365 protein-coding genes, 1 tRNA gene and 6 pseudogenes (2 of these 372 running past the window's edge) are annotated in these 461,373 nt (G+C 71.6%); 216 read left to right on the forward strand and 156 right to left on the reverse strand.

Annotated elements, in window-relative coordinates; genetic code table 11:
- The 3 genes from WMF36_RS08460 to WMF36_RS08470 all read left to right on the forward strand — a co-directional run.
- Positions 1-587: the 3' portion of a protein kinase domain-containing protein gene (locus WMF36_RS08460; protein ID WP_437579106.1), read on the forward strand. Its footprint begins 925 nt before the window's first position; the window shows 587 of its 1,512 coding nt (coding positions 926-1,512); its start codon lies off the left edge, out of view; the stop codon is at positions 585-587.
- Between the two features lie 79 nt (positions 588-666).
- Positions 667-2,763 carry a protein kinase domain-containing protein gene (locus WMF36_RS08465; protein WP_437579107.1) on the forward strand — a complete coding sequence of 699 codons (2,097 nt, stop codon included), beginning with the start codon at positions 667-669 and terminating at the stop codon, positions 2,761-2,763.
- 95 nt (positions 2,764-2,858) lie between these two features.
- Complete coding sequence (locus WMF36_RS08470) at positions 2,859-4,505, forward strand: serine/threonine-protein kinase (protein ID WP_437579108.1); 1,647 nt, start codon at positions 2,859-2,861, stop codon at positions 4,503-4,505.
- A 243-nt stretch (positions 4,506-4,748) separates the two neighbouring features.
- On the opposite strand, the gene WMF36_RS08475 is transcribed toward WMF36_RS08470, so the two are convergent.
- The 11 genes from WMF36_RS08475 to WMF36_RS08525 all read right to left on the reverse strand — a co-directional run bounded on the left by WMF36_RS08475 (position 4,749) and on the right by WMF36_RS08525 (position 21,757).
- Positions 4,749-4,985 (reverse strand): hypothetical protein, encoded by a 237-nt coding sequence (locus WMF36_RS08475; RefSeq protein ID WP_437579109.1) that lies wholly within the window; start codon positions 4,983-4,985, stop codon positions 4,749-4,751.
- An 832-nt stretch (positions 4,986-5,817) separates the two neighbouring features.
- Positions 5,818-7,137, reverse strand: coding sequence for a hypothetical protein (locus WMF36_RS08480; RefSeq protein ID WP_437579110.1), 1,320 nt, complete (start codon positions 7,135-7,137; stop codon positions 5,818-5,820).
- A gap of 396 nt (positions 7,138-7,533) precedes the next feature.
- The gene (locus WMF36_RS08485) at positions 7,534-8,535 is read right to left on the reverse strand and encodes a PEGA domain-containing protein (protein ID WP_437579111.1); all 1,002 of its coding nucleotides are present in this window, start codon (positions 8,533-8,535) and stop codon (positions 7,534-7,536) included.
- Positions 8,536-8,586: 51 nt separating this feature from the next.
- Complete coding sequence (locus WMF36_RS08490) at positions 8,587-9,624, reverse strand: protein kinase domain-containing protein (protein WP_437579112.1); 1,038 nt, start codon at positions 9,622-9,624, stop codon at positions 8,587-8,589.
- A gap of 339 nt (positions 9,625-9,963) precedes the next feature.
- The gene (locus WMF36_RS08495; RefSeq protein WP_437579113.1) at positions 9,964-11,295 is read right to left on the reverse strand and encodes a PGRS family protein; all 1,332 of its coding nucleotides are present in this window, start codon (positions 11,293-11,295) and stop codon (positions 9,964-9,966) included.
- Between the two features lie 308 nt (positions 11,296-11,603).
- Positions 11,604-12,650, reverse strand: a complete 1,047-nt coding sequence (locus tag WMF36_RS08500; RefSeq protein ID WP_437579114.1) for a PEGA domain-containing protein — start codon at positions 12,648-12,650, stop codon at positions 11,604-11,606.
- Between the two features lie 11 nt (positions 12,651-12,661).
- Positions 12,662-14,551: a hypothetical protein gene (locus tag WMF36_RS08505; RefSeq protein WP_437579115.1), complete on the reverse strand. Its 1,890-nt coding sequence runs from the start codon at positions 14,549-14,551 to the stop codon at positions 12,662-12,664.
- Positions 14,541-15,560, reverse strand: coding sequence for a hypothetical protein (locus WMF36_RS08510; protein WP_437579116.1), 1,020 nt, complete (start codon positions 15,558-15,560; stop codon positions 14,541-14,543). The genes WMF36_RS08505 and WMF36_RS08510 overlap by 11 nt, the downstream gene beginning before the upstream one ends.
- Before the next feature lie 292 nt (positions 15,561-15,852).
- A complete protein-coding gene (gene tsaD, locus WMF36_RS08515) occupies positions 15,853-16,926 on the reverse strand; it encodes a tRNA (adenosine(37)-N6)-threonylcarbamoyltransferase complex transferase subunit TsaD (RefSeq protein WP_437579117.1) in 1,074 nt (357 codons plus the stop codon).
- Positions 16,914-17,504, reverse strand: coding sequence for a hypothetical protein (locus tag WMF36_RS08520; protein WP_437579118.1), 591 nt, complete (start codon positions 17,502-17,504; stop codon positions 16,914-16,916). The genes tsaD and WMF36_RS08520 overlap by 13 nt, the downstream gene beginning before the upstream one ends.
- Positions 17,501-21,757, reverse strand: a complete 4,257-nt coding sequence (locus WMF36_RS08525) for a HEAT repeat domain-containing protein (RefSeq protein WP_437579119.1) — start codon at positions 21,755-21,757, stop codon at positions 17,501-17,503. The genes WMF36_RS08520 and WMF36_RS08525 overlap by 4 nt, the downstream gene beginning before the upstream one ends.
- 118 nt (positions 21,758-21,875) lie before the next feature.
- On the opposite strand from WMF36_RS08525, the gene WMF36_RS08530 reads away from it, so the two are divergent.
- The 13 genes from WMF36_RS08530 to WMF36_RS08590 all read left to right on the forward strand — a co-directional run bounded on the left by WMF36_RS08530 (position 21,876) and on the right by WMF36_RS08590 (position 44,177).
- On the forward strand, positions 21,876-22,202 hold the full coding sequence (locus WMF36_RS08530) for a hypothetical protein (RefSeq protein WP_437579120.1): 327 nt from the start codon (positions 21,876-21,878) through the stop codon (positions 22,200-22,202).
- Positions 22,203-22,464: 262 nt separating this feature from the next.
- Positions 22,465-26,484, forward strand: coding sequence for a protein kinase domain-containing protein (locus tag WMF36_RS08535; protein ID WP_437579121.1), 4,020 nt, complete (start codon positions 22,465-22,467; stop codon positions 26,482-26,484).
- A gap of 192 nt (positions 26,485-26,676) precedes the next feature.
- Positions 26,677-27,471 carry a hypothetical protein gene (locus WMF36_RS08540; RefSeq protein ID WP_437579122.1) on the forward strand — a complete coding sequence of 265 codons (795 nt, stop codon included), beginning with the start codon at positions 26,677-26,679 and terminating at the stop codon, positions 27,469-27,471.
- A gap of 168 nt (positions 27,472-27,639) precedes the next feature.
- Entirely contained in the window at positions 27,640-28,812 is a 1,173-nt protein-coding gene (locus WMF36_RS08545) for a TolB family protein (RefSeq protein WP_437579123.1), read from the forward strand.
- On the forward strand, positions 28,809-32,342 hold the full coding sequence (locus WMF36_RS08550; protein WP_437579124.1) for a hypothetical protein: 3,534 nt from the start codon (positions 28,809-28,811) through the stop codon (positions 32,340-32,342). The genes WMF36_RS08545 and WMF36_RS08550 overlap by 4 nt, the downstream gene beginning before the upstream one ends.
- A gap of 161 nt (positions 32,343-32,503) precedes the next feature.
- On the forward strand, positions 32,504-33,322 hold the full coding sequence (gene pssA / locus WMF36_RS08555) for a CDP-diacylglycerol--serine O-phosphatidyltransferase (protein ID WP_437488266.1): 819 nt from the start codon (positions 32,504-32,506) through the stop codon (positions 33,320-33,322).
- Positions 33,323-33,404: 82 nt separating this feature from the next.
- Positions 33,405-33,806, forward strand: coding sequence for a hypothetical protein (locus tag WMF36_RS08560; protein ID WP_437488269.1), 402 nt, complete (start codon positions 33,405-33,407; stop codon positions 33,804-33,806).
- A gap of 221 nt (positions 33,807-34,027) precedes the next feature.
- Positions 34,028-34,939: a cytochrome C assembly family protein gene (locus WMF36_RS08565; RefSeq protein WP_437579125.1), complete on the forward strand. Its 912-nt coding sequence runs from the start codon at positions 34,028-34,030 to the stop codon at positions 34,937-34,939.
- A 5-nt stretch (positions 34,940-34,944) separates the two neighbouring features.
- Positions 34,945-36,537 (forward strand): glutamyl-tRNA reductase, encoded by a 1,593-nt coding sequence (gene hemA / locus WMF36_RS08570; RefSeq protein WP_437579126.1) that lies wholly within the window; start codon positions 34,945-34,947, stop codon positions 36,535-36,537.
- 4 nt (positions 36,538-36,541) lie between these two features.
- Positions 36,542-37,438, forward strand: a complete 897-nt coding sequence (hemC, locus tag WMF36_RS08575) for a hydroxymethylbilane synthase (protein ID WP_437488278.1) — start codon at positions 36,542-36,544, stop codon at positions 37,436-37,438.
- 81 nt (positions 37,439-37,519) lie between these two features.
- Positions 37,520-39,118, forward strand: coding sequence for a glycoside hydrolase family 57 protein (locus tag WMF36_RS08580; RefSeq protein WP_437579127.1), 1,599 nt, complete (start codon positions 37,520-37,522; stop codon positions 39,116-39,118).
- 486 nt (positions 39,119-39,604) lie between these two features.
- Complete coding sequence (locus tag WMF36_RS08585) at positions 39,605-40,906, forward strand: efflux RND transporter periplasmic adaptor subunit (RefSeq protein ID WP_437579128.1); 1,302 nt, start codon at positions 39,605-39,607, stop codon at positions 40,904-40,906.
- Positions 40,907-40,949: 43 nt separating this feature from the next.
- Positions 40,950-44,177, forward strand: a complete 3,228-nt coding sequence (locus tag WMF36_RS08590; RefSeq protein WP_437579129.1) for an efflux RND transporter permease subunit — start codon at positions 40,950-40,952, stop codon at positions 44,175-44,177.
- A 75-nt stretch (positions 44,178-44,252) separates the two neighbouring features.
- On the opposite strand, the gene WMF36_RS08595 is transcribed toward WMF36_RS08590, so the two are convergent.
- Positions 44,253-45,407: a S1C family serine protease gene (locus WMF36_RS08595; protein ID WP_437579130.1), complete on the reverse strand. Its 1,155-nt coding sequence runs from the start codon at positions 45,405-45,407 to the stop codon at positions 44,253-44,255.
- A 115-nt stretch (positions 45,408-45,522) separates the two neighbouring features.
- On the opposite strand from WMF36_RS08595, the gene WMF36_RS08600 reads away from it, so the two are divergent.
- The 7 genes from WMF36_RS08600 to WMF36_RS08630 all read left to right on the forward strand — a co-directional run bounded on the left by WMF36_RS08600 (position 45,523) and on the right by WMF36_RS08630 (position 54,480).
- Positions 45,523-47,232 carry a DUF885 domain-containing protein gene (locus WMF36_RS08600; protein WP_437579131.1) on the forward strand — a complete coding sequence of 570 codons (1,710 nt, stop codon included), beginning with the start codon at positions 45,523-45,525 and terminating at the stop codon, positions 47,230-47,232.
- A gap of 73 nt (positions 47,233-47,305) precedes the next feature.
- A complete protein-coding gene (locus WMF36_RS08605; RefSeq protein WP_437579132.1) occupies positions 47,306-47,833 on the forward strand; it encodes a hypothetical protein in 528 nt (175 codons plus the stop codon).
- A gap of 262 nt (positions 47,834-48,095) precedes the next feature.
- Positions 48,096-48,515 carry a hypothetical protein gene (locus WMF36_RS08610; RefSeq protein WP_437579133.1) on the forward strand — a complete coding sequence of 140 codons (420 nt, stop codon included), beginning with the start codon at positions 48,096-48,098 and terminating at the stop codon, positions 48,513-48,515.
- A 208-nt stretch (positions 48,516-48,723) separates the two neighbouring features.
- A protein-coding gene (gene prfB, locus WMF36_RS08615) for a peptide chain release factor 2 (RefSeq protein ID WP_437579134.1) occupies positions 48,724-49,867 on the forward strand; the annotation gives its coding sequence in 2 pieces (ribosomal slippage) (positions 48,724-48,792 and positions 48,794-49,867; 1,143 coding nt in all).
- An 83-nt stretch (positions 49,868-49,950) separates the two neighbouring features.
- The gene (gene lysS, locus WMF36_RS08620; protein ID WP_437581870.1) at positions 49,951-51,576 is read left to right on the forward strand and encodes a lysine--tRNA ligase; all 1,626 of its coding nucleotides are present in this window, start codon (positions 49,951-49,953) and stop codon (positions 51,574-51,576) included.
- On the forward strand, positions 51,573-53,738 hold the full coding sequence (locus WMF36_RS08625) for an FtsX-like permease family protein (protein WP_437579135.1): 2,166 nt from the start codon (positions 51,573-51,575) through the stop codon (positions 53,736-53,738). The genes lysS and WMF36_RS08625 overlap by 4 nt, the downstream gene beginning before the upstream one ends.
- Positions 53,739-53,745: 7 nt before the next feature.
- Positions 53,746-54,480: an ABC transporter ATP-binding protein gene (locus tag WMF36_RS08630; protein WP_437579136.1), complete on the forward strand. Its 735-nt coding sequence runs from the start codon at positions 53,746-53,748 to the stop codon at positions 54,478-54,480.
- Here WMF36_RS08630 and WMF36_RS08635 read toward each other — a convergent pair.
- The 3 genes from WMF36_RS08635 to WMF36_RS08645 all read right to left on the reverse strand — a co-directional run bounded on the left by WMF36_RS08635 (position 54,469) and on the right by WMF36_RS08645 (position 58,707).
- Positions 54,469-56,553, reverse strand: a complete 2,085-nt coding sequence (locus WMF36_RS08635) for an FAD-dependent oxidoreductase (protein WP_437579137.1) — start codon at positions 56,551-56,553, stop codon at positions 54,469-54,471. The two genes, WMF36_RS08630 and WMF36_RS08635, sit on opposite strands and share 12 nt — an antisense overlap.
- Before the next feature lie 120 nt (positions 56,554-56,673).
- Positions 56,674-57,717, reverse strand: coding sequence for an arginine N-succinyltransferase (locus WMF36_RS08640; RefSeq protein WP_437579138.1), 1,044 nt, complete (start codon positions 57,715-57,717; stop codon positions 56,674-56,676).
- 144 nt (positions 57,718-57,861) lie between these two features.
- Entirely contained in the window at positions 57,862-58,707 is an 846-nt protein-coding gene (locus WMF36_RS08645) for a shikimate dehydrogenase (protein WP_437579140.1), read from the reverse strand.
- A 47-nt stretch (positions 58,708-58,754) separates the two neighbouring features.
- Here WMF36_RS08645 and lepB point away from each other — a divergent pair, with 47 nt between their 5' ends.
- Complete coding sequence (lepB, locus tag WMF36_RS08650) at positions 58,755-59,489, forward strand: signal peptidase I (protein ID WP_437579141.1); 735 nt, start codon at positions 58,755-58,757, stop codon at positions 59,487-59,489.
- 22 nt (positions 59,490-59,511) lie between these two features.
- Here the strand turns inward: lepB and ftsH are convergent, their stop codons facing one another.
- Entirely contained in the window at positions 59,512-61,332 is a 1,821-nt protein-coding gene (gene ftsH, locus WMF36_RS08655) for an ATP-dependent zinc metalloprotease FtsH (RefSeq protein ID WP_437579142.1), read from the reverse strand.
- 231 nt (positions 61,333-61,563) lie between these two features.
- On the opposite strand from ftsH, the gene WMF36_RS08660 reads away from it, so the two are divergent.
- From WMF36_RS08660 to WMF36_RS08670, 3 genes are read left to right on the forward strand one after another with little or no spacing between them, the layout of a single operon-like run.
- Positions 61,564-62,049, forward strand: a complete 486-nt coding sequence (locus tag WMF36_RS08660) for a hypothetical protein (protein WP_437579143.1) — start codon at positions 61,564-61,566, stop codon at positions 62,047-62,049.
- A gap of 59 nt (positions 62,050-62,108) precedes the next feature.
- Positions 62,109-62,351, forward strand: a complete 243-nt coding sequence (locus WMF36_RS08665) for a hypothetical protein (protein WP_437579144.1) — start codon at positions 62,109-62,111, stop codon at positions 62,349-62,351.
- 2 nt (positions 62,352-62,353) lie between these two features.
- Complete coding sequence (locus WMF36_RS08670; protein ID WP_437579145.1) at positions 62,354-63,022, forward strand: sigma-70 family RNA polymerase sigma factor; 669 nt, start codon at positions 62,354-62,356, stop codon at positions 63,020-63,022.
- A 46-nt stretch (positions 63,023-63,068) separates the two neighbouring features.
- Here the strand turns inward: WMF36_RS08670 and WMF36_RS08675 are convergent, their stop codons facing one another.
- Positions 63,069-63,491: a hypothetical protein gene (locus WMF36_RS08675; protein WP_437579146.1), complete on the reverse strand. Its 423-nt coding sequence runs from the start codon at positions 63,489-63,491 to the stop codon at positions 63,069-63,071.
- Positions 63,492-63,651: 160 nt separating this feature from the next.
- Between WMF36_RS08675 and WMF36_RS08680 the strand changes: the two genes are divergently transcribed.
- The 24 genes from WMF36_RS08680 (at position 63,652) to dnaJ (ending at position 92,327) form a co-directional block, all read left to right on the forward strand.
- Entirely contained in the window at positions 63,652-64,416 is a 765-nt protein-coding gene (locus WMF36_RS08680; protein WP_437579147.1) for an SDR family oxidoreductase, read from the forward strand.
- Positions 64,417-64,606: 190 nt separating this feature from the next.
- Positions 64,607-64,831 carry a (2Fe-2S)-binding protein gene (locus WMF36_RS08685; RefSeq protein WP_437579148.1) on the forward strand — a complete coding sequence of 75 codons (225 nt, stop codon included), beginning with the start codon at positions 64,607-64,609 and terminating at the stop codon, positions 64,829-64,831.
- Positions 64,832-65,018: 187 nt separating this feature from the next.
- Positions 65,019-65,489, forward strand: a complete 471-nt coding sequence (gene bfr, locus WMF36_RS08690) for a bacterioferritin (RefSeq protein ID WP_437579149.1) — start codon at positions 65,019-65,021, stop codon at positions 65,487-65,489.
- 207 nt (positions 65,490-65,696) lie between these two features.
- Entirely contained in the window at positions 65,697-67,052 is a 1,356-nt protein-coding gene (locus WMF36_RS08695) for a sigma-54-dependent transcriptional regulator (protein WP_437579150.1), read from the forward strand.
- Positions 67,053-67,499: 447 nt separating this feature from the next.
- Positions 67,500-67,877: a response regulator gene (locus tag WMF36_RS08700; protein ID WP_437579151.1), complete on the forward strand. Its 378-nt coding sequence runs from the start codon at positions 67,500-67,502 to the stop codon at positions 67,875-67,877.
- A 9-nt stretch (positions 67,878-67,886) separates the two neighbouring features.
- Complete coding sequence (gene queA, locus WMF36_RS08705) at positions 67,887-69,032, forward strand: tRNA preQ1(34) S-adenosylmethionine ribosyltransferase-isomerase QueA (RefSeq protein ID WP_437579152.1); 1,146 nt, start codon at positions 67,887-67,889, stop codon at positions 69,030-69,032.
- The gene (gene tgt, locus WMF36_RS08710) at positions 69,029-70,150 is read left to right on the forward strand and encodes a tRNA guanosine(34) transglycosylase Tgt (protein ID WP_437579153.1); all 1,122 of its coding nucleotides are present in this window, start codon (positions 69,029-69,031) and stop codon (positions 70,148-70,150) included. Before queA ends, tgt begins: the two co-directional genes overlap by 4 nt.
- A gap of 327 nt (positions 70,151-70,477) precedes the next feature.
- Positions 70,478-72,130 (forward strand): response regulator, encoded by a 1,653-nt coding sequence (locus WMF36_RS08715; protein ID WP_437579154.1) that lies wholly within the window; start codon positions 70,478-70,480, stop codon positions 72,128-72,130.
- Between the two features lie 72 nt (positions 72,131-72,202).
- Complete coding sequence (locus WMF36_RS08720; RefSeq protein ID WP_437579155.1) at positions 72,203-74,230, forward strand: GYF domain-containing protein; 2,028 nt, start codon at positions 72,203-72,205, stop codon at positions 74,228-74,230.
- 85 nt (positions 74,231-74,315) lie between these two features.
- Positions 74,316-74,720 (forward strand): cobalamin B12-binding domain-containing protein, encoded by a 405-nt coding sequence (locus WMF36_RS08725; RefSeq protein WP_437579156.1) that lies wholly within the window; start codon positions 74,316-74,318, stop codon positions 74,718-74,720.
- 506 nt (positions 74,721-75,226) lie between these two features.
- Positions 75,227-75,685, forward strand: a complete 459-nt coding sequence (gene mraZ / locus WMF36_RS08730) for a division/cell wall cluster transcriptional repressor MraZ (RefSeq protein WP_061609428.1) — start codon at positions 75,227-75,229, stop codon at positions 75,683-75,685.
- Positions 75,682-76,626, forward strand: a complete 945-nt coding sequence (rsmH, locus tag WMF36_RS08735; RefSeq protein ID WP_437579157.1) for a 16S rRNA (cytosine(1402)-N(4))-methyltransferase RsmH — start codon at positions 75,682-75,684, stop codon at positions 76,624-76,626. The genes mraZ and rsmH overlap by 4 nt, the downstream gene beginning before the upstream one ends.
- The gene (locus WMF36_RS08740; RefSeq protein WP_437579158.1) at positions 76,623-76,976 is read left to right on the forward strand and encodes a hypothetical protein; all 354 of its coding nucleotides are present in this window, start codon (positions 76,623-76,625) and stop codon (positions 76,974-76,976) included. The genes rsmH and WMF36_RS08740 overlap by 4 nt, the downstream gene beginning before the upstream one ends.
- Entirely contained in the window at positions 76,973-79,060 is a 2,088-nt protein-coding gene (locus WMF36_RS08745) for a penicillin-binding protein (RefSeq protein ID WP_437579159.1), read from the forward strand. The genes WMF36_RS08740 and WMF36_RS08745 overlap by 4 nt, the downstream gene beginning before the upstream one ends.
- On the forward strand, positions 79,057-80,661 hold the full coding sequence (locus tag WMF36_RS08750; protein ID WP_437579160.1) for a UDP-N-acetylmuramoyl-L-alanyl-D-glutamate--2,6-diaminopimelate ligase: 1,605 nt from the start codon (positions 79,057-79,059) through the stop codon (positions 80,659-80,661). Before WMF36_RS08745 ends, WMF36_RS08750 begins: the two co-directional genes overlap by 4 nt.
- On the forward strand, positions 80,658-81,788 hold the full coding sequence (mraY, locus tag WMF36_RS08755) for a phospho-N-acetylmuramoyl-pentapeptide-transferase (RefSeq protein WP_437488378.1): 1,131 nt from the start codon (positions 80,658-80,660) through the stop codon (positions 81,786-81,788). Before WMF36_RS08750 ends, mraY begins: the two co-directional genes overlap by 4 nt.
- A gap of 4 nt (positions 81,789-81,792) precedes the next feature.
- Positions 81,793-83,163, forward strand: a complete 1,371-nt coding sequence (gene murD / locus WMF36_RS08760) for a UDP-N-acetylmuramoyl-L-alanine--D-glutamate ligase (protein WP_437579161.1) — start codon at positions 81,793-81,795, stop codon at positions 83,161-83,163.
- Positions 83,163-84,485, forward strand: a complete 1,323-nt coding sequence (gene ftsW / locus WMF36_RS08765; protein WP_437581871.1) for a putative lipid II flippase FtsW — start codon at positions 83,163-83,165, stop codon at positions 84,483-84,485. Before murD ends, ftsW begins: the two co-directional genes overlap by 1 nt.
- Positions 84,479-85,696 (forward strand): undecaprenyldiphospho-muramoylpentapeptide beta-N-acetylglucosaminyltransferase, encoded by a 1,218-nt coding sequence (gene murG / locus WMF36_RS08770; RefSeq protein ID WP_437579162.1) that lies wholly within the window; start codon positions 84,479-84,481, stop codon positions 85,694-85,696. Before ftsW ends, murG begins: the two co-directional genes overlap by 7 nt.
- Positions 85,696-87,105, forward strand: coding sequence for a UDP-N-acetylmuramate--L-alanine ligase (gene murC / locus WMF36_RS08775; RefSeq protein WP_437579163.1), 1,410 nt, complete (start codon positions 85,696-85,698; stop codon positions 87,103-87,105). Before murG ends, murC begins: the two co-directional genes overlap by 1 nt.
- Positions 87,102-88,124, forward strand: a complete 1,023-nt coding sequence (locus WMF36_RS08780) for an FtsQ-type POTRA domain-containing protein (RefSeq protein ID WP_437579164.1) — start codon at positions 87,102-87,104, stop codon at positions 88,122-88,124. The genes murC and WMF36_RS08780 overlap by 4 nt, the downstream gene beginning before the upstream one ends.
- Before the next feature lie 129 nt (positions 88,125-88,253).
- On the forward strand, positions 88,254-89,576 hold the full coding sequence (ftsA, locus tag WMF36_RS08785; protein ID WP_437488393.1) for a cell division protein FtsA: 1,323 nt from the start codon (positions 88,254-88,256) through the stop codon (positions 89,574-89,576).
- A 244-nt stretch (positions 89,577-89,820) separates the two neighbouring features.
- Positions 89,821-91,089: a cell division protein FtsZ gene (gene ftsZ, locus WMF36_RS08790; protein WP_437579165.1), complete on the forward strand. Its 1,269-nt coding sequence runs from the start codon at positions 89,821-89,823 to the stop codon at positions 91,087-91,089.
- A 152-nt stretch (positions 91,090-91,241) separates the two neighbouring features.
- Positions 91,242-92,327 (forward strand): molecular chaperone DnaJ, encoded by a 1,086-nt coding sequence (gene dnaJ / locus WMF36_RS08795; protein WP_437579166.1) that lies wholly within the window; start codon positions 91,242-91,244, stop codon positions 92,325-92,327.
- Between the two features lie 156 nt (positions 92,328-92,483).
- Here the strand turns inward: dnaJ and WMF36_RS08800 are convergent, their stop codons facing one another.
- The 5 genes from WMF36_RS08800 to WMF36_RS08820 all read right to left on the reverse strand — a co-directional run bounded on the left by WMF36_RS08800 (position 92,484) and on the right by WMF36_RS08820 (position 97,435).
- Positions 92,484-93,650 (reverse strand): PrsW family intramembrane metalloprotease, encoded by a 1,167-nt coding sequence (locus tag WMF36_RS08800; RefSeq protein ID WP_437579167.1) that lies wholly within the window; start codon positions 93,648-93,650, stop codon positions 92,484-92,486.
- Between the two features lie 39 nt (positions 93,651-93,689).
- Positions 93,690-94,571 carry a hypothetical protein gene (locus tag WMF36_RS08805; protein WP_437579168.1) on the reverse strand — a complete coding sequence of 294 codons (882 nt, stop codon included), beginning with the start codon at positions 94,569-94,571 and terminating at the stop codon, positions 93,690-93,692.
- Complete coding sequence (locus WMF36_RS08810) at positions 94,568-94,807, reverse strand: DNA gyrase inhibitor YacG (RefSeq protein WP_437579169.1); 240 nt, start codon at positions 94,805-94,807, stop codon at positions 94,568-94,570. The genes WMF36_RS08805 and WMF36_RS08810 overlap by 4 nt, the downstream gene beginning before the upstream one ends.
- Before the next feature lie 81 nt (positions 94,808-94,888).
- The gene (locus tag WMF36_RS08815) at positions 94,889-96,313 is read right to left on the reverse strand and encodes a trypsin-like peptidase domain-containing protein (protein WP_437579170.1); all 1,425 of its coding nucleotides are present in this window, start codon (positions 96,311-96,313) and stop codon (positions 94,889-94,891) included.
- Positions 96,314-96,469: 156 nt separating this feature from the next.
- Positions 96,470-97,435, reverse strand: a complete 966-nt coding sequence (locus WMF36_RS08820) for a hypothetical protein (RefSeq protein WP_437579171.1) — start codon at positions 97,433-97,435, stop codon at positions 96,470-96,472.
- Between the two features lie 126 nt (positions 97,436-97,561).
- On the opposite strand from WMF36_RS08820, the gene tsaB reads away from it, so the two are divergent.
- The 5 genes from tsaB to recO all read left to right on the forward strand — a co-directional run bounded on the left by tsaB (position 97,562) and on the right by recO (position 101,661).
- Complete coding sequence (tsaB, locus tag WMF36_RS08825; protein WP_437579172.1) at positions 97,562-98,383, forward strand: tRNA (adenosine(37)-N6)-threonylcarbamoyltransferase complex dimerization subunit type 1 TsaB; 822 nt, start codon at positions 97,562-97,564, stop codon at positions 98,381-98,383.
- The gene (locus WMF36_RS08830; protein ID WP_437579173.1) at positions 98,380-99,228 is read left to right on the forward strand and encodes a Crp/Fnr family transcriptional regulator; all 849 of its coding nucleotides are present in this window, start codon (positions 98,380-98,382) and stop codon (positions 99,226-99,228) included. Before tsaB ends, WMF36_RS08830 begins: the two co-directional genes overlap by 4 nt.
- A 315-nt stretch (positions 99,229-99,543) precedes the next feature.
- Complete coding sequence (locus WMF36_RS08835; protein ID WP_437579174.1) at positions 99,544-100,329, forward strand: tetratricopeptide repeat protein; 786 nt, start codon at positions 99,544-99,546, stop codon at positions 100,327-100,329.
- Positions 100,330-100,437: 108 nt separating this feature from the next.
- Positions 100,438-100,872, forward strand: a complete 435-nt coding sequence (locus WMF36_RS08840; protein WP_437579175.1) for a helix-turn-helix domain-containing protein — start codon at positions 100,438-100,440, stop codon at positions 100,870-100,872.
- A gap of 69 nt (positions 100,873-100,941) precedes the next feature.
- Positions 100,942-101,661, forward strand: a complete 720-nt coding sequence (gene recO, locus WMF36_RS08845) for a DNA repair protein RecO (protein WP_437579176.1) — start codon at positions 100,942-100,944, stop codon at positions 101,659-101,661.
- A 4-nt stretch (positions 101,662-101,665) separates the two neighbouring features.
- Here the strand turns inward: recO and WMF36_RS08850 are convergent, their stop codons facing one another.
- Positions 101,666-102,838, reverse strand: coding sequence for a hypothetical protein (locus tag WMF36_RS08850; protein ID WP_437579177.1), 1,173 nt, complete (start codon positions 102,836-102,838; stop codon positions 101,666-101,668).
- Between the two features lie 169 nt (positions 102,839-103,007).
- Here WMF36_RS08850 and WMF36_RS08855 point away from each other — a divergent pair, with 169 nt between their 5' ends.
- Positions 103,008-103,427, forward strand: coding sequence for a hypothetical protein (locus WMF36_RS08855; RefSeq protein WP_437579178.1), 420 nt, complete (start codon positions 103,008-103,010; stop codon positions 103,425-103,427).
- An 85-nt stretch (positions 103,428-103,512) separates the two neighbouring features.
- A complete protein-coding gene (gene hemH, locus WMF36_RS08860) occupies positions 103,513-104,415 on the forward strand; it encodes a ferrochelatase (RefSeq protein WP_437579179.1) in 903 nt (300 codons plus the stop codon).
- Positions 104,416-104,482: 67 nt separating this feature from the next.
- Here hemH and WMF36_RS08865 read toward each other — a convergent pair whose 3' ends face one another.
- Positions 104,483-105,298 (reverse strand): SDR family oxidoreductase, encoded by an 816-nt coding sequence (locus WMF36_RS08865; protein WP_437579180.1) that lies wholly within the window; start codon positions 105,296-105,298, stop codon positions 104,483-104,485.
- A 210-nt stretch (positions 105,299-105,508) separates the two neighbouring features.
- Between WMF36_RS08865 and WMF36_RS08870 the strand changes: the two genes are divergently transcribed.
- A complete protein-coding gene (locus WMF36_RS08870) occupies positions 105,509-108,322 on the forward strand; it encodes a tetratricopeptide repeat protein (protein ID WP_437579181.1) in 2,814 nt (937 codons plus the stop codon).
- Positions 108,323-108,464: 142 nt separating this feature from the next.
- On the opposite strand, the gene WMF36_RS08875 is transcribed toward WMF36_RS08870, so the two are convergent.
- Positions 108,465-109,847: a sigma-54-dependent transcriptional regulator gene (locus WMF36_RS08875; RefSeq protein WP_437579182.1), complete on the reverse strand. Its 1,383-nt coding sequence runs from the start codon at positions 109,845-109,847 to the stop codon at positions 108,465-108,467.
- 127 nt (positions 109,848-109,974) lie between these two features.
- Between WMF36_RS08875 and WMF36_RS08880 the strand changes: the two genes are divergently transcribed.
- The 4 genes from WMF36_RS08880 to WMF36_RS08895 all read left to right on the forward strand — a co-directional run bounded on the left by WMF36_RS08880 (position 109,975) and on the right by WMF36_RS08895 (position 114,314).
- Positions 109,975-111,108 (forward strand): hypothetical protein, encoded by a 1,134-nt coding sequence (locus WMF36_RS08880; protein WP_437579183.1) that lies wholly within the window; start codon positions 109,975-109,977, stop codon positions 111,106-111,108.
- Positions 111,109-111,253: 145 nt separating this feature from the next.
- Entirely contained in the window at positions 111,254-112,564 is a 1,311-nt protein-coding gene (locus WMF36_RS08885; RefSeq protein WP_437579184.1) for a metallopeptidase family protein, read from the forward strand.
- Between the two features lie 223 nt (positions 112,565-112,787).
- A complete protein-coding gene (locus WMF36_RS08890) occupies positions 112,788-113,246 on the forward strand; it encodes a hypothetical protein (RefSeq protein WP_437579185.1) in 459 nt (152 codons plus the stop codon).
- A 33-nt stretch (positions 113,247-113,279) separates the two neighbouring features.
- The gene (locus WMF36_RS08895) at positions 113,280-114,314 is read left to right on the forward strand and encodes a peptidyl-prolyl cis-trans isomerase (RefSeq protein WP_437579186.1); all 1,035 of its coding nucleotides are present in this window, start codon (positions 113,280-113,282) and stop codon (positions 114,312-114,314) included.
- 69 nt (positions 114,315-114,383) lie between these two features.
- Here WMF36_RS08895 and WMF36_RS08900 read toward each other — a convergent pair whose 3' ends face one another.
- Together WMF36_RS08900 and WMF36_RS08905 are read right to left on the reverse strand one after the other, a co-directional pair.
- Entirely contained in the window at positions 114,384-115,190 is an 807-nt protein-coding gene (locus WMF36_RS08900; RefSeq protein ID WP_437579187.1) for a hypothetical protein, read from the reverse strand.
- A gap of 211 nt (positions 115,191-115,401) precedes the next feature.
- Complete coding sequence (locus tag WMF36_RS08905; RefSeq protein ID WP_437579188.1) at positions 115,402-116,031, reverse strand: hypothetical protein; 630 nt, start codon at positions 116,029-116,031, stop codon at positions 115,402-115,404.
- A 114-nt stretch (positions 116,032-116,145) separates the two neighbouring features.
- Between WMF36_RS08905 and WMF36_RS08910 the strand changes: the two genes are divergently transcribed.
- The 3 genes from WMF36_RS08910 to WMF36_RS08920 are packed head-to-tail and all read left to right on the forward strand — an operon-like array spanning position 116,146 to position 117,706.
- Positions 116,146-116,439, forward strand: a complete 294-nt coding sequence (locus tag WMF36_RS08910; protein WP_437488463.1) for a 4a-hydroxytetrahydrobiopterin dehydratase — start codon at positions 116,146-116,148, stop codon at positions 116,437-116,439.
- A gap of 8 nt (positions 116,440-116,447) precedes the next feature.
- Complete coding sequence (gene rnc, locus WMF36_RS08915; RefSeq protein ID WP_437579189.1) at positions 116,448-117,290, forward strand: ribonuclease III; 843 nt, start codon at positions 116,448-116,450, stop codon at positions 117,288-117,290.
- Positions 117,287-117,706: a hypothetical protein gene (locus WMF36_RS08920; RefSeq protein ID WP_437579190.1), complete on the forward strand. Its 420-nt coding sequence runs from the start codon at positions 117,287-117,289 to the stop codon at positions 117,704-117,706. Before rnc ends, WMF36_RS08920 begins: the two co-directional genes overlap by 4 nt.
- A gap of 113 nt (positions 117,707-117,819) precedes the next feature.
- On the opposite strand, the gene WMF36_RS08925 is transcribed toward WMF36_RS08920, so the two are convergent.
- Positions 117,820-118,884, reverse strand: a complete 1,065-nt coding sequence (locus WMF36_RS08925) for a hypothetical protein (RefSeq protein WP_437579191.1) — start codon at positions 118,882-118,884, stop codon at positions 117,820-117,822.
- A 278-nt stretch (positions 118,885-119,162) separates the two neighbouring features.
- Between WMF36_RS08925 and WMF36_RS08930 the strand changes: the two genes are divergently transcribed.
- A complete protein-coding gene (locus WMF36_RS08930; RefSeq protein ID WP_437579192.1) occupies positions 119,163-119,681 on the forward strand; it encodes a tRNA (cytidine(34)-2'-O)-methyltransferase in 519 nt (172 codons plus the stop codon).
- A 108-nt stretch (positions 119,682-119,789) separates the two neighbouring features.
- Positions 119,790-120,305 carry a hypothetical protein gene (locus WMF36_RS08935; RefSeq protein WP_437579193.1) on the forward strand — a complete coding sequence of 172 codons (516 nt, stop codon included), beginning with the start codon at positions 119,790-119,792 and terminating at the stop codon, positions 120,303-120,305.
- 148 nt (positions 120,306-120,453) lie between these two features.
- On the opposite strand, the gene WMF36_RS08940 is transcribed toward WMF36_RS08935, so the two are convergent.
- The 3 genes from WMF36_RS08940 to WMF36_RS08950 form a co-directional block, all read right to left on the reverse strand.
- Positions 120,454-120,960 (reverse strand): CarD family transcriptional regulator, encoded by a 507-nt coding sequence (locus WMF36_RS08940; RefSeq protein WP_012234339.1) that lies wholly within the window; start codon positions 120,958-120,960, stop codon positions 120,454-120,456.
- A gap of 622 nt (positions 120,961-121,582) precedes the next feature.
- Positions 121,583-122,518 carry a Ppx/GppA phosphatase family protein gene (locus tag WMF36_RS08945; protein WP_437579194.1) on the reverse strand — a complete coding sequence of 312 codons (936 nt, stop codon included), beginning with the start codon at positions 122,516-122,518 and terminating at the stop codon, positions 121,583-121,585.
- Positions 122,519-122,528: 10 nt separating this feature from the next.
- Entirely contained in the window at positions 122,529-123,353 is an 825-nt protein-coding gene (locus tag WMF36_RS08950) for an OmpA family protein (protein ID WP_437579195.1), read from the reverse strand.
- A 477-nt stretch (positions 123,354-123,830) separates the two neighbouring features.
- Between WMF36_RS08950 and WMF36_RS08955 the strand changes: the two genes are divergently transcribed.
- Positions 123,831-124,211 carry a histone H1 gene (locus WMF36_RS08955; RefSeq protein WP_437488484.1) on the forward strand — a complete coding sequence of 127 codons (381 nt, stop codon included), beginning with the start codon at positions 123,831-123,833 and terminating at the stop codon, positions 124,209-124,211.
- A gap of 376 nt (positions 124,212-124,587) precedes the next feature.
- Here the strand turns inward: WMF36_RS08955 and WMF36_RS08960 are convergent, their stop codons facing one another.
- Positions 124,588-126,198: a hypothetical protein gene (locus WMF36_RS08960; protein WP_437579196.1), complete on the reverse strand. Its 1,611-nt coding sequence runs from the start codon at positions 126,196-126,198 to the stop codon at positions 124,588-124,590.
- Between the two features lie 28 nt (positions 126,199-126,226).
- Positions 126,227-126,904 (reverse strand): AgmX/PglI C-terminal domain-containing protein, encoded by a 678-nt coding sequence (locus WMF36_RS08965; protein ID WP_437579197.1) that lies wholly within the window; start codon positions 126,902-126,904, stop codon positions 126,227-126,229.
- A 95-nt stretch (positions 126,905-126,999) separates the two neighbouring features.
- Between WMF36_RS08965 and WMF36_RS08970 the strand changes: the two genes are divergently transcribed.
- Complete coding sequence (locus WMF36_RS08970) at positions 127,000-127,467, forward strand: hypothetical protein (protein ID WP_437579198.1); 468 nt, start codon at positions 127,000-127,002, stop codon at positions 127,465-127,467.
- A 61-nt stretch (positions 127,468-127,528) separates the two neighbouring features.
- On the opposite strand, the gene WMF36_RS08975 is transcribed toward WMF36_RS08970, so the two are convergent.
- The gene (locus WMF36_RS08975) at positions 127,529-128,230 is read right to left on the reverse strand and encodes an HNH endonuclease (RefSeq protein ID WP_437579199.1); all 702 of its coding nucleotides are present in this window, start codon (positions 128,228-128,230) and stop codon (positions 127,529-127,531) included.
- Positions 128,231-128,512: 282 nt separating this feature from the next.
- Between WMF36_RS08975 and WMF36_RS08980 the strand changes: the two genes are divergently transcribed.
- The 3 genes from WMF36_RS08980 (at position 128,513) to coaD (ending at position 131,380) form a co-directional block, all read left to right on the forward strand.
- Positions 128,513-129,409, forward strand: a complete 897-nt coding sequence (locus WMF36_RS08980) for a 3'-5' exonuclease (protein WP_437579200.1) — start codon at positions 128,513-128,515, stop codon at positions 129,407-129,409.
- 70 nt (positions 129,410-129,479) lie between these two features.
- Positions 129,480-130,877, forward strand: a complete 1,398-nt coding sequence (locus WMF36_RS08985; protein ID WP_437579201.1) for a tetratricopeptide repeat protein — start codon at positions 129,480-129,482, stop codon at positions 130,875-130,877.
- 5 nt (positions 130,878-130,882) lie between these two features.
- Positions 130,883-131,380, forward strand: a complete 498-nt coding sequence (gene coaD / locus WMF36_RS08990) for a pantetheine-phosphate adenylyltransferase (RefSeq protein WP_437488504.1) — start codon at positions 130,883-130,885, stop codon at positions 131,378-131,380.
- A 12-nt stretch (positions 131,381-131,392) separates the two neighbouring features.
- Here the strand turns inward: coaD and WMF36_RS08995 are convergent, their stop codons facing one another.
- A complete protein-coding gene (locus tag WMF36_RS08995; protein ID WP_437579202.1) occupies positions 131,393-132,427 on the reverse strand; it encodes a site-2 protease family protein in 1,035 nt (344 codons plus the stop codon).
- A 418-nt stretch (positions 132,428-132,845) separates the two neighbouring features.
- Here WMF36_RS08995 and WMF36_RS09000 point away from each other — a divergent pair, with 418 nt between their 5' ends.
- The 6 genes from WMF36_RS09000 to WMF36_RS09025 all read left to right on the forward strand — a co-directional run bounded on the left by WMF36_RS09000 (position 132,846) and on the right by WMF36_RS09025 (position 139,094).
- Positions 132,846-133,805 carry a serine/threonine-protein kinase gene (locus WMF36_RS09000; RefSeq protein ID WP_437579203.1) on the forward strand — a complete coding sequence of 320 codons (960 nt, stop codon included), beginning with the start codon at positions 132,846-132,848 and terminating at the stop codon, positions 133,803-133,805.
- A 405-nt stretch (positions 133,806-134,210) separates the two neighbouring features.
- Positions 134,211-135,461, forward strand: coding sequence for a polynucleotide adenylyltransferase PcnB (gene pcnB / locus WMF36_RS09005; protein ID WP_437579204.1), 1,251 nt, complete (start codon positions 134,211-134,213; stop codon positions 135,459-135,461).
- A gap of 114 nt (positions 135,462-135,575) precedes the next feature.
- Positions 135,576-137,228: a transglutaminase-like domain-containing protein gene (locus WMF36_RS09010; protein ID WP_437579205.1), complete on the forward strand. Its 1,653-nt coding sequence runs from the start codon at positions 135,576-135,578 to the stop codon at positions 137,226-137,228.
- Positions 137,225-137,671, forward strand: coding sequence for an NUDIX hydrolase (locus WMF36_RS09015; RefSeq protein ID WP_437579206.1), 447 nt, complete (start codon positions 137,225-137,227; stop codon positions 137,669-137,671). Before WMF36_RS09010 ends, WMF36_RS09015 begins: the two co-directional genes overlap by 4 nt.
- A 174-nt stretch (positions 137,672-137,845) precedes the next feature.
- Positions 137,846-138,151, forward strand: a complete 306-nt coding sequence (locus tag WMF36_RS09020; protein WP_437579207.1) for a hypothetical protein — start codon at positions 137,846-137,848, stop codon at positions 138,149-138,151.
- A 145-nt stretch (positions 138,152-138,296) separates the two neighbouring features.
- Entirely contained in the window at positions 138,297-139,094 is a 798-nt protein-coding gene (locus tag WMF36_RS09025; RefSeq protein ID WP_437579208.1) for a TetR/AcrR family transcriptional regulator, read from the forward strand.
- Between the two features lie 11 nt (positions 139,095-139,105).
- Here the strand turns inward: WMF36_RS09025 and WMF36_RS09030 are convergent, their stop codons facing one another.
- Positions 139,106-141,109: a C1 family peptidase gene (locus tag WMF36_RS09030; RefSeq protein ID WP_437579209.1), complete on the reverse strand. Its 2,004-nt coding sequence runs from the start codon at positions 141,107-141,109 to the stop codon at positions 139,106-139,108.
- Positions 141,110-141,246: 137 nt separating this feature from the next.
- On the opposite strand from WMF36_RS09030, the gene WMF36_RS09035 reads away from it, so the two are divergent.
- The 4 genes from WMF36_RS09035 (at position 141,247) to WMF36_RS09050 (ending at position 146,132) form a co-directional block, all read left to right on the forward strand.
- On the forward strand, positions 141,247-142,356 hold the full coding sequence (locus WMF36_RS09035; RefSeq protein ID WP_437579210.1) for a geranylgeranyl pyrophosphate synthase: 1,110 nt from the start codon (positions 141,247-141,249) through the stop codon (positions 142,354-142,356).
- A 112-nt stretch (positions 142,357-142,468) separates the two neighbouring features.
- Positions 142,469-142,690, forward strand: coding sequence for a Franean1_4349 family RiPP (locus WMF36_RS09040; RefSeq protein WP_437579211.1), 222 nt, complete (start codon positions 142,469-142,471; stop codon positions 142,688-142,690).
- Entirely contained in the window at positions 142,687-144,696 is a 2,010-nt protein-coding gene (locus tag WMF36_RS09045; protein WP_437579212.1) for a hypothetical protein, read from the forward strand. The genes WMF36_RS09040 and WMF36_RS09045 overlap by 4 nt, the downstream gene beginning before the upstream one ends.
- The gene (locus WMF36_RS09050; protein WP_437579213.1) at positions 144,693-146,132 is read left to right on the forward strand and encodes an adenylate/guanylate cyclase domain-containing protein; all 1,440 of its coding nucleotides are present in this window, start codon (positions 144,693-144,695) and stop codon (positions 146,130-146,132) included. Before WMF36_RS09045 ends, WMF36_RS09050 begins: the two co-directional genes overlap by 4 nt.
- A gap of 10 nt (positions 146,133-146,142) precedes the next feature.
- On the opposite strand, the gene WMF36_RS09055 is transcribed toward WMF36_RS09050, so the two are convergent.
- The gene (locus WMF36_RS09055; RefSeq protein WP_437579214.1) at positions 146,143-147,852 is read right to left on the reverse strand and encodes a B12-binding domain-containing radical SAM protein; all 1,710 of its coding nucleotides are present in this window, start codon (positions 147,850-147,852) and stop codon (positions 146,143-146,145) included.
- Between the two features lie 511 nt (positions 147,853-148,363).
- Between WMF36_RS09055 and WMF36_RS09060 the strand changes: the two genes are divergently transcribed.
- From WMF36_RS09060 to WMF36_RS09070, 3 genes are all read left to right on the forward strand, one after another.
- A complete protein-coding gene (locus WMF36_RS09060) occupies positions 148,364-148,750 on the forward strand; it encodes a response regulator (RefSeq protein ID WP_437579215.1) in 387 nt (128 codons plus the stop codon).
- 501 nt (positions 148,751-149,251) lie between these two features.
- Entirely contained in the window at positions 149,252-149,608 is a 357-nt protein-coding gene (locus WMF36_RS09065) for a response regulator (protein ID WP_437488538.1), read from the forward strand.
- Between the two features lie 7 nt (positions 149,609-149,615).
- Positions 149,616-149,969: a gamma-glutamylcyclotransferase family protein gene (locus WMF36_RS09070; RefSeq protein ID WP_437579216.1), complete on the forward strand. Its 354-nt coding sequence runs from the start codon at positions 149,616-149,618 to the stop codon at positions 149,967-149,969.
- 5 nt (positions 149,970-149,974) lie between these two features.
- Here WMF36_RS09070 and WMF36_RS09075 read toward each other — a convergent pair whose 3' ends face one another.
- From WMF36_RS09075 to WMF36_RS09090, 4 genes are all read right to left on the reverse strand, one after another.
- The gene (locus WMF36_RS09075; protein ID WP_437579217.1) at positions 149,975-153,199 is read right to left on the reverse strand and encodes a CheR family methyltransferase; all 3,225 of its coding nucleotides are present in this window, start codon (positions 153,197-153,199) and stop codon (positions 149,975-149,977) included.
- A gap of 154 nt (positions 153,200-153,353) precedes the next feature.
- Positions 153,354-154,004 (reverse strand): hypothetical protein, encoded by a 651-nt coding sequence (locus WMF36_RS09080; protein WP_437579218.1) that lies wholly within the window; start codon positions 154,002-154,004, stop codon positions 153,354-153,356.
- A 185-nt stretch (positions 154,005-154,189) separates the two neighbouring features.
- Entirely contained in the window at positions 154,190-154,573 is a 384-nt protein-coding gene (locus tag WMF36_RS09085) for a hypothetical protein (protein WP_437579219.1), read from the reverse strand.
- Between the two features lie 447 nt (positions 154,574-155,020).
- The gene (locus tag WMF36_RS09090; protein ID WP_437579220.1) at positions 155,021-155,755 is read right to left on the reverse strand and encodes a TetR/AcrR family transcriptional regulator; all 735 of its coding nucleotides are present in this window, start codon (positions 155,753-155,755) and stop codon (positions 155,021-155,023) included.
- Positions 155,756-155,921: 166 nt separating this feature from the next.
- On the opposite strand from WMF36_RS09090, the gene WMF36_RS09095 reads away from it, so the two are divergent.
- Together WMF36_RS09095 and WMF36_RS09100 are read left to right on the forward strand one after the other, a co-directional pair.
- A complete protein-coding gene (locus WMF36_RS09095; protein ID WP_437579221.1) occupies positions 155,922-156,590 on the forward strand; it encodes a UdgX family uracil-DNA binding protein in 669 nt (222 codons plus the stop codon).
- 58 nt (positions 156,591-156,648) lie between these two features.
- Positions 156,649-158,592: a potassium transporter Kup gene (locus WMF36_RS09100; protein ID WP_437579222.1), complete on the forward strand. Its 1,944-nt coding sequence runs from the start codon at positions 156,649-156,651 to the stop codon at positions 158,590-158,592.
- A gap of 18 nt (positions 158,593-158,610) precedes the next feature.
- On the opposite strand, the gene WMF36_RS09105 is transcribed toward WMF36_RS09100, so the two are convergent.
- A complete protein-coding gene (locus tag WMF36_RS09105) occupies positions 158,611-159,900 on the reverse strand; it encodes a citrate synthase family protein (RefSeq protein WP_437579223.1) in 1,290 nt (429 codons plus the stop codon).
- 298 nt (positions 159,901-160,198) lie between these two features.
- Here WMF36_RS09105 and WMF36_RS09110 point away from each other — a divergent pair, with 298 nt between their 5' ends.
- The 4 genes from WMF36_RS09110 (at position 160,199) to WMF36_RS09125 (ending at position 167,641) form a co-directional block, all read left to right on the forward strand.
- Positions 160,199-161,386, forward strand: a complete 1,188-nt coding sequence (locus WMF36_RS09110) for a citrate synthase (protein ID WP_437581873.1) — start codon at positions 160,199-160,201, stop codon at positions 161,384-161,386.
- 276 nt (positions 161,387-161,662) lie between these two features.
- The gene (locus tag WMF36_RS09115) at positions 161,663-162,463 is read left to right on the forward strand and encodes a recombinase A (RefSeq protein WP_437581874.1); all 801 of its coding nucleotides are present in this window, start codon (positions 161,663-161,665) and stop codon (positions 162,461-162,463) included.
- A gap of 13 nt (positions 162,464-162,476) precedes the next feature.
- Positions 162,477-164,375, forward strand: a complete 1,899-nt coding sequence (locus WMF36_RS09120) for a DinB/UmuC family translesion DNA polymerase (protein WP_437579224.1) — start codon at positions 162,477-162,479, stop codon at positions 164,373-164,375.
- The gene (locus WMF36_RS09125; protein ID WP_437579225.1) at positions 164,372-167,641 is read left to right on the forward strand and encodes an error-prone DNA polymerase; all 3,270 of its coding nucleotides are present in this window, start codon (positions 164,372-164,374) and stop codon (positions 167,639-167,641) included. The genes WMF36_RS09120 and WMF36_RS09125 overlap by 4 nt, the downstream gene beginning before the upstream one ends.
- Positions 167,642-167,713: 72 nt before the next feature.
- On the opposite strand, the gene WMF36_RS09130 is transcribed toward WMF36_RS09125, so the two are convergent.
- The 3 genes from WMF36_RS09130 to smc all read right to left on the reverse strand — a co-directional run bounded on the left by WMF36_RS09130 (position 167,714) and on the right by smc (position 173,722).
- Positions 167,714-169,363, reverse strand: coding sequence for an ATP-binding protein (locus WMF36_RS09130; protein WP_437579226.1), 1,650 nt, complete (start codon positions 169,361-169,363; stop codon positions 167,714-167,716).
- A 184-nt stretch (positions 169,364-169,547) separates the two neighbouring features.
- On the reverse strand, positions 169,548-170,120 hold the full coding sequence (locus tag WMF36_RS09135; protein WP_437579227.1) for a hypothetical protein: 573 nt from the start codon (positions 170,118-170,120) through the stop codon (positions 169,548-169,550).
- The gene (gene smc, locus WMF36_RS09140; protein ID WP_437579228.1) at positions 170,117-173,722 is read right to left on the reverse strand and encodes a chromosome segregation protein SMC; all 3,606 of its coding nucleotides are present in this window, start codon (positions 173,720-173,722) and stop codon (positions 170,117-170,119) included. Before smc ends, WMF36_RS09135 begins: the two co-directional genes overlap by 4 nt.
- Before the next feature lie 300 nt (positions 173,723-174,022).
- Here smc and WMF36_RS09145 point away from each other — a divergent pair, with 300 nt between their 5' ends.
- From WMF36_RS09145 to WMF36_RS09155, 3 genes are all read left to right on the forward strand, one after another.
- A complete protein-coding gene (locus tag WMF36_RS09145; protein WP_437579229.1) occupies positions 174,023-174,415 on the forward strand; it encodes an FmdB family zinc ribbon protein in 393 nt (130 codons plus the stop codon).
- A 117-nt stretch (positions 174,416-174,532) separates the two neighbouring features.
- Positions 174,533-175,627, forward strand: a complete 1,095-nt coding sequence (locus WMF36_RS09150) for a bifunctional chorismate mutase/prephenate dehydratase (RefSeq protein ID WP_437579230.1) — start codon at positions 174,533-174,535, stop codon at positions 175,625-175,627.
- Positions 175,627-176,664 (forward strand): hypothetical protein, encoded by a 1,038-nt coding sequence (locus tag WMF36_RS09155; protein WP_437579231.1) that lies wholly within the window; start codon positions 175,627-175,629, stop codon positions 176,662-176,664. The genes WMF36_RS09150 and WMF36_RS09155 overlap by 1 nt, the downstream gene beginning before the upstream one ends.
- A gap of 12 nt (positions 176,665-176,676) precedes the next feature.
- On the opposite strand, the gene hrpB is transcribed toward WMF36_RS09155, so the two are convergent.
- Positions 176,677-179,391, reverse strand: a complete 2,715-nt coding sequence (gene hrpB / locus WMF36_RS09160) for an ATP-dependent helicase HrpB (protein WP_437579232.1) — start codon at positions 179,389-179,391, stop codon at positions 176,677-176,679.
- Between the two features lie 89 nt (positions 179,392-179,480).
- Between hrpB and WMF36_RS09165 the strand changes: the two genes are divergently transcribed.
- Positions 179,481-181,079, forward strand: a complete 1,599-nt coding sequence (locus WMF36_RS09165; RefSeq protein WP_437579233.1) for an amidase — start codon at positions 179,481-179,483, stop codon at positions 181,077-181,079.
- Between the two features lie 153 nt (positions 181,080-181,232).
- Here the strand turns inward: WMF36_RS09165 and WMF36_RS09170 are convergent.
- The 3 genes from WMF36_RS09170 to rpsU form a co-directional block, all read right to left on the reverse strand.
- Positions 181,233-181,307, reverse strand: a tRNA-Pro gene (locus WMF36_RS09170).
- Positions 181,308-181,465: 158 nt separating this feature from the next.
- Positions 181,466-182,632 (reverse strand): glycosyltransferase family 4 protein, encoded by a 1,167-nt coding sequence (locus WMF36_RS09175; RefSeq protein WP_437579234.1) that lies wholly within the window; start codon positions 182,630-182,632, stop codon positions 181,466-181,468.
- Positions 182,633-182,814: 182 nt separating this feature from the next.
- On the reverse strand, positions 182,815-183,039 hold the full coding sequence (gene rpsU / locus WMF36_RS09180; RefSeq protein WP_012234386.1) for a 30S ribosomal protein S21: 225 nt from the start codon (positions 183,037-183,039) through the stop codon (positions 182,815-182,817).
- 273 nt (positions 183,040-183,312) lie between these two features.
- Here rpsU and WMF36_RS09185 point away from each other — a divergent pair, with 273 nt between their 5' ends.
- From WMF36_RS09185 to rpiA, 7 genes are all read left to right on the forward strand, one after another.
- The gene (locus WMF36_RS09185; RefSeq protein WP_437579235.1) at positions 183,313-183,960 is read left to right on the forward strand and encodes a Fur family transcriptional regulator; all 648 of its coding nucleotides are present in this window, start codon (positions 183,313-183,315) and stop codon (positions 183,958-183,960) included.
- Between the two features lie 81 nt (positions 183,961-184,041).
- Complete coding sequence (locus WMF36_RS09190; RefSeq protein ID WP_437579236.1) at positions 184,042-184,470, forward strand: rubrerythrin family protein; 429 nt, start codon at positions 184,042-184,044, stop codon at positions 184,468-184,470.
- 154 nt (positions 184,471-184,624) lie between these two features.
- Positions 184,625-186,001 (forward strand): hypothetical protein, encoded by a 1,377-nt coding sequence (locus WMF36_RS09195; RefSeq protein WP_437579237.1) that lies wholly within the window; start codon positions 184,625-184,627, stop codon positions 185,999-186,001.
- Positions 186,002-186,060: 59 nt separating this feature from the next.
- On the forward strand, positions 186,061-186,639 hold the full coding sequence (locus tag WMF36_RS09200) for a DUF3501 family protein (RefSeq protein WP_437579238.1): 579 nt from the start codon (positions 186,061-186,063) through the stop codon (positions 186,637-186,639).
- A gap of 5 nt (positions 186,640-186,644) precedes the next feature.
- Positions 186,645-187,088 (forward strand): acyl-CoA thioesterase, encoded by a 444-nt coding sequence (locus tag WMF36_RS09205; protein WP_437579239.1) that lies wholly within the window; start codon positions 186,645-186,647, stop codon positions 187,086-187,088.
- A complete protein-coding gene (locus WMF36_RS09210; protein WP_437579240.1) occupies positions 187,085-187,723 on the forward strand; it encodes a phospholipase D family protein in 639 nt (212 codons plus the stop codon). The genes WMF36_RS09205 and WMF36_RS09210 overlap by 4 nt, the downstream gene beginning before the upstream one ends.
- A gap of 26 nt (positions 187,724-187,749) precedes the next feature.
- Positions 187,750-188,448, forward strand: a complete 699-nt coding sequence (gene rpiA, locus WMF36_RS09215; RefSeq protein WP_437579241.1) for a ribose-5-phosphate isomerase RpiA — start codon at positions 187,750-187,752, stop codon at positions 188,446-188,448.
- A gap of 9 nt (positions 188,449-188,457) precedes the next feature.
- On the opposite strand, the gene argH is transcribed toward rpiA, so the two are convergent.
- Positions 188,458-189,750 (reverse strand): argininosuccinate lyase, encoded by a 1,293-nt coding sequence (argH, locus tag WMF36_RS09220; RefSeq protein ID WP_437579242.1) that lies wholly within the window; start codon positions 189,748-189,750, stop codon positions 188,458-188,460.
- Positions 189,751-190,710, reverse strand: a complete 960-nt coding sequence (locus tag WMF36_RS09225; protein ID WP_437579243.1) for a hypothetical protein — start codon at positions 190,708-190,710, stop codon at positions 189,751-189,753. It lies immediately after the preceding gene.
- 160 nt (positions 190,711-190,870) lie between these two features.
- Between WMF36_RS09225 and fni the strand changes: the two genes are divergently transcribed.
- The 3 genes from fni to WMF36_RS09240 all read left to right on the forward strand — a co-directional run bounded on the left by fni (position 190,871) and on the right by WMF36_RS09240 (position 193,399).
- Positions 190,871-191,950 carry a type 2 isopentenyl-diphosphate Delta-isomerase gene (fni, locus tag WMF36_RS09230; RefSeq protein WP_437579244.1) on the forward strand — a complete coding sequence of 360 codons (1,080 nt, stop codon included), beginning with the start codon at positions 190,871-190,873 and terminating at the stop codon, positions 191,948-191,950.
- Between the two features lie 223 nt (positions 191,951-192,173).
- On the forward strand, positions 192,174-193,019 hold the full coding sequence (locus WMF36_RS09235) for a GAF domain-containing protein (RefSeq protein ID WP_437488618.1): 846 nt from the start codon (positions 192,174-192,176) through the stop codon (positions 193,017-193,019).
- A 2-nt stretch (positions 193,020-193,021) separates the two neighbouring features.
- Positions 193,022-193,399 (forward strand): response regulator, encoded by a 378-nt coding sequence (locus WMF36_RS09240; RefSeq protein ID WP_012234398.1) that lies wholly within the window; start codon positions 193,022-193,024, stop codon positions 193,397-193,399.
- Between the two features lie 133 nt (positions 193,400-193,532).
- Here the strand turns inward: WMF36_RS09240 and WMF36_RS09245 are convergent, their stop codons facing one another.
- Together WMF36_RS09245 and WMF36_RS09250 are read right to left on the reverse strand one after the other, a co-directional pair.
- Complete coding sequence (locus tag WMF36_RS09245; RefSeq protein WP_437579245.1) at positions 193,533-194,465, reverse strand: diguanylate cyclase; 933 nt, start codon at positions 194,463-194,465, stop codon at positions 193,533-193,535.
- 146 nt (positions 194,466-194,611) lie between these two features.
- A complete protein-coding gene (locus WMF36_RS09250) occupies positions 194,612-195,343 on the reverse strand; it encodes a metallophosphoesterase family protein (RefSeq protein WP_437579246.1) in 732 nt (243 codons plus the stop codon).
- A gap of 125 nt (positions 195,344-195,468) precedes the next feature.
- On the opposite strand from WMF36_RS09250, the gene glnE reads away from it, so the two are divergent.
- The 4 genes from glnE to WMF36_RS09270 all read left to right on the forward strand — a co-directional run bounded on the left by glnE (position 195,469) and on the right by WMF36_RS09270 (position 202,008).
- A complete protein-coding gene (gene glnE, locus WMF36_RS09255) occupies positions 195,469-198,624 on the forward strand; it encodes a bifunctional [glutamate--ammonia ligase]-adenylyl-L-tyrosine phosphorylase/[glutamate--ammonia-ligase] adenylyltransferase (RefSeq protein ID WP_437579247.1) in 3,156 nt (1,051 codons plus the stop codon).
- Between the two features lie 49 nt (positions 198,625-198,673).
- Positions 198,674-199,216: a hypothetical protein gene (locus tag WMF36_RS09260; RefSeq protein WP_437579248.1), complete on the forward strand. Its 543-nt coding sequence runs from the start codon at positions 198,674-198,676 to the stop codon at positions 199,214-199,216.
- A 418-nt stretch (positions 199,217-199,634) separates the two neighbouring features.
- The gene (locus WMF36_RS09265; protein WP_437579249.1) at positions 199,635-201,074 is read left to right on the forward strand and encodes a carboxypeptidase regulatory-like domain-containing protein; all 1,440 of its coding nucleotides are present in this window, start codon (positions 199,635-199,637) and stop codon (positions 201,072-201,074) included.
- A gap of 718 nt (positions 201,075-201,792) precedes the next feature.
- Complete coding sequence (locus WMF36_RS09270) at positions 201,793-202,008, forward strand: hypothetical protein (protein WP_437579250.1); 216 nt, start codon at positions 201,793-201,795, stop codon at positions 202,006-202,008.
- 80 nt (positions 202,009-202,088) lie between these two features.
- On the opposite strand, the gene WMF36_RS09275 is transcribed toward WMF36_RS09270, so the two are convergent.
- The 3 genes from WMF36_RS09275 to WMF36_RS09285 form a co-directional block, all read right to left on the reverse strand.
- Positions 202,089-202,754: a hypothetical protein gene (locus WMF36_RS09275; RefSeq protein WP_437579251.1), complete on the reverse strand. Its 666-nt coding sequence runs from the start codon at positions 202,752-202,754 to the stop codon at positions 202,089-202,091.
- Between the two features lie 198 nt (positions 202,755-202,952).
- Positions 202,953-203,939, reverse strand: coding sequence for a hypothetical protein (locus tag WMF36_RS09280; protein ID WP_437579252.1), 987 nt, complete (start codon positions 203,937-203,939; stop codon positions 202,953-202,955).
- Positions 203,940-203,972: 33 nt separating this feature from the next.
- On the reverse strand, positions 203,973-205,037 hold the full coding sequence (locus WMF36_RS09285; RefSeq protein WP_437579253.1) for a hypothetical protein: 1,065 nt from the start codon (positions 205,035-205,037) through the stop codon (positions 203,973-203,975).
- 187 nt (positions 205,038-205,224) lie between these two features.
- Between WMF36_RS09285 and WMF36_RS09290 the strand changes: the two genes are divergently transcribed.
- The 15 genes from WMF36_RS09290 to WMF36_RS09360 all read left to right on the forward strand — a co-directional run bounded on the left by WMF36_RS09290 (position 205,225) and on the right by WMF36_RS09360 (position 222,604).
- Positions 205,225-206,334, forward strand: coding sequence for a DUF444 family protein (locus WMF36_RS09290; RefSeq protein WP_437488646.1), 1,110 nt, complete (start codon positions 205,225-205,227; stop codon positions 206,332-206,334).
- 6 nt (positions 206,335-206,340) lie between these two features.
- Positions 206,341-207,903 carry a SpoVR family protein gene (locus tag WMF36_RS09295; RefSeq protein WP_437579254.1) on the forward strand — a complete coding sequence of 521 codons (1,563 nt, stop codon included), beginning with the start codon at positions 206,341-206,343 and terminating at the stop codon, positions 207,901-207,903.
- Positions 207,900-209,108, forward strand: coding sequence for a tetratricopeptide repeat protein (locus tag WMF36_RS09300; RefSeq protein WP_437579255.1), 1,209 nt, complete (start codon positions 207,900-207,902; stop codon positions 209,106-209,108). Before WMF36_RS09295 ends, WMF36_RS09300 begins: the two co-directional genes overlap by 4 nt.
- 849 nt (positions 209,109-209,957) lie before the next feature.
- The gene (locus WMF36_RS09305; RefSeq protein WP_437579256.1) at positions 209,958-210,533 is read left to right on the forward strand and encodes a hypothetical protein; all 576 of its coding nucleotides are present in this window, start codon (positions 209,958-209,960) and stop codon (positions 210,531-210,533) included.
- A 55-nt stretch (positions 210,534-210,588) separates the two neighbouring features.
- The gene (locus WMF36_RS09310) at positions 210,589-211,755 is read left to right on the forward strand and encodes a methyltransferase domain-containing protein (RefSeq protein WP_437579257.1); all 1,167 of its coding nucleotides are present in this window, start codon (positions 210,589-210,591) and stop codon (positions 211,753-211,755) included.
- Between the two features lie 44 nt (positions 211,756-211,799).
- Positions 211,800-214,196, forward strand: a complete 2,397-nt coding sequence (locus WMF36_RS09315) for a SpoIIE family protein phosphatase (protein WP_437488659.1) — start codon at positions 211,800-211,802, stop codon at positions 214,194-214,196.
- A gap of 24 nt (positions 214,197-214,220) precedes the next feature.
- The gene (locus WMF36_RS09320) at positions 214,221-215,138 is read left to right on the forward strand and encodes a slr1658 superfamily regulator (RefSeq protein WP_012234413.1); all 918 of its coding nucleotides are present in this window, start codon (positions 214,221-214,223) and stop codon (positions 215,136-215,138) included.
- A 75-nt stretch (positions 215,139-215,213) separates the two neighbouring features.
- The gene (locus WMF36_RS09325) at positions 215,214-216,176 is read left to right on the forward strand and encodes a PP2C family protein-serine/threonine phosphatase (protein ID WP_437579258.1); all 963 of its coding nucleotides are present in this window, start codon (positions 215,214-215,216) and stop codon (positions 216,174-216,176) included.
- On the forward strand, positions 216,176-216,667 hold the full coding sequence (locus WMF36_RS09330; RefSeq protein ID WP_437579259.1) for an ATP-binding protein: 492 nt from the start codon (positions 216,176-216,178) through the stop codon (positions 216,665-216,667). The genes WMF36_RS09325 and WMF36_RS09330 overlap by 1 nt, the downstream gene beginning before the upstream one ends.
- A gap of 34 nt (positions 216,668-216,701) precedes the next feature.
- Positions 216,702-217,112, forward strand: a complete 411-nt coding sequence (locus WMF36_RS09335; protein WP_437579260.1) for a hypothetical protein — start codon at positions 216,702-216,704, stop codon at positions 217,110-217,112.
- A gap of 33 nt (positions 217,113-217,145) precedes the next feature.
- Complete coding sequence (locus WMF36_RS09340) at positions 217,146-218,519, forward strand: PAS domain S-box protein (RefSeq protein WP_437579261.1); 1,374 nt, start codon at positions 217,146-217,148, stop codon at positions 218,517-218,519.
- Positions 218,520-218,648: 129 nt separating this feature from the next.
- The gene (locus tag WMF36_RS09345) at positions 218,649-219,146 is read left to right on the forward strand and encodes a MarR family winged helix-turn-helix transcriptional regulator (RefSeq protein WP_437579262.1); all 498 of its coding nucleotides are present in this window, start codon (positions 218,649-218,651) and stop codon (positions 219,144-219,146) included.
- A gap of 16 nt (positions 219,147-219,162) precedes the next feature.
- A complete protein-coding gene (locus WMF36_RS09350) occupies positions 219,163-220,101 on the forward strand; it encodes a 3-keto-5-aminohexanoate cleavage protein (protein WP_437579263.1) in 939 nt (312 codons plus the stop codon).
- The gene (locus tag WMF36_RS09355; RefSeq protein ID WP_437579264.1) at positions 220,098-220,883 is read left to right on the forward strand and encodes an enoyl-CoA hydratase/isomerase family protein; all 786 of its coding nucleotides are present in this window, start codon (positions 220,098-220,100) and stop codon (positions 220,881-220,883) included. The genes WMF36_RS09350 and WMF36_RS09355 overlap by 4 nt, the downstream gene beginning before the upstream one ends.
- A 158-nt stretch (positions 220,884-221,041) precedes the next feature.
- Positions 221,042-222,604, forward strand: a complete 1,563-nt coding sequence (locus tag WMF36_RS09360; RefSeq protein WP_437581875.1) for an acyl-CoA carboxylase subunit beta — start codon at positions 221,042-221,044, stop codon at positions 222,602-222,604.
- Positions 222,605-222,728: 124 nt separating this feature from the next.
- Here the strand turns inward: WMF36_RS09360 and WMF36_RS09365 are convergent, their stop codons facing one another.
- Positions 222,729-224,228, reverse strand: a complete 1,500-nt coding sequence (locus WMF36_RS09365; protein ID WP_437579265.1) for a hypothetical protein — start codon at positions 224,226-224,228, stop codon at positions 222,729-222,731.
- A 124-nt stretch (positions 224,229-224,352) separates the two neighbouring features.
- Between WMF36_RS09365 and WMF36_RS09370 the strand changes: the two genes are divergently transcribed.
- Both WMF36_RS09370 and WMF36_RS09375 read left to right on the forward strand, forming a co-directional pair.
- Entirely contained in the window at positions 224,353-225,069 is a 717-nt protein-coding gene (locus WMF36_RS09370; RefSeq protein WP_437579266.1) for a thiamine phosphate synthase, read from the forward strand.
- The gene (locus WMF36_RS09375; RefSeq protein WP_437579267.1) at positions 225,066-225,671 is read left to right on the forward strand and encodes a hypothetical protein; all 606 of its coding nucleotides are present in this window, start codon (positions 225,066-225,068) and stop codon (positions 225,669-225,671) included. The genes WMF36_RS09370 and WMF36_RS09375 overlap by 4 nt, the downstream gene beginning before the upstream one ends.
- A gap of 81 nt (positions 225,672-225,752) precedes the next feature.
- Here WMF36_RS09375 and WMF36_RS09380 read toward each other — a convergent pair whose 3' ends face one another.
- A complete protein-coding gene (locus tag WMF36_RS09380; RefSeq protein WP_437579268.1) occupies positions 225,753-226,748 on the reverse strand; it encodes an ATP-binding protein in 996 nt (331 codons plus the stop codon).
- Between the two features lie 134 nt (positions 226,749-226,882).
- Between WMF36_RS09380 and WMF36_RS09385 the strand changes: the two genes are divergently transcribed.
- Both WMF36_RS09385 and WMF36_RS09390 read left to right on the forward strand, forming a co-directional pair.
- The gene (locus WMF36_RS09385) at positions 226,883-227,920 is read left to right on the forward strand and encodes an NAD-dependent epimerase/dehydratase family protein (protein ID WP_437579269.1); all 1,038 of its coding nucleotides are present in this window, start codon (positions 226,883-226,885) and stop codon (positions 227,918-227,920) included.
- Positions 227,921-228,021: 101 nt separating this feature from the next.
- Positions 228,022-229,530, forward strand: coding sequence for a phenylacetate--CoA ligase family protein (locus WMF36_RS09390; protein ID WP_437579270.1), 1,509 nt, complete (start codon positions 228,022-228,024; stop codon positions 229,528-229,530).
- On the opposite strand, the gene WMF36_RS09395 is transcribed toward WMF36_RS09390, so the two are convergent.
- Entirely contained in the window at positions 229,419-231,041 is a 1,623-nt protein-coding gene (locus WMF36_RS09395) for a protein kinase domain-containing protein (RefSeq protein ID WP_437579271.1), read from the reverse strand. The genes WMF36_RS09390 and WMF36_RS09395 overlap by 112 nt on opposite strands.
- Positions 231,042-231,182: 141 nt before the next feature.
- Here WMF36_RS09395 and WMF36_RS09400 point away from each other — a divergent pair, with 141 nt between their 5' ends.
- Both WMF36_RS09400 and WMF36_RS09405 read left to right on the forward strand, forming a co-directional pair.
- A complete protein-coding gene (locus WMF36_RS09400; protein WP_437579273.1) occupies positions 231,183-232,064 on the forward strand; it encodes an NAD-dependent epimerase/dehydratase family protein in 882 nt (293 codons plus the stop codon).
- A gap of 92 nt (positions 232,065-232,156) precedes the next feature.
- A complete protein-coding gene (locus WMF36_RS09405) occupies positions 232,157-234,220 on the forward strand; it encodes a CotH kinase family protein (RefSeq protein ID WP_437579274.1) in 2,064 nt (687 codons plus the stop codon).
- Between the two features lie 64 nt (positions 234,221-234,284).
- Here WMF36_RS09405 and WMF36_RS09410 read toward each other — a convergent pair whose 3' ends face one another.
- Together WMF36_RS09410 and obgE are read right to left on the reverse strand one after the other, a co-directional pair.
- Positions 234,285-236,036 carry a hypothetical protein gene (locus tag WMF36_RS09410; protein WP_437579275.1) on the reverse strand — a complete coding sequence of 584 codons (1,752 nt, stop codon included), beginning with the start codon at positions 236,034-236,036 and terminating at the stop codon, positions 234,285-234,287.
- 170 nt (positions 236,037-236,206) lie between these two features.
- Positions 236,207-237,229 carry a GTPase ObgE gene (gene obgE, locus WMF36_RS09415; RefSeq protein ID WP_437579276.1) on the reverse strand — a complete coding sequence of 341 codons (1,023 nt, stop codon included), beginning with the start codon at positions 237,227-237,229 and terminating at the stop codon, positions 236,207-236,209.
- Between the two features lie 121 nt (positions 237,230-237,350).
- Here obgE and WMF36_RS09420 point away from each other — a divergent pair, with 121 nt between their 5' ends.
- Positions 237,351-238,868: an ATP-binding protein gene (locus tag WMF36_RS09420; protein ID WP_437579277.1), complete on the forward strand. Its 1,518-nt coding sequence runs from the start codon at positions 237,351-237,353 to the stop codon at positions 238,866-238,868.
- 27 nt (positions 238,869-238,895) lie between these two features.
- Here the strand turns inward: WMF36_RS09420 and WMF36_RS09425 are convergent, their stop codons facing one another.
- A complete protein-coding gene (locus WMF36_RS09425; protein ID WP_437579278.1) occupies positions 238,896-239,579 on the reverse strand; it encodes a hypothetical protein in 684 nt (227 codons plus the stop codon).
- Positions 239,580-240,057: 478 nt separating this feature from the next.
- Between WMF36_RS09425 and WMF36_RS09430 the strand changes: the two genes are divergently transcribed.
- The 3 genes from WMF36_RS09430 to WMF36_RS09440 all read left to right on the forward strand — a co-directional run bounded on the left by WMF36_RS09430 (position 240,058) and on the right by WMF36_RS09440 (position 244,581).
- On the forward strand, positions 240,058-241,173 hold the full coding sequence (locus WMF36_RS09430) for a diacylglycerol/lipid kinase family protein (protein WP_437579279.1): 1,116 nt from the start codon (positions 240,058-240,060) through the stop codon (positions 241,171-241,173).
- Positions 241,174-241,585: 412 nt separating this feature from the next.
- Complete coding sequence (locus WMF36_RS09435; RefSeq protein ID WP_437579280.1) at positions 241,586-242,347, forward strand: calcium-binding protein; 762 nt, start codon at positions 241,586-241,588, stop codon at positions 242,345-242,347.
- 287 nt (positions 242,348-242,634) lie between these two features.
- On the forward strand, positions 242,635-244,581 hold the full coding sequence (locus WMF36_RS09440; RefSeq protein WP_437579281.1) for a DUF4215 domain-containing protein: 1,947 nt from the start codon (positions 242,635-242,637) through the stop codon (positions 244,579-244,581).
- 90 nt (positions 244,582-244,671) lie between these two features.
- Here the strand turns inward: WMF36_RS09440 and WMF36_RS09445 are convergent, their stop codons facing one another.
- From WMF36_RS09445 to WMF36_RS09455, 3 genes are all read right to left on the reverse strand, one after another.
- Positions 244,672-245,985, reverse strand: coding sequence for an inositol-3-phosphate synthase (locus tag WMF36_RS09445; RefSeq protein WP_437579282.1), 1,314 nt, complete (start codon positions 245,983-245,985; stop codon positions 244,672-244,674).
- A gap of 320 nt (positions 245,986-246,305) precedes the next feature.
- Positions 246,306-246,896 (reverse strand): Uma2 family endonuclease, encoded by a 591-nt coding sequence (locus tag WMF36_RS09450; RefSeq protein WP_437579283.1) that lies wholly within the window; start codon positions 246,894-246,896, stop codon positions 246,306-246,308.
- A 72-nt stretch (positions 246,897-246,968) separates the two neighbouring features.
- Entirely contained in the window at positions 246,969-248,195 is a 1,227-nt protein-coding gene (locus WMF36_RS09455; protein ID WP_437579284.1) for a hypothetical protein, read from the reverse strand.
- A gap of 153 nt (positions 248,196-248,348) precedes the next feature.
- Between WMF36_RS09455 and WMF36_RS09460 the strand changes: the two genes are divergently transcribed.
- Positions 248,349-249,635, forward strand: coding sequence for a PQQ-dependent sugar dehydrogenase (locus WMF36_RS09460; RefSeq protein ID WP_437579285.1), 1,287 nt, complete (start codon positions 248,349-248,351; stop codon positions 249,633-249,635).
- Positions 249,636-249,677: 42 nt separating this feature from the next.
- On the opposite strand, the gene WMF36_RS09465 is transcribed toward WMF36_RS09460, so the two are convergent.
- A complete protein-coding gene (locus WMF36_RS09465; RefSeq protein WP_437579286.1) occupies positions 249,678-250,679 on the reverse strand; it encodes an LLM class flavin-dependent oxidoreductase in 1,002 nt (333 codons plus the stop codon).
- 186 nt (positions 250,680-250,865) lie between these two features.
- On the opposite strand from WMF36_RS09465, the gene WMF36_RS09470 reads away from it, so the two are divergent.
- The 14 genes from WMF36_RS09470 to WMF36_RS09535 all read left to right on the forward strand — a co-directional run bounded on the left by WMF36_RS09470 (position 250,866) and on the right by WMF36_RS09535 (position 270,787).
- The gene (locus WMF36_RS09470; RefSeq protein ID WP_437579287.1) at positions 250,866-253,565 is read left to right on the forward strand and encodes a HEAT repeat domain-containing protein; all 2,700 of its coding nucleotides are present in this window, start codon (positions 250,866-250,868) and stop codon (positions 253,563-253,565) included.
- Between the two features lie 30 nt (positions 253,566-253,595).
- Positions 253,596-255,353, forward strand: a complete 1,758-nt coding sequence (locus tag WMF36_RS09475; protein WP_437579288.1) for a hypothetical protein — start codon at positions 253,596-253,598, stop codon at positions 255,351-255,353.
- A gap of 247 nt (positions 255,354-255,600) precedes the next feature.
- Entirely contained in the window at positions 255,601-255,927 is a 327-nt protein-coding gene (locus tag WMF36_RS09480; protein WP_437579289.1) for a TerB family tellurite resistance protein, read from the forward strand.
- Positions 255,928-255,997: 70 nt separating this feature from the next.
- A complete protein-coding gene (gene purE, locus WMF36_RS09485) occupies positions 255,998-256,543 on the forward strand; it encodes a 5-(carboxyamino)imidazole ribonucleotide mutase (protein WP_437579290.1) in 546 nt (181 codons plus the stop codon).
- Between the two features lie 39 nt (positions 256,544-256,582).
- Positions 256,583-257,770 carry a 5-(carboxyamino)imidazole ribonucleotide synthase gene (purK, locus tag WMF36_RS09490; RefSeq protein WP_437579291.1) on the forward strand — a complete coding sequence of 396 codons (1,188 nt, stop codon included), beginning with the start codon at positions 256,583-256,585 and terminating at the stop codon, positions 257,768-257,770.
- Positions 257,771-258,085: 315 nt separating this feature from the next.
- Entirely contained in the window at positions 258,086-259,465 is a 1,380-nt protein-coding gene (locus WMF36_RS09495; protein WP_437579292.1) for a DUF5050 domain-containing protein, read from the forward strand.
- A gap of 196 nt (positions 259,466-259,661) precedes the next feature.
- Positions 259,662-260,375 (forward strand): hypothetical protein, encoded by a 714-nt coding sequence (locus tag WMF36_RS09500; RefSeq protein WP_437579293.1) that lies wholly within the window; start codon positions 259,662-259,664, stop codon positions 260,373-260,375.
- Positions 260,372-261,436, forward strand: a complete 1,065-nt coding sequence (locus WMF36_RS09505; protein ID WP_437579294.1) for a hypothetical protein — start codon at positions 260,372-260,374, stop codon at positions 261,434-261,436. Before WMF36_RS09500 ends, WMF36_RS09505 begins: the two co-directional genes overlap by 4 nt.
- 46 nt (positions 261,437-261,482) lie before the next feature.
- The gene (locus tag WMF36_RS09510; protein ID WP_437579295.1) at positions 261,483-262,466 is read left to right on the forward strand and encodes a hypothetical protein; all 984 of its coding nucleotides are present in this window, start codon (positions 261,483-261,485) and stop codon (positions 262,464-262,466) included.
- Positions 262,467-262,572: 106 nt separating this feature from the next.
- Entirely contained in the window at positions 262,573-263,076 is a 504-nt protein-coding gene (locus WMF36_RS09515) for a hypothetical protein (RefSeq protein ID WP_437579296.1), read from the forward strand.
- A gap of 584 nt (positions 263,077-263,660) precedes the next feature.
- A complete protein-coding gene (locus WMF36_RS09520) occupies positions 263,661-264,638 on the forward strand; it encodes a hypothetical protein (protein WP_437579297.1) in 978 nt (325 codons plus the stop codon).
- A gap of 102 nt (positions 264,639-264,740) precedes the next feature.
- Positions 264,741-268,097, forward strand: coding sequence for a hypothetical protein (locus tag WMF36_RS09525; protein WP_437579298.1), 3,357 nt, complete (start codon positions 264,741-264,743; stop codon positions 268,095-268,097).
- A 910-nt stretch (positions 268,098-269,007) separates the two neighbouring features.
- Positions 269,008-269,355, forward strand: a complete 348-nt coding sequence (locus WMF36_RS09530) for a hypothetical protein (RefSeq protein ID WP_437579299.1) — start codon at positions 269,008-269,010, stop codon at positions 269,353-269,355.
- 436 nt (positions 269,356-269,791) lie between these two features.
- Positions 269,792-270,787 carry a metal-dependent hydrolase gene (locus WMF36_RS09535; RefSeq protein WP_437579300.1) on the forward strand — a complete coding sequence of 332 codons (996 nt, stop codon included), beginning with the start codon at positions 269,792-269,794 and terminating at the stop codon, positions 270,785-270,787.
- A 168-nt stretch (positions 270,788-270,955) separates the two neighbouring features.
- On the opposite strand, the gene WMF36_RS09540 is transcribed toward WMF36_RS09535, so the two are convergent.
- From WMF36_RS09540 to WMF36_RS09550, 3 genes are all read right to left on the reverse strand, one after another.
- Positions 270,956-271,903, reverse strand: a complete 948-nt coding sequence (locus tag WMF36_RS09540; protein ID WP_437579301.1) for a hypothetical protein — start codon at positions 271,901-271,903, stop codon at positions 270,956-270,958.
- 71 nt (positions 271,904-271,974) lie between these two features.
- Positions 271,975-272,454: a hypothetical protein gene (locus tag WMF36_RS09545; RefSeq protein ID WP_437579302.1), complete on the reverse strand. Its 480-nt coding sequence runs from the start codon at positions 272,452-272,454 to the stop codon at positions 271,975-271,977.
- Between the two features lie 558 nt (positions 272,455-273,012).
- A complete protein-coding gene (locus tag WMF36_RS09550; RefSeq protein ID WP_437581876.1) occupies positions 273,013-274,359 on the reverse strand; it encodes a glycoside hydrolase family 30 protein in 1,347 nt (448 codons plus the stop codon).
- On the opposite strand from WMF36_RS09550, the gene WMF36_RS09555 reads away from it, so the two are divergent.
- A complete protein-coding gene (locus WMF36_RS09555) occupies positions 274,319-274,585 on the forward strand; it encodes a hypothetical protein (RefSeq protein ID WP_437582067.1) in 267 nt (88 codons plus the stop codon). The two genes, WMF36_RS09550 and WMF36_RS09555, sit on opposite strands and share 41 nt — an antisense overlap.
- 244 nt (positions 274,586-274,829) lie before the next feature.
- On the opposite strand, the gene WMF36_RS09560 is transcribed toward WMF36_RS09555, so the two are convergent.
- A complete protein-coding gene (locus tag WMF36_RS09560; protein WP_437579303.1) occupies positions 274,830-275,429 on the reverse strand; it encodes a hypothetical protein in 600 nt (199 codons plus the stop codon).
- A 197-nt stretch (positions 275,430-275,626) separates the two neighbouring features.
- Here WMF36_RS09560 and WMF36_RS09565 point away from each other — a divergent pair, with 197 nt between their 5' ends.
- The 4 genes and pseudogenes from WMF36_RS09565 to WMF36_RS09580 form a co-directional block, all read left to right on the forward strand.
- Positions 275,627-276,013 carry a VOC family protein gene (locus WMF36_RS09565; RefSeq protein ID WP_437488799.1) on the forward strand — a complete coding sequence of 129 codons (387 nt, stop codon included), beginning with the start codon at positions 275,627-275,629 and terminating at the stop codon, positions 276,011-276,013.
- A gap of 43 nt (positions 276,014-276,056) precedes the next feature.
- On the forward strand, positions 276,057-277,073 hold the full coding sequence (locus WMF36_RS09570) for an SMP-30/gluconolactonase/LRE family protein (protein WP_437579304.1): 1,017 nt from the start codon (positions 276,057-276,059) through the stop codon (positions 277,071-277,073).
- A gap of 214 nt (positions 277,074-277,287) precedes the next feature.
- Positions 277,288-277,629 carry a hypothetical protein gene (locus tag WMF36_RS09575; RefSeq protein WP_437579305.1) on the forward strand — a complete coding sequence of 114 codons (342 nt, stop codon included), beginning with the start codon at positions 277,288-277,290 and terminating at the stop codon, positions 277,627-277,629.
- Positions 277,630-277,821: 192 nt separating this feature from the next.
- Positions 277,822-278,219 (forward strand): annotated as a pseudogene (locus WMF36_RS09580) (NADAR family protein); the annotation flags it as partial.
- Positions 278,220-278,374: 155 nt separating this feature from the next.
- On the opposite strand, the gene WMF36_RS09585 reads toward WMF36_RS09580, so the two are convergent.
- Positions 278,375-278,518 carry a hypothetical protein gene (locus WMF36_RS09585; protein ID WP_437579306.1) on the reverse strand — a complete coding sequence of 48 codons (144 nt, stop codon included), beginning with the start codon at positions 278,516-278,518 and terminating at the stop codon, positions 278,375-278,377.
- A gap of 935 nt (positions 278,519-279,453) precedes the next feature.
- Between WMF36_RS09585 and WMF36_RS09590 the strand changes: the two genes are divergently transcribed.
- Positions 279,454-280,389, forward strand: coding sequence for a hypothetical protein (locus WMF36_RS09590; protein WP_437579307.1), 936 nt, complete (start codon positions 279,454-279,456; stop codon positions 280,387-280,389).
- 44 nt (positions 280,390-280,433) lie between these two features.
- Here WMF36_RS09590 and WMF36_RS09595 read toward each other — a convergent pair whose 3' ends face one another.
- The 6 genes from WMF36_RS09595 to WMF36_RS09620 all read right to left on the reverse strand — a co-directional run bounded on the left by WMF36_RS09595 (position 280,434) and on the right by WMF36_RS09620 (position 287,195).
- Positions 280,434-281,570, reverse strand: a complete 1,137-nt coding sequence (locus tag WMF36_RS09595; RefSeq protein ID WP_437579308.1) for a hypothetical protein — start codon at positions 281,568-281,570, stop codon at positions 280,434-280,436.
- Positions 281,567-282,577, reverse strand: a complete 1,011-nt coding sequence (locus WMF36_RS09600) for a hypothetical protein (RefSeq protein ID WP_437579309.1) — start codon at positions 282,575-282,577, stop codon at positions 281,567-281,569. The genes WMF36_RS09595 and WMF36_RS09600 overlap by 4 nt, the downstream gene beginning before the upstream one ends.
- A gap of 131 nt (positions 282,578-282,708) precedes the next feature.
- Entirely contained in the window at positions 282,709-284,295 is a 1,587-nt protein-coding gene (locus tag WMF36_RS09605) for a serine/threonine-protein kinase (RefSeq protein ID WP_437579310.1), read from the reverse strand.
- A gap of 160 nt (positions 284,296-284,455) precedes the next feature.
- Positions 284,456-284,980: a 2'-5' RNA ligase family protein gene (locus WMF36_RS09610; protein ID WP_437579311.1), complete on the reverse strand. Its 525-nt coding sequence runs from the start codon at positions 284,978-284,980 to the stop codon at positions 284,456-284,458.
- Positions 284,981-285,115: 135 nt separating this feature from the next.
- Positions 285,116-286,384 (reverse strand): glycosyltransferase, encoded by a 1,269-nt coding sequence (locus tag WMF36_RS09615; RefSeq protein ID WP_437579312.1) that lies wholly within the window; start codon positions 286,382-286,384, stop codon positions 285,116-285,118.
- A gap of 16 nt (positions 286,385-286,400) precedes the next feature.
- Positions 286,401-287,195: an OmpA family protein gene (locus tag WMF36_RS09620; RefSeq protein WP_437579313.1), complete on the reverse strand. Its 795-nt coding sequence runs from the start codon at positions 287,193-287,195 to the stop codon at positions 286,401-286,403.
- 271 nt (positions 287,196-287,466) lie between these two features.
- Between WMF36_RS09620 and WMF36_RS09625 the strand changes: the two genes are divergently transcribed.
- Complete coding sequence (locus WMF36_RS09625; RefSeq protein WP_437579314.1) at positions 287,467-288,879, forward strand: L-serine ammonia-lyase; 1,413 nt, start codon at positions 287,467-287,469, stop codon at positions 288,877-288,879.
- 12 nt (positions 288,880-288,891) lie between these two features.
- Positions 288,892-289,224: pseudogene (locus WMF36_RS09630) on the forward strand (putative zinc-binding metallopeptidase); the annotation flags it as partial.
- Between the two features lie 138 nt (positions 289,225-289,362).
- Here WMF36_RS09630 and WMF36_RS09635 read toward each other — a convergent pair.
- The 3 genes from WMF36_RS09635 to WMF36_RS09645 form a co-directional block, all read right to left on the reverse strand.
- Positions 289,363-290,457, reverse strand: coding sequence for a trypsin-like serine protease (locus WMF36_RS09635; protein ID WP_437579315.1), 1,095 nt, complete (start codon positions 290,455-290,457; stop codon positions 289,363-289,365).
- 596 nt (positions 290,458-291,053) lie between these two features.
- Positions 291,054-291,836: a serine hydrolase domain-containing protein gene (locus WMF36_RS09640; RefSeq protein ID WP_437581877.1), complete on the reverse strand. Its 783-nt coding sequence runs from the start codon at positions 291,834-291,836 to the stop codon at positions 291,054-291,056.
- 12 nt (positions 291,837-291,848) lie between these two features.
- A complete protein-coding gene (locus WMF36_RS09645) occupies positions 291,849-292,646 on the reverse strand; it encodes a transposase (RefSeq protein WP_437581878.1) in 798 nt (265 codons plus the stop codon).
- A gap of 204 nt (positions 292,647-292,850) precedes the next feature.
- On the opposite strand from WMF36_RS09645, the gene WMF36_RS09650 reads away from it, so the two are divergent.
- The gene (locus WMF36_RS09650; RefSeq protein ID WP_437579316.1) at positions 292,851-295,895 is read left to right on the forward strand and encodes a glycoside hydrolase family 3 protein; all 3,045 of its coding nucleotides are present in this window, start codon (positions 292,851-292,853) and stop codon (positions 295,893-295,895) included.
- Between the two features lie 189 nt (positions 295,896-296,084).
- Here WMF36_RS09650 and WMF36_RS09655 read toward each other — a convergent pair whose 3' ends face one another.
- On the reverse strand, positions 296,085-296,882 hold the full coding sequence (locus tag WMF36_RS09655; RefSeq protein ID WP_437579317.1) for a hypothetical protein: 798 nt from the start codon (positions 296,880-296,882) through the stop codon (positions 296,085-296,087).
- A 164-nt stretch (positions 296,883-297,046) separates the two neighbouring features.
- Here WMF36_RS09655 and WMF36_RS09660 point away from each other — a divergent pair, with 164 nt between their 5' ends.
- Entirely contained in the window at positions 297,047-298,105 is a 1,059-nt protein-coding gene (locus tag WMF36_RS09660) for a GH12 family glycosyl hydrolase domain-containing protein (RefSeq protein WP_437579318.1), read from the forward strand.
- Positions 298,106-298,198: 93 nt separating this feature from the next.
- Here WMF36_RS09660 and WMF36_RS09665 read toward each other — a convergent pair whose 3' ends face one another.
- Positions 298,199-299,404, reverse strand: a complete 1,206-nt coding sequence (locus tag WMF36_RS09665; protein ID WP_437579319.1) for an FAD-dependent monooxygenase — start codon at positions 299,402-299,404, stop codon at positions 298,199-298,201.
- A 208-nt stretch (positions 299,405-299,612) separates the two neighbouring features.
- Here WMF36_RS09665 and WMF36_RS09670 point away from each other — a divergent pair, with 208 nt between their 5' ends.
- From WMF36_RS09670 to WMF36_RS09680, 3 genes are all read left to right on the forward strand, one after another.
- Positions 299,613-300,284, forward strand: coding sequence for a TetR/AcrR family transcriptional regulator (locus WMF36_RS09670; protein WP_437579320.1), 672 nt, complete (start codon positions 299,613-299,615; stop codon positions 300,282-300,284).
- A 271-nt stretch (positions 300,285-300,555) separates the two neighbouring features.
- Complete coding sequence (locus tag WMF36_RS09675; protein ID WP_437579321.1) at positions 300,556-300,996, forward strand: hypothetical protein; 441 nt, start codon at positions 300,556-300,558, stop codon at positions 300,994-300,996.
- A gap of 53 nt (positions 300,997-301,049) precedes the next feature.
- Entirely contained in the window at positions 301,050-301,826 is a 777-nt protein-coding gene (locus tag WMF36_RS09680; RefSeq protein WP_437579322.1) for a class I SAM-dependent methyltransferase, read from the forward strand.
- A gap of 131 nt (positions 301,827-301,957) precedes the next feature.
- Here the strand turns inward: WMF36_RS09680 and WMF36_RS09685 are convergent, their stop codons facing one another.
- Complete coding sequence (locus tag WMF36_RS09685; RefSeq protein WP_437579323.1) at positions 301,958-302,137, reverse strand: hypothetical protein; 180 nt, start codon at positions 302,135-302,137, stop codon at positions 301,958-301,960.
- Between the two features lie 359 nt (positions 302,138-302,496).
- Between WMF36_RS09685 and WMF36_RS09690 the strand changes: the two genes are divergently transcribed.
- The 5 genes from WMF36_RS09690 to WMF36_RS09710 all read left to right on the forward strand — a co-directional run bounded on the left by WMF36_RS09690 (position 302,497) and on the right by WMF36_RS09710 (position 306,935).
- Entirely contained in the window at positions 302,497-303,411 is a 915-nt protein-coding gene (locus tag WMF36_RS09690; protein WP_437579324.1) for an alpha/beta fold hydrolase, read from the forward strand.
- 286 nt (positions 303,412-303,697) lie between these two features.
- Entirely contained in the window at positions 303,698-304,099 is a 402-nt protein-coding gene (locus tag WMF36_RS09695; protein WP_437579325.1) for a hypothetical protein, read from the forward strand.
- 78 nt (positions 304,100-304,177) lie between these two features.
- Complete coding sequence (locus WMF36_RS09700; RefSeq protein WP_437579326.1) at positions 304,178-304,471, forward strand: MafI family immunity protein; 294 nt, start codon at positions 304,178-304,180, stop codon at positions 304,469-304,471.
- 111 nt (positions 304,472-304,582) lie between these two features.
- Entirely contained in the window at positions 304,583-305,464 is an 882-nt protein-coding gene (locus tag WMF36_RS09705) for a hypothetical protein (RefSeq protein WP_437579327.1), read from the forward strand.
- Positions 305,465-306,011: 547 nt separating this feature from the next.
- Positions 306,012-306,935 (forward strand): Rieske 2Fe-2S domain-containing protein, encoded by a 924-nt coding sequence (locus tag WMF36_RS09710; RefSeq protein ID WP_437579328.1) that lies wholly within the window; start codon positions 306,012-306,014, stop codon positions 306,933-306,935.
- A gap of 39 nt (positions 306,936-306,974) precedes the next feature.
- Here WMF36_RS09710 and WMF36_RS09715 read toward each other — a convergent pair whose 3' ends face one another.
- On the reverse strand, positions 306,975-307,949 hold the full coding sequence (locus WMF36_RS09715) for a D-2-hydroxyacid dehydrogenase family protein (RefSeq protein WP_437581879.1): 975 nt from the start codon (positions 307,947-307,949) through the stop codon (positions 306,975-306,977).
- Positions 307,950-308,043: 94 nt separating this feature from the next.
- Between WMF36_RS09715 and WMF36_RS09720 the strand changes: the two genes are divergently transcribed.
- The 6 genes from WMF36_RS09720 to WMF36_RS09745 all read left to right on the forward strand — a co-directional run bounded on the left by WMF36_RS09720 (position 308,044) and on the right by WMF36_RS09745 (position 314,580).
- Positions 308,044-309,456 carry a DUF692 domain-containing protein gene (locus WMF36_RS09720; protein ID WP_437579329.1) on the forward strand — a complete coding sequence of 471 codons (1,413 nt, stop codon included), beginning with the start codon at positions 308,044-308,046 and terminating at the stop codon, positions 309,454-309,456.
- Between the two features lie 3 nt (positions 309,457-309,459).
- Positions 309,460-310,203, forward strand: a complete 744-nt coding sequence (locus WMF36_RS09725) for a nucleotidyltransferase domain-containing protein (RefSeq protein WP_437579330.1) — start codon at positions 309,460-309,462, stop codon at positions 310,201-310,203.
- The gene (locus WMF36_RS09730) at positions 310,203-311,264 is read left to right on the forward strand and encodes a hypothetical protein (protein WP_437579331.1); all 1,062 of its coding nucleotides are present in this window, start codon (positions 310,203-310,205) and stop codon (positions 311,262-311,264) included. Before WMF36_RS09725 ends, WMF36_RS09730 begins: the two co-directional genes overlap by 1 nt.
- A complete protein-coding gene (locus WMF36_RS09735; protein ID WP_437579332.1) occupies positions 311,248-312,657 on the forward strand; it encodes a hypothetical protein in 1,410 nt (469 codons plus the stop codon). Before WMF36_RS09730 ends, WMF36_RS09735 begins: the two co-directional genes overlap by 17 nt.
- Positions 312,658-312,744: 87 nt before the next feature.
- Positions 312,745-313,770 carry a TauD/TfdA family dioxygenase gene (locus tag WMF36_RS09740; RefSeq protein ID WP_437579333.1) on the forward strand — a complete coding sequence of 342 codons (1,026 nt, stop codon included), beginning with the start codon at positions 312,745-312,747 and terminating at the stop codon, positions 313,768-313,770.
- A 102-nt stretch (positions 313,771-313,872) separates the two neighbouring features.
- Complete coding sequence (locus WMF36_RS09745) at positions 313,873-314,580, forward strand: transposase (RefSeq protein WP_437579334.1); 708 nt, start codon at positions 313,873-313,875, stop codon at positions 314,578-314,580.
- Here the strand turns inward: WMF36_RS09745 and WMF36_RS09750 are convergent.
- From WMF36_RS09750 to WMF36_RS09765, 4 genes are all read right to left on the reverse strand, one after another.
- Positions 314,549-315,022 (reverse strand): SRPBCC family protein, encoded by a 474-nt coding sequence (locus tag WMF36_RS09750; protein WP_129572587.1) that lies wholly within the window; start codon positions 315,020-315,022, stop codon positions 314,549-314,551. The genes WMF36_RS09745 and WMF36_RS09750 overlap by 32 nt on opposite strands.
- A gap of 37 nt (positions 315,023-315,059) precedes the next feature.
- Positions 315,060-315,416, reverse strand: coding sequence for an ArsR/SmtB family transcription factor (locus tag WMF36_RS09755; RefSeq protein ID WP_437579335.1), 357 nt, complete (start codon positions 315,414-315,416; stop codon positions 315,060-315,062).
- A 944-nt stretch (positions 315,417-316,360) separates the two neighbouring features.
- Positions 316,361-317,995, reverse strand: coding sequence for a hypothetical protein (locus tag WMF36_RS09760; RefSeq protein WP_437579336.1), 1,635 nt, complete (start codon positions 317,993-317,995; stop codon positions 316,361-316,363).
- A gap of 129 nt (positions 317,996-318,124) precedes the next feature.
- Entirely contained in the window at positions 318,125-318,253 is a 129-nt protein-coding gene (locus tag WMF36_RS09765) for a hypothetical protein (protein ID WP_437579337.1), read from the reverse strand.
- A gap of 879 nt (positions 318,254-319,132) precedes the next feature.
- Here WMF36_RS09765 and WMF36_RS09770 point away from each other — a divergent pair.
- Positions 319,133-319,840: a trypsin-like serine protease gene (locus tag WMF36_RS09770; RefSeq protein ID WP_437581880.1), complete on the forward strand. Its 708-nt coding sequence runs from the start codon at positions 319,133-319,135 to the stop codon at positions 319,838-319,840.
- Between the two features lie 876 nt (positions 319,841-320,716).
- On the opposite strand, the gene WMF36_RS09775 is transcribed toward WMF36_RS09770, so the two are convergent.
- Entirely contained in the window at positions 320,717-322,165 is a 1,449-nt protein-coding gene (locus tag WMF36_RS09775; RefSeq protein ID WP_437579338.1) for an RICIN domain-containing protein, read from the reverse strand.
- A gap of 799 nt (positions 322,166-322,964) precedes the next feature.
- Entirely contained in the window at positions 322,965-323,264 is a 300-nt protein-coding gene (locus WMF36_RS09780; protein ID WP_437579339.1) for a hypothetical protein, read from the reverse strand.
- A gap of 36 nt (positions 323,265-323,300) precedes the next feature.
- Here WMF36_RS09780 and WMF36_RS09785 point away from each other — a divergent pair.
- A pseudogene (locus WMF36_RS09785) lies at positions 323,301-323,429 on the forward strand (ketopantoate reductase family protein); the annotation flags it as partial.
- Positions 323,430-323,476: 47 nt separating this feature from the next.
- Here WMF36_RS09785 and WMF36_RS09790 read toward each other — a convergent pair.
- Positions 323,477-325,171 carry an alpha/beta fold hydrolase gene (locus WMF36_RS09790; RefSeq protein WP_437579340.1) on the reverse strand — a complete coding sequence of 565 codons (1,695 nt, stop codon included), beginning with the start codon at positions 325,169-325,171 and terminating at the stop codon, positions 323,477-323,479.
- 310 nt (positions 325,172-325,481) lie between these two features.
- A complete protein-coding gene (locus WMF36_RS09795; RefSeq protein WP_437579341.1) occupies positions 325,482-326,864 on the reverse strand; it encodes a serine hydrolase domain-containing protein in 1,383 nt (460 codons plus the stop codon).
- A 753-nt stretch (positions 326,865-327,617) separates the two neighbouring features.
- On the opposite strand from WMF36_RS09795, the gene WMF36_RS09800 reads away from it, so the two are divergent.
- Both WMF36_RS09800 and WMF36_RS09805 read left to right on the forward strand, forming a co-directional pair.
- A complete protein-coding gene (locus WMF36_RS09800) occupies positions 327,618-328,814 on the forward strand; it encodes a serine hydrolase domain-containing protein (RefSeq protein ID WP_437579342.1) in 1,197 nt (398 codons plus the stop codon).
- A gap of 159 nt (positions 328,815-328,973) precedes the next feature.
- Entirely contained in the window at positions 328,974-330,011 is a 1,038-nt protein-coding gene (locus WMF36_RS09805) for a serine hydrolase domain-containing protein (protein WP_437579343.1), read from the forward strand.
- A 7-nt stretch (positions 330,012-330,018) separates the two neighbouring features.
- Here WMF36_RS09805 and WMF36_RS09810 read toward each other — a convergent pair whose 3' ends face one another.
- The 4 genes from WMF36_RS09810 to WMF36_RS09825 form a co-directional block, all read right to left on the reverse strand.
- The gene (locus WMF36_RS09810; protein WP_437579344.1) at positions 330,019-330,774 is read right to left on the reverse strand and encodes a LytR/AlgR family response regulator transcription factor; all 756 of its coding nucleotides are present in this window, start codon (positions 330,772-330,774) and stop codon (positions 330,019-330,021) included.
- A complete protein-coding gene (locus WMF36_RS09815) occupies positions 330,771-332,006 on the reverse strand; it encodes a sensor histidine kinase (protein WP_437579345.1) in 1,236 nt (411 codons plus the stop codon). Before WMF36_RS09815 ends, WMF36_RS09810 begins: the two co-directional genes overlap by 4 nt.
- Positions 332,007-332,069: 63 nt before the next feature.
- Positions 332,070-332,462: a hypothetical protein gene (locus WMF36_RS09820; RefSeq protein WP_437579346.1), complete on the reverse strand. Its 393-nt coding sequence runs from the start codon at positions 332,460-332,462 to the stop codon at positions 332,070-332,072.
- A gap of 212 nt (positions 332,463-332,674) precedes the next feature.
- Complete coding sequence (locus tag WMF36_RS09825; RefSeq protein ID WP_437579347.1) at positions 332,675-333,649, reverse strand: NAD(P)-dependent alcohol dehydrogenase; 975 nt, start codon at positions 333,647-333,649, stop codon at positions 332,675-332,677.
- A 611-nt stretch (positions 333,650-334,260) separates the two neighbouring features.
- Here WMF36_RS09825 and WMF36_RS09830 point away from each other — a divergent pair.
- The gene (locus WMF36_RS09830; RefSeq protein ID WP_437579348.1) at positions 334,261-335,646 is read left to right on the forward strand and encodes an alginate lyase family protein; all 1,386 of its coding nucleotides are present in this window, start codon (positions 334,261-334,263) and stop codon (positions 335,644-335,646) included.
- A 101-nt stretch (positions 335,647-335,747) separates the two neighbouring features.
- On the opposite strand, the gene WMF36_RS09835 is transcribed toward WMF36_RS09830, so the two are convergent.
- The 8 genes and pseudogenes from WMF36_RS09835 to WMF36_RS09870 all read right to left on the reverse strand — a co-directional run bounded on the left by WMF36_RS09835 (position 335,748) and on the right by WMF36_RS09870 (position 345,257).
- Positions 335,748-336,290, reverse strand: a complete 543-nt coding sequence (locus WMF36_RS09835; RefSeq protein WP_437581881.1) for a JAB domain-containing protein — start codon at positions 336,288-336,290, stop codon at positions 335,748-335,750.
- Positions 336,291-337,141: 851 nt separating this feature from the next.
- A pseudogene (locus tag WMF36_RS09840) lies at positions 337,142-338,038 on the reverse strand (PA4780 family RIO1-like protein kinase); the annotation flags it as partial.
- Positions 338,039-338,588: 550 nt separating this feature from the next.
- Positions 338,589-339,542 carry a DoxX family protein gene (locus WMF36_RS09845; protein WP_437579349.1) on the reverse strand — a complete coding sequence of 318 codons (954 nt, stop codon included), beginning with the start codon at positions 339,540-339,542 and terminating at the stop codon, positions 338,589-338,591.
- Positions 339,509-340,381 (reverse strand): SDR family oxidoreductase, encoded by an 873-nt coding sequence (locus WMF36_RS09850; protein ID WP_437579350.1) that lies wholly within the window; start codon positions 340,379-340,381, stop codon positions 339,509-339,511. The genes WMF36_RS09845 and WMF36_RS09850 overlap by 34 nt, the downstream gene beginning before the upstream one ends.
- Positions 340,382-340,584: 203 nt before the next feature.
- Complete coding sequence (locus WMF36_RS09855; RefSeq protein ID WP_437579351.1) at positions 340,585-341,163, reverse strand: superoxide dismutase; 579 nt, start codon at positions 341,161-341,163, stop codon at positions 340,585-340,587.
- Positions 341,164-341,515: 352 nt separating this feature from the next.
- The gene (locus WMF36_RS09860) at positions 341,516-343,360 is read right to left on the reverse strand and encodes an FG-GAP repeat protein (protein WP_437579352.1); all 1,845 of its coding nucleotides are present in this window, start codon (positions 343,358-343,360) and stop codon (positions 341,516-341,518) included.
- Between the two features lie 320 nt (positions 343,361-343,680).
- Positions 343,681-344,727, reverse strand: a complete 1,047-nt coding sequence (locus WMF36_RS09865; RefSeq protein ID WP_437579353.1) for an SDR family NAD(P)-dependent oxidoreductase — start codon at positions 344,725-344,727, stop codon at positions 343,681-343,683.
- A complete protein-coding gene (locus WMF36_RS09870; protein WP_437579354.1) occupies positions 344,724-345,257 on the reverse strand; it encodes a TetR/AcrR family transcriptional regulator in 534 nt (177 codons plus the stop codon). Before WMF36_RS09870 ends, WMF36_RS09865 begins: the two co-directional genes overlap by 4 nt.
- 205 nt (positions 345,258-345,462) lie before the next feature.
- Here WMF36_RS09870 and WMF36_RS09875 point away from each other — a divergent pair, with 205 nt between their 5' ends.
- Together WMF36_RS09875 and WMF36_RS09880 are read left to right on the forward strand one after the other, a co-directional pair.
- Positions 345,463-345,693 carry a hypothetical protein gene (locus tag WMF36_RS09875; RefSeq protein WP_437579355.1) on the forward strand — a complete coding sequence of 77 codons (231 nt, stop codon included), beginning with the start codon at positions 345,463-345,465 and terminating at the stop codon, positions 345,691-345,693.
- A gap of 164 nt (positions 345,694-345,857) precedes the next feature.
- Positions 345,858-346,412 (forward strand): hypothetical protein, encoded by a 555-nt coding sequence (locus WMF36_RS09880; protein WP_437579356.1) that lies wholly within the window; start codon positions 345,858-345,860, stop codon positions 346,410-346,412.
- Here WMF36_RS09880 and WMF36_RS09885 read toward each other — a convergent pair.
- Together WMF36_RS09885 and WMF36_RS09890 are read right to left on the reverse strand one after the other, a co-directional pair.
- Positions 346,394-346,783 carry a hypothetical protein gene (locus tag WMF36_RS09885; RefSeq protein WP_437579357.1) on the reverse strand — a complete coding sequence of 130 codons (390 nt, stop codon included), beginning with the start codon at positions 346,781-346,783 and terminating at the stop codon, positions 346,394-346,396. The two genes, WMF36_RS09880 and WMF36_RS09885, sit on opposite strands and share 19 nt — an antisense overlap.
- Before the next feature lie 134 nt (positions 346,784-346,917).
- Positions 346,918-347,397 carry a carboxymuconolactone decarboxylase family protein gene (locus WMF36_RS09890; RefSeq protein ID WP_437581882.1) on the reverse strand — a complete coding sequence of 160 codons (480 nt, stop codon included), beginning with the start codon at positions 347,395-347,397 and terminating at the stop codon, positions 346,918-346,920.
- 136 nt (positions 347,398-347,533) lie between these two features.
- Between WMF36_RS09890 and WMF36_RS09895 the strand changes: the two are divergent.
- The 4 genes and pseudogenes from WMF36_RS09895 to WMF36_RS09910 all read left to right on the forward strand — a co-directional run bounded on the left by WMF36_RS09895 (position 347,534) and on the right by WMF36_RS09910 (position 352,795).
- Positions 347,534-348,422: pseudogene (locus WMF36_RS09895) on the forward strand (sigma-70 family RNA polymerase sigma factor).
- A gap of 796 nt (positions 348,423-349,218) precedes the next feature.
- Entirely contained in the window at positions 349,219-349,830 is a 612-nt protein-coding gene (locus tag WMF36_RS09900) for a hypothetical protein (protein WP_437579358.1), read from the forward strand.
- A 260-nt stretch (positions 349,831-350,090) separates the two neighbouring features.
- On the forward strand, positions 350,091-351,608 hold the full coding sequence (locus tag WMF36_RS09905) for a hypothetical protein (protein WP_437579359.1): 1,518 nt from the start codon (positions 350,091-350,093) through the stop codon (positions 351,606-351,608).
- Complete coding sequence (locus WMF36_RS09910; protein WP_437579360.1) at positions 351,608-352,795, forward strand: ARPP-2 domain-containing protein; 1,188 nt, start codon at positions 351,608-351,610, stop codon at positions 352,793-352,795. Before WMF36_RS09905 ends, WMF36_RS09910 begins: the two co-directional genes overlap by 1 nt.
- A 169-nt stretch (positions 352,796-352,964) precedes the next feature.
- On the opposite strand, the gene WMF36_RS09915 is transcribed toward WMF36_RS09910, so the two are convergent.
- The 3 genes from WMF36_RS09915 to WMF36_RS09925 form a co-directional block, all read right to left on the reverse strand.
- Positions 352,965-354,518, reverse strand: coding sequence for an MYXO-CTERM sorting domain-containing protein (locus WMF36_RS09915; RefSeq protein ID WP_437579361.1), 1,554 nt, complete (start codon positions 354,516-354,518; stop codon positions 352,965-352,967).
- A 160-nt stretch (positions 354,519-354,678) separates the two neighbouring features.
- Complete coding sequence (locus tag WMF36_RS09920) at positions 354,679-354,939, reverse strand: hypothetical protein (protein WP_437579362.1); 261 nt, start codon at positions 354,937-354,939, stop codon at positions 354,679-354,681.
- Positions 354,940-355,002: 63 nt separating this feature from the next.
- Positions 355,003-355,425, reverse strand: a complete 423-nt coding sequence (locus WMF36_RS09925) for a hypothetical protein (protein WP_437579363.1) — start codon at positions 355,423-355,425, stop codon at positions 355,003-355,005.
- On the opposite strand from WMF36_RS09925, the gene WMF36_RS09930 reads away from it, so the two are divergent.
- Positions 355,413-355,985, forward strand: a complete 573-nt coding sequence (locus tag WMF36_RS09930) for a hypothetical protein (RefSeq protein WP_437579364.1) — start codon at positions 355,413-355,415, stop codon at positions 355,983-355,985. The two genes, WMF36_RS09925 and WMF36_RS09930, sit on opposite strands and share 13 nt — an antisense overlap.
- Before the next feature lie 102 nt (positions 355,986-356,087).
- Here WMF36_RS09930 and WMF36_RS09935 read toward each other — a convergent pair whose 3' ends face one another.
- From WMF36_RS09935 to WMF36_RS09955, 5 genes are all read right to left on the reverse strand, one after another.
- Positions 356,088-356,852 carry a DUF899 domain-containing protein gene (locus WMF36_RS09935; RefSeq protein WP_437579365.1) on the reverse strand — a complete coding sequence of 255 codons (765 nt, stop codon included), beginning with the start codon at positions 356,850-356,852 and terminating at the stop codon, positions 356,088-356,090.
- Between the two features lie 241 nt (positions 356,853-357,093).
- Entirely contained in the window at positions 357,094-357,321 is a 228-nt protein-coding gene (locus tag WMF36_RS09940; protein WP_437579366.1) for a hypothetical protein, read from the reverse strand.
- A gap of 207 nt (positions 357,322-357,528) precedes the next feature.
- A complete protein-coding gene (locus WMF36_RS09945) occupies positions 357,529-357,984 on the reverse strand; it encodes a hypothetical protein (protein WP_437579367.1) in 456 nt (151 codons plus the stop codon).
- 18 nt (positions 357,985-358,002) lie between these two features.
- Positions 358,003-359,508: a hypothetical protein gene (locus tag WMF36_RS09950; protein ID WP_437579368.1), complete on the reverse strand. Its 1,506-nt coding sequence runs from the start codon at positions 359,506-359,508 to the stop codon at positions 358,003-358,005.
- A gap of 502 nt (positions 359,509-360,010) precedes the next feature.
- A complete protein-coding gene (locus WMF36_RS09955) occupies positions 360,011-360,709 on the reverse strand; it encodes a crotonase/enoyl-CoA hydratase family protein (protein WP_437579369.1) in 699 nt (232 codons plus the stop codon).
- A gap of 281 nt (positions 360,710-360,990) precedes the next feature.
- Here WMF36_RS09955 and WMF36_RS09960 point away from each other — a divergent pair, with 281 nt between their 5' ends.
- Positions 360,991-361,317 (forward strand): hypothetical protein, encoded by a 327-nt coding sequence (locus WMF36_RS09960; RefSeq protein WP_437579370.1) that lies wholly within the window; start codon positions 360,991-360,993, stop codon positions 361,315-361,317.
- Between the two features lie 55 nt (positions 361,318-361,372).
- On the opposite strand, the pseudogene WMF36_RS09965 reads toward WMF36_RS09960, so the two are convergent.
- Together WMF36_RS09965 and WMF36_RS09970 are read right to left on the reverse strand one after the other, a co-directional pair.
- A pseudogene (locus WMF36_RS09965) lies at positions 361,373-361,954 on the reverse strand (PEP-utilizing enzyme); the annotation flags it as partial.
- Between the two features lie 184 nt (positions 361,955-362,138).
- Positions 362,139-362,759 carry a class I SAM-dependent methyltransferase gene (locus tag WMF36_RS09970; protein ID WP_437579371.1) on the reverse strand — a complete coding sequence of 207 codons (621 nt, stop codon included), beginning with the start codon at positions 362,757-362,759 and terminating at the stop codon, positions 362,139-362,141.
- 72 nt (positions 362,760-362,831) lie between these two features.
- On the opposite strand from WMF36_RS09970, the gene WMF36_RS09975 reads away from it, so the two are divergent.
- Positions 362,832-362,978 carry a hypothetical protein gene (locus tag WMF36_RS09975; protein ID WP_437579372.1) on the forward strand — a complete coding sequence of 49 codons (147 nt, stop codon included), beginning with the start codon at positions 362,832-362,834 and terminating at the stop codon, positions 362,976-362,978.
- Between the two features lie 154 nt (positions 362,979-363,132).
- Positions 363,133-364,371 (forward strand): SGNH/GDSL hydrolase family protein, encoded by a 1,239-nt coding sequence (locus WMF36_RS09980; protein WP_437579373.1) that lies wholly within the window; start codon positions 363,133-363,135, stop codon positions 364,369-364,371.
- A 75-nt stretch (positions 364,372-364,446) separates the two neighbouring features.
- Here the strand turns inward: WMF36_RS09980 and WMF36_RS09985 are convergent, their stop codons facing one another.
- Positions 364,447-365,031, reverse strand: coding sequence for a malonic semialdehyde reductase (locus WMF36_RS09985; RefSeq protein WP_437579374.1), 585 nt, complete (start codon positions 365,029-365,031; stop codon positions 364,447-364,449).
- 58 nt (positions 365,032-365,089) lie between these two features.
- On the reverse strand, positions 365,090-365,530 hold the full coding sequence (locus WMF36_RS09990; protein WP_437579375.1) for a DoxX family protein: 441 nt from the start codon (positions 365,528-365,530) through the stop codon (positions 365,090-365,092).
- A 77-nt stretch (positions 365,531-365,607) separates the two neighbouring features.
- Between WMF36_RS09990 and WMF36_RS09995 the strand changes: the two genes are divergently transcribed.
- Positions 365,608-366,591, forward strand: a complete 984-nt coding sequence (locus tag WMF36_RS09995; protein ID WP_437579376.1) for a LysR family transcriptional regulator — start codon at positions 365,608-365,610, stop codon at positions 366,589-366,591.
- Positions 366,592-367,135: 544 nt separating this feature from the next.
- Positions 367,136-368,314, forward strand: coding sequence for a PAS domain-containing protein (locus tag WMF36_RS10000; protein ID WP_437579377.1), 1,179 nt, complete (start codon positions 367,136-367,138; stop codon positions 368,312-368,314).
- A gap of 23 nt (positions 368,315-368,337) precedes the next feature.
- Here the strand turns inward: WMF36_RS10000 and WMF36_RS10005 are convergent, their stop codons facing one another.
- The 9 genes from WMF36_RS10005 to WMF36_RS10045 all read right to left on the reverse strand — a co-directional run bounded on the left by WMF36_RS10005 (position 368,338) and on the right by WMF36_RS10045 (position 387,996).
- Complete coding sequence (locus WMF36_RS10005; RefSeq protein ID WP_437579378.1) at positions 368,338-368,487, reverse strand: hypothetical protein; 150 nt, start codon at positions 368,485-368,487, stop codon at positions 368,338-368,340.
- 283 nt (positions 368,488-368,770) lie between these two features.
- Positions 368,771-370,240 (reverse strand): reverse transcriptase family protein, encoded by a 1,470-nt coding sequence (locus WMF36_RS10010; RefSeq protein WP_437579379.1) that lies wholly within the window; start codon positions 370,238-370,240, stop codon positions 368,771-368,773.
- A 403-nt stretch (positions 370,241-370,643) separates the two neighbouring features.
- A complete protein-coding gene (locus WMF36_RS10015; protein ID WP_437579380.1) occupies positions 370,644-372,158 on the reverse strand; it encodes an SWIM zinc finger family protein in 1,515 nt (504 codons plus the stop codon).
- Positions 372,159-372,545: 387 nt separating this feature from the next.
- Entirely contained in the window at positions 372,546-379,313 is a 6,768-nt protein-coding gene (locus WMF36_RS10020; RefSeq protein ID WP_437579381.1) for a HEAT repeat domain-containing protein, read from the reverse strand.
- Entirely contained in the window at positions 379,310-382,111 is a 2,802-nt protein-coding gene (locus tag WMF36_RS10025) for a hypothetical protein (RefSeq protein WP_437579382.1), read from the reverse strand. Before WMF36_RS10025 ends, WMF36_RS10020 begins: the two co-directional genes overlap by 4 nt.
- 211 nt (positions 382,112-382,322) lie before the next feature.
- Positions 382,323-383,198, reverse strand: a complete 876-nt coding sequence (locus WMF36_RS10030; protein ID WP_437579383.1) for a WGR domain-containing protein — start codon at positions 383,196-383,198, stop codon at positions 382,323-382,325.
- Positions 383,199-383,355: 157 nt separating this feature from the next.
- Positions 383,356-383,652, reverse strand: a complete 297-nt coding sequence (locus WMF36_RS10035; RefSeq protein ID WP_437488992.1) for a DUF2288 family protein — start codon at positions 383,650-383,652, stop codon at positions 383,356-383,358.
- 197 nt (positions 383,653-383,849) lie between these two features.
- Complete coding sequence (locus tag WMF36_RS10040; protein WP_437579384.1) at positions 383,850-384,851, reverse strand: alpha/beta hydrolase; 1,002 nt, start codon at positions 384,849-384,851, stop codon at positions 383,850-383,852.
- A 652-nt stretch (positions 384,852-385,503) separates the two neighbouring features.
- Positions 385,504-387,996, reverse strand: coding sequence for a TonB-dependent receptor plug domain-containing protein (locus WMF36_RS10045; protein ID WP_437579385.1), 2,493 nt, complete (start codon positions 387,994-387,996; stop codon positions 385,504-385,506).
- A 29-nt stretch (positions 387,997-388,025) separates the two neighbouring features.
- Here WMF36_RS10045 and WMF36_RS10050 point away from each other — a divergent pair, with 29 nt between their 5' ends.
- Positions 388,026-389,033, forward strand: coding sequence for a DNA/RNA non-specific endonuclease (locus WMF36_RS10050; RefSeq protein ID WP_437579386.1), 1,008 nt, complete (start codon positions 388,026-388,028; stop codon positions 389,031-389,033).
- A 19-nt stretch (positions 389,034-389,052) separates the two neighbouring features.
- On the opposite strand, the gene WMF36_RS10055 is transcribed toward WMF36_RS10050, so the two are convergent.
- A complete protein-coding gene (locus tag WMF36_RS10055; protein WP_437579387.1) occupies positions 389,053-389,463 on the reverse strand; it encodes a nuclease A inhibitor family protein in 411 nt (136 codons plus the stop codon).
- Positions 389,464-389,513: 50 nt separating this feature from the next.
- Positions 389,514-393,071, reverse strand: coding sequence for a glycoside hydrolase family 97 catalytic domain-containing protein (locus WMF36_RS10060; RefSeq protein ID WP_437579388.1), 3,558 nt, complete (start codon positions 393,069-393,071; stop codon positions 389,514-389,516).
- Positions 393,072-393,434: 363 nt separating this feature from the next.
- Between WMF36_RS10060 and fbaA the strand changes: the two genes are divergently transcribed.
- Complete coding sequence (gene fbaA / locus WMF36_RS10065; RefSeq protein ID WP_437579389.1) at positions 393,435-394,508, forward strand: class II fructose-bisphosphate aldolase; 1,074 nt, start codon at positions 393,435-393,437, stop codon at positions 394,506-394,508.
- A 125-nt stretch (positions 394,509-394,633) separates the two neighbouring features.
- On the opposite strand, the gene WMF36_RS10070 is transcribed toward fbaA, so the two are convergent.
- Together WMF36_RS10070 and WMF36_RS10075 are read right to left on the reverse strand one after the other, a co-directional pair.
- On the reverse strand, positions 394,634-395,047 hold the full coding sequence (locus WMF36_RS10070; protein WP_437579390.1) for a hypothetical protein: 414 nt from the start codon (positions 395,045-395,047) through the stop codon (positions 394,634-394,636).
- A 116-nt stretch (positions 395,048-395,163) separates the two neighbouring features.
- Complete coding sequence (locus WMF36_RS10075) at positions 395,164-395,520, reverse strand: hypothetical protein (RefSeq protein WP_437579391.1); 357 nt, start codon at positions 395,518-395,520, stop codon at positions 395,164-395,166.
- Between the two features lie 346 nt (positions 395,521-395,866).
- Between WMF36_RS10075 and WMF36_RS10080 the strand changes: the two genes are divergently transcribed.
- Positions 395,867-396,088, forward strand: coding sequence for a hypothetical protein (locus WMF36_RS10080; protein ID WP_437579392.1), 222 nt, complete (start codon positions 395,867-395,869; stop codon positions 396,086-396,088).
- 199 nt (positions 396,089-396,287) lie between these two features.
- On the opposite strand, the gene WMF36_RS10085 is transcribed toward WMF36_RS10080, so the two are convergent.
- From WMF36_RS10085 to WMF36_RS10105, 5 genes are all read right to left on the reverse strand, one after another.
- The gene (locus WMF36_RS10085) at positions 396,288-397,253 is read right to left on the reverse strand and encodes an HTTM domain-containing protein (protein ID WP_437579393.1); all 966 of its coding nucleotides are present in this window, start codon (positions 397,251-397,253) and stop codon (positions 396,288-396,290) included.
- The gene (locus WMF36_RS10090; protein WP_437579394.1) at positions 397,250-397,864 is read right to left on the reverse strand and encodes a hypothetical protein; all 615 of its coding nucleotides are present in this window, start codon (positions 397,862-397,864) and stop codon (positions 397,250-397,252) included. Before WMF36_RS10090 ends, WMF36_RS10085 begins: the two co-directional genes overlap by 4 nt.
- Complete coding sequence (locus WMF36_RS10095; RefSeq protein WP_437579395.1) at positions 397,861-400,329, reverse strand: hypothetical protein; 2,469 nt, start codon at positions 400,327-400,329, stop codon at positions 397,861-397,863. The genes WMF36_RS10090 and WMF36_RS10095 overlap by 4 nt, the downstream gene beginning before the upstream one ends.
- Before the next feature lie 273 nt (positions 400,330-400,602).
- A complete protein-coding gene (locus WMF36_RS10100) occupies positions 400,603-405,192 on the reverse strand; it encodes an nSTAND1 domain-containing NTPase (protein ID WP_437581883.1) in 4,590 nt (1,529 codons plus the stop codon).
- A 57-nt stretch (positions 405,193-405,249) separates the two neighbouring features.
- Complete coding sequence (locus tag WMF36_RS10105) at positions 405,250-407,736, reverse strand: PAS domain-containing protein (RefSeq protein ID WP_437579396.1); 2,487 nt, start codon at positions 407,734-407,736, stop codon at positions 405,250-405,252.
- A gap of 880 nt (positions 407,737-408,616) precedes the next feature.
- On the opposite strand from WMF36_RS10105, the gene WMF36_RS10110 reads away from it, so the two are divergent.
- Both WMF36_RS10110 and WMF36_RS10115 read left to right on the forward strand, forming a co-directional pair.
- Complete coding sequence (locus tag WMF36_RS10110) at positions 408,617-408,853, forward strand: hypothetical protein (protein WP_437579397.1); 237 nt, start codon at positions 408,617-408,619, stop codon at positions 408,851-408,853.
- Between the two features lie 84 nt (positions 408,854-408,937).
- Positions 408,938-409,282: a hypothetical protein gene (locus tag WMF36_RS10115; RefSeq protein ID WP_437579398.1), complete on the forward strand. Its 345-nt coding sequence runs from the start codon at positions 408,938-408,940 to the stop codon at positions 409,280-409,282.
- A gap of 118 nt (positions 409,283-409,400) precedes the next feature.
- Here the strand turns inward: WMF36_RS10115 and WMF36_RS10120 are convergent, their stop codons facing one another.
- Entirely contained in the window at positions 409,401-410,660 is a 1,260-nt protein-coding gene (locus tag WMF36_RS10120) for a trypsin-like serine peptidase (protein ID WP_437579399.1), read from the reverse strand.
- An 899-nt stretch (positions 410,661-411,559) separates the two neighbouring features.
- Here WMF36_RS10120 and WMF36_RS10125 point away from each other — a divergent pair.
- Positions 411,560-413,350, forward strand: a complete 1,791-nt coding sequence (locus WMF36_RS10125; RefSeq protein WP_437579400.1) for a hypothetical protein — start codon at positions 411,560-411,562, stop codon at positions 413,348-413,350.
- 59 nt (positions 413,351-413,409) lie between these two features.
- Here the strand turns inward: WMF36_RS10125 and WMF36_RS10130 are convergent, their stop codons facing one another.
- From WMF36_RS10130 to WMF36_RS10140, 3 genes are all read right to left on the reverse strand, one after another.
- A complete protein-coding gene (locus WMF36_RS10130; protein WP_437579401.1) occupies positions 413,410-415,074 on the reverse strand; it encodes a response regulator in 1,665 nt (554 codons plus the stop codon).
- Between the two features lie 62 nt (positions 415,075-415,136).
- Positions 415,137-417,944 (reverse strand): ATP-binding protein, encoded by a 2,808-nt coding sequence (locus tag WMF36_RS10135; protein WP_437579402.1) that lies wholly within the window; start codon positions 417,942-417,944, stop codon positions 415,137-415,139.
- Positions 417,945-418,056: 112 nt separating this feature from the next.
- Positions 418,057-419,073: an ABC transporter substrate-binding protein gene (locus tag WMF36_RS10140; protein WP_437579403.1), complete on the reverse strand. Its 1,017-nt coding sequence runs from the start codon at positions 419,071-419,073 to the stop codon at positions 418,057-418,059.
- Positions 419,074-419,574: 501 nt separating this feature from the next.
- Here WMF36_RS10140 and WMF36_RS10145 point away from each other — a divergent pair.
- Positions 419,575-422,379 (forward strand): hypothetical protein, encoded by a 2,805-nt coding sequence (locus WMF36_RS10145; protein ID WP_437579404.1) that lies wholly within the window; start codon positions 419,575-419,577, stop codon positions 422,377-422,379.
- A gap of 41 nt (positions 422,380-422,420) precedes the next feature.
- On the opposite strand, the gene WMF36_RS10150 is transcribed toward WMF36_RS10145, so the two are convergent.
- The 4 genes from WMF36_RS10150 to WMF36_RS10165 form a co-directional block, all read right to left on the reverse strand.
- The gene (locus WMF36_RS10150; protein WP_437579405.1) at positions 422,421-422,984 is read right to left on the reverse strand and encodes a hypothetical protein; all 564 of its coding nucleotides are present in this window, start codon (positions 422,982-422,984) and stop codon (positions 422,421-422,423) included.
- A gap of 551 nt (positions 422,985-423,535) precedes the next feature.
- Positions 423,536-423,805 carry a hypothetical protein gene (locus WMF36_RS10155; protein WP_437579406.1) on the reverse strand — a complete coding sequence of 90 codons (270 nt, stop codon included), beginning with the start codon at positions 423,803-423,805 and terminating at the stop codon, positions 423,536-423,538.
- A 550-nt stretch (positions 423,806-424,355) separates the two neighbouring features.
- Positions 424,356-424,907 carry a hypothetical protein gene (locus WMF36_RS10160; RefSeq protein ID WP_437579407.1) on the reverse strand — a complete coding sequence of 184 codons (552 nt, stop codon included), beginning with the start codon at positions 424,905-424,907 and terminating at the stop codon, positions 424,356-424,358.
- A gap of 305 nt (positions 424,908-425,212) precedes the next feature.
- The gene (locus WMF36_RS10165; protein ID WP_437579408.1) at positions 425,213-425,452 is read right to left on the reverse strand and encodes a hypothetical protein; all 240 of its coding nucleotides are present in this window, start codon (positions 425,450-425,452) and stop codon (positions 425,213-425,215) included.
- Positions 425,453-425,661: 209 nt separating this feature from the next.
- On the opposite strand from WMF36_RS10165, the gene WMF36_RS10170 reads away from it, so the two are divergent.
- Complete coding sequence (locus tag WMF36_RS10170; protein ID WP_437579409.1) at positions 425,662-426,438, forward strand: GNAT family N-acetyltransferase; 777 nt, start codon at positions 425,662-425,664, stop codon at positions 426,436-426,438.
- Positions 426,439-426,716: 278 nt separating this feature from the next.
- On the opposite strand, the gene WMF36_RS10175 is transcribed toward WMF36_RS10170, so the two are convergent.
- Together WMF36_RS10175 and WMF36_RS10180 are read right to left on the reverse strand one after the other, a co-directional pair.
- A complete protein-coding gene (locus tag WMF36_RS10175) occupies positions 426,717-428,111 on the reverse strand; it encodes an amidase (RefSeq protein WP_437579410.1) in 1,395 nt (464 codons plus the stop codon).
- 159 nt (positions 428,112-428,270) lie between these two features.
- Positions 428,271-428,876: an RNA 2'-phosphotransferase gene (locus WMF36_RS10180; RefSeq protein WP_437579411.1), complete on the reverse strand. Its 606-nt coding sequence runs from the start codon at positions 428,874-428,876 to the stop codon at positions 428,271-428,273.
- A gap of 205 nt (positions 428,877-429,081) precedes the next feature.
- On the opposite strand from WMF36_RS10180, the gene WMF36_RS10185 reads away from it, so the two are divergent.
- On the forward strand, positions 429,082-430,011 hold the full coding sequence (locus WMF36_RS10185) for a LysR family transcriptional regulator (protein WP_437579412.1): 930 nt from the start codon (positions 429,082-429,084) through the stop codon (positions 430,009-430,011).
- 28 nt (positions 430,012-430,039) lie between these two features.
- Here the strand turns inward: WMF36_RS10185 and WMF36_RS10190 are convergent, their stop codons facing one another.
- Positions 430,040-430,381 carry a hypothetical protein gene (locus WMF36_RS10190; protein WP_437579413.1) on the reverse strand — a complete coding sequence of 114 codons (342 nt, stop codon included), beginning with the start codon at positions 430,379-430,381 and terminating at the stop codon, positions 430,040-430,042.
- A gap of 388 nt (positions 430,382-430,769) precedes the next feature.
- Here WMF36_RS10190 and WMF36_RS10195 point away from each other — a divergent pair, with 388 nt between their 5' ends.
- The 9 genes from WMF36_RS10195 to WMF36_RS10235 all read left to right on the forward strand — a co-directional run bounded on the left by WMF36_RS10195 (position 430,770) and on the right by WMF36_RS10235 (position 439,217).
- Positions 430,770-431,294, forward strand: a complete 525-nt coding sequence (locus WMF36_RS10195) for a Na+/H+ antiporter subunit E (protein WP_437581884.1) — start codon at positions 430,770-430,772, stop codon at positions 431,292-431,294.
- Complete coding sequence (locus tag WMF36_RS10200) at positions 431,287-431,559, forward strand: monovalent cation/H+ antiporter complex subunit F (protein WP_437579414.1); 273 nt, start codon at positions 431,287-431,289, stop codon at positions 431,557-431,559. Before WMF36_RS10195 ends, WMF36_RS10200 begins: the two co-directional genes overlap by 8 nt.
- Positions 431,556-431,858, forward strand: a complete 303-nt coding sequence (mnhG, locus tag WMF36_RS10205; protein ID WP_437579415.1) for a monovalent cation/H(+) antiporter subunit G — start codon at positions 431,556-431,558, stop codon at positions 431,856-431,858. Before WMF36_RS10200 ends, mnhG begins: the two co-directional genes overlap by 4 nt.
- Positions 431,855-432,811: a hydrogenase subunit MbhD domain-containing protein gene (locus tag WMF36_RS10210; protein WP_437579416.1), complete on the forward strand. Its 957-nt coding sequence runs from the start codon at positions 431,855-431,857 to the stop codon at positions 432,809-432,811. Before mnhG ends, WMF36_RS10210 begins: the two co-directional genes overlap by 4 nt.
- Complete coding sequence (locus WMF36_RS10215; protein WP_437579417.1) at positions 432,808-433,131, forward strand: cation:proton antiporter subunit C; 324 nt, start codon at positions 432,808-432,810, stop codon at positions 433,129-433,131. Before WMF36_RS10210 ends, WMF36_RS10215 begins: the two co-directional genes overlap by 4 nt.
- A complete protein-coding gene (locus WMF36_RS10220) occupies positions 433,128-434,552 on the forward strand; it encodes a complex I subunit 5 family protein (RefSeq protein ID WP_437579418.1) in 1,425 nt (474 codons plus the stop codon). The genes WMF36_RS10215 and WMF36_RS10220 overlap by 4 nt, the downstream gene beginning before the upstream one ends.
- Positions 434,549-436,042, forward strand: a complete 1,494-nt coding sequence (locus WMF36_RS10225; RefSeq protein WP_437579419.1) for a complex I subunit 5 family protein — start codon at positions 434,549-434,551, stop codon at positions 436,040-436,042. Before WMF36_RS10220 ends, WMF36_RS10225 begins: the two co-directional genes overlap by 4 nt.
- Entirely contained in the window at positions 436,039-437,790 is a 1,752-nt protein-coding gene (locus tag WMF36_RS10230) for a complex I subunit 5 family protein (protein ID WP_437579420.1), read from the forward strand. The genes WMF36_RS10225 and WMF36_RS10230 overlap by 4 nt, the downstream gene beginning before the upstream one ends.
- Before the next feature lie 110 nt (positions 437,791-437,900).
- On the forward strand, positions 437,901-439,217 hold the full coding sequence (locus WMF36_RS10235; RefSeq protein ID WP_437579421.1) for a hypothetical protein: 1,317 nt from the start codon (positions 437,901-437,903) through the stop codon (positions 439,215-439,217).
- Between the two features lie 39 nt (positions 439,218-439,256).
- Here the strand turns inward: WMF36_RS10235 and WMF36_RS10240 are convergent, their stop codons facing one another.
- Positions 439,257-439,799, reverse strand: coding sequence for a DinB family protein (locus WMF36_RS10240; protein ID WP_437579422.1), 543 nt, complete (start codon positions 439,797-439,799; stop codon positions 439,257-439,259).
- A gap of 288 nt (positions 439,800-440,087) precedes the next feature.
- Here WMF36_RS10240 and WMF36_RS10245 point away from each other — a divergent pair, with 288 nt between their 5' ends.
- The 4 genes from WMF36_RS10245 (at position 440,088) to aqpZ (ending at position 444,568) form a co-directional block, all read left to right on the forward strand.
- Positions 440,088-440,888, forward strand: a complete 801-nt coding sequence (locus WMF36_RS10245; RefSeq protein ID WP_437579423.1) for a class I SAM-dependent methyltransferase — start codon at positions 440,088-440,090, stop codon at positions 440,886-440,888.
- Between the two features lie 204 nt (positions 440,889-441,092).
- Positions 441,093-443,018 carry a GNAT family N-acetyltransferase gene (locus tag WMF36_RS10250; protein ID WP_437579424.1) on the forward strand — a complete coding sequence of 642 codons (1,926 nt, stop codon included), beginning with the start codon at positions 441,093-441,095 and terminating at the stop codon, positions 443,016-443,018.
- 87 nt (positions 443,019-443,105) lie between these two features.
- On the forward strand, positions 443,106-443,498 hold the full coding sequence (locus tag WMF36_RS10255; RefSeq protein WP_437579425.1) for a DUF4156 domain-containing protein: 393 nt from the start codon (positions 443,106-443,108) through the stop codon (positions 443,496-443,498).
- Positions 443,499-443,830: 332 nt separating this feature from the next.
- Complete coding sequence (aqpZ, locus tag WMF36_RS10260; protein ID WP_437579426.1) at positions 443,831-444,568, forward strand: aquaporin Z; 738 nt, start codon at positions 443,831-443,833, stop codon at positions 444,566-444,568.
- On the opposite strand, the gene WMF36_RS10265 is transcribed toward aqpZ, so the two are convergent.
- Positions 444,505-445,407, reverse strand: a complete 903-nt coding sequence (locus tag WMF36_RS10265; RefSeq protein WP_437579427.1) for a sulfite exporter TauE/SafE family protein — start codon at positions 445,405-445,407, stop codon at positions 444,505-444,507. The two genes, aqpZ and WMF36_RS10265, sit on opposite strands and share 64 nt — an antisense overlap.
- A gap of 118 nt (positions 445,408-445,525) precedes the next feature.
- On the opposite strand from WMF36_RS10265, the gene WMF36_RS10270 reads away from it, so the two are divergent.
- Both WMF36_RS10270 and WMF36_RS10275 read left to right on the forward strand, forming a co-directional pair.
- Positions 445,526-447,574 carry a hypothetical protein gene (locus WMF36_RS10270; protein WP_437579428.1) on the forward strand — a complete coding sequence of 683 codons (2,049 nt, stop codon included), beginning with the start codon at positions 445,526-445,528 and terminating at the stop codon, positions 447,572-447,574.
- Between the two features lie 47 nt (positions 447,575-447,621).
- Positions 447,622-449,403, forward strand: coding sequence for an ABC transporter ATP-binding protein (locus WMF36_RS10275; protein ID WP_437579429.1), 1,782 nt, complete (start codon positions 447,622-447,624; stop codon positions 449,401-449,403).
- Here the strand turns inward: WMF36_RS10275 and WMF36_RS10280 are convergent.
- Positions 449,387-449,815, reverse strand: coding sequence for a hypothetical protein (locus WMF36_RS10280; protein WP_437579430.1), 429 nt, complete (start codon positions 449,813-449,815; stop codon positions 449,387-449,389). The genes WMF36_RS10275 and WMF36_RS10280 overlap by 17 nt on opposite strands.
- A gap of 360 nt (positions 449,816-450,175) precedes the next feature.
- Here WMF36_RS10280 and WMF36_RS10285 point away from each other — a divergent pair, with 360 nt between their 5' ends.
- The gene (locus WMF36_RS10285) at positions 450,176-452,188 is read left to right on the forward strand and encodes a hypothetical protein (RefSeq protein WP_437579431.1); all 2,013 of its coding nucleotides are present in this window, start codon (positions 450,176-450,178) and stop codon (positions 452,186-452,188) included.
- Positions 452,189-452,261: 73 nt separating this feature from the next.
- Here the strand turns inward: WMF36_RS10285 and WMF36_RS10290 are convergent, their stop codons facing one another.
- The 6 genes from WMF36_RS10290 to WMF36_RS10315 all read right to left on the reverse strand — a co-directional run.
- A complete protein-coding gene (locus WMF36_RS10290) occupies positions 452,262-453,227 on the reverse strand; it encodes an SGNH/GDSL hydrolase family protein (RefSeq protein WP_437579432.1) in 966 nt (321 codons plus the stop codon).
- Positions 453,228-453,528: 301 nt separating this feature from the next.
- Entirely contained in the window at positions 453,529-455,268 is a 1,740-nt protein-coding gene (locus tag WMF36_RS10295; protein ID WP_437579433.1) for a glycoside hydrolase family 43 protein, read from the reverse strand.
- 516 nt (positions 455,269-455,784) lie between these two features.
- Entirely contained in the window at positions 455,785-456,894 is a 1,110-nt protein-coding gene (locus WMF36_RS10300) for a S41 family peptidase (RefSeq protein WP_437579434.1), read from the reverse strand.
- An 11-nt stretch (positions 456,895-456,905) separates the two neighbouring features.
- Positions 456,906-457,577: a DUF3540 domain-containing protein gene (locus WMF36_RS10305; protein WP_437489133.1), complete on the reverse strand. Its 672-nt coding sequence runs from the start codon at positions 457,575-457,577 to the stop codon at positions 456,906-456,908.
- A 10-nt stretch (positions 457,578-457,587) separates the two neighbouring features.
- The gene (locus WMF36_RS10310; RefSeq protein ID WP_437579435.1) at positions 457,588-459,324 is read right to left on the reverse strand and encodes a pentapeptide repeat-containing protein; all 1,737 of its coding nucleotides are present in this window, start codon (positions 459,322-459,324) and stop codon (positions 457,588-457,590) included.
- Positions 459,321-461,373, reverse strand: the 3' portion of a protein-coding gene (locus WMF36_RS10315) for a DUF2169 domain-containing protein (protein WP_437579436.1). It continues 377 nt past the right edge of the window; 2,053 of the gene's 2,430 nt are visible here — the last part of the coding sequence; its start codon lies beyond the right edge, outside the window — the gene reads right to left on this strand; the stop codon is at positions 459,321-459,323. Before WMF36_RS10315 ends, WMF36_RS10310 begins: the two co-directional genes overlap by 4 nt.

Here is a 461,373-nt window from a genome sequence, read left to right on the forward strand (position 1 = left end):
AGCAGCCGGGGCGAGGGCCGTGGGGCGGGGCAGCGCCAGGGCCATTGCCGGCGACCACGACGCCGCTTCCGGTGTCGGTGTCGTCTCTGCAGCTCCCGCACGGACGCGGGAGCTCGCCGGCGTTATCGCCGCATGGATCGGGCGCATCGCCGGCGCCGCCGCCGCGCGGAACGGGCGCATCGCCGGCGCCCACGCCTCCGGCGAGCGGGAGCCCGGCGGCGCAGACGCCGCGGATGCCGAGGGCGAGCAATCCCCTGCTGGGAGAGAACGGGACCGTCAAGCTCTCACCGACGGAGGCGTCCGTTCATCGGCAGGCGTTCGGCGCCGCGCAGGCGTCTGCGGCCGGTGCCATCGCGAAGGGGCCCGCGCCGGCGCCGCCGCCGGTGGGCGTCACCGTGCCGCTCGGGCCGCTCCGCGCGCCGGAGCGATCGTCGCCTGAGCTTGCCCGGTCGCGGATCGCGTGGATCGCGCTGGCGGTGCTCGCGGCGGTGCTCCTCGTGGGGATCGGCATGGCCGCGGGGTACCTCCTGTTGCGCGCCGGGGCGGAGAGCCCGGGAGGTCGCGGTGGAGCGCACGTTACCTTGTGATGACGCCCTTTCGTTCGGCGGTAGATAACGATACCTTGTGCGCCTCGGTGCGGCGCCTCGACCGTCCCTGTTGAGCTCGATGTCCAAGTCCTTCACGCACATCGCTGCCGGCCTGGTGATCGCCGAGAAGTACAAGCTGGTGAGGCGGCTGGGCGAGGGCTCCATGGGGGTGGTGTGGGCGGCGCTCAACCTGTCCACGTCGCGCGAGGTGGCGCTGAAGCTCATTCACCGTCCGGATCCCGAGCTCCGGCGGCGGCTGCAGCGGGAAGGGCGGAATGGCGGGGCGTTGCGGCACGGCAACGTCATCGACGTGTACGACATGGGCGAGACCGACTTCGGCGAGCCCTTCCTCGTGATGCAGCTGCTCACGGGAGAGACGCTCGCGGAGCTGCTCCAGCGCAGGCGTCGGCTCGACGCGGACGTCGCGGCGGCGATCGGGCGCGACGTGGCGAGGGGCCTCGCCGCGGTCCACGCGGCGCACATCGTCCACCGCGATCTGAAGCCGGCGAACATCTTCCTGCACCGCGAGCCGGACGCGGACGAGCCAGTGGTGAAGGTGCTCGATTTCGGGGTCGCGAAGAACCTCTCCGTGAATGACGGCATCCGCACGGCGACGGGCGGCGCGGTGGGATCGCCGCTCTACATGAGCCCGGAGCAGGTGAGGGCCGATCCGAGCGTCGACCACCGGGCCGATATCTGGTCGCTCGGCGTGGTGCTGTTCGAGATGCTGACGGGCATGCGGCCGTTCCACGGGGACGCGAGGGCGGTCTTCACCGGCATCTTGACGGGCGAGATACCGAAGATCTCCCGGTATGTGCGGCGGGTGGACACGGGGCTCGTGGAGCTCGTGGCGCGGTGCATGGCGCGCCACCGGGACGAGCGGATCGGGTCGGCGGCGGAGGTGGCGGACCTCCTCGATGGGTACACGGCCGCGGGCGCGAGGGCGGGCGCCGCCGTGGGCGGCGGGGGTGGAGGCGGCAACGCGGCCCCGGCGGGGATGCCGCCGGCGCTGGGGGCGAGCGTGGTGCCGGCGGGGATGCCGCCGGCGCTGGGGGCGAGCGTGGTGCCGGCGGGGGTGCCGCCGGCGCTGGGGGCGAGCGGGGTGCCGGCGGGGGCGAGCGTGGTGCCGGTGGGGGGGCCGCCGGCGCCGAGGGCGAGCGGGGCGCCGGCGGAGATGCCGGCGCCGAGGGCGAGCGGGGTGCCGGCGGGGGGGCCGCCGGCGCTGGGGGCGAGCGCGGTGCCGGCGGGGATGCCGCCGGCGCTGGGGGCGAGCGTGGTGCCGGTGGGGATGCCGCCGGCGCCGGGGGCGAGCGCCGGGGCCGAGCCGGTGTGGAACGCTGAGCTGACCCAGAAGCTCGATCCGGAGGTCATGGTGGGCGCGGACGCGGGGGCGCGCGCCTCGCCGACATGGGGGCAGGACGAGCCGGGCAGATCGGGGAGCTCGACGATCGCGCCGCTCGTGGCGGGCCCGGGGGCGGGTCGGGCGGCAGCGCAGCCGTCGCCGTGGGCAGCGCGCGCGACGCCGCCGCCGATGCCGCCGCCGGAACAGCAGCGGCGCCCGGCGAGGATCCAGGTCCCCGGTGCGATCCTGGCGTTGCTGGCTGCCTTCGCCGCCGGCCTCGTGGGAGCGGTGCTCTTCTTCGCCCTGCGCGCGCCCGAGAGCCGCGACGTGTCCGCGGAGCCTGACGCGTCGATCGAGGCCGGGGTCGAGAGCGCGGTCAGCGTCGTCAGGCCGGCTGAGACGCTGCCTCCGCCGGCGGCGCCTGCACCGCAAGCTCCGGCCGTGGCTGAGCCGATCGAGGGCGATGCGGACGCGGATGCGGGCGCGGCGAGCGACTCGGGGCACGCGGAGGCGGACGCATCGGCGTCACCGGCGCCGAGCGCTCCGGCCGCAGCGGCGACGGCCGTCACGGCGGCGGCGCCAGCGGCGGCAGCGCCGGTGAAGGCGGCGCCAGCGGCGCCGGTGAAGGCGGCGCCAGCGGCGCCGTCTGCGCCGCGGAGCGCCGTTGCCGCGCAGCCCGGGGGCAAGGCGCCTGGGAAAATGGCTGCGCCGCCCCCTCCGCAGCAGCCCGCTGCCAAGCGGCCCAAGGTGGATCCCTGCGCGGGTAAGACGGGGTTCATGCGGACCAACTGCCTGCGGGAGAGCGAGAGGAAGCGGGATCCGTACGCGCCCTGAGCAGCGTCGACCGCCGAGGTGCGGGTTCCGTGATTCCGGTCGCGCTGGAGCGATGGTAAGCCCGCGGTGGGCTGACGGCGCGACCCGGGGGGCATATGTCGGAACCGATGGAGGCGTACAAGCTCCTTCCGGGCATGCTGCTCGCGCGGAAGTACCGCCTGAGCCGCAAGATCGGGCAGGGCGCGATGGGGGTCGTCTGGGCCGCGAGGAACGAGGCCACGGGGCGCGAGGTGGCGCTCAAGGTGATCGCCCGTCCTGATCCGTCGCTGCGCAAGCGGCTCCTCCGCGAGGCGCAGTCGTGCGGCGCGCTCCAGCATCCGAACATCGTCGACGTGATCGATGTGGCCCGCACCGAGGGCGGCGAGCCGTGCCTCATCATGGAGCTGCTCGTGGGCGACAGCGTGGCCGCGCTGCTCGAGGCGCGGCGCCGTCTGGAGGCGCCGCTGGCCGCCCGGATCGCGCATGACGTGGCGGGCGCGCTCGCCGCGGCGCACGCCGTGCAGATCGTGCACCGCGACCTCAAGCCGGCGAACGTGTTCCTGCACCGGCCACCCGAGGCGGGCGATTTCGTGGTCAAGGTGCTCGACTTCGGGGTGGCGAAGAGCCTCGCGGCGGCGAGCGGGGTGACATCGACGCTCGATGTGGTGGGCTCGCCGGTCTACATGAGCCCGGAGCAGCTGCGCGCGGACGAGGACCTCGATGCGCGGGCGGATCTCTGGTCGCTCGGGGTGATGCTGTTCGAGATGCTCACCGGCGTGCGGCCCTTTCAGGGCGAGGGACCGCAGCTGCTGTCGCAGATCCTGTCGGGCGAGATCCCGAAGGTATCTCGCTACTTGCGGCGCGTGGACGAGCGGCTCGTGAGGATCGTCGACCGGTGCCTGCGCAGGGAGCGGCAGGAGCGGTTCGGGACCGCGGCGGAGGTGGCGCGGGAGCTCGCGGCGTTCGTCGCGTCGGCGGCGGGCGAGGCGGGGGCCCTCCGGGGGGAGGGCGCGGGGGAGGCGGAGCGCGGGAGGCCGCCGCTGGGGAGCACGGCGGATCAGGAGACGGTGGTGGCTCCGGCGCGAGGGCAGGGGAGCGCGGTCGGCGCAGAGGAGATCGAGACGACGGTGCCGCTGGCGCCGCCGGGGGCACCGGCGGCAGAGAACGGCGGTGGGAAGACGGCGGCGAGGCAGGGCGCGCAGGGGGTGAGGCAGGGCGCGGCGGCGGGGGTGCAGGGGGCGCACGCGATGCACGGTGTGCAGTCGGTGGTGAAGAGCGCACCGGTGGTGAAGAGCGCGCACGCGATGCAGGGCGCCCAGTCGGTGGTGCAGAGCGCGCCGATAGTGCAGAGCGCGCTGGCGACCGCGCAGGCCTCGCAAGTAGGAACGGCGCCGGGCACGAGCGCCGGAGCCCCAGCTGCCGGCGCCGGACCCATGGTGACGCTTCGTGGGACGCTTGTGATGCGAGGGAAGGCCGCCGAGGCGCAGCACCAGGCGGCGATGGCCATGATGCGGGCGGGAAAACCGCGCCGCATCGACCGTTCTGAGCAGCCTGCCCGTCTCCTTGACGCCCGTCGCACCACGGCGTCGCTCTCGAGCTCGCCGCGACGTGCGCCCTGTGCGCTGCGCCCTCATGCGCCTCCACCGCGCTGGGCCTGCGCGATCGGCGTGCGACTGGCCGCCCGGTGGATCCCCCGCGTCCTGCATCCCTGGCCCCAGAAGCGCTTCGACGTCCGTACCCGAGGCAAGAGCCCAGTGCGTTAGCAGCGTACGCTGGGATCTGTGCGGGGGGCGGCCCGAGTCGGCCAGCATGGCGACGAAGGGCCGTCCCTACCGCGACCGGAAAGACGAAGGTCCTGGGTAGCAACGAGGGCCTTCCGGGGATCAGCGACAGACCGACAAAGGGCAGCAGACCCGAGCTTGGCGATTTTTGGGTCTTGGCCGGCCATCGTCGATCTTCCCGTCCACCCCCGGGACGAGCTCGACGCACCGCTGCTGCTTGTCTGATCAGGCGTGCCCCTTGGGCTCCTGGACGTCCATGGTGTCCAGAAGGGCACGGAGGTGCATTGCCTGCGGCCGGAGGCCGCGCCGCTCGAGCAGGTCCGCGAGAGTCGTTACCACCTCGCGAAAGGTGCTCGCGCGGCGCGCCGGTTCTTCCGCGGCCGTGCCCGCGTCGATGGCTCTGCGCCATGCCTGCGTCGCTTCGGCTTCGGCGCCGCGGTGCTGATGGCATAGGCCCTCCATCCGCAGCGCCTCGATGCGGAGCTGGGCGATGTCCCCGCGCTCGGCCCAGCGAGGCTGCCTCGGCGTACGCGCGGGCCGCGCGCACGAAGTCGCTCCCCATCCATCCCACGCCCGCCTCGCCGAGCTTGGCCTGGCATGCAATGCTCCACAGCTGCTGCTGCGCGGCGAGCAACGCCGCCTGGCCATAGGTGGCCTGCGCCATGGGACGGGCGCCCGCAGCCAGGTAGGCGCTGCCGAGAGCGAACGTCGCCCCGGCCTCCTGGGCCGCGAGGCCCTCGCCGTGGCACAGGTCGCGAGCGCGGCGATAGGCCTCGGCCGTCGCCTTGAAGTCGTTCTTTGCGGCGGCGCGCGCGCCCTCCAGGAAGCACGCCTGGAGGGCGGCAGCCGTCTCGGGCGCGGGCATGGTGCGGCCGGTCGCCTGCTCGAAGTCCGCGCGCTGCTGCGGCGTCAGGGCTGGACCGGGCGGGACCGGGGGGCCTTCCGACTTCCGGTCTGACTGCTGTTCGACGAAATCGAAGAGCTCATCGAGGTCGAACGAGAATCGCGCGCCCTCCGGCCCGAGCACACTCGAGAGCGGGCCTTCTTCGGCATCGAGCACGGCGATGCGCAAGGAGGGCGGCCGCGCCATTCGAGACAACCGCTCGAGCGATCCGCGCCATGCGGATGCGTTGGCGATCGCTTTCGGGAGCAGGGCGACGAGCGCGCCGGACCACCAGGCATGCCGAACACCCACGAAACGTTTAGGAGTGCCTCGAATTTCAGCGTCTCGCAGAGGGCCGTCGGACCTCCGCGCGGGCGAGGGGCAGACCTCGGCCGCGGCGCCGGCAGCGCCTCATGGCGCCGGAGCGCGCTGCGGAGGCGAGAAGTCGAGGATGCCGCTGGCCTTGCCTGCGTCGCCGCGGTTCTGGTCATCGCTGCCAGCGCCGCCGGTGCCGGGGAGGCCGAGTTGGACCGTGACGCCCTCGAGGGACGGGATGGTGTCCGGCGTGCCCAGGAAGGCGAGGCCGAGGGAATGGCCGCCCTGCCCGCCGCCGCCCCGGCCGCCGGAGCCTCCCTGGCCGCCCTGCCCGCCGTCGCAGCCGTTGGCCACGAAGGCATCGGGCGAACCCCTCCCGCCCGGCCCGCCATGCGCGCCAGGTCCGCCGTCCTGGCCGGCGGCACCGTCGCCCCCCCTGCCGCCATCCCGGGCGATCAGCTGGACGCCATCACGGAACGTGAGGGTTGCGTTGACGCTCACCAGGGCGATGCTCGACCCACCGGGAGAGCCGCCCCTGCCGCCAGCGCCGCCGCAGCCGCCAGCGCCGCCGTTGCCGCCGCTGGCACCGCCCTGCTCGGTAGTACCAGGGCATTCGCTGTTTCCGCGGGTGCTGCCGCCACCTCCGCCGCCCTGGGCGGTCTTTCCGTGTTGGCCATCTCTGCCGGGCGACCCGGTGTAGCCGGCGCTGGAGAGCTGGCCGATGCCGAGTGCCCCTGGGCCTGGTGCGCCGCTGTCACCCGCTCTGCCTGGCCCGCCCTGGGTACACGTCCCGCCTGCAACAAGGTATTCGCCACCATTGGGATTGTCCTCCGCGCCGGGAGAACCGGTGATGCCATAGGTCCCGCGGTCCTGGAAGCCATGCCCGCCCCGCCCGCCGCTCGAGTCGTCGGAGGGGTCCGCTGTGCCGCAGGTCTCGGGCAGCGGCGAAACAGTCGATACGATTGTCGCCGAGCATGCAGGGTTCCCCGCGTTGCCCTGGGGGGGACGCGCGGGCTGCGGAGGGGCCGCCGCCCGGGCACCGGGCGCCGCATCGCCCGCCTCGAAGGTGCACCGAACCACGTCGACCGCGCAGCGCTCGGCGATCGCTGCGATGGCCGAGGTCCCGGCGTCGGCCATCGCAGCGATCGACGGAGCGATGACATGAAGGTCCTCCAGGCGCACTGTCTCGCCTTCGGCGCGCATCGTCAGCGGCACAACCCCGGGCGGCGCCGTGAGGGTGGTCTTCTTCGCCTCCCCCCACTGCCAATGTGCGTCGCAATCGAGGCCACCGTAGAGGGTCACGCCCGCCGTTACCGTGAGCGGTTCCTCGAACGTCTCATCGCACGCGTACACGCGCCGCGCCTGCGTGTCCTCGATCTGCGCGGCGAGCTGGAGGGCCTCCGCGAGGGTCTTCACCGGCGCGTCCGGGGTCCCGTCACCCCCGTCGCTCGCCGTGGCCGACACGAACACGCCGCAGGTCGCGTCCGCGGTCCAGCCCGGCCCGTCGCTGGGCACGCACACCACGGGCGTCGGCCCTCCCCCTTCACCCCCGGTCCCCGCAGCACCTCCGCTCCCTGCTGCGCCGCCGGTCCCTGCGCCGCCGGTCCCACCGGCGCCCACGCCTCCGTCTCCCCCTGCCCCGCCCTGATTCGCTTCACAGCGTAGGGGCTTGTGCTCGCAATCGTCATTGAGCGGGAACGGGAAGCAGCCCGCCAGACCGAGGCTGGCGGCCATCGTGCCGAGGACGAACAGCGCGGGGGTACGAGCAATCCGAGGCATCAGCCATTCTCCATCATCCTGAAGTCACCGTCGTCAGAACATCCCGCCCACCGAGAGCCCCACGTCGTTGATTCCCACCGTGGGCGTCACCTGCACGCGGGCGTCAGGGCCGCTCACGAGGGCATAAAGCAGCGTCCCGAGGCCGACCGTCCCGGCCCCCGCGAAGCTCCAGAACGCCACGTTGCTGTACAGCCGGCTCTCGTGGACCGCCTGGTCCTGCTCAGTGCACGCCGCTGGTGCGGGCCGGGTTGTGCATTGGTTCCGATCTCCGGCGAGCAGCGTCGTCCGCAGCGCCTCGGCATCTCCGGCCCGGTTGCTCGCCAGCACCGTGAAGAGCACGCCCGCGGCCGCGCCGACGCCGGTCGCGACCCCACCCCCGACGAGCACCGCCGTCCTCCTTCCGTCCAGTGACACCCCGGGCGCCGGCAAGACGCTCCGTTCAGCGCCGGCACGCCTCGCGTCGGGTGCCGGAAGGCGCTGCAGCGCGAGGACCACCGTCTCCGTGCCCCCCGCGGTCGCGTCGACCGGCCGCGCCTGCGGCGTATACCCGTCGAGCTTCGCTCCCACGTCATGCCGGCCCGGATCGAGGAACACGGGATCCGCGAGCGGCGCTCGCCCGACGATCGCCCCGTCGACCGTCACCTCGGCCCCGCCCGGTGCGACCTCCACCGTGACGGCCGCGACCTGCGCCCGCGCCTCCAGCAGCGACGCCTCCGCCCGCTGCCGCTCCTGGACCTTCGTCGCGGGCGCCTCGCGGAGGTAGCGGGTGAGGTGCTCGGCCGCGTCGCGCGGCTTGCCCACCCGGAGGCAGGCCACGCCCAGGTTCGAGGCGATCTGGTAGTGCGGCTTGAGGCCCCACGCCGCGAGGAACGCCGCGTGCGCATCGGCCCACTTCCCCGCGTTGGCCGCCTTCACCCCGTCCTCGAAGAGCTGGCGCGCCCTGTCCGTCAGCGCGTCGCTCTCCTGCGCCTCGGCCCGGGGGGCCGCCGGTTGTGCCTCGGCGGCGGGCGCCAGCAAGGCGATGGCTACGCTCATGGTCCACAGCAGCGGGCGCTTCGTCGTCATGATCGGTCGGGCATTGCTTCATCAAAGGAGCTGCGTCGGGAGCAAGGGGACATCAGCACCTTGCCGACCCTGGAATTCGAACCGTACCGCTTCTGCGCGATTTCGGAAGCGTTGATGAACCCGTTTCAGCCAGGGCGTGATAGTGCAGCAGCTCCGCAACGTCCCAAGGCCGTCCTTGCGTCCCAGGGGGCGTTGAACCGCGGTTTCATCGACGGAGAGGCGCGCCCCGGAGCACCGGAGACGGCTGCTTCCGTCCTTGAGCTCGTCCTCAGATCCCCCACGTTGGCTTCGTTTTCCTCGAGGGCTGCGGCGGGCTGGGCCGTGATGGCGGCGGCGGTGATCGCTGGGGGGCGGGGTTGTCGGCCGTGGGGTGGCCCGGAGGTTGCTTGCCGGTCTCTGCTGCGGGCGGGCTGCGATCGACCGTCGGCGTGCTCGTAGGACGGGCAGCCGGGGCGCTGGCGCTGTCGGATGCTGGCGCGTTGGGGGGGCTCGGCAGCTGGCGCGCTGGGGGGCGTGGGGTCCTGCGCGGAGGGTTCTGCAGCCGCGTCCGTCACCGGCGCGGACGGCTCGACGAGAGGCGCAGCGCCCGACGGCGGCGAGGGACGTGTCGCGGGGTCGTCGGACGGCGTCGCACGGGTGGCCTGCCCCGGGCCGGAGACCGCGAGCTCGTCGGTCGCCGGGGCAGCTGCGGAGGAGGCAAGCTCGGCCTGCGCGCCATAGTACGCTCCGAGGGTCACGCCGACCGCGGCGCAGGAGGCGCGCATGGATGTCCTCGCCCTGGACGAGCTCCATGACGAGGTAGGGGACGCCCTCGTGAAAGCCGAAGTCCTGCACCTTCACGACGTGCGGGGTCCTGAGCTGGGCGGCCACGCGCGCCTCGCGCTCGAAGCGGGTGCGGAACGCCGGAGAGTTGGCGTAGGCCGGGTCCATGAACTTGACGGCGACCGGCGTGCCAAGCTGGAGGTGGTGCGCGACCCAGACCGAGCCCATGCCGCCGCGGGAGAGCGGGCGCTCGAGGCGGTACTCGCCGACGAGGACGGAGCCGGCGCCGAGGTGCATGGGGGGTCGGGAGGGAGGCTGGGAGGAGCCTAGCGGATCCGGGGCAGGCGAGGAATGGGGCGGGGGTGAGCTGGGGAGGATCTGGTGGGGACGGCTGGGGGAGGGCGGCGCGGGGCAGGCGGCGATGGGGTGGGTGCGCGGACTCACCCTGCGCGGGTACGTGGCAGACCGCTGATCCGGCGCACCGCGGAGGCCGGGGGCGCTGACAGCTCAGATGCGCCGCGCTCGGCGGAGAGGTGGCGCCTCGGGAGGTGGGCCGTGCCGGGCGACGCCGGCGGCGATCGCGCGACCATTGCGGGAGCGCGAGAGTCGTTCGGGGCCATCGAGGGGGCTACGGCGTCACGGGGGGGTGAAATCGAGCGTCGGTTCGGCGGCTCCGGGGGCGCCGTCGTGCACAGGGGCGTTCTCGTCACCCTCGCCGCCGAGACCAGCGTCGCCGAGGTCGAAGCTGAGTTCGTTCGCGTCCATCGGCGGTGGCGTGCCGAGATAGGCGAGGCCGATCGAATGACCGCCGCGGCCGCCGCCGCCGATGCCGCCGTTACCGCCGCGGCCGCCGCGGCCGCCCGCGCAGGCGTCGTCAAGGCCGGAGGAGTCAGCCGGCGGCTTGCCGCCTGCGCCTCCCGGACTCCCGTCGCCGCCGCGCTGTCCTGGCCCGCCGTTACCCCCGCCGCCGCCGCGGCCTGTCTTCAGGGTGACGCCGTGGAACTCGAGGGTAGAGTAGAGGCTGACCAGCGCGATGCTCGCGCCGCCGGGGGCGCCCCCGAGGCCGCCTTTGCCACCGCAGCCGCCCGAGCCGCCCGAGCCGCCGCTGGCGCCGCCGACTCCCTTGACAACGCCGGGGCAGGTGCGCGCCGGCATGGGGTTGGCAACGTTGGGAATACCGCGAGCGCCACCGCCGCCACCGCCACCCTGCGCGGTCACCCCGAAGGTGCCGTTCTGACCGGGTACGCCGGTGTAACCGTTTCGTGAAAGGGTCCCGAGATCCGTGGCCCCAGCGCCCGCGCCCGGCATGCCGGGAACGCCAGGTGCGCCATCGTCGCCGTTGGTGCAGAGGTTCGCAGTTGACGCCTGCCCGGTTCCGCCATTGTCGGACCCACCAGGCGTGCCCCTGATGCCTGGGGCACCGCTGCTCGTCTGTCCTAATCCGCCGCTGCCGCCGATGGAGTCCTCGACGCCATCATCGCAATCATTGTATTCTTCCTCGCCCCCGGGGGTAGAACCTGGCATGCACGCCTCAAGACCTGGGTTCCCATCTTCACCGGACTTGGCATTGTCTGTGTACTGGCGTCCAGTAGCGCCTTGCGCGCCATCACCTGCCGCAATCGTGCAGCGCGCAAGCGAAACTGTGACGCCATCGGCAACCGCCGCGATGGACGACGCTCCGAGCATCGCCGGATCGTCCTGGGGAATGGAGCTCGCAACGACATCGAAGTCCTCGATCCGAACTGCTATGTCCTCGTGCATGGTGAGGGGGATTGCCCCAGGATCGGCCGTCAGCGTCGTCCGGGTCTGCTCGCCTATCCATCGCCAGCCGTTCTCGCAGTCGAGTCCACCCAACAGCGTCACGTCTGCCTGGATCTCGATCACCTCGTTGAACGTCTCGGCGCAGGCATACACGTTCTTCGTCTTGGGATCGGTGCGAGCGGTCGCGAGGGCGATGGCTTGTTCCAACGACTGGACCGGCGCGTCCGGCGTCCCGGAGTTTTTATCGTCCCCAGTCGCCCTCACGAAGATCCCACACGACCCGTCCGCCTCCCAGCCTTCGCCCGCTCCTGGCACACACTGCGGCGAGGGATCCGGCGTCCCTCCTGCCGTTCCGCCCGAGCGGCAGTCATCCTGTAGCTCCTCCGGTATGTCTTCGCAGGTGACGTTGCATCGAGGTCCTATCGCTCCCATGGCCATCGTCCCCAGGAAGATCACAGCAGCAAGATGGGCGCGACGACGCATAGTACGGCCTTCTCCCTTCGAAGTGCGTAAGCTCAAAACCTTCCGCTGAACGAAAGCCCGGCCACGCCTGGTCCGAGGAGCGGCTCCACGCGTGTGCCCGTGACCGTCTTCGGAGGCTCAGCTTTCATCGTCACAAGCCCGTAGACCAGCGTGCCGACCCCGACCGTTCCGCCCGCCACGAGGCTCCAGAATGCGACGTTGCCGAGTTCGATCTCGTCATACACGGCGTCTTTGAGGTCGCTGCACTTCGGAACGTCCCCCTCGGGGCACAGCTTCTCGCCGTTCCATCGAGTGCGCAGCTCCTTCCTGACCACTTCCGCATCATCGGCTCGTCCGCCGGCGAGCACCGCGAAGACCACGCCCGTCGCGATGCCGGCACCCGCCGCAATCCCGCCTGCGATGAGCACCGGCGTCCGCAGATCAGCGCGCGGCGCCGCCGGCGCCCCCGGCGCCACCACGAAGGGGCGCACTCCTACGCCAGGGGCCGGCGCGCGCTCGAGCTGCACCACCACCGTCTCCGTACGGCCCGCCACCGCCACGATGGGACGCGTCGCAGGCACGTACCCCTCGAGCTTCGCACCGATCTCGTGCTTGCCCGGATCGAAAAACACCCGATCCGGAAGCGGCGCCTTGCCCACGGCCGCCCCGTCGACCGTCACCTCCGCCCCTTGCGGCGCCACCTGCACCGTGACGGATGCGACCTTTGCGAGCGCCTCCTTCAGCGAGGCCTCCGCGCTCTGCCGCTCTTTCACCTTCGTGGCAGGCGCCTCGCGGAGGTACCGCGTCAGGTACTCCGCGGCCTCACGATTCCTGCCCAGCATCAGGCAGGACACTCCCAGATTCGAGGCGATCTGGTAGTGCGGCTTGATCGCCCACGCCGCGAGGAACGACGCGCGCGCATCGGCCCACTTCCCTGCCGCTGCCGCCTGTCTCCCCTCTTCGTAAAGCTGTCGCGCCTTGTCCGTCAGCGCGTCGCTCTCACCAGCCGCGGCCGCTGTGGCTGGCTGCTGTGCGCCCGCCGCTTGCGCCATCAACGCCACGGCCACGCTCCAGCTCCACAGCAGCGGACGCTTCGTCATCGTCGGAGTCATCAGAAGTCTGGCTTCCCTTCGGGGAGAGGCGGCTCGGAGGTGCGCGACGGCGGCACCTTACCCCCCCTGGGCTTCGCTTCAAAGCGCCCCGTCGCGGCCCCACCTCCCTTGGTGTTCCTGGTCCGCCCCGATTGTTGCGTCTTCGGCTCCTCACCCTGCTGCGGCTGCTCCTGCCCCGCCTGCGGCTTCGCCGTCGCCTCCGGCCGCGCCGTCGCCTCCGGCCGCGCCGTCGTGGAAGGCGAGCCCGCCGCCGCCGCGCCGGCCTCGGCGCTCGGCCCTGGCTGCGCTGCGTTCCCCGCGGGCGGCGCCACGCCCGCCCCCGGCGCGTCCGGCGCTGCAGTCCCCACCCCGGGGGCCCGCTGCGATACCAGCACCGCGACCATGCCCGCCACGACCGCGAAGCCGAGCCCCGCGACGGCCAAGATCCACTTCCGCGACGACGCCGGCTTGTCCACGATGACCGGGATCTCGTCGCGCTCCTCCGCGCCGACGACCGGCAACGGCGGCAGCGGCGCCGCCGGCGCGCTCCATGCCCCGCCGCCCGCCGCGCGCCCCGCAACGCCGCCCGCCGCCTGCGCCGGGGCGGCATTCCCCGGGCCCGCCTGGCCCATCCGCACGGGCCCCGTGCCCCCGGCCTCGACCCCCGCCGTCAGCACCGCGCTCCCCAGCAGCTTCTCCGCGTCGATGACCAGCGTCCCCTTCGGTCCAACTTGCTGCGATGCCGGTTGCGACACCGGCCCTCCCGCCGCCCCCCCCACGCCGGCTCCGGCCTCCACCCTCCCGCCGCCCGGCCTTCCCGGCGCATGCGCGTCGTTCCACCCGGGCCCCACACCCCGCTGCGACGGCGGCGTCGACGCCGACACCCGGCGCTCCTGCAGCGCGCCCCCCGGCATCGCGCCCCCCACGCCATGCGCTGGCACCCCCAGCGGCCCCGTCCCTCCCTGCTGCGCCGCGTACCGCTCGCGCCAACCCCCGAACTGCGGCTTGTTGTCCTCCTGCTCGCCCTGCGGCCGCGCCCCGAACACCTTGCGCGCGATCTCCCCCTCGTCCTCCGCGAGGTCCTCGATCCGGATCAGCACCCCGTGCCGATCCTCCATCGTCATGTCGCGCTCCCTCACGAACCGCACCGAGACCCCACCCGGGATATCCGCCTCGCGCCCGCTCGTGATCGACGTCCACTTGATGTTCGACCGGTACAGCACCATCGCGATCTTCGCCGCCGCATGCGCGATCGCGCCGAACGGCTCATCGTGCTTGTGCACGATCACGACGCGCTTTGGCAGCGCCCCCTCGTCGGCCACCCAGTCCCACGTCGCGCTGCTCCGCCGCAGGTACGGCAGATCCCCGAACTCCTCGACATACCGCTCCAGCACGTGCGCCACCCGCTCCGGCGCCTCGCGCACCGCGCCCGCGTACTCGCGGTAGAACATGCCCGCCGACGAGTTGACCTCCGTCGCGTTCATCACATGCCGGTAGAACGTCGCCGACGCCTCCAAGAGCGACGTGTAACCGAGGTCCCGATCCACCGCGACGAGACCGTGCGCGAACGGCGGATTCCCACGGCCGGCGTGATCGATCGCGCCGCCGATCCGGAACCCGAAGATGAGCCCCACCGCGCCGTGCCCCGGCTCATGCTGCGTGTCGTCGCGCGACAGGTTGCCGATCGCGAACGCATGCGTCGCCCCCGTCGCCGGCTCGATGTACTTCATCAGCCGCGCCAGGTGGCTGAAATGCGTCGTCGTGAGCGCCCCCTGGGGCACCTCGGGGCAGTACATGAAATCAATCTGATGCCCAGGGATGTTCCCGTGCAGCACGTGATACCACGACGCCTCCGCAGGCGCGCGATACCGCGGGATCACATACCCCGAGGCGCCCTCGCTACCGTACATTGGGCCTGACCTGCTGCGGCATCTGCGGGGCAGGGAGCTGCGCGGTCCGCGACAGCGCCGGATTCGGCCCCATGTCCTGCTTCATCCGCTGGAGCAGCTGCGGGTCGTACGCGTTCTTCGGGAGGATGCGCTCCACGAAATGCGAGAACAGATGGTGCGTGCTGTGCCCGTAGCTGGCCGAACCGACAAGCACCCGGATATCGATGTGGTTCTTGTACCGCTCCAGGCTGTCGATGAGCGGCTTGTAATACCCGCGCGCCTCCTTCTCCACCTCGGCAGGCGTCCCGGACAGAACATCGGACTTGTTGATGAACAGCACCACCGCCTTGCACGACGCCAGCGTCTTCGGGCTGAAGAAGAACTGCAGCGACTGCGGCTGAAACTCCCGGAGCTGCTCCTGGATCCGCGACGGCTCGAGCTTCTGCCCGTCCTTGCCTGCCAGATCCACCACCATCAGGAGCCCGTGGATCTCCTCCATGATGAGCTCCTGTTGCGCGTCCACGATGTGCTCGCCGCCCCAGTCGCCGACCTCGAACACGTGCTCCGTCAAGACCTCTTTCGTCTGCACGTGGCTCACCGTCCGCTCGTAACGCTCGATCTTCGTGCCCTGCAGCGTGCCGAGATCCACGAGCGGATTCGCCCACTTGAGCGTGAGCGACGTCTTGCCGGTCCACTTGATGCCAAGCGTCAGGATCTTGTACCGCTTCTGCGTGATCTTCGGCCGGCTCTCGAGCTCGCTCTTGTACCAGTCGATCTCCTTCTGCTGAGCGTCGAGCCAGTCGACCTTCTGCCGGTCCTCGCCCCGCGCCATGTCGAGCGACTGCTGGAGCTGAGCGTACTGCGCCCGCACCTGCTCCAGCTGGCCCTTGGCCTGCCGGAGCGCCTCGATGTGCTGGTTCGCGTCCTTCAGCTGCCGCTTCAACGGCATCACCTGCATCAGCAGGAACACGGCGCCTGCGCCGCACGCCACCGCAATCAACCCGAGCACAATCGGTAGAACAACCTGCATGGCTCACAACCCTCGCGCCCCGCCGGGCGGCTCTCCCAAGCTGTCCTGTCCCGTGCGGCCGGAAAACGGCCAGCGCGGGCCGGCCTGAGTCCTGAGCTCTCATCAGACCACGGCTCGCCGCAGCGGACAAGTGCGAGGTAATCCTCGGCACGAGCCGCTCATTCACCGCCCGCCACCGCCCGCCACCGCCCGCCATGGCCCCACACGCGCCACCGCGCCCCACAGACGAGTGCCCTGCGCCCTCGTCGCCGCAGCCCGCTCCCCGCGATGTCCCGCTACCGGCCTGCCCCGCTCACCTCACGCCGCCGCCCTTCCGCGTCACCCGCGGCAGCGCCGTCCTCGTCTCCGGCGCGAGATCCAGCGCGTCCCGCTCCCCGGCCGCGAGCCGCAGCGCGCCCGCATACGCGATCATCGCCCCGTTGTCCGTGCAGCTCGCGAACGGCGGGATGAACAGCGCAAGCCCGCGCCGCTCGCACGCCGCCGCCATCCTCGCCCGGAGGCCCCGGTTCGCCGCGACGCCCCCCCCGAGGACCACCCGCTCGACGCCCTCGGCGCGCGCGGCCCGCACGGTCTTCTGCACGAGCGCGTCGACCACCGCGCCCTGGAACGCCGCGCACAGGTCGTGGAGCGCCTGGCCCTCCGGCCGCCCCCGCTTCGCCACGTGGCGCGCCACAGAGCTCTTGATGCCCGAGAAGCTGAACTCGAGCGACTCCTTCCGCGCCATCAGCGCCGGCACCGCCTCCGCCGCGGCCGCCGCGTCCCCCGTGGCCGCGAGCCGGTCGACCACCGGGCCGCCCGGATACCCGAGGCCGAGCAGCTTCGCCACCTTGTCGAACGCCTCGCCCGCCGCGTCGTCGCGCGTCGCGCCGAGCTCGCGGATCGCGCCGATCGCAGGCCCGTCCACCCGGTAGATCGCCGTGTGCCCGCCCGAGGCGAGCAGCGCGACGTACGGGAACGACGGCCGCGGCTCCGGCGAGGGCAGCAGCGGCGCGCCGTCCCGCCGCAGGAACACCGCGAGCAGGTGCCCCACGAGGTGATCGACGCCGACGAGCGGCTTGCCCGCCGCCCACGCGAGCCCCTTCGCGGCCTGCATGCCGACGAGCAACGCCCCCGCGAGGCCCGGCCGCGACGTCACCGCGACGCCGTCGAGGTCCGCCACGGTCATGCCTGCGCGCGCCAGCGCCTCGCGCACCACCGGGACCACCGCGCGCGCGTGATCGCGCGCCGCGATCTCGGGCACGACACCCCCGTACGGCGCGTGCAGCGCCACCTGGCTGCGCACGACGTCCGAGAGGACGTCGCCCCCCTCGGTCACCACCGCCGCCGCCGTCTCATCGCACGATGTCTCGATCCCTAGAACCCGCATGTTCCCGTCCGCCGCGTCAGCCTGAAGTTGCCGAACACCTGCCGCTGTCCCTCCCCCGGCGCCTCGCCCGACGCGAGCGGCTCCCGGCCCGGCCGGAGCAGGCGGACCTCGACCGACCCGTCCGTGCGCAGCGACAGGATCGCGAGCAGCGGCTCCACCTCCGGATCCGACGCGCTGACAGCGTAGATCGCGTTGCGCTCCCGGCCCTCGCCGAGCTCCAGCCGCGACAGCGGATCGTGGGCGAGCGCGCCGATCGGCCGCAGCGGCGCGCCGTCGAGGAGGCGCCGCTCCGGCGTGGCCCCGTCGGGCGCCTCGTAGGTCCACAGCGCGCCCGGCGGCTCGGGCCCGTCGAGCGCGTCCGCGTCGAGCGACAGCCGCATCTGCACCCGCGGGCTCAGGCCCGCGCGGAACGCGCCGCCCAGCGTGATCGCGCCGCAGTAGGCCTCGCCGTCGGCCGTCGAGAACCGGCTCACGTCGTCGCAGCCGGCCGCCGCGCCCGCGCTCAGGGAGCCGGCCAGGGCGAGCGGCGCGAGCCGCAGCGCGACGCGCCGCGGCCCGGGCAGAGCGGCGCAGCTCAAGGCGCGGCGCTCCGCATCAGCTCGGCCGCGGCCTGGCGCACGCGCGGCTCGGGGTCGCGCGCCGCGAGCTGCTTCAGCACCGGCGCCGCCGCCGCGCGATCCGCCGAGGCGAGGGCGCGCGCCGCCGCCTCGCGCACCAGGGCGTACGCGTCGGAGCGGGCCGCGGCGCCGAGCGTCCCGGCGACCTGACCCGACCTGCCGCCGGCCGGCGCGCCCAGCCGGCCCAGGGCCTCCGCCGCGCGCACGCGGAGCGGCCAGCTGGGCGAGGTCCGCAGGAGCTCCGAGACGGCCGCGATCGTCGGCTCGTGCCGGACCGCGCCGAGCGCCGCGAGCGCCGCCCGCCGCACGCTCTCCTCCGGATCGCCGAGCGCGTCGACCACCGCGGCCTGCGCCTCGGGCTCGGGCCGGGTCGCGAGCAGCTCCACCGCGCGCGTGCGCACCTCGATCGCCGGGTGCCGCACGAGCGCCACGAACCCGCTCACGACCGCGGCCGCGACCCCCTCCACCGCCGCCTCCACCTGCCGCTTCAGCTCCGGGGCGAGCTCCGCGCGCGCCTCCGTGAACGGCGCGAGCCCGAGCGCCGCCCCGCCCCCGGCGGCGCCGCGTTCGCCGCCCGCGTCGCCGGGCACGCCCGCGCCGCGCGACAGGATCGCGTCCGCGACGACAAGCGCCCGCTCCGGCGACGTCGCGACCGCGGCGACCGCCGCCTTCTGGAGCGCCGGGCCGAGCGCCACGAGCGCCGCCGCGCGGTCCTCCGGGCCGGGCGGATCCGGATCGAGCCCCGCGAGCACGTCCTTCACCGTCAGCGCCCCGTCCGGCACGGGCAGCGGCTCGCGCGCGCGCGGGTACTCCCGCCGCGTGAGCGCGACCGCCGCCGACACCGCGGCGGCGCGCAGCCCCTCATCCGACGAGAACGCGCCGGCCGCGATCGCCTGGGCGGGCCCCGGCGAGGCGGACGCGTCGGCCTCGCCGGCGCCGCCGCCGCCGAGCCGCGCGAGCGTGATCAGCGCCGCGCGGCGGAGCTCCGGCTCGCTGGAGTCGGCGAGCGACATGAACAGCGCGGGCCCCTCGCCGCCGCCCCCGAGCTCGCCCAGCGCGCGGACCGCGGCCGCGCGCGGCATGGAGCCGGCCTCGGGCGCCCGCGCGACCGCGGACAGCGCCGCCGCGTGCCTCCGGTCGTGCGTCAGCCCGAGGCCGATCGCCGCGATGGCCCGCACCTCCGGCGCCGGCGATGACAGGAGCCGCGCGAGCAGCGCCTCCGCCTTCGCCGCCGCGGGCCGGCCGCCGCCGGCCGCGAGCCGGGCCACGCCCCAGGTCGCCGCGACCGCGACCGCGTCGTTCGGCAGCACGCTCGCGGCCGCATCCCTCGGCGCGAGCATCTGCTCGTAGCGCTGCAGCATCGCCGGGTCGCGCAGCGCGCCGCACGCGATCATCGCGCGGGCGCGCAGGCCCTTGTCCGCCTGCCCGATCGCGAAGTTGTAGAGCGCCGGCCCGGCGCTCTTGTTCTCGACGTAGGCCAGCACCTCGATCGCGATCTTCTGCTGCGACTCCTTCTCGTCGGCGAGCGCGTCGAGCAGCGGCTTCACCGCGCGCGCGCCGATCTTCGCGAGCTCGGCCCGCGCGGGCGCGCTCGTCGCGCGGTCGTCGGCGCGGACCTTCTGCATCAGGGGGAAGGTCATCGCCCCGTACAGCTCCACGAGCAGCCGCCGGTAGAGCGGCTTCTGCGGGTTGCCGACCGCGACCGGCAGGAGCTCGCGCTCGAGCACCTCGAGCGAGCTCCTGCCGAGGTTCACCTGCATCGACATCCGCGCCGCGCGCGCGACGAGCTCCTCGTCGTTCGACGCCCGCACCACCCGCCGGAAGAGCCGGTCGGCCTCGTCGGCCTGCCCCGCGGTGAGCAGCAGCTCGGCCAGGTCGAAGTAGACGGGGAACAGCCGGTCGTTCTTCGTGAGCGCCTGCCGGTACTCGGCGATGGCGCGCGGGAAATCCTGCCGCCTCCGGTACATGTCGCCGAGCTTCTGGTGGCCGCTCGCGTCCTCGGGCGACAGCTCGACGGCGCGCGCGGCGTACCGGATCGCGTCGTCGTCGCGGTAGAGCTCCGCGGCGTACTGCGCCATGCGCTGGTAGAACTCGCGGGCCCGCTTCGGGTTCACCTCGACGAGCTTGCCCAGCACGTCGATGGCGCCGAGGAGGTTCTGCTGGAGCACGAGCACGCGCTCCAGCGCGAGGAGCGAGTCCTCGTCGCCCGGCGCGGCCTGGACGAGCTTCCGCAGCGTGGCCTCGGCGTCGGGCAGCCGGTGCAGCTTGCGCTGCACCTCGGCGAGCAGCCGCCCCGCTTCCAGGTCGGGCGGGGTCGCGTTGAAGCGCGCGCCGAGCGGCCCGACGCGGCCCGGCAGCTCGTGGGTCAGCGACCAGAGGCTGACGATGTGGGCGCGCGCCTCGCGCGCGAGCAGCTTGTCGTTGCCCGCGCCGGCGAGCAGCTGCTCCCAGAGCTCGCGCGCCTCCCCGTAGCGCGGCGCGGCGTTGCCGAGCGAGCTCGCGGTGCGCTCCAGCGCGATCGCCAGCGCCTTCTTGTAGCGGGCGTTCGCGGGCTCGAGCTGCGCGGCCTCCCGAAGCGCGGCGAGCGCCTCGGCCGCCATGTCGTGGTCGAGGTACACCTCGCCGAGGGTGGCCGCGGCGCGCGCCCGGCTCGGCACGACCTGCTTGATGCGCGCCCAGGTCTCCAGCGCCTTCTTCTTGTCGCCCGCCTGGAAGTACCGATCGCCCAGGTCGACGAGGTGGCTCGGATCGCCGCCCGCGGCCCCGGCGAGCCGCTGGAGCACCTTGAGGGCGCGGTCCTTCTCCTCGACCCGCTCGTAGAAGTCGGCGATGGCCGCGAGCGTCTCGGGCTCGTCCGCGACGCGCCCCTCGAGCTGGGTGAGCAGCGCGAGCGCCTTGGGCCGATCGCCCCGCTGGATGAGCGTCTCGCACAGCTCGAACACGAAGTCGGCGTTGTTCGGGGCCGCCTTGATCAGGAGCTCGTACTCGCGGATCGCGGTGTCGAGCTCGCCGGCGGTCTGGAGCAGGTGGACGAGCCGGAGCCGCGTGTCGATGTGCTTGCCGTCGAGCGCGAGCGCCCTCCTGTAGATCGCGATCGCCTTGTCGACGTCGCCGGTCTCCTCGTACAGCGCGCCCAGGGTCGAGAGCCGCTGGAAGTCCTGCCCCTTCTCGGCCTCGAGGAGGGTGATGAGCTCCGCGAGCTTCCCCTCGGCGCGGAACGCGTCGGTCATGATGAGGAGGATCTCGGCCCGCACCCCCGCGGCGTTGCCGGCGATGGCGAGCGCCCGCTTCAGCACGGCGAGCGCCTCGTCCATCTTCTTCTGCCTGGCGAGCGCCTGCCCGAGGTCGCGCAGCGCCGGCGCGAGCGCCCGGTTGTCGCCGGTCGCGGCCTTCACGAGCTCGCGGAACTCGGCCTCGGCGCGCGCGTGGTGTCCGCGCGCGGAGAGCTCGCGCCCGAGCTCCGCCTTCACGAAGAGCGAGCCCTGCGCGTTCTTCACGAGCGCATCGTGCTGCGCCTTGGCCGCGTCGAAGTCCGAGAGGTCGAGGCAGAGCGCGAGCAGCGTGCGCCGGGTCTGCTCGACGTCCGCGGTGACCTTGAGCAGCGGCAGCGCCTTCTCGTAGTGCGCCCGCGCGCGGGCCTTGTCGCCGCGGTCCGCCTCGAGCTGGGCGAGCGCCATCATCGCCGCCGGGTCCGCCGGCCGGTCCGCGATGGCGGCCTCGTACGTCTTGATGGCGTCGTCGTAGCGCCCGTCCTGCTTGTAGATGCCGGCGAGCACCACCTTGGAGGCCCAGGCGCCTTCGCCGGGCTGCGCGGCGCGGCGCTCGAACTCCTCGACGAGCTTCTTCAGGTTCCCGTCGCGCTCGCGGTAGAGCTGGGCGAGGCGCTGGAGCGGGAACGGCGCGCTCGGCTGGCTCATGACGATGGCCGTGTAGCGTGCGATCAGCGCGTCGCTCGACGGCCCGTCCCGCTTCGCGTCGCCGCTCTCGCCTGCCTCGGGCTTCGTCTGCGGCCGCGGTCCGGGCTGCGGCCGCGGTCCGGGCTGCGGCCGCGCGGCGGGGCCCGGCTTGCCGCCGCCGGGCTTCGGGGCCTTGGGCCTGGGCCGCTTGCCGCGGCCGGAGGGATCGAAATCCGCGGCCGCGGCGTGCGGGACCGCGAGCGTCGCGGCTGCGGGGATCAGGACCGCGAGGCAGCCGGCCAGAACAAGGGATCGCACGGGGGTAGGGTAGACCGGCGGTGCGCGGCGGGCCACGCGGAGCGGCGGCAGCGCCTCCAGGAAGGGGCGCGGTCCGGGCGCCGCGGCGCGCCGGGCGGGTGAGCTCGGCAGGCGCCCCGTGCCGTCCGGCGGAGGGCTTTACCCCCAGGACGCGGGCGGAGACAGTCCCCTGCGCGGAGCGGACGAGTACGACACGCCCATCCAGTCCGGCGACCTGAACGACGTCTTCAATGACGTGACGCGCTTGTTCCGGAACTTCTTATCTGCCGCCCTCGAGGACAAGCTCTTTCTCTTCGTCACGGTGATGTCCTATCAGGACCCCGCCGGCCGGGAGCCGGAGAAGCCCTATCACGGCTTCATCCTGGGCCCTGCCGGCGCCGCGCCCGTGCACGCGCTGGGGCAGCCTCCTTCGACGAAAGCGCGCCTGGGTGAGCCCGGTCGATGAGGCCCTCTCGGGAGCCGAGGACGGACGCTCGCGGGAATGACCGCTCCGGACACGCGTTGTGGTACGGAGCACAATGTCCTGCACACCTTTCCATCGCCCCGCGACAAACCTTCCCCGGTACCTCGCAACGGTTGCCTTGCTTACAAGATAAATTGCTGCCTGGAAGCGGCGCGGTTCTGGATATCCTCGGCCACTGCGATGGGTTCCGACGCACCGCACTGGCGAGCGCTGCGGCTCCGGAGCCGCCGCGGGGGTACCGCTGATGCGCGCAGGTGACGTCGTCGGCAACCGCTTCGAGATCGAGGGCCACGCGACCGCCGGCGGCATGGCGCAGGTCTTCCGCGCCCGCGACCGGCTCACCGGCTCGCCGGTCGCCGTGAAGATCCTCCAGCGCAAGGGCCCCCAGGAGATGCTCCGCTTCGTCCGGGAAGCCCAGGCGCTCGCCACGCTCCATCACCCCGGGATCGTCGGGTACGTCGCCCACGGCACGACCGAGGGCGGCGACCTCTTCCTCGCCATGCAGTGGCTCGCCGGCGAGACGCTCGCCGAGCGCTTCCTCCGCGAGCCGCTCACCGTGACCGAGAGCCTCGCGCTCGGCGCGCGCGTCGCCGCCACGCTCGGCGCCCTCCACCGGCTCGGCATCGTCCACCGCGACCTCAAGCCGAGCAACCTCCTGCTCGTCGGCGGCTCCGTCGACGAGGTCACCCTGCTCGACTTCGGCGTCGCGCGCGTCGCGGAGGCGGGCCAGGAGCTCACCATGCCGGGCGTGATGCTCGGCACCCCCGGCTACATGGCCCCCGAGCAGGCGCGCGGCGAGCTCACCATCGACGCCCGCGCCGACGTCTTCGCCCTCGGCTGCGTCCTCTACCGCTGTCTCACCGGCCGGCCCCCGTTCGTCGGCAACGACGGCCTCTCCGTGCTCGTGAAGGTCCTCCTCGAGGATCCGCCGCGGCTCCGGGAGCTCCGCGGCGAGGTGCCCGCCGCGCTCGACGACCTCGTCACCCGCATGCTCGCCAAGGCCCCGCGCGACCGCCCTCGCGACGGCGCGGCCGTGGCCGCCGAGCTCGCGTCGCTCGGCGATGTCGCGCCCGGCTCGCGGCGCGGCCTCCCCTCGCCGATCGGCGGCCCCGCCCCCGAGCTCACGACCGGCGAGCGACGGATGATCTGCCTCCTCCTCGCCCGCGACGGCGCGCTCGACAGCGACGCGACCCGGTCCGAGGGCGAGGACGCGCTCCGGGTGCGCGCGCTCAGCGCCCTGGCCGAGCGCCACCAGGGCCGCCTCGAGATCATCGAGTCGCGCTCCCCCGTCGTCGTGCTGTCCGGCGCCGTCGCGCCGACCGATCTCGCCGCCCGGGGGGCGCGGTGCGCGCTCGCGATGCAGGTGCTGCTCGGCGGCGCGCCGGTCGCGCTGGTCTCGGGGCGCACCGAGCTCACCGCCCGCTCCCCCATCGGCAACCTCATCGATCAGGCCGCCGCGCTCCTCGCCGGCGACGCGGCGCGGCCCGGCGTCGTCCGCATCGACGAGGTCACGGCCGGCCTGCTCGGCGCGCGGTTCGATCTCGCATCGGATCACGCCGGCCACCTCCTGCGCGGCGAGCGCGACGACCTCGAGGTCGTGCCGCGCCTGCTCGGCAAGCCGACGCCGTGCGTGGGCCGCGACCGCGAGCTGTCCCTCCTGGAGGCGACCTTCGTCCAGTGCATCGAGGAGCAGACCCCGTCCGCGGTGCTGGTCACGGCCCCCGCCGGCCTGGGCAAATCGCGCCTGCGCACCGAGCTGCTCCGGCGCCTCCGGGCGCGGGGCGAGCCGATGGAGGTCTGGATCGCGCGCGGCGATCCGATGAGCGCCGGCGCCGCCTTCGGCCTCCTGGCGCAGGTGCTCCGGCGCGCGCTCGGCGTCGCCGACGGCGCGCTGGCCGCGGCGGTGCAGCGCAAGATCCGCGAGCGCGTCGGTGGCCACGGCGCGCACGGCGCCCGCCTCGCGCCGTTCCTCGGCGAGCTCGTGGGCGCGCCCTTCCCGGACGAGGAGAGCGAGGCGCTCCGGGTGGCGCGCCGGAGCTCCGTGCTCATGGGCGATCAGCTGCACCTCGCCTGGGAGGAGTTCCTGCGCGCCGAGTGCGCGGCGCAGCCGGTGCTGCTCGTGCTCGAGGACCTGCACTGGGGCGACCTGCCCACGGTGACCATGATCAACAGCGCCCTCCGCAACCTGCGCGACGCGCCGTTCATGGTGCTGGCGCTCGGCCGGCCCGAGGTGCGCGAGATGTTCCCGAAGCTATGGGCCGGCCGCGGCGTGCAGGAGGTCGAGCTCACGGGGCTCTCGCGCCGCGCCAGCGAGCGGCTCGTGCGCCAGGCGCTCGGCAACGCGGTCACCGACGAGGTCGTCGCCACGCTGGTCGAGCGCGCCGACGGCAACGCCTTCTTCCTGGAAGAGCAGATCCGCGCCGCGGCCGAGGGGCGAGGCGCCGCGCTGCCGGAGACGGTGCTGGCGATGGTGCAGGCGCGGCTCGAGGCGCTCGACCCCGAGGCGCGGCGTGTGCTCAGGGCGGCGAGCGTCTTCGGCCAGAGCTTCCGGCCCGCCGGCGTCGCCGCGCTGCTCGGCGGCGCCGACGCCGAGGTGGCGGACCGGCTCGCCGAGCTCGTCGAGCGCGAGGTGATCGTCGCGAGGCGGCAGCCGGGTCGGGGCGGCGCGCGCGGCGAGGGCCCCTCCTCCGCCGGCTCTTCCTCCCCGCCGCGCGCGGTGCTCGGCGACGGGCCCGAGCGCGACGCGTCGCCGGCGTGCGAGGCCGCGGCGCTCGATCTCGACCTGCCGGGCGAGGCGGGCACGACAGAGCCCGAGCACAGCTTCCGGCACGGCCTCGTGCGCGAGGCGGCGTACGGGGCGCTGACCGACTACGACCGGCAGCTCGGCCACCGGCTGGCGGGCGAGTGGCTGGAAGGGGAGGGGAAGGGCGACGCGGCGGAGCTCGCGGAGCACTTCGAGCGCGGCGCCGAGCCGGGGCGGGCGGCGGCGTGGTACCGGCGCGCGGCGGAGCAGGCCCTGCGCGGCAACGACCTCCTCGCCGCGATCCGCCACGCCGAGCGCGGCCGCGCGTGCGGCGCCGCCGGGGCGGAGGCGGGCGGGCTGCTCCTCGTCGAGTCGGAGGCCCGCGTGTGGCGCGGCGATTTCGCCTTGGCCGAGCAGCGCGCGCTCGAGGCGATCGCGCTGTTCGAGCCGGGCTCGCCGTCCTGGTACTCCGCCGTGACCGAGGTGGTGATGTCCGCTGGCAAGCAGGGGGCCCTCGATCGCGTCGAGTCCTGGGTGGTGACGGCGCGGGGCGCGTCGCCCCGCGAGGGCGCGCTGACCCGGAGGGACATCGCGCTCGTCGAGGGGGCCCTCTGGCTCGTCTTCGGCGGCCGTTACGCCGCCGCGGACGGGATCATCGCCGCGCTCGAGCGCAGCGAGGGGGAGGGCCGAGCGCTCGACGTCGAGGTGCTCGCCAGGCTCTACGAGGCGCGCGCCATCCGCGCGATGACCTCCGGCGACCCCGGGGCCTGCCTGGAGGGCATCGAGGCGGCGCTCGCGGTGTTCGAGCGGAGCGGCGACCGGCGCAACGCCTGCTCGCTGCGGGTGAACCTGGGCGCCATCACCATGGAGCTCGGCGACTACGAGGGGGCCGAGGCCGCGCTGCGCGCCGCGCTGCGCGCCGCGGAGCAGATGGAGCTCACGGATCTGGCCGCGTTCGCCCGCAGCAACCTCGGCAACGTGATGATCGCCCGCGGCGATCTCGACGAGGGGCGACGGGTCGAGGCGGAGGCGATCGCGACGTTCCAGCGGCTGGGCGATCCGCGGGCCGAGGGGGTCGCCCGCGCCTACCTGGCGAAGGCGGCGCTGCTCGGCGGCGACCTCGCCGCCGCGGAGGCCGAGGCCCGCGCGGCCGCGGAGCTCCTGCAGAGCGCGCCGCCGCTGCGCGCCGCGGCGTGGGCCCTCTCCGCGCGCGTGCTGCTCCGGAGGGGCCGCGCCGACGAGGCGCTCGCGCTGTCCGGCGAGGCGCTCTCCCTCCTGGAGTCGCTCGGCGCGGTCGAGGAGGGCGAGTCGCTGATCCGGCTCGTCCGGGCCGAGGCCCTCTTCGCGAGCGGCAGGCACGATGAAGCGATCGCCGCGATCGCGCGGGCGCGCCACAGCGTGCTCTCCCGCGCCGGGCAGATCTCGAATCCTCGCTACCGGGCTCAGTTCCTCTCGTCGCTCGACAACGGCGAGACGCTCGCGCTCGCGGCGCGGTGGCTCGGCGACAGCGATGCTTCGTGACGTTGCGATCCGCCGTACGTAGGACTCCCTGCCAGCGGCTCTCCCGGGGTCCGCGCGCCGCCCACGAGCGCGCCTGATCGGCCGCTCTCTCGCTGCTTTCGCGAGCTCACCGCAGGCGCAGAATCTTAAGTTTTCTCCTGAAAATGCGTTGAGGAAATTCCCGATGCGTGTTTCATTTGTGTTGAGGGGGCTATGCGAAATCGTATCGTACTCGCGATCTCGTTCCTGGGCCTGGTGAGTGTCTGCTTGCCGGCCTGTATCAATGAAGCCGATCCTGTCGAGGAGGACAGCGAGACGGCGGCGCAAGCGGTGTTCACGCGGAACGCGTTCACGAATAACGCGCTCACGGCCAGCGCGCTCACGACGGACAGGCTCGCGACGGGGGCGCTCACGGGCAACCCGCTGACGAGCGCCGCGATCGCGAGCAGCAGTGATGTCATGAGCGCGCTGCGGGATCCCCTGGCCCGCGAGTTCCTGACCTACGTGGCGGGCTGCGCGCTCCCTGCGGGGCAGTCCGTGGAGGTCTCGCTGGACGGCGAGACTCACGTATTCGAGGGGGACGTCGGTCTTTCGCCCCAGTGGGGCAGGGCGCGCGGGCACTGCAACGCACGATGTCAGGGCTGGGTGTCGGCCTGCATGCTGGCCAGGGTCAACCACCTCGGGGAGAGCCTCCCCATCTCGATGCGTGGCCAGAACAAGGCCCTTGACGCGGATCCCGCCGAGCGGGAGTCCTTCCCTCACCGGGAGGGGGCCTACTTCGGCGATCTCTTCGCGCCGGAGCAGCTCCGGTTCGCGTGCAGGTCGCCCGGGGCGACGCTCATCCGCCGCGTGTGCGGCGGGGCGGGCGTGGACACGCAGGACTGCGTCGTCGACGTCCTCGGCGGGTGCGACGCGCACTGCGGCGCGCCGGCGTCGGACGGCAGCTTCCGGAACTGCGCCGGCGGCGGCCACAAGATGCCGACGACGGTGACGATCTACCGGCAGTAGCCGCGCGCGCCGGTCCCTGACCTCCTGAACAAGGACGAGGCTGGCCAGCGCGGCACTCACGCCGTGATCTGCGGGCATCGTCGTCTCTCTCCCGCCTCGGCCCGGCCCATTCGCGGCGGGCGTCTCTCCCGCGACGGCTCCCCGCTTTCGTACTAGAGTCGCGCCGCCATGAACCGAAGGCCGCCCGCCCTGCTCGCCTGTCTGCTCCTCGCCGCCTGCGCCTCCCCGGAACCCCGGCCCAAGGAGCCCCTCGGCCAGATCCCCGAGGCGACGACCACGGCGAAGCCCGAGTGGCTCCCGTTCCGCATCCGCGCCGGCAAGAGCGTCGCCGCCGACCCGCGCGAGAAGCACCTCGCCGACCTCCGGCAGCTCACCTTCGGCGGCGAGAACGCCGAGGCCTACTGGTCACCCGACGGCAGGAAGCTCGTTTTCCAGTCGACCCGCGACGGCAACAAGTGCGATCAGCAGTACGTCATCGACCTGGAGAGCGGCGAGATCCGCCGGGTCTCGAACGGCCAGGGCAAGACGACCTGCGGCTATTTCCTCTTCCCGGCGCCCCCGGCCCCGGCGCAGCCGCGCGTCCTCTTCGCCTCCACGCACGCCGCCGGCGAGGCGTGCCCGCCGAAGCCCGACCACTCGCAGGGGTACGTGTGGCCGCTCGACGAGTTCGAGATCTACACCGCGAACGCCGACGGCTCGGATCTCCGCCCCCTCATCCAGGGCAAGGGCTACGACGCCGAGGCGACCGTCGCGTTCGACGGCTCGCGCCTCGTGTTCACGAGCACGCGCGACGGGGACATCGAGCTCTACACCGCGAAGCTCGACGGCTCCGATGTCCAGCGCATCACGAGCACGCCCGGCTACGACGGCGGCGCCTTCTTCTCGCCCGATTCGACCAAGCTTGTCTGGCGGGCGAGCCGCCCGACCGGCGCGGCACTCGACGACTACCGCGCGCTGCTCGCCAAGGGGCTCGTGCGCCCCAGCGCGCTCGAGATCTTCGTCGCGAGCGCCGACGGGCAGAACCCGCGCGCGGTGACGCGGAACGGCCGCGCCAATTTCGCGCCCTACTTCCTGCCGGACTCCCGGCGGCTCCTCTTCGCCTCGGATTTCAGCACCCCGCAGGGCGCCCGGGGCATCCCGAACTTCGACCTCTACCTCGTCGACTCCGAGGCGCCGCCGGGGCCGGACGGCGTGCCGCCCGTCGAGCGCGTGACGTTCTACGACGGCTTCGACAGCTTCCCGATGTTCTCGCCGACCGGCGAGCACGTCGTCTTCGCCTCGAACCGGTACGGCGCGAAGCCCGGCGAGACCAACCTGTTCGTGGCCCGCTGGGTCGAATGACCGCGCCGCCGTCGCGGACTCGCGCGCCGATCGCCCTGGCGTCGGCGTGCGCGCTCGCGGGCTGCTCCAGCGCCCCCGCGCAGCCGGCCCGCCCCGCCGCGGCCGCGCTCCCCTCGGCGGACATCGCGGGCGCGGCCTACGCCTCGCCGGCGCGCTGGAGCTATCACCCGGCGCCGCCCGAGGCCGCGGTCGCGTGGGCGCCGTTCGCCGGCTCCGGCTGCGTCGTCGTGGCCCAGGGCGGCCAGCGCTGGACGGTGACGCCCGATCCCCGCGCGTCCGCGCCGCCGCCGGGCGCCGGCGCGCAGCCCGGCCGCTGCGCGGGGCAGGGCAGGACCAGCGCCTCGCCCGCGCCCGAGGAGCTCACCGCGATCGTGCGGCGCTCGCCGGCCTCCTGGGGGTTCGTCGGCGCGAGCGGGGCGATCTACGAGGCCTCCTCGCCGCTCGGCCAGTTCACGCGGGCGCTGTCCCCGCCGGAGCCGCTCGCGCAGCTCGCGGGCGCCGGCGGCTCGCTGATCGGGGTGACCCGGGGCGGCGGCGTGCTCCGGTGGCGCGAGGAGCTCGGGTGGAAGCCGGTCCTGCTCGACGGCGCCGCGGCGCAGACCGGGGCTCTGCCGCGCGCCTTCGGCGTCGCCATGGCCGAGGGCGGCCGCGCGCTCGCGCTCGCGCTGCCCGAGGCGCTGTTCGCGAGCGAGGACGGCGGGGTCACCTGGGCGCGCGCGCCGCTCCCGACGATGGGCCTCTCGCGGGTCGGCGTCCTCGGCGGCGAGCTCCTCGCCGAGGGGCTCCTCGCGTCGGCGACCTGGGATCCGCGGCGCGCGCCGGCGTTCTCGCGCAGCGCGGCGACGCTCCCGCGCGCCGACGTCGAGCTCGCCATCGCGGCCCCGCGCGCCCCGTCCGCCTCCTCGATGGGGTTCGGGCGGGCGGCGATCACCGGCGACCGCTACGTCGAGGCGGTGCGCCCGGACGACGCCGGCGCGCCGTGGCTCCTCGCGAGCGGCCCCATCGACGGCCCGCTCAAGGAAGCGCCCCTGCCGGGCACGGGCGAGTGCGGGAGCATCAAGCTCGGCGCGAGCGGCCGGCGCATCGTCGCGGTGTGCTCCGAGCCGGACGGCGACCGCATCGTGGCGCGGGTGCTCCGCAGCGAGGACGGCGGCGGCGCGTGGTCGCCGGCCGCCACGCTGGAGACGCCCGACATCGACCAGGTCGGCGTCGCGGTGGCGCCCGAGGGCGCGGCGCTCCTGACCGGCGTCTGCAAGCCGAGCGACGGCGCGGACAGCTGCAAGCCGACCGCGCCGCTGCTCCTGACCCGCGAGGGCGAAAGCGACGAGCGCGACGCGGTGGCCCTCGCGGCGGCCCCCACGCTCGGCGCCCCCGCCGTGCTGCCCGCGTTCTCGGCGGACGGGCGCTCCGCCTACTTCCTCGGTTACCGCGGCAAGGACGAGCGCCTTGCGCTGTTCGTCTCGCACGACGGCGGCGAGACCTTCGCGCCGCGCTCGCTCGACACGACCGCCGCGGCGTCGCCGGCGCCCCGGGGCGACGGCGCCGAGGACGAGGAGGAGGACGCCGAGGGCGGGCCGGGCGACGGCGCGTCGCCCGAGGGGCTCGAGATCGTCGAGGAGAGCGCGCTGCGCCCCGCGGACGACGGCACCGTCGGCCTGCTGCTCTCGGACCGCGGCTCGCTCACGTACCTGACCGCCGACGACGACGGCCGGGTGCTCACGGTGGCGGCCACGCCGGCGGACGCCGCGGCGCTCGCCGGCTTCGGGCGGCGCGTGGTCGCGCTGGCGGCGCGGTCGTCGCGCGCTGGCGGCGAGGACGTCGCGGCGCTCTGGGAGTCGCTCGACGGCGGCGTGACCTGGGCGGAGCTCCCGGAGATTCCGGCGCTCTCGCGCGAGCTCTCCCAGGCCCCGATCGCCTGCGGCGCGAGCGGCTGCCTCTTCGGCGACGTCGCGACCCGCGTCGGCTGGGGCGGCCAGGCCGAGGGCGCGCCGCCGCGCGCGCCTGAGCCTGCGCCGCGCGCCCAGCCTGCCGTGCGCGCGCCCATCGTCTGCGAGACGCTGCCGTCCTCGAAGTGGACGCGCATCGACCACGTCGACTCGAGCGGCCTCGGCCTGCCCGACGGCGACGAGCTCCTGCGCGGCCGGTCGGTCTGGTCGTTGCTCACGCGCGCCCCGAGCGGCGCCATCGACGTCGTCTCCGCGGTGCTCCCCGAGTCCGGCGCCGGCGAGGCGCGCGTCATCACGCGACCGCTGTTCCCCGCGGTGCCGGCGGGGGCCGGGAGAGCGCGGGTGGCGACCAACCTCACCCTGCAGATGGAGGGCTACGCCGCGGCGCGCGTGCGGATCCCCGGCGGCGCGGCGAAGCCCGGCGCGCCGATGCGCAACGTCGAGGTCGCCTGGGAGAACTGGATGGACGGCACCTCGGGCCGCGGCGTGATCCCCGACGCCGGCCCGTTCGAGCTCGGCGACGTGAAGGTCGCTCCGGACGCCGCGCGCCAGCCGCCGGCGGGCGCGCGCCCTCAGCCCGGCCCTCAAGGCGCGGCCCCGCGCCGCGCGCCGCCTCCCGAGGATTTCTTCGATCCCGCGCTCCTGTCGGTCTCGCTGGGCGGGCTCTTCGTCCGCCCGCACTCCGGCAGCGCGCACTCGGCGCTCACGTTCTTCTACGAGCCGTCCGGCAAGCTCCAGCGCTTCGACTTCCCGTCCTGGCCCGCGTCGGGCCTCCACGGCAGCCTCGACGTGCGTGCCGACGCCGTCTTCGCGGACGGCCGGCCCGTCGGCGTGGGGATGGTCCGGCAGGCGTCGAGCGGCCCGGTGACGGGGATGCTGCTCGCCCACCGCCCGGCCCCGGCGCCCTCTGCCGGCGCGTCCACCTCACCGGGCCCAGGCGCCGCGTGGGCGATCGACGCCGTGACCGTCGCGCCTCCCGCGGGCCGCGATCGGGTCGTGCACACCGACTGGACCTATGCTGGCAAGTCGATCGGCGTCACGACGCTGGTCGCCGATCCAGGGCATGCGATCGCCTGGGCCGTCTTCCAGCCCTTCCGTGGAGACGGAACGCTCGGCCCTGCGCAGCCGTTGCCGACGCCGTTCGATCTCGGCGACGTGCCGCGCCCGTGCGCTGCCGCCGATCGCGCGGCGACCGCGCGCCACGAGGCGCCGCTTTTCCTGGGCAGCGAGGCCCTGTTCCCGGGCACGCGCCACCCCGTCGTCGTCACCGACGCCGCTGGCCCCTCCGGCGCGCCCGAGGTGATGGTGCTCCTGACCGCCTCCACGGTGCTCCACGGCACGCCGGCCGCGCCGTGCGTCGCCGGCTGGGACGCGCGGGCGATCGGGCGGGCTCCCCTGTCCGCGATCCTCCCCGGCGATCTCGCGCGGTCGTGGCTGTTCCGGGCCGCAGCGAGCTCGTCGGGCGCGAGCGGCGCGGGCGGCACGGCCGTCGAGCTCCGCCCGATGGCCTGCCGCTTCGATCCGGGCGCGAAGGTCCCGGAGGCGGTATGGAGCGAGCCGGCCACGGCGCGCCCCGATGGCTGAGAGCGACGGCCCAAAAAGGATGAATGAAACGAAGCAGATCGTACGATGAAACGATCCCGGATCCTGGCTTGCGGTAACCTTATAGCGGCTCGCGTCTGCGCTTCGGCGCTTGCGTTGGTGGTCTCTGCGGCGATAGCCTGGCCTGCCTGAAGGGAGGCGGCATGATCCGGAAGCGACGGCGGTTCGAGCTCAGGAAGACGCTGTTCCTGCTTCCGAACCTGATCACGCTCTCATCGATATTCTGCGGCTTCGACTCGATCCGGCGCTCGGCGACCGCGCAGTCGGAGGATGACTTTTACCGCGCCGCCCTGCTGATCGTCTTCGCGATGTTCTTCGACACCCTCGACGGGCGTGTCGCGCGGATGACGAAGACCCAGAGCGCCTTTGGCCTGCAGATCGACTCGCTGGCCGATATCGTTTCGTTCGGCGTGGCGCCGTCGATGCTCGTGTACCAGTGGACGCTGCACCGCTTCGATCTCGCGGGGCTGCTCGTAGCGTTCATCTTCACGGCGTGCGGCGCGGTCCGGCTGGCGCGCTTCAACGTCCTTTCCATGGGCGAGGCGGGCAAGCCCGCGAAGCCCTCGAAGTACATCGTCGGCCTGCCGATCCCGGGCGCGGCGGGGATCCTGGTCTCGATCGTGGTGGCGAACCACGCGGCCGCCGGCGAGATCGGCGGCGAGCGCTACGCCTCGGCGATCCTCGTGACAACGACGATCCTGTCGCTGCTGATGGTCTCGACGATCCGGTTCCGCTCGTTCAAGGATCTCCGGCTCAACGTCCGGACGGTGCTCTTCGTCGCGTTCGCGGTCGGGTCGAGCGCGGTGATCTCGACGCAGCTGCAGCCTGCGTTCGTGCTCGTGTGGCTGCTTGGCTTCTACGTGCTGCTCGGGATCTTCGAGTCGCTCTGGCACCTGCCGGCGCGCCTCCGCGGCCTGCCGCGGGACTCGGTGCCTCCGCCCAGGGTGCCCCCTCCGGCCTGACGCGTGCCTGGCCCGGGGCCATCCCTTGCCGCCGGCATCGCGGTCCAACCGCTCGGGCCTGTTTTTGAGTAGACTGCGCGCGATGAAGAACCGCGTGTTCTTTCCGCAGGCCGCGCTCGACGACTGGATCGCGAGCGACCGCGTCGATCTGAACAACGACGAGCTTCTGATCAAGACCGAGGGCCGCCGCTACAAGATCATCGAGGCGATCCGCGTCCTCCGCGAGGTGACGGGCTCGGCGGACATCCACGAGGTCCTCGGCAGGGTCAAGACGCGCGCGTTCCTGCGGGAGCTCGGCGCGGAGATCCTCGAGGGGTCCATGATCATCGGCGACAACGCCTACGACGTGATCCCGGGGTTCATCGGCGCGCCGGTGGGCACGTTCGCCGAGCACCGCAAGGCCGCGACGGCGTCGATCGCGACGAACAGCAGCCTGACGAGCGACGAAGAGCTCCTCGCCGCGTTCCTGACGAGCGAGATGTAGCGACACCGCATCACGTCGCATCGGCGCCTCGGTCGGGGGCGCATCGGTGTCCATGATCGGGGCGCACCGGCGCCCCTGACGCAGCGGTGCGCCGGCGGTCGGGGGCTCCCGTCCGCGCATGAACCGGCTCTTCCGCGCTATCGGGTCAGCTCCGACGAGAGTACGCCTCCGCCTTCGAGGCCGGCGGGCCATCCCCGGTGAGGCACGCTATAACGGGGGCCATGCCCGAGGTCACCTCCGGGATCAGCTTTGCGCTCGCGCTGCTGTTCTACGGTGCCGCCAGCGCCCTGTTCTTCTTCGACGTCGCCCGGAGCCGCACGCGGCTCCCCTCCGCGGGCGACCTCGCGGGCCTCCTTGGCGGGCGGGTGCACGTTCACGACCCCACCGCGCGGCCGAGCTCTGCCGTCGTCGTATCCGTTTCGCGGCACGCGCCCCTGCTGCTCGGCCTGGGCGCCCTCGGACACGCGACCTACGTCACGATCGCCAGCTTCGTCGCGCGCGTCTGCCCGGTCCACTCGGTTCACTTCATGCTTTCGGTCGCGTCGCTCCTCGCGATCGCCGTTTATCTCATCGCCCGCCGCCGCTTCCGCATCGACGCGCTCGGCCTCCTCATCGGACCGCTCGGGCTCGCCTTCCTGCTCGGCACCTTCTTCCTCGGAAAGCCGCACCCCGAGCCGAAGCTCAGCCCGCTGTTCATCGCGGCCCACGTCATGGCGAACCTGCTCGGGATCGCCCTCTTCCTCCTCGCCGGCGCCTCCGCCGCGCTCTACCTCGTCCAGGAGAAGCGGCTCAAGCGGAAGCGGCACGTCGAGCGCATGGGCAGCCTCCCGCCGCTCGACACCCTCGATCGCGCCGTCCACCGCTTCCTGAGCGCCGGCTTCCCCTTGCTGACGCTCGGCATCGTCACGGGGACGTACTGGGCGCACCAGCTCGAGCTGGGCAACACCGACGAGGTGATGCGCGCCATCTTCGGCTACGCCACGTGGCTCCTCGTCGCGCTCGTGCTGCTCCTGCGCGCCGCCGCGGGCTGGCGCGGCCGCCGCGCGGCGTACGGCACCATCGCGGGGCTCGCCTGCGCCGCGGCGGTGCTCGTCATCTATCTCGTCCGCCCCGCCGCGGGGCTCGGAGGTTAGCGCCGGTGATCTTCGTCGGGCTCTCCCACAAGAGCGCGCCCATCGAGGTGCGCGAGCGGCTCGCGATCGGGCGGGACCAGCTCCCCGAGGTGCTCGCGCGCCTCACCGCGCACCCCGCCATCGGGGAGGCGCTCGTGCTCTCCACCTGCAACCGCGTCGAGGTCTACGCCTCACCGCGGCAGCAAGCGCCCGCGCTGCCCCGCCCCGGCAGCGCCTCGCCTCCGCCCGACGACGAGCTCCCGCTCGAGAACGAGGCGCTCCGCGCCGCCGTGGCGGTGCTCGTCGGCATCGGCGGCGATGGCGTCCGCGGCCACCTCGCCGGCCGCGTCGGCAGCGACGCCGTCCTCCACCTCTTCCGCGTCGCCGCCTCGCTCGACTCGATGGTCGTCGGCGAGCCGCAGATCCTCGGGCAGATGAAGGAGGCCATCGAGATCGCCCGCGGGGCGAGGACCCTCGGCGTCAAGCTCGGCCGAGCGGCCCACCGGGCGATCAAGGTCGGCAAGCGCGTGCGCACCGAGACGGCGATCGGCGCGGGCCAGGTCTCGGTCTCCAGCGTCGCGATCGACCTCGCCCGCCAGATCTTCGCGGAGCTCGCCGGCCACACGGCGCTGCTCATCGGCGCCGGTGAGATGGCCGAGGCCGCCTCGAAGCTCCTCGTCCGCGCCGGCGCCCGCCTCGTCGTGGTCAACCGGAGCCTGGATCGCGCGGCCGCGCTCGCGCGCGAGGTCGGCGGCGAGCCCCGCCCCTGGGCCGAGCTCGAGCGCGCCGTCATCGACGCCGACATCGTGATCTCGTCGACCTCGAGCCCGAGCTACGTGGTCTCGCCCGACCTCGTCCGCCGGGCCCGCAAGGCCAGGAGGGGCAGGAGCCTGTTCCTCATCGACATCGCGGTCCCGCGCGACATCGACCCTGCCGTCAACAAGCTCGACAGCGTGTATCTCTACGACGTCGACGACCTCTCGCAGATCGTGGCGCAGTCCGTCGAGGGGCGCGCCGCCGAGGCGGCGCGGGCCGAGGCGATCGTCGCGGACGAGGCGCACGCCTTCGAGGCGTGGACGCTCGAGCGCGCCCTGACGCCCGCGATCGTGGGCTTGCGGACCCGCACCCGCTCCATCCTCGTGGCCGAGGTCGAGCGCAGCCTCGCCGGCAAGCTCCGTCACCTCGGCCCGGCCGAGCGCCAGGCCCTCGCGCTGATGGTCGACGCCGCCACGAACAAGCTGCTCCACGTGCCCACCACCCGCCTCCGCGCCATGGCCAGCGATCCCCGCGTAGCGGAGCACGTCGACTCGCTCCGCGAGCTCTTCGACATCGACGGCGCGCCGGCCGAGAGCGGCGCCGCGGCGCTCGTCGAGGGGGAGCTGCGTGGCGCCGCGGACGGCCCTCCCACGCCGCGGTCTGCCCGCGGGGCAGCGCCGCCCGCCTCCGGCGCTCGCAACGGCGCATCGCCCCGGCAGGCCGAGCCGTGCCCTCAGGCCGCGGAGGACAACGGCCTCTACGCCCGGCAGCCCGGCGCGCGCCCCCAGGCCGCCGAGGCCGGCGTCATGGCCGTGGCGAATCCAGCCGCGGCCGTGCGCGCAGCTGGGTTAAAGGGAGCGTGACCCCATGGAGCTCACCCTCGCCACGCGCCGCTCGGCGCTCGCCCTCGCCCAGTCCCGCGCCTTCGCTCGTTCCCTCGAGGCGGCGGTGCCCGATCTCACCCTCCGCGAGCTCGAGGTGGTGACCTCGGGCGACAAGACGCAGGATCGCTCGCTCCAGGACATCGGCGGCAAGGGGTTGTTCATCAAGGAGCTCGAGGAGGCGCTGCTCGACCGGCGCGCCGATTTCGCGGTCCACTCGATCAAGGACGTCCCCGCCGAGATCGCCCCGGCGCTCTGCCTCGCCTGCATCCCCGCGCGGGAGGATCCTCGCGACGTGCTCGTCACCCGGAGCGGCGCTCCGCTCGCGGAGCTGCCGGCGGGCGCCCGGGTCGGCACCTCGAGCCTCCGCCGGGCGGTCGCGCTGCGCGAGGCGCGCCCGGATCTCGTGATCGAGCCGGTCCGCGGCAACGTCGACACCCGCCTCCGCAAGGTGTTCGACGGGTCGTTCGACGCCGTGGTGCTGGCGCTCGCCGGCCTGAAGCGGCTCGGCATCGAGGGCCGCGCCACCGAGGTCCTGTCGCCCGAGGTGTCGCTGCCGGCCATCGGCCAGGGGGCGCTCGGCATCGAGTGCCGCGCGGAGGACGCCGACGTGCGCGACGTCCTGGCGGCGCTCGCGGATCGCGAGACCACCGTCTGCGTCACGGCGGAGCGAGCCGTGATGGCGGCCGTGGAAGGCAGCTGCCGGACGCCCGTGGCCGCCTACGCGATGCGTGACGGCGACGCGCTCTGGCTGCGGGCGTTCCTCGCCGAGCCCGACGGCTCCCGGCTGCGGCGGGCGGAGCGGCGCCTCGCGTGGCCCGGAGACGCGCGCGAAGCTGCGCGTCTGGGAGAGGATCTCGGGGTGGAGCTCAAGCAAGGCTGAGGAGCGTTCGCCCCGCGCTTCCCACGCCGGCGCGCCCGTGCGAGACCGGACCTGCCGGCGGTCTCCCGCCGCCCAGCGCTCATGCCGGGCTACGTCGCCCTCGTCCTCCACGCCCACCTGCCGTACGTGCGCCACCCCGAGCACGCCCGCTCGCTGGAGGAGCGCTGGTTCTTCGAGGCGCTCTGGGAGTGCTACCTCCCCTTGCTCGGCGTCCTCGATCGCCTCGCTGCCGATCGCGTCGTCGCCCCGCTGACCCTCTCCGTCTCGCCGTCGCTCCTCGCGATGCTGCGCGACGAGCTCCTCCTTCGCCGGTTCGAGGATCACCTCCGCCGTCTCGCCGCGCTCGCCGCCCGGGTCGAGGCCCGCTTCGCCGGGAGCGGCTTCGCGGCGGCCGCCGCGCTCTACCGCGCGCGGCTCGCTGACGCGGCGAGCGCCTGGGAGGCGCTGGGCGGCGATCTCCCGGGCGCCCTCTTGCGCCACGCCGGGGCGGGCCGCGTCGAGCTCCTCACCACGGCCGCGACGCACGCCTACCTGCCCGGCCTGCTCCCCACGCCGGCGTCCATCCGGGCGCAGCTCCGGCTCGGCCGCCGCGCCTTCGCGGCCCTCGCCGGCGCGCCCGAGCCGCGCGGCTTCTGGCTGCCCGAGTGCGCTTACGCGCCCGGCATCGACGCCGATCTCGCGGCGGCCGGCGTCCGCTTCACCGTGCTCGACGCCCACGCCCTCACGCTCGCCGCTCCGCCTCCGTCCGCCGGCGCCTCGGTCCCCGTGCTCTCGCCGGCCGGCGTCGCGTGCTTCGGGCGCGATCGCGACAGCGCGCGCGAGGTCTGGTCGCGCGACGCCGGCTACCCGGGCCACCCGGTCTACCGCGAGTTCTACCGCGACGTCGGGCTCGACCTCCCCGAGCGCGAGCTCGACGGCGAGATCGGTCCCGGCGGCACCCGGCTCATGACCGGCCTCAAGCTCCATCGCGTGACAGGGCCTGGCCCCGACAAGGCGCCCTACGACCCGGCCCGCGCGTCGGCGCAGGCGCGCGCCCACGCCGCGGAGTTCGTGGCCCGCCGCGAGGCGGCGCTCGCGTCGAGCTGCGGCGCGCCGGCCCCGCCCATCCTCGTGGCCCCGTACGACGCCGAGCTCTTCGGCCACTGGTGGCTCGAAGGGCCCGAGTTTCTCGAGCACGCCCTGCGCCGCCTCGCGGCCTCGGACCGCGCCGTCCCGATCGCGCTCGGCGCGTACCTCGAGCGCCACCCGCCCGTGGAGGTCGTCGCGCCCGCCGCCTCGACGTGGGGCGAAGGCGGGTTCGGCGCGTTCTGGACGGGCCCGAGCGCGGCGCCCCTGTGGCGGCACGCCCATCACGCCGAGCGCGCGGTGCTCGGGGCGCTCTCGCGCTGCCGCGGCGCGGGCGGCCTGCCCGGCCGCGCGCTGGACCAGGCGATCCGCGAGCTCCTCCTCCTCCAGTCGAGCGACTGGGCGTTCATGATGTCCGCCGGCGAGATGGTTCCCTATGCGGAGGCGCGCGCCCGCGCCCACGCGGCCCGTGCCCGCCGGCTCGCGAGCCTGGCCCAGCAACCCACGGCCGCTCCCGCCGACGTCGCCTGGCTCGACGCGCTCTGCAGGCTCGACCCTTTCCTCGCCGAGCTCACGGGCCCTGCGCTCCAGGACGCCTTCGACCCGTGGCGATGAGTCGCGTTCCCACCCTGTCGCCCCGTGTCCGGACATCTCCGGCGACGGCGAGGGACTGAGCAGCTCCCGCAAACAGGGAATCTACTCGTACTGAAATATTCTGTGACGGAATTTGTCGTGGCAGCTGGCCGCCCGCCCCGTTGCGCAGCACCATTGCGCTCGCGCAGGTCGCTGAGGCTGAGGTCGCGGAATCGCGGCGCCACGGAGGGCGCATCCACGCGGCGGCTCGGCGCTCGGCGCCGATTTTCTGGATGATGACCGGTGATTCACCGGGTCGTTTCATTGCCGAGCGTCTGCCGGCGCAGCCTTGACCATGGCCTGCGGCACGTTTTCCTCGGCCATGGCGGCATAAAGTGCGAGAGGGACGGAGACATTGCCCGGAGCACCCCCTTGATGACCGGCCGGTCAGCACCCTACTGTGGTGTCCGCCAGCTTTGCTCCTGGACCGCACCGGCAGGCGCTGGCAAAGAACCGGGCGAACTCCCCATGACACATCCTCCTTGCGGACCCGAGCACCGTATCGCTCGAAGGGCCTTCGGCGCTCGTAGCGCCGCCTCGATCCACTCCCGCGCCGCCGCCGTCGCGGCGCTGCTCGCGGCGCTCGCGCTGCCCACGCTGACCGCTTGCCGCCGCGCGGACGCGGACGCGCAGCCGTCGGCGGCGCGCGACACCGCCGCGCCTCGCGAGAAGCCTGCCGTGCGCTTCGGGAAGGTGACCGCGCGACCGCTCGCGCAGACGCTCGACGTCAGCGGCACCCTCGTCGCCGACGAGCGCAGCGAGGTGGCGACCCAGGTCGCCGGCTCGGTCGTGAGCGTCGCGGTCGACGTGGGCTCCCGGGTCAAGAAGGGCGATCCGCTCGTCGTGCTCGACGCGCGCAACGCCGCGCTCCAGTCGCAGGCGGCCTCCGCCGCCGTGGCGCAAGCCCGGGCCAAGCTCGCGCTGCAGGAGGGCGCGTCGCCGAAGGGCATCGATCCCGACCAGGTGCCGGAGGTCCGGGCCGCGAAGCAGAGCATGGAGCTCGCGAAGTCCGAGGCGGATCGCGTGAAGCAGCTCTTCGATCAGGGCGCCGTCGCCCAGTCGACCTGGGACTCGGCGCGCACGCAGGCCCAGAACGCGGCCGCGCAGTACGAGGCCGCGGTCAACGGCATCCGCGCGACCGTCGCTTCGCTCACGTCGGCGCAGGCGCAGGCGGGGCTCGCCTCGAAGTCGGTGTCCGACACGACGGTGCGGGCGCCGTTCGACGGCGCCGTCGCCGAGAAACGGATCAGCGTCGGCGAGTTCGCGAGCCCGGGCCGCGTGGTGGCGGTCGTGGTCCGCGACAACCCGCTGCGGCTCCAGATCGACGTACCCGAAGGGGACATCGCGGCCATCGAGATCGGCAAGCCGGTCAAGGTCTCGGTCGCCGCCTTCCCCGATCGCACGTTCCCGGGCGTCGTGAAGCGGATCGGCGCGAGCCTCAGGGCCTCCTCGCGCACGCTGCCCGTCGAGGCCGAGTTCGACAACAGCGAGGGGAAGCTCCGGCCCGGCCTCTTCGCGCAGGGGCAGCTGGCGCTGACCGGCGAGTCAAGAACGGCGCTCCTCGTGCCCGAGTCGGCGGTCGGCACCTCCGGGACGAGCGCGCGCGTGTTCGTGAGAACCGGCGATCGCGTGACGGAGCGGCTGATCAAGACCGGCCGCAAGATCGACGACCTCGTCGAGGTCATCGGTCCGCTCGCCGAGGGGGATGAGGTCGCGATCGACAAGGTGAGCGAGCTGGCGGACGGCATCGAGGTCGCGGCGGCGCAGTGAGCCGAGCGCACGCGCATCTCATTACTTAGGAAAGGTAGCGACCATGCAATGGCTCGCGGCAATCTGCATCCGTAGGCCGGTGTTCGCCTCGGTGATCGTCTTGCTCCTGACCGTGCTCGGGGCGTTCTCCTACTTCGGCCTCGGCGTGGACCGGTTCCCCAAGGTCGAGTTCCCGTTCATCGTCGTGACGACGATCCTCCCCGGCGCGGCGCCCGAGGAGGTGGAGACGGAGCTCTCGGACAAGATCGAGTCGGCGGTCAACACCATCAGCGGCATCGACGAGCTGCGCTCCGCGTCGGTCGAGGGGCTGAGCCAGGTCATGATCTCCTTCCAGCTCGAGAAGGACGTCGACGTGGCCGCGCAGGAGGTCCGCGACAAGGTCGAGGGCATCCTCGCGGAGCTCCCGGAGGGCATCGACCCGCCGATCGTGGGCAAGCTGGATCCGGACGCCGCCCCGATCCTCACGCTCGCCGTCTCGTCGCCGAAGGCGAGCGTCCGCGAGGTGACCGAGTTCGCCGACAAGACGCTGCGGCGCGAGCTGGAGTCGCTCGCCGGCGTCGGCCAGGTGCTGCTCATCGGCGGCCGGAGCCGCCAGATCAACATCTGGATCGATCCGGAGAAGCTCGAGAAGTACGCGCTGACCGGCGGCGTGGTGACCCAGGCGCTGGCGAGCCAGAACGTCGAGATCCCCGCCGGCCGGATCGAGCAGGGCGGCAGGGCGCTGACCCTGCGGACGCGCGGCCGCGTGCAGTCGGTCGAGCAGATGGCGGACATCGTGCTCGTGGACCGCGACGGTTACTCCGTCCGGCTCGGCGACGTCGCCGAGGTCCAGGACGGCATGGCGGAGCCGGAGTCCGCCGGCTTTCGCGGCCTCGATCCCGCCGTGCTCCTCAGCATCCGCAAGCAAAGCGGGACGAACACCGTCGAGGTCATCGACGGGCTGAAGGCGCGGATCAGCGAGGTCGAGAAGCGCCTGCCCCCGGGCTACCAGATCGTCATCGCGCGCGACCAGTCGGAGTTCATCAAGAACTCGGTCAACGCCGTCAAGGAGCACCTGGTGCTCGGCGCGGTGCTCGCCGCGATCATCGTCGCGCTCTTCCTCGCGAACGTCCGCAGCACGCTCATCTCCGCGATCGCCATCCCGACGAGCATCATCTCCACGTTCGCCCTGATGAAGGTGGCGGGCTTCACGCTCAACGGGATCACGCTCCTCGCGCTGACGCTGGCGGTCGGCATCGTGATCGACGACGCGATCGTCGTCCTCGAGAACTGCTACCGCTGGATCGAGGAGAAGGGCGCGAGCCCGTGGGAGGCGGCGCTCCAGGGCACGCGGGAGATCGGCCCCGCGGTGCTCGCGACGACGCTCTCGCTGGTCGCGGTGTTCGTCCCCGTCGCGTTCATGAGCGGCATCGTCGGCCGCTTCCTGAACTCGTTCGGCCTCACCATGGCGTTCTCGATCCTGGTCTCGCTGATCGTGAGCTTCACGCTGACGCCGATGCTGTCGGCGCGGTGGCTGAGGAAGCCGGAGAAGCACGACGCCGGCAGCTCCAAGGAGTCGCGCTTCTACGGGCCGATCGAGCGCGGCTACATGGCGCTCCTCCGCTGGTCGATGGCGCACCGCTGGGTGATCGTGCTCGCCTCGGTCCTCGCGCTGCTCTCGATCCCGGTGCTGGGCGGCCTCGCGAAGTTCAACTTCCTCCCGATCGAGGACGAGTCGCAGTTCCAGGTCAGCATGCGCGCGCCCGAGGGCGTGAGCCTCGACGGGACGCGCGTCATCGCCGCGCGGCTCGCCTCGGACCTCGAGAAGCTCCCGGGCGTGCTCTACACGCTGACGACGATCGGCGACGATCCGCAGAAGACGCCGAACCTCGCCAACATCTACGTGAAGCTCAAGACCGCGGACGATCGCGAGCTGTCGCAGCAGGACCTCATCGATCGCGCCCGGCGCGAGCTCCAGCCGAAGTTCGATGCGGAGAAGCTCCGGGCGAACATCGGCCCCGTGCCCGCCTTCTCCGGCGGCCAGAGCACCCAGATCGCGTACCAGGTGCAGGGCCCCGACCTCCAGCGGATCGGCCAGTACTCCGACACGCTGCTCCAGAAGCTCAAGGCGATGCCGGGCGTCGTCGATCCGGACACGTCGCTGCTCGTCGGCAAGCCGGAGATCCGCGTGCTCATCGACCGCAAGAAGGCCGCCGATCTCGGCGTCCAGGTCGGCGACGTGGCCACCACCCTGCGCCTCCTGGTCGGCGGGTACAAGGTGTCGACCTACAACGAGGGCGGGGAGCAGTACGAGGTGCGCGCGCGCGCGCTGCCGAGCTTCCGCTCCGACAAGGAGGGCCTCGCGAAGATCACGGTGCCGTCGACGAAGCTCGGCGCGGTCACGCTCGACAACGTGGTGACGTTCGCCGAGGGGACAGGGCCGTCGCGCATCGAGCGCTACAACCGCCAGCGGCAGGTCATGCTGACCGCCAACCTCGAGGCGGGCTACTCGCAGCAGACGGTCGTCCAGGAGCTCGACAAGGCCGCGTCGCAGCTGAACCTGGCGTCCGGCTACTCCGCCGGCCCCGTCGGCGCGTCGAAGGAGCTCGTCAAGATGATGAAGAGCTTCCTGGTCGCCCTGCTCCTGTCGCTGGTCTTCATGTACCTCGTGCTCGCCGCGCAGTTCGAGTCGTGGCTGCACCCGATCACGATCCTCCTGTCGCTGCCGCTGACGGTGCCGTTCGCGTTCATTGCGGTCATCATCTTCCGGCAGTCGCTCAACATCTTCTCGCTGCTCGGCATCGTCGTGCTGTTCGGCGTCGTGAAGAAGAACTCGATCCTCCAGATCGATCACACGATCAAGCTGCGCGAGCACGGCTTGCCGCGCGCGCAGGCCATCCTGGAGGCGAACCGCGACAGGCTCCGGCCCATCCTGATGACCACGCTCGCGTTCGTGGCCGGCATGATCCCGCTCGTGGCCTCGAGCGGCGCGGGCTCGGGCACGAACCGCGCGACCGGGTTCGTGATCATCGGCGGGCAGACGCTGGCGCTCCTCCTGACGCTGCTCGCGACCCCGGTCGCCTACTCGCTGTTCGACGACATGTCGTCGTGGTTGAAGCGGGTCCTGCCCTTCATGCGGGGCAGCGACGACCAGGGCGCGCCGCGCGGGGCGGGGGAGGGCGGCGTCGCTCCGGCGGGGGACGCGGGCGTCGCGGCGGGGCCTCACGGCGCCGCGGCGCGCGCCGCGATCGCGCACGAGGGGGGCCGTCCGGCGGGGGCCCACCTCGACTAGCCGCGCCGCCTGGCCGCGCTCCGGGGCCGCGGCGCGCCGCGCCCGGCCCCCGGAGCGATCGCGACGCGTCGCCGCTCAGCCCGCGTCGCCGTTCACCTTGCGCAGGATCACATCCAGCAGACCGTCGAACGCGTCGCGCATTGCCCAGGCCTGGGCGGCGTTGTCGTCGAGCCTGGCGGCCTTGCGGCGGCCCTCGGCGAGCGCCTGCTTCGGGCCCCTGCACGCGGGGCCGAGCCGGCGCTCCATGTCGAACGAGGCGCCCTCGTAGATGTGATAGCAGGACGCGAAATCCCCCTGGTTGTAGAGGGGCGAGCCGACCTGGATCGCGCCGTCCATCGTCCGCGCCAGCACGAGGAGGTCGCCCTCGGTGCAGCCGCGGAGGACCGCGAGCCGGTGGTGGGGCACCGCGCGCTTGACCGCCGGCAGCGCTTGCTCCTCGTCGGCCGTCTCGGCCGCGAACGTCGAGAGCGGGACGGGGTCGGGGTGCACGAGCAGCTTCTTGAGGTAGTCGGCGGGCACGCCGAAGTTGAGGTTCTGCCCCTGCGTCGCGACCGCGGCGGCGACGCCGATCACCTCGCCGCGCTCGTTGAACAGCGGTCCGCCCGAGGAGCCCGGCGCGATCGGCGCGGAGATCTGCAGCAGCGTCAGCGCGGGATCGACCACGCGGACCGCGCTCACGAGGCCGTTCGACACGGTGTCCGCCAGGCCGAGCGGATGGCCGATCGCCACGACCGGGTCACCGGGGCGGACCGCGCGGCTGTCGCCCAGGGACAGCAGCGGGAGCCTCCGCGGCGCGTGGATCCGGACGATCGCGAGATCCCGGTCCTCGTCGAACGCGAGCACCTCGAGCACCGGGTGCTCGCTCTGATCCCAGAGGACCACCTTGAGATCCGAGATCCCGGCGATGACGTGGTAGTTCGTCGCGATCCAGCCGTCCTCGCGGACGAGGAAGCCCGCCCCCAGCGAGCCGTCGCCGCGGATCGTGACGACCGCCGGCGTGGCGCGCGCCGCGATCTGGGCCGGGGTCATCGCGGCGGGCTGCGACGCCGTGCTCGCCGGCTGGCCGCCTGAGCCGGCGCCGCAGCCGAGCGCCGCGAGCGCCGCCGCTGCGAGCAGCCCGGAGAGGCGCGGCCAGCGGGGCCGCCGCTGGGGCCGGGGATGGGGGGGAGGAGCGGCGCTGGAGCGCCCGTCGTCGTCATGGAGCTCGCCTGGCAGGCTGCGGTGGTTCATGTCGCTCCCCGGGGCCGCCCCGTGAGCGGCCTCCCTCCAGCAAGCGTAACGAAGACCCGACGGATCGTCTCGCGTGCACGGAGAAAATCCCGGCGTGGCCGCCTATGCTGTCGCGGTGAGCCAAGACCACGACGCGCGCGATCCGATCTTCGCCCTCAGCGACGAGTTCGTCGACGCCTTCGCCGCACAATGTCCTGCCCATGCCACCCTGGCGGGCATCCCCTGCGACGACGGCGCCTGGAACGACTGGAGCCCGAGCGGCGCGGCGTCCTGGGCTTCGACGGTCGCGTCCTTCCAGGAGAGGCTCCGGTCGCTGCCGCCGCCTGGGCGCGGGGCGGAGGCGCGGTGGGGTCGCCTCGCACGCCGTGTGATGGCCGATCACCTGGACGAGCGGCTCGACGATTTCCGCCACGGCGAACACCTGCGCGACCTCAACAACATCGAGTCGGCGTTCCAGCACCTCCGGATGGTCTTCGACCTCATGGACGTGCGCAGCGCCGCCGGCTGGGAGGCCATCGCGTCGCGCCTCGAAGGCCTCCCGCAGGCCTGCGACAGCTACCGGGCGTCGCTGGAGGAGGGGCGCCGGGCAGGCCAGGTCGTCGCGCGCCGCCAGGCGCGCGCCGTCATCGAGCAGGCCCGCTATCAGGTGGGCGAGGCGTCGTTCTTCCTCACGTTGCCGGCCGCCTACGAGGCCTCCGGCTGCGCCACGGACGCCGGCCGTGCGCGCCTCGCCGCCGGGGCCGAGCGGGCGCGCGCCGCGTTCGGGGCGCTCGCTGGCTACCTGGAGCAGACCTACCTGCCGAGCGCGCGCGCCGCGGATGCGGTGGGCGAGGAGCGCTACCTGCGCCTGGCGCGCCGCTTCCTCGGCGCGAGCATCGATCCGATCGAGACCTACGCCTGGGGGTGGTCCGAGGTGCACGACATCGAGGCCCGGATGGAGCGCCTCGCTGGCGAGATCCTTCCCGGCGCGTCGTTGCCCGAGGTGATCGAGCTGCTCAAGACCGATCCCGCCCGGTGCGCGCACAGCGCCGACGAGTTTCTCCGGATCATGTCCGAGCGCCAGCGGAAGGCGCTCGCCGAGCTCGACGGCGTCCATTTCGACATCCCCGCGCCCATCCGTCACATCGAGGTGAAGCTGGCCCCGCCGGGCGGCGCGCTCGGTGCGTACTACGTGCCCCCGAGCGACGGCTTCAAGCGGCCCGGCACCGTCTGGTACGCCCCTGGCGCGAAGCAGGAGTTCCCTCTCTACGAGGAGATCACCACGGCGTACCACGAGGGATTCCCCGGCCATCACCTGCAGTGCGCGCTTCAGGTGCACCTCGACGACCGGCTGAGCCGGCTCCACCGCTTCCTTGTGACGTGCTCCGGTTACGCCGAGGGGTGGGCGCTCTATGCCGAGCAGCTGATGTACGAGCTCGGCTATTTCGAGCGCCCCGACTACGTGCTCGGGATGCTCTCGGGCAAGCTCACGCGCGCCTACCGCGTCGTCCTCGACATCGGCATGCACCTCGAGCTGCCGATCCCCCGGCACGCCCCGCTCCACGCCGGGGAGCCGTGGCGCTACGAGACCGCGGTCGAGTACCTCCACCGCCGGGCCTTCCTCGCGCCGGAGCACGCGCACAGCGAGGCGACGCGCTATCTCGGCTGGCCGGGGCAGGCGATCTCCTACAAGGTCGGCGAGCGGGTCGTCCTGGAGCTGCGCGAGGCGCTGCGGCGCCGGCAGGGCGAGGCCTTCGATCTGAAGGCGTTTCACGCCAAGGTGATCGGCTCCGGGTCCGTCGGGCTCGACCACCTGCGCGAGCTCGTCCTCGACGACGCGACCTGAGCGCGCCTTGGACGTGCCTCGCCCGCCCGCGTCGCGGCTCGACGCGCGGTCGCGAGCGTGCCAATCGAGGCGGGTGAGCTCTCCCCCCGCGAGCGAGACCCCCGAGGCGCGGCCGAGCGGCTCGGACCTGTGCACCGCGTGCGGCCTGTGCTGCACGGGGCTGCTCTTCGACGTCGCGCCGCTCGAGGAGCAGGAGCTCCCGCTCGCCGAGAAGCTGCGCCTGCCGCTCGCGTGCAACCAGTACCACGACGCCTTCAGGCTGCCGTGCCCCTGCCACCTCGACCGGAGGTGCACCGTCTACGAGACGCGCTTCGCCGTGTGCAGCAGCTACGAGTGCGGCCTGCTCCGGCGCTGCAAGGCCGGCGAGGTGCCGCTCGGCGAGGCGCTGTCCCGCGTCGAGCGCGTGCTCCGCCTGACGGACGCCGTGCGCCGGCGCGTGCCCCCGCTGGATCCACCGCGCCCGCTCTGGGACGAGGCGCGCGAGCACCTCCGCCGCCGTGACGCCGAGGACGCGTCTCCGGCGTGGCGGAGCGAGCGGGAGTCGCTCGTCGCCGAGCTCGCCGAGCTCAGGGTCGCTTGCAGGGAAGGGCTGGATCCGTAGCGCCGGCGGCGCTGGAGAGGCCGCCAGGACGCGGAGAGCGCGAAACGGTGTTTCCGGAGCTCGCTCTGGTTCGAGCCGCAGATCGTTCTACCGTGCTCCGGCGGATCTCACTTCGTCGCTCTCTCTCTCGAAGGCGGCGCCCCGACTCCCGTGCTTCGTTCTGGTCGAGCGCGATTCGTCCTCGACTTCGCGCGTCGCGCCGCGAGCCGGACGGGCTCGTCCGGGCCTCCCGGTGGCTGGCTCCGCGCCGTATATACAGCTGATGGAACCGAAGATCCGCCGGATGACCAACAAGTATTCTGTCATCACCGCAGTGACGAGCTTCGTCACGCAGCCCATTCCCGGCGCAGATGAGCTGATCGTGGTTCCCATTCATTACTACTTTTCTGTGTCGCTGACGCGGGCGCGGGGCGCGCCGCTCCTCGGGGCTCCGTGGCTGCAGGTGAGCAAGATCATCTGGGGCGGAGCTGCCGTGCGGCTCTTCGCCAACTTCACGCTCGGCCTCGTCCCGGTCGCCGGTCTCTTCTCCAACGCGATCACCGCCATCGCCTTGACCGAGCTCCTGGGTCGCTACCTCGACGGAGCGCTGAGCAGCTCGGCGCCTCCTCCCCCCGTCTCCATGAGGACCATCCGGGAGGCGGTTCAGGGGCAGCGCCAGGCGTCGAGAGCTCAGCCTATCTGACCCGCGATCCGCCGCGTCGCCCGGAGATCTGTCCCCGGTCCGACCCCAGCTTGAGCCGGCGTGCATCGCGGCCCCCGTGCTGCGTGCGCTGCGTGCGCTGCGTCAACCCGCGGCCTCGCCACCGCGCCCCGGCGCGGGCTGCCGCGGTCCGCGCGCGCGGGGCGGTCTCTCCTGGCGATCGCCGCCAAGATCGAATAGATCCCCGGCCATGCTCTCCGAGACCCGCGAGAAAGTCCTGGACATCAAACGGCGCTTTGAGGCGCTAAGGGGGCATCTTTGACGTCCCTAAGCTCGAACGGATGCTCCAGGATCTGACCCAGACGACGCTGTCGCCCGGGTTCTGGAACGATCAGGAAAAGGCCCAAGCCGTCCTCCGCAAGCGCACCCAGGTCGAGTCGAAGCTCGATCTGGCGCAGAAGCTCGGCCGCGAGATCGAGGATCTCGCGGAGTACCTGGAGCTCGGCGCGGCCGAGGGCGACGAGGGCGTCATCGCCGACGCCGACACGCAGGCCGACGCCATCGCGGCGCGCCTGCGCAAGGTCGAGCTCGATCGCATGCTGTCCGGCCCCGCCGACCGCGGCAACGCCATCGTCAGCATCCACCCGGGCGCCGGCGGCACCGACGCGAAGGACTGGGCGTCCATGCTCCTCCGCATGTACCTGCGCTTCTGCGAGCGCCGGGGCTACAAGACGGAGATCATCGACTACCAGGACGGCGACGAGGCCGGCATCGACGCCGTCACCTTCACGGTGACCGGCGACGCCGCCTACGGCTACCTGCGCTCCGAGGCCGGCGTCCACCGTCTGGTGCGGATGAGCCCGTTCAACGCCGATCACACGCGCCAGACCGCGTTCGCCGCCGTCGAGGTCACCCCGGACAGCGACGACGAGATCAACATCCAGGTCAACGAGAAGGACATCGAGATCACGACGATGCGCGCCGGCGGCAAGGGCGGGCAGAACGTGAACAAGGTGGAGACCGCCGTTCGCCTGCGCCACCTCCCGACCGGCCTCAACATCGTGTGCCGCGCCGAGCGCAGCCAGCACCAGAACCGCGCGATGGCGATGAAGGTCCTCAAGGCGAAGCTGTACGAGATGGAGCTCCAGAAGCGGGAGGCCGAGGTCCAGGCCTACAACGCCGGGAAGAGCGCCATCAACTTCGGCAGCCAGATCAGGAACTACGTCCTCGCGCCTTACAGGCTCGTCAAGGACGTCCGCACCTCCACCGACGCCACCGACGTGGACGCCGTCCTCGACGGCGATCTCGATGGCTTCATCGAGGCTTATCTGCTCGCCGCGGCCGGCGGCTCGCTCAAGAAGGGCGGCTCGGTCGCGCAGGACGACGCTCTGTGAGCCAGCAAAAAGACAGACCGAACGACAGAAAGACCGAGCGGCTAGCGAAGGACGCCGCCGAGGCCGCGCGCGCCGAGGAGACGCTGATCGCCACCCGCAAGGCGAAGGCGGCGCGCCTCCGCGCCCGCGGCGAGAACCCGTTCGCCAACGACGTCACGGCGGGCGAGCCGCTCGTCGAGCTCGCGGCCGTCCGCGCCCGCTTCGACGGGGCGCGGGCCGCGGCCGAGCCCAGGCCGGAGGGCGCGGCGCCGGACCGGCCCGCCGCGGATCGCTACGACCCGGCGCGCGTCGAGCCGCTCCCGTTCCGCGTCGCGGGCCGGGTCCTCTTCGTGCGCTCGTTCGGCGGCGTCACGTTCGTGCGGCTGCGCGACCGGACCGGCGAGCTCCAGCTCATCTGCGAGCAGGGGAGCCTCGCCGATTTCGAGCGGCTGGAGGAGATCGATCTCGGCGACTTCGTCGAGGCCCACGGCGTCGCGATGGCCACGCAGAAGGGGGAGCTCTCGATCCGCGCAGGGCGCCTCCGGCTGCTCACGAAGGCCTACCGCCCGCTGCCGACCAAGACGAGCTTCAAGGACGTCGAGTCGCGCTACCGCATGCGGTACGTCGACCTCGTCGCCAACCCGCACGTCGCGGGGGTCTTCCGCGCCCGCAGCGCGATCGTCGCCGCGCTGCGCGAGTTCCTCGACGCGCGCGGCTTCCTCGAGGTCGAGACCCCGACGATGCACACGCTCGTCGGCGGCGCGGCCGCGAAGCCGTTCAAGACCCACCACAACGCGCTCGACCTCGAGCTCTTCATGCGCATCGCGCCCGAGCTCTTCCTGAAGCGGCTCGTGGTCGGCGGCTTCGAGCGCGTCTACGAGATCGCGCGCTGCTACCGGAACGAGGGGCTGTCGACGCGGCACAACCCCGAGTTCACGATGCTCGAGTACTACCAGGCGTACGCGACGTACGAGACCCTGATGGACGCGACCGAGGCGATGCTCCGCCACGTCGACGCCCGCCTCGCCGAGCGCCTCCCGGCCGAGCACGCCGCCTGGGCGGCCGGGCGCGCGTTCTCGCTCGATCGCTTCGCGCGCGTCCCCATGGCCGAGGGGATCGCCCGCGCCCTGGCGAAGGCGGGGCTCCCGGCCGACGTCCCGCAGCGCGTCGCCGCGGACGACGCCCCGATCAAGGAGTGGGCGAAGGCCGCGAAGGCGAGCGGGCGCGAGATCGACTGGACGAACTTCCGCTCGGGCGCGAAGAAGTGCGAGTCGCCCGGGGAGCTCGTCTTCTGCGCCTACGAGTACGTGGTCGAGCCGTTCCTCACGAAGGACTACCGCACCGAGGCGGGCGACAAGAGCGTCCCCGTCTTCATCATCGACTATCCCTTCGAGGTCTCCCCGCTCGCGCGCAAGAAGGACAGCGATCCTGCGCTGGTCGATCGCTTCGAGCTCTTCATCGAGGGCCGTGAGCTCTGCAACGCCTTCAGCGAGCTCAACGATCCGGAGGACCAGGACGCGCGCTTCCGCGCGCAGGTCGCCAAGAAGTCGCGGGGCGAGGAGGAGACGATGGATTACGACGCCGACTACGTCCGCGCCCTGGAGCACGGCCTCCCGCCGACGGCGGGCTTCGGCATGGGGATCGATCGCCTGGCGATGCTCCTCACCGGCGCGACGTCGATCCGCGACGTCATCCTGTTCCCCCTCCTCCGCCCCGAGACCGACGCGTGATCGAGCTCTCCAGACCCTTGCAGGTCGCGCTCCTCGCGGCCGTGGCGCTGGGTGTCCTCTTGCTCGTATGGCGCGGCAGCACCCGCTTCGACAAGAAGGGCGAGCTGGAGCCGCGGCGCCCCGTCGTCGCGCGCATCGGGCTCGTGGTCGCGCTCGCGGGCGCCAGCCTGCTCGCGCTCACGCTCATCACGTCCAGCGGGCACTCGAAGGGCCTCGCGCTCATCGGCGCCGTCTTCTCCAGCAACTCCGAGAAGATCGCGAAGGTCGTCGCCGCGCTGATCCTCGGGGGGGTCCTCCGGCTGTTCCGGGCCGGAACGGATACGGATAACGCCTGGTGGCTCTCCGGCAGGAGGGGGTCCAGGGTCCGCGCGGGGCTCAGGGCGCTCGGCGCGATGTCCCTTCTCGCCGCGCTCGCGATCGTCGTCCTCTGGGGCGCGGTCCTGCCCATCCAGCCGACCTCCAAGTGGATCCTCGGAGGCCTCCTGTCCGGCGTGGGCGTGGGCTATCTGGTCGCCGGGAGCCGCCCTGTCCGCAAGGGGCTGTATCGCGCGCTCGTCTGGTGGTGGGGCGCGCTCGTGGGCGTGACGTTCGGGGTCACCGCGTCGCTCACGTCCAGGATGCCCACGGGGCGGCTCGCGTCGGTCAACGCCACCGATCAGATCATCCGCTTCACCGCGCTCGTCTCGAGCGTCATCTTCCTGTTCTTCGTGCTCTCGGCGCTCCTGCCGATCATCCTCGACGCGCTCGAGCGCCGGAGCTTCGTGCCCTACGTGGGCGCGCGCCACGTGCGCGCCTCGAAGAGCGGCTTCCTCACGGTCATCTCGGTCCTGTCGATGGCCGGGGTCGGCGTCAGCTCGTGCGCCCTGTGCTCGGTGACGAGCATCATGGGCGGCTTCGGCGCCGACCTGAAGCGCAAGATCCTCGGCAACAACGCGCACATGGTCGTCGACGTCAGCCGCCCCGGCGGCTTCGGCGACTGGGACGACAAGCTCACCCAGGTGCGCGTCGCGCTCGCGCCCTATGGAGCCGCCGCGACGCCCGTCGTGGCCGGCGAGGCGATGGGCTCCAGCGCCTCGAACACCGCCGGCGCCCTCGTCCGCGGCATCGATCCGGACACCATCGGACAGGTCATCGACCTCGCCAAGAACATCGAGGTCGGCAGCTTCGACTACCTGCGTGATCCCGAGAAGCTGACGAGCCTGCCCCCCGAGGAGATCATCGGCCGGGGCCCGGGCGGGGAGCCGTACTTCAAGGGGCCGGACTTCCGCCAGCCGCCGGACGTCGACCCGTCGGTGCGCGACTACCTGAAGCAGCAGACGCGCATGTACCCGGGCGTCATCATCGGCCGGGAGCTCGCGAAGTCGCTCCACGTGCTCGTCGGGGACGAGGTGACCCTCCTGTCACCCATGGGCGAGCTCGGCCCCACCGGCGTGATGCCGCGCTCCCGCAGGTTCCGCGTCGCGGCGATCTTCTATAGCGGCATGTACGAGTACGACGTCACGCACGCGTACGTCTTGATGGAAGAGGCGCAGAAGTTCTTCAGCCTCGAGGACAAGATCACCCACATCGACATCCGGGTCCCGGATCCCGAGCGGGTGCAGGAGGTCCGGCCGGCCGTCGAGGCGGCGATCGCCGCGAGCGCTGCGCTGGACGAGGCGCCGCCGGAGGGCGGCAAGCCGCCTCCGAAGCTCCGCGTCCGCGACTGGATGGAGATGAACAAGAACCTCTTCAGCGCGCTCAAGCTGGAGAAGATCGCGACGTTCATCATCCTGTCCATCGCCATCGCGGTCGCGAGCTTCTGCATCGTCTGCACGCTGCTCCTCATGGTGACGGAGAAGGGCAAGGAGATCGCCGTCCTGAAGGCGCTCGGCGCCTCGGACAACGCGGTGATGCGCGTGTTCATGCTGGAGGGCGTCATCATCGGCGCCATCGGCACCGTCTACGGTGTCGGCACCGCGCTCGCCGCCTGCACGGGCCTGTCCTGGTTCGGCGTCCGGCTCGATCCGGACGTCTATTACATCGACCGGCTGCCCGTGAACGTGAACGGCTCCGACTATGCGATGGTCGCGGCGGCGGCGCTGCTCATCTGCACCATCGCCACCCTCTACCCGGCCCGCGCCGCCTCGAAGCTCTCTCCGGTCGACGGGCTCCGTTACGAGTAATCCCTCCATGTCCACTCCGCTCGTCGTCGTCGAAGATCTCCGCAAGACGTTCGTTCACATGGGGCGCGAGCTCCACGTGCTCTGCGGCATCGATATCGTCATCAACCAGGGCGAGGTCGTGGCGTTCGTGGGCCCCTCCGGGGCCGGCAAGAGCACGTTCCTCCACTGCATCGGCACGCTGGACCTCCCGACGAGCGGTCGCATCCGCCTCGGCAGCGACGAGCTCACCGGCCTCCCGAGCTCGAGGCTCGCGGCGATCCGGAACCGGATGATCGGCTTCGTCTTCCAGTTCCACCACCTGCTCCCCGAGTTCAACGCGGTCGAGAACGTGATGATGCCGGGCCTCATCCAGGGGAAGACCCGCCGCGATATGGAGCCGCTCGCGCGCTCGTTGCTCGCCGAGGTCGGGCTCGCGGAGCGCGCGACGCACCGGCCCGGGGAGCTGTCGGGCGGCGAGCAGCAGCGGGTGGCCCTGGCGCGGGCGCTCGTCCTGTCGCCGAAGCTCCTCCTCGCCGACGAGCCGACCGGGAACCTCGATACCGCGACGAGCGACTCGATCCACCAGCTGTTCTTCGAGATGAACAGCAAGCACGGCACCACGATCGTCGTGGTGACGCACAACCTCAGCTTCGCCGAGTCGATGCCGCGCGTGGTGACCATGCGCGACGGGGCCATCGAGAGCGACCGCATCGGCAGCGAGCGCGCCGCGGCCACCGGGTACCGCGGCGGCTCAGCCGGATAGGCGCTCGCTCAGGAGCTCGGCTGCGCGCAGCGACATGGCCATGATGGTCATCTGCGGGTTCACGCCGAGCGACGACGGGATCGCGCTCCCGTCGCACACGTAGAGGCCGGCGACGTCGTGCGCCTGGTGGTCCGGCCCGAGGCACGACGACCGCGGATCGACCCCGATACGGCACGTCCCGAGCGGGTGGAACGCGGCCACGTCGAGGTCCCCTGCCTTGATCTGCCGCGCCTTGAGCCGCTCCAGGTCCGCGGGGCCGTTCACCTCGTCGCAGCCGGCGACGAGCGGCAGGACCCGCCGCGCCCCCGCGGCCAGGAACACCTCGCAGAGCGTCTCGATCCCGCGCTGCATCTTCGCGACGTCCTCCTGGTTCATCGTGTAGAGCACGAGCGGCGTACCGCCGAGCCCGGGCCTCACCTCGCCGCGGCTCGTGTCCTTGATCATGAACCCGAAGGTCGCGAGGTGCGGGTATCGCTCCATGAGCTCCGTGTAGCGATGCCCCGTCCAGGGCACGGCCAGCGCGGCGACGTCGAACGGGAGCGAGCCTCCCTCGAACATCAGCCCTTCATCGGCGAAGTGATCGATCTGGTAGCCCTGCGGGATGCCTTGCCACTGGTCGATTCGCTCATCGAAGAGCGCCATCACCTTCGACGCCGGGTGGATCGACAGGTTCTTCCCCAGCATGCCGCTCGAGAGGCATGCCCCGCTCCGGCGCAGCAGCAGCGGCGTCATCAGCGCGCCGCCCGCCACCACGACGGCCTCCGCCCTGACCACGAGCCGCGGCCTCCGCCGCCTGGCGTCGCTCGGCGCGCGACCGCCGGCCCTCGCATCGCCGCCGAGCACAGCCGTCGCCCCGCGCGCGCGGCCCGCCACGATGTCGATCGTGCTGACGCGCGCCGCCGTGATGAGCTGCGCGCCCCGCTTCAGCGCCTCGGGCACGTAGCTCACGTCGGTCGAGCGCTTGGCCCCGGTGGGGCAGCCGAAGCAGCAGATCCCCTGCCCATCGCACTCCGGCGCGTTGCGCTGGAGCGCCCCGTGGCGGAGGCCGAGCCGCTCCGCGCCGCGCCGGACGATCGGCCCGATCGCCCCGAGGTGCAGCGGATCGGCGGGGGCGACCTGGAGCATGCGCTCGACGCGCTCGTAGTAGGGGGCGAGCCCGTCGGACGAGAACTCCGCCGGCATCCCCATGCCGCCCCGCCACGAAGCGAAGGTGCTCTCCGGAGCCCTGTAGCAGGTGCCGGAGTTGATCACGGTGCTCCCTCCGACGGCGCGCCCCGCGAACACCGGGATGCCCACGTTGCCGATCGCCATGTCGAGCCCGTGGTCGCGGTACATCTCCCGGTACGCCCGCGCGGGCCGCCCGGTGAAGCTCGAGCGGCGGTGGTAGTCGCCCTCCTCGATCATGAGCACCGCGTGTCCCCGCGACGCGAGCTCGTAGGCGGCGGCCGCTCCGCCGGCCCCGGTGCCGATCACGAGCACCTCGCACTCGAGCTCCAGGTCCTCCTCGACCTCGCGCCCGTTCGTCACCTGCGAGAGCCACCGGGGCGCCTCGTCGCGCACCGTGGGCAGCTCGTAGCGGCAGCCGACGTGCTCGAACATCTCGGGCTGGTCGTAGTGGATGAACCTGAGCGGCGTGAGCACGGCGCGGAGCAGCGAGCGCAGCGCCAGCGCCCGGCTCTGCTCGAAGCTGCGGAGCACCTCCATCCGCTCCTCGAGCGGCAGCGCCGACAGCGGCCTGAGCCGCATCGGCACCGGGGCGAGCTCGATGGCCCACAGCGCCGCGCGCAGCCCCTGCGCGAGGTGCGGCGGGATCGAGGAGAGCCAGGCCGCGAGGCGGGTGGCGGTCGCCGCGCCGGCGCCCTCGAGGAAGCGGCCGGCCGGCATCGCCGCCTCGGCGAGCGCGGCGGCGATGCGCAGCTCCCGCTCCGAGAGCGTGGGCCCCTTACCCGCGCCGCCCCCTGTCCGAGGCGCGCTCTCGGCGCCGCCCTCCGCCTGCTGCGCCGTCCCGGCCCAGCGCCCCCTCCGCTCCAGCGCGGGCCAGCGCCTGAAATCGAGGTCCAATCCCAGGGTCATGGTCGTCCGAACCCCTTGCGAAAGTTTCTGTTAATTCTGTAGCAACAGAATGGTCAAATGCAAGGTGGCCCGGCCCGCTCGGTCCTGCGCGTTCCGGACGAAGCGCGCAGGCGTCGCCGATCACGGCATGGGCAGGGCCCAGATCGGCGCGCGGGGCTGAAGCGCGAGGTGGTCCCAGGCGTCCTCGGCGATCGCCAGGCCGCGCTCACCCTCGTCGCGGAAGTGCGCGGCGACCGCGCGGAAATAGGGGGTGTCCGGGTGCTCGATCGCGACGATGCCCTTCGGGTCCGACGGGCTCGGCGCGAACGGGCGGCCTGCCTTTGCCCGGCGCGTGTCGCTCACGAGCGAGATCTCGTCCATGCGGGCGGTGAAGTGCGGCCCCCCGTCGAACGGGTCGACCCTGTGGGCGTAGCGGAAGCCGATGCGGCGCAGGAGCTTCTCCACCCCCCGGGTCTGCGACCCCACCTTTCCGATCACGCGCTGCGCGTCCTCGGGCAGCAGCGAAGCGTAGATGGTCCCCTCCGGGAAGAGCCCCTTGATGAACTCCTTGTTCTTCTTGGAGAGGAGGTCTGCTTCGGCATAGCTCATGTCGGTGAACTTGCGCCCGAGCGCTTCCCAGAGGTGGCTTGTTCCATCCGGCTCGAGCGGGGGCATCAGCTCGGCGAGGATCTCCTCCTGGAACAGGTCGGGGCGAGCGGCCATGTAGAGGAAGCGAACATACGAGATCATCGTGCCGAGCCGCTCGGGCCCCTGCCGGTAGTCTGGCATGAGCACGAGTCCGCCGATCTCCGTGGGGCCGTTGTACGAGTAGCCGATGCGCAGCACGGTATGATGGAAGTGCTTGTCGATCGTGGCCGAGTACTTCTCCTCGTCGAACACGTCGAAGAAGATGTACGGGATGCCGCGCCGGCCGAGCTGCGCGATGATCATCGAGGTGCCGACGATCATGCCCTTGTCGCCCTTCGTCCGGTCGACGAGCACAAACACGTATTGGCGGAGACGGGGGTCCTGGATCGCCCCGCTGAAGCTCCTGTGGCTCTCGGCGACGATCTCGTGGATTGCGTCACGGTTGTTCGGCAGGTTGACCGAGTTCAGGTGGCGCGCGACATAGAGGAGCTGCTCCTCGTCGCCGGTCACGGCTGCGCGTATTTCAAACGAGATCATCGGGTTAAGCCTACGCGTGGCGCTCGCGCTTGGCCATTGCTCCGGATGCGGCGCTCGAGGCCTACAACAGCGGTCGTCGCGTGCCGCGCCGCCGGGCCGCGCCGGTGGGCCGGACAGCGGAGTCGGCCCGGTGGGCTGCGCGCGTCAGCCGAGCTGAGCGCGGAGCGCCTCGTCCATGACGTCGAGCGGCGGCTCCCGCCCTGTGTAGAGCCGGAACTGCTCTGCTGCCTGGTGGAGGAGCATCCTCCCGCCGTGAACGGCGGTGGCCCCGCGCCGCCGCGCTGCCTCCACGAGCTCCGTGATCATCGGCTTGTACACGATGTCCATCACCAGGAGACCCTCCCGCAACGCCTCCTCCGGGACAGGGCTCCGCGGGTCGACCTCGGCCATGCCGCGCGACGTCGCGTTGACGAGGACGTCGTGGTCGGGCGAGAGCGCCTCCCCGTCGAGGGGCGCGGCCGCGCCGCCGACCGCCGCCGCGAGCTGCCGCGCCTTCTCGAGATCGCGGTTCGCGACCGTGACGCGGGCGCCGCGCTCCGCGAGCCCGAACGCGACCGCGCGCGCCGCGCCGCCCGCGCCGAGGAGCAGTACCCGCGCGCCTCCGAGCGGCGTCACCTCCTCGAGCGCCCGCACCGCGCCGATCCAGTCGGTATTGTAGCCCCGGAGGCGCCCGTCGTCGTTGACGATGGTGTTCACCGCGCCGATCCGCGCGGCGACGGGATCGATCTCGTCCAGCAATGGAATTACCGCCTGCTTGTAGGGCATCGACACACCCAGGCCGCGGATCCCGAGCGCCCGCATCCCGCGCGTCGCGCCCTCAACATCGGTCACCGCAAAAGGGATATAGGTAAATTCGATCCCCAGCGCGCGGTAGCCGGCGAGGTGCATGGCGGCCCCTGTCGATACCGGATGACGCGACATTGATCCGCAGAGTGTGAGGCGGCCTAGATCCTGGGAGAACGATGCAGTCGACGAAGTACACCCGTGCATGCAGCGAAGCTGGCCTGTCTCCAGCGCGGATGCTAGCCCCGCCAGCGATGAGCGAACCCAGCTCCCCCGGGCCGGCGGTGGAGGTTGCGACAGCGTGCCTCCAGCCCGTCAAGGCCGGCCTGTTCGTGCCCCGATCCGATCGCGCGTTCGCGCGGCGCGCCTACCGGACGGTCGCGCCGCTCGCCCGGAGCCTCCTCAAGGTCCTCGCGGCCCTCGTGATCCTCACGCTGGGTCGCTCGACCCTCGCGGACCAGTACCATGTGCCCACGGGCTCGATGTGGCCGACGATCGCCCCGGGCGATCGCATCCTTGTCGACAAGGTCGCCTACGGGGTCCGCGTCCCGCTCACGGATCGCTACCTGTTCGAGCGCAGCGGTCCGAGCGCCGGCGACGTGGTGCTCTTCGCGGATCCGCGCGGCGGCTCCACCCTCCTCGTCAAGCGCGTGATCGCGCTCCCTGGGCAGACGGTGATGCTCCGGCGAGGCTTGCTGTACGTCGACGGCGCGGCGCAGGCGATCGAGCAGCTCGGGGACGGCACGCGGGTGGAGCACCTCGGATCGGTCACGCACGCGGCGGGCGAGCCCGACCTCGCCGCGTTCGGGCCGGTCGTCGTGCCTCCGGACCACCTCTTCGTGATGGGCGACAACCGCGCCGCCTCGCTCGACAGCCGGGCGATGGGGGCGGTGCCGAGGGAGCTCGTCCGCGGCCGCGTGCTCAGCGTCGTCTATCACCACGACGCCGAGGGCTTCGACCTGTCCCGCGCCCTGCTGAGCGTCGACTGAGCGTCGACCGAGCGCCGCGGCCCTACGCTTCGCCGCTCGTCATCATCGCCCTGATCTCGTCGCCGCTCAGGGTCTCGACCTCGTACAGCCTCGCGGCGATGCGCTCGAGCGTCGCGCGGCGCCCTTGGATCATCGCGCGCGCCCGCGCCTCCGCGTCCGCGAGGATCCGCGCGACCTCCGCGTCGACCTCGCGCGCGGTCGCGTCGCTGCACTCCCGCCCCGCGCCCGGTGAGGGCGCGCCCCGCGACTCGCCCAGGAACGACAGCGGCCGGCGAGGCTCCAGCGCCGAGAGCCCAACCCCCTGGCCCATCCCGAGCTCGCGCACCATGCGGCGCGCGAGCTCCGTCGCGTTGAGCAGGTCGTCCTGCGCGCCGGTCGACAGGTCTCCGACGGCCTCCGCCTCGGCGGCGCGCCCGCCGAGCAGCACGACGAGCCGGTCGAGGATCTCCTGCCGGCTCCACAGGTAACGGTCCTCGCGCGGCTGCTGCATCGTGTACCCGAGCGCCCCCGCCCCGCGCGGCACGATCGACACCTTGCGCACCGGGTCCTGCGTCGGCAGCAGCGTGGCGGTCAGCGCGTGCCCCACCTCGTGGTAGGCGACCACGAGCTTCTCGCGCGCTCCGAGCCGCCGGCCCCGCCGCTCGATCCCCGCGATCCCGCGCTCGATCGCGGCCTCCATGTCGCTCTGCCTCACCGCGGCCGCCCTGCGCCGCGCCGCGAGCAGCGCCGCCTCGTTGACGATGTTCGCGAGGTCGGCCCCGACGAGCCCCGCGGTCTGCGCGGCCACGGCGTCGAGGTCCACGTCCGCATCGAGCACCACCTTCCTCCCGTGCACCGCGAGGATCTCCCTCCGCTCGGCGAGGTCGGGCCTGTCGACGTGCACCCGGCGGTCGAACCGCCCCGCCCTGAGGAGCGCCGGATCGAGGATCTCGGGGCGGTTCGTCGCGGCGAGCACGATCATCGCCGTGCGCGCGTCGAACCCGTCCATCTCGGTCAGGAGCTGGTTGAGCGTCTGCTCGCGCTCGTCATGGCCGCCGACGGAGCCGCCGATGCCGCGGGCCTTGCCGACCGCGTCGAGCTCGTCGATGAACACGAGGCAGGTCCCCTTCTCGCGCGCCTGGGAGAAGAGGTCGCGCACGCGCGCGGCGCCGACGCCGACGAACATCTCCACGAACTCCGACCCGCACGCGCTGAAGAAGGGGACGCTCGCCTCTCCCGCGATCGCCCGCGCCAGCAGCGTCTTGCCCGTGCCGGGCGGCCCCACCAGGAGCACCCCCCTGGGCATCCGGCCGCCGAGCTTCTCGTAGCGCTCGGGCGCCTTGAGGAAGTCGACGATCTCGCCGAGCTCGGTCTTCGCCTCGGCGCTGCCCGCGACGTCGCGGAACGTCGCCGTCGCCCCCCGCTCCTCGTAGAGCCGTGCCTTGTTCTTGCCGAACGCGGTCGCGGCGCTCGACACGTTCCCTGCCGCCGCCGCCCGCCGCGACACCAGGTGGACCATCGCGACCAGCGCGGCGAGCGGCAGCGCCAGCCAGAGGTACGGCAGCAGCCCCCGCTCGTCCGCGACGCGCGTGTACGGGATTCCGCGCCGGTCGAGGTCGGCGAGCAGATCCTTCTCGGTCGGCTCGATGCGCCCCGTGCGGTAGCTCCGCGGCGCGCTCGCGCTCAGGCTGGGCGCCGTTCGCCCGATGTACACGCCGTCCCGGATCTCGACCTCGGCGAGCTCTCCGCTCTCCGCGAGCGAGCGGAAGCGCGCGTACGGAATGCGGCTGTCGGACGCCACCACCACCTGAAGCAGCAGCGCCGAGCCGAGCACCAGGACGAGAACAATCCAGAGCGACCGCATGGCTCGCCTCCGCGCGGACAGGGGACGTCGCCCGCAGGCACGACCCGTCGCCACGGTGCGCCCTGCACGGAGCCTGCCAAGGCGGCCAGTGCACCGTCGGAGGCGAGCCGTGGGAGGGCTCGACCCATGAGCCGCGCCGAGCGCGCCCGGCGCGGCATGGACGCACGGCACGAACCGATCAACCCTGGTCGCATGGGGAGAGCTCTTTTCTTGATCACGGGTCCGTTGACGATGTTGCTGTTCGGGTGCGGCGGGGCTCCGCCACCTCCGGCCGAGCAGCCCGAGCCCGCGCGGCCGGAGGAGCCCGCGCCGGGCGCCGAGCCCACGCCGGAGGCCGCCCTGGGCGTCGAGGCGCCGGAGGCGGAGCCCGCTGCGACGCCGCCGTCCGCAGCGCCGGCGGCGCCGCGGCGCGACGGCTCGGTGCCCGACGACTATGCGCTCATGCATGGCGACTGCGTGGATCTCGGCAAGCAGCTCACGGCGCTCACGCGCACCGAGCAGGTCGCGGCGCTGAGCGCCAAGCTGACGCCGGAGCAGCGGGGCGAGACCGAGAAGAAGATCGACGCCGTCGCGGCCACCCTCGGGGAGCAGTATGCGCAGGCGTGCGAGCAGAACGTCGGCAAGCACGTGGACCCGAGGTCGCTCAAGTGCGCGTTCGACGCGCGGAGCGTCAGGGCGTTCGAGGCCTGCCTCAACGCGCCGCCGCCGGCCAAGTGACGCCTCCGCGGCGCGCGCCGGATGACGGCGCGCTCGATGCAGATATAATGTGGCCCCGCATGGACGTTTCGCCCCTCGACGACCCCTGGATCGCCGCTCAGGTCGACGCCGCCGTGGCGCCTTACGTGGGTCGCCTGCCGGCGCAAGAGGTCGCGTGGATGCGCGAGCAGCTCGCGGAGGTCTTGCTGCACGACGAGGAGGCGATCCGCCTCCTCCGGCGCGCGCAACCGCGCGAGGTCGACGAGAGCGGCGAGCGGGCTTTCGGGGTGCTCGGCGCAGCGGGGCGCGCCAAGGCGGGTTAGCGGTGCGCACTGCGGAAGACCGGCTGGTCGCCGAGGGACTCGACCTGCTCCGGCTCGTCGCGAAGCGCATCGCGCGCCGTCTGGGCCGCCGCATCCCGGTCGAGGACCTCGTCGCGCTCGGGCACCCGGCGCTGCTCGATGTGGTGCGGACGCACGATCCAAGCCGATCCACGTTCGAGGCGTACGCCAAGAGGAAGATCCGCTGGGCGATCTTCGACGGCATCCGGCGGGAGACGCGCTGGCGATCCGCGGCCGCGCGGGCCAGCGCGCTCGCTGCGTCGGCGCGGTTCGCGGAGGGGCGCGGCGCGGACGACGACGCCGACGCGCCTGCCACGCAGGAGGCCTACGCCGCGCGGCTCGGTGGCCTGCTCGCCGGGCACGCGGCCGCGATGGCGCTCGGCCTGCTCTCGGCCCAGGGCGACGTCGCCGCGGTCCCGGACGCCGCCGACAGCCCCGAGGAGCGCGCCTCGCGCGCCGAGCTCGCGCAGGCCGTGCGGCACGCCGTGCGCGAGCTCCCCGAGCGCGAGCGCGCCCTCGTCGAGCGCCACTACTTCGACGACGAGCGCTTCGATCAGATCGCGCAGGATCTCGGGATCAGCAAGAGCTGGGCGAGCCGCCTGCACACCCAGGCCATCGAGCGGCTGGGCGAGCTGCTCCGCACCATGCGCTGACGCGCGCCGAGGCGCGGGCGCGTCGCGCCCCTTCGACGGACCGCCGTCAGCGCTGCTGGCTCTTGACCGAGCGGAGATACGGGGCCCGCTCGTCGTCGCTGACCGGCTCGTTGCTGATCACGCGGTGGTCGCGCGGCATGAAGTTCACGAGCCGGACCATCAGGTGGTCCATCGCGACGGTCAGCTCTCCTTTGCGGCGGAGCTCCGCGGCCTCCTGGAAGGTCTGCACCTTGGGATCGTAGGCGATCATGTGCAGGTCTCGCCCGAACGGCGGGGGCAGGTCCTCCACTTCGACGATCTTGTAGATGCGGATCCCTCCGACCTTCTCGGTGGCCGCGACCACGGCGCCGACGACCAGATCCTTGCCGGTCGGGTCGGAGGTTTCGGGGACGGGGGGCGCGCGGTTACAGGCCGGTGCGAGCGTCAGGGTGCCGGCGCACACGGCGGCGGCGAGTGCGATCGACCTCATGGGCGCTGAATAACATCGATGCGACCCGGCGCAAGCGGCTACCGCGCGCGGCGCGGGGGGAGCGCGGCGCGCCGCGGGGTCGACCGCCGCCTCGTGGCAGCGCCGTGGTAGACGCGCCTTCGAGACACCGGTCGGGAGCGATCCCTGGAGGAATGCGATCATGCGACTCGAGGACACGAGGTTTGTCGTCACAGGCGCCGCCCAGGGGCTGGGTCGTCACTATGCGCTGCGGCTCGCGGAGCTCGGGGGCCAGGTCGCCGCGGGCGACGTGAACGAGGAGGGGCTCGCGTCGCTGGTCGAGGCGAGCCAGGGGCTCCCCGGGAAGATCCACGCGCGGCCCTTCAACGTGGCGGTGGAGGCGGAGGTCGAGGCGTTCGTCCGCTTCGCGCACGGGGCGATGGGCGGCCTGAACGGCCTCGTGAACAACGCCGGCATCCTGCGGGACGGCCTCCTGGTCAAGAAGGACCGCCAGACGGGCGCGGTCGTCAAGCTGAGCGCGGCGCAGTGGCAGGCCGTCATCGACGTCAACCTGACGGGCGCCACGCTCATGGTCCGCGAGGTCGTCGCGAAGATGGTCGAGACCGAGCAGAAGGGCGTCATCGTCAACATCAGCTCCATCGCGCGCCACGGCAACCGCGGTCAGTCGAACTACACCGCCGCGAAGAGCGCGCTCGCGGCGAACACGAAGACGTGGGCGCTCGAGTTCGCGCCGTTCGGCATCCGCGTCGGCGCGGTCGCGCCCGGCATGATCGAGACCCCCATGACGCAGGGCATGCACCAGAAGGCGCGCGACGCCCTGGTCGCCATGATCCCGGTCGGCCGCATCGGCGTGCCCGAGGACATCTGGCAGGCCGTGCGCTTCGTGATCGAGTGCGAGTACTTCAACGGCCGCTGCATCGACGTCGACGGCGGCCTCACGATGTGACGCCGCGGCGGCGTCCGCGTCCCTGCGTACCCACCGCGTCCCTGCGTACCCACCGCGTCCCTGCGTTCTCGCCCCGCTCCGGACCACGAGCCACCCCGGCGATCCGCCCACGAAACATTCTCGCTTGACGCGTCGATATTGAAAGCTATGTTCAATATCAATCTACCCGTTAACGGAGCCGGGGGTCTGCATGTACGTCTGCCTCTGCATGGGCGTCTGTGATCGAGAGATTCGCGAAGCGATGAACGAGGGGGCTTGTTCCGTGGCAGAGGTGATGGAGTGCACGGGCGCCGGTACGCGGTGCGGCTCCTGCCAGCCCACGATCGCCAAGCTCATCGGTGATGACGAGGGCGCCTCCCCGCCCGTCGCCGCGCCGCGCCGCCTGGCGATGGCGCCGGTCTCCAGCGCCGCCTGATTCTCGGGATCGCCCCGCTGCGCTCCGATTTCCTGGAGCCGGCGGGGGCCGCCGCCCGTTTTCTTAGAAATTTCTTGCGCACTTCCGCTGACCTTGCGCATTTGACCTGGGCGCTGGCGCTCCAGCCGGCGCACCCTTGCCTGCAGAGGCGGGGCGAGCACGACAGGCACGAGCGCGAGAGGGTCCGATGAAGGGTGCGAAAGACATCGTCGACGTGTTGAACGAGGTGCTCGCGGGAGAGCTCGTCGCCATCAACCAGTACTTCCTGCACGCGAAGATGTGCGCGCACTGGGGCTTCGTCACGCTCGCTGCGCACGGCCGCGCCGAGTCGATCGACGAGATGAAGCACGCCGACGCGATCATCGATCGCATCCTCTTCCTGGAGGGGCTGCCCAACCTGCAGCGCCTGGACACCCTTCACATCGGGCAGACCGTGCCGGAGCAGCTCAAGAGCGACCTTCAGCTCGAGTACCAGGCGGTCAAGCGGCTCAACGCGGCGATCGTCCTCTGCCGCGACAAGGGAGATCGCACCTCCGAGGAGCTCCTCGCCAAGATCCTCGAGTCCGAGGAGGAGCACATCGACTGGCTCGAGACGCAAATCGGTCTGATCGAGAAGCTTGGCGAGACGGCCTACCTGTCCCAGCAGATCCGCGAGTAGGGTAGGGTGGGGCTCGCCCCGCGCCGACGGCGCACCCCGCGCGCCTCCTGGCGGCGGGGGCCGCGCTTGACGTACGATACGCTGGACGCATGTCCAAGACGCCGCGGACGACCGCGCTCGCGCGGTTACGCGCCAGCTCGGCGCGTCGGTCGTGCTCGTCGCGCCGCGCCCGTCCCGCGAGGAGGATGAGCGCGGCGGGGGAAATCCATGTCGAAGATTCTTGTCGTCGATGACCAGCGGAACATGCGGACCACGCTCGCGATGATGCTGCGTGGCGCGGGGTACGAGGTCGATGAAGCGGCCGACGGCAGCCAGGGAGCCGACCTGGGCGCCAAGGGCGCGTACGACGCCGTGCTCACCGACCTGCGGATGGGCGGCTTCGACGGCATCGGCGTCCTGCGCGCGGTGAAGGAGTCGAACGCGAACACCGAGGTCATCGTGATGACCGCGTACGGCACCATCGAGAGCGCGGTCGAGGCGATGCGGCTCGGCGCGTTCGACTACATCCAGAAGCCGTTCTCGGAGCAGGAGCTGCTCGTGAAGGTGGAGCGCGCGATCCAGAACCGGAAGCTCACCGGGGAGGTGCAGCTGCTCGCCAGCGAGTTCAAGGAGCGCTACCGGTTCGAGAACATCGTGGGCCGCTCGCAGGCGGTCCGCGAGGTGCTGGGCCGGATCGTGAAGGTCGCGCCGACCGACGCGACGGTGCTCATCACCGGCGAGAGCGGCACCGGCAAGGAGCTGGTCGCCAAGGCCATCCACGCCAACAGCAAGCGCGCGGATCGCCCGTTCGTCCCGGTGAACTGCGCCGCCATCAGCGAGACGCTCCTCGAGAGCGAGCTGTTCGGCCACGCGCGCGGCTCGTTCACGGGCGCGATCTCGGCGAGGAAGGGGCTGTTCGAGGAGGCCGACGGGGGCACGTTCTTCTTCGACGAGATCGCCGAGACCCCGCTCACCTTCCAGGCGAAGCTGCTCCGCGCGATCCAGGAGAACGAGATCCGCCGGGTGGGCGAGAACAAGCCCATCAACGTCGACGTGCGCATCATCGCCGCGACGAACCAGGAGCTCCTGGCCGCGGTCTCGGAGAAGCGGTTCCGCCAGGACCTCTATTACCGGCTGAACGTCGCGCGCTTCGTGCTCCCGCCGCTGCGCTCGAGGCGCGAGGACATCCCGATCCTCTGGGAGTTCTTCCTGGAGAAGTACAACCGGAAGATGACCTGTCGCGCGCGCGCCGCGGACGGCGTCGTCGAGGCGCTGACGCAGTACGACTTCCCGGGCAACATTCGCGAGCTCGAGAACATGGTGGAGCAGGCGGTGGCGCTCTCGGGCGGCGGCGTCATCAGCGTCGACGACGTACTGCCCGCCTCGTTGCTGCCCACGCGGGCGCCCGAAGGCGGCGGCAGGCTGCTCGCCGACGTTGTCGACTGCGCCGAGCGCCAGGCGATCGAGGCCGCGCTGCGGGAGTGCGACGGCAGCCGGGAGCGCGCCGCCGAGGTGCTCGGGATCAGCGCGACCACCCTGTGGCGCAAGATGACCCGCCTGGCGATCACGTACCCCCCGGGCTGAGCCGGCGCCTCCTCAGCCGGCCCTCCGCCGTTCCTGACGACCCGGCTCGGCAGGGCGTTCCCTCGGGATACAGCAGGCGCCGGCAGACACGGCCGAGCATGCCTGTGCTCACCTGGTGGAGCCCTCTGCTGCTCACCGGGCTCAGCCGGCCTGCGCCTGCGCGCGCCTGCCCGGGGTCCGACCAGCACGTACGACCGGGCTGAGCAACACCCCTGACTCGGTAGTAAATCAGGGTAGCTAGCCCACGTTGGCTTGCATCTTTGCAATGTAAGGGCGTCGGGATTTGCCTTAGTGCAATGGGTCAGCCGATGTAGACTGTGCGCTTCTGTTTCACTTCGGCGTCGATAACAGCAACTCGATAATTTGTCAGCTTGGCCCGGTAGTTGCTAGGTCCTAGACCGATAGGCGTAGTCATGGTTGGCGGCGCTCGCCGCAGGAGGACGCTTAATGGCCCGCATGCTGATCGTGGACGATGAGAATTCCCAGCGTCGCGCCCTTTCAGCTGGGCTAAGCGTCGAGGGGTTCGAGGTCGTGTTCGCCGCCTCGTTCCAGGATGCGAACCGCGTCCTCGGCTCTTCCCCGGTCGACGTGGCGATGATCGACCTGATGATGCCGGATCTGAACGGCCTGGAGCTCGCGCGTCACATCCGGCATGCGTTCCCGAGGGTGCGGGTCGTGCTTTCCAGCGCGTATCACCTCTCCGCGCGCCAGGTCGAGCGCGCCGACTGCGGCGCCGTGGCCTTCGTCCCGAAGCCGTACAAGGTGGGCGAGATCTGTCGCTTCCTCCGCGCCAAGACGAACGTGCTCACGCCCGTGTCGTGCTAGTAGCGCGGCGTGCGCTGCGAGCTGCTCGACTACGAACTCCCTGAAGCGCTCATCGCGTCGCGGCCCCCCGAGGAGCGGGACGGCGCCAGGCTCCTCCTGGTCGACCGCGGCCGCGGGGCCGGCGACGTCGAGCACGCCGCGATCCGCGATCTCGGCCGGTACGTCGAGCGCGGCGCGCTCGTCGTCGTCAATGACACGAAGGTCGTGCCCGCCCGGCTGTTTGGTAAGAAGCGTGGCACCGGTGGGCAGGTGGAGCTCTTCCTGCTGCACCGGCTGGACGAGGCGCCGGCCGGGGGGGAGGACCCCGCCGGCGGGCCCCGCGAGCTCGCCGGCGGGCCCCGCGAGGGCGCGGCGCACCCCGAGCGCTGGCGAGCGATGGGACGCGCGTCCAAGCCGATCCGCCCGGGCGCGGTGCTCGATCTCGAGCGCGACGGGGCGCTGGTCGCCGAGGTGCTGGAGCGCGCAGAGGACGGGGTGCTCACGGTGCAGCTCTCCTCGCCGGCAGGGCTGTCCGTCGCGGCTGCGATCGAGGCCTACGGGCACGTCCCGCTCCCTCCCTATCTCGGCCGGGGCGACGACGCGTCCGATCGCGAGCGGTACCAGACCATCTTCGCCCGCGTCCCGGGCGCGGTCGCTGCGCCCACGGCGGGCCTCCACCTCTCGCCCGGCCTCGTCGAGCGGCTCCGCGCGAACGGGGTCGAGATCGCGAGCGTCACGCTGCACGTCGGCCTCGGCACGTTCCAGCCGGTCACGGTCGACGATCTCGACCTGCACCCGATGCACGCCGAGGTCTACTCGGTCCCCGAGGCGACCGCCGGCGCGGTCGCGGCCGCGCGCAAGCGCGGGGCGCCGGTGATCGCGATCGGCACCACCGTGGTGCGCGCGCTCGAGACCGCGGCCGACCCGGCGCGCGCGGGCCTCGTGCGGGCGCAGTCCGGGGAGACGCGCCTCTTGATCCAGCCCGGCTACCGGTTCCAGGTCGTCGACGCCTTGCTGACGAACTTCCACCTGCCGCGCTCGACGCTGCTCGCGCTTGTGTTCGCCTTCGCCGGCCGCGAGCGCGCGCTCCTCGCGTACCGCGCGGCGATCGACGCCGGCTACCGCTTCTACTCGTACGGCGACGCCATGCTGATCTCCGGAGCGAGCACGTCATGAGCCGGACGCCTGGCTTCGCCTTCTCCGAGCTCGCGCGGGACGGTCATGCCCGTACGGGCGTGCTCTCCACGCCGCATGGCGACGTGCTGACCCCGACGTTCATGCCGGTCGGCACCCAGGGCAGCGTGAAGACGCTGGCCCCCGGCGAGGTGGCCGCGACCGGCGCGAGGATCGTCCTCGGCAACACGTACCACCTGTGGCTCCGCCCGGGCCCCGAGCTCGTCGCGCAGCTCGGCGGCCTGCACGCGTTCACCCGCTGGCCGCACGCGATGCTCACGGACTCCGGCGGCTTCCAGGCCTTCTCGCTCGCCGAGCGGCGCACCCTCACGGAGGACGGCTTCGTGTTCCGCTCGCACCTCGACGGCGCCCGCAAGGCGCTCACGCCCGAGGTCGCGATGGAGGTGCAGGGGCTGCTCGGGGCCGACATCGCGATGCAGCTCGACGTGTGCCCGCCCGGCGGCGCGCCGCACGCGGAGGTCGAGGAGGCCTGCCGCCTGACGACGCGCTGGGGGAAGCGCTGCCTCGCCGCCAAGCGATCCACCCAGGCGCTCTTCGGCATCGTGCAGGGCGGCACCTCGGCCGCGCTCCGCACGGCGCACGCGGACGAGCTCGGCGCCTTGCCGTTCGACGGGCTCGCCCTGGGCGGCTTCTCCGTGGGCGAGCCGATCCCGCTGATGCACGAGGTCGTCGCGCAGATCGCGCCGCACCTCGACCCTTCGCGCCCCCGCTATCTCATGGGCGTCGGGACGCCGCTCGACCTCATTCACGCCGTCGGCGCCGGGGTCGACATGTTCGATTGCGTGCTCCCCACCCGGAACGCTCGCAACGGGCAGGCGCTCACGCAGCACGGCAAGATCGTCATCAAGCAGGCGCGCTACAAGGACGACCGATCTCCGCTCGACCCGACCTGCGCCTGCCCGACCTGCGTCGGGGGGTACAGCCGCGCGTACCTGAGGCACCTCTACATGGCGGGCGAGATCCTCGTGCTGCGCCTGCTGACGGAGCACAACCTCCACCTGTATGGCCGCCTGATGCGCGAAGCGCGCGCGGCCATCGCCGAGGGGCGGTACGCGGCGTTCGCCCGCGCGTGGCTCGGCGCGCCCGATGTGACCGAGTGATCGAGGGGCCCTACATCGTCTCCATGGCCTCTTCGACGCGCTCCCGACGCGGGCGCGGCGGGGATCGCGCGGCGGGCGCAACGTCCGCGCTGCCCGGAGGGTTCCGGAGTAACATGGGCGGATGGTGAGCTCTCGCCTCCGCCGCGCCGCGCGCTCGCATCTGCGTGCGCCGGGCGACGCCTCGGCCGCGCTCGACCAGGCCGTAGGCCCGAGCCGCCGGCGCACGAGCCCGAGCCGGTCGTGCCAGCCGAACGGCCGCCTTCGCGCGCGGGTCGCGTGCTTGCCCGCGCTTTCCTCGTCCACTAGCCTTCGGACTCGGCCCGCGGAATGACGCAAGACGCCAACAAGAAGCCGCTCGGACGCATCCTCCTCCAGCAAAGGGCGGTCACCCAGCCCCAGCTCGAACAAGCGCTCCTCGATGCGCGTGCGAAGGGGGTTCCCCTCGCCACGAACCTCATCGAGAGCGGCACCGTCTCCGAGGTCGCTGCGCTGAAGGCCCTCTCCGAGCAGAGCGGTGTTCCTGGCATCGATCTCAACCAGGTCTGCATCAAGCTGAGCGACCTCTCGATCCTGCCCCGCGAGATCGCCGCGAAGCACAAGCTCCTGCCCGTGCTCGTCCGCGAGGACCGCATCCTCGTGGCCATGGCCGCGCCCGCCGACAAGAAGGTGATCGACGAGCTCGAGTTCGTGACCGGCAAGCGCGTCTTCCCGTACATCGCGCTCGCGGGCCCCCTCGTGCGGACCATCGCGGCCGCCTACGACATGAAGGAGCAGGGCGAGCCGTTCTACGTCGGCGCCAAGTGCCCGCCCGAGGTGCTGAAGCGGGCCGGGCTCGGCGCCGCGGCGGCATCTGCTCCCGAAGCGCCGCCCGCGCCCGCCCCTGCGCAGCCTGCGGCGCGCCGGTCTGCGTCCGCCGTGCCGCCGGCGATAGTGGCCCATCCCCCTCCTGCGCCCAGCGCCCCGCCGCCGGCGCGATCCGCGCCGGAGCGCTCGCGCGACGAGGCGGAGATCTCGTTCGCCGATCTCACCGACGAACCGAGCCCGCGCGCCGCCGCTTCGCCGGGCCGCATGTCCTCGGCGGGGCCGCCGCTCGTCGTCGACGACGCCATGCGGAGGGCAGCGGCAGCCGACGAGCTCACGGACACGGATTTCGGCACCGCCGACCGCGACCTGTCCGTGGTCGAGTCGCTCCCGGGCGCGAGCAAGGCGCCGCAGGGCGATCAGACCACGATCCTGGTCGTCGACGACGAGCCCGAGATCCGGAAGCTGCTCCGCCGCATCTTCGAGGAGCGCGGGTACCGCGTCGAGGAGGCCGACCGCGGGCTCCTCGCCCTGCGCATGGTCAAGGAGCATCCGCCCGACGTGATGATCCTCGATGCCATGTTGCCCGAGGTGCATGGCTTCGACATCGCCCGCCGCATGAAGGGCACGCAGCGCTACGGCCACATCCCGATCATCATGATCTCGGCCGTCTACCGCGGGTGGCGCTTCGCGGAGGACCTGAAGTCGAGCTACGGCGTGGAGGCCTACATCGAGAAGCCGTTCCGCGTCGCCGATGTCGTCGCCGCCGTGGAGAACGCGCTCCAGGCGCGCTCGATCCGCGGGGATCAGGACCGGATTTCGGCAGAGGCGGAGCGCCTCCTCGCCGCGGGGATCGCGGCGTACCGCGCGGGCGATTTCGATAAAGCCGTGCGGCACCTGCGCGAGGGCACGGCGATCGATCCGCTCGCCTACCGGCTGCACTTCCACCTCGGCCTGCTCTACGGCAAGCAGGGCCAGCTCTACGACGCCATCCAGGAGCTGGAGACGGCGCTGCACATCAACGGCAAGCACTTCCCCGCGCTGAAGAACCTCGCCGTGCTCTACCAGAAGGCCGGGTTCCGCAACAAAGCCATCGAGACGTGGGAGCGCGCCCTGGGCGTCGCGCCCGATGACCCGACGCGGCAATCCATCAAGGAGCATCTGCTCGGGTTGCTCTGACCGCCTACCCCATGTCGTCCGGGGCCAAGCTGTCGTAGACTGCGCCGATTCCACCGGCAGGCGCGTCCTTGGATGAAATTCATCTGCGATAACTGCAAGGCCAAGTACCAGATCGGCGACGAGAAGGTCGCCGGCAAGATGGTGCGGATGCAGTGCCGGCGATGCGGGCACCTCATTCAGGTGAGCGCGAGCGTCACCGAGAGCTCCGTGGCGCGGGCTCTCCCGGTCGAGCCGCCGCGCGCGGCGGGCGACGACGCGCAGATCGCCCCTCCGAGCGACGAGGCGCCGCCCGCCGGAGCCGGCGCCGGTGGCGCGAGCGTCCCGAGGCCGCCGCCGGCTTCGGCCCTGGGCCACGGCGCCGCGCCGTCGCCGCCCCGGCCGGCATCGCAGGCCCTCCCGCGCCCGGGGGGCGCGCCTCGACCTCCGGTGGCGCCGCGCGCCGCGCCCGGACCGGTGTCGAGCCCGCGCCCGGCGCCTGCGCCGCCGGCACCCGCTGCGGCGCGGGCCGCTCAGCCGGCGCCCGCTGCGGCGCGGGCCGCTCAGCCGGCGCCCGCCGCCCGGGCGGAGCCCATGCCGCCGGCGGGGGCCGCCAGCGTGTTCACGCGATCGATGTCCAACGACCGGCCGCTCGGGAAGACGCCGGCCGCGCACACGACGACGAGCGAGGACTGGTACGTCGGGGTCGGCGGCGTCCCGCTCGGCCCGGTGCGGCTCGCCGTCATCCGCGAGAAGGCGCTGGCCGGCGCGGTGGACGGCGACTCGCTCGTCTGGCGCGAGGGCTTCGACGAGTGGCTGCCCCTCAAGAACTTCCCGGAGCTGCTCGAGATCGTCACCCAGGCCCAGTCCACCCGCGTGTCCGCGCCCGCGCGCCGCACCAGCAGCACGGGCTTCTCTGTCAGCCAACAGCAGGTCCCGCCCTCGACGAAGGCGCCCTCGTCGGCGAGGGTCCCTCCGCTCGCTGCGGCCGCGCCCGTGCGCTCGACGACGCGCGAGCCGGAGCCTCCCGGCCTGAGCGAGCGGTCGTCGGTGGGCGTCGGCTCGGTCGCTGCCTTCTCCGCGGCAGGGACACCCGCTGCGAGCGCGCCGGCCGCGTGGCCCGACGCTTCTGGGGGCGCCGCGCGGGCCCACGCCGCGGGCGCGGCGCCGATCGAGGTGCTGGCCGATCCGTTTGCGGCCGGGCCGGCGGCTGCCGTCGTCCCCGCGCCGAGATCCGAGCTGGCGCCGCCCGTCTCGGCCGACGTCGCTCGTGGCGCAGGCGGCCTTGCCCTCGGCGGCTCGCCCTCGACAACGGCCCGCGCAGGCGGCCCGCCGGCTGTGACGTCGGCGCCGGCCGGTGGCCTTTCCTCCGCGGAGCCCGCCCCCCTCGTGGCCAACCCGGGCAGCCTCGTGGAGACGGTCGCGCCGAGGCGGCGCTCGGGCATGAGCCCGCTCGCCTACGCCTTCATCGCCATGGCAGCGGCGTTCGGCGGCGTCTCCGCCTATGTCCTGCTGTCGCCCAAGCCGCAGCAGGCCCAAGTGCAGGTCGTGACCCCGCCGCCGAGCCACCCGGCCGACCTGCCCACGGCCGCCCCTCCGCCGCCGCCGAGCATCGAGCCGGAGACGCCTCCGACGGCCGAAACGACGTCTGCCAGACCGGAGCCCGCCTCGCCCGGCAAGCCGGGCGCCGTGGCGAGCCAGCGCCCCCAGCCGGAGAAGCCCGTCGCTTCCGCGACCGCTGCTCCGCTCGACCGATCCGGGTTCGGCGCCGCGGTCCCCGGCCCGACGTCAGGGCCGGGCAGCCAGGGCGCCGGCTCCGGCTTGAGCCAGCTCTCTCAAGGGGAGATCGCCGGCGTCGTCGAGGCGAACCGGCCCAGCGTCCGGCGCCACTGCTGGCAGCCCGCCCTCGACGCGCGCGACCGCAACGCATCCACCACCGCCCGCGTCTCGGCTTCCGTGGTCATCGGCGCCACGGGCGCCGTCCAGTCCGTCTCGGCCGGCGGCTCGGAGAAGGACTACCCCGGCCTGGCGAGCTGTATCGGCTCGCGGATCAAGTCCTGGCGGTTTCCCCCGTCCTCGGGCTCCACGCCCGTGACCATTCCGTTCGTCTTCGCCGCCCAGTGAGCACACGCTCCCTGGGGAGGGGAGGCCCACGTCGCCGGGGCGCTGCGCTTTACGCCTGCCCGGGCAGGCGGTAATCGACGCGATCATGGCAGAGCGCAAAGTCCGCATCCTCGTGGCGAAGCCCGGCCTGGACGGCCACGACCGCGGCGCCAAGGTCGTCGCCCGGGCGCTCCGCGATGCGGGCTTCGAGGTGATCTACACGGGCTTGCACCAGACCCCCGACATGATCGCCTCTGCCGCCGTGCAGGAGGACGTCGACGCCGTGGGGCTGTCGATCATGTCCGGAGCGCACAACACCCTCTTCCCCGCCGTCCTCGAGGCCCTCCGCAAGCACGGCGCCGACGACATCGTGGTGTTCGGCGGGGGCATCATCCCGGACGAGGACATCGCGCGCCTCCAGGACGCCGGCGTGAAGGGCGTCTTCACCCCCGGGACCACCCTGAAGAGCATCGTGGAGTGGGTCCAGACCCACGTGACCCCCCACGGCTGACCGCCGCGGCGGCGCGCGTCCCCACTCTCCCCCACCGCGCGGGCCCCCACTCTCCTCCACCGCACGCCTCCCCGCCGGACCTCCTCCCGGGCAACCGGCTCGCTGAGCCCGTCCGGTAATCCGGCGTAGACCCGCCTGTCGGGGCGCGACGTCATGCGCCCAGGGCGGCGATCCGCCTCGCTTCCTTTCCGCCTTGCCAGCGTCCGCCTGCGGCGGTCGCCCTTACCATCGAGCGGCCCCCCACTTCCTCCCACGGACCTGGGTCTGCCGCCGGATCGCGAGATTTCGCGCTGTTTTGTGGGGTATTACCTTGGGGGTAGGTGTCCTACATAGGTGGCGGATGAGGTCCAGAAATCTCCCAAACTGTTGACACTCGTCACCTCCCTCCGTAGCGTGGCGGAGCTTCGTGGGAAGAAGTGGCAGAGAATGTCACGACGCGGCGTGCGCCCGGTGGAGCAACGCGGCGCCAAGCCCTCGGCGGGACAGGCCAGCCGGAGCTGGGGTCGATGAGCACGATGTTTCGCGGTCACTTCGAGCACGCGATCGACGCGAAGGGGCGCACGAGCCTCCCTTCGCGCTTTCGCGATGTGCTCGCGGCCGCGAACGACCTGCGCATGGTCATCACCCCGGCCCTCTTCGACCCCTGCCTGCACGCGTATCCGATGAAGGCCTGGGAGGAGCTGGAGGCTAAAATTGCAGCGTTGCCGCAGTTCGATTCCAACGTGGTCGCATTCCGGCGTCGCTATCTCTCCGCGGCTGTCGAGTGCGACCTCGACAAGCAGGGCCGGATCCTCATCCCGCCGTCGCTCCGCGAGCACGCGAGCCTCACGAAAGACGTGCTGTGGGCGGGGATGGGACAGACGATCGAGCTCTGGTCGACGGAGCGGTGGAAGGCCGCTCAGCAGATGAGCGAGGTCGAGCTTCAGAGCTTCAAGACAGCAATCGCGGAGCAGTTCCGCCTATGAACGTCGTCAATGTAGTCCCCATGCACCTGCCCCCTCCGCCGCCGCGCCCGCGCGGCGAGCAGCACGTCTCCGTCCTCGGCCGCGAGGTGCTCGCCGCCCTCTCGCCGGTCAGCCAGGGCGTCTACGTCGACGCGACGCTCGGCGCCGGCGGCCACACCGCGACGATCCTCGAGACGCCCGGCACCCGGGTCATCGGGATCGATCGCGACGAGCGCGCCCTCGCCATCGCGCGCGCCCGGCTCGCCCGGATGGGGGAGCGGGTGACTTACGTTCACGGCGCGTTCTCCGAGATCGAGCGGCACCTCGCCGCCCTCGGCGTCCCGCAGGTGGACGGGCTCGTGGCCGACATCGGCGTGAGCTCCATGCAGCTCGACGACCCGGCCCGCGGCATGAGCTTCCGCGCCGAGGGGCCGCTCGACATGCGGATGGACCCGAGCCGCGGCGAGACGGCGCTCGAGCTCATCGAGCGGCTCAGCGACGAGGAGCTCGCGGACCTCATCTACCGCTACGGCGAGGAGCGCCGCAGCCGGCGGGTCGCCCGCTGTATCAAGCAGGCGGCCGAGAGCGGCGAGCTCGAGACGACGCTCGACCTGCGGCGGGCCGTGGTGCGCGCGGTCGGGCCGGCGCGCATCGGCGGCGTCGATCCGGCGACGCGTACGTTCCAGGCGCTGCGCATCGCCGTGAACGGAGAGCTCGACGAGCTCGAGGCGCTGCTCGAGTCGGCGCCCAGGATCATCGCGCCCGGCGGCGTGCTCGCCGTGATCTCGTTCCACTCGCTCGAGGACCGCATCGTCAAGCGCGCGCTGCGCGAGCCCGAGGTCTGGCAGCCGCTCACGAAGAAGCCGGTGACCGCGGGCGACGACGAGATCGCCGACAACCCGAGGGCCCGCAGCGCGAAGCTCCGCGCCGCGCAGCGGGTCTCCGGCGAGGCGCTCGCGTGACGCAGCAGCGCCCGTTCCTCGTGCTCTGGACGCTCGCGGTGGCCGCGACGGTGGCGGCGTTCGTCGTGCACCTGGCCCTGAGGGGGCGCACGGTCGACCTCGGCTACCGGCTCGGTCGGGCGCGCGCCGAGCAGGCGCGGCTGCGCGAGGTCAAGCGGGTGCTCTCGCTCGAGGCGGCCAGCTACGAGACGCCGCAGCGCGTGGAGATGGTCGCCCGCTCGCTGCTCGGCATGACGCCGCCCCCGCCCGAGCGGGTCATCCCGGTGCGGGGCTACACGGCGCCGCCCGAGCGCGATCCGACGAGCGGGGAGGCCGGCAGCGCGCCGCCGAGCGGGGGGCGCCGGGAATGAGGAACCTCGACCCCCGGCGCGCGCGGTGGATCCGCATCCGCATGGGGCTGCTCTGCGGCCTGATGGCGCTCGGCCTGGGCGGCGTCGTGAACGGCGCCTACCGCATCGAGGTCGAGGACGGCGACGCGTGGTACGACCTCGCGGAGCGGCAGCGCCAGCGGCGGCTCCACATCACGCCGAAGCGCGGCACCATCTACGACCGGAACGGCGCGCCGCTCGCGGAGAGCGTGGAGGTGCCCAGCGTCTCCGTGGACGCGGTCGAGATGCTCCGTGGCGTCGACGAGCAGTACGTCCCGATGCGGATCCAGCAGTACGCCGAGCGCATCGCGCAGGCGCTCTCGCTGCCGGCCGAGGACGTCGTGGAGAAGCTCAGCCGGCGGCGCCGCTTCGCCTGGCTCAAGCGCCGCGTCTCCGAGCAGGAGGTCGAGCGCGTCCGCGCGCTCGGGGACCGGACGCAGCGCTACCCGGTGCGCGGGCTCGTGATCGAGGGCGAGGGGCGCCGCTTCTACCCGAACCGCGAGCTCGCCGGCCCGCTGCTCGGCTTCGTCGCCACCGACGGCGAGGGCAAGGAGGGGATCGAGCTCAGCCTGGAGCACGAGCTCCGCGGCAACGCATCGGAGGTGCGCGGGCTCCGGGATCGATCGGGCCGGCTCATCTTCTCCGAGGGGATCGAGGACGAGCAGGCGCTCGCAGGGCACAACGTCCACCTCACGATCGACAAGGGCATCCAGTTCACCGCCGAGCGCGAGCTCGAGGCGGCGATGAAGACCTACGAGGCGATCGGCGGCTCGATCGTGGTCGTCAACCCCGAGAACGGCGAGGTCCTCGCCATGGCGAGCTCCCCGGGGTTCAACCCGAACGACTACTCGCAGAGCGATCCGGGGTCGCGGCGCAACCGCTGCGTCGTCGATCGCTTCGAGCCCGGCTCCACGGTGAAGATGTTCGCCATCGCGAGCGCGCTCGCGGCGAAGAGCGTCGCTCCGAGCGCGACCATCTACTGCGAGGAGGGGAACATGGCGATCGACAACGTCGTGATCCACGACACGCACGTGCACAAGTGGCTGACGCTGCCGCAGATCCTCAGCCAGTCGTCCAACATCGGCACGGCGAAGATCGCGCTCGGGCTCGGCGAGCAGCGGCTCTACGAGGGCTTCCGCCGGTTCGGCTTCGGGGACCTGACCGGCGTGCCGCTGCCGGGCGAGTCCGTGGGCGTGCTCCGGCCGCGCGGCCGCCCCTGGGTGCAGGTCGAGACGGCGTCGGCCGCGTTCGGCCAGGGGATCAGCGTGACCACGCTGCAGCTCGCCATGGCCGCGGCGGCGATCGCCAACCGCGGGCGGCTGCTCGAGCCCATCCTGATCAAGCGGATCACCGACGGCACAGGCGTCACGCTGTCGGAGCCGTCGCCGCGCGTGCGCCGCGACGCGGTCCCCTCGTCGATCGCGCGGATGGTGTCGGAGATGCTCGTCGCGGTGACGGAGGGCGACGGGACCGGCGTCGAGGCGGCCATCCCGGGCTTCCGCGTCGCGGGCAAGACGGGCACGGCGCAGAAGATCGATCCCGCGACGGGCAAGTACACGGACACCCACTACGTGGCGTCATTCGTCGGGTTCGTCCCGGCCGAGCGGCCGCGGCTCGCCATCGCGGTGGTGCTGGACGAGCCCCTGGGCGGCACCTACGGCGGCGGCTCGGTCGCGGCGCCCGTCTTCCGGCGGATCGGCGAGATGGCGCTGCGCTACCTGGGCGTTACCCCGCGCGGGAGCGTGCCGATGAAGCTGTCGGAGGTCGCCGAGCAGTCGGGCGAGGACATCGCGGCGAACACCTACCAGGTGCTGAGCGAGGCGCGCGCCGCGGCGGCGCCGATCTCGGCGGGGGTGGTCACGCCGTCGGCGCCGCTCAAGACGGGGGAGCTGCGCGTCCCCGATCTCACCGGCCTGCCGCAGCGCGAGGCGGTGAGGAGCGCGGCGACGCTCGGGCTCGACCCGAGCGTCGAGGGCACGGGGAGGCTCACGCGCCAGGAGCCCCCGCCCGGGACCGTGCTGCCCAAGGGATCGCCCCTGAAGCTGATCTTCGAGCCCCCCACATGACAGCGCGCGACCCCAACGAGGCCGGCGTGGCCGAGGTCGAGCTCGCGCTTCGTCTCGGCGATGTGCTGCGCGAGATCCCGGGCGCCGCGCTCTCTCCCGCCGGCGCCGCGGAGCTGCTCGTGACGGGCGTGCACCTCGACTCGCGCAAGGTGGGGCAGGGGGACATCTTCGTCGCGCGCGCGGGCGCGCGGGTGCACGGCGAGCACTTCATCCCCGAGGCCGTCGCGCGCGGCGCGCGGGCGGTCATCCTCGCGCGCGGGAGCACGGCCGACACGCTCGGCGCCGCCCGCGTCGAGGTGCCCGACGTGCCGCTCGCGCTCGCCCTGGCGGCCGCGGTGGCCTACGGACACCCGGCCTTCACGCTCGAGGTCGTCGGCATCACCGGAACGAACGGCAAGACGACGACGGCCCACCTCGTGCAGGCCTGCATCGACCGGTGCGGCGGTCGGGCCGGGATCGTCGGGACGCTCGGCTACCGCTTCGACGATCTCGACGTCCACGCCTCGCACACGAGCCCCGAGGCGGACGAGCTCGCGCGCGTCGCCGCCGCGATGGTCGACCGCGGCGCGACGCACCTCGCGATGGAGGTCTCGTCGATCGCGCTCGCCGCGAAGCGCGTCGACGCGGTCCGCTTCCGGATCGCGGTCTTCACGAACCTCACCCAGGATCACCTCGATTACCACGGCACGATGGAGGCGTACGCGGAGGCGAAGGCGCGCCTGTTCGTGGATCTCGGCCCCGGCGCCGCGGTCATCAACGTCGACGATCCGTTCGGGAGGCAGCTCGTCCAGAGGATCGCCCCGGGCGGGCTCTCGCGTCCGGCGGCGGCGACGCTCGCGCGCTACTCGACGGAGGTGGGCGCCGGCCCGGACGCGGCCGAGATCGCCCCCGTCGAGCTCGCGCACGACGCGCGCGGCATCTTCCTCCGCGCCCGCACGCCCGCCGGCGAGGTCACCATCCGCTCCCACCTGCTCGGCGCGTACAACGCGTCGAACCTGCTGGCCGCCCTCGCCGTGGCCTACCTGCTCGGGTTCGACGTCGACGACGCCGCCGCGGCGCTCTCGTCGCCGATCCAGGTCGCGGGCCGCATGGAGCGCTGCGACACGCCGGGCGTCGACGATGTGATCGTGCTCGTCGACTATGCCCACACGCCGGACGCGCTCGCCCGCGTGCTCGCGAGCGTCCGCGCCCTCGGCGGCGGGCGCATCTGCTGCGTCTTCGGGTGCGGCGGCGACCGCGATCCGCTGAAGCGGCCGCAGATGGGCGAGGCGGTCAGCCTCGCCGCCGACGTCGCCATCGTGACCAACGACAACCCGCGGAGCGAGGATCCGCGCGCGATCGCCGGCGCCATCCTGCCGGGCCTCGCCGCCGGGCGCGCGCGCGTCGTCGTCGAGCTCGATCGAGCGCGCGCGATCGAGCGCGCGGTGCTCGACGCCGAGCCCGGGGATCTGGTCCTCATCGCGGGCAAGGGCCACGAGCCGTACCAGATCATCGGCGGTGTCACGCTGCCGTTCGACGACCGCGACGAGGCGCGCCGCGCGCTCGCCGCCCGCCGCGCTCGGGTCCAGGCCGAGCGGCAGCCGCACGGAGGTGCGGGATGATCTACGAGCTCTTCTACCCGCTCAAGTTCCACTACGGCTGGCTGAGCTGGCTCAACGTCCTGCGCTACATCCCGTTCCGCACGATCATGGCGACGATGACCGCCATGGTGCTGACGTTCGTGCTCGCGCCGTGGTTCATCCGCGAGCTCCGGCGCAAGCAGATCGGGCAGGTGGTCCGCGCCGAGGGGCCGGAGACGCACAAGATCAAGGCGGGCACGCCGACGATGGGCGGCGCGCTCATCCTGCTCTCGCTGCTGCTCCCCACCGTGCTGTGGGCCGACCTCAGGAACCCGTTCGTCCTCGCGACGACGGCGGTGACCGCGGGCTACGGCGTCATCGGCTACCTGGACGACTTCCTCAAGATCAAGCGGCGGAGCAGCGGCGGCCTGCCGGGCCGCTACAAGCTCATCGGCCAGGTGCTCATCGGCGGCGCGGCCGTGGCGTACACGTTCCTGCTCGCGTCCAAGCTCCCGCCGGACTGGGTGGAGATCAGGACGCGGCTCTCGATCCCGTTCGTCGCGTTCTCGAAGTTCCCGATCGAGCTGCCGCTCTGGGCCTACGTCCCGTTCGCCGTCTTCGTCGTGGTCGCGACGTCGAACGCCGTGAACCTCACCGACGGCCTCGACGGCCTCGCGATCGGCCCGGTGATCATCAACGCGGGGACGTACCTCATCCTCGCGTACATCGTCGGCGCCTCCATCGCGAACTTCTCGCTCGCGACTTACCTCGACATCCCGGCGATCGCGTCGGCCGGCGAGCTGTCGGTGTACTGCGGCTCGGTCATCGGCGCGGGGATCGGCTTCCTTTGGTACAACACGTACCCCGCGCAGGTCTTCATGGGGGACGTCGGGTCGCTCGCCCTCGGGGGCGGGCTCGGGATGCTCGCCGTCTTCACAAAGAACGAGCTCCTGTCGATCATCCTCGGGGGCATCTTCTTCATCGAGACGGTCAGCGTCATCACGCAGGTCCTCTCGTTCAAGCTCACCGGCAAGCGCGTCTTCTTGATGGCGCCGATCCACCACCACTACGAGAAGAAGGGGTGGGCGGAGCCCAAGATCATCGTCCGCTTCTGGATCATCTCCATCCTCCTGGCGCTGGTCTCCCTGGCGTCGATGAAGCTGCGCTGAGGGCATGATGGACGTCCGCGGGCGAACAGTGATCATCGTCGGGCTCGGCCGGAGCGGTGTCGCGGCTGCGCGCCTCCTGCTGGAGCGCGGCGCGCGCGTGATCGCGAACGACGGCGCGCCGCGCGAGCGGCTCTCCGCCGCGGCGGCGTCCCTCGAGGCGGAGGGCGCTGTCCTCGCGCCGGGCGGGCACGACCCGGCGCTGTTCGACGGCGCCGACCTCGTGGTCGTCTCGCCGGGCGTGCCGTCGTTCCCCGCGCTCGACGCGGTCGCGCGCTCCGGGCGCGAGGTCATCGGCGAACTCGAGCTCGCGTCGCGCTTCGTGTCGGCGCCGATCGTGCTGGTCGGCGGGACCAACGGAAAGAGCACCACGACGGCGCTCACGGGCGCGATGCTCGAGCGGGCCGGCCTCCGCACCTTCGTCGGCGGCAACTTCGGGACCCCCCTCGCCGAGGTCGTCGGGGAGGCGTGGGATGTGCTCGTCCTCGAGATCTCGAGCTACCAGGCGGAGCGCGTCCCGACGCTGCACGCCCGCGCCCATGCCCTGCTGAACATCACGGACGATCACCTCGATCGCTACCCGAGCTTCGCGGCGTACGCCGACGCGAAGGGCAACCCGTTCGAGCGCATGACGCCGGAGGATGTCGCGGTCGTGCCCTTCGGCGACGAGCTCGCCGCCGGCCAGGCGGCGCGCGGGCGCGCCCGCGTCGTGACGTTCAGCGCGCGCGACGCTCGCGCCGACGTCAGCGCCCCGGGCGGCGCGATCGTCGACCGCGTCACCGGCGCGAGCTACCCGCTGGATCGCGTCCGGCTCACGGGCGCGCACAACCTCGCGAACGCCTGCGCCTCCGTCGCGCTGGCCGCCGCGCTCGGCGCCCCCGCGTCGGCCATCGCCGACGCGCTCGCGCGCTTCGAGGGGCTCCCGCACCGGACCGCGCTCGTCGCGGACGTCGAGGGCGTCCGCTACTACGACGACTCCAAGGGGACCAACGTCGGCGCCTCGGTCGCCGCGCTCACCGGCCTGCGCGAGGCGAAGGCCGTGCTGATCGCGGGCGGGCGCGACAAGCTCGGCGACTACGCGCCGCTCGTGGCCGCGCTGCGCGAGCGGGGGCGCGCCCTCGTCGTCCTCGGCGAGGCGGCGGACCGCATCGCCGCCGCGGCAGACGGCGTCTTGCCGATCGCGCGGGCCGGCTCGATGGATGCAGCGGTCCTCGCCGCGCGGGCGCTCGCCCGGCCGGGCGACGCGGTGCTGCTCAGCCCCGCGTGCTCCAGCTTCGACATGTTCCGCGACTACAAGGATCGCGGCGACGCCTTCGTCCGCGCGGTCGGCGAGCTCCAGCGACCTGCCGGCGGGGCTGCCGGGGAGGTGGCGTCGTGATGTCGTGGAGCGACAGGCTCGGCGCGCGCGGCGACGCGCCCAAGAACCGGCACATCGGTCCCTCGGAGCAGGACAAGTCGGCGCCGGGCGCGGTCGCGGCGGTCGCCGAGGCGTTCTGGAAGGGGCGATCGAGCCCCTCGGGGCCCGTCGACGCCCTCCTCGCGGCGGTCGTCACGGCGCTCATCGGCTTCGGCGTGGTGATGGTCTACAGCGCGAGCGCGGTCGAGGCGACGGTGCGCTACAAGGACGCGCAGTTCTTCCTCAAGCGCCAGGCCATCTACGCGGTCCTCTCGATCGCCACGATGTGGATCACGAGCCGCATCGATCATCGCCGGCTCAAGGTCCTCACGTACCCGGTGCTCATCGTCGTGACCGCGATGCTCGTCGCCTGCGTGGCGGGGCTCGGCCACAAGGCGGGCAACGCCTACCGTTGGATCGCGCTCGGCCCGGTCCACGTGCAGCCGGCCGAGGTGGCGAAGCTCGGGATCGTCCTCTGGCTCGCCTACTCGCTCTCCAAGAAGGCCGACCGCATCAGGTCGTTCTCCGTCGGCTTCCTACCGCACCTCCTCGTGGTCGGGATCCTGATGCTCCTCTGCCTCAAGCAGCCCGACTTCGGCAGCGCGGTCGTGCTGCTCTTCCTGACCTTCACGCTGCTGTTCGTGGCGGGCGCGCGCGTCCCGTACATCGCCGCGTTCTCCATGCTGCTGGCGCTCGCCGGCGCCGCGCTCGTGCGCTTCAGCGGCTACCGCTACGCGCGCTACCTCGCGTGGATCGACATGGACAACAACCGCGCCGACCTGGCGTACCAGCCGTTCCAGTCGGTCATGAGCTTCGGCTCCGGGGGGCTCTTCGGCCTCGGCCTCGGGCGGGGGCTGCAGGTGCTCTACCTGCCGGAGGCGCACACCGATTTCGTGTCGGCGATCGTCGGCGAGGAGCTCGGCTTCGTCGGCATCGTCGGCCTCTGCGCGGCGTACCTCGTCATCGTCTCGCGGGGCGTGAAGATCGCCCTCGAGGCCGACGACGACTACGGCAGCTTCATGGCGTTCGGCATCGCGACGCTCTTCGGCGTGCAGGCGATGACGAACCTCGCGGTGGCGATGGCGATCCTCCCCACGAAGGGGCTCACGCTGCCGTTCCTCAGCTACGGCGGCTCGTCGCTGCTCGTGAACGCCGCGGCCGCGGGCATCCTGCTCAGCATCAGCCGATCGCGGACCCCGGTGGCCTCCCAGCTGCGCGGCGCGGCGGGCGCTTCGCCCGTCCCGAACGCGCCGAGCGCCTCGGCCGTGGTCGTCGCGTCGGCCGAGGAGGGCGGCGCATGGTGACCGTCCTGATCGCCGGAGGCGGCACCGGCGGCCACGTCTTCCCGATGGTCGCCGTGGGCGACGCCGTCCGCGCCGCGGCGCGCGACGACGGAGCGCGCGTCGTCTACGTCGGCACCGCGCGCGGCATCGAGGCGCGCGTCATGCGCGAGCGCGGCGACACCCTCGAGCTACTCCACGTCCTGCCGCTCCGCGGGGGCGGCCTCTCCGGCTTCGTGCGCGGCGCCGTCTGCGCGGGCCGCGTGCTCCCGGAGGCGAGGCGGCTCGTCGAGCGGCTCGACGCCCGCGTGGTGCTCTCGCTCGGCGGGTACGCGGGCGGACCGGTCTCCCTCGCGGCGCGCTCGCTCGGCGTGCCGGTCGCGATCCTGGAGCCGAACAGCGTCCTCGGGCTCTCGAACCGGCTCCTCTCGCCCATCGTCGATCGCGCGTACGTCGCCTTCCCGGAGACGGCGCGCGCGCTGCGTCCGAGCACGGTGCGTCTCTTCGGCGTCCCGCTCCGTCGCGCCTTCGCCCGCGCGCCATACGCGCCGCGCGAGGGCAAGCTCCGCCTGCTCGTGCTCGGCGGCAGTCAGGGCGCGCTCGCCCTGAACGACATTGTCCCGCGCGCGATCGCCCAGGGCCGCGAGCGCGGCGTCGACCTCGACGTGGTGCACCAGACGGGCAGGGACCGCGAGGCCGCCGTCCGGTCGCTCTACGCCGAGCTCGGCCTCTCCGGGCGCGCGCGCGTCGTCCCGTTCATCGACGACGTGGCGGAGGCGCTCGCCGCGGCCGACGTCGTGATCGCCCGCGCGGGCGCGTCGACGCTCGCCGAGCTCTGCGCCGTCGGGCGCCCCTCGATCTTGATCCCCTACCCGTTCGCGGCCGACGATCACCAGCTGAAGAACGCGCAGTCCCTCGAGCGGGCCTCCGCCGCGGTGGCCATCGCCCAGGCTGACGCCACCGAGGCGCGCCTCGCCGGCGAGATCGCCCGCCTCGCGGCGGCTCCGGCGCTCCGCGCCCGCATGGCGGACGCCGCGGCGGCCTTCGCCACGCCGGACGCCGCGGCGCGCGTCGCCGCCGATCTGCTCGAGCTCGCGCGAGCTCCGCGCCACCGCGCGCTGCGCTTCCCCGTCCTCGGCGGTCGCGCGGAGCGCGCAGGGGAGGCGCCGCGCCGCGCCGCGATGAACGAGGCCGCGCCGCTCGGTGCTGCCCTCGGTCGGGAGGAGGCAGGCTGATGTTCCGCGGTCGCGTTCGCCACGTTCACTTCGTCGGCATCGGGGGCGTCGGGATGAGCGGCCTCGCCGAGATCCTGCGCTCGCTCGAGTTCGAGGTCTCCGGCTCGGACCTCAAGGAGAGCTCGACGACGCGGCGGCTCACGTCGCTCGGCGTCCGGATCGACATCGGCCACCGCGCCGAGAACGTCTGCGGCGTCGACGTCGTCGTCTACTCGAGCGCCGTCCGGCCCGACAACCCCGAGCTCACCGAGGCGCGCGCGCTCGGGATCCCGGCGATCGGGCGGGCGGAGATGCTCGCCGAGCTGATGCGGGTGAAGTACGGCGTCGCGATCGCGGGCTCGCACGGCAAGACCACCACGACCTCCCTCGTCGCCACGGTCCTGCGCGCCGCCGGCCTCGATCCCACCGTCGTCGTCGGCGGCAAGATGGCGGCGCTCGGCACGAACGCGCGGCTCGGCGCCGGCGACCTGCTCGTCGCCGAGGCCGACGAGAGCGACGGCTCGTTCCTGCGGCTCACCCCGACGATCGCGGTCGTCACCAACATCGACGCCGAGCACCTCGACCACTACGGCACGCACGAGCGCATCAAGGACGCCTTCGTCGAGTTTGCCGCGCGCGTGCCGTTCTACGGGCTCGCCGTGCTCTGCCTCGACCATCCGCACGTCCAGGATCTGCTCCCGCGCATCCCGCGCCGCCACGTGACGTACGGCGTCTCGCCGCAGTCGGATTACTCCGCGCGCGGCATCCAGTTCCGCGGCCTCGAGACGAGCTTCAACGCGTACCGCCGGGGGGAGCCGCTCGGCGGCTTCACGGTGAAGATGCCGGGCGCGCACAACGTCCTGAACTGCCTCGCCACGATCGCGGTCGCGGACGAGCTCGAGGTGCCGCTCGACGTCACCAAGCAGGCGCTCGCCACGTTCGGCGGCGTCGCGCGCCGCTTCTCCGTCGTCGGATCCATCGGCGGCGTCACGCTGGTCGACGACTATGGCCACCACCCGGCCGAGATCCGCGCCACCGTCGACGCGGCCCGGCGCGCGTTCCCCGGCGAGGACCACCGCATCGTCGTGGCCTTCCAGCCGCACCGGCACACCCGCACGCGCGATCTCTACGACGAGTTCACGCGCGCCTTCAACCAGGCCGACGTGCTGCTCGTGACGGACATCTACCCCGCCGGCGAGGCGCCGATCCCCGGCGTCACCGCCGAGCGCCTCGTCCAGTCGATCCGGGAGCACGGCCACCACGACGCGCGCTTCGTTGCGGACAAGGCCGACCTCCCGGAGGCCCTCGAGCAGATCGTCCGGCCGGGCGACGTGGTCATCGCGCTCGGCGCGGGCGACGTGAACGCCTGCGTGCGGGAGCTGAAGGCGCGGCTCGAGGCGAAGATCCCGCCGCAGGAGGGCAGCTCATGACCGAGCGCCCGAGCGCCCCGCCGCCGAACCGTCGTCGCGCGTCGACGCCGGTGCCCGCGGCGCCGCCTGGTCGGGCGGCGTCCGCGCGCGGCTCGAAGCCGGAGCCTGTGGCCCCGGTGCGGGCGCCGAAGAACGCGCGCGTGCGCGCGGCGACCCCGTCATCGCACGAGTCACCGGCCCCGCCCGCGACCAGCGTCTCCGTGCGCCCGCCGCGCCCGCCGGTGAAGGGCGGCTCGCCCAAAGAGACGCGCCCTGCGCGGCCGATGTCGCGCCACTTCCGCGCGCTCCAGCTCCTCGCGGGCGCCGCCGTCGTGCTCATTGCCTCGACCGCGGTCGCGTGGGGCGCGCGGCGCTACATCGTGTCGAGCCCGCGCTTCGCCGTGCGCACGGTGCTCGTCGACGGCGTCCAGCGCCGCACCGCCGAGCAGGTGGCGAGCTCCGGCGGCATCGAGGTCGGCAAGAACATCTTCACGCTCGACCTCGAGCTCGCCAGCGCCTCGATCTCCACCGATCCCTGGATCGAGAAGGCGACGGTCATCCGCAAGCTCCCCTCGACGATCCACGTCAGCGTCGTCGAGCGGGAGGCGCAAGCCCTGGTCGCGATCGGCGGCGATCTCTACCTCGCGACGCGCGACGGCGAGCTCTTCAAGGAGCTCGCCGAGGACGATCCGGTCGATCTCCCGATCGTCACGGGGATCACCGGCGAGCAGGTGGCGCGGGATCGCGCCGGCGTCGTCATCGCGGTGCGGCGCCTGCTCGACGTGGTCGAGGACATGGAGCGCGCCGGCCTCGCTCGCCGCTATCCGATCCAGGAGCTCCACGTCGAGCGGGACGGGTCGGTCGTCATCACCATCGGCAAGGAGGGGATCGCGCTCCACCTCGGCCAGCCGCCTTACCGCGACAAGGTCGGCCAGGCGGCGCGGGTGCTCACCGAGCTCGCCCAGCGGAAGGCGAGCGCGTCGGTGATCTTCCTGGACAACGACGCGCACCCCGAGCGCGTCGTGGTGAGGATGAAATGACCGCCGTCGCGCCCGCTCTCTGCGTCGGTGATCGCCGAGCAAAATTTGGCCGGTTCTGCTGGCTCATGGCAGCGTCGTGCCCGCCTGACACGCGCATGGGGCTCGTCCCCGCATGAGGTGGTGCACGCAATGAAGAGCCGGATGGAGACTACTGAGATCGTCGTCGGCCTGGACATCGGGACGACCAAGGTCTCGGCGGTCGTGGGCGAGATCGACGCGGATGGGATCACCATCCTCGGGGTGGGCAACGTCCCGTGCCGCGGCCTGCGAAAGGGCGTCGTGAGCAACATCGACTGGACGGTCCGCTCGATCGCCGAGGCGATCGAGGCCGCGCAGACGATGGCGGGTGTCGAGATCCGCACCGTCTATGCCGGCGTCGCGGGCAGCCACATCCGCTGCCAGCAGTCCGACGGCGTCGCTGCGATCTCCGGCGGCGAGGTCACCCGGCTCGACGTCGAGCGGGTCCTCGAGGGCGCGCGGGCCATCCCGGTCGACGCCGATCGCCAGATCATGCACGTCTTGCCGCGCGAGTTCATGGTCGACAACCAGGACGGCATCCGCGATCCGGTCGGCATGAGCGGCGTCCGGCTCGGGGTCAAGGTGAACCTCATCACCGCCGCGACCTCGTGCGTGCAGAACGTCGTCCGCTGCGCGGAGCGCTGCGGCCTCACCGTGGCCGACGTCGTGCTGGAGCCGCTGGCCAGCGCCGAGGCGGTGCTCTCCGAGGACGAGAAGGAGATCGGCGTCGCCATCATCGACATCGGCGGCGGCACGACCGATCTGCTCCTTTACGTGGACGGCGGCATCGCGCACGCCAGCGTGATCCCGGCGGGCGGCAACAACGTGACCGCGGACATCGCCGCCGGGCTTCGCACGCCGATGGGTGAGGCCGAGCGCCTGAAGCGCAACGCCGGCTGCGCCCTCGGCCGCATGGTCGGCGACGAGGAGGAGATCGAGGTCCCCGGCGTCGGCGGGCACCTGCCGCGCAAGGCGTCGCGCCGCGTCCTGTCGGACATCATCGAGCCGCGCGTCGAGGAGATCTTCGCCGTCATCCGCAAGCGGATCGAGGACACCGGGATGCTGGAGCAGCTCTCGGCCGGCGCGGTGCTCACCGGCGGCGGCGTCCTGATGGAAGGCATGACGGAGTTCGCCGAGGAGATCCTCGGGATGCCGGTGCGCCTCGGCGTGCCGGTCGGCGTGCGGGGCATCACGCAGCTCGTGGCCGGCCCGCAGTACGCGACCGGCGTGGGCCTCGTCCAGTACGGCGCCAACGCGCTCGCGCAGGCGCGCGCGCTCGCGCCGGTGAAGCTCGAGGTCGGCCACGCCGGCCGCGCGGAGAGCCGCCGCGAGAAGCTCCGAGAGCGCGAGTCGCGCCGTGAAGTCATCGAAGAAATGTCGATTGAAAAGAGGTCGAGCGGGAGGTTCTGGAACTGGCTCCGAGCAGCATTCTAGGCATGACGTAGCAAGAGAAAGTTGTTAGAGAATTGGGTTTGAGAGGGTCGGAGAACGCACCGGCGTTCCCTCTTGAAACCAAAGTTAAGAGGGTTTGAAAAACGGTGTTCGAAGGGGAAGAGGCGCCCCTCGGAACGCCGTCCGGAGCGAGGACGTCCTCGCGCATTAGGGTTCCGTGCCGCTCGACCACCGCGAGGGTCGGCGCCGGGCCGAGCGGCTAGCTGTACATCCCCGGGAGGAGTTCATGAGTTTCTCCATCGAGTTTGCCGACGAACACACCGGGTACGACGCCCGGATCAAGGTCATCGGTTGTGGCGGTTCTGGCGGCAATGCAGTCAACACGATGATCAACTTCGGCCTCGAGGGCGTGGAGTTCATCGTCGTCAACACGGACGCTCAGGCGCTCGGCGCGAGCCTGGCTCCGACCAAGCTCCACATCGGGGCGAGCGTCACGCGGGGGCTCGGCGCGGGCGCCGATCCCGAGAAGGGGCGCAAGGCGGCGCTCGAGGACGTGACCCGCGTGAAGGAGTGCATCCAGGGCGCGGACATGGTGTTCGTCACCGCGGGGATGGGCGGCGGCACCGGCACGGGCGCCGCGCCGGTCATCGCGCAGCTCGCGCGCGAGGAGGGCTGCCTCACCGTCGGCGTCGTGACGAAGCCGTTCTTCTTCGAGGGCAAGCAGCGCTCGCGCCGCGCCGAGCTCGGCCTCGCGATGCTCACGGAGCACGTCGACACGCTGATCACGATCCCGAACCAGAAGCTCCTCTCGCTGGGCGACGAGGACCTCTCGTTCGTCGAGGCGTTCCGCAAGGCGGATGAGGTCCTCTACCAGGCGATCAAGGGCATCAGCGATCTCATCACGCAGAACGGGATCGTGAACGTCGACTTCGCGGACGTGAAGACGGTCATGTCCAACATGGGCCGCGCGCTCATGGGCACCGGCTGCGCGAAGGGTCAGGGCCGCGCTCGGCTCGCCGCCGAGATGGCGGTCAGCTCGCCGCTGCTCGACGACATCTCGGTCGAGGGCGCGACGGGCGTGCTCATCAACATCGTCGGCGGCCCCGACATGCGGATGCGCGAGATCGAGGAGGCCGCGACGCTCGTGCAGGAGCAGGCGCACGAGGACGCGAACATCATCTTCGGCGCGACGATCGACGAGAACATGGGCGAGATGATCAAGGTCACGGTCATCGCGACCGGCTTCGATCACCTCGTCGCCGAGGTCCCCCAGCAGTACGCGAGCGCCGCGCAGCCCCGCGCCACCGCGCACTCCATCGGCGCGTCGCTCGCCGCAGCGGCCGGGCCGATGTCGGCCCGCTCCGCCCCGAGCGCTCCTCCCATGACGCAGCGCCAGCCGCACCGTCATGAAGAGGTCGCGTACCCGACCACCCGCCGGCCCGCGCCGCAGGTGCAGTCGGCGGGCGGCGGCGGCGGCCCGCGCGACCGCGCGAGCTTCGTCCCGCCGCTCGACTCCGACTGGGACACGCCCGCGTTCCAGCGCCGCGGCCAGTAGCAGCGCCGCGGTCTGCACGGAAGACCTCGCGACGCACAGCCCATCGTGGGCGTTCACGCTGTATTACGCGTTGACAGGCGCGGGCGAGGACTTATGGTCTGCCGGCGCCTATGCCCCCTGTCGGGCAGGATCGACGCGGCGGTCCATCATTCATGAGTGAAAAGCGCGACTTCTACGAAGTTCTTGGCCTCGCGCGAGACGCGACGCCTGACGACATTCGCAAGGCCTATCGTCAGGCTGCGTTGAAGTATCACCCGGACCGAAATCCCGGCGATGCATCGGCGGAGTCTCGCTTCAAAGAGGCCACCGAGGCGTACCAGGTCCTCTCCGACGAGGAGAAGCGCAGGCGGTACGACCAGTTCGGGCACGCCGGCCTCGAGGGGATGGGCGGCGGGGCCGACAGCGACATCTTCTCCCACTTCCAGGACATCTTCTCGGAGTTCTTCGGCGGCTTCGGCGGCGGGCAGCGCCGGCGGCGCGGGCCGGCGCGCGGCCAGGACATCCGGGTTCAGCAGCGGCTCTCGCTGCGCGACGCCCTGCTCGGCTGCAAGCGGGAGGTCGTCCTTCGCACGCCGGTGGCGTGCGAGGAGTGCTCCGGCTCGGGCGCGAAGCCGGGGACCAAGCGCAAGCCGTGCGGTACGTGCGGCGGCGCCGGTCAGGTCTCGACCTCGCGCGGCTTCGTCATGTTCACCCAGACCTGCCCCGAGTGCTCGGGCGAGGGGTCGGTCATCAAGACGCCGTGCGCCATCTGCAAGGGGTTCGGTGCCGTCGAGAAGACGCGGAAGGTCGTGGTGAACTTCCCGGCCGGCATCGATGGCGGCCAGCGGCTGCGGGTGCCCGGTCAGGGCATGCCGGGCGCCCAGGGCGCGCCGCCCGGCGATCTGTACGTCGACGTCGATCTCGCCGCGGACGAGCGCTTCGAGCGCGACGGCCTCGACCTCATCACGCGGGTGCCGATCCCCTTCGTCGACGCGGCGCTCGGCAGCACGGTCAAGATCGACCTGCCGGACGACACGGCGGTCGACGTCGAGATCCCGGCGGGCGTCCAGCCCGGCGAGGTGATCTCGGTCAAGGGCAAGGGAGCGCCCCGGATCGACGGCCGCGGCCGCGGCACGCTCCAGGTGCTCATCCAGGTCGAGGTGCCGCGGAACCTCTCGCCCGCGGCGCAGGAGCTGCTCCGCAGGTTCCAGGACGAGGTAGCGAAGAACCAGCCGGCGGCGAAGGCGGCGACCGCGTAGCGCAGGTCGTGCGAGAACCGGTCCGCGCCAGGCGGACCGCCGGGGGCGGGGGAGAGCGCCAGGGGAGACGCGGTCAGGGCCGCGCGCATCTTGCCGCAATGCGGCGGCCCGGAGTCCGGCAGGGGCTCGGGCGCGCGGCGCGAGAGCGCGCCGGGCTCAGCGCGTCGTGCCGATCCAGGCGCCCGCGCAGGCGAGGCTGAAGGCGATGGGGGCGACCGCGGTCGCGAACACGACGGCGACGGGCGCTGCGAGGCCGAGCAGCACCAGGGTGCCCAGGATGGCGAGCGCCGCGGAGGCGGCCGGCTCGAGGAGGCTGCTCGTCGACGAGGCCCGGGCGACGAGGTAGCCGGCGAAGGGGAAGGCCGCGATCGCCCCCGCGACAAGCAGCAGGAGCGGCGCTGCCGCGGCGGTCGTGGCGTCGCCCCGGTCCACCGCCGCGAAGTCGACGCCGAAGCGGTGGCCGAGCGCGATCGCGAGGGCGAGCGTGGTCGTCATGACCCCGACCGTGACGAGCGCGCCGAAGGCGATCCAGGTGAGCGTCACCGGTCGCTCCGTGCGCCTCAGCGCCTCGCGCATCGTTCCGAGCGACGGCGGCGCGATGTGCGGAAGGAAGCGGCGCTCCCTGCGCTGCGAGCTGTGGGGCAACGCGCTCCGGCGGAGCAGGTCGCGCGCGGCGAGGAAGGTCACGGAGCCGATGCCGAGGAGCATCGGCGCCGCGAGGACGAGCGCGACCGGGCGGCACGCGAAGACGATGTAGTCGTAGGCGCCGTTGAGCAGCATCGCGCCGAGCCACGCGGCGTTGAAGCGACGCCCGCCCAGCGGCCGCTTGCGCTCGCGACCCAGCGCGTAGCCCCAGAGCGAGGCGAAGGAGAGGTGCGCCGGCACGGCGAGCAGGGCCCGCACGATGTCGATCGACGAGAGGGGCCGGCCCCACAGGTACACGGCGTTGTGGGCCGACACGAACCCGAGCGCCGCAGCAGCCGCGTAGACGAGCCCATCGAAGGGCTCGTCCACGGCGCGCAGCCGGGCGATCGGCGCGACGGCCGCCACCTTCAGCCCCTGCTCCAGCGGCGCCGCGACCACGAAGAGGTAGACGAGCGTCACGGCATCGAGCGTGCTGGCGTTCTTGTCGAGGCCTTGCCAGCGCTGGAGGAAGCTCTCGATCAGCAGCGCCGGCACGAACGCGAGCGCGCCGAGCAGCGCGGTCCCCACCACGAACCGGCGCCTCCCATAGAGGCGCTGTGACCCGAGGAGGAGCGCGGCGAGCCCTCCGACCGGCGCGGCGACGGTGGCGAACCAGAGGAGCACGGAGACAGCGTTCATGGCGCGGGGGGCGAGGCGGCGGAGCCGGTTTCGCGGCGGCTAGAAGTGGAGCCCGGCGACAGCGGTCAGGGCGAGCGCCGAGCCCACGCTGGAGCCCTCGGCCGCCAGCAGATCGGCCTTGGCCTGCTGCGGTGTGGTGGCGGCTTCGCCCTTGATCCGGTCGATCTCCGCCGACGAGAGGCCCGGCCTGGTCAGCGCCAGGAGCTCCCAGCTCGCGTTCGCGCCGATCGAGAAGACCGGCGACAGGTAGAGGTCGAGCCCACCGGAGATCCTCCCGTAGAAGCCGCGGATCGCGATGGCGTCGGCCGCGCCGCTCACCGCGCTCTTGAAGCTGCCCAGGCCGGCGTAGCCGAAGCCCAGATCGACGTGCGGGTCGAGCCGGCCGAGCGGGAGGTGCATGCCGATCTCGCCGCCGGCGCTGAAGAGCTGCCAGTCGCTGAAGAACCCGACCCGCCCGCGCGCGCCCAGCGTGAAGTACAGGAGCCGGACGCCGACACCGGCGCCGAGGACGCCGCCGTTCGCCGAGCTCGAGATGAACCCGGCCGTGAGCTCGTCCTCGTCGATGTTGAACGTCTGGAGGCCGACGTTCTCGTAGCCTCCCTCGACGTTCAACCAGACGATCTCGAGACCTCGTCCTGAGTCCTCTCTCTTTGCCTCGTCGAGGCGCCGCTCGGTGCCGCCGTCGGGCGACACGGGCTCCGGCTCGGGCATCGCCATCGGAGGGGGCGGCGAAAGGCCTCCGGCTTGCATCGACGGATCGTACGGGTTCGGCTGCGAGGGTGCGGCACCGGTGGGCGAGGCGGCGCTGGCACCGCTCAGCGACGTCCCCGGCGCCGGCTGGCCCTGCTGTGCCGCGGCGGTGGACGCCGCGGCGGTTGACGTGAGAACCGTGAGCAGGCACAGCGCGCGGCGAGCGATCATTCGTCCTCTTCCTGGATATTGCTGTCGAGCCCGCCTGTCCGTCCCATCGACTCCAGCGCCTCGGCATCTTCTGTCGAGGAGACGGGTGGGCCCGGCACCCGGTAGCCGCCGTCGAGCCAGCGGCCGAGGTCCACCAGCTTGCACTGGGCCGAGCAGAACGGAAAGGCCGGGTTCTCGGGCCTGGGCCCCGCCGACTTGCGGCAAATCGGGCACATCGCGCCTGCCGAAGCTCCCATGCGGCGTACCGTAGCAGCGTCCATCGCGGGCATGTAGCCCGCCTCGGCGCGCCGGACCGACCTCGCCGGAGCGGCGCTCGCTCAGCGCGCCGGGACAGCGAGGTACCGGGTCGCCCCGTTGCGCCGCACCCGGAGCAGCAGATCCTGGCGCCCGACCGCGCGCAGGCGCGCGGTCAGATCGGCCCCGTCCCGCACCGGCGCGCCGTTCAGATCGAGCACCACGTCGCCGACCTCGAGGTGGCCAGCCGCCGGGCTTTGCGGCGCGATCGACTCGATGCGCGCTCCTTCGAGCGCGTCGCCCGCCAGCACGCCGAGCGGCGGCTCCTCGGCGTCCCCGTGGGCGCGGTCGCCCGGCACGCGCCGGCTCGGCCACGCATCGTGCCGGGCCGACCGCTCGAGCTTCACCGTGGCGCGCCGGTCCGCGCCGTCGCGCTTGTAGGTGAGCTTCACCTCGTCGCCGGGCTTGGAGCGCCGGAGCGCGCGCGCGAGCTCGCGGGCGTGATCGACGCGGCGCCCCTCGACCGACGTGATCACGTCGCCGGGCTTGAAGCCCAGGCGCGACCCGGGGCTCTCCGGCTCGACCTCGGTGATCAGCGCGCCCATCCGGGCGGGCAGCCGGAGCACCCGCGCGAGCTGCGAGGACACCTCCTGGAAGCTGATCCCGATTCGCCCGCGGTCCACGCGGCCGGTCTCCCGCAGCTCGGGGAGGATCTCCAGGACCTCGTCGATCGGCACGGCGAAGCTGATGCCGCGGCCGCCTTCGTGGATCGCCGTCGCGATGCCGATCACCTGTCCCGCCGCGTTGAAGAGCGGCCCGCCGCTGTTGCCGGGGTTGATGGCGGCGTCGGTCTGGAGGAAGCCGTCGAGGCTCCCCGCGCCCATCGGCCTCGACGTCGCGCTGATGATGCCCCGGGTCACCGTCGGTCCGAGCCCGAACGGGTTGCCGATCACGATGACGTCGTCGCCAAGCCGGATCGGCGCGCTCGATCCGAGGGACGCGACGCGCAGCGACCCCGCCCCGCGCAGCTTCAGCAGCGCCACGTCGAGCATCGGATCGCGCCCGACCACCGTCGCCTCGAAGGCGCGCTCGTCCGAGAGCTGCACCTCGATGCCGAACGCGTCGCCGATCACGTGATCGCTCGTCAGCACGAGCCCCTCCGTGGCGATCACGAACCCCGATCCGATCGCCCGCTCCACCCGCGGCACACCGCCGCCGAAGGGGTAGATGGGCGTCGCGCGCCCGCCCGGCAGCGAGGTCGCCCGCAGGGTGGCGACGGTCACCACCACGGGCCGCGCGCGCTCGATCAGCGCAGGCAAGGTCATCGTGGCGCCGGCCGCCGGCGGCGCGGGCGGCGCCTCCTCGCGCGGGATCGAGCACGGCGCGCTCGCCTCCTCGCGCGGCGCCGCCGGGGGTACGAGCGCGGCCGCCCGGTTGTCGCACGCAGCGAGCGGCGCGGCGCCGAGCCACCCGACACACGCCCATGCGGCAGCGCGGAGCCGTCCCACGCGCCGCACGTAGAGCTTCGACGGCAGACCGCAAGGAGCGCCAGGACCACGCGCTGGAGGGCGCCCCGCGCGCAGGCGAGCGACGCGGTGACCTGGCCTGGCCGCGTACAGGCGGGCGACGCGGCGACCTGGCCTGGACAGGGCGGCGCGGCGCGCTCAGCCGGGAGGCGCGCCTCGCGCGGCCTCCGTGCGCACCACCTGGACGACGACCTCCACCAGGCGGCCGCCGGGCTGAGCGAACGACGCCTTGCCGCGGCCGCCTTCGAAGCGCCACGCCAGATCGGCCGGCGCGCCTGTCTCGCCGTGATCCGCGCCGGCGCGGATCACGGCGCTGACCTCCAGCGTCTGTTTCCCGGCCGTCACGGCGCCGCGGCCCACGGCGAACGTCCCGCGGCCGAGCAGCGCGACCGTCCGCTTCGCCAGGTTGCCGAGGTGCCGCTCGGGCGGCTCTTCCCCCTCCGGACGCCACGACGCGATGTGCCCGGCCTCGTCGATGTCGATCACGAAGCGCGCCTTGCCGGCGCTCCCCAGCGGCAGCGTTGCCCAGATCGGGTCCGCCTGGCACGCAGGAGGAATGGCCCTCGTGAAAGCGCGCCCGAGGTTGCGCACCGCGCTGGCGCCGGCCGCCCCGAAGTCGCCCTGGCCGGCCTCGCCCGCGCCGTCGCTCGTCCGCGGGGTGGCGGAGCGCGCCGTGTCGCCGGCGGTCTCGTTCGCCGCGGGCTCCCGGCGCTCGTCTGCGGGCCGAGACGCTGCCCTGGGTCGAGGCCCCGTCTTCGGCCGAGGCGCCGCCTGGACGCGCGGCGCGGCCGTCGCGGGCGGCGGCGGCTCGCCGCCCGCTGCGTGGCGCTCCGCGGGCGCTGGAGGCCGCGTGGCGTCTACGGGAGCGTGCGCCGCCGGGGCGCTCTCCGGTCCGGTGCGAGCGTCGACCGGGGGCGTTGAACCCCCGCTGCCTGGCAGCGCAGCGGTGGTCCCGGTCCAGAGATCGATGGGCTCGCGCTCCGCCGTGGGCACGGCGGAATCGCTCTCTGGCGTCTCCGGCGACAGCCGCGCGGACCCCCACGCGCCCAGGTGGACGAGCGCCGATACCAGGAGCGCCGGCAGCATCGCTCGTTGATCGCGCATCGGCTCGCACTCCGCGCCTGGGCCCGGTCGAAGGGGCCGCGACTCCCAGCACCTCGCTGAAGCTCGTTGCCCGTGGCCCGTGGTTCTGCCAGACAGCATCGCGTCTGCAACGTTCCCGAGCGCGCCTTGAAGCTCCTCGCCCTCTCGACATCGACCCCGCGCGGCAGCGTCGCGCTCCTGGACGCAGCGGACCTGGACGGTTCCGCCGAGGCGGCCGCGCCTCGAGGCGGCGCCCTCTCCGGCGGTGAGCGCGCGGCGGCGTCGGGCGCAGGCGCACGCCTGCTCGCCGCGACGACGTACGCTGACCTGCACGGGCACGCGGAGCGCATCTTCGGCGCCATCGACGAGGTGCTCGCCGCGGCAGGCATCCCGGCCGCGGCGATCGAGGCGCTCGGCTGCGACGTGGGGCCCGGCTCGTTCACCGGGGTCCGTGTGGCGGTGGCGGCGGCCAAGGGCGTCGCGCTGGCGCTCGATGTCCCGGTCGCTGGCGTCACGTCGCTCGAGGCGATGGCCGCCGCCGCCTTCGCCGGAGGCGCGGCGGCCCCCGGCGACCTGCTGGTCCCGCTGATCGACGCCAAGAAGGGGGAGGTCTTCCTCGCCGCCTTCGACCGGCCCGCAGGGGCGCCGGAGATGTCGCCGCGACACCTGCCGCGCGACGCGGCCTTCGACGCGGTGGCATCGCTCGCCGCGGGGCGTCGGATCGTCGTCGTCGGCGCGGTCGCTGGGGAGATCGAGGCGCTCCGGCCGCTCGCAGTCCGGGGCGAGGCGCTCGATTTCCCCGACGCCGCATTCATCGGGCGCCTTGCGATCGACCGGCTCCGGGCCGCCGCTGCGGGCGGAGAGCGCGGGCGAGCGGCCGCCGAGCACGACCCGGCGCTCCTCGAGCCGCTCTATGTGCGCGCGCCGGACGCGAAGCCAGCCGAGCTGGGATACACTGCGCCCCGATGACCAGCTCGTCTGAAGGGGACGGCGTCGCATCCGACGCGGAGGGCGAGGCCTCGGGCCCCGGCGACGCGGAGCGCGCGCCGCTGCCCGCCGCCGCGGCGGCGCCTGCGCGTCCTCGCTCCAGCCCCCCTGCAGCGCTCGATGCGCCCGACGAGCTCGCCGCCCACGTGGAGCCGGTGGACTCGGCGCCTGATCTCGAGCGGCTCCGCGCTCGGTTCGGCCGCCCGTTCGAGGCGGGCGACGTCATCTTCCGCGAGGGCGAGCCCGGGACCGAGGCGTATCTCCTGGAGGAGGGGCGGATCCGGCTCATCAAGAAGGTCCGCGGCGCCGAGCGCAGCCTGATGGTCCTGAAGCCCGGCGACCTGTTCGGCGAGTCCGCGCTCCTCGGCGGCGCGGCGCGCTGGTCGACGGCGATCGCGCTGTCCCGCGGCGTCGCGCTCGCGCTCGATCACGGCACGCTGCAGAACCTCGTCGAGCGCAACCCGGCCGTCGCCCTGCGCATCATCAAGCAGCTCGTGGGTCGGCTCCGCGACGCGGAGGACCAGATCGAGATCATGATGCTCAACGACACGCAATCGAAGGTGGTGAACGCGCTGCTCAAGCTCGCGCAGCAGTCGCGCGCCGCGAGCGGCACCTCCTCGAACGGCGCCTCGTTCGCGATCTCGCCGATGGAGCTGTCCACCCGCGTCGGTCTCGACGTGGATACCGTGAAGCGCGCGGTGCAGCAGCTCCGCGAGGGCCAGTACCTGCGCGTCGCCGACGAGCGCCTCGAGATCCCCGACATCGACGCTCTGCGGCGACTGTTCAGCCTACTCGGCGTCAAGGACGAGATCCGTGGCGAACAGTGACGGCCAGGAATGGCCTGCTCCGTCATCCTAAGTCGACCTGACATCTGCTGGAAGCGGAATCGCGATCACGAGGACGCGCCGCGTCTTCAGGGCAGATTCGCGGGTTGACGTGACCAGCGGCCTGGTTTACTCAGGGGTCCCCGCAGGGCAGTCGACCTCCCGCCCTGACGTGTTGCCGCGCTGCGGCATTGCTCAGCAGCGGATTCAAGATCGCACATGACATCGCAGCGACACATGACAGCAGCGACCCGCGCGGGGTGCATCCGCGGCGCGGCTGTTGTCTCGTCGCTCTGCTCGCTGTTGTCGGTTGCGTCAGTGGCGTCGGTTGCGTCGGTTGCGTCGTTCACGCTCGCGGCGTGCGGCGGCGCGCAGCCTGGGGCGCAGGCGGACGAGACGCGGTCGATCGCGGAGTATGACCTCGCGCGCGATGCGTTCCAGCACGGCCGCCTGCGCGAGGCGCTCGCGCACATCGAGCAGGCGCTCGCGCTCGACGAGGACAACGCGGAGGCGGCCTATCTCGGCGCCCTGCTCCTGCTCGGCTTCTGCGCGGGCGACGCTCAGTCGAGCGACTGCCGCTTCGACAGCGCCGAGAAGATGGCGCGGCGGGCCCTCGAGGCGAACCCCGAGATGCGGGACGCGAAGAACGCGCTGGGGGTCATCCTCGTGCACCAGCGGCGCTACGACGAGGCGATCACGGTGCTCAAGCCGCTCACCGAGGACATCCTCTACGCTTCGCCGGAGAAGTCGTGGGGCAACCTGGGCTGGGCGTACCTGCTCAAGGGCAGCAACGACGAGGCGATCGACGCGCTACGCCGCGCCGTCGCGGCGCAGCCGCTCTTCTGCGTTGGGCAGTACCGGCTCGGCCTCGCCTATGAGAAGCGGGGCGAGCTCGATCTGGCGCGCGAAGCGTTCACCAGGGCGGTCGAGACCGACCAGCCGGAGTGCCGGCGGCTGCAGGACGCGTTTGACGCGCGCGCCCGCGTCGCCGAGAAGAGGGGGCTTGTGGACGACGCGCGCGCCGATCTCGAGCGGTGCCGCGAGATCGATGAGAGGACGGCGGTAGGGCAGCGCTGCGCTGCACAGTTACAGACGTTGCAATAAACCCTCGGCGCCGCTCTCTCCGAGAAGGATGTCGGGGCGCGATGAGGGGTTGAGCAACGGTTCTCGGGGTGAGTAGAGTGACGACCGAATGACGATGGGTGGAATGGGATGGAGTCGATCGGACGCTACCTGAGACGCACGCGTGAGGCCCGAGCCATGAGCGTGGAGGAGGTCGCCCGCGCCACGCGCATCCCCGTGATCTCCATCGAACGGATCGAGGCAGATCACTTCGATGACCTGCCCGGCGAGGTGTTCGTTCGCGGGTTCCTGAAGGCGTATGCCCGCGCCGTCTCGCTCCCGATGGAGGAGGTGCTGGCCCGGTACACGGCGAGCCGCCGGATCGCGCTTGTGACGCCGCTGCCGATCGCAGCGCCCGCGCGCCGCACCCAGAGCAGGCGGTTCGGGGTCGCGATCGCGTTCGTGTTGCTGCTCATCCTGTTCACGCTGGCGCTCAGCATCGTGCTTCGACCCCGCGGCCATGACATGCCGCCGGAGCTGTCGGAGGGCACCCTCTCGCGGGCTCGTACCGCCCTCTCGACCTGAGGGCCAAATTTTCGCCGCGCGCTCGCCGCGGCTCGCGCTGCAACCCGCCGTCCCCTTCCAACACCTGCCATGCCCCGATCCGTTCGCCCGCGGACGGAGCGGCTCCGCACCGAGGCGCTCCTGGTCCGGCGTGTCCCCTTCGGTGAAGCCGATCTCCTGGTCGGGCTCTTCACCGAGCAGGGCGGGCTCCTCTCTGCCACCGCGCGCGGCGCGCGCCGCTCGACGAAGCGCTTCCCGGCGCTCGAGCCGATGCACCTGCTCCGCGTGACCCTGGAGATCCGCCCCGGCGCCGAGCTGGCGCAGCTCACCGAGGCCGCGATCGAGCGCCCGCGCCTGCGGCTCGCGGGGGATCTCGGGCGCCTCGAGGTGGCCGGACGCGCGCTGCGCTGGGTGCGCGAGATCGCGCCGCCGCACACCGCCGAGCGCGCGGCGTGGCAGGAGCTGAACCAGCTCCTCGACCGCCTCGACGAGGTGTCCCCGGCGCCCCCGCAGGCGCTGCTGGCGGAGACCGGCCTGCGCCTGCTGGCCGCCTTCGGCTGGGGTCTCGAGCTCGCGCAGTGCGTCCGGTGCGGGCGCGCTTGCGACGCGACGCAGTCCGCCCAGGTCGACCCGGCGCGCGGCGGCCTCGTGTGCCGGGCGTGCGGCGGCGGCCCTCTCCTGCTGCGGCCGGAGCCGCGGGAGCGCCTGCTCGCCGCGATGCTCGGCGGTACCCCGATCCCGGACGAGGACGTCCCGATCGCGCTCGATCTGGTGGAGGGCGCGCTCACCGCGCACGCGAGCGGCGGCTAGGGTCTCAGGCCACGGCTTTCCAGAAGCGGCTCACCGCGCGCGGCGCGTCCGGAGGCCCCTCGATCTCCACGTACGGCCTGCCGGGCGCGGTGCGCGGGAACGAGAAGCTGCCGGTGTTCGCGTACCCGTCGCCGAGCGCTTCGCGGTGCGTGTGACCGAAGACGACCAGCTTCGCGCCGGTCGTCCTCGCCACGTGGCCGGCGCTCTCGGCCAGCCGCTCCGCGACCGTTCCGGCGTAGCGGTTGTGTCCGTTCGCCCAGCTCACGCCCATCAGCAGCGCGCCCAGCCCGAGCGCCGCGGCGCCGGTCCCCCGCGCGCGCAGCCCGAGCGCCGCGAGCCCGGCGCCCATCGACAGCGTCGCGATCACGCGATCGAAGTACAGCCGCGTGAACGTGCTCGCCGCGCTCTCGAGCGTCGGCGTCGCCGCGAGCCCGAGGAGCTCGTCGGCCATCGCGCGCGGCACCCCGAGCTCGTGCGCGAAGCGCTCGACGACCGCGGCCCCCACCGTCGCTTCGCCTCGCGCGCGGTAGAGCGGCCCGCTCTTCAACATCGCGCCGATCGCCGCGTGGAAGTAGCGGTAGATGACGTGGGGCGCGCGGGGGCCGTACCAGGTGAACGCCGAGACGAACAGGCTGAGCGGCGTCTGGTCGTTCGCCTGCAGGTAGCGGTGCGCTCCGGTCGGCGCGATGAACTCCTCGACGAAGTGAACGCCGAGGCTGCGCTCGCCGACCACGAGCGGGTGAGCAGGGGCGTTGTCCGGATCGTACAGGTGCCCGTGCTCGATATGGATCGCCCCCTCGCGAAAGAACCAGGGCGTCGTCCGGATCCGCGACCGGGCCTCGCCGGTCGCCTCGAGCGCCTCCGCCAGCGCTTGCGGAAAGTCGGGCGCTCCGACCTCGGCGTCGTGATTGCCCCCCGCGAGCCAGAGCTCGCCGCCCCGGTCGAGGTGCTCGGCGAGCGCCGCCCGCGCGGTCGGGTGCGCGAAGAGCGCCTCGCGCAGCGCGCGCGGCCGCGGCATCCAGGGCGACTCGGAGGAGAGATCGAACAGATCGCCCGCGATCACGATGCGGGCTCCCGGATGGGCCGCCACGAACCGGGCGAGATCGGCGGTCACGTCGCCCGGCGTCTGGCGCACGAGATGGAGATCTGCGAGCACGACCGTGCGGCGCTGCGTCATGATCCTTCCTATTCACCACGTCCGTCCGGACGCTGCAACTCGTCGCCCGTCGCACGATCTCGCCAGGACGGGGGACCGCAACCCGACGAGCTCGGCCCTCCACGCCGCCGTCGCGGGCACGGCCCTCCTGGGCTCGACGCCCCCACCGCCGCGTCCCATGCAAGCAGGTATGGAAGGTTCGGCGCGGACGCGACCTTGGGCCCAGCGGGGGAGCGATGGACTGCTCGCGGAGATCACCCGCGCGCTGAAGGGCCAGGACATCGAGGCCCTCTCCCAGCTCTACGCCGAGGACGCGGTGATCGAGGAGGTGAGCAGCCGACATCCCCCGGCCCACCCCAACGTCACCACCGGGAGGCAGGCGATCCTGGAGCGGCTCAAGAACGAGCTCTTCCGCGATCCGGTCTCGGGCTGGGAGCGCCAGCTCGACGCGACGGAGATCCTGGACGGCATCGAGACCGACGACGGGCTGGCGTTCATGGAGGTGCGGGTCTACGCCGCGGGCGATCGGGTCTTCGCGCAGCACCTCGCCCGCAAGGAGAACGGGCTCATCGGCCACGATCGCGTCGTCGTCGTCTGGGACGCGGAGTGAGCCGCTGCCAGCGACCGGCGACGCTGCCACCGCGCGCCTGCGACGTTGGCGCTGCTCGCTCTCGGAGGCGATGTAGAGTGCCGCCGTGACCACCGCCGTCCTCCTCAGCTGCCACGGCACCGTCGAGCGGCTCGACGATCTGCCCGCGTTCCTCTCCAACATCCGCCGCGGCCGGCCGGCCCCGCCGGAGCTGATCGAGGAGGTGCGGCGCCGCTTCCAGAGGATCGGCGGCTCGCCGCTGCTGCGCCTCACGCAGGCCCAGGCGGACGCGCTCGCCGCGCGGCTCGGTCTCCCGGTCGCGATCGCGGGGCGTCTCTGGCACCCGTATCCCGAGGAGGTGCTCGGATCGCTCCACGGAAGCGGCGTGCGGCGCATCATCTCGCTGCCGCTCGCGCCGCAGTCCGTCGACGTCTACCACGCCGTGGTCCGCGACGCGGCCGCCAGGCAAGGCGGCATGGAGGTCCGGTGCGTGCCGGCGTGGGGGCTCGAGTCGGCGCTGATCGACGCCTTCGTCGAGGTGATCGACGAGGCGCTCGCGCGCTTCCCCGAGGAGAGCCGGGCGAAGGTGGCGGTGATCCTCTCGGCCCACAGCCTGCCGCAGCGGATCCTCTCCGCGGGCGATCCGTACGAGCGCCAGTTCCGCGCGATGGCCGCCGAGGTGGAGCGCCGCGTCGCCTCCCGGGGCAACCCGGTGCTCGTCGCCTTCCAGAGCCAGGGCATGACCGGTGACGCCTGGCTCGGCCCGGATCTCCGGTCGACGTTCGAGGCGCTCGCCGCGCGCGGCGCGCGCGAGGCGCTCATCGCGCCGATCGGCTTCGTCGCGGATCACGTCGAGACCCTCTACGATCTCGACGTGGAGGCGCACGTCGTCGCGCGGGACGCAGGCCTCGCTCGCCTGGAGCGGGCGCCGGCCGTGAACGCGCGGCCGCGCTTCATCGACGCCCTGGAGGCGCTCGTCCGGCGCGAGCTCGGGACGGCCGCGCCGTAGGCGGGCCTGCGCCGGCTCAGCGGCCTGCGCCTCTGCTCCTGCGCGGGAGCCTCGCGACGGCCGCGTTTCAGCGGCCTGCGCTTCTGCTCCTGCGCGGGAGCCTCGCGATGGCCGCGTTGAGCAGCCCGGGGGCGTGCCTCGCGAGGGACACCCCGAGCTTCGCGTGGCCGGTGACGATCGCCTCGGCGCGGCGCGCGACGATGGCGTCCATGATCTGCCGTGCCGCCGCCTTCGTCGGCATGACGAGCCAGCGCGGCACCGGCTCCGGGGCGCCGTCGCGGAGCTTGCCCGCGTTGTCGATACGACGGATTTCGCTCTCGATGAACCCCGGCGCGATGTGCGTGACCGCCACGCCCTCGGCGTGGAGCTCGCCGCGCAGTGTCTCGGCGAGGGCGCGCACCGCGAACTTGCTCATGGTGTAGGCGCCCATCGTGGGGAACGCGACGTAGCCGCTCGCGCTGCCGATGAGCGCGACGCCGCCGCGCGATCGCTTGAGCTCCGGCAGCGCGGCCTTCACGGTGCGCAGCGCGCCGAAGACGTTCGTCTCGAGCTGCCGTCGGAAGTCGTCGAGCGAGAGGTCCTCGACGCGGCCCGTCACGCCGAACCCGGCGTTCGCGATGGCGATGTCGAGGCGCCCGAACGCCACGCGCGCCTGCTCGACGGCGCGCTCCACGTCGCCGTCGCGCGTGACGTCGCACTGGGCCGCGATCGCCTCGCCGCCGGACGCCCGGACCTCGCTCGCGAGCGCCTCGAGTCGCTCGGTCCGCCGCGCCGCGAGGACGACCCGGCCGCCGCGCCGGGCGACCTCCCGCGCGAGCGCCTCGCCGATGCCCGACGACGCGCCCGTGATCAGAACGACCTGCCCTGCGAGCCTGCTTGCCATGGTTCCCCGCATACCACGATCGCGCGGGAGCGAGCCCTGGCGCGCCCTCGGCCGCTCGCTCATGCTCGGCCCTCCTCCTCTCGGCTAGGATGGCCTTGCCCGGCTCGACCGGGCGCCGCCTTTCCAGCAGCCAACTCCGAGTGAACCCGCACGGTTACGTGCGGGTTCATCCGACTGCGAACGATGGCGCACGGTTGTGCACGGGGTCCCATGCGAAGCCACTCGATCCGCCGCTCTCTCGCCGCTCTCCTCGTTGCCGCCGCCTGCGCGGCCCAGGCTCCTGCGTCCGCCGAGCCGCCTTCCTCGCTCGCGCGCGCGGAGGCGCTCCTCGCGCAAGGCGACTACGCGGGCGCCGAGAAGGTCGTCCTCGCCCTCCAGGGCGGGACGGAGCGCGCCGGGGCGCTGCTCACGAAGGCGCGGATCGAGCTGCTCACCGGCCGTTACGACGACGCGGCGAAGACGGCGAAGGCGGCCGCCGCGCTCGGCAAGGAGGCGAGGATCGCCGCCGCGCCGCTCCGGGCCGAGGCGCTCGCGCGCCGCGGGAAGATGGCCGAGGCGATCGCGGCGGCGCGCGAGGTCGAGCGGGAGGACGAGGCCCGCCGCGCGCGGCTCCTGCTCGGCGAGCTCCTGATCCGATCGGGCAAGCGCGGCGAGGCGCGCGCGCCGCTGATGACGATCATCGACGACTACAACGACGACAAGATCACCGCGGACGACGCGGAGGGGCTGTCCCTGGTCGGGCGCGCGGCGCACCTGCTCCGGAGCGCGCGCGACGCGAACGACGCGTTCAACGCGGCCGAGAAGGTCGGGGGCAAGCAGCGGGTCGAGACGTTGCTCTGGCGGGCCGAGCTGTTCCTCGACAAGTACGACCCCGGCCACGCCGGGCAGGTGCTGAAGGAGGCGCTCAAGCTCGCCCCGAAGGACCCGGTGGCCCGCGTCGCGATGGCGCGGGTTAAGCTCGACAGCGCGCTGGACTTCGGCGGCGCCGACAGCGAGATCGCGCAGGCGCTCTCGGTGAACCCGAACCTCGCGCAGGCCTATTTCGTGCGCGCCGGGCTCGCGCTTCGCGACATGGACATCGGCGCCGCGGACGCCGCCGCGGACCGCGGGCTCAAGGTGAACCCGAGCGACCTGGAGCTGCTCTCGATCAAGGCGGCGGGCCGCTTCCTCGCCGACGACGCGGCCGGCTTCGAGGCCCTCAAGGCGAAGGTGCTCGGCCTGAACCCGGAGTTCTCGCGGTTCTTCCAGATCGTCGGCGAGTTCGCGGAGTGGGAGCACCGCTACGACGACATCGTCAAGATGATGGGGGAGGCGGCGCAGGTCGATCCGAACGACGCGAAGGCGTACGCCACGCTCGGGCTGAACCTGATCCGCGCCGGCGACGAGAAGGGCGGCCTCCAGGCGCTCCAGAAGGCGTGGGACAAGGACCGCTTCAACGTGCGGGTCTTCAACACGCTGAACCTCTTCGAGAAGGACATCGCTACCCAGTATGTGACCGTGGAGGGACAGACGTTCCGCGTCCGCTACCACAAGCAAGAGCGGGCGATCCTGGAGCGGTACGTGCCGCGGATGCTCGAGGAGGCCTGGGGCTCGATGGTGAAGCGCTACGGCTTCACGCCGAAGGTGCCGGTCTCGATCGAGCTCTACGCGTCGACGGAGAACTTCAGCGTCAGGACGAGCGGCCTGCCCAACGTGGGCATCCAGGGCGTCTGCTTCGGCCAGACGCTCGCCGCGCTGAGCCCGGCGGCGGCGGAGTTCAACTGGGGGAACGTGCTGTGGCACGAGCTCGGGCACGTCTTCGCGATCCAGCTCTCGAAGAACCACGTCCCGCGCTGGTTCACCGAGGGGCTCAGCGAGTACGAGACGATCGTGCGGCGGCCGGAGTGGCACCGCGAGGAGGATCCGGCGCTGTTCGCCGCCCTGAAGGGCGGGAGGATCCCGGGGGTCGAGGGGTTCAACCGGGCCTTCACGCACGTCGACGACATCGAGGACGTGACGATGGCCTACTTCGCGGCGAGCCAGATCGTGGTCTTCATGGTCGAGGAGTTCGGCTTCCCGAAGGTCGTGTCGATGCTGCCCCGGTGGGCCGCGGGCAAGCGGACGCCCGACGTCGTGAAGGAGTCGCTCGGCATCGGCGCCGAGGAGCTGGATCGGCGCTTCCGCGCGTGGCTGAAGCCCCGCCTCGAGCGCTACGAGAAGCAGTACGTCCCCGACCTGCAGGCGCCGCCGCTCGACGAGGCGCGCAAGGCAGCGGCGCGCGCGCCGAAGGACGCGAAGCGGCTCGTCGAGCTCGCGCTGGCGCTGGAGAAGGACGGGCAGCGACAGGAGGCGGAGGCGGTGCTCGCCGAGGCGCTCCGGGTGGACCCGAAGCAGCCCGACGCGAGCTACCTCAAGGTGCGCGCGGCGTTCGCCGAGAAGAAGCCCGACGAGGCGGCGAGGCTGCTGAGCAAGATGATCGCCGACGGCCACGACGGCTACGTCGTGCGGATGAAGCTGGCCGATCTCGCCGAGCTGAAGAAGGACGCGGCGAGGATGAAGGCGAACCTCGAGGCGGCGTCGCGCCTGGATCCCACGCAGGCCGAGCCGCTCCAGGGCCTCTGCGACCTCGCGCGCCGGCAGAAGGACGCGGCGGGCGAGCTCTCGGCGCTGCGCCGGCTCGCGCTCCTCGATCAGCACGATCGCCGGGTCTGGCGTCGGCTCCTCCGGCTGCTCGTGGAGCGCGGCGCGTGGGAGGAGGCGCGCAAGGTCGGCGAGAGCGCGATCTACGTCGACGTGGCGAACCCGGAGATCCACCGGCTCTATGCGCGAGCGCTGGCGCGCACGGGGCGGCATGTCTCGGCGGTCTACGAGCTGAACAGCGCGCTCCTGTCCGGGCCGAAGGCCGGGGACGCGGCCGAGATCTACGGGGAGCTCGCCAAGGCGTACGCGAAGATGAAGCGGGACGACTACGCGAAGCAGGCGCTGGAGTATCAGAAGGCGATGAGGGGCGCGTCGCCGCCCGCGCCGCGGGCGATGCCGGACTGAGGTGATCGACAGCGCGGCCGTCGCGCCGTCGAGACCTGGGGGGCAGCTGGCTGCCCTCGGGGGACCGGAAACGGTCTGGGGGAGGCAGCTGGCTGCCCTCGGCGGACCGGAAACGATCTCGTCTGCCGTGTAGCCGCCAGGGCTACTCGTCCTCGGCCTCTGCCTTGTCCCCGCGCAACCCGAGCGCCTTGCACTTCTTGTAGAGGTGGCTCCGCTCGAGCCCGAGCCCCCGCGCCGTCGCGGCCATCTGCCCTCCGTGATGGACGAGCGCCTCCTCCAGGATGGTCCGCTCCGCCTCCTCCGCGAGCACCCGGAACGGCACCCCCGGCCGGAAGATTCCGCCCTTCATCGCGGCCTGCTGCCCTCCGAGGCAGACCTTCACGTCGCCCTCGTCGATCGTCTCATCGGGCGTCAGGATCACCAGCCGCTCGATGATGTTGCGCAGCTCCCGCACGTTCCCCGGGAAGCTGTAGGCGACGAGCATCCTCATCCCGCCCTCCGTGAACGCCATCCCGGGCCGATCGTTCGCCTGCGTCGCGATCGCGAGGAAATGCCGCGCGAGCTGCGGCACGTCCTCGCGCCGCGCCCGGAGCGGCGGCAGCGACAGCGGCAGCACGTTCAGCCGGTCGTGGAGGTCCGGCCGGAACTGCCCCTCGCGGCACGCGGCCTCGATGTCGCGGTTCGTCGCCGCCACCACGCGCACGTCGACCTTGAGCGTCTCGTTCCCGCCCACGCGCTCGATCTCGCGCTCCTGCAGCACCCTGAGCAGCTTCGCCTGCATCGCGAGCGGCATGTCCCCGACCTCGTCGAGGAACAGCGTTCCGCCGCTCGCGCGCTCGAACTTCCCTCGTCGCTGCTTCGTCGCGCCCGTGAACGCCCCCGCCTCGTGGCCGAACATCTCGCTCTCGATGAGCTCGCTCGGGACCGCGGCGCAGTTCATCTTCTCCAGCGGTCCGCGCGCCCGCTTCGACGCGCCGTGGATCGCGCGCGCGACGAGCTCCTTCCCGGTGCCGCGCTCGCCCGTCACGAACACCGTCGCGGTCGCCTTCGCCGCGCGCGCGATCTGCTCGCGCAGATCGAGCATCGCGCGGCTCTCCCCGATGAGCTCGCCCACCTGGCCGGTCTGCGTCCGGAGCGCCTTCGCCTCGGCCTCGGCGCGGATGAGGCGCAGGGTGTTCTCGAGCACGAGCAGCAGCCGATCGGTCGACAGCGGCTTCTCCAGGAAGTCGATCGCGCCGAGCCGCGTCGCGCGGACGGCGGCGTCGACGGTCGCGTGGCCGCTCATCATCACGACCGGCAGCTCCGAGCCCGCAGCGCGTATCCGCTTGAGCAGCTCTACGCCGTCGCCGTCGGGCAGCGAGACGTCGAAGAGCGCGATGTCATAGCTCCGCTTCGCGAGCTTCTCCTCGGCCACCCCGACGCCGCCGGCGACGTCGACCGTGTAGCCCTCGAGCGACAGGGCCTTCTGGAGTGTCGTCAAGATCGCCCGCTCGTCGTCGAGCACCAGCACATGTCCGCGCGGCATGCTTGCCACCGTAGCGCGGAACCGCCGTGGCCGACGCCCGCCGCGCCTCCGCCGTCCGGCGTGGAGAAATGGGCTCCGGCGCGCGTGCGCTATGGTACCTTGGCGTAGAATGTCTGCCGACGGTCCCGTGACGGCGGAAGGAGATCTGGAGCGGACGCCGTTCGCTCACCTCTTCGTCTATGCCGTCGATCATCGGCTGACCGGCGCGCTCATCCTGCTGGAGCCCACGGGCGCCGAGCACACCCTGCGGATCGTCCGGGGGTCCCCGGTCAAGCTCCGTCCGAGCGACGACTACGCCCGGCTCGGAGAGATCCTGCTCGAGGAGGGGGTGATCTCCGCGGAGATCCTGAGGGACGCGCTCGCGACCAGGGGCCTCCTGGGCGACGTGCTGCTGCTGTCGGGGTGCCTCGACGCCCCGACCATCGACTGGCTCGCCCAGGTCCAGTTCGTGCGGCGGATGGTGCGCCTCTTCGACCTGCCTCCGGAGACGAAGTACCGCTACTTCAACGGCCTCGACGTGCTCGCCGACTGGGGGGGCGATCCGGCGAAGGTCGATCCGCTCGCGCTCCTCTGGGCAGGGCTGCGCGACCACGGCGAGCGCTCGACGCGGCTAGAGCGGACCCTGGAGCGGATCGGGTCGGTGCCCCTCCGCCTGCACCCCGCCCTCGAGCCGGGTCGCTTCGGTTTCGGCGAGAGCGAGCTCGCCGTGCTCGACGTGCTCCAGAGCAGCGCCACGCCCTCGCTCGCGGCGCTCGTCCGGTCCGGGATCGCGCCGGAGCCGACCGTGCGCAAGCTCATCTACGCCCTGGCCATCACCCGTTATCTCGATTTCGGGAAGGGCATCCCGGTGAGCGCGGAGCCCTCGTCGAGCGTGCCGCCCGCCAGCGCGGCGAGCCTGTCGCTCGGGCGCATGCAGCTCCGCGCCACCGTGCATCGCGTGGGCGCCGCCGCGCCGGATCCGGCCGGCGACGGCGAGCGTGCGCCGGTGCTCGGTCGAGGTCGCCGCCGCGATCGCTTGTCGTCGGAGCCGTCGCCCGTGTCCGTCGTGGCGGGAGCGTCTCCGCTCACCGGAGGCTCGCTCTCCGCCGCGGTCGCAGCCGAGCTCGCCAGCGCCGCCGGAATCGACGGCGGCCGCGCGGCGCGCGAGCCCTCCGGCGCCGACAGGGGTCCCGGCGCCGACAGGGGGCGCGAAGCGTGGGGCTCGCCCGCTCCGACCGACGAGGGCGCCTCCGGCGGCTCGCCGGTGACCGAGGACCCCTGACGACAGCTGCCCGCGGCGGAGCACCAGGCCAGACGAGGCCGCGCCGTGCTGGAAGGCGCGCTCGCGTTTCTTTATAGGCCGCCGAGCGATGCAGAGGTCCGCGCAACACCGGCTCCCCGCTCAGGTTCACCTCCCCTCCGGCACTGTGGCGCACCTGTCGGACGCCGCCGCGCGCGCCCAGGCCGAGACCGTCTTCGGCGCTCCCGGCGGACGCGGCGGCGACGAGCGTTCCTCCGTCGGCAGGTGCGCGCGCGACGTGCAGGTCCTCGCGGGCCCGTCGGTCCTGGCCGACGCGCGCGGCGCGCCGCTGGATCCGCTCGACCTGCCGCTCGCCGACGCCCATGTCCTGCGCGCGCTCCTCGCGTCGGCCGGCGTCGTCCCCGAGGAGCCGGGCGCGTACACCTGCGAGAACTGCGGCGCCCCGTTCGAGGTCGCCCCGTCGAGCCTGCTCGAGATCGGGCCCTTCACCGACGGCGAGCTCGATGACCCCGAGCTCGATCGCCCGTTCGGTTTCGACGTGGTGCACCCGATCCCGGCGTTGCGCGTGGGTCGCGCCGTCTGCCGCGGCGTGCGGTTCGCCGAGCGGACCGTCGAGGAGGCGATGCCGCTGCTGCGCCTGTCCGGCGAGGGCGCGCTCCGCATCACGCCGTCGCTGGTCGTGGCCATGGGGATCGCGGCGCTCGGCCGCGAGCGGCGCGCCCCGGTGATCGCCGACGCGCTCGTCAGGGCTCCGGACGAGGCGTGGGCGGCGATCGTCGACCTCTACCACGAGGCGCGTTACCCCGCGCGGCTCGTCGCGGTCCACCGCTGCCAGGGCTGCGGCGCCCGCAACGATCTCGATGTGCCTCTCGAGCGCGAGCTCGCGCGCGCGCCGCTCCGCGCTCCCGACGCAGGCGCGGACGATGCCGCGGAGCCCGGCGCCGGGGCGGGGAGCGCGGGCGCCTTCCCGGATCTCGACGCCTTCGAGGCGCGCGTTCGCGCGGCGGCCGAGCGCATCTACAAGGCCCGCGGCGTGCGGAACATCGATCTCTTCATCGATGCGGGGGTGCCGGCCTGCGACGACGGAGGCGAGCCGCTGCTCGGCTGCTACACGCCCGGGACGCCCGCGGACGAGCTCGGGATCGCCCGCCCTCCGGAGATCCGGATCTTCTACCGGACGTTTCGATCGGAAGTCCGAGATGACCCCGGGTTCGACGTCGACGCCGAGATCACCGAGACGATCGATCACGAGGTGATCCACCACCTGCACCACCTGGCCGGCAGCGATCCGGTCGACGACGAGGAGCATGCGCAGATCGAGCGCGAGCAGCTGCGCCGGATCGGCCACGCCGAAGCCGCGCGGCGCGCGCGGCGCGGCGTCCTGTCGGACCTCGCCGGCTTCGCGCGCGCGACGTGGCCGGCCTGGTTGATCGCGGCCGTTGGGACGGCCATCGCGTGGTGTGAGGGCGGAGGCTGACGCTCCCGCTCCGGGCGGCGCGAGCGCGGCCGTGCGCTCGCCGCTTTCTTCGAAGCGGAGGGATGAGCTGTTTATACTGCGGGGGCAGCACGAAGATGTGCCGGGGAATACCGGCTCCTCGCGCGCCGCTGTGCTCCTGCCGAGGATCGTGAAGACGAAGAGCTCGCCGGCCGTCAGGGCCGGGTCCACCAAAGCGCCCCGTCCAGCCAAGCGGGATGGCGATGTGCAGAACCGCCGGGGAAGCCCCGATGCGGTCGAGAAGCGCCGTGCGGCGCGCCGGTTCAACGAGCTGCTCCTGGGCGGCGGCGGACGCGCCGGGGACGGCCGCACCGAGCGCCGGCGCCGGCGCCTGCTCGCGGAGCTGGCCGAGGGCGTCGCGCGGCGCGGCAAGCGGGCGCTCAAGCCGATCGACGTGCTGTCGCGGGTCGAGGAGCTCCTCGAGCTGGGCGAGCCGCTCGCCTCGATCCGCAAGGCATACCCGCCGCCGCCCCCGGTCGAGGTGACCGCCGAGCTCGTCGAGGGCCTGCGGCACCTCCACCGCGCCTACGGCTTCTCCGCGGACGTGTACCGGTTCGTCGGGCTCGACGCGCACGCCCTGCGGAAGGCGGGCGTGCTGCGGAGCGGCGAGCGCGGAGCGCAGGGCGGCGTGTCCGCCGAGACAGCGCGCCGCGGCGCGGCTTGACCCTGCCCGCCGGCGCGGGGATAACCCGCTCCGATGCGCGCGAGAACGGTGAAGCTCTCCCTCGCCGCGGCCGCCGTGGCGGCCGTGTGCGCGGCGTCGACCGGCCTGTCGCTCCGCGCGCAGGCCCAGCCAGCGGCCGGCGCCGCGGCCGACGCGGTGGTGGCGCGCGTCGGCGACAGGGTGATCACGGCGCCGGAGGTCGAGCGCAGGATCGCGCAGATCCCGCCGTTTCAGCTCCAGAGCCTCGGGCGTACCCCGGAAGAGATCCGGAAGAACTTCGTGAGTCAGGTCCTCGTGCGGGAGCTGCTCCTCGTCCAGGGGGCCGCCGCGCAGAAGCTCACCGAGCGCGCCGACGTGCAGGATCGCATCCGCGGCGTCCTGCGCGCCGCGCTGCTGCAGCGGATCCAGGCGGAGGCGGCCTCGAGCTCCCCGGTGACGGACGAGGAGATCCGCGCCTACTACGAGGCCCACCGCGACAAGTTCAGCTCCCCGGCGATGGTGGCGCTCTGGCGCATCCTCGTCGCGACGCGCGAGGAGGCCGAGGCGATCCTGGCCGAGCTCAAGAAGGACCCGTCGCCCCAGCGGTTCAAGGACATCGCGCGCGAGAAGTCGCTCGACAAGGCGACCAGCATGCGCGGCGGCGATCTCGGCTTCGTGACGTCCGACGGCACCACGACCGAGCCGGGGCTCAAGGTCGCCCCGGGGCTCCTGGAGGCCGTCGCCCGGGTGAAGGACGCGGAGCTCGTGCCCGAGCCGGTGCCGGAGGGCGATCGCTTCGCCGTGCTGTGGCGGCGGCAGAGCAGGAGGCCCGTGAGCCGCTCGCTGGAGCAGGAAGCGCCGTCGATCCGCCAGATCCTCGCGCATGGCAAGGCAGAGGCGCAGCTGAAGCAGCTCCTCGATCGCCTGCGGGCGCAGGACGTATCGGGTCACGCGCCCGAACTCGTCGACCTCCTCGACGTCACCTCGACGGGCGATCTGCAGCCGCTGAAGCGCCCGGGCACCCTCGCGAGCAGCCGCCGCCCGGGCGCGCCCCCGCCTTCGCCCGTGCCGCGCAACGACATGCGCTGAGGACGGCGACCTCGCATGGAGGGCGGAGCCGACGCCCCCGGATCACCGCCGTCGATCGTGGGGTGAGCGTCAGTTCAAGGCGACGGCGAGCGCGATGGCGGCGAAGCCGGAGGCGATGGTGAGCGCGAGCGCGGCGAGGCTTCCGGCGCGCCGAGCGCGCTCTGCGGCGCCGGGGTGGAGCGCATAGACGCCGAGGAGCAGCGCTGTGGAGGCCTTGCCCGGCACCCGGAGCGAGGCCGACAGGGCCTGCTCGGCGCCCTTGACGCCGCCGGTGACGAGCATGACCAGCGCGCCGAGCGGGCCGGCCATGAGGTCCCAGCCGCACGCGTAGAGCCCGAAGCGGAGCGCGCGCCGTCGCTCTGGCCGCGCGCCTTGGCGGCGCGCGCCGAGGTCGAGCGCGGCTCCGTGCAAGGCGTGCGCGAGCACCATCCACACGGTGAGGCCGGGGACGCCGAGCGCGAGCCACTGGAGGGCGCTCGCGCGCGCGGCCGGGTTCCGGGCGAGCTCCAGCGTCAGGCCCGGCAGCGCCAGCGCGGCGATGGGCAGGAGCGCGACGATCATCGAGAGGATCGCGAGCGTCTCCGCCAGCAGGGCGAACCGCATGGCCGCCGAGATCGCGCCGTCGGGGATCGCCGCGAAGAACGTCTCGGCCCCCAGCGTGGTCGCCTTCGAGGTGGCCCAGAGCCGCGACCAGACCCCGTCGATCGGGCGCTCCCAGGGGATGATCGCGACGACCCCCGAGCCCTCGTCGCTTGCAGCGGAGCACCCGGCGCAATCGGGCTGGCCGCAGCACGCGCAGAGCACCGCTGCGGGGACGTCGAACACCTCGTCGTCCCGCGCGAGCTCACGGCGTACGCTGGCAGATCTTTTGGCCATTGCGCACCTTCGAGGAGCGGGCAGAGGCTACTCCCACCAAGGTTACGTCGCACGAGCTGGCCTGTCGACCCGAGATGCCCCTGAGCACGCTCTTCCTGCCTGGCTGCGCGGCGTGATCCTCGCGGATCGGGATCGGCGTCGCGCTCGGAGCGGAGAGCGTCGCGACGCTGGAGGTCGGCCATGGTTCACATGCGCTGCGCGCTCTGCGAGCTCAGTGCAGCACCTCGTCGCCCCGCCGCCGCCTTCCCGTGGGGAGGTCGTCGCTCCTTCCTCCGAAGAGCGCTGCGGTCACCAGCGCGAGGAGCGCGATCGCCCCGGTCGCGTAGAGCCCGTAGCCCCACGTGAAGCGGACTGGACGGAGCAGCGTGCTGGCCGGCGTGAACAGCAGGCGCATCGCGACGGTCGTGAGGGCGACCGCGGCGAGGAACGCGACGGCCACGCGGGCGCCGCGCATCTTGTGGATCGACCGCCGCGTCAGCACGAGCGGGATCATCACGAAGAACGCGACCGCGGGGGCCCACATCCACCCGAGCCTGCGCGCGAGCTCGAAGCCGCTGAGGTCGCGGAGCTCCGGGGCCGTCTCGTGGATCCACGGCGAGAAGAACGCCGCGAGGCCGAGGACGGCGAGCGCGAGCAGGACCCCCCTGCCGCGCCCGGCGTAGCTCCATGGGAGCGGCTCCATGTGCGGCGGAAGCGGCTCGTCGGGCTCCTCGTGGAGCGCGTCGTAGGAGGGGGGGAGCTTCGAGAGCGCCTCCAGCCGGAGGCCGCAGGCGGGGCAGGTGGGGGCCTCTCTTGCCTCGAACATCTCCCGGCAGAAGGGGCAGGCGTAAAGCCCGGTCATCGCGGCGGGAGGTATAGCGCACGGCGGGCGAGCGCGCGTCGAGCGGCGCGCGCGGGGCTGGGGTCCGCATTCCGGGGTTCCACCGGGGCGGGGCTTAGCTCATAGTTGCGCCTCATGGGCAAGCGTGATCGGCTCTCGGGCGATGAGATCGCCGGGTTCGTTGCTGCTCACCCGGGCTGGGCGCAGGCGGGCGAGCGGATTGAGCGGAGTTACTCGTTTCCGGATTACGGGGCCAGCGTGGGCTTCGTGATGCGGGTCGCCCTCCTGGCCGAGCGGCGCGACCATCACCCCGACATCGAGCTGTCGTGGGGCAAGGTGCGGGTCGCGTGGTCCACGCATGACGCTGGCGGTCTGACGGCGCTCGACCTAGAGCTGGCCGAGCTGACCGACCGTCTGAGCGCGGGCTGACTCCGCGCGTGGGCAAGGTGCTGGGGATGCTCCCGAGCGAGCTGCTGCAACGTCTGGATCTGGGGCTGGAGGGGGATCTGCCGCACCTCGAGGAGGCGCTGACGCACCCGAGCTTCTCGAACGAGCAGCGAGGCGGCCGGCGCGTGGACAACCAGCGCCTCGAGTTCCTGGGGGACGCCGTGCTCGGGCTCTGCGTGACGGAGCTCTTGATGGAGCGATTTCCAGGCGCGCGGGAGGGGGAGCTCTCGATGATGCGCTCGGCGCTTGTCAACACGGACGCGCTCGCGGCGTGGGCGCGAGGGATCGAGCTCGGCGCGGCGCTCCGGGTCGGACGCGGCGCTGAGGTCGCCGGGGAGCGCGACCAGACGAACGTGCTCGCCGACGCCGCCGAGGCGCTCGTCGCGGCCCTGTACCTCGATCGCGGCTTCGAGAGCGCCCGCGCGCTGAGCCGGAAGATCGTCGCGAGCCCGCTCGCCCAGCTCGCGAGCGGCAGCATGCTCGGGCGCGACGCGAAGAGCGAGCTGCAGGAGCGCGTGCAGGCGCGCGGCGCGGCGTCGCCGCGCTACCGGCTGATGGGCACGGAGGGGCCGGACCATGACCGCGCGTTCCTCGTCGCCGTGGAGGTCGATGGCAGGGTCATCGGCACCGGCCGGGGCCGGTCGAAGAAGCTCGCGGAGCAGGCGGCCGCGCGCGCCGCGCTCGTGGCGTGCGCCGCGCCGGAGCTCGCGACCGCATCCGATGAACGGATGCCCGCCGAGGCGCTGCAAGGCACGCCCGAGGGCAGGGGTGCCCCGCCTGCCGGCGGGGTATCCTCCGAGCAATCCGTGAACGACCGAGGACCCAGTCGATGATCCGTCACCTGTTTCTTGCCTTCACCTTCGCGCTCTGCTCGCTCTTCGTCGCGTTGCCGGCCTGGGCCGGGAGCTACCTGGACAGGGCGAGCCTGCTCCTCGCCGAGGCGCGCAGGGAAGGCGACATGCTGTTGCCGCGCACCCATGACAAGGAGCTCATCATGGTGGTGCACGCGCTCGCCGAGGCGCGCGCCCGGGTGGCGAGCAAGATGGAGTGCCCTGCCTCCGTCTCCAGGGCGCACCCGCATCTCCTGCTCGTGCTCGAGAACAGCGAGCGCGCGGCCGACGCGGCCGCTCAGGGCAACTTCAAGAAGTTCATGGAACACCTGACCGTGGCGCGGAACGAGGACCGAGCGTTCCGGGCGCTCCTCGCCGAGCTCGGCTATTCGCTGCCCGATCTGAGCTCGAAGCGCTGAGGCGGTGGAGCTCCGCCCGCGGGCCCTCGGCCCGCGCCGGTCGAGGCGGGCCTACGCTGGGGGAGCGGCGCCGCGCCGGAAGCGCCTGCCAGGCGTCCCGGCGGTGCGTGGCCTCAGAACACGGCGCCGAGATCGAGCGCCAGGGTCCACTGCGACGCGAGCTCGGCGAACTTGTTCTCGCCGTTGATCTCGTGGGTCGATCCCTGGTTCGCGTCCTCGGGGCTCACGACGTCGGTGATGAAGTGCGCGCCGAGCTTGACCATCTGGAACCGCAGCTGCGCGCCGAAATGGAGCCGGTGGCGTGTCATGCGCACGGCGTCGAACACGACGGTGTTGTTGAAGTCGGCCTGGGAGCCGCCGTCGCAAACCGGCTGACCGTCGTGGGGGAGCGTTTCGCCGTCCTGTCCCCGCACGGGGTTCGCGGGCGAATTCAGCCCGCCGAAGTTGCAGTAGTTCACGGCGTCGGTGTTCGGGGTGAGATCGATCAGCCCCGAGTCGCCGAAGATGTGGATCCACTGGTAGCCCGCGTACGGGGTGACGACGACCGTGCCGCCGATCGGCAGAGGCTTCGAGATCTGCGCGTCGAAGCCGGCGACCGTCAACTGGAACTCCTCGGTCCCGGTGACCGTCCGGACGCTGCCGCCGACGGCGAACTCCGGGAAGATTGCGGGGATCCCTCGGCGGAACCCCTCGAACAGCGCCCAGCGCACGTCGGCGCCCCCGCTCACGATGCTGGTGTTGGCCAGGAACCCGACCGCGCCGGTCAGCTCGAGCCCGAACGGAAAGCCCTTGCGCACCTTGAGGGAGTAGTGCTGCAGGAAGGAGTCCGGGCTCCGGTTCTCGATCGAGAAGTTCCCGCTCGACGGATCCTGCGGTCCCTGCGTGCCGCGCCGCCAGTAGTCCGCGTCGCTGTCAATCTTTGTGTAGTCGGCCTCGACGCCGATCTCGAAGCCGCCGTAGCCCGTGGTCCGCGCCGAGTGCATCGCCGACGGCGCCACCGCGAAGCCGTACTGCGCGATGAGCTTCGCGAACGCCGCGTCGTCGGTCTGGCAGCGCTGATAGCGCGACGCGGGGTTGTAGTAGACGCCATGGTCCGGCCCCACGAGGCGGCAGGGAACGGCCGCGGCACCGGCGCCCTGAGCCGGGTCGCGCACGAGCCGCGCGAGCGCCGGGTCCATGGAGTCTGCGGCGGCCAGCGAGGACGACGCGACCCCTGCGAGGGTAATAGCCGAGGCGATCCAGCACGATGCGCGCATTCCGTGTCTCCGAGGCGGGAGGCTACGTGTCCGCTCGTACAGCCGTCAAGCGAACAGAGGTACCTCGGCCGGTTCCGATCGCGTTTTGCGCGCTGCCGCGTGGGCCGGCACCCGATCGGGCGGCGGTGGCGAGCCAGGTCGCAGGCGCGATCCCCCGCTCGGGGGTTGCGGCGCGCGGGCGCGTCGCGGAAAGAGAGGACGTGCTCAATGATGGTCGCCCCCGGCTCCGCGCGGCGCCGCTCGATCCGCCGTTCCGGATCGTGCTGGTCGAGCCGGAGATCCCGCAGAACACAGGCAACATCGCGCGGCTCTCGGCTGCGACGCAGAGCCCCTTGCACCTGCTCGGGAGGCTGGGGTTCCGCATCGACGAGCGGAGCGTCCGCCGCGCGGGGCTCGATTACTGGCATCTGGTCACGCTCGAGCAGCACCTTGACATCGCCCACTTCCGCCACCGGCACCCGAACGCGCGGCTGCGCCTGTTCAGCGCGGTGGCGCAACGGAGCTACCTCGACGCGGACTTCCGGCCGGGCGACGCCCTCGTCTTCGGCAAGGAGAGCGTGGGCCTCGACCCCGACCTCCTCGCCCGCATGCCCGACGACGTGTTCGGCATCCCCACGCTGGGCCCGGTGCGCTCTCTCAACCTGGCCAACGCGGTGGCCATCGTCCTCTACGAGGCGCTCCGTCAGGTGGGCGCGCTCGCGGGCGCCGCGCCGGGGTGAGCGCGTGGTCCGCGGCGAGGTCACGCCGGAGGTGACGCCCGCGCGCGGTGGATCCAGGCGCCCGCGCGCGGTGGACTGCGGCGGGGCGTCGTTCTAAGGGACGGGGACATGAACATGCACCGGCAGCGCGCGCGACACGACGGCGGACGGGCTGCCGCGCGCTTCGTTCGGGTCGGCGTGGCCGTCGCGCTCTCGGTCGCGGCGCTCGCCTCCGCCGGATGCACCCGGCGGCCTCCGAACGGCACGCCCGACGGCGCCGTCCGGGAGCTCGTCGCGCGCCTGCGGCAGCTGCATGGCGACCCGGTGGATGCCAAGGCCGCCTTCGAGCTCCTGTCCCGGCGCGCTCGGGACAACCTGGCCGCGCGCGCGCAGCGCTACAGCGCGGCGACCGGCAAGGCGATCGCGCCCGAGGCGATGATCACGCCGTCCCGCTTCATCCTGCGCTTCGAGCCGCAGCGGTACATTGCCCAGATCGCCGGCGCCCACGCCCTGGTGGACGTCGCCGGCCTGCTCCCAGGCGAGCGCGTTCAGGTGCCTTGCGTCTACGAGGACGCAGGGTGGCGCGTCGATCTTGCGCTGCCGTCGCTCCCTCCCGTCCAGAAGCGGCCAGGCAGCGATCTCTGAGCGCGCCCGTTCCGCCACCGGCGGTGCGGACCGAGGCGCGACGTCCCGAGCCCTCTGGATGGGATCTCGGGTCCACAAAAGCCCGGAGGCCGGCAGTGCCGGCCTCCATCGGCAGCGGCCGCAGGGCCGCTAGCCATGAGGTAACGCCTCAGTTGGCGAGAAAGATCGCCTCGATCTCGGTCTTCACCTGCTCTTCCGTCTGGCCCCGGGCGATCGCGATCTCCTTGACGATCAGCGTCCGGGCGGTGTCGAGCATGCGGCGCTCACCGAACGAGAGTTGCTTGTCCGTCTTCAGGCGGTAGAGGTCGCGGAGCACCTCCGCGACGTCGTAAATCGAGCCCGTCTTGATCTTGTCCATGAAACCGCGGTAGCGGCGGTTCCAGGTCTGGTTGTCGAACGCGATGGTGCGCTCGCGGAGGATGTCGAAGATTTCCCGGATTTCCTGTTCAGAAATGACCTGGCGAAGGCCGACCGCGCTCGCGTTGCTGACGGGAACCATGATCTTTCGATCCGTGTCCAAGATGCGGAGAACGTAGAATCGCTGGCGATTCCCGGCGATGTCCTTCTCCTCGATGTTGACCACCTCGGCAACGCCTTGGGCCGGGTAGACGGCTTTGTCGCCCACCTTGAACTGGATCTCCGAACGAGCCTGCATATCGTCTCCTTTGCCTTCCACCCCGCCGTCTCTTTATTTTCTCGTCTGCCTCCCGAAATCCTCTTCGGGACGCGTACGTTGAACATGCGGTTGAACCTGGACCCGCAGAACCGACACACACCGTCGCGCATTCCTAGAAAAGAGCCATGAGCCATCTCTCGAGACCGCTGTGCGAGAAGCCGAAGCGAGAGCACCACCGCCATGACCCGCGAGGGGCCGGTGCTCCGGCGTGCACAGTGGAATCTTGAGCGGCGGCGGTAGAAGCGGACGGTTCCGGGCGGAAGGGATTGAGGTTGGGGGAACGGCCCTCTTGAGAAAGGGCCGGTTTGCGCCAGGCGCGCGCACTCTAGTGAGCCGGCCCAGATACGTCAACGAAAATCCCCGTGGTTGACCCATCGTGGCGTGATCGCTCTGGTTTTTAGCTCAGGATCGGGCGGGGTCACAGGGTGTACCGATGGGGCATCCGCGGGGATGCACGCTGGCTGACGCCGCCTAGCTTAGGGCAGAGCGGGCCTCTCCGGGAGAGGCGGCGGACCTGACCTGAGTGGGATGGGTCGAAAATGTGGCGGACACAACGGCGCCTGGAGTTATATCCGTCCAGGCTTCAAACGAGCCAGGGGACTCAGACGGTGCAGAGCCGCTCGGCCAACCCCCAGCGGACGCCGCGATCCGAGGCGATGAGATCGACGGGCGCGCCGGCGAGCCGCGAGGCCCACGCGAGGATCTCCTCGATGAGCACGCTGCCCGCCACGATGACGTCGGCGCGCGCCGGATCCAGGGCGGGCAGCTGCCTGCGCTCGGCGAGCGGCAGCGAGGCGAGACGGGACGTGATGGCCACGACCTCCGCCCCGGATACCCGGCCGCCGTGCACGCGAGCGCCGTCGTAGGGGACGACGTCGCGCACGAGCGCGGCGAGGGTCGTCACCGTCCCCGCGACGCCGACCAGGGTGGGCGCGGCGAGCAGGGGCACGGCGGGGACCGTCGCCAGGGCGGCCCGGGCGTCCGCGCGGACGGCCTCGAGTTCCTCCCCGGCCGGCGGATCCGCCCGGATGTGACGCTCGGTCAGCCGGACGCTCCCGATGTCGAGGCTCACCGCCCCCTCCACCGCCCCGCCGGCGCTGCCGACGATGATCTCGGTGCTGCCGCCGCCCACGTCGAACACGATCCTGGGCCCCTGGGCCGGCAGGTCGAGCCCCGTCAGCGCGCCGGCGTACGTGAGCTCCGCCTCCTCCGGCCCGGAGATGACGCGCGGCGCGACGCCGATGAGCCCGCGGGCGCGGGCGATGAACTCCTCCCCCCCGGCGGCGTCGCGCATCGCGCTGGTCCCGACGGCGTCCACGCGCTCGACCCCCAGCGACCTGAGCTCCTCGCCGTACCGGGCGAGGCAAGCGAGCGTCCGCTCCACGGCCTCGGGCGCGAGCGCGCGCGCCGCGTCGACCCCCTGGCCGAGCCGGGTGATGGTCGCGCGCTCGACGAGCGCGACGAGCTCACCCCCGCGGCGCTCGGCGATGAGCAGGAGGACCGAGTTGGTCCCGATGTCGATGGCCGCGACGCTCATCCGCAAGGCCTCACTGGGTGAGCGTCTTCAGGTCGAGCATCTCCTCGACGTTCGGCAGCACCACGAGCTCGCAGCGCCGGTTGGCCTGCTTGTTCTCCGGGGTGTCGTTGGCCTTCACCGGATCGGTGTCGCCGTAGCCCGAGGCGCTCCACCGCTCGGGCTTGAGCCCGCCGCCGCCCTTGTCCTGGGGCTGGAGCAGGAACGCCAGCACCTCGCGGGCGCGCATGACGCTGAGCCCCCAGTTGTCCTTGAAGCGGCCGCCGGCGAGCGGCGCGTTGTCCGTATGCCCGGCGACCTGGAACGAGCGCGTCGACAGCCCGGCGTCGTTGCGGATGACCTCGGCCACCTTGAGCAGGATGTCGAGGCCCTCCTTCTTCAGCGTCTCCCGGCCCGAGTCGAAGAGGACGTCGCCGGGCAGCTGGATGACCATCCGGTTGTTGCGGACGGTCACGTTGAGCCCGAGCTTCGTGAGGGCCTGGAGCTTGTCCCGCAGGACCTCGAAGCGCTTCTTGATGTCCTCGAGCTGCTGGGCGCGGCGGCGGAAGTCCTCGAGCGCCCGGGCCTGCTGCTCGAGGTTCGCGTTCAGGTTGGAGATGTCGACGCCCGCGGCCTTGAGCTGGGACTTGAGCTGCTCGATCCGGGCGGCCGCCTCGTCGATCTCGCTCTTGGCTTTCTTGTTCTGCGCCTGCTCGGCGCTCAGCTGGGTCTTCAGGCCCTCGATCTCACGGACCTTCGCCTGCATCTCCTCCTCCGAGTAGCCGCATCCGAGCGCCCCCGAGCCGGCGAGGAGCGTTGCGCCCAGGAGCACCCACGACGTCGAGCGACGAACCAACATACCTTTCCTCCTAGAGCCGCGCGGCGCTCGGCCATGAGGGGCGCCGCGCAGGCGGCGCGACCGTAGCGAGGCGAATGGCGCCGCACAAGGCTCTCTAGAGCCTGCGCAACGCTGGTGCTCCGTGCGACCATGAGCTCTCAGGCGCTGATCGCCGCGCCGTGCGGGCGCGCGATCGCCGGGAAGGAGCGCGGAGGGCCAAAACAGACGTTTTGTAGATTGTCAACGAAAATCTGTTGTCCAGTGCGGTCTGGTTGTTTTCACCATGGCCTGATCCGGCGTTTACCCTCGCAACGCTTGCGGACCAGTTTGCCTGGAACACATGGGATACATCGGTTTAGGCCCTGCAAGATTTTCCTTGACCATCACCATGCGTGGCAATATACGTCGTGCAACATCTGTTGCCTCGGTGAGTAAATTGTAGCGGCGACGACGTTGGGCGATGTCCGCCGTGCCGGGGCGAATGCAGGAGGATTTCCAATGGCTGCTAAGAAGACCGCGAAGAAGCCTGCGAAGAAGGTGACGAAGTCGGCCAAGAAGCCGGCCGCCGCGAAGGCCGGGAAGGTCGCAAAGAAGCCGGCGCGGAAGGCAGCGAAGAAGGCCGCCCCGAAGCGCGCCGCCGCCAAGAAGACCCCGAAGCGCGCGGCCGCCAAGAAGCCCGCCGCCAAGAAGGCCGCTCCGAAGCGCAAGGCGAAGGCCGCCGGCAAGCGCGCGGCCGCTCCGAAGAAGGCGGCCGCGCCCCGAGGCGGACGCGCCGCTGCCAAGCGAGCTCCGGCCAAGGGCGCGAGCACCCGCGGCACGCGCAAGAGCACGCCGGCGCCCGCTCCCGCGAGCGCCGGGCCGTCCGACGAGTCGGAATAAGGCGCAGAAGGCGCGCCTCGCGTTTCTCAACAGCTCGAGGCGCCGCGCGCGGGCCCACCGGCCGCGACGAGACAATCCGTCATATAAAATGCTCGGGGGGTGATGACGCCGCGGATCCGGCGCCGAGCCAGGCGGTCGGGCGCGCGGTGTGGACGATGTCCCCGCGATGCACCGCCGCCCGCGATCGCGGCGACCGGCATCGACGCGGCGAGCGCAGCTCGCTGCCCACCGCTCGGCGCGGAGCTGGACCGGCGTGCAACGCGCGCGTGTCCCGCCCGGCGCGGACTGCGGCGAGGCCTTCAGGTGCCGCGGGCGGCGGTCGAGCTCTCGGTGATTGAGCGGCGGCGCGGCGCCGCCAGATGCGCTCGGCGCGCGCTCAGGTGCGCTCGCCGAGGTAGAGCCGGAGCGCGCGCGTGGCGCCCTTGCGATCGAACGGGACGCCGGCGAGATCCTCGCGCTTCGAGATCTGCTCGAAGAGCTTCATCAGGAACTCGAAGAACGCCTCGCATTCGCGGATGGCGGCGTCGAGCCGCTGTGGATCGAGCAGGTCGCTCTCCTCGAGCGCCGTCATCGCCGAGATGAACGCGTCGACGCGAGGATAGTCGCCCACCCTGAGCAGCGGGTAGCCCATCGCCCGGAAGTACGAGAGAAACTCGCGGACGAACGCGAAGCTCGCGATGCCCGTCCATCGATCGGGCGCCGGGCCGGTGGTGCGCGCCTTGCTCGCGAACGCGCGCGCGATCTGGGCGAACATCCACACGTCGCGCCGGAGGCGATCGCTCGTCGACCGCCGCGCGGCCTGATCGTCGAAGACGCGGCCCTCCTCGAGCTTCGCGCCGAGCGACCTGCCGATGAACAGGATCGCGTTCTGCAGCGCGGGGCGGAGGCCGTGCGCGACGGCGCGGAGGCGGACGCGGTACTCGGACTCGCTCACCAGCGCGTCGGCGGGCGGCAGGTCGTGCTCGAAGGCGCGGCGCATCTCGAGCCGCAGGTTCGCGGCGAGCCCGGTCAGGGCGGCCTTCGTGGAGAGCAGGCGGTGGCCCTCGGCGGCGAGCTCGTCGTGGCGCGCGACGATGTCGCTGGCGGGCACGCGCAGGAGATCGCGCTCGTAGCTGTCCGCGAGCAGCGCGCCCGCGCGGCGCCGGAGGTAGTTCGAGAGCGCGCGGGCGTCGCTGCGCAAGACCGCGAGCACGAGGTACCCGCGACCGGCGACACGGTGATCCGAGTGATCGAGCGCGATGGCGTCGAGCAGCCGGAGGTACCGGAGCATCCTGAACAGCGCGAGAAACGTGAGCGCCACGAGGCGGTGCGCCTGCTCGCCGGGCACGCGATGGATCAGCTCGAGCACCTGCGTCGACGCGATGCGATCGAACTCCGGGCGAAACTCGAGCGCGTGGAGCGGGTTGAAGAACGTGCTCTGGGCGATCTCGCGCATCGCTGTCGCGAGGTGGGCGTAGAAGAGCCTGAAGCTGATCCGCGGCAGCCGGAGAAGCCCGCCCGCGACCTCGATGAGGTTCGTGAACCCGTGCCGCAGCACGAAGAGGCTGGACTCGGGCGACTCCTGCGCCATCGTCGCGTGCAGGAGCCGCGTGCGCGCGGTGTCCTCCGGCATCACCGTCTCCAGGTAGCGCTGGAAGACGAAGGCGCGGTCGCGATCGCCGAGCATGGCGCGCGTCAGCTGGACCACGCGCGCCATGCCGTCGCGCGCGTGCTGGAGGTGCTCGTGGAAGTCGTGGCTGACGATCGTCTGGCGCTGCCCGGCGCCGGGGTGGTTCCGCGGGTTCGCGAAACAGGCGACGCCCTTCAGGAGGATCTCGAGCTCGAAGAGCGTCTCGTCCTTCTTGTCGGCCGCGAGGCGCGCGAACCACGCCTCGCGGGCTTGCTGCTGCTCCCGCCGCAGGCCGCGCGTGTCGCGGAGCAGCTCGGCGTAGGCGTTGCGGCCGGGGTAGCCCGAGCCGCGCAGGATCCCCGAAGCGTCGCTCGACACAGACGTGCTCCTCGGCGGCGGCGCGCTGCTAGTAGTTGCGTCGCTTGAAGTCGAAAGGGTAGGTCAGCACGGTCTCCTTGCCGCTCGGCGACCGCGCCCAGGTGGTCGACTTCGCGAGCTCCGCCATGCAGGACTCGACCTGCGGCGCGGTCACGTCGCTCTTGTCGCGCACGATGGTCGCCTCCTCGAAGGTGCCGTCGGGCTTCAGCTTGAGCTGCCACGTGACCCTGCCCTGCGCGCCCGGGTGCTTGCGGGCGTAGAGATCGAAGCAGCAGCGAAAGCCGTCACGCCTCGCCTTGATCGCGTCGACGAGCGGCTGCAGGCGATCGCTCGAGCCCGCGTCGGCGGAGGTCATCGCGTTGTTCATCACGACGCCGCCCTCGGGCGGCTCGTTCGTGATCTCGGAGGCGATCACCTTGCAGTCCTCGACCGTCTCGGGCGCCTTCTTACGAGCCGCTGGCTTGTCCGGCTGCGCCGGCGCGGCAGCGCCCGGGTCGGTGGCGCCCGGGGCCGCGGCGCCCGGGTCTGCGACGCCCGGGTCTGCGGCGGTGGCCGGCTGCGATGCCGGCGCAGGCGATGCGCCGAGCGACGCGCTGTCCGGCGGCGAGGGCGGCGCGGTGCCGCTCGAGCAGGCGCCGGACAGCGACAGCGTCGCGGCGAGGAGGACTCCGGTGAACACGGCGCTGGCAGTGGCGCAGGGACGCATGGCGCGCATACTAAACGGTTCGGATGAGCGGAGGCGAGGCGCCTTGTGTTTTTCTCCCCCGCGCGCCGGCAATCCGAGGTCTCCTCACGGCCGCCTTGAAGATTCCGCTGTCATTCATCGCTGGCGCCGCCATCGCCGCCGCTGCACCGGCAGGCTGCGATCCCATCGCCGAGCCGCAGCTGTGCGGGGAGATCCCCCAGGGAGGGTGCCCGATCGGCCGAGGGGGGAGCTGCGACGACGCGGCTTGCCGCGCCCTCCACGATTGCCTCGATGGCGCCTGGACGGAGGTCGCCCGCTGCGATCGACCGGGCGATCCTCCGCTGGACGCGGGCGCGGGCGGCGGAACGGACGGCGCGTGCGAGAGCGTGACGCTCGACCGCAGCGGCGAGGCGCGGGGCTGCACGCCCGCGCTGCAGCAGCCGGATTGCCCGGCGGAAGCCGCCGAGACATGCGCGGATGCCGCGTGCTGGACCGGCTGCATCGATTTCTTCCTCTGCACCGAAGAGGGGTGGAGAGGGGTCGCCACCTGCGATGAGCAGGGGCGACTCACCGTGATCCCGTGACGGATCGCCTCGTCGGCGCCAGCCTCCGTCGGCCGTCGCGGCGAGGCCCGCGCGGGGGCGGTCAGCCGGCCTTGAGGAAGGGGTTCCACTCGTCGAACGAGTGCGGCAAGCCGAGCAGGATCTGCATGGTCGCCGACCACCGCGGCGGCAGCGGCTGACGGATGAGCCGCATGCTGGCCTCGTCCGGCGTGCGCCAGCCCTTGCGGAGGTTGCACGTGCGGCAGGCGGTCACGAGGTTCTCCCAGGAATCCTCACCGCCGCGCGACCGAGGGAGCACGTGGTCGATGTTGAGATCGCGGACGGGCGGGCGGCGCGCGCAGTACTGGCACTGGTGCGCGTCGCGCAGCATCACGTTCTTTCGCGTGAGCCGGATCGTCGGGCGCCGCATGCGCTCGTAGCGGCGGAGGTGCAGGACGCGCGGCACGCGGAGCGAGCCGCCGACCACAGGGAGGCCGTCGTCCTTGTCCCGCACCGGCAAGCTTCGCCAGGTCGAGAAATCGTGGAGCTCGCCGAGCTCATCGATGGCGAGAGCGGCGCCGCCGAAGAGCAGCAGGAAAGCACGACGCGCCGTCGTGATCTGCACAGGCTGGAAGAAGCGGTTCACCACGAGGACGGGAAGAGCGAGCGGCTCGGTCCTGCGCTCGCGGTGAAACCCTGAAGACCCGTCGCCGAGATCGAGCTCCTCGTGAGGAGAGCCCCCCGGGACTGTAGCTACCCCGTCCGGCACGCTGGGGAGTGTAGCAACGAAAGCTCCCTTGAACATCCGGTGCTGCACCGCGGAAATTCTGCTGGAACTCCGCCGCCACGCCGCGCGCGCCTCGGGGCCTCGCCTCGAGCACCGCGCCCGCTCCGCCGACGCTCGGGCGCCGTCTCCAGGCCCCGCGGCCCGCACGGGGCCTGGAGGCCGGCGCCCGTGCCTTGCGGGCCGGGGGGGCGCCTCGCGCCGCGGACCGCTTTCGGTCGGGCGCCGGTTTCGCTAAGACGCGTCCATGTCGAGGGACGGTCGTCTCCGGGGTCGAGCCGCCGTGGTGGGGAAGCAGGTCGGATGACGGAGCAGCGCGAAGGTGCGGGGCCGGAGCGGGCGACCGGCGCAGAGCCGCCCGCCGGTTCGCCCTGGGACGATCCGATCGAGCGCGCGCCGCTCGTGTTCCTCGATCTCGAGATGACGGGCCTCCGCCCAGAGAGCGACCGCGTGATCGAGGTCTGCGCCGAGCGGATGCGGGGGGACACGTGCGAGGACGCAATCACGTCGCTCGTGCGGCCCGAGCCGGGCGTGTTCGGCAACGCGCACGTGCACGGCATCGATCCGCAGCACCTCGCGGGCGCGCCCACGTTCGCCGAGCTCTGCGATCGCATCGATCAGGTGACAGAGGGCGCGGTGCTCGTCGCCCACGCGGCCGCGTGGGACGTCGCGTTCCTGGAGGCGGAGCTTGCACGGGCGGGGAGGGCGAAGCGCGTCCCGCACTACCTCGACACGCTCGTCCTCTCCCGCCGGGCCTTCGCCCTTCCGAGCCACAGCCTCGCCTCCCTTTGCCGGGAGCTCGGCGTGCACCGCGAGCGCGCCCACCGCGCCGAGGACGACGTGCACGCCCTGCGCGCCGTGTTCCGCAAGGTCGTGGAGGTCCTCGCCCCGCGCACGCCGCGCGACCTGTGGCACGTCCGGATCGGCGAGCGCCACGCGCGCCCGGAGCTGGTCGCAGCGGCGGTGCACGCGGCCGAGCATGCCGCCACCGTGCGGGTGCGGTACCGGCCGGCGCGCCGTGGGCAGGAGGAGCTCGTGGTACGGGTAACGGGGGTGCGAACGGACCTCGACCCACCCCGGGTTCTCGGCTATCTGCTCCCGTCGCGCAGCCGCCGGGAGCTACGGGCCGATCGCATCCTGGCGATCGAGCCGATTTCACCGGGAGAACTCGGCCCGGACGGCACGCCGCAAAGGGCCTGAGATCCACGTGCGAATCCATTCGAATCGAAACGCGCCGACGAGAAGCTCCCTCGCTGTTCGCCTCGGCGGCTTGCTGACCGCGACCCTCCTCGCGTCGTGCTCGACGATGATCGGCCCGGAGTCCGCCCGCCCGCCGGCGGCGGAGAAGTGGCTCGCCCGCGCTCGACAGGAGTTTCAGTCCGCCGACGTCGACAACGCGCGTGATGCGGTCGCGAAGGCGCTGACGATCGCCCCGGCCGACACCGAGACACGCCTGCTCGCGGGGCGCATCGCGCTGGCCCGGCTCGACTACGCCGAAGCGCTGCGCCTCCTCAAGGGCGTCGCCGGCTCCGAGGCCGCCGGGCTCCGCGGGCGCGCGCTCTGGTACAAGGGCGACCTCGACGCCGCCGCCGACGAGCTCGAGGCGATGCTCGACGATCCGGAGGTGGTCGACGACTGGGCGAAGTCGATCGCGAAGCTGGCGCGGCGCGGGGCGGGGCGCGTGCCGTTCACGCTCTCGGGCGGGCTCCTGGCGGCGATCGAGATGCCCCACGTCAACCCCGCGGCTCCGTTCTTCGTCGTCCCGGTCGAGATCGACGGCGAGTCGGCGCTCGCGATGGTGTCGACCGGCACCGGCGAGGTGGTCCTCGACAGCAGCACGCGCAAGGAGCCGAGCTGGGTCTCCCTCCGCTTCGGCAGGAAGATCGAGGTCAACGACGTCCCGGCGCTCACGCAGGACCTCTCGGGCATCTCGAAGCAGATCGGCGCGCCGATCAAGGCGCTGCTCGGGGTGAACCTGATCCGGCACCTCAACGCGACCATCGACTACGGCGGCCGGCAGTTCGTCGTGCGCAGCTTCTCCCCGCCGGCGCCGCCCGACGCGACGCGCGTCGACGTGGCCTTCATCAAGGGCGGCGGCATGGTGCTGCGCAGCAGCCTCGGGCCCGACAAGACGGTGCAGGGGCCGATGCTCATCGACACGTCGATGACGTTCCCGATCGCGCTCGACAAGGAGGGCTGGAAGAAGGCCGGCTTCGAGGCCGACGGGCTGAAGCGGGTCGAGCAGGATCCGGAGCAGAAGCTGAAGCAGGGCGTCGTGCCGATGCTGCGGCTCGGCGCGCTGGAGATCCCCAAGGTCCCGGGCGTGTACGGGGCGCCGCTCCAGGCGGTCGAGAAGCAGCTCCAGCTCGATCTGGACGGCGTGATCGGCGCGGGGCTGCTCGCCTACTTCCGCGTCACCTTCGGCGACGGGGGTCGGCTCATGTGGATCGAGGACGACACCGCCATGAACAAGGTGCTCCAGGGCAGCGAGCCGGCGCCCTCGAACGAAGGGCAGGCCCCCGCCGCCCCTGCGGATGGGGCCGGCCCCGCTGGCGCGATAGGCTCGCCTGCGCCCCAGGCGCCGCCGTCCCCCGCGCCGGCCTCGCCCGCGGCCGCGCCGAAGTCGCCCCCGCCTGCGGCTGCTCCCAAGCGGACGCCGGACCAGTGAGCGCCATGCCCAAGGAACTGCTGGCGGTTTATGCGGGGAGCTTCGATCCGATCACGTTCGGTCACCTCGACCTGATCGAGCGGGCGTCGAAGCTGTTCGATCAGGTGATCGTCGCGGTCGGCCGGCATCCGACGAAGCACCCGCTCTTCACCTACTCGGAGCGGCTGGAGCTGCTGCGCCAGACCACGAGCGAGGTGACGAACGCGCGGATCGACTCGTTCGAGGGGCTGCTCATCCAGTACTGCCAGCGGGTCGGCGCGCGGGTGATCGTCCGCGGCCTGCGCGCGGCGACCGACTTCGAGTACGAGCTGCAGATCGCCCACGCGAACGCGGACATGCTCCCCGGCGTCGACACCGTGTTCCTGCCGACGCGCACCCACTACGGCTTCGTCTCGGCGTCGCTCGTGCGCGAGATCGCGAGCCACGGCGGCGACGTCAGCCACTACGCGCCCGCCGTCGTCTGCGACGCGCTGCGGGCGAAGTTCGGCGCCGCGAAGCCCTGAGCGCCGGCGCGCTCAGTAGGTCCCGAACGGGGTCGGCATCAGCAGCAGCACGAAGAGGAGCAGCGTCACCACCGCGATCGCCTTGCGCGCCGGCGACAGCTCGCCAGGCTCCGTGGGAGGGTGCTCCCGCCCGCCCATCCGCAGCATCAGGTAGACCACGCCGAACCACGTGAGCCACGGCATCCCGTTGGCGACCCCGGCGCGGAGCGCGTCGGAGAGCCCGTCGGCGATGAAGTGCCGGGTGAAGTAGACGACGTTACCGACGAAGAGCGCGAGCATCAGGAAATGCGCGGCGCGGCTGTAGCGGTCCTGCTGCTTGCCGAACAGCGCGTAGGCGACGTGCCCGCCGTCGAGCTGGCCGACCGGGAAGAGGTTGAACGCCGTGATGAGCAGCCCGGCCCACCCGGCCATCGCCGCGGGGCCGAGGAAGACGTCGTGGCTCTCCGGGATCGGGCCGACAGCGAGCCGCCTCAGCAGGAGGTAGAGCAGGCTCCGCCCCTCCTGCAGCGCGGGTCCCGACGTGGCGTGCACCTCCGACTGCATCAGGCCCACGACGAGGACCGGGAGCGCCACCACCAGGCCGGCCAGCGGTCCGGAGGCGCCGATGTCGAGCAGCGCGTTCCGCGATTTGATCCTGCCCTTCATCGAGATCACCGCGCCCATCGTGCCGAGCGGGCTGACGATCGGGAGCGGGATGAAGTAGGGGAGCGACGCCTCGACCCCGTGCGCGCGCGCCGCGAAGTAGTGCCCGAACTCGTGCGCCAGGAGGATCGACAGGAAAGGCACCGCGAACGGCCACGTCTGCGGCAGCGCCTTCACGAGGGCGAGCACGCTGTCGTCCTCCGGACTGATCGGAGCCCAGAGGGTGCCGGCGACGAACACCGAGACGACCGTCAGGCAAAAGAGCGCGAGGTTCTTCTTCCAGCGAAGCGGAGGCGGACGCGAGGCGGCTGCAGCGCTCGGTCCTGGGGAGCTCGCCGTCGCAGGAGCCAGCTCGGCCTCCACGTCGAGCGGGCTCGGGGAGGAGAATCGACGATCGTCGGTCATGCGCCGCTAAGCGTGGCCGTCTCCTCGTCGGCGCTCAAGCGATCCGCGCGCTTCTGCGTCCGGACGGGCAGCTCGCCGCGTGCCGCGTTGCCGGAGCGCACGCCGCGCGCTGCCTCGTTCGGCGCGCGACCTGTCCCCCCCCCCGGCGCTCGATGGCGGTCCCAGCAGGCTCCGCCAGGCTCGTGCGCGGCACCGGATGACTTTGCGCGTCATCCCTTGCGTGCTCGTCCTCCGGCGGAGCCAGCCCGGTCGGCGGGAGCGAGCGCGCCGGCCTGGGCTCCTCGCAAGAGGTCGCGCGCGGCCGTCGGTCGGTGCGGGCGCGAACCTCCTGCTGCGTCGGGCCGGGCTGCGCTCTCTTCTGCGCTGCCTCTGCGCGCCTTTGCCCTTCGGCGGGCGCGACTGCGCTACGCTCGATCCCATGCCTCCTGCTCGCGTCGCCGCCGAAGCGCTCGTGGGCAGGCTCCTCTGCAACAAGTACCGCGTCGTGCAGCTGCTCGGCAGCGGCGGGGTCGGGCACGTCTACCTCGCCGATCGCATCGGCAGGCCCCAGGAGGCCGCGCCGTCGCGCGTCGCGGTCAAGGTCCTCCGGGCGGAGCTCCGCGACGATCCGCTGGTCGTTGCGCGGTTCGAGCGAGAGGCCGGCGCCGCGTCGCGCGTCCGCCACCCCAACGTCCTCGGCGTCGAGGCGCTCGAGCGCGCCGGCGATACGCCGTGCTTCGCGATGGAGCTGCTCGTCGGCCTCGATCTCGCCGACACGCTGAGCTTCACGCACTGGCTCGTCCCCGCGCGAGCGGTCCGGATCGCCGCCGACCTCGCCGCGGGCCTCGAGGCCGCGCACCGCGCCGGCGTGATCCACCGCGACGTGAAGCCGGAGAACGTGTTCCTCGTGCACGCTGCCGACGGGCGCGAGCTCGTCAAGCTGCTCGACTTCGGGTTCTCGTTCATCGAGGGCCAGGGCGAAGGCGCGCGGCTCCCCCGGGTCGTCGGGACGCCGGAGTACATGGCGCCCGAGCAGGCGCAGGGCGCTCCGGCGGCGCCCGCCGCCGACGTCTACTCCCTGGGCATCGTGCTCTACGAGATGCTCGCGGGCCGTGTGCCGTTCCAGGGCCCGTACCCGGCGATCGCGGAGAAGCACGGGCGCGAGCCGCCGCCGCCGCTGCACCGGCTGCACCCAGGGCTCCTCATCTCGCGCGAGCTCGACGCCGTTGTGCGCAAGGCGCTCGTGAAGGATCCGCGCGGCCGGTTTCCCTCGATGGCGGAGCTGCGGCAGGCGCTGCTCGCGACGCCGGAGGCCAGCGCCGGGGCGCCGCTTGCCGCCCAGCCGGACGCAGCCCCGCCGCCGGCCCCCGGGATCGGGCACTGGGGTACCAAGCCGTGAAGCCCGCTCGCTCCGGAGACTTCCGTCGGTCCCCCTGCGCCTCGGCTTTGCTCTCACGGCGAAGCCCTGCTAGACGGCCGTTAGCATCTCTTGTTCCGGGCGACAGCCGGATCCGCTCGTCAGGCCGATGCAGGCCGAGGCGAGCGAGCCGGCACGGTTCGGAGGTCCGCGGACGCGGGCCTCATCTGCGCGGGTCGGCTCTCCAGGGAGTCCTGGAATCCCACCATCGCGCGCCAGTCGTCCTCCACTCCCTCCAGGCGCTGCCTGGTGCTTTCTCGGTTACTCACTATGGGTCGCGCGACCCCATCTCCCGATAACGGAACAGCGGCGATTCAAGAGGCCGAACTCCCGATGTATGAGAGCCGCAGCGCCCCCGGGCTACGCGCGGGGCCCGAAGGCGAGCCTATGCCGACGGACACAGGCGTCCTCGACGCCGATCCGTTCCGCGTCGAGTTCGTCGACGAAGACATCCCCACCCCGCGTCGCTACCAGGTCATTTTCGACGAGGCGCGGATCGATCCAGACGTCCAGAAAGTCGTGCGTCGTCTCGTCCGCCATGGCTATCAGGCCTACTTGGTAGGCGGCTGTGTGCGAGATTTGCTGCTCGATCGCCGCCCGAAGGATTTCGACGTCGCCACAAGCGCCCGGCCGGAGGAGGTCCGCGAGCTGTTCCGCAACTCGCGCATCATCGGCCGGCGGTTTCGCCTGGTGCACGTCCTCTTTCAGGGCGGGAAGGTCATCGAGGTGGCGACCTTCCGCCGCAACCCGAAGGAGGACTCCGAGGACGGGAGCGAGCTGCTCATCCGGAGCGACAACGCGTTCGGCGTCGCGCACGAGGACGCCGTCCGCCGCGACTTCCGGATCAACGCGCTCTTCTACGACGTGGAGGCGCGGCAGATCCTCGACTGGGTCGGCGGCATGGATGACGTGCGCCGCCAGGTGGTCCACACGATCGGCGACCCGGAGACGCGCTTCCGCGAGGATCCGATCCGCATCCTGCGCGCCCTCAAGTTCGCCGGCCGGCTGGGCTTCGCGATCACCCCGGACGTCTACGATGCGGTCGTCTACTGCCGCGACGCGCTCGCGCTCGCGGCGCGCCCGCGCCTCTCGGAGGAGATCCTGCGCCTGCTGCGCGGCGGCCAGGCGCGCCGCACCATCTACCTCGCGTGGGAGACGGGGGTGCTCGACGTCCTCTTGCCGGAGGTCTCGGCGCTGCTCTACGACGATCGCGGCGACGACGGCCCGGGCCAGCGCGTCTGGCGCGTGCTCGACTACGTCGACCGGCGCACCGCCGCGGACCGGCCGCTCGACGACACGGTGCTCTGGACGCTCCTGCTCCTCGAGCCGATGAAGGAAGCCTGCGACGGGGTCCGCGACCGCGCCGCGGCGGTCGCCGACTTCCTCGAGCCGCTCATCGAGCGGCTGGCCATCTCCCGCCGCTACGCCGACGGCATGCGCCGCATCGTCGCCGTCCTGCCGAGGCTGGCCGGCGGCCGCGCCGGCCGCTTCGCGCGGACGGACATCTTCCAGCCCGCCCTCGACGTGCTGGCCGCCGAGCTGACCGCGCGCGGGGAATCCACCGAGGCGATCGACCGGCTCCGCTCCGCCCCGCAGCCGCGGCGCCACCACGCCGATGCCGCGCAGCACCGGCGCTGATCGGCGTCTGACCGTGGCCGGCGCTCGCCGACGGTGAAAGCCGGTGACGAGGGCGCGGACGGACCAGCCGGCGTGGAACATCGCCGGGGTTTCTGGTTTCATAACAGCCCCCTGATGTCCTCTCCGGCCGCGCGCCTGCGCCCTGCTCGTCCGCCCGCTGTCTCCGCGTCCCGGCGCCGGCTCGGCGGCTGGGCGCGCAGCCTGCTCGTGCTCGCGCTCGCCTGCGCCGTGTCGCCGCTCGCGGACGCGCAGGTGTCGCTCCTGCACGAGTTCATCGCGCCGGACCCGGCGGAGGACGTCTCGCTCGCCACGACGACGCTCGACGGAGGGCTCCCGGCGGCGATCCAGACGCCGAGCGGCCTGGCCACGGCGCCCGATCCGCAGCGCCCGCCGTCGAACCAGCAGCAGGTCTACAGCAACGTCGGGTCCGACGCCGGTCCCGAGGCGTCCTACGAGCCGGATCGAGACACCCGCCGGCCGAACGTCGAGCGCTACGACGATCCGTTCTCCCCGGCGACCGCGCCGTTCAAGCGGCTGCAAGCCTACGACGCGGTGAGGGCGGACTACTCGCTCGTCGTCCGCGATCGAAGCCTGAAGACCCTCAAGGCCGACGGCTCGGTCGCGGCGGGCGACGAGGCGTTCTACGGGGACATTTCGGTCGATCTCGTGCCGAACGAGCCGGTCCGGATCCCGACGGTCGGGCCGGACACGCGGCTCGTGCGCATGCACGTGAACCCCGACACACCGGTCGTCGTGCTGCGCGACGGCGCCGACAACTGGTTCGTGCGCGGCACGAAGAGCGCGCGCGTCCGGCTGGTCGTGCAGCTCGCGATCGCGCGCGCGACCTTCGGCAGCGATTTCGCCGACGTCGACTGGGGCAAGCTCGCGCAGTACCGCACGCCGCAGGAGGCGTCGCACGAGGCGGCGTTCCGGCAGGTCGCCCAGGCGATCGGCATCTCGCCCACGATGCGGCCGCGCGACGTCGTGCAGAAGATGGTCGAGTACTTCCGGTCGTTCACCCCGTCGGACGACCCGCCCAAGGGGAACGGCGATATCTACCTCGACCTCGCGCTCTCGCGAAAAGGCGTGTGCCGCCACCGCGCCTTCGCGTTCCTCGTCACGGCCCTGCACATCGGGATCCCCGCGCGGATGGTCGTCAACGAGGCGCACGCCTGGGTCGAGGTCTTCGACGGCTCGCTCTGGCACCGCATCGATCTCGGGGGCGCCGCCCTCAACATGGACCAAGAGGTCGATCCGAGCCGCCCGCCCTACGTGCCGCCGCCGGACCCCTACAGCTGGCCGGAGCAGCGCGACTCGGGCCAGGATCTCGCCGAGCGGACGCGCGCCGAGCAGATGCAGCAGGGGCCGCCCGGCCCGGGCGCTTCCGGTAGCAGCGCCGCCGCGCCGCCGCCGCCTCCACCGCCGGCGCCCACGTCCACGAGCGACGCGGCCGGGCGCGCGGAGCGCACCGACGTGGTCGTGACCGCGCTGGACAAGGACATCCGCCGCGGCTTTCCTCTCCACCTGCAGGGGCAGGTCAGCAGCGACGGGGCGCCGTGCGGGCACGTCCGCGTCGACGTGATCCTGACGGGGAACGCCGCGCCGCAGGGCGTGGCGATCGGCTCGCTGTCGACCGATGAGCGAGGCCGCTACGACGGGGCCGTGATCATCCCCGGCGACTTTGCGCTCGGCGACTACGAGCTCGCGGTCGCGACGCCGGGCGACGTCCGCTGCAAGGCCGGCCGCACCGAGACGGCCGCCCCGTGAGGGATGCGCCGGAACGCGCCCCGGAGCCCCCGCGCGTGGCGGTCGGCGCCGTCGTGATCGAGCGCCGCCCGGACGCGTCCGGTGCGCCCTGCGTGCTCCTCGTCCGTCGCGCTCACCCCCCGCTCGAGGGCGCATGGTCGCTCCCCGGCGGTCGCGTGGAGCCAGGAGAGCGGCTCGCAGACGCTGTCGCCCGCGAGATCCGCGAGGAGACGGGCCTCGAGATCCGCGTCGGCCCGCTCGTGGAGGTCGTGGAGATCGTAGAGATTCCGTATCACTACGTGATCCTCGATTACCTGTGCGAGTCGACCGGAGGTGTCCTCGCTCCAGGCGACGACGCCTCCGAGGTGGCCCTCGTGCCAGTCCCCGAGCTGCCGGCCTATGGTCTCGCCGACGTCGCGCTCCGCGTGATCCATCGGGCCCTGGCGATGGCGACCGCGGGCTGAGACCTCGCGATGCGGGGAGAGCCCGACTGGGCGCAGCCCGCGGAGGCGGGATGTCGCCCGAGGCGCGACTCTCCACGTTGAGAGTCCAAGGTCGTGTGGTGACAGCATTATTTTGCCGCCTTACTGCCCACGACATGCGCCGGTGACAGCGCTAGGTTTCACGTGGGTGTCGGGATGAGCGCTGGTTCAGCGATCGTGAAGGGTATGGTGGTTGTCGCGGCGGCGACCCTGCTCTTTTCTCCTCTCTGCTTCGCTCGGCCCGAGGCCGACGGCGCTGGCCTCTTCGCGCTGCCGGCGCCGCGCGCATTGCGCGCCGCCGCGCCGCCCGGCGCGCGGGGCGCGCCCGACAGCTCAGGCGGGTTCGCGGCGCGGATCGCGCGAACGCTCTCAAGGACCGTCGAGCGGGTGGCGCGCTCGGGTATCGCCCCGATGTTCCTCGGCCTGCACGGGTTCGGTGTGACCGTATCCGGTGAAATGTGATGAGCGCGGCTACCCTGCCATAAGCAATGGCTGAGCGAGCGCGCGTCGGGCGCTCGTGGCGCTTCCGTCAACTCGAATTCGCGCGGGTGTCGACCACGGCGTCTGCATTGCGGCGCTTCTGGAGACAGCGTAAACCGGTAAGCCTATGAGCTCGACGCGAAGAGCGAGGAAGGAGGAACAGAAGGAGGAGCGACGGCGGCTCATCATCGACGCAGCCTGGCAGCTGTTCCAGGAGACCCCGTTTATCGAGGTCACCATGGCTCAGGTCGCCGAGCGCACCAGGCTCGCAAAGGGCACCCTCTACCTCTATTTCACCACCAAAGAGGAGCTCTTCCTCGCGGTCGTGGATCAAGAGCTCGCGAAGTGGTTCCATGAGGTGGAGTTCCGCCTGACGCATTTCGGCGCGTCCCAGGGCGAGGCGACCGCGGCGCGCCCCCGGCCCTCGCGAGCGCGCCGCGGCGCGTCCGCGGCGTCCACCCCGGATGCCGCGGCCGGCATCGCCTCGATCCTGTCGACGACCCTGGTGGCGCGCGACGCGATGACGCGCTTGCTCTCCATCCTCCACAGCGTCCTCGAGCAGAACGTCAGCTACGAGGCCGCCCTCCGCTTCAAGCTTTCGCTCCTCGCTCACGTCGAGCGCACCGGAGCGCTGCTCGAGCGGTGCCTGCCGTCGCTCACGCCCGGGCAGGGCGGCCCGATCCTCGTCCGCATGTATGCCCTGCTCATCGGCATGCGCCAGGTCTGCGACCCCAGCGACGTGATCCGCGATATCCGCAGCCGGCCTGAGATGGGCCTTTTCCGGATCAACTTTGGCGAGGAGATCCGGGCCTCGTTTGCCATCCTCCTGAGCGGAGCGATCGCGCCGCCGCTCGGGTCCGAGCGGCTCGGCGCCCCGGTCCTCCGCGGGATGACCTCAGTGGAGCGGCGCCGCCCGGAGGGGTGAAAAGCGCGCGCTCACCACGGATCTCGCGCCGACATCGGCGGCAGGTGATCGGCGAACGGCTGGTTGAGGATGCGGGCGATGACGGATTTCCACGTGGTCGCGTCGTTCTCGAAGTCCTCGTGCCGTCGCGCCTCCGAGCCGTGGGGAGGGGGCCTCGTGTTGGGCCCCTTGATCCACTCCGCCCGCGGAAACACGGTGGGCCGATCCTCCCTGTTCTCCGTGAGGAGCGTGAGGACGTCGGCGTTCTCCGGGTCGAGGAGCCCCGCCTCCATGCCGAGCAGCGAGACGCCGCTCGTGCCGGGCACCCGCGGGCGCCGCTCGAGCGCGTTCGAGACCAGGTAGAGGAGCGACCTGCCGTACACCTCGCAGTGGTCCTGGAGCTCCGCCTCGTCCGTGAGCGTGAACAGGGCGAACCGGCGGACCATGCCGCTCTTGATCGACGGCATGTACGTGTCGCGGAACGCGTCGATGGCGCTCGCCGGAGCGAGCAGGGAGAGCGAATCGATCGGGAGCCCGAGCCCGAGCTGACCCCGCATCGGACCGCCCTCGATCTTCCTGCCCTTCTCCGAGGTGACCAGCTGGACCAGCGGCGCGAGCAGGAACGTGCCGCTGGAGTGGGCGACCAGGTGGAGCTCGATCCTCGGGTCCCTGTCCATCAGCGACGCGAGGCGGCCGATCATCTCGCGGAGGCCGCCGTGATCGGCGTCCATCGTCGCGTCGCCCGCGGCGAGCTTCATGCGATCCCACTCGGCCTTGCCGCCCATGCGCCGGACGAGCGGCTCCAGGGCGTCGTCGCGCCGATCGATCATGAACCCGAACGCCCGGGGATCATAGCCGTCGTGGCGGCGGCCCTCCGTGGCGCGGTGGAGGATCTCGAGGAGGCGCGGGTAGTGGTCGGTGTCCCAGAGGAGCTCCAGGGGATAGATCTCGTGGCCGAGCAGCTTCGGCCGGAGGCGCGACATCCGGTTGATGGCGTCGATCTGCCGGCGGAGCCCGCCGCCCGCGACGAGCAGGAGCCGGCGGCGCCTCCAGCCCTCGGTCGCGCTCAGGAAGTCTTCTTCCATGATGATGCGGACGTCCTCCGAGGACGTGCCGTAGGCCCCGCGCTGCTGGAGCTGACCGTGCATGTCGACGCTGATGAGGTGCGGCCGCAGGCTGGCGAACGTGCGGCTCGCGGACGTGAGCGGGCGCAGCGAGCGCGGCTGGCTCAGGCGGATGGGGACGCCGAGCCGCCCGACCCACGCGTCGAAGCCGTACTGGAGCCAGTCGTCGTAACAGAGCCGCCCGAAGCCGCTCTTGCCCCAGCCGGGGCCCCAGGAGTTCTGGAGCCAGAAGCCCTCCGCGTCATACCCCACGATCGTGAAGGCATGGCCGCCCCAGGGCGCGATGAACGGGTTCGTCTTGTCGACCGGCGGGATGATGCCGTTCTTCTGCGTCCCGTAATACCAGCCGTTGAACGGGATGAGCGCCGAGGCCGCGATGATCCCGACCTCCGCGAGGGCGTTGTGCATCGCCGGGAGGTCCTTGTGGTTCACCCTTTGATACAGGCCGAGCGGCCGGAGCATCGCGTCCGCGGCGCGCTCCGGCGTGAGCGTGCCGTGGAGATCGTTCGGGTCCCACGGCCACTGCTCACAAGAGCAAATACCGTGTTTGTGCCAACCCTTCATGGCGCCCCTCAGGCTGGAGCCCCTCGCGTCGTCCTCGCCCGGGTACTCGTCGTATCGGCGCGCCATCGTGTACACCATGTTCTGGCTCACGAGGCCGTACTCCGGGGAGACCTTGCGCTTGCGCAGCAGGAAGTGGGCCACGGTGGCGACCGTGAAGCCGGTACAGCCGTTGTTCCTGCCCTGGTCGAGCACGGGCACGCCGTAATCCATGAAGCGCTCCGGTGGCATGACCGGAGGCACCTCGATCATCGTCGGACGATAGAGGGTGTCGCGGAAATCGAGGACGTCAGCGCGCGCGTCGGTCGTGATGTCCCCGTGACGCTCGGCGAAACGCTCAGAGTCGATCATGGCTTTCGATCTCGTGAAGTCACCGAGTGTCGCACGGGCGGCGCTCCCGGCAAAGTCGGCTGCGCCCGCCCCTAGGGCGAGTCTGCTCGTGCTAGCGTCGCACGAGGCGGCGCCGCCGCGCCCCGGCCAGAGGTGGGATGAGCGAGGACAGCCGCACAGGGGGAGGAGACGAGAGCGCGCAGGGCGACGTCGGCGACGTCGTACCGCGGCTCGAGGCCGAGGTGCTGAGGCGACTCACGTCGTTCCGAGGCCGGCTCGGGAGCGAGCTCGGCGCGCTGTTCGACGCGCTCGCCGCGCGCCTCAGGCTCCTCGAGGGCGAGCCGGGCGAGGGCTACTTCTCCCACCCGACGGCGCTTCCGGTGCTCGAGCTGCCGCTCTGGGTCACGACGCGGCCCGGCGGGCCGGCGCCCGATCCGGACGCCGGATCGCGGGCGCTTCCGCCGCTCGCTGTCGATCTCGCCGAGGCGGCGGCGGTCGGGTACCTGCACGTCCGCATCGAAGACGACCTGCTGGACGAAGGGGTCGGCGAGCCCGGCGCGGCGGTGCTCCTGTCCGGGGCGTTGTTCGCTCGCCACCAGGCGCTGCTCGCTCGCTCGCTGCCCGGCGGGAGCCCGTTCTGGGGCCTCTTCGAGGAGGTCTGGCTGGGATACGGCGAGGCGATGCTCCTCGAGCGGCGGCTGCACCGGGGCGGAGGTCCGCGCGACGCCGCCACGTTCCGGCGGGTGCTCGCCCGCTCGCGCCCGCTCGTGCTCCCGGCGGCCGCGGCCCTGTTCGCGCTGTCGCAGGCCGAGCACCTCGCGGCCCTCGAGGAGTTCGTCTCGGCGCTCGCCGCAGCGCACCAGCTGTTCGCGGACCTGCTGCACGCCGAGAAGGATCGCGCGCTCGGGAACGCGACGTACGTGCTCGCTCGGCTCGGAGCGCAGGTCGAGGCGAGGGATGAAGGACAGCCTCAGCCGAGCGGCGCCGCCCTCGCCGGAGGCGAGCTGCGTCACGATCCGGCGGGGCGCGGCGCGACGGCCCTGCGCGCGCAGCTGTTCGCGCGTGGCGGCTTCGACGCCATCCTGGAGGAGGCGCGTTGTGAGCTCGCTCGCGCCGAGGTCGCCGCCAGGGCGCTCGGGCTGCCGGAAGCCGCGCGCTTCTGCAAGAAGCGCGGGCAGTACATGACCGAGATCCAGCGGCGCGTATTCCTCGCGTTCTTCGGCGCGCTCACCGGCGAGCCCGTCGCGAACGGCGGCGCGCCGCGCTGAACCGGCGCGCGGGCGCGGTGCGCCGCGGACGCGGGCACGCGCGGATGCGCCTGCTTGTACTTGCTAGCCGTTTGGAGGTCTCCTAGCCTCCCGAGCTAGAAAGCGAGGAGTCGTGACGTCGAAGAAAACAGAGGCAGAGCTCATCGGTCGTGCCGTTGTGGATTCGAGCTTCCGCCAGCAGCTCCTTGCCGCTCCTGAGCGCACCATCGAGGCGGAGGGGTACGAGGTCGGACCGGAGACGCTCCAGCGCATCCGCGACGCCGCGACCTCGACGCCCGAAGCGGTCGATGCGGCCATCGCGACCGCGGCGCGTGACGGCGGAGTCGGTATGTGACGCTGTCCCCTGCCTCAGGGGCGACCGACGTCTGGCCCTGGATCGAGCCGGACGACAGGGTGGTGTGCGAGCGCTCCTGGTCGGCGCTGCTGTCCGCGGGGGCGCTCCGGCGCGGTGACACGGCATGGGGGGCGCTCGCGCTCGCGCGCGGCGTGGGCGCTCCGCCGGGTCACCGCATCCCGTGGGCCAGCTGGGCGCTCCGGCTTTGCGGCCGCGTGTCTTCGCTCGCCGCGGCCGGCGATGTCGCCGTGGCGATCGCCGCGGCGGCTGCCGGCGGCGTCGAGGGCGCTCCGGACGCGCTCGCGCGGGGCGCGCTCGCGGCGCGTCTCCTCGCGCGTCACGCGGACGAGGCGCGCGCGCGCCGCTGGCTCCTCGACCTGGCCGAGCTCGCGGAGGCTTCGTGGCGCCGCAACCCGGTGGTCGCGGGCGCCGGGCCGGACGCCGCGGCGGGGCGCGCCGACGCCGCCGCCTCGCGCGAGGTCGTCGCCCTCTGGACGGCGATCGCGCTCGTTGCAGGCGACGATCTCGCGCCCGCGCGCCGCTTCGCAGAGGCCGTGGCCGAGCCGCTCGCGCTGCTCGACGGGCTCGTGCGCCTCTGGCTCGATCCGGCCGCGCCGGACCTGGCAGCGCCGACGCTCACGCCGCTCCTCGCGCTCTGGTTGCGCGGCGCGGATCTCGCTCCTCCGCTGCTCCGCGCGCTCTCGGGCGAGCGCGCGTCCCCCGTGCGCCGCCGCGAGATCCATGGCCTGCTCGCGACCCGCCCCTACCGGGCCGCGCTCGCCGCGCGCATGCGCGGCACGCTCGCGTCGGCCCGCGAGGCGGCGGCCAGCTCGCCTCGATCGCGCCCGACCGAGCGCGGCCTCGCCGAGGCCCAGCGCGAGCTTGTCGACGCCCTCGGCGAGCGCCTCCGCTTCTTCGAGGGGCTGATGTCGTTCCGCGATCTCCTCGACGCCGGCGCGGCGCTCGGGCCATCGCGGCCGCAGGGCGACCGGGCGCCGCGCGAGGACGCGAGCGCCGATCTGCAGGCGGCGGTCGCGTTTCTCGTGGAGGCGGCGCCGTGGTCGGAGTCCTGGGAAGTGCAGCGCTTCGGCGTGCTCGGGTCGCGCGAGCGGCCGATCGGGCACTGGTTCGTGCGGGCGACGATCCTGAAGGCGCTGATCGAGATCGGGGAGGTCGGACGCGACGTCCGCGCCGACGCCGCGGCGCTGCTCGACGAGATCCCGGCCGGAGAGCTCCGCTACTTCGGCGCGTTCCGCGATCTCCCGCCGGACGCCGACGACCTCTCGATCATGCTCGAGCTGGTCGCCGAGACGGGCGCCGCCCGGGACCGCGCCGAGACGTGGGTCGAGGTCATGCTGACCAACGTGGGCGAGGATGGCGTCGTGCCGACCTGGTTCTACCGCGGGCCTGCGGGGCCAACCACGCCGGGCGCGGCGTGGGCCGGCGACGACTGCGCGGCGGTCCGGTTGAACCTGCTCGCGGGCCTGCTGTCGTTCGACGCGGAGCGGTTCGCGCGGCTCATCGACGCCAACGTGCGGCGCGTGCTCGACGGCGCCTCGGAGGGCGGCATCGAGGGCGCCTGCTTCTACGACGCGTCGTACACGGACCTCGCGTTCCTCCGCTTCGCGCGCCTCTACCGGGAGCGGGCAGGGGAGGCGCGGTGGGCCACCGAGGTCGCCGCGGTCGAGGCCGCGACCCTGTCGCGGATGCTCGGAGCGCAGCGGCTCGACGGCGGCTTCGGGACGCCGCTCCGCACGGCTGCGTGCCTCGAGGGGGCGGCGATGACGTCGTCGCCGGACCCGCTGATGGTGGAGCGGGGGCTGCGTTACCTCGGCGAGCACCAGCTCGTGGACGGCTCCTGGCCGGCCGAGCCGCTCTACCGGGTGCCGATGAAGCACGGCCGCGAGGGGCACCACCACGGCAGGGCGCTGACGACCGCGCTGTGCGCGCGCGGGTTCGCCGCGGCGTGGTCCAGGCGGCGGCGCGGAGGAGAGCGGCGCGCATGAACATCGAGAAATCGACGGAGATCGTGCGGATCCTCCAGGCGCAAGAGATGCGCGGAGAGCAGATCGTGAACCACGTCCGGTTCGTGTTCGCGCTGCTCTCCGCCTACACGTTCACGCACGTGTGGACGGTCAACACGCCGGCCGCGAACCAGGTCTTCGCGATCCAGATCGGCGGGTACCTCGCCTTCTCGCTCCTGCTCTACGCGTTCTTCCGGCTGCGTCCCGGCGCCTACGCGGGCTGGCTCAAGTACGTGAGCATCTTCGTCGACCTCGCGCTCCTGACGCTCACAGCGCTGGCGACGGCGAGGAACCACTCGGGGATGATCGAGTACTTCTCGAGCTACCTCGCGACCGTCTACGTGCTCTGGAACCTGATGTCGGGCTTCCGCTACAGCCTCGCGGCGTGCCTGTACTCGGCGGGGCTGTCGGCCCTCTTCAACTCGGTCGTGCTCGCGATCACGGTCCACTCCGGCGCGATCCCGATCAGCCCGGTGTCCGTCTACGGACAGAACGCCATCAACATCGCGGACCAGTGCCAGCAGGTCCTCTTCATCGCGCTCCCGGGCGTCGTCGCCGGCATCATCGCGCGGATGTCGCGCAACCTGGTCCTCCGCGCCGAGATCGAGTCCCTGGCCCGCCTCCGGCTCGAGCGCGAGAAGCAGGAGCTCGGCCGGTACCTCTCGAAGGACCTCGTCGACTTCGTCCTCTCCGACCCGGGGCGGCTCAAGCTGGGCGGCACGCGCCGGCACGTCTCGGTGATGTTCACCGACATCCGCAACTTCACGCCGCTCACCGAGTCGGTCGAGCCGGAGGTCGTGGTCTCGTTCCTGAACGAGTACTTCACGGCGATGGTCGACATCGTGTTCCGCTACGGGGGCACCCTCGACAAGTACATCGGCGACGGCTTGATGGCGGTGTTCGGCGCGCCGCTCTCGGTCGAGGACGCGCCGAAGCGCGCCGTGATCGCGGCGATCGAGATGGTGCAGGCCCTCGAGCGCATGAACCAGCGGCAGCTCCTCGGCGGCGGCGAGATCAAGATGGGCGTCGGGATCGCGACCGGCACCGTCATCTCCGGCAACATCGGGTCGCTCCAGCGAATGGAGTACACCTGCATCGGAGATACGGTAAACACGGCCTCGCGCCTCGAGCAGTTCAACAAGGAGCTCGGCTCCAAGATCATCATCTGCCAGGCGACGTACGCGAACCTCGACGACTGCGTCCCGGCGCAGCCGACCGGCGCCCTGAGCATCCGGGGCAAGAGCCGCCAGGTCCACCCCTACATCGTGGACCACCAGGAACTCCCGCCAGCGCTCCTGGAGGCGCTCCGGCAGCAGCTCCTCTCGGCGCCCCGCCCCATCGCATCGATACCGCCTCGGGCCGACGCGGCGCTGGCGCCCGCCGCCTGGCAGAGCACGGATCGCGAAGGAGCGCAGTAGCGTCGCGGCGTCAGGAGGGCGTCGCGCGGAAGCGCCGCACCCGCGCCGAGCCGGGTCCGCCGTCCTGCGTCGACAGGCCGAGCGCCGTGCGCGCCGGCGCGTGGAGGCGCTGGAGGACGCGATCGAGCAGGCGCAGCGCGCCGTCGCTCATCTTCACGCCGCGCGGCGAGCGGTAGCCGAACGCGACGCCGTCCACGACCTTGTAGGCGTTCTCCGTGGGCGAGGCGGGGCGCATCTCGACGACCAGCGCGCCGTCGCGCGTCTTCATGATGACGACGATCTCGCCCGGGCGCGCGGAGGCCTCCACGAAGGTCCACCCGCCGGAGGTGGCCTCCTTGATCCCGAGCTCGAGCACGCGCTGCAGATCCTGCCCCGCCGGCGCGAGCGTCGTCGCGCCCTCGACCCGGATCTCCCCGCCCGGGGGGACCACGCCGCTGCCGAGCGGCATCGCCGGCCGCCGCATCTCGCGCGGCCCGGGGAACGACCACATGTCCGGCGTGATCTCCCCGCCCTCGCGGTACGCCATCTCGATGAGGCGGCTGCGCTCGCGGGAGAGCGCGTCCTCGGACCAGCCGAGGCACGAGCGCATCATCAGCGTGAACGGGTCGAAGCGGAGCTCGAACGACGCGGGCGCGCGGGTCATGAGGTCGTCCGGAAGGACGAGGCTGTGGAAGATGCGGACCTTGCACGGCAGCTCGCGCGCGCGCTCGAGCGTGCGGCGGAACGTGACGGGGCCGTCGCCAGGCAGGCCGAGGAGGATGTCCACCTCGATGTCCGTGAAGGTCGAGAGCTCCTCGATCACCTTCGCGAACTTCGACTCCCGGAAGGGGCGCTGCGTACCGTCGCCGGTGTCCTTGTTGAGCGGCGGCAGCCGCGCCTCGAGGGACACGCGCGCGGCGCCTCGGAGGAACTCGAGGTGCTCGTCGTGCACGTGCTCCGGATCGAGCGACGCCATCAGCGTCGCCTGCTTGAAGAAGCCGACCTGCTTCTCCGCGGCCACGAGGTTCCGGAACGCCTCAGCGTTCAGGTTGAGCGGGGCGTCCACGACCTGCGCGCCCGGAGCGCCGGCGTCGCGGAGCGCGCTCAGCTCCTCGACGAGGTAGGCCTCCGAGAAGGCGCCGGCGCCGGCGTCGCCCGTCGAGACGCCGCACGTCGGGCAGCTCATGACGCCGCCGCGGCAGATCTCGATCGGGACGATGCGATCGGTCGGGAGCAGCTTCATCCGGATCGGCGAGGGGAGCTCGTCGGGCGCCACGTGAGGCGCTTCGCCCGTGGAGACCCAGCCGTCGGCCGTGAAGACGTGCAGCCCGGGCACGGTGCGCAGCGCCTCGGAGGAGCGCTCGCTCAGGCGGACGATGTTCCGGAACGTGAGCTCGTTGCCGTACACGAGGGCGTCGATGCTGGCGGCGGCGTCGCGCCAGGGCGCGAGCGCGAACATCGCGGGGCGCGCGAGGGGACCGCAGAGGACGATCGTGCGCCCCGGCCGGTTGCGCTGGAGGTGGCGCGCGACCTCGATGAACGTGGGAAAGGACCAGACGTGCGCGGCGAGGCCGATCACGTCCGCGTCCACGGTCTCGACCTCCGCGACCCACGCGTCGAGATCCCTCGTCTGCGCGTCGATCCCATGGATCGGCACGCCGGCGAGCTCCGGATCGGCGAGCAAAGAAGCTTCGACACGACGGATTCCATGGCTGAACGGCGCTCCCCCACCGTCCGGCATGGTTGACTCCATCGCGAGTAGCGCGACGCGGCGTTCGCCAGGCATCCATGGGAGTCTACCAGGGTGTCTCGCCCGTCGGGGAGTCCGTTCGCGCTCTCTGTTTGCTCCCGCTCCCGTCCGCTCCGAGGGCGTGCGGGGTTACGCCCAGGCTTACGTCCGGCGCTCGCGTCCGGAGTTGCATCCGGAGCGCGTCCGGGCTTTCATAGTGCCCGGGGCGAAAGAGGGGGAAAGGAACGTACCGGATCGCCGGAGTGCGGCGGTCTGTCGGGTTGCGCGCTTCGTGGCGTGGACGTAGCGCGCCGCGGCGAGCGCTCTGAACTGCGCAGATCCGTTCGCCCGGGTGATTCGTCACGCCGGGTCGGTCATCGTCATCGAGCGGGCCTGCGCTGCGCCGGCTGCTGGCCAGTGGGGGCTCGCGTCGCGTCGACGCGTCGCTCCTCCGTGCGTGGGGGAAAGAGGGCGCGCCGCCCTGCGGAGCGGCCCCCGTTTCCGAGGAAAGCCGAGGGGAGCCATGTGTGGCAAGCACGTGATCCTGGTTGCAGAGGACGACGTTGACACTGCGGCAATGCTGCAGGAGCTCCTGACGCTGGAAGGGTACGAGGTCGAGCTGACCGCGACCGCGCGCGCGGTGCTCGACGCGCTCGCGGAGCGACGCTTCCACGCCGTTCTCCTCGATCTGACGATGCCGGGCATGACGACGGACCGGTTCGTCTCCGAGATCGCGGGGCTCGGCACGCCCTCTCCCCTCATGATCTTCTCGGCTCGCCTGCCCCACGAGATGCAGGCGATCGCCGAGCGGCTGCACGCGGCCGCGCTCATCCCGAAGCCGGTGGACATCGATGTGCTGCTGAGCACCCTTTCGAAGGTGGTGCTCGGCTCCGCGGGCCAGGAAGGCTGACGCTGCCCGTTCGATCCACGCATCCACGCCGCGCGTCTCGCGCCGCTGTTCCGGTGAGCCGCGCTGCTGCGCACCACCGCGCCGGTGGTACGATCGCAGGCTCATGACGTGGTGGAGCGCGACCGAGCCGCGCGATGCTCACCCTGGCAGGCCGCAGATCGGACAGAGAGCGGCTTCGCCGGAGCGCGACCCTGCTGTAACATCGGGCTCGACCGCCGACGATCGAGCACGATGCGCACGCCCGAACCCCTCCTGCCTGACCTGTCCGGCTTGAGGACCGTTGACTCCGCGCGGGTCCACGGCGTGAGGGGCGTCGATCGAGCAGGCTCCGCTCCGAGATGCCCCCGCGGCGCCCATTGCCGCAGAGAGACCTTCATGCGCCCCCTTCCTCGCAGAACAGGCCTGATCAAGCGGACCCCGAGCAGGGATTCAGGGCTTTCCCTGTTTCGCCGTGACGTCAGGCTTTCGCATAGTGGTTGATGCACCGTGCCTGCCACTCCCTTGAAGAGGATCCTCGTTGTCGATGATGATCCGGATATTCGAGAGACCCTCGCCGAGCTCCTGCAAGAGGAGGGCTACGCCGTCGCGTCGGCGGCGCACGGCGGCGAGGCGCTCAGCGCGCTTCGAACGGATCCCAGGCCTGGCCTCATCCTGCTCGATCTCATGATGCCCATCATGGATGGCTGGCAGTTCAGGGCAGAGCAGAAGAAGGACCCGGAGCTCGCGTCGATCCCGGTGGTGATCATCTCGGCGACAGGCCGCGACGAGTTCGTGTCCTCGCTCGGCGCCGCGCAGTTCCTCAAGAAGCCGATCAACCTCGAGCAGCTGCTCGCCGCGGTCGAACAGCACTGCCGGTGACGGCGCCGTGCCCCTGTTCGTCTACGGCACGCTGATGCGGGGCGAGCGCTCGCACGGGCTGCTCGGGCGCGCGTGCTACCTCGGGGTCGCCCGCACCGCCCGGTCGTTCGAGCTCGCCGACCTCGGCGCCTACCCGGCGCTCGTGCGCGGGGGCTCGAACGCCGTCCTCGGGGAGCTCTACGAGCCGGATCGGGAGACGCTCGCCTCGCTCGACGTCTACGAGGGCTGCCCCGATCTCTTCCGGCGCGAGCCGATCCTGCTCGACGGGGGCGCGCCCTGCGAGGCGTACCTGATGCCCGCGGGCCAGGCGCTGGGGTGTCCCCGCATCGACTCGGGGGACTGGCGGGCGCGGCGGCGGTGAGCGCGTCAGTCAGGGCCGGCGCGGCGCGCTGGTCGTAGCCCCGCCGGAGGGGGCTCGTCCTTCTCGGGCCCCGTCCTGTCCTCGACGACGAGCAGCAGCGCCGGGAGCTCGCCCTCGTCGGCCTGGAGCCGGAAGGCGGAGAACGACAGCGTCCGCCGCCCGGCGTGCGCGAGCACGGCCTCGAGGCGGAAGTCGACGAGCGCGGTGCTGCGGCGGAGGACGTCCCGGAGCCGCTGCTCCAGCTGCGGGGTGTTCCACCCGGCGTCGATGGCCGAGAGGGGCCGCCCCTCGATGTCCCCGAGCGGGACCATCAACAGCTCGCAGTACCGCCGGGTCGCCGCGCGGATCCGGAGCTCGCCGTCGAGCAGGAGGAACGGGTGGCGCAGCACCTCGAAGACGGCGGAGATGCGATCGCGCGCGCCCGCGAGCTCGCGCCCGGCGCGCCTCGGCGCGTCGCTTTCCAGCCAGCAGATCACCGCGCCGTCCACCTCGTTCCCGGTGGTCCGGAAGGGACGCGCTCGCATGAGATAGAGGCGCCCCTCGCGATCCTCGACCTGCCGCTCGACGGTGCTCCTCGTGTCGAGCACCTCGGCGACGACGGGCGCGATGTCGGCCGCGCTCCTCGGCTTCACCTCGAGGATCGACCTGCCCACGTCGCTCGCGACGAGGCCGAGCAGCTTGTCGGCCGCGCCGGCGACGCGGCGGATCCGGAGGTCGGCGTCGAGCATCAGGACCGGGATGTTCATGCTGCCGAGGAGGTTGCGCAGATCGTCGTTGGCGAGCCCGAGCGCGACGTTGCTGCTGCAGAGCTCCTCGTTGATGGCCGTCAGCTCCTGGTTCGTCGACCGGAGCTCTTCGTGGGCGGACTCGAGCGCGTCGTTCATCCGGTGCAGCTCGTCGTTGCTCGCGAGGAGCTCCTCGTTCGTGCAGAGGAGCTCCTCGTTCGTTGCCTCCAGCTCATCGATGAGCGACTGGAGGTACTCCCTCGTGGTCACGAGCTCCCTGCGGAGCTGGGCGATCTCCAGATCCTTCCGGGGATCGCTCTGGGCCGGATCGTCGCCCGGCCGATCCAGCCAGGGCCCGCCCGACTCGGAGAAGACGACGAGGAAACAGCGCCCCTGCGGGAGCCGCACCTTGAGCGGCCACACCTCGACGTCAACGTCCCGGCGCCTGTCTCCCTGCCGGACCTTGATCTGCTCCTTGCGGGCCATCGCGCCCGAGTTCATCGATGCGTCGATGGCAGCCCGGAGGCTGAGCAGGAGCCCCTCCCGGGCCATCTTGAAGAGGTGCAGGCTGGCGTCGCCCGGCGCCGGCTCGAGGTAGGGCCCTGTCTTGCCCCGGAACTGGACGATCTGCATCTCCTCGTCGATCACCACGCCGGCGGGGGCGTAGCGCGCCATGACGATGGCGTCGGCCTCCTGGCGCACCGCGTCCATGATGAGCCCCTCGGCGCTCCGTGGCTTCTCCTTCTCCAGCGCGGGCGCGGGCTCCAGCGCGGGCGCGGGCTCCAGCGCGGGCGCGGGCTCCAGCGCGGGCGCGGGCTCCAGCGCGGGCGCGGGCTCCAGCGCGGGCGCGGGCTCCAGCGCGGGCGCGGGCTCCAGCGCGGGCGCGGGCTCCAGCGCGGGCGCGGGCGCGGCGGGGAGGCCGGGCGAGCAGGTCCCCTCGGAGGTGGCGCGCTTGCAGAAGATCCTGTGGGTCCTGTCCACGACCCCGAACAGGTCGGACATCGTGCTGATGCTCTCGGAGGAGCCGAGGAGCAAGAAGCCCGTGGGCTTGAGGGCCTGGTGGAAGGTGTGCAGCAGCCGGCGCTGCAGGCTCGGCTCCAGGTAGATCATCAGGTTGCGACAGCTGATGAGATCGAGCTTCGCGAGGGGCGGGTCGGCCGCGGCGTTGTGGCGCGAGAAGATGCACAGGTCGCGGACCGCTTTGTTGACCTGGAAGCCACCGTGCACCCTGACGAAGAAGCGGCGCAGCCGGCCGGGCGAGACGTCGAACGAGATGCTATCGACGTAGATCCCGGCGCGCGCCTGCTGGATGGCGGCCTCGCTCAGGTCGGTGCCGAAGATCTGGACCGCGTTGTCGCTCGCGTCGGCTTCGAGGAACTCGAGCAGCGAGATCGCGAGAGAGTAAACCTCCTCGCCCGTCGAGCAGCCCGGCACCCAGAGGCGAACAGGGGAATCCTGCGGCCTCTTGTGCATGAGCACCGGGAACACGTGGGTCTTCAGCGCGGCGAAGGCGCCCGGATCGCGAAAGAACGTGGTCACCTTGATGAGGAGCTCCTGGTAGAGATGCTCGAGCTCGTCCGGGTCCGCTCTCAGTTGATCGAGGTACTCCTGCAGGGCAGCGAGCTTGTGGAGCGTCATTCGACGCTGGATGCGGCGCTTCAGCGTGCTCTTTTTATAGTGGCTGAAGTCCACGCCCATCGCGGCGTGAAGCAGCCTGAAGAGCTTGCCGAGATCCGGGTCCACCCCTAGGGATGCGCCCTGCGCGAGCCACGGGGTGAGCGCGCGACCGGGGCGGCCCATCCTCACGAGCTCCGCCGCGATCGCCTCGACGCCGAGGGGGAAGTCGACGCCTCCGGCCGCGATGGCGTTGCGCGGGAGCGCCGGCCGCTCGGCGGTGCGCGGATCTTCCGCGAACGTGACACCGCCCTCCGCCTTCACATCCTTGAGCCCGAGGGCACCTTCGCTCCCGACGCCGGACAGCACGACGCCCACCGCGCTCGACCCCAGCTCGATCGCGAGCGAGCGCAGGAAAGTATCGGCAGGGCTCGGGCCGCCCTCGCCGCGCGGCGCGAGCTCGACGCGCACACCGTCGAGCGTCGCATGTGTATCCGGGGGCAGGACATGGACGTGACCTGGCATGAGCCTCGCCCCTCGTCGAAGCTCGGTCACGGGGAGCGGGCTGCTCTGCGCCGCGAGCTCGAGGACCGGGATCTCCCCAGGATCTGCGCTGTAGCTCAGCACGAGGGAGAGGCTCGTGTCCCTGCTCGGCATCCGCCGGAGGAGCTCCGCGATCGCGCCGCGTCCACCGGCCGACGCGACGACGCAGACGACCGGAAAGCGCCGCTCGTTCCCGGAGCGCGGCTCGCCCGCCGCGGCCTCCTCGTCGGCGTCCTGAAGCGGGTCCGGCGCGCGCCTCGGCGCAGCCGCCCTGCCGGCATGGGGCGCGGCGTCGCTGTGGCCCGGTGCACTGAATTGCGTCCGGCGTGGCTTCTTCTGTTCCGGCATTGTTGGCTTGAACGGTTAAGCGCTCTCTCATGCGTCTCGCTGCCGCGGGATCTGACAGGGTCGAAGCCAGGGTTGCTGCGAGCGATCGGTCAACGTGCCTGCTCTTGCCGGTGCGGAGCGCCGGACACGGCGCCTGGCGACCACCCCATCTTGCTCAGCGCGCCCCTTCCAGGCGCTTCAGGAGTTGCTCGATCTGCTCGATGACGTGCGCCGATCGGTCGGACGCCATGCGAGCGGAGTCGTTGAGCCTCACCAGCGTCTTCTCATCCATCTTCCCGCTGGGCTGGAGCCTGGTCATGGCTTCCAGCGCGGCGTCGTGGCGCGCCCGGGCGACCTGGGCTGCGGCCATCGCGCGGCGCAGACGTGTGCGCGGGGGTTCCGGGCTCTCGACCTTCGGCAACCTCCTCTCCGGCGGCTCGCGCCGCGCCTTGTCCTCGGCCCGCGCCTCGTGCTCGGCGGGCGCCGCGCACGGCGCGGGGGCCTCGTGCGCCTCCCGCAGCGCTCGATCCGCCTGACTCCCCGCCTCATGCGCGCGCTCCCCGTGCTGGTCATCGACCCCTATTCGGAGGTTGACGCTGAGCTCCCGGTCCGCGCTGGGCTCCCGGCCGTCTTCCCACCCCCGCTCGTCGACAACCTGCTTCGTCGCGTCGTTGACGAGGAACACCTGATCCGCGTCGTGGAACCGCTCGGCTCGCAGGGCCCGCAACGAGGCGCGCGCCGTCTCGAGCGAGCGGATGTGCTTCATGAGCGCGAGCCGCCTGCCCCGGAAGCGAACGTAGATGCTGTAGGTGGTCTGGGGCGCCATCTGCATCGCCTCGTGGGCCTGGCCGCGTCATGCGGTGTTCCTCGCTCTTCTTGACAGCAGCTTCCAGGGGCCAGCTCGTCGTGGCGCCGGGTCGAGGATGCGAGTACGCCGCTGTGTCACGTTCCCGCCGGTCTGCCGCCGTGAGCCCTCCGCGCGAGCTCTGGGGGCGCGTCCTGCGCTCCGCCTCACGCCTCAGGTACCGTCGTGAGCAGCACCAGCCTTCCGGCGGTCCGCTCGGCCGTTCTGCAGGCGGTGCGCACGAGCTGCCACTCTGACTTCACGAGCTCCGCCATGAGCGACCTGTCCTGAAAGAGGGCTTTGCACAGGGACTCCTCGGCGTCATCGCCGAAGGTGAGCACGCGTATCGCGATGGCGAGCGCGAAGTCCCGGGTCAGCCGGACGCGCAGGTCGACGTCGGGGGTGGAGACGTGGAGCGCGTGCTCGGCGAGGGCGACCTCGATCCTGTCCGCGATCGACGTCTCCGTGTCGGCGCGCCACTGGAGCGAACGGCACGTCTGCCGGATCAGCTCCTGGATCAACCGTCTGTCGCAACCCGATCGTGTGCTCATACAGCCCCCCTCGACAGCCCCGTTCCCCTGCGGAGAACCGCCCGGAGAGCGCCTGTTATCGGACAGAGCGCGCGATGGTCACCATGGCGCGGTTGAACGATCAGGACCGCTCCCCCCAAGGCTGCGCTCCTCCGGGTCGCCCGGGCGGTTCCCCTCCGACTCCCCGATCCTCCCCTCATGTCCCGAGGCCGAAGTCCCGGTTGACTGTTAGCTCTACCTCAGCTGCAGCTCGACCGACCGCTAGGGCAATGAGGAATCACTGGTCAGGGATTTCCTGTACATTGGCCGTGTTTGAACCGGGGATCCGCGTGCTGGCTCAGGTAATTCCCTACTTCCGGCGCCGTGGCGGTCGACGGCGGGCTCGGCTCACCGTCGCCGGTTGACGACGGGCCGTGGTCGGCGCGCACCGCAGCCGTCGCCGAGGGCCGCGGGCAGGTGGCGCGCGCCTCAGGTCGTCTTGGCCTTCGAGCGCCGGCGCTCGCGGCTCGGGCCTGATGCAGGAGCCGAGCCGGCGGTCTGCCGCGCGCTGCGCGGCGGCGCTTCCGTGACCGACAGGTCAGCGACGGCGCGCGCCTCCGGGGTGAGCAGGCCGTGCATGAAGAGCTGGAGCACCTGCGCACACCAGTCGGCGATATCTGGCCTGGAGGGCGCGTCGATGAGCTTGCGGACCAGGCGATCGAAGGCGCCCGAGATGAGCGCCGCGATGACGCTCGGATCGAGGTCGCGCCGGTAGAGGCCGATGTCGATCGCGTACCGGACGCGGCTCTCCACGAGGCACGCGACGCGCTGGGCGAACTCGTCGATCAGGTAGGCGTAGGGGGCCCCGCCGCCGCCTGCTTGCATCATCTTGAGGAGCGCCCGGTTCTGCCAGCAGAACTCGAGCACCTCGATGTCGTGGGCGAGGAGCCGCTTGAAGTACTCGCTCAGCGGGGCTCGATCGACGCCCTCGATGGCGATGAGCGGCAGCTCCACGCACCCCGCGAGCCGCGCGATGAAGGTCTCGACGATCTGCTTGAAGCAGTCGTCCTTGCTGTGGAAGTGCAGGTAGAAAGCGCCCTTCGAGACGCCGGCCCGCTCGGTGATGTCCTCGACCCTCGCCGCGGTCAGGCCGCGCTCGGTGAAGGCCGCCTCGGCGGCGCGGAGCAACTCGATCCTGGCGCGGCGATCGGCGAGGCGGGGCATTATGACTGGTGGGTCAATTCGAGGGACCTGGGCACTATGGGAAGGCCACCCGGAGCCGTCAAGACGGCTCGGCCGCGCTTCCTCGCGACGCGGCGCGTTCGAGCGCGGCGCCGCGCGTTCGAGCGCGCCGCCGCGCGGTGGCACGCGCGATGCTCCAGGGGAATCCATGGCGACCGTGGCGAGACGAAATGCCGCAGGGCGCGACGCCGGTGCCGGCGAGGCGACGGCGGCGGCCCTGGTCCCCAGCGATCCTTCGTTGCCGCGCCTGCGCGAAGCCGCCGCGGGCTGCCGGGCGTGCCCGCTCTGGGAGCGGGGGACGCAGACGGTGTTCGGCGAGGGCGCGGCGCGCTCGGACGTGCTCCTCGTCGGCGAGCAACCGGGCGACAAGGAGGATCTGGCCGGTAAGCCGTTCGTGGGCCCGGCGGGGCAGCTGCTCGACCGCGCGCTCGAGGCGGCGGGGATCGATCGGCGCCGGGCGTATGTGACCAACGTGGTCAAGCACTTCAAGTGGGAGCCGCGCGGCAAGCGCCGCATCCACAAGAAGCCGGACGCGCGCGAGATCCGCGCGTGCCTTCCCTGGCTCGCCGCGGAGATCGCGGCGGTGCAGCCGGCGATCGTGGTGTGCCTCGGCGCGACGGCGGCGCAGGCGCTGCTCGGCAGCTCGTTCCGGGTCACGCGCGATCGCGGCCGGATCGTCGCCTCGCCGCTCGCGCCGCGCACGCTGGCGACCGTGCACCCCGCGTCGATCCTGCGCATGCCGGACGAGGCTTCCAGGCAAGCCGAGCTCTCCCGCTTCATCGACGATCTCACCGCGGCGGCGCGCGCGCTCGGCTGAGACGGCGCGCCCCGCCTCCTCGCGGGGGGCGCTCGCGATGGAGTAGGATTCGCGCCCCATGACGACAAGCCCACAACCGGCCCCGGGCGCAGAGCGCCCCGCGGCGTCTGCGTCGGCCGAGGGTGCTCGCGGATCGAGCCCGAAGAAGACGTGGCCGCTGATGCTCGCGGCGCTCGGGGTCGTCTACGGCGACATCGGGACGAGCCCCCTCTACGCGATGAAGGAGTGCTTCAGCCCGATCAGCCCGCATCACGTCGCTCCGACGCCGCAGAACGTGCTCGGCGTGCTCTCGCTGATGTTCTGGTCGCTGATGATGGTGGTGACCGTCAAATACGTGACGTTCATCACGCGGGCTGACAACGAGGGGGCGGGCGGCATCCTCGCGCTGCTCGCGCTCGTCCCGAGCAGCGAGCGCAAGGGCGAGGGTCGCGGCCTCCTCGTGCTCCTCGTCCTCTTCGGCGCCGCGCTCCTCTACGGCGACGGCGTGATCACGCCAGCGATCTCGGTGCTCTCGGCGGTGGAGGGCCTCGAGGTCGCGACGTCGACGCTGAAGCCCGCCGTCGTGCCGATCACGTGCGTCGTGCTGCTCGCCGTGTTTCTCGTGCAGAAGCGCGGCACGGCCGGCGTCGGGACGATCTTCGGGCCGGTGACGCTCGTGTGGTTCGTGGCGCTCACGCTGCTCGGGGCCAAGGAGATCCTCCACAGCCCCGGCGTGCTCCGGGCTGTCTCACCGACCTACGCGGTGAGCTTCTTCGTCGAGAACAACGTGCACGGCTTCCTGATCCTCGGCGCGGTCGTCCTCTGCATCACGGGCGGCGAGGCGCTGTACGCCGATATGGGTCATTTCGGCCGCAGGCCGATCAAGTACACCTGGTACACAATCGTCTGGCCGGGGCTGCTCATCAACTACTTCGGCCAGGGCGCCAAGCTCCTCGAGGACCCGGCCGCCGCGGCGAACCCGTTCTACGCGCTGGTCCCGTCGTGGGCGCTCTACCCCACGGTGGCGATCGCGACCGCGGCGACGGTCGTGGCGTCCCAGGCGCTCATCTCCGGTGCCTTCTCGCTGACGCAGCAGGCGGTGCAGCTCGGGTACTTCCCGCGCGTCACGGTGATCCACACCTCGAAGGACGAGGCCGGGCAGATCTACATCCCCGAGGTGAACAGCGGGCTCCTGATCTCGTGCCTCGTGCTGGTGCTCGTCTTCAAGAGCTCGAGCGCGCTCGCGGCCGCGTACGGCATCGCCGTCACGGGCACGATGGGGATCACGACGGTGGTCTACTACGTGGTCACGCGGAAGACGTGGGGCTGGCCGGTCTGGAAGTCGCTCCCGCTGGCCGGGCTCTTCCTGGTGATCGATCTCGCGTTCTTCGCGGCGAACAGCGCCAAGTTCTTCCACGGGGGCTGGGTGCCCATCGTGATGGGGGCGGCGACCTTCACGGTGATGACGACGTGGAAGACGGGGCGCAAGCACCTCGCCGCGGCGATCAAGTCGGTGATCTTGCCGCTCGACACGTTCCTCGAGGACGTGAAGCGCGTGAAGCCGCACCGGGTGCGCGGGACGGCGGTCTTCATGGCGTCGAGCCCGGAGGGCACGCCGCCGATCCTGCTGCACCACGTGAAGCACAACCAGGTGCTGCACGAGCAGGTTGTGCTCCTCTCGATCCAGGCGCTGAACGTGCCGGAGGTGCCGGCGGAGCGGCGCATGACGGTGATCCCGCGGGGCGAAGGCATCTACCAGGTGACGGCGTGCTACGGCTTCATGCAGACGCCGAACGCCCCGTCGGTGCTGGAGGGGTGCAAGCGGCACGGGCTCCACATCGATCTCGGGCGGACGAGCTACTATCTCGGTCGGGAGACGCTGCTGACGACGGGGAGCTCGAAGATGTCCCGGTGGCGGAAGTGGCTGTTCGCGTTCATCTCGCGGAACGCGCGGCCGGCCACGGCGTACTTCGGTCTGCCGCCCAACCGGGTGGTCGAGCTCGGCATGCAGGTCGATTTTTAGAGCGCGGGCGCGCGGCGATCAGGGCCCGGTGTACCGGGCGCGGGGCCGCAGCATGTACCCGGCCTCCCGCTGCTCGAACGCGTGGGCGATCCACCCCGCGGCGCGCCCCACCGCGAAGAGCGCCGCCGCCGAGCCGGCCGGCAGGCCGAGCGCTGCAGCGATCGCGACGAGGCCGACGTCGAGCGACGGCGGGTCGTGGCCGGCGTCGCGCAGCGCGTCGACGAGCGCGAGCACCGTGCGCAGCGCCGCGCTCTGCGGCGCGAGCGCCCGGGCCGTGTCGAGCAGCGCCCGGGCGCGGGGGTCGCCCTCGGGGTAGAGCCGGTGCCCGAAGCCGGCGATGGGCTCGCCGCGGCGCAGCCGCTCGTGGACCGCGGCGGCGGCGCGCTCGGGCCGGCTTGCTTCGGCGACCAGGGCCTCCACCCGGTCGCTGACGCCGCCGTGCCTCGGGCCGGAGAGCGCCGCGAGCCCGGCGCTGACGCAGGCGTAGAGGTCGGCCCCGGTGGAGGCGGCCACCCGGACCGCGAACGTCGAGGCGTTCAGCTCGTGATCGGCCGAGACCAGCAGCGCCCGGTTCACGGCGCGCTCCGCCTTCTTCGTGGGGTTCGCGCCGAGGGCGACGAGCAGGCGCCGCGCCGTCCCCTCGGCCTCGAGGGCGGCGGTCGCCCTGCCCGCCTCCCGCCCGAGGCCGACGAGCGCCGCGAGCGATCGCACGAGCGCCCGCGCCCGCGCGCGCTCCGCGTCGCTCGTGGGGATGCGCCCGTCGCCCGAGGGCGCGCCCACGTGGCGGGTCGCGTCGTGCGCGCCGAGCGCGGGCACCACGAGCGCGAGCGCGGTGAACGGCGGCGCGCCCTCCGGCAGGAGCGCCGCGAGCTTCGCCGGGCGGACGCCCAGCCGACCGGGTCGCGCCGCCGGCGCGCCCTCCGCCGGCAGCTCGCCGGTCCACAGGAGCTCGGCGACCGCCTCGAACGGCACGTCCTCGAGCGCCAGCGCGACCGCCTCCTTGCCCCGGTAGACGGGCCCGCGCGGGCCGATCGCGGTGAGCGCCGACTCGAGCACCGGCTCGCCCCACCGGAGCGCCTCGGCGGCGACCGGGCCGTGGCCGGCGCGCGCGTCATGCCGCGCCCTGAGCCGCTCGATGTCCGCCCTCAGGTAGAGCCGCGCGCGCCCTCGCCCGCCGGGCACGCCCCGGAGCACGCCGCGGCTCGCGTACGCATAGAGCGTCTCCCGCTTCACGCCGAGCAGCTCCGCCGCCTCGGCGCCGGTCACGTACGCGGAGGGCCGCTGCTCCGATTCAGGTAGATCAACCATGAGGGCCCATCAACGTCAGCTCCAGATCCTGTCCACCGGTGCCTGAGGCGCGGCCCGCGGATCGCCGGGCGCCTGTGTCCCTCCTAGCACCGGCTTCCCCGGTCCTCGCCGGGATTCTTCGCGCAGGCGCGGGCCGCGCGCCGCCTGGCCGCCGCCCGCGAGCGCCCACCGTGCGCCGCGCCCGAGCCGGGGAGGCGCGGGCTGGGCGACCCGCGCCCGGCGGCATCCTCGACGCGCTTCGATAGCGTGCATGGTTGATTGTACAATCAAGGTTGATCAACCCCATGCGATGCCCAACATGTCCTCGGTGGAGGTGATCGGAATGAGGGACATGGCGGCGCCGCTCGCGAGCGGCCTGGAGGGTGTTGTGGTGGCGGAGACGCGGCTCTCGGAGGTGGACGGGGAGCGGGGGAGGCTCACCCTCGCCGGCCACGACGTCGAGGCGCTCGCCGGCGACGGCGGGGTGACCTTCGAGGACGCGTGCGGGCTGCTCTGGGGCGGCGCGTTGCCGTCGGCGCCTGCGCGGGAGTCGCTCCGGGGAGCGATCGCCGAGGGGCGGACGCGGGCCTTCGCGCTGCTCGGGCGGCTCGGGGACGCGCTCGACGCGGGCGACGGCATGGACGCGCTCCGCGCCGCGGTCGCGCACCACCGGGGCGACGCCCCGCCCGCGGCGATCGCCGGGGCGGTCGCGACGTTCGCGGCGGCCTGGTCGCGGCGCTGCGCGGGCGAGGAGCCGATCGCGCCCGATCCGGCGCTCCGGCTCTCGGCCGACTACCTGCGCATGGTGCGCGGCGCGGCGGCGAGCGAGGCCGAGGCGCGCGAGCTCGATACGTACCTCGTGACGGTCTCGGATCACGGCATGAACGCGTCCACCTTCGCCGCGCGCGTGGTCACCTCGACGGGGTCGGACGCGATCTCGGCGGTGGTCGCGGCGATCGGCGCGCTGAAGGGGCCGCTCCACGGCGGCGCGCCGGGGCCGGTGCTCGACATGCTCGACGCCATCGGGGCGGCGGGCGAGGGCGGTGCGCCGTCCCCGGGCAGCGCCGAGCGCTGGATCCAGGCGGAGCTCGCGGCGCGGCGGCGGATCATGGGCATGGGGCACCGGATCTACCGGGTGAGGGATCCGCGGGCGGCGGTGCTCGAGCGGGCGATCGAGCGGCTCGGGCGGACGGCCGGCGGGGCGCAAGGCGCCCGGCTCGCGCTGGCGCGCGCGGTCGAGCGGGCGGCGGAGGCGGCCCTCCGCGCGCGACACCCGGAGCGCCCGCTGCGCGCGAACGTCGAGTTCTACACGGCGGTGCTGCTCGACGCGCTCGGGCTGCCGCGCGCGCTCTTCTCGCCGACCTTCGCGGTGGGGAGGGTCGCCGGCTGGTGCGCCCACATCGACGAGCAGCGGCGCGTGGGGCGGCTCATCCGGCCGAGCTCCCGTTACATCGGGGACGTCCCCGGAGCGGCCGCTGTCCCCGGAGCGGCCGCTCCGCCGCATTGACGCCGAAGCGGTAGATGCTCCGCCAGCGCGCCAACAGGAGCGCCGTGCCACCCCTCGACGGTCCCCAGGTCGACAGGCCGCGGGCCGAACTTATTGAAGAACCCAGGACGGGCATTCCCCTCAACCCCGCCGTCCTGTCACCCTGCCGATCACAGATCGCCGACGAGGGCATTCCGCCGTCCTGAAGGGCGAAAGGGGAACGCGACGGGCACAGGTAGGACTTTGTTCGTCCAGCAAAGTTGGCAGCTTCGCGAGGGCACTGTTACCATGTTCAGTATGTCGCCCGCCGCTCTTGCCGCCCCTCTCGCCCGGGACCTCCTGCGCCACACCCTTCCCGAGTTCGAAGCGCGCGCCAAGACGCTGCCGCTCAGTATACAGGAAATCAACGACGCGCTCCCGGAAGGGGGTCTTCCGCGCGGGGGGGTCGTGGAGCTCGCCGCGCCGCGGGGGCTGGGGCGCTCCACCTCGCTCGCCCTCTCTGCGTGCGCGTCGGCGCAGGTGGAGGCGCGGCTGCGCGGGACGAGCGCGACGGCGGGCGCGTGGTGCGCGTGGATCGACCCGAGCGGCTCGCTCTTCGCGCCGGCGGTCGCGCGCGCGGGGGTCGACCTGAGCCGGCTGCTCGTGGCGCGGCCCCCCGTGGAGATGCTCGCCAAGGTCGCGGTCCGGATGGCGATGAGCCGGGCGTTCGCGGTGCTCGTGATCGACGTGGCCGGGGTCCCGGGGGCCTTCGGTCAGGGCGCGGGGAAAGGGGAGCGGGGTGCGCCCGCGGCGGGGCGCCGCGAGGAGGACCTCGCGCGGTGGGTCAATGTGGTGCGCAAGCTCGCCCTGGCGACCGAGGGGAGCGACGGGACGATCCTGCTCCTCACCGATCGCCAGGCGGCGCGGCCGATGCCGCTGCCGGTCGCGATGCGGCTGGAGCTCGAGCAGGTCGCCGAGGGGCGGTTGATGGTCCGCGTCGCCAAGGATCGCCGCGGGCGCGTGACCTCGCCGACACCGGTGGTGCTCGGGGAGCGATCGAGGGAGAAGGCGGAGCGGGCGGCGGGAAGCGAGACGCGGCCCGCGCTGTCGCGGGCGTGAAGGAGGAGAGGCGATGGCGGCGAGGCGCATTGTGGCGGTCGTGCTCCCGCAGCTCGCGTGCGAGCTGGTGAAGCAGCGTGGACCGGTCTCACCGAGCGGGAAGGCGCCGCTCGCGGTGATCATCGGGGGCGAGGAGGAGCGCCGGGCGGCGCTCGGCGCGCGGTCAGAGCGCGAGCCGGCGGCGCCGGTGGCGGTGATCGACGTCGTCGACGACGAGGCGAGGCGGTACGGGGTGAGGCCGGGGCAGAAGGTCGTCGAGGCGGCGGCGCTTGTCGCGCACCTCGCGATCCACCGGGTGACGTTCACCGAGATGGACGCGGCGCTCGGCCGGGTCGCCGAGGTGGCGCTCGGGCTCGGGGCGACGGCGGCGATCCAGCTCGGCGAGCAGGGCGCCCCCGCGCGCGCCGGCGCGCGCGCGGGGGCGCCGCGGGCGGGCCGCGCTGGTGAGCGCGCTGCGAGCGCGGCGCGGAGCCCCTGGGGCGACGGCCCGTACGACACGGTGTGGCTCGACATCACCGGGGCGTCGCACCTCGTCGGCGGCGAGGAGGCGCTGCTCGGCGATCTCGGCGAGCGCGTGGCGGCGCTCGGCCACCGGGCGCGGCTCGCGATCGCCGACGGGCCGCGGCTCGCGCAGGCGCTGGCGCGCTTCGGCGCGCACGCGGACGGCGGGGCAGGGGCGGAGGCGCCGATCGCGCCGCCGGGCAAGGGGGCGCAGGCGATCGGGCCCCTGCCGGTGCAGGCGCTCCCGGTCGAGCGCGAGGTGGCGAGCTTCCTCGTCCGGCTCGGCGTGCTCCGCGTCGAGGATCTCGCGCGCCTGCCGCGGGCGCAGGCGGCGGCGCGGCTGGGCCCGCGGACGGCCGAGGTGATGGAGCTCCTCGCCGGCCGCGATCCCGTGCCGCTCCTGCCGTACGAGGTGCCCCGGTTGATCGAGGAGGAGGTGCTCTTCGACGAGCCGGTCGAGAGCGCCGAGTCGCTCCTGTTCGTGCTGCGCGGCATGACGTCGCGGATCGCGTCGCGGCTCGCCGCGCGCGGCGAGGCGTGCGGTCGGCTCAACGTGGCGATCGCCTACGATCGCTCGATCGCGCGGCTCCGCCTCGGCGATCGCGAGGACGACGTCGCCGCGCTCCTGGAAGACGAGGAGCGCGGCCCTTCGCTGCGCTTCCACGTCGACATGCCGGTGCCCCTCTCGGACGCGGGCGACCTGCTCCGCCCGCTCAGGGCGAAGCTCGATCGGATCGAGCTCGCGGCGCCCGCGGTGGGGGTTCACCTCATCGCCTCCCGCATCGCGCGCGCCCGCCGGGTGCAGCTCGATCTGTCGCGCGACCGATCGGCCGATCCGGACAGCCTGCCGGCGCTCCTGGCCGAGCTCTCGGCCGAGATCGGCGCGGAGCGGGTGGGCGTCCTGGAGATCGCCGATGCGCACCGCCCCGAGGCGCGCTCGCGGCTCGTGCCGGTCGCGGACGAGGCGGCCACGGCGCGCGCGTCCGCCGCTGCCCGCGCGCGCGCCGCGGGGGATCGGGCCGCGGCGGAGCAGGGGGCGGCCGCGGGCGAGCGCGTGGAGGGGGCCGACGCGCCGGCGCCGGAGCCCGCGCGGCTCCTCGCGCAGCCGATCCCGCTCGGCCGCGTGGGGCGCGGGGCGATCGTGGCGGTCGACCGGCACCTCTACGCGATCGAGCGGCTCTCCTTCGTGATGCGGATCGACGCGGTGGAGTGGTGGACGCCCACGCCGGCCTCGCGCGATTACGCGCGCGCCTGGCTGGTCTCGGGCTCTCCGTCCGGCAGGGCCGCCCCGGCGCGCCTCGGCGAGCTGCGCCCTCCCCGCGACGGCGCGAGCGCGAGCTCCTGCGGTGAGGCGTGGATCTACGTCGACCGCGCGACGGGCGAGGCCTTCCTGCAGGGGTGGTGCGAGTGAGCGCCGGCGCCTCGGTGCCGTTCGCGGAGCTGTGCGGCCGCTCCTGCTTCTCGTTCCTCGAGGGCGCCTCGCACCCCGAGGAGCTCGTGCACCGCGCCAAGGAGCTCGGCCTCGAGGGGCTCGCGCTCTGCGATCGCGACGGGATCTACGGCAGCGTCCGCGCGCACACGGCGGCGAAGAAGATCGAGCAGCGGGTGATCGTCGGGGCCGAGCTGACGATCGGCGCGCCGCGCTCGGCGGTCGAGCGCGTCGCGCCACGCGCCGAGCGCGCGCCGGAGGTCCAGCCCTCGGTGGTCCTCCTGGTCGAGGACAGCGAGGGTTACGCGAACCTCTGCCGGCTGCTCACGATCGCGCACGCCGATTGCGAGAAGGGTACGGCGAGCCTCTCGGCGGAGGCGATCGCGGCGGCGCCGCGGGGCCTCTCCGCGATCGTGCCGCTCGATCCGCTCGTGCCCGCGGCCGTCTCCGGCGCACTCATCGGCGCGCTGCGCGACGCGTTCGGCGAGCGCGCGCTCGTCGCGACCTGGAAGCACCTCGACCGCCGCGACGGCGAGCGCGTCGCGGCGGCCCTCGCGGCGGAGCGGCGCTACGGCCCCTGCGTGGTGCCGACCGCGCGCCCGCTCTACCATCACCCGTCGCGCAAGCCGCTCGCCGACGTGCTCACGTGCATCCGGACCAAGACCACGCTCGATCAAGCCGGGACGCGGATCGCGCCGAACGCGGAGGCGTACGTGCGGTCCGGCGCGCAGATGGCGGCGCTGTTCCGCGATCATCCGGCCTGGGTCGCGCGCACGGTGGAGGTCGCGTCCCGCTGCCGCTTCTCGCTGGCCGAGCTCCGCTACAGCTTCCCGAGCGACGCCCTCTGCATGCCGGGGGAGACGTCGGATCAGGCGCTGCGCCGCCTCACCGAGGAGGGCTGCCGCGACCGCTACCCGGAGGGGACGCCGCCGCAGGTGCGCGCGCAGATCGAGAAGGAGCTCGCCCTGATCGCGAAGCTCGGCGTGGCCCCCTACTTCCTCAGCGTGCAGCAGGTCGTGAAGATCGCCCGCGCGCGGCAGATCCTCTGCCAGGGCCGCGGGAGCGCGGCGAACAGCGCGGTGTGCTTCGTGCTCGGCGTGACGGCGGTGGATCCGGCCCGGTCCAACCTGCTCTTCGAGCGCTTCCTGTCGGAGGAGCGCAACGAGCCGCCGGACATCGACGTCGATTTCGAGCACGAGCGCCGGGAGGAGGTGATCCAGGCGATCTACGAGATGTACGGCCGCGACCGGGCGGCGATGGTCTCGGAGGTGATCGCCTACCGCGGCAAGAGCGCGCTGCGCGAGGTGGGCAAGGCGTTCGGTTTCTCGGCGGATCAGGTCGACAGGCTGAGCGGCCTCGTGCTCCACCACGAGGCGGACATCACCGAGCAGCGGGTGAGCGAGGCGGGCCTCGATCCGGACGACGTGCGCGTCCGGCAAACCGTCCTGATGGCGAGCGCGCTGGAGGGCTTCCCGCGCCACCTCTCGATCCACGTCGGCGGCTTCGTGCTGTCGTCGGAGCCGCTGCACAAGGTGGCCCCGGTCGAGCCTGCGCGGATGGAGGGCCGCACGGTGATCCCGTGGGACAAGGACGACCTCGACGATCTCGGCTTCTTCAAGATCGACGTCCTGGCCCTCGGCATGCTGACGGCGATCCGCAAGGCGCTCGCCTTGATCCACGCGGACCGGTACGCCGAGCTCGCGGGCCCCTCGGCTCATGCGGCTCGTGACCCCGCGTCCGCGGATCTCTCGGTCCGTGCAGGCCGAGGCGCCGCGTTCGATCCGATCGCGGCGCTCGCGCAGATCCCGCCGGAGGACCCGGCCGTCTACGAGGCGATCGGCCGGGCCGACACGGTGGGGGTGTTCCAGATAGAGAGCCGCGCCCAGATGGCGATGCTCCCGCGGCTGAAGCCGAGCAAGTTCTACGATCTGGTGATCGAGGTGGCGATCGTGCGTCCCGGGCCCATCCAGGGCGGGATGGTGCACCCCTACCTGCGCCGGCGGACGGGGCAAGAGCCGCCGGTGTCGCCGCACCCGTGCCTGGATCCCATCCTGGAGCGCACGCTCGGCGTGCCGCTCTTCCAGGAGCAGGTGATGCAGATCGCGATGGTCGGCGCGGGCTACACGCCGGGCGAGGCCGATCAGCTGCGCCGCGACATGGCGGCGTGGAAGAAGCACGGGCGCCTGGAGCGTCACCGCGGGCGGCTCATCCAGGGCTTCGCCGAGCGGGGGATCTCGGCGAGGTTCGGGGAGATGCTCTACCAGCAGATCCAGGGCTTCGGCGAGTACGGCTTCCCTGAGTCGCACGCGGCGAGCTTCGCGCTGCTTGTGTACGCGTCGGCCTGGCTCAAGGTGCACCACCCGGTGGCGTTCACCTGCGCGCTGCTCAACGCGCAGCCGATGGGGTTCTACAGCCCGTCGGCGCTTGTGCAGGACGCGCAGCGGCACGGCGTCGACGTGCGGCCGGTGTGCGTGGCGCAGAGCGCGTGGGACGCGACCCTCGAGCCCGGCGCCGAGCCCTCGGCGGGGCCGGCGCTGCGGCTCGGCATGCGCCTCGTGAAGGGGCTCGGGGAGGCGGCTGGGGCCGCGATCGTGGCCGCGCGAGAGGAGGCGCCGTTCACGAGCCTCCCGGATCTCGTGACGCGCACAGAGCTGAAGAAGAACGAGGTGGAAGCGCTCGCCGAAGCGGGCGCGCTCGCCGCGCTGGTGCCCGCCCGGAGAGAGGCGCTCTGGCGGGCGCGCGCGCCCCGCGTGGAGGGGTTGTTCGAGGGCGTGCCGATCGAGCGGGACAAGGACGTCGGGCTTCCGCCGCTCAGGCCGCTGGAGCAGCTGGCGCTGGATTACGGGCGCGTGGGCCTGTCGCTGCACGACCACCCGATGCGGCACCTGCGGCCGGCGCTCAAGCGGCGGCGCGGGGCCGGGCGCGTGCGGACCGCCGAGGAGATCAAGGCGGCGCGCAACGGGGAGAGCGTGCGGGTCGCCGGGATGGTGGTCGGCCGCCAGCGGCCGGCGACCGCGAGCGGCGTGACGTTCGTGACACTCGAGGACGAGACCGGCGTGATCAACGTCATCGTCCAGAAACAGGTCTTCGCAGATCACTACCAGGTGGCGCGGCACGCCGCGCTCTTGCTCGTCGCCGGGCGGGTCGAGCGGCAGGGGGAGGTGATCCATGTGGTCGCGCGCGAGCTGGAGCGGCTGGAGCTGCCGAGCGGCGAGGAGGTCACGCTCCGATCGCGCGACTATCACTGAGGGCGCGAGAAGGCGCGCTCCCCGGAGGGCGCAGGACGAGCGGTCGGCGGCGCGTGAGGAGCCCAGCGCGCGTCAGGGTGCGGAGACGACCTCGTCGACCAGCGAGAGCAGCGTCGCCGCGTCGAACGGCTTCAGGAGCAGCCGGGCGTTGACCTGCTGCAGGAACGCCTTGCTGCGCTCCGTGAAGGCGCCGCCGGTCAGGAACACGACCCGGCGCTGCTGCTCGGGTGCGTGCTCGGCGAGCGATGCGTAGAAATCCATCCCCGTCATATCGGGCATCATGAGGTCGCACAGGATGGCGTCGTAGCGCTCCCCGGCGCGGATCCGGGTGAGCGCGTCGCGCGCGCTCGCGGTGGCGGTCGTCTCGTGCCGCGGCTCGAGCGTCCCCGCGATGGCGCGCGTGAGCATCGGCTCATCGTCGATGATGAGGACCCGCTGTCGCGGCGCCGCCTCCGGCGCGGCCGCGGCGGGCCTGCCGTTCTCGCGCCGCCCGCTCGACGCGCCGGAGCCGGCGGCCGCCGGGGCGCGCGCCTCGCTGCCCGTGGCGGCGGGGAGGATGACGCGGAACGTGCTCCCCTCGCCATGGCGGCTCTCCACCTCGATCCGACCCCCCAGCGCCGCGACGATGGCGTGGCAGATCGCGAGCCCGAGGCCGAGCCCTTCGCCCGCTTCCTTGCTCGTGTAGAACGGCTCGAAGATCCGCCCGAGCGATCCGGGCGCGATCCCGGCGCCGGTGTCGCGCACCTCGACGACGACCCACCCCGCGGCATCGCAGCGCGTGGAGAGCTCGATCACGTTCTGCTCGGCGAGCCCTTCGGGGATGGCCTGCGCAGCGTTCACGATGAGGTTCAGGAAGACCTGCGCGAGCCGCGGCTCGTTCGCCTCGACGGGCGGCACGTCCTGGAAGCTCCGGACGACGCGGGCGCGGTGCCGGATCTCATTCATCGCCATGTGAACGCAGGAGTCGAGCACCCGCCGGGGGTCGACCGGCCCGCGGCGGTCCTCTTCGGCGCGCGAGAAGCTGTGGAGATCGCGCACGATGAGCCGCACCCGCTCTGCGCCCTCGCGGGCGTCCTCCAGGAGGCTCAGCACCTCGGAGAGCTCGCTCGATGTCCCGCGGCCGTCGGCGTGAGGGCGGGCCCACGGTCTGCTGCGCGGAGCGCTGCTCCGCCGCTCCATCGAGCCGATGCGCCGGAGGGTCGCGTCGACGTTCGCGATGACGAACGCGAGGGGGTTGTTGATCTCGTGGGCGACCCCGGCGGCGAGCGTGCCGACGCTCGCCATGCGGCCGGCGAGGACGAGGCGGGCCTGCGTCTGCGCGAGCGCGTGGCGCGCGGCGGCATCGCGCGCGGCGCGCTCGCGGGCGACGGCGAGCCGCGCCCGAGCGCCCTCGCCCTCGTTGCTCACGAGCAGGAAATCGCTCGCGCTCGCCGCGAGGATCCCATCGAGGTCCGCGTCGCGCTCGGTCATCGCGAGGAGGAACACCGCCTCGCCGCCGGGCTGCGCCCGCACGCGGCCGCAGAACGCCGCGGCGCCGGCCGGGTCGCTCCAGTCGACGGCGAGCACCGGCGGCGGCTCGCCCAGGCACCGCTCCAGCGCGCGCTCGGGATCGAAGACGACGGCGACGTCCGGCACATGGCGTCGGATCAGCGCTTCGAATCGCTCGCTCGCCGCGGCGCGCCCGCGGAGAAGCAGGAAGGCGACCGACTCCGCGCAGCCCATCGACGTCCTCTCCGTGTCCTTCGTGGACCCTTTACCGCATCTCCATCCCGGCGTGCAGGCATGGTGATCCCTCCCCCGGCGCCTGCCGCGCACCTTGCCGCGTCGCTGGCCGCTTTCGCGCCGTTCGCCCGGCGATCGGCTGGCCCGTCGCGGCTCCTGCGGTCGGCTCGCCGGTCGCGCGGCGCTAGCGAGGGCTCGCCGTCGCGTCGTCGTCCGGATCGCCGTCGTCGGCGACCCTCGACGCGTCGTCCGTGAGCGGCGGGTACAGGCTCTCGACGAGCTCCCCGGAGAGCCGCTCCGCGAGGCGCGCGTCCATCCGCGCCATCGCCTCGCGGAGCCGATCGATCTCCGCCGAGAGCTCCGCCCTGAGCGGCCGGCGCTGCGTCTCCTCGATCGCGGCGAGCTCCGCCAGCGCTTCCTCGAGGCGGGCGCGCGCCGCCTCGTCCGCGCCGCCCGCGCCGGATCCCCGGACCAGGTGCTCCGCTACGCGCACGCGCCCGCGGTAGCACACCCGCGTCCGCTCGAGGAAATCCCGGTACGGCTTCACGGCCCCGCTGAGGGCCTGCACCGCCGCCGCGAGCGCGCGCGCCTCGCCCCGCAGCGCCTCGCGATCGGCGTCGTCGAGCGCCGGGTTGTGCTCGACGTGGGCCTCGAGCGTGGCCAGCACCTCGCGGGCCCAGCGGAGGTGCCGGAGCCCCGAGGCGCCGCGCGACAGGCGCCGCCCGGCCGCCCCGCCCGAGCCAGGCCCCGCGCTCACGCCACCGCCGCCGCCGGCGCCGCCTCGCGCTCCGGGCGCTTCGCCGTCTCGTTGATCCGCACGCTGACGAGCTTCGACACGCCGGGCTCCTGCATCGTCACGCCGTAGAGCACGTCGACCGACTGCATCGTGCGCTTGATGTGCGTGATGAGGATGAACTGCGAGTGGCTCGTCATGCTCCGGATCGCCTCGTTGTAGCGGGTCACGTTCGCCTCATCGAGCGGCGCGTCGACCTCGTCGAGGATGCAGAAGGGCGACGGCTTGAACTGGAAGATCGCGAAGATGAGCGACACGGCGGTGAGCGCCTTCTCGCCGCCGCTCATGAGCTCGATGTTCCCGAGCTTCTTCCCCGGCGGCTGCGCCAGGATCTCGATCCCCGTCTCCAGCATGTCGTCGGGGTTCGTCAGCCTGAGCTCCGCCTGTCCGCCGCGGAACATCTTGGGGAAGAGCGCCTTGAAGCGCGCGTTGATGCCGTCGTACGTCGTCTTGAAGAGCCGCTTCGACTCGCGGTTCATCTGGGCGATCGCCTTCTCGAGGTCGTCGATCGCCTTCTCGAGGTCGGCCTTCTGGGTCGAGTAGTACGTGTACCGCTCCTCGGCCTCGGCGTGCTCGCGCACGGCGTCCAGGTTGACGGGGCCCATGCGGTCGAGCAGCTCCGTCAGCTCCTGGATGCGCGAGCGGTGCGAGGCGTCGACCGGCGGCCGCTTGTGGTAGTCGCCGACGACGCGGGCGAGCTCCAGCCCGCGGAAGCGCTCGCGCACCCCCTCGATGAGGTGGGTGTGCTCGACGCGCAGCCGCTCCAGCGCGAGCTCGTGCTTGCGGAGCTGCTCCGACACCGCGGCGAGCTCCTGGCGCAGCCCGCGCAGGTCGGCCTCGCGCCCCGCGTGCGCCTGCCGCGCCTCGTCCAGCGCGCGCCGCGCCTCGGTCAGCGTGGCCTGCGCCGCGTGCGCGTCGGCGACGGCGCAGACCAGGGCCTCGCGCGCCATGACGATCGTCGCCGCGGCCTTCCCGGCGGAGACCGCGCTCTCCGTCCGCTCCTGGTCGAGCCGGGCGATCCGGCCTCGGAGCTCGGTGCACGACCGCGTGAGCCGCTCGACCGTGCCCCGCGCCGCCGCGGCGCGCTCGCGCACGCGCGCGAGCTTCACCTTCCGCTCGGTCACGACCGACTGCTGCCCGAGCACGCGCTCGCGCCACTCGGCCGCCACCTGCTCGGCGTGATCGAGGCCGGCCGCCGCCGCCTCGCGCGTCGCGCGCCCGGCCGCGAGCTTGTCGCGCGCCGCCTGCTGCTCGCTCCCGCCGGCGTCGAGGTTGTCCGCGAGGTCCTCGAGCTCGGATCGCACCACGCCCTCGCGCTTCTGCGCCGCGGCGAGCTGCTCCTCCGCGCGGCGGAGGTCCTTCTCGGCCGTCACGAGCGCGAGCTCTCCTTCGTGCGCCTCGCTCCGCGCCCGCTCCAGCGCCGTCCCCACCTCGGTGATCCGCAGGCGGAGCTTCTGCTGCGCGTCGAGCAGCGCCGTCACCTCGTCCGACTTGGTCGCGACGAACTCGTGCAGCGCGCGCATCTCCCGCTTCTGCTCGATCATCCCGGCCGCGACCGCGTCGCCCGAGCCGCCGCTCACCACGCCGTCCTCGCGGAGGACCGTGCCGTCGAGCGTCACGAGCGTGCACCCCGCGCCCTCGGCCGCGAGCCGCGCCGCCACCTCGGCGGACGCGACGACCACCGCGTCCCCCACGAGCGCGCGCGCCAGCGCCTCGTCCTCGGGCGCGAAGACGAGCCGGTCCACGAGCGGCCCGAGCACCCCCTCGCCGCGGGGCGGCCGCCGCGCGGCGCCGGCCACGAACGAAGGCCGCGTCGCGATCACGCTGGCCCGCCCGCGGTTGTTCTTCGACAGATCGGCGAGCAGCGCGATCCCGCGCTCGACGTCGCTCACGACCGCGCACTGCAGCCGATCGCCGAGCAGCCCCGCGAAGGCCGCGGTCAGCTCGGCCGGCGCCTCGATCCGGTCGGCCACGAGCCCGAGCAGCGCCGGATCCTTGGTCTTGAGGAGGTTCTTCACCCCGGCGCCGACGCCCTCCAGCCGCGCGTGCAGCTCCTCGAGCGCGCGGAGCCGGTTGCGCCGCTGCCCGAGCTCGTTCTTCGCGTGCTCCACAGTGCGGTCGCTCGCGACCGCCTGCTCCCGCAGCGTCTTCATCTCCACGTCGAGGCGCGACCGCTCCTCCGCGGAGATCCGCTTCCCGTCGGCGAGCTCGGCCACGTTCCGCGTCAGCGACGAGCGCCGCCGCTCGAGCTCCTCCGACTCGTACATCAGCCGGCCGATCTCGTCCTCGAGCTTCGCGCGCCGCTGGCTCATCTCCGTCATGCGCCGGTCGAACCCGGTGAGCGACGCCTCGGCGGCCGCGACCGCCGCGGTGGCCTCGGCGGCCCGCCGGCGCAGCGCGGCGACCTCGTGCTCGGCGGTGCGCTCGCCGTGCCGCAGCTCCTCGAGCCGCTCGTGCTGCTCGAGCGCGAGCTCGCTCTCGCGCGCCTCCTCTTCGTCGACGCCGGCGAGCTGCGCCTCGAGCTGCTCCTTCTCGGCCGTGAGCTCCGCGACCGTCTTCTCGAGCTCTCCCTGCTCCTTGGCCGCGGTGACGAGCCGCTCTTCCAGGTGCCGCATCCGGTCGCGCGCCCGCGCGATCTCGGCCTCGTGGGTGCGCACCTGGTTGTCGGCCGCGAACGCCTCGTTCTGCGCCCGCTCGGCCCGCTCCTCGCACGAGAGGGCCTCGAGCCGGGTGACCTCGATCTCGGCCTCGCGCGCGGCGAGCGCGGCCCGGGCCGCCTGCCCGCGCTCGGCGTGCTCGGCCCTGCCGATCGACTCGTGCTGCGTGAGCACCGTGATCTCGAGGAGCTTGTGCGACGCCTCGTGGAGCACGAGGTCCTCCAGCTCCTTGCGGTAGTTCACGTACCGCTCGGCCTTCGCGGCCTGACGCTTCAGGGACGCGAGGTTCCGCTGGATCTCGGAGACGATGTCCCCCACGCGGAGCAGGTTCTGCCGCGTCTGGTCCATCTTCTGCTCGGCCTGCTTCTTCCTGGCCTTATACTTCGTGATGCCGGCGGCCTCCTCGATGAGCATCCGCCGGTCCTCCGGGCGTGCCGAGACGATGAGCCCGATCTTGCCCTGCTCGATGATGGAGTAGGCCTTCGTCCCGACGCCGGTGCCGAGGAAGAGGTCCGTCACGTCCTTGAGCCGGACCTGGGTCTTGTTGATGAGGTACTCGCTCGTCCCGTCGCGGAAGAGCCGGCGCGTCACCGCGATTTCGGCGTAGTCCCGGTACTCCAGCGGGAGCTGCGACGCCCCCGTCGGCTCGCTGTTGTCGAAGGTGAGCGTCACCTCGGCCATCCCGTGCTGCGCGCGGGTCTCGGAGCCGTTGAAGATGACGTCCGACATCGACTTGCCGCGCAGGTGCTTCGCGCTCTGCTCGCCGATGGCCCACCGGATCGCGTCGACGATGTTGGACTTGCCACAGCCGTTCGGACCGACGATGCCCACCACGTCCGTGTCGAAATGGACCACCGTCCGGTCGACGAACGATTTGAACCCGCTGATCTCGAGCTTCCGAATGCGCATGACGTCCCCGGGACCGGCCAGGCGAGCTTAACGTATCGTCACAGCACGCCACGTACCGTCACATCTGGCTTTCCCCGGGGTCTACGTGGGCTGGCGCCGCGCGGCAAGACCGGATCCCGCCTCCTCACGCGCACATGAAGGACCAGGTCTTGCCCAGCTCAGGGCGTGGCGGCGGCGGCGCGGCGGCGCGTGTGCGGTTCGATGACTGTGTCGGAAACGCAACGGCCGCTCTTGGCAGCCGCCTTGACAGGTGGCTAACATGGCCATATCCCTCGCGTTGTTCTGAGGAGTAGAAACGCCATGCCCACTTACGAGTACGCCTGCACATCTTGCGCGCATGAATGGGAGGCCGAGCAGTCCATCAAGGAGGCGGCGCTCTCCGATTGCCCGTCGTGCCACAACGCGACGGCCCGGCGGCAGATCTCGCGCGGCACGGGCTTCATTCTCAAGGGCAGCGGCTGGTACTCCGACCTCTATGCCTCGGGCTCGAACAAGCCGCCCGCGAAGTCGGAGAGCGACACGGGCAGCTCCTCAGGATCTGCGGGGACGGGCTCCGACGCCGGCTCGGGCAGCTCCTTGGCGACGAGCGACAGCACCAAGTCGGCGACGAGCGACAGCACCAAGAGCGACACCGGCGCCTCGTCCGGTTCCGGCTCCGGTTCCGGTTCCGGTTCCGCCTCCGCGGCGGCCTGACGCCACCCCGGCGATCCGCGACGAGGTGTGGCCAGCCGTGCGCGGCGTGGCGCCGTGGAGCTGCGCCCGGAGCGCTGCGTGTCCACGTGCGCCGGGGGCGGTGCTAGGGTGGCCAGGATGGATGAGAGAAAGCGACTTGAGGAGCTCCGCCGGCAGCTCACAGAGCTGGATCAAGAAATCCTACGAAGCGTCGAGCGCCGGGCGCGCATCGCGCACGAGCTTGCCAAGCTGAGGACGGGCACGGCCCGGTTCGCCCCCACGGCCGACGCCGCCCACATCCAGGCGCTCGAGCGCGCCGTGACGCCGCCGTTCCCGCAGCGCGCGGTGCGGCGGATCTTCGTCGCCATCGACGCGGCCTCGCGCGCCTTCGAGGTCGCGCCCCGGGTCGCGTACCTGGGCGCCGAGGGCGACTATGGCTGGACCGCGGCGCACGATCACTTCGGGGTCGGCGGCGAGTTCGTCCGCGCGGACAGCCCCATCGCCTCCATCGAGGAGGTCGCGCGCTCGCGCGCGGACTTCGCCGTGGTCCCCTACGAGTCGTTCAAGGAGGGGCCGATCTTCCCGACCATCCAGGCGATCGGCGGCGCCGACCTCAAGGTGGTCGGCGAGCGCCAGCTGGTGCAGGCGCTCGACCTCGTGAACCGGACTGGCAACCTCGCCGACGTCGAGCGGGTGTACGCCTCGCCGCAGGACCACGTGGCCTGCGTGAACTACCTCGAGCTCCAGCACCCGCGCGCGCTGGTGCTCGACGTCCGGTGCCCGCAGGCCGCCTGGGATCTCGCGGCCGAGGGCGATGGCAGCGCCGCCATCGTCCCCCGCGGCTTCTCCGGCGCGCAGGAGCTCCGGGTCGCCCGCGAGAACGTCGGCGACGAGGGGGAGCTCCGGATCCGCTACGCGGTGCTGTCGCGGCTCCCCGCCCCGCGCTCGGGCCACGACGCCACGGCGCTCCTCTTCAGCGTCCACGACCGCCCGGGCGCGCTCCACGACATCCTCCAGCACTTCAAGGAGCGGAGCTGCAACCTCCGCCGGGTCCACTCCCGCCCCGTCCCCGGCGAGGGCTGGGACTACGTCTTCTACGTCGAGGTCAGCGGCCACACGACCGATCGCGCGCTCGTCGCGGCGCTCGAGGGCGTGAAGCGCGAGACCAAGATGCTGAAGATCATCGGCTCCTTCCCGCTGGAGCGCCCCGACCCGCCGCACGAGCGACCTTGATGACGAACACGATGGTGCGGACGCTGCTGCATTCCCGGGGCGCCGCCGCTCTGCGCCGCGCCGCGGTCGCTCTCGCGATCGCCGCGTCCGCCGTCCCGGCGCTCGCCGGGTGCGGGGGCGCGGACGACAGCCTCGCGCTGGTCGGCGGAGAGAAGATCGACGCGACGGCGATCGATCGGGATCCCCTGGCCGTCCTGCCGAGCGGCGTGGTGATGCTCGGCTATCTCGACGCGGCGGCGATGTTCACCTCCGGCCTGGGGGGCGAGGTCAACCAGCTCATCACGAGCCTGCTCCCGCTGGGCCCGGAGTCGAACTTCGTCCCGGCGCGCGACATCGTGAAGATCTACGGCGGCCTCTATGCGATGCAGGGCGCGGACTTCTGCGCCGTCATGCAGGGGAACTTCGACGTCGACGCGATCCGCCGCTCCGCCGACGCCAGGACGGTCACCGTCATCGGCGCGCCGCTCGTGAAGACGCGTTACGCGGACAACGATCTCTTCACGGCCGGCAACGTCGGGTTCGTCGTGCTCACGCCGCACACGATCCTCACCGGCAACGAGACCGGGTTGCGGCGGGCCCTCGACCGGCTCCGCTTCAGCAAGCTGCAGCGCTCCGTGCCCTCGTGGATGGTCGAGCTGCTCGGCACGAAGAGCGCGTCGTTCGCCTTGGCCGGCGACCTCTCGAGCCAGCCTGCGGTCGCGTCGGCGGCAGGCCAGCTCCCGTTCCTCTCGGGCCTCCAGTACGTGCGCGTCATCGGCAACTTCCAGCCGCCCGGGGTCAACTTCGCTGGCGCCCTCACGTACACGGACCCGCAGAGCGCGGCGAACGGCGCCGTCGCGCTCCGCAACCTCGAGCAGATCGCCAGGATCGCGAGCCTGCTCTCGTCGTGGGGCTTCGGCTACGGCTCGGTCCCCCCGATGCAGGTCGCGCAGCGCGAGAGCGACGTCGGGTTCACGCTGCCCCTCGGCGAGGGGATCGTGCGCATGCTCCTGCGCACGGCCGCCGAGACAGCGAGGACCGCGGCGCTCGTGCGCTGATTCACGCCTGATTCACGCCTTGCGGAGCGGCGCGCGCGACGGCGGCGCGGCGTGCGCCGGGTCGTCCGGCCACGCGTGCTTCGGGTAGCGGCGGCGGAGCTCCTTGGCGATGGCCGGGTAATGGCGCGCCCAGAACCCCGAGAGGTCGGTCGTGACCTGCACGGGGCGCTGGTTCGGCGCGCAGAGGTGCAGCACCACGGGCACCCGTCCGCCGGCGACGCGCGGCCCCTCCGCCATGCCGAAGAAGTCCTGTAGCCGCGACGCGAGCGACGGCGGCGCGCCCGCCACGTACTCGAGGCGCGCCCGCCGGCCGCCGGGCAGGACGATCGACTCGGGGGCGAGCTCGGCGAGCGCCCGCGCCTTCGCGGGGCTCAGCGAGGCGTGCACGGCGCCCGCGAGGTCCGCGTCGCGGAGCTCTGCGAAGCTCCTGCGCCCTTCGCAGAGCGCCTCGAGCGCGGCGAGCACCGCCTCCTCGCCCACGTCGGGCAGCCCGGCGTCCGGGCAGTGCGCGCGCACGAACGCGACCCGCAGGAGCCAGCCCTCGAGCGCGTCGCCCTTCACGAACGCCCGCCACCCCTTCGCCTTCGCCTGCGCGGCGAGCTCCCGCGCCGCCGCCTCCGAGAGCGGGCCGCCCGCGCCCGCGGCCGGCCGCGCCTCGTCGAGCACGAGGCCGTCGTACGAGAGCCGGCGCACGACCTCGACGCGCTCCGCGGCCGCGTTCCACGTCGCCTCCGTCGTGTCCCGGATCGCGTCGGTGAAGAGGTCGAGCAGCCAGTCGGCCTCGATCGCGCTCGCCGACCGGACGACCGTGCGCGCCGAGCGCCCCTCGCTGCGCTCCTCAATGTCGACCGCGACGACGAGGTCGACCTCGTCGATCACGCTCGCCTCGGAGAGCGCGGCCGTCCCGCCGGCGGCGAGCACGACCTCGCGCCCGCTCCGCCCCGAAGCGTTGGCCGGGCGGCGGAGTCGCCCCACCCGGTCGGGGTAGCCGGAGAGGATCGCGATGCGCTGCGCGATCTCGCGCGCCTCCAGCGTCTCCGGCGGCGCCGCGCTCCGGTGGTCGGCGAGCCGCGAGAGCTGCTTGCGCGTCCGCTCGACCGCCAGCGTGCGCGCCGGGTCGACGCCCAGCCACCGCAGGCGGTCGGCGGCGAAGCGCGCGCGGTCCGCCTCCTCGAAGGTCTGGAGCGCGGCGAGCAGATCGGAGCTGTGCCGCGCGTCGCTCCTCCGCGCGCGGCCCTCGCGTGGGCCTGCGGGCGCGCCGACGTCGCGCTCCGCGACGAGCGCCGCGAGCGTGCACCCGTCGTCGGCGACGCCGCGCCGCTCGGCCTCGACGATCATCCGCGCCTGCCGCGGGTGCGCCGGGAAGCGCAGCATTCGCCGGCCGGTCGGGGTCATGCGCCGCCCCTCGTCGAGCGCGCCGAGTCGCACGAGCAGCGCCTCGGCCGCGGCGAGCCCGGCAGCAGGCGGCGCCTCCAGCCACCCGAACCCCTCGAGATCCGTGACGCCCGCGGCGCAGAGATCGAGCACCGTCTCCGCGAGATCGAGCCGGCGGATCTCGGGCGCCTCGTGCTCCGGCCGCGCGGCGAGGTCTCCGCGCGTGTAGAGCCGGAGGCAGCGGCCGGGCCGCGTCCGTCCGGCGCGCCCCGCTCGTTGCGCCGCGGAGGCGCGGGCGATGGGCGCGACGCGGAGCGTCGGCAGCCCCGACCAGGGCGCGTACGCGGCCACGCGCGCGAGGCCGCTGTCGACGACCGCCACGACGCCATCGATGGTCACGGAGGTCTCGGCCACGTTGGTCGAGAGGATGATCTTGCGCCGGTCCGCGGGGCGCACCGCGCGGTCCTGCTCCGCCGGCGACAGCGAGCCGTGCAGCGGCAGGAGCAGCAGATCCTCGCTCTTCGCGAGGGGCGCGCACGCCTCCATCGACCGGCGGATCTCCGCGGAGCCTGGCAGGAACACCAGCACGTCGCCGTCGAGCCCCTCCTCGATGAGCTGACGCACCGACGAGGCGACCAGGCTCTCGAGCGTCCTGTCGCCCCAGTGCGCCGGAGCGCGGCGGTCGCCTGCGGCGTGGGTCGACGTGCTCGCGCGGGCGGCCGGCAGGTGCTCGATCGCGACGTCGAACATCCGCCCCTCGGCGCGCAGGGTCGCGCAGCGCGGGGCCTCGGTCGCCGGCGCGCCGTGGGCGTCGCCGGCCCCGGCCGCCGGGGCCTCGGGCGCGCCGAGGAACGCCGCGATCGGCCCGGCGTCGAGCGTCGCGGACATCACGATGAGGCGGAGATCGGGCCGCGCGCCGCGCTGCAGCCGCCGGAGCAGCGCCAGCGCGACGTCGCCCGTGAGGTGCCGCTCGTGGAACTCGTCGAGCACCACGGCGCTGACGCCACGGAGCTCGCGATCGACCAGGAGCCGCCGCGTCAGCACGCCCTCGGTCACGAAGCGGATCCGCGTCGCCGGGCCGGCGGCCTCTTCGAAGCGCATCGTGTAGCCCACCGTCTCGCCCACGCGCTCGCCGAGCTCTTCGGCCACGCGCCGCGCCGAGAGGCGCGCGGCCAGCCGCCGCGGTTCGAGCACCAGGATCTCGCCGCGCTCCGCGAAGCCGGCGTCGAGCAGCGCGCGCGGCACGCGCGTCGTCTTGCCTGCGCCGGGCGGCGCCTCGAGCACCACGCTCGGGCGCGCGCGCAGGGTGGAGCAGAGATCGGGGAGGATCGGATCGATCGGCAGCGGTTGCATGGCTCTGGCGCTTCCCCCGCGAACGGCGCGGGGCCCCGGAGCCTAGCAACCCTTCGAGCGCGGGGACCTGTGATACTCGTCGATTCACCGTGAGCGCGACCGATCCGACCCGCCTCTCCGCGACCGTGCTCTCCTCGCTCCTGGCCGCGCGCGAGGTCAGCTCCGAGGAGGTCACGCGGGCGCACCTCTCGCGCATCGAGGCGCTCGATCCGCGGCTCCGCGCGTTCACTCAGGTGCTCCACGACGAGGCGCTCGCGGCCGCGCGCGGGCTCGACGGCGAGCGCCGTCGCGGGGAGAACCGCGGCCCGCTCCACGGGCTCCCGATCACCGTGAAGGAGTCGCTCGACATGGCCGGCATGGCCTCCACGCTCGGCGTCGCGTCCCGCAGGGGCCACCGGGCCGCCGGCGACGCGGGCGTCACCGCGCTGCTCCGCCGCGCGGGGGCCGTGATCCTCGGGCGCACGAACGTCTCGCAGCTGCTCCTGTACAACGAGACGCGCAACCCGCTCTTCGGCCAGACGGCGAACCCGTGGAGCCTCGATCACAGCCCGGGCGGCTCGTCCGGCGGCGAGGCCGCCGCCGTCGCAGCGGGGATGTCGCCGCTCGGCATCGGCACGGACATCGGCGGCAGCATCCGCGTCCCCGCGCATTGCTGCGGCATCGTCGGCATGAAGCCCACGCTCGACCGCTGGACCAACCTGGGGAGCAACTCGGCGCTGCTCGGGCAGGAGGCGATCCGCTCGCAGGTCGGGCCGATGGCGAGGAGCGCGCGCGACATCGCGCTCGTCATGTCCGAGCTCGACCCCGCGGTCATGGCCGAGCTGGACGTGCGCGTGCCGCCCTTCCCGTTCACCGAGCCGGCGAGCGTCGAGGTGGCGCGGCTGCGCGTCGGGTTCTACTGCGATGACGGGCTCGTCCCCTCCTCGTCCGCCGTCGCCCGCGCCGTCGTGAAGGCCGCGTCGGCCCTGCGCGCGCGGGGCGCCACGGTGGTGCCGTTCACGCCGCCCGGCATCCCCGACGCGGTCTACGGGTACTTCGCCGCGCTCTCGGCGGACGGCGGCGCGACGGCGCTGTCGCTCCTCCAGGGCGGCGAGCTGGGCGGCGACGCGGGCGACATCGACGTCTCGCTCCGCTCGCTCCGCACGATGGCGTCGCTCCCGCCGTTCGCGCGTCGCGCCGCCGCGCGCGTCGCCGGGCTCGCGGGCGAGCGGCGGCTCCAGCGTCTCCTCGAGGTCACGGGGCCGAAGTCCGTCGCCGAGCTCTGGCGCGCCACGCACGCGCTTCGCGAGGCGCGCGCCGCGATCGCGTCGGCGATGCGCGCCGAGTCGCTCGATCTGTTGCTCTGCCCGCCGTACGCCACGCCGGCGCTGCCGCACGCCGCGTCGCGCGACTTCGTCCTCGCGGGTAGCTCCGCGATGCTCTGGAACCTCACGCAGTTCCCGGCGGGCGTCGTCCCGGTGACCCGCGTGCGCGGAGGCGAGGCGCGCCGCGAGCGGCCGCGCGACCGGCTGGAGAAGCGGGCCGCCGAGGTCGATGCGAAGAGCGAGGGGCTGCCCGTCGGGGTGCAGGTGGTCGGCTTCCCCTTCAGCGACCACGTGGTGCTGGCGGCCATGATCAGCATCGAGGACGAGCTCGCCGGCGAGCCGGATCGGCCCGTCACGCCCGTCTCATCGCCTCTGCTCGCCTGATGACGCGGTGAGCCCCCGGGTGCCGGGTGACGTGAGCGACCCCGGGACGCGATGACGGGGCCACGCCGCCGCTGCCCGGCGCTCCACGGTCGACAAGCAATTGAGCCCTACAAAGCCGAAAGGTCCGCCGGAGAATCTTCTCCGCCGGACCAGTCGGGGCGAGTGGATTCGAACCACCGACCCCTTGACCCCCAGTCAAGTGCGCTAACCAGGCTGCGCTACGCCCCGAGCCACCCCGCCGCCACGTTTCGGTGCGGAGCGAGGCGGACCCTAATCGAAGCCTTGAGAATTGCAAGGGCATCGCGTCGTGGATCGCAGACGGGGCGTCCGGCGCTGGCCGGAGCCGGGGGCGCGCCGCGGCTTGCTCGGCGAGGAGGCCGCTGCTTTCAGCGCGAACGCGCGGGCGCGCGATCCGAGCGGCGCGGTGGGATGGCGCGGAGCGCGGCTGCGAGGCTCTCTGCCGTGCCTTCCGCCACGAGGATTCCGTCGTCGTCCCTGGCCCACGCGACCACGTCGCCCGCGTCGCACGCGATGACGGGCACGCCGAGCGCGCGCGCCTCGCGGATCACCGTGGGGGCGGCCTCGTGCGATGACGGGTGCAGCAGCACGTCCGCCGCGCCGATCCACGCGAGCGCCTCGCTTCGCGGGAGCGTGCCCGTGAAGCGCACCGCCGCGCTGCCCGCGGCGCTGTCCACGCTGCCGGCGCCGCGCGAGCGCGCCGCGGCGGGGGCGCCGCGGCGCGCGATGCGCTCAAGCGCGGCGCGCTCCGGACCGTCGCCGACGATGACGAGCCGCAACCCGGCGTCCGCCGCGCGCGCCGCCTCGATCGCGAGCTCGACCCGCTTCGTCGGGATCAGTCGGCACGCCACGACGGCGAGGCGCTCGCCGGGGCGCTGCACGAGCTCGCTCCGGAGCGCGCCCGCGCGCTCGGCGACGAGCGGCAGATCGATCGCGGGCGGCGCGACGCGCGAGGCCAGGGCCAGCGCGCGCGCCTGCTCCGGAGGGAGCGCGCCCGCGAGCGCGTCGCGCAGCGCGCGCGCGGCGAAGACGAAGCGCGCGTCGCGGCGGAGGAGCGCGCCCACCACCGCCGCGCGCGCGGCGCGCGGCGCGCGGAGCAGGAGCCGCACGTCGGCGCCGTGCGCGTGCACCTCGAGCGGCGCGCGCGGCAGGGCGAGCAGGAGCGGCCACGCGCACGGGACGATCCAGTGCGCTACGGCGCGGTCGACCGGCCCGAGCTGACGGAGCCGAGCGAGCACGGCGGCCGCGAACGGAGCCGCGGAGAGCAGCCGGATCGGCGACTCGCGCGCGCGCGCCACGGCGCCAGGCCACGCGAACAGCGCGCCCCCGCCTGCCCGATGGACGACGAGGGCGCCGTCCCGCGAGGGCGGGTCGAGGACCGAGCCCCCGGCGGCGATCACGTGAACCTCGGCGCCGCTGCGCGCGAGCGCCTGCGCCGACGACCGCACGAAGTGGCCCGAAGGATCCTCGTCGCTGAGCGGATAGGACGTCGTGACCACGACGGCGCGCATCGAGACCTCAGGGAGCCGGGGCACGCCACGCGCGTTGCCTTCGCGCCGGCGCCGCATGGACGCGCGCAGCCCGAGTCACATCACGTCGTCAAGGCGGTCGCTGGACAAAATGACAAGACGCAGAGCACGCCGCGGAGGCTTGATTCAAGCGTCCGCGCGCGTCTTCTGCGTCTTGGCCGGTTGCCCTTGCGCGAGGGACGTTCGCGCTAGGCGACCATGTCCATCTTCGACCGCTTCCGGCGGCGGCGAGCGGCCTCGGAGGCCTTCTTCCGCCGCTTCACGGACGGCTTCATGTAGTGCCGGCGCCGCTTCAGCTCGCGGAGGATCCCCTCGGCGGCCATCTTCCTCTTGAGGTGTTTGATGGCGCGCTCGATGCCCTTGTCGCCCACGGCGACCTCGAGCGGTTTGCACTGAATGGCGTCGGTCGGCATGTCTCGAAGCGTCCTCTTTAGCTGGGAAAAAACTTGGCCCAGTTGGCGGGCGAAATGCAAGCCGGCGGGGGCCCGGCAGCGCGGGGCGCGCACTATGGCAGAGGCTTTCTGGCCTCGCAAGAGCCATCCCCCCAGGCACGGAGCGCGACGCGGCGGCGCGTCGTCCGCGGTCGATGCGACAGATGTGCCTGATTCGACCTGGATTTACCAGGCTCATCTGCCGGTGATTGTTAGAACTTGCAACTGAGAAACTTTCTAAGTATCACTCTCGCCGTGGCCACCCCGCGAACACCTGCCGTCAAGGGGTCTGCGCCCCGCGAGGGTCGGTGGCGCGCGGGCAGCCTCGAGCGCGAGGGGATCGAGGAGGATGCCCGGGTCGCGTCCATGCTGGCGTGCGTGCGATCCTCGGGGCTCAAGCTGACGCCGCAGCGCCTGGCGATCGTGCGCGAGCTCGCGGCCGATCCGACGCACCCGACCGCACAGGAGCTGTTCGAGCGGCTCCGGCCGGCGTTGCCGACGATGAGCTTCGCCACCGTGTACAACACGCTGGATGCGCTGGCGTCGGCGGGGCTGTGCGTCGCGCTGTCGCTGTCGCCCGGCGCCTCGCGCTTCGATCCGAACATGGATGCGCACCATCACGCCGTCTGCGACCGCTGCGGGCTCGTCCGCGACGTGCCGTGCGAGCCGAGCGAGCTGTTGGCCGAGCGCTCGGACGAGATCGTCCCCGCGCCGCTCACGGCCGCGCCCGGCTTCGAGGTCCGCGCCGTCGAGCGGATCTACCGGGGGCTCTGCGCTGCCTGCGCGAAGGGCAGGCAAGACGAGAGCGCGCACGCAGAGGCGCGCAATGCCGGGCGCAGCCAGGAAAATAATCGACTCCGCCCCGCAGGGGCTCGACGGGCGCGGCGCCCTGAACATGGCTAGCGGAGCCTCCGCGCCGCCGAGCTGACCTGCGGGCACCAGGGATCCATTGTCCCAGCCGTTCAACCAAGGAGAGCGAACACCATGACCACCAAGCAGCTTACGGGCACGAAGACGCACCAGAACCTGAAGGACGCGTTCGCCGGCGAGTCGCAGGCCAACCGCCGCTACCTGTACTTCGCAAAGGTCGCCGACGTCGAAGGTCGCCCCGATGTCGCGGGCCTCTTCAAGGACACGGCGGACGGCGAGACGGGCCACGCGCACGGCCACCTCGACTACCTCCGGCAGGCCGGCGACCCGGCGACCGGTCTGCCGATCGGCAACACGGAGAAGAACCTGAAGGCCGCCGTCGCCGGCGAGACCCACGAGTACGAGACGATGTACCCGGGCTTCGCCAAGGAGGCCCGCGCCGAGGGCTTCGACGACATCGCCGAGTGGTTCGAGACGCTCGCCAAGGCCGAGAAGTCTCACGCCGGGCGCTTCCAGAAGGCGCTGCAGTCGCTCGACTTCTGAGCTCGACCCATGAGAGAGCGCGAGCGCCCCGGATCGCGCCGAGCCGTCGGCGGCTCGACCCGGGGCGCATGCGCCGTCGCCGTCCGGTGCCGCGCCACGCGGCGAGCCGCCCCATCGTCTCGTATTTCCAGAGGATGTTGAGAGGAACCGACCCGTGAGCGTCATTCGGCGTGCACCAGACCGTCCGCCGGCGACATCGCCGAACGACGAGCGATATCTCGATCCCCGCGACCTCGAGGCAGAGCTGCGGCGGACCTTCCAGATCTGTCACGAGTGCCGCATGTGCGTCGGGTACTGCGGCTCGTTCCCCGAGCTCTTCGCCCGCGTCGACAGGGACATCGACTCCGGCGTCGCCGAGGGCGCCGAGGCCCTCGCCTACGACGACTTCAAGGCCATCGGCGACGAGTGCTGGCAGTGCAAGCTCTGTTACATCAAGTGCCCGTACACCGCCGACGAGCACGCCTACGAGCTCCTGGACTTCCCGCGCGCGCTCGCGCGCGAGCGCGCGGTGCGCGCCCAGCGGGAGGGCATCCCGCTGGTGGACCGGATCCTCGGCGAGCCGCAGCTGATCGGCGCGCTGGGCTCCGGCCCGGCCGCGCCGCTAGCGAACCTCGTGCAGGCGAGCCGCCTGCTGCGCAAGGTGCAGGAGAAGGTGACCGGGATCTCGTCGGAGTTCCCGCTCCCGGAGATGGCGCGCAAGCCGTTCTCGTCGTGGTTCGTGGAGCACAGCGCCGCGCCGGACGCCGGCAAGCAAGGCGCCGTGGTGCTCTTCGCGACCTGCTACGGCGAGTACAACACGCCCGGTGTCCCCGAGGCAGCGGTCCGCGTCCTCGAGCACAACGGCTACGCGGTGCACGTGCCCGGCTGCACCTCCGCGGACGATCCGCAGGACGCCCCGGCGGGCGCGCTGACGTGCTGCGGGATGCCGAACCTCGACGGCGGCGATCTCGAGGCCTTCACCGCGAAGGTGAAGCAGAACGTCGAGCTCCTGCTCCCGCACGTCCGCATGGGCAGGAAGATCGTCGTGGTCGGCCCGACGTGCGGCTACACGATGAAGAAGGAGTGGCCGGAGTACCTGCAGACGGCGGAGGCGCGCGAGGTCGCGGCCGCGACGCTCGACATGATGGAGTTCCTGGTCCAGCTCGGGCGCGAGAAGAAGCTCAACCGCGAGTTCAAGAAGGGGCTCGGCACGATCGCGTACCACGCTGCGTGCCACCTGCGCGCCCAGAAGATCGGCTTCCCGGGCGCCAGGGTGCTCGGCGTCGTGCCCGACACCGAGGTGCGCGTCATCGAGCAGTGCTCGGCCGTGGACGGCACGTGGGGGATGAAGGCGGCCCACTACGAGACCGGCCGCAAGTACGCATCGAAGCTCGTGCGCGGCGTCGCGGATGCGGACGTCATCGTCAGCGACTGCACGCTCGCCGGTCTCAGGATGGTCAAGGAGAACGGCGCGCAGGTGCTGCACCCGGTCGAGGCGCTCGCCCACGCGTACGGGCTCGGGCCGACGCCGTATCTCGGTCCGAAGTCGTGAAGGAGACGTACGGGAGACGTACGGGAGACGTAAACGAGACGTCGAAGAGAGGAGCCGTCATGCGTCGCATCGATCGCAACGAGGTGCTCGGGATCGGCGAATACGAGGCGATCCGGGAGCGATTCCGCAGCCGCATCATCGAGGAGAAGCGGCCCCGCCGCGTGCGGATCGGAGACCACATGACCGCGGTGTTCGAGAACCGCGACTCCGTGCTCTTCCAGATCCAGGAGATGCTCCGCACCGAGCGCATCACGAGCGAGAGCGGCATCCTCCACGAGATCGAGACGTACAACGATCTCATCCCGGGAGAGGGACAGCTCAGCCTGACGCTCTTCGTCGAGATCCCGGACCGGGCGCTGCGCGATCAGATGCTCGTCGATCTGGTCGGGCTAGAGGACACGGTGTCGATCGAGGTCGACGGCATCGCCGCGCGGGCGCGCGGCAAGCGCGACGAGGCCATCCTGGAGGACCGCACGACGGCGGTGCACTACCTCAAGGTGGATCTCCCGGCCGAGGCGCAGGCCGGGATCAAGGCAAAGAAGGCGACGGTGTCGCTCGCGATCGCGCACCCGCGCTACGCGGTGAAGGCGCCGCTCGGGAGAGCGACCCTGGAGAAGCTCGCCGAGGACCTCTCCTAGCCGCGATGGTCTCGCTCGATCGCCCGATCAAGTTCGAGGACGTCGACGCCGCGAACATCGTCTTCTTTGCGCGCTTCCTCAACTACGCGCACGAGGCGATGGAGCGCTTCTTCGCGCCGCTCGAGGGAGGCTACGCCGGGCTCATCCTCCAGCGGCGGATCGGGCTGCCGGCGGTGCGGGTCGAGGTCGACTACGCGGCGCCGGTGCGTTACGGCGAGACGCTCCGCATCGAGACGTCGGTCGTCCGCATCGGCAGGCGGAGCGCCACGCTCCGGTACCGCATGGTCCGCACCCACGACGGTGTTCTTGCGGCCGAGCTCCGGCACACGGTGGTCACCACCGACCTGGTACAGCTGGCGTCGGTCCCGATGCCGGAGGACGTCCGGGCCCTGCTCAGCGCCCACCTCGATCTCGAGCAGGCGCCTGCCGGCGCCGGTCAACGGGTGTGAGCGCGCGGCCGGCGCGCCCGCGCGCCCGGGCGCGCACCGGAGAGGCGACGCCGCGGACCCAGCTCAAGCGCCGGGTCGAGCTGACGCTCCTCCGCGACAGGGCGCACTACGACGCGCTCGTGATGGGCGCCGTCGCGAACGCCCGCGTCTCGGTGTGGATCGCGACGGCCAACGTGAAGGAGCTGCGCGTCGAGGCGCCCATCGGATCGAGGGCCCGGGCGCGCGGCCGGTACATGTCCTTCCTCGAGCTGCTCGACGCGCTCGCCGCCCGCGGCGTCGAGCTGCGCCTGCTGCACGCCGGCGTCCCGTCGCGCGCCTTCCGCGCCGAGCTCCGCCGCCGGCCCCGGTCGCCGATCGCGATGCGGCGCTGCCCGCGCGTCCACCTGAAGATGATCGCCGTCGACGGTGCGCTCCTGTACCTCGGCTCCGCGAACCTCACCGGCGCCGGGCTCGGGGCGAAGGGCGAGGGGCGGAGGAACTTCGAGGCGGGCGTGCTCACGGACGACGACCTCCTGCTCGACGAGATGCAGGCGACGTTCGAGGCGATCTGGACGGGCGCCGAGTGCAAAGGCTGCCGGCTCCGGCCCCTCTGCCCGGGACCGCTCGACGAGCTCGACAAAATCCCGTTGCGCTGACGGCCTTGATGGCCGATGAGCAGCGCATGAGCACCGCGGGACCGGACCCCTCCGACCTCGATCGAATCGCCGTCGCCGCGCTCGCGCGCGTGGACAGCGGGATGCTGCTCGGGCTCGGCACCGGGCGCGCGGCCGAGGCCTTCCTCCGCCGCCTCGGTGAGCGCGTCCGCGGCGGCCTCCAGATCCGGGGCGTCGCCACGTCGGAGCGCTCGGCGGCGCTCGCCCGCCGCGAGAACATCCCGATGGTGCCGTTCGACGAGGTCGAGCGCCTCGACGTCGCCGTGGACGGCGCCGACGAGGTGGCGCCCGATCTCGGGCTCATCAAGGGCCTCGGCGGCGCGCTCCTCCGCGAGCGCGTGGTGGCCTACGAGGCCGCGGAGTTCATCATCCTCGTGACCCCCGAGAAGCTCGTCGAGAAGCTCGGCTCACGCGTGCCCATCCCGGTCGAGGTCGTGCCCTTCGCCAGCACGTCGGCCGCGCGGCACCTGACTGCGCTCGGGGGCAAGCCGGCGATCCGCAAGAACGCGGACGGGTACCCCTTGCAGACCGACAACCACAACTGGATCCTCGACACCGCGTTCGGCCCGATGGACGCGCCCGCAGCGGTCGACGCCCGCATCCGCAAGATCCCCGGCGTCGTCGACACCGGGCTCTTCCTCGACATGGCCACCCTCGTGCTGGTGGCAGACACAGGCGCAGTCCGCGAGCTCCGCAAGCACCGCTAAAGCGACCGCCTAGCGCGCCTGCCGCTCCAGCCTGCGGGCGAGGTCGTCGAGCGCGAGGTTGCCTGGGGCGCCGAGCGACACGCGCGCGCGAAGACTCGCCGCGGCGTCGCCGGCGGGGAGCGTCGCGATCTCGGCCGCGACATTCCGGTAGGCCTCGCGGAACGGGATGCCCTGCACGGCGAGCTCGACGGCTCGATCGGTCGCGAAGCACTCGGGCGTGATCGCGCGGGCCATGCGCTCGCGGTCGAACGCGAGCCCCTCGACGAGCCGCGGCAAGAGGCGCGAGGTCGCGAGCGCCTCGTCGAGGCCGCGCATCGTGGGGCCCTTCGTGAGCTGCAGATCGCGGTGGTAGCCAGACGGGAGCGCCACGAGGGACTGCACCTCGGCGAGCGCCCCCTGCACGACGGAGCAGGCCGCGCGCATGAGCTCGACGACGTCCGGGTTGCGCTTCTGCGGCATGATCGAGGAGCCGGTGGTGAACGCCTCCGGGAGCCGGATGAACGCGAGCTCGCTCATCGCGAACAGGCTGAGATCCCACGCGAGCCGGCGGATCACGGCGACGACCTGCCACGCGGCCGCGAGGATCTGCGCCTCGATGATGCCGCGCGACGTCTGGGAGGCCAGCGGGTTCAATGCCACGCCGGCGAACCCGAGCTCGCGCGCGACGCCGGCGCGATCGAGCGGCAGGTTCACGCCGAAGCCGGCGGCGCCGCCGAGCGGGCAGCGGTCGACGAGCGCCCGCGTCGCGCGGATGACATCGACCGCGTCGGTGAGCCCCTCGACGAAGGAAGCGGCCCAGTAGCCGACGGACGACGGCACCGCCCGCTGCAGGTGCGTGTAGCCGGGCATCGGCGTCTCCGCCTCGCGCCGGGCGAGATCGAGCAGCGCGCGGGCGCCGGCCGTCGCGTGCTCGCCGAGCTCGTCCAGGGCGTCACGCTCGTAGAGGCGCATCGCGACGAGCACCTGGTCGTTGCGGCTCCGGCCGGTGTGCACCTTCTTGCCCGCATCGCCGATGCGGGCGACCAGCGCGGCCTCGATCGCGCTGTGACCGTCCTCGTCGTCCTCGGTGAGCCGGAGCTCGCCGGCCTCGTTCTGCGCTGCGAGCACCTCGAGCTCGCGGACGAGCGCGTCCCGCTCCGTCTCGCTGAGCACGCCGATCCGCGCGAGCCCGCGGACGTGCGCGATCGTGGCCCGCAGGTCGTAGGCGAGCAGGCGCTGATCGAGCTGCCAGTCGTCGCGCGAGGTGTAACGCAGCATTTGGGCGTCGGTCGCGCCCCCTTTGTCCCAGAGTCGTACGCTCATTCAGCTCCCCAGGCTCTCGTCCACGAGAGCACGGATCTCCGCAAGCTTCTTGGCCTTGCCCTCATCGAGCGATCGCGTCTTCGCCGCGCCGGCCGCGAGCTCTCGCTCGAGCTCGCGCAGGTCGTCCTCCGCCGTCCGCGCCGGCCGGCGCTTGCCGAAGCCGAGCGCGCGGGCCAGCCAGCTCCTCGACTCGCCGATCGCGTAGTCGTCCGCGGCGATACGATCCGGGGCGGAGCGCAGCATGCGGACGAGCGCGATGTTGGAGCTGGCCCAGACCGCCGACTCGTCGAAGTGGGCGCGCGGCGTCACGTCGAGGTGCCGCGCGGCGGTCCGGTCGGGCACGTCGTGCAGCCGGCAGTGAATGGCGAGCGCGAGCGCGAGCTCGTCGACCGGCATCTTGGTCGCCGAGTGCACCTGCACGCCGCCGCAGCCCTTCGCGTACAGGTACGAGCCGTTCGTCGCGAGCACGCCGAAGCCGAGCAGCACGGCGGCGAGATCGACGGCGGGCTCGCGGTCCGGCGGCACGAGCGCGTCGAACGTGCCGGCCTCGCTCAGGAACATGAACGACACCGCGCGCACGAACGCCGTCGTGAGCACCGTCGGGTTGCGGAGCTCGCCCGCGGAGACGGCGACCCGGTAGCCGCCGTCGTCGCGCCGGGCCACCCGCTCGAGCTTCGTCTCCAGCGCCATCCCGCCGCAGGCACCGCTCGAGCAGCTCACGGTGCTGGCCTGCCCCTCCGGGCTGACCACCGCGAGCTCCACCGGGAGATCCTGGAGCCCGGCGTGCTCCTGCACCCGCAGCATCAGGGCGGCCACCGTCTTGGGGGAGCCGTCGTACGGATCGGGGAAGAACTCGGCCGTCGGTTGCACCAGCCCCCGCACCGGCTCTGCACCGTGCTGGAGGAGCGTGGAGGTCGTGCGAAGGATCCAGCGGATCTGGGACTCGTCCGGGAGGTCCATGTGGCTAGTTTATGCCACGGCCGCCCGCCGGTCGCGCGGTAGGTGCAAGGGGAGGGGGGGCGGACGCCGGCGCGGGCCACGGGGCGCGATTTTTGGCGATTTTTTGTCCATGCCACTTCCTTTTCGACGGCGGTCAGCGACCGCGTAAAGTTGTGCCCCCATGACGGAAGAGGCGAACGACATCTCCGAGAGGAAAGCCGACCACATCGAGCTCTGCGCGACGGGTGATGTCGGATTCCGGGCCAAGACCACGCTGCTGGAACAGGTCGAGCTGATCCACGACGCGCTGCCGGAGCTCTCCCTCGACGCGATCGATACCTCGGTGCTGCTGCTCGGCAAGCGGCTCCGCGCTCCGCTCCTGATCGCCGCCATGACCGGCGGGACGGAGCGCGCGCAGGCGATCAACCGGGAGCTGTCGCAGATCGCCGAGGAGCGCGGGTACGGCTTCGGCCTCGGGAGTCAGCGGGCGATGCTGAACGGCGACGCCTCCGCCTCGTACGAGGTCCGCGAGCACGCCCCGACGACGCTCGTCCTCGGGAACATCGGCGCCGTGCAGGCGCGGTCGCTGTCGACGGAGGCGGTCGCCGAGCTCGTGGCCCAGGTCGGCGCCGACGCGCTCTGCGTCCACATGAACCCCGCGATGGAGCTGGTCCAGCCGGGCGGCGACCGCGACTTCACCGGCGCGCTGGAGGCGATGAGCCGACTGGCGAATGGACTCAGCGTGCCGGTCGTCGCGAAGGAGACCGGCTGCGGGATCGGCCCCGGAACCGCGTACCGCCTGGTCAAGGCGGGCGTCCGCAACCTGGACGTCTCCGGCGCCGGAGGAACATCGTGGGTCGCGGTCGAGACGGCGCGCGCCAGCGGCGCAGCCCGCTCCCTCGGCGAGGCGCTGCGCGAGTGGGGCGTCCCGACGGCCGCGTCGGTGCTCATCGCCCGCACCATCCGTCCTCGCTTCAAGACGGTCATCGCGACCGGGGGCATCACGAGCGGCCTTGACATCGCTCGGGCGCTCGCGCTCGGCGCGCATGCGGCCGGGATCGCTCGTCCGGTGCTCCAGGCCTTCGTCTCGGGAGGACGAGACGCCGCGGTGCGGTACCTGGAGAGCATCGAGGCGGAGCTCCGGGCGGTCATGCTGCTCGTCGGGGCGCGCGACGTCGCGTCGCTCCGGAAGACTCCTGCGCTGCTCGGGCGGGAGCTGCGCCAGTGGACCAAGTTACTGAAGCAGATGGAGAAGGCGTAGTCGTGGAGGCGGGGGTGGGCGGGCCGGGAAGGCGGGGGTCCGGTCCCCGAGGTAGGGCGAGCGCGCCCGAGCCGACACCGTTGACCGCGGCTGGGGCCGCGAGGCGCCGGGCGCTCGCCCCCTCGGCGGCGGGTCCGGGCGGCGCCGGCGGCCCGCGCTCGACGCTTCCGTCCGGTCAGCCCCGCATGATACGGTCCGAAGCTCTGGAGAACCCCGGGATAAAATGACGGAGAAAAAAGGGCGTCCGAGCGATCGTCCCCCCGAGGACCTGAAGAAGGAGCGTGATGCCTTCATTCAGCAGTTCTTCCGCAAGGGGGCGCAGCTGACCGAGGAGCTCCTCCGCGAGAACGAGCGCCTTCGTGACAAGATCACCGAGCTCGAATCGGAGAACGGTAAGCTGCGCGCGCACCTCGCGAGCGACTCGGCCATCCGTGACCTGCTCCGCAAGATCGAGGAGCTCGAGCAGGAGAAGCGCGACCTCGTGACGCAGTCGGTGCGGATGGTGGCGGCCTCGGACCGCTTCAACAGCCGCTACTCGGAGGCGGAGGGGGAGCTCGCGAACCTCGCGAACCTGTACGTCGCCCTCTCGCAGCTGCACGCGGCGCGCAACGTGCGCCATGTCCTCCGCAACCTGAAGGAGCTCCTGGCGCAGTTCCTCGGGGCGGGCGCCTTCTCCGTGTACCTGGCGTCTCCTGATGGTAAGGAGCTCGTCTCGATCGCGAGCGAAGGTGTGGCCGTCGAGGAGATTGTGCGCATGCCGGTGACCGAAGGCATCGCAGGCCAGGCATTCTCGAAGGGGGAAATCTTCTTCGACGAGGCCAAGGACGTCTCCAAGGGGAGCATCGAGGAGCCGGCAGCAGTGATCCCGCTCGACTTCAACGGGCGCACCGTGGGTGTCATCGCGATCTTCAGCACGCTCCCGCAAAAGACGGAGTTCGTGAACGTGGACACCGAGCTCTTCAAGCTCCTCGGGGCCCAGGCCGCCCCCGCCCTCATCAACGCGCGGCTCTTCACCGACGCCGGCCGGAAGGTGCCCGGCGTCCAGGCATTCCTGGACCTGGAGGACTGATCATGGCCGAGTACTCGTGTCTGATCGTTGAAGACTCGCCCATGATGCGGCAGCTCTTGGTCTTCGCGCTGGCGCGCGTGAAGAACCTCCGCGTCACCGAGGCGGACGATGGCGTCGACGGTCTCCGCAAGCTCGCCTCGACCAAGTACGACGTGATCATCACCGACATCAACATGCCGATCATGGACGGGCTCAAGCTCGTCAAGCGCGTGCGCACCGATCCGGTCCACAAGGACACCCCGATCATCATCATCACCACCGAGGGGTCTCAGGAGGATCGCCAGCGCGCGCTGCAGCTCGGCGCGAACGCGTACATCACGAAGCCCATCCAGGCGCCGCAGGTCATCGCCAAGGTCAAGGAGCTCCTCAAGATCGACTGAGGCCCGGCGCCTGCCGCCCGCGCCGGCCCTGCGCCGCCAGCCGGGGCCGCGGCGCACTCGCCGCCGGTCAGGCGGCCCGGGCAGCGCGGCGCTCCCCGCGGCGGCCGGCGTCGCCGCGAGCCCCGCGCCAGGCTCAGGGCTTCGGGCCGAACTTCAGGAGCACGCGGTTGCGGCCGGTGCGCTTCGCCTCGTAGAGCGCCTCGTCAGCCGCGGCGATGAGCTCGACGCCGCTCTGCACCGGGACCACGGGGTGCGCCGCGACGCCGACGCTGATCGTCGTCGGCACGCGGACGCCCTCGTGCTCGAAGAGCGACCCCTCGATGAGGAGGCGCAGCCGCTCGCCGAGGATGCCCGCGTTCTCCAGCGTCACGCCGCGGCACAGGATGCCGAACTCCTCACCGCCGTAGCGCGCGAACACGTCCTCGGTCCGCACCGTGTTGCTCGCGATCTTGGCGATCCTCGCAAGGACGTAGTCGCCGGCGAGGTGCCCGAAGGTGTCGTTGATCCTCTTGAAATGATCGACGTCGAACATGAGCAGCGACAGGTGCGCGCTGTGCCGCCGCGCATACGAGACCTCGCTCTCCAGCCGGTCCAGGAAGTACTTCTTGTTGAACGCCTTCGTGAGCGCGTCCCGCAGCGCGGCGTCGTACATCTGCTGCTGAAACGACTCGTCCAGGTGGTCGTGGTAGGTGAACTTGAGGACCGTCGTCGAGCCCAGGCGGATCTTGTCGCCGTCGTGCAGGGCGAGGCGCGTCACGTGCTCGCCGTTCACCAGCGTCCCGTTGGAGCTGTTGAGATCCTCGATGAGCACCTGGCTGTCCATCTGGAGAAGGCGGGCGTGGCGCCGCGAGATGCCGTCGTCGTTCAGCCGGATCGTCGTCCCCGCGGCCCGGCCGATCACGATCTCGGCGCCCTCGACCCGGTACATCTCGCCGACGTTCGAGCCGGCGAGCACGATGAGGTAGGCGCGATCCTTCGGCGAGCGCGCCGGGAGCTCCTTCTGGAGTTCCCCAACGTTGGCCACCCGCGTGGCCTCGAAGTCATCGTCGGGGGAGTAGTTGCCCATGCTCCCTGAGGATGATCCTAAATCCTTGATATAGGTTCAAGCGGGAGGGCATGGCACAGACGATGTTCCTTGCCTGGTAGGATGCGCGACGAGCTCCGCCCGCGTTTCCAACGTCTCGCGCGCGGCGCTCCCGCTCATCGGAGCGCTCAGGCCGCCCTGCCGAGCGGCACCACGAGCTGCTCGACCCAGAGCTCGCCCGCCCGGAGCTCGACGAACGTCGCATCGGCGTGCCCCGCCCCGTAGGTGGAGACGGTCCCGCTGCGCACAAGCTCGCCGGCAGGACGCGCCCCGCCGCGCATCCGGTCGACGTCGCTCCGCACCGAGCACGGCGCCTCACCCACTGAACCGACGTTGATGATGCGCACGCCACCCACCATCCGGTCGAACGGAACGTGGGAGCCACCACAGATCACGACATCCGCCGGGTCGTCGCCGAGGAGGGAGAGCACCTCCTCGTCCGTCATGTCGTGCGAGATCGGCTCCAGCGGATCCGCAGGGGAGCCGTGGACCAGGACGAGCTCGCCGCCGTCCTCGAGCGGCAGGCGGTGCGTCGGGGCGAGCCGCGCTAGCCGCGCAAGGATCAGCTCGCCCAGCTCGGTGCGCGTCTGGGCCAGACGATCGAGCCGCGCCCGCTCGTGCTCGCTCCGCGGCCTGACCTTGTCGATGTCCAGCGTCGCCAGGGCGCGATCCGATACGCCCTGTACGCAAACCGCCTTGGCCTGCGTCAGCCGGCGCCACGTCTCGAGCGGCTTCGGGCCGGGAAAGCAGAGATCTCCGGCGACCAGGAGCTGGGTGTAGCCTCGGCGCTCGGCGGTGGCCAGGACCGCCGCGAGCGCGTCGGCGTGGCCGTGGATATCCGAAACGCAGAGCAATCGCACCCGGCGAGCATAGGATCTGAGAGCGACGCCGCCAAGGCGCGAGGCGACGCCCGGCGGCGATAAACTGGCGGTCGGGCGCTGCGGAACCGGCGTTCGCGCCCCCACGGTCTTGCTAGCCTCCCGCCATGCAACAGGTCTCGAGGCTCCTGGAGATCGCGAACGCGATCGATGAGCAACGCGTGAAGGACCGCACGGCGCGGCTGGCGCCCCGCCTGCACCCCGGGACGATGGCCTTCGCCATCGCGGCGCTCCTCACGGCCGCCTACCCCGCGATCGGCGCGATCATCGAGGCAAATCCGGAGTTCGCGGAGCGGCTCGCGGCGGAGGGGCACCAGACGGCCCGCGACCGCGCCACCTACCTGGCGCGGATCCATGGCCGCATCGGCGACGTCTCGGACGCCGCTCGCGTCCGGCGGGAGCTCCGGCGCATCGCGCGCGAGGAGCGGATCCGCATCGCGCTGCGCGAGATGCTCCCGCCGTCGGCGGGGGGCGCGGACATCGACGTCACCGCGCGTGAGCTCACCGCGCTCGCCGAGGCCACCATCGAGGTCGCGCTCGCGGAGGCCGTCTCGGCCGTGACCGCGCGGTTCGGAGAGCCGCGCACCGCGACCGGCGCGCGCTCGAAGTTCGTCGTCCTCGGCATGGGGAAGCTCGGCGGCGACGAGCTCAACGCGGGCTCCGACGTGGACCTGATCTACCTCTACGACACCGACGAAGGGCACGTGGGCCCCTCCGGCGACCGCGCCGTCTCGATCACCCTGCACGACTTCTGGGCCCGCGTCGCGCGCCGCCTCACGGCGACGCTCGAGGAGGTCACGGAGGACGGGTTCGTCTGGCGCGTGGATCTCCGGCTTCGCCCGGAGGGGCGGAGCGGCCCGCTCGTCAACTCGCTGGCCGCCGCCGAGCGCTACTACGAGTCGTTCGGCCGCCTCTGGGAGCGCGCCGCGCTGCTCCGCGCCCGCGAGATCGCCGGCGATCTCGACTTCGGCGCCGAGGCGCTCGGGGTGCTCGGCCCGTTCGTGTGGCGGCGCCAGGTCGATCCGCTGCTCGCCGTCGACATGATCGAGCTCGTCGAGCGCGCCCGCGCGGAGCTCTCGCACGACGCGTCGCGCGACCTGAAGCTCGGCCCCGGCGGGATCCGCGAGGCGGAGTTCTTCGTGCAAATCCTGCAGCTCATCTGGGGAGGGCGGGTGCCCCGGGCGCGCGCGCAGGGCATGCTCGACGGCCTCAGGCGCATGCGCGCGCTCGGGTACGTGACCGACCGGGAAGGGCGGGAGCTCGTGGAGGGCTACCTCGCGCTCCGGCGCGCGGAGCACGCGGTCCAGTCCGCTACCGGGCTGCAGACGCACCTGCTCCCCGACAGCGAGGCGGAGATCGAGCGCCTCGCCCGGACGCTGCGCTTCAAGGACGCCGCGGCGTTCCTCGCCGACACAGCGCAGCGCCGGAGCCGGATCAAGGCCCGGCTCCTGTCGCTCCTGCCGAAGGGGAGCTCCCGGCCGTCGCGGTGGATCGAGGCGATGGCCGCGCTCGACCACGGCGATCGCGACGCCTTCGCCGAGGCGCTCGCGAAGCACGCCGTGCTCGTCCTCGGCGGCGCCGGGGGAGAGCCGGAGGCCGCCGCCGACGTCGCGGCGGCCGAGCTCGCCGCGCAGCCCGCCGGCGCGCCGCCCGAGCCGGGCGCGAACGCCTCGCTGACCGCGCGGTTCCGCGACGTCGCCGACGATCTGTTCGAGCTCTCGCGCCACCCGGATGGCCTGCTGGGCGCCCGCAGCCGCGAGGCGTCCTCGTCGCTCGCGGAGACGCTGCTCGCCGCGGTCGTCGACGCCGCCGATCCGGAGCAGGCCGCGCGCTTCCTCCGGCTGTGCTTCTCCCGCATCAGGCACTCCGCCGTCTATGCGCGCATGCTCGGCGACGATCCGCGCGCGCTCCGCAGGCTCGTCGAGGCGCTCGGGTCGAGCGCGTTCATCGGCGACGCCATGGTCAGGTACCCCGAGCTCGTCGACGTCGTCCTGTTCGCGCGCGGCGCGCCGAGCGCCGACGTCATCAGGCACACGATCGAGGAGAGCCTCAGCGAGGCCGCGCCGGACGACGATCCGGAGGAGGCGCTCATCGCCGCGCTCCGGCGCGCGAAGGCGCGCGTCACGATAGAGGTCGGCCTCGCGGACCTGAGCGGCGAGGTCGGCACGCGCGAGGCGACGCTCGCGCTCTCGGATCTGGCCGACGCGTCGCTCGAGGCCGCGACGCGCTTCGCGCTGGGGACGCCGCCCGGGGAGCCGGTGCGAGGGCTCGCCGTGATCGCGATGGGCAAGCTCGGGGGGCGCGAGATCGGCTACGGCTCGGACCTGGACGTCTTCTTCCTGTTCGATCCGACGTGCGCGCCGTCCGGCGATCAGGGGCCCGGCTCGGATCCAGGCACCTACTACGCGCGGCGCGCGCGGCAGATCATCCGGCTCATCTCGATGTCGCACGCGGCGGGCCCCGGCTACGAGCTCGACACGCGCCTGCGCCCGTCGGGCAGCCAGGGGCTGCTCGTCACGTCCATCGACTCGTTCGCTCGCTACCACGGCATCCGCCCCGTGGACGGGGCGGCCCCGGCGCCCGCGGAGCCGGAGCCGTCGCCCGCGCGGCACATCCGCGCGGCGATCTGGGAGCGCCTCGCGCTCATCCGGGCGCGCGCGTCGGCCGGCGATCCCGGGCTCGGCGCGGAAGCGATGGCGATCGCGCACGAGGCCGCGTACCTCCAGGCGGACGACTTCGATCGGATCGCCGAGGAGATCCACCGTCTCCGGCTGCGCATGGAGCGCGAGCTCTCGCACGAGCGCCGCGGTCGCCGCGACTTCAAGCTCGGGCGGGGCGGCCTCGCGGACATCGAGTTCGCGGTGCAGCTCCTGCAGATCCGCCACGGCGCCGACCCGCGCGTCAGGACCACCGAGACGCTCGCGGCCATCGACGCGCTCGCCTCGGCCGGGTACCTCTCGGCCGCGCACGCCGAGATCTTCCGGGAAGGCCACGCGTTCCTGCGCAAGCTGGAGCAGCGGATCCGCATCGTGCACGCGGACGCCTCGCAGCTGCTCGAGGAGAACGCGCCCGGGGTCCCGCTCCTCGCGCGGCGGACGGGCATCCGGGGCCGCACCGCGGCCGAGGCCGCGAGGGAGCTGCTCGCGCGCTACGGCGCGATCACCGAGCGCGTCCGCCGTGCGTACGAGGCCATCGTCGCGCCCGGCGCGGCGCCGAGCGCGGCGTCCGGGGGGGAGGCGAGCGCGCCGGGCGACGCGCGCTGATGGTTGCCGTTGACCCTCGACCGGGCGCGGTGGAATGTCAGGCGATCCGATGAACACTCAGAGCGAGAAGAACGCAGGCGCGGCGAACGGGCGCCGTCGCTTCACCCAGGTGACCTCCCTCGACAGCCTCATCGGCGCGCACCCGGATGCGTTGAGGCAGATCTACGGCACAGGGACGCCGGCGGATCCGGCGGAGCTCGGCGACACGCCGCGAGGGCGCCTGCTCGCCCTGCAGCCGACGGCCGGGGTTCACCTGGCGACCCGCCCGCTGATCAGGGCGCTCGCGTCGAGCTGGATGCCCTGGAAAGGGAATGAGTTCGACCATGGAGGCAACTCCGGCACGAACGTGGTCCTCGGGAGCAAGGTGTGCCGCTTCAAGGCGCAGCTCGTGCCCTCGGAGCTCGACGGCGAGCCGACGCTCGCGCTGACCTACGGCGAGAAGGCGTTCGGCAATCCCTGGCCCGTGAGCGCGTTCAAGGACGAGCTGCGGACCGTGTCGACCGGGGTCGCGATCGGGCCGGCGCTGTTGAAATGGCACGAGCGGTGGCACGTCGTGCTCTGGTTCGGGCTGACGCGGGTCGATCCGCAATAATCGGCGGTCGGGATCGAGCGGCCCCGGACAGCCGCCGGCGCGCGCGGCCAGCTCCGGCAGCGCCCGCGGCGTCCCTCGCTCGCGGCGCGATTGCGCGCAGCCGCTGGAGCGGCGTGCTCCATCACAATCACCCACGCGTCGATCTTCGTGTGATCGTGTCGCGCACATGTCGCAGGCGCGGAGATCCGCTGTTCGCTCCGTCCGACGCCGAGATGCGCGCGTCCTGCGCGGAGGCGGTAGTCAGGAGTATCAGGGCTCACCCTAATCTACTATCGCTTCATCCCTGCTCTTTGCTGGACATACTTCCCGATTTCTACGCTCTGGCCTACGATAGAGACTGGGCGGCAGCAGGGTACCTTTGCTCGCATCGCCCGGGAGGCTCGAAATGTTGACTTGGTCGGGCAAGGCGGGAGTCTTGATGGCTGCGATCGCTGTAGCGCCGGGCGTCATCGCTGGCTGCTCCTGCGGCGATACGGGAGGCACGGCGACCCCGGCATCCGGCGGCGCGGGGCCTGGCGGCGAGGGAGGAGACGGAGGCGGCGTCGGCAGCGGCTTCGGCGGCTTCCTGGCGAATGTCGGCGGGGGCGGCCTGGGGGGCAACGGCAACGGCTCGTGCGAGGGCCTCGAATGCCAGCAGGTCCAATGCGAGAACGGGGCGAAGACCACGGTGAGCGGCACCGTCTACGACCCCTCGGGCAAACTGCCCCTCTACAACGTGATTGTCTACGTTCCGAATGCGCCGCTCGATCCGCTCACCGACGGCGCGACCTGCGATCAGTGCAGCGCGACGCTCTCGGGCTCGCCCCTCGTGACGGCGCTGACCGACACGAAAGGGAGCTTCGTCCTGGAGGACGTGCCGGTCGGCGAGAGCATCCCGCTCGTCGTCCAGGTGGGCAAGTGGCGGCGCGAGATCAAGCTCCCGGTGGTCGAGAGATGCAAGGACACCGCGACGGATGCCGGGACCATCCGGCTGCCGCGCAGCCAGGCGGAGGGGCACATCCCGAGGATCGCGCTCACGACGGGCGGCGCCGATCCGCTCGAGTGCTTGCTGCGCAAGCTCGGGATCGACGAGAGCGAGTTCACTCCGGAGACCGGGACGGGGCGGATCAACCTGTTTGCCGGTCGTGGCGACGAGGGGCACCCCGTGACGACGCGGTACGCGGACGGCCTCAATCAAGGTGTGGAGCTCACGCCGGCCACGAGCCTCTGGGGGACCGTCGACAGCCTGCGCCAGTACGACATGGTGATCCTCGCCTGCGAGGCCGATCCGCACGTCGAAGACAAGCCGGAGACGGCGCGCCAGGCCATGCTCGATTACACCTCGATGGGCGGGCGCGTGTTCGCGTCCCACTGGCACAACGTCTGGCTGAAGCGGGGGCCGGCGCCGTTCCCGAGCACGGCGGTCTGGGACAACTTCAACGAGGACCCGGTGAGCCCCCTCACGGCGCTCGTGGACACCACGCTTCCGAAGGGGCAAGCCCTGGCGGACTGGCTCGTCAACGTCGGCGCGTCGACCGCGCCCGGCGAGATCGTGATCAACGGGGCGCAGCACACGGTGAACGACGTGGTCGAGGGCACCTCGACCCGGTGGATCTATTACAACGAGCCTGAGCCGGCCGGGGTCCAGTACTTCACGTTCAACACGCCCATCGGCGTCGACGAAGATCAGCAGTGCGGGCGCCTCGTGTTCACGGACATCCATGTCTCCGCGGGCGACGTCACCGGCCCGCCCTTCCCGGAGGGGTGCTCCGAGGAGGAGCTGACGCCTCAGGAGAAGGCGCTGCTCTTCATGCTGTTCGACCTGTCGTCCTGCATCGTGCCCGACGACGAGGAGCCGCAGGTCCCCATTCCGCAGTGACGCCCCCGGTTTGACTCCGCCCGCCCGCTCTCCTCCGTGGGCCGGCCCCGGAGCCCTCTGCCAGGGCTGCATGACGGACATCAGCGTTCTCCCGATAGACGTCGTCCCCCTCCCGAGCTGCCGCAAACGATGCTTGGCCACGCGCGGGAACGCGGGAAGTGGGCGCCCCGCGCCCGCGACCGAGCGTCGGTCGTCATCGGGCCACGCCTGAGCGTTTCTCCGGAACACCCTGCTTCAATCCGCTGCGTCTGACGCGCGAGACCGTGAGCCCTGGAGCGTCGGTTCTCACATTGCGCGCGATCGGCCGGAGGCTCACGCTGCCAGCCATTCCGCCGCTCTGCCTCGCCGCGTTGCGCAGCGACAGCGATTGAGCAGAGCAAGACGGCAAGGACGACGACAGCAAAGACAAGAGGCTGTCGCGGTGGGAAGCACCACGCACATACGGAATGTCATCCATGCATGGCCCGGGGATCCTGCTAGGCTGAATCTCAGCCGCAGTGCGGCGCCACTCCCGAGCCTGGGTCGCTGGTTTCGGCTCGCCCGAAGGAGCATTCCTACGATGGTCCAGCATCGCCCTACGCCAGCGGCTGCATGTGGGACCATCGAGCGCGGGCCTCGCGAAGGCGGCCGCGCGCCGCGGTCTCTCGAGACGTTGCAGGGCACCGGGCGCACGGAGGCGCTTCCGCCGCAGAGCGGGATGGGGGGGGTGTGCGGAGCGATGGAGGGCGATGAAGTTCAAGTCTGTCCTGCGTCCCTGCCGCCGTCCTCGCGCCGGTACCTCGCTGGCCGGCGCGGTGACGCGGGCTGCCCGCTCTGCGCGAGACGCGCGCGCGGGGGGGCGACGCTGTCGGGGCTCGGCGGGACGGCGTACCACTTCCTGACCGCCACCTGGGTGGTCCTCATGGTCGGCGAGCCGTCGCCGTCGCAGCCCTGACCGGGCACCGCTGGGATCTGCTGTTGTAGGGAAAATGCAGGCGGGCGCTCCGCGACGCGCGGCGCGCCCGACGCTGCGGCTCAGCTGGCCGACCGCCTTCCGGCGGTCGCGCGCTTCTGGCCGGCCCTCTGCGCGCCCGGCTGCGCTGACCTCGTCCGCCGGGCTCCACCGCGCCCGCCGGCAGGCGGCTGCCTCGCCGCGCCGGCGCGCTGCGGTGCCGCCCGCTTGGTGCTCGCCGCCTTGCGCGCCGTCTTTCGCCCGCCGGCCGCCGCCGGCCCGGCAGTGCCCCGGGCGCGCCCCGCCGCCCCGCCGGCGGCGGCCCGCTTCCTCGTAGCAGCCGCCTTCTTGGCCGCGGCGCTCCGCGGCCCGCTCGTCTGGCCGGCGGCCGCCTTCCTCGCCGCGCTGCCCGTCCTCGGCTTCGCCCCCGCCTTTGCCCCCGCCGTGGTGCGCGCCGTGCCCGGCCGCGCGGCGGCGCCTGCTCCTGCTTTGCGCGCCCCCTTCCCGGCCTGGGTCGCGCGCCGGGTCGGGCTCGCGGTCTTCCTCGCGCCGCTGGCCGCGGCCTTGGTCCTTGCGCCGCTGGCCGCGGCCTTGGTCCTCGCGCCGCTGGCCGCGGCCTTGGTCCGCCTGCCCGGCGCCGTCCGACCGGCCTCGCCCTGGGACGTCGCAGGCGAATCCTGTTCGCGCTCGCCGCCCCCGACCCGCTTCCGCTGCTTGGACGTATCCTTCGCTGTCTCGCCTCTCGGCATTGAGCCCTCCCCCCGAGCTCTCTCGACATGAGCTCGCTCGTGGACTCATGGTGCCACAGCCTTTCCTCTTTCCCGGTCGGAAAGTCGGCGGGAAGTACCGGAATCGAAATCAGGAATCGCTGTAGCCCACCCCGGCGAAAGCGCCTATTGCGCGTCAGGCATGCGGCGGATCGGCGCCGGAGACCCGCTCGGAAGCGCTCAGAAATCCCAGTCGAAGCCGACGCGGATGCCGCCCTTGAGGTTCCACTGGGCGGGGCGCCGGTGGGTCTCGAGCACGTGCTCGACCGCGATGCCGAGACCGGCCCACGGCATGACGCCCCGCATCCGCAGGGAGGAGACGCCGACCAGCGCGCCGGCGCGCAGCCCCGGGCTCAAGCGGAGGTCGTCCTGGGTGAAGTACGCGAGCGAGGCGAGCTCGCCTTCGTAGTGCCAGGTGCGGGCGTGGTACCGCAGCACCATCGGCAACGCGGCGACGAAGCTGATGGGGAAGCGGGTCTTGGTCTCCGTCTGCTCGAGCTGCGCCGTGCCGCCGAACTCGCCGCCGGCCAGGAACGTCCAGCGCTCGTCGAGCCCGTTGCCGAGCAGCATCCGCGCCGAGCCGCCGGCGCCGGGGAGGACCCGGCCGGCCGCGCCCTCGAGGACCACGATGCCGCCCCCTTCCACGTTGAGCGTGGTCCGGTAGGCGTCGGTCTCGCGCCCCCGGAAGGCCGGGGACGGGCGGAGCCAGAACGGGCACTCGGCCGGCGCATCGCCGGCGCCGCGCGCGCGGCGCACCGCCTCGGCGAGGAGCGCGCGCACCCGCGTCGCGAACAGGAGATCCGCGACCTCGTCGAGATCGTCCCCGCCGCGCCGGAACGCCTCCTCGACGGGCCCGCCGAGCTCGAGGATCTGCCGGTCGAGCGCGGCGAGCGCGGCGGCGCGCGTCTCCGCGGTCGCCGAGCACACGCTCATCAGCGCCGGCGACATGATCTCGTCGAGCTCGTACCGATCGATCGTCCAGCCGAGCGACTGCTGCACCTCGACCATCTTCTCGAGATCGACGAGCAGGCCGACCACCGCGAGATCGCGCGGCGCGGCCTCCTCCGGCGGCGCCCGCGGCGGCGCGGCCTCCGCGAGGGGCGCCGCCGGCGCCGCGAGCAGCGCGGCGAGCACCGGACCCCACGCCAGCGCGGACATCTTTCCCATCGCCCCTCGCACGATCGCCCCTCGCATCGTCCCTCAGAAGCAGGTGCCGCCGCCGCAGCTCCTGCCCACGCAGCGCAGCAGCTGGAACGTCTCGGGGCTGTTCATGCACTCGAACCCGCAGACCGCGGGGCCGTTCCCCTCGTCGAGGCAGCCGAAGAAGCACGCCACGTCCTCGGCGCAGGCGAGGCTGGTGAGGCACTGGTTGAGCTGCGCGCAGCAGCTCTCGGCCACGCAGCCCCCGCACGCGGTCCCGTCGGACGGGCAGGCGGGGCCGCCGCAGAGGCCGTTCTGGCAGTCGTCTTCGCAGCACTCGTCCGAGCCCACGCACGGCCGGCCGTCGGGCGTGCACTCGGTCACGCACCCGGAGACCGGATCGCACGCGCCGCTGCAGCATGCCGCGTCGGATGCGCAGGCGCTGCCGTCTCCGGCGCACGCGCCGCAGGTCAGTCCGCAGATCTCCGTGGCCTCGCCGACGCAGCTCTCGTCCCAGCTGGCGCTGCAGCAGAACGGGTCGAACCGGCAGACCTCCGCCTCGCAGCCGCCGCAGTCCGCCGCGAGCGGCGCGCCGATCGCGCAGGGCTCGTGCGAGCAGGCCACGCCCCCGCAGACGCCCTCGTCGCAGACGCCGGAGCAGCACGCGTCGGCCGCGCCGCACGCCTCCCCGTCGGGGCTGCACCCGCCGCAGACACCCGCGTTGCAGCGCCCGGAACAGCAGTCCGCGCCCGCGTTGCAGCCGGAGCCATCGGGCGAGCACGCCTCGGCGCAGGAGCCATCGGCCGAGCAGCCCTGCCCGCAGATCCCCTCGGTGCACAGCCCCGTGCAGCAGTCGCCCGGGGCGTCGCACGGCGCGCCGTCCTGCGCGCAGCTGCCGCCGCCACAGATCCCCCGCGCGCACGCGGCGCTGCAGCAGTCGGCCGCGCCCCGGCAGGGGAGCCCGTCCTCCCGGCACACCGTCGCGTCCGGACGTGCGTCGGGGGCGCCCCCTGCGTCCGCGAGCTCGGACAGCCCGACGAGCTGCTCGCGGGAGCCGCAGCCCAGGGCCGGAGCCGCGAGGGCGAGAAGGACCACCAGGAGCAGGGCGGGCGCTCGGGAAAGCACGGGCTCGAGGCTATCACGGGCGCAGTCCATGACGGGCGGGCGTGACGTGGGGAAAGCGGCGTGAAGCGTGGCGGGACGGAGCGGTAGGGGACGGCGGTGGGGGGAGCGCAAGACGGCGGTGCGGGAGACCTCGGCGGCCTGCCGAACGTTCGGACCCGGGGCCGCTTCCGATGCTACACTCGCCAGCGTGTCGTTGAAGATCGACCAGGATCACGGGCGCTTCCGTCAGATCGTTCGCGGCCGCATCCGCGAGAACCTGCGCAAGTACATTTCGCAGGGCGAGCTCATCGGGCGAAAGGGAAAGGACCTCGTCTCGATTCCCATTCCGCAGATCGACATCCCGCGCTTCCGCTTCGGCGACAAGCAGCGCGGTGGCGTGGGGCAGGGCGAGGGCAACCCCGGCGATCCTGTGGGAGGCTCGGACGACAAGCAGCCCGGGCAGGGGCAGGCGGGCAGCGGCGAGGGCGACCACCTCCTCGAGGTCGACGTCACGCTCGAGGAGCTCGCCGGCATCCTCGGCGAGGAGCTCGAGCTGCCCGACATCATGGACAAGGGCAAGAGCAAGATCTCGAACGCCCACGACCGCTACTCGGGCATCCGCCGGGTCGGCCCGGAGTCGCTGCGTCACTTCAAGCGGACGTACCGCGAGGCGCTGAAGCGGATGATCTCGAGCGGGACGTTCCGCCCGACGGCGCCTGTGGTCGTCCCCATCCCGGACGACAAGCGGTACCGCTCGTGGAAGACGATCACCGAGCCCGTCGCGAACGCGGTCATCATCTACATGATGGACGTCTCCGGCTCGATGGGCGACGAGCAGAAGGAGATCGTGCGTATCGAGTCGTTCTGGATCGATGCGTGGCTGACGCGCCAGTACAAGGGCCTCGAGTCGCGCTTCATCATCCACGACGCGATCGCCCGCGAGGTCGACCGGGACACGTTCTTCCACACGCGCGAGTCCGGCGGCACGATGATCTCGAGCGCCTACAAGCTCTGCTCTCAGATCATCGACAACGACTACCCGCCGCACGAGTGGAACATCTATCCGTTCCACTTCTCCGACGGCGACAACTGGTCGATGGACGACACGCTCTCCTGCGTGGACGTGCTCAAGAACCAGCTCCTGCCGCGGGTCAACATGTTCGCCTACGGGCAGGTCGAGAGCCCGTACGGCTCTGGCCAGTTCATCAAGGATCTGAAGGAGCACTTCTCGCATGACGACCGGGTCGTGGTGAGCGAGATCAGGGACAAGGACGCCATCGTGGGCAGCATCAAGGATTTCCTGGGGAAGGGGAAGTAGAGCGGTATGAGCAAGTTCGCGTTGAACACCGCGCTCCCCCGGTACCTGCGCACCGAGAAGGAGCGCATCGAGAAGATCGCCCGGGACTTCGGGCTCGACTTCTTCCCGGTCATCTTCGAGATGCTGACGTACGACCAGATGAACGAGATCGCCGCGTACGGCGGCTTCCCGAGCCGCTATCCGCACTGGCGGTTCGGCATGGAGTACGAGCAGCTGTCGAAGAGCTACGAGTATGGCCTCTCGAAGATCTACGAGATGGTCATCAACAACAACCCTTCGTACGCCTACCTGCTCGAGGGCAACTCGCTCACCGACCAGAAGCTCGTGATGGCGCACGTGTACGCGCACGTCGACTTCTTCAAGAACAACTTCTGCTTCCGGTCCACCGATCTCGACTATCGCGGCCCGCTCGTCGACCCCGTGCGCAAGAGCGAGTCCTATGATCCGGACCGCAAGTGGATCGACAAGATGGCGAACCACGGCGCCCGCGTGTCGCGCCACATCGAGCGCCACGGCATCAACAAGGTCGAGGCGTTCGTCGACCACTGCCTCTCGCTCGAGAACCTGATCGACCCGTGGGCCCCGTTCACCGGCCGCCCGGCGCCCAGGGAGGAAGAGGAGCCCACGGAGGAGCCGATGGACACCTACAAGCTCCGCGCCAAGGAGTACATGGACTCCTTCATCAACCCGGAGGAGATCCTCGCGGCGCAGAAAAAGAAGCGGCAGGACCAGAAGAAGCCGGATCGCAAGGTCCCGGAGCGCCCGGAGCGCGACGTGCTCAAGTTCCTGCTCGACCACGCGCCGCTCGATCGGTGGGAGCGCGACGTGCTCGAGATCATCCGCGAGGAGGCCTACTACTTCGTGCCCCAGCGCCAGACGAAGATCATGAACGAGGGGTGGGCCTCGTACTGGCACTCGAGGATGATGACCGAGAAGGTCCTCGATGCGTCGGAGATCATCGACTACGCCGAGAACAACGCCGGTGTCATGGCGACGGCGCCGGGGCGGTTCAACCCCTACAAGGTCGGCGTGGAGCTCTATCGCTACATCGAGGAGCGGTGGAACAAGGGCCGCTTCGGCCGCGAATGGGAGGAGTGCACCGACCTCGACGCGAAGCGCACCTGGGACATGCGGCTCGGCCTCGGCCGCGAGAAGATCTTCCAGGTGCGCGCGCTCTACAACGACGTGACCTTCATCGACGAGTTCCTGACGCCGGAGTTCATCATCGATCAGAAGATGTACACGTTCGGCTTCTCGGGGCGGAACGACAGGTTCGAGATCGAGAGCCGCGAGTTCAAGGAGGTGAAGGAGAAGCTCCTCTTCCAGCTCACGAACTTCGGCGACCCCTACATCCGCGTCGTCGACGCCAACTACGGCAACCGCGGCGAGCTCCTGCTCGAGCACGTGCACGGCGGCTTCGACCTGCGCGCCGACTACGCGCGCGAGACGCTCATGGCGCTCGTCCGGTGCTGGAAGCGGCCGGTCGGCGTGGCGACGAAGATGGACAACAAGCCTGTGCTGCTCCGGTACGACGGCAAGGAGCACGCGATGACCCCGTACAAGCTGTGAGCTCCTGCGGATCGATCCGCCGGCTCGCGGTCCTGCTCGCGCTCGCCGGCTGCGCCGGCGCGCCGGCGGCGCGGCAGCCGGCGGAGGCGCCCGCGCGATCGGCCTCGCTCGACCCGCCCGCGTCGCCGCCCGTGCCTGCCGCGCCGCCGGCGGGGAGCGCGTCCGCCGCGAGCGCGGCGGGAGCGCCGGCGATCGGCTCGGGCGTCCCGCTCGACGCGCCGTCCACCAGCGAGGCCGCGGCGGCGAGCCCTCCTCCGCGCGTCGCGCGCGGCACCGGCACGCCGGCGGACAGGAAGCTCGAGGAGGGCGACGCCGCCTACGCGGGAGGTGATTTCGCCGCCGCGGAGAAGGCCTATCGCGCGGCCGCGCTGCTCGACAGGAAAGACCCCGCGGCGATCGTGGGGGCCCAGCGCGCGGCGATCGCCAGGGCGGGGGTGTCCTCCGATTACAACGGAGCGCCGGGCGACAGGACGCTGCTCGCCGCGGTTCCGGAGCTGAAGCGCGCGGTGAAGCTCGATCCCGGCCACGCGCCGGCGCACCTCGAGCTCGGCCGCGCCCTCCTCGTCCTCGGCCGCGCCGAAGCGGCGCTCTCCGAGCTCGCGCGGGCCGCGGAGCTCGCGCCGAGCGACGCCGAGGCCCGCTCCGCGCTCGGCGTCGCTCACCTCGCGCTCGGCAACCTGCAGGACGCCGTCCGCGAGCTCACGCGGTCCGCCGAGCTCGCCCCCGGCGACGCCGAGCGGCAGGCGAACCTCGGGACAGCGCTGCTCGCCGCGGGGAAGACGGCGGACGCGATCCGCGCCTACGAGCGCGCCGCGAAGCTCGCGCCGGCCGACGCGCGCCTGCAAAACGATCTCGGGACGGCGCTCCTCGCCGCGAACGATCCGGCGCGCGCCGTCCCGTACCTCGAGGCGGCCGTGGCCCGCGACCCGACGCGCGCAACGTACCGATCGAACCTCGGGTATGCGCACCACCTCCGCGGCGACCTGCCCAGGGCGACCGCGCTCTACCGCGAGGCGCTGCGGCTCGACGACAAGCTCGGCAGCGCCTGGATCAACCTGGGCAACGCGCTGGCGCAGTCGGGCCAGCTGAAGGACGCGCGCGCAGCGTACGAGAAGGCGCGCGCGGTGGATCCCACGGATCCGCGCGTGAAGGCCGTGATGGACGAGCTCGACGCGATCGAGCGGCGCGGCGCCGCGCCGCGGTGACAGCCGCCTATTCGCCGCTTCTGTCGCGCGGGCGCGTGTCAAGCGCAATCGTCGTCGAGCGCGCGCCTGGCCTCCAGCGCTCGCCGCGGTCGGCGGAGAGAGCGAGTTGGCGGGCCAAGCGAGCTCACGGAACGCGCGTCGCCCGCGGCCGCGCGCGCTCTCGCGAGGCCGGACCGCGGGGCGCGCGCGCCCGGATCCGTACGTCGCTGTGAAACCACCCGCCGGAGAGGGCCATTCGCCTCCGCGCTCCTCGCCCGCCTGCACTGGGTAGGTCGCCCCACCGAGGTCCGCACACTTCCGTAGCGACTCGCGACCACACGCCTTGAGTCATCTCCGCAGTGCCGGGCGATGGCATGAAAGTGTTGACAGGACCGACGCGCTTTCGATTACCTCCCTTGACGGTGTTCTCGAGGGCTTCGACGGCAGCAGGCGCCGCCTGCCAAGATCTGTGGCCGGTGCGCGCAGCGGCGAATTCTACGTCGCCGCTGCACGGCGCGCGCGCCTCGACTTGTGGACAAATGGGCCGACGAGCACCCGCGCCGCGGTCTTCCCACAGGGCGCTGAGCCCGGGCAACTGCGGAGGTAGCGGTCCGGACCCCCAGAGGCGCAGCGGACGGGTACCTTTCTCTACAGGCTCAAATGTTCAGCAACGATCGAGTGTGATTTATATCACATTATTGTCTCGATCCTGTAGCAATCCGGGCATCTTCAAGGCAGTCCTCGTTAGCGCTGTGCTCGTCCGAGTTCACCATGGCGACCTCGAACGGGAGCGCGATGCACTCGACGCGGCACCCAGACTCCAGGTACTCTGCGTCCTGCCTCCTCTCGCAAACCAACCCCGAGGCCTTGATGTCCGTTTCGAAGCCGACCGATGTAGCCCCGACGCTGCGACCACCGCCGGTCATGGCGCCGAGCGGCACGATCATCTCAGCCAACTTCTCGGTCACTGGCTTCAGCAAGCGCTGGAGCCACTGCCATCAGATGGCGAACTTCCTCGCGCGATACGCGAGCGCAAACGAGGACGACCCGGAGCGCTATGCGACGCTGCTGTCGACCTTCTTCAACGAGCTGCTTGAAGCGATCTATCGCAATCACGAGCCGTCGGGCGACATCATCATCACCTTCCAGAGGAACCACGGTCGCATCATCGTGACGGCTGAGGTGCCCGCCAGCAGCGAGAATCTGGCGTTCTACAAGCACGCCGTCCAGCTGCTCAATCAGCCGGATCCGATGGCCTGGTACCGAGAGCAGCTCGAGCACGACGTGCCCGACAACGATGTTACGACTCTAGGTCTGCTGGAGCTCGCGGTGGTGTACGGTTCGACGCTAAGCCTTACTGAACCCAAGAACGGGACCTCGCTGACACTGAACATCGAGCTGCCGTTTACTGAGGTAGATGAAAATGAGTGCTTCAATCTACCCTGAGAACGCTGTCCCGCCGTCGTCTTCATCGGGGAGCCTGCCATCCTGGCGCTCATCGGTGACCTTCAACATGCGGGTCGACCAGGACGACCAGGAGGTCGCCCTCGCCGGCATGCTCCGGCCGTTCGTGGGCGACCAGATGCGGGCGATCCGGGGGACGCTGGAGACCGCCGCGAAGAACGCGACAGGCGAGCTGACCCTCGACTTCAAGCGCCTCAAGTACATGAACAACGTCGCCTTCCTCGAGATCAACCGGTTCGTCCGGTGGGCCGTGGAAGAGCGACCGAACCTCAAGATCCGCCTCATCATCTCGAGCGTCATCCCCTGGGCGATGCGCAAGTTCCAGGTGATGGAGGAGCTCTATCCCAACGTCTCTGTGGAGGTGTACGATAAGGCCCTCTACCCGATCCAGAGCGTCATCGAGGATGAGGATTTCGTCCGGGTCCTGCGGACCCAGGAGAAGATCGTATACAACCACGAGCGCAAGCTGCTCCACCGGCACGGCCTGCGTCCGGGCATGAAGGTCGCCGACATCGGCTGCGGGCTCGGGGATTTCGCGGTCCGGCTCAACGCGGAGTACAAGCCGGAGTACGTCACCGCCGTCGACCACTCCAGGGCATTCCTGAAGCACGCCCAGGCGCACGCGCGGAGCCTCGGGATCGAGAACATCGAGTATCAGTACGGCGACGCCGCCGCGCTCCTGATCCCCGACGACGCCTTCGATTTCGTGTCCTGCCGGCTCGCCATCCAGGTCTTCCACATGCCGGACCAGCTGATGAAGGAGCTCTGCCGGATCTGCAAGCCCGGCGGCCGCGTCTACATCACGAACGAGATGCTCGCGTGCGTCACCGGCTTTCCGGATCAGGACCTCATCCGCATGGGGTACCGGCGGTACCTCGAGCTGAGCCGGATGGTCGGGATGGACTTCGACATCGGCGTGAGGACCCGCGAGCTGCTCGCGAGCGCGGGCCTCGAGGACATCCGCAGCGATCTCATCGACATCAACAACATGAACACCGACCCGAACCACTTCGCGAAGGTCGTAGAGAGCTGGATCAAATTCTGCGGCGACGTCGCGGCGTCGGCGAGCGCTGATCCGGTGATCTTCGAGGAGATTGGCATCGGGCTCCGGGCCCATGTCTCTGCGATCCTGAGCGACAAGGGGTATGCGAACTGGCCGATTCTCGCCGGCTCCGGGCGTAAGCCAGAACGGCTGATGCGATAGCTTGAGTGAACTGGAGGAGCCGATGAGGCGCCGCGAGCCGACATATGGAAGCTAAGGAGCGCAAGAAGTTTTCGATCGTTCAATGGATCGTCGAGAGGTCCTCCGGGCGCTTCCGCACGAAGTTCATGCTCGTGGCCTCGCTCGGCGTTCTCATCGCTCTGGCTTCGAGCGCGGGGACGGCCCTCTACAACGTTACACGCCTGGAGCAGGAGGCCAGCGCCGAGGTCTACGGCGGTATGGCCCGCGCGAACGACGAGTACCTCGAGAACTACATCGAGACGACGGCGCTCCGGCTCGACCTCCTGTTCGAGCAGACGTTCTCCGAGCTCCGGATGACGGCGTCGATCTTCCAGACGCTGATCGACAACCCGGACGCCGCGGAGGCGATAGGCAACCTCCCCGACCAATCGCCCTTCTTCAGGGACGATTTCCAGGTCGATCCCAACGGGAAGTGGACCCAGAACAAGCCGGGCGAGCAGTCCGTGATGAGCGTGTGGCACTACATGCTCCAGCCGGACGGCTCGATCAAGCCGGAGATCCTGAAGGACGTCAAGAAGAACGCCATCTTCGATCTGTTCGGCCCCGCCATCTGGAAGAACGGGAGCGAGAAGCTCCAGGTGTACTACGTGGGGTCGAAAGAGCGACCCATCATGCGCCTCACGCCCTGGCTCGAGATGGCGCAGACGTTCGATAGGCTCTATCCGGGGCACACGGACAAGAACTTCTGGGACTCCTTCTTCCCCGGCATCTACGAGGGATGGCAGCGGTGGTTGACGGATCCCAGCAGCAAGCCGGTCGCGAAGACCGACGTGACCGGTTATCCTCCTTACATCGACGCGGCGACCGGCGGCAATATCGTCACGTTCTTCAATCCTCTCTGGACGAAGGACCGGGCGGACTGCGCAGGGGCGGTCGCGATCGACGTCACGCTGGATCAGGCGGTGGCCCTCATCCGGCACGTGCACATCAAGTCCTCGGGCTTCGCGTTCATGTCGATGTCCGACTCGAACGTGCTCGCGATCAACAGCGAGGGGGAGAAGGTCCTCGGGATCGGCACGCGCGACGGGCAGAACGAGGGCGTGAAGGAGGTCAAGCGGCTCCTCAGCCAGAGCCAGTACCCCGAGGTCGCGAAGATCGCGATGCCGTCGAGCGAGAAGCCGGTCTTCCACCGGGTCTCGATCCAGCGGGCGCCCAACGAGCCGGCCACGCCCTACGTCATCGTCCTGCGGCGCCTGCCCGGGATGAACTTCTACCGGGGTGAGAAGCCCATCGGGATGGAATACTGGGTGCTCGGGTTCGTGGTGCCCGAGTCCGAGCTCTTCTCCACGGTGCACACGGCCCAGCGCGCCATCCAGTCGACGGCGAAGAACATCCTGGGCCAGCAGATCATCGTCGTCGTGCTGAGCCTGTTCGCCGTGCTGGTGGGCATCGCCTGGGTCGCGCGGAGGATCACGGCCAACCTCGTCGATCTCTCCGAGGCGGCGCACCGGCTGATGAACAAGGACTACTCGATGAGGGTCAACATCGACAGCCAGGATGAGATCGGGCGGCTCGGCATGACCTTCAACGCGATGGCGTCCGACATCGAGCGGTACACGGCGAACCTGGAGGAGCTCGTCAGCGAGCGGACGATGGCCCTCGAGAAGGCGAACGAGGAGATCAGCGAGCTGAACTCGAAGCTCGCGCAGGAGAACATCCGCCTCGGCGCCGAGCTGAACGTCGCTCGCCAGCTCCAGCTGATGGTGCTGCCGGCGCCGAGCGAGCTCCAGGAGATCCCGGGGCTCGACATCGCCGGCTACATGGCCCCGGCCGACGAGGTCGGCGGCGACTACTACGACGTGCTCCAGAGCGGCGGACTCGTGAAGATGGGCATCGGCGACGTCACCGGCCACGGCCTGGAGAGCGGCGTCTTGATGCTGATGGTGCAGACGGCCGTCCGGACGCTGCTCGCCGCCGACGAGCGGGACCCGAAGAAGTTCCTGAGCATCGTCAACAAGGTCATCTACCAGAACATCCAGCGGATCCGCTCGGACAAGAACCTGTCGCTGACCCTGCTCGACTACAGCGACGGGCAGCTCCAGTTCACCGGTCAGCACGAGGACCTGATCATCGTCCGGAAGGACGGCACCCTCGATCGCATCGAGACCATGGGGCTCGGCTTGCCGATCGGCATCGATCTGGATATCAGCGACTTCATCAGCAGCATCGAGGTGACGCTCGAGCCCGGGGACGTCGTGACGCTCTTCAGCGACGGTATCACCGAGGCGGAGGACTCTTCAGAGGAGCAATACGGCATCGACCGGCTGTGTCACGTGATCTCGCGGAACCACGAAAGAACCTCGAGGGAGATCAAGGACGCTATCATCGAGGATGTCTTGGCGCACGTTGGCTACAACAAAATCCATGATGACATTACGGTACTTGTCATTAAGAGGGTATGAGCAAGGGGGAGACTGGGCATTACCATGAGCGAAATCATCGGCGTCTACTCTTTAGACGATTCGTTCAGCGAACATATGTCGCTGACGTTGTACCCCGACTCGTTCGCGGTGAGATGGAGCCTGTGTAACCTGACGGCGAATTTCATGGCCGAGTACTTCGGAGAGCTCTTTCCGGAGATCGACGGCGAGGACAGGCTCATCAGCCGAGACGAAGTCTCAGGCGCCATCGGTTACGTTCTGAACGAGCTTGTTGAGAACGCCGTCAAGTTCAACCAGCACGGTGACATCACCGTGACCGTCGGCATCGGGCGCGAGGACCTGGTGTGCCTCGTCAGCAACCAGATCACGAACGCCGCTGTCCCTTCGCTGCGCGAGAAGCTGCTCGAGCTCACGCAGGAGGACCCAGGGGAGCTCCTGCGGAGGCAGGCGGAGGCGAACGCCGAGGACGCAGAGAACGCCGGGTCGGGGCTCGGCTATCTGATCATCATGAACGACTACGGTGTCAGTCTTGGATGGAAGCTGGACCCGATCTCGGTCAACAGCTTCAGCATCAAGACGATGGCCAGGATTCCTATTTTGAACGAAAGGTCGAGAATGGAAATCAAAGGTGGTAACTACCGGGTTTGGTACGATCCCTCCGAGGTGGTGGTGTACCTGGAAGGCATCCTTCGTCTTGGCGGCACCACCGAGTACGCTCCCATCGAGGAGCTGCTCGACAAGGTCCTGGCCACGAACCCACCCACCATCACGCTCGACGTCAGGGCGCTGAACTTCCTGAACAGCTCGGGGATCAACGTCCTCTACAAGTTCGCGATCGCCACCCGCAAGAAGGGTGAGCTCCAGCTCATCGTCCGCGGGTCGAAGTCCATCCCGTGGCAGGGGAAGTCGCTGCCCAACCTCAAGAAGTTCAACCAGAACTTCGAGATGATACTCTGTGATTGAGATCGGATGGGATCGTCCGTCCAACCCGAATCGCGTCCAGGTCGAGCCATGACTGCACCTAAGGACCTCAGCTCGATGCATTCCAGAGGCTTCATACAGAAGCAGAGCAATCTGGATGCCATCAGGGCGATCGTGAAGGAGCGGCAAGCGTGGAACACACTGCTGCGCGAGGAGGGTAACTTCACCGACTTCATGGAGCGCTGCAGCGCACTCTTGGAGTACGTCGATAAGCTGAAGCTCGACTTCGACGACCTCTCCCTGGTGCACGAGGCCATCCTGGAGCACGCGACCAGCATCGAGAACGAGCTCGAAGGGTACAACCGGGCCATCGACGACGACCTCGCGGTGGCGCGGCAGGTTCAGCGCGCCCTGCTGCCGGAGGCGAGCGGGACCATCGCCTCGTCGTTCGACATGGCCATCTTCCACAAGCAGCTCGCGCAGGTGGGAGGGGACTATTACGACTTCTTCTATCTCCCCGGCGAGCGCCACGCGATCGGTGTCTACGATATCTCGGGTCACGGCGTATCGTCGGCGCTCATCATGGCGTTTCTGAAGGCCCAGTTCGCCCACGCCACCAAGCGGCTCGACAGCCCAGGGGCGATCGTGGATTGGGTGAACCGGAGCGCCTACTCGTTCCTCCGGGAGGTTCGCCGGTACGCGACGGTGAACTTCGTCATGTTTACGGACCGATTCCTCCGCTACGTCTCGGGCGGAGGGTACGGGCTCCTGGTCCGTCGCGGTACGCCGCGCTCGTTCAATCGGGTGAGCAACTTCATCGGTCTGCGTATCAAGCCGTTTCACGAGTTCGAGCTGCCGTTCGAGGAGGATGACGTCCTCGCCTTGTACACAGACGGGATGTTCGAGGCGCAGGACGCGAGCGGGGAGATATATTCCGTGCAACGTCTCAACGAAATCGTGGTCAAGCACAGCGAGGAGCCGGTGCAGGTGATCCTCGACCGGTGCATCGAGGACTACACGCGGTTCCGAGTGGCGGACGCGGACGACATCACACTGATCATCCTGCGAAGGTGCGCCTGATGAAGCCCGATAAGAATCATTCGCAGACGTCGGTCGGTGCATCGATATATATATCTCCGGTCGATCACATCACGGGCGACGTGGCCGGCCTGCTTGCGAACTTTCTGGACGCGCTGCTGGTGAGGTTTTATCCCAGACGGATCTGCCAGAAGGTCAACGTGGTCGTCACCGAGCTGGTCACCAACGTGATCCAGCACGGGACCGAGCGTGACAGCGAGGTACGTCTCGATCTGAGCATCGACCCAGACCGGCTACTCATCAAGGTTTCCAACCGCGTTACGCCGGAAGAGTACCGAACCGTCAAGGCGGTATTCGACGAGATCTTCGCCGCGGAGGACCCGAGGGAGCTCTTTGCCAGGACGGTGCGCGAGCGGCGCAACGACCGACGCAGGGGCGGGCTCGGCCTCATTCGGCTGACCGCTGAGAACAAATTCCATCTCTCGACGCAGTACGTCGATGGAATTCTCGTCGTCCAGGCTACTTTCCCTTGAAAAGGCTGCGTATGTTTTCCACGAAAGGTCGCGTATGAAGGCTCTCAGCTATGGAGAAATCACGGATGGCGGGCTGAGCGTCTTTCAGTCGGTCGCCCGGCTCGATGACGAGAACCGCCTCGTCTTGACCTTCGAGGGCGCTATCCGGATCGACAACCCGTACCGGTACCTGTCCAGCTACCTCGACGAGCTGGCGCGAGTCCTCCCGCAGCATCCGATCACGTCCACGGTGATGGACTTCGTGAAGATGCGGTTCTGCAACTCGAACGGCTTCTACGTCATCATGGACATCGTGGACGCCGTGTACAACCTGGTGCCCGGGCGGGTGACCGTGCGTCGGATCCTCGACGACGACTGGCAGCACGAGACCCTGCCGATCCTGCTCAACCTGAACGAGGAGCACGTGGCCGCGAGGACGACGTTTGAGGACGTCAAGGAGCCGTAGCCGCGGGGTGTGGGCTGGCTAAGGCGACCGGCGATGCACGCACCTGCGAACGAAGCGGACGTGGAGAGGTTCTTCGCTGTCTGTCCCGATCCGCTCTGTGTTCTGCGGGTCGACGGGGCGTTCCTGCGCGTGAGCGGGGCCTGGGAGCGTACGCTTGGCCTGCGGGCCGAGGAGCTCGTCGGCCGGAACCTCCTCGATCTCATACACCAGGACGACCTCCCCGCGACCCGGGAGCAGTTGGATCGGCTCCGGGAGGAGCCCGTCACGCTCGGGATGGAGAACCGGTGCAGGAGCAGGAGCGGCCTCTACGTCTGGCTGTCCTGGTCGATGCTCTCGGTGCCCAGCGAGGGGCTCATCTACGCCTGGGCGCGCAACGTGGGCAAGCAGAAGCGCGTCGAGCGGGCGCTGATGCAGCGGATCGAGACCAAGATGCTGGTCGCGTCGATCTCGGCCCATTTCATCAATGTGAAGCTCGCGGACATCGACCGCGGCTTTCAGTCGGCGCTCGCGGAGCTCGGCAAGACGCTGCGCGCCGACCGGACGAGCCTGTTCCTGCTCTCGGAGGACGGGCGGCGGTTCCTGAGCACGCACGAGTGGTGCGCCGAAGGGGTCCCGTCGCTGCTCGCGGAGCGGGCCGTCATCTCCAGGGATGAGTATCCGTGGCTCGTCGAGAGGCTGTGCCGCCTCGAGGTGTGCGACGTGCCGCGCGTGGCCGACCTGCCGGATGAGGCCGCGAGCGAGCGGAAAGCCTTCACGGAGCTCGGGATCGCTTCGCTCGTCCGGATGCCCGCGGCGTACGCGGGGCGGCTCGTGGGGGTCGTGGGGATCGACGCGGTGCGCTCGATCCGCGCGTGGGACAAGAGCGTGCGGGCGCTGCTCCAGGTCGTCGGCGAGATGTTCGCGATCACGCTGGAACGCATGCGCGCCGAGGAGTCGCTCCGCGCGGTGGTCGAGCAGCAGGAGTCGCTGCGGGCGGTGATCGAGCGGCAGGAGTCCGCGATCGAGACGCTGTCGACGCCGATCATCCAGGTCTGGAACAGCGTGCTCGTGCTGCCGCTCGTGGGGAGCATCGATCGACACCGAGCGTCCGAGATCACGGAGAAGCTGCTGCACACGATCGTCGAGACGAAGTCGCGGTACGCGATCGTCGAGGTGACAGGGGTCGAACAGGTCGACTCCACGACGGCGCAGCACCTCCTCAGCATGCTGCAGACGATCGAGCTGCTCGGCGCTCAAGGCGTCGTGGCCGGCGTCCAGCCCCAGGTGGCGCAGACGGCGTCGTCGCTCGGGATCGAGCTCTCGTCGGTCCAGGTGCACCGGGACCTCCAGGAGGCGCTGCGGTGGTGCATCCGGGAGATCCAGGCGGACGGGCGGCGAGGGAAGCGGCGGCAGAGGGCGAAGCGGTAGAGGGCGAAGCGGTAGAGGGGAGGGGGGAGGGGGAGGGAGAGGACGGATGCGCTCGCTCGGCAGGGGTGGAGCGTGGGCGCTCGCGCTTGACGCGCCCTGCGGGAGCGAATATTTCGTACACGAAGCATCGTGACCGCGACCCTGCCGCAGCCAGAGAGGCCGGAGATCGACGCCATCGTGGAGATGATCATCTATCTCTACACGGAGTCGCGCCGGCTCACGAAGGGCATGGCGAGCGGGTTCGGCCTCACCGGACCCCAGCTCACCATCCTCAAGCTGCTCGAGTCATTTCAAGATCTGTCGCTGTCCACGCTGTCGGAGCGCATCCGGGCACAGAACAGCACGGTGACGGGGATCGTCGATCGGATGGAGCGGGAAGGGCTCGTCCGGCGCGAGCGCTCGAAAGCCGACCGGCGGGTCGTGCACATCCGGCTCAGCGAGAAGGGGGCGCGGCTCGCCCGCGAGATCCAGGTGGAGCCGATGGAGATCTTCCGGAGCGCGCTGCTGAGCCTGAGCTCGACCGATCTGCGTGATCTGCTCCGGATCTTGACGAAGCTACAGCGGCAGGTGGTCGCGCGGGTCGCCCAGGACGGGCAGAAGAAGAGCGACGGCGGCGACAGGACGTGAAAGGGAGGCAGGGGGCATGAGAGAGAAGCCGACGTTCACCGGGGAACCGAGGGAGCCAGACGAGCGAGATCCCGATATCTGCGTGGTGACCTGCGCGCTGTCAGGCGTGCTCGCCAGCCGCAAGCAGTGCCCCGCGATCCCGTACACGCCGGTCGAGATCGCCGAGGAGGCGAAGCGGGCCCACGACGCAGGGGCGGCGGCGGTGCACATCCACGCGCGCAACGACGACGGGTCGCCGACGTTCTCGCCAGCTGTGTTCGCGAAGATCAAGGAAGAGGTGCGGCGGCGCTGCCCGGTGATCCTGAACTTCTCGTCGGGCACCCTGCTCGAGGACGTCAGCGAGCAGTGCACCTATATCCGCGAGAGCCGCCCGGAGATCGCCGCCCTCAATATGGGCACCATGAACTACTCGAAGTACTCGCGCGCACGGAAGAGCTTCGACTTCGATATGGTGTTTCCCAACACGTACGCGAAGATCGGCAAGCTGCTCGCCGTCATGAACGAGGCGGGGACGAAGCCCGAGCTCGAGTGCTTCGATACAGGGCACACCCAGGGCGTGTGGCCGCTCATCGACATGGGCCTGCTCAAGCCCCCGCTGCAGTTCTCGTTCATCGTCAACGTGCTGGGCGGCATCCCGGCGCACGTGGAGTCGCTCCAGCTCCAGACCAAGATCATGCCGCCCGGCTCGGAGTGGGAGGTGATCGGGATCAGCCACGGGCAGTGGAGGATGCTGGCGGCGGCGCTCGTGCTCGGCGGCAACGTGCGGTGCGGGCTAGAGGACCACTTCTACCTGCCGAGCGGCGAGATGGCGCGCAGCAATGGCGAGCTCTGCGAGGTGGCCGTGCGCATGGTGCGCGACGTCGGGCGCAGGCCGGCGACCGTCGAGGAAGCCCGGCAGATCCTGGGGCTGCGAGGCGACGGCGCGGTCGGCCCAGTGGAGGGTGCGGCGTCGTGACGGCGGGCGCGTACACGGTCATCCAGGCCGCCTCCGCGGGGGGGGTCCTTCGGCTCACGCTGAACAACCCGTGGCGCAAGAACGCGATCGGGCCGGCGATGGTGAGCGAGCTCCTCCACGCCCTGGAGGCCGGCATGGCCGACGTGGCGGTGCGCTGCGTGGTGCTGACCGGCGCGGGCGACGCGTTCTGCGCCGGGGGCGACTTCGCGCAGCTCTCGGGGGCGGAGGGGGCGCCACAGCCCGAGGTGAAGGGCGATTACGCGGATCTGCTGCTCGCCATGGCGAACGCGGGCAAGCCGATCGTGGCGCGGGTGAACGGGCACGCGCTGGGCGGCGGGCTCGGGCTCGTCGCGGCGTCGCACGTCGCGATCGGCGCCCGCGGCGCGAAGCTCGGGACGCCGGAGATCAACGTGGGCCTGTTCCCGATGATGATCATGGCGGTGCTCCAGCGGCACGTGAGCCGCCGCAAGCTGCTGGAGATGATGCTCCTCGGGCAACGCCTCGACGCCGACGAGGCCGCGCAGTGCGGCCTCCTCAACAAGGCGGTGGAGCCGGGGGCGCTCGACGCCGCGGTCGACGAGGTGACGTCCACCCTCGCCGCGAAGAGCCCGATCGCGGTGCGGCTCGGTCTGGAGGCGTTCGCGGCGCAGGACGACCTCGATCTCGAGTCGGCGCTGCCGCTCCTGCGCGAGCGGCTCGCCGGCTGCCTCGCGACGGACGACGCGCGCGAGGGGCTCATGGCCTTCCTGGAGAAGCGGCAGCCCCGCTGGTCGGGCAGGTAGGCGCGCCGGGCGCGGGAGAGCTTTGCGGGGGACGGGAGAGCGTCGCAGTCCGCGGCGCTCGCTGGCTCTCGGTTGAGGCGGCCCCGCTCTCCGGCGCGCGCCACGAAGGCGAAGCGCGCGGCGGAGAGCGGGGCCGCAGGATGAGGTGGCCTGTGAACATGCGTGAGCTCGTGAAGGACCTCGAGGCCCGCCGGGAGCAGGTGCGGCGGATGGGCGGCGAGGAGCGGGTGGCGAAGCAGCACGCCCGCGGGAAGATGACGGCGCGGGAGCGGCTCGCCGCGTTCTTCGACGACGGCGTGCACTTCGAGGTCGGGATGCACGGCACGCAGATGGGGATCGCGGCCGGAGCGGACGGGAAGGATCGGCCGCCGGCCGACGCGGTGGTGTGCGGGTTCGGCAAGGTCGACGGGCGGATGGTGTGCGCGGCGGCGTACGACTTCACCGTGAAGGGCGGCAGCATCGGGCACACCGGCGAGGAGAAGGTGACCCGGCTGCGGCAGATGGCGCTCCGCGGCCGCTGGCCGATGGTGTGGTTCATCGACTCGGGCGGGGCGCGCATCGATCCCGGCTCGATGCACCCGGACAGCATCTCGCTGTTCGCCGGCACGGGGCACCTGTTCCGCGAGCAGGTGCACATGAGCGGCGTGGTGCCGCAGGTGGCCGCCATGGTGGGGCCAGGCGCCGCGGGCACCGCGTACATCCCGGGGCTCGCGGACTTCGTGCCGATGGTCAAGGACATCGGCTCGATGGCGCTCGGCGGCCCAGCGCTCGTGCGCGCGATGACCGGCGAGGACATCTCCGAGCAGGAGCTCGGCGGCAGCAAGGTGCACGCGACGAAGAGCGGCGTGGGCGACGCGGAGGTCGCGAGCGACGCCGAGTGCGTCGCCGCGGTGAAGCGGTACCTCTCGTTCTTCCCGTCGAGCTGCGACGAGGAGCCGCCGCGCCTGCCGGTCACCGATCCGATCGAGCGGCGGGAGGAGTCGCTGCTCGACCTGTTGCCCGAGAGCCCGCGGCGCGCTTACGACATGCTGAAGCTGATCGACGCGATCGTCGATCACGGCGATCGGCTCGACCTGAAGCCGCGGTGGGCGCGCTCGATCATCACCTGCCTTTCGCGCATCGGCGGCCAGCCGGTCGGCATCGTGGCGAACCAGCCGACCCAGATGGGCGGCATCCTCGACGTGGACGCGGCGGACAAGGCCGCGCGCTTCATGCAGATCTGCGACGCGTTCAACCTCCCGCTCGTGTTCCTGCAGGACGTGCCGGGCTTCATGATCGGCTCGAAGGTCGAGCACGAGGGGATCATCCGCCACGGGGCGAAGATGCTGCACGTCATGGCCGCGGCCACCGTGCCGAAGATCACGGTGGTCGTGCGCAAGGCGTACGGCGCCGGTTATTACGTGATGTGCGGGCGCGCGTACGAGCCGGACCTCATCGTCGGCTGGCCGACCGCGGAGATCAGCGTGATGGGGCCGGAGGGCATGCTCGGGATCGCGGCGAAGAAGATGTTCGGGGACACGCCGCCGTCCGCCGAGGTGAAGCAGGGGATGGTCGAGGCGATCCAGAAGAACATCGATGTGATGAAGGTCGCCGGGTGGGGGCTCATCGACGACGTGATCGATCCGCGGGACACGCGCAGGGCGATCGCGTGGGGGCTCGAGCTCGCGCGGAAGAAGCGGGTGGAGCGGCCGGAGAAGAAGCGGGGGATCCTCCCGGTCTAGCGCGAGGCGCGGCCGCGGCGGGGACGGCGAGCCGGAGGAGAAAGAAGACCACCAGGACACCGAGAGGAGAGCGAAACCTTCTAGGTTGGCGCCGCGCCGACGCGCGGGCCAGCCTTTTCAGGGATCACTCGGCCTTCGCATCGTCATCCTTTTCATTGTCCCGTTCCGGCGCCTGGCCCTCATCGGGCTTCGGCGTCGGCACGGGCCGCGGCGCGGCCGCGTAGAACGGCTCCGGCGCGCTCTTCACGCGGAGGAGCGTCGAGTTCGTGGCGGGGACGATGGCGGTGTACGCGTCCAGGCCGAGCTGGGTGCCCGGCTCGTTCGCGTGCAGCGTGGCCGTGACCCGGTAGAGGCCCTCGCGGGCGAACGTGTCGTCGGGGCAGACCTCCCGCAGGAGGAGCGAGAGGTCGACCGACGCGCCGGGCTTCAGCGTTCGGTACAGGTCGCGCGGGATCGCCCCCATCGGCGGGGACGCCTCGCACACGGTCGTGCCGTTCGGACCGGCGACGTAGAACTCGAGCATCCGCGGCCGGACGGCCACGGTCATGGGGCGCTTGCCGGCGTTCCTCGCGCTGACCCGGACGACGATCGAGCGAGGGCTCGCCGCGTCGGACCAGGGCTCGCTCGTGAGCTCCAGGCGAGGCGCGTTGGCGTCCACGATCAGCCCGCCTGGCGAGCCGGCGGCGTGATCCCTGTGCGACGGTGCCCCCGGTGCAGCGGCCTCGCCGGCTGGCCTGTCCGCGGCGGCTTGAGCGGTCTTGTCGCCCGCGGGCCGAGTGGTCTTGTCGGCCTCAGGCCGAGCCGCCGCGTCGGCCGACGGCTGCGCCTGCTCGCCTGCCGGAGAGGGCGGCGCGGCGCCGTCCGGGTCGTCCGCGGCGGCTTCCTTGCGGGGCAGGCCGTAGCTCAGCACGACGGTGGGCGCGGCGAGCCCGGTCGCCGGGGCGAACGCCGGCGGATCGTCCGTCGACTCCACGGCGAACGGCGGCGAGGGCGCCTTTCTCGACCACTTGGGCGGCGGGCCCCAGCCGTACCACGCCCTCACCACCGAGCCGCCGGCGAGCGCAGCTGCGTCCTTGCCGAAGCAGAGCAGGCGCGGATCGAAATGCTCCATGTACGACTGGCCGGGCGCGAGCAGGAGCGCGCGCCGCTCCGGAAAGCCGCTCGGCTTGAGCCCCGCAGGGGCGGCGCAGCGGACCGTCTTCTTCGTGCGCTTGTTCAGCGTGTCGATCTCGAAGCGCAGCAGCCGCACGTCCGCCGGGATGCGCATGGGGCGCTCCCCGTCGTTGTCGATCCGCAGCGTCCACGGCCCCCGAAAAGACGGCGCGATGAGCCAGACGCGCGCCGGCGCCGGCGGCAGGGGCGGGGGCTCGGACGCCTTCTTCTTCGCGCCCGCCCTGGGCGCGGCGGCGTTGGCCCTGCCAGCCGGCGCGGCGGCGTCGGCCTTCGGGCTCCCTGCCGGCACGGCGGAGCTCGGCTTCTCTCCCGGCTGCGCGGGACCCGATTTCTCTTCCGCGAGCGCAGGGCTCGACGCGAGCCCCAGAACGGCCACGGCGGCCGATGCGGCCGATGCGGCCGATGCGGCCGACACGAACAGACAGGCGATCCGGGCGAGACGTGTGCGCATGGAGGATCCGTTCGGGAGCGAACGCTTCCGCTTTCTTTCTGGGGGCGTCAACCTTAGCGTAGCCGGCGCGCCTGGCCTCCCTCGGAGGGCCCGGCCGCTCTCCCCCATCGCTCGAAGCGTGGTCATGCGCGGTCTGTACGCCATCGTCGACACCGACTCGCTCGCGCGTCGCGGGCTCGATCCGGCGGCGTTCGCCGAGGCCGTCCTCGACGCGCGCCCCGCGGCCCTCCAGCTCCGCGACAAGCGGGGCGGGACGGCAGGCACGCTCTCGCTCCTCCGCGCGATCCGGCCGCTCGCGGCGCGCGCGGGCGTGCCGCTGTTCGCGAACGACCGGGCGGATCTCGCGGTGCTGGCGCGCTGCGACGGGGTGCACGTCGGCCAGGACGATCTCCCGGTGTCCGCCGTGCACACGCTCGCGCAGCGCGCCGGCGTCGCGCTGCGCGTCGGGCTCTCCACGCACACGCGCGCGCAGCTCGAGGCCGCGCTGCAGGGGCCGCCCGAGCACCTCGATTACGTCGCGATCGGACCCATCTTCACGACCTCGAGCAAGGAGCGCCCGGACGCCGAGGTCGGTCTCGAGGGGCTCGCGTCGCTGCGCGCGCTGGTCGAGCGGGCGCGGCCCGGGCTGCCGGTCGTGGCGATCGGCGGGATCTCGCTGGAGAGGGCGCGCGACGTGGGCCCGCTCTGCTCCGCCGCGGCGATCATCGCCGCGCTGCTGCCGGAGCAGGGCGCGCCGACGTCGCGCGCCCTCGACGAGGTGAGCGCGCGGGCGCGGGCGCTCAAGGAGGCCCTCGCGCCGGCGGCCGCGGCCGCGGCGCCGCCCGGAGGGGGCGCGCGATGAGCCTGGCGCTGCTCGCGGCGGCCGCCGCGGCGGTGGCCGCGACCGTGGGCTTCATGGCGGCGCGCCGCGAGCGGGAGGCGGCGGGAGAGGACGGCGGCGAGAAAGAGCGCGCCGCGCCGGCGGCGTCCCCCGAGGACGCGCCGTGGGACGAGCTGCCGTTCGCGCTCGGCGACGTGGTCCTGGCCGGGATCGAGGAGCGCTGGCTCTCGGGCGCGATCGTGGCGCGCGAGCGGGGCGAGATCGTCGCCGCGGTGTTCCTCGCGCCCGAGGGCGCGGCGCAGGGGGCGGTGGCGGCCTTCCCCGCGCCGCGGCGCGAGATCCTGTGGCTCGCGCCCGCGGCCGTCGACTCGCCGGAGGAGCCGCCGGCGACGCTCGAGATCGCGGGCATGACCCTGCGGCGGCGGGCGCGGCTGCCGGCGGCGCTGGAGCGCCTGGGGCAGGGCGCGCCCTCGCTGGGCCACGCGGGGATCATCGCGCTGTACGAGGGCGGCGGGGACGACGCGGCCGTGGTGATCGCGAGCGAGGGGCGCATCCACGCCTGGGCCGGGCGGCGCATCGAGGACGGCGGATACGAGCGGCTGGGCGGCGGCGGCGAGGGCTGACGCGGCGGGCGGAGACGAGCGGCCGGTCGGCGGCGGCGAGGGCTGACGCGGGCCTGCCCTGCGGGGCGATAGCCGTGTCCCTCAGCCGATGACGCTGCGCAGCTCCGCGATCAGCGAGGCCATCGCCAGGCTCGGCGAGGCGTTGCGCTCGAGCTGCGCCACGGCGCGGGAGACGGCCGCGTAGCGCCTGGCCGAGACGACGGCGCGGCGCGGATCGGCCGCGACCGTGGCGCGGGCCTCGCGGGCGAGCGCCGCGTTGAGCGCGCGGAGGTCGTCCTTGAGGGCGCCCTTGTCGCGATCCACCGACTCCGCGAACGCGACGGCGGGACCGAGGTCCCGGGCGGCCGCGGCCGCGAGGGCGCTCTTCACGAAGGCGTCGCGCGAGGCGGTCTGCTCCTCGTCCGCGAGCTCGAGCGCCGCGGAGGCGCTGCCCGCGGCGAGCTCCACGGCGAGGTCGTGGCGCGCCTCGGGCACGCCGTGATCGCGGAGGATGCCGCGGACGATCGGCTCGGAGAGCGGGGCGAAGCGCACGGGCAGGGTGCGCGAGCGGATCGTGTTGAGCAGGCGATCGCCGCGCGAGGTCAGCAGGACGAAGTGGGTGCCGGGCCGCGGCTCCTCGAGCGTCTTGAGGAACGCGTTCGCGGCGCCGACGCTGAGGTCCTCGGCGTCGCGGACGATGAACACCCGCGCGCGCCCCTCGTGCGGCGTGTAGGCGGCGTGCGCGAGCACGATGGCGCGGACCTGGTCGACCGAGATCTCGGTCAGCTCGTCGCGGCTCCGGCCGATGACGGCGGCGGGGTAGAAGTTCTTCGCCACGATCTGCACGTCGGGGTGCAGCGGCGAGGCGGGGCGCCCCGCGGCGCGCCCGGCCGCGCGCCGGCACGCGTCGCAGCGGCCGCAGCCGAGCGGGTCGCCCCCGGTGCAGACGAGCGCCTGCGAGAGCGCGACGGCCGCGAGCTCCTTGCCGACGCCGGCCGGGCCCTCGAAGCGGTAGGCGTGGTGCACGCGACCCGCCTCGAGCGCGCGCACGAGCGTGCCGACCGCGGTGTCCTGGCCAAGGATGTGGGAGAACGGCACGGTCCGCTATCTAGCACGACCGGGGCGCGGCCTGATCCCGGCTCGCGCGAGAGGCCGCCCGGCGTCCGCCCGCGCCGCGATCGTGCCGCTCCTCATGAGCGATCCTTGCGAGCGGCGGTGATAGGTTGCCGCGCATGCGCGTCCTCGTGCTCGGCGGCACTCGATTCATGGGTCATTTCCTGGTCTATCGCCTGCTCGCCGCGGGCCACCAGGTCACCCTCGTGAACCGCGGCGCGACGCCCGACCTGTTCGGCGATCGCGTCGCGCGGGTCCGCTGCGACCGGGCGGCCGGCGATCTCGCGCAGGCGCTCGGAGGCCGCGAGTTCGACGCCGCGGTGGACTTCACCGCGTACACGGCCGCGGACGGCCGCGCGGCGGCCCTGGCGCTCGGCGGCGGGCGCGTCGGCCACTACGTGATGATCAGCACCGGCTCGGTGTACCTCGTCCGCGAGGGGTGCCCGCGGCCGTCGCGCGAGCGCGACTACGACGGCCCGCTGCTCCCGGAGCCCGCGGGCGCGGAAGATCGCGCGGCGTGGGCCTACGGCATGGACAAGCGAGGCGCCGAGGAGGTGCTCGCGGCCGCCTGGCGGGACGACCGCTTTCCCGCGACCGTGCTGCGCCTCCCGATGGTGAACGGGACGCGCGACCCCTACCGCCGCCTCGAGCGCTACATCGCGCGCGTGCTCGACGCCGGCCCGCTGCTCGTCCCGGACGGCGGCAGGAACCCCGTGCGGCACGTGTACAGCGGCGACGTCGTGAGGGCGATCGCGAAGCTGCTCCTCGTGCCGTCGACCTTCGGCGAGGCGTACAACCTCTGCATGGAGGAGACGCCGACGCTCTCGGAGCTGCTCGCGCTCGTCGCCGAGCTGCTCGGCGCACCGGCGCGCCTCGCGCCGATCTCCTCGGCCGCGCTCCGGGCCCGCGGCATCGACCCGGTCGCGATGTCGCCGTTCAGCGATCGCTGGATGTCGGAGCTGGATCCCGCGAAGGCCAGGGCGGAGCTCGGCTTCCAGCACACGCCGCTCCGGCGCTGGCTCGAGACGGTGATCACGTCGCTGCTCGCGAACCCGCCGTCCGAGCCGCCGCCGGGCTACGAGCGGCGCGCCGAGGAGGTGTCGCTCGCGGCGGCGCTCGCCGCCGGGGCGGGGGCGGGGAACGCCGGCGCAACGTGAGATAAGAGGTAAGCTGAGCCCGCGGAAGGCGAGAGGGCCGGGAGGTCGTGCGCTGCCTGCGCGCCTCGGCGTGAAACGTCGGAAGGAGGGGAGAGCTCGCGATGCAGGATGTGCAACCCAGGCGGGTCTTGGCGGCCATCGACGCTTTCCTGAGCACGCCGCTCGACGCGGCGCTGTCGCGGCATCGCGAGGTCGATCCGGCGGCCGGCGCGCTCTCGCTGTTCCACGAGGTCGCCGCGGCCGTCCCTGCGTATCGCCGCTTCCTCGACGAGCACGGCGTGGATCCGGCGGCTGTCCGGACCCCCGCGGATTTCGCGGCGCTTCCCGTGATCACGAAGCAGAACTACGTGCTCCGGCATCCGATCGCGGATCTGTGCCGGGGCGGGCGCGTCGAGTCCTGCGACATGGTCGCCGTCTCGTCGGGCTCGACGGGCAAGCCGACGTTCTGGCCGCGCTTCGTCACGGACGAGCTCCCGGTCGCCCGGCGCTTCGAGCAGGTGTTTCACGACAGCTTCCGGGCCGACGCGCGCCGCACGCTCGCGGTCGTGTGCTTCGCGCTCGGCTCGTGGGTCGGCGGGATGTACACCGCCGCGTGCTGCCGTCACCTGGCGGCGAAGGGGTATCCGATCACGGTCGTCACGCCGGGCAACAACCCGGACGAGATCTTCCGTGTCGTCCTGGATCTGGGGCCGGCGTTCGAACAGGTGGTCCTGCTCGGATATCCGCCCTTCCTGAAGGACGTGATCGACACGGGGCGGGCGCGCGGGATCGACTGGGCGCCTCTCCGGATCAAGCTCGTGACGGCCGGCGAGGTGTTCAGCGAGGAGTGGCGGAGCCTGGTCGGCGAGCGCGTCGGGTCGACGTCGCCCTGCTACGATTCGGCGTCGCTGTACGGGACGGCGGACGCGGGCGTGCTGGGCAACGAGACGCCGCTCAGCATCGCGATCCGCAGGTTCCTCGCCGGGAGGCCGGACGCCGCGCGCGCCCTCTTCGGGCAGGACCGGCTCCCCACGCTCGTGCAGTACGACCCGGCGGTGCGGTTCTTCGAGCAGCGCGAGGGGATGCTCCTCTTCTCGGGCGAGAACGGCATCCCGCTCGTCCGTTATGCGATCCTCGACAGCGGGGGCGTCTATTCGCACGCGGACCTGATGGCGGCGCTCTCCGGCTTCGGCTTCGATCCGCGGCGGGAGCTCGACGGGGAGCGCGGGGCCCGCGAGCTGCCGTTCGTCTACGTGTTCGGGCGCTCGGATTTCACGGTGTCGTACTTCGGGGCGAACATCTATCCGGAGAACGTGGTCGTGGGCATCGAGCAGCCCGGCGTGAAGGAGTGGGTGACCGGGAAGTTCGTGCTGGAGGTCCGCGAGGGCGCGGACAGGGACGCGTTTCTCTCGGTGGTGGTCGAGCTCGCGCCGGGGGAGGGGGAGAGCGAGGCGCGGCGCGAGGCGGCGGCGCTGTCGATCGAGGAGCACCTCGTCCGGCTGAACAGCGAGTTCAGGAGCTACGTGCCGGCCGGGAAGCGCGCGCCGCGGGTGACGCTGAGGGCGGCGGGAGATCCGGAGTACTTCCCGCGCGGGGTGAAGCACCGGTACACGAGAAAGCCGGGGGGGTGATCCCCGCCGCCCTCTGCTGGCCGCGCGCTCTTCAGCCCCTCTCGCCCCGGCCCGCCCTCACCGTCGTCTGCGGCGCCGCGCAGGGCCTCGCAGAACGCCGCCACATCCGGATAACGCTCCGACGCCTCGAACTCGATCGCCCGCTCGAGCACCTTCCGCACGGCATCGCTGCACGGCAGCCGCTCGAGCACCCGCCCCGGATACCGCATCATGATCGGCGGCAGCTCCCCCCCGTGCAGGCAGAACACGGCCGTCATACCGAGCCCGTACACGTCCGCGCGCGCGTCCGCGTCCTGCGGGCGGTGCATGAGCTCGGGCGCCGCGTAGAGGAAGGTCCCCAGCGCGCCGCTCCTCGTGCCCCCGGTCGTGTCGCGCGCCCAGACGAGATCGAAGTCCGTGATCCGCGGCACTCCCTCCGCATCGAGCAGGATGTTCGCCGGCTTCACGTCCCGGTGCACCAGCCCTCGCCCGTGGGCGAACGAGATCGCGTCTCCGGCGCGGAGGAGCATCGGAATCACCCGCTCTCCCGGCAGCCGCTTGCCGATGACCGCGCTGTGCACGTCCTCGCCGTGGACGAGCTCCATCACGAAGTAGTGCCAGCCGCCGTCCTCGCCCTTCGGCTCCAGGATGCGCACCACGCCGGGGTGGTCGAGCTCCGCCATCGCGCGCGCCCCCCGGAAGAACCGCTCGCGCCGCCCCTCGTCGCCCGCGAGGTTTGGGTGCAGCACCTTGATCGCCACCGGCTGATCTCCCCGCCCCGCGTCGAGCGCGCGCCACACGGTCGCGAACCCCCCGCGGCCGATCCGCTCGAGCAGCAGGTACCGGCCCTCGCTGAGCTCCTCGCCGACGTGGAGCTGGCCGCCTTCCCGGCGCTTGCGCCGGAGGTCGACGATCTCCTGGTCCACCTCCGCGGTGCTCGCGCTGGCGGCCTTCAGTCTCACCCGCCGCTTCTGCGCCGCGGCGATCTGCTTGTCGATCGCGCGGATCGCCTCCTCGGCCTCGCGCAGGGTCGCCGCGAGCGCGCTCGTCAGCGCTGCCCTGGCGGGTCCCGCCTCCGGCCGCGCGCTCACGGCGGCTTCCTCCAGCGCCGCGCGGATGTCCTGGACCACGTCCCTCCAGGCTTCATCCGGGTTGGCCCAGCTCGTCACCGCCCCGCCGTCCCGCGGCAGCGCCTGGAGCTCCGCCAGCGCGGTGCCCTCCCAGTCGCACGCGCGCACCAGGATGGGCACCACGCGCGCCGCCCCCCGGCGATGCCGCTCGAGCGCGCTGCCGAGCTCCCGCTCGTAGCAGCTGTCCGAGGCGAGGAACGCCTCGCTCACCAGCAGCAGCACCACCTCGGCGGCGGAGAGCTCCGCCGCGCTCGACTCCTCGCGCGCCGCGCCGGCGCCGATCCGGCCGCGGTGCCACGTGCTCACCAGGCCTTGCCGCTTGAGGGCGGCGAGGTGCGCCTCGAGCGCTTCGAGGTGCGACCGATCCGCGGGGGCGTAGGAGATGAAAACGTTGACCGCCATGCGCTGAGGAGCGTCGCTGCGGCGGCGAGCACGCTGCGTCTCGGCCGCCCGCTCTGCGCCGACCAGGCTACCAGAGGCGGCGCTGGCCCTCGACCATCCGTGGGATCCCCTCTCTTTGCTGGTAGAAGGGTCGCCCAGATCATGCTCGATCCCTCTCCCCCGCTCCTCGTCCTCGGCTGCGGCTTCACCGGCGCGGTGGTCGCCGGCCTGCGGCGGACGTCTGGCGGCCGCGTCGTCGCGACGACGCGCTCCGCCGAGCGCGCCGCTGAGCTCGCGCAGGCCGGCATCGAGGTGAGCGTCCTGCCGGCGCTCACCGCCGAGGCCGTCGACCGGCTCGTGGCGGACGGCGCGGACGTGCTCGTCGCCTTCCCGCCCGACGGCGCGACCGACGCCGCGATCGCGCCGTCGCTCCGCCGCGCGCGCGCGATCGCGTACGTGTCGTCGACCGCCGTGTACGGCGACGCTTCGGGGCGCATCGACGAGGCGACGCCCACGTCGGCCGACGGCCCGCGCGCCGCGGCGCGCCTCGCGGCCGAGGCCGTGTACCGCGAGCGCGGCGCCGTGGCGCTGCGCGCCGCGGGCATCTACGGCCCGGGCCGCGGGCTGCACCAGCGGCTGCTGCGCGGCGACTTCCGCATGACCGGCGAGGGCGATCGGCAGGGCAGGAACGTCGTCTCGCGCATCCACGTCGAGGACCTCGCGCGCCTCGCGCTCGCGGCCCTCGCGCGCGCCGCGCCCGGCGAGGCCTTCGTGGTCGCGGACGACACGCCCGTGCCGCAGATCGAGGTCGTCCGCTGGCTCTGCGCGCGGCTCGGCCTGGAGCTGCCGGCCGGCGCGCCGCGGGAGGATCTTCACGAGACGCTCCGCCACGACCGCGCCGTGGACAACGCGAAGATCAAGCGCGCCCTCGGCATGACGCTGCTCTATCCGAGCTACCGCGAGGGGTTCGAGGCGTGCCTGGCCGTCGAGGCCGCGGCGCCGGCCCTCGTCGCGGCCGCGAGCGCTCCGCAGCATCGCGGGTGAACCGCGAGCTCCGGGCCAGCGCACGTGCGAACATCAGGTGTCGAACGGCGCGAGGGGTACGATGGCCCTCGCCGCCGGTGAAGGAGCATTGCATGAAGCTTGGGTATTGGACTTTGCTTGTACTGGCGGCTGCCGCGGTGGGCGCGGGCTGCGGGGACGATGAGGGCGGGAGCGGCGGCGCTGGGCCGGGAGGCTCGGGCGGGGCGGGCACCGGCGGAGCGGGCACCGGCGGGGGAGGCGGCACGAGCGACGGCGGGGGAGGCGGCACGAGCGACGGCGGGGCCGGCGGGCAGACCCCGATGCCGCCTTGCGAGCCGTCCGACCCCACGCTGGCCGACCGCGACGCGGACGAGCTGTACGCGGGGGACGAGGTCCCGCGCTTCGACTTCCGCCTTCCGGACGAGCGCTGGGCCGAGCTCAAGAAGAACGCCCGCGACGAGGAGTACGTGGAGGCCGAGGCTTGCTACAAGGGCAAGAGCCTGGGCGTCGTCGGCCTGCGCTTCAAGGGCGGTTATGGCACCCTGGAGATGTGCTTCGACGCGGAGGGGAACCTCACCTGCCCGAAGCTCAGCATGAAGGTGAAGTTCGACGAGTACGTCGACGGCCAGCGCTTCTACGCGCAGAAGCGCCTGAACTTCCATTCGATGGTCCGGGACCCCACCCAGCTCCACGAGCGGATCGCCTACGGCCTGTACCGGGAGATGGGCGTCGCGGCCCCGAGGAGCGCGTGGGCCACGCTGCACGTGAACGGTGAGTCGCAGGGGCTCTTCTCGATGGTCGAAGAAGTGGACGGCCGCTTCCTGGAGAGCCACTTTCGCGAGGGGCCGGACGGTGATCTCTACAAGGAAGCGTGGCCGGTCACGGACGACGCCAGCTACTACGCGGAGCGGCTCGAGACGAACGAGGACGAGGCCACGCACGAGCGCGTGGTCGCGTTCTCGACCGCCCTCGCGTCCGCCGAGGGCGACGAGCGCCTCGCCGCGCTGTCGCAGTGGGCGGACATCGAGCAACTGCAGCGCTACATGGCCGTCGACGAGGCGATCGTGAACTGGGACGGGGTCACGACCTTCTACGTCGACAGCGCGGGTGGCGCTAACAACCACAATTTCTACCTCTACGACGAGCCCTCCTCGGGCAAGTTCCACCTGATTCCGTGGGATCTCGACCTGACCCTCGGCGCCAGCACCTACTTTGGCCACGTGCCCCGCTGGACCGAGACGCCGGCGACCTGCCCCACCGTGCTCCCGGTGTTCATGGGCGCCGAGCGGGTGCGCGTGCCGGGCTGCGACGCGCTGCTCGGCGCCTTGAGCCAGGACGCAGCGGGCTATCAGGCCGCGCTCCAGGCGCTGCTCGACGGGCCGTTCAGCGAGGGGCGGCTCGAAGAGCAGGTGGAGAAGCACGCGGCGCTGATCCGCGCTGCCGTCGAGGAGGACCCGTTCGGACCCGGCCTCGCCGCGTGGGAGCTGGCGGTCGAGCGCCTCGAGGACGAGGTGCCGATCCTGCGCGAGCGCCTGAGCCGGTTCGCCAGCAGCACGCCCCTCGTGCCCTTCTCGTTCACCGCGACGGGGATCAACGACTTCGAGGTCGCGGACACGATCGAGCTGTACGTCGGCACGGTGCTCGCCACCAACAGCGCGTCCGGCGCCGTGCAGGGCATCACGCAGGACGCGCCGCTGAACGGCGCGCAGAGCCTGCTCCTGAGCTTCGATTTCCGCGACGAGGCGTCCGCCTGGGGGCAGTATGTGTACTTCACGGCGCCCGTCGCCGAGGGCTCGGTCGACGTGACGCCGCTCGAGGGCGTCCGCTTCTGGGCGCGCGCCGACGCGGCGCGCTGGCTGCGCGTCGACGTCGAGAGCCCCGCGCAGAGCAACGGGATCTCCGGCGTCCGCCACGGCTGGGACGTGCGGCTCGGCGCCGAGCCGGCGCTCATCGAGCTCAGGTTCGCCGACATCGCGCTCCCCGGCTGGGCCATCGACCAGGGGCTCGACCCCGGCGACGACGTGAACGACGTGCTCGCGTCGATCATCGGCCTCGCCTTCAGCCCGGAGATGAACGGCGTCGGCGCGAACGGCTTCCTCGGCCGGGGCAAGGTCGACTCGGGCGCCATCGTGATCGACGACGTCGAGATCTTCGGCGCGACGTCCGGCGCCCCGTGATCGCCTGACGCCGCGGCCCGCCCGATCTCTCCGCGCGCTCTCCGGCGCGCGCCCTTGGGGTTCTTCAGCTCATCTCACCGCCGCCGCGCGCGGGGCGCTGCCCGCGGGCCGGCCGGCGGCGTACCCCGCGGCGGAACCCGAGTCCGGCGGCGAGGAGCAAGGCGGCGACCCCGCCCGCAGAGGGCGTGTCGGCGCCGAGGCGGCAGCCGCAGCCCGACGACTCGCCGCTCCCGGAGGCGCCGGCGCCCGAGCCGGTGGACGGCGCCCCGCCCGAGCCGGAAGCGGAGGCCCCGCCCGAACCCGACGCGGCGTCGCCCGCGCCGGACGACGAGACGGGGTCGAGCCCCGCGCCGACCGACGTGGCGGTGGGCGGCGGCGGCTCGTGGACGCACGTGCCCGCCTCGCACCGCTCGCCCGCGGGGCACGCGACCCCGTCGCAGACGTCGACGCACGCGCCCTCCCGGCAATAGGTGCCGGCCTCGCACGCGACGTCGGCGCACGCCGCCTCGACGCATCGCCCGCCCTCCATGTCGCAGCGCTCGTTCGTCGGGCACCCGCGGCAGTTGCACTGGAGCACGCACACGCCCCCTTCGCACACCTGGCCGGAGTTGCACACGACGTCCTGACACGGGTCGATGCAGCGCCCGGCGCGACAGACCTGGTCGTGCGGGCACACCACACCGTCACACGGAGCGCGGCACTCGCCCCCGTGACACACCTCGCCCACCTCGCACGTCACGTCGACGCAGGCCGTCTCGACGCACAGGCCCTCGTGGCACACGAGCCCATTCTCGCACGGGAACTCCGCAGACCCGCAGTGGTCCACGCAGCGGCCGCGGTTGCACACCTGGTTCTCCGGACAGGGCGCCTCCTCGTCGATGACGTCATCGCAATCGTTGTCGACGCCGTCGCACTGCTCGGCCTGGCTGCCGGGCAGGACGAAGGGAGTGCAGATCACCTGTCCCTGCGCGTCGCAGTCGGAGATCCCGAGGCGGCACGCGCCGATGTTCTCGTCGACCTCGCACGGCTGGCCGGCCTCGGGGCACGTGATGCCGGAGAAGCGGAACAGGAAGTCCTCGTAGTCGAGATCGTTGCCGTTCACCCCTGCCGCGCCGGCCGCGTTCAGGAAGTCGAGATCCTCGAAGCCCAGGTAAAACGTGTTGAGGAGCTCGTTCGACCTGTAGATGAGATCCGAGTACCACGGGCCCGGGGTCGCGCACGCCGTACACTCCACGTTGAACCGGTGCTCGGTGTAATGGTATTGCGTGGCGTTCCCGGTGCCGGTGCCGTTCGGGTTGGGGATCAGCACGAAGCCGATGGTGCCGCCGGCGTACGCGGGGCTCTCCCGGATCGAGACCGCCGTCAGCTCGCGCATCGCGGCGGGCGGCAGGGCGGTCGAGAAGGGAAAGAGGATCTGGATATCGCTCTCCGGCGCCGGTGTGTTGAGGCTGCCTCCGGTGTCCACAGGAACGTACAGCGGCGGGTCGCCGCTCGCGCGGCTGTCGTCGACGTTGTACCAGCCGACGGCGAAGTTGGCGCCGCCTCCCTTGGCGATGTACTTGCCGCTGAACTCGCAGAGCGGCGAGAACACCTGCGGCTCCACCGCGGCGTCGGCCACGACGTCGATCATCTCGTCGATGCCGTCGTTGTTCGCCGACCCGTTGATCAGGTCGCTCAATCGTCCAGGGACCGCAGGAACGACGGTGCCGTTCGGTTGCACGACGTCGGCGCGCGCCGTCCCGCCCGCGCCGAGCGCCGCCAAGAGGGCCACACACCACGCAAGAGCAGACGGTTTGCTGAAGGTCGACCAGCGCATCGGGCTTCCTCTCGTGAAAGGACGCGTGAGTCCGAAACGACAAGTGGACTCCAACTTCGCTCGCCTGTCCAGGCGGGGCGCGCTCGCGCGGCTTCACGACCGATGTGAACGGTGAGCCCACGTGAGGACACCGTGTGATCTGCGCGGAGAGAACACCCCCGCTGAGGCGATCACGCCTCGCGCTTGCGCACGAAGGGCGTGAGCTCGTTGATGAGCTCGGGTACGCCCTCGCCTGTCGCGGCGCTGACGAGGTGGAGCTTCACCTTCGCCTTCGCGAACCGCGCCTTGAGCATCGGGTACGCCTCGCGCACCTCGGTCAGGTCGGCCTTGGTCAGGGCGACGATCTCGGGGCGATCCGCGATCGCCGGGCTGAACTTCTTGAGCTCCTTGCGGAGCGCCCGGTAGTCGGCGAGCGGCTCGCGGCCCTCGCCGGGATCGAGCGTCACGAGGTGGAGGAGCGCCCGCGTCCGCTCGACGTGCTTCAGGAACTGGATGCCGAGCCCGACGCCCTCGCTCGCGCCGGGGATCAGCCCCGGGATGTCCGCGATGACGAAGCTCGACCCGCCCGCCCGCCCGCCGCCGCCGATCTCGACCATGCCGAGCGTCGGGGTGAGCGTCGTGAAGGGATAGTCGCCGATCTTCGGCCGGGCCGCCGAGACGGCCGCGACGAAGGTGCTCTTGCCGGCGTTGGGGAAGCCGAGCAGGCCGACGTCGGCGAGCACCTTCAGCTCCAGGCGGAGCTCGCGGACCTCGCCCGGCTCCCCGGGCTCGGAGCGCCGGGGGGCCCGGTCGTGCGACGACTTGAAGTGCAGGTTGCCGCGGCCCCCCTTGCCCCCGCGGGCGACGACGATCCGCTGGCCGTGCTCGGTCATGTCGGCGATCAGCTCGCCGCTCTCCGCGTCGAAGATCTGCGTCCCCACCGCGAGCTTCTCGACCCGGTCGGCGCCGGCGTGCCCGTGGCAGTCGCTCCCCATCCCGTGCTCGCCCCGGTCGGCCTCGAGCGTGCGCGCGTAGGTGAAGTCGAGTAGCGTGGACAGGCCTTCGTCACCCACGAAGACGACGTCCCCGCCGCGGCCGCCGTCGCCGCCCGCTGGGCCGCCGAAGGGGATGTACTTCTCGCGCCGGAATGCGATCGCTCCATTGCCGCCATCCCCCGCGATGACCTTCAGACGGCACCGATCAACGAAACGCATGGTGGCGGCTCACAGAACGCATGGTGGCGGCTCATAGCATAGAACTGAGGAAAGGCCCCAAAGCGGAAGGCCGCCCCGTGCATCGGGCCGCCCGCCCGACCGCTCGGCCAGGAGATCCCACGTGCGCGCTCGAATCCTGATCGTCGACGACAACACGAGCCTCGCCAGAAATCTTCGCGAGGTCCTGGAGGGCGCGCGCGAGCTCGACGTGGAGGTCGCCCTCGCGCCGGACGGCAAGCAGGGGCTCGCCGCCGCCCGCCGCGACGGCTTCGACGTCGCGGTCGTCGACGTCAAGCTCCCGGACGCGAGCGGCCTCGAGCTCATCGCCCCGCTCCGCGCCGCCGCCCCCCACGGCGAGATCGTCCTCGTGACCGGCTTCGCGACCGTGGACGCCGCGATGGCCGCGCTCCGGGCCGGCGCCTTCGCCTTCATCCTCAAGTCGTTCCGCCCCGAGGAGCTCATCTCCACGGTGGCCCAGGCGATCGAGAAGATCTCGCTGAAGCGGGAGCGGGAGGAGCTCGAGCGGCGGTACCGGGCGATCGTCGACGCGGCGGACGTGCTCATCCTCGGCCTGAACGCCGAGGGTCGCGTCGCCCTCTTCAACCCGCGCCTGTCCGCGCTGACCGGGGTGGGCGGCGACGCCGCGCTCAGCATGCCGTTCTGCGAGACGCTTGTCGACGAGACCGAGCAGCGCCGGTTCAACCAGTCGTTCCAGGGGGTCGTCGAGGGCGACGCCGCCGCCGAGGTCGAGGTCGGCGTCCGGGACGCGGTCGGCGCGATCCGCCGGGTGCGCTGGCACCTCTCCGGCGTCCGCAGCGGCGCGCGCGGCGGCCGGACCGACCTCGTCTATGGCATCGGCATCGACGTGACCGAGCGGCGCGCCCTCGAGCGGCGCGCCGCCGACGCCGAGGCCCTGAACGCCATGGCCCCGCTCGCCCTCGGGCTCGCGCACGAGATCCGGAACCCCTTGAACGCCGCGGTCCTGGAGCTCCACCTGCTCAGCCGCGGCATCGACCGTCTCTCCGACGAGGCGATCCGCGAGCCCATGAAGCGGCGGGTCGGCATCGTCGAGGCGGAGATCGGCCGCCTGGGCCGGCTCCTCGGCGAGTTCCTTGAGCTCGCCCGCCCTCGCGCGCCCCACCGCGAGCCTGTCGACCTGGCCCGGGTCGTCCGCGACGTGCTCGACCTCGAGGAGGAGGCGCTGGCGAGCCACCGGGTCGAGGTCGTCCGCGACCTGGCCGACGACTGCTTCGCGCTCGGCGACGTGGAGAAGCTCAAGCAGGTGGTCCTGAACCTCGTCGTCAACGCCCTCGACGTCATGCCCGACGGCGGGGTCTTGCGCGCGTGTGCCTCGGGGGACGCGCACGAGGTCTGGCTGTCGATCGCGGACACCGGTCCCGGGATCGACCCGACGATCCTCGCGGAAATCTTCGATCCGTTCTTCACCACGAAGGCGGCGGGCACCGGCCTCGGCCTCGCGATCGTCCGGAAGATCGTCGATCAGCACACGGGCCGTGTGGAGGTCAACACGCGCGCCGCCGAGGGCGCGACGGTCCGCGTGCGGCTCCCCCGCTTCACCCCCGAGCCCGTCTCCCGCCCTCCCACCGGCTCCACCCCGCCCCGCGGCGCCGGCATCTGATCGGGTCCTACCGAGACCGAGCGGCGTTCAGCCGACGATACGCATGGGGGGCTTGAGGGGGAGGGGGGGCTTCGAGCCGGGAGCGGAGGGGATCGCGGAGGGGGCCGGCTTGGGGACCGCGTCGCCCTCGAGGGCGGCGAGCGCGACGAACAGCCGGTCCATGCCGTAGTCGAGGGCCACCTCGCGCTGGAAGACGTGGGCGACCTTGATGAGGCGCAGCGACGTCTGCTTGCCGAGGTCGATCTCGCGCTCGAGGAACGCCTCGAACGAGCCGTAGCCCTTCGCCTGATACAGCTCCTGCTGCTGGATCTCGGCGAGCACCACCCCGATATCGAAGAACCCCTTGTCGAGCCGCTTGCGGAGCGTCCGGATCTTCTGGGTCTGGTTGTGGAGCTCGGCGATCTTCGCCTTGATCTCCTCCGCGCCGCTGGGCACGCGGATCGTCGCGCGGGCGCTGCCGGGAGGCGCCGGCTCGGCGGCCCGGGCCCGCGCCTCGGCGGCGTGCTTCGCGGCGTGCCGGGCAGCCCAGGGCGCAGCGCCGCGGAGGCCGAGCTTACGCTTCGAAGCGCTTGACGAAGATTTCGAGTCTTCCTTGATTACCGGATTCAAGGGTTTCGCAAGCTGAGCTTCAGCGCCCCCCTTGGCGCTCGAAGAGGCCTTCTTCTTCGTGCCCGTCTTCTCGGAGCTGCCCTGCTTTGTGATCTTCGGCATGTCGCTGCGTCCCCCGCTGGGTACGAGATCGTCGCGGCCCTTCGCCCCAAGCGCGCGCCGCCCGCGCGGGGGTAAAGACCCGCACGGCTGTCAAGCCCAATTGGTTCGACAGGTCGTCGCCTTACCAAAAAATCGACCTCCCCGTCCACTAAGTTTCGGGGAGGCTCTCGCTTTACCTAGGGTCAGCATGACCCAAGATCGGCCCGAGAGCCAAAACCCATGAGCATCGCATGCTTGGGCGTCTCCCGAAAAGCGGGAGGTCGCCCGCGAGCGGTGTTCTGGTCACGTTGGACTACAGCAAGCTCCCGGCGGGCTCGACGCTTCGATCCACCGGCCGGCGTCGGCTTCTGCGGCTTCTGCGGCTTCTGCGGCTTCTGCGCATGCATTGCCCCCGCATCGGCCTCTGCGCGTCGCCTTCGGCTTCGGCCCGCCCGCGCGATCTGCAAGCGCAGCGGTCGGTCGTGGTAGATCGCGGTCCATGACCTCTCCGCCCGCCGGTCGCGGCTCCGATGACGTCTCCCAGGCCGTGGCCGCTGATGCGCCGCGTCGTCCGAGCGACGTGCCGCGGGGCGCGGCGAGCCACCGGATTGCCGTGGTGGTGAACGGCAACGCCAAGAGCGTGACGGCGGAGGTGATCGAGACGCTCGATCAAATCCTTGACACCGGGGATCTATTCGTGTCGCGGCGGGTGGAGGAGAGCGAGGGCATCGCGCGGATCCTGGTTGACCGGGGCTACGGCACGATCCTCACGGGCGGGGGCGATGGGACGTTCACCGTGGTGGTGACGGCGGTGGTGAACGAGGCGAAGCGGCGCGGGCTGCCGCTGCCGCGGTTCGGGCTGCTCCGCCTGGGGACGGGCAACTCGCTGGCCTGGGTGCTCGGCGCGTCCGCGGGCGCGGGCGCGAAGCCTGGGCTCGCGGTGGACCTCCAGCGGCTGCGCGCCGAGGCCGGGAGCCGGAACCTGCGGCTGGTCGAGGCCGAGGACATCCTGTCGCCGTTCTGCGGCTTCGGGATCGATGCGGTGATGCTGCGCGACTACAACGCGGTGAAGTCGGCGCTCGCGCGCGGCCCGCTGAAGCGGCTCGCGCCGGGGCCGGTGGCGTACGCCATCGCCGCGACGACGCGGACGATCCCGAGCTACCTCGTGCGGCGCACGCCGCACTGCCGCATCATCAACGAGGGCAACGACGCGATCCGCGTCGGCGAGAAGGGGACGATCCTCGGGGCGCCCATCAAGAAGGGCGGCATCATCTACGAGGGGCCGGCGAAGATCGCGGCGCTGTCGACGATCCCCTATTACGGCTTCGGCTTCCGGATGTTCCCGTACGCGGACGATCGCCAGGACCGGATGCAGCTGCGCGTGTCGATGATCTCGCCGTTCACGTTCGTGCGGAACTTCTCGAGCATCTGGAGCGGGGAGTTCGACGACCTGGAGACGGTGTTCGACTACTTCGTCGACGAGGTCACGATCGAGATGGACCCGGCGACGAGCTTCCAGATCGGCGGCGACGTTCGCGGCGAACGCTCGCGCGTGCGGGTGCGGCTGACCGAGCCGATCCGGATCGTGGACTTCTACGCGCCGCCGCGAGGGTAGCGCGCGAGGACGCGCGAGGACGCTGGAGGAGCGCCGCTGACCTGCGACTCCATCCGTCCGCGCACCCTCGCGCGCTGGAATGCTCCTGTGTCCTCGCTGGCGATTCTGGCCGATCCGGGATCTCATGCACCCTGCGCTGATGCTGCAGCTCGAGGCGCGACCCTTCTGGCACAACTCCCTGCCGTGCCCACGGCACATACTGGCAAGCCCGGGGGGAACCGCGGGGCTCGCGGCTCCTTCGATTGCCGGGAAAACAGCGATCTGTGTGGGCGGAGAGGGGCTGGCGCAGGGCTTGCTCCAGGGTTGTGCCATGAAGACACAGCCCTCCCTGATTCGCTCTGCTTCCCTGGGGTCTCTCTCCTTCTCTCTCCTCCTCGCGGCGGTGCCGTTCGGTGCCGGATGCGTCGGATAGGTGATCTCCGCGGAAGGCGAAGGGCGAGACGAGAGCGCGCTCGAAGGCGAGGAGGGCTCCGATGACGGCGAGGGGAGCGATGAGGGGAGCGGCGAGGGCGCGTCCGAAGGCGAGGACGCCGGGGCCGAGTGCACGATCGGCGAAAGCCGGAATTGCACCGTTCACGAGGCGGGCGGCTTCGAGCTGTGCGAGGACGTGCAGGGGGTGCCGACCTGGACTGGGTGCCAGTCGAGCAGCAGCAGCACGCCGCTCGTGCTCTCGTTCGATCAGCGGCCTGTCGAGTACCTGACCTCGATGACCGGCGCCTTCGATCTGAGCGGGCTCGGCGCCACGATCGCCACCGATTGGCCCACAGCGGCGACGCCCTGGCTCGCGTTCGATCGGGACGGCAACGGGGCGATCGACGGCGGCGCGGAGCTGTTCGGCTCGGCGACGGTGCTCGCGAGCGGCGCCCGCGCGGAGAACGGGTTCACCGCGCTCCGCGAGCTCGACTCCGATGGAGACGGCCGGATCACGGCGCGAGACGAGGCGTGGCCGCGGCTCGTGCTCTGGAGCGACAGCGACGCGAACCGCGCCTCGAGCGCCGGCGAGCTCCAGCCGCTCTCGTCGCGCGGGCTGGTCGCGATCGAGCTGTCGTACGGGCGCGAGCGGCGCTGCGACGGGCGCGGCAACTGCGAGATCGAGCGCGCCGCGTTCACGTTCGCGGAGGGGACCTCGACCCGGACGGGCGTGGTCGTCGACGTGCACCTGCGCTGGCAGTGACGTCCCCGGCCGCGGGCGACCACGCCGCGCGAGGTGGTGGCCGGATTTGAACATGAAGGCGGGGAGGCGGGAAGAAAAGATCAATGATCTTCCTGCCTTCCCGCCTTCATGGGGTTCACTCCGGGGCAGATTGGGCCGCCACCCCGCGCGGGCCCCCACGGACTCCGGAAACGGCGCCTGTGGGGGCTTCACATGAAAGGAGGTTGCACCGAAGATGGCGCCGCGCGGGTGGAGTAGCCACGCCGCGTCATCGACGAGCGAGTCTGCCCTTTCCCTGGAGCGATCGAATGAATCTGCGATGGACGACGTGCCTTCTCATGATGGGGCTGACGGCGAGCGCCGCGGCATGCGGGGACGATGGCGGCGGCGCGAGCTCGGGCACAGGGACGGGCGGCGGCGGCGGCGCCGGCGCGACGGGGGGTGGAGGTCAGGGCGGTGACGGCGGCTCCGGCGGCGGTACTGGCGGCGCGGGCGGCTCCGGCGGTTCGGGTGGCGGTATTGGCGGCGCGGGCGGTGCTGGCGGCGTGGGCGGTGCTGGCGGCGCGGGCGGTGCTGGGGGCACGGGCGGCGGTGCTGGCGGCACGGGCGGTTCGGGCGGCGGTGCTGGCGGCACGGGCGGCGGTATTGGCGGCGCGGGCGGCTCCGGCGGTTCGGGTGGCGGTATTGGCGGCGCGGGCGGTGCTGGCGGCACGGGCGGCGGTGCTGGCGGCACGGGCGGCGGTGCTGGCGGCGCGGGCGGCTCCGGCGGCGGTATTGGCGGCGCGGGCGGCTCCGGCGGTTCGGGTGGCGGTATTGGCGGCGCGGGCGGTGCTGGCGGCACGGGCGGCGGTGCTGGCGACACGGGCGGTTCGGGCGGCGGTGCTGGCGGCACGGGCGGCGGTGCTGGCGGCGCGGGCGGTGCCGGCGGTTCGGGCGGCAGTAGTGGCGGCGCCGGCGGCTCGGGAGGTGACGCTGGCTCAGGCGGCGTCGGTGGCTCAGGCGGAAGTGTCAACCTGCCCGACGGCGCCGCCTGCACCGACGACGCGATGTGCGCAGGGAGCTTCTGCAGCCGGGAGGACTTCAACGGATGGCCCGCCGGCTACTGCATCAGCTCGTGCGAGCACACCGGCGGCACCTGTCCCGGCAATGGCGTCTGCATCGCATCCGGCTCTAACGGGCACCTCTGCTACGGGGCGTGCACCACCTCGAGCGATTGCCGCCCCGGCTATGCCTGCGCACCCGCCGCCGACGGGACGCTGAGCTGCCGACCGGCGTGCACGGAGGACGCGCACTGCCCGACGCGCGGCAGGTGCAACGTGAGCACCGGCCTCTGCAGGATCTACGAGGCGAGCTGCGCCGACGGCGAGGACAACGACCGCGACGCGGACGTCGACTGCGACGACGACGATTGCGACGAACCGTGCGCCGCGCTCGTCGCGGAGGCCTGCGCGGCCGCGCCGCCCGCGCTGCCGGAGATCTCGGGCGATACCTCGCTCGGCGCGAACGCGTTCGATGCCTACTGCACGGGCGCTGGCCGCGAGGACGTGTACCTGTTCGTGGCGCCCGAGGAACAGTCGGGCACGCTCTCGGTCGTGCTCGAGTCGGACACCGACCACGGGCTTTACTCCCGCGGCGTGTGCGAGGACCCAGACACCGAGCTTGATTGCGCCGACGGCGCCTACGGCGGGATCCCCGAGTCGCTCGAGATCGTCCTGAGCGCCGGCGAGTCGGTGAGCCTCGTCGTCGACGCGGAGGAGCCGGGCGACGAGGGCCCGTACACCCTGCGCTCCACGTTCACGCCGGCGGTCTGCGGGGACGGCACCCTGACGCGGCCCGAGCAGTGCGACGACGCCGAGGGCTTCGGCGCCTGCGCCGACGACTGCTCCTCGGCCTGCGAGGGCGCGCGGGAGGCCGTGCTCGGGGTGAACACCGGCGACACGCAGACGGGCACGATCGCCTTCACGAGCGATTGCACCCTGCCGAACACGCGTGAGGACGTGTACTGGTTCACGCCCCCGGCGGACGGCACGCTCACGCTCGTGCTGTCGTCCGCCACCGATCAGGCCCTGTTCGTGAGGTCGAGCTGCCTGTGGGCGAGCTCCGAGCTCACGTGCGAGGACAGGGGAGGGGCAGGCGAGGACGAGACGCTCGTGCTCGACGTGACCGGCGGCGCTCCCCTGTTCCTCTTCGTCGACGGCTTCTGGTCCCTGGACGACGCTGGGCCGTACACGCTCGACGTGTCCTTCGCGCCCTGAACAGCGGGTTGGGGGGCGCGCGCTCGCCAGCGCGCGTCCCCCGCTCGCCGGGACCGCCGGGCACGCCGCGCGCCCCTGCGCTGCCCGCGATCAGTCGTAATACTCGTTGCCCAGGTGGGTGATGAGGTCCTCCCCCATGAGCCAGCGCATCGTGTTCTTGAGCTTCATCGACTGGATGAAGAGGTCGTGCTCCGGGTACAGGGCCGGCGCGGTCATCGGGCTCTTCCAGTAGAAGCTCAGCCACTCCTGCGTGCCGCGCAGCCCAGCGCGCTGCGCGAGATCCAGGAGGAGCGAGAGGTCGAGCACGATCGGCGCGGCCAGGATCGAGTCGCGGCAGAGGAAGTTGATCTTCATCTGCATCGGGTAGCCGAGCCAGCCGACGAGATCGATGTTGTCCCAGCCCTCCTTGGCGTCGCCACGAGGAGGGTAATACTCGATCCGCACCTTGTGGAAGAGCTTGCCGTAGAGCTCGCCATAGACGTGCGGCTGGAGGATGTGCTCGAGCACCCCGAGCTTCGAGACCTCCTTCGATCGGAACGACTCCGGATCGTCGAGCACCTCGCCGTCGCGGTTGCCGAGGATATTCGTCGAGAACCACCCCGTGACGCCGAGCATCCTCGCCTTGAGACCCGGGGCGATCACCGTCTTCATCAGGGTCTGGCCGGTCTTGAAGTCCTTGCCGGCGATGGGGACCTCCTGCTTCCGCGCGAGCTCCCACGCGGCCGGGAAGTCGACGGTCAGGTTCGGGGCGCCGTTCGCGAACGGGATGCGCTCCTTCAGGCAGGCCCAGGCGTAGAGCTGGGAGCTCGAGATCGCCGGGTGGTCCTCGGCGAGCCCTGCCTCGAAGCGCGCTATCGACTGGTGGACCTCCGCAGGCGCGATGTGGACCTCGGTCGAGCCGCACCAGACGGCGACGGCGCGCGCCGCGCCGCTGTCGCGCAGGAAGGCGCGGAGATCTTCCCGGAGCTGCTCCACCATCTCGGCCTTGCTCGCGCCCTTCTTCACATGGGTGCCGTGGAGGCGCCGCACGTACTGCGGGTAGAACGCGGCGGGCATCGGCCGGATGCGCTCGAGCTCCTCGCGGACGGCGTCGAGGTGGCGGCGCTCCAGCACGTCCGCGTGGCGCGCCGCCTCATAGGCGTTGTCGGGGAAGATGTCCCACGCGCCGAACACAAGCTGATCGAGCGTCGCGAGCGGCAGGAAATCCTTGATCCTGGGCGCGCGGTGGTCGGTGCGCCGGCCGAGCCGGATCGTGCCCATTTGCGTGAGCGACCCGATCGGCGCCGCGAGCCCGCGCCGCGCGAGCAGGGTGCCGGCGATGGTCGTCGTGGAGACGGCGCCCAGCCCCGGCAGCAGGACCCCGAGCTTGCCCTCTGCCTTCTTGATCTCTTTCGGCTGCTTCACGTGACGTGCTCCCCCCGGTCGTGGTCGTGGGCGCTCCTCGGGCAGGGGCGGGGCATCCGCCGGTGCCGTGCGCGCGGCGAGCGCGGCGTCGGCCGAGGCCGCGGGGCGCTGCGACCGCCGGGAGCATGAAGCCCGGCGGCCGCGATCACCACGGCCCGGCGCGCGGGCGAGGGCGTTTCCGGCGCGCCCCCTTCACCGGCTTCCGGCGCGCCCTTCGGGCCGGCGCCTCGGACGGCGCCGGTCGGGCGGCCGGGAGATGGCTGGCGACCGCGCGCGGCAGGGGCTCCGCAGGGGTCAGGCTGGACGCTCGTCCGTGTTCGTCAGGCGTCGTCGTCGCCGTCGAGCAGGCCATGCACCGAGAACTCGACGGCCTCGAAGGGCTCGGCGTGGATGCGCTCCTCACCCTGAGCGTCCAGGACCAGGAGATAGCCGTCCTCCGTCCAGCGATAGACGATGAGCGTCTCGGCGACCGGATCGATGAGCCAGTAGTGAGGTACGCCCGAGCGCCTGTAAGCGCGCATCTTCTTCACGACGTCGTTGCGTTCGTTCGAGGGCGAGAGGATCTCGCAGACCCAGTCCGGTCGCACCAGGATGGGACTTTCCCTTGGGAGCTCGGGCAGCCGCTCCCGGCGCCAACCGGCGATATCCGGGCGGTAGACCTCGCGGATTTCGAACTGCACCTCGGTCTCGGTCAGGAAGCGCCATCCGCCGGGCCACGGTCCGCCGGGGCGGCGATCGTACGGGCCGCCGAGCCGGATGGTGAGGCGCGCCTGCGAGCTGCCGTGACGCGGGCTCGGCATCGCCTTGCGCACGAGGTCGCCATCGATGATCTCGTGGAAGCGCTCGGGCTCCGGGATGGCGAGGAGGTCGGCGACCGTGGCGGGCGCCTTCTTCAGAGCGGCGGGCGGCATGGCGGGAGGATAGGGCTTCCGGCTGCGGGCAGCCACCCGGGGCCGGCGCGGACTCTTGCAGCGCGCGGCCCGTCAGGGCGCGGCAGGCGGGTAGCCGGTGGCGGGGGTCATCGCCTCGATCCAGGCGCGGACCGCGGCGACGGCCTCCTCGTCGACGCGGCGGGTCGCGAGCGGCGGCATCTGCTCGGGCGTTGCGCCGGGCGCGTCGCGCCGGGAGATGGCGCGGAGCAGCGTACTGCGATCCGGATCGCGGGGCCTCAGCCGGTAATAGCGTGCTTCCGGCGGCGCCCCGGACGGGCGGAGCTTCGCTGGCTGGTTGATCGCCGTCTGGTAGACGCGCGTGCCGCGCACATCGCCCACCTGGCCGGCAGCATCGATGTTGAGGCGCATCTCGAAGTGCGTGGCGACGCCGAACGGATGGTGGCACGAGACACCGCAGTTCGCGTGGAGCAGACCGAGCGCGCGCCGCTCCGTCTCGGTCCCGGGCACCTCGAGCGCGGCCGCGCTGGGCAGCGGGCGTCCGGACGCCGGCGAGAGCAGGCCGCGCTGGACCAGCTCGGCGTACGTCAGTCCGCCTGCTCCCCGCGCGGCGAGCTGGATCGCCTCGAAGCCGAGCGGGTTATCGGTCTTGCCCGCGTGGCAGCGGATGCAGTCGACCTGCGCCGGGATCACATAGCCGTCCGCGCCGGGCACGTGGGGAACACCGGCCTTCACCTGCAGCGCGCTCGCGCCGTCCTCCGACCAGACATAGGTGGCGCGCGTCCAGCGATCCTCCGCGGTCTTCCAGAGGAGCCTCGTCTCGAGGCGGCGGCTCGCGCCGGAGGCGGGGTTCCGGAACTCCTTCCACAGCCTGGTGCCGACAGGGAAAATCCAGTCGTTCATCCTGGAGACATCGATGGTCGAGCCCGGAGGGAGGTAGATCCAGCGCGTCTTCTCGGCGCCGTCGCTCCAGAGCTCGAACGCCGGCCTGAACTCGCGGACGCCCCCCGCGAGCGAGCGCGCGCCGAAGTCGCTGTAGAGGCCGGTGCAGCGGAGATCGTGAGGATCCTCGTCCCCGTCCTTGCAGGGCGGCGGATGCGGCGGATCCCGGAGCGCGGTGGGCGCGCTCGCGGCTGGGCGCTCGTCCGCTCCGGCGCCGCGCTCGTCCGCTCCGGCGCCGCGCGCGGCCGTTCCGGCGTGTGCGCCGAGCCGGTCGGGCGCGGGGAGGCGATCGGCCCGGGGCGTCTCCTGCGCGCTGCAACCGCCGCAGCTCGCGAGCAGCAGCGACGCGACCACGGCTTGCCATGGATGGCCGGTCATGATGAAGGTGGAGACGGAGGTGTCCGCTTGTCCGAGAGACCGATCCACCGCCGCGCCGCGGGGCGCGCTGCCTGTGTGACGAGAGCGTGCGCGTTCCATCGGACCGCCTTGTGCCTCCTGCTCGCGGGCAGTGTAGCCGCCTGCGACAGGCGTGTGCAGGTCGCTGGGCCGCCCGAAGGACCTCGCGAGGGCGGCGCCGCCGGCCAGGCCGCGGCAGGGAACGCGGCCGCGCCGCCGGCGCAGGCGAGCGCGGCGACCCCCGGTCCGGCGCCCGCCGCGGCGGAGGGCGCGGCCGCCACGAAGGGCGCGCCCGCCGCGGAAGGCGCGCCTGCGCCGCCGCCGGCGAACGCGGCGGAGCTCGCTCGTCCGGCGAAGTGCGGCGGCGTCCCGCCGCTGAAGCTCACGCTGGTGGCGAGCGGGTTCGACCAGCCGACGTATGTCGCCGGGCCGCCCGGCGATCCGGCGCGGCTCGTGGTGCTCGAGAAAGCGGGGACGCTCCGGCTCGTCAAGGACGGCGCGGTCCAGCCGGCGCCCTTCCTCGACGTGCGATCGCGCGTGTTCTTTCCGGCGCCGAACGCGGAGGGCGGCCTGCTCGGGCTCGCCTTCCACCCGGACTACGCGAGGAACGGGCGCTTCTGGCTCCATTACTCGTCGGCCCCGCGCGGCAACGTGGTGATCGAGGAGTGGAAGCGCGCGGCGCAGGGCGCCGACGCCGCCCATCCCGAGCCGGTCCGGTCGCTCGTCGACGTGAAGCACGGCGCCTGGAACCATGTCGGCGGCATGCTGGCCTTCGGCAAGGACGGCCACCTCTACGCCGCCATCGGCGACTCCGCGCGATCGCCGAGCCCGGCGGCCGATCTCACCTCGAAGCTCGGCAAGATCCTCCGGATCGACGTCGAGCAGCCGGGGAAAGCGCCGGCGGGCAACATGAGCAGCGGAGATCCGATGATCTGGGATTACGGGCTCCGGAACCCGTGGCGGTTCAGCTTCGACCGGCTCACGGGGGACCTGTACATCGGCGATGTCGGTCAGAAGAGCTGGGAGGAGATCCTTGTGGAGCGCCCTGGCCAGGGCAGGAACGATTACGGCTGGGAAGCGATGGAGGGCGCCCATTGCTATCCACCGGGCGCGGCGTGCAAGCCGCGCGGGGTCCCGCCCGCGGTCGAGCACCCCCGCAGCGAGGCGGGCTCGATCGTCGGCGGCTACGTCTATCGCGGGGCGAAGATCCCGTGCCTGCGCGGCCGCTATCTGTATGCCGATTACGTGACAGGGCGCTTCTTCTCCTTCGTGTGGGACGGCAAGGCCGCGACCGATCGGGCCGAGCTCACCACCGCGTTGAGCCCGAACGGTCTCCCGGCCTCGTTCGGCGAGGACGCCGCCGGGGAGATCTATGTGGTGATGTTCAACACGGGGCGTATCTATCGGATCGACCCGGGGTGAGGCGTCGAGCCCAGCACGAGCCCGCGCCGCCGGCGAGGGGCTTCAGCCGGCCCGGGCGAGCTCGTCGCGCGCCTGCGCGGTGAGCTCGAGCGAGCGCACGCGCGCCGCGTGATCGAAGATCGGTGAGCTCACCATGAGCTCGTCGGCGCGGGTGCGGGTGATGAAGGCGTCCAGCCCCCGCCGCACGGCCTCGGGCGAGCCCGCGATCGTGCAGGCCAGCATCTGCTCGAGGCCAGCGCGGTCCAGCGGGCTCAGCTGGCGCTCGAAGTCGTCGACCGGCGGCGGCAGGGGCCCCGGGCGGCCGCGGCGCAGGTTGACGAAGGCCTGCTGAAGCGAGGTCCCCAGCCGTCGACCCTCCTCGTCGGTGTCGGCGGCGAACACGTTGACCCCCAGCATGACAACCGGCTGCGCGAGCTGATCCGAGGGGCGGAACTCCCGGCGGTACAGCGCGATCGCCTGCGCCATCTGGCCCGGCGCGAAGTGCGAGGCGAAGGCGTAAGGGAGGCCCAGCGCCGCAGCGAGCTGCGCGCCGAAGAGGCTGGAGCCGAGGATCCAGATCGGCACGTTCAGGCCGGCGCCGGGCACGGCCTGCACCAGCTGGCCAGGCTCCGCCGGGCGGAAGTAGCCCATCAGCTCCAGGACGTCCTGAGGGAAGCTATCGGCGTCTCCGGACAGGTTGCGCCTTAGCGCGCGGGCGGTCGCCGGGTCGGACCCGGGAGCCCGCCCGAGGCCCAGATCGATGCGCCCGGGAAAGAGCGACGCCAGCGTGCCGAACTGCTCGGCGATCATGAGCGGCGCGTGGTTCGGCAGCATGATCCCGCCCGCGCCGACGCGGATCGTCGAGGTGCCGCCGGCCACGTGCGCGATCACGACCGACGTCGCGGCGCTGGCCACGCCGCCCATGTTGTGGTGCTCGGCCAGCCAGTAGCGGCGATAGCCGAGCCGCTCGGCGTGGCGGGCGAGGTCGAGCGTGTTGCGGAAGGCCTGGGCGGCATCTCCACCCTGGACGATCGGAGCCAGGTCGAGAACGGAAAAGGGGGTCATGTGGGCACCTCGGTGGACTGTTGCACGGCGAGGACGGTTCCGGGAGCGCTCCGGGGGGGTGGCGCTCCCCGGGGCGCGGAAACGCCCTCCCTCCAGCGCACCCGTCCGCCCGGCGCCTCGCCCTCGGCGCTCGAGCCGCCTGGAACGGCCATGACGCGGCCGCGCTCGCTGTACTACGCTCGGGTCGTGCGCCGTACCGTCTCTCCGCTGCGCCGGCTCCCGCAGGTCCTGCTCGTCGTCGCCGCCTCGGCCGCCGCGCTCGCGCCGCCGGGGGACGCCGCCGCGTTCCTCTGGCCGAACGTGCCGGAGCAGATCGCGCGCGCGCTCACGTCGGGCGACGTCTCGGAGCGGCGCCTCGCCGCCACCCGCGTCGGCGAGCTCGCCCCGGAGACGGCGATCGGGCTGATCCAGAAGGGCATGAGCGACCCGGACGTCGAGGTGCGGCTGTACCTCGCCGGGGCGGCCGTGCGCTTCCGGATGCCGCGCGCAGGAGACCTCGTGATCGAGTGGCTCGGCGAGGGCGACGCGCGCCTGCGGCTCGCGGCCTGCGACGTGATCCGCGTGGCGCCCACGGATCGATCCGTCGTCGCCCTCGGCCGGGTGCTCGGCGATCCCGACCCGCACGTCCGCCTCGCCGCCGCGGCCGCCATGGGCGCGGCGGGGCTCCCGGACGCCGTCTCGCCGCTGCTTGGCCACCTCGACGACACCGCGCCGGAGGTGCGCGCGGAGGTCGTGCGTGCGCTCGGCCGGATCGGCGACACGCGCGCCGTCGTGCCGCTCATCGGCAAGGTGCAGGACTCGGTCCCGGAGGTCCGCCGGGCCACGGCGCGGGCGCTCGGAGAGCTCGGCGATGCGCGGGCCGTCAGCGCGCTCATCCTCGCGCTCCAGGACGCATCCCAGGACGTCCGCGTCGAGGCGGTGAGCGCCCTCGGCCGGCTGCGCTCGGACGAGGCGACGTCCGCGATCGCCGATCTCGTCGAGGCGTCGCCGGCAGGCACGGGCGCGTTCCTCGGAGCGCGCCCGACCGACAGCGGCACCTCGAGCAACGACGTGCGGGAGGCGGCGCTCCGGGCGCTCGGCCGCATCGGCTCCGACGCGGCGGTGAAGGTGCTGCTCGCGGCGCTCGCGAAGGACGACCCCGCGGCGCCGCGGTCCGCGGTCCGCGACGCCCTCGTCAGCGCCGGGAAGCCGGCGGTGACGCCCGCTCCGGCTGCGGCCCCCGCTCCGGCTGCGGCCCCCGCGCCGGCGGCTCCGCCCGGCGGTGGCGCGAGCGCTCCGAAGGGCACCGCCCTCCCCGCGCTCGTCGCCGCGCTCGCGGCCGCGCCGTCGGCCAACACCGCCGCGGGCGCCGCCCTCGTGCTCGGTGAGCTCAAGGCCAGGGAAGGGCTGCCCGCGATCGTCCGGGGGATGCAGCGGGGCGTCGTCCCGCTCCGGCACGGGCTCCGCGCCCTCGGGGCGCTCGGCGACCCCGCGGCGCTGCCCAGCGTGCTCGAGCTGCTCGGCGACGTCGACCCCTCGGTCCGCCGCGAGGCGATCCGCGCCGCGACCGCGCTGCTCGATCCCGCGCGGCCCGACGGGCGCGCCGTCGACCCCGCGCGGGCCCTGCTGATCGACCCGGCCACCCCGCCCGACGAGAAGCTCGCCCTCGTCCAGCTCCTCGGGCGCACCGGCTCGCCGCGCGCGCAGGAGGTGCTCCTGCCGCTCGCGAAGGCCCGCTCCGCGCCGCTCCGCCTCGCCGTGATCGAGGCGCTCGGCGCGGCGCGCGCCGCCGGGAAGCTCGGCGCCGCCGTGGACGCCGCGCTCCTCGAGGCGCTCGACGACGAGTCGGCCGACGTGCGCCTCCGGGCAGCCGTCGCGCTCTCCCGCGTCGCCGGCCCCACGATCGCGCGCGCGCTGCTCCAGCGCCTCACCGTCGCCGCCGAGCAGGACCGAGGCGCCCTCGGCATCGCCCTCTCGGGCGCGCTGTCGCGCGTGGCGGACGACCCGAAGGACGGCAGCGGCAAGGGCCTCGCCCACGACGTCGCGGCGGCCATCGCGAGCGCCCCGGACGCCGCGCGCGACGCGCTGCTGGAAGGGCTCGGCCGCATGCCCGGGCAGGCCGCGGGCGCCGCGCTCGCGCGGATGGCCTCGGCGGCGCCCATCGACGACCGCCGCAAGATCGCCGAGGCGCTCGCCGGGCACCCGGAGGCCGCCGCCGCGCTCCGCAACCTCGCGGGCGATCCGGATCCGGGCGTCCGCGCCAACGCCGTCTGGTCGCTCGGCGCGGTGGGGGACAGGGACGCCTTGCCGCTGCTCCAGCCGCTCCTCAAGGACCCCGACGCCGCCGTGGCGGGCAACGCGGCGGGCGCGATCGGGCGCATCGCGGGCCGCGCCGGCCAGCCCGCCCGCGCGGCCGCGGCGCTCTGCGGGGCGCTCGCCGACGCGCGCCCCTACGTGCGCGCCAACGCGCTCGCCGGCCTCACGGTCGCCCGGGCGCGCTGCGACGGCGCCGCGGCCCGGGACCTGCTCGCGCGGGACCCCGCCGAGGCGGTCCGCCTCGCCGCCGCCGATCACCTCGCGCAGGGCGGCGCCGACGCCGATCGCCGCGCGCTCGCCCGCTGCGCCGGCGAGGACAGGAACGCCTCGGTCGCGGTGCGCTGCGCCCACGCCGCCCCGCCCCGCGCGCCCCCCTCGGGCGCCGAGGACGTCGCGGTCTTCGTCGTCCCGTTCGACGCGGGCCGGGGCGGCTCGGCCCGCGACGCGCCGGTCCCGCGCGCCCCCTTCGCGCTCGTGCGCGCGGACGGCCTCATGCGCCTCGGCGTCGCCGACCGGCGCGGCGAGGTCTTCGAGCGCGGCGCTCCCCGAGGGCCGCTCCGCCTCGCCGTCCCGGCGCCGCTCGTGAAGTGAGCCCGCGCCCGCCGCGCTGAGCCGCTCTCCATGCGCAGCCGACCCGACGTCGAGCTCCGGATGTCCAGGACCGTCCACCCGGGCGACGTCGTCCAGGTCGAGCTCGTGCTCCGCAGCCGCGGGAGGACGCCGGTCGACTCGATCGAGCTCCACCTGGAGGGCATGCAGGTCGCCCGCGTCGAGGAGCGCGTCCTCGTGCCGCCCCACTTCCTCTCGCTCGTCGCCCGCCTCGCGGGAGAGACGACGCTCCCGGAGGGCGAGCAACGCTACCGCGCGAGCTTCCCGCTCCCGGCCGACGCGCCCTGCTCGTACCTCGGCACGCGCGCCGAGATCCGCTACGGCATCACGCTCTCCATCGCGATCCCGTGGTGGCTCGACGTCCAGGAGTCGTACGAGGTGCTCGTCACGCCGCGCCCCGTCACGCGCCCGGCCCGGTCGCCGGTCGCGGGCACCACGGCGCGCGGCGACAGCCCCTTCATCGAGGTCTCGCTCGACGATCAGGTCTTCGCGCCGGGCGACGAGATCTCGGGGGCGGTGGCGCTCGGCAACGTGCAGGGCCGCAGCGTGCGCGGGATCGAGATCTCGCTGGTCGGCGTCGAGCGGCTCCTCAGCGTCGACCCCGCCGCGTCGAACCGCGCGACCGAGGCGCACCGCTTCACCGCCTTCCGCCGCGCGGACAGCCGCGACGAGGGGCGGGAGCTGCCCTTCCGGTTCCGGATCCCCCGGTCCGTCGCGCCGTCGTTCGACGCCGGGTGGGTCGCCCTCCTCTGGGGGCTCGAGGTGCGCGTCGAGCTCGCGCGCTCGGACGGCGTCGTCCACACGACGCCGCTCGTGCTCGGCGTCTTCGATCGACCGCCCGGCCTCGGCGCGATGCGCCGGCAGATCGGCTCGGGGCGGTGGCGCGGGGTCTGGGGCACGGTCGGCGCGCGCCACGGCCTGTCGCTCGACCCGCTGGAGCTGCGCCTCTCGGGCGCGCTCGCCGGCTGCGCGGCGTCCGTGTGGATCGACGCGGGCTCCTCGTCGAGCGGCGCGATCGTCGGCGAGCTGCGCTGGCCGTCGTGGGGGCTCGACCTGGAGGTCGGCGTGAAGCGCTTCCTGCTCGCGCTCGCGTCCGAGGACGACGAGGGCTTCGGCCGTCGCTACCGCGTGCGCGGGCGCGACCCCGGCCAGGTCCGCGCCGTCGTCGCCGGGCCGCTGCGCCGGGCGCTGCTCGCCTTCGACGACGTCCGGCTCGACGACGAGCACGTGTCGGTCCGGTCCCGCACGCCCGGCCACGACCAGCCCTGGCTCGGCGCGTTCCTGGAGCACCTCGCCGCGCTGGCGGCCGAGATCCGCGCCGCGTCCGCGCGCATCCCGCCGCCCACGCCCATGGCGGGGATGCGCCCGGCCTGGGAGCAGTTCGCGGCCGAGGTCCACGGCCGCTTCGAGGTCGGCCGCATGCGCATCCGCGACGCGCAGCTCGACGGCGCCACGTTCCACATCGACACGTGCTTCGAGCGAGGCCCGCACCCCGAGCGCTCCGAGGTCACGCTGGTGCTCGATCCGCCCCTGGATGCGGCGCTCGATCCCGACGACCCCGAGCAGCTGCGCGCGGCCTCGCCCCGGGCGCGCGAGGCGGTGAAGCGCCTGCGGGCCCGCACGCACGCGCTGCGCATCGCCCCGCATGCCATCGTGATCACGGTGCCGGCCCCGCTCGAGGACCCCGCCACCCTGCGCGACCTGCTCGACGCGCAGCTGCACCTCTCGGCGCTCCTGCGCGGCCCGCGCGTCGCTCGCCCGTACCGCTGAGCCGCGACCAGCGGGCGCAGCGGGCGAGCCGCCGGAGCCGCCGAGCCGCTGAGCCGCTGAGCCGCTGAGCCGCTGAGCCGCTGAGCCGCTGAGCCGCTGAGCCGCGCGTCAGGGAAGACGCGGGAGCGCGGGAGCGCGAGCGCGGGAAGGCGAAGGCGAAGGCGAACGCGCCGGGGATCCCCTTACGGCGGACCGCGAGCCGATTTCCACACAAAACGCCGGCTGATCCGGGCTAGAGTCTTCGCCCATGCTCGACAAGCTCTCTCGGCAAGAACGCCTCCAGCTGATGCGGTTCATCTGTTCGTTCGCCTGGGCCGACCTCCAGGTGCGCGAGCAGGAGCGCGAGTTCGTGCGCAAGATGATCCTGCGGCTCCAGCTCGACGAGGAGGAGGCCAAGGAGGTGCGCAGCTGGCTCGATGTGCCGCCCGTGGCCGACGACGTCGATCCGATGCAGATCCCCCGCGCGCACCGGCAGCTCTTCCTGGCGGCCGCGCGCGAGATGATCTCGTCCGACGGCGAGATCGGCGAGGAGGAGCGCGAGAGCCTGAGCCTGCTGGAGCAGCTCACGCGCTGACCGGGGCACCGCGCCTCGGTTGGTTGATGGATGGATCGATGAGTCGGCGATCGGTGGAACGATGAGCACGATGGCGCAGCGAGGGGCCGGCGAGGGCCGGGCCCCGACGGAAATGGGAGCGAGCTCGACCGAGAGGCCCTGGGTCGGCGTGATCATGGGGGGCAAGAGCGACTACGAGCACCTCGCCGTGACGAGCGAGCTGCTCACGCAGCTCGGCATCCCGCACGAGGTGCGCGTCGTCTCGGCGCACCGCACGCCGGACCGGATGTTCGAGTACGCGAGCACGGCTGAAGGGCGCGGGATCGAGGTGATCATCGCCGCCGCGGGCGGCGCCGCCCACCTGCCCGGGATGGTCGCCGCGAAGACGGTGCTCCCGGTCATCGGCGTGCCCATCCCCGCCACGGCGCTGAACGGCATGGACGCGCTGCTCTCGATCGTCCAGATGCCGAAGGGGGTCCCCGTCGCCACGATGGCGATCGGCAAGCCCGGCGCCGCCAACGCCGCCCTGTTCGCGGCGGCGGTCCTGTCGGGCAAGCACCCCGAGCTCCGCGAGCGCCTCGCCGCGTTCCGCAGCGCCCAGGAGGCGGCGGTCCTCCGCGACGCGGTCATCGTTTAACCCCCCTCCTCCACCCGCCTCGCCCTAGGTCCTCCGGAAATGCCCATCGCTCCCGGCTCTACGCTCGGTATTCTCGGCGGCGGTCAGCTCGGCCGCATGACGGCGCTCGCCGCCCGCACGCTCGGGTACAAGGTCCACGCCCTCGACCCGGACCCGGACTGCCCGGCCCGCTCGGTGCTCGATCGCTGCCTCGTCGCCTCGTTCGATGACGCAGCGCAGGCGGCCGAGCTCGCGTCGCAGTGCGACGTCGTGACGCTCGAGATCGAGAAGATCTCCACGGAGGCGCTCGCGGCCGCCGCCCGGCTCGCGCCGGTGCGCCCGTCGGCCGACGTGCTGGCCATGGTGCAGGACCGCGGCGTCCAGAAGAGCTGGCTGTCGAGCAACGGCTTCCCGGTGGGCCCCTTCCGCGAGGTCGCGACGAGCGCGCAGCTCCTCGATGCGACGCGCGCCATGGGCGGGGCGTGCTTCGTGAAGTCGTGCGTCGGCGGGTACGACGGCAAGGGGCAGCTGCGGCTCTCGGGGGGCGCGTCGCCGGGCGACGGCGACGTCGGGAGCGAGGCGGCGGCGCTCTTCGGGTCGCTGGGCGGCCAGCGCTGCGTGGTCGAGCAGGCGCTCGATCTCGAGGCCGAGCTGTCGGTGCTCGTCGCGCGGAGCCCGAGCGGCAAGCTGGCGGTCTACCCGCCGGCCCTGAACCACCACCGCGACCAGATCCTCGACTGGTCGCTGCTGCCCGGCCCGCTCTCGGCCTCGGTGACCGGGCAGGCGGTGCAGATCGCGCTCGATCTCGCGGTCGGCCTGCGCGTCGAGGGCCTGCTCGTGGTCGAGCTCTTCCTGCTCCGGGACGGCCGCCTGCTCATCAACGAGCTCGCCCCGCGGCCCCACAACAGCTACCACGCGTCCGAGGTCGCCTGCGCGACGAGCCAGTTCGAGCAGGCGGTCCGCGCCGTCTGCGATCTGCCGCTCGGCTCGACCGAGGTCGTCCGCCCCGCCGCGATCGTCAACCTGCTCGGCGACGTCTGGCTGGACGGCGCGTCGCCGGCCTTCGAGGCCGCGCTGGAGATCCCGGGCGTCCGGCTCCACCTCTACGGCAAGCGGATCGCCCGCCCCGGCCGCAAGATGGGCCACCTCTCGGCCACGGGCCGCACGCCGGAGGAGGCGCTCGTCGCCGCGAAGCTCGCGATGGCCCGGCTCTCGGCGCACGCCGGGCTGCCGCTCCCCGGCCGCTGAAGGGCGGGCAGCGGCCTGTCGCGCCGCGCGCGGAGCTCACCACACCAGGTCGCATACCGCCTTCCGAGCGGCCGCGCGGCCCGGTCGGTCGTGGTTCCGTGGGCTCAGAAAGAACTCGCATGAAGGCCGCAAGATAGGAAGATCGTTCGTCTTTTCTTCCTCCCTTCCTCTTCGAATCGGACCACCACCGCCCGGTCGCCTCCATCGCGCCGATTCCTGAGCCGCCGGCGAGTCGGGGCGCGACTGCACGCCCAAGACAACCATTGCGGGTGGGGCGGCGACGACCGCCCGCAGAGAGGGCGGAGAGGCGAGACGATGAGAAGATCCTCAATCGTGGTGTTGGCGTGCGCGGCGACCGTGCTGGGCAGCGCGTCGTGCGGGGGGACGGACGCGGACAACGACGCCACGCCGGGGGCGAGCCCGCAGTTCTCGGTCGACGCTGAGGGTGGCATCTTCACCGCGGAGGACGGCTTCAAGATCGAAGTGCCGCCGGGCGCAGTCGGCGCCGCGACGGAGCTCACCATCGAGCGCGTCGAGGTCACGCGCGAGGGCGCCGTGGGGCCCCTGTATGTCCTCGGCCCGGAGGGGCAGACGTTCGATAAGCCGGTCACGCTCACGCTGCCGATCACGGTCGAGCTCGAGGCCGAGCTCGGGGAAAACACGTTCCTCGACGCCTATGGTTTCACCGCACCGACCGGCTCCGAGGACTTCACCCAGATGGAGCGTCACGACGCCTCTCCCGCCGGCGTCATCACCGAGACCTCGCATCTCTCCAGCTTCTACGCCGGGATGATCCCGCCGACGGCGATGGCGAGTCAGCACTATTTCCCGAAGGCGATCGCCGCCGACGACGCCTACCTCTATTTTGCGAGCGGCGGCACCGAGGACACCGCGCCTGCGGACTCGAACGACGGCTTCATCTATCGCGTCAAGAGGGGCACCGCCGAGGCGGAGGCGATGACCCCGGCGGATCCGGACCCCACGGCGCTGTGGGTCAACGACGCCGACGTGTACTGGGCGAGCGGCGGCGACAACGATCCGGTCATCCCTTCGGCGATCCGGCGCGTCAACAAATCGACCCTGGAGATGGAGACGCTGGTCGAGGTCGGCTACCTGCTGAGCCTCATCGGCGACGCGTCGTCGCTCTATTTCGGCGACGGCGACGGACACAACATCTACAGGATGGCGCTCGACGGCGGCGAGCCCGTCGTCCTCGCGTCCGACGCCGGCAAGCCGGAGCACCTGGCGCAGGACGCAGAGCACATCTACTGGACCGGCGGCTCATCGACCAACAAGGTCTACCGGGTGGCGAAGTCGGGCGGGGAGGTGACGGTCATCGCCGACAACGAGGCCGAGCCGACCGGGATCGCGGTGGACGCGGAGTTCGTTTACTGGGCCAACGCCGGCGACGGCGGCGTGTTCAAGGCGCCGATCGCCGGTGGGGCAAAGACGCTGATCCATCAGGGGGGCTCGATGGCGGGGCTGGCCGTCCGGGGCTCGACGCTGTTCTCGACGGACATGAGCCGGAACCGCAGCGTCAACGCGCACGACCTCGAGGGCAACACGACCGTCGTGCTCGCGCTCGGCCAGCACTTCGCCTGGCGCGTCATCGCCCCGGAAGGTCAGGACGTGTTCTGGACCAACGGCGGCGACTACCGCTTCGAAGGCCAGATCGCGTCCTACCGCGCTCCCTGAGCGCGCGCGTCCTGCGGCGCTGCGCGACCCCAGGGGCGAACGCAACGACAGGCGCCAGTTGGCTCTGACCGTCTTGCGCGGATCGGATGCCCGTGAGCTATCCTGAGTCCGCTCGCCGGGCCGCGCCTGCGCCGCGTGGCCGGGTGCCAGCCGCATTGACCGCGGCGGATGGGATCGCGTAACTGTTCCTTGGTCGATGCAGATCATCCTCCCGAGAGCCAGGCTGCAAACTGCGCTGTTCGCCTTGATGGCGGCCGTCGCGGGCGCCGGGCTCGCCGTCGAGGTGCTCAAGCCGATCCTCCGATTGAGTAGCCGCAGCGGCGTCGTCCCGCTGCTCTCGCTGAGCTACGAGCAGAATGTGCCCACGTGGTACACATCGTGTCTTTTATTCGCGTGCTCTCTCACCCTCGCGGCGATCGCCGTCGGCGCCCGCCGCGCGGGCCAATTCGTGAAGCACTGGTGGGGGCTCGCCGCGGCGTTCCTGTACATCTCGCTCGATGAGGTCGTGGAGATCCATGAAGCGGCGAGCTCCTGGCTCGATCTGGGCGGGGTCCTGTATTTCAGCTGGGTGATCCCGGCGGCCGTCGTGGTGGCGGCGTTCGGGATCGCGTACCTCGGGTTCCTCGCGCACCTCCCGCGCGGCACCAGGAACCGGTTTTTGCTCGCCGGCAGCCTCTACGTCACCGGCGCCCTCGCCCTGGAGCTGCCGCTCGGGTACTGGACCGAGCAGGCCGGCAGCAACAACCTCGTTTACGCGCTCATCGACTTCGTGGAAGAGTCGCTGGAGATGCTGGGGGTGAATCTCTTCCTGGTGTCCCTCGTCGACTATCTCGGTGTGCAAGGGTGGACGATCGGCTTCTCGCAGGCAGCTCCGGAGCCGCGGCCCGCTCCGGTCGAGCGTCCCGCATGAGCGCCCGGGCCGAGCCCGCGTCTCCGGCGCTCCTCGCCGCGGGCAGGGCGGTTTACATCGTCGGTCCCTGGTACGACTGGGCCTTCTTCCTGCTCCCGCCGCTCGTCGCGCTGGCCGCCGGCGCGCTGATCGCCGGGACGCCGTTCACCGACGCGCGGTTCCGGCTTCACGGGGAGAAGGTCACGTGGGCGGGGCTCTTCATCGGGACGCTCATTCACGGCCACCTCGCCGCGGTGCTCCTCCGGAGCCACGGCAACTCGGACATCTTCCGGCAGTACCGGCTCCGCTTCCTCGTGGCGCCGGTCGCCCTGTTCGCCGCGATGATGCTGTCCATGTGGGCCGTCGCCTGCGTCTCGGTCCTCGTGGTGCTCTGGGACGTCTACCACTCGGCGCTCCAGACGTTCGGCCTCGGGCGCATCTACGACACGCGCGCCGGGAACGCGCCGGCGCTCGGCCGCCGGCTGGATCTCTGGCTCAACCTGATCCTCTACGTCGGCCCCATCCTGGCCGGCGCGACGATGCTCCTTCACGTCCAGAGCTTCGACGCCTTCGAGGACGTGGGCGCCGCCTTCTTCACCGCTGTCCCGGCGCGGATGGACTCGCACCATCGCGCCATCAGCCGGGCCGTCATCGCCGCAGGCACCTTGTTCCTTGTCTATTACGCGCTCGCTTACCGCTCCCTGTACAGGCGGGGCTACCGCGTGTCGTTCCCCAAGGTGTGGCTGTTCGCGAGCACGGGGCTCTGCTCCATCTACGCGTGGGGGTTCAACCCCTGGGGACAGGCCTTCTTCATCATGAACCTGTTCCACGCGGTGCAATACCTCGCGCTCGTCTGGTGGTCGGAGGGCGGCCGCCTCCGCCGGCGGCTGCGCCTCGACGCGCTCCGGGCCGGCAAGGCGATCGCGGTAGCCGCCTTTCTCGGGGGCGTCCTCGCGTACGGGGTCTGGGCCGAGCTCGCGCCGGCGGACGACCGCGCGCTCTGGTCGCTCACGCAGACCGTCGCCCTGATGCACTTCTGGTACGACGGCTTCATCTGGTCCGTGACCCGCAAGCAGGTGTGAGGTCGTCGTTGAAGCGCTCGATCAAGGCTTTGCCAAAGAGGGATGTATGAGAATCCAGGGTTGTCTCCGCTCGGTGCTCTTCTCGCTCGCGGTTGCCTCCACGGCGCTCGTCTCGCCCGCCTGCAGCAAGTCGCCGCAGATCACGGCGGAGAGCCTCGAGGACAACTGGGCGCTCGTGGAGCAGCACGAGCCCGGCTCCGTGGTCATGACCGTGGCCCAGGACGGCAAGGTGACGGTGCTCGTGAAGGACCGCGAGGGGAAGCCGATCGAGGAGGGCGTGTCGGGCAACCTCACGGTCAAGGTGCCTGGCAAGGACGGCGCCCCCGTGACGGCGCAGCTCGTGCCGGAGCCCAGATCGGGCGGTGTCCTGCTCGCCAAGATCCCGCCGCTCGAGGACGACCTGACCGAGGTGAGCTACGAGTTCAAGGTCAAGGGCGAGCCGTTCACGGGGGTGCTGCACGTGCCGCGCGGCGGGACCCGGGAGCTCCAGGAGAGCGCCAAGGAGAGCCAGGCGACCAAGATCGACGGCATGAAGGGCCCGAACGGGGGTGTGCTCCAGCCCGTCGGGGACGACATCGTGGAGATCGTCGCCGACAAGGAGACGGGCGACGTGCGCGTCTACGTGCTCGATCTCAACCTCAAGCCGGTCGCGATCGGCGAGCGCGAGATCAAGCTGGCCATCCACACGGCGTCGGGCCCCGACGTCATCGTGCTCGCGCCCGGGCCCGATCGGCTTTACTTCACGGGCAAGCTGAACGTGAAGGTCAACCCGACCAAGATCACGGTGGTGCTCAAGGAGGGCGGGCACACGGACGTGGTCCTCTGCGGCTACCGTCCGGGCTCGGTGATCGTGGTCGGCCCGAGCGCGCCGGTGATCGCCATCCTGGTGGCCACCGCGTGGGCTGTGAAGGTCAACGTCAAGCCCACGGTGATCGTGCACGACGACGATGACGACGACGGCCGCCGGGTCATCGTCGTCCACAAGGGCAAGGGGAAGGGAAAGGGCCGGGGCAAGTGGCGCTGGAAGTGAGGGGAAGTGATGGTGGAGGTGCGCGCCGCGGCCACCCGCGGCGCCCGGGCGCGGTAAGGTAGGGGCGCCGCGCGCACGCGCCTCACCCGACGGAAAGCCCTTCTCCATGACCGAAGCGCCCGATCTCCCCGACCTTTCCCCCGACGACTGCCACCCCCGCGCGGCCGCCGCGCTCGCCGACCCGTTCTTCTGGTCGCTCACCGACGTGACCGCCCCCTTCGGCAACGAGACGGCGCACGACACGCTCACCGCGTTCCGCGACTTCCGCGACGAGCACCCGAAGGCGAGCCCCATCGAGCTCCTCGACGCGCTCCTCGCCCGCTGGGAGGTCGACAACGCCCACTGGAACGCCGTGGACGCGGCCGAGGTCCAGGCCCTCGGCGAGGACGACGAGTACAGCCTGCTCATGCGCGACGAGGCGATCCTCGCCCTCGCCTTCAGCCAGATTGTCACCGAGGGCAGGCTCGAGCCCGAGGTCCGCCGCCGCGCGCTGCTGGCGCTGGCCCGGCAGGCGCTGCCCGCCCTCCTCAGCGCCTTCGAGGGCCGCGCCCTCGAGCGAGCGCTCAGGATCGACCGGATGCGGGCCGTCCTCTCGGAGCGATGGGACTAGCGCCGGGCGACGAACAGGGCCTTCTCGAGCCTACCGCTTTCCCGTGCGAACGTAGGGGCGGCGGGTGTCCGAGCTGGCTCGGTAGGACTTGCAGCAAAAGACCTTGGCGCGCGCCACGCAGCTGTCGCCCGCCGCCGCCGGATCGCAGGACGCAACACGCTGCGATTTGTACATGGACGGCTTGAAGACCAAGAGCCCTTTGTGTCGCCGGTGTCCTTGCATTTCATGCCGTTGAGGCTCGCGGGCGTCAGGACGTACGCGGGCGAGGAATTCTCCGCCGCGGTGGTGCTGGTGCCCTGCGATACCGCGCGACGGTTGCGCTCATGGATCGTCGAGCTCATCGGTTCAGGAGATGAAGCGGGTGAAGCGCGTGAGGCGCGTGAAGCGCGTGAAGCGCGTGAAGAGATCCCCCTCTTCCGTCTGCGCAAAGGCCCGGCAGGAGCGCTCGTCGGCCTCGGCCTTGGCCGATCCCCTGGAGCCAGCGCTGCGCGCATGATACGATCATCGTTCCGGCGATCGGTATCGCATGGGACCTTGCAACGAATGGGTAGGGCATGGCGCCCCGAAAAAGTAAGGAGTGAGGAATGGAGCTCAGGGCATGGTGCGCGGCGCTCTGCGCAGGGACGATGGGTCTCGTGGGGTGCGGCGGGGGCGCGGGCACAAACCAGGACAGCGGCTCGCCGGGCGCCGGAGGCCCGGGCGCCGGAGGCCAAGGGCAGGGGGGTGACGTCTTCGGGCAGGGGGGTGACATCTTCGGGCAGGGGGGTGGTCCCATCGGCAACGGGGCCAACGGAGCGAGCGGTGGGACAGGGGGCAACGGCCCGACCGGCTCGGGGTGCGAGCACGTCGATGTCGTGTTCGCGGTCGACAACTCCTCGAGCATGAATGAGGAAAAGCAATCGATGCGCGAGGTCGTGTTCCCGGCCTTCGCGCAGGCGCTGCTCGATATCAGCGGCATCCAGGACTTCCGCGCGGCCGTGCTGGACGCCTGCCCGCAGCCCGCAAATTTCCACACGCGCGGCGTCGCGGGCGAGTGTTCGTTCCAGAGCGGAAAGTCGTGGATGGAGAGCTCGAGCACCGACCTCCTCGCCGAGTTCGAGTGCGTCGCAGATGTTTACTCGGACGATGTCCAGTGCAGCGGCAACAACGACGACGAGCAGCCCGTGTCCTCCGTCGCCGCCTCGCTGGAGCCGCCGTTCTCGAACGAGGAGAACGCGGGCTTCCTCCGCGACGATGCGCTGCTCGTGGTGGTGGCGATCACCGATGAGGACGAGCAGCCCGTCCCGAGCCAGCAGCCGCAAGCGATCCACGATCGGCTCGTCGCCGTGAAGGGCGACGCAAAGAACGTCGTGTTCCTCGGCATCGGCGGGAGGACCGATTGCGAGGGGGCCTATGGGGACGCGAACGAGGCCGAGGACATGCAGCGGCTCGTGGACACCTTCGCCGCCGACAACCGTGGCTTCTTCTGGGATCTTTGCGAGGGGCACCTCGAGGACGGCCTCACGAACGCCCTCACGGCGATCGAAGAGGCGTGCGAGGAGTTCGTACCCGTCGTGAATTGACGCGCGCCGGGCGCCAGGGAACGCCTTGAAAGCACCTGGCCCCGGAGCGGCGGAGCGTTCGACCTTGCCCTGATCGCGCCTCGCGGCGGTAGGATCGCCGCCATGGACATCGCTTCCTTCCTGGCCGAGGTCGAGCCGCTTGCCCACTACGACCGCGTCCGCCGCGCCGTGGCGCTGGGCGGCGCCGCCGCGCGCGGCGACGCTGATGCCGCGGCGCTCCTCGGCGCGCTCTCGGGCAGCGATCAGGCCTACGAGCGCCTCCTCGCGCTCATGGCCGTGTACGGCTCGGGAGACGGCGCGCGCGTCGTCGCGGCCGTGTCGGACCCGTCCCGCCTCGTCCGGCGGCGCGCGGGCCGCATGGTGGCCCGCTTCTGCGACGACGCGCAGGCGCTCGCGGCGCTCGGCGCCCTCGTCGAGCGGCGCGCCCTCCGGCGCACGGTGGCCCAGCTCGCCCGCCGCAAGCGCCAGGGGGTCGTGGACGCCTTCCTCGGCGCGCGCATCCAGCAGGGGCGCGATCCGGCGATCGTGGATCTGCTCCCGTTCGGCTCCGAGCCGCTCGTCTCGGCGCACCGGCACGCCCTCGACGAGGCGGGCGGTCCGCACTGCCTCGCGCGGCTGGCCGGCAGGCACCCCGCGGCGGCGGCGCGCTGGTTCGGGGAGGCGATCGCGCGCTCCCGAACGCTCGACGTCCGGCTGCGCTACCGCCTCGCGCCGCTGCTCGTCCCGCTCGCCCGGCGCGCGCCCGACGCGGCGCTCCCGCTGATCCGGGCCCTCTTCGACCTCGGCGAGGAGCCCTCGTTCCTCGCCGGCCCCCTCGGCGTGCTGGCCCGCGCGCGCCCGGCCGCCACGTTCGACCTCCTCAAGGCGCGCCACGAGAGCGGCCGCCCCGCGCGGCCGCCCGGCGCCTTCGCGGTCGTGAGCTTCGACAAGGGCGCGCCGGCCCTCGGCGCCGAGCGCCTCGACTACCTCATCCGCAACGCCTGGGGCACCCTGAGCGACGGGAAGCGGGGCCCGCGGTGGTTCCTGCGGCTGCGTCCCGACGACCAGAGGGCGGTCCTCCGGGCCTTCCTCCTCGGCGGGCGAGGGGGCTTCGGCGCCTTCCTGTTCCGCTACGTGACGGCCGAGTCCGCCGAGGAGCAGGCGATCCGGGAGCGAGCCTTCGAGCGCTGGTCGCGCGCCGCGCAGGCCGCCGACGGCTCGATCGCGCCCGAGGTGCTCGACGCCCTGCCCGCCGACCTGCGCGAGCGCGAGGCGCGGCGGCACCTCGTCGACTGCCCCGCGCTCGTCGCCAGGCCGGACCGGCGGATGAGCTACGCGCGCCTCCTGCCGTTCGCCGAGGCCAGGACGGTCCTTGCGCCGCTCCTCGGGCACCCCGAGGGCGACGAGCGCGCGAAGGCGCAGGCGCTGCTCCTCGCGAGCGTCCTGCACGATCGGGGCGCGCTCGCGGACGCCCTCGCGACCGTGCGCGCCCGCAAGTTCGAGCAGGATCCGGTGCGGCGCGCGATGATCGGCGCCCTCGCCGCGCTCCCGCTCGCCCGCTTCGGGCCGGAGCACCTCGAGGCGGTGGGCGCCGTGGCGCAGGACGCGCTCGACGCCGCGGATCTGTCCCAGGCCACGGCCTCGGCCGTGGAGCGGCTCGTGGTGCGGCTGTTCCGCGTCGACGGCGCGTGGGGCGCCCGCTGGATCGCGCGGATCCTCGCCGTGCGCGGCTCGGTCTCGACGGCGGGGCTCGGGGAGGGGCTGACGAGGGCCGAGGCCGAGCGGCTCACCCCCGCGCTCGCGCAGCTCGCGGGCGCGTGGTGCACCCGCGAGCGGGCGGGGGCGGTGCTCTCGCTCGCCCACAGCCTCGGCATCCGCCTCGGGGTCGTCGTGCCGCTGCTCGAGGCGCTCGAGCGGCTGTCCCGCGAGCTCCCGTTCGCCGGCGTCGCGGCCGGCGCGCTGGCGCTCCTCCGCGCCCACGATCGGCCGCGGTTCGCGCGGCTCGTGCCCGCGCTCCTGCGCGACGACGCGAGCTTCGTCCTGATCGGCGACGTCGCCCGGCACGTGAGCTGGAAGCGCCAGGATCTCCTCGACCCGCTGCTGGACGGCCGGCCCATGACGGGCAGGTTCGCGACGGGCCGGACGCGCTGGGTGCTCGACTTCGGCGCGGGCCACGGCCGCTGGACGGCGCGGCAGCAGGAGCGGTACGCGGCCGGCCTGCGCGCGCTGCTCGCGGACGAGGCGTGCGACGTCCCCACGCTGCGGTTCGCCGTCTCCGCGCTGGTCCGGCTCGCGTACGTCGACGCCTCGGCGATCACCCCGTTCGCCGCGGATCCGAGGCCGCCGCTGCGCGAGATGGCCATCCGGGGCCTGCCGTGGCTCGACGCCGGCCAGGGCGTGCCCGTCCTGATCGAGTGCCTGGGCGACGACCGCGCGCGGTGGGCCATCTACGCGCTCCGGAAGGCGTTCGCCGAGATGCCCCGGGACCGGGTGCTCGCCGAGCTCCGGGCGGTGCCGACCACGAAGGTGACCGTGGCCAAGGAGGTCGTGCGCCTGCTTGGCGAGATGGGCGGCGACGACGCCCACCGGGACCTGCTCCGGCTGGACGGCCCGAAGACCCACCGCGACGTGCGGATCGCGCTGCTCCGGGCGCTCTGGGACCACCTCGACAAGCCCGAGACCTGGGACGTCTTTGGCCGCGCCGTCCAGGATCCCGACTGGATCGTGGCCTCGAAGCTCGCGGACCTCCCGCTCGGCAGGCTCTCGACCGAGGCCGAGCAGCGCGTCGTGGGCCTGCTCGCCGCGATCCTCGGGCGGGCGGAGCCGGAGGCGCGGCTCGACCTGCTCCGGCGCGCCGCGCAGCTGCCGCTCCGGGACGAGCAGCGCGCGCTCTTCCTCCGGCTGCTCGCGCACCTGGACGCGCCGGCGCCCGAGGAGGCGTCCGAGGCGCTGGCGGCCGTGCTCGCCCGGATGCAGCCGGACGAGGTCGCGGCCGTCGTGGCGCGGCTCCGGGAGCTCTCGCCGAGGCGTCGCCACCTCGTGGCGTTCCTGCCGGTGCTCTCGGCGCGGCTCGGCGCCTATGCCGCGCGGCACCACCTGGCGGTCGGCGAGGGGCTCCTCGCCGTGCTGAAGGCGGACGCCCTGGCCGTGCCCCAGTACCTCGGTCTCGCGGCCCGCCTGCTGCAGTGGCGGGAGCTCGGGCAGGCGCTCTCCGAGCTCGGCCGGCGGGATCTCCTGCACCACGACGCGATGGTCGCGGCGATGGCGGCGGTGCAGGGCTGCGTGTACCCGTCGCCCCTCGAGGAAGCGCTGCGGGGGAGCGACGATCCGCGGCTGCGCCGGCTCGCGCTGGAGGCGCTCGTGCAGGCGGCGTCGCCGAAGAACGGGTGGACGGAGGACCGGCGCGCGCTGCTCGAGCGCTACCGGGGCGACCGGTCCCCCGCCGTGGCGGGGCCGGCGGGGTTCATCGCGCCGCCGTGAGGGCGGCGCGCGGGGCGCGGGCTGTCTTGGGTTGAGGGATTTCCTGCGCGATTCGCGGCGCTGTTCGCGCGCAGCGAGCCGCGCGAGCGGGCGATCGAGTACGTGCGCTCGCGGATGGGGACGGCGGCGCGGTGGAACGGTTGGCAGCGACCCATCTTTTTTTGGAGGCGTGTCCACCGGGAGATGGGTGCGACCCATCTTTTTTTGGAGGCGTGTCCACCGGGAGATGGGTGCGACCCATCTTTTCTTGGAGGCGCGTCCACCGGGAGACGGGTGCGACCCATCTTTTTTTGGAGGCGTGTCCACCGGGAGATGGGTGCGACCCATCTTTTCTTGGAGGCACGTCCACCGGGAGATGGGTGCGACCCATCTTTTCTTGGAGGCGCGTCCACCGGGAGATGGGTGCGACCCATGTTTTCTTGGAGGTGCGTTCACCGGGAGACGGGTGCGACCCATCTTTTGGTGGAGGCACGTCCAGCGCGGAGATGGGTGCGACCCATCTTTTGGTGGAGGCGCCAGCCCACCGGGGCGGGTTCACGGCGTGCCGCCCGCCCAGGGCGAGGGCGCCGGGACGGCTTCGGGCTGTCTCGGGGGCTCTTCCTCCTCCTCGCGCAGCGCATGGTATGCGGCCAAGACAGCCACCGGCAGCTGGTACGCCGGGCTCCTGCGGCGCCCCGAAGCGCCGAGGAGCACCCCGAGTCGCTCCGGCGCGACCTCGTCTGGGCCATGGAGGTCCCAGGCGCCGTTTGGGCTGCCTTCTCCCTCGGTGCGGTCGACTTCGGCTTCACCGACCGCGGCGGACGCGTGGTTGCTTCGCCACGGGCGGTGGCTGCTCACGCACGCGGCGAGCCGTCCGCGCGCGTGAATTGCGTCATCGATCTGCGGCACGGAGCTTGATGACTTGCGACCCGTGAATCAGCTGCTCAGCGCGCTCCTCGTTGCTTTCGGAGTACTGGCTTGGCCGCGCCTCGCTCAGGCAACGTACAGCATTCATTGTTCGAATACGCGCGTCACGCTGATCGTCAACTACGGCGGCGAGGGCGAGCTCGTCGCGATCGCCTACTCGGAGCAGGACGAACCAGCCCCAGCCTACCTGGAGCCGACCTTCTGGCGCATGGCCGGACAGCAAGTACTTGCACTTCGCAAGCGCGCGGACGCTGACAGGCGGCAGTTTCATATCGGCATTCGCGGCAGGCACGCGGTATTGATCTTCCGGCAGCAGCGCCATTTCCTACGCTGCGACTGGGATACCGAATGACGTCGGGGGCGCCGCCATGATGGCGAGAGATCGCGAAGCGACGAATCTCGCGTAACACATCAGCTCGAGCCTCAAGCGGAGCGCCCCTCCGCCGTCGCCCACGCCACCGTGCAGGCACCGCGCGCAGCGCGGGTCCAGGCCGCCCAAGGCGCCCGCGCAGCGGGGCGAAGCGCCTGGAGGCGCGCGAGCACGGTGCCACCCTCGCCGGGCGACCGCCGAGCTCCTCCGACGTGTCCGGTTGCGCGGCCACGGTCGGCAGGTGCGGGAACCAGCAGGATCGACCTTGCGGACGCCACGTTCCTATGAGGCCTCATCCCATCCAGTTCGCCCCTGGTCGCGAGGCGGTCTTGCCGATCGGCCCGGCCCTCGGAAAGGGTGTTCGTCGCGCGGGATGGCCTTGCCCTCGCCCGGCTCCAGGAGATAGCTAGCGACGGGCATGGACTCGCTCACGCACGGGCTCTTCGGGCTGGCGGTCGGCGCGATTCGTCGCCCCGACGTCACGCCCGGCCAGGGGCGCGCGTCGCCGACCGACCGGACCGTGCTCCTCGCGTGCGTGATCGCCGCCGAGCTGCCGGATCTCGATTACCTCTGGCCGGCGGGGGACGCGGTGCTGCGCACGCTGCGCGCGCACCGGGGGCCGTCGCACGCGCTCCTCTTCGCGCCGATGGTGGCGGCGGTGGCGGCCGGGATCGCCTGGCTCGTCCTCGGGCGGCGGGCGCGGATCGGCCCGGTCTACGCCTTCAGCGTGCTCTCGGTCGCTCTCGCGCACCTCTTGCCGGATCTCTGGACCGGGTGGGGGACGCGCCTGCTGCTCCCGCTCTCCGACGCGCGCCTGACGCTCGACTGGACCGGCGTGCTCGACCCGCTCGTCACGCTGCCGCTCGCTCTCGGCGCGCTCGTCGCGTGGCGCCGGCCGGCGCGCTGGCGGCGCGCAATCCTCGCCGGCGCCGCCGTCGCCGCCGTGTACGTCGGCGGCCGGATCGCGGCGCAGCAGGTCCTCGTCGCCCGCGTCGCCGCCGCCCACCCCGAGGCGCAACGCGTCGCCGTCTTCCCCGCGATGCTCGGCGTGACGACATGGCGCTTCATCGCGACGCATGAGGACGCTTACGCCGCCGGCACGGTCGCCCTGTTCGGCGGCGCGCCGATCGAGGAGCGCCGGGTCGCGCGCGCGCCCAGCGGCCCTGTCCCCGCCCACGTCATGGCCGTCCCCACCGTGCGCGAGGCGCTCGCCTGGGCTCGCTTCCCCGTGGTCCGCCACGCCCCCGCCGAGGGAGGCGGGACCACCGTGCGCGTCGCCGACCTCCGCTATCACCTCCGCGGCGACCCGACGCTCGAGTTCATCATCGACATCGCCCCCGGCGGCGCCGTGACGCGCGCCCGCCTCGAGCGCGGCGGCTCCGCCCGCGAGCTCCTCGAGCGCTGGCGGGAGTAGCGCGTCACCTGGGGGTGAGTCGGCCCATGCGCGCCGGCGCCCAGCCACGCAGGACCGGTAGCGACGCGACAGGATGGGCCTGAGCGTCGGGCAAACTCGACCGGCGCAGCATCGCCGAGGGCCAGTACGGCCGCTTGCCCTGCAGGCTCGGACTGTGGACGCCCACGCTCAGTCCAGCACCAGCGGGGTGCCGTCGGATCCCTCGGGCGCTCTTGCTCCGATCAGGATGCGAAAATCGTCAAGGTAATCCGGGTCGTCACCGGTGCACAAGTTCGAGTCGCCTATCATGGAGTGGTCCACGCTCGCGCCCACGATCGCACGATATGCCCCGCTCGCGCCCAGCTCACCTTCGTGCCCGTCGAGGACCGAGCCGGCTGGCAGCTCGTCGATCCAGAAGTCGATCCGTGCTCTGCGGTGGCTCACGCATACATTCTGGGTCTCTTCGGGGCATCCTTCTTCGGCGCCCATCGCCATCCTGATCGGCGCAAAATAGCTCTCGACGGGCGAATAGGGTATCAGGTTGGGACCTCGGACGCCGCCCGCGAGCAGCGCGCCCGTGACGTCGGAGCCGGCGCGCACCTCGAACCATTGGTAGTCAACGACAGGACTGTAATCCGTGTAGCGCGCCGCCCGCACGAACACGGGACCGCTCTCGGGAACGGCACCGATGATGTGGGGACCGGGGAGCGTGATCGTCACGCCGTGCACGGCGCCGTCTTCGTCCGTGCAGGCAAGGTAGCGTGTTGTCGGGCTGGCTTCCTCCACCTGACATGGCGCCGCCATGATGTAATCGTAGGCATCGGATCTCTCGTCCGGCCAATCCTCGACGATGAGCTCGAAATCAGCCGAGATCCCGGCCTGTCGGGGCTCGCAGGCGGACGGCTGCTCTGGGCTCGTCGGCTCGCCGCTGTTGCTCGTGGTGCCGGGTGGAGAAGTCTCATCGGGCCCGCACGCGAGCGTCATGCAGAGGGGGACGAGAGACATGAATGCAAGCGCAACGACGGGTGAGGTCTGGTTCATTCGGTCGAGGCAAAGCAACCGGCGCGCCAGGGCGGAGTTGAACAGAACCGCTGGATGGCGCATCTGGCGCACGAGCGCGGTGGCGCAATCCGTCATGGATTGCTACGGAGTGTGCCACGAGGACGAACGGTCATGAGCCCGGGGCGGCGTGTCGAGACGAGCGCCGGTCATTCACAAGTCCAGGCGCCCGCGCGCACGACCATGCCCGTGGCGCAAGCCCATCGCTCCGCCGTGATGGCCTCGATGACGCACGACGCCGCCCTCGCGTCGATGTCGTCAGGATTCTGTGTTCCGACGGCGCAGCCCATCTCATCGAACTTGACCGCGATCTCAGGGCCGCACGGAAAGCCAAGAGCGATGACGCAATCCTTGCCGATCTCCAGCAGGTGCTTCGTCGCGGCGTCTGCGGAAGTGTCTCCAGCTTCGCAGAACACCGGGCGCTCTGCGCAGGGCGTGAGGCCCTCGAGCGGGATGGGATCGAACTTTTCCTCCGCATGGATGCCCGCACCGAAGCTCGGGTCCCGGGCGTCGCCCGAGCCTCCGGTGCCGCCCGAGCCTCCGGTGCCGCTCGAGACGTCCCAAACATCCGTACCGCCGGCGCTGACGCTTGCCTCCGGGTCGCTCGCTTCACAGCCGAGATAGCTCACGACGGAAATTGCAAGCAATCGCTGTGACCACCGCATGGACAGAGCATAGAGAGCTTCCATGCGGAGCGCAACGCGACGGATCGCTGTAGGCGGCACCGCGGAGACGCGCGGGGGCGGAGGTGGCGTCCGGGTACCCGAGGGCGGCGGGCTCTGGTCTCACGAGGCGTCGTCGTCATCGACTTCGAGCGCCGTGCTGCACACGATCTTGCAGGGAGTCGAGCACCCAACGGCGCACATCGTGATCCTCGACGTCACGGGCTTGGGCGGCCGGCGGGAGCGAGGCGCCGGCGGTGCAGGACGCCGTCCAGCCCCGCTACGCGGCCGGGCGCAGCAAGCACTATCGCTGTTGCCCGCGGCCAAAAACGAACGGCCGGCGATGACGTGGAGCGCCCACGTGACCGCGGGCACCCCCTGGATGAGCTGCGCGGGCCTCTCGGACACGAACGAGCACCGCACCAGCTGAAATTGCGGCTCACATTGCGCATCGGCGCGCACGCGGGCGCCGCGCGAGGCGGTCATGCGTGCGAGGGGCCCGAGGCAGGTCCCTTCAGGGGGAAATCAAGGCATCGGGATGACGAAGGTGGTGATGGAAAAGGCCGGGATCGTGACCGCCAGGCGATAGTCCTCGATCGCCATGTCGGGGAGCCGCTCGAGGTCCTCCGTGCGCGAGGTGCGGTGCACCTCCGCCGCGCGGCCGACCGTGGGGAGCCGGGTGAGATCGAGCGTATAGCCGCGGCTTGCGCTGCGATCGCCGTTGCGGACCACGAGCGTGAGAGAGCTGCCGTCGGCGCTGACCGCAGCCACCATGTCCTCGCTGTCGACGTCGACGATGGTTGCGCCGGGCCGGATGTAACGACTGAAGCCGGCATGCATGTAAAAGCGCTTGATGGGGGTGTAGGACTGCTCGCCGTCGTTCAGCGTGAAGCTCGCCCAGCTGCGCGCCGGATCGCCCGACTGCCAATCCACCCAGGCCTCCGGCCTGAGCTCACGCAGATCCCGGATGATGCGCTCCGCCATGAACAGCGCCGCGTCCGTGTCGTCGCTCAGGCTCTGCCCGAGCGGCCCCGATTCAGATTGCCACAGCCGCTTGCCGAGCTCGGTCGCCAGCTGCCGGAGCTCCTTGCGCCGGCTGCCCGCGTAGGAGTGGACGTTGATCTGCTGGAAAGCGGCGAGCGTCCCCGAGCCGAACGCGCGGAGGTTCTGGACGGCATCATCCATGCTGTTTTCGTCCGATGCGCTGACCACCGTATCGCCGAGGCCCTTGCTGGTGAGCTGTTTGGCGACCTCCTGGATGATCTTCTCCTGACTCGCCCGGTCGAAGTGGCAACCTTCCTGGGAGCCGTTCGATTTCCACCAGTTGGCGTAAGGCTCGTTCAACGGCTCCAGCGTGCGAAAGGTGATCGCGTGCTCGTCCCTGTAGTGACGCACGACCTCCGTGAGGTAGTGGGCGAAGTCGTCGTAGTGGTCCGCTTTGAGGTTGTCTCCGCCCGTGCGACTGCCCGAGGCGCAGCCGCTGCTCGTCATCCAGTACGGGGGAGAATTGGAGAACGCCTCGAAGATCAGATTCTCTCCGCGCTCTGCAATGCGCAAGAGGATGGCGCGCTGGTTGGCGTCGTTCTCCCACGTGAAGGTCCCGTCGGCGTCCTGGAACCCCGGCATCTCGCGATGCCGCTCCATGTGCTCGTGGGACGGATTCTCTCCTCCACCGATGTTGTAGCGGAAGATGTTGTAGCCGAGGCCACGCACCGGATCGACGACCGCTTCGACCACGGCATTGCGCTTGGCTTCGTCCCATCCGCCCACGTGATGGGCCCACCAGCACAAGCTCGTGCCCCAGCCCTCGAAAGATTGGTGGAGCACGTCCGTGTCGATCCTGACGAGCTCCGTGCCCGGATCGGCGGTCACCGTGGGGCGTGGCTCGCTCGGCGAGCCCCCGCCCCCGCCCCCGCCCCCGCCCAGCGCGCCGCCGCTCGACGTCGACGATCCGCCACCCGATCCCGCGGTCGCGCTGCCTCCGCTTCCCCCCTGGCCACCGCTCCCCGCTGCCGTGGCGTCCACGGGAGGGCTCGGATCGCGCGGGGAGCACGACACGGCCACGGTGAGTGCGGCGAGCGACGCGACGAGCGCTTGAATTTTCAACCAGGTGCGTGCGGCTTCGGGGGGTGCTGTCTTGCGCATGACGACGTGATGCCACTTCAGGGAGGCGCGTGCGGCATCCCCGTGGCCTCAGGACTTTCTCATTAGCGGAGTCTCGTCGAACGGTCAGCGGCTTCTGCACCCGAAAAGTGCCTTTGACAGAGAGCACATGGCGCTCGGGGCGCAAGATTGCAGCGGACCTTCACCGTTCGCCCGACCGACGAAGTGGCCCGGAGAGGCTAGGATACCGAGGCGTCGGGGTTCACCACCACCTGGTACTGGCGTCCCGTGGACAGCACGCTCGGATCCATGCCCTCCTTGAGCGGTACGCGCGTCCGCGTGAGCTGGTGGCCGGGTAAGCAACAAGCGAGGGTGAAGGCCGCGTCCCAGCGCAGCCGATCGAGCACCCTGTCCATGTGCACGTGGGCGTGGACGAACGTGACGAACACCGGCATCGGGGGCAGGGCATTGAGCTGATCCGCGACGTCGTCGATGCTGGCCTTGAGCCACGCCAGGCGCCGGACCCCGAAGCGATCGCGCCACGCCTCCACCAAGCCCACGTTGAGCAGAGGATCGACGCTGATGTTGTCCGCCTCGCTCTTCAGCGAAAAGAGGGCTCCGGTCCTCGCGTGGGCCCCGTCCCCGACGTGAATGACGCGACATGGGCGGCCCTTTGGCAGGAGGGGCCGAAGGTGGCAGAGGGCAGAGTAGCTCTCGGTCATTTCCTTGGCGGGCTTTGTCGCCTTTGCGAACAAGGGCCACAGGGCTTCGAAGGAGCTCCTTCGCATCAACCGGTCCAGGTAGTCGCCGTTCGGGGGCTGTGCGTCGGTGCTGGCCATAGAGGCTGTCTATAGCAGAGCTGCCCGGGGTCGGAGCCGCCGGTGGCCCCGCCGGGAGCCGGCAGCCAACCCGAGCCATCCGGGGGGAGACGATGCATGCCCTCGACCCACGTCGCGGCGCGCAACGGCCTTCGTGAGGCCCGGCGAGGGGGATGCCCGCCCCCTCGCATCGCCTCCACGCCGTGGTAAAGAAGCGCATGCACAAGAGCCGCCTGGCCGGGTTCATCATCGACTGCCGTACCGACGATCTCGATGGCGCCGCGAGCTTCTGGAGCGCGGCGCTCGGGATGCGATCGCGTGGCCGCGACGGCGAGGCCTACGTCCGCCTGGACGCCGCGGAGCGCGATCTTGTGGTCGAGGTGCAGGGCGTGAAGCACGGGAGCCGCGTGCACCTCGACATCGAGACCGACGACATCGAGGCCGAGGTGCGCCGCCTCGAGCGGCTCGGCGCCAAGCGGGTCACGCAGGCCGGGACGTGGTGGGTGCTCGATGCGCCGACCGGCCAGCGCTTCTGCGTGGTGAAGGCTCCTCGCCCGGACGCGCCCGGATTCTCCACATGGGACGACGAGGGGAACCCCCTGTAGAAGAGGCTTGACTTTCGAAAGGCGTCTGGACTTCCTAGCCTCCATGGCGCGATTCCTCGGCACGTTCACGTCCGTCGCCGTTGCTGCCGCGATGGCTTCCTGCGGGGGCGAGACTCCTCCGCACGCGCTGGCACCGGCGGCTTCCGCTCCTTCCGCCGCGCACGCGGCGACGAACAGCGTCGAGTCCCCACCTGCGGCTCCGCCAGCTCCCGCGGCGCCCAAGTCGCCCAAGCTCGCCGCGCCGAGCCCGGTCGCCAGGTATACCGGCTTCGCCAAGCCGGAGAGCGTGCTCTACGACGCGGACAACGACCGCTACCTCGTTTCGAACGTCAACGGCAATCCGAACGACAAGGACAACAACGGCTTCATCTCCGTCCTCTCGCCCGACGGTCAGGTGACGAACCTGAAGTGGATCGAGGGCGGCAAGAACAAGGTCAAGCTCGACGCGCCGACGGGCTCGGCGATCGTGAAGGGCGTGCTCTACGTCGCCGACCTCACGACCGTCCGGATGTTCGACCTCAAGACCGGGGCGCCGACGGGTGAGATCGCCATCCCCGGCGCGACGTTGCTGAACGACGTCGCGGCGGCTCCGGACGGCAAGGTCTACGTGTCCGACTCCGGCTTCAAGATCGGCGCGACCGGCAACCTGGAGGCGACGTCGAGCGACGCCATGTACGTCATCGAGAAGGGCAAGGCCAAGCTGCTGGCGAAGACCACCGACATGCACATGCCGAACGGCATCGCGTGGACGGACAAGGGGCTCGTCGTTTGCTCGAGCGGCGCTCCCGAGGTCTTCCGCCTCGACGAGAAGGGCGCCAAGCAGGACGTGACCAACACCGCGCCCGGCGGCCGCCTCGACGGCCTGGTCTCCGTCGGAGACTTGCTCCTCGTGACCAGCCACGAAGCGTCGGCGGTGCTTCGCGGGAAGCTCGGCGGAACCTTCGAGATCGCGATTCCCGAGCAGAAGACGCCCACGGATATCGGCTACGACACGAGGCGCGGACGCGTCCTCGTGCCCCACGTGATGGAGGACAAGGTCGACGTCTACGAGCTGAAGTGAGCCGCGGACGAGAGATCCCAGGTCAGGGGTCGAGGTGCCTCGCATCGAGGCACCTCGACAAATCGCGCCGATTCAGCTCGATTCGCGCTGCGCAATCTGCGCAGTAGCGAAATTCTCTAGTGATTCGGCCGCCCGCCCCGCGGCACATCCATTGCTGGAATCGATCGCGAGCGGGCTCTTCGGCCTGTGTTCCTAGCCCCTGAGGAGATATATCATGCGTACTTTTCCTTCAGCCATGTTCCCTGTCGCGTTCAGCCTCCTGCTGGGCGCCTGCGCACCGCAGGTCGACGAGCCCATCCCGGCCGAGGAGGTCGGCGAGGAGGCCCAGGCGCTCGCGGACTGCGATCCGAACCTCATCTGCAAGCAGGTCCTGACGTGCGTCGACGGGCTGGTCTACCCGACGGGCTGCGGTCCGGACAACTGCGACGAGCCCATCGGCAAGTGCTGCGATCCGAACATGATGTGCCAGATGGTCCTGACCTGCGTCGACGGGCTGGTCTACCCGACGGGCTGCGGCCCGGACAACTGTGACGAGCCCATCGGGCGGTGTGATTGAGCGGCGCGATCTGATCTGGATACGCATGACGTTCCGAGCGGTCATCATGCGCGTCCAACCGCCCGGTGTCGGCGCTCGTGACCGGCCCCTGTTGGAGGATCGCGCAGGAGTTCGCGTCGTGGATGTCAAAGGTTGGCTTGCTGCCGTCCGCGTGGGGCATGAACACCTCGAGCCCCGTGCCCCGAGGATGCGCGTGCTGTCGACGCTCACGGTACCTTCTCCAACTTCTCGCGCCATCCCGTCACGCTCAAGGGCAAGGAGTGGCCCACGAGCGAGCACTACTCCCAGGCCCAGAAGTTCGCCGGCACGGGCCACGAGGAGGAGATCCGCAACGCCTCCTGCCCCGGCATGGCGCCCGCATGGGCCGGCAGCGGAGCCGCCCGCTGCGCCCCGACCGGGAGCAGGTGAAAGACGACATCATGCGCGAGGTGGTGCTGGCGAAGTTCACCCAGCACGAGGAGTTCCGGCGCGCCCCGCTCGACACCGGGGACGCCGAGCTGGTCGAGCACACCACGAACGACGCCTGCTGGGCCGACGACGGCGACGGGAGCGGGGAGGATAGGACGAGCCGGCCGGATTACGCGAGGTAGAACCGGGCGGGACGTCAAGGCGTGCTGTCGAGCCGGGAGCCCCGGGGCACGAAAAGACCCAAGAAGGAGTGCGCGGCTCGCAGTTGGTCGAGCAGCGGGCAGAGGTGGGCCTCCGGCACGCGCGGGCGGCGCGCCGAGGGACGAGGCCGAGAGGCTCACACCGCGTCGAACGGTGGGTCTCTGGCCCTCGCGATGGGCGGCGGCTCGGTCGAGATGCCCACATGGGTCAAGATCGCCACGATGGCCTCGTGCTCGGAGATGTCGGCGATGATCCGCCGGCGCCCACCGCACGGACACACGCGAGCACGTCCTCGAAAAAGACGCGGCGGAAGAGGGACGCCCAATCGATGCGCGGCGGCCGTTGACGACGGCCAAGACGATGCCGTAGCCGAGGCTCGTGCGCGCGCTCGCCGGAGGGTGCTGGATCGCGGCGGGAGGCGGCGCCGTGATGTCGTTGGGCGCCCGCACGCCGGGCGAGGGTAGTATCGTCCTGCCCGGGGCGAAGCGAGGCCGATTGGACGAACTCCCGCAGGCTGTGCTGCGGGCGAAGGCAGCCCCTTCGATGCGTGGGTAAGCTATTGATATAGCATCGCTTTTTCAGCGAGGGCGTCGGTTCGCATAACAGGTGCCTTATGTCAATCCTTGTATGCAGCACCGCTGTACAACGGGTTGACTGGCATGGCCGCTACGAGAGGCTTGACTTTCGAATGGCCTCTGGACTTCCTATCCTCCATGCTCCTTCCGCCGCGCCCGCGGCGACGAACAGCGTCGAGTCCCCGCCTGCGGCTCCGTCAGCTCCCGCGGCGCCCAAGTCGCTTGTTCGAACATCGAGAGAGCGAAACCCGGGTCAGTAGAGCCTGTGGGTGAGCCAGGGCGGCTCTGGCAGGTCGCCGAGCGCGTGGTAGAGGGCGATCTCCGCCTACCCGTACGTTCGAAAACCCCAGCCAGAATTCAACGCCAACGCACCAAGGCGCAAAACGACGGCGAGGGAATGGACGAGAATGAGATGGCCAGGATCGCCGTCGACGCGGCGATCGAGGTGCATCGTGGCCTTGCCGCCTTGGCGTTAAATTCTGGTTTCGCGCTGCGGCACGTCGTTATGCTCTTGCTCGAACCATGCACCCGCGGAGTCTGCAGAGGAGCCGGCGCCCGGGTCGTGGCCCCTGCTCTGGGCTGCCTGTTCCATGGTTCCGCTGGATGGCCCCGGTCCGGAAAAGTCGATACCCTTATCCGCATGCGCCAGCCTGCATCGTCCCTCGCCGCCCTCTCTCTCGTGCTCTCGCTCACCGCGCCGGCGCTCGCGGACGAGACCGTCGCGGAAGGGCAGTGGGCGAAGTCCCATGGCTTCCGTCTCGGCATGGAGGCGGACGTGCTCACCCGCACCATCGAGGCGAACCTCCCCGGCCGGGAAACCGCGAGCGGCGACGGGACGAGCGACGGCGTGGAGGGGAGCTCCTTCGTGGCGTCCTTCGCGGTGGTCGCCCAGATCAAGCTCGTCGCGGGGCTCCACCTCGACGCCGAGCTGCCTTTTGCGTACGGGAGCACCCAGGCGAGCGCACCCGGCCCGGCGGAGCACGACGCGGCGACCGTCGCGCCGGAGCTCGCGGGGTTCTTCTTCGGCAATCCCTCGATAGGACTCCACTACTCCGCGAGCATTTTCCCCATGATGATGCTCATCGGCGGGCTCTCGGCCTCCATCCCCATCACGCAGGATCCGTCCGACGACACGAAGGCGGCCGCGGCGGCGGCGCTGGCCGTGCGGGGGTACTTCGACTCGCAGCGGGCGCTCCTGGAGCACGTCCCGCTGCGGGTCCGCGGCGGCATCGAGCTGCGCCCGATCGAGGCGTTCTATGTGCGGAGCGATCTCGTGACGATGCTGGCCATCCCCACGGACAGCGGCGACACGGAGCTCTTCATCGAGCAGAGCAACGAGGCGGAGCTGCGCAGCGTGGGCGGGTTCGGGGTCGGCGCGCGGCTCCAGGCCGCGTTCCCGCTCATGGAGACCGACAAGCTCCAACTCGCGGCCGAGCCCTTCGTCGGGGTGGAGCCGCCCACGTCGGGCCTGTACTTCCGGGCCGGGCTGCTCGTGGCGCTGGACGAGCCGCTCGGGTTCGGTCTGGAGCAGGGCAAGCTCGCGACGGTCCGTGTCGCGCTGGGGGGCAGATTCTGAGTCGCCGCTGAAGCAGCCGTCGACGCGGCGATCGCCGCCGTCCGTCACTGGCAGGGGGCGTCGCCGACGGCCGCGGCGCACACGCTCGGATCCTCGAACGCGCGGCTGACATGGAGCAGCCGGCAGGCGAGCGTGTCGCCCTCGGCGCTCGCGACGGCGTAGCCGGAGTCGTGGCCCGCTCCCGACACCGCGCCGCAATCGAGCTCGCACGCGGCCCGGTCCCCGCCGAACAGCTCGTAGAAGGCGTCATTGCAGGCCGCCTCGAGCAGCGTGCAGTACGACGCGCAGTTGCCCGTGGTCGTGGCGTCGCTGTCGGTCCCGCAATGGCCGTCGCCGCCCGGCCCAGCGTGCCCGCAGTGGGTGTCCGGAGCCAGCATGGCGCTGTAGGCGTGGTACTGGCGGCAGCCCACGGTGTTCTCGGTCCGGTGCTCCGTGCCGCCGGGCGGGAGCGCCGCACAGACGGCGAGGCACTGCTCGGTGGACTCGTAGACGGCCAGGTCGCCCTCGCACGAGATCATGACGACCTGGCAGTAGCCCTCGCAGGTCGGCTCCGTCCCTGCCGGCTCGGCGCACGGCTCCACCGGCATCAGGCTCGCATGAACGCAGTGCTCGTCGGGGTCGACCGTCGCGGAGCTCACGTGCACGAGGCGGCACTGCAGCGTGTCACCCTCGTGGTTTGCGATGACGTCAAACCCCTCGGCGTCCGGGAGCCCCGCGCACTTGGCGATGCACGCCTCGTGCGTGTCGAGCTCGGGCGAGCACGCCGCCGCCTGCAGCGTGCAGTAGCTCTCGCAGTTGCTCCCGCAGACCCCGTCGCCGCCCGGGCCCGCCGCCGGACAGTGCGCCGCGGGCTCGCCGGTGAGCCCCGCCAGACCCGCCTGGCGGGCGCGGCAGGCGAGCGTGTTGTCCACCGGCTCCAGGGGATCGCCCGGCGGGAGCGCCGCGCACACGCCGTGGCAGGTGTCCAGCGTGGAGTAGGCCTGGTGCTCGCCCGTGCAGTTCGCCATCACGTCGGCGCAGTACGACGCGCACGCCTCGCTCACGGGGGTAGGCTCCACCTGCTCCTCGGGTGGAACGTAGGTGCGGTCCTCGATGCCGGCGATGGCGTGGCAGCCGAGCCAGCCGACGAGCGCCGGCGGGGTGAGCAGGACGAGCGACAGGAGCCCGATCATGCGCCTCATTCGAAGGTCCCTCCGACGCGCAGCCCGACGTTGCGCGCGTCCACGATCGGCCCCACCTGAACGCGCGACGACTGCGTCGGCGCCACGACGAACGCCAGCACGGCGCCGCCGACGACCGCGGCCGCCCCGAGCCCGAACGCGATGTTCGAGACGGTGGCGGCGCTGCTGGCCTCCTCGGTCAGCGTGACGCCGCGCGGATCCTCGCACGTGCTGCCGCCCTTGCAGTAGCCCTCCGCGTCGCCGTTCTTCGAGATGGCCTTCACGCCGAAGAACGTCCCGACGCCGAGCCCGACGACGCCCGCGCCGCCCACGACGAGGCCGATCAGGCGCATCGTGTCGCCCGACGACCCCGCCGCCGGGGCCGGCGCCGGTGCCGCCGGCGCGCCGCGCGCGGGCGGCGGCGCAGGGCCACCCGCCTCGCTGGGCGGCGGCTCGACCGGCGTGGGTGGCGGTCCCTCGACCCGCTTGAGCGGCGGCACATCGACGTTCGCCGCGGCCTTGTTGCTCCCCAGCTTCACGGTCGTCGTCCAGGCCTCATGCCCCGGCGCGCTCGCCTCGATCGTGATCTCGCCCGGATCCACCGGGATCGCGATGCCGAAGACCGCCTGTTCGACGGGCTTTCCGGAGGAGCGCACCGAGAACCCCTGGATTGACGTGTTCTCCGGCGCGACGCTGATGCTCAGCTTGGACAGGCTCGGCTCCAGCCGGGCCGCCCTCGCCTGCGCCTTGCGGGCGCGATCGGCCTGCCCTGCGGCCTTCGACTCCGACGCGGCCTGGCGGAACGTGGCCCAGGCGCTCGCCGTGCGGCCTGTGTTCTCGTAGCACTCGGCCAGGTAGAGGAGCGTGCCGATCCCCGGGTCGATGCGGTGGCTCTGCTCCAGCCTCGGGCACGCCTCCGCGCTGCGCCCCTCCTTCATCAGATCGAGCGCCGCGTCGAAGAGCGCCTCCGCCGTTGCCTTCTCGGAGGCGCTCGGCTCCGCCCGCGCGGGGAGCGCCCCGGAGATCAACGCCGCGCACAGACCCAGGCAGGCGGGGAGTGCGATGCTTCGCTGATGCCATCTCATTCGTCCTGTACTCTCCTCCAAGCTGTCCGTGACAGGGCCCGAGGGCCGCTGTCCGGTGGACGCGGGCGCCGCGCTCAGCGCCGCCCGCCGAAGTCGCTGATCTCGTTGCTCCGACGCGGCTCCGGGCGCGCTCCCGGGTCTGGCTTCGGGCGCTCGGCGGGCCGGGTCACGGCGCTCGCCGGCGGGGCGGCGGGAGGCGCAGGCGGGCTGGAGGACGCCGCCGGCGGTGGCGCGGCCAGGCCGCCGCTGGCAGGCGCGGGCGGCGCCGGCGCGGGGGCCGCCTCGGGCGCGGCGGCGCTCGCGGCGCCGGGAGCGGCTTCGCGCGCTGGCTCCGGCGCTTCACGCGCTGGCTCCGGCGCTTCGCGCGCCTGCTCCGGCGCTGCGGTCTCCGGCGGCAGCGTCGCCGCGGGCGCGGGGGCCTGTGCGTCGTCGGCTGTACCCCCGGAGCGCAGGAAGAGCACCGCGCCGAGCGAGATCGCGGCGCCGGCGGCGAGGGCGGCGACGGACGCGAGGGCCAGGCCAACGAACGCGCTCTTGCGCCCTGCTTGCAGCGGCTGGCCCGCCTGGCTCCACGAGCTCACCGTGGGACCCATCTCCACGGACGCCGCGTGGGACGGCCCGCCGTGCGGCACCGACAGGCGCGCCCCGGGCTGCGCGCCTCCGGTCAGCGCGCCGGGCGGGCCGAACGGCGCGCCGGGTGGGCCGAACGTCACGCCGGGCTGGCTGAGCCGCGGCAGCCCGGTGTCCGAGAGCCCGAGCACGCGGCGCGCGCGCTCGACGTGCACGTGGCCCCCGGCTGGACCGAACCCGAGGAGCGCATACGCCAGATCACCGACGTTCCTCCACCGGTGCTCGAGTTCCTTGGCGAGGCAGTGCATCACCACCGTATCCAGCTCGCGCGGGATGTCGGGGCGGAGCTGAGCCATCGTGGGGGGCACCTCGTGGAGCAGGGACGCGAAGAGCTGCGGCACGGAGTCGCCGTTGTAGGGAGTCCGCCCGGTCAGCATCTCGTACACGATGACGCCGAGAGCCCAGATGTCGGTGCGCGCGTCCACGTCCTTGGCACAGCGCACCTGCTCCGGGGACATGTAGAGCGGTGACCCGAGGAGGGACGCTGTCTTGGTCAGGGCCAGCTCGTCGCGCGAGCCGCCGAGCAGCGATTTGGAGATACCGAAGTCGAGGACCTTGAGGATCCGCCCGCCGTCGGGCCGGCGCGCGAGGAACAGGTTGGCCGGCTTGAGATCGCGGTGCACGATGCCCGCGGCGTGCGCCTCGGCCATGACCTCGATCGCCTGGAGGATGTACGCGACCGCCTCCACCACGGGCAGCGGACCTCGCCCGCGGATCTCCTCGGAGAGGTTGTTCCCGTCCAGGAACTCCATCACCATGTAGGGCATTCCGTCCTGCAGCGAACCGACATCCAGGACGCGCGCCACGTGCTCGCTCTTGATCCTGGCCAGCGCGCGCGCCTCGCGCCGGAACCGCTCCGCCGGGTCGCCGCCCTCGACGCCGGGCGCATGCAGGAACTTCATCGCGACGCGCTGATCGAGCTCTATGTGCCACGCGGCGACGATCGTGCCCATCGCGCCTGCACCAACGACCTGCTCCACGCGGTATTTGCCCGCCAGCACATCACCCACCGCAACGGGAGCCGCCGCCATGGGCTCTAGGCTAGCCGAGATCCGGGGGATCACATACTTCGGAGAGCCGCATTGGGCGCGCAGGACGCAAAATCCCTGTGAATTACTCCAACCGGGTGAAGCTGTGTGCCCGAACACGTCTTGGGCGGCTCGATGCTCGGTGCCCGCGGCGGCGAGGCGCTCACGGGCGCTCCAGCGCGACGCCCTCGACGCAGCGCCAGCGCTCGGTCGGCCCATCCACGGCCCACAGCTCGAGCCGCTCTGCCCACCACGCGTCGTTTCCGAGCGCCAGCACCCGCGGATCTGCGGCGAGGGCCCGGCGGCGGCCTTCCGGCAGGTCGCCGTAGACGAGGCTCACATGCGGGCGAAAGGGGCTCTCGCCGGCGCCGAGCGCGGCCTGGGCGGCGCGGCGCAGCGCAGCGAGCGGCTCGGTGGGCGCGACGTCGAGGAACACGCACTTGTGCCGGGAGGTGCCGGTGGCGGGGCCCTGCATCCGGAGCTCCACGGGGCCGAGCGCGTCCTCGAGCCTGCGGAGCTGCGCGGCCAGCGCGCTGCCGTCGCCGCGCAGCCCGCCGACCAGGGTGAGGTGCGGCGCGAACTCCGGCCCTCCGGTCTCCCGGGCCAGCGCCTCGATGAGCTCCGCGAGCCACGCCCGCGGCGCGCCGCCGGGGACGAGCCACAGAGCGAACGCCTTGTCCTGCGCCATCGCCGACTCCCTTGCGCTGCCGGGCCTCCGGGGGCAAGCCGGGCGTGCTGGGGTGAGAGAGGACGAAGAGACGATGATGAAGAGACGTAGATGAGATCGTGCTCGGCGAGCGCCTCGCCGAGCACGACGCGTACGTCACGCCCGCGCCGCGAGGTGCCGCTCGATGTGGCCGATCGCCGTCGCCACGCCGTCCTCGCCGCGGATCTTGCGGCCGAGCTCCTCGGCGCGCTGCTGCATGCCGGGGTCGGTCGCGGCGGCGTGGATCGCGGTCGCGAGCGACTCGGCGGTGAGGCGCGGCCGCGGGATGGCGCGCGGGCCGACGCCGAGCTCCTCGACGCGCCGCCCCCAGAAGAGCTGGTCCCCGAGGTGCGGGACGACCACCGAGGGCCGCCCGGCGCGCAGGCACGCGGCCACGGTGCCGGCGCCCCCGTGGATCACCGCGGCGGCCACGCGCGGATAGAGCCAGTCGTGCGGCACGGCGTCGATCCGCAGCATCGAGTCGGGCAGCGCTGTGTCGCCGAGCCCGGCCCAGCCCGAGAGCAGGACCGCGCGCCGGCCGCTCCGCACGACCGCGTCGACGAGGAGCCGGGTGGTGGCGCCGGGATCGTGGGACGTCATGCTGCCGAAGCCGAGGGCGACCGGCGGCTCGCCCGCCGCGAGGAACCGCTCGAGCGCCTCGGGCGGCCGGTATCCTCCGCCCTCGTCGAGGAACCAGTAGCCCGTCGTGTGGAAGCTCGGCGGCCAGTCCGGGGGGTGCGGGACGACGTGGGCGCTGTAGCCGTGGACGACCAGCATGCGGCGCAGCGCGGCCAGGTACCCCCGCCGGTCCTGCGGCGGCAGGCCGAGCTGCTTGCGCACGCGGTTGGTCACGCCGCCGTACCAGCGCCACACCGTCGGCTCGATCAGGAGCTTGCCGACGAAGAGGTTGAGCAGGCTGTCGCGGCGCGGGACGGGGGCGACGACCGCGGTCGGCCCGTGGCGCGTGGCCAGGATCGAGGGCTGGAGCGGCATGCTGATCTGCACCGCGCCGGACGCCTCGGCGATCGACGCCGCGTACGAGTCCGAGGTGAAGCTGCTCAGGATGAGCTCGGCGCCCTCGCAGGCGCGCAGGGCGTCCTCGGCCATCGCCGCGCCGAAGCGATCGATGATCTGCTGCAGGATCCGCGGCTGGGCCAGGGGATCGGTGCCGCGCGACACCCACGCCTTGCCGAGGTCGCTCTCCATGATGTCGACCGTGTCGACGCTGGCCGGCGTCGCCGTGAGCCCGTGCGCCTCGATCCAGCCGTGGAAGCTCTTGCCGGCGAGGACGCGGACGGCGTGGCCGCGGGCGGAGAGCGCCTTGCCGAGCGCGATGGCGGGCTGGACGTCGCCCCGGGTCCCCACGGCGAGAACGGTGGTCTTCATCAGGAGCCCGCTCGCCTCAGAGCGCCTTCCAGGACGCCTCGCCCGACGGCAGCCGCGGCGGCTCGATCGACAGGATGTAGTCGACGCGGCGGTTGCGCGGCTCGTCCGTCTGGTCCGCTGTCTTCACGAGCGGCGCCGACTCGCCGAGCCCCTCGAAGGCCACCGGGAGCTTCAGGCCGCGGCCCTTGAACCAGGCGGCGATCGCGCGGGCGCGCCGCCGCGACAGGGCGAGGTTGTGCTCCACGCTGCCCACCGTGTCCGTGTGGCCGGCGATGAACAGGGTGAGCTTGCCGAGCTCGCTCGTCTTCGCGACGATCTCCGAGATCTTCTGGAGGCTCGCCTCCAGCTTGGGCACCTCGGGCGCCCGGATGATGTCGGAGTTGGTCTCGAACTGCACCTCTTCGTGGGGGATGCTCACGTTCCATGGGATGATCGCGACCCCTGCCCAGTAGCCCTGGGTGTCGTGGCCGTACACCTCGATGCGCGCGACGGTCTCGTCGCTCGAGGGCGTCCAGGTCACGGCGAGCGGCGTGCCGGCGGCGGCCCCGCCGAACGGCTTCTCCTCCTCGGCGAGGACGGCGCCCGACTGGCCGACGACCTTGATGCGCACCTTGGCGGCGGCGCGCGACAGCTTGACCTCGATCTGGCGGCCCTTGAGGTCCACCTTGGACCGGTCGATCGTCACCTCCAGCGCTGGCGGCCTGGCCTGGGTGCCCTGCGCTGGCGAGGGCGCGGGGGCCGGGCCGTCGCCCCGCGCGGCGGCGGGGGCGAGCAGGGAAGCGGCGAGGAGCAGGGTCGGGACATGGCGCATGGGGGTCCCATCTCGGAGGGTGAGGGAAGTGAGGGAAGACGGGCCGAGTATACCATCGGGACGGGGGCGCCACGCCGGCGGGTGTCGGGCGCGCCGGGCGTTTTCTCCCGGGCTCCTCGGGCGCGCCGGCCTGCGCCCGCTCGCCGCCGCTGCGTTCGGTGTGCTGCCCTGCGCCGCGCTGGCGCGACAGTGGCGGTGGCCGTCGCCATCCCGTAGTGTCCGCGGGCGTCGACAGGCCCTCCGGCGAGGGCTCTCCGGCGTTCCAGCATCCATGGCAGTCACCATTTTCGACCTCTTCAAGATCGGCATCGGGCCGAGCAGCTCGCACACGGTCGGGCCGATGCGCGCGGCGCGCATGTTCGCGGTGGATCTCGATGCGTCGGGGCTGCTCGGCCGCACCGCGGCGGTCCGGGTGGAGCTGTTCGGCTCGCTCGGCGCCACGGGCCGCGGCCACGGCAGCGACAAGGCCGTGATCCTCGGGCTCATGGGCGAGACGCCGGACGGCGTGGATGTCGAGCGTGCGGGCGAGATCGTCGAGGGCGTGCGGCAGAGCGGCCGGCTGTCGCTGCTCGCCCGGCACGAGATCGGCTTCGAGGTGAAGGGGCATCTGGCCTTCCTGCACCGCAGCTTGCCATTTCATCCGAACGGCATGCGCTTCACGGCGCTGGACCAGGGCGGCGAACCGCTGCGCGCGCGCGTGTATTACTCGGTGGGCGGCGGCTTCGTGGTGAACGAGGCCGCGGCGAAGGGGGAGAGTCCGATCGAGCAGGACGCGACGCCGCTCCCGTATCCGTTTCACAGCGCCGCGGAGCTGCTCGCGGCGTGCGCGGCGGGCGGTCTGTCGATCAGCCAGATCATGCTGGAGAACGAGAAGGTCTTCCGTCCCGAGGCGGAGATCCGGGCGGGGCTCCTGCGGATCTGGGGGGTGATGCAGGAGTGCGTGCGGCGCGGCTTCCGGGCAGAGGGCGTGTTGCCGGGCGGCCTCAAGGTGACGCGCCGCGCGCCGGCCCTGTATCGCAAGCTCATCGAGAGCCCCGAGGCGGGCCTGCGGGATCCGCTGACGGCGATGGACTGGGTGAGCCTCTACGCCCTCGCGGTGAGCGAGGAGAACGCCGCCGGTGGCCGCGTCGTGACGGCGCCGACCAACGGCGCGGCGGGGATCATCCCGGCGGTCCTGCACTATTACCGGCGCTTCGTGCCGACGTCGACGGACGAGGGGGTCGTCCGGTTCCTGCTGACGGCGGGCGCGATCGGCCTTCTCTACAAGGAGAACGCGTCGATCAGCGGAGCGGAGGTGGGGTGTCAGGGCGAGGTGGGCTCCGCGTGCTCGATGGCCGCTGGCGCGCTGGCCGAGGGGCTGGGCGGCACCCCGGCGCAGGCGGAGAACGCGGCCGAGATCGCGATGGAGCACAACCTCGGGCTCACGTGCGATCCGGTGGGCGGGCTCGTCCAGGTGCCGTGCATCGAGCGCAATGCGATGGCCGCGATCAAGGCGATCAGCGCTGCGCGCCTGGCGCTGCACGGCGACGGCGCGCACTTCGTGAGCCTGGACAAGGTGATCAAGACGATGCGCGACACGGGCGCGGACATGGAGTCGAAGTACAAGGAGACGTCGCGCGGCGGCCTCGCGGTGAACGTGGTCGAGGTTCCGCTGGAGGTCGGGGTCCATCTGCCGGAGTGCTAGGCCCACTATCTCCACATGATGGACACCGTGGACACCGCGCTCAGCTTCGGCATCGACGCCGACGAGGTGGAGATGGACGCCGATCCCTGGGGCGCCGACGCGCTGTGGCGGCCGGACGATCGGGAGGCCAAGAGCTTCCTCGGCTTCGTCAACGCCTGGGTTCGGCTGACGGCGGTGCTCAACGAGATGTCGCGCAGCATGGGCCAGCACGACTTCTACCCGTTCGTGCTGCCGCGCGTCGCCGTGGCGAAGCTGCAGTTCATTCACCTCGTGGTGAGCGGAGCCCCTGCCCCGGCGGTCGCCGCCGCCCCGCGCGCCGCTCCCCCCGCGCCTTCGGCCACGTGAAGGCCGCGCCGCGCTCGGCGTCGGAGAGGATTGAACAGTCGAGGCGCCAAGGACGCCAAGAGGAGCGATTTTCACGTGTCTCTTGGCGTCCTTTCTGTTCACTTTCGCTGTGTCCGGTACGGCCGAGCGCCGCGCTGTCTAGTAGAAGTCCGGGTGGACGCAGACGTCGACCAAGTTGGTCGCATAGCCGAAGTGAGAGCCGACGTTCGCCTTGCACTTCAGGAAGCCGCGACAGGTCGCGTGATTGCTGGAATCGCAGTCGCCGTCCCCGAGCCCGCAAGGCTCGTCCACCGTGCACCGGCCGGAGGTATCATCCTTGTCGTTGTTGAACACCATCGTCCCAGGCATCCGCGGCAGATCGCACACGTCGGTCGTGTCGCTCTCGCCGATCGCGTACCCGATGTTCGGACGACACACGAGGTCGCCCTGGCAATCGGCATGGGTGTCGCAGTCCCCTTCGTAAATCTGACAGCCGCCGATCGAATCGCAGTATCCGCTCGTGCTGCTCGACTGGCGGCTGGTCGACTCGACGCACAGGTCGTAGTCGTCAGGCAGGCCCACGAGGGCTCCGTTGTTGTTGCCGCAGACAAGCCCGGTTTGGCAATCGCTGTTCGAATCGCAGTCGCCCTCTCCGGCGCCGCACTTGCACCCGGGGGTGCAGAAGGCGGGGTCAGGCTCGCTGGTGTCGAACGCCCCACACGCGAACGCGTCCATGAGCCATGCATTGAAGCCAGAAGGGTGATTCGCGCTGCCGCTGGTCAGCGAGAGAATCCCCTCGAGCACCCACGTGCCGCCCGATTGAGCCTCCCGCCAGATGGGGCTGCCAGAGTCACCGCCTTCCACATCGATATCCACCGTAATCCGCGTGGAATAGGTAGGATCCGGCACGGCCTCCCCCCCCGTGGCGAACGCGAACGTCCAGCCCCCGTTCATCCTCGCGCTCTCCTGGAACACGTCCCGGGTTCCCCTGGTGGATGAGAGGCTCATCGGAGGGCCGTTCAGGTCCACGGTGCTCGCGAGGTGAGCGAGCACGATATCGACCTTCCCGTGGTTCCCGACGCTGCCGAGGTTCGATTCGGCGATCGGGTGCCAGTAGATCTTGTCCACGCTCGCGGTGAGGCCGGTGGTCGATACCACCGAGTAGACGGTCGGATCCGTGTCCGAGACGCAGTGCTGGTTCGTCAGGACCCAGGTTGAATCGCCCCCCGAGCCCAAGGCGTCCGGTAGGAACACGGCGGAGCAAATGGACGAGCCGCTCCTCCTCCAGCGACCGACGAGGCCCGTGACAGTCCCAGCGGTGGCGCTCGTCAGCGCCGACTCCGCCGTCCGAAGCTCCTCCCCTCCTACGGCGTCCGATACCGCGCTCTCCGGAGCATCGGCGACACAGCCAACGAGCGCCGCTGCGATCATTGCGAAAGGAAACCTTGCGATCTTCTTCATTCCCAGCGCCTCACCGCCGTCCCTCGACGAGACGGCATCAGATAGATGACCACATGCCTTCTCCTCGGCATGCAGCCGGACGGTGCGCCGCCCGCATCACGGCCCAACGTGACCAGCCGAACGCCGGCACGTCGCGCAGCAACCGCCAAGCAACGCCCATACCAGGCGAATCTACGCCGAGGTCCGCCCGTTTACCAGCCTTCCGGGCGAGATCATCGATGCGCCCCATCGCAGCGCACCCGGCGCAAAGCGCGCCGAAGGCGGGGCAATTCCGGTGCCGCGCCCCCCGGTGAGCTTCGTTGTGTTCGTCGTTCAGCGAGGCGGGAGCGCGACGCAACTCCGGCGCCCGCCGCGATCGCCGGCGGAGCGCGAGGCCGGCATGGATCCCGTCACGGGACGTCCATCAGCGACAGGTTGACCGCGTCGTTGACCTCTTCCGCGCGGATAGAGCCGAACATCGCGTCGAAATCGTCCCAGTATAGCATCTGGTCCTCGTCGATCCCCAGGTGATCGTAGCTCGGGAGCCCGTGGTTCGTGAGCAGGATGATCATCAGGTCGCGCGCCGGATCGGGGTCGATGACGAGGAGCGTCCCCGCGCCGCCGGTCTTGCTATAGGCGACGGTCGACGTGTGATCGCCGCCGGGCCACGCGCCCGGATCGTACATCTCCAACCCGTACCCCTTGCCCGAATAGAACAGGTTCCGCGCGAACGTCGCGGCCGGCGCCGGGAGCCCGAGCTTCCCGGTCTGCACCGTCATCATGCGCTCCACCCAGGACCGCGACATCACCCGCTCGGCAGGACAGAGGGAGAGGATAGGGTTGCAGAGCAAGTCGAGGCCCCGGACGTGTACGCCCCGGTTCAGGAGCATCTGCGCGAACTTCGCCAGATCCTCCGCCGTCGAGAACAGGCCGTCACACCCGGTGAGGTGCCCATGCTCGGCCGTGCCCGTGTTCTCCTCGATGTCGTAGTCGGTCTCGTCCTGGACCTCGCCCCGCAGATAGCGCCCGCGCGCGCTCGACCAGGCCGTGCCGACGAAGCGATAGCTCTTCGCCGGCATGTGGAGCATCGGCCGGTACGACGTGCTCGACATGTCCAGCGGATCGAAGATGTAGGTCTTCATCAGGCTCTGCAGCGAGCCCCCGCCGACCTTCTCCAGCACATGGCCGAGGATGCGATACCGGCGTCACCGAGCGCCTTGCGGCGCAGAACGGTGCTTTTCCAGTACGGTGGCCCGCGGTTGGGAGAGCGTGCTGGAACATCGGTCGGCTCGCCGAGCGCGCAGAGGAAGCGGACGATGTTCCGGGGCTCGGTCACCAGGGCGACGAGCTTCATCCGCCCCTTGCAAGTTGGGCCCTCGAGGACATCGATCGCACATGTGCGGCGCAAGAGCTCGGCGCGGTTTGTCGACCGCCCGATTGCCGCCACGCTTGCGTTTCGGAGCGGCGTCATCGTCCGCCTTCGTAGACTCTTCTGGCTTCGCAGGGCGCGGTCCGATGCGCTTGCGCCATGGACTTGCCGAGGCGAGCACGCCCGCGTACTTGACGGTGTGAAAGCGTGGCGGCGGGACGCTGGCCGCGAGGCGGCACAGGAGCGAGAGCGGATCCATGTCCACCGCGACAGTCCCGTCAGCGAAGGCGCGCTTGAGCGAGAGCCGCACCAGGCCGTCCTGCTGCGGCTCGACGCGCTCGTTTGCGATCGGGGGTCGCAGCACGTAGCGCAGCAGCGCCTCCCTCGCCGCGGCATGGTGCGCACCGGCGCGCGTCGCTGCGTGCAAGGTGAAGCCATCGAGCGCAGCGCACAGCGGCTTGTCGTAAGCGAGCGCGCTCGGACAATACGACGAGAGCCCGCGGAGCCATTGCGGGCCGGCGGGCGGCTCTCGTCCCGAGACGGTGGAGGCACAGAGCGCGGCCTCGGGCTCGTTGTCCTCCTCGACGTCGTGCTCGATCTCGCGATGCCCGTGCCGCCGGAGGTAACGGAGCATCCGCCCGACGGCGTGCTCCAGGACCTGATCGACCTCGCCCGTTCGCAGGTGACCGAGTTCGTTCCACACGAGCCGCTCTCCCTGGAAAATGACGCTATATCAACAGCTTATCCATGCATCGACGATGAGGCAGCCTTCACTCCACAGCCTGCGGGGGTATAAATTTGACGCCCGACTGCGCCGGGACGATGCTCCGGTGCTGGCATGAAGCATTGGAACCGGTACGCCCAATGGCTGCTGCTCGCAGCCCTGACCATCCCTGTTCCCGCCTGCGGGGACGACTCCACAGATCCCCCGGCTGACCCAACGGGGGCGGGCGGGTCGGGCGGCGGCGCCACGACGGGGACCGGCGGCGGGGGCGGCTCCGGCGCGGGCACGACCACCGGCGGGGGCGAGGGCGGCGCGGGCGCGGGCACGACCACGGTCGGCGGCGGCGGCGAGGGCGGCTCGGGCGCGGGCACGACCACGGGCACCGGCGGCGGCGGCGAGGGCGGCTCGACCGCCGGCACCGGCGGCGGCGGCGGCGAGGGCGGCTCGGGCGCGGGCGCGACCGCCGGCACCGGCGGCGGCGGCGGCGAGGGCGGCTCGGGCGCGGGCACGACCGCCGGCACCGGCGGCGGCGGCGGCGAGGGCGGCTCGGGCGCCGGCACGACCACGGGCACCGGCGGCGGCGGCGGCGAGGGCGGCTCGGGCGCGGGCACGACCACGGGCACCGGCGGTGGCGGCGGCGCGGGCGGCGAGACCGCGTCGGTCGAATGGCCGATGGTGACGAGCGAGATCCCGCTCGACCCCGAGATCGAGGACGCCGTCACCGAGTTGCTCGCGCAGATGAGCGCGGCGCAGAAGGTCGGCCAGATGGTCCAGCCCGAGATCCTGGCGATCACGCCGGACCAGGTCCGGGAGTATCACATCGGTTCGGTGCTGAACGGCGGCGGCTCCTGGCCGGGCGGCTCCAAGCACGCGGCCGTGGCCGACTGGGTCACCCTCGCGGACGCCTATTACACGGCCTCCACCGACACGAGCGGCGCGCCCGGCGAGCACCTCGGCATCCCCGTCATCTGGGGCGTGGACGCGGTGCACGGCCACAACAACGTGATCGGCGCGACGCTGTTCCCCCAGAACATCGGGCTCGGCGCCATGAACGATCCCGATCTCATCGAGGAGATCGGCGCCATCACCGCCACCGAGGTCGCCGTCACCGGGCTCGACTGGGCCTTCGCCCCCACGCTCGCCGTGGTGCGGGACGACCGGTGGGGCCGCTCCTACGAGGGCTACTCCGAGGATCCGGAGATCGTGAAGAGCTACGCGGGCCGGATGGTCCGGGGCCTGCAGGGCCGGCCGGCGGACACCGCGGACCTGTTCGGCGGCACGCACGTGGTCGCGACCGCCAAGCACTTCATGGGCGACGGCGGGACCGAGCAGGGCAAGGACCAGGGCAACACCATCTGCTCCGAGGAGGATCTGCGCGACATCCACGCCCAGGGCTACCTCTCCGCGCTCGAGGCGGGCGCGCAGACCGTGATGGCGTCGTTCAGCAGCTGGAACGGCGACAAGATGCACGGCCATCAGTACCTGCTCACCGACATCCTCAAGGGCCAGCTCGGCTTCACCGGCTTCGTCGTCGGCGACTGGAACGGGCACGGCCAGCTCCCGGGTTGTAACAACGCGCAGTGCGCCGCGGCGATCAACGCCGGGGTGGACATGATCATGGTGCCCAACGACTGGATGGCGTTCATCGAGAACACCATCGCCCAGGTGCAGAGCGGCGAGATCCCGATGGCCCGCATCGACGACGCGGTGACCCGGATCCTGCGCGTGAAGATGCGGGCCGGCCTCTTCGGCCCCAGGGCGAACAAGGGCGCCCCCTCGACCCGGTCGGTCGCCGGCGACGCCACGCTCCTCGCCGCGCCGGAGCACCGGGCCGTGGCGCGCGAGGCCGTGCGCAAGTCGCTCGTCCTGCTCAAGAACAAGGGCGGCGTCCTGCCGCTCAGCAAGTCGATGGACGTCCTCGTGGCCGGCAAGACCGCGGACAACATCCAGAACCAGTCCGGCGGCTGGACGCTGACCTGGCAGGGCACCGGCAACACCAACGCCGATTTCCCGAACGCGCAGTCCATCTACACCGGCGTCAACGAGACGATCACGGGCGCCGGGATGAACGGCACCGCGACCCTGAGCCCCGACGGCACCGCCGCGGCCGACACCTTCGACGCCGCGATCGTGGTCATCGGCGAGACGCCCTACGCCGAGGGCCAGGGCGACATCGGCAAGTTCGAGACGCTCGAGCACGCCAACGTCCACCCCGAGGACCTCGCCGTCATCGACACCATCCGCGCCCAGGCGCCGAATGTGCCCATCGTGACGGTGTTCGTGTCGGGCCGCCCGCTCCACACCAACAAGGAGATCAACCGGTCGGACGCGTTCGTGGCGGCCTGGCTGCCGGGCAGCGAGGGCGGCGGCGTCGCCGACGTGCTCTTCGGCGATCACGAGTTCCAGGGCAAGCTGTCGTTCTCGTGGCCCTCGGCCGACTGCCAGACGCCCATCAACAAGGGAGACGGCGAGCAGCCGCTCTTCCCGTATGGCTATGGCCTCATGACCGCCGACGCCGACGTGCTCGGCGACGATCTGCCCGAGGTCTCCACGGGCCACGGCTGCGCGGCCCCGGACCCGGGGATGGCCGGCACCACGAACGAGCCGCTCGAGATCTTCGTGGATGGCGAGGAGAAGGGCGATTACGTGCTGCGCATCGGCGGCCCCTCGAACTGGGGCGGCATTGACGTGGGCATGGGGGCCACCCTGCCCGGCGGCGAGGTCAGCGTGAGCACGGTCGACGGCGAGATCCAGGGCAGCGCCAAGCAGGTGACCTGGAGCGCGACGGGCCAGATCTACGCGCAGGTCTCGGCGGGCGCGCCCGGGGTCGATCTGTCGCCCTACTACAACTCGGAGACCTCGATCGTCTTCCGGGCGCGCGTCGATGCTCCGCCCCTCAGCACGCTGGTCACGCTGTCGGCCCACTGCGTGTATCCCTGCTTCGGCGACATCAACATCGCCGACACGCTGACCTCCATCGCGGACGGGCAGTGGCACGAGGTCTCCGTCCCGCTGAAGTGCCTGACGGACAACGGGCTCGACATCACCAACGTCAACACGCCCTTCCTCATCTACTCGGATTCGCCGATGGACATGGCGATCGAGGACGTCCGCTGGGAGCCCTTCACCGCCGGCCCCACGCCGACCTGCACGTTCTGAGCCCCTCTCACCGGGACCGGTGGGCGCACTCGGGGGTGCAGATGAGAAGCGGTTTCCGGAGCGATCGATCGCTCGAAGGGAGTGTGGACGTGAAAATCGGCGTCGTCGGCACAGGACACGTGGGACGTACGTTCGGCCTGCTCTGGGCGTCCAGAAGCGGGATGCTCCCGCGCAACGAAGCGCGATGGCTCACTTGTCCTCACCGCTCCAGTTTCTGACTTCTTGGTCGAAATTCTTGTTCACCTCTCGGGCATATTGCAATAGATGCTCTCTGTTGAATTCAGCCATGTAATTTATGTAATCCCACGAGGTCATGCCGTCGGTTCTTTGAACGAACACGTTGAGCGGCAGCTTCAACTGCGCCGCGATCGCCTTGTAGATGCGCACCGCGCCCCTCTCGAGCAGCTCCATGTTGACCGCGTGCTGTAGACCATCCGGGCGCCCCTTGTGCTGCGGGGGGTGCTCTCGCAGAGCTCTGAACTTCGCGCGATTCGCCATGTTCCAGAGCTCCTGGACGATGTCGTAGAGGATATCGGTAGGTGAGCCGTCGGCGACGCAAATGTTGATGTTCGTTCCGAGTGTCTGCGTGGGCCCGTCGGAGAATTTGATGCCATATCCACCATAGGGACACGCGCTATCGGCCTCTTTATGGAGGTCCTTTCCCTCCTCGGTGCGCAGCATCGATTCGTACAGCTCGTGGCTTCTCTGAGGACCTGAGTCTTCCATGGGCTGGACCGTCCCCGACGTGCGGAGCGTGCGCCCCGGCACCCTCGCCGGATGCAGCGCCTTTGGCTGCACCACCGTCGCCGGATGCGGCGGCAAGGCCTTCGGCTGCATCGCCGTCGCCGGATGCGGCGGTAAGGCCTTCGGCTGCATCGCCGTCGCGGGGTGCGGCGGCAAAGCCATCGGCTGCGCCAGCGTCGCGGGGTGCGGCGGCCGCGATGGCGAGCCGTCGTGGTTCAGCCGATCCCAGGGTGAGGATTTCATCGTCCCGGCCGCATGCTCGCGCCGCCGGGACGACGTGGCCTAGTTTCGTGGACCGGCGACGCCATCGCTGTTGCTGCAATTGTTCAAATCGCGCGCTGCTTTTTTGCGCTCGGCGGCACGGCGCACCACCGTGCGCCGGTGTCCAAGTGTATATGTTCCGCACCATGCGCGCGCGTTCCTTGGCCGAGTCTTTCGCACTGCTCACGCTGACGGCGACCCTCGCCGCCGGTTGCTCTGGATCGTCGGACGACGGAGACCCCGGCGGTGCGGCGGGATCCGGCGGGCAGCCGGGCGCGAACGGCTCGGCGGGCAGCGGCGCGGGCGGGAGCGGCGCGGGCGGGAGCGGCGCCTCGACCACGGTCGGCACCGGCGGAACCAGCGGCGGCACCGGCGGTGCGGGCGGCAGCAGCGGCACCACGGCAGGCGTGGGCGGCGGCGGCGCGGGAGGCAGCGGCGACGCGGGAGGCAGCGCCGGCACGGGCGGCACCACGAACCCGGGCTCCGAGCTCGGCACCGGCACCATGGAAGGCTCCGGCAACTCGAGCGAGCGGTACGAAACGGGCCTCGTCTCGCGCGACGACACGCCGTACGTGCTCATCACCAACGGCTGGGGCCCCGGCTTCGGCAGCCACACCGTCTCGTGGGAGGGCACGTCGTTCACGGTCGAGAGCATGAGCGGCACGGCCGGCTCCATGGGGCAGCCCGCCTCGTACCCGACCGTCTTTTGCGGCCGCTACTCGGTGAGGGAGGTGCCAGACTGCGGCTTGCCGGCGCCGAGCGCATCCATCACGAGCCTGCGCACCGGCTGGCGCTGGGCCAAAAATGGCAATGAGGGCGAGTACAACGCCGCGTACGACATCTGGATGGGCAACGGCACGCAGCTCCGCGGCTACCTCATGGTGTGGCTGCGCGATCCGCCGAGCTATCAGCCCGCCGGGCAGCCGAACTCCGCGCACCAGGGCGTGACGGTCGCGAACGTCCCCGGCACGTGGAACATCTGGAACGGCATGGTGAACGGCCTGCCGATCGTGAACTGGGTGCGCGCCGAAGGGAACGACAGCTACGAGATCGAGTTCGACGTGATGGACTTCGTGCGCGACGCCGAGACGCGCGGCCTCAGCGTGCCCGGCGACACGGTGAACGCGGTCGCCGTCGGGTTCGAGATCTGGGAGGGCCCGATCACGAACCTGAAGAGCGTCGACTTCTACGTTGACGTGAACTGAGCGCGCGCTTCGCGCCTCGAGTCAGGGCGCGCCGACGCACGATCCGGCCGGCAGAACGGGGTTTCCGCTGGAGCACGGGCCCAGCGCTCTGGCCTAGACACCATAGAGGGGGAGGGTGAGCGCCGTCGAGGCCTTCCGGCCCTTGCGACCGGGGAGGCCCGTGCGCGCCAGCCATGGTGCCATCCGGAGCGCTTGATTCCGGAGCCACAGCGCTCGCGATGTGGCGGGGATGAGACTGGCGCCGCCGTCGCTGGCGAGCGACTGGTTCACCTCGACGAACGGCCTGACGACGCGCTCGTAGGAGGCGAAGGCGGCTTCGGGGTCGGAATGGGTAGCCAGCTCCCCGGCCAGGACATAGGCGCCGACCATGGCGATGCTCGTGCCTTGGCCCGACAAGAACGACGGAGCGTGGGCCGCATCTCCCACCAGGGCGACCCTTCCCTTCGACCATCGAGGCATGTGGATCTGGCTGACGACGTCGAAGTAGACATCGGTGGCCTCCTGCAGAGCGGCGATCATCCGCGGGACTTCCCAGCGGGCGCCGGCGAAGACACTGGCGGCCAACCTTCGCTGCGCCTCGATGTCGGCGAACTCCGAGAAGGGGGGCTGGGGACGGGCGAAGGTCAGGAAGGCGTGCAGGCGATCGCTGTCGCCGGCCGCGAACAGCACGGCGGCCTTCCCGGGCGTGTTGCTGACGAACCCCTCGTGAGAGAGCCCGAGGGTGTTGGGGACGGTGAAACCTGCAAAGCAGTACCCGAGATAACGGTGGTACTGCGCCTCGGGCCCGAAGGTGAGCCGGCGTGTGTTCGAATGCAATCCGTCAGCGCCGATGACCCGATCGAAGGAGCGTTGCAGGCCGCTCTGGAAGTGCACATCGACGCCGCCGCCGTGCTCGTTCAAGGCGGCGATGGAGTCGTTGAAGCGGAACTCGACGTCATCTCGGACGGCGTCGTAAAGCACCGTCGTGAGCTCTCCGCGAGGCACCTCCAGATCCCGGCCTTCCTTGCCGCCGGTGAGCGCCTCGGGCCGGATCGACCCGACGAGCGCGCCGTCGCCATCGACGAACGTCAGTTTGCGTGTATCGATGTGCGCGGCTGCGATGCGCGATAGCACGCCCATGCGCTTCACGACGTCGACCGCGGTGCCCCGGATGTCGATGGGGTAGCCGCCGCTGCGCACAGCGGAAGCCTTCTCCACCACCGTGACCTGAAAGCCGTACCTGTGAAGCCAGTACGCGAGCACGGGGCCGGCGATGCTCGCGCCGGAGATCAGGATCTTCTTGTTCCGCGAAGTCGTCATGTGTCCGCCTTCCTTCGGTGTGAGCTCGCAGCGGCGGAGGGCCCGTCCTCGAGAGATCGGCACGACCCGCCCGCTGCCATGAGGCAGGGCAAGCAGCTGCCAACCGCGGTCAACTCGGCCCGGGGAGCTCTGACACGAGCTACACTACACCGTGTAGTGTAGAATGACCAGGGTAAAAGAGGCCGAACTCGGCTATACTTGGAGGTGCATGTCCTCCACCGGCGCACAAAAGGCTCTTCGTGAAGGGTCCGCGCAAAAGCGATCCGCCATTCTCGTGGCGGCCCGGGAGCTGTTCCTGGCCGACGGGTTCGACCGCTCGAGCGTCGATGCTGTCGCCGCTCGCGCCGGTGTCTCCAAGAGGACGGTGTATGACTACTTCGGCGACAAGCAGGCTCTCTTGCTGGCCGTCGTCGAGTCCGCAGGTGAGCTGCTCATGGCGGCGATCCGACGGGCCATCGAGGACAGCTTGACGCACGTCGCGGACCTGCAGGACGCCCTGATCACCTTCTCGGTGCGGATGGTGACCGAGATGCTCGGCTCGGTGGACTACCTCGCCCTCATGCGACTGGTAACGATGGAGTCCGTTCATCTGCCCCAGCTGCGCGGCCGCGACCACTGGATGATGAACGCTCCGGAAGAGGCGATCGCGGAGCGGTTCGCCGAATTTGCGCGTGCAGGGCTGCTCGACGCGCCGAACCCCCGGCTGGCGGCCGATCATTTCATCGCGCTGACCTTCTTGCTCGCCGCCAACGCGTTCGGACCAGCGATCGCCACGGATGACGCCCGCATGCGTGAGCTCCTCGTCGAGGGGGTGCGCGCATTTCTTCGAGCCTACGCACCCGGCCACCCGGCGGCGCGCGACGTCACGGTCGGAGCGTGACATGTCACGCCCTCGGCCGTGACATGTCACGCCCTCGGCCGTGACATGTCACGGTGGCTCGCCCGGCGCAGAGGTCGAGCCCTCGGCCCGACGTGCGCCGCGGTTCGCCCACTTCGGCCGGAGTTGCCGCGTCGGCGCGCTTCGTCGGCATCAATGGATGTCACGCCGGCGAGGGGCGCCGGGCGGCATGCGCCTTGCTGATTGCCCGCTGGCTCGCAACACACACGGGCGGGCGGGGTGGCCGCGCCATCGCCCCGGGGAACGAAGCATCATGATGTCTGCGCCGATACCGATCACGACCCTCAACCTCCTCACGAGGTCCATCTCTGCCGAGGAGCGGTTCGACGAGGCGGTCCTCTGCGCCAACGTGCCGAGCCCGCTGTCCGCGGTCGCGTTTCATCAGGACGTCGAGTGTATCCGGAGGTTCTTCGCCGCGGGATTCCCGGTTCACCTGGCGGTCCACCGCGTGGACAGCGCCGAGCCGGCGCGCCGGGACTACACCGCGCTGCACACCCACGACGGCCCGGAGATCAACCTGATCCTCCCCGACCCCACGGGCCTCGAATACCGCATCGAGCTCGGCTCCAGCGTCCACCACGTCACGACCAGCACCAGCATCTGGATCCCGCCGGGCGTCCCGCACTCCGCGAACGTGGTCAGGGGCTCCGGCTACCTCGTCGCCGTGCGCTTCGATCGCGGGGCTGCGACATGAGATGTGACCTTCCTCGGGACCTCCACGGTGGCGCCGACGCAAGGACGCCAGCCATGACCAGCTCCCGTGTCGCGCAGGCTTACCGGAGAGGTAGCCTCTGGCAGAAGGGGCGCGGCGAGCGCCTCATCGAGCTCGCCGGCGTGCGGCGGGGCGAGCTCGTGCTCGACCTCGGCTGCGGCACAGGCGGCCTCACGCAGCAGCTCGCCGAGCTCGTGGGCCCCGACGGGCGCGTCGTCGGGGTCGATCCGGACGAGGCGCGGATCGCGCTCGCCCGCCACACCGCCGGCGCGCCCAACCTGGAGTTCCACGTGGGGGCGGCCGAGACCCTCGGCGAGGTCGCCCTGGACCGCCCCTTCGATCTCGTCCTCTCGAACTTCGTGTTCCACTGGATCCGCGACAAGCGGGCGGTCCTCGGCCTGATGCGCGGCCTGATCCACCCCGCGGGGCGCATCCTCGTCCAGTGCGTCTCGTCGCTCCCCGTGCTCATCGGGGAGCTCTCGCGGCTCGCGGACCCTTCGGGGGAGAAGATCCTCCGGGACTTCGCCTTCGAGGACGCCGCGGCGATCGCGCACCACGTCGAGGGCGCCGGCCTGCAGCTGAGCCGCCTGGAGGAGCAGCAGGGGACACACGTGTATCCGACGCTCGACGCGCTGCTCACGTGGTGGAAGGCGACGACGCACGACCGGTTCGACCCGCGGGCCATCGAGCCCGCGGCGCTCTCGCGGTTCGCCGAGCAGCACGGCGACGGCGGCGCGTTCCACGTGCGCGAGACGTTCTGCTGGTTCGAGGCGCGGCTCGCCCCGGCGCACGCGTGGGGACGCGGCGGCTGACCGGGTGCCCCCCTCCGGGCGTCGCCGGCGGCGCCCAGCCACTGGCTCGCCACGCTGCTCGACCCCACGTATCGCTCCACCACGCTGCTGCTCTGGGCCGCGTTCGCGCCCAACACGCTCACGCTGTATTCCTACGTGAACCTGCTGCCCACGGTGCTGTCCTTCACGGGCATGAGCACCGCGGAGTCGCTCCAGGGCTTGAAGTTCTTCCACTTCGGCGGCTTCCTCGGCGCGGTGGCCGGGGGCTCGTTCTTCGCGCTCTCTGGATCACCGAGGATGAAGGCAACTCCTGGCAGGCGATCTCCAGCCATCTTCCGCCGATCTACTGCGTCCGGTTCATGGCCTGACACCACGTGTAAATGACGTGCAATCAGCGCGGGTGAACGCCGGAAAGCGCCGGTGTCGGAGATTTGCTTACGTTTTTTTGTAAATAGCGTTTACATGCTTGCCGCGGCCGCCCGCTCATGTGCAGCTTGCTCGGTGGCGCGCCGGTCATGGTCGTCAATCCCGACGACCGTTGCGGTCGCGTCGGGTTGCTTTCTTTCAGCCGTGGCGGCGCTGTGTCCGGGGGACAGCCTCGTGCTCGCGCGGCCTGCAGTGGAGATCAAGAGTCATGACCGACAAGAAGCGAGGAGCACCTCCGTCCAGCTCGGACCGTACCCGTCGCCAGGTGTTGAAGCAAGCCGTGGGCCTCGGCGCGGGCCTGGCCGTCGCGCACCTGCTCGGTGGAGAGGCGTCCGCCGCGCCGCGCATCCGCTCCAGGACCTTCACGACAGACGACGGGGTCGCGCTCAACTACCTGGAGGCGGGCAGAGGCGAGCCGCTGCTCCTGCTGCCGGGGTGGTCCCAGTCGGCGGCGATGTACAGGGAGCAGATCCTCGCCTTCGCGCGGCATTACCACGTCTTCGTGCTCGACTGGCGCGGCCACGGCGAGTCGGAGAAGGTCGACCACGGCTACCGCATGGCGCGCTTCAGCAGGGATCTCTACGAGTTCATCCGCGGGATGAGGCTCAAGCACGTCACCGCCCTCGGACACTCGATGGGGTGCGGCGTGCTCTACAGCTACTGGGACAACTACGGGGGACAGTCCCTGGACCGCTTGATCCTTGTCGACGTGGGCCCGTCGCTGACGGCCTGGCCCGACGGGTCCGCGGAAGAGGCGGCCGAGGCAGGGGCCGTGTTCACCCCGCAATCGCTCTACGACACGGCTGCCGCCCTGCGCGGCCCGCACGGGATCCCCACGACCCAGGGCCTCCTGGCCAGCATGTTCAGCCCCGGCTATCCGGCGGATCAGCTCGCCCTCGTCGTCGAGGAGAACCTGAAGCTCCCGCGCGAGTATGCCGCCAAGCTGCTCGTGGACCAGGCCGCGCAGGACTGGAGGGGCGTGATCCCGCGGATCGACGTGCCCACCCTCGTCATCGGAGGCGAGGTGAGCATCTTCAACCCCATCTCCCAGCAGTGGGTCGCCGACCAGATCCCCGGCGCCGAGCTCATCATCTTCAGCGCCGAGGAGGGGGGCAGCCACTTCATGTGGCTCGAGAACCCCGAAAAGTTCAACGAGGACGTCCTCAACTTCCTCTGTTGAGCCACGCCGCCCCTGAGCAGCCGTCGCGCGGGCCCGCGCGGCGGCGCTGCCAGCGCTCTCCTCGTCGCCGGGTTGCAAGGCGTGGCGTACATACTGGACCACGGAGATGCCGACGATGAGACCTCGGTCGAGAACATACGGTAGGCGACTGTGCGCTGGAGCATGCCTCACGCTGCTGGCAGTGACAGTGGGGTGCGGAGGATACGCAATCGTGGGGGATGACGCGGGCTCGACAGGATCCTCTGCAGGGGACGACGCGGGCTCGACATCATCCTCAGATGCAGGCATGTGGCCAAAGACGGTTACCTTGACGGCGCAGGATATCGGGACCGGTAATTACGTGCGCCTTTTAGATGGCGCCGTGTCTGATGCCGGAGACCTTGGTATCCAATCGTCGAGGGTGATTTCTCTTCGGTCTACTGCGGCCGAGTCAATCTGTGAGAGGGGAACGTCCTATGCGGCGCTGGCGGACATCCCGACCGACGCGGCCGGCTGCTCGAGTTGGACCCCGATCGCATACCTGAGCGGGACAACGATCCATGAGAGTGACGAGTCGTACCGCATCGGACTCGGGTTGCTGGTGTGGGACGCTGAGCATGCCGCGCTCTACCGGCTCCGAGTGCTGGGTGATTCGTATGACGTGACCGTCGGTTCAACAGCCACATTCGAGTACGAGCCGGTGCGTTGACCGTCGCGCTCGGATCCAGGGAACCAGCGTGGCCCGTGTCGTCCTGGAGTTGCTGCCCAAGAGTAGGTTGGGTGCAGGATGACGAAAGACGCCATCCGTGCGCTGTGCGCCGTCGCTCTTGAGTCCTTCAAGGACGTGCTCCCCCCAAGACTCTTTCGCGATGCGCACGACTGGGTTCACCGGTATGGGGAGTGGGGGCTCGCCATGGAGCACGTCATTGACTGGATCGGCGACCTCGATCTTCCTGTCGACCAGGCGCGATTTGACGCCATCGAGCGTGCCATGGCCGCGATGGGCTGGGCTGAGAGCTCAAGGATGAGGTGGCTCCGTGAGTATTTCGCGGCTCAAAACCCTCGGCCGAAAGCGAGATGACCACGTATCTCAGCGCCGCTCCGCCATGGCGCCGCCACCCCTGAATTGGCTCTCGCCTCGCGTTCTCCCGTCGTTTGATGTCGGCATGGGGTGTGCTCGAGGCCGAGCGTCATGCCGACGCTCGAGCACAACGCCCTCGTCGAGATGTTCCGTGAGCACCCGGAACTCGCGCCCCGCTTGCTCGTGACGCTCTTCCACGTCGAGGTGCCGCCGCACGCCTCGGTCGCGGTTGTCGAGTCGTCGCTCGACCAGCTCCTCCCGGTGGAGTTCCGCGCTGACCTGGTGCTCGAGCTTCGAGACGCGAGCGGCACGCTCGTGCTGGCGATCGTCATCGAGGTCCAGCGCGACGTGGACCCGGACAAGACGTTCTCGTGGCCAGCGTACGTCGCGGGCGTGCGCGCCAGGAAGCGCTGCGGCACGGTCGTCCTCGTGATCGCACCGGACGCCGGCGTGGCTGCCTGGGCGGCGGAGAACATCGACCTCGGCCTGGGTCTCGGCAATGTCGAGCCGCTGGTGCTCGGACCGGCCGTCGTACCCGAGATCACCGACCCAGCCGACGCGGAGCAGGAGGCTGAGCTCGCCGTGCTCTCGGCGGTGGCGCACGGCAACGGGCCGAACGGGCTCACCGTGATCCAGGCGGCGCTCGTTGCCCTCGGCCGGCTCGACCAGGAGCACGCGATGGTCTACTTTCAGCTCATCTGGAACGGGTTGCGCGAGCCCATGCGGCGGGCTCTGGAGGCGTTGGTCATGGAACGGCAGATCGAAGGTGAGGCGACTCTTCCCCCGTTCGTACAGAAGCTCATCGATCGCGGTAAGCTCGAGGGCCTACGTGAGGGCAAGAGGGGCACGCTGCTGCGGCTGCTTGCCCGTACAGGGATCGTGCTCACGGAGAGCGAGAGCGCGCGCATCCAGGCATGCACGGACATCGCGACCCTCGACCGCTGGATTGATAACGTCCTCGGGGCGAAGACCGCCACGGAAGTGCTCTCCTGACGGTTGATAGCTGCGGCCCAACAAGGCGATTCACCCGACGGCGCAGCGTCCCGAGCGCCGTCGCCCTCCCGCTCGCGACCGCGATCGAGGGCGCATGGCGCCTCCTCGGCGTCCGCCGGACGCCGCCGATCACCCGCTTCGCCGTCTCCAGGATGTCGCGCTCCGTGACTGTGAAGACCGGCCGCGCCCGCGCCGAGCTCGGGTATGTGCCCGTCGTCGGCGTGGAAGAAGGACTGGAGCAGCTCTCGGCGACGCGCTGACAGGGAATGCGCCGCGGGCGGTGAACCGCGGGGATCCCGCGGGCGGCGATCGACCGAGAACTCGCGGGCGGGCAAGGTCAGGCGGCGGACACGCGATGTACGCTGGAGCACGACCGCCCGCTCCGGCGCGCGAGGCCCGCAGGAGCCAGGTTGGCAGTACCTCGACGCGCCCGGGTCTCGTAAGATGGTGAGCTCATGCCGCGACCGCCGGCACGACCCGACCCCATCCCCGGGCGCTGCACGAGCGCCCGGGCGACCCCGACAGACGCGGAGCCGAGGAGACCCACGTGAGCGCTCGAATCCCCCTTCAGCCGTTCCCGAAAGGCTGGTTTCAGGTCGCGTCTTCGGAGGAGCTGTCGACGGGCGGCCCCCTCCCGCTCCGTTGCTTCGGGCAGGATCTTGTGCTGTTCCGGACGCAGGATGGCGAGGCCCGTGTCCTCGACGCCCACTGCCCCCATATGGGCGCCCACCTCGGGGTGGGAGGCCGCGTCGAGCAGGGCGGGATCCGGTGCCCGTTCCACGGATGGGTGATCTCCGGCCAGGGAATGTGCGTGCGTATCCCCTACGCGGACACGATCCCCCCGAAGGCGAGGATCCGCTGCTGGGAAGTGCGGGAGCTCGACGGCGTGATCCTTGTCCACCACGCCCTCGGCGGAGAGCCTCCCGCGTTCGAGATCCCGCCGCTCCCGGAGGCGCGGTCGACCGAGTGGTCCCCGGGCATGAGCAAGCGCTGGAGGATCCGGACGCACGTCCAGGAGACGCTCGAGAACATCGTGGATCCAGCCCACTTCGTCGTTGTGCACAGCATGCCGGCGCCTCCCCGGACCGAGGTCGAGTTCGAGGGCCACATCATCCGATCCCGTTCGGCGGTGAAGCAGAAGGGCCCGGGCGGCCAGGTGGTCGACGGCACGATCACCTGGGAAGGCCACGGCATGGGATACGGGACGATCCGCTTCACCGGGATCGTCGAGCTCCTCTTCGTGAACACGGTCACCCCGATCGACGACGAGCTCATCGACGTCCGCGTCGCCTTCTGGCTGCGCAAGGACGGCGCAGAGCGCCTCAGCCAGGCCCTCGCCGCCGAGGTGTGCCGGCAGATCGAGGAGGACATCCCGATCTGGGAGAACAAGATCTATCGCCCTCAGCCCGTCCTGTGCGCCGGGGAAAAAAGCATCATGACGTTCCGCAAATGGAGCAGCCAGTTCCTCTGAGCGCCTCTCAGCCGCAGAGCACGCCGGCCATCGGCACCCTCAGGGGGGTGAGGGCGCTGTGGCCAGCTGATTCAGGGGACGGAGCGCCTTGCCGTCGAGGAATGCGCGGATGTTCTCGACCGCCTGGCCGTAGAGCAGGCGATAGCCCTCCTCGGTGACATGGCCGAGGTGCGGTGTGATCACCGTGTTGTCGAGGGCGAGCAGCGGATGACCCTCGGGCAGCGGCTCGGGCTCGAAGACGTCGAGCCCCGCGCCGGCGATGCGCCGCTCGCGCAGGGCGGCGAGGAGCGCCGCCTCATCCACGATGGGGCCGCGCGAGGTGTTGACAAGGAAGGCCGCGGGCTTCATCAGCCCGAGCTCGGCGGCGCCGACCAGCCCGCGGGTCCGCGGGCTCAGCACGAGGTGGATGCTCACCACGTCCGCGCGGCCGAAGAGCTCGTCTTTCGGCACGAGGCGCGCGCCCGCCTCCGCGGCGCGCTCGGCGGTGAGGTTCTGGCTCCAGGCGATCACCTCCATGCCAAAGGCGTTGCCCACCTTCGCCACCTGGCCGCCGAGCCGGCCGAGCCCGAGGAGCCCGAGCGTCTTGCCCTTCAGGCCGAGGCCGAGCGTCGTCTGCCAGCGACCCTCGCGCGCGGCGCGGTCCTCGCGCGGGATGTGCCGGACGAGGGCGAGGATCAGCCCCCAGGTCAGCTCCGCCGTCGGGTAGGGCAGCATGTCGGTGCCCGAGACCTGGACCCCGCGCGCGGTCGCCGCCGCGAGATCGATCGACGCGTTGCGCATGCCGGCCGTGACCAGCAGCCGCAAGCGCGGCAGCCTCTCGAGCAGCGCGCGCGGAAACGGCGTGCGCTCGCGCATGAGCACCGCGCCGTCGAAGGGGCGCAGCCGCTCGGCCAGGGTGTCGAGATCGTCGAGGTGGTCGGCGAAGGCCTGCACCTCCGCCGCCGGATGGAGGCTTTGCCAGTCGGCCATCCGGAGCGCCACGCCCTGGTAGTCGTCGAGGATCGCCACGCGCATCGTTGCTGACTCCTGCATGGGGTGCTCTCCCCTCCTAGCCGATTCCGCGCTGTCGCGAACCCCTCCGCCAGGGCAAACTGGGCGGGGTCCTCGAGTGCTCGAACGCTCCCCCAGCTCGCCCCTCGTCTTCGCCGGCCCCGCCGGCGCCGCCTGCGCCGTCGGGATCGGATTCCGCCCCGAGATCGCCGCCGATCTGCTCGCCGCGCCAGCCGCCGTGGACTTCGTCGAGGTCGTGGCCGAGGCCTGCTTCTCCAGTCCAGCCGCGCGGCGCGAGGCCTCGGCCATCGCGCGCATCTGGCCGGTGGTGCCCCACGGCGTGAAGCTCTCGCTCGGCAGCGCCGCGGGCGTCGACCTCGATCGCGCCCGCCGCCTCGGGGCGCTCTGCCGGGAGCTCGCGGCCCCCGTCGTGAGCGAGCACGTCGCCTTCGTGCGCGGCGGCGGCCACGAGATCGGGCACCTCACCGCCCTGCCGTACACGCTCGAGGCGGCCCGCGTCGTGGCGCGGAACGTCGCCGCCGCCCGGCGGGCGCTCCCGGACATCCCCCTCCTGCTCGAGAACGCCGCGCGCACGCTCCGCTTCCCCGACGACGCCCTCGAGGAAGGGAGCTTCTACGCCGAGGTCGTCGCCCGCACCGGCTGCGACCTCCTCCTCGACGTCGGCAACGTCTACGCGAACGCCGTCAACGCCGGCGTCGATCCCGGAGCGCTCGTCCGCTCGTATCCGCTCGATCGCGTGGCGATGATCCACATCGCCGGCGGCGCCCGCGAGCACGGCTTCTACTTCGACACGCACGCCCACCCCGTCCCCGCGCCCGTCTTCGCCCTGCTCGCCGCGGTCCTCGCGCGCACCGGGCCGGTCCCGATCCTCCTCGAGCGCGACGGCGACTTCCCGCCCTTCGCCGCCCTCGCCGCCGAGCTCGCGACCACCCGCGAGCTCGCCCGGGCCGCGCCGCCCCGTCCTGCGCCGCCCGTCTCCCGCGCCGCGCCGTTGCAAATTTCCACCGGCGAGCCGCCCGCCGAGGCCCCGGCGCTCGCCGCGGTCCAGGCGCGCGTGGCCGAGCTGCTCACCGCCCCGATCGAGCCGTCGCCGGCCGATGTGCGGCCGTTTGCGGCCGAGGAGGTCGCGCGATCGCGCGCGATCCTCCAGCGCAAGCGCGTCGACGACGCGCTCCCGTTGCTGCCGCGCCTCGCGTCGCACCGCGAGGCGGCCGCGCGCCTCGGGGCCCGGTGCGTCGAGGCGTCGCCGCGGGCCCCGCGCCTGACCGCGGTCGCCGACGCGCTCCGGATCGCCGCCGCGGCGGAGGCCGACGATCGCCTCGCGCCCGAGGCGATCGTCGATCGCCTGCTCCTCCGCGCCCGCTTCGTCGGGCCGGCGGGCGACGGGAGCGTGCGGCCCAGGCTCCTGCCGTTCATTCGGCGGGAACGCTTGCCGGGAGGTCGGGTAATCTGGGCGATCAAGGGGATGGGCTCGAGCGCCGACGTCCGGCTGGTCGAGCCGCGAAGATAGCCTATGAAAGAAGGATCGATCGCCACGGGGAGCGCCGTGTCCAGGTTGCCGGCGCCGGTGCAGGCGCGGCTCGTCGAGCTCCAGGAGAGCCTGGAGCGGGTGCTCGGCGACGCGCTGGAATGCCTGCTCGTCTACGGCAGCGCGGCGCGGGGCGGCTACCGCGACGGCCAGAGCGACGTGGACCTCATGGTGGTGCTCAAGGAAGCGTCCCGGGAGAGCCTCGACGCGATCGCCAACGCGCTCCGGCTCGCGCGCTACGCGGCCCGCGTCGAGGCGATGATCCTCACCGCGGCCGAGATCCCGCGGGCCGCGGACGTGTTCCCGCTGCTCTACGACGACATCCGCCGGTGCCACGTGCTCCTCGTCGGCCGCGACCCGTTCTCGGCGCTGGTGATCGACGGGAAGAACCGCCGCCTGCGCGTCGAGCAGGAGCTCCGCGAGGCGCAGATCCGGCTCCGGCGCGCGGTGGTGGACGGGATGGGCTCGGACGACGCCCTGCGGGGCGCGGTCTTCCGCAAGGTGAAGCAGATCCGCGCCCCGCTGCACGCGCTGCTCGGCCTGCGCGGGATCGACGTGGACGACGATCTCGGCGCGGTGCTCGCCGGCGCGGGCAAGCTGCTCGGCGCCGACGTCGCCCCGCTGGAGCGAGTCCACGAGGCGCCGGGCGCGGCCTACGAGGCGCTGGCGGCGCTGCTCGCGCGCGCGGTCGACGACGTCGATCGGCTCGAGCACGAGGAGGCGGCGTGATGATCCACGAGATCTTCGACTTCTTCCCGTTCAACATGGAGTCGGGGCCGGAGTTCTTGCTCTTCTACTTCGTGCTCTCGGCGGCCGGCCTCTTCTTCGCCGTGCTGGCGCGAAAGGCGATCGGCGCGTCGCTCGATCGTTCGGGGCTGCCGGGCGGCGCGCCGGCGGCCGCGGCGGGCACGCCCTATCGCTTCCACGCGGCGCAGCCGCCGCAGCGGCAGCGGCTCTCGGTGGGCTGGATCCCGCAGCCGGATGAGTACTGGGCGATCGCGTACCTCCGGGAAGAGAACAAGGGCGTCGCGGCCACGCTGATCGCCGTCGCGATGGCCGCGGGGTGGCTCGTCCCCGCCGGCGGCGCGACGGGCCAGCCGGAGTCGTTCCAGGTGCTGGGCGGCGCCCCGCCGCGAGACAGGGTGCTCTCGGCGTTCTTCAACCTGCTCACCTCGCTCCGACCGGGCGGCGACCCGAACGCGGCGCTCTCGGTGGAGCAGGTGCGCTCCGCCTCCGAGCGGATCGCGGCCACCCTCGAGCAGGAGATCCGCGAGGAGCTCGCCGCCGCCGGGATGATCCGCCCGCGGGGGACCGTGGCGACGCTCTCGGCCGTGGTCTGGGCGGTGGGCATCGGCCTGCTCGGCGTTGGGCTGATCCGTGTTCTCCGCGCGGAGGAGCTCAACCGGCCCCACACGTTCCTGGTGGTGGAGATGATCGCGCTCCTCTTCGCGACGTGGCTCGTGGCGAGGAGCGCGAGCGTCTACAGCGCCACGAAGGCGGCCTACCTCGAGTGGGTCGAGGACTCGACGGTCTCGCTCCGCGCCGACGTCGCCGGCGGCCGCCGCCGGGAGGCGGTGGACATCGGCCTGACGGTGGCCGCGACCGGCACGGCGGCGCTCGCGATGTCGCCGCTCTTCGGGCCGATGGTCTACGCGATCACGCCGCCCGTCGTTGTCTCGACGAACGGCGGCTCGTCCGGCGGCTCGGGCTGCAGCTCGTCGAGCTGCAGCGGCGGCGGCGGCTGCGGTGGCGGCGGCGGCTGCGGCGGTGGCGGTGGCTGCGGCGGGTGACGCCTGCTTCGAGGTGCTCGACGCCCTCGGCCTGTGCCGGCTCACCCGGCGCACCGGCGACCTCGACGGCGCGGTGCCGCTCCGGGTGGCCAAGGCGTGCGTGCCGCTGCTCGAGGGCAACGCGTTCGGGCATCAGATCACGCTGGCGTGGCCGATCGAGGTGCAGCGGCGCCTCGGGTCGCTCCGCGCCGAGCCGGCGGGCGAGCACCGCGAGGCGCTGCTCCGCGCCCACCGCGCCGCGCTGCCCCGGCTTGTGTCGCAGGGCTTCCTGGCGCCGGAGGGGGCGTGGCACCGGGCGCTGCGCGGCGGCCTCGCGTGGACGTGCCGGACGGGTCTGGGGCGGCCCCGCCTGCGGCTGTGGACCGGGCTGCTGGTGCGCCCGGACCCTGGTGTCTGGCTGCGGGTCGCGGGCGCGGCCAACCGCCGCAACGTGCTGATCGAGGTGAGCGAGGCGTACCTCGCCGACGACAGCGCCTTCGTCCCGCTGGTGGTCGAGCTGCGCGTCCGCGACGAGGCGCCCCGGAGCCTGCGGCTCGAGGGCGAGATCGGCTGCATCGCGCCGGTGCGCCCCGACGTGCAGATCGAGGCCTGCGCGCTGGCGGACGATCCCGAGGTGGGGCGGGCGCACGCGGAGTTCTATGACGCGAGGTACTTCGCGGCGAAGAAGGGCGAGGTGACCCGCAAGTACCGGCGCCTCGTGGGAGGCGAGGCGGGCGAGCGGAAGGGGAGCGCGGGCGAGGGGAGCGGGGGCGAGGGGAGCGCGGGCGAGGGGAGCGCAGGCGAGGGGAGCGGGGGACCGGCGCGCGTGCGGCTGGTGGTCGCCGGGCCGGCGGCGCCCGAGATCGCCGAGGTGACCGAGGTCACGACGGCGGCCGGGCCGGATCCGGTCCCGTGGCGCGGGGGGGCTCGGCGGCTCGCTTCCCTCGTGGTGAGGAACGCCGTCCCGTTCCGCGCGACGTTCGACGGGCACACGCTCGCCGTCGCGCCGGAGGCGCCGCGCCTGGCCGAGGGGGCGGCCGCGGTGGAGCGCACCTTCGCCCGGGTCTTCGGCGAGGACTTCATCGCCGCGAACCGCGGGGCGCTCTGGTACCTGACGAAGTACTTCACGCCCCATCCGCCGGGCGAGCCGCACTTCTTCGTGAAGCCGTGGGCCTTCCTCCGGACACCGCCGGGCTGGTCGAGCCTGCTCGATGGCATCCACGGCGAGGGCTACGACGTGATGCGCGGCGTGGTCGCGACCGACGTCTTCTTCGCGACCCCGGCGGTGTTCCACGTGCGCCGGATCGGGGCGCCGATCGAGGTGCCCGAGGGCGCGCCGCTGCTCCGGGTCGTGCCCGTCCCGCGCGATCTGCTCCGGGCCGGGTTCCGGGAGGCCCGCTTCCTCGATGCGTGAGCGGGGTGGACGGTGCGGTTATCAAGTATGTATCTATTGGATAGATATGATGATTTTGCCATGTGAGCGCCCGCGTGCGGCGCGACCATGAGCGAGCGATGGATCTGGCCGGGCGCGGAGCGCGGTCCGGCGAGGCTCCTCGACGAGCTCGCGGCGCGCGGCTTCTCGGTCCTCCGCGGCGACGTCGCGCTGGCCCCCGAGGAGGCGGCGCGGGCGCCGTGGAGCTTCGCCGAGCGGCTCCTCGGGGCGAGGCCGCTCCTGGTCGAGCGGCAGCCGATCAAGGCGGTGCCGGGGGGCAGGTCGTTCGCCGCGAGCTCCGCGGCGGCGCCGCTCCACACCGACAGCCAGTGCTTCGCGGGTGCGCCGCCGGCCGTGCAGATCATGGCCTGCGTCCGGCCCGCGGAGCGCGGCGGCGGCTGCCTCCTGCTCGACGGGTGGGCGCTGCTCTCGACGATCGAGCGCGCCGATCCCGAGCTCTTCCGCGCGCTCTTCACGGTGTACCGGCGCATCCCGTTCGTCTTCGGGGACTTCTTCGGGCCCACGGTGTCGCTCCGCGACGGCGCCCTCGCGCTGACGCACGCGCCGGTCATGCCGCCGGGGGACGCGATCGCCGCGCGGCTCGCGCCGTTCATCGAGGCGTCGCGGCGCGAGGTGATCGAGCTCGCGCTCGGCCCGGCGGACATCCTGGTCGTCGACAACCGGCGCATGCTCCACGGCCGCCGGGCGTTCGAGGGCGGCGCGCGCGAGTTCGTGCGGCTGCTCGTCTGGATGGAGGCGCGGCTCCCGTCGCCGCCCGCGTACCACGCGCTGGCCGCCCAGGTCGCCGACGCGGCCTCGCGCCGCCTCGCCGCCGCGCCGGAGGCCACGCGGCGGCGGCTCGGCCTCGGCGCGCCGCCGCCGCCCGAGGCCCGCCGCCGCCTCGGGCTGGTCCTGGAGATGCTGCGCGGCGTCCCGCCGGGCGTCCTCGCCGCGCGCGAGCGCATCCCGGAGCCGGCGCTCTACCGCCTCCGCGACGCGGCGCTCGCGGCTGCCGAGGCGGCGCTCTCGGGCGATGCCGTGGGCGCGGACGACGGCGCGCTGGCCGAGGCGATCGCGCGGATGAGCCGGGGGTGAGCGACGCGTGCGCCGGCCGGCAGCCTGGCTCCGCGCGTCAGAAATCCCGCCGGAAAAACCGGCCGATGACGAGCGGTCGCCGGAAAATAAGCGGCCCGTCCGATGGGCGTACGTCTTGCCGCCCACGACCGCGAGGGGCAGGAACGACTCTTTCGCTACGGCGCTCGGCCACCCTTCGCGCTCGAGCGCTTCTCGGAACTGGCGGACGGGCGCATCGCCTACCGGCTCAAGGCGCCGAACCGGCGCGGCCAAACGCATCGGGTCATGACACCCGTCGAGTGCCTGGCGCGTCTTTGTGCGTTGGTGCCTCCGCCTTGGCAGCCGCTGGTGCGCTTTCACGGCGTGTTCGCGCCCAATCACGCCTGGCGCCCGCTCGTCGTGCCGTCGCGTACCCTCACCCCAGCGAGCACGACGGCCTGCCGTCGTCCGCCGCAACGGTCGCTGTTTCCTCGAGCTCCCTGCCTTCCACGCGAAGACGACGACACGCTGCCGCGGCCCCGCGCGCCGCGCACGCATTCGCCGCCTCGAGCCCCCCGGGCGGCGAACGACGCACGCCTCGAATGGGCCGCGTTGCTCGCGCGCACCTTTGCGATCGATGCGCTCGAATGTCCCCGCTGCTTCGGACGCTTGCGCCCCGTTGCCGTCGTCACGGCCCCCGCGTCGGTCGCCACCTTGCTCGGTGCGACGAGCTTGGCGCCCCTCGCTCGGGCGCGTCCGCCGCCCGGTGTTCAGCTCCACTTGTCCCTACGCTCCCCGGCGCCCCTCCCGCGCGATGGCTTCAGGACGATCGCGCCGTCGTACCAAGCGTGACGAGAAGCTCATCGAGCTGCTCGAACGTCTCGCCCATCCCGCTGTACGCGCCCGAGGCCAGGGCGGCGTCGCGCGCTTGCTTCGATCGATAGAGCTCGTGCAGCACCTGCAGCGTCTTGCCGCCTTTTTCCTCGAGGGTCACGGTCGTGACGGCGCCATCGTCGCCCGCTTCGTCGTTCGTCCACACGATGCGCGAATGCGGTGTCACTTCGAGGTACGTGCCGAAGAACGCCATCGGCTGCGCGGCATCGTGACCAAAGACCAGGCGGTAGCTGCCGCCGGCGCGAATATCCGCTTCGTAGGAAAGTAGAGGCACGGGCATCGACTTCGGTATCCACCACCGCCTGAACAGCTCCGGCGTGGTCCACGCCTGGAACACGATGCGCGCCGGGGCATCGAAGGTCCGTGTGACGACGATCTCGCGATCGGACTTCGGTTCCACCGTCGTGCGATTACTCGTCAATTGGGGCTCACTCTCTTTACTTGCGTCCATCGACGTTCTCCTTTCGTTTCAGCTCCTCGATGACCTTGTCCAGCTCGTCGAAGCGTGCGGCCCAGAGCTGGCGGTACCTCTCGATCCACGCCGTCTCTTCGTCGAGCCGGCGCGGGCCGAGCTTGCAGGTACGCACGCGGCCGACCTTCTCGGTGGTGACGAGCCCGGCCTGCTCGAGGACGCCGACGTGCTTCTTCATGCCCGTGAGGGTCATGTGAAACTTCTCGGCGAGGTCCGTGATCGAAGCGTCGGCTCGTCCGAGCTGCTCCAGAACGCCGCGCCGGGTCGCGTCGGAAAGCGCGGCGAAGGAAGCATCGAGGCGGGCACTCGAATACTGAACCATGTGGTTCAGTATCTAACGCGCGAGTCGGCGTCGTGCAAGAGGAGATCGAGCGCGTGCTCCGTCGCGAGCCGACTTTGATTCAGAAATTTGCGACCATTTGCAGTGACAGCGGAATGCGGCTCGGCGCCGCCACCCCGCCTCGCCGGGCCACCGCGCCCCCCGCCGCGGGGGTACGGGGCCAGCAGGCGGTTGGACTACCTAATCCCCGACGACGACGGGTGTGGGTGCGCTATGCCTGGTAGCAGCGCGTAGGTAAAAGAAGCCGGAGCGCAGCGCGAAGAAGTGTAGCGCAGCAAACCGAAAGGGTGGGACCGCGAGCGTCGTGATGGCTCGGTCCTGGGTCGAAAGAGCGGAGCGTGGTCCGGGCGGCGCCGAGCGCGCTACGGGGCGCATCGGCGTGCCGTGGGCGCACGTGTCCGTCCGGGCGTTGGTCTGGCCCGGGAGGCGCGTCGCGAGACGCTATGCGGCGTCACCGGGCGCCTTGCGCAGAACGGTGCTCCTCCAGTACGGCGGCCCTCGGTTAGGAGAGCGAGCTGGGACGTCGGTCGGCTCGCCGAGCGCGGAGAGGAAGCGGGCGATGTTCCTTGGCTCGGTCACCATGGCGACGAGCTTCATCCGCCCCTTGCAAGCTGGGGACTCGAGGACATCGATCGCAAATGTGCGGCGCAAGAGCTCGGCGCGGTTTGTCGACCGCCCGATAGCCGCCACGCTTGCGTTTCGGAGCGGCGTCATCGTCCGCCTTCGTAGACTCTTCTGGCTTCGCAGGGCGCGGTCCGATGCGCTTGCGCCATGGACTCGCCGACGCGAGCACGTCCGCGTACTTGACGGTGTGAAAGCGCGGCGGCGGGACGCTGGCCGCGAGGCGGCACAAGAGCGAGAGCGGATCCATGTCCACCGCGACAGTCCCGTCAGCGAAGGCGCGCTTGAGCGAGCCCTGCAGCAGGTCAGAGGCCGTCGAGCTTTGCCAGGAAGATGTCGCTTTGCTCGTACTCTTCGGCGCTGGTCTCGTGCAGGCCGAACCCGAAGTCGATCTTCTCGTGGAATACCCCCGAGACGATCACGTGCCCCGCAGGGCCGAGCGCGACGGCCTGGCCCACTTGCTGGGGCCCACCGCCATAGAGCCTGCTCCACAGCGTGTTGCCCGTGGCGTCGAGCTTCGCCGCGAACACGTCTCCATACGAGCTGCTCGCGGTCAGCGGGCCGGTGCCGAAGTCGACGACGCCAAGGACGCCGCCCGTGAGCGCGATGCTGCCGTCCCCCGCGGCCGCGACGCCCCAGGGCGCCTGCACGCCAGCGTCGCCGTAGCTCCTGCTCCAGACGAAGTCGCCCGCGCCGTCGAGCTTGGCAAGGAAGATATCGCCGCCCCACTGCAGCGTGCCCTCCCAGTGAGGGTCGTAAGCTCGCCCGCCGGCGCTCACCAGGGGACCGCCGCCGAAATCAAGGCTGCCAAAGAAGGTCCCTGCAAGGACGATGTCACCCGATCCATCGATCGCGACGCTGTTAGCGATCTGCACGGTCTCACCACCGAAGGTTTCGCTCCAGAGGTCGTTGCCGGCGGAATCGAGCTTTGCGACGTAAACGTCCGCCGTTCCGGGATCATCGATGGTCGCGCCCTCGATGTAGCCGACGTATCCCGCCAGGACGATGTTGCCCATCGCATCGCAAGCCAGGTCCCTGAGGCTCGGGCCGCTGACGTGCCGGCTCCAGACGTGATGGCCGGCTGCGTCCACCTTCGCCGCGCATGCGCCTGTGCTCCCGAGCGCACCGCCGCCGAGATCGGCGTCCGCTTCACACCCTCCCGCGAGGACGACGTCCCCCGCGGCGTCGACGGCGACGGCTCGCGTGTACACGTTGCTGAACGCCTCGCTCCACAGCGTGTTCCCGGCGGCGTCGAACTTGGCGACGACGGTGTTCCAGCCGGATCCGGGCAGGGCCACGGCTCCTCCGCCGAGGTCGACGCTCGTCCCGGTGGCCGACACCGCGACGATGATGTTGCCCGAGGCATCGATCACGAGGTCTTGCGCCACCAGGAGGCCGTCCGATACCTCGAACCTCGTGCTCCAGAGGTGATTCCCTGCGCGGTCGAGCTTCGCCAGGGATGCTGTGTAAGCGCTGCCTCCTGCGGACAGGAGCCCCCCGCCGAAGTCGATGGGCTCGGGGGTGGACGCCAGCAAGGCGATGTTGCCTTCGCCGTCGGTGGCGACGCCGACGGCGGACTCCGAGGTGCGCATGTCCACGTCGCCGAAAGCCTTGCTCCAGGGCTCCTCCGCCCCCGAGCCGCCGGCGCCTCCGCCTCCCGAGGAGGGATCGCCCCCGCCGGCGGCTCCGGTGCCGGAGCCGCCCGCGCCGCCGGAGCCGCCCGAGCCGGCCGAGCCGCCCGCGCCGCCGGAGCCCGAGCCGCTTGAAGAGGGGCCGGCCCCACCGACACCCGAGGTATCCCCGCCGCCAGGGCCCGCCGGCTCGCCCTCATCCGCCGTGATGATGGTGCAAGCAGCGGACAACAAGAGCGCCAAGGTGCCCGCAACGCCGATAGTTCGATGCATCAGTTCTCCTTGTGGTGGCCTGTGGCATGCCGCCATCGGGGTTGCTCCGAGAGCGCCCTGAGCTGGGCGTGCGGCATGCGCGAGGCCGATGACTGAATGCCGTAGGGTACGCGCAACCTTCACATAATCTGCCCGGGTGGTGAAGGCAGCCTCTCATGCCAGGACTCAAGGCGGCGAGAAAGGGCCGAAGAACCCCGCGATCAACGTCAGAGCGCCCGCTCCGTCGGCGAAGCCCACATCCATCCCGTCGAGCGGGGGCATGCCAGCGGCCTCGATGTGCCAGAGAAAGTGCACGAGGCCGCGAGCCTCGAGCGCCCCGCTGGCCGGTACGAGGGTCGCCCCCGGTAAAGCCGGCGCGTAGGCAAATCAAGCCGGATCGCAGCGGCGCGTAGGCAAATCAAGCCGGATCGCAGCGCGAGGAAGCTCGGGCGTGTGAGGGGGACCTCGTTGTAGGTCACGGCCTATAACGGCGAAGGGGCGTGCTTGAACGGCGAAGGCGCTTACCGGAACTGGGTACCTTCGGCTCCTCGAAGAGCCAGCCCGCCTATTCGTTGGCGAACCCGAGCGACGCCCGCCACGCTCTCGGGAGGGCGACACACCCGCCGTGCAGTGCCAGCCCCGTGCCAGTATCGCTTCGCCGCCGGGCCGCGATAGGCCTCCTTTCGGGGCGCCAGCGCGACTGGCACACGGCGCCCCGCGTGCCGGTCGCGCCGCGCGGGTTCCCCGCCTAGAGCCCCGCGCGAGGGGGTCCGGCGGCTATCGCTGCGCGGCGGGCCACGACTTTGAGGCTCCCGCGGCTGGCACGGGAGCTGCAATGCGGCAGCGCAGTACCTTTTCGCCCGGCTGCACGGCAGGTCGGATGATGGTGCGTGATTCGATTCATCGCGACTCCTTATCCGCAGCGCCAGTCCGGGCGTCCCTCCGAATCACGATCTCGATCACGAGAAAGACAAGTAGTTGAACTCACGACATCTCGGTGTTTCGTTTGGCATTGTTCTGTGTGCGACGGTCGGCGTCGATTGCATCGGAGATGGCGAGCCGCCGGATTCCGAGGACGTCGCGAGCGCGTCGGAGCCGATCCAGGGCGGCCAGATCGAGACCGTCTTTCCCTCCGTCGGAGAGGTCCTGTCCGGCGGCGGCCTGTGCTCTGGCACGTTGATCGGGCCGAGCTGGGTGCTGACGGCCGCGCACTGCGCGGGCAGCGGCATGGTGTTCAAGACCGGCAACGACGCGTCCAGCTTCGTCAGCCACGTCGTGGACCAGCAGATCGCCCACCCGACGCTCGACCTGCTGGTCGCGCACCTGAGCGCGCCGATCGGGGGCGTCCCGCTGATCCCGATCAACGAGGGCGCGCTGCCCGCGGTGGGTGAAGTGTGCACGGCCATCGGCTTCGGGCGACACGAGACCGGCGGGGTCACGACCAGCGGCACCAAGCGGTCGGCGACCGAGCAGGTCACCGCGGCGAGCTCTTCTCAGATCGTCGTCCAGCTGGTGACCGGCATCGCCGACCACGGGGACTCCGGCGGACCGCTCGTGTGCCAGGGCCGGATCGCGGCGGTCGTGCACGGCCACTCCGACGGCGACTGGCCGACGCACATGGTCTTCCAAGATCACTCCTCTGCTCCTTGTCGAAGTACTCGGCACCACGGATGTTCTCGTGCGCCAGGGTCCCCCGGGGCGGCGGCTCGACCAGCGACGCGCGGTCGAGGCCGTTCTTCAGGATCGCGGTCACGCTCTTCGCCGTGGGGCTGCCGATGCGGAGCGCGCGGACGCATGCGGCGTCGACGCGCTCCCGTCCGTACTTGTCCGCGAGCCGGATCACGCCGAGGCACGTCCGGTACCCCGTCTCCGGGTGCGTGCGGCGGCTCATGTACGCGATGAGGCTGCGACCGCGAGCGCCGCGTACGGGCCGTCACCCCCGTCGGAACGGTCCGTCACGCCCCTCGGAACGAGCCGTCACGTGCGTCGGAACGAGCCGTCACGCACGTCGGAACGAGCCGTCAGGTGTGTCGGAACACCCCGTCGGGTGGCCCGGAACGCCCCGTCACGTCCCCTCGGAACGAGCCGTCACGTGCGCTCGGAATCGGCCGTCACGTCGGCCCGGAATACGCACCGAACGAGTCTCCTTCGCTCGCCGCCCCGTTGCCGGGCCCTTCGATGCGCTACCGCCTTTGTCGGAATCGTGCCTGCGTCCCCGCACTCTGCCGGCCCAACGTCAGCGTTCAGCGGCGCGAGTCTCCGAGCGTCCGCTGGAACGCTTTGTTAGCCGTGACGAGCGAGTCAGCTCCTCTCATGAAACGACGAAGCACGGATTCAGTCACCGGCCGCTCTGTCTCAGACAGATATTCTCTCAGAGCATCATTCATCATCGTCTGATACCCGCTACCTCGTCGAGCACCACGGCTCCGCGCTCGAGATCGGGCGGCTCTAGCCTTCCCCGTCTGCCCGCAATCCCTCGCGGAGCAGGAAGCCATAGTAGATCCGATATGACAATCGAATATTCACTGCCGCCATGAGGCGCCTATCCTCGTCGGGATAGAGAGACGGAGAGAAAATAAACGGGGACGATCAACTTTGGCGAGGTGAGACTGAAGCAGGGTATCCATCGCGTGGTCAACGGATTGCAGGAATACCCTTCCCTCTCTTCCTTGCCTTTTTGCGCCTGCTTCGACAGCTCACGGGCGGGGCGGGGCGACGCGGCGGCTCGGGCGGGCGCGTCTGCCGCTGCTCGAGCCGCCGCGTCGGCGGGGCGCGAGGTCAGAATTGCGTGAAGAAGTTCCAGATGGCCGAACTCGCGAAGCTCGGCGTCTGGTGGTCACCGGCAAACTCGCAGCGGTGCACCGGGTATCCCTCCCGGCACCCTTGATAGGCGACGCACGAGCTGGGGCCTACGGGGCTCGTCTCGGTGCTGCAGCCGTTCTTGCGCACGAAGACGTCGAGCGCCGCCCTTCCGGCCGAGACGGGGACGACGCTGTCGGACAGGCCGTGCGACATCCAGACGGCGACGGGCTGGGTGTTGGACTGGTTGCAGCCGCTGTAGAGGGCGCCGGACATCGGCGCGATGGCTCGGAAGACGTCGGGCATATCACAGCCGATCGCGTTCGACATCATCCCCCCGAAGCTCCACCCGGTCGAGAAGACGCGGCTCGTGTCGACGCACAGGTTGGCTTTGAGGGAGTCGACCATGGCGCGGGCGAAGGCGATGTCGCGCCCGCCCGTGTTGGCCCATCCGTTGTCGATGCCGTTCGGCGAGACGAAGATCGCGCTGCCGTTCGCCAGCGCCTTGAGCCCATAGTACCCGTTGTTCACGACGTCGTTGGCCGATCCGCCGCGCCAGTGCCAGCCGAACACCAGCCGATGCGCCCTGTTCGGGTCGTAGTTCGCCGGAATGTCGAGCACGTACTGGCGCGTGGTGCCGTTGACGTTGATGGTGCGGTTACCGCTGGTGAGGGAGGTGGGAATGCCGCAGCCGGCGCTGCGCGTGCCGCCGGAGCCGCCGCCACCACCGGAGCCGCCGGAGCCGCCGGAGCCACCGGTGCCGCCGGTGCCGCCGGTGCCGCTGGTGCCGCCGGTGCCGCCGGTGCCGCTGGTGCCGCTGGTGCTGCCCCCGCCGCCGGTGCCGCCGGTGCCGCCGGTTCCCGAGCCCACGGGCGTGAGTCGGAATTGCTGATTGGTGGCGCCGTTCGACGCCCATTGAATCACGGCGGTGCCGTCCGCGGTGCCGCGGCCGTGGACGTCCAGGGACTTGCCGCTGTGGCGCGCGGTGAGGCGCACGACGCCGCCGGCGACGTCCGTGAACGACCACTGCTGGTTTTGCCCGGTCCAGCAGGAGTATTGCTGGATGGCGGCGCCGTCGCTGGTGGAGGCGCCCGCGACGTCCATGCAACGGTTGCTGTTGACGTTGCGGATGCGATAGTAGGCGCCGCCTGCCGATTCCATGCGGAACTGTTGCCGCGTCGAGCCGTTGCAGCTGGCGATCTGCATGGCCGCTGCATCAGCGGTGCTGCCTCCAGCCACCTGCACGCATTTTCCACTCTGGACGCCGACGATCGTGTAGACCGCGCTCGTATCGATCGTGATGGCGCCCTCGAGCGAGACTGCCTCCTCGATCTCGGCGTCGTACGCCCCCTCGGGGCCGATGACGCACGACACGGCGAGGATGCCCGTCGCCGCCGCAAGCAAGCTCTGCTTGGTTCCGAATCTCATCTTGTTCTCCTCGTCCTGTTAAGTAAGTGAAACTGGAATTTTCTCACTGCTCAACGCTGCTCTTGCGTAGGTCGGGGTCGCTCGCCGCCCGCTCAAGGCTCCCGCGCTGGACATTGCCGCTGCGGACGAATGTCGAGATGCGCGCAGAGTGAATAAATTTGCTCTGCGTGCGCCGGTTAGCACGATAATCGTGTTTATTGTTCCGGGCTGGCATGTCCGTCAAGCCGATTGTGCATCGCGAGCGGGCCTGATCCTCATGAAGGTGCGATAAGCAGTAGCCACCACATCATCGAGCACTTGTGTTGCCGTACAGCACAACCAGACGTTCACGGTGCAGCCCCCCGGAGAGGCCTGCTGCTGGGCGGGATACGTCGGGTCGCTTCCGGGGTTCCCGCCGCTGCCGGCTCCACCGGGGTCCCACCGCCGCTGGGGTCGTTGCTGCAACCAGGGTCGCGACTGGCCAGGACCGCGATCCCAGCCGCGAGCAACATGACCGATCGCTACTTCAGGACTGTCTCCTGGATGCGCATGACGGCCCATCCGGAGCGAAGCAAAAGCGCAACGACCGGTCGCCAGTGTGAGCGTTCACATGCTCGATGTCAACTTGGATCGACCAGCCCTCCGCTCGACTGGCGAGGTACGCGCTGCGGTGAGCATCCATAATTCCACTCAGCCGGCGCGCTCGCGTGCTGAACCGCGGCACGCCATCCAGCTCGACCCTGCTCCCGAGCTCAGCGTGGGCCCGGGCCACTCGGCACGACGCCCCGCGCGACAAGGGACGACCGCGGGCGCCGCAGCGCTACGGCTCTCCGCCGCCGGCGCTCCCCTTGCCTTGCCCGACCGGCCGCGCCCGCCGCTCGCGGTTCCTCGCCACCCGCGCCGTCCGGCTCGCCAGGATCTCCGGCGACGGCGTGCGCCCCTGGTGCGGCACCAGCTCCGCGTGGTGCTCGTCGAACGACCCTGGCTCGCTGCCCAGCTCGAACATCGCGACCTCGCGCTGGCCGCGCTCGGCGAGCCGCAGCGGCATCACCGCCGCGCCGATCCCCGCGCCCACGTGGACCCCGGGCTCTGCCCGCTTGCGCGTGCCGTAGAGCCTCACGAGGGAGAGCCTCGGCCAGTACTTCTGAGGTGGATCATGAAGATTGCCATTGTGGGCGCTGGCAGGATCGGAAGCACGTTTGCGTTCCAGCTCGCGAGGGCGGGGCACGAGGTGACGGTGGTCGCTCGTGGAGCGCGGCTCGGGCAGCTGCGGCGGGACGAGGCCATCGTGACCGCCCGGCGCTCGCTTTTTTCGTTCACGGGATATACGGGTCAGCGCTCGACGCGGAGGCTCCTTTCACGCGCGAGGCGCGCGAGGGCCGCCCAGTCGATCGGCGCCACCATCCTCGGCGCGGGAGGGACCGAGGCCCTGTTCTCCCACATGTCCTTCGTGCCGAAGAGTATCTCGACGACCGCCGGATCCTCGTCCCACGTGACGGGCACGAGGTCGTCGAGGCACGTCGTATCGACAGGGGCCTCGGGATCCGCGATGAACTTCGCCATCATCTGCGTGCCGCAGGGCGCCGCATCGGCGGTCTTCACGGGGGACTCGAACGTGACCACGTGCGGGCTCCAGGGCACCGCCACGAACGTCTGGTGGGGCGCGGTCAGCCTGTCGGCCGCCAGCTCCGCCGGGCCGATGGGCGTCTGCGGGTCGAGCAGGCCGTTCATCGCCAGGATGGGCACGGAGGAGCGCGGCCATTCGTTCCAGAACTGGTCGTGCGGATACCGCGGCCAGGCATCGTGGAGCTGGCCGATCTCCAGCGCTGCCCCCGGGCAGAAGTGCTGCGCATCGCAGCGCGCCTGGAGCTCGGCCGAGGTCGGGGCCGGTTCCTCCCACAGCTCGGAGAGGGCCACGTGCGTCCCCAGGACGACCGAGGCCCGCGGCTCGCCGCCGTCGGTCTGCGAGGAGGTGCCGCTCAGCGCCTGCATGTACTGGCCGACCACCTGCACGTCGCCCGCCTCGCAGCGGTCCATGCGGTAAGCGAGCGGGAAGAGGTGCGTCCGCAGGCTGCGCATCTGCGCGAAGGCCGGGGCGATCGACGCGAACAGCGCGACGTCGGTGCCGAGCTCCGAGCAGTGCCCCTTCGTGAGCTTGCCGAAGAGCGCGTCGAGCTTCGCCCAGGGATCGGGCCCGAGCTTCGCCCCGCAGACCGGATCGGCGGCGCAGATCGCGGACAGGTCCTTTATCACGGGATCGAACTGCGTATCGTACAAGGACAGGTACTGCGCGCCCGGCGATACGATCGAGTCGAGGATCACGGCGTCGACCGCCTCGGGGTATTTCTGCAAGAAACGCAGCGCGCGCGCCGTCCCGTACGAGGCGCCGTAAAGGATCACCTTCTTGCCGTGCTCGCGCGTCCGCTCGATGAGGCGCGCGAGATCGTCGGCGTCGGCTGACGTCGTGAAGTGCGCGAGATCGTCGCCCCACTGCGCCTTCAACGCCTGGATGCAGGCGGGCCACTCGCTCGCGCTGATCTCCGCCCCGTCCTCCGAGCTCGGGTCCTCCTGGACCGGGCATTCGAGGCGGCTCGAGAGCCCGACGCCGCGGTGCTCGAGCACGTACCAGTCCACATCGGGCATCACGCGCTCCCATAGCTGCTCGATGAAGCCCGTGAACATGTTGCCGGAGTCGCCGGGGCCACCTTGCAGGAGCCAGACCTGCGCCTTCGCCGCGCCGCCCGGCGCGAGGTGGCGCGACACGAAGACGGGCAGCGTCTCGCCGCCAGGCTTCGATGGATCGAGCGGCAGGGCGACCGTGGCGCACTCGGAGATGAAGTCGCCTGGGCAGCTTCCCCATTCGACCGCCGAGCTGCCGCCCGAGGCTCCACCGCCGCCGCTGCCAGGCTCGCCGCCGCTGCCGCCATCGCCGCCGCTGCTGGCCTCGGTGTTCGCCGGCGCCTCGTCGTTGTCGGGGCAGCCCGCGAGCAGGGCCGAGGATCCGAGCAGCGCCGGGACAAGAACCATCGAAAGGGCGCTTCGCGAGCGCGTCGTGGCTGCGCGGGCAACGCGCGTTCTCGGAGAAGTGAGACAATGGTGCAGAGATTTCATGATCGGCTCCTGGTCGTGTGCGGGCGCCCTGGGCTCACCGGCGCGCGCCGCCGGCTCGCGCCGACGGGCATTTTTGCGTCGATTGGAGAGCGCCGCTCCTATTCGTATCTCTGTTCCCGGACTCGCGAGGTTCGTTCATGAATCGAGACGATTTTCTTCGAAACATCGCATCCGGATCATGCCAGCACGGCTGTCGTGACCACCGGCGCGAGGGCGCGCCCGCGGCTCACTCGCACAGGGCGGCGTCGACGAGGGCGAGGACGTTCTCGTAGGCGGCTTTGGCATCCTCGATGGTCTGCACGCCGGGCAGGGCGGAGGGCAGCGCGGTGACGGCGACGGTGACGGCGCGGCCGTCCTCGGTGACGCCGCCGCTGGTCTCGTAGCCGAGGATGTCGCCCCCGTGGCCCCAGACGAGGCCGCCGCAGCTCAGGGGGGTGCTGCTCAGGCCGAGCCCGTACTGGTAGCCGGGCCACATCCTGGAAGCGTCGACGGTGGCGCGCATCTCCTCGAGCTGCGCCGGCTCGAGGAGCTCGCCGCCGAGCAGGGCGGCGAAGAAACGGTTCATGTCGCTCGGGGTGGAGATCATGTCTCCGGAGGCCCCTGCGATGGAAGGGTCCAGCTCGGTGACGTCGCGCAGCGGCTCACCGAGCCCCGCGTGATAACCCCTCGGATGGCACCCCCGGATGCCCTGCTCGCCGACGTCGGGCACGTAGGTGTGGCGCAGCCCGATGCGCTCGATGACCCGGGTCGTGATCTCCTCGTTCAGCGGGCGGCCGGTGACCTTCTCGATGAGCAAGCCGGCGAGGATGTAGTTTGTGTTGCTGTACGCCCATTCGCTGCCAGGGGCCTTCCCCGGCTGCGTCAGCGCCAGGTCGACCAGGGCGCGGGGCTGGACGTAGGTGCGAATGGCCTTGTAGAGGTCGTCGCCCAGGAGCAGCCCGACGAAATCGGGGAGCCCGCTTGTGTGCTGCAGCAGCTGCCGCACCGTGATCTCGCGGCCGTCGATGCCCTCGCCGCGGACCAGGCCCGGCAGGTACGTCTCGATCGGCGCGTCGAGGTCGACCTTGCCGTCGCCGACGAGCTGCAGGACGACCACGGCGGTGAAGGGCTTGGTGTTGCTCCCGATGCGCACCTGCCCGTCGACAGGCACCTTCGCCTGCGTCTCCAGGTCGGCGACACCCGCGGTATAGTGACGCGTGCGCTCGTCGAGATCGCGGACGGCCACCAGAACGGCGGGGAACTTGTCGTCGCTCACCAGGCGATCGGCGCCCTGCTGCAGGGGATCGTCGGGGTCGGTGTTGGCGTGGGCCGTGGAATCACCGGTGCACTCGCCCGACGGGCTGCCTCCTTCACCGCCGCTGCCGGCGTCTTCGCCGCCACCGCCGCTCTCGCCTCCGCCCGCGCCGCCGTCGGCGCCGTCGCCCCCCACGCCGCCGCCGGCGTCCGTGCCCGCCGGCGCCCCGCCGCCGTCGGAGCAGCCTGCGAGCAGGCCCGAGGACCCGAGCAGCGCCGAGACGAGGACCATCGAGAGCACGCGTCGCAAGCTCGTCGCTGCTGCGCCGGCGACCGGTGTTCTCGTAAAAATGAAGCGATGGTATGTAGATTTCATGCTCGGCTCCTGGTCGTGTGCGGGCTCCCTCGGATCAGCGACGCGGGCCGGCGGCTCGCGCCGGCAGGCATCGTCACGTCGGCTGGAGAGCACCGCTCGGTTCCGGAGGTCTGTTCCCGGACTCGTGAGGATCGTTCATGCCCAGAGGCGAACTTCTCTTCAAGGCGCCACCTTCGCCGGGCGGGGCGTCGTTGGCGGCGTCCTCCCTGGACGACGCGGAGCTAGAAGCTACCGCACACCGCCCAGCCATCTTCATCGATCATGCAAGGCGAAGTCGGCGGGCAAGGAAACGTCTGGATGCCGCTCAAATGTTGCGCCTCGGTGCATCCGAGACGTGGCCGAAAGCGGCTACCCGACGGCAAGGCGAGCGGGTCGCGGACGCCATGACAAAATAATCTGAAGGACCGCTCCCGGTGCCGGCATCAAGTCCCGTGAGCTGCCCGGATCCGGGCGGCGAGCGGCGCCTCGTTGGCCTCCTCCGTGGCCGCGCAGGATCGCGTCGCGCCCGCTCGTCCGGGCGAGGCGGCGCTGCGCGCGTCTGCCATTGACACGCGAGCTGCTCGGAGCGCCGCGGCGACGCCTCCGGGGCGGCCGGTGTGCAGCGGGAGCCCCGCAGATTGGCCGGCTTGCATCGCAAGTCGCCGCAGGCACCTGCAGCGGTCCGCAGCGCGCCATCCACCTGCGCAATGGTGCGACATCGACGAAATCGTAAAGACCGTTGAACAGAACCAAGCCGAGAGGGAACACACGGACATGGCACTCAACAAGTTCTCGATTCCGCTCTTCTGCTTGGCATCTCTCGTCGCGGGTTGCCCGAACAACTCTTCCGAGGAGGGCGACGCGCCATACGACAAGCTGCTCCAGGAGGGGGTGGACAGGATTCAAGCGAGCGGCATCGTCGCCGTGCATGCGGAAATGCTCGAAGGCGACCGACGGATCCGTGCCCGCAGCGGCGTGGCGCAGCTCGACAGCGAGACGCCGGTCGACTTCGACAGCTACTTCCGGATGGGCAGCAACACAAAGACGTTCGTCGCCGTCGTCGTGCTGCAGCTCGCCGCTGAGGGAGCGCTGTCGCTGGACGACACGGTCGAGCGGTGGCTGCCCGGCGTCGTGTCGGGCAACGGCAATGACGGCTCGCTGATCACGATCCGCCAGCTGCTTCAGCACACGAGCGGTATCTACAACTACATCGGTCCGGCCGAGCCGGACGGCCCGGATCCGCAGTCGGCCCTGGCCGTGCTGCGCTCCGCCGACGAGTACATGCAGCATCGGCTCGACCACATGGACGCGGAAGAACTCGTGGCGCTCGCCATGGAACACAAGCCGACCTTCGATCCGGGGACGCAGTGGGCCTACTCCAATACGAACTACGTGCTCGCCGGCATGATCATCGAGCGTGCCACCGGAAACCACTGGAGCGGGGAGGTCGAGGCGCGCATCCTCGATCCGCTCGGCCTCGACCACACGTTCGAGCCCGGCGATGAGCCTGATCTGCCTGCCCCGCACGCCGTGGCATACCAGCAGTACGAGGTCGACGGGCCGCTCATCGACGTCACGATCGCGAACCATACCATGGCCGGCGCCGCCGGCTCCCTCGTCACGACCACCGCGGACCTCGCGAAGTTCTGGCGGGGGCTGACCGAAGGAGCGCTGCTCGAGCCGGAGCAGATGGCGGAGCTCCACGAGACGGTCCCGGCGCCTGCCTTCGACCCGATCGCGCCCGGCACCGATTATGGCCTCGGCATCATGTGGATCCCGACCAGCTGCGGTGGAGGGTACTGGAGCCACGCCGGAGGCACGCTCGGGTACTCGACCCGGAACGCCGCGAGCGACGACGGCTCTCGCGTCATCGTGATGTCGCTGTCGACGTCGACCGACGACCCCGAGGCCGCGTACGCCACGATCATCGATAGCTTCAAGATCATCGATCAGCTCATGTGCGCCGATTGAGCGTGGGCCCGGCGCGGGAGGCGCGGCCGCCCCTCGTACCGGAGAACCCGCCGCTCGTCGGGCAAAACCCCTGCCTGGTCATCCATCGCTCGATCTCGCCACCTCGTCTGGCAACGTGGGTGCCCTATGACATCCCGTACGAGACGAGATTCTCTGTCGATGGTAGTTGCCCTTACTGCGCTGGTTGTTCTGAACCCCGCATGCGGGTCGAGCTCCGGTACGCCGGACGCGCCTGACGACCTCCGCAACGAGCTGGAGCGCCGCCTCGATGCCGCGGCGATGGCCGGGTTCTCCGGATCGGTGCTGGTCACGGTGGACGGGGGCACGGTGCTGGCGCGCGGCTACGGCCTCGCGGACCGCGACGACGGCGTGCCCAACGCCGCCGACACCGCGTTCGATTTCGGCTCCGTCATGAAGGACCTCACGGCGGCGGCCATCTTCAAGCTCGAAGGCGAGGGCAATTTCAGCGTGTCGGACTCGCTCGCGACCCTTTTCGACGACGTGCCGGCCGACAAAGCCGAGATCACCGTCCTGCAAATCGTCCAGCACAGCGCCGGGTTCGACGAGTACCACGACACCGAGGGAGACTTCGAGCCCATGGCGCGCCTCGAAGCCCGCCAGCGGATCTTCGCGCAGGAGCTGCGGTTCGAGCCGGGAAGCGAGGTCGACTACTCGAATTCGGGCTATACTTTGCTGGCCGACGTCGTCGAGACCGTTTCGGGGCGAGGGTTCACCGATTACGTGCGCGACGAGCTCCTGACGCCGGCCGGGATGCAACACAGCGGCTTCTTCGGGGACCCGGTGTGGGAACGGGTCGACACCGCATTCGGGTACGGCGACTCGACGTTCGAGAGCAACGACCCGGCCGCGTGGCCGTACACGTGGTCGCTGGTCGGCAACGGCGGGCTGGTCACGACGGTCTCCGATCTGGAGCGGTGGCTGGTCGCCGTCTGGGGCGGGGACGTGCTGGCCCCGGCCGCGCTCGACGCCTACCGGACGCTGTACCTTTCGGGCGGAACCTTCGAGGGCAAGACGGTTTACGGCTACGCCGGGGGCAGTGACTACGGCTTCGGGGGATACGCGGCGGACTGCCCGGAGGCGAACAGCCGCGTAATCCTCGGGACGAACGCGTCCGACGCGTTCGATATCGAGCAGTTTGGGGGCGAGCTGGCCAAATTCGTTCTCTCGGCGAGATAGGACGAGCTCAGCCTGGCTGACGAATGCCCACGGTGTTCTCCAGCAACTGCTGCCGGACCTCCCGCGCCCGATCGCGCGACACGGGGACGCGGAGCGTGGGGCCGACTTCGACGATCAGCTCTCCCGCGAGCCGGCTCAGCCCCTGCGCGTGCGCGGGGGCGATGAGCCAGTTGCGGTGCACGCGTAGAACGCGGCTGCCCAGGGCCGCCCCGAGCGCGTTGAGGGAGAGGTCCATCGAGAATACGCCATCGACGTGGTGGACGTAGGTGAGGCGATCGACTGTCTGAAACGCCAACATGCCATCGAGGTCCAGGAAGACCAGGCTGTTGCTCTTCCGGGCGACCAGGCGCCGCCGCGCGGCGCCATGGGGCGGCGGCCGGCGCCGCTCGAGCAGCCGTGCCGCGCACGTCGTGATGCGATCGAGCGTGAACGGCTTCAGGAGATAGTCGACGACGCCCAGCTCGAACCCGTCGAGCGCATACTGCGCCGAGGCGGTGGCGAGCACCACCGCCGGGGGGCTCGCCAGGTCGGCGAGCGACCGGGCGAAGTCGAGCCCCGAGCGATCCCCGGGCCGATCGACGAGGCGGACGTCGACGAACGCGACCTCGATGCCGAGCTCAGGGCGCTCGAGCACCTCTCGGGCATCCTCGACGCTCGTCACCGCGGCGATGTCCCCGAAGCTTCCAGTGTCGCGCAGCAGCTCTACCAGGAAGTTGCGAGCCGGCCATTCGTCTTCGATGATCAGAGCGGACAGGGGCTTCATGCGGTCCTCTTTGGCAACACGATCTCGACGCGTGTCCGGCCGGGCTTCGCGTCGACCTGCAGCGAAGCGTGGGCGGATTCGAGGGCGATGCGGCGCCGCACCAGCTCCAGCCCCCGGCCCCCGGGGCGGGCGGAGCCCGGGTCGAAGCCTGGCCCGTCATCCTCGACGATGCAGCGCAAGCGGTCCGCGTCGTGGGCGATCCGCAGGGCGACACGGCCGCGGCCCGCCCGACGGAGCGCGCCGTGATGAACCGCGTTCTCCAGCAGCGGTTGCAGCAGCAATGCCGGAAGGACGCAGTCCTCCGCCGAGCGGTCCACGTCCCACTCGAACGCGAGCCGCCCGACGTGCCGAGACTCCAGGATCCGAGCGAAGCCCCGGAGCCAGCTCACTTCCTCGCGCACCGTGTGATGGTGGCGTCGCGACTCCTGCATGGCGTCTCGCAGCAGGTCCCCGAGCGTCGCGATGAGGTTGCGGGCTTCGCGCGGCTCTTCTGTCACGAGGCCTGCGATCGTGTTGAGGGTGTTCAGCACGAAATGAGGTTCGAGCGCGGCGCGGATGCGCGCGAGCTCGGCCTCCTGGCGGAGCGCGTGTCGCTCCTGCGCCAGCCTTCGCTCGGCGCCGATCCGGCGCGGCAGCTCGACGAGCAGGGCCCAGAAGCCGAACAGCGCGTCACCGTCGAAGAAACCGACGACGGCGGTGGCCCCAAACGTCTGCCGCGGGCCTCCGGCGAAGGACTCGGGCAGCGCCATGACGAGCAGGTGGAGGGCGAGGCGGGTCAGCGAACTGGCGATACCGGCCGTCAGCGCGAGGGCAAGCAGCTGCCGCCAGACCGGCGTGCGCTGCGTGTCGAGTCTGTGCGCCACCACCGTGAGCGCGCCGAGAACCGCCGACACCCACGCGGCGATCCCCAGTGCTTCCCGGGCGTCGAACCTGCTGGTGCTGACCCAGTCGAGCAGCCAGAGCACGGCCGTCGTGATCAGCACGGCCTTGCCGAGGTGGGCCTTCCCGTGGCTGGTGGGTTCGTGCGCCGCCGCCGCGACGCTACCTGTCTGGGCTAGCATCGTCCGGGCTCGGTCATGGGTTCTTGGGGAAAAGACATCACGGGAACGTGGCGCCCGCAACATCAGCGCGGTGAGGATGAGGACACCGACGGGGCGCTCCCCGGCGCGCACGACCGCGCTGCCCTGCGGGGCGGGCTCCATTGTGGACGGCGCGACATCGAGCGTTGTCATGGCGGCGCCATCGTACGCCAGGTCCGCTGCCGTTCACGACGTCATGGTGCGCCCCGCTGCCTGTCAGCTCCCGAAGGCCGCGAACCGCCCCGTCCGCGCCTGGATCACCTCGTCGAGCCAGCGCAGCAGACCCACCAGCGGCGGCCGCTCCTGCGCCTCCCGCTGCCATAGCCGGATCTCGCGGCGTCCGGCAGGCGTCTCGATGTCGAAACAAACCTGCGTCTCCCCGGGGACGCCCATTCGTTTCGACGCCGCGTCCACCGCCGCGGCGCCGCCCAGCAACCGATCGAGCGCCGCCAGCTCCGACTCCGACAGGGGCTCCGGTCCCCGGTGGATCTCCTCCCCGAGCGCCTGGCCCGCGAGCGTCACGCTCCCCCCGGCGTCGACGCTCACCACCCACGCGCCGAACCGTCCGTTCGGGCCGTACGCCGCGCCGCCTCGGAAGACCATCCTCATGATGACGAGCATTGTGCCCCGTCAAGCTGAAGCTGAACAGTGTAGAAAAGACGCATCGTATTCATGGTGAGCTATATCGCAGTCCTCGTGCCGCAGATCAGCCATGCTGCACGCGCTGGTTGACATAGAGAACCTTACGCGATCCGCATCCCTGATGGGAAAGTGACGCCCTCGCGTCGCACGACGGCGAGCCGCCCGGCTCCGGCGCTTCTTCAGTTCCTGTCGTCGGATGTCACGGTGATGACCACGTTCCCCTTCTTGCGTCCCGTGTCGACGTACCGGTGGGCCTCGACGATCTGTTCCAGTGGATAACGCCTGTCGATGACCGGCCTCAGTTTTCCCGTCTCGATGAGCTCTTTGAGGAAGGTCAGCCCCTCGGTCTTCTCGACCGACATCGCGGTACCGGCCTTCCTACCGCCCGCCAGCCATGTCCATCCCATCTGAAGGAGGAAACGCGGCGAAACGACGGTTGTCAGGTAGAGCCCTCTCGGCCTCAGCGCGCTCTTGCAGTCCGAGAACGAGCACCTGCCCACGGTGTCGAAGATGACGTCGTACGTCTCGCCGCTCCTGGCGAAGTCTTCCTTGGTGTAATCGATGACCTTGTCGGCTCCCAGGGATTTCACCAGCTCCACGTTCTTGGCGCTGCATACGCCGACAACTTCCGCCGCGAAGTGCTTCGCGATCTGCACCGCAAAGGTGCCGATGCTGCCCGAGGCGCCATGGATGAGGACCCGTTGTCCTCTCTGGATGTTCGCCTTGTCCCGGAGAAAGAACAGCGCGGTCGATGCCCCGTCAACCACGGCGGCGGCTTCCTCGTAGGTCACGTTGGCCGGCTTTGCCACCAGCGACCCCGCTTCGGGCATGCGAACGTACTCGGCGTGGGCGCCGAGCCCGAAGCCGGTGAATCCATAGACCTGATCACCTCGTCTGAATCGCTTCACGTCCTTTCCTGCTGATTCAATCTCCCCGGCGAACTCGAGCCCCAGTACTTTTCTCTTCGGCTTCGTGAGGCCGAGGATGACCCTGCCCCACGCTGGTTCGCCCCTCCGCATCGCGGTCTCCGTGGATGTCACCGTCGTGGCGTGTACTTTTACCAGGACCTCATTGTCCCCGGGGACGGGTTTTTCCACTTCCTTGAGCTCAAGAACGTCCGGCGATCCGTACTCCGAGTGCACAACCGCTTTCATGCGATCCCTCCGAGTTCAGCTGTTGATGCGGCGAGCGCGCGCGTTCCAGCGGGCTGCGGTCCGCCCACCGGCGCGCCAGCGAGACGAATGCGGCGCGCCTCGGTGAGGTCGATGCCGCTCGAACCGGCGAGCTTGCTGCTCGTCGGTTGAACAGGGGCCGGGGAGCCGGTTGCAAGAGCACATTGGGGACGCCGCCGAGACGTTGTACGACGGGGCCAGCAAGTTTCTCCCCCGGCCTGCTCAGGGATGCTGGCGTTGCGCGTGCTTGCCAAGCACGACACGGGTTGGGTTACCGCCGACTTTCAGGGAAGCGTGGACGGCACAAACTGCAAACATTCGGCATCGGACGCACATTCATATCTAGATTTGACAGCGGCACACCCGCGGGCATGTGCCAGCGGCTCTGACAAGACGCGGAGCAGCGCGACGGCTCTCCGGCCTTCACGTGTGTGTAGGTGAGGAGGCGCGCTTGTGCTTGCGAGGACGCCGGCGTAGCCCACGTGAGCACGACGCTTGGCGGACGCGAAAACTTTATGCTGTAAGCGCAGTGAAGAAGCATGAAGCGCGTGTATTCGTCTGGCATCGATCCGAGCTGCCCGTATACTCACTTCATGCGTTACCATATGATTCCTTTGCTTGCCGTCGTCGCTGCTTCCAGCGCGTGCTTGGCCCCCACGGAGGCCGCGTCGGAAGGCGCCTGCGAGGGGGAGGAGTGCGGGGGCTCGCTCGACAGGGCTGCTGAGTCGGCGCCGGACGGCGACTCGGCGGTCGAGAGCGGCGACGGTGACACCAGCGTCGCGGCGGCGGACTCCGGCGGCGCTCCGGCCTTCAGGCATCCCGGCGTCCTCGTGTCGCGCGGTCAGCTCGACTTCGTGAAGGCCAAGATCGCTGCTGGACAGCAGCCGTGGAAGGGCGACTTCGACAAGGCCAAGGGCACCAGGTACGGGCGGCTCCCGTACACGCCGCGGCCGGTCGAGGTGATGAAGTGCGGCAACGGATCGAACCCGCTCGATCAGGGCTGCACCGCGTCGCGAGACGACGCCGTCGCGGCGTACACGCAAACCCTGATCTGGTATTACACCGGGAACCAGGCGTACGCCGACAGCGCCATCTCCATCCTGAACGCCTGGTCGTCGAGCTTGAGGGAGCTCGTCTTCGATCCGGCCAAGGTGCGCACCGATCCCGGTCAGAACAACGGCCCGCTGCAGGCCGCCTGGCTCGCGGAGCTGTTCCCGCGCTCGGCCGAGCTCCTCCGCCACGCCGGAGCTGGATGGCCGGAGAGCGAGGCCGCGCGGTTCGGGCGGATGCTCACCGACGTCCTCGTCCCCAAGATCCGCGATGGATGGGGCTACCAGGCGAACTGGAACCTGTCGATGGCGGACGGGATGATCAACATCGGTATTTACAATGATGACCGCGCGCTGTTCGATCGCGGCGTTGCCATGTGGCGCGAGCGCGTGCCCTACAACGTTTACCTGGCGAGCGACGGCCGGCTGCCGAAGCGCCCGCCGGGGTACAGCACCGACGCCAAGCTGCTCGAGCTATGGTACGGCCAGTCCGACTTCACGGGGCGATCTGGCCACACGCAGGAGACGTGCCGCGATCTGCCACACACGCAGATGGGGCTCGCTTCGACCGTCTACGCGGCAGAGACGGCGGGGCTCCAGGGCATCGATCTCTACGGAGAGCAAGAGGAGCGGATCAAGGCGTCCTTCGAGTACGTGGCGAAGCTCCTGAACCGGTCTCCGTCGGCGACCGACATCAAGCTGGAGGTAGAGGCCTCGTTGTGCGGTGGCGAGTTGAAGGTCAAGGACGTCCCGATCTGGGAGCTCGTCTACAATCACTACGTTCGACGCGAGGGCCAGGCGATGCCCGAGAGCCGCAAGGTGCGCGACCGCATCCGCGGGCAGTCCGGCAATAGCAGGGACGTGACCAACGTGCAGATCACCTGGGAGGCGCTGACCCACGCCGACACCGGCAGCGCGGGGTACCCGTAGCGCACGAGGACCCCGGCCGCCGCAGAGACCCCGGCCCCCTCGGCTCGCGCGGCCGCCCCGCCTCGGCGCGCGAGGCTGTCGCTGATTCCGGCGGCCGCTCGTTACAGCGGCGCCAGCAACGAAACCAGCACGACCAACATCCAGGCGCGCCACCATCCGCTCCGCTCGAGGCCGCAGATGACGTGGGCCGTGAGCGGGACGTGCAGCTCCGACGAGAGGTGGCGCAGCTCCAGGGCCATCGCTTCGTCCTCGCGGGTCGGCGTCGGGTCGCCGCTGGGGTGGTTATGGGCGAGGACGAAGCTGACGGCGGCCATGTCCAGCGCGGTGCGCAGGACGGTCGCGCGGTCGACGTAGAGGGCGTCGCCGGAACCGCGGGAGAGCAGGCGTGTCTCGCGGATGCGGCCGTGGCTGTCGGCGAGCTCCGGCCCGGGAGGAGGCGAGCGTCGCCGCGCGGGTGACGGGCGACCCTGACGACCATCGGGTGGAGCTGCGCCTCGAGGCGCCCAGCGGGTCCGGGTGATCCTGCTGCGCGGCTTCCTGGCGGCCCCTGGGGCGCTGGTCGTCCGCTGGCTGGCAGGCCGAATCCACCTGAGACGCGGTGACGCGCGGACCCGCCGCGGGCGACCCCACGCGGGGCCTATCAGGGGTTCCGGCGCGTGCCCGAACGCCGATCGCTGGTGCTCACCGAGATGACGACACGGCGGCGTGGCCGCGACGCCGCCTCAGGCTCCCCTTGCTGCGGCGGCCCTTGCGTCGCCTGGTGCTGTTGAGGCCTTTGCGGCGCCTCGTGGTGCTGCGGCCTGTGCGACGCCTCGTGGTGCTGCGGCCTTTGCGGCGCCTCGTGGTGCTGCGGCCTGTGCGACGCCTCGTGGTGCTGCGGCCTGTGCGGCGCCTCGTGGTGCTGCGGCCTGTGCGGCGCCTCGTGGTGCTGCGGCCTGTGCGGCGCCTCGTGGTGCTGCGGCCTGTGCGACGCCTCGTGGTGCTGCGGCCTGTGCGGCGCCTCGTGGTGCTGCGGCCTGTGCGACGCCTCGTGGTGCTGCGGCCTGTGCGGCGCCTCATGGTGCTGCGGCCTGTGCGACGCCTCGTGGTGCTGCGGCCTGTGCGGCGCCTCGTGGTGCTGCGGCCTGTGCGGCGCCTCGTGGTGCTGCGGCCTTTGCGACGCCTCGTGGTGCTGCGCGGGCCGTTGCGCCGTCGCATGCTGGGCCGGCCGATGGTCTGGCCCACGCTGCTGTGGTCGCTGCCTCGCCTCGTACTGCACCGGCGGTTGTCCTGATGGGTGCTGCGGTGGCCTCTGGGCAGGCGCGTTGCCCGCGTACTGCTGCCTCCGGTCAGGCCCGGCGTTTTGCGGCCTTTGCCCTGGTCCGTGTTGCTGCGGCCTTGGCCCGCCCCCATCCCCGGCGTGCGCAGCCGGCCTCTCCGCCTGCCGAGGTCGGTCCCGCGGATCGGTCGTTCGCCCCTCGGTCGTTCGCCCCTCGGTCGTTCGCCCCTCGGTCGTGGGCGCCTCGGGGGCGGGCGCGGGCGATTGGGCGGCATTCGGCGCTCCCCGCATGCTGATGCCCTGACGCTCGCGGCGCTTGCGCTCGTCGTAGTTCGCGTCGCCGATGAGGTCGAGCACGGCGCGGGTATCCACCCTTCGCTCGGAGACCCGATGGCGGCCGGTCAATCGGGTCTCAGGGGTGAGCGCGCTGTTGGCGTAGAGCTCCCACATCTCCTCGCCATAGGCGGCTCGCCGTTGCTCGGGCACGAAGCGCGTGACGAAGCGATGGAGATTGTCGACGTCACGGAGCAGGAGCTTCCTGGCGTTCTGGTTACTCGCGGCGTCCACCGATTGGGGGAAGTCGATGATCACCGGCCCGTCGGCGCTCATGAGCACGTTGAAGTCCGACAGATCACCGTGCACGACGCCGGCGCACAACATCCGCACGACCTCGCCGATCAGGCGATGGTAGACCCACGTGGCCTGATCTCGGTCGAGGCTCGTCTCGGCGAGGCGAGGCGCGGGGCTGCCGTCGGCGTCGGCGACCAACTCCATCACGAGCACGCCGTCGATCGCGTGGTACGGCGTCGGCACGCGGACGCCTGCGCTGCGCAGGCGGTAGATCATGTCGACCTCGGTCGAGCGCCAGGCGGCTTCGTCCTGAGCCCGGCCGTGGCGCGAGCGTTTGTCCATCGCGCGCTGGTCGCGGCTGTTGCGCACCTTGCGGCCCTCGGTGTACGCCGCGCGGTTCTTGAAGCTGCGGTTCTGCGCTTCCTTGTAGACCTTCGCGACGCGCAGCTCGCCGCCCGACCGGACGAGGAAGACCACCGCTTCCTTTCCGCTCATCAGCGGCCGCACAACCTCGTCGATGAGCCCTTCGTCGACCAGCGACGTGAGGCTGCTCGGAATTTGCATGTTCTCGTGCGTCTTCGTTTCGTCGGAGGAAAAATTTCCCGGCGTCGTCTTGCCGCAAAAGATGGTGCGCTGCAACCGCATCGGATGCTTCGGCGGCCGCGTCGCGCTCTGGCCGCCGCGGCGCGTCGAGCGTCCGCGGTCCGCCCGCCGATCTCGCCGCGTCGTCGTGCGGGCCGGGCGGCCAGTCCGGGTCCGGCAGCCCGCGAGCACGCCGCTCGCGGGCCCGCCCCTCCTCGATCCAGCACTGCGAAACACGTACAGGTAGAGCGGCAGCCCGATGGGGAGCCAGCCCACGGGCGGGAGCGTCCCACGAGGGACAGGCGCGTCGAACACCGCCGCGGCGACGCGTGCCACGCCGGATGCCACGATGCCGACGGTTCTCAGGACCCTGCCGATGGCTCAGCGGAAGCCGCAGAAGACGCCCAGGGGGCCGAGGGCGGCGGCCCGAGTCGTCTGCGCAGCGTTGCGCGTCCCGCGGGTCCCTCACCCTGGGGCAGAGCACGGAGGTCGCGACCCTCGTCGCGCGAGGCGCCGGGGTGGATAGAAATCTTCAGGCGGACACGGGGCGCCCGAGCAGGCGCTGCCGAAGCTCGGGGTTGCGGATCCAGCCGGTGATCCCGAGCAAAACGAGCACGATGATCAGCGGCAGGTATTCCGGAAGCGTGAAGCCGCGGGTCATGTTCGTGGCCAAAGCGCCGGAGAAGTAGCCGACCATGAGCACGAGGGCGATCACGGAAGAGCGCGGGATGAGGAAGAGGATCGCGAGGCAGATCTTCGTGATGCCGAGCGGCACGGCGATATCCGTGATGCCCAGCCGTTCGATGAACGCCGCGCCTTCCTTGTTCGAGGGAGGCATGAGCTGGAGGATGCCGCTCGCCAAGGTGGCGAGGGACAGGAGGACGGTCAAGATCCACGAGACGATCTTTCCGGCCTTGCCCGGGTTCGGGACGGACTCCGGATTCCGCGCGCGGGCGAGGAGCTCCGGCGTGCGGAAGTACGCGCCGATCATCATCACGAGGATGAGGACGAACGGGAACCACGGCCAGTTGCCTTCGACGTCATGCGTGAGGCCTGTGGCCGTCGCGCCGCCGAGCACGCCGACCATCATCACGAAGCCGAGCGTGGCGGTGCGGGGAACAAGAAGGAGAACGGCGGCGATGATCTCGAGCGCGCCGATCAGGTAGCGATGGTCCCAGACGCCGAGCGCTTTCATGAAGTCGGCGGTGGGGGTGCCATCCTGGATGAAGAATTTCGCCAGACCGGAGGCGAAGATCATGAAAAGGGCCAGCAGGACGGTGGGCGTCCAGCCGAGGATTGTCTGGGAGCGGGTCGTCATATCGCCCCGACGATAGCAAATGAAGTCATTGATATGTCCAGTTCGGGAACCTGCACTCGCAACAAATGTCCCTGTATCCGCAGCTGCTCGGTCCGCCGTCCTCACCGCGCCAGCTGCGCCGCCGCCGCTGCGCTCTACTGGAACGCTCTCCCGTAGCGCTGCAGCCACTCATCGAACGTCCGCGCCTTGCGCCCGAGGAGCTGCTCGACCGTCGGGGCGGGCCGCTCGCCGTGCCCGGCCTTGACCAGCGCCTGGATCTCGACGATGGCGCGGATGAACACCTCGGGGAGGCCCGCCTTCTCCATTCCCTCGCGCAAGGCCTCCTCGGTCACGTCGACGAACCTGAGCGGCCTCCCGATCGCGGCGCTGATCTTCGCCACCTGCTCCGCCGCGCTCAGCGCCTCCGGCCCGGTGAGCACGTACGACTCGCCCTCGTGCCCCGGCGACGTCAGCGCCTTCACGGCGACCGCCGCGATGTCGCGCTGGTCGATCGGCGCCGACTTGCCGTCGCCCGTAGCCGTGTACACGGCGCCCTGCGCCTTGATCGAGCCGACCCACATGAGCGCGTTCGTCGCGAAGGCCCCCGGCTGCAGCATCGTCCAGGCGAGCCCCGACGCCTTGACCTTCGCCTCGGCCTCGCGGTGCCAGCGGGCGATCGCGTAGTCGTGCTCGTCCACGGCGCTCGCCGACGACAGCAGCACGATGTGCCGGACGCCCGCCCTCTTCGCCGCGGCGGCCGCGTTGCCGGCGAGCGCCGGGAGGTCGCCGACCGCGCAGACCACGAACGCCCTGTCCACGCCCGCGAACGCGGCGTCGAGCGTCTCGGGCTTCGCGAGATCGCCCTTCACGACCTCGACCAGGCTGCCGCGCTCGCCCAGCCTGGCCGGGTCGCGCACGAGCGCGCGGACCTTCTGGCCCGCCTCGACGAGCTGCTCGAGCACCGCGCCGCCAACGTTCCCTGTCGCTCCGGTCACGAGGATCATCTGCCGCTCCCTTTCGTGGCTCATGGTGACTCGCCTTCGCCGCGCCGTCGAAGGCGTGGGAAGAGCACCCTACACGAGCGCGCGATCGTGCTCTGGATCGAATTCGAACAGGTTGGGATGATTCTCGTCGTTTGTTGCGGGCGTGCTGGCCATCGCCTTCGGGGCCTGAGGGCTGGCCATGGAGGCGGGCGCTCGAGCTCGACGCCGCCTTCGCGGGAGCGCGTGGGTCACAGCTTTGAGGCGGCGTGGTCCCAGTTCACCAGGTTCCACCATGCCTCGACGTACTTCGCCCGGGCATTGCGGTAGTCGATGTAATACGCGTGCTCCCACACGTCGCACGTGAGCAGCGGCGTCTTGCCCTCCGTGAGCGGGCACCCGGCGTTGCCCGTCTGCACGATTTCCAGCTTGCCGGAGCTATTCTTCACCAGCCAGGCCCAGCCCGAGCCGAACTGACCGACGGCCGCGGTGCTGAACTTCTCCTTGAACGACGACACGCTTCCGAACGCCTCCTCGATCGCCGCACGGAGCGCGGCGGGAGGCTCACCGCCGCCCTGCGGCTTCATGCTGTGCCAGTAGAACGTGTGGTTCCACACCTGCGCTGCCTGGTTGAAGACCGCGCCGGACGTCGTGCGGACGAGATTCTCGAGGCTCTTGCCCGCGAGCGCCGCGTCCGCCGCCACGAGCTCGTTCAGCTTCGTGACGTATGCGTTGTGGTGCTTGCCGTGGTGGAAATCGAGCGTCTCGGCCGAGATGTGGGGAACCAGCGCGTCTCTGGAGTAGGGGAGCTCGGGAAGAGTGAAGGTCATGGTTCTGTTCCTCGTGTTGCGTGTCGACGGCTACGCGCTCGTCGCAGCCCGTTGTGAGTAGCTCGGCGAAGACCTTCGGGTGGCGCTCCAGCCACGGATCGAACGTCCGCGCTTCGCGGCCGAACAGCCGCTCCGCGTCGCCGGGTCCGGCGGCAACGTAGCAACCCCGGTGGGGGGCGCGTGGCGCCTTGCCAATGAGTTGGAAGTTTTCCATCCGTTTGGAGAGACGGCCTCCCGGCCAGCGGTTCAGTGGTTCCGCTGACCTGCCAGAGCCGACCATGGCCTCCGGCGTATGGGCGCGAAAGCCCGCGTAGCGGTCACTTCAGCGCCCAGAGCCGCGCAAAGCTGCGATTTACTGCAAGATCACCGAGACGGCTGCCAGGCCATTCGGGACCCCCGAGCTCGTTGCGGTGCGCGTGCCGGTGGCGCTGGCGGTCGTGATGACCTGGTCTTGAATGCTGTTGCTGTCGACGTCCGATCGCTGGATCAGCCCGGCCGGCGTGGACCACGTCCCGTAGCTGTAGCCGCTGAAGAAGGTGACGAGGATCCCGCCGGGGCTCGAGGGCGTCACGCTGGGCGCGCTGATGGAGGGCCCGGCGGCGCTCGCGCCGGCCGACGCGACCGCGCTGCTCACACCCGAATAGCAGGCGAGGTGAATGTCGACCCAGACGCCCGCCGGAATATCGAACGTGTACTCGGTAGGCTCGCTCGATCCCACGACTTTCGTATAAACCATGGCGTGGAAGGGCCCGTCGCTCGTGGACGATGACTGGTCGTGCACGAGCGTGAAGCCCGACGGGGGAGCCACGTCCGGAGGATCGGCGACGACTTCGAGCGCGGCGAGGAGCAGATCGCCCGGAAGGCAACCCTCGGGGAGCGCGACCGTCGTGCTGTCGATCGTCGTCTCGATCGATCGGAAGCCGCCGTCGCTGAACGTATAGGCATACGCCGTGCCTTCGTTGAAGCCGAGGACATCGTAGAAGTATGCCCCGACAAACAACGTGCTGCCCGACACGGTGACGGAGGATCCGAAGAGGTCGACTGGACCTTCATCCGCGGCGAACAGCTTGAGCTCTTCTTCTGCCCACGAGGCGCCGGTACGCAAGAAGCTGTGCACCGCTCCGGCGTCGGAGCCGAGATCGTTGTCTGAAGACGCTCCCACGAAGGCTCTGTTTCCCGACCCCGAGAGCGCGACCTTCGCTCCGAAGTCACTCAATGAGCTCGTGCGCTCGGAGGTGAGCTTGGCCTCCTGCGCCCATGTCGAGCCGCTGCGCGCGAACACGTACGCAGCGCCGGAGTTGAAGGCGAGCTCGTCGTCGTTGGGGGCCCCGATGATCGCCCTGTCCCCCGCGAGGGCGAGGGAGATTCCGAAATAGTCGTCCGACTGCCCATCATCGGCCGCGAGCACGTCTTCTTGTGTCCAGGTGCTCCCGGTGCGCACGAATGAGTAAGCTTTCCCGGTGCCGGTGAATGGCGCCCCGAGGAGGGCTCGGTTCCCGGACAGGGCGATCGACGAGCCGAAGAAACCAGGCGCCGTCGGGTCATCGGCGACCAGCTTGTCCTGCTCGGTCCACGTTGTGCCGCTGCGCGTGAAGACATACGTCGCGCCTGCGTCCGTGAACGCATCGTCGTCTGCGCTCGCGCCGATGAGCGCCGTATCTCCCTCGAGCGCCACGGCCACGCCAAAGAAGTCGCTCACGCCCACGTCGCTCCCGATGAGCTTGGCCTGCTGGGTCCACGTCGTGCCGCTGCGAACGAATACATACGCCGCCCCTGCATCCGTGCCGTTCGCGGCATGGCTCTCGGCGCCGACCAGCACCGTATCGCCAGAGACGGAGACCGAGCGGCCAAAGTAGTCCCACGGGGCTCCGTCGCTTGCGGAGAGCTTGGCCTGCTCGGTCCACGTGCTGCCGCTGCGCACGAAGACGTAGGCAGCCCCCGTGAATCCGTCTTTCCCGAGCGCGCCGATGACCGCGGTGTCACCATCGATGTCGCTCGAGAAGCCGAACAGGTCTGCGCTCTCCCGGTCGCTGGCCAAGAGCTGCGACCTCTGCGCTGCAAGCAAAGCCGAATGGGCCGTCTGGGTGTTCTCCGGCTCTCGTCCGTCCGTTCGCTCTGCGTCGCTGCATGCCATTGCCATGCTCCCGACACAGAACAGAACGAGGCGCTGGGCCCACAACCGTGTTCGTCTACCCATCGACCACTCTTCCCTTCATCCCCGGTTCATGGAGGCACGCGTCATTCCAGGGGTGCGGACTCTAGGGGCCAAAAGAGCCGTCGCGCAAGAGGCTCGCCCGTTTTCAGCGCTTGGATCGCGCTGAGATGAACTTTTCTATCTGGGGCTGGGGCTCGGCACATCGGCGCCAGTGGTCATGGCATCTTCACGTCGCTCTCCATCTATCCCGTGCAGAGGTGAGCGCTCTTGCTGGCGAGATGCTCACGGCGATCATGCCCTTGTCGAGCATGTCGCCGAGCCTCACGCCAGCGTCGAAGCCGCCTGTGGCGATGTCGGGCGTCTCAGGATCCCTCGATGGGCGGGTTCCCTCGCCCCGACGCCCCGAACGCGTGCCGCAGGTGCGGCCCGATGCGCCGGGCAATCACGAGGTCGACGAGGGGCGGGGCGAGCGCCTGCAGCAGCAGCAGGAGCCGCGTGGAAGCGCCCATCACGGCCCTCGTCTTCCTCGCGAGCAGGGCGGCCAGCACGAAGTCGGCGACCTTCTCCGGCGGCGCGAGCGTGCTCCCTGCGCGGCGCCAGAGGTCTGCGAAGGGGCGCTCGGCCGCCGTGTCCGCCGGCGCCGGGCCGACGTAGCAGAGGAGCTCGGCCCGTCCCTCGGCGGCGAGCTCGCGGTTCACCGCGCTGCAGAAGCCGGCCAGCCCGGCCCGCGCGGCCACGTCGACCGAGTAGTACGGCAGCGCGAGGGTCCCGTCGCCGAAGCCGCCGAAGAGGGCGATCACGCCCCCCGGGCGCAAGCGGGGCAGGAAGGCGCGCGCCACGTGGATCGGCCCCGCCAGATCGACGGCCAGCTCCAGCTCGACCTCCTGGTCGGTGTGCGCGTCCAGCCCCTTCCGCACGTCGACGCCGGTCGCACACACCACGTGGTCGACGGGCCCCACGCGCGCGGCCACGTCGCGCAGCTGCGGCGCCGCGAGCTCGGCCGTGTGGTGCGCCGCGCCGTACGCCCCCGCGAGCTGGGCGAGGCGCGCGCCGTCGCGCGCGACGAGGACGACCTCCGCGCCCTCCCTCACCAGGGCGCGCACGACGGCCTCGCCCAGCCCGCCTGTGGCCCCGACCACCGCGACCCGCTTGCCGCGGAAGCTCTGGCCGGTGTTGACCTTCGGAGGCCGGAAGCGCGCGAGCGCCTCGGCGCCGAGGACCAGCCCCGCGCCCCAGAACATGACCTCGCCGGCCCCGATGAGCCCGGCGGCGAGGACGGCGCGCCCCCCGACCGAGAGCGGGAGGAAGGGCACGACGAGGAACGCCGAGAACCAGACCGGAAACGAGCCGATCACCGAGGCCCAGGCGAGCGCGCGCAGGAAGGCCTTGCGGCGAGAGGAAGACGTCACGACCCACGCCCCTCGGTCAGCTGCCGCAGGCGGCGGATGACCTCGGTCCGTCGCTCAGGTGGCGGCGCGTCCAGCCCGAGCAGCTCCGCCATCCAGAGGCCGTCGACGGCGAGCCGGACGAGCAGCGCGTCGACCGGACAGATGCCGTCGCGGTCGAGCCGCTCCGCCCACGCACGGTAGCGCTCGCGCAGCGGCTCGATCAGGTGGGGCGCGAGCGCGACGGCCGCGAGCAGCGCGGCGCTGGTCCGGTCGGGCACCTCGCCCTCGACGGTGGCGTGCAGATAGGCGCGCGTGAAGGAGCCCGGCCTGCCGTCCTCGACCTGCGCGAGCCGGCGGTCGAAGCCGGCGACGAGCGCCCCCACGAGGCCCTCCACGAGCGCCTCCTTCGAGGCGAAGTGATAGAGCAGCCCACCCTTGCTCACCCCGGCCTCGGCCGCGACGGCATCGAGGGTCAGCGCATCGCTGCCGTCGCGGCGAACGACGACGGCGGCGGCGGCGAGGATGCGGTCGCGCTGGCTCGGCCTCGGCATGTCATTACTATACCGTCCGGACGGTTCAGTTTCAAGCGGCGACCCGGCGCGCGTTCCCTCGAGCGCAGGCAGCGAGGGCGCGCGGTGGAACGACGTCCACGTCGCGTGGCCGGCCAAGGCGACCCTCCGGCGGGGGCATCGGCGTTCGATGACGCTCTCCTCGGAGGCCGGCGCGCCGCCCTCGACACGGGTGCCGACGATCACGGTGAGGACCGTCGTCGATTTGTTGCGTTACGCGCCGCAGAGAAACCTGCCGTCCGGCGAGCTCGCCGCGCTCGTCAAGCCGCTCGCCGATCGCCTCGAAGAGCGGGTGCCGTCGGCGCGGTTCATCGAGGCGCTGGAGGTGGCGGTGCGCGCCACGGGGGACGAGGACTTCATACCTCGACCTCGCGCCATTGCGTTTGAGACAGCCGCTTCTGCCCCCGATGCTCCATGATAGTCTATCCGGTGTCGAATTTCCCGCTACGCGCAACGCTGCCACCTATACAGGAGTCGAATATTCTGGTCTGATTCGACCGCGATGCGTCGCGGGATCGTGGCGGGGAGCGAACCAATGGGGGGAGTATGACTGACACCACGCGCCGACCGAGATATTCGATCGTGAATGGATCGAGCCGCCTCGGGCGGGGAGGGATTCTGGTCCTGGCGCTCGCGGCCGCGCGGGACGCCGCGGCGACGACGGATCCGGATGTCATGCTCTGTCATTTTCCGCCCGGGAACCCGGAGAACGCGCAGCTCATGACGATTGGAGCGCCGGCCGCTCTCGAGCACGTGACCAGGCACGGAGATGCCGTGTGCGAGGCCGGTGACAGCGATTGCTGCATCGGGACCGGCGGGGCGGTGTGCACCAACCTGCAGGACGATCCGGACAACTGCGGCGCCTGCGGCAACGTTTGCCAGGAGGGGCAGGCGTGCACGTCGGGCGAGTGCACCGGCTGCCCGACATACGAAGGCACCGGCTGTTACTGGATGGATTGCTTCAGCTTCGGCGCCGATTGCTGCTGGGTCCCGTCGCCATTCGACTTCCCGTCCGATGTTCCAATGTGCCAGGCGCTGGACTCGTGCTCGCCTGGAGGAGGGGAGCTCTCCGGGGGCGGCTGCTATATGTGGGCCGAGTGCTCGATGTGCACGCCCGCCTACCCGCCCTGGCCGTAGAGCGCCGCGCCGCGGCCTGGTCGTCCCCGGCGCAGCCCCCTCGTGGGGATGCGCCGGGGACGAGACTCGGGCCGAGGCTCGCCGTTCGGGCCCGTCGTCCCAGTGCTCACGCCGGCGGCGCGCACCAGCTCGCCGGCCATGTAGGGCCGCTCTACGAGATGGGTATCGAGCAGCGTGAGAAGCGGATCGGTCGCGGCGACGGAAGCCGCGATCGCCTGCGCGTTGCGCTTCTCCGCGGGCGCGCGAACGAGCTGGATGAAGGCGTCGCGGCCGGCGCCGTTCAGCGTCGTCTGCTGCCAGTCCCTCCGGTGCCACCGGCAGGCCGAGCAGCCGACCGATCGCCTCGTGAACGACCCGCGCCGCCACATCATCCCCGAGGGCGACGGCGCGGCTCAGGGTGCTGGCGAGAGAGGCGATCACGGCCGCCCGAAGCGACGCTCGGTCACGGCGAGCTCCCCAGGCCCGGGGCGAACGCCGGTGAGAATCGGGGCGTATGGACGCCTCCTCAGGGGGTGTCCGCGCGCGCCTCCCACTTCATTGAGCCGGCGATCTGCCTCGTGGTGACGTTGACGCGATTGAAGCAGTTGACCAGCGCGATGTGCAGGATCAGCGCCGCGAGCGCCGGCTCGTCGTAATGCCTCGCGGCCTCCTCCCAGACGTCGTCGGGCACCGGATCCGCGCGATCGCTCAGCCTCGTCGCGGCCTCGGCGAGCGCCAGCGCGGCGCGCTCCGCGTCGGTGAAATAGGGCGCCTCGCGCCAGACCGCCACGGCGAACATGCGCTCGTCGGTCTCGCCCGCCTTCTTGAGCTCGCGCGCGCCCATGTCGACGCAGAAGCTGCACCCGTTGATCTGGCTCGTTCGCAGGTGGACGAGCTCGAGCGTCCGCGCCGGCACGCCGCTCTTCTTCACCGCGCCGACCAGGGCGTAGATGGGCTGCATGACGTCGGGGATGAGCATCGCGGGGTTCTTCATCCGTGCTTTCAGCATGATCGTGATCCTCTCGAGGGGTTCGGGTGTGCTCGCAGACCGCGACGGGGCGCTGGACGTCCGCTCGCGTCGTCACATCGGCCAGGGTTCGTTCGTCACAGCCATGACGAAGCGCGACGAGGGAGTGTGACCGATGGATGAAAATCGTTGGCTGGCGGAGCGGTTCGAGGCCCACCGGACCCACCTGCGGGCGGTGGCGTACCGGATGCTCGGCTCCCTGGGCGAGGCGGAGGACGCCGTGCAGGAGTCCTGGCTCCACCTGAGCCGTGCCGACACGACCGGCGTCGAGAACCTGGGCGGGTGGCTGAGGACGGTCGTGGCGCGGGTGTGCCTCGACATGCTGCGCGCGCGCAAGGCGCGGCGCGAGGAGCCCATGGCCGCGCCCGACCCCGTCGCGGACCGCGAGGCCGGGACCGACCCCGAGCGCGAGGCGATGCTGGCCGACTCCGTCGGCGTCGCGCTGCTCGTGGTGCTCGAGACGTTGACCCCCGCCGAGCGGCTCGCGTTCGTGCTGCACGACCTGTTCGCGGTACCCTTCGAGGAGATCGCCTCCATCGTGGGCCGCTCCCCGGCCGCGGCAGCTCGCGAGCCGCGCCCGCCGCCGCGTGCAGGGAGCGCCCCCGTCTCCGGACGCCGACGTCGGCCGCCAGCGCGAGGTCGTCGACGCCTTCCTCGCGGCCCTGCGCGGCGGCGACTTCGACGCGCTCGTGGCGATCCTCGATCCGGACGTCGTGATCCGCGCCGACGCCACGGCCGCGCCCCCGGCCGGGAACGAGGTCCGCGGCGCGCGCGCCTGGGCCAAGCAGGCGATCTCCGGCGCGCGCGGCGCCAAGTTTGCACGCCCTGCCCTCGTGGACGGCACGGTGGGTGTCGTCGTGGCCCCGCACGGGCGGCTCTTCCGGGTGCTCCGCTTCACGCTCGCGCAGGGGAAGATCGCCCGGATCGACGTCGTGGGCGACCCCGAGCAGCTCCGCGATCTCGACCTGTCGGTCCTCGACGACGGACCGCACCCGGATACCTGATTTCGGCCAACGATTGCCGGTCTGCCGCGGCGCGCAGGGCCGCCGGCAGCAGCGGCTTGTTGGGCTGGAGACAGAGAAAGAGAGAATGTACAGGGAGGCGGGGAGGCGGGGAGGCGAGAGAGAGAGTACAGACAAGGAGAGGTGAGAGACGGGGACCATCGTTCGAGCTCGCTCGGGGGCGGCTGCCTCCAGGTCGCTGGTTTTGTCGGGCGGGTGCCCGGGGACGTCAATTCTGCGCAACCGGGTCTGGTCCCGCGTCGACATACGGGTATGCCGGCGCTGGGGCTGCTGGTTCGAACGACTGATCCCGGCTCTCGCCTCCCCGCCTCCCCGCCTCCCTGTGAATCTCTCTCTCTTTATCTTCCTCTCCGCCCAACCATCCGTCGTGAGGTCATCGCGGAGCGGGGGGACCAGGCGGAGCGGCAGCATCGTGATTCGATCGTTCCTGTCCCTTGCCGCCGCAAACGAGGATCTCGCGGTGCTCGAGGTCGAGGTCCTCCACGCGGAGCTCGGCGCTCCCAAGCAGACGGAGGCCGGCGCCGTAGAAGAGGGAGGCCAAAAGGAGCGGAACGCCGGTCATGCGATCCAGGGGTCGAGGGCATGGCGGCGCTACCGGGCCCGTCGCCGCCGACGGAAAGGACGCGAGCAAGCACGTAGAGCGCCAAGGCCGACCACGCCTTGGGGACCAGGCGCTGCGCACCCGGCCATGCATGTCCCACGACGAGCCCGCGCCGCGTCACCCGCGCGCGCTCTTCCGCGTTGGTGCGCCGCGGGCGCCGGGATACGCTCTCGAGGCATGGCGTCACGTCTTCTCGGTGCGGCATCGCTGTGCGGGCTCGCCCTCGGCTGCGCGGCGTGCAAGTCGGCGGCAGCGCCGCTGCCGGCCCATGTTCGCGTCTCCATCGGCGGCGCCGTCATCAGCCCGGCCAAGGCGGACGGGCGCCAGTGGGACGGCATGGTCGCGGTCCCGGCGGGGGCGCTCACCGCGATCGGCGACCTGCTCAGCACGGCGCACCCGGCCGCGGCGGCGGCCGGCGTGGCCGGGGTCGCCGCGGAGGCGGCGGGGGCGGGCACCGAGCCGCCGGAGCCCTTCGGCTCGGCGGAGCTGTTCGTGGGCGGCCGGTCGCTCGGGAGGCGCGCGCTCGATCGCCCGGGGCAGCGCGACACCTGCGCGCCCGGCTGGAAAGGCCCGCCGACCTGGCGCCGCGTGCCGCTCTCGCCGGATGTCCACGTGAGCGGTGAGCTCATCGACAGGGACCTGGTCAACGACGACTTCATCGGGAGGTTCGCCATCCACCACGGTCACCTCGTCGAGGCGCTCCGGGCGCGCACGGTCTATCCGGTGGCCGTCCGCGATCAGGCCGCCGGACAGGTGCTGTTCGTCTGGATCGAGGTCTGGCCGGAGTAGGCCGGCGTAGACCCGCGCCGGCGACGCCGGAGCCCGCGCGCCTTCGCCTGGGCCTGTGCGATGCGGCGGCGCCGCGCCCGCGCCGCCGCGCCCGCGCCGCCCAGCGCGCCGGTGAAGCAAACCTGCTCAACCCGTTCCGCGATGCGCCCCTCCCGGGGTATCGTGCGCTCGCCGCCCGTGGGACTCCGGGGCGATTTCCGAGCCCAGTCTGGTAACTGTTGTAGGTTGATCGCCCCACCATTCCCCGGGCGGCGCTTCGTATGCCCCCCGCGCCCCCTGCACGCTTCCATACCGAGCGCGTCGAGCGCGAGGACCTGGTCATGTTCATCAACGCCTGCTTCGCGTGCACCGGGCAGGCCGAGTTCTACGGCTCCTCGGGCGGGCAGGTCGTCTCCGTCGAGTTCCTCCACGAGTACATCCTCGGCAACTACCGCCGCCTCTACGCGCGCACGCTCGCCGCCGGCATCAACCACTTCAACCAGGCGCGCATCGCCGTGAACCTCCTCGCGACCGGCGCCGAGACGCCCGCCGCCGATCGGCGCGAGGAGGGGCTGCTCATCGCGGCGGCGCTCCGGGAGCTCCCGCCGCAGCGCGCGCTCCGGGCGCTCCGCGAGCTCCGGGAGCGGCGCGTGAACAACCGCCGCGCGCGCGCCGTCATCCGCGACTACCTCGCCGGCCGGCCCGAGCCGGCCTTCGACGCCGTCAAGTACCGCGCCCACGTCCGCGCGCTCGCCACGCACGCCCACCTCCGGCTCCCCGGCGAGCTCGGGCCCTTCCTGTTCGAGCCCGGGAGGCGCGCGCCGTTCGAGACGCCGCTCCTGGAGCGTGCGCGGCAGGCCCGTTACGCGAAGGAGGCGATCTTCGACCTGCCGCTGACCGTCGCCGAGGGGCTCGCCGCCGCCCGCGGCGTCTCGCGCGACGAGCTCCTGCGCCGCGCCGCGCCGCGCATGACCGAGGGCGAGCGCCTGCGGCTGCAGCGCACCGCCGGGCGCGAGGACGTCGACCTCGCCATCGACCTCGGCCGCGCCCCGCTCACCCGCCTCGCCCTCTATGCGCTCTCCCTGCCCGAGAAGACGCGGCGCGACCGCCGCGACGAGCTCCACGCCGCGCTCGAGCGCGCCGCCGCCCGCGCGCTCCGCCGGAGCCCCGCCGCGCTCGGGCGCGTCGCCGCCGTGCTCGACCGGAGCTACTCGGCGTCCGGATCGAGCGAGAAGCGCCGCCGCCCGCTCGCCGTCGCGCTCGGCGTGAGCTACCTGCTCCGCGCCGCCGCCCGCGAGTACCGCGCCTTCTGGACCGCGCCCACGCCCGACGAGATCCTCGTCGACGCGCGCGGCCAGACCGATCTCGCGACGCCGCTGCTCGACGCGCTCGCCTTCCGCCCCGACGTCGTGCTCCTCGTCTCGGACGGCTTCGAGAACGACCCGGCCGGCGCCGCCGCCGAGGTCGCCCGGTGCTTCCGGGCGCGGCTCGACCCGGGGCAGCGCACGTCGATCGTCCACATCAACCCCGTGTTCGACAGCGAGCGCTACGCGCCCCGCGCGCTCGGCCCGTCGATCCCGACGGTCGGCCTGCGCGACGCCGAGGACCTGCCGACGGTCCTCGGCTTCGCCCGGTTCGCCGAGGGGACGGCGCCGCTCGCCGAGCTCGAGCGCTACCTCGCGCAGCGCGCGGCGGACCTGCTCTCGCGCCACGCCCGGCCCGCCGGCGCCGCGGCGCCGGCGGAGGCGCTTGCCGCGACGCCGGCGGAGGCGCCCGCCGCGGCGCCCGAGGCGTCCTGATGGCCAAGGCGCCGGCCCTGATCCAGTCGCTCGCGCTCCGGGGCCTCTCGGCCACGCACGCCCAGGTCTTCGCGGGCGTGCGCCTCGTCCCGCTCCTCCGGGCCGCGCCGCGGGACGACCTGCGCATCGCCCGCCGCAGCTACGACGACACCCTGGCGGTCGTCGATCTCAGCGACGGCGCGATCTATTGCTCGACCTACGTGCCGCACGCGCTCGTGGTCGGGTGGACCGACGACGGCTCGCCCGTCGCGTCCTACGGCGCTGCGCTCGGGGCGCCGACCGACAGCATCCCGCTCGCCAAGCGGTGGCGCGGCGTCAACCTGCTCCACCGCATGGCCCGGCGCGAGGCGCGCGGCGAGGACCCGGCCGAGCGGAACCGCCTGCGCCTCCTGCCGCAGCACCTCGCGATGGAGGGCTTCCTCGCCCTGCACTTCAACGCGCCCGAGATCGCCTGGTCCGAGTACTCGCGGCGGGCGATCTCCCACGGCCTCGACCCGCGCGTGGAGGTGTCGCTCTCCGGCCGGGCGATCCCGAGCCTGGAGGACGCGCTGCGCGTCTTCGAGATCCACGAGGGCCAGTGCGGCCTCTTGCTCTTCGTCGGCGAGCTGCTCGCGTCGGTGTTCGTCGTGTCTCACCCCGACGACTACCGCGCGCTGCACCGCACGCTGATCGAGGACTCGTACGAGCAGACGCTGCTCCACGCGGCCCGCCACAACGGCGACAGCCAGGCCTTCACGCACAGCTTCGACGCGGCGCAGATCGGCTCGCTCGACGATCTGCGGGCCGCGCTCGGCCGGGCGCGGGCCGAGGCCGGCGCGCTGCACGTGGACACGGCCGCGGGCCTCCTCGGCCGGCCGATCGCGGCGGAGCGCGTGTACCGGGCGGGGCCGTTCTCGCTGCAGCGGTTCATGACCGAGCTCGATCCGGCGCTCGACAACCACATCGGCGAGGCGATCGTGCGCGACGACGGCACGCTGGAGTACGCGAAGACCTACCGGCTCTCGGCGGGGCAGGTGCGGCGCACGCGGCTCCTCCAGCAGCTCGCCGCGCACGGCTGGAACCTCGACGCCACCGCGGCGGCGCTCAAGATCGCCCGCGACCAGCTGCTCCGGCGGATCGACGGGGAGGGGTTCGGCTACCTGATCGCGGAGCACGTCCTCAAGGCCGCGCTGAAGCGGACGCGCTGAGCGCGGTCGCCGAGGCCATCCGGCGCCTCGCGCGGAACCTGTTCGGAAACTTCACAGGGAGGTGGGAGACGGGGAGGGAAATCTTCAAAATACTCCCTGTCTCCCCGCCTACCTGTTCAATTTCCCCGCTGAAAAGGGCTGCAAAATGAGGGGATTCCTCAGGGCGGCTTCATCCCGATGCCTGTCGTCGCCGGAGGGCGAACGCAGCGAGGACCGCCATCAGAAGGCCGACGGTGTGATCCCCGCCGACGCCCGCGACGCGGCAGCCGCAGCCCTCGCCGTCACTGGAGGCGTCGCCGCCCCCGCCGGCCGCGCCGGTGCCGCTGCCTGCGCCTGCGCCCGTGCCGCCCGCGCCGCTCGCCTCACCCCCGCCCGCGGAGCCGGTGCCGCTGCCCATCCCGCCCGCGGATCCGGTGCCGCCGCCCATCCCGCCCGAGCCGGTCGTGCCGCCGCCCGCGCCCCCTTCGCCCGAGGGCCCCGGCGGGGGCACCGTCGCGCAGTCGCCGAGCGAATGTTCGAGCGCGCCGAGCGTGAAGCTCCCGCTGCCCGGCCGCCCGCGCGCGCAGTAGTCGTCGGTCACCGCGGCCTCGGCGGGCGCCTTGCCGACGAGCGACGCCACATCCCCTCTGAGGCGCAGGTCGCCGAGACCTGGATCTTCGTACCACGCCTGGAACATCGCGAGCCCTACCTCGGCCAGATTGTCACTCTCTTGATGCGTGCCCCCGTCGCGGTCGCGGATCTTGCCCGTGAGCACGTTGCCGCGCGCGACGCCGCTGGTCGTCGCGAAGCGGAAGTCGATCCCGCTCGTCGCGATCAGCGTATTGAAATGAAGCCGCGTGTCCGTCGCACGGTTCAAATAGATCCCGACGTCCGAGCAGCTCGCGATGATGTTGTTCCGCATCGCCCCGCCGGTGTGCTCGACCTCGCAGGGCACGTCGGGGTCGTAGGCCGGGGCGCAGTACTGCGCCCCCGTGCCGCCGCCGCCGAATGACAGCCCGATGCGCACCCCGTCCGGCGAGCCGCTGGTGGTGCCGACGACGAGGTTGCGCTCGAAGAGCCCGTCCGAGCCGCCGCTCTTCATGAACGCGCCGTAGCTGACACCGTCGCCGCCGTCTTTCTGGAAGTCGTGCACGTAGCTGTCGCGCACGCTCCAGCGCTTGCCGCCGTCGATGTTGATCTTGGTGACGGGATTGCTGGTCCTGCGCGGGTGGCTGTCGAACAGCTCCGATCGCTCGATCACCCCGTCGTCGGGGGCCGTCCAGACGCCGCCCACCTGCGCGGCGTTGATCTTGAGCTGGGCGTTGAAGTCCCGCACTTTCGAGCGGCGGAGGGTGAAGCGGCTGGCAGCGCCGAACACGTGGAAGGCATGCTCGCAGTCCGAGTCGTCGGCGCAGACGCCGCGGATGTCGAGGTCCTCGAAGTGCCAGTTCGGGCCGCTGACCTTGAAGCCCTCGAGGCCCGACAGCTCGATGATCGCGCCGAGCGGCTCGGCGGCGCGCACGACGATCGGCGCGGCCTCGGTGCCTGCGGCCGCGCAGGAGACGCCGTCGAAGGCGTAGGTGCCCGAGGCGAGGACGATCTCGTCGCCGGCCTTTGCCGCGCCGATCGCGGCGACGAGCTCGTCGGTGGTGCCGACCGGCACGACGGCCGCCGCGGCGGGGGCGGCGAGGAGGAGGGAGGTGAGCAGGGCGAGCGGGGCGACGGGCGCGCGGCGTGGCGACATGGCTGCCAGAATGCGCGGGTGCGCTCGCCCGTCAAGATGGCGCGTGCAACGTGCGACGGCCGTGCGCGACCTCCGCCCGTACGGGCTCATCCACGAACCTCCTCGAGCACGGGATGACCCTCCAGGCGGCGCCCCGGTCACGCACTTCTCGACGAAGACGTCAAGGGAGCGGCCGGAGGACCCTATCCACCACGGCGTCTCCGACACGCTTGCCCTGACGGATCCCTTCCACTGCATCGAACCTCCAGTGGACGCCGAGGTAGATGCGGCTCGACGCGTTCTCCTGAGACGCCTGGCTGAAGCTGGAATAGCAGCGCCTGATCTCGGGGCGGACATTGCCTGGCGCGTCCGTCGTTCTCCCGTTGAACTCGTCGGACGTGACGCAGAAGGGTACATGATCCTTGCCATAATAACGTGTCAACACCTGGAGCATGGCGGCCCCCGAAGCTCGAGTGCCCAGACACGTACGCCGGGAACGGTGGGGTCATGCGCGGCGGGCTCTGGTTGCTTCCGGGGATCCGACGGGCGTCCACCTCCTGTCAGCTATCGTCAACGGGTTTCCATCCGTGCCGGCCCGACGAATCGCAACGATCGGCCGCACATCCCCCCATTCGGGGGTCAAGAACCCTTGATCGGGATAGAGAGGATCGGGGCGATGCCGGCCGGGCGCACCGCCTGGGATGTAAGACATCGGGGAATCTGCCCCGTCGTACTCACGCTCCGCGAGGATCTCGCCGGCGACAGCGCTGCCCAGCGCGCGACCGTCCTCCTTGGCATCGCTCTCGGGGATCTCCGCCAGGTATTTCTCGAGCTTGCTGTCGAGCGCGTCCGCCTGGCCCGGGTACAGCGCCTTCAGCGTATGGTGGGCTGCCGCGGCCACCGCTGCGTCGATGAATGCATCCGGCATGGGAAGGAGGACGGAGTACGGCTCATGACTATCTGGCGGACGAGGCGCGCGGCTTTCGCGAGCGCTACCGGGGGGAGCTGCCGGGGCGGGAGCGGCTCTTCCTGGAGGAGGTGCTCCGGCTGGCCAATGACAAGCGGCGCCGGCGGCGCCGGTTCGTCACCGCGGTCATCGCCGCGCTTTCGCTGCTGGTGCTCTCGGCGATGGCGCACGTGATGATGATTCAAAAGATCCAGGAGTATCAGGAGAAGGAAGGGCAGCGCGATGAGGCCGAAGCGGCGCGTCGCGAGGCGGAGGAGGCCTCGAAGCGCGCCGAGCACGAGGCCGTGCTCGCCCGCGAGGCGGAGGAGGCGGTGCGGCAGAACAACGGTCAGGAGCTGGAGCAATGCACCTCGACGGAGGCCCGGGTGCGCGCCGAGATCGACGCCAAGCACGCCCGCGTGGCCGCAGCGAAGGCGCGGGACGACGAGGCCAAGGCGAGAAAGGCGGTCGAGAGGGCGCAGCAGAGCAAGCGCCAATGGAAGGAGCTGAACGACTGGAACTGGATCTGGGGAGAACGGTAGCGCGGGGGACAGGACGGTCGTGCGTGGTCGCCGCACCACAATCCGCGTCTCGTCTTGCCGGTGACCGCCCTCGGCCGCGGCCCTGTCCACCCGCGCCCTGGCTCAGCGCTGGCCGTACTCGTCGTGGCGGCGGAACCAGATCCCCGTCTCGTTGCGCCCTCTGGGGGCGCGGTCGAGCCACTGGTACATGCCCCAGAGACCGTCCAATCCGCGCGCATAGGCGGAATAGGTGTGGTAGAGGACGCCGTCTTCGAGCACGAACGCGCTCAGGCCCGGCCGGTCGAGCGAGTAGGTGGGCGCGTCGGTCCCGGTCATGGCCGCGGACTGGGCGACGGGCAGCGGGACCGGTGTCACGTCCATCGCGTGGCCGGCGCGCTCGAAGTTGTATTCGACGGTCCCCTCGCGCTGTTGCTCCTCGGTGAACGCGACGTTGAAGTCGAAGTTGAAGCGGCCGTCGCCCGAGGACGCCCAGGGGAACGTCCACCCCATCCGCCGCTTGTACGCCAGGAGCTTCGCGAGCGGCGCCCGCGACACCGCCGAAAGCGTGACGTCGTGGTTCGCCAGGTGGACGGCGATGCCGTTGAACCCGTCGGCGATCGCCGAGCAGGACACGCAACCCGCCTTGTAGTCGGGCCCGAACATGAAATGGTAGACGATGAGCTGCGAGCGCCCTCGGAAGAGCTCTGCCAGCGAGGCGCTGCCTTCCTCGGTCTCGAACCGGTACTCCTTGTCGACCCGGACCCACGGCAGCTCCTGACGCCGCCGCGAGAGCTCGTCGCTGCGCCGCGTGAGCTCCTTCTCCGCCTTGAGCAGATCGAGCCGCGCGGCCAGCCACTCTTCACGTGTCCCGGTGATGTGCGTCGTCATCGCTCTTCTCTCCCTTGGGTGAGCATCGTCGTTCGTAACGTTCTCGATACGACGTGCTGGATGGTGGTCGTGAGATATCTACGACCGACCATCGATCCGCGGGAGTAACAAGTGTGTCGGGATTGCACGCGACGGCGGCCACGGGCTGCGGCAGGCGCGGGGGAGCTGCGAGGCGAGCGCGGCAGAGGGCAGGAGCTACGTGGAAGCTCGAAGGCGCGACGCACTTTCTCCACGGGCACCGTCAGGTGTCAGGAGCCACCGCCGCCCGCGGCGCCGCCGCTTCCCGCGGCACCGCCGCTTCCCGCGGCACCGCCGCTTCCCGCGGCACCGCCGCCGCCCGCGGCACCGCCGCCGCCCGCGGCATCACCGCCGCCAGCGGCGCCGCCAGCGGCGCCGCCGCTTCCCGCGGCATCACCGCCGCCAGCGGCGCCGCCGCCGTCCCCGGCTCCGCCGCTTCCCGTGGTTCCACCACTGCCCGTGGAGCCGGTTGGCGGCAAAGGAACCATGCACGTATTCCAGGCGACGATCTGGCCCGGATCACAGGGGTCCGTATCCCAGCATCCCACGAGCATCGCCGCGCAGACGGCGCCGAGCGCGACGACGAGGGTCCGAGAGCGGGTGGGCGGCATGAGGCGAGACAGGTAGATATCCATGATTCGTTCCTCTCTCCGCAGGCTCACGGCGGTATGACCTGGCCGTCGCGGATGCGCGCGATCACCTTGACGGAGGCGTTGACGTCGCTGGCGGCCACATACCCGACGCCGCCCTCTTCCTCGGCCACCGCGCGGAGGACGGCGCCCGGACTCGACACCTTGCGCGGCGGCCGCTCGCCGCCGCGGATCTTGCGGTCGATCCAGTATCGGGCGACGCCATCGGGATCGAGGCCCAGCACCGCCCTGTCGAAGCGCTGCCGCAGCGAGGAGTCGTCGGGGAGGTTCAACGGCTTCGCCGACCGGCCGTACCACTCCGTGCGCGTCGTCTGGAAGATCGGGCGGAGCGTGTCGCGCCCCGCCGCTCGCGCAGGGTTGGCCTGGTTGACGACCACGGCGATCTCTTCCTCGACGGCGAGGGACGAGGCGGGCGGGCTCGTGCCGAGCAGGGCCAGGAGGAGCAGAAGGGATGAACGCTTCATCGTTGCGTCGAACCTCTCTCAGAAGGCCAAGATCAGACGTGCCATCATGGACGTGGTGTCAACATCCGGCGTCTCGGTCCCCTCGCGCAAGGAGGTGAAGAACACCTGCCTCACCTGGGTTCGAAGCGTGACGTCCGGGGTGATGTAGAAGTTCAGGCCGCCGCCAATCTGCAGCAAGGTATCGGTCCCGAAGAACGGCCCGTACAGCGCGGCGCCCAGGATGAACGGTTCCATGTTCAAGAAATTCATCCGGTGCGCCGCCAGGAGATAAGCCGAGGTCCGCCAGGCGTCCACCTCGTACATTCCGGGTGCTACCTCCCGCCGGGCACCCTGATCGTAGATCACGCGGACGACCATCGCCTCCGCCCGGAGGCGCGTCTTCCCGACGTCAAGCGAGACATCTCCCCCCGCGATGTACTCCCGGAAAGCCCACGTCGCGCGGACGTCCGGCTCGGGCGAGTCGGGCTTTGTGTCGGCGACCCAGTCCCGCGCCCTGTCCGTCAGGAACGAGGCCCCGAGCTTCAGCGTCAGCTTGCCGGGGTCCTCGTAGCTGGCGTGCAGGCGACCGCCGAAGCCGCGGTTGTCGTCGAAGGCGAACGGCGCTATCTCGTTGCGCCCGTTGCTCACGTACGCGTCATATCCGAGCTCCCACGGGCCCGCGAACACGCTGCCGTAGGCCATGACGCCGGTCTGTCGCGTGGGAAAGAGGCTCGATATGATGAAATAGGGGTTGTCGACGGTGATGAGCACCGGGCTGCCGTGATCGACGTTGTAGATGCCGATCGGGGTGAAGAACTGCCCGGCGCGCAGCTTGAAGAGGTTGAAGCGCGTCCAGTCGATGTGAGCGCGCTCGATCGAGACGAGCCCGCCATAGACCATGGATGTGTCGAGCTTGGTCGTGTCGATGCTCCCGTACGGCTGCGTGCCCACCCGGCGCGTCACGCCGGGCGGCGGCGTCACCGGGACCGGCGTGCCGGCGGGCGCGGTCGTGAACCGCAGCTCCCCGAGGAAGCGAAAGTCCTCGTGGGGCTGCGCGTCGAGGTAGAGGTTCAAGTTCCCGACGACGAAGTTCAAGGCGTTCGCCTGCGGGATACTGGACGAGATGATCGTCTCCTTGATCCAGGTGCGCTGAACGCCGACGTCGATGAACCCGTAGATCCGGAGGAGGTCCGTGCTGGCGTCTTGCTCCGGTGACACCTGCGCTTCCTCGACCGTCGAGAGGCGCTTCGCGAGCTCTGCCGCTCGCTCGTTCGCCTCCGTCGCTCGCTCGTTCGCCTCCGCCGCCACCCTCTCCGCCGCGGTGAGCCGCTCGAGGAGGGTCGCCTCTCCGCTCGTCGCGGGCTCCGCGGCTGCCGTTCCCGTGGTGGCGGCAGCCGCTCCGGTCGCGGCGGGCGATGCTGCGGCTGCCCCGGTCGCGGCGGGCGATGCTGCGGCTGCCCCGGTCGCGGCGGGCGCTGCGGCGGTCCCCGGGGCGGCGCCGGCGGCAGGGCTCTGCGCGTGCGCGAAAGATGCCGTGACGAGCACGCCTCCGAAGGCAGCACTCGAGACGCGCGCCAAGCGCGACGCGTGCGCTCGGCGCAGTGATTTACCACCCATCGACATGGTTCTCTCCCTGTCCGCAGACACCTGTGCGGAAGGCCGACGTCGCACGCCTCCCTGCGGACTCGCGGCTGCCACGTGTACCATAGACAAGTACGGTGGCAGATGAAAATTCAGCGCGCTCCGCTGCGATCCAGCACACAAGACACTTGAGATGCATCTGAAGCGCCGCAACAGCAACGCCTTGAATCAGCAGGTCACACATGGTGCGCAGGGAAGGTCCGACGGCGACCATGTGTCTGAGTGCCGCTGTGTTCGCATGCGATGGTCGATTCGTCGGATGCGCCAGGTGAGCGCGCGGCGGGCCGACGCTAGCCTGTCCCCGGAGCGTTGGCGGGGAGCTCTTGGCAGGTCGGAATGGCTTTGCGCGGGCTATCCGTGGACTCGCCTGACGTGATGAGCCGTCGGCGTCGCCAGGCAGGGCATCTCACCTTTGAATGAGGTCTTTCAAATCGTCCTGGAGCGTCGCGTGGACGTGCGCGATCGTCTTGCCGCGGAGGCGCGCCTTCGTCGCCTTGAACGCCGGACGCGCGAGGCTCGAGAGCTTCGCCGCTTCCTCCTTGGCCCGCGCGAGCACCGCCTCGGGTGGCACCAACGCGTCGAGGTACCCCACGCGTACGGCCTCGTCGGGAGCGTAGATCTGCGCCATCAGCGTCGCTCGCGCGAGCTCCGTGCGCGCGAGGCGATCACGCGCGAGAGCGATCGCCAGGACGGGCACCGGGATCCCGATCGCGACCTCGTTCAGGCCGATGCGAAACGCACCTTCGGCCCCGATCCGGACGTCGCCAGCGAGGAGGAGGAGCGCGCCGCCTGCGAGAGCATGGCCGGTGCACGCGATGACGAGCGGGAGGGTCGCCCCGTACAGCTTCATGAGGAGATCGGCGCCGCGCCCGAGCAGCGCCGCCGCGGCCTCCGGACGGCTCGTCATCACGCGCAGATCGAAGCCGGCGCAGAACCGATCCGGCCGGCCGGCGATGACCATCGCGCTCGCCTCCTCTTCGGCCCTCGAGAGGGCCCCGAGCAGAGCATCGATCATCGGCTCGGACAGGGCGTTCGCCTTGCCGTCGTCCATGCGGACGACCGCGGTAGTGCCTTCGAGCGTGTAGGTCAGGAGGTCGGTTGCCATGGCGACCACTCTAACGCGAACAAGACCGGCAGCTCGAGCCATCCTGACCAAGGCGGACATCATCGCCCATGGGCGCGATCGTGTCGGCGAACGCGCGCTCGTCCCGGGGCCGCGCGAGCGCTTCGCGGAGCGCCCGGCCGAGCGCCACCACGTCGGACCCCCAGGTGCGTGCGGCTCGTCATCCTCCGCGGTTCGCGGTCGCGCCGTCCCCCCTTGTTCTCGGAGGCGGACCTGGGGTACCCTGCGCGGTTGAAACCCTAGTGCGGCTCGTGAGTCATTCCATGCAATCGAAGATGAACGTTCTGATGTTATGTGTTGTTGGCGCCCTGACGATGGGGTGCAACGTCTGTGAGGATCTGGACGCACGGATGTGCGGAGACCTCGGGGCAGAGGATTGCGCCCTCTGGCGAGAGAAAGGGCTGAACTTCGTCGCCCAGGCGAAGTCGAGGCCCCGCCGAATGATGAAGGACACGCTGTTCGGGGCCGACGCGCAGACGTGCGAGTCAGCGGGGAGCGACGCGGTGTATTCGCAGATCCTTCAGGCGACGAAGACGCAGATGGCCGCCTACCGCAAGGCGCAGAAGGCCGCAGAGGGACCGGCGAAGTAGGTGCGCGCCGCCCCGCGAACGGGCCGCCGCGGAGCTGCCCGTTCGTCGAGCCCGGTTACCCGTCGGGCTGGCCCGGCCAGGACAGGATCTCGACGTACCCTTCCGTTCCATGCACGCGGATGCGTTGCCCATCTCGGATCAGCCGGGTCGCATGCTCCACGCCGACGACGGCCGGCAAGCCGTATTCCCGGGCGATCACCGCGCCATGGGTCATCAGCCCGCCCACCTCGGTCACCAGGCCCTGGATGGACACGAACAAGGGGGTCCAGCTGGGGTCGGTGAAGGCGGTGACCAGGATATCCCCCTCCGCCAGCTCCGCATCGGCGATGTCCAGGAGGACCCGGGCCCGTCCCTCGACCACGCCTGAGGAGACCGGTAGACCGACGAGGGCTCCGGCGGGGAGATCGGCTCGTTTGTACGCCCCCGCGACGATTTCCCCATCGGAAGTGATGACCCGCGGCGGCGTCAGCCTCCGATGCCGTTCGTGCTCGTCCTTCCGCTGGCCGACGAGCTGGTCATCCAGCGCGTTCGTGCGCACGACTTCGCGCAGCTCCTGGAAGGTGAGATAGTCGATGTCTTCCTTCTCACGGATCACGTGGGCCCGCACGAGCCGCTCGGCTTCCCGCAACAAGGCCTGTCCAGGAGCGCCAGCCCCGTTTCTTCAATCGCTGGATGTCCTCCAGGATGAAGTCGAACAACGCCGTTCCGGTCTTGGTCCGGATAACGCGGATCTCCGCGGCGTTCACCGCTGCCGCCTCGCCCACCCGCGTCGGCGCGCGTTCCCCGGCCAGCGCCGGCGGCCTGGCGCGCAGCGCACGTGCTCACCCCTTCCTGCACACCACGTTGATGAACGGGAACGTGCCGCCACCCGGTGTCGGTTCGTCGATCTCGGAGAGCTCGAGCTCGCCGTGCGGACCGAGCTCCCGCCGGATCGACTCGGCGTCGTAGAAGAACATCGTCACGCCCGGGTGGACCTCGTACCAGTCGTCTCCGAGCTTTGGCCCCCGACCGAACATCGGAGCCTGCTTCGATATGACGGTGAAGATCATCGCTCCGCCCTTCCGCAGCTGGCGATGGCAGTCCTGGAGGAGCTTCGCCCGCGCGGGAGGGGCGAGAAGGTAGAGGAGCCCGTACGCGAAGACGCCGTCGTACAGGCGAGCGTCGTACGGCATGTCGGCCACGGAGCCGTGGTGAATCGGGATATCGAGACCCATCTGCGTTCGCGCGAGACCGATCGCCGTCCCGGAGATCTCGATCCCCGTGACGGACATCCCGTGTTCGAGGAATGGCCTGGCGTTCCGGCCGTAGCCGATACCCGGGACGAGGATCTCCTTCGCGCCCGTGCGCGCGAAGTAGTCCCGCGCGAAGACCGCCGATCGGCACGGCTCGGGCCCCCACACCATCTGCTTGTCCGCGAACACGCTCTCCCAGAGCTCGGTCATCTTCGGCACCTCGTCCCATGCGTAGCGCTGCGCGCCGACCCGCGCGAGGGCGTGGCTTTCGCTCCCATCGGCGTGGCTTTGGATCCTCCCGCGGAGCCGCTCACCTACAACGTGTGCGTGAGCGAGCGCACGATCGAGCCGCTGCGTGCCCGCTGCGCCGCGGTCGGCACCCACCTCGTCCACGGCGCAGGCGCAAAGATCGTGCTCGCGGCGTCGTGAGGGCCGGGGGGGCGCGAAAAAAAATGTCTCGCTCTGTCGATCCCGCCGGCGGTCGTTCGTCGCCCCAGTGAAGCCAGGGCCGCGTAGCGCCTGGCGCGGGCAAGAGCCGCAGCCCGAGGTGAATGGTCCTGCTTGTGAGTGGAGGAGGTGCGTGATGATCGGTTCGAAATTTACCCGCCCGGCGACCCTGGGAGCGTTTGTGTTGGCCCTCGCCGCCGCCGGCTGCGGCGGGGACGACGAGGTGCCCGTCGCGAGCTGGACCGCCGCGTGGGGGACGACGATGCAGGGGGCGGATTCGCCGTTCCCCGACATGCCGCCGCGTAGCTTCAGCGACGAGACCTTGCGCCAGAGGCTCGCCGTCACCGCCTCCGGCGATCGGGTCCGGCTGCGGCTCTCGAACCTCTTCGGGACCCAGCCTCTGGAGCTCGCCGAGGTCCGCGTGGCGAAAGAGGCCTCGCCCTTCGTCTCGGCGCCGGGCACCGACCGGCGGGTCCAGTTCTCCGGCCAGCCGAGCGCGTCGATCCCGCCGGCCAGCGAGGCGGTGAGCGACGGCGTGGATCTCGCGGTGAGCCCGGGAGACCGCCTCATCGTGAGCATTCACAGCGCGGCGACGTCGGAGCCTGCGACGTGGCACCCGTTCTCCTTCACGACGCACGCGGTCGCCACGGGAAACCAGGCGGCGAGCGAGACCTTGACGTCACCGACCAACATAACGTCCACGTATTGGCTCGCGGGCGTCGACGTCGAGTCCACGGAGCCCCAGAAGGTCGTCGTTGCGTTCGGCGACTCGATCACGGACGGCTCGGCATCGACGATCGACGCCGACAAGCGCTACTCGGATCGGCTCTTCGCGCGGCTCCAGGCGGATCCGGAGACGCGGAGGGTCGCGGTCGTCAACCAAGGCCTCGGCGGGAACAGGCTGCTCCGGGACAACATCGGTCCGAGCGCCGTGTCGCGCTTCGAGCGCGACGTGCTGGGGACGCCGGGCGTGACGCATGCCATTGTCTTGATCGGGATCAACGACATCGGGATGCCGTGGTTTTCGGGGCCCGCCGAGAAGGTGACCGCCGCCCAGATGATTGACGGGCTCAAGTCGCTCGCCGACAAGGCGAGAGCGAGGGGGGTCAAGGCGTTCGTCGGCACGCTCCTGCCGTTCGAGGAAGCGTTCCCGCCCTACTATACGCCCGAGGGGGAGGCCATACGCCAGGAGGTCAACGCGTGGATCCGTGGCAACACCTCCTACGACGAGGTCATCGATTTCGAGGCCGCCGTGCGTGACCCGGAGCAGCCCGCGAAGATCCTCGCCTCGTTCGACAGCGGCGATCACCTGCACCCCAATGACGCCGGCTACGAGGCGATGGCGAACGCCGTGCCCCTCTCGATCTTCAAGTAGCCGCTCTGATTCAAGCCACAGCGAGGACGAGGAGCCTGGCGGCGACGAACGCCGCAGGGGCGACGAGCGCCGCGGCTACGCGATACGGCAGGCCTCTTCGAAATCGAGGCGGGGATTGCGCGGGTAGAGCCTCGCCGGATCGCCGTGGCCCAGGTTGATGAGGAGGATCGATTTCCACGGCACGTCGGCGAAGAATGCGGCGTCGACCTTCTCCCGGTCGAATCCGGCCATCGGCCCGCAGTCGATCCCGAGCGCGCGGGCCGCGAGGATCAGGTAGCCGGACTGGAGCGAGGCGTTCTGCAGGAGGAAGAAGTCGCGCTGCTCCGGCGGCATCCCGGCGAGGGCCTCGCCCATCGTCGGGCGCGCCGGGAAGAGCTTCGGCATCTTCTCGTGAAAGCGCGTGTCGTAGGCGATGATTGCGGTGACGGGCGCGCTCATGGTCTTCTCGACGTTGCCCGGCGCGAGGCAGGGGCGCAGGCGCTCCTTGGCATCAGGGCTCTTCACGAAGACGATCCGCGCCGGCACGCTGTTGGCCGCGGTCGGTCCGAGGCGCAGGGCCTCGTAGAGGCGATGCAGGGTCGCGTCGTCGATGGGCTCGGCGAGCCAGCCGTTGTGGGTGCGGGCTTCGAGGAAGATCTGCTGGAGGAGTTGGTCGCTCATAAGGCTTGCTCCGTGGTACGTGGCCGAGTTGGGGCGAGTCGTTCCGTGAGGTCCCGCGTCAGGTCGCGAGCGCGGGCTTGCCGACGCGCGCCTCGGCCTCGGCCTCGGCCTCGGGCTTCGGGGCGCTCGCGAGCCTGCGGCTCTCGGGGCGCAGCGCCCAGGAGGCGGCGGCGATGGCGACGAGGACGAGGGGCGTTATCACCTGGCCGGCGGCGTCGCCCACGGCGGCGTGGGAGGCGGCGGCGCCGGTGAGATCGAAGAAGATGCCGGCGTACGCCCACTCCTTGAGGCGCGGGAAGCGCGGGGCGAAAAGGGCGATGGCGCCGAGCACCTTCCATACGCCGAGGATGGTGGCGAAGTAGGCCGGGTAGCCGAGGTGCGCCATGACCGCGACGACCTGGGGGGAGCCAGCGAGATCGCCGAGCCCGCCTGCGGCGAAGGCCAAGCCGAGGAGACCCGTCGCGATCCAGTAACCGATGGTGCGTGCCTTGTCGTTCATGAGCGAGCATCCTGAGGCATGGACGCGCCTGTAACAATGCATCAACAGTTGGAAGAACCTGCCAGGATTTGATCCAAATGGACGACCCCCTCGAGAGCTCCGAGCTCCTCGCCTTCTCGAAGACCGTGGAGGCCCGATCCCTGTCCCGCGCCGCCGCCGAGCTCGGCGTCCCTCGCGCCACCATCAGCCGCCGCCTCGCGCGGCTGGAGGAGCGGCTCGGGGTGCGCTTGCTCCGCCGGACGACGCGCAGCCTCGCCCTCACCGACGCGGGCGAGGCGCTCTACCGCCACGCCCGTATCGTGCTCGACGCCGTCCACCACGCCGAGGCGAGCGTGCGCAAGGCCGACGACGCCGTGCGCGGCGAGCTGCGCGTCTCGGTGCCGCCGATGATGGGCGCGAGCTTCAGCGCGATGATCTGCGATTTTGCGCGGCGGTACCCCGAGGTCCGCCTCCACGTCCACAGCACGACCCAGTACGTCGACCTCCAGCGCGGCGGCTACGACGTCGCGCTCCGCGCGAGCTCCGCGCTCGAGCCTGGCCTCGTCGCCCGGAAGCTGGCGCGCCTCCCGCTCCTCGCGGTCGCCTCGCCCGCGTACCTCGAGGCCCGCGGCACGCCGCGCACGCGCCGTGATCTGCGGAGCCACCGCTGCATCATGGGCTTCGCCCGGGGGGAGCTGCCGCAGACGCACTGGCCGTCCTCCGGCGGTAAGTTCCACGTCGAGGGCGCGCTCTTCACGAACGACATCTACCTGCTCTGCGACGCCGCGCTCCAGGGCCTCGGCATCGCGCTCTTGCCGCAGCTGGTCGTGCGCCCGCACCTCGAGAGCGGCGCCCTCGTGCACGTGCTGCCAGGCGCGATCCAGGCGGACTCGCACATCGCGGTGGTCTACGCGGAGCGGGAGCTCATGCCGCCGCAGCTCCGCGCCTTCCTCGACGCGGTGATGGCGTGGGGAGGGGGGGATCTCCTCCCGCGGACGGACGCGCCGGAGCCGAAGCGGGCGGCGAACAGCGGCCTGCGCCCCCGCTCGAGATCTCCCGGCAACACCCGGCGCGCCTCCTAGTCTCGGCCCCGCAGGCTGTGGAGTGGACGCGGCCCGTTCGCGATTGCGACCGGCCATTCGACTCGGGTCCTGCGGTTGGCTGCGCGCCCATGCCGCAGCCGAAGCCCCGAATCACGAGAACCACGAAGAACGCACCGTGTCGCCGGAGCGGGTGAACAAGCTCATAGGTTGCGTCGTCCCGGCGCCCACGCTCTGAGACGCGACGCAGTGGGAACGGTCGGTTTCCGTCATGAATACAAGCCGGGTTTGCCTGCTTGTTCGTCCACCGCGTATCCGCGCTGGTACTGCTCCGCCCACCGGGGAAATACAGCGGAGTAGAAGCAACCTGCGATACCTCTCCAGCGTCTCTCCCCCTATTCGAGGCAAGATCGATTCCGCCTGTCTCTCACGTTGAGGGAGCTGCAGCGCCCAGGACGGTGCCAGTGCTTGAGGCGTCGCACCGTCGGGCGCCGTAGACAACGGCAAGCAGCACAGGCATTGTCTTGGGTCGCGGCACTCGGCACGTGCGCCTGCTGCGTCGCACGCGGCCGCGAGGGAGGTGTGCATGCGCGCAGACTTGGATGCTTTTCCTGAGCCGCTCGCCGTGCTCGACGCGACCCTGCGGCTGCGAGAGGCCAACGGGGCGTGGCGAAGCGCATTCGGGGAGGCGGCGGTCCTCGCGCCGCAGGCCGAGGAGGCCGCGCGCGCGGTGCTCGACGGGGCGCAGAGCCGGATCGAGATCGACGCGGCGGCGGGCGACGGCGCGAGCCCGCAGCGCTGGACGTTCCTGCGCTGCGCGAGATCCGGGGGAGAGCCGCTCATCTTCGTCCACGCCCGCGCGCAAGACGGCGCGGCGCAGCGCCGCCGCGAGGAGGAGCTCGCCGAGGAGGTGGAGCTCCTGCGCAGCTTCATCGACCTCGCGCCCAACCTCCTGTTCATCAAGGACCGGCGCAGCCGCTATGTCATGGCGAACAACGCCCTCGCGCGCTGTTACGGGATGACCCCGGAGCAGGTCGTCCACGCGTCCCAGCACGAGCTCACCTCGAGCGCGGATGAGGCCGCAGGGTTCGCGAGCGTCGACCGGCAGGTCATCGACACGCGGCAGCCGGCGGTCATCGAGGAGAAGGAGACGCGGCCGAGCGGCGAGGTGCACTGGTACGAGACCGTCAAGAAGCCGATCGTCCGCAGGAGCGGCGAGGTGCAGGTCGCCTGCTTCAGCGTGGATGTCACCGAGCGCCAGCGCGCCCAGGAAGCGCTCCAGAGCTCGGCCCGCGAGCTCCAGACGATGGCCGCGGCGGCCCGGCGCGAGGCGGATGAGAAGTCGGCGCTCGCCGCCGAGCTCGATCGGAGGATCGCCGTCATCCAGGCGCAGCACCGGCAGATCCTGGCGCTCTCCGCGCCCATCCTGGAGGTCGCCGACGGCATCGTCGGCGTGCCGCTCATCGGCGCCATGGACGAAGAGCGCACGGCCATGCTCACCGAGCGCCTGCTCGAACGCATCGCGACGCGGCAAGTACGCAGCGTCGTGCTCGATCTCTCGGCGCTCGAGGCGATGGACACGCGCACCGCCGACCGGCTGGTCAGCATCGTCCGCGCGATAAGCCTGCTCGGCGCGCGCGCCGCGATCACGGGGATCCAGCCCGCGGCCGCGCAGACGATGACCTCGCTGGGCATCGATCTCTCGAGCCTCGTCACGACGCGCACCCCGAAGGACGCGATCCGCCTCTTCTCGAGCGGGAGCTGAGCCCGCGAGGTCGGCTCAGCGCGTTAGATCGGCTCTTGGAGATCCTTGTAGCTCGGCAGCGCGCCGAAGTTGACCGCGAGGTCGAAGATGCCGCGGACCGGGTTCACCTTGAGATCGACGCCGAACGAGCTGAGGTTATGGACGTGGGCGCCGATATCGAGCATGTCCGTCAAGCCGGCCCGGAGCTGGTACGAGGGCAGCGCTCACGGAGGGAGCAGCTTTACGGCAGGGGGCTGGTTGCGGGGCCTATCGTGAGCACCCAACCACCGACGAGCCTGGACGACGAGGCGCCAGGCGTGGCTCATGCCATCAGTGCATGGACTGGATACGTCGGTCGATAGCGAGGATCCGCTGCGGAGCTCGGCACACCGTCGTTCAAGTCCACCGCTGATCCCGCGTGGGCGCCTCGGGCCGGGCAGCTCGTCGAGAGGCCTCTCCAGCGACCACGAAGGCTACCTAGCCCGCTCCCCCGGACGGAGCCGGCTGACTCCGCTCGAGCGCCTCGATGCGCCCGAGGAACGCGCGCCCCCTGACCGGATCCGTCATGTACACGAACGCCGCGAGCCCCTTGAGCTGCGCGAGCGTCTCCCCCTTTCCGGGCCTCCCGAGCTCCCGGTTGCGGATCGCCGCGCGCAGCGCGCGCACCCGCTCGCGCGGGACGCGCGCCGCAGGGACCGCCTCGCCCGCGCCGTTGACGACGAGGCCCGTCACCTTCTGCCGGCTGCCCTTGCGCATCACCACGGTCTTGCTCGGGTGCAGCCGGAAGCCCTCCGAGCTCAGGATCTCCCGGAGCCCCCGGAGCAGCGCGCCGACCGGCGCGCGCGGCCGCGCGGCGCCGGCGAGGCCGGGCGCATCGGGCGCGCGGAAGGAGAGCGTGAGATCGTCCGCGTACCGCGTGTAGCGAAGCCCCAGCTTGCGCGCGAGGCCGGAGACGCGCCGATCGAGGCGCAGGCAGATGGCGTTGGTGATCGCGGGGGAGGTGGGCGCGCCCTGCGGGAGCACGCGCGGGCCGGTGGCCACGTGGAGCGTCTGCCCGCGGAACTGCACGACCTCACGCGGCGCCTCCGTGGAGAGGAGCGCGACGAGCGTCGCCGGACCCTCGGCCATGCCCGCCTTGCGGAGCAGACCGCGCACGCGACGCCACGTGATCGTCGGGAAGAAGTCCTTGATATCCACCTTGACGATCGTGTCGGCGCCGGCGTGCGCGGTGGCGTTCGTGACGATGGAGCGGTTCGCCAGGAAGCCGTGCGCGGCGGCGTGGACCGGGAGCTTCTCGAACAGGTTGCGGAGCGCCCAGCGCTGCGCGCGCATGAGATCCCGCTTCGGAGACGAGATGGTGCGCGCGCTGCCGTCGCGCTTCGGGATGTGCCAGCGCCTGTAATGCGTGCCCGTGTCGACCTCACGATGGTACGCGAGCCAGCGGAGCCGCGGGATCGTCAGCCCGAGCGCAGTCGCGAGCTCGCCCGCGCCCGGCAGGTCGGGGAGGCCGCGCGACCGCGCGCGCTCGCTCAGGCCCGGGACATCGAAGCTGTCCGGCCCGGCGCGATCCCGGAAGTGCACGCCCGCGCCGAGGTGGTTGATGTGCGTGGCGAGGTACGCCTCCCACGCGAGGCGGCGCAGCGAGCGGCGCTCCCTGGCCTCGGCCTTCTTGCGCTCCTTCCACTGGGCGCGCTCCCGGTCCGACATCGCCTTGGGATCGCCGGTCGCCACGGCGCCGCGGGCGGTCAGCTCCGCGCTCACCCACGCGTCGATCCCGCCCGCCTCGGCGATCGCCTTCCAGCGGGCGACGCGCTCCTCGTGGGCGAGCCGGCGCTCCTCGACGCCGCCGCTGCCGGCGCGGGCCGACGCGCCGGCGGCGGGCGGCGTCGCGAGGGGGAGAACGACGGGGGCTCGGGCTTGGACGTTCGCGTCGATCTTCGCGGTCATGTCTCGATGAAAGCGTGCCTGTGAATCACGATGGAAGCGGCCGGCGGTAAGTCCCCGCGCGCGGCAGGATCGCTCTTCGCCGATCGCGGGTTCATGTCGCCAAGAGAGGCCCCGAGCGCATCACCTTCTGCTCATGGGGCACGGTAGCCTCACCGGTTCTCCGGCTAGACCAGCGCTACGGCGCCGGGAGAAACGGCGGTTTCGAGGTTGTCTCAGCTCTCCCGGCGCCGTAGCGCTGGTCTAGCCGAAGAGAACCAAGAACAGGCTACCTTGCGGAGAGTGACTGGCGGTTCCTCCAGAGCGGCGCGACGCCGCTCCTGCGCTCGAGGCGCGGAGGCTGGTGCGTTCAGAACCTCTCCTGGCAACACGACGAGTATCTGACTCTTGACCTCCTTCCCCCTCTTCACGCAGACGACGCGTCGGCGTCGACGAACCCGGACGATGTTAACGCATCCAGGCGCTTGAAATACGCGTCGCGCGCTTCGCCGTCCGTGTCAAACCAAATGCGCTGGTGGCGAGGCGCCTCGGCGCGCGCGCCCCACGCGAGGTGGACGACACGGTCGTCCAGCGAGACACGGTAAACCACCTCGGCGCCCGAGGCCTCGCGGCGCACGTAGGTGCGCGTCTCGGCGCGGATGAGCGACCTCCCCTCGGCCGTCTGGCGCTGGGCGTCCCGCTCGGCGCGCTCGCGGGCGTAGGCGACGCGGAGCGCGATCATGTGCTCGCACGGGCCCTCCCGGAGGCCGCTCCGGCGGAACGCGGGGCAGCTGCACCACGCGTCCGATACGCGGCCTTCGAGGTCCATCGTGAACCGGGGGGAGAAGTCGCGGTGCGCCTCCCGGTCCGCGACCTCGCCGTGGATCTCGGTCCCCTCGCCGGCGATCTCGTGCACCTTGGTCGGCCGCACCGCGCCGGGCGCGCCGAGCAGGCGGTGGGCCGCGGCCTCGCGGGGCGAGCTGTAGCGGATCTCGCGCTCGTCGACCGGCTCGGCGAAGAGCTCGCGCGGGCGGTAGACGCGGCGCGCGACGTCGTAGAGCACCCGGCCGCGCAGGCACTCGAGCTGGAGCGCCGCGCGGGCGTCCCCGGCGCCGGCGCCGGCCGCGAGCGCCGCGAGCGGGAGCGGCCCGCGCTCGCGGAGCAGGGCGAGCTGGCTCCCCGCGAGCGCGTCGAGCGCGGCGCGCGCTCCGCCGCCGCGCTGCTCGTCCGAGGGCATGAGGGCGTCGAACGAGGCGGCGCTGGCCCAGCTGCTGTCGCTCCAGCCCGTGAGCGCGACGGTCAGCGTGGCGCGGCCCAGATCGAGCACCCAGAAGACGGGCAGCCCGGGGCCCCGGAGCTCGGCGCGGGCGCTGCGCACGTGCGGCAGGAGGCGCGAGAGCGCGAGCAGCCGCTGCCGGCCGAAGGTCCGGACGACGCGCGGCGGGCCCTCGTACGGGGGGCCGTGGGCCTCGAGGAGGATCTCCCAGGGCTCCAGGAGGAGGCGCGGCGGCTTGCCGGGGACGAGCTCGAAGCGCAGGCCGCGAGGCGGCTTCTTCGCCTTGCGGGTGCGGAGCACGAAGAGGGCGTTGTAGAGATCGATCGGGGCGAGCTCGCAGGACACCGCGGGGAGCGTCGCCGCCGACTGCACCTGCAGGAAGCCGCGCAGCCACGTGGCCGGGACCTCGAGCGAGCGCTCGAACGGCGTGGAGTCGCGCGTGGCGTCGCGCGCGGCGCGGGACGCGCCGGCGTCGAGCTCCACCTTCGTGTAGACGCGCAGGCGATCGATCTGCTCGACGATGCGCGGCGAGAGATCGACGAAGGCGGTGCCGTGGGCCGCCTCGCGGCCCTCGAAGAGATCGCTGGAGAAGGCGAGCCGGGCGTAGGCGCTCTCGTCGCGCGAGAAGACCTCGATCGAGACCTCGTCCGGGTGCACGGTGAGCACCGGATCGAGCGCGCCGGAGACCTTCCGCTGCGCGGAGGAGCCGTCGCCCTGAGCCGTCGCCCTGGCTCGCGCCGGCGTCGCCCAGGGCGCCCTCCAGGAACGCCTTCTGCGCCTCCCAGATCGCCGCCGTCGCCTTCTTGCCCTGCTTCATCAGGTAGGCGAGGTACGCGGTGCGGTCCCGGCCCTTGTACCGGAGGTCGCTCTCCTGGAGCGCTGCCAGCGTGGCCATCGCGTCGCGGAAGAGCGCGGCGTCGCGGAGCGTGCCGCGCACGCCGACCGGGCCGCGGGCGCTGTCGAGGGAGAGGCGCACGCTCGAGTGGAGCGGGGCGGCGGCGAGCTCGCTCGGCGCGGCGTACCGGAGGTGGATCGGACGTGCGAGGGCTGCGGTCATGCGTTGACTCCGTCGGGGGGCCCGGGCTCGGCGGGCGCGCGCGGGAGGGTCGCCCGCCTCGCGCGCTCGTTCGCCGCGCGGCGCTTCGCGCGGCGGTACGCCCGGTACGCGGCCTTGCGGACGGCGACGTCGGCCGCCGTGGACCTGGACTTGTCGAACGCGAGGGCGGCCAGCGCCTCGAGCGCGCGCTCGCCGCCGGCGCGGCCGAGCGCCGCGATCGCGTCGAGGCGCGCCGCGGCGTCGCCGCCTTCGCCCTGCGCGAGCGAGAGCAGCGGGGCGAGCTCGCCGCGGGCGAGCATCGCCGGCAGCGCGAGGCGCCTGCCCGGCTCGCTCGCGGCGAGCGCCGAGAGCGCCTCGGGCGAGGCGGCGCGCGCCGTCGGGCCGAAGGCTGTGGGGTCGAACGGCCGCACCGCCGCGGCGCGCGCGGCCGAGCCGTCCGGCGCGAGCGCGGCGAGCGCGGCCGCCGCCGAGGCGCGGACGCCGGCGTCCATGTCCACGAGGGCGGCCGTGAGCGCCTCGACGGCGCCCGCGGGCCGCGCGCCGCCCGCGGCAAGATCGAGGGCGCCGAGGGCGCGCGCGGCCTCGCGGCGGACGTCGCCCGGGGCGCCGCCGTCCGAGAGGACGGCGCGCAGGGCGGGCGCCATCGCGGTCGCGCCGGCGCGCGCCGCGGCCCAGAGGAGCTCGCGCCACGCCGCGGCCTCGGCGTCGCGCGCGTCGCCGTGCGCCGCCGACCAGCGCTCCGCCGTGCGCTGCGCCGCGGCGGCGACCGCCCCGGCGAGCGCCCCGCGATCGCCGTCCACGGTGCCGGCGGCGATGAGCCGCGCGGCCTCCTGCCGCGCCGGGGCGCGGTCGTCCTCGAGCATGCGCAGGAGCGCGGCGGCCGGCAGCGACCCGCGGCGGAGCAGGCCCATGGCGAGGCGCTGCCGGAGCTCCTCATCCTTGAGCGCCGCGAGCCGCGGCAGGAGCTCGGCCGGGTCGGCCTCCGCGGCGAGGTAGCTCGCCGCCGGGCTCGCGATGTCGTCATGCTCGCTCGCGACGGCGAGGAGCTCGACGCGCGTCCGCTCGCCCGGGAAGAGCTTCTCCAGCGCCTTGCGCGCGCCCTTGCGGACCTCGGCGCTCCGCGCGTCGAGCGCGCGCGCGAGGGCGGGCTCGGCCGCGCGATCGCCGAGCTCGCCGAGCTCGCTCACCGCGACGAGGCGGAGCCGATCCGGCGTGTCGCCGGCGCGCACGAGCTCCTCCAGCAGCACGCGGGAGCGCTCGCCGCCGATCCAGCGCGCGCCCCTCGCCGCCGACTCGCGGAGGTCGATGGCGTCCGCGTGGAGCGCCTGCTCGACGCGCTCCGAGGCGCGCCGGCGGAGCTCGGTGCTCTCGAGCTTCGGGGCGATGCGGCCGAGCGCCTCGGTGGCGGCGGCCTGCATGGTGATTTCGACCGGCGCGTCCTTGGTGCCGCCGGCGGCCACCGCCTCGAGCTCGTCCAGCGCGCGGGCGTCGCCGAGCGTGCCGAGCGCGAGCAAGGCCCGCTCCCGCTCCCCGGGCTCGCCGGCGCGCACGACGAGCAGGAGCGGCAGGAGCGCCGACGCGAGGCCCCTCGCCGCCACGCCCTCCGCGGCCGGCAGCACGAGCTCGCGCGCGCCGGCGCGCAGCACCGCCTCGAGCGGCCCCGAGGGCGAGCGCTCCTGTCGATCGCCCTTCACGCGCTTCGCGTACGACGTGACGGCCGCGACGCGCGTGGCGAGGTCGCGGTCCGAGAAGAGCGGGACGAGCAGGTCGTTCTGCGCGGGATCGTCGCCGAGATCGAGCTCGCGCGCCGCGGCGAGGCGGAGCGCCGGGTCCTTCGCGCGCGCGGCGGCGGCCAGGAATGCGACAGCGCGCGCCGTGTCGCGCTTCTCGCGCTCGCGCCCCCGGTCGACGATCTCGAGGCACGCCTTGAACGCGGCGCTCCGGACCTCGGCGGCCTCGTCGTCGAAGCGCGCCGCGAGGGGGCCCGTGGCCTCCGGGTTCCGCGTGCTCCCGAGGGCGCGCGCCAGGGCGATGCGGTCCGCCGGCGCGGCGGCCTCGTCCATGCGCGCCGCGAGCGCCCGCACCGCGGCGCCGCTCGCGAGCGCGACGAGCGCCTCGCGGGCGCGGGCGGTCGTCGGCGCCGACGGCGGGGCCGCGCCCTCGCGCAGGAACGCCGCGAGCACGTCGACGGCGCGATCGTCGCGGCGGCGGGCGAGGAGCTCCGCCGCGCGCAGGCGGAGGTCGTCGTGATCGCTCTCCATCGCGCGGCACAGGGCCGGCACGATGCGCGGATCGCTCGACGACGCCAGGCGCTCGAGCACGCCGAGGCGCAGGTCGGCGTGCTCGCTGCCGAGCGCCGCGAGCAGCGGATCGAGGCTGCCCTTCGGGCAGAGCCGCTCGAGGAGCTCGAAGGCGTAGCGGCGCACGTCGGGCAGCGGCGAGCTCAGCGCGCGCACGATCTCGGGGCGGGCGCCGTCGCCGCGCGCCGCGATCTCGTCGAGCGCGGTCCGCGCGACGTCGGCCGACGCCGACGCGAGCCCGAGCGCGAGCGGCTCGCTCGCCCCCTCCGGGAAGAGCGCCTTGAGCCCCGCGAAGGCCGCCCTTCGGACGAGGTGGTGCGGGTCGTCGAGCGCCCGGACGAGCGGCGGGATCGCCGCCGTGCTGCTGACGTGCCCCCTGGCGCAGACGTCGACGATGCGGTCGATGGCGTCGCGTCGGGTCCGGTGCGCCTCGTCGTCGCCCGGCGAGACCTGCCTGAGGAGGCCCATGTACGCGCCGAACGCGAGCCAGCGCAGCCGCCGCTGCTCGCTCTCCGGGACCGCGTCGGCGCCCGGCTTGGCGCCCTGCTTCTGCCCGGGCTGCGCGAAGAGGCGGCGGAGCCACCCCTTCGCCGGCTTCGTGTCGGTCTCCTCCGCGGCGCGCGGGGTCGTGTCCGCCACGACGGGCGCGCCCGCGGGGCGCAGCGCGGCCACCCGCTTCGCCTCGCGGAAGTACTCGACCGGCTTGCGGCGGATGCGGAGCACCTGCGCGGCGGCGTACCGCTGCTCGGGGTTGTCGCCGGCGAGCGCCTCGGCGAGCCCGACGAGGACGCGGCCGCGCGCGACCTCGGGCGGCCACTCCTTCATGCCGGCGGGCTTGTCGCCCTCGCCCGCGCCGTCGCGATCCCGGTCCGGCTGCGCCGCGGCGTCGGGGCGCGGGGGCATCAGCGCCTCGATGAGGTGGGCGAGGTACGCCTCCGGATCGGTGCGGAGCTCCAGCGCGCGCGCCGCGGCGAAGCGCACGTCGGAGCGCTGCGACGAGAGCGCGCTCGTCAGGAGATCCGGCGGATCGCCGCGGCGGAAGGCCCGGAGATCGCGCGCGAGCACGATCGCGAAGACGATCTCCTGGACCTCGCGCGAGCTGTCCTCGAGGCCCTGCAGCATGCCCCCGTAGCCCTCGGGCCCGAGCGCCGCGAACGACATGATCGTCGCGACGCGGATGGGCGGGTGCTCGTGGCGCAGCGTGCCCGTGAGCACCGGCAGCGCCCGCACGTCGCCGAGCCGCGCGAGCCCGTCGGCGGCCCACGACCGCACGGCGACGTCGGCGTGGCCCATGGCGTCGAGCAGGTAGCCCTCCTCGCCGCGGCGGGCGGCCATCGCGAGCCCGCGCGCCGCCTGCTCGCGCACGTCGGGGTAGTCGTCCTTGAGCAGCTCGGTGGCGAAGTACTTGACGAGCCGCGGCGAGCCGAGCGTCGCGAGCGCGCTCGCGGCGCGGGCGCGGAGCGGGCCGAGGAGCTGGATCGGGAGCTCCTTGAAGAGGGATTTGTCGGCGAGGAGCGCCCGCATTGGATTGATGAGCTGCTCGTCGCGCCGCGCGGCGCAGAGCTCGGCCGCGCGCACCCGGAGGTCGAGGTAGCTCGACTGGAGGCCGATGTGGAGCGGCCCCGCCTCGCCGGGCAGGAGCTTGTCGATCGCCTCGATCGCGGCGGTGCGCGGCCCCGGGTGGTCGTCCTCGAGCAGGCGGCTCAGGGCGCTGCGCGCGGCGTCGCCCGCCGGCGCGCGCGCGGCCCCGCGCGCGCCGCTCTCCCGGACCGACGGGTGGCTCGACGCCATCGCGGCGAGGTGCGGCTCCACGGCGTCCTTGCCGCGCAGCTTGACGACCGCCTCGTACGCGGCCTGGGCCACGCCGTCGTCGCGATCGCCGATCGCCGCGTGCAGCCGCTCCAGCGCCCACGGCTGCTCGCCGTGCGCCTTGAGCTCCTCGACGGCGCGCAGGCGCAGGTCGGGGAAGCGCGCGAGCTGGGCGCGGTCGAGCGCCTTCTGCGGATCCGAGGCGTGCCACGACCAGAGCGTCCGGAACGCCTCGCGGCGGACCTTGGGCGACTCGTCCTCGATCGCGTCGGCGAGCAGCGCCTCGGCCTCGGGGGGCCTCGGTCCCTTGCCCTCGCCGGCGAGCGCGACCAGCCGGTCGAGCCCGCGGACGCGGATGTCCTCCTGCGATGAGCGGAGCGACGCCTCGGCCACGGCGAGCGGGGTCGACGGCTCGAGCCGCGCGTAGGCCTCGAGCGCGGCGGCGCGCACCGCCCCGTCCGCGTCGTCGAGCATCCAGATGAGCCGCTTCTCGGCGCGGGTGTCCCGGAGCTCGGCGAGCGCGGTCGCCGCCTTCTGGCGCAGCGACGGGTCCTGCTCGCGCGTGAGCTGCAGCAGCGCGCCGAGGGCGCGCGTGTCGCCGAGCTGCGCGAGCCCGCGCGCGCCCCGCACCGCCGTGTCCGGCGTGCGGCACGCCATCGCGGTGAGCAGCGGCTCGAGGTCGGCCTCGGCGGGCTCGGCGCCCGGGCTCCCCACGCCGGGGATCCGGGCGCGCGCGGCCTGGAGGAGCGCCTCGTCGGGCGCCTTCGCCTTGGCCTTCGCGTCGTGCGCCGGCTGCTCCTCGCCGCCCTCGCGGGCGCGCCGCAGCACCTCGGCCGCGCGCCGCGCGATGTCGAGCGCGGCGCGGCCGAGGTCCTCGTCGCGCGCCTCGAGCGCGTGGGCGAGCGCCCGCCGCTCGATCACCTTCGCCGCGAACGCGATGCGGCGCACCTCGGCGTCCTCGTCGTCGAGCGCGCGCGCCGCGATCGGCGCGAACGACGGCGCCGAGAGCCACCCGGCGAGCGCGGCGCGGATGAGCGCCTCGACCCGGAGGTCGGCCGGGCCGCGCTCGAACGCGGCGCGCAGCGGCTCCGGGCCGTCCGGGTGGAGCTTCTGGAGCTGATCGAGCGCCGTGAGCCGCACCGACGCGTCGCGGCCGGCGAGCTTGTCGGCGATGAGGCCCGGGATGAGCGGCGAGCTGCCGTGGAGCTTCCCGAGCTCGACGAGCGCCCGGCGCTGGACGTCCGCGGCGCGGGCCTCGAGCCCTGCCCGGAGCGGGGTGAGCGGCGCGTCGCGGTCGATCGCGCGGAGCGCCTCCAGCGCGGACAGGCGGACGGTCGCGTGCTCGTCGTCGAGCGCCTCGCGGAGCTTCGCGCGCGCGCCGCGGCGCCCGTGCGCCCCGAGCTCGCGGGCGGCGAGCGCGCGCACCTCGGCGTCGCGGTCCGACCGGAGCGCGCGCGCCGCGGCCTCGAGCGCCTCGGGCTCGTCGAGCGCCGCGAGCGTCTTGACGGCGGCCTCGCGGGCCGGCCGCGCCCCGGAGAGCGCCTGGGCGAGGACATCGAAGCCGTGCGCGAGCTCGGTGGCGCCGTCCGCGGGCGCGCCTGCCGGGTCGATCGGGAAGCGCCACACGGTGCGCCCGTCTCCGGCGGCGAAGAGGGCGCCGAGCCCGTCCTTCGCGTCCTTCGCGTCCGTTGCGCCGCGGCCCGCGGCTGCGCGCGACCCTTTGCGCGCGGAGGCGCTCTCGGCGGGCGGCGCGAACGCGAGCGCATGGAGCGGCAGCGCGCTCGTCTCCAGCGTGCGCGGCTTGCGCCGGTCCTCGAGCCGGAGGATGCGGATCGCGCCGTCCGCGCCCGCGGACAGCAGGCGGTCGCCGGCCTCCTTGCCGTCCTCCTGCGGCGGCGGGGTGGGCAGGCACAGCAGCGCGCGAACGCCGCCCGCGTGCCCGCTCCCGTCCGCGCCGCGCACCTCGCACTCGACGTCGCCGATGAGGTACCAGAGCCGCACGGTGCCGTCGTCGCCGCCCGACGCGAGCCGCCCGTCGCGCGGCGTGAACGCGAGCGCCGCGACCGGCCCGTCGTGGCCGGGCATGTCGCGGCGTGCGCCGGTCGACAGCGTGATCACGCGGACGACGCCGTCGTCGCCCGCGGCCGCGACCCTCTCGCCGGCAGGGTCGAACGCGACGGCGCGGAGCGGCGCCGTCGAGAGCGCGAACGACGCGATCTCGGCCGCCGGGGCAGCGGACCCGGCGCCCGCGCCGACGCGCCAGATGCGCAGCGCGCCGTCGGCGCCGACGGTCGCGAGGCGCGCGCCGCCCGGCGCCGCCGCGACCGCCGTGGCGCCGCCCGGGTGCGCGTCGAGCGCCTGCGCCTCCGTGGCGCCGCCCGCGACGAGGCGCAGCGCGCCGTCGGAGCACGCCGCGGCGAGCAGGTCGCCCGCGAACGCGAGGCAGAGCACGTGCGCCGGCACCTGGATCGAGCGCACCGGCTTGTTCGCGGCGTGATCGAACAGCGTCACCTGGCTCGCGCCGGCGGGCGACGGCGCAGTCGGCGTACCGCGCGCCCCGCCCGGCGCCGGCGCGCGCACCCCGCCGACCGCGAGGAGCCGCGGGCCGACGGCGAGCGCGCGGACCTTCTCGTAGTGACCGATCGCGTGGCTCATGTGCGCTCCTGTCCGGCGCCCGGCGGGGCGAGGCCCTCGATCGCGAGCCCCGGGTGCGCGCGCCGGAGCCGCATGAGCGCGGCCAGGCAGGCCTGCCACTCGCCCTTCGCGATCGACCCGGTGAACTCGGCGATGACCGGGGCGACGAGCGCCGCGAACGCCGCGTCCTCGACCGCGAGATCCCGCACGATCTCGATCACGTGCCGCTTGGCCTCGCTCGCGGAGAGGCGCCTCCGCGGGCCCGCGTCGTCGCCCGGCTCCGGCGACCTGCCGGCCGGGATGCCGGCGAGCACGTACCGCAGGAAGGTCCGGAGCGCCTCGACGTCCGCGAACCGCCCTGCGTCCTCGGGCGCCTCCGCCGCCGGCCGCGCCTCCCCGCGCGCGCCGCGCGGCTGCCAGCCCGGCGGCAGATCGCGCGGCCGGTGCTTCTCCCAGAGCATCCGCACGGCGAAGAGGCGCACCTCGCGGTCGGCGCTCTGCATCAGCCAGCCGAGGCGCTCCGGGCCCCCGATGCGCGCGTAGTGCTTGAGGATGAGCGACAGGCCGAGCTCGCGCGCGCTCTTCTTCAGGCTCTCGGTGAGCGCGAAGACCTGCGCCGGATCGAGCTCCTCGATCGTGAGCGTCATCGCCGGATCGGCCGACGGATCGCCGGCCTTGCGGAGCGCGTCGAAGGCGACGTTGCGCACCTCCTTCGCGTCGCTGTGGGCGAGCTCGTAGACGCGGGTCTGGTAGCCCCACGCCCGCAGCTCCGCGCGCGTGATCAGCGCGGCGAAGCGCCGGACGTCGTCCCGCTTGTCGAAGAGCGCGGGCCAGATCCGCTCGGCGGTGAACGCCGCGCGCTTCAGCGCCGGCTTCAGGTCGAGCTCCTTGGCCTCGCCCTGCTCGGGCCCGAGCGCCGGGTGGTGGCAGCGCAGGTAGGTCTGGGCGAACGCGCGCATCGGCTCGGGCTCCTTCTCGCCGAGCGCGAGCGCGAACAGCCTCGCGGTGCCCGCCTCGCGGTCGCCGCGGCCGCTCGGGTCGTGCCCCGCGTCGAAGTCCTGCGGCTTCATGTGCGCGAGGAGGTACCGGCGCGCGAAGCCGTTCAGCGTGGGATCCGCGCGCCGCGCGAGCGCGAGCAGCCAGGGCAGGGTGAGCTGCCGCGGGGTCACGATCTTCGGGTTGCCGAGCACCTCCAGCGCGACCCCGCGCGTCTCGGCGCTGAAGACGAGGCCCTTCAGGCGCTCCACGCCCTCGGCGGTCAGGTCGGGCAGGGCGTCGGCCTTCTGGAGCCAGGTCGCGACGGTGGGCCCGATGCGCTTGCGCGTGAGCGCGCCGAGCAGCCACGGCGTCCCGATCGTCGCGACCGGGTGCTTGCCGAGCGCGTCGAGCGCCATCGCCGTCGCGCGGTCGTCGTCCTCGTGTCGCGGGTCGTCGAGCACGCGGATCCAGAAGGCCGCCCCGAGCTCGCCGGGCCTGTACTTCGCCTTGAAGTAGGCGGCGGCCCACCGCTTCTGCGCGCCCTCGCCGTAGATCATGTCGACGAGGAAGGGCTCGGGCAGCTCCGCGCGGTCGAAGCTCTCGCTCAGCGCCTTGGCGGCCCAGGCCTCGGTCTCGCTGCGCTCGAGCAGCCGCCCGAGGAGCGCGTGGCCGAGCGCGCGCGGGCTCCTGCCCTGCAGCGCCGACGCCGCGAACGCGCGCGTGTCCTTGTGCTCGGAGGCGAGCAGCGCGTCGAGGCGCTCCGGGTCGAGGTCCGTCGCGTGCGCGCGGGCGTACTCGATCGCGAACACGCGCGCCTTCGCGCTCGGGGAGTCGAGCAGCGCGAGCGCGGCGTCGTGCAGCCCGAGGCTCCGCAGCTTGCTCTGGTGGAGCTCCGGCGAGCCGAGCAGCGTCTCGATGAGGAAGTCGTGCGCGCTCGCGAGCGGCCGGGTCGCGAGGCGCGCGAGCCACGCGGGCGTGACGCTCCGCAGCGCCTCGGCGAAGTCCTTCCTGAGCCCCTGGATCGCGAACCTGGCCGGAGGATCGGCCTGGCACGTGGAGAGGAGGAGCATCAGCGGATCGGGCGATCGCTTCCACGCCTCGCCGAAGGCGCGGTGCTTCACCATGTCGCTCGGCGGGACGCCGCCGTGGAACGAGCGCCCGTCGTACTTGCCCGTGCCGTGCGCCCAGATGTGGTTCGCGACCCAGAGGCCGCGGAACGTCGTGTCCGGCGGGTAGTGGCGGAGGACCTCGACCGCGAACTGCGGGTAGAGCTGCGGCATGCTCCGGCCGAGCTCGCGCAGGAAGCGCCACGCGCGGCGGCGCATGTAGATCAGCGTCCCGCGCGAGACCTCGCGCCGCCCGCCGCGCGAGAGCTCGGCGTCGAAGCGGTAGGCGAGCGCGCCGAAGAGCTCCGCGTCGAGGCGCGCCTCGGCCAGCTTGTAGATGCGCTTGAGCCCGCCCCACGCGCCGAAGACCAGCGGCGCGCTCCTGGCGGCGTCGCACAGCGCGCTGCGCCCGGCGTCGGTGCCTTCCTCGTAGATGCGGACGAGCAGGTCGGCGAGCTCGAGCCGCGGCGGCGGCGCGGCGTCGACCTGCGCGAGGAAGCGCTTCCACGCGTCGGTCGCCTGCTCGCGCCGCTGCGCGGGGGTGCCCATGCCCTGCGCGATCGAGAGCAGCCGCAGGAACGCCGCGAAGGTGAGCGCGCCCTCGCGGGGCGGCGCCTCCGGCGTGGGATCCGGCTGATCGAGGTAGTCCTCGAGGATCTCGGCCAGGGCGGGCGAGCCGCTCGCGGCGAGCTGCTTGACGTTCGCGATGTCGATCGGGTTCGGTGAGCTCGCCAAGTCGCCCTCGCGCTGCGGGATGGGCTGAGAGAATCGCGATCCCTGTGGATCAGGTCAAGGACGAGTCGATCCGGCGATGACGGATGCGCCGCCGCCTCGGTGCGGCGACCCTCGGTGTAGCGTATCCGCCTACGTCTGCGCCGCGCGCTGCGCGCCTCGGATCGAGGCGGCGCTCACGGGGCGCGGGCGGCGAGCCCGACGCGCGCGCAGCTCACGCCGCGCGCATCCGGGCGATCCGCTGCGCGACGTGCGGGTCGCTGCCTGCGTCGAGGCCCGCGAGGTGCTCCTCGAGCGACCGCCCGCTGCGGGCGAGGTGCGCGGCGAGGCAGGGCGAGAGCGCTTTCCATCGCAGCGCCCACCCGGCCTCGGCGCTCATCGAGCCGTGGTGCGGCCGATCGACGAGCAGCGCGCCGAGCCGGAGGCCGAGCTCCGGGTCGCCGAGCTCCTCGAGCTGCCGCTTCAGGAGCGCGAGCGCGCCGGCGGCCGGCGAGGCCGCGGGCGGGGCCTTCCAGGTGTCGCGCACCGCGCGCGCGAACGCGGCGGCGTCGAGCTCCGAGAGCAGCTCGATCGCGCGCACGAGCGGCAGCCGATCGGCCGCGCTCGGCGCGACGACGCGGGCCATGAGCGCGTCCAGCGCGGCCGACAGCGCCGCGTCGGTCGCGGGATCGAGCCCGCCGAGCGGCTCGAGCGCGCGGCGGGCGCGGCGGACGGCGCGCCCGAGGGCCCAGCTCCGCCGGCCGCGCGCGGCCGCGAGCGCGGAGAGCGCGTGGACGGCGGCCTTCCGCTGCGCCTCGGTGGCGTCGCCGGGGCGCACGCGCGGCGGCAGCTCGATCTTCGCCGGCGGCGGGGCGGCGCTCGGCGCGGGCGCGGCGGCGGCGGGCGCGCCGACTTCCTGGTACCCCTCCCGGAGCTTCTCCGCGATCTTCTTCTCGCATTCGCGCGCCGCGGCCTCCGCGGTGGGGAACGCCTTCTCCTTGCGTTGCCCGGCGGTGCCCAGCCGGCCGTAGACGACGACGAACGTCCTGTCGTCCACGTCGGCCATCCAGAACTTGGCGCTCGTCCCCTGCACGAACTCGAACCGGCGCATGCGGGCGAGGATACCACGGCGCGACAGCGGCGCGCCTCGGGCCGCTGCGTCCGAGCGCCGGAGGGCACGTGGGCTCGCGCGTGGGACGAGGATGCCGCAACAAGGCCCCTCGACGCGGGTCGCGCGGTCGCCCCGACGGGGGCCCGCGTCGCCCGCCTCAGGAGGGCAGCGGCGGGGCCGGCCGGCGCACAAGCACGAACGGCGCGACCACGAGGGACACGAAGCGCAGATCGCGCTGGAGCGGCCAGCGCGTGAGATCTTCGGCCGTCGGCTTGGTCAGCTTGCCGGCCGCGATCCAGGCCTGGACCGCGGCGGCGTCGTTCGAGGCGACGGCCTCGCCGACGTCCAGGAGGTCGAGGTCGGCCGCGACGAGGATGATCCCATCGCGGGCCGCGTGGGCGCGGAGATCGGTCCAGAAGACCTCCCCGAGCGTCTTGGCGAGCCGTTCGCGCATGAGGGCAGCATAGAGCCCGGGCAGCGGCCGCCAAGCCGGCCAGGCGCCGCAGGTGGCGGTGCACCTCGCGAGCGCCGAGCCGCTCCTGGCAGCGCCTCGCAGGAAGGGGGAAGGGGGTGACGCGGGAAGGGGGAGGAGGGGGTGACGCGCCGCGCAGCGCCGGCAGCGCGCGACCGGCTGGAGCCTCCTCTCGATCGCTACCAGCCCATGTTGCGGTGAATCCAGCAGTCGATCTGCTGCCAGCCGACCGGCGTGCCGCGATGGCCATTCAGGATATGGCCCGTGCGAGGGACGATCGCGGTCGTGACGCGCCGGGCGCCGGTGTAGAGCGCCGCGTCGGAGTCCACATAGGACGCCGGCTGCAGCTCGTCCGTCTCGCCGAACTGGATGAGCACCGGGCTCGTCACGCCCTGGATGCCGGAGAGCGAGGGGTCCCCGGAGACGGCGAGGAGGCCCAGGAACTGCCCGCGCGTGTAGGTGTCGGCGATGGTGGCATTGTCGAAGTCGATCAGCGCGGGGTCCGCGTTCGCCGCGTCGTAGAAGATGTCGGTGCGTATCTCCGGCGGGATCGCGATATAGGGCGTCTGCAGCAGCGCCGAGATCGCCTCCGGGGAGACCGGGATGGGGTGCGGCGTGAAGGCAAAGCCCGTGTTGACGAGGACGTCCGCGTCGTTGTAGATGCTCTGAACGAGCGTGCTGATGATGGCGCCGTTCGAGTGGCCGACCAGCGCGATGCGCCTGAAAGGCGTCTTGAAGACCCCACCGCTGGTGCGCATTTCGGTGATGACCTGGTGCACGCTCTCGGCCGTCTGGGCCAGGTCGAGGAAGTCGCCGTCCGGGCGGCTGCTCTCCCCGGCCCCGAGCAGGTCGAGCGCCAGGACGGCGTATCCCTCCTTGGCCATGTGCTGGGCGTAGGAATAGTCGCGTCCGCCCATCGACGGGATGTCCCAGTACGCGTGCGTGTAGGTGAGCCCGTGGACGAGCACCTGAAGGGGGCGATACTTGGTGTGGCCGCGATAGTAGAGGTAGCCGACCACCTCGTACGTGTTGCCGTCGGAGAGGGTCACCGGGAACACCAGACGCTCGACCTTTGTATGGTGGCTCGACGACGACGCCTCGGCCTGGCTCGCAGGCAGAGAGGTGGCCGCGAGCGTCGCCGAGAAGAGAACCGTGCCGAGTGTGCGGGAATACAAATTCATCAGTTGACCCTCATGGTTGCGGTGGGTGTTTGGAGGTGAGGCAACGTCTATCGCGGTGCGATATCTCGTGGTCTCTCAGCTCCAGCACCACCTCGCAATGCTCGCAAACACTGGACCAGAAAGCGTCTGAACAACCAAGATAGCGCACGAACGCCGCTCGTGCCGCTGTTTAACGGTATTTATCAAGGCTCTTGGTCCTGGTTGCGTTCTCCGTGTGAGCCGCCTGAACCGCGCATCCCGTCGTGCGGCGTGGACACTGCACGAATCGTTGCGTTATGCCGCAATGATTTGCGCCGCTGGAGGACGCGGATGCGTGGTTCCGTGCAGATGCCGGAGCCAGTGTCCTCGTTTCGATGGCTGTGCTGGCAATAATTTTATTGCCATGCTTCACGGATCCTCGCTGTCCGTCATGGCCAGGAGGCGCCGTCTACGCGCCGTCCCGGGGCATGCATCGGCATGAGATTTTCGCAGCCATGCTGCATTCGTCGCCCGCGGATGAGCTCGCCAGAGCCGGCGATGACGCGGATCCTCGACCACGGCGCGGGTGCTTCTTCAGGTCCCCCGGCGAGCGCCGCGCGCGCCGGGTCCACCGCGTCCGCCGCCTCCACCTCCACCTCCACCTCCACCTCCACCGAGGCAAGGTCAATGCCGCTCAGAAGCTCGCTTCGCCGCCGAGGCTCGGGATGACGATGGGCCCGAGCTCCTCCGGCTCGCAGCCGCGCAGGAGCGAGCACTCGTATTGCAGCGTCTCTTTGCCGGCCGTCGCGTTGAGCACCTCGACCGTGAGCGAGAGGGTCCGTCCCTCCCTGAGCACCCATCGCTTCTCGAGCCGCAGGTCCAGCCGGAAGAACGCCGGAAGCCGCTCCGGCAGGCTCAGCCCTCGTACGTACCGGGCGATCTGCTCGCGCAGCTGCTCGCGACGCCGGATGTCTTCCTCGGTGTCGGGGCGGTCCTCGTCATCGTTATCGGGTCGCTGCCCGTTCAGGCCGTCGTTCCCCCAGAGGTCGTAATCGAGGGTCATCGGAATGCCGCTGTAGAACACCGTCCTGCCGCCGAGCTTCCAGCCGCGGCCCAGGTCGACCGCGGCGGCGGCGTTGAGCACGTGGCGGCGGTCGAAGGCCGAGTCGAAGGTCTCGCGGCCGACGTGGCGGACCGAGCGCGAGAGGGTGTAGGACACGAACCCTCCGACCCGCTTCGACAGGCTGCGATGCGCGTGGATCTCCAGTCCATGGGTGCTGCCGGTGCCGCGCAGCTCCGCCCGCTGCGCGAGGCCGATGTCGGTGCCGGGCAGCCGGTTGCCGAGGGCGTCGCTGAGGTCGAAGAAGCCGCTCCGGAACGCGGAGATCGTCGCCTTGATCCCCTCGGGGAGCCGGAGCTCGACGCCGGCGCTCGCGAGCAGCCCTGTCTGCACGCCGCCGCGCAGGCCGCCGATCTGGAGGCCGGGCACGGCGCCGAGGAAGCTCGGCGGCTGGTGGGTCATGCCGAAGGCGCTCAGCAGGGCGACGTTCCGCGTCGCCTGCAGCCGCGTCGCGAGCCGCGGATCCACCGTCCACGCGGTCTCGCCGCCCGACGAGAAGAAGTCGCCGCGCACGCCCGGCACGACCTCGAGCTCGGGCGCGGGGCGCACGACGACATCGGCCCAGAGCCCGGCGGCGAGGTCCTCCCGGCTCGTGAACAGGCGAGCGAGCGCCCGGTCGTTCCGGCTCGGAAAGTCCCCGTCGTTCTCGCGGATGTCGATGTCGAACCGCTCCAGCTGCGCGTCGGCGCCGGCGCGCACGGTCAGCTGCTCCGAGACGGGCGCCGACAGCTCCACGCGCGTGCCGAGGAGGCGTGTGCTCCCGGCCCGCTCCCCGTCCTGGTTCGAGCTCTGCTCGTACCCGAGCGTGACGGCGCGGCGGAGACGGCCGCCCCGGCCGAAGAACCTGTCGTAGCGCAGGTCGAGCCGGTGGATGTCGCCGGCGAGCACCACGTCGGTCTCCCCGTCGTCCTCGATCTGGGCGAGGTAGTCGTGCGACCCGAAGGCGAAGAGCCCGACCCTGTCGTACGGCGAGAAATCGTAGGTGGCGCGCGCCTGGTAGTCCCAGTACCCGAGCTCCACGCCGGGCGAGAAGAGCGAGAGGAGCGCGCCCGGGTACGCGTACCGGCCGCCGACGAGCGCGGTGCCGCGGCCGTCGGCCCAGGGCGCCTCGACCATGGCGCCCGCGTCGAACAGCCGGACGTTGGCCTCGCCGTGGAACAGGCGCGACGGCTCCCTCGTCTCGCCGGCGATGACGCCGCCGGTGTAGCGCCCGAAGCGCGCCGGGAAGCCGCCTGGGTAGAGAGCGACCCGCTCGACGAGCGCCGGGTGGATCACGCTGGGGCCGAGCGCCACGTGGTAGAGCAGCGGGACGCGCACGCCGTCGACGAAGTAGCCGACGTTGCCCGGCGGCGCGCCGCGCACGAAGAAGTACGGCACGCCGGAGGCGATGGGCGTCACGCCGGGCATCGCCTCGACCGCGCGGAACGGGTCGCCGAACGCGCCGGGCATCTGGCGCACCTCCTCGCGCGTCATCGAGGTCGTCATCGGCGCCGCGCGCTCGCCCACCACCACGACGTCGATGGGCTTCGGCGGGGCCGGCGGCGGGGGTGGCGCCGGCGCGGCGCTCTCCGGGGGCGGCGCAGGCCCGGCGGGCGCCGGCGGAGGCGCGGCGGGCGCGGCGTGGCGGGGGTCGCGGAACGTCACGCGGAACAGGATGCGCGCGCCGATGGGCCGCCCGTCGCGGCGGGCGGGCTCGAACCGCCACGACGCCGCCGCGCGCGCCGCTGCGCTCGCGAACGGCTCCTCGCCCTCCACCTCGACCGCGCCCACCGTCCCGTCGGCGTGCACTGTGAGGCGGAGCACCACGGTCGCCTCGCCGGCGCCGCCGGGCGGGTAGGGCGGGTCGGTGGGGCCGATGGGCGATGGCATCGTGACCTGAGCGGCCTGCGCCGCCGCCGCGGGGGCCTGCGCCGCCGCCGCGGGGGCCTGCGCCGCCGCCGCTGGGGCTTGCCGCTGAGCGGGCTCCGCCCTGGCGTCGCCGTCGGCCAGGGTGAGGAGCGCCCCGGCCGCCGCGGACGCCGCGATCACCCGGCACCGGCCGCGCATCGAGCTGGACGCTGGTGCCATCGCTACCGTAGATAGCCGGAAGCGCTTACGTGGGCTCAAAGAGGCGACAACGAAAGTCCTGGGGTTCGCGCGCGCTCGTCGCGCTCGTCGTGGCCGGGCTCAGCGCGGCGGGGGTCAAGTGCGGCCTGGAGCGCGGGCTCGAGGGGCTCGGGCTGGACTTCGGCCAGGACAGCCCCGCCAGGCCATCCCCCTCGCCGGGCCGATCCACCGGCCCCTCGCCGCCGAAGGGCGCTCCGCCGAAGGGCGCGCCCTCGCCGCGGCCGCCGGCGCAGAGCGCCCATCTCGAGCTCGGCGTGCCGGCCCGCACGGGGGCGCGGGCCGCCCGGGCCGAGGCGCCGGCGTCCGACGATCACCTGATGATCAAGCCCCAGTATGCCCTCTCGTACAACCGCTCCAGGAACGTGGCGAACTGGGTCAGCTGGCGGCTCGACGCCGCCTCGTTCGGCGACACGCCCCGCCATCGGGGCAAGTTCCTCGCCGACGCGGCGCTGCCGGACGGATGGTACCGCGTGCAGCACGACGACTACACCGGCTCCGGCTTCGATCGCGGCCACATGGTCCGCTCCGAGGAGCGGACGCGAACCCCCGACGACAACAAGGCGACGTTCCTCCTCACGAACATCCTGCCGCAGCGGCACGAGCTCAACGCCGGTCCGTGGCTCCGGCTCGAGGAGGCGTGCCAGGAGCTCGCGCAGAAGGAGCGGCGCGTGCTGTTCGTGATCGCCGGCGGCCTCTTCGACGAGCGCGGGCGCGCGGCCACCCTCGGCAAGGGCGTCGCCGTGCCGGAGGCGTTCTTCAAGATCGCCGTGGTCCTCGAGCCGGGGCAAGGGCCGGACGACATCGGGCCGGCGACGCGGGTCATCGCGGCGGTGATGCCGAACGAGACGGGGATCCTGGAGCAGGGCTGGGGGCAGTACCGCACGACGGTGGACGAGATCGAGCGGCGCGCGGGCTACGACATGCTGACCGCCCTCCCCGAGGCGGTGCAGCGCACGCTCGAGGCGCGCACCGACGACGGGCCCGCAGGCGGCCGCTGAGCGGCGCGCCCGCCGTCGATCACGTCTCGACGACCTTCGTCTTGAGCCCGAGCCACGCGCCCGACGGGTGGCGGCCGAGGACGTAGACGTCGATCGCGACGCGCCCCACGCGGTAGACGCGAAGGTCGGTCATGTGGCGCTCCAGGAGCTCCGCGAGCCGCCGGTACCGCCCGGCCTCGGCCAGCGCCGCCTCGCCCGCGTCCTCGGGCGGCTCGATCACGGGCGCGAAGAAGTCGCTCGCGGTCGTGACCTCGACCGGCGTCTCCGCGGCGAGGCCCTCGGCCGCGAGCAGCGCGTCCGGCGACGACGCGTCCCCGCGCGATCGGAACGGCTCGAGCGGGTGATCGGACTCGCTTGGGAACAGCAGGTCCTGTGCGGCCTCCGCGAGGGAGGCGAGGAGCTCTTCGGGCGACGCGGGTTGGGCCTGCATGCGGATCTCCGGACGGGCGGCGCGGCGAGCGCAATCTTGCCGTGAGATGGTCATTCTACCGTGAAACCGAAGACGTACGGCGCCTGCATCGACACGCTGTCGAGGTCGAGGGCGCTCTTCACGTCGGACACCACCACCTCGTAGGCGCCCGGCGCGAGCGGCGCTGCGGGCGTGAAGATCAGGAGGCCCGGCGCGGTCTCGGCCACGGCGCCCGCGACCGGCTCGCCGTCGCGCGCCACCTGCACCGAGCCGTCGTAGCCGCTCGCGCCCTGCGGATCGATGTCGCGCGAGAAGCCGACCTCGATCGCGGGCGTCGCCGCGACCACGGCGCCGTCCGCGGGCGCCGTGCCGGACACGAGCGGATCCCGCCAGAAGCGCACCCCCTTCTCGATGTCGGCGACCGCGCCGTCGTCCCACGCCGTGGAGGTGTTGTCGACGGTCTGGGCGCCGCCGTCGAGCGGGATCGCGACGGCGCGGTTCCTGACCCCGGTGATGCTCCCCCACCACTCCACGCGCTCCCAGGCGCCGCGCGCGTACTTGTACTGGAGCTCGGTCCCCTCGGGGATCTCGACCGTGGTCTCCCAGATCCCGCCGCCCACGCGCGTCATCGGCACGAGGCCCGGGTCCCACGGGCCGAGCGCGTCGATGCTGCCGGGCACGTAGATCGCGTCCAGGGACGGCGTCTCCGGCGGAGCCCAGACGCGGAACGTGACCGGCACCCGCCGGGGCATCGCCGCCTGCGCGATCTCGTTCGACGCCGGCGACTCGGTGCCGTCCGCGTGGACGGCGCGGACGATGTAGAAATAGGTCTGGTTGGCGATCAGCCCGGTGTCCGCGAACGTCGTGAGCGCGCCGTCCACCTCGGCGTGCGGGGTCCCGCCGTAGAGCCCGCCGGGGAGGTGCCGGTAGATGCGGTACGCGACCGCCCCCGGCACCGACGCCCAGGCCAGGTCGATCGACGCGGCGCTCGTGTCCGTGACGCGCAGGTCGGCCGGCGGCGGGGGCGCCTCGTCCCGCGAGATGACCGTCACGGTCACGGGCGCGGCGTCGCCCACGGCCACGCTGACCGTCCCGCGCGCGGAGAGCCGGATCTCGAAGCCGACCGTCGCCGTCTCGTCGGCGTTGATCCGGAGGAAGCGCGCGTCGACCGGGGCGCCGTCCACGGTGAGGGCGACCGTGTCGCCGCCGACGAGGTTGCCCAGGTTGGTCACCTCGGCGGTCACCGCGACGAAGTCGCCTTCCACGACCCTCGCCGGCAGCGCCACCTCCTCGACCACGTAGCTCGGCTCCCGGTAGACCTCGAGGCTCGCCGTGTCCTCGGAGGTCGCCGGGCGGAGGCGGACCGCCTGGCCGCCGCCGGCCTCCATGGCCGCGACAAGCGTGTCGGCGGGCGTGACAAGGAACCGGCTCCGGGCGACCAGGGTCGGGCGCGTGTCGTAGTCGGCCTCGGCGTCGTCCGTGTACGTCTCGGCGACGAAGGCCCCCTCGCCGAGGAAATCGAGCGGGATCTGGAGCGCGCGCGCGGTGCTGTCGGTGCCGCTCCCGAGGTACCAGGTGTTCCCGCTCCGGCGCGCGACGGTCGTGTGCTCGCCGATCGCGGCGTTCAGCACGCGGGTCTCGTCCCAGGTCACCGGGACCTGCTCGATGAAGGCGAGCTCGGGCTGCCCCTCGTAGTGCTCGGGGATGTCGGTCACCATCTGCAGCCCGCTGAGCAGGATGACGTAGAGGGCGAGCTGGTGCGCGCGCGTCGTGTGCACCCGGGCGGGCGGGTTCCCGGCGAAGGGGCTCTCGGGGATCTTCTCCGGCGCCCACAGGATCTCGAAGATCCCGGGGTTGTAGTCGACCGGGCCCCCGAGCATGCGGGTGAAGGGAATCGTCAGCGTGTGCGAGGCGGGGTTGCCGTCGCTCCACGCCTCGTACTCCATGCCGCGCACCCCCTCGCGGCTCATGAAGTTGGGATACGTGCGCTCCTCCCCGGTCGGCTTGATGGGCTCGTGCGCGTTGACCATGATCCCGTGGTCCGCGGCCCGCCTCGCCACCTCGGCGTAATGGCTCACCATGCGCTGGCTGTAGTGGTGATGGCCCGGGATGTTGCCGACGTATCCTGTCTTGATGGCGTGGATGCCGAGCGACTCGTAGAGCGCGAACGCCTCGTCCAGCTGGTCCTCGAAGCCGTCGACGTTGGCGCCGGTCTCCATGTGCGCGACGAAGCCGACCCCGCGCGCCGCCCCGTACGCGACGACCTCCTCGAGGTCGAAGCGGTCGTTCGACGCGGTGTAATCCATGTCGGTCCAGCCGCCGTCCCAGCCCTGGTTCCAGCCCTCGGCGAGGACGTACGGGATGCCGTGCTCGCCCGCGAAGTCCATGAGGCGCTGCGTGTTCTCGGTCGTGGCGCCGACGTGCTCGCCCGGCTCCCAGGTCGACAGGCCCTTGTGGATCTCCCACCAGACGCCCATGTACTTGCCCGGCCGCAGCCAGGACAGGTCGCCATCGCAGATGGCGCACGGGTCGTTGAGGTTGAGGATCAGGTGCGACTCCATGAGGCGCCCCGCGCCGGCGCCGACGGTCAGGGTGCGCCACGGCGTCTCGAAGGGCAGCGTGACCCGCGCCTTGACGGCGGTGCTCTCCGGGCCGCTCTGCGCCGGCACGAGCGCGCTCCGGAAGGCGTGGGGCGCGTCCGGCAGCGCCTCCAGGGTCATGGCGGCGTAATCGTCGAGATCGGCCTCGTGCAGGGCCACGTAGAGGTCGTCCGCGAGCCGCACCGTCATGGGCGTATTGGCATTCTGGACTGCGCTGAGCGCGCCGCGGTTGTACAGCGACTCGTCGCCCTCGAAGTCTGCGCGCGTCCACCAGGCGGTGCCGTCCGAGGCGAAGCGAAACTCGGTGTCCTCGGAGGTGATGGCGAGCTCGCCGAGGCCTTCCTGCTCGGGGATGACGTAACGGAGGCCCAGCCCGTCGTCGAAGACGCGGAAGACGATGTCGAGGCGCCTCGCCGGAGCGCTCGACTCCAGATGAACCGTGAGCTCGTTGTAGTGCTCACGGATCTCGGAGGCGGCGCCCCACACCGGGTTCCAGGTCGAATCCACGGCCCGCCGATCCGCGCCGGCGACGCGCACGTCGCGGCCGAGCGACCCGAGATCGCCGAGACCGAGGCCGAGCGCGGAGTCGGCGAGGATGGCCCTCCCTGCGCGCTCGACCGAATAGGAGGGGACTCCGCCCTGAACATCGAACGTCACGACGAGCTCGCCGCCGGGAGACGTGACACGATGCTCGTCGCCCGGCTCGCCACCGCCGCCGCCCAGGCCGCCTTCGCCGAGACCGCCGCTGCCTCCGAGGCCGCCGCTGCCCCCCAGGCCGCCGCCAAAACCACCCTCGCCGCCGAGACCGCCGCTGCCTCCGAGGCCGCCGCTGCCCCCCAGGCCGCCGCCAAAACCACCCTCGCCGCCGAGGCCGCCGCCACCGGCGCTCTGCCCGCCCCCGGTGCCGCCGGATGGGCTGTGCTCGTCATCACCACAGCCGGCGACCCCGGGGACGAGCGACGCAACCAGGCCGAGCCAGGCGGCCCGAGTGCGAATCCTTTTCGCGATCGTTGCGCATTCGATGGTCATAGGGCGTGCGTCCGCCATGGCCCACCTCCCCGGCGGCGTCAATCGCGAGCCGTCCCCTGGGTCAGTGCTAACATGTTGAAATTGAACGATTTTTTGCGATCGTGGCGCGGGTGACATCCAGGCGTGCTGGTTGCGCTTGACATCTCAGGGCGGTTTTCGGAGCCGCTTCGTCCCGCGCCGGTCACCGGCGGTGACGCGATGCTTCAAGTCTGCAGCTGCGGCACGGGAGAAACCGCTTGCTCCCGGAGCTTTGGCGATGGTACCCGACGCGCCCGCCCTGGGGATCCGATCCACCCTTCCGCTTTCCGTTGCCGCGTTGCATGCTCAGCGCAACCCGAGCAAGGAACAAGGATTCAAGGTGCCATGTCCAAGTTGAAGCTCAAGCCCGGCGTGATCACTGGTTCCGCTCTTCAGGAACTGTTCGAGTACATGAAGAGCGTGGAGTGCGCGCTGCCGGCCGTGAACGTGATCGGCTCGCACAGCACGGTCGCCGCCCTCCAGGCGGCCCGAGAGGCCAAGTGCCCCGTCATCGTCCAGTTCTCGAACGGCGGCGCCCACTTCTTCGCCGGCAAGTTCCTGGACAACAAGGGCGAGAAGGCCGCCATCGCGGGCGCGATCGCGGGCGCCCACTACGTGCGGAACCTGGCCGAGGCCTACGGCGTGCCGGTCATCCTGCACACGGACCACGCCGCGAAGAAGCTCTTGCCGTGGGTCGACGGCTTGCTCGAGGCCGGAAAGAAGTTCTTCGAGAAGAACGGAGAGCCCCTGTTCTCCTCGCACATGCTCGACCTGTCCGAGGAGCCGCTCCATGAGAACCTCGAGATCTGTCAGAAGTACCTGCGGCAGATGGCGGCCCTCAAGATGACGCTCGAGATCGAGCTCGGCGTCACGGGCGGCGAGGAAGACGGCGTCGACAACAGCGGCATCGACAACTCCAAGCTGTACACCCAGCCGGCCGAGGTCCTCGCGGCCTACGACGCGCTCAAGCCGATCGGCAACTTCACGGTCGCCGCGTCGTTCGGCAACACGCACGGCGTCTACAAGCCGGGCAACGTGCAGCTCCGGCCGCCCATCCTGAAGAACTCCCAGGACGCGATCCAGAAGGAGCGCAAGACGGGCGCGAAGCCGGTGGACTTCGTGTTCCACGGCGGCTCCGGCTCGTCGCGCGAGGAGATCCGCGAGGCGGTGTCCTACGGCGTCATCAAGATGAACATCGACACGGACACGCAGTGGGCCTTCACGCAGCCCATCAAGAAGTTCATGGACGACAAGGGCGCCTACCTGAAGTCGCAGCTCGGCAACCCCGAGGGCGAGGACAAGCCCAACAAGAAGTACATCGACCCGCGCGGCTGGCTCCACCTCGGCGAGAAGGGCGTGGCCGCGCGCCTCGTCGACGCGTGCAAGGACCTGAACTCGTTCGACAAGTTCGAGTTCTGATCCGCGGCGGCGGCGAGGGCCCTGCCCGCCCGGGCGGGGCCGTCGTTCGCCGCGCGGACGCCGGTGATGCGCCGCCGCGCGTCCTCTGATGTCGGCGCTGGCTCACGAGTGATGTCGGCGCTGGCTCACGAGGGCGACGGGGGCGCCTCGCGCAGCGAGCGGACGGGACGGGTCGCGGCAGCGCGGCGGCGCGGCAGTCGGGAGAGCGGCAGGCCGAAGAGGCCCAGGGCGGTGAGCTCGATCCCGACCACGGGGAGGAAAGACGACCCCGCGAGCTCGCTGGCGAGGACCTGCACGAGGACGAGCGGGGCCGCGATCGACAGGAGCGCTGTCCGGTAGGGGATGCCGTGCAGCAGCGCGAGCAGCACGCCGACGATCCCGGCGGTCAGGCAGCCTTCGGCGCCGGGGAGCAGCACCAGCGCGTCCGAGTCGCGCAGCGCGGCGCGGATCCACAAGAGGGCGCCGCTCCCCAGGAGGAGAAGCGCGATCGGCAGATTGCCAGAGGAGCGTGTCGAGATCGTCTGGGTCTGGGAAGCCATGATCCCGGGTCGAGAGCACGCCATGTTCCATCGAGGCTCCCCGGCGGCGACGGCCGCGCGGCGCGCTGCGCGCTGCAGGGATTGCGCGGCGGCGCATGCCTTGCGCGCCGCGCGCGTCAGGGCGCGTCAGGGCCGGGCGGCTCGCCGGCGCCGGCGTCGCGAGCGCCGGCGTGCTCGCCGCGGCGCGCTGGATCGACGGGTGCGAGCCGGATGCCCAGGTTCAGGAGCTTCACGCAGTCCTGCTCGCACGTGGGCACCCCGCCCGGGGCCAGCGAGCACCGCGTGATCTCGACGAGCTCCCCCGAGCGCCCGTCGGCGACCAGCTGGCACCGCGCCGGGGTACCGGTCCGTGGGCACACCAGGGTGACCTCCGAGGCGCGGTAATGCCGCCGGGCGAGCAGGTGTCTTGTACAGACGACCAGCGATCCAACGCCGCCGGCAGTCGCCAGCAGCACGACGAGCCAGTCTGCCATGGTGATCCCCTCCGAAGAGCCGCAATGCACATCACAGCAAACGGTGCGCCATCCGGCTCGCCGGCGTGAAGGCCCAGAGTGCGCGGCAGATCGCGCTCCTCGCGGGTGCACGCCGTGCGCCCTCCCCCGCACGGCGTGCGTCACGGCAGGCCGACCGGCCGCTCGGCCCGCCGGATGCGCACCGGCAGGTCGGAAGGGGGGGCGGCGGGACGCGGGATCCACGGCAGAAGATGCGACCGGGAGTTGGCCCGGACGGTTCGCCTCGCCTGTGCCGCGGTGCACCCTCGCGCGGCTCGGTGATTGCAAAAGACCCTTCATCGGCCGATGGCCGCGGGAGGAGGGCGCGATGAACTGTCGTCTGGATGCACCGGAGAAGCTGGCGTGGCTCGAGATCGAAGGTGGCGGCGCGGAGCCACGGCAGGTGAGCTGCCCGCGTCGAGGGGAGGCGACGGACGTGCGGGAGTGCGTCGCGTGCGAGCGCTACGCGACGCTCGCGATCCATCCGAGCGGGAAGAAGATCTATGTCGTGTGCGAGCCGTTCGACGACGCGCCCGCCGAAGAAGCGTAGCGGCGCGGGGGGCGCCAGCGCCGATGTCGCTGCATGCAGCGGCAGCCGATGGCTCAGAGGGTCAATCGGGAGGATAGCGCTGCCCGCCACCGGCGCAGGCGGCGCGCGGGAGGGGGAGCTGTCATGTGCCCAGAGAGGTTTCACATGAAGACGGGGAGTCAGGAAGATCAATAAGGTTTTCTTCCCGCCTTCCCGCCTCTCAGAGGGGCTCTCGCGCCTGCGAGAGCCTCTCGCGAGCTCCCGTCCTCGACGCAGGCCCCGCGCGGCGCGGGCGCCTCAGATCGCGCAGCTTCTCCAGCTCGAAGAACCCCGCGAACGCGATGCCCAGCAGCGGGTAGGGGAACAGGATCGCCATCGTCAGCAGCACGCCGAGGTGGAAGAGCCAGGCGGCGCCGCAGAAGACGACGGCGATGCGCCGGCTGAACAGCGCGAGCGGCGCGCCGAGCTCCATGGCCAGGCTGCAGAGCGCGAGCGGCGGGAACAGGAACCGGTAGCGGACCAGCGCGCCGCCGAGCGGAGAATGGGTGTCGCCGAGCGCGATCTTCCGCACGTTGTCGTAAGCGACGTAGTTGCGGAGGATGTCGCTCAGCGCCCAGTCGAGCCCGCTGTTCCGGAGCTTGGTGACCCCCGCGATGAAATACGAAGTCACCGTGATCGCGCAGAACAGCCGGATCGGCCAGCCGTAGCGGCCGTCCGGCGCCGGCGGGGCGACGCCCGCGCGGCGCGCGGCCCGCGCGTCGAGCGAGAACGCGTCGGCCGCTGCGCCGAGGCTCAGCGCGATGACGTGGAGCACGAGGAGGTTCTCGGTGTGGAACACCATGCCCCAGGAGTTCCTGTAGGTCAGCACCCAGAGCAGCAGCGCGCTGAAGAGCGGCCCCGTGACGCGGAACCGGTAGCCGGCCACGAAGGCCGCGCCGGCCGCGATCGCCCCGCCGATCAAGGCGCGCACCGCCCAGAGAGGGAGCGGCGCGGACAGCACCGAGACGACGCCGATCGGCCTGAAGCTCCCCGGAGGCAGGTGGCCCACCCGCTGGAGGTGCACCGCGCGGACGCAGAGGTACACGAGGGCGAAGCCGCCGACGAGGAGCCGCAAGATCGCGAGCCGCTCGGCGGGCGCCTCGGCGAAGAAGGCGCGGTCGAACCGGTCGAGGAGCCGCCTCATCATCGCGCGCCCACCTTGCAGGTCGCGTGGAGCTTCGAGTCGACCGGGGCCTCCTGCCCGTCAAAGAACGCCACGGCATCGAAGGTGTCGGTCCGGATCTCGATCTTGACGACGTCCGCGTAGCGGTCCTGCTCCGCGACGCGCGCCGCGATACCGCGGCAGAGCGCGCGCGCCGCGCGGGCGCCCTGGCGGATGCTCTGCGCCAGCGTGGCCTTGGCCTGCAGCACCTCCTCGCTGCCCACGAGGCGCGGCGGGATCGGCCGCCGCTCGCCCCGGGAGTCCACGCCGATGGCGCGCTCCACCGCGGTGCGCGCGTCGTGGCGACCCCACGAGAACATCGGGTAGGTCGACAGCGGGAAGCTGTCGGCGGGAGGGCGGCGGAACAGCGGAGCGAGCATGAGGAGCACGAGCCCCGCGGTCACGCCGTACGCGTAGGCCTTGCGCTCGCCCCATCGAGCGCCCTCGCCCGGGGGCGCTCCGGCGGCCGCGGTCGCGCTCGCAGCCGCCCCGCCCGCGGCCGCGCTCGCAGCCGCCCCGCCCCCGGTCGCGTTCCCGGCCGCCCCGGCGCCCGCAGCCGCGCTCCCGGCCGTCTCTCCGCCTCCGCCCGCGCTCACAGCGGCCCCGCCGCCGGCGCGCTCCGCCCGGGCACGAGCCCCAGCATCCTGCCCCCGTGGCCGAGCGCGGCCCAGGCGTGCTGCACGTAATCGATGCGGATCCGGGGGGACGCCATGCTCTCGCTGAAGCCGCCCTCGATGATCACGTCGCGGCTGCAGGCGAAGCAGGTCGCGGGCGACCACTGCTGCCGCACGAGGAAGCCGAGCACCCGCTGCATCAGCGCCCGGTCCCGCGCGAGATCCTCGCCGCGCCCCTCCTTCACCGCCATCGCCGCGGCCAGCGCCTCGCCGAAACCCGCCGTCGACGTGTTGTGCGGCGGCAGCACGTTGCCGAACCCGTATCCGCCCACGAGATCGGGCGCCACCTCGCTGTCCTCGTCGAGCACGAGCCGCGACTTGAACGCCACGTAGTCGAGGCAGAACCGCTCGTAGTCGTCCCGGCGGTGGTGGCCGAGCGCCGCGCGCGCCGCGAGGCAGTGCCAGTTCTCTTCCATGTACACGAAATCACTCGCGAAATGGTCCCAGTAGCGGTTCGCGTAGTGGTCCATGGCCCGGTCGACGGCGGCGCGCACCGCGGCGGGGGGCGGGAGCTCGGGCCTCGGCTCGCGGGCGGCGAGCGCCTCGAGCAGCGTGAGCGCGAGCACCGACTGGCCGCCCTCGTAGAGCTGCGTCGGGCCGAGGATCGGCGCGACGCGCTCGAGGTCGAGCTGCGGCGCGAAGCCGCCATCGTCCCGCTGCGTCGCGAGCACCATGCGGGCGAGCCGCCCGATGAGCGCGTCGTGCGCGTCGCCGACGACGTCGCGGCACGAGAGGAACGCGACAAGGCTCAGCGCCGTGGGGTTGAGGTTCGCGACGCTCCCGGGGTTGTCCGGGGGGTAGAAGAGCGCGCCGACGGCGCCGCCCTCGCCGGCCTTGCGCTCCAGCTTCGCGAGCAGCCCGAGCGAGCGCTGCACCGCCTTGCCGAGCGCCGGCGGCGCCGGCGCGCCGCCCTCGCCGCTCCCGAGCTCGCACAGGGCGAGCGTGGTGCCGGCCTGCCGCGCGATCGAGAACCCGTCGAACGAGGCGCGCCCGGTGAACGGGTCGACGATGTAGCGGAACATGCCGTCCTTCCGCTGCGCGCCGAGGATGTAGCGCTGGGCCGCGGCCGCCGCCCGCTGGGCGGTCGCCTCGGTGAGCGGGACCGACGGCTCGCCGATCCGGGACAGGAGGTGGAGCTCGCCCGCGGCGTCGACCGCGTAGCTGAGCGTCTCGATCCGCGCGAGGCCGCTCCTCAGCGCGGCGTCGTCGGGGCCGGCGGGGCCGTGGCCGCCGGGCGGCTCGGGCTCGCCGAGGGCGCGGCGCAGGACCGCGAGGTCCACGCCGAAGCGGAAGTCGGGGACACCGGCGAGCGGCGCGTTCGTGTTGAACGCGTCGAGCGCGATGAGCTGCCACGGCAGGAGGCACCGCTCCGCGAGGCAAACGCCGTCGAGCCCGGGGCGCAGCGACAGCCCCGCGAGGCCCGGGCCGGGGGAGTCGAGCGGCTGCACGGCCGAGACGACGTCGATCTTGAGGGGGCCGCGCAGCGCCTCGGCGAGCGCGCCGCGCAGCGCCGCAGCGGGGTCCTCGCCGGGCACGGGCTGGAGACAGCGGGTGGCGGCGGCGGCGCGCTCGGAGTCCTTCGCGCGGGCGAGGTGAGTGACGACGAGGGTGGGGCGGCCGGGCTCCGGGGGCGCGGCGCACGCGGCCGGCGCCGTGGTCATGAGCGACGGCGCCTTGGCCGGCGGGGCGGGGAGCGCGCCGAAGGACGAGAGCGCCTCGCGCAGCGCCGCCCCGGTGCGCGACGGGGCGCCGCCGGGCACGGGCAGGACGTCGGCCTTGGCGACGCGGTGGCGGAAGAGCAGCGAGAGGGCGGCCAGGAGCGCCAGCGCGGCGAGCGCGGCGAGCGCGGGTGAGGGCCGGCGGTTCGGGCGGAGCAGGCGGAGGCCGCCGGTCGAGGCGACGCCCCAGCAGGCGAGCGGCAGCGTGAGGAGCGCGACGACCGCCCAGACCGCGAGCAGCGCCGCGGCGATGCCGGTGCCGAGGCCGCGGTTGAGCGAGGCGACGTAGACGGCGGAGGAGAGGAGCCCGAAGCTCAGGAAGGCGAGGTAGCCGAGCGAGGCGAAGGACGTCGCGCGGAAGGCGCGCGGCGCGAGGGGGTGGGGGAGGAGCGAGAGCGCGGCGGTCGCGGCGTGGAGCAGGGCGAGCGCGGCGGTGGCCACGGCGAAGAGCGTCCACGGCCGGAAGGGGAGGGAGAGCGCGGCCCAGGCGAAGACGGGGGCGTGGAGGGCGCTGAGCAGCCCGACGGCCCATCGGCGGGGCGGCGGGGGCGGGGAGGCGGCGGCGCCGCGGCCGGGGCGCGCGGGGGCTTCCGCGGTCGGGGGGGCCGGGGGGGCGCTGTCCTGGGGCGGAGCCGGGGGCGCGGGGGGGTCGGTGTCGGGCGCCTGCATGGTGCGGCGACGCTTATCACGATGGCGGTCGAGGACCCCCGGGGTTCGAGGCGATCGGGGCTCCACGCCGGGGGGGCACCGGGGGTCTGTGGCGCCTGGGGGCACCGCGGAGCGGAGAAGGGCAGCGCGGAAGCGGAGAAGGGCAGCGCGGAAGCGGAGAAGGGCAGCGCTGGAGCGGAGAAGGGCAGCGCTGGAGCGGAGAAGGGCAGCGCTGGAGCGGAGGCTACCGCGGCGCAGGGACGCGATCGGGCAGAGGGCAGCACCGTGGAGGCCTCATGATGAGGGAGCGGACGCTTGCTTTACCCGTCGCACGCACTGGGCATGCTCCTCTTGGCTGACCTGCTCGCTCGTCCCCAGGAAGCGCTGCCGCTCGGCAATTGGCAGGCAGTAAGTGGTCGCGGTCCACAGCCTCGGATCATACCGGTTGACGGGTCGGAGGTCGCGCCATACGCGCACGCTCTTATCGCCATGGCTGGAAGCGATGCGCGTGCCGTCCGGGCTCCACGCCACCGACCAAACCGCGCCGGCGAGGCCTTGGAGGACGACGGGCTCACCCGAGCCATCGGCGTTCCATATCCGTACCGTCCCATCGTGCGAGCTAGAGGCAATACGGGCGCCGTCCGGGCTCCACGCCACCCCCAGGACCTGGTCGGAGTGACCCCGGAGGACGAGCGGAGCACCGGAGCCGTCAGCGTTCCACACCCGCACGGTCTTGTCGTTCGAGGCCGACGCGATGCGGGTGCCGTCCGGGCTCCACGCCACCCACAAGACGTGGTCGGAGTGGCCCTGGAGGACGAGGGGCGCACCCGAGCCGTCGGCATTCCGTACCCACGCGGTGTTCTCCCAGGAGGGGTAGGCGATGCGGGTGCCGTCCGGGCTCCACGCCACCGAATTGACTTGGGGCGGGCTCGAGTCGTCACCAGGGGGCTTGTTGACGAGTTCGGAGTACCCTTGGAGTAGGAGGGGCGCACCCGACCCCTCCCCGGAGCCACCCAGATTCCATACCCGTACGGTCCTGTCCTTCGCGACCGACGCGATGCGGGCGCCGTCCGGGCTCCACGCCACCCCTTGGACCCACCTGGAGTGGCCCTCGAGGACGAGGGGCTTACCCGAGCCGTCGGCATTCCAAACCCGCACGGTCTTGTCCTGCGCGCCCGAGGCGATGCGGGTGCTGTCGGGGCTCCACGCCGCCGACCGGACGCAGTCGGAGTGGTCGCGGAGGACAAGGGGAGGGCCGGAGCCGTCAGCGCTCCATACCCGCACTGTCTTGTCGTAAGAGGCCGAGACGACGCGGGTGCCATCGGGGCTCCATGCCACCGTCCAGGGGTTATCGGAGTGGCCTGACATGATGAGGGGGGCGCTGTGGCGATCGGCATTCCAAACCCGCGCGGTGCCGTCATACGAGCTCGAGGCGATGCGCATGCCATCGGGGCTCCACGCCACCGACCAGACCGCGCCGGCGTGACCCCGGAGGACGAACGGAGACCCGGAGCCGTCGGCATTCCACACCCGCAGGGTGTGGTCCCACGAGCTCGAGGCGATGCGGGTGCCGTCGGGGCTGAACTTCGCCGACGTGACCCAGTCGGAGTGGCCCGGCAAGACCTGGGGTGCGCCGGAGCCATCCGCGTTCCACACCCGCATGGTCTTGTCGTACGAGCCCGAGACGATGCGGGTGCTGTCCGGGCTCCACGCCACCGAGTAGACGTTGTCGGTATGGCCCTGGAGGAGGAGCGGAGGACCGGAGCCATCGGCGTTCCACACCCGCACGATCTTGTCCCACGAGCCCGAGACGATGCGCGTGCCGTCCGGGCTCCACGCCACGGAAGCGACCAAGGCGGAATGGCCCGGCAAGACGAGAGGTACGCCGGAGCCATCAGCGTTCCACACCCGCACGGTCCCATCCGTGGACCCCGAGACGATACGCGTGCCATCGGGGCTGCACGCCACCGCCCAGACCTGGTCGGTGTGGCCTCGGAGGACGCGCGGAGCACCGGATCCGTCGGCGTTCCACACCCGCACGGTCTTGTCGTGGGAGCTCGAGACGATGCGGGTGCCGTCCGGGCTCCACGCCACCGAATCGACCCCGTCGGTGTGGCCCCGGAGGACGAGGGGCTCACCCGAGCCATCGGCGTTCCACACCCGCACGGTGTTGTCCCATGAGGCCGAGGCGATGCGCGTGCCCTCCGGGCTCCACGCCACTTGCAATACGGCATCGGAGTGGCCGAGCAGCACGGTGGGGGCGACTCCGGCATCGAGGACATGCTTGGCCAGCTCGGACCACCCTCGCGGCGGGTCAGGGCTCTCGATCTCGCGCAACAAGGCCACCGCGGTGGTCGGGTCGTCCTGATTCGCGCGCGCCGCGGCCAGCCGGGTCATGTCGCGCGCCAGGACGGCCTCCATCTGCGCCCGGGTGGCCTCGACGCGCATCTGCCAGGCCAGATACGACATGCTCGCGGTGACCAGCACGAGGAGCCCCATACTGCCGGCCACGATCCGGCGCCGCTGCTGCCGCGAGCGCTCGGCCAGGTCGAGCACGGCCTGGAGATAGCGTTGCTCGGCCGGCGCAAACCCGCCGCTGTACCTCGCCTGCCACCGCCGGGCCTCGTCGGCCGTCTGTCCGCGCCAGAGCAGCCCCTCGGCGCGGCCGTTGGCCTCCCACTCCTTGGCTGCGTGGCGCAGCCGCGCGAGGAACGCCGCATCGTCCTGGTGGTCCGTCAGCCACTGCGCCAGCGTGGGCCAGCTGGTGATGAGCGACTCGTGCACCAGCTCCACCGTCGCATCGATCTCGCCGCTCGACTCGGCCGTGAGCAGCCGCGCCTCGATGAGGCGCCCCAGCACGCGATCGATGTCCGCGCTCATGTCTACCGGGCCCGCGCCGAGCTCGCGCAGCTCGCCGACACTGGCCAGCGCGCGGGTGCGCTCCGGGGTCACCAGGCGCAGCAGCACCGTCCGCACCAGCTTGCGCTCACTCGGTGACATCGCGCCCAGCACCGTATCGGCATGACTGGCCAGGGCGCCCGCCACGCCGCCCATCTGCCGATAGCTCACGTCGGTGAGCAGGCGCCGCGTGCGATCCCGGCGCTCCCAGAGCCGGGCCGACGTGAACTGCAAGAGCGGCAGCGCACCCGCGGTGTGCTCCAGCGTATCGAGCATGTCCTCGGCCAGACCGGGAGACTCGAAGCGATACTCCAAGGCGTCCAGCGGCCGCATCAGCGCCTCACGCAGGCCCTCGCGGTCCATCGGCGGCAGCAGCATGAGCCCGCGGCCAAACTCGGCCATGGCCGCGTGGGCTTCGGTCATTCGGTCCAGGAAGTCCGAGCGGAGCGCAATCACCACCCGCAGGGGCGAGGCCATGTCGTCGGCCACACCGGCCAGGCTGGCGAGGAACGCCCCGCGCTCATCGGCCGCAGCCAGGGTGTAGAGCTCCTCGCCCTGGTCGATGAAGAGCAGGATGCGCGCGCGCTTGCGGCGGGCGCGCGCGCGGAGCTGCGCGCCAAGGAGCCCGGGCTCGGCGCGCAGACGCGCCAGAAGCTCGGCGCGGTCGCTGCTCTCCGCTCTCTGCGCGAGCCGAGGGTCGGCGCTCTCCGTCGAGGTCTGCCACCCATGGGCCAGCAAGAGCTCGGCCACCGTGGTCAGCGGGTGGGTCCCGGGCCGGAGAATCAACGCCATCCAGGCATCCCCGGTCTGCTTGAGCGCGGGGATGAGCCCGGCGCGCACGAACGAGGATTTGCCCGCGCCCGAGGGCCCCACGACGACCAGCAGCGGCTGCTCGCGAAGGCGCGTCACCGCCTGGCCGAGCACCCGGGTGCGGCCGAAGAAGCGCGTCGCGTCGCTCTCTTGAAACGCCGAAAGCCCCAGGTAGGGGGGAGCTTGCTCCTCGGCCTGCACGGGGGCGCGGCGACGGCCGATGGCGAGCGATTCCAGCTCCTCGAGGAGCTCGCGGGCCGTGCCGATCCGGTCTTCTTTACGCTTGAGCAGGCATCGATCGATGATCGAGCTCAGCTTGCCGAGCTCCGGGCGCATCTCGAGCATGCTGGGCATCGCGGTATCCAGGTCACCGACCGCGCGCAGGCTATCCACGAACAGCGGCGCCAGCAGATGGTGGCCCAGCACCAGCTCGGCCAGGATGAGGCCCACGGCCCAGATGTCGGCGCGATGATCCACGCTGCCCGCGTTCCACTGCTCGGGCGACATATAGGGCATGCTGCCGACGCGGCGGTTGGAGGTGCTCTGCGTCTGCGAGGCTTCGAGCTCCACGAGCGTGTCCCTGGGCTCACGGCCCGCCTCGGGGAAGTCCAGGAGCGTGGCGATACCGAAGTCGAGCACCTTGATGAGACCGGTGTCGGTCAGCATGATGTTCGAGGGCTTGAGATCGCGATGGACTATGCCCAGCGCGTGCGCGCTCACCATGGCCCGCACCACCGGGATCATCAGCTCGGCGGCCCGGCCTGGTGGCAGTCCGGAGGCGTCGGTGCCCGACGGCCCGGCTCCTGCGTCCCGGGAGCGCTCGGCGCGTTCATCGACCCACTGGCGCAGCGTCATGCCCTTGAGATATTCGAGCACCATGTACGGATAGCCATTGTGCTGGCCGATCTCGTAGATGGTGACGATGTTCTCGTGGCTGAACTGGGCCGTCACGCGCGCCTCTGAGAGGAAGCGCTGCTCGCTGGGGCAGGTGAGCAGTTTGATGGCCACGAGGCGACCGAGACGTGTGTCCCGGGCGAGGAGCACCTCGCCCATCCCCCCTCGGCCCAGCGGGCGGATGATCTCGTAGCACCCGATGACCGACCCTACCGCGGAGCTCATCTGGCTCTCATCTAGCGGGTCGCTGGCGCATTTCGCCTCTCGTGCTTGTCCGTGCATGGCTGTTTGCGGTTGTGGACGGACGACTCGCACTCCAGACGGGTGCAGCGGATGTCTTCAGCCTGTTTCGCTCGACCTCGCCCGGTCGCATCCGCGGACACGCCCCAGCTCGAAGACGGCGAGCAATCGGTTCGTTTCTACGGGCTTCACCAGATGATCATCGAACCCCGCTGCCAGACTGCGCTCCCGGTCGTGCTCCTGGCCATAGCCGGAGATGGCCACGATCAGGAGCTCGTCGGCTGTTATGCGCTCGCGCATCCGCTTGGCGAGATCGTAGCCGTTCATGACCGGCAATCCTATATCGAGGAGCGCCGTATCGGGCTGAGCGCTGTTCAGCAGCGCGAGTGCATCGGGGCCATTGTGTGCAACAACGACGTGGTGGCCGAGGTGTCGCAGGAGACCACCCAGCGTCGCGGCCGCATCGGCGTTATCGTCCACGATGAGCACGCGCCGCGGCGCGGCCGCGGGCACGGCAGCGGCCTTCGTTACGAACGCCGGACGGACCTGCCCATCGGCGCTGTCGGCCTCGGCCATGGGTAACCGGACCACGAACTCGCTGCCCTTTCCCTGGCCCGCGCTCGAAGCGAGGACCGTACCGCCATGAAGCCCCACCAGGCGTCGCACCAGAGACAGGCCGATGCCCAGCCCGCCCTCGGAGCGATCGAGCGCACGATCGCCCTGCACGAAGGGCTCGAACACCGAGCCGAGTATGGCCTGTGACATGCCCATTCCGTTATCGATCATACGCACGACGATTTCGTTGCCTTCGCGATATCCGTGCAGCGTGATATGACCATGCGGCGGCGTGTACTTGGCTGCGTTGGTGAGCAGGTTTTGGAACACCTGGACCAGGCGCACCGGATCGCCTTGCACGAGCAGGCCTTGCCCGGGCACGTCCACAGCGAGCCTCTGCGCCCGCTTCTCCAATAGCGGGCTAGTCATCTCGATGGCCTTGGTCACCACCGTGCCGAGCTCGAGCAGCTCACTGGCGATCTCGATCTTGCCACGGACGAGACGCGAGATGTCGAGGAGATCGTCGACCAGGCGCGAGAGGTGCTTGACCTGGCGCTCGATGACCTCCCGCTCCTTGTTCAGGTCGACGACGCCCTTGAGCCTCATGAGCTCCACGGCGGTGGCGATGGGGGCGAGCGGGTTGCGCAGTTCGTGGCCGAGCATGGCCAAGAACTCGTCCTTGCGACGATCCGCGGCCTTGGCTATCGCGTAGGCGGCGGCGAGCTCGGTCTCGCGCGCGACCACCGCGTGGTAGAGGCGGGCGTTCTCCAGGGCGACCGAGGACTGCGTGGCGATGCCTCTCACGATGCGCTCATGGCGGGCTGTGAAGCGCGCGGGCTCAGAATGCCCGAACAGCAGGATGCCGATGACATCTCCGGAACGGTTGGTGATGGATACGATCAGAAAGCTGACCACGGAGGGATGGCCCGCATGCTCGGGGCCCAAGGCGCCATATCGCTGATCCTCACGCGTGTCGTCACAACGGCTCACGCCGGAGCCATGGAGCAGTTGGGCAAGGAGCTGTGTGATCTGCTGCGCGGGAAGGCTGGCTAGGGCGTTCGGCTCCGCTCCCGAGAACGTATGGGAGCGGAAGCGGTGGAAAGCTTCATCGTCCACGACGAAGAAGGCGCCGCACGTGGCATCGACGACGGCCGTGGCCTCATCGAGGATGAGCTGGGCCAGCTTGGGTTCATCGAGCTCCCGGGCGAACGAGGCACCCAGCCGGTAGAGAGTCTCGTTGATACGGCTCTCGTCGTGCGCCCGCTCCTCGGCGAGCTTGAGGTCGGTGATATCGACCAGGACGCCGGTCATGAGCGGGCCTTTGCTGGTTTCGTCGGCGAGCACCTTGCCGCGGTAGCGCCCCCAGCGGCTCGCGCCATCGGCCCGGACGAAGCGGAGCTCCATGTCGAACACGGCCCCGACCAGCGTCTGCCCCACGGCTCGGACCAGGCGCTCGCGGTCGTCGGGGTGTACCCGGGCCAGGAAATCGCGCCGAGCCTGGGTGGACGGTACCGCACGAAGGCCGAGGATGCGGTTCAGGTTGGCGTCTCGGTGCTCGATGTCGGTGGCGACCTCCACGCGCCAGGTGCCCATTTCCGCGGCCGTCAGAGCCACGGTAAGATGCTCCTCGCTCGCGCGAAGGGCCTTCTCGATGAGCTTCTGGTCATGGATATCGGTGCATGTCCCGATCCAGCGGACCACGCGGCCTTCGGCGTCGCGAAGCGCCCGGGCGCGGGTGAGGAACCAGCGGTTCGAGCTGTCGCAGCCACGGCGCAGGCGGCAGACCGCTTCGAAGAGATCGCCGGTGGTCAGAGCGTGCTGCCACGCGGCGCGCGTGCGGTGCGCATCGCGCGGCGAAACCGCCTCGCACCACCCGCGGCCTGGGCCCTTGGCCGGATCCACGCCGGTGTACTCGACCCAGTTGTCATTACAGTGCTCTATGGAACCATCCGGCCGCCCGATCCACACCAAGTGCGGTATCAGGTTGAACAGGAGATGATGGTCCTGCTCGCTTGCCTTGTTCATGACCATGGTCGCTTTGTTTGCCGAGTCGCACTGGCTCGACAATGCTGATAGCATCGCACGTGGGCGTTTGTCGAGAACGCAAATGCTGCCCGGGCGCCGGCAGCGGGCCAATCTGAACAGGAATGCGGAAAGGTGCGAAGGTAGGAAGAAGATGTCGATGATCTTCTTGTCTTCCCGTCTTGCCGTAAACCTATTTGGGCAAACTAGCCCGGCGCCATCTCAGAACGACGCCTAACGCCGAGGCCGGACGATCGCCCGGGGTTGAAACACCGGGCTATACATACAAAGTCCGCTTCGCGGACTATGGGAATTTTCGCCTGAATGTATGCCACGGAGACCGTAGTCTCCGGAGGGAACTTCGTACGTGGAGCCAGGGGTTTCAACCCCCTGCGAGCAGGCAGTCAAGGCAGTTCCCGCCTCTGAAATGGCTTCTCAATGGCTACCTGGATTGGTGGAAAATTCGTTCACATCATATAATCGTGCCGCTCTTTCGGTGGAAAAGTTCATTGTGTCGCACGCCCGGCGAGCTGGTTCTTCAATTCGAGCGCGAGCAGGCTCAGGTATCCGAGATACGAGCGCCGCGTCGTCGCCTTCGGCGGTGACTTCCGCAACTCGATGCGAACATATTCCCGGATTTGTTATCGTAGCGTCCCTCTACCTCACCTCTGGCTTGCTGTTTCGAGGACGCGCGGGAGCGCCTCCTTCGAAACGAACACGTCGGCGAGGTTGCGCTTGTACGGTCGGACGCGGTCGTTGTCTGGGGTCGCGCGCGGGCGCGGCGACGAGGGGCTCTGAGTTCAACTACGTCAGCATCGCCACCGGGTTCGCCTCCGCCATCCTCGGCCTCAACTGCTTAGCCTTCCCCCCGGCGGCCAAGCTCGCGGGGGTGCTCGCGTACACATCTATCGGGACCGCCGGTCTCAGCACCCTTTTCACCGGAATCGAGTACGGGTTCACCAGCAGCAAGTTCGCCTCCTCCTCCGCGAGTACCGCCCTGGTACTGGTCACGCTGGGCCAGTCCAAGTGGATCGGAGCACTCGGCGGCACCAAGGTGGCCACGAAGGTCACGCAGTTCGCCCACGATCTCGTGTCCCCGATCACCGGGGTGCTGTCGCTGTTCTGACAGGGACCGTCACGTAAACTGACCAGCAGGGGCTGGTGTTCGTCGCCGGCCCCTGCACCTTTCTCCCGGAAGGACACCACGTTCGTGTTCGCGTCCGTTGCCGCTGGGTGGCTGTGGCTGATGGCCGCGGCAGCCACCGTGATCTACTGCTCCACCATGGCGATGTGGATCCCCCTCCGGAAATTCCGGATGACATATCCACTCATCATTTTTGGGTGCGGTATCGGCATGGTCGCGTTCGGCCAGCAGCGCGGTTTCACACTGACTTCCATGCTCGCCCTGCACTCGTTCTCCCTCATCGGGCTGACGATCCGAATGGTCCCGACCCGCAAGCTGTTCACGATGTGGACCCACGAGATCAACGAGGGTGTGATACGCGAAAGGTACGACTGCCCGCGCTCACGCCTCACATTTGCGTCGTCTCCGTGATTATCATGTTGCTCGTCGCATTCGTGCTGACGCGGTGATATGCCGATGTCCGTCCCGTAGTGGTGTCTCCTCAGATGCCGGCGCTGGAGCGGTTCGGGGCCGGCGGGGAGCGTCTCGCTCAATCGCTCGCGCAGCGGAGGAGCCCGCCTGCGTCCGTGCAGATCGCGGACATCTCTGTTCCCCCGTTCCGGCAGGTGAACAGACCGACGTTGGCGAGGTGGTGGAGCGCGACCACCTTGCCCGTCTCGCCATGGACGATCGGCGACCCGCTCGATCCCCCTTCGCTGTCGCACGAGTAGCCGGTCTGCGATCGCAGGGCCGTGCGGTAGTAGGTCTGATCGATCGCGTCGATCTGGCAGCGGATGGTATGTGCCCGATCCTTCCAGTAGGCGACCTTCTTCGGGCTCCCGCCGGGGTGCTGGATGAAGTTGATGGGGGCGCCGACGCGGGGCGCCCTCGTCGTCGGGATGAGCTCGCCCCAGGTCGCCTCGGGCCTGCCCTGCAGCGTGATCAGCGTGTAATCGAGGCCGCCTGCGAAGAGGGAGCCGTTCCGGCTGTTCGTCTTGAGGAGAGTGTCGCCGGCGAAGCTCGCGGAGACCGCCAGACTCGAGCCGCCACAGGTCGTGCTCTGGTAGCCGAAGCGGGCCTCGAGGGTGTCCGCCTCGCCCTCGGTGCTGATGCAGTGGTTGTTGGTGATGAGCGTGCTGTCGTTCATCCCGGCGATCAGCCAGCCCGTGCACACGAACATGCCCCCGCCGCTCATGAAGAGCAGCCGCGCCACAGGCCTCTGCTGGGCGTCGAGCTCCGAGTGGCACGCGATGTCCTCGCGACCGTCCGTGGCGCACACCACCTCCGGCGTGCCTCCGAGGGGCGGCCACGCGAGGGGGACGCTGCGCGGCATCGCCTCGCCGGAGCTCGCGAGATCCGGGTCGAGCTCGATCGTCCCGTGGCCGATGTCCGCGATCGAGAATCCGTGGCCTCCGCCGGTGCTGCTGTGCAGCTCGACGACCGCTGTCTCGCCGTCGATGGCAAACGCCCAGACATCACCGTCGCCGTTCGGGCCGCGGTCCTCGTACCGAAACGACCGAGATCCGTCGGGGCTCGAGACGGTGACATAATCGCCCTTCGCGAGAGAGAAACCGGTGAAGTGCACGCGCACGAACGCGGCCCCCGGCGACGTGATCGCCTGCTTCCAGCCTCCCGCATACGGGTGGGACGTCTCGGCCTCGTACGCGATGACGTCACCCGCCCGGAGCCGCCCGGGCGCTGCCTCGATTTCGTCTGCGCCGTCCGATCCGCTCGCGCCGGGATCGTCCACGTTCGCAGCACACCCTGCGACCGCGAGGAGCGACCCCGCGACCAGAAAATTTCTGTTCATTACAACCCCCCCTTCGTCCCGGCTCGCTGCATGTAAGCAGCGCGAGCGAGCGAATCGCATAGGATAGGAGAGGACGACGAACCCGGCAAACACGCGGCTGTCGGAAACGAGACAGGAAGTGGCCGTGCGCTCCGAACGCAACCCTCGCGGCGCAGGGAACGACGAGGCTGCGTCGATCCGGGCCCGGCGCGGCGGGCGCGGCGGGCCGAGGAGGACTGGCCTGCTGGCACGACAGAGGCGCTCGCGGGGACGCCGGATAGATCGCGCTGGAGCAGGGTCCGCCCGAGCCCTCCCTCTCTCTCCGGGAGCATGGCTGTCGACCGAGCGCGGACCTCAACGCGAACGTGGTCGTGCACGAACGGTGAGGGAAGGAACCACAGAGCAGCCGTCTTTGCTCTACAGCTGCGGGGCTCTTCCTAACATGACTGCGGGAAGTCGGGCTGCGAAGCGAACCGCCATGACGCCAAGAGCGCCAAGAAACCAGAGGAGTAGGAGAAGAAATGCCGGGGCGGCCCTTCTTCTCTCCTCTTGGCGGCCTTGGCGCCATGGCGGTTTTTCTGCTGAACCGGGGCAACTTCCCGCAGTAGGCAGTGCTTAGCGGTTCGGCTTGACCTGTTCCGCGCTCTCGCTGGGCTCAGTTCGGAAGTTGTCTTGGCCTTGGAATTCGCGCCTCGGTGCTATCCGGCTCGCTCGCGGTTGGCGCGAGGGGTTGCCGTCGCTGGTCGGAACAGTACCTGGACTGGGCAATCGAGCCGAGCGACGACGGCGGCGGGCGTCGGAAGCCGGCGGGCGCGACCGGGCAAGCGCTCCGCGCCTGAGCGGCCGGGTTCCTCGCGGCCCGGCCCTGCCCCGGGTGGCTCTGCCGCGATGCGCGGGGGGCGGCGGTCATCAGAGGCCGTATGGATGCGCAGCGCGCAAAGGCGAGGCACGGCGCCCGCCGCCCGCTCGTGGCGCTGCTCCTCGCAGCGCCGCTACTCTGGATAAGCTGCGGCCGGCCGCCCGCCCGGGTGCCCGTCGCGCGCCGGGTGGAGCCGCGCGTGCGGGCCGTCCTGCAGGCGCACGTCGCTGCGGCGCGCCCGGCGCAGCCGGCCGAGGGATCGGTCCCGCTGCTGCTCGTCGCCGACGCCGCCCCGAGCGCGCCCGCGCCCGCGAAGCGCCCGCCGGGAGCGACGCCGCCGCCGCTGCCGCCGGAGGTCGGCGTGTCGGCCGCCGTGCCGTTCGCGCCGGGCGCGCTGCGTGACGTCCGGCTCATCCGCCTGCGCGACGGGCGCGGCGCGGCGGTCCCGCTCCGCGCGAAGCCGCTCGCTATCTGGCCCCGGGGCCGCTCGATCCGCAGCGCGCTCCTCGTCTTCCGCGCCGCGCTCGCGCCGGGAGAGCGCGCGATCTACACGCTGGACTTCGGCGCTCCTCCACCGGGATCCCCCTCGCAGCGCACCGGCCCGCCGGCCCCCCAGGTCGCCCAGACCCCCCAGGCCGCCCAGCCCTCGCAGGTCCCCCAGGCCGCTCAGCCGACCGCGCTCGACGAGGCGCTCCTGCCGAACCCGGACGGCCCGATCGCCGCGGTGCTGCCGCCCTCGTGGTACGCGGCGAGCCGGGTGTGCGGGCCGCAGCTCCCCGCCATCGACGACCGCCGCTTCCCCGGGTTCGAGAGCGGCATCGAGCGCGCGCTCGCCCGCATGACGCCCGCCTACGACACGTACGGCGTCAGCTGCTCGGGCGCGCATCGCACGTACTACGACGGCCCGCACGCGCTCTATCAGCGCTTCCTCCGGCACGGCGACGCCGCCCGGTACCGGCGCGCGCGCGCCGAGGCCGTCTGGTACCGGCAGCACGAGCTCCGGTTCTCGCCCGACCGCCGGCTCGCGGTCCACGTGTGCGAGAAAGCCGACTGGACCCCGGCGGCGCCCCTCTCATGGCAGGTCCTAAGGCGCATGCTCGGCCAGGGGATGCTCGACGATTACCTGCTCACCGGCGACCCGGCGGCAAAGGAGGCGGTCCTCGCGATGGGCGAGGCGCTCCGGCTGAACCTTGCCGCGCTCACCGGCGGGAAGAAGGAGGACGTGCTGCGCACGACCGAGCGCAACATGGCCTGGGCGATGATGACGCTGTCGAGCTATTACGCCATCGACCCGCGGCCGGAGCTCCTCTCGGCGCTGCGCGGGCTCGCCGATGGCACCGTGGCGTGGCAACAGCAGGGCGCGTCGGGCGCGTTCGAGCACGACCTCCATCGCGCCGACCCGTCGGAGTGCGAGCGCGGCCCGCGCGGCGGCTCGCCGTTCATGACCGCGCTGCTCGTCGACGCGCTCATGGACTACCACGCGCTCACCGGCGACCCGCGGATCCGCGACGTTGTGGCGCGCGCGGCGGGCTGGCTCGCCGAGCGGGCGATCACGTCGGACCGGCGCGCGTTCAGGTACCTGTGGGGCTGCGAGACCGACGCGTACGACGACAGCGGGACCGCCGACCTCAACCTGCTGATCGTGCCCGCGTTCGGCGCCGCCTACGCGCTGACGGGCGATCCGCGGTGGATCGACGTGGGGGACGCGCTGGCCGACGTCGGCGTGAAGGAGATGCGGGCGAAGCAGCCCAAGCACTGGAACCAGGCGATGCGCGCGTTCGGGCGCTACCTCGGGTACCGCGCGGCGCTCGCCGGCCCGGCGATGGCAGGGCCGCTGTCCGCCGGCCGCTGAGCGCGGGCTGCGCGCCGGGCGCAGCCCCACCTGCGCCCTGCGCCCCGGCGGCGGGTCGCTCAATGCCTGTCCTTGCGCAGGGCAGCGACGCCGTTGCGGGCGCCCTCGCCATCGGCTCGCAGGCCCGCCGCGCCGCCGCCGGCCTGCTTCAACGCGTAGCCGATGCCGCTCTTGAGCGTCCCCTTGGTCACGACGGCGCTCAGATCGACGCCCAGGTCGATGAGCGTTTGCGCCAGCTCGGCGCGGATGCCGGTGATCACCGTCTTTGCCCCGAGCAGCCGCAGCGCCGCCGCCGTGCTCATGAGCGTGCCCGCGACCGCCGAGTCGAGCACCGTCACCCCGGTGACATCGATGATGACGACCTGCGCCCGGTTCGCCTGGACTCCGTTCAGCGCCGCCTCGAGCGCCTGCTGCGCCCGCGCGACGTCGATCGTCCCGATGAGCGGCATCACCATGATGTGATCGGTGATCGGGATGAGGGGCGTCGAGAGCTCCGCGAGCCGGGCGTGCTGCGCCTGGATGACCTCCTCCTGGAGCGCGGCGCGCGCCCCCTCGGCCCGCGCGCGCTCCGTGAGCTCCAGCTGCAGGCGCTCGTTCGTCCGGCGGAGCTCCTCCGTCTGGTGCGCGACCTCGGTCTCCAGGCGCTCGTTCGACTCGCGGAGCGCGGACGCCATCTCCGCCAGGTTCGCGTAGAGCAGGGCGTTCTTCACGGCCACCGCCGCCTGGGAGGCCAGGAGCCCGAGCGTCTCCAGCTGCGCCGCGAACAGCGGCTCTCGGCTCGCATCGCCCTCGATGTAGAGGACGCCGATCAGCTCGCCCTGATACATCATGGCCAGGCAGAGGATCGACCTCGGCTCCTTCCCCTCGAGGTACCGCGCGTCGGCGAGGCGAGCCTCGCGGCGCGTGTCCCAGAGGAAGACGGACTCCCGGGTCCTCGCGACCTCTTCCACGAGCGACACGGCGAGATCCGCGTCCGCCTGGAGCGGCGTCGAGAGCCCGAGCCGGACCGTGTCCAGATCCCTCGTGATCAGCGCCTCGATGACCAGCCCGGGCTCGCGCGAGAGGACGAGGACGCACTTCCGCGCGTCGGCGTGCTCCAGGGTGAGGCGCATCAGCTGGTCGAGCAGGTCATCGAGGACGATCTCGCCCGAGACCGCCTGAGCCGCGCGGATGACGGTCGCCATCTGGGCCTGCGCCTGCGTGAGCCCCGCGAGCGCCCGCTCCAGCTCGACGGTGCGCTCGCCGACGCGCCTCTCCAGATCCTGCGTGAGCCGCTGCAACGCCGACTCCGCCGCGAGGCGCTCGTCCACCTGCGCCGCGAGGCTCTTCGTCAGCTTTCTGAGCTTCGTGTGCACCCGGACGCGCGCGAGCAGCTCCTCGTCCAGGAACGGCTTGGCGAGGTAGTCGACGGCCCCGAGGTTCAGGCCCTTCAACCTGTCGGCGGACAGGTCCGTGCTCGCCGTCATGAAGATGACAGGGATCGCGCTCGTGGTCGGGTCGCTCTTCAGCCGGCGGCAGGTCTCGAATCCATCGATCCCTTCCATCTTCACGTCGAGCAGGATGAGATCCGGGAGCCCTTCCTGCGCGAGCCGGAGAGCACGCACGCCGTCCACCGCCACCGCGACCTCGAAGCCTGAGTCCGTCAGGGTATCGGACAAGAGGCCCAGGTTCCTCGGATTGTCGTCAACGATGAGTATCGTCCCGGCTTCACTCGCATCCATCATCCTCTCCTCCAGGACGCCATCGCTCCCATCTCCACGGCCAGAGCGCGAACCTTCCAGCGTCGTCAATTGCGTACGTGCTCCTTGATGAACTCTTCTACCGCGTCCATCCTGAAGTCCCTCATCAGGTGGCGCAGGTGTCTGGAAAACGGCGCGAGCTTCGGATCGGTCCGTTCGAGCTTGTCGAGGTGCTTCTGGACCTGATTGAAGAGCCCTTTGTGCGCGAGCTCGAGCAGGAGCCGAAGCTCCTCGGCGGAGGGGAGGACCTGAGGAGCTCCCTCGCCGGCGGCTTCAGGTGAGCTCGATCCCGGCGGCGCGCCGAACGGACCCTCGCCCGTCGCGCCCGGGTCGCCCTGCTGCTCGTAGATCCACTCCAGCGCGAGGTGCTGCCGGATCTTCTCGAGGAGCTCCTCCAGCTGCAGCGGCTTCGGCAGGAAATCGTCGGCGCCGGCCGCCAGGCTCTTGTGCTGATCGGACAGGTAGACGCTCGCGGACGACGCGAAGATCTTGAGGCCTGCCCGAGCCGGCACCTGCCGGAGGAGACGCATCATTTCCCAGCCGTCGAGCTCCGGCATCGCCAGATCCGTGATGACCAGGTCGAGCTCGAGCTCCGACGCCGCCGCGAGGCCCTCCTTGCCGTCCGTGGCCTCCGACGTCTCGAACCCGACGGACTCCAGCATCTCCACGAGCACCGCGCGGTTCTCCGGCTGGTCGTCGACCACGAGGACCTTCCGCCGCCTGCCCTCGTAGTTGACGATCGTCGCCTTCGACCCGGACGCCGAGGCCTGCGTTCGCCGGGGCGACTCGGCGAGCGTCACATCCATCCAGAAGACGCTGCCCTTGCCGGGCTCGCTCTTCACCTCGATGGAGCTGCCGAGCAGCTTCACGATCCGCTGGCTGATCGCGAGCCCGAGCCCCGTCCCCTCGACGCGGCGCTTGCCGTCGCTCGCCTGCTTGAACGGCAGGAAGATCTGGTCGAGCTGCTCCGGGCTGATACCGGTCCCGGTGTCCTCGATCTCGAAGCGCACCGTGTGAGCCCTGCGCGGCGCGTCGCGGCCCGCGCCGCCGGCGTCCGGCGAGGCGCCTTGCGACGGACGCTCTCCGTCGCCCAGCCGCTTGATCGTGAACGTGACGCTGCCCTTCTCGGTGAACTTCACGGCGTTGCCGAGCAGGTTGATCAGCACCTGCCGCAGCCGCCGCTCGTCGGCGCGCACGTCGGCGGGCAGCTCCGGATCGGGCCTGTAGACGAACGCGATGCCCCTCTCCTCGGCGCGTATGCGGCAGATCTCGGACGTCGAGCGCAGGAGCGAGGGGAGGTGGAAATCGTTCGCATGGACCTCCATCGTCTGCGCCTCGATCTTCGCCAGATCGAGGACGTCGTTGATCAACGTGAGCAGGTGAGAGCCGGATTGATAGATGATGTTGAGCCCGCGCAGCTCCTGCTCGCGCATCCCCTGCGAGCGCCGGAGGATCTGCGCGTAGCCCAGGATCCCGTTGAGCGGCGTCCTGAGCTCGTGGCTCATGTTGGCCAGGAACTCGCTCTTCGCCTTGTTGGCGGCGTCCGCGGCGACCTTCGCCTCCTTGAGCTCGGCCGTGCGCTGCTCGACCCGCTCCTCGAGCGCCTCGAACGACCCCCGGATCTGGCGCGCCATCTGGTTGAAGGCCTCCGCCAGCGTGCCCATCTCGTCGTTCGATCGCACCTCGACCACGGTGTCCAGCTTGCCGCTGGCCAGCTGGGACGCCGCCTGCGCGAGGCGGGTGATGGGGCTCGTCAAGAGCTGCGCCATCACGATGGCGGCCGCCGTCACGATCCCGGCGATCAGCGAGCCGAGGAGCAGCGCGTCGCGCGTCGTCTTGGCCTCGATCGGCTCGAGGAACGACCTCTCGGGCCGCGCGAACGCCACGGTCCAGGGCGGCCTCTTCATGCCCTCGAAGGCGCTCACGCGCGCGAGGGCCACCGCGCTCATGTCGTCGTCCGTCTCGGCCACGCGGGCCCGCAGGAAGCGATACGCCGTCGACGTCGGGTCCTTCTCGAGCTCGAAGCGGCGCAGGCCCTCGTCGAAAGTCTGCACGTTCGTCGACAGCTCCGCGATGGGCTTGTCCGGCAGCCGCCGCTCCGCCTTGAGCCGATCGACAAGGTCCGGCGGGAGGGGCACAAGCGACTTGAACACCCGCTCCGGAGAGCGGCCGTGCGCCAGGCGGATGTGGTGCTCGTCGAGGAGGATCGCGAACGCGTCCGACGCCTCCAGGAGGCGCGTCTGGCTCAGGATGATCCGCTGGACGGCGGACACATTGTAGACGCACCGGAGCACGCCGATGATCTTCTTCTTGTTCGCCGCGTCGCGCACGGCGCTGCTGAAGACGAGCTGGGGCACCTCGCCGGCGAACACGATCGACGAGGCGTACGGCAGGCCCGTATCCATCGCGCGGACGAAGTAGTCCCGCTTGGACTCGTCCTTGTCGATGGGCGTCTGTACCGTGTCGAGGACGTTCTGCCCGTGGTGGTCGAGCAGCGCATAGGAGAGAATGTTGATCGTGTCCTTCCGGATGAGCCCTTGCAGCGTCCTCGACGCGAGCGCGTGCTCCTCGGTCCCGCTCCCCCGGGCCGCGTCGCCCAGGATCAAGTAATTGGTCAGGCCGGGCAGGCGCGCCTCGACGCGGACCGCGTCCAGGTTGCTCTCGATGAAGTCGTCGACGCTCGTCGCGGCCTGCGACGCGGCGGCGGCAAGCGCCTGGTTGGCGTTCTCGGTCAGGATCGTCTCGTTGGTCTGCTTGTTCAGGAGCGTGAGGATCGAGAGCGGCGTGAGCGCGACCGTCAAGAGCGCCACGATCAGCTTCATTCGAAGGGTGATCAGAGGGGTTTGCTGCTTCATTTCGCGGCTCATTGCGTTCGTCGAATCTCCATGGGTCTGCGCTCGGGCGGCTCGGCGCGCTCTCAGGCGCGTGCGCGCTGTCCGCGGCGCGCACGAAGGCGCCTCGCAGCGCTCACTCGCGCGTCGTGGCAGGAGGCAGGAAGGACGAGTCGAAGATCTGGTGGATGTCCGGGCGGCGTCCCAGCTGCCCGTCCTGCACGAGAAACTCCACGTGCTTGTTGACGAGCGGGGCCAGCGACGTGGGATCGTTGCCTGGAGCGAACTTGCGCCGGACCTCTTCCAGCGAGAAGAACTCGTACCCATCCGTGCTGATATCGCCAGCGGGGATCTTCAGGGCTCTCGCGATGATCTCGTTGCCCTCCTGCGGGTGGGCCCGCCAGTACTCCACGGCCTGGAACCAGGCCCGGATGAACGCGCGGATGTCGTCCGGCCGATCGCGCAGCACCGCGCCGCGGAAGATCGTGAAGTCGGCGAATAGCCCGGGCGTCTCCTTGCTCGAGAAGATCGCCCTGGCGCCGGCTTTCGCCGCCTGCGCCGCGTAAGGCTCCCAGGTGTGCCCAGCCTGGATCGTGCCGTTTTGCAGGAACGGGATGACGTCGGTCTCGCTCGTGTTGACCAGCGTCACGTCGTCGATGGCGAGGCCGTTCCTCTCCAGCATCTCGCCGACCAGCATCTCGCCCATGGCGCCGGTCTTGGCCGCGATCTTCTTCCCCTTCAGGTCGGAGATCTTCTCGATCTCCGGCCGCGCCATGATGACGTCGGCGCCCGCCGTCTGCCCGGAGTAGAGGACGACCCGCGCGTCCGGCTCCTTCGCGAGGACGCGCACGACGACCTCCATCGTCCATGGCAGGCCGTCGACCTTCCCCGCGGTGAAATCGGAGATCATGCCGTACAGATCCGGGTTGAACAGGAGCTCGACGTCAACGCCCTGCTGGTCGAAGAAGCCCTTCTCCTCGGCGATCGACAGCGGGAAGTACCCGAGCCAGTAGCCGTGGCTGAAGCGGAGCGGCGTGCGCCTCTCCTCGCCGCGGTCGCTGCGCGACGGCTCGGGCTGGCACGCCGAGACCAGGACACAGGACGCCGCGAAGGTGAGCCAGCCGATGGCGCGTCGCACAGCCGATGTCTTCATGGTCTCTCAGGGATCCTTCTGGCGGCCGTGAGGAGAGCCTGCCGTACGGGCGGCGCTCGGCCGGCCCGTGAGGCGTCGGCAGCAGCATGCGCACGGCTGCGCTTCCTGCGAGCCCACCCTCCATGCGGCGCACCGTACCATGAACCTCGTCGGCGCCGCGATGCTGTACGACCGAACACCGCGCGCCTCGGACCGTACAGACGGTCGGGGCGTGGTCAAAATTGACCATGAAGGCGGGGAGGCGGGAGAAATGATCAATGATCTTCCCGTCTTCCCGTCTTCATGTGAGTTCTTTCTGGGCCAATGTGACCCCTGCCGGGCGCCCGCGGCGACGCTACGGTAGGTATGTCGGCGCGAGTGTACTGAATGTAGCGATTACTGGCGCAGCCGCGGCGCGATATTGCAATTCGGGTGGACCGTGAATAGCCTCGATCCTTCCCACCTTTCATTTTATCGTTGTCTTAATCATCCCGAGGAAACCCTCATTCCCGGAGGTGGCTCATGGTCTCGCCATCCGTTCTGCGCAAACTCCTCTCCCGTCTCGCAACGACTTCCACCCTGCTCGCGTGCCTCGCTGCCGGCAGATCGGCCCAGGCGGCGTCGCCTTACACGCTCTTCGAGAGCGGCCACGTGCGCCCGCTCGCGCTCTCGCCTGACGGAAAGCTGCTCTTCGCCGTCAACACCCCTGACAATCATCTCGAAGTATATCGCGTCAAGAACCATGGTATCGAGCATCGCGCCTCCATCCCCGTCGGCCTCGAGCCGGTGGCCGTGGCGGCGCGCAGCGATACCGAGGTCTGGGTCGTCAACCATCTGTCCGACAGCGTGAGCGTCGTGGAGCTCACGCAGGGCGCGCATGCCGGCCGGGTCGTGCGGACGCTGCTCGTGGGCGACGAGCCGCGCGATATCGTCTTCGCCGGTCCCGGGAAGGGTCGCGCCTTCATCACGGCGGCCCACCGGGGCCAGAACGTGCCGTTCGATCCCCAGCTCACCACCCCAGGCGTGGGCCGGGCGGACGTCTGGGTCTTCAACGCCGGCAACCTCGGCGCGACGCTCACGGGCACGCCGCTCACGATCATCACGCTGTTCAGCGACACCCCGCGGGCGCTGGCGGTGACCCCGGACGGCAGCAAGGTCTACGCGGCGGCCTTCCACTCGGGGAACCGCACAACCGCGATCCACGAGGGCCTGATCCCGAACGGCGGGGAGGCGGCGGGGGGCGTGCCCGGGCCGGCGACCAACGTCGAGGGCATTCCGCACCCGGAGACAGGGCTCATCGTCAAGTGGAACGGCGCCCACTGGGTCGACGAGCTGAACCGGCCCTTCGACGACCTGGTCCGGCTCTCGCTGCCCGACAAGGACGTGTTCGTGATCAACGCGAACGCGAACCCACCCGCGCAGCTGCCCGGCGCCGCGGGGGTCTACACCGGCGTCGGCACCATCCTTTACAACATGGCGGTCAACCCGGTGAGCGGGAAGGTGTACGTATCGAACACCGAGGCCGGGAACGAGAAGCGCTTCGAGGGGCCGGGGATCTTCGCCGGCCAGACCGTCCGAGGTCACCTGCACGAGAGCCGGATCACCGTCCTCGGCCCGGCCGGCAGCGTCACGCCGAGGCACCTCAACAAGCACATCGACTACGATGCGTGCTGCGCGCCGATCCCGAACGCCGAGAACCAGAAGAGCCTCGCCCTGCCGCAGCAGATGGCCGTCACGAGCGACGGCAGCACGCTGTACGTGGCGACGATCGGATCGTCCAAGATCGGGGTCTTCAGCACCGCCGCCCTCGAGAGCAACACCTTCACGCCGAGCACCGCCAGCCAGATCCAGGTGCCCGGCGGCGGCCCGACCGGGCTCCTGCTCGACGAGGCCAAGCGGCGTCTTTATACGATCACGCGCTTCGATAACGCGATCTCGGTCATCAGCACGGTGACGAGGTCCGAGGTCGCGCACGTGCCCATGCATCACCCCGAGCCGCCGAGCGTGGTCGCCGGTCGCCGGTTCCTTTACGACGCGTCGTTCTCGTCCAGCCACGGGGACTCGTCGTGCGCGAGCTGCCACGTGTACGGCGATTTCGACAGCCTGGCCTGGGATCTCGGGAACCCGGACGAGGTGGTCGTCGACATCCCCGGGCCCTTCGAGTCACACCCGCTGGACTTCGGGATCCCCGACACCCACCACCCGATGAAAGGGCCGATGACGACGCAGAGCCTCCGGGGGATGGCGAACCACGGGCCCATGCACTGGCGCGGCGATCGCACCGCGGGCGCCGAGGAGCCGAGCGCCCACCCGGACAGCGGGACGTTCGACGAGGTGGCGGCGTTCAAGAAGTTCCAGGCAGCGTTCCCGGACCTCGTGGGGAGGAGCGAGTTCATCCCCGACGCCGACATGCAGGCGTTCGCCGACTTCATCCTGCAGGTCACTTACCCGCCCAACCCGGTCCGGGCGCTGGAAAACTCGCTCACCCCGGCGCAGCAGGCCGGGCGCGATTTCTTCTTCAACAACGTGTCCGACTTCAGCGAGGAGGGGACCTGCGTCTCCTGCCACGTGCTCGACCCCCACGCGAACGAGGAGCTCGGCGTCGCTGCGCCCGGTTTCTTCGGCGGGGACGGCCGGTATACCTTCGACCTGGAGACGGAGGCCTTCAAGTCGCCGCACTTCCGCAATCTGTACCAGAAGGTCGGCATGTTCGGGATGGCGAACAACGAGCTCTTCCCTGGCAGCGACGATTTCATGGGTGATCAGGTCCGCGGCTTCGGCTTCAACAATGAAGGCGGCGTGCCCACGCTCTTCCGCTTCGTGAGCTCGGCGACCCCCGACATGGGGTTCAACCAGTCTCCGCTCACCCCGGGCGGGTTCCCGCCGGGGCCGGAGGGCGACGTGATGAGGCGCGAGCTGGAGCAGTTCCTGCTCGCGTTCGACAGCAATCTGGCGCCGATCGTGGGACAGCAGGTGACGCTCACCAAGCAGAACGCAGCTGCGGCGGGGCCGCGGATCGATCTCCTGCGCGCGCGGGCCGACGCGGGCGAGTGCGATCTCGTGGTGAAGGGTCTGCACAGCGATGAAGTGGAGGGCTTCCTCTACGTCGGCTCAGGCCTGTTCGTCGGCAACCGGCTCTGCGACCCGCCGATCACCGGGGCCGCGCTGCGGCATCGGGCTTCGCGCAAACGCGGCGAGCTGACCTATACGTGCGCCCCGCCGGGCTCCGGGGAGCGCATCGGCCTCGATCGCGACGGCGACGGCTTCCGCGACGGCGACGAGGCGGACGAGGGCAGCGACCCGGCAGACCCGTCAAGCACGCCCTGACGGGCCGAGGCGCGTCGCGCGCGGAGCGCGGCGCGCCTGCGCTATCCTGCGGGCCGGAGCCGGAACGCGCCGCACTCCGGGTGCTCGATGCGCCCGGCGAAGAGCGAGCCATCGAGCGCGAGGTCTCCCTTCATGCTCACGGTGACGTAGTTGGGAGGGCGCTCGAGCCAGGCGCCGGGCGAGAAGGCCGCGGTCCGCGTCTCGGGGTCGTAGCGGCCGATCATGAGGTACTTTCCCGATGTGCCGGATGCGGCATGATGGAAGTCGAATACGGCCTTGATCCGGTCGTCCTTGACCTGAAGGATCCGGAACGTCATTCCGGTCGTGCCCTGCGGGCAGTCGTAATCGCCGATCCAGGTGCGCGTCCGCTCGAACGGGCTCTCGCCGCGGGGCTCGTCCGGCACCCAGCCGTCGGCGGCCACGGCTGCCGCCGGGGGCGGATCGTGGATGACGATGTAGACCGTCTCGGCGGGGGGCGGCGGCTCCGGCGCGCGCGGGTCGCCCAGGGTAGGGGCGGGGCCGCAGGCCGCGAGCAGGAGGGCAGCACCGGGGGCGCGGCGCAGGGCAGAGCGCCGTCGAGGGGCGGAGGCGTTCGCGGTACCCATGGGCGGGAGGGTACCACAGGGACGCGCGGGGCTCGCGCGCAGACTGGACGAGGATGAGGCGTCCGGTGCTCGGATCGGCACGGGCCGGCGCCCTGTGGATGGCGAACAGGTAAGGGGGGAAGGAGAACCAGGGGTTGGTCTCGCCCGGGACGAACGTGCTCTATCCGTCGCGGCACTCGTCGCCTGCGAAGTGCAGTTTCCCCGGCCTGCCGGTCACGCGGAGCGTCTTGCCCGACGACATCGAGGCGTACCTGAAGACGCGGGCTACCTGCCGGCCCTGTCCGTTGAGACCGGCAAGGGCCTGGAGCGCTCGCTTGCTCGTTGCGGACGCGGCGGCCGAGCCCGGCGGGAGGACGAGCAGCCGGCGGAGCGTCCGTCGATGCCGCCCGAAGAGCCAGCGGCCCCCGTGCCCTCGGTCAGGCGCGCTGGCCGGAGCCGCTGCTACCCCTCACAGCCGGGCGAGCGGTCGGTCTTCGAGCAACACCCCGGGAGCTGAAGCCGAGGACGCCTCGGTTCCGGCTGTGGGCAGACTTGGCGCATCTGCGAGCTGCTCATTCGTCCTCCTTCATTCGCGGCTCGAGGGGCGGATCGAGCGCATCGCCATGGACCCCGCGCAACACGATCGCGGCGTGCTGGGCTCCGTGCTCGACTGCATTGAGAGGATCCATTCCGTATGTGGTGAATGGGCGCCCATCGAGGTCTACAGTGACAGCCCAAGGCCACTCTTTCTCCGGAGGGTTTCGGGTCGGTTCGTGGATCCGAACTAGGATATCGCGCGGCTCGCCGTCGTCGGGGGTCACCCTGAACGTTAGCTCGATCATCACTTACACCTCCTGTCGCAGTCTACGAGACATCGACTGTACTCGTTCATGCACTTCTTCAGACAGTTCGTGTCGCGCCTTGGACAGTTGTCGCGGCAGAGTTCCAATACCCGATCGCATTTTTCCTTGCATGCCTCTTTGCAGTCGGACGAGCTTGAGCTTGTCGCCCACCGACACGCGTCGCACGACTGCGCTCCGGAGCCGTTTCGAACCCCAGAGGCTTCTTCACATCGATCCTTGGCTTCGTCCAAACTCGCGTGCTCGCCCTGGTACCGCGTTGTGCAGCTACCGGCCGCGCCCTGGTTACTGCAAACAGCCGACCCCGCCTTCCACGTGACCGTGCATTCCACGGTTTGCGAGCACGGATCCGCATCGAAGCCCGTGTGATCTTGCGGCTCCAGTGGCACATGCCACCCGAAGCCTCCAACCCCTCCTGTCGGCGTGATGATGCTGCCGCCGGCGCCTTCGTTTCCCTCACCCCGGACATAGCACTCACCTACATCGTAATTGCACGCCGTGAGACCGAAGCACAGAACAACAAATATCCTGTTCATCTCGACTTTGCCTCAAATCTCCAAATGGGTCCAGTGGTCACCATCACGACCAGACTTCCAGGAAGAACGCGACTACTGCCGCCAGCCCAGTCCACATGGGCGCTGGTGGATACGCCCAAAGGCCCGGCGAAGAACCCGTCGGACTGGGCGCGGCCGCCTGGAGCAACCCCCACCACGCGGTCACAGATCACGGCACCACACACCGACATCGAGTAGATCGCCAGGGACGGCCCGAGGCTGACGGTGGTTGTCTTCGTGGCGTACCCAAGAGTGACGGCCATTCGATCGTAGACCCCTACGCCTGTCCCTGGCACGATGCTGAGCATGTCGTGGACTTCGAGCCGGAAGTCCCCCTCGCTGCGCCAGAGCCACCCGGCGAAGGGACTCACCGCAAGTCTGGGCTCGATCCCGACCTGGATCCCGCCCACGCTCACGCCGCCGCCGCTGAACTCGAGTGCTTGTGCCGGCGCCGGAACACTACTGACGAGCGCACAGGCACAGCCGCACAGCACGAGCGCGCTCGCCCTCCCCCTCAGCCCGTACCCCATGCCTTCCCCTGATTCCGGATGTTCCTCCCACCGGAGGGCCGGCGTCAACTGTGACGTGGGCTACATTACGTCCTTGCTGTCCCTGCATCGGCGTGCCGAGCGCGGCGGGTCGCGTGGGTGGGCCGGGGAGGGCGTCCACGGGCTCGGCGCAGTCGCCGTCCACCGGCTGACCGGACGCGACCTGCGCGAGCCTGGCGAGCCTTCCTACCCCGCGCTTACGAGCATCGACCCGGATTCGTCACACCGTGTGACCTCCGTGTGCCCCGACGTCAGGGCACGGGGCTCCTCGAGAGGGCACTCGGGTATTATACCGCGCCACCCCGCTCCGGCTCGACGCCTCGCCAGCCGCCCTCGACCCCGTGCCCCGTGCCGCGCTCCTCGGCCCCGGCGAGCGCGCCGCCGCGAACCCGCACCCGTTCCCAGCGCGCCGCCGCCACCACGGGCGCCGAGCTCGCCGCGGGGTCGTCGGTGGGTGGCGAGCCCTTCGAGCCGCCGCCGCGCACCGCGAGCTCGCCGCCGAGGCGCACCTGGTCGAGGCCGAGCACGCCAGGCCCACCACGCGCCCGCGAGCACGCGCCGCAGGGCTCTTCGACTCGCGGTCCAGCCGAGCACCGCGAGCGCGCTCCGCGTCCGCCGCGCCCTCAAGAGCCCGCACCGCGCCACCCCGCACCCGCTCCAGGCCTCGACAGCCATCGTTTCCTGGACGAGGCCGGGATCTGTTGCGAAGGAGATGGTTCGGTGATGGAGTGCCCCCGTGGACCACGACTCCGTACTTGCGCTGTTTGACCAGCAGATCAGACAGGGGCGCTCGGGCGAGCTGGCGACTGAACGATCCGGCTTCGCCCGCCACGCCGTACGGGCGGATGGCTCGGACGGGAGCTGGGCGACCATCGTCTGGTCCGACCTCGACGAGTCGACCGTGGACCTCGCGATCGCCGAGCAGATCGCACGCTTCGCACCGCTCGGGCGTGCCTTCGAGTGGAAGCTTTACACCCACGATCGACCGGCAGACCTGGGGCAGCGGCTGGTCGCTGCCGGTTTCCATCCGGAGCCGGAGGAGGCGCTGCTCGTCGCCGATACCGCCGAGCTCCCCACCGAGGCCGTGTTGCCCGAAGGCGTGCGGCTGCTTCCCGTGACCGATGCCGAGGGCGTGCGGCTGATCGTCCGGGCGCACGAGGCGGCCTTCGGTACGGATCACTCTTCGCTGGAGCGCAGGCTGGTGACCCAGCTGGCAGAGGAGCCCGAGGCGATGGCCGCCGTCGTCGCGATGGCCGGCGACGTCCCCATCTGCGCTGGCAGGGTCGAATTCCACCGAGGGACGCAATTCGCCAGCCTCTGGGGCGGTGGGACCGCGCCTGCGTGGCGTGGTCGCGGCGTTTACAGGGCGCTTGTCGCGTACAGGACCCGTCTCGCGGCCGAGCGCGGTTATCGTTACCTCCAGGTCGATGCTCGGCCCGACAGTCAGCCGATCCTGTCGCGGCTCGGCTTTGTCCGACTCGGCACGACCGTCCCGTACATTTACGAGCGGTAGGCGGCGGGCAGCGCGGTGCGGAAGGGGTGGAATTACGGCCTCGAACACCGACGCCGGCTCACTGCTCCCTCGTGATCCAGGCGATCTGCAACGGCGACTCCTGGTCGCGGCGCGAAGAGCTCGGCGGGCCGGCGCTGCGCTGCGCGCTGCTCGCCCGGTTCGAGCGGCGCCAGAGCGCCGGCGGCTGAGGCGGCGGGTCCGGCGCCTGCGCGGACCGGGGTGATGCGCCGATGCGCTGATGCGCTGATGCGCTGACGCCGCGCGCCCGTCGCGCCCGCTCAGCGCCCTTTCAGCGGCGGCGCCCGGAGCGGGACGCTGGCGCTCTCGAAGGCGCGCGCGGCGCGCAGCACCAGCGCGTCCTCGAAGTGGCGCCCGACGATCTGGAGCCCGAGCGGCAGGCCGGCGCTGGTCACGCCCATGGGCACGCTGATGGCCGGCTGGCGCGTCAGGCTGAAGGGGCCGGCGAAGGACGCGGGGAGCGGGCCGCCGCCCTCGATGGGGGGAGCCGCTTCGGCCGACGTGGGCGTCACCAGCAGGTCGAAGCGGCGATGGAACGCGGCCATGGCAAGGGCCAGCTCCGCGCGTCGCCGCTCGGCCTCGAGGTACGCCACCGCGCCGAGCGCCTCTCCTTCGGCGGCCGCGCTCCGCACCACGGGATCGAGCAGGGCGCGCTGCTCCGGTCCGAGCTCCCGCACGGTGTGCGCGGCGCGGGCGGTGAACAGCGTCCGCAGCACGCCCCCTGGGTCCGCGAACGGGGGATCCACCTCCTCCACCTCGGCGCCGAGCTCCTGCAGGGTCGCCACCGCCGCGGCGAAGCGGGCCCGCGTCTCGCTGGCCGGCTCGATGGTGCCGAGCGTGGCGCTCACGCCGATGCGCACGCGGCGCAGCGCGCCCGCGAAGGGCGCGTCGTCGATCGCGTCCACCACGTCCACGGGCGCCGGTGGGGCCCGGAACGGGTCGCGGTCGTCAGGACCGGAGAGGACCGCGAGGAGCAGCGCCGCGTCGGCGACCGTGCGCGCGATCGGCCCCACGTGCGGGGGCACGCCGACCACGCTCGCCGGGTGGGCCGGCACGCGGCCGAAGGTCGGCTTGAGCCCCACCACCCCGGAGAACGCGCTGGGGACGCGGATCGAGCCGCCGCCGTCGGTCCCCACCGCGATCGGGCCGAACCCCGCCGCCACCGCGGTGACGGCCCCGGCGCTGCTGCCTCCCGGCGTGTGCCGGGGGTCCCACGCGTTGCGGGTGATCCCGGTGAGCGGGCTGTCGCCCGAGCCCTTCAGGCCGAACTCCGAGGTCGTCGTCTTCCCGAAGAGCACCGCCCCGTGCTCCCGCAGGCGCGCGACCGCGGGTGCGTCCTCGGTCCAGGGGCCGCTCGCGTCCACGGTGCGCGAGCCGCGCCGGGTCGGCCAGCCGCGCGTGAGCAAGAGGTCCTTCACCGAGACGGGCACCCCGTCGAGCCGCCCCGCCGGCGCGCCGTGGACCCACCGCGCCTCGGACGCGCGCGCCGCGTCGAGGGCGCGCTCCTCGTCGAGCAGCACGAACGCGTTGAGCGGCGCGCCGTGGCGCTCCACCTGGGCGAGGACGGCCCGCATCACCTCGACGGGCGAGGCGCTCCGGGCTCGGTAGAGGGCGAGGAGTTCGAGGGCGGTCGCCTGCACCAGCGAGGAGGTCATGGTGTGTCCACTATAACGGACGAATCGTCCGTTTCAATAGACGTAGCGCAGGGTGGACCACCGCTCCGCGAGGACGCGCTCGTCGAAGCGCTTGAGCACCCCAACTTTCTCCCCCTCTCCCCGCCTCCGCCCTCTCGCTCTCTCCGGCCAGCGCCGCCCTCATCCTCCGGAGATCAGCGCCCGCAGCGCCTCCGCTTCCCGCTTCGCCCGCGCCACGATCGGCGTCAGCCCCACGAGGCACTCCACCGGCACCTCCCTCGCCAGGATCACCCCATTCTGGCTCCGGAACACGCGCACGCCGCGCGCCCTCAGCCGCGCGGGGCTGATCTCGAGCATCACGGCGACGTTCGCGCGCTTGCCCACCGCGCTCCCCGGCGCGTCGGTGCAGTGGACGTGCGTGCGCGCCGCCGGCCGGATCCCCTCGCGCGCGATGCTCCGGACCGCGTCCACGCTTGTGCCGTGCCAGATCGACGCGTCGCCGTGGACCTCCTCCCACGACGCCTCCAGGCCGGCGAGCGTCACCGGCATCCCCTCGCGCGAGTGCCCTTGCGAGGCGCGCACCCGGTCGCCCCGGATCTCGAGGCGGTTCTTCGTGTTGTTCTCCACCGCCTCGTCGAGCTGCGAGCGCCCTATCCCGAGCGCCCTCAGCGCGTCGTCCACGGCCACCCAGCCCGCCTCGTCCATGGCGACGCCCAGCGAGGGCGCCCCGTGGCGGAGCAGCCAGGAGAGCTTCTTGCTCGTGTCGGTCAATCGATCGCGGCCCATCGTCAAGCTCCATCCTTTGCAGTGCGGCCGGAGCCGCGACCCGCGCACTGCGCGCGAGCCGCTCGACCCGCGCGGGCGGGCTCCGGAAGAGATCCTGATCGGTCCAGGAATCGGAACATCGGACGGAAGGAAGAATAGACACCCAGCTATCCTCCGGAAGAAGTATTTCTGGATGCGCTATCGCGTTTCGCGATAGCGTCCCGGCATGCTCAACCTCGACTGGCTCGGCGCCTTCGTGGTCTTCACCGAGCACCTCAACTTCACCCGCGCGGCGCGGGCGCTCCACATCTCGCAGCCGGCGCTCCACGCCCAGATCGGCAAGCTCGGCGAGGCGCTCGGCGTCACGCTCTACCAGCGGCGCGGGCAGCGGCTGGAGCTCACGGCCGACGGCAAGCGCGTCGCCGCCTTCGGGCGCGAGGTGGGCGAGCGGACGCGCTCGTTCCTCGGCGTCCTTCGCAACGGCGAGAGCCGGGAGCCGGTGGTGCTCTGCGCCGGCGAGGGCTCGTATCTGTACCTGCTCGGCGAGGGGATCCGCGCCTTCACCGCGCGCGCCGTCGCCCCGCTCCGCCTGCTCACGCGCGACCGCGACGCCACGCTCGACGCCGTCGTGACGGGCGAGGCGCACCTCGGCGTCGCGCCGCTCGAGGGCGCGCCGGACGGGCTCGCCGCCGACCGCCTCACCGAGGTCGAGCTGGTCCTGGTCGTCCCCGACGCGCACCCGCTCGCCCGCAAACGCCGCGTCCTGCTGCGCGATCTCGAGGGGGCGCGGCTCGTCGTCCCCGGGCCCTCGCGGCCTCACCGCGCATTGCTCGCGCAGGCGCTGCTCTCGGCGGGCGTCCGCTGGGAGCCGGCGGTCGAGGCGAACGGCTGGGAGCTGATGCTCCACTTCGTCCGGCTCGGCGTCGGCATCGCCGTGGTCAACGCCTGCTGCCGCCTCCCGCGCGGCCTCGTCGCGCGCCCGCTGCCCGAGCTGCCGCGCAAGGTCTTCTATGTCGTCCGCCGGCGCGGGGTCGAGCTCCAGGGCGCGCCGGCGGAGCTCCGGGACACGCTGCTCGCGCACGGCTCGGCGTGGCAGCGCAAACGCGCGCCCGGCGCGCTCGACATCACGCCGAGCGCGGCGGCGCGCCTGCGCTGAGCCTCCTGCGCACTCTGTCCTTCCGGGCTCAGGCCGCCTTCCTGGACTTCGACTTGCCCTGCTTCGCCTTCTTGCCGCCCATCTCGTCCGGGCGCCTCACCAGCTTGGAGAAGTTGCTCGGCTCCCCGTCCGCCGTCTCCTCCTGGTACACCAAGGCGAGGTTCGACTCCTCGAACTTGGCGAAGAAGTCCTCCCACGAGATCTCCTCGAGGGAGCCCTCCCCGCTGTAGCCGGGGAAATCGATCCGGAGGATGCCAGGCTCCCCGTCTTTCTCGGTGCTCTTCACCGTCGCCGGGCGGCCTCCGCGCGATTCGGCCCACTGGCGGATCTCGTCGTGATCGATGGTCGTCTTCGATGAACTGGCCGGCATGATCGTCCCTCCCGTGCTCGTACGCTGATTCTCGCGAGGAGTGGCAATCTGCGTGCCAGAGGGTCAGGCGATGATCCGGACAGGCGATGACGAGCTCGACCGTGAGCGCGTCTGGCGCCGGACGAGCGGACAGTGCGATGGCTCGACCGGCCGGAGGGCGGCGACGCGCTGCCTGGGGATACCGCGTCACGCTCTCTGGATACCGTGTCGCTCTCTCTGGAGGCGGGCGTCGTCCCGTGTCCGCCGTCCAACGTCCTCCTCCTCATTCCGTCGAACCTTCCGTGGAACCGCCAAACCCGTTGACGTCACGGGCTCCACCCCTAGCTTCCGCGAAGACGTACCGCTCGGCGACGACAGCGTGGAGGAGGAGGGGCCCACGAAGACCAGAATGATTCATGACGTCCGGGAGCGACTCGCACAAAGGGGCTGGCGATCCGTCTCCGTCCGAACGTTGGTCCTCATCGGCGGATGGTGGGCGCTGACCGAGGGGGATCGAGCCGGGCTTGTCTTTGGCGTGCCAGTGGTTCTTCTCGCCCTCTTCACGAGCGTGTGTTTGCCGTCGCCCCGCGGGCCTCGGTGGAGCCCGCTCGGCCTGCTGCGATTCATGGGGTTCTTCCTCGCCGGCTCGCTTCGTGGCGGCCTCGATGTCGCCCACCGTGCGCTCGCGCCGCGGCTCCCCATCTCGCCGGTGATCATCCGGTATCCGCCTCGCCTGCCCGCGGGGCCGTCCCGGCACCTCTTCATCGGAGCGATGAACGTGATGCCCGGGACGTTGAGCGTGGATATCGCGGGCGATCATCTCGATATTCATGTCCTTGTCGACAGCGGCGATGAGCTTGTCCGGCAGCTGCGAGCGCTGGAGGAGCACATCGCCCGCGCGCTGGGCGAGCGCCTGGAGTGTCCCAGTGCATGACGTGAGGACCGGCGTCGCCGTCTTTCTCTTGCTGAACGTCCTTGCTGGCCTCGTGAGGATCGCACGAGGCCCCACGCTCGCCGATCGCATTCTTGTCGCGCAGCTCTTCGGCACGACCGGCGTGACCGTGCTCCTGCTCGCCGCCGCGGATCAGGGGATGTCGGCGCTGCGAAACGTGGCCCTGATCTTCGCCCTCCTCGCGCCGATCACGGTCGTGGCGTTCGTCAATCACGCCTTCGGGCGGTGGACAGGGGGCGACTCGTGACGAGCGTGGATGTCGCTTCCGGTGCGCTCTTCGTGGTGGGCGCGTTCTTCTTCTTCGCGGGGACCGTGGGGCTCCTGCGGTTTCCGGATGTCTACACGAGGCTGCACGCGCTGACGAAAGCGGACAACCTCGGCCTGGGCTTCATCGCGGCGGGCCTCGCGCTGGAGGCCGGCGAGCTCTCGGTGGCGCTCAAGATCGGGATCATCTGGGCTCTCGTGCTGCTCTCCAGCGGCATCTCCTGTCAAATGATCGCGCGGGCCGCGTTGCGTGGCGGACTCCGACCCTGGAGGAGACCATGAGCGGGGTCGACTGGGCGATGGACGGAGTTCTCGCGTGCGCCCTCCCCGTCCTTGCGTGGCGAGTCCTTGTGACCGATGACCCGCCGGAGGCCGTGGTGCTCTTCATCGCCTTCGGCCTCCTCTCCGCGGTGGGCTGGGCTCGCCTCGGCGCCCCGGACGTCGCCCTCGTCGAAGCGGCGGTCGGCACGGGCCTCACAGGCGCCCTGCTCATGAGCGCGCTCGGGTGGCTCGACCCGGCGCGGCGGGCTCCACCGCCGCTTCCCCGGTACCAGCGAGCCTCGCTCTCGCTGCTGCTCGCCGCGCTCGCCCTCCTCCTCGGTGCGGTCGTGTTCTCCTTGCCAGACCCGAGCCGTGGCCTGAGCGACGAAGTGCTCGCCAACCTCGCGCCGACCGGGGTGTCCTATCCCGTCACCGCGGTCCTCCTCAGCTTCCGTGGTTATGACACGCTCCTGGAGATCCTCGTCCTGCTCACGGCGGCGATCGGGGTGCAGTCGCAGCTTCGGCCGGAGGACGCGCTCGGCGACGTGACCCGGGCAGGGCCCTTGCTCCCCGTGCTGCTCCGCATGCTCATCCCGGGCATCGTCCTGGTCGCCGGCTACCTGCTCTGGAGCGGCGCGCGCGCGCCTGGCGGGGCGTTTCAGGCGGGGGCGATCCTCGGCGGGGGGGCGATTCTCCTGCTGCTCGCGGGGACGGGTCCACCACTCCGCATGTCTTCGACCGTCGTGCGAGCCGCCTTGCTCGTCGGCCCGGCGGTCTTCCTCGCGGCCGCCGGGGCGCCGCTCTTCGCCGGTCGGCATGTGCTGGAGTACCCGCCCGAATGGGCCGGGGCGCTGATTCTTTGCATCGAATCGGCCCTGACGATCTCGATCGGCATGGTCCTGGCGATGTTCTTCCCGCCGATGAGGCACCCGGATCGAGCGGGGGTGCGGGCCCACGAGGAGGACAGGGCGTGAGCCAGTGGACCCTCTATGCCCTCTCGGGCGTCGTCGTGCTGGCCGTGGCGCTGTACGGGCTCTTCTCCTCCGAAGACCTCGTCAGGAAGGTCATCGCCGCCAACCTCGTCGGGAGCGGCGTGTTCCTGTTCCTCGTGGCGCTGGCGCGGCGGGCTTCCGGCGGCATCCCCGATCCCGTGCCCCACGCGCTCGTCCTGACCGGGATCGTGGTGTCCGTGAGCGCGACGGCCCTGGCGCTGGCCCTGGCGAGGCGCCTCGGCGGCGCGGCGGATGACACACGGCCCTCCGGCTCGATCGAGAGAGAAACGGATGAGCCATGAGCGCCGCGCTCCCCTGGGCGATCCTGGTCCCCCTGATCGGCGCTGTGCTGTGCTTGCTCTCGGGTCCGCGCGGCGAACGATGGATAGCCGGCGCTGCGATCCTGGGAACCCTGGGCCCCGTCTGCGCGGTCGCAGGGTCCGTCAGCACGAGCGGAACGCTTCGCCACGCTGCAGGCGGCTGGGGCGCGTCGCTCGGCATCGACCTGCGCGCCGACGGCCTGGCGGCGGTGATGCTGCTCGCCGTCGGCGTCGTCGGCGCTCTGACCTGCGCGCAGGCCATCAGGGATCCGCGGGCCAGCCCTCGCCTTGGAGGTGGGTTCTTTTCGCTCTGGCTCTCCGCGTGGGCGGCCCTCAACGCCCTCGTTGTGTCGGCCGACCTCTTCAACCTGTATGTCACGCTCGAGCTGACGACGCTGGCGGCGGTCGGGCTCATCTCCCTCCGCGGCGACCGCGAGGCCCTCCAGGCGGGGTTGCGTTACCTCCTGTTCGCGCTCCCGGGCTCGCTCGTTTACCTGCTCGGCGTCGCGATCCTCTACGGGATGTACGGCACGCTCGACCTGACCACCCTCGGCGCGCGGCTCGCCCCGGACCCGACGACGTGGACCGCGCTCGCGCTGATGATGGTCGGGCTCTGCCTCAAGACCGCGCTCTTCCCGCTTCACGCGTGGCTCCCACCCGCCTACGTGAGCGCGGGGTCGACCGTCAGCGCGTTCCTCGCCGCGCTCGTCGGAAAGGGCTCGTTCTACGTCCTCTTGAGGATCTGGCTTGAGGTCGTTCCAGCGGAGGCTGCGCCCCGGGCCGGACAGGTCCTCGGGATGCTCGGCGCCGCGGGCGTCCTCTGGGGTTCGCTCCTCTCGTTGAGGCAGCGACGACTGAAGGCGCTCACCGCCTATTCGAGCGTGGCGCAGATAGGCTATCTCTTCCTGGTCTTTCCGCTCGGCGTCCCGAGCGCCTGGCCGGGTGCCGTGTACCTCGCGATCTCGCACGCCGCCGCCAAGGCCTCCATGTTCCTGGCAGCCGGCGCGATCCATCGCACGCTCGGCCACGACGAGCTCGATGGACTGCAAGGCCTGGCCCACCGCCTCCCGGTCACCTTCGTCTCCCTGGCGCTCGCGGGCATCAGCCTGATGGGAATGCCGCCCAGCGGTGGGTTCGTCGGGAAGTGGCTGCTCCTTCGTGCGGCCATCGATCGCGGTCAGTGGGGGTCGGCCGTCGTGATCCTGGCAGGCGGGCTGCTCGCCGCTGGCTACGTGTTCCGGGTCCTGCGCAGCGCGTTCCTGCCGCTGCCGCGCGAGGCGCGCCTCCACCCGCTCCCGCGCGGGGCCGAGCTCGCGGCCCTTGCGCTTGCCCTGCTGGCGCTCCTGCTCGGTGTCGCGCCGTGGGGCCCGCTCGAGCTCCTGCGCGTGGGCCTGCCGTCATGAGCCTTCACGACTCCATTCCCCTCCTGGTCGTCCTGAGCTCTCTCGTGCCCGGGATCATCATCTTCCTGCTGGCCGAGGAGCAGCGTACCACCCGGACGACCCTGAACCTGGCCTCGGCGTTCGTGAAGCTCGCGCTCACGGGCATCCTGGTCTGGGGTGTCGGGCAGGGCCAACGCTACGAGACGCGCCTGCCGTTCCTCCCCGGCGCGGACCTGCTCCTTCGTGCCAGCCCTTTCAGCATGCTCTTCGTCTCGCTCTCGGCGGTCCTGTGGCTCGTCACGACCGTGTACGCGGTGGGCTACCTCGAGGGGTCGCCGAACCGTAGCCGCTTCTTCGGTTTCTTTTCGCTGAGCGTCGCCTCGACGATGGGCGTCGCGCTCGCCGGGAACCTCCTTACGTTCCTCGTCTTCTACGAGATGCTCACCCTCGCCACGTACCCGCTCGTCGTTCACCGCGGGACCCGGGAGGCGCTCCGCGCAGGCGATCTCTACCTTCGCTACACGTTTTTCGGCGGGGCGTTGCTCCTCGCGGGCGTGGCGTCCCTGTACGCGCTCGTGGGATCCCTGGAGTTCACCGAGGGGGGAGCGCTCCCTCAACCCGTCGCGGCGCAACACAGGTCCGCGCTCATCGTCGTGTTCGTGCTCCTGATAGGAGGCCTGGGCGTGAAGGCCGCCCTCTTCCCGCTGCATGCCTGGCTGCCCGTGGCCATGGTCGCTCCTGCCCCGGTGAGCGCCCTTCTCCATGCGGTCGCCGTCGTCAAGGCCGGAGCGTTCGGGATCACGCGCGTTGTGTACGACGTGTACGGGGTCCGCCTCGCTCATGAGCTCGGCGTCACCGGACCTCTCGCGGTCCTCGCCGCGACGACGATTCTCTATGGCTCTCTCAAGGCCCTCACGCAGGATGACCTCAAGTCGCGGCTGGCCTATTCGACCGTCAGTCAGGTCTCCTACATCACTCTCGGCGTGGCGGCGGTCGGCACGCTGTCCACCATCGGTGGTATCGTTCATCTCGTCCACCAGGGGCTGATGAAGATCACGCTGTTCTTCTGCGCCGGGAACCTGGCCGAGGAGCTCGGGCTCCACAGGGTGAGCGAGCTGCGCGGCGTGGGCCGACGAATGCCCTTGACGATGGGCGCGTTCACCCTGGCGGCGCTGGGGATGATCGGCGTGCCGCCGCTCGCCGGGTTCGTGACGAAGTGGTACCTCGGGGTGGGCGCGCTCGAGGCGAACCAGCCGTGGGTCCTCGGCGTCCTGATCGTCAGCAGCCTGCTGAACGCCGCCTACTTCTTGCCGATCCTCTACGATGCGTGGTTCGGGGAGCCGACGGCGACCTGGCCGGCGGCCTCGGGCCGCGCGGAGACGGGGCTGTTTCTGCTGTTGCCCCCGCTGGTCACGGCGGCGCTCTGCCTCGCGGTCGGGGTCTTCGCCGGCACGCCGCTGAGCCCCCTGGCATGGGCGAAGTTGATAGCCGCCCGGGAATTCCTGCCGTGACCCTCGTCGACCTCGCTGCCGGGGCGACGATCGCGGCGTTCACGTTCCCCCTGCTCCTCGCGGCAGGGATGACGATACGCCCCGCGCGGCCCCTCGTGGCGGCGCTCGCCCCCTGGGCCGCCTTGCCGGCGCTGATCCTCGCCGTGGGCCTGCACGGTCGCGCGACCATCGACTGGAGCGCTGCGGTCCTCGGGATGCGCTTCGGGTCTCAAGGCACGGTGACGCGGGGCTTTCTGCTCTTCACGGCGTGCCTGTGGCTCGTGTCCAGCCTCTTTGCGCGCGCCTCCCTGGCGGACGATCCGCATCGCTCTCGTTTCTGGGTCTTCTTCCTCGCGACGTTGAGCGGGAACCTCGGGCTCGTGCTCGCCCAGGACGTGGCGAGCTTCTATCTCTTCTACGCGCTCATGACCTTCGCCGCGTACGGGCTCATCGTGCACGATGGAACCGACGCGGCGCGCCGCGCCGGTCGGGTCTACGTCGTGATGGCGCTCATCGGCGAGATGTCGCTCCTGACGGCGTTTCTCCTCATCGTCGGCGCCGACATCAACGTTGGCCTGCAGGACGTCCCTCGCGTGGTCGCCGCCTCGGCGCGCCGGGAGCTCGTGGCCGCCCTGCTTCTCGTCGGGTTCGGGGTCAAGGCTGGAGCGCTTCTCCTGCACATGTGGCTGCCGCTCGCGCATCCGGCGGCGCCGGTTCCGGCGAGCGCGGTCCTGAGCGGGGCGATGATCAAGGCCGGCGTCCTCGGCTGGCTGCGGTTCCTGCCCCTCGGCGTCGTGGCGCTGCCCGTCCACGGATCCGTGTGCGTGGTCGCCGGGGTCGCGGCGGCTTTCTTCGGCGTCGCGGTCGGGCTGACACAGCGGGAATCGAAGACGATCTTGGCCTACTCCAGCGTGAGTCAAATGGGCTTCGTGACGGCCGCGCTCGGCATCGGCCTCTCGAATCCAGGCGCCGCTGCCGCGGTGGGCGCGGCGATCGTCTTCTACGCGATGCACCACGCTCTGGCGAAGGGAGCGCTCTTCCTCGGCACCGGAGTCGCCAGGGCGACGGGCTCCGGCTGGCCGGGGCGCCTCGTGGCGCTGGGCCTGTTGTGGCCGGCCCTGGACCTCGCGGGGGCGCCGCTCTCCAGCGGGGCCCTCGCGAAGATCTCCCTCAAGAACGTTGTGGCGCAGGCACCCTGGGGAACCACGTCACTGCCCTGGTTCCTCTCCTTAGCGGCCGTCGCCAGCACGCTTCTGATGGTTCACTTCCTGCGTCGCACGATCCCTCGCTCGGCGGAGCGCCTCGTTCCCGGGGCGGGGCTGTGGGTTCCCTGGGCGTCGCTGATCCTGCTTGACCTCGTCCTGCTCGTGAGGCCACCCGTTGCGCCGGCGGATTTCGGAGTCTTCGTTGCCCCGGACGAGCTCTGGTCCGCGGCCTGGCCGGTGCTCGCGGGGGTCGTGATCGCCGCTGTTGCCGGACGGCTGCGGGGCCGAGTCCCACACGTCTGTACGGAGCTCCCCTCTGGAGATCTGCTCTACCTTGTCGATGCCGTCCTGATGAAGCTTCAGCGGGTCGTTCTTGCGGCCCGGGACGCGTGGGCCAGCATGGCGCTCCGGCCATGGCGCGCACGGGTCGTTCTCATCGAGCGGTTCTCGGAGCGCCTCCTGCTGGGAGCGGAGAGGGCCGAAGTGGCCCTCTCGGCGTTCGGGGCGATCGGTTTGTTGTTCCTCCTCCTCGCGCTCCTCGTCACGGCCGCGCAGCTCTTCTAGACGGGGGCTCGGCCGCGTCGGGTACGGCGACCCGCATCAGGAGGCCAAGAGGCTCCTCCTCTGCTACCTAGAGTCGAGCGGCGCATCGCGCGCCGCCGAGGGCCGAGGAAGTGACCGCCTACCACCTGCTCCTCCGGGTCGCCGCGCTCGTCGCGGCCACGACCACCGCCACGGGCGCGGTCGCGCGCCCGCCCGCGCAGGAGCACGTCCTGCCGGCGGCGCCCGCGCAGGAGCACGTCCTGCCGGCGGCGCCCGCGCCCGAGCCCGCGGCCTGGCGCGCCCTCGTCGTGGGCGGCGGCCCGCGGCCCCCGATGAACCAGGTGGCCATCGAGGGCCACATCCGGTACTTCCAGTCGCTGCTCCCGGCCACGGTGGAGCGGCGCGTCCTCTTCGCCGACGGGCGCCGGGGCACGCGGAGCGTGCAGTTCCTCGACGGCCACCGCATGCGCTACCGCGCGCCCAGGCTGCCGCGCATCGACGGGGCGACGACCCGCCCCGGGTTCGATGCGATCTGGCGCCGGTTCGCCCGAGCGCGCCCGGCCGACCCGCTGCTCCTGTACTTCGCCGGCCACGGGAGCCCGGATCCGCGGCGCGACCTCGACAACAACGTGTTCGACCTCTGGGGCGGCGGGGAGCTGTCGGTGCGCGACCTCGCCGCCCGCATGGCGGAGCTGCCCGGCGACACGCCCGTCGTCCTCGTCATGGCCCAGTGCTTCTCCGGCGCCTTCGCGAACCTCCTCTTCGAGGGCGGCAGGCCCGACGGCGAGCTCGTCGAGCGCGACGTCGTGGGGTTCTTCGCGGCGACCCGGGACCGCCCCGCGTCGGGCTGCACGCCCGAGATCAACGAGGCGGATTACACCGACTTCAGCAGCTACTTCTTCGCCGCCCTCTCGGGCGTCGATCGCCTCGGGAAGCGCGTCCACGGCGCCGATTTCGACCAGAACCGGTTCGTGGGGATGAACGAGGCGTTCGCGTACGCCCTCCTCCATCAGGCGACGGGCGATGTGCCGGTCGCGACGTCCGATGTGTTCCTGCGTCGCTTCGTGAACAAGCCCGATCACGAGACCATGGCGACGCCCTATTCCCGGGTCCTCTCGTGGTCGAGCCCGGCGGAGCGGGCCGCCCTCGAGGGCCTCTCGGACTCCCTCGGCCTCCGCGGCGAGCACCGGTTGCGGGCGGCGTACGACCGCGAGTTCGGGCCCGGCGCGGGCAGGAGGGACGTGGAGGACGTGACGTCGGCGCACCGGCTGCGGTTCATCCGGCTCGCCAAGAGCGTGGTGCTGGCGAGGACGCTGCGGCAGAGCGCCGACCGCGCCCTGATCGCGCGCTTCGAGCGGCTGCGCGCCGCCGAGGCGCGCAACCCGCTCGCCGAGGCGAAGGCGGCGGGCCAGGTGCGACAGGGCACGAGGCGCCGCGCCGCCCGGTGACCCGGGGGCGGCCTCGCCCGCCTGCCACGGGGGCTCCTGTCAGGGCGCGCGGGGCTCGTCCCGCAGCATCGCGATCAGATCGGTCACGCCGGGGTCGATTCCCATCTGCGTGAGCAGGGTGGTCACCTGGCCGCGGTGATGGGTCTGATGATTGAAGAAATGGCCCACGGCCCACCAGAGCGGATGGGCGTGGACCGCCCCGCCCCGCGTGTAGCTCAGGTCGCCCGAGAGCGCCCGCTCGTCGATCTTGTGCACCCAGGCGAGGATGTCGGCGTCCGTCCTGGCGCGCTCGCGGGAGAGAGCGCCGAAGTCCGCATAGAGCTCCTGCGACATCGCGTTGATCTCGATGGCCTTGCCGCTCGCATCGCGCGAGGTGAACCGCTCGACGTCGCCGGTGAAGCGCCCCATCCACACGCGGTCGGCGAGCAAAAGATGGTTCAACGTGCCGTGGATCGACCTGAAGAAGGCCCCGCGATCGCGCTTGCGCTCGACGTCATCGAGCTTGCCGACCAGCGCAAAGAGCCTGTCGTTCATCCACAGGTTGTAGCGGGCCAACGCGCGGTACTGGTCGATCCAGGTCATGAGCGAATCCTCGTTCAAGAGTGAGGCGCGCACCCTACCATGTCCGTCCGCGACCGCGCATCCTGCCCCGCTCCGCCGCAATCGCCCGCGGCGTCGCGGACCGCCGCGCGCGACTTCGGAAAACGGCGCCTCGGGCGCATCGCCTCCACCGCGCGAAGCGACCGAGATAGCGCTTGCTCGGTCCGCTATGGCGGACTATTGTCCTCGATAACAGACACGTGGTGCTCGGGGGAGATCTCCCTCTCGGAGCCGCATTTCCCGATCTCCACCTCCTCACAAGGAGCCACGATGGTCAGCCTTGCGCTCGATTCAGCTGTCCTGGCCGAGACGTACGATCGCGTCAGCGATCGGCAGTTCAACCACGGGAAGCTGCTCATCGAAGATCTCCAGATATCCCCGGGCGAGAGCGTCCTTGACGTCGGGTGCGGGACGGGTCGGCTCGGGGCGCATGTCGCCGAGCTGGTCGGCCCCTCCGGTGAGGTGTCCGGGGTCGATCCGCTGCCGCTCCGCGTCGCGCTGGCGAACGGGAAGCGCAGGCCGAACTTCAGCGCCAGCGTCGGCCAGGCCGAGGATCTCTCGCAGTTCGCCGCCGGGAGCTTCGATGTCGTCTTCCTGAACAGCGTGCTCCACTGGCTCCCCGAGAAGCTCGGCCCGCTGCGCGAGGCGCGCCGCGTGCTCAAGCGGGGAGGGCGCCTCGGCATCAGCTCGGCCGCCAGGGAGCGCCCGCACGACTTCGAGCGGGTGCTCGCGGACGTGCTGTCCTCTCTCGGCGTGACCGGCACCGCGGAGGCGCTCGGCAGCACGCCCCACAAGGTGACCTCCGACGATCTGAAAAGCACCCTCCTGCTTGCCGGCTTCGAGGACCCGAAGCTCCAGATCCGCTCCTTCACCGACCACTTCACGGACACGGACGACGTGATCGCGTTCTACCTGGCCAGCTCGTTTGGCAACTTCCTGTCCAGCCTTGTTCCTGCGGACGCGGCGCGGGTGAAGTCGGCGCTCGCGGCCGAGCTCGAGCGCCGTCGCGCGCCGGAGGGGATCCCGCTGCAACGTCACCTGATCTTCACCGTCGCGCGCGCGGGCGGCTGAGGCCGAGGAGCAGCGCGGGCTCACCGATCCGTACCGGCCGTCCCCGGTGCTCTATCGCGTGATCGGCGAGCCGTCCCCGAGGTAGCGCGCGCCGGTTGCGTGGCCTCTCGCCTCTGCGAGGATACGGCGCCGAGAGGGGCCGGGAGCTCGGCGGAGCGCCTTCGGGCGGCGCTGGCCGAGGAGAGCCGGCCTCCCGGAGGGCAGGTGAGCGAACGACTCGACGTTGAGGTGCTGGACCGCCGTGAGGAGCTCGAGGCGCTGCGGGAGCCGTGGAGCGCGCTGTGGGAGCGCTGTCCGGCGGCGACGGCATTCCAGCGGCCGGAGTGGCTGATCCCGTGGTGTCGCGAGCTCGGGCCCGAAGCGGTGCTGGCCCTTGTCTTCCGGTCGGAGCAGGGGCTCGTCGGCATGGCGCCCCTCGCGATCCACCGCACCGGCGAGGAGCGGGTCGTCGCGCTGCTCGGCGCCGGGATCACCGACTACAACGACGTCCTGGCCGCGCCCGGGTACGAGCGCGCCGTCGCGGAGGCGGTGTTCGCCTGCCTCGACGAGCGCGCGGACGCCTGGGACGTCGCGGATCTCCACGACCTGCGCGGATCGTCGCCCCTGTTCGCGGCCGAGGCGCCCTCCGGCTGGTCGGACGAGGTCGAGAAAGTCGAGGCGTGTCCGAGGGTGACGATCCCGGAGGGCGCCGGGCCGGACGACCTGTTCTCGCCGGGGATGCGCGCGCGCGTCAGCCGCGCTCGGAAGCGGCTCGCGCGGGCCGGGGCCTTGCGCGTCGACGTGGCCGACGCGGCGAGCGTGGACGAGCTGCTCGACGCGCTGTTCGCGAACCACCGGGCGCGCTGGATCTCGCGCGGCGAGGGCGGCGTGCTGGACGAGGCGCTCCGGCCGTTCCACCGCGCCGTCGCGCGGGGGCTGTGCGCGCGGGGCGCGCTGCGGCTGTTCGGCCTGCGGCTCGACGGGCGGATCATCGCGTCGCTTTACGGGCTGGCCGAGCGGGGCGGGCTCGCGTCGTACATCACCGGCTTCGATCCGGAGCTCGCGTGGTACAGCCCGGGGCTCGTGATGCTCGCCAGCGCGATCGAGCACGCGGCGCGCGAGGGCGCGCGGACCGTGGACTTCCTCCGCGGGCGCGAGCCGTACAAGTACGAGTGGGGCGCCGTCGATCGCTGGACGTACCGCCGGCGGCTGCGGCACCGGGGCGCGCGCGAGGCCGGGCGGCCGAGCGGCCCGGAGGCCGGGCAGGGCGAGCTCGAGGGCGCCGTGAGGGCCGTGATGTCCGGCGAGGTGTCTTCGGAGGTCGGCCTGGTGCGGCTGCTCGGCGTCGCCGGGGACCTCGCGGCCGTGGCGCGGGCGATCGAGGCCGCGCGGCCGGCGGCGGGGGAGGGGGAGCCCGCGGCGCGCCTCGAGGCGCTGCGCCGCTGCCTGGACGAGCGGCGCGCCGCGTGCGCGACCGTGGCGGAGATGCTGGGCGCGCACCGGGACGCGGGCGTCGCCGGGGCGGACGCGCCGGCGCGCGCCGCGCGGCTGTTCGACGAGCTCTGCGCGCGCTCGGAGGAGGCGAGCGTCGCGGCGTACTCGCTCGGCGATCCGGAGATCCTCGAGCGGGCGACGCGGGAGGTGGTCGAGCTCCTCGAGCGGTGGGGCGCGATCGGGGAGGGCCGCGCGATCCTGCAGATCGGCTGCGGGATCGGCCGCTTCGAGGCGGCGCTCGCGCCGCGGGTGCGCGAGGCGTGGGGGCTCGACGTCGCGCCGCGGATGATCGAGGCCGCGCGGCGGCGCTGCGCGGGGCTGCCGAACGTCGTGCTGGCGGTCTCGTCGGGCGTCGACCTCGGCGACGTGCCGTCGGCCCGCTTCGATCTCGTGTACGCGGTCGACTCGTTCCCGTACCTCGTGGCGGCGGGCGCGGCGGTCGTGGATCGGCACGTCGCGGAGGCGCGCCGGGTGCTGCGGCCGGGCGGGGAGCTCGTCGTCCTGAGCTACTCGTACCGGGGCGATCCCGCGCGCGACGCGGCCGACGTCGCGCGGCTCGCGGCCCGCCACGGGTTCGACGTCCTCGTGAGCGGCGAGCGCGCGTTCTCGCTGTGGGACGGGCGGGCGTACCGGCTGCGGAGGCTCGAGCACCGCTGACGACCTCTCGACGCGCGACCCTCCCGGCGGCGCGCCGAGGAAGAAGCGCTGCCGCGCGCCCGTAGCCATCGGCAGAAGGTGCTTGAGATGAAGACCCCGACCTGCCGCGCGTTCGCTCTCGTTCTCCTGTCGTCCCTGTCCCTGCCTGCCTGCGCCGCCGTGGAGCTCAACCCGGGCGCGGAGAGGATCATCGTCACAAAGCAGCCGGCCCCGCAGGGGTGCCGGTTCCTCGGGACGGTGGTCGGAGAGCAGGGCGGCTCGTTCTCCGGAAAATTCACCAGCAACTCGAACTTGCAGAAGGGGGCGGTGAACGACATGAAGAATCAGGCCCACGAGCTGGGCGGCAACTACGTGGTCCTGGAGAACACGAACGCCGGCAACACGATCTCCGGCGATCGGGACAGCCTCTCCGGCCAGCAGACCGACGTCACCCACATGGGCAATGCGTACAGCTGCCCGCCTCAGCTCGTCGGCCTGTAGGATCGTCCGAGCCCACGAGGCCGCTGCGGTGATGGCCCGCAGATCGAGGCTCCCGCCGGAGGCACCGGCGGGAGCCTCGTTCATGTGGCGCCCCGCGCGCGCTTCCTCTGGAGGGGCGCGCTCGATCGGCAGGCCTGGTACCGCCCGATCCGACAGCAACGCGGCGCGCCGGGGCTCATCCAACGTCGACGAAGCGCAGGTGGAGCATCGTCTCGGCGGCAACGCCGGTCGATGCGCGGTCCGCCTGAACCGTCGAGGTGGCTCGTCGGCCGGGCGCGGACGCTGCCGCGCTTCGATCCGCGCGGAGGCAGCCGGCCACAGGAGAGATGAAGATGGAGGTGTCGTTGTCCAGGCGTACGACCGCGGAATTTCTCGGGACGTTCTGGCTCGTGCTCGGCGGTTGCGGCAGCGCCGTGCTGTCGTCCGCGGTTCCCGGGCTGGGGATCGGCTTCCTGGGCGTGGCGCTCGCGTTCGGGCTCGCCATGTTGACGATGGCGTACGCGGTGGGTCACATCTCGGGCGCTCACTTCAACCCCGCCATCACCCTCGGTCTGATGGTCGGCGGGCGCTTCCCCGCGAGGGATCTCCTGCCGTACATCCTCGCCCAGGTCGCCGGCGCCATCGTCGCCGCCGGGACCCTCTACGCCATCGCCAGCGGCGCCGCCGGGTTCTCCGTGAGCGCCGGCTTCGCCGCCAACGGCTACGGCGCGCACTCGCCCGGCGGATACTCGCTCATGGCGAGCCTCCTGGCCGAGATCGTGCTCACGTTCGGCTTCGTGATGGTGGTCCTCGGCGCGACCGATCTCCGCGCCCCGATCGGGTTCTGGCCGATCGCCATCGGCCTCGCGCTCACGCTCGTTCACCTGATCGGGATCCCGGTCACGAACGTCTCGGTGAACCCGGCGCGCTCGACCGGTCCTGCCCTGTTCGTCGGCGGGTGGGCGCTGTCGCAGCTCTGGCTGTTCTGGCTGGCCCCGCTCGCCGGCGGCGCGCTCGCGGGGGCGCTCTATCCGTTGCTCGTGGGCGCGAGGCCGGCCCGCGCCGCCGTCGCGCCACGCTCGACGGTCTGAGCAGCGGATGTCGGGGAGGCCGGGCGGGAGAGCTCGGCCGACGGGCCGAACCGGTCCCAGCCGAGCTTGGCCGTGAGCACGAGCCCGAGCACGACCACGAACCACCGCACCTTCCTCGGCTCGATGCGCCGCGCGACCGAGGCGCCGGCCAGCGAGCCGACCACCGCCGCCGCCATCATGATCGGCGTGGCGACCCGGTCGACCGCGCCCGCGAACAGGAACGCGATCGCGGCCACCCCGTTGATCAGGGTCGCGAGCACGGTCTTGATCGCGTTCATCCGGTGGATGTCCACGTTGCCTGCGAACGACGAGAGCAGCGCCAGCATCATGATGCCGATGCCCGCGCCGAAGTAGCCGCCGTAGACGCTCACGAGGAACTGGAGCAGGAACACGAGCCACGGCCGCGAGGGCAGGGCGAAGTCTTCCGCCGCGCCCGCGCCCGCGCCCGTGCCGTCCTTCGCCGAGGGCCTCGCCGGGCGCAGGTTCTGCCAGAGCAGGAGCAGCGTCGCGACGAGCACGAGCCCGGGCACCGCGGCGTCGAACACGCGCTGCGGCGTCACGAGCAGGAGCGCCGAGCCCACGATGCCGCCGAGCAGCGACGGCAGGAAGAGGACGCCGAGGACCCGGTAATCCCGGGTGAGCTCGCGGCGGTACGCCCACGCCGACGCGAGCGACGCGGGCGTGAGCGCCACGGCGTTCGTCGCGTTCGCGGAGAGCGGCGAGAGCCCCGCCGCGATCGCCGCGGGGAACGACACAAGCGTGCCGCCCCCGGCCACCGCGTTGATGACGCCGGCCACGGCGGCGCCGCCGGCGAGGAGCGCGGCTCTCGTCAGATCCACGTCGCGACATGGCCCGAGCCCGGCCGCGCTGTCAACCTCGGCCCCGAGCTCCTAGGATGGCGCTGCCGCCGATCACGGCGGTCGTTTGTCCTTGGAAATCCGAGGAAATCCGAGCGCCATGACGCGATCCCTTTCGTTCCTCCACGTTGCTTTGCTCTCCGCGCTGTCGCATGTCGCCCTGCCTCCGAGCGCCGCCGCCGGCGAGGCGCCGCCGGAGCGCGCGCTCGTCTGGGTGGCCGACGACGGCACGCGCGTCCGCCGGGAGGACGTCGGCCTGCCGCTCTCGCGCGGCGACGGAAACGCGCTCTTCCGGCCCGGCGAGCCGATCCGGCTCGGCGCGCTCCGCGCCGAGGTCATCGCCTTCCAGGTGATCGTCGAGGCGGGCGCCGAGCCCGTGCGCGGCGTCACGGTCGAGCTCTCCGGGCTCGCCCCCGCGGCCGGCGCGGGCGCGCCCTCCAAGGCACCGCCGGTGCCCGCGCAGGCGATCTCGATCGATCGCTTCGTCGAGCACTACGTCGAGATCAAGCAGCGCTCGCGCACCGACAAGCGACCCATGGAGTCGCTCGGGTGGAGCCCGGCGGCGCGGCCGCCGGACGACAGGCACCTCGGGTTCCTGCCCGACGCCCTCATCCCGGTCGAGCTCGCGCCGCCCTGGGCGCCGTATCCGCTCGAGGTGGGCGCTCGCGAGACCCGGGCCGTCTGGATCGACCTCCACGTCCCCGAGGGCGCCGTCCCCGGCCTTCACGAGGGCAAGGTGGTGGTGAGCTCGGCCTCGCACGGCGAGCTCGCGTCGCTCGATCTGAGGCTCGATGTCGCGTCGGCGACGCTGCCGTACGGCCCGGTCGACTTCATCGCGTTTTACGAGGCGGGCCGCGTCGCCGAGCGGGTCGGCGACGGGCCTGCCGTCGAGCAGCAGCTCTGGCAGCTGCTCCACGAGCACCACGTCGACGGCTTCGCGTCGGTCCGGAGCCCCGCCGAGGTGGAGCGCCTGCGCGCGGCCATCGACGGCTCGCTCTACACGAGGGAGCGCGGCTACCGGGGGCCGGGCCAGGGCGTCCCGCCCGCCGCGGTGGCGCTCGGCGCCTACGGCGGCTTCGGTGACCCGACCGAAGAGGCGCTCCGCCGCGTCGAGGCCGTCGCGGAGCTCCTCCCGCCGGCGGTGGACGACGTGATGCTGTACGCGGTCGACGAGCAGTGCGAGAGCCCCCGCGGGCCCGGGTGGCGCCGGCTCGTCCGCGGCTCGCGCCTGTCGTCGCGCATCCTCGTGGGGCACTCGTGCGGCAACGTTCACCCGGTGGAGCAGGACGTCGACCTCGTGCTCACGCCCGCCAACCGCTTCGACTCCGCGTGGGCGCGGGCCGCGCACGAGGCCGGCAAGCGGCTCTGGGTCTACAACGGCGCGCTGCCGCGGGCCGGCTCCTTCATGATCGACGCGCCGCTCACCGGGCTCATGGCCGACGGCTGGATCGCGGCGACGCACCCGATCGGCCGCTGGTTCCTGTGGGAGACGGCGTTCTGGCACGACGGCAATCGCGGCGGGAAGGGCCCTGTCGACCCGTTCACGGTCGCCGAGAACTTCCACAACCGGGACGGCGACGCCTGCCTCGGCGACGGCATGCTGCTCTATCCGGGCACGCAGCGGGGGAGGTTCGCCTCCCGCTCTGTCGGCTTCGCCGGCGTATTCCCCTCGATGCGCCTGAAGACCCTTCGCCGCGGGATCCAGGACGCCGGCTACATCGCGCTGGCCAGGTCGGCGTCGCCGGGCGCGGTGGACGCGATCGTGAAGGAGGTGATCCCGGCCGCGCTCGACGAGACGCTCGACACCTCGCCCACCGCGTGGAGCAGCGAGGGCGCCCCGTTCTTCGAGGCCCGGGCCGCGCTGCGCGCCCTGATCCCGGCGGACGCCTCGCTCGACGCCGCCGGCGTCCGCCGCGCGCTCGCCGAGGCGGCCGCGGCGCGGCGCGCGCTCGTCCCGCGCGCGGGGTCACAGGGCGCTGGCGACGAGCCGCCGGCGGGGGGCCCGGGGCAGACCGCCCCGGGGCCGCTGCGCCGCTTTCGCGCGACGGGCCTGCTCCTCGCCGCCCTCGCCCTCGGCGCCGCGGCGCTCGCGCTGGCCATCGCGCTCTACCGCCGGGGGAGGCCGGGGCGCGGGGCCAGGCGGCGTTGACCCGCGGGACGGCCGTCTCCGCGCCGCCTGCTACGCTCGCGCCCCCCATGCAGATCCCACGCAGCGGCCCCCGCCCCGGCCGAGCGCACCTCCGACGTCTCCTCCGCCTTGCCCGCCCCGAGCTCGGCAGGCTCGCGCTCGGCACCCTGTTCCTTGGCGTCGGCAGCGGCATCAGCCTCCTGCTCCCCCAGGCGATCCGGAAGATCATCGACGACGCGCTCGGCCCCGGCACCGGCGTCGAGGTGATCGACGACGCGGCGCTCTGGCTCGCGCTCCTCATCGTCGTCCAGGCCGCCGCCGTCGCGCTGCGGTACGTCCTCTTCTCGACCGCCGGCGAGCGCGTCGTGGCGCGGCTGCGGGCGCAGCTCTTCGAGCACCTCCTCCGGCAGGAGGTGGCGTTCTTCGACGACCACAGGACAGGCGAGCTGACGAACCGCCTCGCGTCGGACACCACGGTCCTCCAGAGCGCCGTCAGCGTGAACGTGTCGATGGCCCTGCGCTTCGCCGCCTCCGTGATCGGCGGCGTCGCGTTCCTCTTCTACACATCCCCCCGGCTCACCCTCCTGATGCTCGCCGTGGTCCCCCTCGTGGCGCTGGGCTCGGTGGCCTACGGCCGCCGCGTCCGCCGGCTCTCCCGCAGCGTCCAGGACGCGCTCGCCCGCGCCAGCGAGGTCGCCGAGGAGGCGCTCTCGGGCATCCGCACCGTCCGGGCCTTCGCCGCCGAGAAGCACGAGGCGGAGCGCTACTCCGGCCGGGTCGCCGAGTCGTTCGACCTCGCCCGGAGGCGCATCCGCGCTTCGGGGAGCTTCATGGGCGTGGTCACGTTCGCCGGCTACAGCGCCATCGCCCTCGTGCTCTGGTACGGCGGCCACCTCGTCGTCGCCGGGCGCATGACGCTCGGCGGGCTCACCTCGTTCCTCGTCTACACGATCGTCGTCGCCTTCGCGCTCGGCGGCCTCAGCGACCTCTGGGCCGACTTCATGAAGGCCACCGGCGCCGCCGAGCGCATCTTCGACCTCCTCGACCGCGAGCCGGCGATGGCGGACGCCGGCGGCGCCCAGCCCGGCGCCGTGGAGGGGCGCCTCGAGCTCCAGCGCGTGCGGTTCAGCTACCCGACGCGCAAGGATGTACCGGTGCTCAAGGGCATCGACATCTCCGTTCGCCCCGGAGAGGCCATTGCCCTGGTCGGGCCGTCCGGGGCGGGCAAATCCACGATCGCCTCGCTGCTCCTGCGGCTCTACGACCCTGACGAGGGCCGCATTCTCCTCGACGGGCGCGACCTCCGCGAGCTCTCGCCGACCTGGCTCCGCCGGCAGATCGGCATTGTCGCGCAGGAGCCTCTGCTCTTCGCAGCGAGCGTGGCCGACAACATCCGTTATGGACGGGAGGGCGCCTCGGACGCGGAGGTCGAGGCGGCGGCGCGCGCGGCGAATGCGCACGATTTCATTCTGCGGTTCCCGGCGGGGTATCGCACGCTCGTCGGCGAGCGCGGGGTGCAGCTGTCCGGCGGGCAGAAGCAGCGCGTGGCGATCGCGCGCGCGATGCTCAAGGACCCTCGGCTGCTCGTGCTCGACGAGGCGACGAGCGCGCTCGACGCCGAGAGCGAGCACCTCGTGAAGGGGGCGCTCGACGCGCTGATGAAGGGGCGAACGACGTTGATCATCGCTCACCGGCTCTCGACGGTGATGGGCGCCGACCGCGTGCTCGTGATGGATGGGGGGACGATCGTGCAGAGCGGGGCGCACGCGGCGCTCATCGCCCAGGACGGTCTCTATCGCCGGCTGGTCGAGCGGCAGTTCGTGAGCGCCCAGCTCACGACGACTGCATGATGAGCTGCTGCGTCGCCCTGCGCTCGCCCACGATGGAGACGGCCGTCTCCGAGGCGAGCCCCGCCGCGCTCTGCGACGTGCGGCGGAGCGTGCCGAGCAGCGCGTGCCAGCCATGCTGGCTGTTCGTGAGGGCGCGCGCGCTGATGCCGTCCATGCGGACGAGCGTCTTGCGCGCGATCCGGAACACGCCGCTGTTGATGCCCTCCACCAGGTCGAGCGTGGCGCCGAGCCGCTCCTGGGTCTCGACGCGCACGTCATCGAGGAGGCCGAACCCCGCGCGCACGACCTCTTCGGCGACGCCGAGGCTGCCGTCAACCCACGTGTAGATCAGGCCCTCTCGCGGGTTGCTGAGCTGCGCGCGATCAGAACCGTGGCTGCCGGCGGCGATCTTGCCGGAGATGCTCTCGTCCATATCGAGCCCCCTTCCTTGACGGTAGTTGGCAGGCTGCTCGCCTGCGTGCGAACTCACTATCAACAACCGATGTCTCGGATGGGTTATCACAGGGCAACAAAGGTGTGAACTCTTTCTTTTGTCATCGCCTCCCTTTCGGCGGCGCCGCGCGGAGATGAGCCCTGGGCGGGCCCTCCCAGACGTCCTGATGAGTCCCGCGATACTTCAATGAAAACGTGCGATAAGCGGCCATCGCGTCGGTGGCGTAAGCTAGCGGCCACGGGAAGATCCTTAGTCCTTGGCAGGCGCGTCCCGGCTAGCTAGGGTCTCGCGGTGCCCACGAGGCCCACGAATACCGGGCGATTCATGAGGGGAACCACCTTGTCAACGCTTCTTGCCGCCTCCTGCGTCTCGGGCGCGCCGCACGGCGAGGCGCCCTCGGCGCCGCCGGCTCCTGAGCTCCTGGCCTTCGAGCTGCACGAAGGCCGGATTCGCAACCACTTCTTCCGTCGTGGCCATATCGCCGCTCATGTCCTGGCGACCTCGGGCGTGTCGCCGCGGCTCATCGTCGCCTTTCCGGCGGGGAACATGGGAATCGCTGTGTGGTTCGACGCGCTGCCGGCGCCTGTCGAGCTCTCGGTGGAGGGGGCTCTCTCGGGCGTGGAGCGGCCCGGCGGGATGCGCGGCGTCTCGGCGCTCCTCGCGAGCACGGCCCCGGCGCTGCGCGTCCATCGGCTGGTCCTCGGGAGCATCCGCACCGTGCGCGAGGTGGGCCGCGACGCCGAGCTTCCGGCCTGGCTGCGCAGCGACGTCCAGGCCGGCGCCTCGGCGGGCGGCGCCTCGATCGCCGTGCGGCGCACCACGCGGGACGGCGAGCACCACCTCGAGCTCCTCATCGAGCCGGAGGGCGGCACGACGGCCACGCTGGAGCCGGACGGGCGGATCGCCCTCGCGGCGGGGCCGGGTGGCGTCCGGGTCCGGGTGACGGCGCTCTCGGACGAGCCGCCGCTCACGCCTGTGCCCCTCGACGAGCTCGTCACGGAGCGCGCCGCCGACGACCCGCGCCACCGGCAGGCGCTCGCCTTCCTCGCGTACCGGGAGAAGCTGCTGGCCGGGTCCTGGCGCTTCCTTACGTACTTTGGCCGGGACACCTTGCTCGCGGTGAGGATGCTCCTGCCGGTCCTCGAGCCGGCCGTGGTCGAGGCGGGCATCGGCTCGGTCCTGGATCGGCTGAGCGCGGCCGGGGAGGTCGCGCACGAGGAGGCGATCGGCGAGTACGCGGCGCTCCTGCACCTCGCGGCGGGCCGCGCCGGGGCGCTGCGCGAGCCCGTCTACGACTACAAGATGATCGACGACGACTTCCTCCTCGCGCCGCTGGCCGCCGAGTACCTCCTCGGCAGCGCGCCGGGCCGGGAGCGCGCGGCGGCGTTCCTGTCGCGCCGGACGCCGGGCGGCGACACGTATGCGCAGGCGCTCGCGCGGAACGTGTCGCTCGTGCTCCGCCTCGCCGCCCCGTTCGCCGAGACGGGGGATCCGAGGGCGTTGATCGCGCTCAAGGAGGGAGCGTCGGTCGGCGAGTGGCGCGACAGCGCGGAGGGCCTCGCGTTCGGCCGCATCCCGTACAACGTGAACGCCGCGCTCGTGCCGGCCGCGCTCCGCGCCTCGGCGCGGCTCCTCGCGAGCCCGCTGCTCGGCGCGGACGGGGAGGGCGCCGGCCGGGCGGAGCGGCTCGCGCGCGCGTGGAAGGACGCGGGCGTGTTCTTCCGGGTGGAGCTGCCGGAGCGCGAGGCGAGGCGGCGCGTCTCGGCCTATGCGGCGTCGCTGGGCCTGGACGCCGCGCCGGCGCTCGCGTCGCTCTCGGGGACGCTCTCGTTTCCGGCCGTCGCGCTCGACGGGGAGGGCCGGCCCCTTCCCATCATGCACTCCGACGACAGCTTCGTCCTCCTGTTCACGGAGCCGCCGCCCGGCGCCCTCGAGGAGATCGCGGGCCGCCTGCTCCGCCCTTTCCCGGCCGGCCTGCGGACGCCGGTGGGCATCCTTGTCGCGAACCCCGCGTTCGCGCCGGATCCGGCGCTCTGGGGGCTGTTCACGTCCAGCCACTACCACGGCACGGTCACCTGGTCGTGGCAGCAGGCGATGCTCGCCGCGGGCCTCGATCGGCAGCTCGGTCGCGGCGACCTGCCGGCCCGCGTGCGCGACGCGCTGGGGCGCGCGCGACGTGCGCTCTGGGAGGTGATCCAGGCCTCGAGCGAGGCGAGGACGCGGGAGCTCTGGAGCTGGGCTGTCGAGGAAGGGCGTTACCGGCTGGTGCCGTTCGGCGCCGAGAGGACGCACCAGGACGAGTCGAACGCGGTGCAGCTCTGGAGCACGGTGTACCTCGCCGTGCGCCCGTGAGCGGCGCACGGCGGGATGGCGTTCCGTCCGCTCGGGCAGGCCTTCCTGAGGAAGGCGAGCCCACGACGTCGCCTCACGGCAGCAGGTCGCCGATCGCCGCGTACCAGACGTCCGCCATGCGCGCGTAGCCGGGCCCGTTCGGGTGGATCCTGTCCGGGAGCTCCGACGCCGGAAACCCGGTGTGCATATCCACAAGCAGCACGTGCTGTCCCGCGGACGCCCTGGCTTCCACGATCCCCACCAGCGCCTGATTGTAGGTGACCACCGCGGGATCGGCGAAGGTGACCGGAATGAGCTGCGCCGCGACCACGAGCGCGTTGGGCGCCGCGGCGAAGATCTTGTCCAGGAGCGCTCCCAGGCGCTGCGGCGCCGAGGAAACGTTATCGTTCTGGGTCAGATCGTTGGTCCCCGCCATGAGCAGCACGATGTGCGGGCTATCCGCGAGCGCGGGTGTCGGCACGAGCCCCGCGATCTGGTTGATCCTCCAGCCGCTGTGTCCCTCGTGAGCCCGCGGAAACGCGGCGCCGTCGACCATCGTCGGCCCGTTGATCAGAGAGCCGACGAACGTGATGTTCTGTCCCGCGGCGCGCGCCTTGCGGAACAGCTCGATCCGATAGCCGCCACCGCCCTGCACCCCGCCGACCCCGTCCGTGATGGAGTCGCCGAGCGGCAGGATCTTGCAAGGCTGCCCGCTCGTCGGGCATGGCGTGAACCCGCCCGCGCCTCCCGTTCCTCCCGCGCCGCCACCGCCCTGGGCACCGGTGCTGGCGTCGCCACCGCCGTCGCCGCCGCCCGAGCCCGTCGCCCCGCCCGTGGTGACCCCGCCTCCACCGCTCCCGCTGGTCACGCCGCCGCTCGTCGCACCCCCGCTGGTCACGCCGCCGCTCGTCGCGCCCCCGCTGGTCACGCCGCCGCTCGTCACGCCCCCGCTGGTCACGCCCGAGGCAGCGCCCCCGCCGGACCCGGAGCCGGTCGACGTCTCTCCTCCCGGCTCATCGGCGCACCCGCTGAACAGCGCCGCCAGCGCGACGGCCGCCACCCGCGCGGCCCACGTCGAACGGCGCGACCTGCGGCGCTCCGCATCGCTCCGTTCGTGCGAGCCACATCGAGAACGATGTGTTTGAGCCAAGTTCATCGCGATCGAGAGGGTCATCTGGAGTCTCCGAGAAGGCGCGCAGCGCCGTGACGTGATGAAGCGGATATCTTTTCGATCCTCCGTATCCGGGAGAACGCCGATGTCCACGAGATGCCAGGCCGGACGAGCGTGCTCCGCTCGATGGACACAGCCCTTGCTTCGTCTCGCCGTCTCCTGGTCAGGGCGAAGTCGCCTGGCTCGCCTGTTACGGCCTGGTTACCTCGAAGGAGGCGACGTTCACCGAGCCGCCTAGAGACTGCGTGGCGTAGTTGAAGATACCGAAACGGTACCCAAGGAAATACTGCCAGTTCTTGTTCATGTTGAGCGTGTTGCCCAGGCTGGTGAATCGGCTGCCGTCCGTGCTGTAGGAGAAGCGCGCTTGCGCGCCGCCGGCATCCGTGCGGACGTTGGCCTCCACGCGCAGCCAGACCTTGTCGCCGGACACGTCGGCACCAGCCACCTCGGTGCCCGTGCTCGTCGTGGTCCAGGAGGTGTTCATGTTGACACCATTGGTCATCACGACGCGCGTTGCCCCGTTGGCTTTCTTGATCCCGATCCACGCCGACATGTCACGCAGGGCAGCGAGGCCGGCTACATCGCCGTTTTGCATCTTGCCATGGTCGAGCTCGATCGTCGCGCTCGAGACGGGTCCCTCGATACGGCGCGTCAGCGTGTTTCGAGCAGCATAGAGATCGTCGGTCACCGTCGCCGTTTGCAGGGTCAGCCCAGCCCCGGAGGACCACTTTGTGTTGTCGGGGTTGTGGTTCCACTCCCACTCGTGGCCCAGGGTCTCCTCGGCGAAGGTCTCCTTGTTTGCAGGTGGCTTCACTCGATTCGAGCCGCAAGGCAGGTCCGGGAAGGGGTACGTTCCACCCCATTTGCCGTCCACCAGGGTGACCGAGGGCCAGCCGTCGGCCCAGGTCATCGGGGCCATGACCGGCAGGCGGCCACCTGGGAACGAGTCATTGAATGCCATGTAGTACCAGTCACCGTTTTGCGTCTGGACGATGCCGCCTTGATGCGGGCTTCCACCGGAGCCCGCAGCGCCGGCGTAGGGCAGCTTGACCGCGAAGGGCCGCAGCTCGTAGGGACCAAAGGGTCCGTTCGTCGATCGCAGCACATACTCACCATTCGCGTATTGCGTGACGAAAATGTAGTAGTCTCCGTCGATCTTGTAGAAGCGAGAGCCCTCCAGCGGTCCGGAGATGTTATCCGGTGTCTGGAATACGGCCTGATTCTTGACCTGGCTGAAGCCGTCTGCGCTCAGCTGGGCCACGCTGATCGTGCCGTTTCCGTAAGCTACGTACATGGTGTCGTCGTCGTCGACCAACAGCCCCATGTCGTAATAGCAGCCACCTTTGTGCTTTTCCCACGGACCTTCGGGGGACTTGGCGGTAAAGACCCAGCCGCCGCCCACGTTGTGCATGCAGCCCATCCAGTAGAAGGTCTCGTTGCTCTTCCGATACTGGAGCGTGGACGCCCAGATGCCGTTTACATAGGATCTATCCCGGTTCAGGTCGTACGACGCGTCGAAGTCCAGCCGGGGAACGGAGTGCGAGAGGTACTCCCAATGGACAAGATCGTAGGAGCGGAGCAGGGGCGCTCCAGGCGAATGGTGGAACGTGGACGCCGTATAGTAGTAGGTGTCGTCGACGCGAATGACCTCTACATCGGGGAGGTCTTCCCAGATGAGAGGATTGGAGTAGGTCTCGGGGCAGACAGCAGGGGCGCTACCCCCCGAGCCACCGTCACCGCCGTCGCCCGCGCCGCCGCTGCCGGTCGTGCCGCCGCTGCCGGTCGTGCCGCCGCTGGTCGCCCCCCCGCTGGTCGCCCCCCCGCTGGTCGTTCCGTCGCCGCCCGTGCTCCCCGCTCCTGCCCCGGACGAGGTGCTCCCCGTTCCCGGGGAGGGCTCTGTACCCGACGAGCCGCACCCGATCAGGCTCAATCCAGCGAGAACAACGATCTGTGCTGCATATGAACGCAAGGCAGCCTCCGCGAGGTTAATTGTGGTCGGGCGAGGTGAGAGTGACCGCGATACGCGTGCGGGTCCCAGGTGAGACCTCGCGCCCGGCGCGGTACCGCGCGAGCGCGGCCCCGGCGACCTCGCCGCTGCTCGCATCTTCAACGATCGAGCGAGCGGAGGTGGGATCGGTCCCGATCCCGATCCCGAGGACGAAGGGCCCGGCGCACACGACGGCCTATCCCGGGCAAAGCGAAAGAAACCCCGGAGAGGCGATTGTGAACGTTCACATGAACTGCGTCAACCAAAATGGACCGGCCGCGAGCTCGCGGCCACCGGGGCACCTGCCCCTCGCCGTCGCCATCGGCCTGTTCGCCCTCATGTCCGGGGCCGGACAGGGCACAGCGGAAAGAACAAGAGAGGTTCCGTGCCCTCTGTGCTCATGGATCCTCTCTCTTCCCCATCACGCAACCAGGCACGAAGCTCCGGCGACGACTCCCCTCAGCCTCGCGCGCGAGATCGCTCCGCCGAGGCGCGCCGCAGCTCCGCGCTATCCCTGGTGAAGAACTGCACAAGCGACGGCCGCGCCCCCTCTGGCGCAACCGCCTCGTCCTCCCCGAGGTCGACGTCCGGCCGCACGCCCGTCCCGTGGATCGCCTCTCCGCCCGGCAGGACCATCATCGCCGCCGGCGCGAGCACCGGCGCGCGCTTCTCCGGATCCTCCACCACCTTCAGCGCCGTCCCCTTGCCGTACGTCCGCTCCCCCGCGACGACCGCCCGCCCGTGCCACTGCAGGCAGCCGGCGAAGAGCTCCGCCGCCGACGCCGTCCCGCGGTCCACAAGGATCCACAGCGGCGCGCGGCACGGGTTCCGGTGGCTCGACCGGTACACGATCTCGTCGCCGTCCGCGTCGATCGCCCGCGCGAGGACGCTCCCCGGCTCCAGGAAGTCGCCTGCGAGCTCGAGGAACGCCGTGAGCTCCCCTCCGGGGTTGTCGCGCAGATCGAGCACGAGCGTCTCCAGACCTTCCGCCTCGAGCGCGCTCACCGCCGTGTGGACCCGGGCGGGCACGTCCAGCGAGAAGCGGCGAATCCGCAGATAGCCGAGCCCCGGCCCGATCCAGGCGCTCTCGACGGGCGACGCGCTCCCGCAGGGATGGATCGAAGCGACAAGCGCATCGAGGTCCGCCAGCACCGGGGCGCCGGCGGGACGGGCGCCGCCCGCGCTCTCCGCGTTGTAGGCGTAGAACACGTTGGTCCGGCTCGGCAACACCTGCAGGCCGAGGAAGCAGTTGAAGTTGTTACCGACCCTCAGGGACAGGAGCATCGTCCCCGGAAGGAAGTTGATGAGGATCCGGAAATAGCCGAGTATGTGCCGCGCTGGCCCCATGAACGTCGGGTGCAGCGTGCCCGCCTGATCGCCCGTCGTGAGAGGGCTTGTCGACGCCTGGTTCACGGCGGGCGCCATCGATAACCACACGCTGAACGAGAACGGGAACAACATCCCGTTCGGGTTGATGTTGGGGAAGGGGAACGGGCCGAGCACCGGCGACAGGCACACGTCCGGAAAACCGGCGCTCAAGCCGACGGCTTTGTTGTTCGCAGTGAGCATCGCGCGGCCTCCTAACCCAGCAGGATCTGCTTGCCGTTCACCGTGACCGTCTCCTCGGTCAGGATCGTGGCGTTCTTCGCCTTCGTGAACGAGGTCTTCTCCACCACCGTGTGCGACTCGCTGGCCTGGACGCTCAGGAGCGCGCTCACCCGCTGGTACACCGACGTGAACTTCTGGACCATGGCGTCGGCCACCATCCGGATCTTGCCGGCCTGCACATCGAGCTCCGGCCCCCGGATCTCGACGCCCTTGTCGCCGCACAGCGAGAGCGCGCCCTCCCGCGCGTGCACCGCCACGTCGCCCTGGAGCGACAGGACCGACCGCCCCCGCCCGTGGAGCACGCCGATGGCGTAGTAGCCCTCGTCCCTGCCGATGACGAGCAGCGTGTCGTCCAGGGCAGGCTCGTACGGCAGCGCGAGCGCCATCTGGACCGCGACCGGCTGGCCGCCCGGCAGCTCCACCGCGATCGCGCCCGCCTCCGCCGAGGTGACCCGCGCCGGCCCCAGGTACTCCCGCGGCAGCGCCGCGGCCCGGCCCGGGCCCGCCTCGTCCGCCGCCGGAACGCCGGCCCGCGCCAGGCCGATCCTGGGCACCTCCGCGCCGCGCGCGTGCTCCTCGCCCCTCGGCCCATCCACCCGCACGGCCGCCGCGCGATCGCTCTCCTTCATGGCTCCCATCGACATGGCTCCTCCTCTACGAGCGCCGCTCGGGCGGCATCCAGGCCTCGGCCTCAAGCCGGTCCACGTCCGTGCGCCTCGCCGTGGCGAGGTTCGCGTCGAGATAGCGTGTCTTCTCGTCGCGGACATGGTGCAGGTTCGCCCAGGTCAGGTCCGCGCCGGTGAAGTCGGCGCCGGAGATGTCCGCGTGCGAGAGGTCGGCGTAATGCGCCTTGACCCCCACGAACAGCGCCCCGGCCGCGCGGGCCTCGGTGAACACCGTCTCGCGGACATCGGACCCCGCGAGGTTCGCCCCCGTGAGATCGGCCTTCACGAAGATCGCGTTGCGGAGCATCGCCTGCGTCATCACGGCGCCGGCGAGGACGCTCTCGCCGAAGAAGGCGGCCTTGGCCATCGCGCCCGACAGGGTGGCGTGCCGCAGGTTCGCCTCCTTGAAGTTCGCGTTGGCCAGGATGGCGCCCTCGAGGCGGGTGCGCTCCAGGTTGCACTGCGTGAAATCGCAGTTCGACAGGTTGCACCCCGAGAGGTCCATCCCCGAGAGGTTGCCGAGCGCGAAGAAGCACCGCGAGATGGTCAGTCCCGAGAGCGACGTGCGGGTCAGGTCCACCCCGGAGAAGTCCACGCAATCGAAGATCGCCTTCTCGAAGACGATGCCCTCCACGCGCGCGGACCGCAGCGACGTCTGCGAGACGAGCGCGCGGGTCAGGTCCGCGCCCGTGAGGTTCGCCCCCTCCAGGACGCAGCGCACGAGCCGCGACCCGGACAGGTTCGCGCCGGAGAGGTCGGCCTCGGTGAAGACCACCATCTCGAGGTCCTTGCCCGACAGGTCCGCGCCCGGCAGCTGCGCCCTGTACAGCATGCACGACCTCAGCGTCGCGCCCCGGAAGTCCGCGCCGGTGAGATCGCAGTTCGCGAGCGTCGTCTGGTCGAGCGTCGCCCCCCGGAAGCTCGCGCCCCGGAGGTTCGTGCCCTGGAGCGACGACAGCGTGAGGTTCGCGTTCTCGAAGCTCACCCCGGCGAAGTCCATGTCCTCCAGCGCCGCGCCCGCGAGGTCCGCACCGGAGAGGTCCAGCTGGCCGAGGCGCGCGCCGTCGAACACCGTCTTCGTGAGCTTCTTCGGGAGCACGGCCTCGCGGAGATCGGCCTTCAGGAACACCACCGTGTCGAGCTCGGCGCCCGAGAAATCGGCCCGCGCCAGGTTGGCCTCGGCGAACGACGAGCCCTCGATGCGCGCCTGCGACAGCGAGGCGCCCGAGAGGTCCGCCCTCGTGAACGAGCTGTGCGAGACGGTCGCGCCGTCGAGCGCCGCGCCCGACAGGTCGGCGAGGTCGAGCCGCGCGTTCGACAGCGTCGCCCTCGATAGCTCCGCCCCAGCGAGCCTCGACTCGGCCAGGTTCGCCCCCTGGATCCGCGCGCCGCTCAGGTTCGCCCCGCCGAGCTGGCCCCGCACCAGGCTGACCCCGGTGAGGTTCGCGCCGGACAGGTTCGCGCCCGAGAGATCGCTCTGGGCGATGGCTGCCCCCTCCAGATCGGCGCCCGACAGGTCCGCGCCGCCGAGCGCGCACCAGGCGATCTTGGCGCCGCGGAGGTCGGCCCCCGAGAGGTCCGCGCCCCCGAGCTGCAGCCAGCCGAGCTTCGCGCCGCGCAGCCGGGCCTTGCGGAGGTCGGCGCCCCGCAGATCCATCTGGCCGAGCGTCCTGCCGTCGAGCGGCTCGCCCGCCTGGACCAGCGCCTTCAGCTCGTCCGGCGTCATCGATCCCGCTCCAGGGTCGACTTCTTCAGGTTCGCCCCCCTGAAATCGCAGCCGGAGCCCGCAGTCTGGTAGAATTTTGCATCGTAGAGGTTCGCATCGACGAACTTCGCCTCCGGGACCCTCGCCTTGAGCAGGTCGGCGTCGAAGAGGTTTGCCCGCGTGAAATCGGCGCGCGTGAGGTTGGCCCGGTCGAACCGGGAGCCTCGCACGTTGGCGCCGAAGAAGTTCGCCCCTTCGGCGGTGGCCTCCGAGAAGTGGGCGCTCGTCAGCACGGCGAGGCTGAGATCCGCGCCGGTGAGGGTCGCGCCCAACCACACGCTCCCTTCGCCCCGCGCGCCCGTGAAGACCGCCCGGGTCAGGTCCGAGCCGGAGAAGCTCGTGCCGGTGAGGGTGGCGCCCGCGAACGTGGCGGAGGCCGCCTTGACCTTCGACACGAACGATCGCGTGAGCGAGGCCTGGGACAGGTCCGCGCGCTCGAGCACGGTGTCCTCCAGGAACGCCACGGCCCACGTCGCCCCTTTCGCGGTGGCCCCGGTCATGTCCGCCCGCGAGAGCACGAGCTGCGTCCCCCGCGTGCCCGACAGATCGGCCTCCATGAGCCGCGCGCTGTCGAACGAGGTGCCCTCCAGCGTGGCGCCGCGGAAGACGGCGCGCTCGGCCCAGGCGCTCTGCAGGGTCGCGCCGCTCAGGTCCGCTTCGGTGAAGTCCGCCTCCCTCACGTCGGCTTCGAACAGCACGGCGTGCTTCAGCGTCGCGCGCACGAGCTTGGCGCCCCGGAGGTTGGCCCCCGTGAGGATGGCGCCGGAGAGGTTCGCGCCGGTCAGGTCGCGGCCGCTCAGGTCCTTGTCGCTCAGGTCCTGGTCCGAGAGGTCGCTCCCCGGCTCGATCTCTCCCGGCGTGCGCGGCGGGGCCGTCGAGAGGCCCATCGACGCGAGCTTCGGGTCGCCGACGAGCTTGTCCCACGCCGCGAGCGCCGGGACCGGCGCTCCGCGCGCGGCCGCCAGCGACTTCGCCTCTTCCACGGCCCGCGCGACCCTCCGGAAGGCCGTCCGGAGCGCCGCGTCCGTCACCATCGGCGCCGCTTCGGCGATCGGCGGCGGAAGCGCCTGGGAAGCCTTCGGCAGGTGGCGCAGCGCCTCCGCGATGACGCTGCCGAGGACCTTCCCCCCCGGCACCGCGACGCCCGCGAGCGCGGCCATCGTCCGGCGAATCTTGTCCTGCTGCGGCTTGGCCACGTCGCCGAGCCGCGCCTTGAGCAGCGCCGACAGCGGGTCGAGCCCCGACGCGTCCGGCGGCGTCGCCGCCTCGTCGCCCTTCCGTTGCAGCGCTTGCAGCGCCTTCCACTCCTCCTTGAGCTCCGGCGAGATCTGCGCCTCGATCTCGAGCGGATCGGCCTCGAACCGCGCGAGGATCTCCCGGTAGTGCGCCTCGGGCAGCGGCGGCGCGTCGAGCGGCTCGGAGGCGACGAGCGTCGTGACGGGCGACAGGTCGTCGTCGGCCACCTCCGTGAGGCCTCGCCAGGTGAGGAACAGGGCCTCTTTGTCCAGGTCGGCGAGGAGCGTGTCGAGGTGCATCGGCACCTCGCGGAACCCGCGCTCCGCGTCGTTCGCGAAGGCGCGGATCCGGAGCCCCGGCAGCCGCGACCGGAACACCTCCGCGTCCGGGTGGAGGTTCTGGAACAGGAGCTCCTCGTCGCCGCGCAGGTAGGGGAGCTGCTGGTCTGGCCGGGCTGCGTTGAAGTAGGTCCAGTCGAGGTCGTCGGCGTAGTACGGCGCGCGCTTCTCGCGGTACGCCTTGCCGTAGTTCTTCCCGACCTTCGCGCGCCGGTCGGGGCGGTTCGGGGACAGGGGCCCGAAGCCCGCGGGCGCCGGCCGATCCGAGCGCGACAGCAGGAGATCGTCCGCGCCCTCGACGTTGGGGAGCTCGCGCGTCCCGTGGCCCTTGCCCACCGGGTTCAGCGGGTGTTCGGGCCCCCCGAAGCTGTGCCGATCGCCGAGCGGCATCCGGTCGAACGGCACCGGATCGCTCATGGCCGGCCCGAGCAGGCCA

This window comes from Sorangium sp. So ce887 (genome assembly GCF_051521455.1).
Lineage (GTDB): Bacteria > Myxococcota_A > Polyangia > Polyangiales > Polyangiaceae > Sorangium.

Coding starts and splice junctions, on each gene's coding strand:
- WMF36_RS08465 (WP_437579107.1), top strand. CDS start 667: ATGTCCAAGTCCTTCACGCACATCGCTGCCGGCCTGGTGATCGCCGAG.
- WMF36_RS08470 (WP_437579108.1), top strand. CDS start 2,859: ATGTCGGAACCGATGGAGGCGTACAAGCTCCTTCCGGGCATGCTGCTC.
- WMF36_RS08475 (WP_437579109.1), bottom strand. CDS start 4,985: ATGGAGGGCCTATGCCATCAGCACCGCGGCGCCGAAGCCGAAGCGACG.
- WMF36_RS08485 (WP_437579111.1), bottom strand. CDS start 8,535: ATGAGCGTAGCCATCGCCTTGCTGGCGCCCGCCGCCGAGGCACAACCG.
- WMF36_RS08490 (WP_437579112.1), bottom strand. CDS start 9,624: ATGCACCTCGGCGCCGGCTCCGTCCTCGTCGGCGAGTACCGCCTCGAG.
- WMF36_RS08500 (WP_437579114.1), bottom strand. CDS start 12,650: ATGACGAAGCGTCCGCTGCTGTGGAGCTGGAGCGTGGCCGTGGCGTTG.
- WMF36_RS08505 (WP_437579115.1), bottom strand. CDS start 14,551: ATGTACGGTAGCGAGGGCGCCTCGGGGTATGTGATCCCGCGGTATCGC.
- WMF36_RS08510 (WP_437579116.1), bottom strand. CDS start 15,560: ATGCAGGTTGTTCTACCGATTGTGCTCGGGTTGATTGCGGTGGCGTGC.
- tsaD (WP_437579117.1), bottom strand. CDS start 16,926: ATGCGGGTTCTAGGGATCGAGACATCGTGCGATGAGACGGCGGCGGCG.
- WMF36_RS08535 (WP_437579121.1), top strand. CDS start 22,465: ATGCGCGCAGGTGACGTCGTCGGCAACCGCTTCGAGATCGAGGGCCAC.
- WMF36_RS08540 (WP_437579122.1), top strand. CDS start 26,677: ATGCGAAATCGTATCGTACTCGCGATCTCGTTCCTGGGCCTGGTGAGT.
- WMF36_RS08545 (WP_437579123.1), top strand. CDS start 27,640: ATGAACCGAAGGCCGCCCGCCCTGCTCGCCTGTCTGCTCCTCGCCGCC.
- WMF36_RS08550 (WP_437579124.1), top strand. CDS start 28,809: ATGACCGCGCCGCCGTCGCGGACTCGCGCGCCGATCGCCCTGGCGTCG.
- pssA (WP_437488266.1), top strand. CDS start 32,504: ATGATCCGGAAGCGACGGCGGTTCGAGCTCAGGAAGACGCTGTTCCTG.
- WMF36_RS08560 (WP_437488269.1), top strand. CDS start 33,405: ATGAAGAACCGCGTGTTCTTTCCGCAGGCCGCGCTCGACGACTGGATC.
- WMF36_RS08565 (WP_437579125.1), top strand. CDS start 34,028: ATGCCCGAGGTCACCTCCGGGATCAGCTTTGCGCTCGCGCTGCTGTTC.
- hemC (WP_437488278.1), top strand. CDS start 36,542: ATGGAGCTCACCCTCGCCACGCGCCGCTCGGCGCTCGCCCTCGCCCAG.
- WMF36_RS08580 (WP_437579127.1), top strand. CDS start 37,520: ATGCCGGGCTACGTCGCCCTCGTCCTCCACGCCCACCTGCCGTACGTG.
- WMF36_RS08585 (WP_437579128.1), top strand. CDS start 39,605: ATGACACATCCTCCTTGCGGACCCGAGCACCGTATCGCTCGAAGGGCC.
- WMF36_RS08590 (WP_437579129.1), top strand. CDS start 40,950: ATGCAATGGCTCGCGGCAATCTGCATCCGTAGGCCGGTGTTCGCCTCG.
- WMF36_RS08595 (WP_437579130.1), bottom strand. CDS start 45,407: ATGAACCACCGCAGCCTGCCAGGCGAGCTCCATGACGACGACGGGCGC.
- WMF36_RS08610 (WP_437579133.1), top strand. CDS start 48,096: ATGGAACCGAAGATCCGCCGGATGACCAACAAGTATTCTGTCATCACC.
- WMF36_RS08630 (WP_437579136.1), top strand. CDS start 53,746: ATGTCCACTCCGCTCGTCGTCGTCGAAGATCTCCGCAAGACGTTCGTT.
- WMF36_RS08635 (WP_437579137.1), bottom strand. CDS start 56,553: ATGACCCTGGGATTGGACCTCGATTTCAGGCGCTGGCCCGCGCTGGAG.
- WMF36_RS08640 (WP_437579138.1), bottom strand. CDS start 57,717: ATGATCTCGTTTGAAATACGCGCAGCCGTGACCGGCGACGAGGAGCAG.
- WMF36_RS08645 (WP_437579140.1), bottom strand. CDS start 58,707: ATGCACGGGTGTACTTCGTCGACTGCATCGTTCTCCCAGGATCTAGGC.
- lepB (WP_437579141.1), top strand. CDS start 58,755: ATGAGCGAACCCAGCTCCCCCGGGCCGGCGGTGGAGGTTGCGACAGCG.
- ftsH (WP_437579142.1), bottom strand. CDS start 61,332: ATGCGGTCGCTCTGGATTGTTCTCGTCCTGGTGCTCGGCTCGGCGCTG.
- WMF36_RS08660 (WP_437579143.1), top strand. CDS start 61,564: ATGTTGCTGTTCGGGTGCGGCGGGGCTCCGCCACCTCCGGCCGAGCAG.
- WMF36_RS08665 (WP_437579144.1), top strand. CDS start 62,109: ATGGACGTTTCGCCCCTCGACGACCCCTGGATCGCCGCTCAGGTCGAC.
- WMF36_RS08675 (WP_437579146.1), bottom strand. CDS start 63,491: ATGAGGTCGATCGCACTCGCCGCCGCCGTGTGCGCCGGCACCCTGACG.
- WMF36_RS08680 (WP_437579147.1), top strand. CDS start 63,652: ATGCGACTCGAGGACACGAGGTTTGTCGTCACAGGCGCCGCCCAGGGG.
- WMF36_RS08685 (WP_437579148.1), top strand. CDS start 64,607: ATGTACGTCTGCCTCTGCATGGGCGTCTGTGATCGAGAGATTCGCGAA.
- bfr (WP_437579149.1), top strand. CDS start 65,019: ATGAAGGGTGCGAAAGACATCGTCGACGTGTTGAACGAGGTGCTCGCG.
- WMF36_RS08695 (WP_437579150.1), top strand. CDS start 65,697: ATGTCGAAGATTCTTGTCGTCGATGACCAGCGGAACATGCGGACCACG.
- WMF36_RS08700 (WP_437579151.1), top strand. CDS start 67,500: ATGGCCCGCATGCTGATCGTGGACGATGAGAATTCCCAGCGTCGCGCC.
- tgt (WP_437579153.1), top strand. CDS start 69,029: ATGAGCCGGACGCCTGGCTTCGCCTTCTCCGAGCTCGCGCGGGACGGT.
- WMF36_RS08715 (WP_437579154.1), top strand. CDS start 70,478: ATGACGCAAGACGCCAACAAGAAGCCGCTCGGACGCATCCTCCTCCAG.
- WMF36_RS08720 (WP_437579155.1), top strand. CDS start 72,203: ATGAAATTCATCTGCGATAACTGCAAGGCCAAGTACCAGATCGGCGAC.
- WMF36_RS08725 (WP_437579156.1), top strand. CDS start 74,316: ATGGCAGAGCGCAAAGTCCGCATCCTCGTGGCGAAGCCCGGCCTGGAC.
- mraZ (WP_061609428.1), top strand. CDS start 75,227: ATGAGCACGATGTTTCGCGGTCACTTCGAGCACGCGATCGACGCGAAG.
- rsmH (WP_437579157.1), top strand. CDS start 75,682: ATGAACGTCGTCAATGTAGTCCCCATGCACCTGCCCCCTCCGCCGCCG.
- WMF36_RS08745 (WP_437579159.1), top strand. CDS start 76,973: ATGAGGAACCTCGACCCCCGGCGCGCGCGGTGGATCCGCATCCGCATG.
- WMF36_RS08750 (WP_437579160.1), top strand. CDS start 79,057: ATGACAGCGCGCGACCCCAACGAGGCCGGCGTGGCCGAGGTCGAGCTC.
- mraY (WP_437488378.1), top strand. CDS start 80,658: ATGATCTACGAGCTCTTCTACCCGCTCAAGTTCCACTACGGCTGGCTG.
- murD (WP_437579161.1), top strand. CDS start 81,793: ATGATGGACGTCCGCGGGCGAACAGTGATCATCGTCGGGCTCGGCCGG.
- ftsW (WP_437581871.1), top strand. CDS start 83,163: ATGTCGTGGAGCGACAGGCTCGGCGCGCGCGGCGACGCGCCCAAGAAC.
- murG (WP_437579162.1), top strand. CDS start 84,479: ATGGTGACCGTCCTGATCGCCGGAGGCGGCACCGGCGGCCACGTCTTC.
- murC (WP_437579163.1), top strand. CDS start 85,696: ATGTTCCGCGGTCGCGTTCGCCACGTTCACTTCGTCGGCATCGGGGGC.
- WMF36_RS08780 (WP_437579164.1), top strand. CDS start 87,102: ATGACCGAGCGCCCGAGCGCCCCGCCGCCGAACCGTCGTCGCGCGTCG.
- ftsA (WP_437488393.1), top strand. CDS start 88,254: ATGAAGAGCCGGATGGAGACTACTGAGATCGTCGTCGGCCTGGACATC.
- ftsZ (WP_437579165.1), top strand. CDS start 89,821: ATGAGTTTCTCCATCGAGTTTGCCGACGAACACACCGGGTACGACGCC.
- dnaJ (WP_437579166.1), top strand. CDS start 91,242: ATGAGTGAAAAGCGCGACTTCTACGAAGTTCTTGGCCTCGCGCGAGAC.
- WMF36_RS08800 (WP_437579167.1), bottom strand. CDS start 93,650: ATGAACGCTGTCTCCGTGCTCCTCTGGTTCGCCACCGTCGCCGCGCCG.
- WMF36_RS08805 (WP_437579168.1), bottom strand. CDS start 94,571: ATGATCGCTCGCCGCGCGCTGTGCCTGCTCACGGTTCTCACGTCAACC.
- WMF36_RS08810 (WP_437579169.1), bottom strand. CDS start 94,807: ATGGGAGCTTCGGCAGGCGCGATGTGCCCGATTTGCCGCAAGTCGGCG.
- WMF36_RS08820 (WP_437579171.1), bottom strand. CDS start 97,435: ATGCGCGATCAACGAGCGATGCTGCCGGCGCTCCTGGTATCGGCGCTC.
- WMF36_RS08830 (WP_437579173.1), top strand. CDS start 98,380: ATGACCAGCTCGTCTGAAGGGGACGGCGTCGCATCCGACGCGGAGGGC.
- WMF36_RS08840 (WP_437579175.1), top strand. CDS start 100,438: ATGGAGTCGATCGGACGCTACCTGAGACGCACGCGTGAGGCCCGAGCC.
- recO (WP_437579176.1), top strand. CDS start 100,942: ATGCCCCGATCCGTTCGCCCGCGGACGGAGCGGCTCCGCACCGAGGCG.
- WMF36_RS08850 (WP_437579177.1), bottom strand. CDS start 102,838: ATGACGCAGCGCCGCACGGTCGTGCTCGCAGATCTCCATCTCGTGCGC.
- WMF36_RS08855 (WP_437579178.1), top strand. CDS start 103,008: ATGGAAGGTTCGGCGCGGACGCGACCTTGGGCCCAGCGGGGGAGCGAT.
- WMF36_RS08865 (WP_437579180.1), bottom strand. CDS start 105,298: ATGGCAAGCAGGCTCGCAGGGCAGGTCGTTCTGATCACGGGCGCGTCG.
- WMF36_RS08870 (WP_437579181.1), top strand. CDS start 105,509: ATGCGAAGCCACTCGATCCGCCGCTCTCTCGCCGCTCTCCTCGTTGCC.
- WMF36_RS08875 (WP_437579182.1), bottom strand. CDS start 109,847: ATGCCGCGCGGACATGTGCTGGTGCTCGACGACGAGCGGGCGATCTTG.
- WMF36_RS08895 (WP_437579186.1), top strand. CDS start 113,280: ATGCGCGCGAGAACGGTGAAGCTCTCCCTCGCCGCGGCCGCCGTGGCG.
- WMF36_RS08900 (WP_437579187.1), bottom strand. CDS start 115,190: ATGGCCAAAAGATCTGCCAGCGTACGCCGTGAGCTCGCGCGGGACGAC.
- WMF36_RS08905 (WP_437579188.1), bottom strand. CDS start 116,031: ATGACCGGGCTTTACGCCTGCCCCTTCTGCCGGGAGATGTTCGAGGCA.
- WMF36_RS08910 (WP_437488463.1), top strand. CDS start 116,146: ATGGGCAAGCGTGATCGGCTCTCGGGCGATGAGATCGCCGGGTTCGTT.
- WMF36_RS08920 (WP_437579190.1), top strand. CDS start 117,287: ATGATCCGTCACCTGTTTCTTGCCTTCACCTTCGCGCTCTGCTCGCTC.
- WMF36_RS08925 (WP_437579191.1), bottom strand. CDS start 118,884: ATGGACCCGGCGCTCGCGCGGCTCGTGCGCGACCCGGCTCAGGGCGCC.
- WMF36_RS08935 (WP_437579193.1), top strand. CDS start 119,790: ATGAACATGCACCGGCAGCGCGCGCGACACGACGGCGGACGGGCTGCC.
- WMF36_RS08940 (WP_012234339.1), bottom strand. CDS start 120,960: ATGCAGGCTCGTTCGGAGATCCAGTTCAAGGTGGGCGACAAAGCCGTC.
- WMF36_RS08945 (WP_437579194.1), bottom strand. CDS start 122,518: ATGAGCGTCGCGGCCATCGACATCGGGACCAACTCGGTCCTCCTGCTC.
- WMF36_RS08950 (WP_437579195.1), bottom strand. CDS start 123,353: ATGTTGGTTCGTCGCTCGACGTCGTGGGTGCTCCTGGGCGCAACGCTC.
- WMF36_RS08955 (WP_437488484.1), top strand. CDS start 123,831: ATGGCTGCTAAGAAGACCGCGAAGAAGCCTGCGAAGAAGGTGACGAAG.
- WMF36_RS08965 (WP_437579197.1), bottom strand. CDS start 126,904: ATGCGTCCCTGCGCCACTGCCAGCGCCGTGTTCACCGGAGTCCTCCTC.
- WMF36_RS08975 (WP_437579199.1), bottom strand. CDS start 128,230: ATGTTCAAGGGAGCTTTCGTTGCTACACTCCCCAGCGTGCCGGACGGG.
- WMF36_RS08980 (WP_437579200.1), top strand. CDS start 128,513: ATGACGGAGCAGCGCGAAGGTGCGGGGCCGGAGCGGGCGACCGGCGCA.
- coaD (WP_437488504.1), top strand. CDS start 130,883: ATGCCCAAGGAACTGCTGGCGGTTTATGCGGGGAGCTTCGATCCGATC.
- WMF36_RS08995 (WP_437579202.1), bottom strand. CDS start 132,427: ATGACCGACGATCGTCGATTCTCCTCCCCGAGCCCGCTCGACGTGGAG.
- WMF36_RS09000 (WP_437579203.1), top strand. CDS start 132,846: ATGCCTCCTGCTCGCGTCGCCGCCGAAGCGCTCGTGGGCAGGCTCCTC.
- pcnB (WP_437579204.1), top strand. CDS start 134,211: ATGCCGACGGACACAGGCGTCCTCGACGCCGATCCGTTCCGCGTCGAG.
- WMF36_RS09010 (WP_437579205.1), top strand. CDS start 135,576: ATGTCCTCTCCGGCCGCGCGCCTGCGCCCTGCTCGTCCGCCCGCTGTC.
- WMF36_RS09020 (WP_437579207.1), top strand. CDS start 137,846: ATGAGCGCTGGTTCAGCGATCGTGAAGGGTATGGTGGTTGTCGCGGCG.
- WMF36_RS09025 (WP_437579208.1), top strand. CDS start 138,297: ATGAGCTCGACGCGAAGAGCGAGGAAGGAGGAACAGAAGGAGGAGCGA.
- WMF36_RS09030 (WP_437579209.1), bottom strand. CDS start 141,109: ATGATCGACTCTGAGCGTTTCGCCGAGCGTCACGGGGACATCACGACC.
- WMF36_RS09035 (WP_437579210.1), top strand. CDS start 141,247: ATGAGCGAGGACAGCCGCACAGGGGGAGGAGACGAGAGCGCGCAGGGC.
- WMF36_RS09050 (WP_437579213.1), top strand. CDS start 144,693: ATGAACATCGAGAAATCGACGGAGATCGTGCGGATCCTCCAGGCGCAA.
- WMF36_RS09055 (WP_437579214.1), bottom strand. CDS start 147,852: ATGCCGGACGGTGGGGGAGCGCCGTTCAGCCATGGAATCCGTCGTGTC.
- WMF36_RS09060 (WP_437579215.1), top strand. CDS start 148,364: ATGTGTGGCAAGCACGTGATCCTGGTTGCAGAGGACGACGTTGACACT.
- WMF36_RS09075 (WP_437579217.1), bottom strand. CDS start 153,199: ATGCCGGAACAGAAGAAGCCACGCCGGACGCAATTCAGTGCACCGGGC.
- WMF36_RS09080 (WP_437579218.1), bottom strand. CDS start 154,004: ATGGCGCCCCAGACCACCTACAGCATCTACGTTCGCTTCCGGGGCAGG.
- WMF36_RS09085 (WP_437579219.1), bottom strand. CDS start 154,573: ATGAGCACACGATCGGGTTGCGACAGACGGTTGATCCAGGAGCTGATC.
- WMF36_RS09090 (WP_437579220.1), bottom strand. CDS start 155,755: ATGCCCCGCCTCGCCGATCGCCGCGCCAGGATCGAGTTGCTCCGCGCC.
- WMF36_RS09095 (WP_437579221.1), top strand. CDS start 155,922: ATGGCGACCGTGGCGAGACGAAATGCCGCAGGGCGCGACGCCGGTGCC.
- WMF36_RS09100 (WP_437579222.1), top strand. CDS start 156,649: ATGACGACAAGCCCACAACCGGCCCCGGGCGCAGAGCGCCCCGCGGCG.
- WMF36_RS09105 (WP_437579223.1), bottom strand. CDS start 159,900: ATGGTTGATCTACCTGAATCGGAGCAGCGGCCCTCCGCGTACGTGACC.
- WMF36_RS09110 (WP_437581873.1), top strand. CDS start 160,199: ATGTCCTCGGTGGAGGTGATCGGAATGAGGGACATGGCGGCGCCGCTC.
- WMF36_RS09115 (WP_437581874.1), top strand. CDS start 161,663: ATGTCGCCCGCCGCTCTTGCCGCCCCTCTCGCCCGGGACCTCCTGCGC.
- WMF36_RS09120 (WP_437579224.1), top strand. CDS start 162,477: ATGGCGGCGAGGCGCATTGTGGCGGTCGTGCTCCCGCAGCTCGCGTGC.
- WMF36_RS09130 (WP_437579226.1), bottom strand. CDS start 169,363: ATGGGCTGCGCGGAGTCGGTCGCCTTCCTGCTTCTCCGCGGGCGCGCC.
- smc (WP_437579228.1), bottom strand. CDS start 173,722: ATGCGCATTCGGAAGCTCGAGATCAGCGGGTTCAAATCGTTCGTCGAC.
- WMF36_RS09145 (WP_437579229.1), top strand. CDS start 174,023: ATGCCCACTTACGAGTACGCCTGCACATCTTGCGCGCATGAATGGGAG.
- WMF36_RS09150 (WP_437579230.1), top strand. CDS start 174,533: ATGGATGAGAGAAAGCGACTTGAGGAGCTCCGCCGGCAGCTCACAGAG.
- WMF36_RS09155 (WP_437579231.1), top strand. CDS start 175,627: ATGACGAACACGATGGTGCGGACGCTGCTGCATTCCCGGGGCGCCGCC.
- hrpB (WP_437579232.1), bottom strand. CDS start 179,391: ATGCAACCGCTGCCGATCGATCCGATCCTCCCCGATCTCTGCTCCACC.
- rpsU (WP_012234386.1), bottom strand. CDS start 183,039: ATGCCGACCGACGCCATTCAGTGCAAACCGCTCGAGGTCGCCGTGGGC.
- WMF36_RS09190 (WP_437579236.1), top strand. CDS start 184,042: ATGACCACCAAGCAGCTTACGGGCACGAAGACGCACCAGAACCTGAAG.
- WMF36_RS09200 (WP_437579238.1), top strand. CDS start 186,061: ATGCGTCGCATCGATCGCAACGAGGTGCTCGGGATCGGCGAATACGAG.
- WMF36_RS09205 (WP_437579239.1), top strand. CDS start 186,645: ATGGTCTCGCTCGATCGCCCGATCAAGTTCGAGGACGTCGACGCCGCG.
- rpiA (WP_437579241.1), top strand. CDS start 187,750: ATGAGCACCGCGGGACCGGACCCCTCCGACCTCGATCGAATCGCCGTC.
- argH (WP_437579242.1), bottom strand. CDS start 189,750: ATGAGCGTACGACTCTGGGACAAAGGGGGCGCGACCGACGCCCAAATG.
- WMF36_RS09225 (WP_437579243.1), bottom strand. CDS start 190,710: ATGGACCTCCCGGACGAGTCCCAGATCCGCTGGATCCTTCGCACGACC.
- fni (WP_437579244.1), top strand. CDS start 190,871: ATGACGGAAGAGGCGAACGACATCTCCGAGAGGAAAGCCGACCACATC.
- WMF36_RS09235 (WP_437488618.1), top strand. CDS start 192,174: ATGACGGAGAAAAAAGGGCGTCCGAGCGATCGTCCCCCCGAGGACCTG.
- WMF36_RS09240 (WP_012234398.1), top strand. CDS start 193,022: ATGGCCGAGTACTCGTGTCTGATCGTTGAAGACTCGCCCATGATGCGG.
- WMF36_RS09245 (WP_437579245.1), bottom strand. CDS start 194,465: ATGGGCAACTACTCCCCCGACGATGACTTCGAGGCCACGCGGGTGGCC.
- glnE (WP_437579247.1), top strand. CDS start 195,469: ATGCAACAGGTCTCGAGGCTCCTGGAGATCGCGAACGCGATCGATGAG.
- WMF36_RS09260 (WP_437579248.1), top strand. CDS start 198,674: ATGAACACTCAGAGCGAGAAGAACGCAGGCGCGGCGAACGGGCGCCGT.
- WMF36_RS09265 (WP_437579249.1), top strand. CDS start 199,635: ATGGCTGCGATCGCTGTAGCGCCGGGCGTCATCGCTGGCTGCTCCTGC.
- WMF36_RS09270 (WP_437579250.1), top strand. CDS start 201,793: ATGGAGGGCGATGAAGTTCAAGTCTGTCCTGCGTCCCTGCCGCCGTCC.
- WMF36_RS09275 (WP_437579251.1), bottom strand. CDS start 202,754: ATGCCGAGAGGCGAGACAGCGAAGGATACGTCCAAGCAGCGGAAGCGG.
- WMF36_RS09280 (WP_437579252.1), bottom strand. CDS start 203,939: ATGGGAAAGATGTCCGCGCTGGCGTGGGGTCCGGTGCTCGCCGCGCTG.
- WMF36_RS09295 (WP_437579254.1), top strand. CDS start 206,341: ATGAGCAAGTTCGCGTTGAACACCGCGCTCCCCCGGTACCTGCGCACC.
- WMF36_RS09305 (WP_437579256.1), top strand. CDS start 209,958: ATGTCCGTTTCGAAGCCGACCGATGTAGCCCCGACGCTGCGACCACCG.
- WMF36_RS09315 (WP_437488659.1), top strand. CDS start 211,800: ATGGAAGCTAAGGAGCGCAAGAAGTTTTCGATCGTTCAATGGATCGTC.
- WMF36_RS09320 (WP_012234413.1), top strand. CDS start 214,221: ATGAGCGAAATCATCGGCGTCTACTCTTTAGACGATTCGTTCAGCGAA.
- WMF36_RS09325 (WP_437579258.1), top strand. CDS start 215,214: ATGCATTCCAGAGGCTTCATACAGAAGCAGAGCAATCTGGATGCCATC.
- WMF36_RS09330 (WP_437579259.1), top strand. CDS start 216,176: ATGAAGCCCGATAAGAATCATTCGCAGACGTCGGTCGGTGCATCGATA.
- WMF36_RS09335 (WP_437579260.1), top strand. CDS start 216,702: ATGAAGGCTCTCAGCTATGGAGAAATCACGGATGGCGGGCTGAGCGTC.
- WMF36_RS09340 (WP_437579261.1), top strand. CDS start 217,146: ATGCACGCACCTGCGAACGAAGCGGACGTGGAGAGGTTCTTCGCTGTC.
- WMF36_RS09350 (WP_437579263.1), top strand. CDS start 219,163: ATGAGAGAGAAGCCGACGTTCACCGGGGAACCGAGGGAGCCAGACGAG.
- WMF36_RS09360 (WP_437581875.1), top strand. CDS start 221,042: ATGCGTGAGCTCGTGAAGGACCTCGAGGCCCGCCGGGAGCAGGTGCGG.
- WMF36_RS09365 (WP_437579265.1), bottom strand. CDS start 224,228: ATGCGCACACGTCTCGCCCGGATCGCCTGTCTGTTCGTGTCGGCCGCA.
- WMF36_RS09370 (WP_437579266.1), top strand. CDS start 224,353: ATGCGCGGTCTGTACGCCATCGTCGACACCGACTCGCTCGCGCGTCGC.
- WMF36_RS09375 (WP_437579267.1), top strand. CDS start 225,066: ATGAGCCTGGCGCTGCTCGCGGCGGCCGCCGCGGCGGTGGCCGCGACC.
- WMF36_RS09385 (WP_437579269.1), top strand. CDS start 226,883: ATGCGCGTCCTCGTGCTCGGCGGCACTCGATTCATGGGTCATTTCCTG.
- WMF36_RS09390 (WP_437579270.1), top strand. CDS start 228,022: ATGCAGGATGTGCAACCCAGGCGGGTCTTGGCGGCCATCGACGCTTTC.
- WMF36_RS09395 (WP_437579271.1), bottom strand. CDS start 231,041: ATGGCGGTCAACGTTTTCATCTCCTACGCCCCCGCGGATCGGTCGCAC.
- WMF36_RS09400 (WP_437579273.1), top strand. CDS start 231,183: ATGCTCGATCCCTCTCCCCCGCTCCTCGTCCTCGGCTGCGGCTTCACC.
- WMF36_RS09405 (WP_437579274.1), top strand. CDS start 232,157: ATGAAGCTTGGGTATTGGACTTTGCTTGTACTGGCGGCTGCCGCGGTG.
- WMF36_RS09410 (WP_437579275.1), bottom strand. CDS start 236,036: ATGCGCTGGTCGACCTTCAGCAAACCGTCTGCTCTTGCGTGGTGTGTG.
- obgE (WP_437579276.1), bottom strand. CDS start 237,229: ATGCGTTTCGTTGATCGGTGCCGTCTGAAGGTCATCGCGGGGGATGGC.
- WMF36_RS09425 (WP_437579278.1), bottom strand. CDS start 239,579: ATGCCGAAGATCACAAAGCAGGGCAGCTCCGAGAAGACGGGCACGAAG.
- WMF36_RS09430 (WP_437579279.1), top strand. CDS start 240,058: ATGACCTCTCCGCCCGCCGGTCGCGGCTCCGATGACGTCTCCCAGGCC.
- WMF36_RS09440 (WP_437579281.1), top strand. CDS start 242,635: ATGAATCTGCGATGGACGACGTGCCTTCTCATGATGGGGCTGACGGCG.
- WMF36_RS09450 (WP_437579283.1), bottom strand. CDS start 246,896: ATGCCGCCCGCCGCTCTGAAGAAGGCGCCCGCCACGGTCGCCGACCTC.
- WMF36_RS09455 (WP_437579284.1), bottom strand. CDS start 248,195: ATGACCGGCCATCCATGGCAAGCCGTGGTCGCGTCGCTGCTGCTCGCG.
- WMF36_RS09465 (WP_437579286.1), bottom strand. CDS start 250,679: ATGACCCCCTTTTCCGTTCTCGACCTGGCTCCGATCGTCCAGGGTGGA.
- WMF36_RS09475 (WP_437579288.1), top strand. CDS start 253,596: ATGCGCAGCCGACCCGACGTCGAGCTCCGGATGTCCAGGACCGTCCAC.
- WMF36_RS09480 (WP_437579289.1), top strand. CDS start 255,601: ATGCTCGACAAGCTCTCTCGGCAAGAACGCCTCCAGCTGATGCGGTTC.
- purE (WP_437579290.1), top strand. CDS start 255,998: ATGGCGCAGCGAGGGGCCGGCGAGGGCCGGGCCCCGACGGAAATGGGA.
- purK (WP_437579291.1), top strand. CDS start 256,583: ATGCCCATCGCTCCCGGCTCTACGCTCGGTATTCTCGGCGGCGGTCAG.
- WMF36_RS09495 (WP_437579292.1), top strand. CDS start 258,086: ATGAGAAGATCCTCAATCGTGGTGTTGGCGTGCGCGGCGACCGTGCTG.
- WMF36_RS09500 (WP_437579293.1), top strand. CDS start 259,662: ATGCAGATCATCCTCCCGAGAGCCAGGCTGCAAACTGCGCTGTTCGCC.
- WMF36_RS09505 (WP_437579294.1), top strand. CDS start 260,372: ATGAGCGCCCGGGCCGAGCCCGCGTCTCCGGCGCTCCTCGCCGCGGGC.
- WMF36_RS09510 (WP_437579295.1), top strand. CDS start 261,483: ATGAGAATCCAGGGTTGTCTCCGCTCGGTGCTCTTCTCGCTCGCGGTT.
- WMF36_RS09515 (WP_437579296.1), top strand. CDS start 262,573: ATGACCGAAGCGCCCGATCTCCCCGACCTTTCCCCCGACGACTGCCAC.
- WMF36_RS09520 (WP_437579297.1), top strand. CDS start 263,661: ATGGAGCTCAGGGCATGGTGCGCGGCGCTCTGCGCAGGGACGATGGGT.
- WMF36_RS09525 (WP_437579298.1), top strand. CDS start 264,741: ATGGACATCGCTTCCTTCCTGGCCGAGGTCGAGCCGCTTGCCCACTAC.
- WMF36_RS09535 (WP_437579300.1), top strand. CDS start 269,792: ATGGACTCGCTCACGCACGGGCTCTTCGGGCTGGCGGTCGGCGCGATT.
- WMF36_RS09540 (WP_437579301.1), bottom strand. CDS start 271,903: ATGACGGATTGCGCCACCGCGCTCGTGCGCCAGATGCGCCATCCAGCG.
- WMF36_RS09560 (WP_437579303.1), bottom strand. CDS start 275,429: ATGGCCAGCACCGACGCACAGCCCCCGAACGGCGACTACCTGGACCGG.
- WMF36_RS09565 (WP_437488799.1), top strand. CDS start 275,627: ATGCACAAGAGCCGCCTGGCCGGGTTCATCATCGACTGCCGTACCGAC.
- WMF36_RS09570 (WP_437579304.1), top strand. CDS start 276,057: ATGGCGCGATTCCTCGGCACGTTCACGTCCGTCGCCGTTGCTGCCGCG.
- WMF36_RS09575 (WP_437579305.1), top strand. CDS start 277,288: ATGCGTACTTTTCCTTCAGCCATGTTCCCTGTCGCGTTCAGCCTCCTG.
- WMF36_RS09590 (WP_437579307.1), top strand. CDS start 279,454: ATGCGCCAGCCTGCATCGTCCCTCGCCGCCCTCTCTCTCGTGCTCTCG.
- WMF36_RS09595 (WP_437579308.1), bottom strand. CDS start 281,570: ATGAGGCGCATGATCGGGCTCCTGTCGCTCGTCCTGCTCACCCCGCCG.
- WMF36_RS09605 (WP_437579310.1), bottom strand. CDS start 284,295: ATGGCGGCGGCTCCCGTTGCGGTGGGTGATGTGCTGGCGGGCAAATAC.
- WMF36_RS09610 (WP_437579311.1), bottom strand. CDS start 284,980: ATGGCGCAGGACAAGGCGTTCGCTCTGTGGCTCGTCCCCGGCGGCGCG.
- WMF36_RS09615 (WP_437579312.1), bottom strand. CDS start 286,384: ATGAAGACCACCGTTCTCGCCGTGGGGACCCGGGGCGACGTCCAGCCC.
- WMF36_RS09620 (WP_437579313.1), bottom strand. CDS start 287,195: ATGCGCCATGTCCCGACCCTGCTCCTCGCCGCTTCCCTGCTCGCCCCC.
- WMF36_RS09625 (WP_437579314.1), top strand. CDS start 287,467: ATGGCAGTCACCATTTTCGACCTCTTCAAGATCGGCATCGGGCCGAGC.
- WMF36_RS09645 (WP_437581878.1), bottom strand. CDS start 292,646: ATGCTCCGTTACCTCCGGCGGCACGGGCATCGCGAGATCGAGCACGAC.
- WMF36_RS09650 (WP_437579316.1), top strand. CDS start 292,851: ATGAAGCATTGGAACCGGTACGCCCAATGGCTGCTGCTCGCAGCCCTG.
- WMF36_RS09655 (WP_437579317.1), bottom strand. CDS start 296,882: ATGAAATCCTCACCCTGGGATCGGCTGAACCACGACGGCTCGCCATCG.
- WMF36_RS09660 (WP_437579318.1), top strand. CDS start 297,047: ATGCGCGCGCGTTCCTTGGCCGAGTCTTTCGCACTGCTCACGCTGACG.
- WMF36_RS09665 (WP_437579319.1), bottom strand. CDS start 299,404: ATGACGACTTCGCGGAACAAGAAGATCCTGATCTCCGGCGCGAGCATC.
- WMF36_RS09670 (WP_437579320.1), top strand. CDS start 299,613: ATGTCCTCCACCGGCGCACAAAAGGCTCTTCGTGAAGGGTCCGCGCAA.
- WMF36_RS09675 (WP_437579321.1), top strand. CDS start 300,556: ATGATGTCTGCGCCGATACCGATCACGACCCTCAACCTCCTCACGAGG.
- WMF36_RS09680 (WP_437579322.1), top strand. CDS start 301,050: ATGACCAGCTCCCGTGTCGCGCAGGCTTACCGGAGAGGTAGCCTCTGG.
- WMF36_RS09685 (WP_437579323.1), bottom strand. CDS start 302,137: ATGGCTGGAGATCGCCTGCCAGGAGTTGCCTTCATCCTCGGTGATCCA.
- WMF36_RS09695 (WP_437579325.1), top strand. CDS start 303,698: ATGTGGCCAAAGACGGTTACCTTGACGGCGCAGGATATCGGGACCGGT.
- WMF36_RS09700 (WP_437579326.1), top strand. CDS start 304,178: ATGACGAAAGACGCCATCCGTGCGCTGTGCGCCGTCGCTCTTGAGTCC.
- WMF36_RS09705 (WP_437579327.1), top strand. CDS start 304,583: ATGCCGACGCTCGAGCACAACGCCCTCGTCGAGATGTTCCGTGAGCAC.
- WMF36_RS09715 (WP_437581879.1), bottom strand. CDS start 307,949: ATGCGCGTGGCGATCCTCGACGACTACCAGGGCGTGGCGCTCCGGATG.
- WMF36_RS09725 (WP_437579330.1), top strand. CDS start 309,460: ATGAAAGAAGGATCGATCGCCACGGGGAGCGCCGTGTCCAGGTTGCCG.
- WMF36_RS09730 (WP_437579331.1), top strand. CDS start 310,203: ATGATCCACGAGATCTTCGACTTCTTCCCGTTCAACATGGAGTCGGGG.
- WMF36_RS09740 (WP_437579333.1), top strand. CDS start 312,745: ATGAGCGAGCGATGGATCTGGCCGGGCGCGGAGCGCGGTCCGGCGAGG.
- WMF36_RS09745 (WP_437579334.1), top strand. CDS start 313,873: ATGGGCGTACGTCTTGCCGCCCACGACCGCGAGGGGCAGGAACGACTC.
- WMF36_RS09755 (WP_437579335.1), bottom strand. CDS start 315,416: ATGGTTCAGTATTCGAGTGCCCGCCTCGATGCTTCCTTCGCCGCGCTT.
- WMF36_RS09760 (WP_437579336.1), bottom strand. CDS start 317,995: ATGGCGGCATGCCACAGGCCACCACAAGGAGAACTGATGCATCGAACT.
- WMF36_RS09775 (WP_437579338.1), bottom strand. CDS start 322,165: ATGAGATTCGGAACCAAGCAGAGCTTGCTTGCGGCGGCGACGGGCATC.
- WMF36_RS09790 (WP_437579340.1), bottom strand. CDS start 325,171: ATGGTTCTTGTCCCGGCGCTGCTCGGATCCTCGGCCCTGCTCGCGGGC.
- WMF36_RS09795 (WP_437579341.1), bottom strand. CDS start 326,864: ATGAAATCTACATACCATCGCTTCATTTTTACGAGAACACCGGTCGCC.
- WMF36_RS09800 (WP_437579342.1), top strand. CDS start 327,618: ATGGCACTCAACAAGTTCTCGATTCCGCTCTTCTGCTTGGCATCTCTC.
- WMF36_RS09805 (WP_437579343.1), top strand. CDS start 328,974: ATGGTAGTTGCCCTTACTGCGCTGGTTGTTCTGAACCCCGCATGCGGG.
- WMF36_RS09810 (WP_437579344.1), bottom strand. CDS start 330,774: ATGAAGCCCCTGTCCGCTCTGATCATCGAAGACGAATGGCCGGCTCGC.
- WMF36_RS09815 (WP_437579345.1), bottom strand. CDS start 332,006: ATGACAACGCTCGATGTCGCGCCGTCCACAATGGAGCCCGCCCCGCAG.
- WMF36_RS09820 (WP_437579346.1), bottom strand. CDS start 332,462: ATGAGGATGGTCTTCCGAGGCGGCGCGGCGTACGGCCCGAACGGACGG.
- WMF36_RS09825 (WP_437579347.1), bottom strand. CDS start 333,649: ATGAAAGCGGTTGTGCACTCGGAGTACGGATCGCCGGACGTTCTTGAG.
- WMF36_RS09830 (WP_437579348.1), top strand. CDS start 334,261: ATGCGTTACCATATGATTCCTTTGCTTGCCGTCGTCGCTGCTTCCAGC.
- WMF36_RS09850 (WP_437579350.1), bottom strand. CDS start 340,381: ATGAGCCACGAAAGGGAGCGGCAGATGATCCTCGTGACCGGAGCGACA.
- WMF36_RS09855 (WP_437579351.1), bottom strand. CDS start 341,163: ATGACCTTCACTCTTCCCGAGCTCCCCTACTCCAGAGACGCGCTGGTT.
- WMF36_RS09860 (WP_437579352.1), bottom strand. CDS start 343,360: ATGGGTAGACGAACACGGTTGTGGGCCCAGCGCCTCGTTCTGTTCTGT.
- WMF36_RS09870 (WP_437579354.1), bottom strand. CDS start 345,257: ATGCCGAGGCCGAGCCAGCGCGACCGCATCCTCGCCGCCGCCGCCGTC.
- WMF36_RS09885 (WP_437579357.1), bottom strand. CDS start 346,783: ATGATGTGGCGGCGCGGGTCGTTCACGAGGCGATCGGTCGGCTGCTCG.
- WMF36_RS09900 (WP_437579358.1), top strand. CDS start 349,219: ATGGCGTCACGTCTTCTCGGTGCGGCATCGCTGTGCGGGCTCGCCCTC.
- WMF36_RS09905 (WP_437579359.1), top strand. CDS start 350,091: ATGCCCCCCGCGCCCCCTGCACGCTTCCATACCGAGCGCGTCGAGCGC.
- WMF36_RS09910 (WP_437579360.1), top strand. CDS start 351,608: ATGGCCAAGGCGCCGGCCCTGATCCAGTCGCTCGCGCTCCGGGGCCTC.
- WMF36_RS09915 (WP_437579361.1), bottom strand. CDS start 354,518: ATGTCGCCACGCCGCGCGCCCGTCGCCCCGCTCGCCCTGCTCACCTCC.
- WMF36_RS09930 (WP_437579364.1), top strand. CDS start 355,413: ATGCATCCGGCATGGGAAGGAGGACGGAGTACGGCTCATGACTATCTG.
- WMF36_RS09925 (WP_437579363.1), bottom strand. CDS start 355,425: ATGCCGGATGCATTCATCGACGCAGCGGTGGCCGCGGCAGCCCACCAT.
- WMF36_RS09935 (WP_437579365.1), bottom strand. CDS start 356,852: ATGACGACGCACATCACCGGGACACGTGAAGAGTGGCTGGCCGCGCGG.
- WMF36_RS09945 (WP_437579367.1), bottom strand. CDS start 357,984: ATGAAGCGTTCATCCCTTCTGCTCCTCCTGGCCCTGCTCGGCACGAGC.
- WMF36_RS09955 (WP_437579369.1), bottom strand. CDS start 360,709: ATGGCAACCGACCTCCTGACCTACACGCTCGAAGGCACTACCGCGGTC.
- WMF36_RS09960 (WP_437579370.1), top strand. CDS start 360,991: ATGCAATCGAAGATGAACGTTCTGATGTTATGTGTTGTTGGCGCCCTG.
- WMF36_RS09970 (WP_437579371.1), bottom strand. CDS start 362,759: ATGACCGAGCTCTGGGAGAGCGTGTTCGCGGACAAGCAGATGGTGTGG.
- WMF36_RS09980 (WP_437579373.1), top strand. CDS start 363,133: ATGATCGGTTCGAAATTTACCCGCCCGGCGACCCTGGGAGCGTTTGTG.
- WMF36_RS09985 (WP_437579374.1), bottom strand. CDS start 365,031: ATGAGCGACCAACTCCTCCAGCAGATCTTCCTCGAAGCCCGCACCCAC.
- WMF36_RS09990 (WP_437579375.1), bottom strand. CDS start 365,530: ATGAACGACAAGGCACGCACCATCGGTTACTGGATCGCGACGGGTCTC.
- WMF36_RS09995 (WP_437579376.1), top strand. CDS start 365,608: ATGGACGACCCCCTCGAGAGCTCCGAGCTCCTCGCCTTCTCGAAGACC.
- WMF36_RS10000 (WP_437579377.1), top strand. CDS start 367,136: ATGCGCGCAGACTTGGATGCTTTTCCTGAGCCGCTCGCCGTGCTCGAC.
- WMF36_RS10010 (WP_437579379.1), bottom strand. CDS start 370,240: ATGACCGCGAAGATCGACGCGAACGTCCAAGCCCGAGCCCCCGTCGTT.
- WMF36_RS10020 (WP_437579381.1), bottom strand. CDS start 379,313: ATGAGCCACGCGATCGGTCACTACGAGAAGGTCCGCGCGCTCGCCGTC.
- WMF36_RS10030 (WP_437579383.1), bottom strand. CDS start 383,198: ATGCGCCGGTTCGAGTTCGTGCAGGGGACGAGCGCCAAGTTCTGGATG.
- WMF36_RS10035 (WP_437488992.1), bottom strand. CDS start 383,652: ATGCGCGAACGGCTCGCCAAGACGCTCGGGGAGGTCTTCTGGACCGAT.
- WMF36_RS10040 (WP_437579384.1), bottom strand. CDS start 384,851: ATGAATTTGTATTCCCGCACACTCGGCACGGTTCTCTTCTCGGCGACG.
- WMF36_RS10045 (WP_437579385.1), bottom strand. CDS start 387,996: ATGGCACCAGCGTCCAGCTCGATGCGCGGCCGGTGCCGGGTGATCGCG.
- WMF36_RS10055 (WP_437579387.1), bottom strand. CDS start 389,463: ATGCAGGCCCAACCCGCGTCGCCCGAAGAGCTCCTCGCCTCCCTCGCG.
- WMF36_RS10060 (WP_437579388.1), bottom strand. CDS start 393,071: ATGACCATCGAATGCGCAACGATCGCGAAAAGGATTCGCACTCGGGCC.
- fbaA (WP_437579389.1), top strand. CDS start 393,435: ATGTCCAAGTTGAAGCTCAAGCCCGGCGTGATCACTGGTTCCGCTCTT.
- WMF36_RS10070 (WP_437579390.1), bottom strand. CDS start 395,047: ATGGCTTCCCAGACCCAGACGATCTCGACACGCTCCTCTGGCAATCTG.
- WMF36_RS10075 (WP_437579391.1), bottom strand. CDS start 395,520: ATGGCAGACTGGCTCGTCGTGCTGCTGGCGACTGCCGGCGGCGTTGGA.
- WMF36_RS10080 (WP_437579392.1), top strand. CDS start 395,867: ATGAACTGTCGTCTGGATGCACCGGAGAAGCTGGCGTGGCTCGAGATC.
- WMF36_RS10085 (WP_437579393.1), bottom strand. CDS start 397,253: ATGATGAGGCGGCTCCTCGACCGGTTCGACCGCGCCTTCTTCGCCGAG.
- WMF36_RS10095 (WP_437579395.1), bottom strand. CDS start 400,329: ATGCAGGCGCCCGACACCGACCCCCCCGCGCCCCCGGCTCCGCCCCAG.
- WMF36_RS10100 (WP_437581883.1), bottom strand. CDS start 405,192: ATGCACGGACAAGCACGAGAGGCGAAATGCGCCAGCGACCCGCTAGAT.
- WMF36_RS10105 (WP_437579396.1), bottom strand. CDS start 407,736: ATGGTCATGAACAAGGCAAGCGAGCAGGACCATCATCTCCTGTTCAAC.
- WMF36_RS10120 (WP_437579399.1), bottom strand. CDS start 410,660: ATGAACAGAAATTTTCTGGTCGCGGGGTCGCTCCTCGCGGTCGCAGGG.
- WMF36_RS10125 (WP_437579400.1), top strand. CDS start 411,560: ATGGATGCGCAGCGCGCAAAGGCGAGGCACGGCGCCCGCCGCCCGCTC.
- WMF36_RS10130 (WP_437579401.1), bottom strand. CDS start 415,074: ATGATGGATGCGAGTGAAGCCGGGACGATACTCATCGTTGACGACAAT.
- WMF36_RS10135 (WP_437579402.1), bottom strand. CDS start 417,944: ATGAAGCAGCAAACCCCTCTGATCACCCTTCGAATGAAGCTGATCGTG.
- WMF36_RS10140 (WP_437579403.1), bottom strand. CDS start 419,073: ATGAAGACATCGGCTGTGCGACGCGCCATCGGCTGGCTCACCTTCGCG.
- WMF36_RS10145 (WP_437579404.1), top strand. CDS start 419,575: ATGGTCTCGCCATCCGTTCTGCGCAAACTCCTCTCCCGTCTCGCAACG.
- WMF36_RS10150 (WP_437579405.1), bottom strand. CDS start 422,984: ATGGGTACCGCGAACGCCTCCGCCCCTCGACGGCGCTCTGCCCTGCGC.
- WMF36_RS10155 (WP_437579406.1), bottom strand. CDS start 423,805: ATGATCGAGCTAACGTTCAGGGTGACCCCCGACGACGGCGAGCCGCGC.
- WMF36_RS10160 (WP_437579407.1), bottom strand. CDS start 424,907: ATGGGGTACGGGCTGAGGGGGAGGGCGAGCGCGCTCGTGCTGTGCGGC.
- WMF36_RS10175 (WP_437579410.1), bottom strand. CDS start 428,111: ATGACCTCCTCGCTGGTGCAGGCGACCGCCCTCGAACTCCTCGCCCTC.
- WMF36_RS10180 (WP_437579411.1), bottom strand. CDS start 428,876: ATGGGCCGCGATCGATTGACCGACACGAGCAAGAAGCTCTCCTGGCTG.
- WMF36_RS10185 (WP_437579412.1), top strand. CDS start 429,082: ATGCTCAACCTCGACTGGCTCGGCGCCTTCGTGGTCTTCACCGAGCAC.
- WMF36_RS10190 (WP_437579413.1), bottom strand. CDS start 430,381: ATGCCGGCCAGTTCATCGAAGACGACCATCGATCACGACGAGATCCGC.
- WMF36_RS10195 (WP_437581884.1), top strand. CDS start 430,770: ATGATTCATGACGTCCGGGAGCGACTCGCACAAAGGGGCTGGCGATCC.
- WMF36_RS10210 (WP_437579416.1), top strand. CDS start 431,855: ATGAGCGGGGTCGACTGGGCGATGGACGGAGTTCTCGCGTGCGCCCTC.
- WMF36_RS10220 (WP_437579418.1), top strand. CDS start 433,128: ATGAGCGCCGCGCTCCCCTGGGCGATCCTGGTCCCCCTGATCGGCGCT.
- WMF36_RS10225 (WP_437579419.1), top strand. CDS start 434,549: ATGAGCCTTCACGACTCCATTCCCCTCCTGGTCGTCCTGAGCTCTCTC.
- WMF36_RS10240 (WP_437579422.1), bottom strand. CDS start 439,799: ATGACCTGGATCGACCAGTACCGCGCGTTGGCCCGCTACAACCTGTGG.
- WMF36_RS10245 (WP_437579423.1), top strand. CDS start 440,088: ATGGTCAGCCTTGCGCTCGATTCAGCTGTCCTGGCCGAGACGTACGAT.
- WMF36_RS10255 (WP_437579425.1), top strand. CDS start 443,106: ATGAAGACCCCGACCTGCCGCGCGTTCGCTCTCGTTCTCCTGTCGTCC.
- aqpZ (WP_437579426.1), top strand. CDS start 443,831: ATGGAGGTGTCGTTGTCCAGGCGTACGACCGCGGAATTTCTCGGGACG.
- WMF36_RS10270 (WP_437579428.1), top strand. CDS start 445,526: ATGACGCGATCCCTTTCGTTCCTCCACGTTGCTTTGCTCTCCGCGCTG.
- WMF36_RS10275 (WP_437579429.1), top strand. CDS start 447,622: ATGCAGATCCCACGCAGCGGCCCCCGCCCCGGCCGAGCGCACCTCCGA.
- WMF36_RS10280 (WP_437579430.1), bottom strand. CDS start 449,815: ATGGACGAGAGCATCTCCGGCAAGATCGCCGCCGGCAGCCACGGTTCT.
- WMF36_RS10300 (WP_437579434.1), bottom strand. CDS start 456,894: ATGCTCACTGCGAACAACAAAGCCGTCGGCTTGAGCGCCGGTTTTCCG.
- WMF36_RS10305 (WP_437489133.1), bottom strand. CDS start 457,577: ATGTCGATGGGAGCCATGAAGGAGAGCGATCGCGCGGCGGCCGTGCGG.
- WMF36_RS10310 (WP_437579435.1), bottom strand. CDS start 459,324: ATGACGCCGGACGAGCTGAAGGCGCTGGTCCAGGCGGGCGAGCCGCTC.